The organism is Streptomyces sp. NBC_00286 (assembly GCF_036173125.1).
Lineage (GTDB): Bacteria > Actinomycetota > Actinomycetes > Streptomycetales > Streptomycetaceae > Streptomyces.
The window spans coordinates 733,913-1,195,285 of the sequence record NZ_CP108054.1 but is presented as its reverse complement, the minus strand read 5'-3'; the positions used below and the strand labels follow the sequence as shown (position 1 = coordinate 1,195,285).

389 protein-coding genes and 15 pseudogenes (2 of these 404 only partly in view) are annotated in these 461,373 nt (G+C 69.6%); 212 read left to right on the top strand and 192 right to left on the bottom strand.

From position 1 onward, the window contains the following. The 18 genes from OHT21_RS05530 to OHT21_RS05445 form a co-directional block, all read right to left on the bottom strand. Positions 1 to 289: the start of a hypothetical protein gene (locus OHT21_RS05530; RefSeq protein WP_328767103.1), read on the bottom strand. The gene continues 1,010 nt to the left of window position 1, outside the view; the window shows 289 of its 1,299 coding nt (coding positions 1–289); its start codon is at positions 287 to 289; its stop codon lies beyond the left edge, outside the window. After that, complete coding sequence (locus tag OHT21_RS05525; RefSeq protein WP_328767102.1) at positions 286 to 1,575, bottom strand: DUF4910 domain-containing protein; 1,290 nt, start codon at positions 1,573 to 1,575, stop codon at positions 286 to 288. The genes OHT21_RS05530 and OHT21_RS05525 overlap by 4 nt, the downstream gene beginning before the upstream one ends. Further along, a complete protein-coding gene (locus tag OHT21_RS05520; RefSeq protein ID WP_328767100.1) occupies positions 1,563 to 2,588 on the bottom strand; it encodes an NAD-dependent epimerase/dehydratase family protein in 1,026 nt (341 codons plus the stop codon). Before OHT21_RS05520 ends, OHT21_RS05525 begins: the two co-directional genes overlap by 13 nt. A gap of 3 nt (positions 2,589 to 2,591) precedes the next feature. Beyond that, positions 2,592 to 3,239: a PIG-L deacetylase family protein gene (locus tag OHT21_RS05515; RefSeq protein WP_328767099.1), complete on the bottom strand. Its 648-nt coding sequence runs from the start codon at positions 3,237 to 3,239 to the stop codon at positions 2,592 to 2,594. Continuing rightward, positions 3,236 to 4,057 (bottom strand): glucose-1-phosphate cytidylyltransferase, encoded by an 822-nt coding sequence (locus tag OHT21_RS05510; protein ID WP_328767097.1) that lies wholly within the window; start codon positions 4,055 to 4,057, stop codon positions 3,236 to 3,238. Before OHT21_RS05510 ends, OHT21_RS05515 begins: the two co-directional genes overlap by 4 nt. Further along, positions 4,054 to 5,313: a class I SAM-dependent methyltransferase gene (locus OHT21_RS05505; protein WP_328767096.1), complete on the bottom strand. Its 1,260-nt coding sequence runs from the start codon at positions 5,311 to 5,313 to the stop codon at positions 4,054 to 4,056. The genes OHT21_RS05510 and OHT21_RS05505 overlap by 4 nt, the downstream gene beginning before the upstream one ends. Beyond that, positions 5,310 to 6,551, bottom strand: a complete 1,242-nt coding sequence (locus OHT21_RS05500; RefSeq protein ID WP_328767095.1) for a glycosyltransferase — start codon at positions 6,549 to 6,551, stop codon at positions 5,310 to 5,312. The genes OHT21_RS05505 and OHT21_RS05500 overlap by 4 nt, the downstream gene beginning before the upstream one ends. 8 nt (positions 6,552 to 6,559) lie before the next feature. After that, complete coding sequence (locus tag OHT21_RS05495) at positions 6,560 to 7,903, bottom strand: O-antigen ligase domain-containing protein (protein WP_328767094.1); 1,344 nt, start codon at positions 7,901 to 7,903, stop codon at positions 6,560 to 6,562. A gap of 1 nt (position 7,904) precedes the next feature. Next, positions 7,905 to 9,443 carry a right-handed parallel beta-helix repeat-containing protein gene (locus tag OHT21_RS05490; RefSeq protein WP_328767093.1) on the bottom strand — a complete coding sequence of 513 codons (1,539 nt, stop codon included), beginning with the start codon at positions 9,441 to 9,443 and terminating at the stop codon, positions 7,905 to 7,907. A gap of 8 nt (positions 9,444 to 9,451) precedes the next feature. Beyond that, on the bottom strand, positions 9,452 to 11,422 hold the full coding sequence (locus OHT21_RS05485; protein ID WP_328767092.1) for a heparinase II/III family protein: 1,971 nt from the start codon (positions 11,420 to 11,422) through the stop codon (positions 9,452 to 9,454). Further along, on the bottom strand, positions 11,419 to 13,590 hold the full coding sequence (locus OHT21_RS05480; protein ID WP_328767091.1) for a bi-domain-containing oxidoreductase: 2,172 nt from the start codon (positions 13,588 to 13,590) through the stop codon (positions 11,419 to 11,421). Before OHT21_RS05480 ends, OHT21_RS05485 begins: the two co-directional genes overlap by 4 nt. Positions 13,591 to 13,616: 26 nt before the next feature. After that, positions 13,617 to 15,554, bottom strand: coding sequence for an asparagine synthase (glutamine-hydrolyzing) (asnB, locus tag OHT21_RS05475; protein WP_328767090.1), 1,938 nt, complete (start codon positions 15,552 to 15,554; stop codon positions 13,617 to 13,619). 3 nt (positions 15,555 to 15,557) lie between these two features. Beyond that, positions 15,558 to 17,117, bottom strand: coding sequence for a Wzz/FepE/Etk N-terminal domain-containing protein (locus OHT21_RS05470; protein ID WP_328767089.1), 1,560 nt, complete (start codon positions 17,115 to 17,117; stop codon positions 15,558 to 15,560). Beyond that, positions 17,114 to 18,484 (bottom strand): Wzz/FepE/Etk N-terminal domain-containing protein, encoded by a 1,371-nt coding sequence (locus tag OHT21_RS05465; RefSeq protein ID WP_328767088.1) that lies wholly within the window; start codon positions 18,482 to 18,484, stop codon positions 17,114 to 17,116. The genes OHT21_RS05470 and OHT21_RS05465 overlap by 4 nt, the downstream gene beginning before the upstream one ends. Next, a complete protein-coding gene (locus OHT21_RS05460; RefSeq protein WP_328767087.1) occupies positions 18,481 to 19,776 on the bottom strand; it encodes a glycosyltransferase family 4 protein in 1,296 nt (431 codons plus the stop codon). Before OHT21_RS05460 ends, OHT21_RS05465 begins: the two co-directional genes overlap by 4 nt. Then, entirely contained in the window at positions 19,766 to 21,082 is a 1,317-nt protein-coding gene (locus OHT21_RS05455) for a nucleotide sugar dehydrogenase (RefSeq protein ID WP_328767086.1), read from the bottom strand. Before OHT21_RS05455 ends, OHT21_RS05460 begins: the two co-directional genes overlap by 11 nt. Before the next feature lie 82 nt (positions 21,083 to 21,164). Further along, positions 21,165 to 22,643: a sugar transferase gene (locus tag OHT21_RS05450; RefSeq protein WP_443050319.1), complete on the bottom strand. Its 1,479-nt coding sequence runs from the start codon at positions 22,641 to 22,643 to the stop codon at positions 21,165 to 21,167. 575 nt (positions 22,644 to 23,218) lie between these two features. Next, the gene (locus OHT21_RS05445) at positions 23,219 to 24,730 is read right to left on the bottom strand and encodes a hypothetical protein (protein ID WP_328767084.1); all 1,512 of its coding nucleotides are present in this window, start codon (positions 24,728 to 24,730) and stop codon (positions 23,219 to 23,221) included. 156 nt (positions 24,731 to 24,886) lie between these two features. Between OHT21_RS05445 and OHT21_RS05440 the strand changes: the two genes are divergently transcribed. Beyond that, positions 24,887 to 25,846: a transglutaminase-like domain-containing protein gene (locus OHT21_RS05440; RefSeq protein ID WP_328767083.1), complete on the top strand. Its 960-nt coding sequence runs from the start codon at positions 24,887 to 24,889 to the stop codon at positions 25,844 to 25,846. Positions 25,847 to 25,971: 125 nt separating this feature from the next. Here OHT21_RS05440 and OHT21_RS05435 read toward each other — a convergent pair whose 3' ends face one another. Continuing rightward, a complete protein-coding gene (locus OHT21_RS05435) occupies positions 25,972 to 26,883 on the bottom strand; it encodes a LysR family transcriptional regulator (RefSeq protein WP_328767082.1) in 912 nt (303 codons plus the stop codon). 72 nt (positions 26,884 to 26,955) lie between these two features. On the opposite strand from OHT21_RS05435, the gene OHT21_RS05430 reads away from it, so the two are divergent. Further along, complete coding sequence (locus tag OHT21_RS05430) at positions 26,956 to 27,345, top strand: RidA family protein (RefSeq protein ID WP_328767080.1); 390 nt, start codon at positions 26,956 to 26,958, stop codon at positions 27,343 to 27,345. Between the two features lie 499 nt (positions 27,346 to 27,844). On the opposite strand, the gene OHT21_RS05425 is transcribed toward OHT21_RS05430, so the two are convergent. After that, positions 27,845 to 28,615 carry a sulfite exporter TauE/SafE family protein gene (locus tag OHT21_RS05425; protein WP_328767078.1) on the bottom strand — a complete coding sequence of 257 codons (771 nt, stop codon included), beginning with the start codon at positions 28,613 to 28,615 and terminating at the stop codon, positions 27,845 to 27,847. A 349-nt stretch (positions 28,616 to 28,964) separates the two neighbouring features. On the opposite strand from OHT21_RS05425, the gene OHT21_RS05420 reads away from it, so the two are divergent. Beyond that, a complete protein-coding gene (locus OHT21_RS05420; RefSeq protein WP_328767077.1) occupies positions 28,965 to 29,645 on the top strand; it encodes a heparin lyase I family protein in 681 nt (226 codons plus the stop codon). Positions 29,646 to 29,841: 196 nt separating this feature from the next. On the opposite strand, the gene OHT21_RS05415 is transcribed toward OHT21_RS05420, so the two are convergent. Then, complete coding sequence (locus tag OHT21_RS05415; protein ID WP_328767076.1) at positions 29,842 to 30,789, bottom strand: helix-turn-helix transcriptional regulator; 948 nt, start codon at positions 30,787 to 30,789, stop codon at positions 29,842 to 29,844. A 153-nt stretch (positions 30,790 to 30,942) separates the two neighbouring features. Here OHT21_RS05415 and OHT21_RS05410 point away from each other — a divergent pair, with 153 nt between their 5' ends. The 12 genes from OHT21_RS05410 (at position 30,943) to OHT21_RS05355 (ending at position 46,348) form a co-directional block, all read left to right on the top strand. Continuing rightward, positions 30,943 to 32,001, top strand: coding sequence for a zinc-dependent alcohol dehydrogenase family protein (locus OHT21_RS05410; protein WP_328767075.1), 1,059 nt, complete (start codon positions 30,943 to 30,945; stop codon positions 31,999 to 32,001). A gap of 188 nt (positions 32,002 to 32,189) precedes the next feature. Then, the gene (locus OHT21_RS05405) at positions 32,190 to 32,837 is read left to right on the top strand and encodes a (2Fe-2S)-binding protein (protein ID WP_328767074.1); all 648 of its coding nucleotides are present in this window, start codon (positions 32,190 to 32,192) and stop codon (positions 32,835 to 32,837) included. Between the two features lie 6 nt (positions 32,838 to 32,843). After that, positions 32,844 to 33,824, top strand: a complete 981-nt coding sequence (locus OHT21_RS05400; RefSeq protein ID WP_328767073.1) for an FAD binding domain-containing protein — start codon at positions 32,844 to 32,846, stop codon at positions 33,822 to 33,824. Beyond that, positions 33,821 to 36,055 (top strand): xanthine dehydrogenase family protein molybdopterin-binding subunit, encoded by a 2,235-nt coding sequence (locus OHT21_RS05395; protein ID WP_328767072.1) that lies wholly within the window; start codon positions 33,821 to 33,823, stop codon positions 36,053 to 36,055. Before OHT21_RS05400 ends, OHT21_RS05395 begins: the two co-directional genes overlap by 4 nt. A gap of 189 nt (positions 36,056 to 36,244) precedes the next feature. Next, the gene (locus OHT21_RS05390) at positions 36,245 to 37,606 is read left to right on the top strand and encodes an IS4 family transposase (RefSeq protein ID WP_328767071.1); all 1,362 of its coding nucleotides are present in this window, start codon (positions 36,245 to 36,247) and stop codon (positions 37,604 to 37,606) included. 146 nt (positions 37,607 to 37,752) lie between these two features. Further along, positions 37,753 to 39,216: an XdhC/CoxI family protein gene (locus OHT21_RS05385; RefSeq protein WP_328767070.1), complete on the top strand. Its 1,464-nt coding sequence runs from the start codon at positions 37,753 to 37,755 to the stop codon at positions 39,214 to 39,216. Between the two features lie 189 nt (positions 39,217 to 39,405). Beyond that, positions 39,406 to 41,163, top strand: coding sequence for a VanW family protein (locus OHT21_RS05380; RefSeq protein WP_443050318.1), 1,758 nt, complete (start codon positions 39,406 to 39,408; stop codon positions 41,161 to 41,163). A gap of 360 nt (positions 41,164 to 41,523) precedes the next feature. Next, positions 41,524 to 42,609, top strand: a complete 1,086-nt coding sequence (locus OHT21_RS05375; protein ID WP_328767069.1) for an S-(hydroxymethyl)mycothiol dehydrogenase — start codon at positions 41,524 to 41,526, stop codon at positions 42,607 to 42,609. Then, the gene (locus OHT21_RS05370) at positions 42,606 to 43,241 is read left to right on the top strand and encodes an MBL fold metallo-hydrolase (protein WP_328767068.1); all 636 of its coding nucleotides are present in this window, start codon (positions 42,606 to 42,608) and stop codon (positions 43,239 to 43,241) included. Before OHT21_RS05375 ends, OHT21_RS05370 begins: the two co-directional genes overlap by 4 nt. 320 nt (positions 43,242 to 43,561) lie before the next feature. After that, a complete protein-coding gene (locus tag OHT21_RS05365) occupies positions 43,562 to 43,924 on the top strand; it encodes a bifunctional 3-phenylpropionate/cinnamic acid dioxygenase ferredoxin subunit (RefSeq protein ID WP_328767067.1) in 363 nt (120 codons plus the stop codon). Then, entirely contained in the window at positions 43,921 to 45,084 is a 1,164-nt protein-coding gene (locus tag OHT21_RS05360; protein ID WP_328767066.1) for an NAD(P)/FAD-dependent oxidoreductase, read from the top strand. Before OHT21_RS05365 ends, OHT21_RS05360 begins: the two co-directional genes overlap by 4 nt. A 130-nt stretch (positions 45,085 to 45,214) precedes the next feature. Continuing rightward, a complete protein-coding gene (locus OHT21_RS05355; protein WP_328767065.1) occupies positions 45,215 to 46,348 on the top strand; it encodes an aromatic ring-hydroxylating oxygenase subunit alpha in 1,134 nt (377 codons plus the stop codon). 46 nt (positions 46,349 to 46,394) lie between these two features. On the opposite strand, the gene OHT21_RS05350 is transcribed toward OHT21_RS05355, so the two are convergent. Then, positions 46,395 to 47,141, bottom strand: coding sequence for an IclR family transcriptional regulator (locus tag OHT21_RS05350; RefSeq protein ID WP_328767064.1), 747 nt, complete (start codon positions 47,139 to 47,141; stop codon positions 46,395 to 46,397). A gap of 201 nt (positions 47,142 to 47,342) precedes the next feature. Here OHT21_RS05350 and betA point away from each other — a divergent pair, with 201 nt between their 5' ends. The 5 genes from betA to OHT21_RS05325 all read left to right on the top strand — a co-directional run bounded on the left by betA (position 47,343) and on the right by OHT21_RS05325 (position 54,470). Continuing rightward, positions 47,343 to 49,004 (top strand): choline dehydrogenase, encoded by a 1,662-nt coding sequence (betA, locus tag OHT21_RS05345; RefSeq protein WP_328767063.1) that lies wholly within the window; start codon positions 47,343 to 47,345, stop codon positions 49,002 to 49,004. A gap of 390 nt (positions 49,005 to 49,394) precedes the next feature. After that, positions 49,395 to 50,483 carry a quaternary amine ABC transporter ATP-binding protein gene (locus OHT21_RS05340; RefSeq protein WP_328767062.1) on the top strand — a complete coding sequence of 363 codons (1,089 nt, stop codon included), beginning with the start codon at positions 49,395 to 49,397 and terminating at the stop codon, positions 50,481 to 50,483. Continuing rightward, positions 50,483 to 52,495, top strand: a complete 2,013-nt coding sequence (locus OHT21_RS05335) for an ABC transporter permease (RefSeq protein WP_328767061.1) — start codon at positions 50,483 to 50,485, stop codon at positions 52,493 to 52,495. Before OHT21_RS05340 ends, OHT21_RS05335 begins: the two co-directional genes overlap by 1 nt. Before the next feature lie 13 nt (positions 52,496 to 52,508). After that, positions 52,509 to 53,486, top strand: a complete 978-nt coding sequence (locus OHT21_RS05330) for an ABC transporter substrate-binding protein (RefSeq protein ID WP_328767060.1) — start codon at positions 52,509 to 52,511, stop codon at positions 53,484 to 53,486. Positions 53,487 to 53,798: 312 nt separating this feature from the next. After that, complete coding sequence (locus OHT21_RS05325) at positions 53,799 to 54,470, top strand: GntR family transcriptional regulator (RefSeq protein WP_328767059.1); 672 nt, start codon at positions 53,799 to 53,801, stop codon at positions 54,468 to 54,470. Positions 54,471 to 55,968: 1,498 nt separating this feature from the next. Here OHT21_RS05325 and OHT21_RS05320 read toward each other — a convergent pair. The 4 genes and pseudogenes from OHT21_RS05320 to OHT21_RS05305 form a co-directional block, all read right to left on the bottom strand. Further along, positions 55,969 to 58,155: pseudogene (locus tag OHT21_RS05320) on the bottom strand ((Fe-S)-binding protein); the annotation flags it as partial. 254 nt (positions 58,156 to 58,409) lie between these two features. Then, complete coding sequence (locus tag OHT21_RS05315) at positions 58,410 to 59,399, bottom strand: electron transfer flavoprotein subunit alpha/FixB family protein (RefSeq protein ID WP_328767057.1); 990 nt, start codon at positions 59,397 to 59,399, stop codon at positions 58,410 to 58,412. Further along, the gene (locus tag OHT21_RS05310) at positions 59,396 to 60,166 is read right to left on the bottom strand and encodes an electron transfer flavoprotein subunit beta/FixA family protein (RefSeq protein ID WP_328767055.1); all 771 of its coding nucleotides are present in this window, start codon (positions 60,164 to 60,166) and stop codon (positions 59,396 to 59,398) included. The genes OHT21_RS05315 and OHT21_RS05310 overlap by 4 nt, the downstream gene beginning before the upstream one ends. Before the next feature lie 49 nt (positions 60,167 to 60,215). After that, positions 60,216 to 62,720 (bottom strand): GcvT family protein, encoded by a 2,505-nt coding sequence (locus OHT21_RS05305; RefSeq protein ID WP_328767054.1) that lies wholly within the window; start codon positions 62,718 to 62,720, stop codon positions 60,216 to 60,218. 146 nt (positions 62,721 to 62,866) lie between these two features. On the opposite strand from OHT21_RS05305, the gene OHT21_RS05300 reads away from it, so the two are divergent. Further along, on the top strand, positions 62,867 to 63,727 hold the full coding sequence (locus OHT21_RS05300) for a bifunctional methylenetetrahydrofolate dehydrogenase/methenyltetrahydrofolate cyclohydrolase (protein WP_328767053.1): 861 nt from the start codon (positions 62,867 to 62,869) through the stop codon (positions 63,725 to 63,727). A 100-nt stretch (positions 63,728 to 63,827) separates the two neighbouring features. Here the strand turns inward: OHT21_RS05300 and OHT21_RS05295 are convergent, their stop codons facing one another. From OHT21_RS05295 to purU, 3 genes are read right to left on the bottom strand one after another with little or no spacing between them, the layout of a single operon-like run. Beyond that, the gene (locus tag OHT21_RS05295) at positions 63,828 to 65,210 is read right to left on the bottom strand and encodes an L-serine ammonia-lyase (protein ID WP_328767052.1); all 1,383 of its coding nucleotides are present in this window, start codon (positions 65,208 to 65,210) and stop codon (positions 63,828 to 63,830) included. 54 nt (positions 65,211 to 65,264) lie between these two features. Next, positions 65,265 to 66,530 (bottom strand): serine hydroxymethyltransferase, encoded by a 1,266-nt coding sequence (gene glyA, locus OHT21_RS05290; protein ID WP_328767051.1) that lies wholly within the window; start codon positions 66,528 to 66,530, stop codon positions 65,265 to 65,267. A 45-nt stretch (positions 66,531 to 66,575) separates the two neighbouring features. After that, complete coding sequence (gene purU / locus OHT21_RS05285) at positions 66,576 to 67,448, bottom strand: formyltetrahydrofolate deformylase (RefSeq protein ID WP_328767050.1); 873 nt, start codon at positions 67,446 to 67,448, stop codon at positions 66,576 to 66,578. 272 nt (positions 67,449 to 67,720) lie between these two features. On the opposite strand from purU, the gene OHT21_RS05280 reads away from it, so the two are divergent. From OHT21_RS05280 to OHT21_RS05260, 5 genes are all read left to right on the top strand, one after another. Further along, complete coding sequence (locus OHT21_RS05280; protein ID WP_328767049.1) at positions 67,721 to 68,596, top strand: universal stress protein; 876 nt, start codon at positions 67,721 to 67,723, stop codon at positions 68,594 to 68,596. Then, positions 68,593 to 69,372 (top strand): HAD family hydrolase, encoded by a 780-nt coding sequence (locus OHT21_RS05275; protein ID WP_443050317.1) that lies wholly within the window; start codon positions 68,593 to 68,595, stop codon positions 69,370 to 69,372. Before OHT21_RS05280 ends, OHT21_RS05275 begins: the two co-directional genes overlap by 4 nt. Then, complete coding sequence (locus OHT21_RS05270) at positions 69,369 to 71,738, top strand: glycoside hydrolase family 65 protein (protein WP_328767047.1); 2,370 nt, start codon at positions 69,369 to 69,371, stop codon at positions 71,736 to 71,738. Before OHT21_RS05275 ends, OHT21_RS05270 begins: the two co-directional genes overlap by 4 nt. Positions 71,739 to 71,774: 36 nt before the next feature. Beyond that, a complete protein-coding gene (locus tag OHT21_RS05265; protein WP_328767046.1) occupies positions 71,775 to 72,242 on the top strand; it encodes an SRPBCC family protein in 468 nt (155 codons plus the stop codon). A 106-nt stretch (positions 72,243 to 72,348) separates the two neighbouring features. Next, the gene (locus tag OHT21_RS05260) at positions 72,349 to 73,434 is read left to right on the top strand and encodes a zinc-binding dehydrogenase (protein WP_328767045.1); all 1,086 of its coding nucleotides are present in this window, start codon (positions 72,349 to 72,351) and stop codon (positions 73,432 to 73,434) included. Positions 73,435 to 73,509: 75 nt separating this feature from the next. Here OHT21_RS05260 and OHT21_RS05255 read toward each other — a convergent pair whose 3' ends face one another. After that, on the bottom strand, positions 73,510 to 74,553 hold the full coding sequence (locus tag OHT21_RS05255) for a LacI family DNA-binding transcriptional regulator (protein WP_328767044.1): 1,044 nt from the start codon (positions 74,551 to 74,553) through the stop codon (positions 73,510 to 73,512). A 323-nt stretch (positions 74,554 to 74,876) separates the two neighbouring features. Between OHT21_RS05255 and OHT21_RS05250 the strand changes: the two genes are divergently transcribed. The 5 genes from OHT21_RS05250 (at position 74,877) to OHT21_RS05230 (ending at position 84,369) form a co-directional block, all read left to right on the top strand. Continuing rightward, positions 74,877 to 75,830, top strand: a complete 954-nt coding sequence (locus tag OHT21_RS05250; RefSeq protein ID WP_328767043.1) for a carbohydrate ABC transporter permease — start codon at positions 74,877 to 74,879, stop codon at positions 75,828 to 75,830. Further along, complete coding sequence (locus tag OHT21_RS05245; protein ID WP_328767042.1) at positions 75,827 to 76,648, top strand: carbohydrate ABC transporter permease; 822 nt, start codon at positions 75,827 to 75,829, stop codon at positions 76,646 to 76,648. Before OHT21_RS05250 ends, OHT21_RS05245 begins: the two co-directional genes overlap by 4 nt. Positions 76,649 to 76,703: 55 nt before the next feature. Continuing rightward, entirely contained in the window at positions 76,704 to 77,987 is a 1,284-nt protein-coding gene (locus OHT21_RS05240; RefSeq protein ID WP_328767041.1) for an ABC transporter substrate-binding protein, read from the top strand. 83 nt (positions 77,988 to 78,070) lie between these two features. Further along, on the top strand, positions 78,071 to 81,253 hold the full coding sequence (locus OHT21_RS05235) for a family 78 glycoside hydrolase catalytic domain (RefSeq protein WP_328767040.1): 3,183 nt from the start codon (positions 78,071 to 78,073) through the stop codon (positions 81,251 to 81,253). Between the two features lie 44 nt (positions 81,254 to 81,297). Continuing rightward, positions 81,298 to 84,369, top strand: a complete 3,072-nt coding sequence (locus OHT21_RS05230) for a family 78 glycoside hydrolase catalytic domain (RefSeq protein ID WP_328773965.1) — start codon at positions 81,298 to 81,300, stop codon at positions 84,367 to 84,369. Positions 84,370 to 84,381: 12 nt separating this feature from the next. Here OHT21_RS05230 and OHT21_RS05225 read toward each other — a convergent pair whose 3' ends face one another. The 5 genes from OHT21_RS05225 to OHT21_RS05205 all read right to left on the bottom strand — a co-directional run bounded on the left by OHT21_RS05225 (position 84,382) and on the right by OHT21_RS05205 (position 89,563). Continuing rightward, entirely contained in the window at positions 84,382 to 85,371 is a 990-nt protein-coding gene (locus OHT21_RS05225) for a zinc-dependent alcohol dehydrogenase family protein (protein ID WP_328767039.1), read from the bottom strand. Further along, positions 85,368 to 86,261 carry a carbohydrate ABC transporter permease gene (locus OHT21_RS05220; RefSeq protein ID WP_328767037.1) on the bottom strand — a complete coding sequence of 298 codons (894 nt, stop codon included), beginning with the start codon at positions 86,259 to 86,261 and terminating at the stop codon, positions 85,368 to 85,370. Before OHT21_RS05220 ends, OHT21_RS05225 begins: the two co-directional genes overlap by 4 nt. After that, the gene (locus tag OHT21_RS05215; RefSeq protein ID WP_443050316.1) at positions 86,258 to 87,214 is read right to left on the bottom strand and encodes a carbohydrate ABC transporter permease; all 957 of its coding nucleotides are present in this window, start codon (positions 87,212 to 87,214) and stop codon (positions 86,258 to 86,260) included. Before OHT21_RS05215 ends, OHT21_RS05220 begins: the two co-directional genes overlap by 4 nt. 147 nt (positions 87,215 to 87,361) lie before the next feature. Further along, positions 87,362 to 88,720, bottom strand: a complete 1,359-nt coding sequence (locus OHT21_RS05210) for an ABC transporter substrate-binding protein (protein WP_328767036.1) — start codon at positions 88,718 to 88,720, stop codon at positions 87,362 to 87,364. An 81-nt stretch (positions 88,721 to 88,801) separates the two neighbouring features. Beyond that, positions 88,802 to 89,563, bottom strand: a complete 762-nt coding sequence (locus OHT21_RS05205; RefSeq protein ID WP_328767035.1) for a DeoR/GlpR family DNA-binding transcription regulator — start codon at positions 89,561 to 89,563, stop codon at positions 88,802 to 88,804. A gap of 420 nt (positions 89,564 to 89,983) precedes the next feature. Here OHT21_RS05205 and OHT21_RS05200 point away from each other — a divergent pair, with 420 nt between their 5' ends. The 5 genes and pseudogenes from OHT21_RS05200 (at position 89,984) to OHT21_RS05180 (ending at position 92,585) form a co-directional block, all read left to right on the top strand. After that, the gene (locus OHT21_RS05200; RefSeq protein WP_328767034.1) at positions 89,984 to 90,292 is read left to right on the top strand and encodes a GNAT family N-acetyltransferase; all 309 of its coding nucleotides are present in this window, start codon (positions 89,984 to 89,986) and stop codon (positions 90,290 to 90,292) included. Positions 90,293 to 90,324: 32 nt separating this feature from the next. Then, positions 90,325 to 90,735, top strand: coding sequence for a (4Fe-4S)-binding protein (locus tag OHT21_RS05195; RefSeq protein ID WP_328767033.1), 411 nt, complete (start codon positions 90,325 to 90,327; stop codon positions 90,733 to 90,735). A gap of 9 nt (positions 90,736 to 90,744) precedes the next feature. Then, positions 90,745 to 90,957: pseudogene (locus tag OHT21_RS05190) on the top strand (NAD(P)-binding domain-containing protein); the annotation flags it as partial. 273 nt (positions 90,958 to 91,230) lie between these two features. Next, on the top strand, positions 91,231 to 91,464 hold the full coding sequence (locus OHT21_RS05185) for a hypothetical protein (RefSeq protein WP_328767032.1): 234 nt from the start codon (positions 91,231 to 91,233) through the stop codon (positions 91,462 to 91,464). Between the two features lie 170 nt (positions 91,465 to 91,634). Next, positions 91,635 to 92,585, top strand: coding sequence for an NmrA/HSCARG family protein (locus tag OHT21_RS05180; protein ID WP_328767030.1), 951 nt, complete (start codon positions 91,635 to 91,637; stop codon positions 92,583 to 92,585). A 66-nt stretch (positions 92,586 to 92,651) separates the two neighbouring features. Here OHT21_RS05180 and OHT21_RS05175 read toward each other — a convergent pair whose 3' ends face one another. Next, positions 92,652 to 92,906 (bottom strand): LLM class flavin-dependent oxidoreductase, encoded by a 255-nt coding sequence (locus tag OHT21_RS05175; protein ID WP_328767029.1) that lies wholly within the window; start codon positions 92,904 to 92,906, stop codon positions 92,652 to 92,654. 266 nt (positions 92,907 to 93,172) lie between these two features. On the opposite strand from OHT21_RS05175, the gene OHT21_RS05170 reads away from it, so the two are divergent. Beyond that, positions 93,173 to 93,640 carry a MarR family winged helix-turn-helix transcriptional regulator gene (locus OHT21_RS05170; RefSeq protein ID WP_328767028.1) on the top strand — a complete coding sequence of 156 codons (468 nt, stop codon included), beginning with the start codon at positions 93,173 to 93,175 and terminating at the stop codon, positions 93,638 to 93,640. 35 nt (positions 93,641 to 93,675) lie between these two features. On the opposite strand, the gene OHT21_RS05165 is transcribed toward OHT21_RS05170, so the two are convergent. Next, complete coding sequence (locus OHT21_RS05165) at positions 93,676 to 94,122, bottom strand: DoxX family protein (RefSeq protein WP_328767027.1); 447 nt, start codon at positions 94,120 to 94,122, stop codon at positions 93,676 to 93,678. Here OHT21_RS05165 and OHT21_RS05160 point away from each other — a divergent pair. From OHT21_RS05160 to OHT21_RS05150, 3 genes are all read left to right on the top strand, one after another. Continuing rightward, on the top strand, positions 94,072 to 94,410 hold the full coding sequence (locus tag OHT21_RS05160) for a GNAT family N-acetyltransferase (RefSeq protein ID WP_328767026.1): 339 nt from the start codon (positions 94,072 to 94,074) through the stop codon (positions 94,408 to 94,410). The two genes, OHT21_RS05165 and OHT21_RS05160, sit on opposite strands and share 51 nt — an antisense overlap. A 97-nt stretch (positions 94,411 to 94,507) precedes the next feature. Further along, a complete protein-coding gene (locus tag OHT21_RS05155) occupies positions 94,508 to 95,614 on the top strand; it encodes an LLM class flavin-dependent oxidoreductase (RefSeq protein ID WP_328773963.1) in 1,107 nt (368 codons plus the stop codon). A gap of 30 nt (positions 95,615 to 95,644) precedes the next feature. Beyond that, positions 95,645 to 96,076: a tetratricopeptide repeat protein gene (locus OHT21_RS05150; RefSeq protein WP_328767025.1), complete on the top strand. Its 432-nt coding sequence runs from the start codon at positions 95,645 to 95,647 to the stop codon at positions 96,074 to 96,076. Between the two features lie 98 nt (positions 96,077 to 96,174). Here the strand turns inward: OHT21_RS05150 and OHT21_RS05145 are convergent, their stop codons facing one another. After that, complete coding sequence (locus OHT21_RS05145; RefSeq protein WP_328773962.1) at positions 96,175 to 97,899, bottom strand: PucR family transcriptional regulator; 1,725 nt, start codon at positions 97,897 to 97,899, stop codon at positions 96,175 to 96,177. A gap of 273 nt (positions 97,900 to 98,172) precedes the next feature. Here OHT21_RS05145 and OHT21_RS05140 point away from each other — a divergent pair, with 273 nt between their 5' ends. From OHT21_RS05140 to OHT21_RS05130, 3 genes are read left to right on the top strand one after another with little or no spacing between them, the layout of a single operon-like run. Further along, positions 98,173 to 99,441, top strand: a complete 1,269-nt coding sequence (locus OHT21_RS05140; RefSeq protein ID WP_328767024.1) for an aspartate aminotransferase family protein — start codon at positions 98,173 to 98,175, stop codon at positions 99,439 to 99,441. Then, positions 99,438 to 102,326 carry an FAD-binding and (Fe-S)-binding domain-containing protein gene (locus OHT21_RS05135; protein WP_328767023.1) on the top strand — a complete coding sequence of 963 codons (2,889 nt, stop codon included), beginning with the start codon at positions 99,438 to 99,440 and terminating at the stop codon, positions 102,324 to 102,326. The genes OHT21_RS05140 and OHT21_RS05135 overlap by 4 nt, the downstream gene beginning before the upstream one ends. Then, complete coding sequence (locus tag OHT21_RS05130) at positions 102,323 to 103,762, top strand: NAD-dependent succinate-semialdehyde dehydrogenase (RefSeq protein WP_328767022.1); 1,440 nt, start codon at positions 102,323 to 102,325, stop codon at positions 103,760 to 103,762. The genes OHT21_RS05135 and OHT21_RS05130 overlap by 4 nt, the downstream gene beginning before the upstream one ends. Before the next feature lie 31 nt (positions 103,763 to 103,793). Here the strand turns inward: OHT21_RS05130 and OHT21_RS05125 are convergent, their stop codons facing one another. The 4 genes from OHT21_RS05125 to OHT21_RS05110 form a co-directional block, all read right to left on the bottom strand. After that, positions 103,794 to 105,641, bottom strand: a complete 1,848-nt coding sequence (locus tag OHT21_RS05125; RefSeq protein WP_328767020.1) for an ABC transporter ATP-binding protein — start codon at positions 105,639 to 105,641, stop codon at positions 103,794 to 103,796. A gap of 148 nt (positions 105,642 to 105,789) precedes the next feature. Beyond that, complete coding sequence (solA, locus tag OHT21_RS05120; protein ID WP_328767019.1) at positions 105,790 to 106,935, bottom strand: N-methyl-L-tryptophan oxidase; 1,146 nt, start codon at positions 106,933 to 106,935, stop codon at positions 105,790 to 105,792. 20 nt (positions 106,936 to 106,955) lie between these two features. Continuing rightward, positions 106,956 to 108,359: an NAD(P)/FAD-dependent oxidoreductase gene (locus tag OHT21_RS05115; RefSeq protein ID WP_328767018.1), complete on the bottom strand. Its 1,404-nt coding sequence runs from the start codon at positions 108,357 to 108,359 to the stop codon at positions 106,956 to 106,958. Between the two features lie 241 nt (positions 108,360 to 108,600). Continuing rightward, a complete protein-coding gene (locus OHT21_RS05110; protein ID WP_328767016.1) occupies positions 108,601 to 109,281 on the bottom strand; it encodes a haloacid dehalogenase type II in 681 nt (226 codons plus the stop codon). A 166-nt stretch (positions 109,282 to 109,447) separates the two neighbouring features. Between OHT21_RS05110 and OHT21_RS05105 the strand changes: the two genes are divergently transcribed. The 12 genes and pseudogenes from OHT21_RS05105 to OHT21_RS05050 all read left to right on the top strand — a co-directional run bounded on the left by OHT21_RS05105 (position 109,448) and on the right by OHT21_RS05050 (position 119,937). Further along, entirely contained in the window at positions 109,448 to 110,134 is a 687-nt protein-coding gene (locus OHT21_RS05105; protein ID WP_328767015.1) for a GntR family transcriptional regulator, read from the top strand. Positions 110,135 to 110,296: 162 nt separating this feature from the next. Next, positions 110,297 to 110,428 carry a hypothetical protein gene (locus tag OHT21_RS05100; protein WP_328767014.1) on the top strand — a complete coding sequence of 44 codons (132 nt, stop codon included), beginning with the start codon at positions 110,297 to 110,299 and terminating at the stop codon, positions 110,426 to 110,428. Positions 110,429 to 110,689: 261 nt separating this feature from the next. Beyond that, the gene (locus tag OHT21_RS05095) at positions 110,690 to 111,163 is read left to right on the top strand and encodes a RidA family protein (protein WP_328767013.1); all 474 of its coding nucleotides are present in this window, start codon (positions 110,690 to 110,692) and stop codon (positions 111,161 to 111,163) included. Positions 111,164 to 111,287: 124 nt separating this feature from the next. Continuing rightward, the gene (locus OHT21_RS05090; RefSeq protein WP_328767012.1) at positions 111,288 to 112,394 is read left to right on the top strand and encodes an alanine racemase; all 1,107 of its coding nucleotides are present in this window, start codon (positions 111,288 to 111,290) and stop codon (positions 112,392 to 112,394) included. A gap of 70 nt (positions 112,395 to 112,464) precedes the next feature. After that, positions 112,465 to 113,199, top strand: a complete 735-nt coding sequence (locus tag OHT21_RS05085; protein WP_328767011.1) for an SDR family NAD(P)-dependent oxidoreductase — start codon at positions 112,465 to 112,467, stop codon at positions 113,197 to 113,199. A gap of 262 nt (positions 113,200 to 113,461) precedes the next feature. Beyond that, a pseudogene (locus tag OHT21_RS05080) lies at positions 113,462 to 113,689 on the top strand (transposase); the annotation flags it as partial. A gap of 24 nt (positions 113,690 to 113,713) precedes the next feature. Further along, positions 113,714 to 114,811 (top strand): ABC transporter substrate-binding protein, encoded by a 1,098-nt coding sequence (locus OHT21_RS05075; RefSeq protein ID WP_328767010.1) that lies wholly within the window; start codon positions 113,714 to 113,716, stop codon positions 114,809 to 114,811. Further along, a complete protein-coding gene (locus OHT21_RS05070; protein WP_328767009.1) occupies positions 114,804 to 115,943 on the top strand; it encodes an ABC transporter ATP-binding protein in 1,140 nt (379 codons plus the stop codon). Before OHT21_RS05075 ends, OHT21_RS05070 begins: the two co-directional genes overlap by 8 nt. 3 nt (positions 115,944 to 115,946) lie before the next feature. Further along, a complete protein-coding gene (locus OHT21_RS05065; RefSeq protein WP_328767008.1) occupies positions 115,947 to 116,840 on the top strand; it encodes an ABC transporter permease in 894 nt (297 codons plus the stop codon). Continuing rightward, the gene (locus OHT21_RS05060; RefSeq protein WP_328767007.1) at positions 116,837 to 117,703 is read left to right on the top strand and encodes an ABC transporter permease; all 867 of its coding nucleotides are present in this window, start codon (positions 116,837 to 116,839) and stop codon (positions 117,701 to 117,703) included. The genes OHT21_RS05065 and OHT21_RS05060 overlap by 4 nt, the downstream gene beginning before the upstream one ends. A 60-nt stretch (positions 117,704 to 117,763) precedes the next feature. Next, the gene (locus OHT21_RS05055) at positions 117,764 to 119,248 is read left to right on the top strand and encodes an NAD-dependent succinate-semialdehyde dehydrogenase (protein WP_328767006.1); all 1,485 of its coding nucleotides are present in this window, start codon (positions 117,764 to 117,766) and stop codon (positions 119,246 to 119,248) included. Between the two features lie 227 nt (positions 119,249 to 119,475). Beyond that, positions 119,476 to 119,937: an Lrp/AsnC family transcriptional regulator gene (locus OHT21_RS05050; RefSeq protein ID WP_328767005.1), complete on the top strand. Its 462-nt coding sequence runs from the start codon at positions 119,476 to 119,478 to the stop codon at positions 119,935 to 119,937. Here OHT21_RS05050 and OHT21_RS05045 read toward each other — a convergent pair. From OHT21_RS05045 to OHT21_RS05010, 8 genes are all read right to left on the bottom strand, one after another. Then, positions 119,894 to 120,124 (bottom strand): hypothetical protein, encoded by a 231-nt coding sequence (locus tag OHT21_RS05045; protein ID WP_328767004.1) that lies wholly within the window; start codon positions 120,122 to 120,124, stop codon positions 119,894 to 119,896. The genes OHT21_RS05050 and OHT21_RS05045 overlap by 44 nt on opposite strands. Next, the gene (locus tag OHT21_RS05040) at positions 120,121 to 121,551 is read right to left on the bottom strand and encodes an aldehyde dehydrogenase family protein (protein ID WP_328767003.1); all 1,431 of its coding nucleotides are present in this window, start codon (positions 121,549 to 121,551) and stop codon (positions 120,121 to 120,123) included. The genes OHT21_RS05045 and OHT21_RS05040 overlap by 4 nt, the downstream gene beginning before the upstream one ends. Continuing rightward, positions 121,544 to 122,632 carry a homoserine dehydrogenase gene (locus tag OHT21_RS05035; protein WP_328767002.1) on the bottom strand — a complete coding sequence of 363 codons (1,089 nt, stop codon included), beginning with the start codon at positions 122,630 to 122,632 and terminating at the stop codon, positions 121,544 to 121,546. Before OHT21_RS05035 ends, OHT21_RS05040 begins: the two co-directional genes overlap by 8 nt. A gap of 323 nt (positions 122,633 to 122,955) precedes the next feature. After that, positions 122,956 to 123,894, bottom strand: coding sequence for a LysR family transcriptional regulator (locus OHT21_RS05030; protein ID WP_328767001.1), 939 nt, complete (start codon positions 123,892 to 123,894; stop codon positions 122,956 to 122,958). Positions 123,895 to 123,899: 5 nt separating this feature from the next. After that, a complete protein-coding gene (locus tag OHT21_RS05025) occupies positions 123,900 to 125,108 on the bottom strand; it encodes a glycine C-acetyltransferase (protein ID WP_328767000.1) in 1,209 nt (402 codons plus the stop codon). Between the two features lie 80 nt (positions 125,109 to 125,188). Then, positions 125,189 to 126,217: an L-threonine 3-dehydrogenase gene (gene tdh, locus OHT21_RS05020; protein ID WP_328766999.1), complete on the bottom strand. Its 1,029-nt coding sequence runs from the start codon at positions 126,215 to 126,217 to the stop codon at positions 125,189 to 125,191. A 238-nt stretch (positions 126,218 to 126,455) separates the two neighbouring features. Then, on the bottom strand, positions 126,456 to 127,199 hold the full coding sequence (locus OHT21_RS05015; RefSeq protein WP_328773961.1) for an IclR family transcriptional regulator: 744 nt from the start codon (positions 127,197 to 127,199) through the stop codon (positions 126,456 to 126,458). Positions 127,200 to 127,594: 395 nt separating this feature from the next. After that, positions 127,595 to 128,341: an IclR family transcriptional regulator gene (locus tag OHT21_RS05010; RefSeq protein WP_328773960.1), complete on the bottom strand. Its 747-nt coding sequence runs from the start codon at positions 128,339 to 128,341 to the stop codon at positions 127,595 to 127,597. A 280-nt stretch (positions 128,342 to 128,621) separates the two neighbouring features. On the opposite strand from OHT21_RS05010, the gene solA (OHT21_RS05005) reads away from it, so the two are divergent. From solA (OHT21_RS05005) to OHT21_RS04945, 13 genes are all read left to right on the top strand, one after another. Beyond that, complete coding sequence (solA, locus tag OHT21_RS05005; RefSeq protein WP_328766998.1) at positions 128,622 to 129,758, top strand: N-methyl-L-tryptophan oxidase; 1,137 nt, start codon at positions 128,622 to 128,624, stop codon at positions 129,756 to 129,758. Positions 129,759 to 129,824: 66 nt separating this feature from the next. Beyond that, the gene (locus tag OHT21_RS05000) at positions 129,825 to 130,796 is read left to right on the top strand and encodes a succinylglutamate desuccinylase/aspartoacylase family protein (RefSeq protein WP_328766997.1); all 972 of its coding nucleotides are present in this window, start codon (positions 129,825 to 129,827) and stop codon (positions 130,794 to 130,796) included. 112 nt (positions 130,797 to 130,908) lie between these two features. Continuing rightward, positions 130,909 to 132,006 (top strand): ABC transporter substrate-binding protein, encoded by a 1,098-nt coding sequence (locus tag OHT21_RS04995; RefSeq protein ID WP_328766996.1) that lies wholly within the window; start codon positions 130,909 to 130,911, stop codon positions 132,004 to 132,006. Continuing rightward, entirely contained in the window at positions 131,999 to 133,138 is a 1,140-nt protein-coding gene (locus tag OHT21_RS04990; RefSeq protein WP_328766995.1) for an ABC transporter ATP-binding protein, read from the top strand. Before OHT21_RS04995 ends, OHT21_RS04990 begins: the two co-directional genes overlap by 8 nt. A gap of 3 nt (positions 133,139 to 133,141) precedes the next feature. After that, positions 133,142 to 134,035 carry an ABC transporter permease gene (locus OHT21_RS04985; RefSeq protein WP_328766994.1) on the top strand — a complete coding sequence of 298 codons (894 nt, stop codon included), beginning with the start codon at positions 133,142 to 133,144 and terminating at the stop codon, positions 134,033 to 134,035. Next, a complete protein-coding gene (locus tag OHT21_RS04980) occupies positions 134,032 to 134,898 on the top strand; it encodes an ABC transporter permease (protein ID WP_328766993.1) in 867 nt (288 codons plus the stop codon). Before OHT21_RS04985 ends, OHT21_RS04980 begins: the two co-directional genes overlap by 4 nt. After that, positions 134,895 to 136,253, top strand: a complete 1,359-nt coding sequence (locus OHT21_RS04975) for an aminotransferase class III-fold pyridoxal phosphate-dependent enzyme (RefSeq protein ID WP_328766992.1) — start codon at positions 134,895 to 134,897, stop codon at positions 136,251 to 136,253. Before OHT21_RS04980 ends, OHT21_RS04975 begins: the two co-directional genes overlap by 4 nt. A gap of 32 nt (positions 136,254 to 136,285) precedes the next feature. After that, positions 136,286 to 137,239 (top strand): succinylglutamate desuccinylase/aspartoacylase family protein, encoded by a 954-nt coding sequence (locus OHT21_RS04970; RefSeq protein WP_328766991.1) that lies wholly within the window; start codon positions 136,286 to 136,288, stop codon positions 137,237 to 137,239. After that, positions 137,236 to 138,690 (top strand): aldehyde dehydrogenase family protein, encoded by a 1,455-nt coding sequence (locus tag OHT21_RS04965; RefSeq protein WP_328766990.1) that lies wholly within the window; start codon positions 137,236 to 137,238, stop codon positions 138,688 to 138,690. The genes OHT21_RS04970 and OHT21_RS04965 overlap by 4 nt, the downstream gene beginning before the upstream one ends. Further along, positions 138,687 to 139,625 (top strand): aldo/keto reductase, encoded by a 939-nt coding sequence (locus OHT21_RS04960; RefSeq protein ID WP_328766989.1) that lies wholly within the window; start codon positions 138,687 to 138,689, stop codon positions 139,623 to 139,625. The genes OHT21_RS04965 and OHT21_RS04960 overlap by 4 nt, the downstream gene beginning before the upstream one ends. A gap of 45 nt (positions 139,626 to 139,670) precedes the next feature. After that, positions 139,671 to 140,336, top strand: a complete 666-nt coding sequence (locus OHT21_RS04955) for a haloacid dehalogenase type II (protein WP_328766988.1) — start codon at positions 139,671 to 139,673, stop codon at positions 140,334 to 140,336. A gap of 39 nt (positions 140,337 to 140,375) precedes the next feature. Beyond that, on the top strand, positions 140,376 to 141,659 hold the full coding sequence (locus OHT21_RS04950) for an NAD(P)/FAD-dependent oxidoreductase (RefSeq protein WP_328766987.1): 1,284 nt from the start codon (positions 140,376 to 140,378) through the stop codon (positions 141,657 to 141,659). 101 nt (positions 141,660 to 141,760) lie between these two features. Continuing rightward, a complete protein-coding gene (locus OHT21_RS04945) occupies positions 141,761 to 142,495 on the top strand; it encodes an SDR family NAD(P)-dependent oxidoreductase (RefSeq protein ID WP_328766986.1) in 735 nt (244 codons plus the stop codon). 30 nt (positions 142,496 to 142,525) lie between these two features. Here OHT21_RS04945 and OHT21_RS04940 read toward each other — a convergent pair whose 3' ends face one another. Beyond that, entirely contained in the window at positions 142,526 to 142,720 is a 195-nt protein-coding gene (locus OHT21_RS04940; protein WP_328766985.1) for a hypothetical protein, read from the bottom strand. Between the two features lie 46 nt (positions 142,721 to 142,766). Here OHT21_RS04940 and OHT21_RS04935 point away from each other — a divergent pair, with 46 nt between their 5' ends. Next, positions 142,767 to 143,303 (top strand): dihydrofolate reductase family protein, encoded by a 537-nt coding sequence (locus OHT21_RS04935; RefSeq protein WP_328766984.1) that lies wholly within the window; start codon positions 142,767 to 142,769, stop codon positions 143,301 to 143,303. A gap of 274 nt (positions 143,304 to 143,577) precedes the next feature. On the opposite strand, the gene OHT21_RS04930 is transcribed toward OHT21_RS04935, so the two are convergent. Together OHT21_RS04930 and OHT21_RS04925 are read right to left on the bottom strand one after the other, a co-directional pair. Beyond that, complete coding sequence (locus tag OHT21_RS04930) at positions 143,578 to 144,687, bottom strand: sensor histidine kinase (protein ID WP_328766983.1); 1,110 nt, start codon at positions 144,685 to 144,687, stop codon at positions 143,578 to 143,580. Then, entirely contained in the window at positions 144,680 to 145,363 is a 684-nt protein-coding gene (locus OHT21_RS04925) for a response regulator transcription factor (protein ID WP_328766982.1), read from the bottom strand. Before OHT21_RS04925 ends, OHT21_RS04930 begins: the two co-directional genes overlap by 8 nt. An 87-nt stretch (positions 145,364 to 145,450) precedes the next feature. On the opposite strand from OHT21_RS04925, the gene OHT21_RS04920 reads away from it, so the two are divergent. The 8 genes and pseudogenes from OHT21_RS04920 to OHT21_RS04885 all read left to right on the top strand — a co-directional run. Then, the gene (locus OHT21_RS04920) at positions 145,451 to 146,107 is read left to right on the top strand and encodes a M15 family metallopeptidase (protein WP_328766981.1); all 657 of its coding nucleotides are present in this window, start codon (positions 145,451 to 145,453) and stop codon (positions 146,105 to 146,107) included. A gap of 152 nt (positions 146,108 to 146,259) precedes the next feature. Next, the gene (locus tag OHT21_RS04915; protein WP_328773959.1) at positions 146,260 to 147,249 is read left to right on the top strand and encodes an endonuclease/exonuclease/phosphatase family protein; all 990 of its coding nucleotides are present in this window, start codon (positions 146,260 to 146,262) and stop codon (positions 147,247 to 147,249) included. 209 nt (positions 147,250 to 147,458) lie between these two features. Then, the gene (locus OHT21_RS04910) at positions 147,459 to 148,604 is read left to right on the top strand and encodes a LacI family DNA-binding transcriptional regulator (RefSeq protein WP_328766980.1); all 1,146 of its coding nucleotides are present in this window, start codon (positions 147,459 to 147,461) and stop codon (positions 148,602 to 148,604) included. Positions 148,605 to 148,999: 395 nt separating this feature from the next. Then, positions 149,000 to 150,382 (top strand): ABC transporter substrate-binding protein, encoded by a 1,383-nt coding sequence (locus tag OHT21_RS04905; RefSeq protein ID WP_328766978.1) that lies wholly within the window; start codon positions 149,000 to 149,002, stop codon positions 150,380 to 150,382. 1 nt (position 150,383) lies between these two features. Further along, positions 150,384 to 151,310: a carbohydrate ABC transporter permease gene (locus tag OHT21_RS04900; RefSeq protein WP_443050315.1), complete on the top strand. Its 927-nt coding sequence runs from the start codon at positions 150,384 to 150,386 to the stop codon at positions 151,308 to 151,310. Then, positions 151,307 to 152,239, top strand: a complete 933-nt coding sequence (locus OHT21_RS04895) for a carbohydrate ABC transporter permease (protein WP_328766977.1) — start codon at positions 151,307 to 151,309, stop codon at positions 152,237 to 152,239. The genes OHT21_RS04900 and OHT21_RS04895 overlap by 4 nt, the downstream gene beginning before the upstream one ends. Positions 152,240 to 152,267: 28 nt before the next feature. Then, on the top strand, positions 152,268 to 154,418 hold the full coding sequence (locus tag OHT21_RS04890) for a beta-galactosidase (RefSeq protein WP_328766976.1): 2,151 nt from the start codon (positions 152,268 to 152,270) through the stop codon (positions 154,416 to 154,418). Between the two features lie 118 nt (positions 154,419 to 154,536). Then, positions 154,537 to 156,282 (top strand): annotated as a pseudogene (locus OHT21_RS04885) (RICIN domain-containing protein); the annotation flags it as partial. A gap of 440 nt (positions 156,283 to 156,722) precedes the next feature. Here OHT21_RS04885 and OHT21_RS04880 read toward each other — a convergent pair. Beyond that, positions 156,723 to 157,355 (bottom strand): TetR/AcrR family transcriptional regulator, encoded by a 633-nt coding sequence (locus OHT21_RS04880; protein WP_328766975.1) that lies wholly within the window; start codon positions 157,353 to 157,355, stop codon positions 156,723 to 156,725. Between the two features lie 173 nt (positions 157,356 to 157,528). Here OHT21_RS04880 and OHT21_RS04875 point away from each other — a divergent pair, with 173 nt between their 5' ends. After that, positions 157,529 to 158,932, top strand: a complete 1,404-nt coding sequence (locus OHT21_RS04875) for an MFS transporter (RefSeq protein WP_328766974.1) — start codon at positions 157,529 to 157,531, stop codon at positions 158,930 to 158,932. After that, positions 158,929 to 160,152 carry an FAD-dependent monooxygenase gene (locus OHT21_RS04870; RefSeq protein ID WP_328766973.1) on the top strand — a complete coding sequence of 408 codons (1,224 nt, stop codon included), beginning with the start codon at positions 158,929 to 158,931 and terminating at the stop codon, positions 160,150 to 160,152. Before OHT21_RS04875 ends, OHT21_RS04870 begins: the two co-directional genes overlap by 4 nt. 43 nt (positions 160,153 to 160,195) lie before the next feature. On the opposite strand, the gene OHT21_RS04865 is transcribed toward OHT21_RS04870, so the two are convergent. Beyond that, positions 160,196 to 161,206 carry a GlxA family transcriptional regulator gene (locus tag OHT21_RS04865; RefSeq protein ID WP_328766972.1) on the bottom strand — a complete coding sequence of 337 codons (1,011 nt, stop codon included), beginning with the start codon at positions 161,204 to 161,206 and terminating at the stop codon, positions 160,196 to 160,198. A gap of 71 nt (positions 161,207 to 161,277) precedes the next feature. Between OHT21_RS04865 and OHT21_RS04860 the strand changes: the two genes are divergently transcribed. Next, positions 161,278 to 162,672, top strand: a complete 1,395-nt coding sequence (locus tag OHT21_RS04860; RefSeq protein ID WP_328766971.1) for an APC family permease — start codon at positions 161,278 to 161,280, stop codon at positions 162,670 to 162,672. 199 nt (positions 162,673 to 162,871) lie between these two features. On the opposite strand, the gene OHT21_RS04855 is transcribed toward OHT21_RS04860, so the two are convergent. Further along, positions 162,872 to 163,780 (bottom strand): NAD-dependent epimerase/dehydratase family protein, encoded by a 909-nt coding sequence (locus OHT21_RS04855; protein ID WP_328766970.1) that lies wholly within the window; start codon positions 163,778 to 163,780, stop codon positions 162,872 to 162,874. A 91-nt stretch (positions 163,781 to 163,871) separates the two neighbouring features. Beyond that, on the bottom strand, positions 163,872 to 168,428 hold the full coding sequence (locus OHT21_RS04850) for a hypothetical protein (RefSeq protein ID WP_328766969.1): 4,557 nt from the start codon (positions 168,426 to 168,428) through the stop codon (positions 163,872 to 163,874). 47 nt (positions 168,429 to 168,475) lie between these two features. Here OHT21_RS04850 and OHT21_RS04845 point away from each other — a divergent pair, with 47 nt between their 5' ends. Beyond that, positions 168,476 to 168,805 carry a hypothetical protein gene (locus tag OHT21_RS04845; protein ID WP_328766968.1) on the top strand — a complete coding sequence of 110 codons (330 nt, stop codon included), beginning with the start codon at positions 168,476 to 168,478 and terminating at the stop codon, positions 168,803 to 168,805. 300 nt (positions 168,806 to 169,105) lie between these two features. After that, positions 169,106 to 169,957 (top strand): methyltransferase domain-containing protein, encoded by an 852-nt coding sequence (locus tag OHT21_RS04840; RefSeq protein ID WP_328766967.1) that lies wholly within the window; start codon positions 169,106 to 169,108, stop codon positions 169,955 to 169,957. 103 nt (positions 169,958 to 170,060) lie between these two features. On the opposite strand, the gene OHT21_RS04835 is transcribed toward OHT21_RS04840, so the two are convergent. The 3 genes from OHT21_RS04835 to OHT21_RS04825 all read right to left on the bottom strand — a co-directional run bounded on the left by OHT21_RS04835 (position 170,061) and on the right by OHT21_RS04825 (position 172,150). Beyond that, positions 170,061 to 170,918, bottom strand: a complete 858-nt coding sequence (locus OHT21_RS04835) for a MerR family transcriptional regulator (RefSeq protein WP_328766965.1) — start codon at positions 170,916 to 170,918, stop codon at positions 170,061 to 170,063. Positions 170,919 to 171,180: 262 nt separating this feature from the next. Continuing rightward, positions 171,181 to 171,591 (bottom strand): ABC transporter permease, encoded by a 411-nt coding sequence (locus OHT21_RS04830; RefSeq protein WP_328766964.1) that lies wholly within the window; start codon positions 171,589 to 171,591, stop codon positions 171,181 to 171,183. 196 nt (positions 171,592 to 171,787) lie between these two features. Continuing rightward, positions 171,788 to 172,150 carry a hypothetical protein gene (locus OHT21_RS04825; RefSeq protein ID WP_328766962.1) on the bottom strand — a complete coding sequence of 121 codons (363 nt, stop codon included), beginning with the start codon at positions 172,148 to 172,150 and terminating at the stop codon, positions 171,788 to 171,790. A 99-nt stretch (positions 172,151 to 172,249) separates the two neighbouring features. Here OHT21_RS04825 and OHT21_RS04820 point away from each other — a divergent pair, with 99 nt between their 5' ends. Continuing rightward, complete coding sequence (locus OHT21_RS04820) at positions 172,250 to 172,705, top strand: amidohydrolase family protein (RefSeq protein ID WP_328766960.1); 456 nt, start codon at positions 172,250 to 172,252, stop codon at positions 172,703 to 172,705. Between the two features lie 81 nt (positions 172,706 to 172,786). Here OHT21_RS04820 and OHT21_RS04815 read toward each other — a convergent pair whose 3' ends face one another. The 3 genes from OHT21_RS04815 to OHT21_RS04805 all read right to left on the bottom strand — a co-directional run bounded on the left by OHT21_RS04815 (position 172,787) and on the right by OHT21_RS04805 (position 175,877). Then, positions 172,787 to 173,932 (bottom strand): RNA polymerase sigma factor, encoded by a 1,146-nt coding sequence (locus tag OHT21_RS04815; protein WP_328773957.1) that lies wholly within the window; start codon positions 173,930 to 173,932, stop codon positions 172,787 to 172,789. Between the two features lie 14 nt (positions 173,933 to 173,946). Beyond that, positions 173,947 to 174,360, bottom strand: coding sequence for a YciI family protein (locus OHT21_RS04810; protein WP_328766959.1), 414 nt, complete (start codon positions 174,358 to 174,360; stop codon positions 173,947 to 173,949). 251 nt (positions 174,361 to 174,611) lie between these two features. Continuing rightward, positions 174,612 to 175,877: an MFS transporter gene (locus OHT21_RS04805; RefSeq protein ID WP_328766957.1), complete on the bottom strand. Its 1,266-nt coding sequence runs from the start codon at positions 175,875 to 175,877 to the stop codon at positions 174,612 to 174,614. Positions 175,878 to 175,947: 70 nt separating this feature from the next. Between OHT21_RS04805 and OHT21_RS04800 the strand changes: the two genes are divergently transcribed. The 3 genes from OHT21_RS04800 to OHT21_RS04790 all read left to right on the top strand — a co-directional run bounded on the left by OHT21_RS04800 (position 175,948) and on the right by OHT21_RS04790 (position 178,404). Continuing rightward, positions 175,948 to 176,988, top strand: coding sequence for a GlxA family transcriptional regulator (locus OHT21_RS04800; RefSeq protein WP_328766956.1), 1,041 nt, complete (start codon positions 175,948 to 175,950; stop codon positions 176,986 to 176,988). Between the two features lie 118 nt (positions 176,989 to 177,106). Beyond that, positions 177,107 to 177,682: an IS607 family transposase gene (locus OHT21_RS04795; RefSeq protein WP_328766955.1), complete on the top strand. Its 576-nt coding sequence runs from the start codon at positions 177,107 to 177,109 to the stop codon at positions 177,680 to 177,682. After that, positions 177,679 to 178,404, top strand: coding sequence for a WD40/YVTN/BNR-like repeat-containing protein (locus OHT21_RS04790; protein WP_328766954.1), 726 nt, complete (start codon positions 177,679 to 177,681; stop codon positions 178,402 to 178,404). Before OHT21_RS04795 ends, OHT21_RS04790 begins: the two co-directional genes overlap by 4 nt. Before the next feature lie 208 nt (positions 178,405 to 178,612). Here OHT21_RS04790 and OHT21_RS04785 read toward each other — a convergent pair whose 3' ends face one another. Continuing rightward, positions 178,613 to 178,948 (bottom strand): hypothetical protein, encoded by a 336-nt coding sequence (locus tag OHT21_RS04785; RefSeq protein WP_328766952.1) that lies wholly within the window; start codon positions 178,946 to 178,948, stop codon positions 178,613 to 178,615. A 174-nt stretch (positions 178,949 to 179,122) separates the two neighbouring features. On the opposite strand from OHT21_RS04785, the gene OHT21_RS04780 reads away from it, so the two are divergent. The 4 genes from OHT21_RS04780 to OHT21_RS04765 are packed head-to-tail and all read left to right on the top strand — an operon-like array spanning position 179,123 to position 185,978. Then, positions 179,123 to 179,524, top strand: coding sequence for a CU044_2847 family protein (locus OHT21_RS04780; protein WP_328766951.1), 402 nt, complete (start codon positions 179,123 to 179,125; stop codon positions 179,522 to 179,524). Positions 179,525 to 179,527: 3 nt separating this feature from the next. Then, entirely contained in the window at positions 179,528 to 181,684 is a 2,157-nt protein-coding gene (locus OHT21_RS04775) for a VMAP-C domain-containing protein (protein WP_328766950.1), read from the top strand. Further along, entirely contained in the window at positions 181,681 to 182,631 is a 951-nt protein-coding gene (locus tag OHT21_RS04770; protein WP_328766949.1) for an AAA family ATPase, read from the top strand. The genes OHT21_RS04775 and OHT21_RS04770 overlap by 4 nt, the downstream gene beginning before the upstream one ends. Before the next feature lie 2 nt (positions 182,632 to 182,633). After that, positions 182,634 to 185,978, top strand: a complete 3,345-nt coding sequence (locus OHT21_RS04765) for an SAV_2336 N-terminal domain-related protein (RefSeq protein ID WP_328766948.1) — start codon at positions 182,634 to 182,636, stop codon at positions 185,976 to 185,978. 182 nt (positions 185,979 to 186,160) lie between these two features. Here OHT21_RS04765 and OHT21_RS04760 read toward each other — a convergent pair whose 3' ends face one another. The 3 genes from OHT21_RS04760 to OHT21_RS04750 form a co-directional block, all read right to left on the bottom strand. Further along, the gene (locus OHT21_RS04760) at positions 186,161 to 186,373 is read right to left on the bottom strand and encodes a hypothetical protein (RefSeq protein WP_328766947.1); all 213 of its coding nucleotides are present in this window, start codon (positions 186,371 to 186,373) and stop codon (positions 186,161 to 186,163) included. After that, complete coding sequence (locus OHT21_RS04755) at positions 186,336 to 187,019, bottom strand: MOSC domain-containing protein (RefSeq protein ID WP_328766946.1); 684 nt, start codon at positions 187,017 to 187,019, stop codon at positions 186,336 to 186,338. The genes OHT21_RS04760 and OHT21_RS04755 overlap by 38 nt, the downstream gene beginning before the upstream one ends. Before the next feature lie 628 nt (positions 187,020 to 187,647). After that, positions 187,648 to 188,442, bottom strand: coding sequence for an SAM-dependent methyltransferase (locus OHT21_RS04750; protein ID WP_328766944.1), 795 nt, complete (start codon positions 188,440 to 188,442; stop codon positions 187,648 to 187,650). Between the two features lie 552 nt (positions 188,443 to 188,994). Between OHT21_RS04750 and OHT21_RS04745 the strand changes: the two genes are divergently transcribed. Next, on the top strand, positions 188,995 to 189,636 hold the full coding sequence (locus OHT21_RS04745; RefSeq protein WP_328766943.1) for a DUF6417 family protein: 642 nt from the start codon (positions 188,995 to 188,997) through the stop codon (positions 189,634 to 189,636). On the opposite strand, the gene OHT21_RS04740 is transcribed toward OHT21_RS04745, so the two are convergent. Further along, positions 189,593 to 190,009, bottom strand: coding sequence for a hypothetical protein (locus OHT21_RS04740; RefSeq protein WP_328773956.1), 417 nt, complete (start codon positions 190,007 to 190,009; stop codon positions 189,593 to 189,595). The two genes, OHT21_RS04745 and OHT21_RS04740, sit on opposite strands and share 44 nt — an antisense overlap. A gap of 516 nt (positions 190,010 to 190,525) precedes the next feature. On the opposite strand from OHT21_RS04740, the gene OHT21_RS04735 reads away from it, so the two are divergent. From OHT21_RS04735 to OHT21_RS04725, 3 genes are all read left to right on the top strand, one after another. Beyond that, entirely contained in the window at positions 190,526 to 191,029 is a 504-nt protein-coding gene (locus tag OHT21_RS04735) for a hypothetical protein (RefSeq protein ID WP_328766942.1), read from the top strand. 133 nt (positions 191,030 to 191,162) lie between these two features. After that, positions 191,163 to 191,693, top strand: coding sequence for an HAD family hydrolase (locus OHT21_RS04730; protein WP_328766941.1), 531 nt, complete (start codon positions 191,163 to 191,165; stop codon positions 191,691 to 191,693). A gap of 160 nt (positions 191,694 to 191,853) precedes the next feature. Then, a complete protein-coding gene (locus OHT21_RS04725; RefSeq protein ID WP_328766940.1) occupies positions 191,854 to 192,447 on the top strand; it encodes an NADAR family protein in 594 nt (197 codons plus the stop codon). A 197-nt stretch (positions 192,448 to 192,644) separates the two neighbouring features. Here OHT21_RS04725 and infA read toward each other — a convergent pair whose 3' ends face one another. Next, positions 192,645 to 192,869 (bottom strand): translation initiation factor IF-1, encoded by a 225-nt coding sequence (infA, locus tag OHT21_RS04720; protein ID WP_328766939.1) that lies wholly within the window; start codon positions 192,867 to 192,869, stop codon positions 192,645 to 192,647. Then, a complete protein-coding gene (locus OHT21_RS04715) occupies positions 192,866 to 193,657 on the bottom strand; it encodes a GNAT family N-acetyltransferase (RefSeq protein WP_328766938.1) in 792 nt (263 codons plus the stop codon). The genes infA and OHT21_RS04715 overlap by 4 nt, the downstream gene beginning before the upstream one ends. Positions 193,658 to 194,484: 827 nt before the next feature. Between OHT21_RS04715 and bamE the strand changes: the two genes are divergently transcribed. Then, positions 194,485 to 194,718: an outer membrane protein assembly factor BamE domain-containing protein gene (gene bamE, locus OHT21_RS44595; protein WP_443050314.1), complete on the top strand. Its 234-nt coding sequence runs from the start codon at positions 194,485 to 194,487 to the stop codon at positions 194,716 to 194,718. A 343-nt stretch (positions 194,719 to 195,061) separates the two neighbouring features. On the opposite strand, the gene OHT21_RS04710 is transcribed toward bamE, so the two are convergent. Continuing rightward, positions 195,062 to 196,594 carry a dolichyl-phosphate-mannose--protein mannosyltransferase gene (locus OHT21_RS04710; RefSeq protein ID WP_443050618.1) on the bottom strand — a complete coding sequence of 511 codons (1,533 nt, stop codon included), beginning with the start codon at positions 196,592 to 196,594 and terminating at the stop codon, positions 195,062 to 195,064. 320 nt (positions 196,595 to 196,914) lie between these two features. Between OHT21_RS04710 and OHT21_RS04705 the strand changes: the two genes are divergently transcribed. Next, the gene (locus tag OHT21_RS04705; protein WP_328766936.1) at positions 196,915 to 197,181 is read left to right on the top strand and encodes a hypothetical protein; all 267 of its coding nucleotides are present in this window, start codon (positions 196,915 to 196,917) and stop codon (positions 197,179 to 197,181) included. A gap of 235 nt (positions 197,182 to 197,416) precedes the next feature. Here the strand turns inward: OHT21_RS04705 and OHT21_RS04700 are convergent, their stop codons facing one another. The 5 genes from OHT21_RS04700 to OHT21_RS04680 all read right to left on the bottom strand — a co-directional run bounded on the left by OHT21_RS04700 (position 197,417) and on the right by OHT21_RS04680 (position 202,602). Continuing rightward, positions 197,417 to 197,923, bottom strand: a complete 507-nt coding sequence (locus OHT21_RS04700; protein ID WP_328766935.1) for a SigE family RNA polymerase sigma factor — start codon at positions 197,921 to 197,923, stop codon at positions 197,417 to 197,419. A gap of 322 nt (positions 197,924 to 198,245) precedes the next feature. Then, the gene (locus OHT21_RS04695) at positions 198,246 to 199,115 is read right to left on the bottom strand and encodes a sugar phosphate isomerase/epimerase family protein (RefSeq protein WP_328766934.1); all 870 of its coding nucleotides are present in this window, start codon (positions 199,113 to 199,115) and stop codon (positions 198,246 to 198,248) included. Next, entirely contained in the window at positions 199,112 to 200,143 is a 1,032-nt protein-coding gene (locus tag OHT21_RS04690; protein ID WP_328766933.1) for a Gfo/Idh/MocA family protein, read from the bottom strand. The genes OHT21_RS04695 and OHT21_RS04690 overlap by 4 nt, the downstream gene beginning before the upstream one ends. 62 nt (positions 200,144 to 200,205) lie before the next feature. Next, positions 200,206 to 201,639, bottom strand: coding sequence for a sugar porter family MFS transporter (locus tag OHT21_RS04685; protein ID WP_328766932.1), 1,434 nt, complete (start codon positions 201,637 to 201,639; stop codon positions 200,206 to 200,208). A gap of 9 nt (positions 201,640 to 201,648) precedes the next feature. Continuing rightward, the gene (locus OHT21_RS04680; protein WP_328766931.1) at positions 201,649 to 202,602 is read right to left on the bottom strand and encodes a TIM barrel protein; all 954 of its coding nucleotides are present in this window, start codon (positions 202,600 to 202,602) and stop codon (positions 201,649 to 201,651) included. Between the two features lie 230 nt (positions 202,603 to 202,832). Between OHT21_RS04680 and OHT21_RS04675 the strand changes: the two genes are divergently transcribed. After that, the gene (locus OHT21_RS04675; RefSeq protein ID WP_328773955.1) at positions 202,833 to 203,825 is read left to right on the top strand and encodes a LacI family DNA-binding transcriptional regulator; all 993 of its coding nucleotides are present in this window, start codon (positions 202,833 to 202,835) and stop codon (positions 203,823 to 203,825) included. Between the two features lie 344 nt (positions 203,826 to 204,169). On the opposite strand, the gene OHT21_RS04670 is transcribed toward OHT21_RS04675, so the two are convergent. Further along, the gene (locus OHT21_RS04670; RefSeq protein ID WP_328766930.1) at positions 204,170 to 204,850 is read right to left on the bottom strand and encodes a hypothetical protein; all 681 of its coding nucleotides are present in this window, start codon (positions 204,848 to 204,850) and stop codon (positions 204,170 to 204,172) included. A gap of 426 nt (positions 204,851 to 205,276) precedes the next feature. Here OHT21_RS04670 and OHT21_RS04665 point away from each other — a divergent pair, with 426 nt between their 5' ends. Continuing rightward, complete coding sequence (locus tag OHT21_RS04665; RefSeq protein ID WP_328766929.1) at positions 205,277 to 205,750, top strand: hypothetical protein; 474 nt, start codon at positions 205,277 to 205,279, stop codon at positions 205,748 to 205,750. Between the two features lie 193 nt (positions 205,751 to 205,943). Here OHT21_RS04665 and OHT21_RS04660 read toward each other — a convergent pair whose 3' ends face one another. Then, on the bottom strand, positions 205,944 to 206,126 hold the full coding sequence (locus OHT21_RS04660; RefSeq protein WP_328766928.1) for a hypothetical protein: 183 nt from the start codon (positions 206,124 to 206,126) through the stop codon (positions 205,944 to 205,946). A gap of 38 nt (positions 206,127 to 206,164) precedes the next feature. Between OHT21_RS04660 and OHT21_RS04655 the strand changes: the two genes are divergently transcribed. Next, complete coding sequence (locus OHT21_RS04655; protein ID WP_328766927.1) at positions 206,165 to 206,329, top strand: hypothetical protein; 165 nt, start codon at positions 206,165 to 206,167, stop codon at positions 206,327 to 206,329. Positions 206,330 to 206,499: 170 nt separating this feature from the next. Here OHT21_RS04655 and OHT21_RS04650 read toward each other — a convergent pair whose 3' ends face one another. Beyond that, on the bottom strand, positions 206,500 to 207,504 hold the full coding sequence (locus OHT21_RS04650; RefSeq protein WP_328766926.1) for a sugar ABC transporter substrate-binding protein: 1,005 nt from the start codon (positions 207,502 to 207,504) through the stop codon (positions 206,500 to 206,502). A gap of 455 nt (positions 207,505 to 207,959) precedes the next feature. On the opposite strand from OHT21_RS04650, the gene OHT21_RS04645 reads away from it, so the two are divergent. After that, entirely contained in the window at positions 207,960 to 208,373 is a 414-nt protein-coding gene (locus OHT21_RS04645; protein WP_328766925.1) for a DUF6069 family protein, read from the top strand. A gap of 116 nt (positions 208,374 to 208,489) precedes the next feature. On the opposite strand, the gene OHT21_RS04640 is transcribed toward OHT21_RS04645, so the two are convergent. The 7 genes from OHT21_RS04640 to OHT21_RS04610 all read right to left on the bottom strand — a co-directional run bounded on the left by OHT21_RS04640 (position 208,490) and on the right by OHT21_RS04610 (position 215,632). Then, on the bottom strand, positions 208,490 to 209,242 hold the full coding sequence (locus tag OHT21_RS04640; protein WP_328766924.1) for an SDR family NAD(P)-dependent oxidoreductase: 753 nt from the start codon (positions 209,240 to 209,242) through the stop codon (positions 208,490 to 208,492). Further along, positions 209,239 to 210,210, bottom strand: coding sequence for a fumarylacetoacetate hydrolase family protein (locus OHT21_RS04635; protein WP_328766923.1), 972 nt, complete (start codon positions 210,208 to 210,210; stop codon positions 209,239 to 209,241). Before OHT21_RS04635 ends, OHT21_RS04640 begins: the two co-directional genes overlap by 4 nt. Before the next feature lie 115 nt (positions 210,211 to 210,325). Further along, positions 210,326 to 211,264, bottom strand: a complete 939-nt coding sequence (locus OHT21_RS04630; protein WP_328766921.1) for a VOC family protein — start codon at positions 211,262 to 211,264, stop codon at positions 210,326 to 210,328. Between the two features lie 24 nt (positions 211,265 to 211,288). Continuing rightward, positions 211,289 to 212,317, bottom strand: a complete 1,029-nt coding sequence (locus OHT21_RS04625; RefSeq protein ID WP_328766920.1) for an amidohydrolase family protein — start codon at positions 212,315 to 212,317, stop codon at positions 211,289 to 211,291. Beyond that, positions 212,314 to 213,477: an FAD-dependent oxidoreductase gene (locus tag OHT21_RS04620; RefSeq protein ID WP_328766919.1), complete on the bottom strand. Its 1,164-nt coding sequence runs from the start codon at positions 213,475 to 213,477 to the stop codon at positions 212,314 to 212,316. The genes OHT21_RS04625 and OHT21_RS04620 overlap by 4 nt, the downstream gene beginning before the upstream one ends. Before the next feature lie 215 nt (positions 213,478 to 213,692). Continuing rightward, complete coding sequence (locus OHT21_RS04615) at positions 213,693 to 214,655, bottom strand: cyclase family protein (RefSeq protein ID WP_328766918.1); 963 nt, start codon at positions 214,653 to 214,655, stop codon at positions 213,693 to 213,695. Further along, the gene (locus OHT21_RS04610) at positions 214,652 to 215,632 is read right to left on the bottom strand and encodes a fumarylacetoacetate hydrolase family protein (RefSeq protein ID WP_328766917.1); all 981 of its coding nucleotides are present in this window, start codon (positions 215,630 to 215,632) and stop codon (positions 214,652 to 214,654) included. The genes OHT21_RS04615 and OHT21_RS04610 overlap by 4 nt, the downstream gene beginning before the upstream one ends. A 122-nt stretch (positions 215,633 to 215,754) precedes the next feature. Between OHT21_RS04610 and OHT21_RS04605 the strand changes: the two genes are divergently transcribed. Continuing rightward, complete coding sequence (locus tag OHT21_RS04605; protein ID WP_328766916.1) at positions 215,755 to 216,696, top strand: LysR family transcriptional regulator; 942 nt, start codon at positions 215,755 to 215,757, stop codon at positions 216,694 to 216,696. A 184-nt stretch (positions 216,697 to 216,880) separates the two neighbouring features. Here OHT21_RS04605 and OHT21_RS04600 read toward each other — a convergent pair whose 3' ends face one another. The 5 genes from OHT21_RS04600 to OHT21_RS04580 form a co-directional block, all read right to left on the bottom strand. After that, complete coding sequence (locus tag OHT21_RS04600; protein WP_328766915.1) at positions 216,881 to 217,579, bottom strand: aminoglycoside phosphotransferase; 699 nt, start codon at positions 217,577 to 217,579, stop codon at positions 216,881 to 216,883. 178 nt (positions 217,580 to 217,757) lie between these two features. Beyond that, positions 217,758 to 217,913: a hypothetical protein gene (locus OHT21_RS04595; protein ID WP_328766914.1), complete on the bottom strand. Its 156-nt coding sequence runs from the start codon at positions 217,911 to 217,913 to the stop codon at positions 217,758 to 217,760. Positions 217,914 to 217,917: 4 nt separating this feature from the next. Continuing rightward, entirely contained in the window at positions 217,918 to 219,027 is a 1,110-nt protein-coding gene (locus OHT21_RS04590) for a radical SAM protein (RefSeq protein ID WP_328766913.1), read from the bottom strand. A 331-nt stretch (positions 219,028 to 219,358) separates the two neighbouring features. Next, the gene (locus tag OHT21_RS04585) at positions 219,359 to 219,733 is read right to left on the bottom strand and encodes a DUF6415 family natural product biosynthesis protein (protein ID WP_328766912.1); all 375 of its coding nucleotides are present in this window, start codon (positions 219,731 to 219,733) and stop codon (positions 219,359 to 219,361) included. After that, positions 219,730 to 219,942 carry a hypothetical protein gene (locus OHT21_RS04580; protein ID WP_328766911.1) on the bottom strand — a complete coding sequence of 71 codons (213 nt, stop codon included), beginning with the start codon at positions 219,940 to 219,942 and terminating at the stop codon, positions 219,730 to 219,732. The genes OHT21_RS04585 and OHT21_RS04580 overlap by 4 nt, the downstream gene beginning before the upstream one ends. Positions 219,943 to 220,176: 234 nt before the next feature. Here OHT21_RS04580 and OHT21_RS04575 point away from each other — a divergent pair, with 234 nt between their 5' ends. From OHT21_RS04575 to OHT21_RS04560, 4 genes are read left to right on the top strand one after another with little or no spacing between them, the layout of a single operon-like run. Continuing rightward, complete coding sequence (locus OHT21_RS04575) at positions 220,177 to 220,428, top strand: hypothetical protein (RefSeq protein WP_328766910.1); 252 nt, start codon at positions 220,177 to 220,179, stop codon at positions 220,426 to 220,428. Then, a complete protein-coding gene (locus tag OHT21_RS04570; protein ID WP_328766909.1) occupies positions 220,403 to 220,918 on the top strand; it encodes a DUF6879 family protein in 516 nt (171 codons plus the stop codon). Before OHT21_RS04575 ends, OHT21_RS04570 begins: the two co-directional genes overlap by 26 nt. Before the next feature lie 6 nt (positions 220,919 to 220,924). Next, positions 220,925 to 221,779 carry a DUF5753 domain-containing protein gene (locus OHT21_RS04565; protein WP_328766908.1) on the top strand — a complete coding sequence of 285 codons (855 nt, stop codon included), beginning with the start codon at positions 220,925 to 220,927 and terminating at the stop codon, positions 221,777 to 221,779. A 28-nt stretch (positions 221,780 to 221,807) separates the two neighbouring features. Beyond that, a complete protein-coding gene (locus tag OHT21_RS04560) occupies positions 221,808 to 222,287 on the top strand; it encodes a hypothetical protein (protein WP_328766907.1) in 480 nt (159 codons plus the stop codon). 111 nt (positions 222,288 to 222,398) lie between these two features. Here the strand turns inward: OHT21_RS04560 and OHT21_RS04555 are convergent, their stop codons facing one another. After that, positions 222,399 to 222,779 (bottom strand): hypothetical protein, encoded by a 381-nt coding sequence (locus tag OHT21_RS04555; RefSeq protein WP_328766905.1) that lies wholly within the window; start codon positions 222,777 to 222,779, stop codon positions 222,399 to 222,401. Positions 222,780 to 222,963: 184 nt separating this feature from the next. Continuing rightward, positions 222,964 to 223,221, bottom strand: coding sequence for a hypothetical protein (locus tag OHT21_RS04550; RefSeq protein ID WP_328766904.1), 258 nt, complete (start codon positions 223,219 to 223,221; stop codon positions 222,964 to 222,966). 533 nt (positions 223,222 to 223,754) lie between these two features. On the opposite strand from OHT21_RS04550, the gene OHT21_RS04545 reads away from it, so the two are divergent. Next, entirely contained in the window at positions 223,755 to 224,702 is a 948-nt protein-coding gene (locus tag OHT21_RS04545) for a ribosome-inactivating family protein (RefSeq protein WP_328766903.1), read from the top strand. Between the two features lie 219 nt (positions 224,703 to 224,921). Here OHT21_RS04545 and OHT21_RS04540 read toward each other — a convergent pair whose 3' ends face one another. Beyond that, positions 224,922 to 226,220, bottom strand: coding sequence for an MFS transporter (locus OHT21_RS04540; protein ID WP_328766902.1), 1,299 nt, complete (start codon positions 226,218 to 226,220; stop codon positions 224,922 to 224,924). A 306-nt stretch (positions 226,221 to 226,526) separates the two neighbouring features. Between OHT21_RS04540 and OHT21_RS04535 the strand changes: the two are divergent. Beyond that, a pseudogene (locus OHT21_RS04535) lies at positions 226,527 to 226,844 on the top strand (LysR substrate-binding domain-containing protein); the annotation flags it as partial. 199 nt (positions 226,845 to 227,043) lie between these two features. Here OHT21_RS04535 and OHT21_RS04530 read toward each other — a convergent pair. The 3 genes and pseudogenes from OHT21_RS04530 to OHT21_RS04520 all read right to left on the bottom strand — a co-directional run. Continuing rightward, complete coding sequence (locus OHT21_RS04530; RefSeq protein ID WP_328766901.1) at positions 227,044 to 227,865, bottom strand: alpha/beta fold hydrolase; 822 nt, start codon at positions 227,863 to 227,865, stop codon at positions 227,044 to 227,046. Positions 227,866 to 228,037: 172 nt separating this feature from the next. Continuing rightward, positions 228,038 to 228,325 (bottom strand): LysR substrate-binding domain-containing protein, encoded by a 288-nt coding sequence (locus tag OHT21_RS04525; protein ID WP_328766900.1) that lies wholly within the window; start codon positions 228,323 to 228,325, stop codon positions 228,038 to 228,040. A 94-nt stretch (positions 228,326 to 228,419) separates the two neighbouring features. Then, a pseudogene (locus OHT21_RS04520) lies at positions 228,420 to 228,953 on the bottom strand (LysR family transcriptional regulator); the annotation flags it as partial. A gap of 199 nt (positions 228,954 to 229,152) precedes the next feature. Here OHT21_RS04520 and OHT21_RS04515 point away from each other — a divergent pair. From OHT21_RS04515 to OHT21_RS04495, 5 genes and pseudogenes are all read left to right on the top strand, one after another. Beyond that, complete coding sequence (locus tag OHT21_RS04515; protein ID WP_328766899.1) at positions 229,153 to 230,325, top strand: NAD(P)/FAD-dependent oxidoreductase; 1,173 nt, start codon at positions 229,153 to 229,155, stop codon at positions 230,323 to 230,325. 29 nt (positions 230,326 to 230,354) lie between these two features. Next, positions 230,355 to 230,810: pseudogene (locus tag OHT21_RS04510) on the top strand (2-oxoadipate dioxygenase/decarboxylase family protein); the annotation flags it as partial. 93 nt (positions 230,811 to 230,903) lie between these two features. Next, entirely contained in the window at positions 230,904 to 232,565 is a 1,662-nt protein-coding gene (locus tag OHT21_RS04505; protein WP_328766898.1) for a transposase, read from the top strand. A gap of 152 nt (positions 232,566 to 232,717) precedes the next feature. Further along, positions 232,718 to 233,380, top strand: a complete 663-nt coding sequence (locus OHT21_RS04500; protein WP_328766897.1) for an NUDIX domain-containing protein — start codon at positions 232,718 to 232,720, stop codon at positions 233,378 to 233,380. A gap of 85 nt (positions 233,381 to 233,465) precedes the next feature. Next, positions 233,466 to 234,449 (top strand): aldo/keto reductase, encoded by a 984-nt coding sequence (locus OHT21_RS04495; RefSeq protein WP_328766896.1) that lies wholly within the window; start codon positions 233,466 to 233,468, stop codon positions 234,447 to 234,449. Between the two features lie 74 nt (positions 234,450 to 234,523). Here the strand turns inward: OHT21_RS04495 and OHT21_RS04490 are convergent, their stop codons facing one another. Beyond that, positions 234,524 to 235,243 carry a TetR/AcrR family transcriptional regulator gene (locus tag OHT21_RS04490; protein ID WP_328766895.1) on the bottom strand — a complete coding sequence of 240 codons (720 nt, stop codon included), beginning with the start codon at positions 235,241 to 235,243 and terminating at the stop codon, positions 234,524 to 234,526. A gap of 387 nt (positions 235,244 to 235,630) precedes the next feature. Between OHT21_RS04490 and OHT21_RS04485 the strand changes: the two genes are divergently transcribed. Further along, complete coding sequence (locus OHT21_RS04485) at positions 235,631 to 236,521, top strand: phosphotransferase family protein (RefSeq protein ID WP_328766894.1); 891 nt, start codon at positions 235,631 to 235,633, stop codon at positions 236,519 to 236,521. A 286-nt stretch (positions 236,522 to 236,807) separates the two neighbouring features. Next, positions 236,808 to 237,893, top strand: coding sequence for a GNAT family N-acetyltransferase (locus tag OHT21_RS04480; protein ID WP_328766893.1), 1,086 nt, complete (start codon positions 236,808 to 236,810; stop codon positions 237,891 to 237,893). Positions 237,894 to 237,965: 72 nt separating this feature from the next. Here OHT21_RS04480 and OHT21_RS04475 read toward each other — a convergent pair whose 3' ends face one another. Continuing rightward, on the bottom strand, positions 237,966 to 238,799 hold the full coding sequence (locus OHT21_RS04475) for an alkaline phosphatase family protein (RefSeq protein ID WP_328766892.1): 834 nt from the start codon (positions 238,797 to 238,799) through the stop codon (positions 237,966 to 237,968). A gap of 503 nt (positions 238,800 to 239,302) precedes the next feature. Here OHT21_RS04475 and OHT21_RS04470 point away from each other — a divergent pair. Genes OHT21_RS04470 through OHT21_RS04460 form a run of 3 tightly spaced genes read left to right on the top strand, consistent with a single transcriptional unit; the run spans position 239,303 to position 243,502 of the window. Next, a complete protein-coding gene (locus tag OHT21_RS04470) occupies positions 239,303 to 240,934 on the top strand; it encodes a glycosyltransferase (RefSeq protein WP_328766891.1) in 1,632 nt (543 codons plus the stop codon). Then, positions 240,931 to 242,688: an FAD-dependent oxidoreductase gene (locus OHT21_RS04465; protein ID WP_328766890.1), complete on the top strand. Its 1,758-nt coding sequence runs from the start codon at positions 240,931 to 240,933 to the stop codon at positions 242,686 to 242,688. The genes OHT21_RS04470 and OHT21_RS04465 overlap by 4 nt, the downstream gene beginning before the upstream one ends. Positions 242,689 to 242,692: 4 nt before the next feature. Next, complete coding sequence (locus OHT21_RS04460; RefSeq protein WP_328766889.1) at positions 242,693 to 243,502, top strand: glycoside hydrolase family 16 protein; 810 nt, start codon at positions 242,693 to 242,695, stop codon at positions 243,500 to 243,502. Between the two features lie 14 nt (positions 243,503 to 243,516). On the opposite strand, the gene OHT21_RS04455 is transcribed toward OHT21_RS04460, so the two are convergent. From OHT21_RS04455 to OHT21_RS04435, 5 genes are read right to left on the bottom strand one after another with little or no spacing between them, the layout of a single operon-like run. Further along, positions 243,517 to 244,350, bottom strand: a complete 834-nt coding sequence (locus tag OHT21_RS04455) for a polysaccharide deacetylase family protein (protein WP_328766888.1) — start codon at positions 244,348 to 244,350, stop codon at positions 243,517 to 243,519. Further along, positions 244,347 to 245,333, bottom strand: coding sequence for a glycosyltransferase family 2 protein (locus OHT21_RS04450; RefSeq protein WP_328766887.1), 987 nt, complete (start codon positions 245,331 to 245,333; stop codon positions 244,347 to 244,349). The genes OHT21_RS04455 and OHT21_RS04450 overlap by 4 nt, the downstream gene beginning before the upstream one ends. Further along, positions 245,330 to 246,694 carry a lipopolysaccharide biosynthesis protein gene (locus OHT21_RS04445; protein ID WP_328766886.1) on the bottom strand — a complete coding sequence of 455 codons (1,365 nt, stop codon included), beginning with the start codon at positions 246,692 to 246,694 and terminating at the stop codon, positions 245,330 to 245,332. Before OHT21_RS04445 ends, OHT21_RS04450 begins: the two co-directional genes overlap by 4 nt. Positions 246,695 to 246,703: 9 nt before the next feature. Next, positions 246,704 to 248,086 (bottom strand): glycosyltransferase family 2 protein, encoded by a 1,383-nt coding sequence (locus tag OHT21_RS04440; protein ID WP_328766885.1) that lies wholly within the window; start codon positions 248,084 to 248,086, stop codon positions 246,704 to 246,706. Further along, positions 248,083 to 248,916, bottom strand: a complete 834-nt coding sequence (locus OHT21_RS04435; RefSeq protein ID WP_328766884.1) for a glycosyltransferase family 2 protein — start codon at positions 248,914 to 248,916, stop codon at positions 248,083 to 248,085. The genes OHT21_RS04440 and OHT21_RS04435 overlap by 4 nt, the downstream gene beginning before the upstream one ends. A 279-nt stretch (positions 248,917 to 249,195) precedes the next feature. Here OHT21_RS04435 and OHT21_RS04430 point away from each other — a divergent pair. From OHT21_RS04430 to OHT21_RS04420, 3 genes and pseudogenes are all read left to right on the top strand, one after another. After that, a pseudogene (locus OHT21_RS04430) lies at positions 249,196 to 249,512 on the top strand (helix-turn-helix domain-containing protein); the annotation flags it as partial. 345 nt (positions 249,513 to 249,857) lie between these two features. After that, a complete protein-coding gene (locus OHT21_RS04425; RefSeq protein WP_328773954.1) occupies positions 249,858 to 254,288 on the top strand; it encodes an aminotransferase class I/II-fold pyridoxal phosphate-dependent enzyme in 4,431 nt (1,476 codons plus the stop codon). Then, entirely contained in the window at positions 254,285 to 255,064 is a 780-nt protein-coding gene (locus tag OHT21_RS04420; RefSeq protein WP_328766883.1) for a class I SAM-dependent methyltransferase, read from the top strand. The genes OHT21_RS04425 and OHT21_RS04420 overlap by 4 nt, the downstream gene beginning before the upstream one ends. Before the next feature lie 30 nt (positions 255,065 to 255,094). On the opposite strand, the gene OHT21_RS04415 is transcribed toward OHT21_RS04420, so the two are convergent. The 3 genes from OHT21_RS04415 to OHT21_RS04405 all read right to left on the bottom strand — a co-directional run bounded on the left by OHT21_RS04415 (position 255,095) and on the right by OHT21_RS04405 (position 262,426). After that, positions 255,095 to 255,892, bottom strand: a complete 798-nt coding sequence (locus OHT21_RS04415; RefSeq protein WP_328766882.1) for a leucyl/phenylalanyl-tRNA--protein transferase — start codon at positions 255,890 to 255,892, stop codon at positions 255,095 to 255,097. Then, the gene (locus tag OHT21_RS04410) at positions 255,889 to 259,173 is read right to left on the bottom strand and encodes an amino acid adenylation domain-containing protein (RefSeq protein ID WP_328766881.1); all 3,285 of its coding nucleotides are present in this window, start codon (positions 259,171 to 259,173) and stop codon (positions 255,889 to 255,891) included. Before OHT21_RS04410 ends, OHT21_RS04415 begins: the two co-directional genes overlap by 4 nt. A 73-nt stretch (positions 259,174 to 259,246) precedes the next feature. Beyond that, entirely contained in the window at positions 259,247 to 262,426 is a 3,180-nt protein-coding gene (locus tag OHT21_RS04405) for a putative bifunctional diguanylate cyclase/phosphodiesterase (RefSeq protein WP_328766880.1), read from the bottom strand. A gap of 384 nt (positions 262,427 to 262,810) precedes the next feature. Here OHT21_RS04405 and OHT21_RS04400 point away from each other — a divergent pair, with 384 nt between their 5' ends. Beyond that, positions 262,811 to 264,001 (top strand): MFS transporter, encoded by a 1,191-nt coding sequence (locus OHT21_RS04400; protein WP_328766879.1) that lies wholly within the window; start codon positions 262,811 to 262,813, stop codon positions 263,999 to 264,001. Positions 264,002 to 264,131: 130 nt separating this feature from the next. Here OHT21_RS04400 and OHT21_RS04395 read toward each other — a convergent pair whose 3' ends face one another. Beyond that, positions 264,132 to 265,223 (bottom strand): glycosyltransferase, encoded by a 1,092-nt coding sequence (locus tag OHT21_RS04395; protein WP_328766878.1) that lies wholly within the window; start codon positions 265,221 to 265,223, stop codon positions 264,132 to 264,134. Positions 265,224 to 265,665: 442 nt separating this feature from the next. Here OHT21_RS04395 and OHT21_RS04390 point away from each other — a divergent pair, with 442 nt between their 5' ends. Next, positions 265,666 to 267,468, top strand: a complete 1,803-nt coding sequence (locus OHT21_RS04390) for a glycoside hydrolase family 15 protein (RefSeq protein ID WP_328766877.1) — start codon at positions 265,666 to 265,668, stop codon at positions 267,466 to 267,468. Between the two features lie 24 nt (positions 267,469 to 267,492). Here OHT21_RS04390 and OHT21_RS04385 read toward each other — a convergent pair whose 3' ends face one another. Continuing rightward, entirely contained in the window at positions 267,493 to 268,272 is a 780-nt protein-coding gene (locus tag OHT21_RS04385; RefSeq protein ID WP_328766876.1) for an NAD(P)H-dependent oxidoreductase, read from the bottom strand. Between the two features lie 137 nt (positions 268,273 to 268,409). Here OHT21_RS04385 and OHT21_RS04380 point away from each other — a divergent pair, with 137 nt between their 5' ends. Then, positions 268,410 to 269,285, top strand: coding sequence for a helix-turn-helix transcriptional regulator (locus OHT21_RS04380; RefSeq protein ID WP_328766875.1), 876 nt, complete (start codon positions 268,410 to 268,412; stop codon positions 269,283 to 269,285). A 1-nt stretch (position 269,286) separates the two neighbouring features. Here the strand turns inward: OHT21_RS04380 and OHT21_RS04375 are convergent, their stop codons facing one another. The 3 genes from OHT21_RS04375 to OHT21_RS04365 all read right to left on the bottom strand — a co-directional run bounded on the left by OHT21_RS04375 (position 269,287) and on the right by OHT21_RS04365 (position 279,465). Next, entirely contained in the window at positions 269,287 to 269,673 is a 387-nt protein-coding gene (locus tag OHT21_RS04375) for a hypothetical protein (protein WP_328766874.1), read from the bottom strand. 79 nt (positions 269,674 to 269,752) lie between these two features. Next, positions 269,753 to 271,231 carry a tryptophan 7-halogenase gene (locus tag OHT21_RS04370; RefSeq protein WP_328773953.1) on the bottom strand — a complete coding sequence of 493 codons (1,479 nt, stop codon included), beginning with the start codon at positions 271,229 to 271,231 and terminating at the stop codon, positions 269,753 to 269,755. Positions 271,232 to 271,311: 80 nt separating this feature from the next. Then, positions 271,312 to 279,465, bottom strand: a complete 8,154-nt coding sequence (locus OHT21_RS04365; RefSeq protein WP_328766873.1) for a type I polyketide synthase — start codon at positions 279,463 to 279,465, stop codon at positions 271,312 to 271,314. A gap of 97 nt (positions 279,466 to 279,562) precedes the next feature. On the opposite strand from OHT21_RS04365, the pseudogene OHT21_RS04360 reads away from it, so the two are divergent. Further along, positions 279,563 to 280,012 (top strand): annotated as a pseudogene (locus tag OHT21_RS04360) (acyl-CoA dehydrogenase family protein); the annotation flags it as partial. A gap of 66 nt (positions 280,013 to 280,078) precedes the next feature. Then, positions 280,079 to 280,537, top strand: a complete 459-nt coding sequence (locus OHT21_RS04355) for an RrF2 family transcriptional regulator (protein ID WP_328766872.1) — start codon at positions 280,079 to 280,081, stop codon at positions 280,535 to 280,537. Between the two features lie 522 nt (positions 280,538 to 281,059). Here the strand turns inward: OHT21_RS04355 and OHT21_RS04350 are convergent. Continuing rightward, a complete protein-coding gene (locus OHT21_RS04350) occupies positions 281,060 to 281,743 on the bottom strand; it encodes an IS630 family transposase (RefSeq protein ID WP_328766012.1) in 684 nt (227 codons plus the stop codon). Positions 281,744 to 281,825: 82 nt separating this feature from the next. Continuing rightward, a pseudogene (locus OHT21_RS04345) lies at positions 281,826 to 282,116 on the bottom strand (helix-turn-helix domain-containing protein); the annotation flags it as partial. 298 nt (positions 282,117 to 282,414) lie between these two features. On the opposite strand from OHT21_RS04345, the pseudogene OHT21_RS04340 reads away from it, so the two are divergent. The 6 genes and pseudogenes from OHT21_RS04340 to OHT21_RS04315 all read left to right on the top strand — a co-directional run. Beyond that, a pseudogene (locus tag OHT21_RS04340) lies at positions 282,415 to 282,510 on the top strand (short-chain dehydrogenase); the annotation flags it as partial. Between the two features lie 68 nt (positions 282,511 to 282,578). Continuing rightward, positions 282,579 to 283,457: an alpha/beta fold hydrolase gene (locus OHT21_RS04335; RefSeq protein ID WP_328766871.1), complete on the top strand. Its 879-nt coding sequence runs from the start codon at positions 282,579 to 282,581 to the stop codon at positions 283,455 to 283,457. Between the two features lie 106 nt (positions 283,458 to 283,563). Then, on the top strand, positions 283,564 to 284,028 hold the full coding sequence (locus tag OHT21_RS04330; RefSeq protein WP_328766870.1) for a winged helix-turn-helix transcriptional regulator: 465 nt from the start codon (positions 283,564 to 283,566) through the stop codon (positions 284,026 to 284,028). A 487-nt stretch (positions 284,029 to 284,515) separates the two neighbouring features. Further along, on the top strand, positions 284,516 to 285,859 hold the full coding sequence (locus tag OHT21_RS04325) for an SCP2 sterol-binding domain-containing protein (RefSeq protein WP_328766869.1): 1,344 nt from the start codon (positions 284,516 to 284,518) through the stop codon (positions 285,857 to 285,859). Positions 285,860 to 285,914: 55 nt separating this feature from the next. Then, entirely contained in the window at positions 285,915 to 286,877 is a 963-nt protein-coding gene (locus OHT21_RS04320; RefSeq protein WP_328766868.1) for a PDR/VanB family oxidoreductase, read from the top strand. A 665-nt stretch (positions 286,878 to 287,542) separates the two neighbouring features. After that, positions 287,543 to 288,499: pseudogene (locus OHT21_RS04315) on the top strand (NmrA family NAD(P)-binding protein); the annotation flags it as partial. A gap of 322 nt (positions 288,500 to 288,821) precedes the next feature. On the opposite strand, the gene OHT21_RS04310 reads toward OHT21_RS04315, so the two are convergent. After that, positions 288,822 to 289,613, bottom strand: a complete 792-nt coding sequence (locus tag OHT21_RS04310; RefSeq protein ID WP_328766867.1) for an IclR family transcriptional regulator — start codon at positions 289,611 to 289,613, stop codon at positions 288,822 to 288,824. A 118-nt stretch (positions 289,614 to 289,731) separates the two neighbouring features. On the opposite strand from OHT21_RS04310, the gene OHT21_RS04305 reads away from it, so the two are divergent. From OHT21_RS04305 to OHT21_RS04280, 6 genes and pseudogenes are all read left to right on the top strand, one after another. After that, on the top strand, positions 289,732 to 290,685 hold the full coding sequence (locus OHT21_RS04305; protein WP_328766866.1) for a 5-dehydro-4-deoxyglucarate dehydratase: 954 nt from the start codon (positions 289,732 to 289,734) through the stop codon (positions 290,683 to 290,685). A 47-nt stretch (positions 290,686 to 290,732) separates the two neighbouring features. Continuing rightward, positions 290,733 to 290,867: pseudogene (locus OHT21_RS04300) on the top strand (glucarate dehydratase); the annotation flags it as partial. 272 nt (positions 290,868 to 291,139) lie between these two features. Further along, on the top strand, positions 291,140 to 292,159 hold the full coding sequence (locus tag OHT21_RS04295) for a tripartite tricarboxylate transporter substrate binding protein (protein WP_328766865.1): 1,020 nt from the start codon (positions 291,140 to 291,142) through the stop codon (positions 292,157 to 292,159). A 2-nt stretch (positions 292,160 to 292,161) separates the two neighbouring features. Continuing rightward, the gene (locus OHT21_RS04290; RefSeq protein WP_328766864.1) at positions 292,162 to 292,599 is read left to right on the top strand and encodes a tripartite tricarboxylate transporter TctB family protein; all 438 of its coding nucleotides are present in this window, start codon (positions 292,162 to 292,164) and stop codon (positions 292,597 to 292,599) included. Positions 292,600 to 292,623: 24 nt separating this feature from the next. Next, positions 292,624 to 294,213 (top strand): tripartite tricarboxylate transporter permease, encoded by a 1,590-nt coding sequence (locus OHT21_RS04285; RefSeq protein WP_328766863.1) that lies wholly within the window; start codon positions 292,624 to 292,626, stop codon positions 294,211 to 294,213. A 326-nt stretch (positions 294,214 to 294,539) separates the two neighbouring features. Then, complete coding sequence (locus OHT21_RS04280) at positions 294,540 to 295,109, top strand: TetR/AcrR family transcriptional regulator (RefSeq protein WP_328766862.1); 570 nt, start codon at positions 294,540 to 294,542, stop codon at positions 295,107 to 295,109. 261 nt (positions 295,110 to 295,370) lie between these two features. Here OHT21_RS04280 and OHT21_RS04275 read toward each other — a convergent pair whose 3' ends face one another. From OHT21_RS04275 to OHT21_RS04250, 6 genes and pseudogenes are all read right to left on the bottom strand, one after another. Next, positions 295,371 to 296,405, bottom strand: coding sequence for a hybrid-cluster NAD(P)-dependent oxidoreductase (locus OHT21_RS04275; RefSeq protein ID WP_328766861.1), 1,035 nt, complete (start codon positions 296,403 to 296,405; stop codon positions 295,371 to 295,373). Further along, the gene (locus OHT21_RS04270; protein ID WP_328766860.1) at positions 296,402 to 297,670 is read right to left on the bottom strand and encodes an aromatic ring-hydroxylating oxygenase subunit alpha; all 1,269 of its coding nucleotides are present in this window, start codon (positions 297,668 to 297,670) and stop codon (positions 296,402 to 296,404) included. The genes OHT21_RS04275 and OHT21_RS04270 overlap by 4 nt, the downstream gene beginning before the upstream one ends. A gap of 44 nt (positions 297,671 to 297,714) precedes the next feature. Next, on the bottom strand, positions 297,715 to 298,341 hold the full coding sequence (locus OHT21_RS04265; RefSeq protein WP_328766859.1) for a hypothetical protein: 627 nt from the start codon (positions 298,339 to 298,341) through the stop codon (positions 297,715 to 297,717). Between the two features lie 9 nt (positions 298,342 to 298,350). Continuing rightward, positions 298,351 to 298,636: pseudogene (locus OHT21_RS04260) on the bottom strand (helix-turn-helix domain-containing protein); the annotation flags it as partial. A 16-nt stretch (positions 298,637 to 298,652) separates the two neighbouring features. After that, entirely contained in the window at positions 298,653 to 300,371 is a 1,719-nt protein-coding gene (locus OHT21_RS04255) for a CocE/NonD family hydrolase (protein WP_328766858.1), read from the bottom strand. Between the two features lie 68 nt (positions 300,372 to 300,439). Continuing rightward, positions 300,440 to 301,123 carry a DUF3159 domain-containing protein gene (locus OHT21_RS04250; RefSeq protein WP_328766857.1) on the bottom strand — a complete coding sequence of 228 codons (684 nt, stop codon included), beginning with the start codon at positions 301,121 to 301,123 and terminating at the stop codon, positions 300,440 to 300,442. A 193-nt stretch (positions 301,124 to 301,316) separates the two neighbouring features. Here OHT21_RS04250 and OHT21_RS04245 point away from each other — a divergent pair, with 193 nt between their 5' ends. Next, complete coding sequence (locus tag OHT21_RS04245; RefSeq protein ID WP_328766855.1) at positions 301,317 to 302,096, top strand: MerR family transcriptional regulator; 780 nt, start codon at positions 301,317 to 301,319, stop codon at positions 302,094 to 302,096. Positions 302,097 to 302,202: 106 nt separating this feature from the next. Here the strand turns inward: OHT21_RS04245 and OHT21_RS04240 are convergent, their stop codons facing one another. Both OHT21_RS04240 and OHT21_RS04235 read right to left on the bottom strand, forming a co-directional pair. Beyond that, positions 302,203 to 302,595, bottom strand: coding sequence for a hypothetical protein (locus tag OHT21_RS04240; protein ID WP_328766854.1), 393 nt, complete (start codon positions 302,593 to 302,595; stop codon positions 302,203 to 302,205). Positions 302,596 to 302,918: 323 nt separating this feature from the next. Then, positions 302,919 to 303,605, bottom strand: a complete 687-nt coding sequence (locus tag OHT21_RS04235; RefSeq protein WP_328766853.1) for a TetR/AcrR family transcriptional regulator — start codon at positions 303,603 to 303,605, stop codon at positions 302,919 to 302,921. A gap of 140 nt (positions 303,606 to 303,745) precedes the next feature. Here OHT21_RS04235 and OHT21_RS04230 point away from each other — a divergent pair, with 140 nt between their 5' ends. The 3 genes from OHT21_RS04230 (at position 303,746) to OHT21_RS04220 (ending at position 305,852) form a co-directional block, all read left to right on the top strand. Beyond that, positions 303,746 to 304,642 (top strand): NADP-dependent oxidoreductase, encoded by an 897-nt coding sequence (locus OHT21_RS04230; RefSeq protein WP_328766852.1) that lies wholly within the window; start codon positions 303,746 to 303,748, stop codon positions 304,640 to 304,642. Positions 304,643 to 304,677: 35 nt separating this feature from the next. Continuing rightward, positions 304,678 to 305,358, top strand: coding sequence for an SDR family NAD(P)-dependent oxidoreductase (locus tag OHT21_RS04225; protein ID WP_328766851.1), 681 nt, complete (start codon positions 304,678 to 304,680; stop codon positions 305,356 to 305,358). Between the two features lie 122 nt (positions 305,359 to 305,480). After that, on the top strand, positions 305,481 to 305,852 hold the full coding sequence (locus tag OHT21_RS04220) for a DoxX family protein (protein WP_328766850.1): 372 nt from the start codon (positions 305,481 to 305,483) through the stop codon (positions 305,850 to 305,852). Positions 305,853 to 306,217: 365 nt separating this feature from the next. On the opposite strand, the gene OHT21_RS04215 is transcribed toward OHT21_RS04220, so the two are convergent. Then, a complete protein-coding gene (locus OHT21_RS04215; RefSeq protein WP_328766849.1) occupies positions 306,218 to 306,895 on the bottom strand; it encodes a response regulator transcription factor in 678 nt (225 codons plus the stop codon). Next, the gene (locus tag OHT21_RS04210; RefSeq protein ID WP_328766848.1) at positions 306,892 to 308,100 is read right to left on the bottom strand and encodes a sensor histidine kinase; all 1,209 of its coding nucleotides are present in this window, start codon (positions 308,098 to 308,100) and stop codon (positions 306,892 to 306,894) included. The genes OHT21_RS04215 and OHT21_RS04210 overlap by 4 nt, the downstream gene beginning before the upstream one ends. A gap of 604 nt (positions 308,101 to 308,704) precedes the next feature. On the opposite strand from OHT21_RS04210, the gene OHT21_RS04205 reads away from it, so the two are divergent. After that, the gene (locus OHT21_RS04205) at positions 308,705 to 310,912 is read left to right on the top strand and encodes an MMPL family transporter (protein WP_328766847.1); all 2,208 of its coding nucleotides are present in this window, start codon (positions 308,705 to 308,707) and stop codon (positions 310,910 to 310,912) included. Between the two features lie 78 nt (positions 310,913 to 310,990). Here the strand turns inward: OHT21_RS04205 and OHT21_RS04200 are convergent, their stop codons facing one another. The 12 genes from OHT21_RS04200 to OHT21_RS04145 all read right to left on the bottom strand — a co-directional run bounded on the left by OHT21_RS04200 (position 310,991) and on the right by OHT21_RS04145 (position 327,166). After that, positions 310,991 to 312,349: an FAD-binding protein gene (locus tag OHT21_RS04200; RefSeq protein ID WP_443050313.1), complete on the bottom strand. Its 1,359-nt coding sequence runs from the start codon at positions 312,347 to 312,349 to the stop codon at positions 310,991 to 310,993. Between the two features lie 174 nt (positions 312,350 to 312,523). Continuing rightward, on the bottom strand, positions 312,524 to 313,054 hold the full coding sequence (locus tag OHT21_RS04195; protein ID WP_328766846.1) for a MarR family winged helix-turn-helix transcriptional regulator: 531 nt from the start codon (positions 313,052 to 313,054) through the stop codon (positions 312,524 to 312,526). 213 nt (positions 313,055 to 313,267) lie between these two features. Further along, on the bottom strand, positions 313,268 to 315,217 hold the full coding sequence (locus OHT21_RS04190; protein WP_328766845.1) for a DUF2264 domain-containing protein: 1,950 nt from the start codon (positions 315,215 to 315,217) through the stop codon (positions 313,268 to 313,270). A gap of 43 nt (positions 315,218 to 315,260) precedes the next feature. After that, complete coding sequence (locus OHT21_RS04185; RefSeq protein ID WP_328773951.1) at positions 315,261 to 316,241, bottom strand: hydroxyacid dehydrogenase; 981 nt, start codon at positions 316,239 to 316,241, stop codon at positions 315,261 to 315,263. A gap of 83 nt (positions 316,242 to 316,324) precedes the next feature. Continuing rightward, a complete protein-coding gene (locus OHT21_RS04180) occupies positions 316,325 to 317,194 on the bottom strand; it encodes a carbohydrate ABC transporter permease (protein ID WP_328766844.1) in 870 nt (289 codons plus the stop codon). Beyond that, positions 317,191 to 318,168 carry a carbohydrate ABC transporter permease gene (locus OHT21_RS04175; protein WP_328766842.1) on the bottom strand — a complete coding sequence of 326 codons (978 nt, stop codon included), beginning with the start codon at positions 318,166 to 318,168 and terminating at the stop codon, positions 317,191 to 317,193. Before OHT21_RS04175 ends, OHT21_RS04180 begins: the two co-directional genes overlap by 4 nt. Positions 318,169 to 318,177: 9 nt before the next feature. Further along, the gene (locus OHT21_RS04170; protein ID WP_328766841.1) at positions 318,178 to 319,488 is read right to left on the bottom strand and encodes an ABC transporter substrate-binding protein; all 1,311 of its coding nucleotides are present in this window, start codon (positions 319,486 to 319,488) and stop codon (positions 318,178 to 318,180) included. A gap of 188 nt (positions 319,489 to 319,676) precedes the next feature. Then, positions 319,677 to 320,792: a LacI family DNA-binding transcriptional regulator gene (locus OHT21_RS04165; RefSeq protein ID WP_328766840.1), complete on the bottom strand. Its 1,116-nt coding sequence runs from the start codon at positions 320,790 to 320,792 to the stop codon at positions 319,677 to 319,679. Positions 320,793 to 321,037: 245 nt separating this feature from the next. Then, complete coding sequence (locus tag OHT21_RS04160) at positions 321,038 to 322,441, bottom strand: UDP-glucose dehydrogenase family protein (protein WP_328766839.1); 1,404 nt, start codon at positions 322,439 to 322,441, stop codon at positions 321,038 to 321,040. A 174-nt stretch (positions 322,442 to 322,615) separates the two neighbouring features. After that, positions 322,616 to 323,791 carry a right-handed parallel beta-helix repeat-containing protein gene (locus OHT21_RS04155; protein ID WP_328766838.1) on the bottom strand — a complete coding sequence of 392 codons (1,176 nt, stop codon included), beginning with the start codon at positions 323,789 to 323,791 and terminating at the stop codon, positions 322,616 to 322,618. Then, the gene (locus OHT21_RS04150; RefSeq protein WP_328766837.1) at positions 323,778 to 325,736 is read right to left on the bottom strand and encodes a right-handed parallel beta-helix repeat-containing protein; all 1,959 of its coding nucleotides are present in this window, start codon (positions 325,734 to 325,736) and stop codon (positions 323,778 to 323,780) included. Before OHT21_RS04150 ends, OHT21_RS04155 begins: the two co-directional genes overlap by 14 nt. Before the next feature lie 200 nt (positions 325,737 to 325,936). Further along, complete coding sequence (locus tag OHT21_RS04145) at positions 325,937 to 327,166, bottom strand: glycosyltransferase family 2 protein (RefSeq protein WP_328766836.1); 1,230 nt, start codon at positions 327,164 to 327,166, stop codon at positions 325,937 to 325,939. Between the two features lie 593 nt (positions 327,167 to 327,759). Between OHT21_RS04145 and OHT21_RS04140 the strand changes: the two genes are divergently transcribed. Beyond that, the gene (locus tag OHT21_RS04140) at positions 327,760 to 328,911 is read left to right on the top strand and encodes an acyl-CoA dehydrogenase family protein (RefSeq protein ID WP_328766835.1); all 1,152 of its coding nucleotides are present in this window, start codon (positions 327,760 to 327,762) and stop codon (positions 328,909 to 328,911) included. A gap of 130 nt (positions 328,912 to 329,041) precedes the next feature. Here OHT21_RS04140 and OHT21_RS04135 read toward each other — a convergent pair whose 3' ends face one another. Further along, a complete protein-coding gene (locus tag OHT21_RS04135) occupies positions 329,042 to 329,503 on the bottom strand; it encodes an RICIN domain-containing protein (RefSeq protein ID WP_328766834.1) in 462 nt (153 codons plus the stop codon). Positions 329,504 to 329,685: 182 nt separating this feature from the next. Between OHT21_RS04135 and OHT21_RS04130 the strand changes: the two genes are divergently transcribed. Next, positions 329,686 to 333,501 (top strand): nSTAND1 domain-containing NTPase, encoded by a 3,816-nt coding sequence (locus tag OHT21_RS04130; protein WP_328766833.1) that lies wholly within the window; start codon positions 329,686 to 329,688, stop codon positions 333,499 to 333,501. 24 nt (positions 333,502 to 333,525) lie between these two features. Here the strand turns inward: OHT21_RS04130 and OHT21_RS04125 are convergent, their stop codons facing one another. After that, entirely contained in the window at positions 333,526 to 334,503 is a 978-nt protein-coding gene (locus tag OHT21_RS04125) for an NAD(P)-dependent alcohol dehydrogenase (protein ID WP_328766832.1), read from the bottom strand. A gap of 103 nt (positions 334,504 to 334,606) precedes the next feature. Here OHT21_RS04125 and OHT21_RS04120 point away from each other — a divergent pair, with 103 nt between their 5' ends. From OHT21_RS04120 to OHT21_RS04100, 5 genes are all read left to right on the top strand, one after another. Then, entirely contained in the window at positions 334,607 to 335,281 is a 675-nt protein-coding gene (locus tag OHT21_RS04120; RefSeq protein WP_328766831.1) for a TetR/AcrR family transcriptional regulator, read from the top strand. Between the two features lie 127 nt (positions 335,282 to 335,408). Beyond that, positions 335,409 to 336,278 carry an alpha/beta fold hydrolase gene (locus OHT21_RS04115; RefSeq protein WP_328766830.1) on the top strand — a complete coding sequence of 290 codons (870 nt, stop codon included), beginning with the start codon at positions 335,409 to 335,411 and terminating at the stop codon, positions 336,276 to 336,278. A gap of 143 nt (positions 336,279 to 336,421) precedes the next feature. After that, positions 336,422 to 336,658: a hypothetical protein gene (locus OHT21_RS04110; protein ID WP_328766829.1), complete on the top strand. Its 237-nt coding sequence runs from the start codon at positions 336,422 to 336,424 to the stop codon at positions 336,656 to 336,658. After that, positions 336,658 to 337,041 carry a toxin Doc gene (locus OHT21_RS04105; protein WP_328766828.1) on the top strand — a complete coding sequence of 128 codons (384 nt, stop codon included), beginning with the start codon at positions 336,658 to 336,660 and terminating at the stop codon, positions 337,039 to 337,041. The genes OHT21_RS04110 and OHT21_RS04105 overlap by 1 nt, the downstream gene beginning before the upstream one ends. A gap of 103 nt (positions 337,042 to 337,144) precedes the next feature. Further along, positions 337,145 to 337,957 (top strand): SAM-dependent methyltransferase, encoded by an 813-nt coding sequence (locus OHT21_RS04100; RefSeq protein ID WP_328766827.1) that lies wholly within the window; start codon positions 337,145 to 337,147, stop codon positions 337,955 to 337,957. Between the two features lie 533 nt (positions 337,958 to 338,490). Here OHT21_RS04100 and OHT21_RS04095 read toward each other — a convergent pair. The 5 genes from OHT21_RS04095 to OHT21_RS04075 all read right to left on the bottom strand — a co-directional run bounded on the left by OHT21_RS04095 (position 338,491) and on the right by OHT21_RS04075 (position 343,273). After that, positions 338,491 to 339,300: a creatininase family protein gene (locus OHT21_RS04095; protein ID WP_328766826.1), complete on the bottom strand. Its 810-nt coding sequence runs from the start codon at positions 339,298 to 339,300 to the stop codon at positions 338,491 to 338,493. Continuing rightward, positions 339,297 to 340,298, bottom strand: coding sequence for an aldo/keto reductase (locus OHT21_RS04090; protein WP_328766825.1), 1,002 nt, complete (start codon positions 340,296 to 340,298; stop codon positions 339,297 to 339,299). Before OHT21_RS04090 ends, OHT21_RS04095 begins: the two co-directional genes overlap by 4 nt. Before the next feature lie 16 nt (positions 340,299 to 340,314). Continuing rightward, the gene (locus tag OHT21_RS04085) at positions 340,315 to 341,691 is read right to left on the bottom strand and encodes an NAD(P)/FAD-dependent oxidoreductase (RefSeq protein ID WP_328766824.1); all 1,377 of its coding nucleotides are present in this window, start codon (positions 341,689 to 341,691) and stop codon (positions 340,315 to 340,317) included. Positions 341,692 to 341,712: 21 nt separating this feature from the next. Beyond that, a complete protein-coding gene (locus OHT21_RS04080; protein ID WP_328766823.1) occupies positions 341,713 to 342,027 on the bottom strand; it encodes a MocE family 2Fe-2S type ferredoxin in 315 nt (104 codons plus the stop codon). Between the two features lie 142 nt (positions 342,028 to 342,169). Further along, positions 342,170 to 343,273 (bottom strand): fatty acid desaturase family protein, encoded by a 1,104-nt coding sequence (locus OHT21_RS04075; protein WP_328766822.1) that lies wholly within the window; start codon positions 343,271 to 343,273, stop codon positions 342,170 to 342,172. Between the two features lie 246 nt (positions 343,274 to 343,519). Between OHT21_RS04075 and OHT21_RS04070 the strand changes: the two genes are divergently transcribed. Together OHT21_RS04070 and OHT21_RS04065 are read left to right on the top strand one after the other, a co-directional pair. After that, a complete protein-coding gene (locus OHT21_RS04070; protein WP_328766821.1) occupies positions 343,520 to 343,975 on the top strand; it encodes a hypothetical protein in 456 nt (151 codons plus the stop codon). A gap of 139 nt (positions 343,976 to 344,114) precedes the next feature. Further along, positions 344,115 to 344,954: a DUF899 family protein gene (locus OHT21_RS04065; RefSeq protein ID WP_328766820.1), complete on the top strand. Its 840-nt coding sequence runs from the start codon at positions 344,115 to 344,117 to the stop codon at positions 344,952 to 344,954. A gap of 357 nt (positions 344,955 to 345,311) precedes the next feature. On the opposite strand, the gene OHT21_RS04060 is transcribed toward OHT21_RS04065, so the two are convergent. From OHT21_RS04060 to OHT21_RS04035, 6 genes are all read right to left on the bottom strand, one after another. Next, positions 345,312 to 345,806 (bottom strand): PaaI family thioesterase, encoded by a 495-nt coding sequence (locus OHT21_RS04060; RefSeq protein WP_328766819.1) that lies wholly within the window; start codon positions 345,804 to 345,806, stop codon positions 345,312 to 345,314. A gap of 43 nt (positions 345,807 to 345,849) precedes the next feature. Then, the gene (locus OHT21_RS04055; protein ID WP_328766818.1) at positions 345,850 to 346,824 is read right to left on the bottom strand and encodes an LLM class flavin-dependent oxidoreductase; all 975 of its coding nucleotides are present in this window, start codon (positions 346,822 to 346,824) and stop codon (positions 345,850 to 345,852) included. Positions 346,825 to 346,851: 27 nt separating this feature from the next. Continuing rightward, positions 346,852 to 349,311: a bifunctional acetate--CoA ligase family protein/GNAT family N-acetyltransferase gene (locus OHT21_RS04050; RefSeq protein WP_328766817.1), complete on the bottom strand. Its 2,460-nt coding sequence runs from the start codon at positions 349,309 to 349,311 to the stop codon at positions 346,852 to 346,854. A 205-nt stretch (positions 349,312 to 349,516) separates the two neighbouring features. Continuing rightward, positions 349,517 to 350,596 (bottom strand): amidohydrolase family protein, encoded by a 1,080-nt coding sequence (locus OHT21_RS04045; protein WP_328766816.1) that lies wholly within the window; start codon positions 350,594 to 350,596, stop codon positions 349,517 to 349,519. Between the two features lie 70 nt (positions 350,597 to 350,666). Beyond that, positions 350,667 to 351,632: an electron transfer flavoprotein subunit alpha/FixB family protein gene (locus tag OHT21_RS04040; RefSeq protein ID WP_328766815.1), complete on the bottom strand. Its 966-nt coding sequence runs from the start codon at positions 351,630 to 351,632 to the stop codon at positions 350,667 to 350,669. Positions 351,633 to 351,674: 42 nt separating this feature from the next. Next, entirely contained in the window at positions 351,675 to 352,460 is a 786-nt protein-coding gene (locus tag OHT21_RS04035) for an electron transfer flavoprotein subunit beta/FixA family protein (RefSeq protein WP_328766814.1), read from the bottom strand. A 175-nt stretch (positions 352,461 to 352,635) separates the two neighbouring features. On the opposite strand from OHT21_RS04035, the gene OHT21_RS04030 reads away from it, so the two are divergent. The 8 genes from OHT21_RS04030 to OHT21_RS03995 all read left to right on the top strand — a co-directional run bounded on the left by OHT21_RS04030 (position 352,636) and on the right by OHT21_RS03995 (position 361,753). Then, on the top strand, positions 352,636 to 353,943 hold the full coding sequence (locus OHT21_RS04030; protein WP_328766813.1) for a phenylacetate--CoA ligase family protein: 1,308 nt from the start codon (positions 352,636 to 352,638) through the stop codon (positions 353,941 to 353,943). Further along, the gene (locus OHT21_RS04025; protein WP_328766812.1) at positions 353,943 to 354,653 is read left to right on the top strand and encodes a hypothetical protein; all 711 of its coding nucleotides are present in this window, start codon (positions 353,943 to 353,945) and stop codon (positions 354,651 to 354,653) included. The genes OHT21_RS04030 and OHT21_RS04025 overlap by 1 nt, the downstream gene beginning before the upstream one ends. A 138-nt stretch (positions 354,654 to 354,791) precedes the next feature. Continuing rightward, positions 354,792 to 355,706 carry an SDR family oxidoreductase gene (locus OHT21_RS04020; RefSeq protein WP_328766811.1) on the top strand — a complete coding sequence of 305 codons (915 nt, stop codon included), beginning with the start codon at positions 354,792 to 354,794 and terminating at the stop codon, positions 355,704 to 355,706. A gap of 11 nt (positions 355,707 to 355,717) precedes the next feature. Then, positions 355,718 to 356,221, top strand: a complete 504-nt coding sequence (locus OHT21_RS04015) for a Zn-ribbon domain-containing OB-fold protein (protein ID WP_328766810.1) — start codon at positions 355,718 to 355,720, stop codon at positions 356,219 to 356,221. Then, the gene (locus OHT21_RS04010) at positions 356,218 to 357,369 is read left to right on the top strand and encodes a thiolase family protein (RefSeq protein ID WP_328766809.1); all 1,152 of its coding nucleotides are present in this window, start codon (positions 356,218 to 356,220) and stop codon (positions 357,367 to 357,369) included. The genes OHT21_RS04015 and OHT21_RS04010 overlap by 4 nt, the downstream gene beginning before the upstream one ends. Before the next feature lie 14 nt (positions 357,370 to 357,383). Next, complete coding sequence (locus tag OHT21_RS04005; RefSeq protein WP_328766808.1) at positions 357,384 to 358,628, top strand: acyl-CoA dehydrogenase family protein; 1,245 nt, start codon at positions 357,384 to 357,386, stop codon at positions 358,626 to 358,628. Continuing rightward, complete coding sequence (locus OHT21_RS04000; protein ID WP_328766807.1) at positions 358,625 to 359,740, top strand: acyl-CoA dehydrogenase family protein; 1,116 nt, start codon at positions 358,625 to 358,627, stop codon at positions 359,738 to 359,740. Before OHT21_RS04005 ends, OHT21_RS04000 begins: the two co-directional genes overlap by 4 nt. Positions 359,741 to 359,926: 186 nt before the next feature. Further along, positions 359,927 to 361,753: a DUF2207 domain-containing protein gene (locus OHT21_RS03995; protein ID WP_328766806.1), complete on the top strand. Its 1,827-nt coding sequence runs from the start codon at positions 359,927 to 359,929 to the stop codon at positions 361,751 to 361,753. Between the two features lie 348 nt (positions 361,754 to 362,101). On the opposite strand, the gene OHT21_RS03990 is transcribed toward OHT21_RS03995, so the two are convergent. Genes OHT21_RS03990 through OHT21_RS03965 form a run of 6 tightly spaced genes read right to left on the bottom strand, consistent with a single transcriptional unit; the run spans position 362,102 to position 367,493 of the window. After that, complete coding sequence (locus OHT21_RS03990) at positions 362,102 to 363,259, bottom strand: acyl-CoA dehydrogenase family protein (protein WP_328766805.1); 1,158 nt, start codon at positions 363,257 to 363,259, stop codon at positions 362,102 to 362,104. Between the two features lie 15 nt (positions 363,260 to 363,274). After that, on the bottom strand, positions 363,275 to 363,796 hold the full coding sequence (locus OHT21_RS03985) for a DoxX family protein (protein ID WP_328766804.1): 522 nt from the start codon (positions 363,794 to 363,796) through the stop codon (positions 363,275 to 363,277). Further along, positions 363,793 to 364,704, bottom strand: a complete 912-nt coding sequence (locus OHT21_RS03980; protein ID WP_328766803.1) for an SDR family NAD(P)-dependent oxidoreductase — start codon at positions 364,702 to 364,704, stop codon at positions 363,793 to 363,795. The genes OHT21_RS03985 and OHT21_RS03980 overlap by 4 nt, the downstream gene beginning before the upstream one ends. Positions 364,705 to 364,748: 44 nt before the next feature. Further along, positions 364,749 to 365,903, bottom strand: a complete 1,155-nt coding sequence (locus tag OHT21_RS03975) for a CaiB/BaiF CoA transferase family protein (protein ID WP_328766802.1) — start codon at positions 365,901 to 365,903, stop codon at positions 364,749 to 364,751. 44 nt (positions 365,904 to 365,947) lie between these two features. Further along, positions 365,948 to 366,724: an enoyl-CoA hydratase/isomerase family protein gene (locus tag OHT21_RS03970; RefSeq protein WP_328766801.1), complete on the bottom strand. Its 777-nt coding sequence runs from the start codon at positions 366,722 to 366,724 to the stop codon at positions 365,948 to 365,950. A 13-nt stretch (positions 366,725 to 366,737) separates the two neighbouring features. Next, the gene (locus tag OHT21_RS03965; protein WP_328766800.1) at positions 366,738 to 367,493 is read right to left on the bottom strand and encodes an SDR family NAD(P)-dependent oxidoreductase; all 756 of its coding nucleotides are present in this window, start codon (positions 367,491 to 367,493) and stop codon (positions 366,738 to 366,740) included. 105 nt (positions 367,494 to 367,598) lie between these two features. Between OHT21_RS03965 and OHT21_RS03960 the strand changes: the two genes are divergently transcribed. From OHT21_RS03960 to OHT21_RS03935, 6 genes are all read left to right on the top strand, one after another. Then, complete coding sequence (locus tag OHT21_RS03960) at positions 367,599 to 368,741, top strand: acyl-CoA dehydrogenase family protein (RefSeq protein WP_328766799.1); 1,143 nt, start codon at positions 367,599 to 367,601, stop codon at positions 368,739 to 368,741. Positions 368,742 to 368,824: 83 nt separating this feature from the next. Beyond that, positions 368,825 to 370,315 (top strand): aldehyde dehydrogenase family protein, encoded by a 1,491-nt coding sequence (locus OHT21_RS03955; RefSeq protein ID WP_328766798.1) that lies wholly within the window; start codon positions 368,825 to 368,827, stop codon positions 370,313 to 370,315. Positions 370,316 to 370,361: 46 nt separating this feature from the next. Beyond that, positions 370,362 to 371,933 carry an AMP-binding protein gene (locus OHT21_RS03950; protein WP_328766797.1) on the top strand — a complete coding sequence of 524 codons (1,572 nt, stop codon included), beginning with the start codon at positions 370,362 to 370,364 and terminating at the stop codon, positions 371,931 to 371,933. 4 nt (positions 371,934 to 371,937) lie between these two features. Next, positions 371,938 to 373,092: a thiolase family protein gene (locus tag OHT21_RS03945; RefSeq protein ID WP_328766796.1), complete on the top strand. Its 1,155-nt coding sequence runs from the start codon at positions 371,938 to 371,940 to the stop codon at positions 373,090 to 373,092. Continuing rightward, positions 373,089 to 373,493 (top strand): Zn-ribbon domain-containing OB-fold protein, encoded by a 405-nt coding sequence (locus tag OHT21_RS03940; RefSeq protein ID WP_328766795.1) that lies wholly within the window; start codon positions 373,089 to 373,091, stop codon positions 373,491 to 373,493. Before OHT21_RS03945 ends, OHT21_RS03940 begins: the two co-directional genes overlap by 4 nt. A gap of 36 nt (positions 373,494 to 373,529) precedes the next feature. Then, positions 373,530 to 374,279: a FadR/GntR family transcriptional regulator gene (locus tag OHT21_RS03935; RefSeq protein WP_328766794.1), complete on the top strand. Its 750-nt coding sequence runs from the start codon at positions 373,530 to 373,532 to the stop codon at positions 374,277 to 374,279. A gap of 20 nt (positions 374,280 to 374,299) precedes the next feature. Here OHT21_RS03935 and OHT21_RS03930 read toward each other — a convergent pair whose 3' ends face one another. Further along, positions 374,300 to 375,307, bottom strand: coding sequence for an AraC family transcriptional regulator (locus OHT21_RS03930; protein WP_328766793.1), 1,008 nt, complete (start codon positions 375,305 to 375,307; stop codon positions 374,300 to 374,302). A gap of 322 nt (positions 375,308 to 375,629) precedes the next feature. Between OHT21_RS03930 and OHT21_RS03925 the strand changes: the two genes are divergently transcribed. Both OHT21_RS03925 and OHT21_RS03920 read left to right on the top strand, forming a co-directional pair. Continuing rightward, positions 375,630 to 376,058, top strand: a complete 429-nt coding sequence (locus OHT21_RS03925) for a pyridoxamine 5'-phosphate oxidase family protein (RefSeq protein ID WP_328766792.1) — start codon at positions 375,630 to 375,632, stop codon at positions 376,056 to 376,058. Between the two features lie 162 nt (positions 376,059 to 376,220). Continuing rightward, complete coding sequence (locus tag OHT21_RS03920; RefSeq protein ID WP_328766791.1) at positions 376,221 to 377,201, top strand: zinc-binding dehydrogenase; 981 nt, start codon at positions 376,221 to 376,223, stop codon at positions 377,199 to 377,201. Between the two features lie 100 nt (positions 377,202 to 377,301). On the opposite strand, the gene OHT21_RS03915 is transcribed toward OHT21_RS03920, so the two are convergent. The 4 genes from OHT21_RS03915 to OHT21_RS03900 form a co-directional block, all read right to left on the bottom strand. Further along, entirely contained in the window at positions 377,302 to 377,850 is a 549-nt protein-coding gene (locus OHT21_RS03915; protein ID WP_328766790.1) for a DinB family protein, read from the bottom strand. 199 nt (positions 377,851 to 378,049) lie between these two features. After that, positions 378,050 to 378,400 carry an ArsR/SmtB family transcription factor gene (locus tag OHT21_RS03910; protein WP_328773950.1) on the bottom strand — a complete coding sequence of 117 codons (351 nt, stop codon included), beginning with the start codon at positions 378,398 to 378,400 and terminating at the stop codon, positions 378,050 to 378,052. Between the two features lie 337 nt (positions 378,401 to 378,737). After that, positions 378,738 to 380,465, bottom strand: a complete 1,728-nt coding sequence (locus OHT21_RS03905) for a SulP family inorganic anion transporter (protein ID WP_328766789.1) — start codon at positions 380,463 to 380,465, stop codon at positions 378,738 to 378,740. Next, entirely contained in the window at positions 380,462 to 380,803 is a 342-nt protein-coding gene (locus OHT21_RS03900) for an ArsR/SmtB family transcription factor (RefSeq protein ID WP_328766788.1), read from the bottom strand. Before OHT21_RS03900 ends, OHT21_RS03905 begins: the two co-directional genes overlap by 4 nt. 188 nt (positions 380,804 to 380,991) lie before the next feature. Here OHT21_RS03900 and OHT21_RS03895 point away from each other — a divergent pair, with 188 nt between their 5' ends. After that, complete coding sequence (locus OHT21_RS03895) at positions 380,992 to 381,369, top strand: hypothetical protein (protein WP_328766787.1); 378 nt, start codon at positions 380,992 to 380,994, stop codon at positions 381,367 to 381,369. Here the strand turns inward: OHT21_RS03895 and OHT21_RS03890 are convergent. Next, complete coding sequence (locus OHT21_RS03890; protein ID WP_328766786.1) at positions 381,362 to 382,210, bottom strand: class I SAM-dependent methyltransferase; 849 nt, start codon at positions 382,208 to 382,210, stop codon at positions 381,362 to 381,364. The two genes, OHT21_RS03895 and OHT21_RS03890, sit on opposite strands and share 8 nt — an antisense overlap. Positions 382,211 to 382,274: 64 nt before the next feature. Between OHT21_RS03890 and OHT21_RS03885 the strand changes: the two genes are divergently transcribed. Continuing rightward, positions 382,275 to 382,916: a PadR family transcriptional regulator gene (locus OHT21_RS03885; RefSeq protein WP_328766785.1), complete on the top strand. Its 642-nt coding sequence runs from the start codon at positions 382,275 to 382,277 to the stop codon at positions 382,914 to 382,916. Positions 382,917 to 383,282: 366 nt separating this feature from the next. Here the strand turns inward: OHT21_RS03885 and OHT21_RS03880 are convergent, their stop codons facing one another. After that, entirely contained in the window at positions 383,283 to 384,458 is a 1,176-nt protein-coding gene (locus OHT21_RS03880) for an epoxide hydrolase family protein (RefSeq protein WP_328766784.1), read from the bottom strand. Between the two features lie 103 nt (positions 384,459 to 384,561). Between OHT21_RS03880 and OHT21_RS03875 the strand changes: the two genes are divergently transcribed. Further along, a complete protein-coding gene (locus OHT21_RS03875) occupies positions 384,562 to 385,137 on the top strand; it encodes a CGNR zinc finger domain-containing protein (protein ID WP_328766783.1) in 576 nt (191 codons plus the stop codon). Between the two features lie 193 nt (positions 385,138 to 385,330). On the opposite strand, the gene OHT21_RS03870 is transcribed toward OHT21_RS03875, so the two are convergent. Together OHT21_RS03870 and OHT21_RS03865 are read right to left on the bottom strand one after the other, a co-directional pair. Continuing rightward, positions 385,331 to 387,004 carry an amidohydrolase gene (locus OHT21_RS03870; protein ID WP_328766782.1) on the bottom strand — a complete coding sequence of 558 codons (1,674 nt, stop codon included), beginning with the start codon at positions 387,002 to 387,004 and terminating at the stop codon, positions 385,331 to 385,333. A 56-nt stretch (positions 387,005 to 387,060) separates the two neighbouring features. Then, a pseudogene (locus OHT21_RS03865) lies at positions 387,061 to 387,257 on the bottom strand (amino acid transporter); the annotation flags it as partial. A gap of 199 nt (positions 387,258 to 387,456) precedes the next feature. Here OHT21_RS03865 and OHT21_RS03860 point away from each other — a divergent pair. Continuing rightward, positions 387,457 to 387,768, top strand: coding sequence for a hypothetical protein (locus OHT21_RS03860; protein WP_328766781.1), 312 nt, complete (start codon positions 387,457 to 387,459; stop codon positions 387,766 to 387,768). Positions 387,769 to 387,785: 17 nt separating this feature from the next. On the opposite strand, the gene OHT21_RS03855 is transcribed toward OHT21_RS03860, so the two are convergent. Beyond that, positions 387,786 to 389,108: an RNA-guided endonuclease InsQ/TnpB family protein gene (locus OHT21_RS03855; protein ID WP_328766780.1), complete on the bottom strand. Its 1,323-nt coding sequence runs from the start codon at positions 389,106 to 389,108 to the stop codon at positions 387,786 to 387,788. Positions 389,109 to 389,131: 23 nt separating this feature from the next. Between OHT21_RS03855 and tnpA the strand changes: the two genes are divergently transcribed. Then, the gene (gene tnpA, locus OHT21_RS03850) at positions 389,132 to 389,560 is read left to right on the top strand and encodes an IS200/IS605 family transposase (protein ID WP_328766779.1); all 429 of its coding nucleotides are present in this window, start codon (positions 389,132 to 389,134) and stop codon (positions 389,558 to 389,560) included. Between the two features lie 74 nt (positions 389,561 to 389,634). On the opposite strand, the gene OHT21_RS03845 is transcribed toward tnpA, so the two are convergent. The 4 genes from OHT21_RS03845 to OHT21_RS03830 all read right to left on the bottom strand — a co-directional run bounded on the left by OHT21_RS03845 (position 389,635) and on the right by OHT21_RS03830 (position 392,444). Continuing rightward, the gene (locus OHT21_RS03845) at positions 389,635 to 390,045 is read right to left on the bottom strand and encodes an SAM-dependent methyltransferase (RefSeq protein ID WP_328766778.1); all 411 of its coding nucleotides are present in this window, start codon (positions 390,043 to 390,045) and stop codon (positions 389,635 to 389,637) included. A gap of 218 nt (positions 390,046 to 390,263) precedes the next feature. Next, positions 390,264 to 390,761, bottom strand: a complete 498-nt coding sequence (locus OHT21_RS03840; protein WP_328766777.1) for a hypothetical protein — start codon at positions 390,759 to 390,761, stop codon at positions 390,264 to 390,266. Next, on the bottom strand, positions 390,761 to 391,957 hold the full coding sequence (locus OHT21_RS03835; RefSeq protein ID WP_328766776.1) for a hypothetical protein: 1,197 nt from the start codon (positions 391,955 to 391,957) through the stop codon (positions 390,761 to 390,763). Before OHT21_RS03835 ends, OHT21_RS03840 begins: the two co-directional genes overlap by 1 nt. Before the next feature lie 124 nt (positions 391,958 to 392,081). After that, entirely contained in the window at positions 392,082 to 392,444 is a 363-nt protein-coding gene (locus OHT21_RS03830) for a hypothetical protein (RefSeq protein ID WP_328766775.1), read from the bottom strand. 368 nt (positions 392,445 to 392,812) lie between these two features. Between OHT21_RS03830 and OHT21_RS03825 the strand changes: the two genes are divergently transcribed. Both OHT21_RS03825 and OHT21_RS03820 read left to right on the top strand, forming a co-directional pair. Continuing rightward, positions 392,813 to 392,956 (top strand): hypothetical protein, encoded by a 144-nt coding sequence (locus OHT21_RS03825; protein WP_328766774.1) that lies wholly within the window; start codon positions 392,813 to 392,815, stop codon positions 392,954 to 392,956. A 164-nt stretch (positions 392,957 to 393,120) separates the two neighbouring features. Then, positions 393,121 to 393,525 carry a nuclear transport factor 2 family protein gene (locus OHT21_RS03820; protein ID WP_328766772.1) on the top strand — a complete coding sequence of 135 codons (405 nt, stop codon included), beginning with the start codon at positions 393,121 to 393,123 and terminating at the stop codon, positions 393,523 to 393,525. Between the two features lie 51 nt (positions 393,526 to 393,576). Here OHT21_RS03820 and OHT21_RS03815 read toward each other — a convergent pair whose 3' ends face one another. Genes OHT21_RS03815 through OHT21_RS03805 form a run of 3 tightly spaced genes read right to left on the bottom strand, consistent with a single transcriptional unit; the run spans position 393,577 to position 396,523 of the window. Then, complete coding sequence (locus tag OHT21_RS03815; RefSeq protein WP_328766771.1) at positions 393,577 to 394,599, bottom strand: LLM class F420-dependent oxidoreductase; 1,023 nt, start codon at positions 394,597 to 394,599, stop codon at positions 393,577 to 393,579. Then, complete coding sequence (locus OHT21_RS03810) at positions 394,596 to 395,735, bottom strand: acyl-CoA dehydrogenase family protein (RefSeq protein ID WP_328766770.1); 1,140 nt, start codon at positions 395,733 to 395,735, stop codon at positions 394,596 to 394,598. Before OHT21_RS03810 ends, OHT21_RS03815 begins: the two co-directional genes overlap by 4 nt. A gap of 20 nt (positions 395,736 to 395,755) precedes the next feature. Then, positions 395,756 to 396,523: an enoyl-CoA hydratase/isomerase family protein gene (locus OHT21_RS03805; RefSeq protein WP_328766769.1), complete on the bottom strand. Its 768-nt coding sequence runs from the start codon at positions 396,521 to 396,523 to the stop codon at positions 395,756 to 395,758. 101 nt (positions 396,524 to 396,624) lie between these two features. Here OHT21_RS03805 and OHT21_RS03800 point away from each other — a divergent pair, with 101 nt between their 5' ends. From OHT21_RS03800 to OHT21_RS03790, 3 genes are all read left to right on the top strand, one after another. Continuing rightward, positions 396,625 to 397,491 (top strand): crotonase/enoyl-CoA hydratase family protein, encoded by an 867-nt coding sequence (locus tag OHT21_RS03800; RefSeq protein ID WP_328766768.1) that lies wholly within the window; start codon positions 396,625 to 396,627, stop codon positions 397,489 to 397,491. A gap of 38 nt (positions 397,492 to 397,529) precedes the next feature. Beyond that, positions 397,530 to 399,131: a GMC family oxidoreductase gene (locus tag OHT21_RS03795; RefSeq protein WP_328766767.1), complete on the top strand. Its 1,602-nt coding sequence runs from the start codon at positions 397,530 to 397,532 to the stop codon at positions 399,129 to 399,131. Positions 399,132 to 399,259: 128 nt separating this feature from the next. Beyond that, positions 399,260 to 400,717, top strand: a complete 1,458-nt coding sequence (locus OHT21_RS03790) for a family 1 glycosylhydrolase (protein WP_328766766.1) — start codon at positions 399,260 to 399,262, stop codon at positions 400,715 to 400,717. Here OHT21_RS03790 and OHT21_RS03785 read toward each other — a convergent pair. Beyond that, positions 400,696 to 401,214, bottom strand: a complete 519-nt coding sequence (locus OHT21_RS03785; protein WP_328766765.1) for a MaoC family dehydratase — start codon at positions 401,212 to 401,214, stop codon at positions 400,696 to 400,698. The genes OHT21_RS03790 and OHT21_RS03785 overlap by 22 nt on opposite strands. Positions 401,215 to 401,275: 61 nt before the next feature. Then, the gene (locus OHT21_RS03780; RefSeq protein ID WP_328766764.1) at positions 401,276 to 402,097 is read right to left on the bottom strand and encodes an enoyl-CoA hydratase/isomerase family protein; all 822 of its coding nucleotides are present in this window, start codon (positions 402,095 to 402,097) and stop codon (positions 401,276 to 401,278) included. A 147-nt stretch (positions 402,098 to 402,244) separates the two neighbouring features. Here OHT21_RS03780 and OHT21_RS03775 point away from each other — a divergent pair, with 147 nt between their 5' ends. From OHT21_RS03775 to OHT21_RS03760, 4 genes are read left to right on the top strand one after another with little or no spacing between them, the layout of a single operon-like run. Then, positions 402,245 to 403,363, top strand: a complete 1,119-nt coding sequence (locus OHT21_RS03775) for an acyl-CoA dehydrogenase family protein (RefSeq protein ID WP_328766763.1) — start codon at positions 402,245 to 402,247, stop codon at positions 403,361 to 403,363. Between the two features lie 20 nt (positions 403,364 to 403,383). Further along, positions 403,384 to 404,598: an acyl-CoA dehydrogenase family protein gene (locus OHT21_RS03770; protein WP_328766762.1), complete on the top strand. Its 1,215-nt coding sequence runs from the start codon at positions 403,384 to 403,386 to the stop codon at positions 404,596 to 404,598. Continuing rightward, entirely contained in the window at positions 404,595 to 405,125 is a 531-nt protein-coding gene (locus tag OHT21_RS03765) for a nuclear transport factor 2 family protein (RefSeq protein ID WP_328766760.1), read from the top strand. The genes OHT21_RS03770 and OHT21_RS03765 overlap by 4 nt, the downstream gene beginning before the upstream one ends. Beyond that, positions 405,122 to 405,889 carry an SDR family NAD(P)-dependent oxidoreductase gene (locus OHT21_RS03760; RefSeq protein ID WP_328766759.1) on the top strand — a complete coding sequence of 256 codons (768 nt, stop codon included), beginning with the start codon at positions 405,122 to 405,124 and terminating at the stop codon, positions 405,887 to 405,889. The genes OHT21_RS03765 and OHT21_RS03760 overlap by 4 nt, the downstream gene beginning before the upstream one ends. A gap of 111 nt (positions 405,890 to 406,000) precedes the next feature. Here OHT21_RS03760 and OHT21_RS03755 read toward each other — a convergent pair whose 3' ends face one another. Further along, the gene (locus tag OHT21_RS03755; RefSeq protein ID WP_328766758.1) at positions 406,001 to 407,212 is read right to left on the bottom strand and encodes a CaiB/BaiF CoA transferase family protein; all 1,212 of its coding nucleotides are present in this window, start codon (positions 407,210 to 407,212) and stop codon (positions 406,001 to 406,003) included. Positions 407,213 to 407,356: 144 nt separating this feature from the next. Here OHT21_RS03755 and OHT21_RS03750 point away from each other — a divergent pair, with 144 nt between their 5' ends. The 5 genes from OHT21_RS03750 (at position 407,357) to OHT21_RS03730 (ending at position 410,864) form a co-directional block, all read left to right on the top strand. Then, the gene (locus tag OHT21_RS03750; protein WP_328766757.1) at positions 407,357 to 407,851 is read left to right on the top strand and encodes a PaaI family thioesterase; all 495 of its coding nucleotides are present in this window, start codon (positions 407,357 to 407,359) and stop codon (positions 407,849 to 407,851) included. A gap of 6 nt (positions 407,852 to 407,857) precedes the next feature. Continuing rightward, positions 407,858 to 408,727, top strand: a complete 870-nt coding sequence (locus tag OHT21_RS03745; RefSeq protein ID WP_328766756.1) for an enoyl-CoA hydratase-related protein — start codon at positions 407,858 to 407,860, stop codon at positions 408,725 to 408,727. Between the two features lie 112 nt (positions 408,728 to 408,839). Beyond that, positions 408,840 to 409,319 (top strand): FAS1-like dehydratase domain-containing protein, encoded by a 480-nt coding sequence (locus tag OHT21_RS03740; protein ID WP_328766755.1) that lies wholly within the window; start codon positions 408,840 to 408,842, stop codon positions 409,317 to 409,319. Further along, a complete protein-coding gene (locus OHT21_RS03735) occupies positions 409,316 to 409,738 on the top strand; it encodes a MaoC family dehydratase (protein WP_328766754.1) in 423 nt (140 codons plus the stop codon). Before OHT21_RS03740 ends, OHT21_RS03735 begins: the two co-directional genes overlap by 4 nt. 1 nt (position 409,739) lies before the next feature. Then, on the top strand, positions 409,740 to 410,864 hold the full coding sequence (locus tag OHT21_RS03730; RefSeq protein WP_328766753.1) for a serine hydrolase domain-containing protein: 1,125 nt from the start codon (positions 409,740 to 409,742) through the stop codon (positions 410,862 to 410,864). A 39-nt stretch (positions 410,865 to 410,903) separates the two neighbouring features. Here the strand turns inward: OHT21_RS03730 and OHT21_RS03725 are convergent, their stop codons facing one another. Both OHT21_RS03725 and OHT21_RS03720 read right to left on the bottom strand, forming a co-directional pair. After that, entirely contained in the window at positions 410,904 to 412,085 is a 1,182-nt protein-coding gene (locus tag OHT21_RS03725) for an amidohydrolase family protein (RefSeq protein ID WP_328766752.1), read from the bottom strand. A 227-nt stretch (positions 412,086 to 412,312) separates the two neighbouring features. Continuing rightward, positions 412,313 to 413,116, bottom strand: coding sequence for a FadR/GntR family transcriptional regulator (locus OHT21_RS03720; protein WP_328766751.1), 804 nt, complete (start codon positions 413,114 to 413,116; stop codon positions 412,313 to 412,315). Between the two features lie 158 nt (positions 413,117 to 413,274). Here OHT21_RS03720 and OHT21_RS03715 point away from each other — a divergent pair, with 158 nt between their 5' ends. Together OHT21_RS03715 and OHT21_RS03710 are read left to right on the top strand one after the other, a co-directional pair. After that, on the top strand, positions 413,275 to 414,117 hold the full coding sequence (locus tag OHT21_RS03715; RefSeq protein WP_328766750.1) for an enoyl-CoA hydratase-related protein: 843 nt from the start codon (positions 413,275 to 413,277) through the stop codon (positions 414,115 to 414,117). After that, on the top strand, positions 414,114 to 414,704 hold the full coding sequence (locus OHT21_RS03710) for a DUF2889 domain-containing protein (protein WP_328766748.1): 591 nt from the start codon (positions 414,114 to 414,116) through the stop codon (positions 414,702 to 414,704). Before OHT21_RS03715 ends, OHT21_RS03710 begins: the two co-directional genes overlap by 4 nt. A gap of 66 nt (positions 414,705 to 414,770) precedes the next feature. Here OHT21_RS03710 and OHT21_RS03705 read toward each other — a convergent pair whose 3' ends face one another. Beyond that, a complete protein-coding gene (locus tag OHT21_RS03705) occupies positions 414,771 to 415,358 on the bottom strand; it encodes a carboxymuconolactone decarboxylase family protein (RefSeq protein WP_328766747.1) in 588 nt (195 codons plus the stop codon). Between the two features lie 139 nt (positions 415,359 to 415,497). Further along, positions 415,498 to 416,724 (bottom strand): acyl-CoA dehydrogenase family protein, encoded by a 1,227-nt coding sequence (locus tag OHT21_RS03700; RefSeq protein ID WP_328766746.1) that lies wholly within the window; start codon positions 416,722 to 416,724, stop codon positions 415,498 to 415,500. Between the two features lie 127 nt (positions 416,725 to 416,851). Between OHT21_RS03700 and fabG the strand changes: the two genes are divergently transcribed. From fabG to OHT21_RS03675, 5 genes are all read left to right on the top strand, one after another. Continuing rightward, positions 416,852 to 417,598, top strand: a complete 747-nt coding sequence (fabG, locus tag OHT21_RS03695; RefSeq protein ID WP_328766745.1) for a 3-oxoacyl-ACP reductase FabG — start codon at positions 416,852 to 416,854, stop codon at positions 417,596 to 417,598. 114 nt (positions 417,599 to 417,712) lie between these two features. Continuing rightward, positions 417,713 to 418,963: an acetyl-CoA C-acetyltransferase gene (locus OHT21_RS03690; protein WP_328766744.1), complete on the top strand. Its 1,251-nt coding sequence runs from the start codon at positions 417,713 to 417,715 to the stop codon at positions 418,961 to 418,963. Further along, the gene (locus tag OHT21_RS03685) at positions 418,963 to 420,399 is read left to right on the top strand and encodes an OB-fold domain-containing protein (protein WP_328766743.1); all 1,437 of its coding nucleotides are present in this window, start codon (positions 418,963 to 418,965) and stop codon (positions 420,397 to 420,399) included. Before OHT21_RS03690 ends, OHT21_RS03685 begins: the two co-directional genes overlap by 1 nt. 12 nt (positions 420,400 to 420,411) lie before the next feature. Next, positions 420,412 to 421,620 carry an acetyl-CoA acetyltransferase gene (locus OHT21_RS03680; RefSeq protein ID WP_328766742.1) on the top strand — a complete coding sequence of 403 codons (1,209 nt, stop codon included), beginning with the start codon at positions 420,412 to 420,414 and terminating at the stop codon, positions 421,618 to 421,620. A gap of 18 nt (positions 421,621 to 421,638) precedes the next feature. After that, positions 421,639 to 422,433 (top strand): SDR family NAD(P)-dependent oxidoreductase, encoded by a 795-nt coding sequence (locus OHT21_RS03675; protein WP_328766741.1) that lies wholly within the window; start codon positions 421,639 to 421,641, stop codon positions 422,431 to 422,433. A gap of 8 nt (positions 422,434 to 422,441) precedes the next feature. Here the strand turns inward: OHT21_RS03675 and OHT21_RS03670 are convergent, their stop codons facing one another. Continuing rightward, the gene (locus OHT21_RS03670; RefSeq protein ID WP_328766740.1) at positions 422,442 to 423,140 is read right to left on the bottom strand and encodes a response regulator transcription factor; all 699 of its coding nucleotides are present in this window, start codon (positions 423,138 to 423,140) and stop codon (positions 422,442 to 422,444) included. Then, on the bottom strand, positions 423,125 to 424,426 hold the full coding sequence (locus OHT21_RS03665) for a sensor histidine kinase (protein ID WP_328766739.1): 1,302 nt from the start codon (positions 424,424 to 424,426) through the stop codon (positions 423,125 to 423,127). The genes OHT21_RS03670 and OHT21_RS03665 overlap by 16 nt, the downstream gene beginning before the upstream one ends. A gap of 238 nt (positions 424,427 to 424,664) precedes the next feature. Between OHT21_RS03665 and OHT21_RS03660 the strand changes: the two genes are divergently transcribed. Continuing rightward, a complete protein-coding gene (locus tag OHT21_RS03660) occupies positions 424,665 to 425,357 on the top strand; it encodes an ABC transporter ATP-binding protein (RefSeq protein ID WP_328766738.1) in 693 nt (230 codons plus the stop codon). Further along, the gene (locus OHT21_RS03655; RefSeq protein WP_328766737.1) at positions 425,354 to 427,732 is read left to right on the top strand and encodes an ABC transporter permease; all 2,379 of its coding nucleotides are present in this window, start codon (positions 425,354 to 425,356) and stop codon (positions 427,730 to 427,732) included. The genes OHT21_RS03660 and OHT21_RS03655 overlap by 4 nt, the downstream gene beginning before the upstream one ends. A 68-nt stretch (positions 427,733 to 427,800) precedes the next feature. Here the strand turns inward: OHT21_RS03655 and OHT21_RS03650 are convergent, their stop codons facing one another. Together OHT21_RS03650 and OHT21_RS03645 are read right to left on the bottom strand one after the other, a co-directional pair. Next, the gene (locus tag OHT21_RS03650) at positions 427,801 to 428,478 is read right to left on the bottom strand and encodes a response regulator transcription factor (protein ID WP_328766736.1); all 678 of its coding nucleotides are present in this window, start codon (positions 428,476 to 428,478) and stop codon (positions 427,801 to 427,803) included. After that, complete coding sequence (locus tag OHT21_RS03645; protein ID WP_328766735.1) at positions 428,479 to 429,663, bottom strand: sensor histidine kinase; 1,185 nt, start codon at positions 429,661 to 429,663, stop codon at positions 428,479 to 428,481. 270 nt (positions 429,664 to 429,933) lie between these two features. Between OHT21_RS03645 and OHT21_RS03640 the strand changes: the two genes are divergently transcribed. Both OHT21_RS03640 and OHT21_RS03635 read left to right on the top strand, forming a co-directional pair. After that, positions 429,934 to 431,442, top strand: coding sequence for an alpha/beta hydrolase (locus tag OHT21_RS03640; protein ID WP_328766734.1), 1,509 nt, complete (start codon positions 429,934 to 429,936; stop codon positions 431,440 to 431,442). Positions 431,443 to 431,455: 13 nt separating this feature from the next. Then, positions 431,456 to 432,109: a hypothetical protein gene (locus OHT21_RS03635; protein ID WP_328766733.1), complete on the top strand. Its 654-nt coding sequence runs from the start codon at positions 431,456 to 431,458 to the stop codon at positions 432,107 to 432,109. Positions 432,110 to 432,285: 176 nt separating this feature from the next. On the opposite strand, the gene OHT21_RS03630 is transcribed toward OHT21_RS03635, so the two are convergent. Next, positions 432,286 to 433,245 (bottom strand): helix-turn-helix domain-containing protein, encoded by a 960-nt coding sequence (locus OHT21_RS03630; RefSeq protein ID WP_328773949.1) that lies wholly within the window; start codon positions 433,243 to 433,245, stop codon positions 432,286 to 432,288. Positions 433,246 to 433,413: 168 nt separating this feature from the next. Here OHT21_RS03630 and OHT21_RS03625 point away from each other — a divergent pair, with 168 nt between their 5' ends. The 7 genes from OHT21_RS03625 to fdxA all read left to right on the top strand — a co-directional run bounded on the left by OHT21_RS03625 (position 433,414) and on the right by fdxA (position 443,008). Continuing rightward, the gene (locus OHT21_RS03625; protein WP_328766732.1) at positions 433,414 to 434,934 is read left to right on the top strand and encodes a GMC family oxidoreductase; all 1,521 of its coding nucleotides are present in this window, start codon (positions 433,414 to 433,416) and stop codon (positions 434,932 to 434,934) included. A 56-nt stretch (positions 434,935 to 434,990) separates the two neighbouring features. Next, positions 434,991 to 436,454 carry a benzaldehyde dehydrogenase gene (locus OHT21_RS03620; RefSeq protein WP_328766731.1) on the top strand — a complete coding sequence of 488 codons (1,464 nt, stop codon included), beginning with the start codon at positions 434,991 to 434,993 and terminating at the stop codon, positions 436,452 to 436,454. 240 nt (positions 436,455 to 436,694) lie between these two features. Further along, positions 436,695 to 438,425 (top strand): 2,3-epoxybenzoyl-CoA dihydrolase, encoded by a 1,731-nt coding sequence (gene boxC, locus OHT21_RS03615; protein WP_328766730.1) that lies wholly within the window; start codon positions 436,695 to 436,697, stop codon positions 438,423 to 438,425. Between the two features lie 4 nt (positions 438,426 to 438,429). Further along, entirely contained in the window at positions 438,430 to 439,851 is a 1,422-nt protein-coding gene (boxB, locus tag OHT21_RS03610; RefSeq protein WP_328766728.1) for a benzoyl-CoA 2,3-epoxidase subunit BoxB, read from the top strand. Between the two features lie 10 nt (positions 439,852 to 439,861). Further along, positions 439,862 to 441,460: a benzoate-CoA ligase family protein gene (locus OHT21_RS03605; protein ID WP_328766727.1), complete on the top strand. Its 1,599-nt coding sequence runs from the start codon at positions 439,862 to 439,864 to the stop codon at positions 441,458 to 441,460. 158 nt (positions 441,461 to 441,618) lie between these two features. Further along, the gene (locus tag OHT21_RS03600; RefSeq protein WP_328766726.1) at positions 441,619 to 442,644 is read left to right on the top strand and encodes an NAD(P)/FAD-dependent oxidoreductase; all 1,026 of its coding nucleotides are present in this window, start codon (positions 441,619 to 441,621) and stop codon (positions 442,642 to 442,644) included. Positions 442,645 to 442,666: 22 nt separating this feature from the next. Next, positions 442,667 to 443,008 (top strand): ferredoxin, encoded by a 342-nt coding sequence (gene fdxA, locus OHT21_RS03595; RefSeq protein ID WP_328766725.1) that lies wholly within the window; start codon positions 442,667 to 442,669, stop codon positions 443,006 to 443,008. Between the two features lie 159 nt (positions 443,009 to 443,167). Here fdxA and OHT21_RS03590 read toward each other — a convergent pair whose 3' ends face one another. Continuing rightward, positions 443,168 to 444,001 carry a PaaX family transcriptional regulator gene (locus OHT21_RS03590; RefSeq protein ID WP_328766724.1) on the bottom strand — a complete coding sequence of 278 codons (834 nt, stop codon included), beginning with the start codon at positions 443,999 to 444,001 and terminating at the stop codon, positions 443,168 to 443,170. A 311-nt stretch (positions 444,002 to 444,312) separates the two neighbouring features. Between OHT21_RS03590 and paaZ the strand changes: the two genes are divergently transcribed. Continuing rightward, complete coding sequence (gene paaZ / locus OHT21_RS03585) at positions 444,313 to 445,887, top strand: phenylacetic acid degradation bifunctional protein PaaZ (protein ID WP_328766723.1); 1,575 nt, start codon at positions 444,313 to 444,315, stop codon at positions 445,885 to 445,887. A gap of 65 nt (positions 445,888 to 445,952) precedes the next feature. Here paaZ and OHT21_RS03580 read toward each other — a convergent pair whose 3' ends face one another. Together OHT21_RS03580 and OHT21_RS03575 are read right to left on the bottom strand one after the other, a co-directional pair. Continuing rightward, complete coding sequence (locus OHT21_RS03580) at positions 445,953 to 446,801, bottom strand: oxygenase MpaB family protein (RefSeq protein WP_328766721.1); 849 nt, start codon at positions 446,799 to 446,801, stop codon at positions 445,953 to 445,955. 306 nt (positions 446,802 to 447,107) lie between these two features. After that, the gene (locus tag OHT21_RS03575) at positions 447,108 to 449,855 is read right to left on the bottom strand and encodes a branched-chain amino acid ABC transporter permease/ATP-binding protein (protein ID WP_328766720.1); all 2,748 of its coding nucleotides are present in this window, start codon (positions 449,853 to 449,855) and stop codon (positions 447,108 to 447,110) included. Between the two features lie 173 nt (positions 449,856 to 450,028). On the opposite strand from OHT21_RS03575, the gene OHT21_RS03570 reads away from it, so the two are divergent. Together OHT21_RS03570 and OHT21_RS03565 are read left to right on the top strand one after the other, a co-directional pair. After that, a complete protein-coding gene (locus OHT21_RS03570; RefSeq protein ID WP_328766719.1) occupies positions 450,029 to 451,276 on the top strand; it encodes an ABC transporter substrate-binding protein in 1,248 nt (415 codons plus the stop codon). Between the two features lie 159 nt (positions 451,277 to 451,435). After that, positions 451,436 to 452,185, top strand: coding sequence for an ABC transporter ATP-binding protein (locus OHT21_RS03565; protein ID WP_443050312.1), 750 nt, complete (start codon positions 451,436 to 451,438; stop codon positions 452,183 to 452,185). Positions 452,186 to 452,198: 13 nt separating this feature from the next. Here the strand turns inward: OHT21_RS03565 and OHT21_RS03560 are convergent, their stop codons facing one another. The 3 genes from OHT21_RS03560 to OHT21_RS03550 are packed head-to-tail and all read right to left on the bottom strand — an operon-like array spanning position 452,199 to position 454,446. Further along, entirely contained in the window at positions 452,199 to 452,726 is a 528-nt protein-coding gene (locus OHT21_RS03560; RefSeq protein WP_328773947.1) for an NUDIX hydrolase family protein, read from the bottom strand. 32 nt (positions 452,727 to 452,758) lie between these two features. Continuing rightward, positions 452,759 to 453,733 carry a pyridoxal-phosphate dependent enzyme gene (locus OHT21_RS03555; protein ID WP_328766718.1) on the bottom strand — a complete coding sequence of 325 codons (975 nt, stop codon included), beginning with the start codon at positions 453,731 to 453,733 and terminating at the stop codon, positions 452,759 to 452,761. Next, positions 453,730 to 454,446 (bottom strand): helix-turn-helix transcriptional regulator, encoded by a 717-nt coding sequence (locus OHT21_RS03550; protein WP_328766717.1) that lies wholly within the window; start codon positions 454,444 to 454,446, stop codon positions 453,730 to 453,732. The genes OHT21_RS03555 and OHT21_RS03550 overlap by 4 nt, the downstream gene beginning before the upstream one ends. Positions 454,447 to 454,656: 210 nt before the next feature. Between OHT21_RS03550 and OHT21_RS03545 the strand changes: the two genes are divergently transcribed. Next, positions 454,657 to 455,433: an alpha/beta fold hydrolase gene (locus tag OHT21_RS03545; protein ID WP_328766716.1), complete on the top strand. Its 777-nt coding sequence runs from the start codon at positions 454,657 to 454,659 to the stop codon at positions 455,431 to 455,433. Here the strand turns inward: OHT21_RS03545 and OHT21_RS03540 are convergent. After that, entirely contained in the window at positions 455,413 to 456,120 is a 708-nt protein-coding gene (locus OHT21_RS03540) for an AAA family ATPase (RefSeq protein WP_328766715.1), read from the bottom strand. The genes OHT21_RS03545 and OHT21_RS03540 overlap by 21 nt on opposite strands. A gap of 160 nt (positions 456,121 to 456,280) precedes the next feature. On the opposite strand from OHT21_RS03540, the gene OHT21_RS03535 reads away from it, so the two are divergent. From OHT21_RS03535 to OHT21_RS03520, 4 genes are all read left to right on the top strand, one after another. After that, the gene (locus OHT21_RS03535) at positions 456,281 to 458,356 is read left to right on the top strand and encodes a pectinesterase family protein (protein WP_328766714.1); all 2,076 of its coding nucleotides are present in this window, start codon (positions 456,281 to 456,283) and stop codon (positions 458,354 to 458,356) included. A 111-nt stretch (positions 458,357 to 458,467) separates the two neighbouring features. Then, on the top strand, positions 458,468 to 459,151 hold the full coding sequence (locus OHT21_RS03530; RefSeq protein ID WP_328766713.1) for a helix-turn-helix domain-containing protein: 684 nt from the start codon (positions 458,468 to 458,470) through the stop codon (positions 459,149 to 459,151). Positions 459,152 to 459,193: 42 nt separating this feature from the next. Continuing rightward, positions 459,194 to 460,531: a M24 family metallopeptidase gene (locus tag OHT21_RS03525; protein WP_328766712.1), complete on the top strand. Its 1,338-nt coding sequence runs from the start codon at positions 459,194 to 459,196 to the stop codon at positions 460,529 to 460,531. Further along, on the top strand, positions 460,528 to 461,373 hold the 5' portion of the coding sequence (locus OHT21_RS03520) for a thiamine pyrophosphate-dependent dehydrogenase E1 component subunit alpha (RefSeq protein WP_328766711.1). Its footprint extends 159 nt past the window's final position; 846 of the gene's 1,005 nt are visible here — the first part of the coding sequence; it begins with the start codon at positions 460,528 to 460,530; the stop codon falls past the right edge of the window. The genes OHT21_RS03525 and OHT21_RS03520 overlap by 4 nt, the downstream gene beginning before the upstream one ends.

Sequence of the window (461,373 nt, the reverse complement as noted above, 5' to 3'; positions counted from 1 at the left end):
CCGCCCCGCGCCAGGACGCGGTCGGCACGCCGCTGAAGCGCACCACGAGCGGGTCGGTGGCCAGGCCGCGGGAGACGTTGAGCACCACGCCGTAGGTCACCCAGGCGAGGCTGAACACGCCGAACGCGGTCACCCCCAGCGAGCGGGCCACGTAGATGCCCACCGCGAAGTTGGACATGCTGGAGGCGGCCTGGTCGGCCAGTCCCCAGGACAGCCGGCCGGCGAGGGCCCGCTTGGCGTTCGCCGCCTTCGGTCTCGTCCTGTCCCCCTCGGTGGTCATCGGCGTCATGCCTTGATCAGCCCGGCGCCGTGCAGGGCGTCGGCCGCGGCGGCGACGGTGTCGAACGGCAGCCCGGACCGCTCGGCGACGTCCAGGAGACTGTGCTCGCCGTCGGAGAGGTTGAGCACCCAGAGCATGGCCATCTGGGCCTGCTTGGTGTCGCTGCGGCCGCCGAGCGCGTCGTACAGCCCGCGTCGGCCCAACTGCGGTTCGCCGTAAGGGCTGAGGTTCAGGTACCGCCGGTTGCGGTCCAGCACGGCGAACGCCTCGCGGCAGACGGCGAGGGTGTCCGCCATCGCCTCGGGGGAGACGAAGTCCAGGTTGTCCGCCGAGGTGTGGTACTCGGGGTAGCCGGCGTACGGGGTGCGGGTGAGCGAGCCGACGCCGAGGTTGAATCCGGGAGAGCAGTACTGCCGCTCGTCGTAGCCGTACGGAGTGAACTCGGTGACGCGGTGCGGGCGTTCGGAGGTGGCCAGCACGTGCCGCATCACCCGGTCGATCTCCGCGTCGCCGCGTCTGCTCTGCTTGTACGTCAGTTGGCCCGGGTCGCCGGCGCAGGCCAGCACCAGGCCGTGCTTGACCCGTTCCACCCGCTCCTTGTTGCGGGCCAGCCAGGTGATCGCGCCGATGGTGCCGGGCGCGAAGACGAACCGGTAGGTGTAGTACGGGGTTTGCTGGGCCAGCGCCCGGGCCAGGAACGTCGCCACCGCGATGCCGGCCAGGTTGTCGTTGGCCAGCGACGGGTGGCAGACATGGCAGGAGACGATCACCTCGTCGGGGACCTGCCCGGGGACCACGTGCTCGGCGTAGGTGAGGTGGCCGTCGGCGAGGGTGGAGTCGATGCGTACCTCGTACTCGCCGTCCGGCATCGCGTCCAGGGTGTTCTGGGACAGGCAGAAACCCCAGTCCGGCTTGTAGTAACTGGTGCGGTACGGCACCCAGTTGGGGTGGTCCGGCAGGGTGTGCAGGTGTGCGCGCAGCTCGGACAGGGGCATGGTCGTCGACACCGGCACGCTGTAGCCGAGCACGTGCAGGCTGGACGCGGCGAAGTCGACTTCCCGGTGGCCGGTGGAGTCGGCGATGTACGCGTCGCGGATGTTCCACTCCTGCGGCACCGTCCAGTCGAGCACCTGCGTCCCGGTCGGCACCTCGTGCCTCTGGAGCGGGATGTACTCCCCGACGATGTCCAGGGTGGCGCGTACGCCGTCGCCGGTGATGCTCCGGCACAGCGGGTACGTCCGCTCCACCAGGTCGTACATCTGCTCGCCGAAGCCGGTCTCGGTCACGGGCGCCACCGCAGGGTGTCGTCCACGGCACCGGCCTCGGACGCCGCGCGCAGCACGGCGAGGCGAGTGAAGCGTCGCTCGAAGTCCTCCCGGGTCAGCCCGAACTTCCGGTAGGCGTCGGCGAGTTCGAGCGCGCCCCGCTTCACCGTCCACTCGCAGTCGAAGCCGGGGATCGCGGCGCGGAACCGGGAGAAGTCCACCCGGTACGACCGCGGATCGGCACCGGTCTCCCCGGTGATCACTACCTTGGAGCCGTCTACCGCCTCGGCGACCTGCTCGGCGATCTCGGCGACCGTGACGTTGTTGATCTCGCTGCCGATGTTGAACGCCCGGTCGTGCACCGCTTCCCGAGGTGCGGTCAGCGCGGCCGCGAAGGCCCGTGCGATGTCGGCGGCGTGCGCCAGCGGGCGCCAGGGGGTGCCGTCGGAGAGCACCCGCACCTCGCCGGACAGGAGCGCGTGGCCCACGAGGTTGTTCAGCACGATGTCGGCGCGCAGCCGGGGTGAGTAGCCGAAGGCGGTGGCGTTGCGCATGAACACGGGGGTGAAGTCGCCGTCGGCCAGCGCGTGCAGGTCGTCCTCCACCCGCACCTTGGACTCCGCGTACGGGGTCACCGGGCGCAGCGGGGCGTCCTCGCTGACCAGGTCGTCTCCGCCTGCGGCGCCGTATACCGAGCAGGTCGACGCGTACAGGAAACGCTGCACTCCTGCGTCGCGGGCCAGCCGGGCGAGGCGTACGGACGCGTGGTGGTTGATGTCGTAGGTGAGGTCCGGCGCCAGTGATCCCAGCGGGTCGTTGGACAGCGCGGCCAGGTGGATCACGGCGTTCACGCCTGCCACGTGGTCGGCCGTGACGTCACGCAGGTCCACTCGCTGACCCGGCGGGTCCGCGGGCGTCGGGCCGAGGACGCAGTCGGCGAACAGGCCGGCGTCGAGGCCGACGACTTCGTGTCCGGCGGCCTTGAGCACCGGGGCCATCACGGTGCCCAGATAGCCCTGGTGTCCGGTCAGTAGTACGCGCAAGGTTCAACCCCCCAGGTTGAGCGTGAGTTTGGTGACGGCGAACGCCTCGGCGTAGCGCGCGTGGCATTCGATACCGCGGATCCGGGCGAGGCCGAGGAAGGCTTCCCGGTCGTACCAGGGCCGGTGCCGCTGCGACGGGTAGTGCTCCTGCAGCAGTTGCACCTTCTGTTCGGCGATCTCCGGGGACAGCGGCTGGTACGCCGCCGGACGGCCGAGATCGCCGTCCCACTTGACGATCTCGTAGCCGAGTACGAGGTGGTCGCGGAAGGCGGTGGGTATCAGCTGCGCCAGTCCGCGGTGGTCCTGGTGCGCGTCGTCGGTGCGGGGGGCCAGGATCAGCTCCGGGTCGGTCTGGGCGCGCAGCTCCTCGACCGCGGCCTTGGCCTCGTCCCAGTGCACGGGCATCCGGCCGTCCGGCAGCTTGAGTACGGTCAGCCGCAGGTCGGCGCCCGGGCAGAAGGCGGCGAGCGCGGCCCGCTCCTCCTGCTCGCGCTCGCTGCCGCCGCCGGAGAGCACCAGTGCGTCGACACGCAGACCCGGCCGCGCATGGCACAGCGTCAGCAGCGTGCCGCCCGCGCCGATGGCGATGTCGTCGCAGTGCGCGCCCACCGCGACGATCCCGTCCAGGCGCCCGGCCCCGAGCCGGATCACGCGCTCACCCCGGCGCCGTCTCTGCTGCCCGTCGCGCCCGCGCCGTCCCGTTCCCACACGGCCCACGGGCGGTCGCCCCGGGCGTAGGCGGCGTCGAGCGCGGCCCGCTCCTTCACGGTGTCGGTCGGCTTCCAGAAGCCGCGGTGCTGGTGGGCCACCAGCCGCCCCTGCTTGGCGAGTTGGGCGCAACCGTCGGCGACCAGGTCCCCGTTCTCCGGGATGTGGTCGAAGATCTCCTGGCGGAGTACGAAGTAGCCGCCGTTCTCCCACAGCGGCAGATCGCTCACCGCGGTGATGCCGCCCACCAGGCCGTCCTCGCCCAACTCCACGCAGTGGAACGAAGACTGCGGCGGCACCACCATCATCGACGCACCGGCGTCGCGCTGAGCGAACCGGTCGATCATCTCGGGCAGCGGGGCGTCGGTCAGTACGTCGGCGTAGTTGGCGAGGAACATCTCGTCGCCGTCCAGGTGGTGCCGCACCCGGCGCAGCCGCTCCCCGATCGGTGACTCGATGCCGGTCTGCGCGAACGTGATCGTCCAGTCCGCGATGTCCGTGGACAGCAGCTCGGTCCGCCCGCCCCGCAGCACGAAGTCGTTGGACACCGTCTCCTCGTAGTTGAGGAAGAAGTCCTTGATGTGGTGCGCCCCGTAGCCGAGACACAGGATGAACTCCGTATGCCCGAAGTGCGCGTAGTAGCGCATGACATGCCAGATCAGCGGTCGCGGGCCGACCATCGCCATCGGCTTGGGCACGTCGTCCGCGGCACCGCTGCGCATCCGCATCCCGTAACCGCCGCAGAACAGAACGACCTTCATGCTGTGCCCTTTCGAGACGCGACCTCGACAACGCTCAGTTCCGGTATGGGAAAGACAAGCCGGCCGCCCCAGTCGTGCACGAAGGACAGCTGCTCGACCAGCTCGGCCCGCAGGTTCCACGGGAGGACGAGGACGTAGTCCGGTTTGTCGGCGGCGATCTGTTCGGGCGGCAGGATCGGGATGCGGGTGCCCGGGGTGAACCTGCCGTGCTTGTAGGGGTTGCGGTCGACCGTGTACGGCAGCAGGTCGGGGCGGATGCCGCAGTGGTTGAGCAGGGTGTTGCCCTTGCCGGGAGCGCCGTAGCCGACGACCGTCTCGCCGCGCTCGGCCGCCTCGATGAGGAACCGCAGCAGGTCCCGGCGCACCTTGGCCACCCGGGCGGAGAACTCGGTGTACCCCGACAACTCCTGCAGCCCGGCGGCCTTCTCCCGGGCCAGCACGTCGGCCACCCGCTGACTCGGTTCTCCCGCCGCCTCGGCCGGCCGGGCCCACAGCCGGATGGAGCCGCCGTGCGTGGGCAGCAACTCGACGTCCACGAGCGCGAGTCCGCCGCTTGCCAGTGCCCTGGTCGCGGACGCGACCGTGTAGTACTGGAAGTGCTCGTGGTAGATCGTGTCGTACTGGTTGTCCTCGATCAGGCTCAGCAGGTGCTGTACCTCGATGGAGACCCAGCCGTCGTCGGCGACCAGCGCGCGCAGCCCCTGGGTGAAGCCGACCACGTCGGGGATGTGCGCGTACACGTTGTTGGCCACGACCAGGTTGGCCGGGCCGTGTTCGGCGCGGACGGCCGAGCCGGTGTCCGGGCTCAGGAACTCCGTGAGCGTCGGCACGCCCGCGTCCCGTGCCGCGGCGCCGACGTTCACCGACGGCTCGATGCCGAGGCAGCGGATCCCCCGGTCCACCACATGCTTCAGCAGGTAGCCGTCGTTGCTCGCCACCTCGACCACGAAGGCGTCGGAGCCTTCGGTGCCGAGGGCAAGCCGCTGTACGGCGTCTTCGACGTACGTGCGCGCATGCTCCACCCAGGACGTCGAGTACGAGGAGAAGTACGCGTACTCCTTGAACGTCTCCTCCGGCGTGATCAGCGGCGGGATCTGCGCCAGCCAGCAGTCGGTGCAGACCCGCAGGTGCAGCGGGTACGCCGGCTCCGGCAGATCCAGTTGGTCCGCGGCGAGAAAGCTCTCGCACGGCGGGGTCGCCCCCAGGTCGACGACGCTCGCCAGCGTCGCCGAGCCGCAGAGTCGGCATCGTGTCATCTACTGCCCCCCATTGATTCCCTCCCTACGGGCGGTGGGCTGTCCCCGCCGCCGGACCGACCCGCGATCGCGGTGCGGTACCCCTCCACCAGGCGCTCAAGGCCGACGGCCGGGCTGAAGCCCTTCTCGTAACTGCGCCGGGCCGCCTGGCCCATCTCCCGGTTACGGTCCGACTCGCCCGCGATCCGGCGTATGCAGGACGCGAGCGAGGCGGGCTCGCCCGGGCGGTGCAGCAGCCCGGTCACCCCGTCCTCGACGAGTTCGACGAAGGCGCCGTGACCGGCGGCGACGACCGGGACCCCCGCCGCCATCGCCTCCACGACCACCAGGCCGAACGCCTCCAGCCACGTCGAGGGAGCCACCACGGCGACCGACCGCGCGACGGCCTTCCGGCTCTCCGCCGCGTCATACAGGCCGACGTAGCGCACGTCGTCCCGGCCCGCCGCCCAGGCGGTCACCTCTTGCTCCAGTGGTCCCGCGCCGGCGATCACGAGCGGTACGCCCACACCGCCGCTCGCTGCGATCTCGTCCCACGCGGCCATGAGCAGCCGTACGCCCTTGGCCTCCGCGAGTCGGCCGAGATAGAGCAGATGCTCGCCGTCGCCCGCTCGGCAGGCGCCCGGCTCCTGCACGAAGTTGTGCTTCACCGCCAGCCGCTCGGCCGGCATGCCGGCCCGCACCAGGACGTCGCGTTGCGTCGCGGAGAGACAGAAGAACCGCTCCACGCCGGACCACCACCGCCGCCGGTTGACCGACAGGCTGACCGCGAGCGGCACCGTCGCAAGGCGGGAGTTCCGGTAGCAGCCGTGCCGGACGGCGGGCAGGGGCGTCGCCCCGACGCACTCGGTGCACGGTCGGCCGTCCCGTTGCAGTGTGCCGGGTGGGCAGACCTGGGTGTAGTTGTGCAGCGTGGCGACGGCGGGCACGCCGGCGTCGGCGCAGGCGGCGAGGACCGCGGGGGACAGGAGCGGGAAAACGTTGTGGATGTGCACCACGTCAGGGCGTGAGGTGCGCAGTCGGGCGGCGAGCTCTTTGCGGACCGCCGGGTTCCACGGAACGAGGAGCGGCACCGCGGCCTTGCCGAGGAGGGAGCGCCCGGCGATGTCGTCGCTGCGCCGCTCGAACACCTCGACCCGATGGCCCGCCGCGCGCAACAGCTCCACTTCCAGGTCGACGACCCTGTTCTCCCCGCTCGGCTGTGCCGAGGAGTAGTGGTTGTGCACCACGAGGATGTGCATGCTCAAGGTCACCTCCGGGCCCAGCGCGGGATACGTCGTTGACGGACTGCGGGCGGTTGACGGACTGCGGGCGTCGGGAGGGGAGTGGCCGCGGCAGGTGCCGCAAGGAGCGAGGCAGCCAGGGCCAGATGCAGCAGATACGGCGAGGCGTCGCCGAGCCCGGCCTCGGTGTACGACGCGATCACGCAGTAGCTGATCAGGAAGATCGCGCAGGCCCTCTGCAGCGACGGTGGCCGCAGCAACGCGACGCCGGACAGGACGACGATGATCGCCGCCACCAGGACGACGCCGATCAGACCCTGTTCTTGGTAGACGGCCAGCCAGCTGTTGTCGATCGGCAGCCCGCCGAACGACTTGTCGCCCAAGCCCACGCCGAACAACTTCTCCGCGCTCGTCCGGGGCGCTGCCAGCAGGGCGTCCCAGACCTTGGCCCGACCGGTGAGGCTGGTGAAGTACTCCTGGCTCTGTCCGCGCAGGAACCACGCCTGGAGCGCGGAGGCGAACCCCACCGCAGCCACCGCGGACACCAGTACCGCCCAGGCGAAGAAGCGGCGGGCGGCGGCGCTGCTCAGGACGAGCGAACCGATCGCCAACGCAAGGCCGACGAGCAGGCCGACCGTGGCCGTGCGGGTATGGGTCAGCGCGAGCAGGACGAATGACGGCACGATGACCATCACCGCGCTGCCCTTGGTGGTTCGGCCGCCCATGACGAGCAGCACCGTGAGCCCGATGATCACTGCGGCGTACTGTCCGATCTGCGGCGGGGTGAGCGGCCACAACGCGCCGACAAGGCGGCCGCCGTAGGTCTCGGGCAGGGCCGCGCCCGGGGAGATGAGCAGGCCGGCGGCCGCCGACCCGAGCACTACGAAGTACATCCGGATGTGGTGCCGGACGAACGTCAGGCTGCCGTCCCACCAGCGGCTGAGGAGCCACAGTGTGCCGATGAAGAGAGCCAGCCGGGCGCAGCGGAACAGCGCGCCGAACCCGGACTCCAGTTGCAGGCTGGAGATCATGCTCGGCACCAGCAGCAGGGTGAGCAGGAACACGAAGGCGCTGGCTCGGATACGCAGCCGGAGATTGACGGCGAGCGCCAGCGTGAACGCGGCGAGCAGCGCGCCCATGGTGATCATCTGGATGAGGGAGCGGGGCAGCGGGATGATGGTCTTCGCCCCGGTGGAGCCGAGCGTGTTGAGGATCAGCAACCCCCAGACGAGACCGACGATCTTCGGTGTGCCGGCAAGGCGCGGTTCGGCGCCGGGCTGGGTGCCGGCAGGGCGCGGTTCGGCGCCGGACCGCGTGCCCGCCGTGTCCGGTCCGCCCGGCAGCCCACCGCGCCGCAGGTCCCCGCCCATCTCAACCACCGGCCCGGGGGGCGAGGGTGCTGCCCGCGTCCTGCTGATAGGTCTTGCCCTGCCACTGTCCGAAGCCGAGCACCCGGCTCGGGTCGTGGGCGACGAATTTCCATGGTCCGCGGTAGACGTTGTCGTACCAGCGGTTCTGCTGCTTGCCGGTGATCGCGTCAGCCACCCGCTCGCCCTTGTACGGCGACCAGTCCGGATAGGTGCCGTAGTTGGACAGCACCGCCATGCGGTCGCACTTCGCCGTGCACTTGACGACGGACTTGTCCAGCACGAAGCGGTTGTCGTGGATGTCCACCCGCTGGGTCTTCCACCGGCAGTCGCCGTAGAGCGGTGGCTTGGCGATCGCCGGCTGCACGCAGCGGTCGGTGTCCCGCGCCAGCAAGGTGCAGTCACCGGACGAGGTGTTGGCCGGGCTGTTGCAGAACCGGTCGGCGTTTTCCCACAGGGTGATCCCGGACCAGTTGTTCTCCAGCACGTTCCGGTAGATCTCGATCTTGTCCGTGCGGGCTTTGATCCGTGGTTCGCCGCCGGACTCGGACAGGTAGACGGTCGCGAACGGGAAGTCGTCGCCGCGGGCGGCTTCCCTGCGTCCCTCGACCCAGTTGTTCCGCCGGATCTTGTTGTTCCGGATGACCGCGTTGTAGCTGGTCTCGTAGATCAGCGCGGCACCGTCGTTGGCCTCGATCACGTTGTTCTCGATGCGGAAGTCGTTGTTGTTGGTGTCGGCCCACAACCCTGTTCCGCGGTTGTCGTGCACCCAGTTGCCGCGTACGTCGGCGCCGTCGACGGCCCAGAACTTGACGCCTCCGGTGCAGCCGCAGCCCTCCCGCCGCCGTTCCCAGTCGCCGGTGTTGTTGCCCACGATCTCGTTGCCCTCGATCACCAGGTCGCGGAGAGAGCCGCCGGCCTTGTACGCGTTCATGCCGTACTGGCCGTTGCCGCGCAGGCAGCTGGCGCGGACCTGCTGGCGGGCACCGGCCATCAGCCCGGCCCCGGAGTTGTGCTGGATCGTCGCGTGCTCGATCACCCACCCGTCGGCCGAGTCATGGTTGACCACGCCCTCGTCGTGCGGCGCGACGAAACGCTGCACGGTCAGGTAGCGGATGGTGACATTGCGGGCACTGCCGCCGAACGCGTACTGGTTGGTCTTCCGGCCGTCGAGTACCGCGCCCGGCGCGCCGAGGTAGCGGTTCCCCTCCTTGGGGATGACCTGGGCATAGCGGTCCGGCTCGAGCCTGTGCTTGCCCGGTCGAAGCCAGAACGTGGTGCCCGCGGGGCTGCTCTTCGTCTTCTCGGCCAGGTCACCGACCACGTTGGGGTCGACCGTCACCGCGCCCGCCGGCGCCTTCGCAGGACCGGCCGCGGGCTTGGCGCACACCCGGGCCGCGGACGCGGAGGGCGCCCCGGACGCCGAAGGCGCATCGGTCGGCTTCGCCCCGGTGTCCGGCGTACTCGTACAGCCGGTCGCCGCCAGCACGACCAGCGCCAGCGGTGCCGCCGGCAACGCCCAGTTCCGCCACTTGATCCCCACACGCCCCCCTAGCCGCGGAACCTGAGCACGGTGGTGAACCTCTCCGCGCCGTCGGCGAAACCGGTGCCGACCAGCGTTGTCGAGGGTTCCTTGCGCCCGAATCCGGCGGAGTACCAGCCCAGCGGCGGATCGGTCTCGCCGCTATGCGCCCGCCAGGACAGCTGCCCCGGCAGGTCGAGCACCGCGGAACGGTCCTCGCCGTCCCGGGTCCAGGTGAGTTGTGCCCGGTTGCCCGTCAGGTCCGCGGTGATCGCCGGGCCGAGGTGGAACGCCAAGTGCACGGCCCGGCGCTGGGTGTGTTGGCCGCGGACCTCGTCGACGACCATCAACTCCCGGCTCGCGGGGGTCAGTTCCACCCGGCGACGGTGCACGGAAGGCTCGTAGCCGTCGTGCTCGGCACACCAGCGGGCCACACCCCCGTCGGAGGTGCCGGATGTGTCCACGGCCAGGACGCGGCTGCGCGCATGCCTGGTCCACAGGAACGGGCCGCCCGAGACGGACTGGTCACCGCCGTCCAACTGCAGGGTGTTGTGGCCGAGGGTCGACCGGAAGTACTGCCGCCACTCGGGCTGCCCGTGGTAGCAGTACGTCCCCGGGTCGGCGAGCACGTCGACCCCGTCGTGCCGGACCTCCACGGACAGCGCGTCCGCGTGGGCGTGCGCGGCGATGGACAGGAAGCCGTGCGGGCCGCCGTCGCAGCGGCACCAGATCTCTCCCGGGCCGCGCAGGATGGTGAGCCCCGCGTCGGCGAAGTGCGCAGGGCGGCTTGCCGGTCGGGCCACGGTCGGTTCAGCGGGTTTGATGAGCGCGGTCAGCAGCGGGGTGCGTACGTCCGTGCCGGTCACCTCCGGCCACCAGGCGAGCCGGCCGAACACGGCGTCCCCGGTGGCCAGCAGCGAGGCCCAGCGGTTGGTGCCCGCGCCGTCCACGATCAGACCGTGCCCGTCGTCCGCGTCCCCCTGGCGCGGCGGCCGCAGCCGGCTGTCCACGATGGCCGCGAGCGCGTCGGTCATTCGCAGCAGCACAAGGCGGACGGTCGCGGGGACCGGTACGTCGGCGGCGTCCGCCTCGGCCACCGCTGCCAGGCCCAACTCCAGTACGAGCCCGTGGTATTCGGTGGCCAGCTCGCGGTTGAGGCCGGAGCCGAAGGTGTTGCCGCGCAGATGCCGCTCCAGCGACCGCAGCGCGTCGGCTCGCCAACGCGCCGAGGAGGGGAACCAGCCGAACGCGCAGGCCGCCGCGAACTGTCCGGCGGCCTCGGCGATGACGTGGTTGTTCGCCGAAGACCCCCGGCTGGGGAAGGCGGCCAGCCAGCGCTGGTGGTGCCAGATCTGGTTCAGCGCCACCGGGTTGCCCTCGAACAGCTCCGCCGCGCCCGGCCAGCCGTCCAGCAGCCGGCGGATCCACACCCAGGACAGCAGCCGAATGCCCAGCTCGATGCCGCTGATCCAGTGCACGCCGCGCAGCGGTGGGTTGGCCGCCCACCACGACCGCAGATGCTCGGCCACGCGCTCGGCGTACCGCTCGTTCCCGGTGATCGCGTAGGCGGCGGCGAGCACGGTGAGGTACTGATGCCGGGACAGCTCCCAGATCTGCTTGATGTCCCCCACCGCGTCCTCGTTCCGGTACGGCACGTCGAACGCGTAGCCCCACGGAGCCCGGCGCCCGGTCTTCGGGTCGCACCACCAGTCCGGGTCGGTCAGGTCGTCGCGGACCACCCCGAAGTACTCGACGTGCCCGTACATAAACCGGTCCGCCTCGGCGACAAGACGCTTCGCGGCGTCCGGTGGCACAGCGGCGATCGCCCCGGCGGGCAGTACCGCGGTGAAGCGGGCGCCGGTCACGCTCGGGCAGTTGGGCCGCGCCGACCGCCACCGCCGTCTGCGCACCGCGTCGCCCGCCCGGCCCGCGACCTCCTGCGGTCCCATCCGGGACAGCCGCCGCAGGTACCAGCCCGGACTCCCCGAGATCACAGTCATCGCGCCCCCGCCAACGTCACCGGGGCACCGGCCGCCAGGCTGGTCTGTACGGCGAGGGTGGCCGCCGTGGTGGCGACCAGCGACTGAAGCGGCACCGGCATCGGCCCGTCGGTCCGTACGGCCTTGATGAACGCGGCCAGTTCGGCGTTCTGGCCCTTGTCCCGGGCCTTGGGCAGCCGCGAACTGACCCACCGCTTACGGCCGTAGACCGAGGCACGGACGAAGTCGTCGAGCCGCAGCACCTTGCCGTCCGCGACCAAGTCCAGCGTCTCCTTGGGGAAGCCGGGCGCGCCGGTGGTGACGTAACTGATGGTGGCGGTGGACCCGTCGGGGTAGCGCAGTACGACCTGGAGGTCCTCGTTGCCGGACGTGGCGACCGCGTACACCGACACCGGGTCGGCCTCGAGCAGCCAGCTCGCCGTGTCGAGGAAGTGTCCGCCCTCGCCGGCGAACCGCGAGCCCTCGGTGCCCTGTTGGAGGTACCAGCTGCCGTGCTGCAGCCGGCCCGCGTTGACCAGGTAGCGCAGGCTCGCCGGACCGGTCCGGGCGCCGAACCGCTGCCTGGCCTCCTGCAGCAGCGGCGCGAACCGGCGGTTGAAACCGACCTGCAGCCGGTCGTTGCCGGACTCCTCCACCGCTGCGAGTACGCCGGCCAGCTCGTCCTCGGTGAGGGCCAGGGGCTTCTCCACGAATACGGTCTTGCCGGCCAGCAGCGCCTGTCGGGTCAGTTCGGCGTGCGAGCTGTGCCGGGTGACCACGAACACCGCGTCGATGGACTTGTCGCCGAGTACGGCGTCGAGGTCGGTGGTCGCCTCGGTGAAGCCGAACTTTCGCTGCGCGTTGGCCGCGGACAGCGCCGTCGTGGTCACGACGGTCGACAACTCCACGCCGTCGCGCTGGGCCAGATGCGGCAGCAGCATCGACGTCGCGTAGTTCCCCGCACCGACGAACGCGAGGCGCACCGGTGTCTTGGCGGCCCGGGCCGTACTCGGCTTCACGTTCACCGGAGGAACGGCCACCGCCGGAGCCTCGGCTTCCACCGCCTGTTCGGGGTACCGGAACAGCACGGCCACGGCCTTCAACTCGCCGTCCTTCAAGCTCTGATACGTCTCGACCGCGTCGTCGAAGTCGGCGACCTGGGAGATCAGGGGCTCCACATCGACGCTGCCGCGGGCGACGAGGTCGAGGAAGCACGCGAGGTTGCGGCGCTCGGTCCAGCGGACGTAGCCGATCGGGTAATCGCGCCCCTCCAGCTCGTACTCCGGGTCGTAGCGTCCGGGGCCGTACGAGCGGGAGAACCGGACGTCTAGCTCCTTCTCGTAGTACGCGTTCCAGGGCAGGTCCAGGCGGCACTTGCCGATGTCGACGACCCGGCCGCGGTCCCGGCTCAACTTGGCGGCCAGCTCGACGGGTTGGTTGCTGCCGCCGCCGGCGGCCAGATACACCTGGTCCACGCCGTGACCGTCGGTGAGTTCGGCGACGGCGGCTTCCACGGCGGCGGACGCGGGATCGCCGCAGGCCGCGGCGCCCAGACGCTCGGCGAGCTCGCAGCGCACCGGGTCGGGGTCGGCGCCGACGACGCGGACTCCCGAGGCGGCGAGCAGCTGCACCACCAGTTGTCCGATCAGCCCGAGTCCGATGACCAGCGCCACTTCGCCGAGCTGCGGCTCGCCTTGGCGGACGCCCTGCAGCGCGATCGACCCGACGGTGCCGAAGGCCGCGTGCCGCGGCGCGAGGCCGTCCGGCACCGGGGCGTAGAGGTTCTTCGGCACCCAGTTCAGCTCGGCGTGCAAGGCGTGCTCGTTGCCGGCGCAGGCCACGAGGTCGCCGACCTTCACATCGTCGATGCCGGCGCCGACCTGCTCGACCACCCCGCACAGCGAATAGCCCAGCGGCGTATAGGAGTCCAGCTTGCCCATCACCTTGCGGTAGGTGGCGGGCACCCCGTTGGTGGCCACGCTCTGCATGACCTTGGCCACCTGGTCAGGGCGGGAGCGGGCCTTGCCCAGCATCGACATGCCGGCCTCGGACACCTTCATGAGCTCGGTTCCGGTGGAGATCAGCGAGTAGGCGCTGCGGACGAGCACACCGCCCGGCTTGCACCCCGGCACCGGCACGTCGAGCACCGCCAGCTCGCCGCTCTTGTAGTTCTGTACAACCTGCTTCACTCGAACTCCTCTGATTCCTAAGCGGTTTACCGAGTGCTCTGACCGGACCCAGAGCCGGACCCAGAGGTCGCGTCGCGATACCAGTACTCGAGGGTCAGCACGTGCCACAGATGCTTGGAGAAGTCCCGCTGTCCGGCGGCGTCCTCGGCGACCATCCGCGCCAGCGCGTCCCGGCGCAGCAAGCCGGAACGGACGAGCACGCCGTCGTTGACCACCTCGCGCACCAACGGGGCCAGATCCCGGCTCATCCAGGCGCGCAGCGGGGCGCTGAACAGGCCCTTGGGGCGATACACGATCTCCCGGGGCAGGACCGAGGTGGCCGCCTCCTTCAGGACGGCCTTGCCCTGTCGTCCGACGATCTTGCGATCGCCGGGCACGGCGAACGCCGCCTTGACCACCTCGACGTCCACGTACGGCACCCGCACCTCGGTCGACGCGGCCATGCTCGACCGGTCCGTGTAGGCGAGGTTCAGGCCCGGCAGGAACATCCGAGCGTCGGTCAGGCACATGCGGTTGACGAAGTCGTCGAGGTCGTTGTCCTCGTAGATGTCTGCGTGCTCGGTCAGTACGTCGTCGACCGTCCCGGCCAGGTCCGGGTCGAGGAGGGCGAGCAGCTCGTCCTGGTCGTACATGGTGTAACTGCGCCGGAACGCGGTCTCCTCCGGCAGATCGGCGAAGGAGAGGAACCGCTTCGCGAAGCGCACCGACCGGTACCCCCGGCGGGCGGTGGCGACCGGCAGCCGGTCCACGGCCCTGGACAGCCCGCGCCGCAGGGGGCGCGGGACGCGCTGGTAGCGCAGCGCTAGCAGGTTGGCCAGGTGCTTGCGGTACCCGGCGAACAGCTCGTCGGCGCCCATCCCCGAGAGCATCACCTTGACCCCGGCCTCCCGGGCGGCCGTACAGATCAGGTACGTGTTGATCGCGGCGGGGTCGCCGATCGGCTCGTCCAGGTGGTACGTCATCTGCGGCAGCAGGTCGAGCACGTTCGGGGCGATCTCGATCTCGTGCAGGTCGACGCCGAACCGCTCGGCCACCTGCCGGGCGTAGCGCAGGTCGTCCGGCATCGCCTCGAACTTGGCGTCCTCGGCGCGGAATCCGATCGTGTAGGCGGAGATCCCGGGTTGGTGGCGGGCGGCCAGCGCGGTCAGGTAGCTGGAGTCGAGGCCGCCGGAGAGGAAGGTCGCCACAGGTACGTCGGAGAGCAGGTGCTGCCGGGTCGACTCCTCGACGATGGCGGCCAGGTCCGGCCGTTCGCCGCTCCGGGCCCGCTCCCGGCCCTCGGCGGCGACGTCCTTCAGGTGCCAGTACCGGCCGCGCTCCACCCGGCCGTCGGGCCGGCACCGCAGCCAGCTCCCCGGCGGCAGCTTCTCCGCCTCGCGGAACGCGCAGCGTGAGTCCGGCACCCAGTAGTAGAGCAGCGAGGCCACCAGCGCCGCATGGTCGACCTCCAGCTTCCCGCCGGTCGCGGCGGCGAGCGCCTTGAGCTCGGAGGCGAACACCAGGCCCTCGCCGCGCCGCAGCAGGAACAGCGGCTTGATGCCCAACTGGTCGCGGGCCAGCACCAGTTCACCGGTGCGCTCGTCGAAGATCCCGAACGCGAACATGCCGCGCAGCCGGGGCAGGCAGTCCGTGCCCCAGCGCCGCCAGGCCTCGAGGAGGACCTCGGTGTCGGAGGTACCGCGGAAGCGCACTCCGGCGGCGGCCAGCTCGGCACGCAGCTCGGGCGCGTTGTACAGCTCTCCGTTGTACGTGAGCGCGAGGCCGTCCGAGACCATCGGCTGGGCGCCGGTCTCGGACAGGTCGATGATGGCCAACCGGCGGTGCCCGAGCTGTACTTCGCCGTCACCGAAGGGGTGGCCGTACCGGCCCGCCCCGTCCGGACCGCGGTGGGCGAGGGTGTCGGTGAGCCGGTCGGTCACGGCCTTCCCGTCCGGCCATCGGTAGGTGCCTGCGATGCCACACATGTCCTACCGCGCCTCCTGGTCGCTGTCCGGGACGCGTGCGGCCAGACTCGGCAGCCGCTCCGTCCGCAGCCGGCGTTCCCCCACTGCCTGAACGGCGTGGGAGGTACCCCCACCGTTCTGCCGGGCCAGCCGCTCGTTGTGGCCGCGCAGCGCGGTGCCCAGCCCGTCCCACAGCGTGCCGTCCGTCCGGTCCCGCGGGTCGGGGTCGATCAGCACCACGCCGATCACCGGAATGTGCTGGTCCGCGAGTTGCCGTGCCACGGTGTGCAGCCATGCGGCGCTGCCGTGCCCGGCCCGTACGACGAGCACGGTCTGGGTGCCGAGGTACTGGAGGTCGGTCCACGCCGTACCGGGCGCCACCGAGCCGACGCCGAGCCGGCGCTCCTGAGGCGACTCGGCCGCGGCAGGCTCGCCGCTGACCACGGTCGGGTCTCCCGGCTTCGGGCGGCGCTTTGCGAGCTGCGGGCCGGGCAGACCGTCGATGACGACCACCGGCCCCTGCGCCATCAGTGCCCTGGCGACGTCCAGGGCGAGCACGCTCGTGTGGCGCGCGCAGCCCAGCTCCAGCAGCGACACCGGTTCCGCGGAGCCGCGTACGGTGCGGGCCAGGCTCGTGGTGAGCCGCTCGCGTGCCACCCGGGTCCGTCGGCGCCGCCACCACCTGCTGGATCGGTGGGGCAGTTCCGCGATGACCGAGGCGCCCAGGTTCGCCGCGATGTCCCGGCGCAGTACGGGGCGGTCCGCCACCACCGTGCGGACCGCGGCGAGCGCGAGCCCGAGGACGAGCCCGAGGACGAGTCCGATCGCGGCGTTGGTGGCGGCGGCCTTGGGCAGGGAGTGCTGCACCGCGCGCGGGGCGTCCACGATCTGTGTGCCGGCGATGACCTTGGGCGTCCCGGTGCGCGCTTCGGCGGCACGCTGGTCGAAGTCGGCGATCCGCGAGTCGAGTTCGGCCCGGCGGGCGTAGAGCGTCTCGATGCTTGCGGACTCCTTCGGGTCGCTCTCCGTCTCCGGCGACCGGTCGCCGATCTCCTTGTTGACCTCGGCGAGTTCGTCCCGCATGCGGTCACGCTGGTCGAGCAGGGCCTTGGCCTCGGCTGTCGCGGTTTCCCGCATCCGCCGCTCATGGTCCGCGACGAACGCGTCGGCCAGCGCCTCGGCACGGGCCACGGCTTCCGCGTCGCTGTCACCCGTCACATCGATCTGCAGCAGGTTGTTGGTCAAGCCGGTGCCCCGGTAGTCCCGCATGAAGTCCGCCGCGTCTTCCGAGGAGTTGAGGGACTGCAGGGCCTTGCCGGCGATCCTCGTGGTCTCCAGCACGGCGACGTCGGTGCGGATCAGCGTTCCCATGTCGTTCGGCTGGTCCTCCGCATGCGCGACCAGCACTTTGGTCACCGCGCTCGGCGGCGGCGGCATCAGAACGGCCACCGCCGCGCCGGCCAGCAGGCCGAGCAGCGCCATGGCGCACCAGAAGCGGCGGCGCCTGCGCACCGACACCACCAGCGACTGCAGGTCGAAGAGCGGAGTGGCTGCCGACGATTCCGAAGTCGTACGCGTCGTCACGCCGAACCTCCCGTCGCAGAGCCGCGAACCGCGAGTACGGGAGTGCCGTTCTCGGGCACCTGGCCGGCGGACGGCGTCGTACGGGCCGAGACCGGGGCGGCGACGACGACGCCGACGACCTCATGCCCGCCGTCCGCACACGCCTCGGCGATGCCGGCGAGTTCCTCCGCGGTCCAGTTGCCCGCGCTGAGGACGACCAGGGCACCGGACTCGGTGTCGCGGTCCGGCACGATCGGCCGCTCCATCGAAACCTCCACCACCCGCAGCAGCGGATCGCTCTCGGCCTCGGCGACGAGTTGTCCGGCGGCCCGGCGGGCGATCTCGTCGCCGTCCGGTACGACCACCAACAGCCGCCGGGGGGCGGGCAGTTGGCCCCGGAGGCGAGCGCACACCCGCCGGTAGCGGATCCGCCTGCCGGCCTCGTCGCCGGACCTCTGCGGGCTCGGCAGGTCCCACCGGGTGTCGACGCCGAGGAGCCGGCGGATTCTGGCTCGTGGGCCACGGTCTTCCGGCCGGAGCGCGCCGCGCCGTTCATCGGGCACGTCGACGGTGCCGAGCAGCGCCGAGCCCAGTGCCGCGGCGATCTCCGGTTCGGTGCGCAGCCGGCGATCCATCCGTGCGGCGGCGAGATGGCCGATGACCGCGAACAGGAAGAACAGCAGGGCCCCGGCGACGATGAGCTGCATCCTCGTCGGCGGCGCCTCGCCGGCCGGCCGGGCCGCCGGCCCCATGACGACCATGCCGGCCAAGGTGTTCGCCGGGTCGGCCTGGTCCAGTTTCGTCATGGCCTCCTCCAGCGAGGTCCGCAGCCTCTCGAGCGTGGTGCGGGCCTGCACGCTCTCCACGGTCTGCCCCGGATCGGCGGCCTCGGCCAGGTCGGTGATACGGCGGTTGGTCTCCTCGATCTTCTTCCGCAGCGCCTCGGGCGCCGTGGCCGCTTCGGAGTCGGTGCTGCCGCCTGCGATCCGCGCGGCGAATTCGACGAATTCCTTGGCGACTTGGTCGGAGAGCTGCTGCGCGCGCTGCGGGGTGTCGGCCGTACCGGAGATCTTGATGATGTTCCCGTCGGTGGCCTTGGCGCTCACTCGATCCCGCAGCTCGGCGCCGCCGACGCCCGGCCAGCCCAGCTCGGCGGCCACGCGGTCGGCCACCGTCGAACTGGTCGCGATGTCCACCTGAGTCAGCAGCTCGCGCTCTTCCCACTGCCCCGGCAGCAGAACCGATGCCGAGGTCGTGTACCGCGGCGGGAACACCAGCGAGGCGCCGTAGCCGACGAGTGCGCCCACCACGGCGAGGGTGGCGAGCAGCCGCCACCGCCGTCGGAGAATCCGCCCGATCGTGGCCAGGCGGATCGTGTCATCGTTCAACGGCGCGGCCTCTTCCCTGTGCGGACCGGGTCGCCCGTCGACCCCGGAGTGTGTGTACGGCAGGCAGCGGCGTAGGCGGCGAGCAGCGAGGCCTGCGAGTTCCGCCAGGAAAGCTGCCCGCCGATCCGCTCCTGGCCGATCTTGCCCATCCGGGCCCGCTTCTCCGGATCGTCCAGCAACAACGCGATGAGCCCCGCGAATTCGGCCTCGTCGTTGGCGGGCGCGTAGACGGCGGCGTCACCGGCGGAGACGCGCGCCTCCTTCAGATCGAACGAGACGATCGGCCGGCCCATCGCCATGTACTCCAGGACCTTGTTCATGGTCGACACGTCGTTGAGCGGATTGCGCGGGTCGGGGGAGAGGCATACGTCCGCGGTGGACAGGTAGCGCACCAGGTCGGCGTCCGGGATGCGTCCGGTGAACTGCACCTGCTCGGAGAGCCCGAGCTGACGGGACAGCTCCACCATCGCGTCGAAGGCGTCGCCTGCGCCCACGAACACCGCGTGCCAGTCGGTACGCCCGAACTCGTCGCGCAGCTTCGCGAGGGCGCGCATGGCGTAGTCGACGCCGTCCTGCGGGCCCATGACGCCGAGGTAGCACAGCAGATGAGGCCTGCCACGCTTCAACTCCGGCTCGGGCGGCACCGGTTGGAACCGGTCGATCTGGGGCGCGCTGCGCACCACGAACACGTCCTCCGGCCGCCGGCCGCCACGGCTCATCGCGACGTCCCGGTAGCTCTCGTTCGTGGCGAGGACGACGTCCGCGGCCCGGTAGGTCCGCCGTTCCAGCGCGCACACGGCGCGGTAGAGCAGATCCTCGCCGCGGTCGAACCGGGACAGGTACAGCTCCGGTACGAGGTCGTGCTGGTCGAAGACGAACCGCGCGCCGCGCCGCTTCAGCCACAGGGCGGGCAGGAACAGCAGGTCGGGCGGGTTGCAGGCGTGGACCACGTCGACCGGGCCGACCTTCCGGGCCAGCCGTGCCGTGTGCCACAGCGCCGATCCGTATTCCCTGAGGTAGCCGGCCGGTCCTCCGGTGGCCGCACGCAATGGGTAGCGGTGGATCCGCACCCCGTCGATCACCGCCTCCGGCTCCGTGTCCCGTTTCTCCCCCCGGGGACAGATGACGTGCACTTCCCAGCCCGCGTCGCGCAGTGTCGTGCACTCCTGCCACACCCGCCGGTCGAACGGCACCGACAGGTTCTCCACCAGGATCAGCGCGCGCCGGCCCGGCCGGTCGCCGCCGACCGCGCCATCGAACGATGCGTCATCAAACGATCTGTCACCAAGCAAGGCCCACGTACCCCGGTTCGGCCCGGCGCGCTTCGGCGTCGGGAAGGTGGATGAGGTCGACGATCACCGGTCCTTCGCCATGAGGCAGCGCCGAAAGGACGGCCGGATCCCTCGTCCCGACCAGGCACACCTCGGCGTGCTCCAGCACCTCGTCGACGGATTCCGCGAGCAGTTGCGCGAGGTGCGGCAGCCGGGTCTCGATGTACTCGCGGTTGGCGCCGATCAGCCGGGAGAGGCTCACATTGGCGTCGTAGATCCGCAGGTCGTATCCCTTGCCGAAGAGCCGCTCCGCCAGTTCGACGAGCGGGCTCTCGCGGAGGTCGTCGGTGCCGGGTTTGAAGGACAGCCCGAACATCCCCACCCGGCGTTTGCCGGTGCGCTCGACCAGCTCGACCGCGCGCTGCAGATGGTCGGAGTTGGAGGGCAGTACGTGGGCGAGGATGGGCACCGAGATGTCGGCCCGCTGTGCCGCGTGGACCAGGCTGCGCAGGTCCTTGGGCAGACAGGAGCCGCCGAAGGCGAAGCCGGGCCGCAGGTAGGCGGGGCTGATGTTCAGCTTGCGGTCGGCGAGGAACACGTCCATCACCTGGTGCGAGTCCACCCCGAGCGCCTGGCACACCGCGCCCAGCTCGTTCGCGAAGCCGATCTTGAGGCCGTGGAACGCGTTGTCCGCGTACTTGATCGCCTCGGCCGTCGGGACCGGCACCCGGAACACCTCGCCGGGCAAGCCGTCGTACAACGCCGCCACCGCGTCGCCGCTGGCCGGGTCCAGCTCGCCGATGACGGTCTTGGGCGGGTCGAAGAAGTCCCGCACGCTGGTGCCCTCGCGCAGGAACTCCGGGTTGACCGCGACCCCGAGGTCCACCCCGGCCGTGCCGCCGACGTTCTTCTCCAGGATCGGGACCAGCAGGTTCAGGCAGGTGCCGGGGAGCATGGTGCTGCGGAAGACGACGGTATGCCGCCCACCCCGCTCCGCCAGGGCCGCGCCGATCTGCTCGGTGACCCGCTCCAAGTACGTGGTGCACAGGCTGCCGTTGGGCTCCGACGGCGTGCCCACGCACACCAGCGACACCTCGCTGTCCGCGATCGCCTCGCGGACGTCGTGGGTGGCGCGTAGTGCTCCGGTCCGTACCATCTCGGCGATGAGCTCGCCGATCCGCTCCTCGACCACCGGGGCCTTGCCGTCGTTGACCAGGTCGACCTTCACCTGGTTCACGTCCACCCCGATGACCTCGTGACCCATGCTGGCCAGGCACGCGGCCGACACACAGCCCACGTAGCCGAGCCCGAAAACGCTGACCTTCATGACCCGTCCCTCCCCCTAGACAGGCCCTCGCGGCCTGCGGTCCGCGCGCGGGCGGGACCGTCGAGTTGCAGCCCCCCGCGCATCAGTAGGCCCCCTGGCCGTAGAACACCGCACGCAGCGTCTTCCACAAGATCACTGCGTCCAGGGCGAGCGACCAGTCCTCCACGTAGCGCAGGTCGAGGCGGACCGCCTCCTCCCACGGCAGGTCGCTGCGTCCGCTGATCTGCCACAGGCCGGTGAGTCCCGGCTTGACCAGCAGCCGCCGCCGGATGTCCGGGCCGTACGCAGCGGTCTCCTCCGGTAGCGGAGGCCGCGGACCGACGAGCGACATCGATCCGGTGAGTACGTTGAAAAGCTGCGGGAGTTCGTCGATCGAGTACCGGCGCAGCACTGCTCCCACCCTGGTCACCCGCGGATCCCGGTGGAGCTTGAAGAGCAGGCCTGCGCCCTCGTTGCGGTCGGCCAGTTCGGCACGTGCCCCGTGGGCCCCGGCGACCATGGTGCGGAACTTGAGCATGGTGAACTCGCAGCCGTTCTTGCCGACTCTGCGCTGGCGGTAGAACACTCCGCCCCGGCTGTCCGCCAGTACGAGCAGCCCGACGAGCACCATCAGCGGCGCGAACAGCACCAGTAGAATCGTTGCGCCTACTCGGTCTACGACCCCCTTGATCGCCCGGCGGCCACCGGTGAAGGTCGGCATGCTGACCCGCAGCAACGGGATCCCGAGCACCGCGTCGACGTGCAGACGCGGGCCGGCCACCTCCATCAGTACGGGGGCCACGACCATCTCCGTATCGCTGCCTTCGAGGTTCCAGGCCAGCCGCTGCAGCCGGTGCGGTGTCCAGTACGGGTCCGGTGTGACCGCGACGACCCGGTAGCCGTCGTGGCGGACGTGCTTGGCGACGTCCGCCAGTCGGCCGACGACCCGCACTCCGTCCAGATGGTCACCGTCGAGCCCGCGACCGTCCGTCGTACACACCGCCTCCACCCGCCAGCCGATGTGCGGGAACTTGCGGGTGCGGTTGATCAGGTCGCGCACCGTGTCCGGGCTCCCGGCGGCGAGCACCGGTCTCAGGCACCGCCCTTCCTTCCGCTGTTTGTGCAGCCGAAGGCGGAGCACATACCGCGCGGTCATGGTGACGAGCGCGATCGCGGGGATCGCGACGAAGATCCAGAGCTTGATGTTGCGCGAGGTCAGGGCGATCCCGCCGAGCGCCAGTACGACGGTCGCCGCGAACAGCGAGCGTCCGAGCCGACGGAACTCCTCGGCGCCCTGGCCGAGCACAGCCGGAGTCCACGCCCGGCCCACCGCCAGCGCCCCCAGCACCAGCAGCTCGGTGCCGAAGGCGAGAATGCCCCACTTCTCGTGCCAGTTGGCCGCGTCCCGGACCCCGAAGAAGTTGCCGATCGCCGCCACCACAAAGGCGGTGGCCACGGTATCGGTGGTGATCACGGTACGGCGGTACCGCTGCTCCCAATCGATCGCGGGCCGGCTGATTGCCCCGTTCGCCAGATTCCCGCGCGCTGACGAAAAAGGGTCGACCATTCCCCCCTGTCGCACAGAACCCCCCGGTCCCCAGTGGTACGACGAAATCGCCAAACACTGTTCCGCGCCCAGGAGGCCCCCACCCCCCGCACAACCCCTCCCTCCGGGAGACCCCGTCCCCCGGCGCATGACGTACCGGCTACTTGAGCGCTACTTGAACAACCCGCCCTGGTGACACCGGACTTGCAGGTCCTGCCGGACTCACGAGGCCCGCAGGAACCCCTCGAAACCTCGGGTGCTCCCCACACCCAAAGCCCTCTCCCGGCCTTCCCCTCACGTCGGGCACCGGGGAGGCGACTGCTGGCTTGCAATAGCAACGGACGTACAGATCATTGTGGATCGCCTCGTGTCCGATCAGCTGAAGCACGGTCAATCTAGACCATCAGAGGTCACTCTGTAGAGGGAATGTGTGTAATTCGTGCCCAAGCTTCGCGTCTGGTTCCACCGACCGATCACGGCCCACGGGTGCTTTGACGCCACCACGCGCTCCAGCAGCTCGCCCGACGGCCCCGGGCGGCTTCTGCGCGTTAGCGACCGGCGGGCTGCAACGGGCCTTCTACGGCGCCCAGTTCGGCCGTTCTTGCCGCCTTCTAGGGCACCTGATCCAGCATCACGGCACGCGGCAGCGACGGATTGCCGGCCGCCGCTTCCACCACCTGCCCGTCGTCGTCGGTCAGCAACTCCACGATGGCCGACGGCGGGAGCGCCGGATGACCGGCGGCTATACGTCTCGCCTGAACGTCCGCCAGGCAGGCGAGCAGCGCCTGCGGCGTCGCGCGGCGGTGCCGGGCGACTTCCCGGAACGCCTTCTGTACCGGCGGCTCGTGGCGGGTCAGGTCCTCCAGCAGCGCCCCGGGCGCGTCCGGGTTCGTCGCCACCTTGGCGAGGACCCGGACTCCGTGCCGCCGGACCATGGCACGCAGCTGTGCCTCGGACAGGCCCGGATGCGGTGCGATGGACTTGAGCACCTTCGCGTCGGGGTCGCCGGCCAGCGCGTCGCGGATCTCGGCGGGCAGATCGCGTCGTCCGGCCAACAGTATCCGTACGGCCGGCTCGGTCGACCGGGCCAGTTCCTCGACCTCGGCGGGGGAAGCGGTCGCGATCCGTGGTGGCAGGGCGGCGCCGAGTCTGATGGTGGCGGCGAGGTGGATGAGCACGTCGAGCGGCACGTTGGGGTTGTGCGCGAGGCGGAACCGCACATCGTGGCCCTGGTCGTCGGCCAGCGCGCGCATCAGGGCCTCGTCGATCGCCGGGTTCCCGGCGAGGTCGGCCCGGAGACCCGGAACGGGATCCACGGCGAGCCGTCGGCTCACCTCCGGAGGGAGATCGTGGCGTTCGGCGAGGGCCCAGCGCAGCAGCATCGACGGGTGGTCCACGAAGGCGACCACGGCTTCGGTGGGTGTGGCCGGATTCCGCAGGGCCGCATGCCACATGTCGTGCACGGTGGACGCGTGGGAACCGTCGCACGAGGCGCCTGGCGGCAGCTCGCAGTCGAGCCGCGCGCACTCCGGATCGTGCGTGAACGGCGTCTCCTCACGGTCGCAGACCAGACACCGCTGCGCCGGAGACAGCCCCTCGCCGCCGATCAGCGCCGCCAGTACGGCCGGGGGCGTCGCCTCGTTGCCCGCCACCGCCCGGCGGACCTCGGCGTGCGGATGCCCCGCGAGCCTGGTCGCCACGTCTGGCGTCGTCCACAGGGCGAGTTCCGCGACGACCCGTACGTCCGAGTCCGCGGCGAGCGTCTCCACCACATCGGACGGAAGGCCGGAGCAGGCGGCCAGCTTCTCCCTCCGCTCGACCACCGGATCCGCCGCGAGCAGACGCCCCCACTCCGGGTTGCCGACTCCCTCGTCGAGCAACGCGAGGGCAGCGTCCGGCTGCGCCTCCGGATCGACGTCGGCAGCGGTCAGCCGGCCCTCGCGGGCAAGCCGTACGCCGCTCTCCTCGACGCGCGAGCACAACGCGACCGCCTGCGCACGGCTGAGGTCCGCGCGGCCCGCGAGGTCCCAGGCGATATCGGCGTCCGCGACCGCGATCAGCCGGTCCACCAGCTCCGGCGGCAGGGCGGAATTGGCGGCGAGCCCGCACAGGACATGGTTCACAGGGGCATCCTGCCGGGGAGCGTGGCCGCGCGGCTCCTGGTTTTCGACGCTCCCTGGACAATGCGCCGCGAATTTTGACACCGTGGGGCGAGCCGGCCGGCATTCGAACGTACGAGCTAACTCGCATCGCATCCGAACCCATGGGGGAGTCTCACCGTGCCGTCCGCGCCCGTGCCGTCCACCCGTCCCGCTCTCGCCCCCGAAGCCGCCGCCTTCTACCGCACCCAGAGCGTGTTCTCCGACCCCGGCGACCTCGTCGCGCACTACGCCGGTCTGCCCACCGACCCCGCCCAACTCGCCTGCATAGCACGCGACTTGATGATCCACCGGGGCGAGGACGACCTGTTCGGTCACACGCACCCGCTGGAGCGGCTGCACCACGACGCCGACGCCCGCTACGTCGACGACATCCTGCGGATCGTCGTCGAACGCGACGGTTCCCCCCTGAGCCGGCGGCGCGCGGCCGGGGACAGATTCGTCGGGATCTGCCGGGACTTCGCGCTGCTGCACTGCTCGCTGCTGCGGCACAGCGGCATCCCCGCCCGGGTGCGGTCCGGCTTTGCCGATTACTTCCGGGCGGACGGGTTCCACTGCGACCACGTCGTCACGGAGTACTGGGACGAGGCGCGCGGCTGGCTGCTCGCCGATCCACAGCTGACCGATCCGGAGATCACCGCCGCCTGGTACGTCGACTTCGACCCGATGGACGTGCCGCGCGACCGCTTCCAGGTCGCGGGCCGTGCCTGGCGCGACATCCGGGGCGGGGACGCCGACCCCGATACCTACGGGGTCTACCCGCCGGAGGACGGGCCGCTGAACGGGGAGTGGTTCGTGGCCGGCAACGTGCGACTCGACCTCGCTGCGCTGAACAAGGTGGAGACCCTGCTGTGGGACGTCTGGGGGACGGAGGCCGACGAGGAGGACGGGCAGACCATGACCGAGCCCCTCCGTGCGCTGTACGACCGGGCCTCACTGGTCGTCGCCCCGGACGACGTTTCCTTCGAGGACGCCCGGCGGCTGTTCGCGGAACAGGACGGGCTGCGGACGCCGGAGACCGTGCTGTCGCTGTCGGAGTACAACCCCCCGCTACACGTCACCCTCCGTCCCTTCGACTGACGCGCCCCGATCCGGATGCCTTCACCATCAACATCGCTGATCTGGTGGCCCGTTGGAACGGCGACTGGTGGCGGCCGGGCCGGCATCGCGTCTGCCGCCGCCCGCCGACTTGCCCGCTCCCACACCTACTCGGGCCTGTCCGGCGGATCTTGATTGAGGGCTGCCAAGATGCCAGGGACCAGGGGATTTGAGTCGTTCTTGCGCCAGGCCACGGCGACTCGGGTGCGCGCGGTGTTGGGCTCGATCCTGCGGAAGGCAACGCCTTTGAGGCGGATGCGGCGGATGCTCGCCGGGGCCAGTGACACGCCAAGGCCGGTTTCGACCAGGGCGCAGACGGTCTGCCATTCCACAGCATGCTGAGTCACCTGGGGGGTGAAGCCTGCGGTGATGCAGAGATTGGTGATCTGGTCGTACAGCGGCGGTCCGACGGCACGAGGCAGGAGCACGAAGGGGCAGTCCGCCAACTGTTCGACTCGGACGGCTCGTTGTGCCGCGAGCGGGTGTGAGGCGGGCAGGGCGGCCACGAACGGTTCGGTCAGCACGGTCTCGAACCCGAGTTCCGCGTCATGGGCGGGCGGCTCGCGCAACAGGCCGATGTCGATGGTCCTTTCGCGCAGAGCGGCCAGTTGCGGCGTGGTGGTCATCTCCCGGATGTCCAGATCCACAGCAGGAAACCGTTCCCGGAAGGTTCGCAACAGGCTGGGGAGGACGGTGAGGGCGAGGGAGGCGGCGAAGCCGATCCGCAGGCGGCCGGCCCTGCCACTGCCGACTTCTCGGGCTGCGGTCAGGCCGTCTGCGAGGTCGGTGAGGGCATGTCGGGCGGCGGGGAGGAGTTGCCGGCCCGCCGGGGTGAGGCCGATGCGCCCGGGTTCGCGGCTGAACAGCGCATATCCGACCTTGTCCTCCAGGCGGCGGATCTGCTGGCTCAGCGGCGGCTGGGCGATGCCCAGGCGGGTGGCGGCTCGGCCGAAGTGGAGTTCCTCGGCGAGCACGACGAAGGCGTGCAGCTGCGGCAGGGGAAGTTCGGGGCGCTCCATACGCTTAGAGATATCACTCTATGCCTGAAGGTGTATTAGACGTATCAGTGCTGGTCACTTAGCGTTCGGCGCATGACAGTGCGACGTTCCATCCTCAGCGGCTCAACGTTCGAGGAGCAGATCGGCTATGCCCGTGCCCTGGTCGACGGCGACTGGGTCCATGTGTCCGGGACGACCGGATTCGACTACACCACCATGACGATCTCCGACGACGTGGTGGAGCAGGCCGAGCAGTGCCTGCGCAACATCGAGGCCGCCCTGAACGAAGCGAAGTGCACCCTCGCTGACGTGGTGCGGGTGCGCTACCTGCTGCCCGACCGGGCCGACTTCGAGCCATGCTGGCCGGTACTGCGTCGCGCCTTCGGTGAGGTCCGACCGGCCGCCACCATGCTCATGTGCGGTCTCGCCGATCCCCGCATGAAGATCGAGATCGAGGTGTACGCCCGGCGGATCACCGCGTAACCGCCCGCGGAATCCGATCTGGGGGAACGGGGGCACCGTGCCCGAGGCCGGGCGGGGCGATCTGACACACGCCGAGTGGGCACGGCTCACACCACTGCTGCCCGCGGCGGACTGCCGGGCGGACGGTGGAGCGACTACCGCACAGGCGCGGGACCGGCGATGCCCTTGATCGGGTGTCTGCCGGTGCCGTCGAAGTCCCGTACGGCGGCGGGGAGTTCGGCGACCCTGGGACTGTGACGCGGGCGCGGAACGGGACGTTCCCCACAGTGCCGTCGAGTGTACGGCGGCGAAGGCGTCCGTCCGCGGTGTAGGGGAGCTCGTCCGCACCGGCCCAGCGGGCGGCGAAGGGGAAGACGTCCTCGTCGTAGGCCTGATGGAATGACCCATTCCGCTCTGTTCGCGACCTGCAAACTGCCGCTAACACACGGGAGTTGACGCCTTGCTCTGGCCCATGTCGTTGACGTCGGGCGGGCCTTGGTGGTGTGTCAGCCTCGGTGCGTCAGCGCAGCAGCTGCACGATCGCGATGGCGCCGACGGCGACGATGACGGCGCGGAGCGCGGTGGGCGGGAGGCGGCGGCCGACCTTGGCGCCGATCTGCCCGCCGAGGGCGGAGCCGACGGCGATCAGCAGGACCGCCGTCCAGTCGAACTCAGCGACGAAGAGGAAGAAGCAGGCGGCGACGCCGTTGACGACGGCTCCGAGGATGTTCTTGACCGCGTTGACGCGTTGCAGGTCCTCGTCGAGGAGCAGGCCCATCAGGGAGAGGTACAGCACCCCTTGGGCGGCGCCGAAGTAGCCGCCGTACGCGCTCGCGAGGAGCAGCCCTACCAGGAGGGCGGGTCCGCCGTGCGGGCGGGAGGTGGTGCCGTTCTTGTCGCGGCGGCGTCGTACGGCTCTGGCGAGGCGTGGCTGGAGCAGTACGAGGATGAGCGCGAGGGCGATCAGTACGGGGACGATCGTGTCGAAGGCCTCGGAGGGCAGGGCGAGCAGCAGGATGGCGCCGCCGAGTCCGCCGATGAGAGCGGTGAGGCTGAGGACGAGTGCGCGGCGGCCCTGTCCGCGCAGTTCGGCGCGGTAGCCGATGGCTCCGCTGATGGAGCCGGGGACGAGGCCGAGGGCGTTGGAGACGTTGGCGGTGATCGGCGGCAGTCCGGTGGCGAGCAGCACCGGGAAGGTGATCAGGGTGCCGGAGCCGACGATGGTGTTGATCGTGCCCGCGCCGATGCCGGCGGCGAGGACGGCCAGTGCTTCCCAGAGGGACAACGCCACTCCCTACGTGATCAGCGTGTGCCTCCCCGCCGCGCGGTAGGAGGTCGCGGGGCTCTCGTTGATCATGCACGATCAAGCGTTTGGCTCACGGTGTGCTCTCAGCATGTGGGAGCTGAGTTCGGTAGTGCCCTTCAAATATCGGATCTATCTGAAGGCTTGATGTGGACCCGTCAGGCATCGCCCGGTAACTTCGGTGAATGGTTCAGACCTGATTTCGGCTCCGAGGAGGATTGATCGGATGTTAAGGAAGTGGACGGGTAAAAGGATCCATGTGTTCTGCCTTACTGGCGCTCTGATCGCCGGTCTCGCTCTGACAGGTGGCTCCGCGGAGGCCGGCGCCCGGGGAGACGTGGGCGTCCAGGCCTTGCCCGCCGGGGTGTACTTCCAGGACGAGGGCACCGTCCAAGGGTGGTCCAACTACCCGCAGAAGCCCCAGAAGCAAGGCGTCTTACGCAACGTCACCACCCCCGCCTACAAAGGCGGCAACGCCATCGAGGCCAAGCAGACCTACATCAACGAGGGCGGCGGCTACCACTCCGAGACCATCCAGGCCTCCACCCAGGCCGTAGGCCAGGACCGCTACTACGGTCAGGCGGTCTACATCGCCCCCGGCTGGCAGTTCCACAACCAGAACGTCACCTTCCAGCAGTGGTCGCCCGAAGATCCCGAGGGACCGTGGGAGCTGATGTTCATCCAGAACGACGACCTGCGCATCGGCGGATCCGGCGGCTTCAGCGCGAACGTCGCCAAGGTGACCGATCTGCGGGGCACTTGGATCCGGATCGTCACGCGACTGAAGTTCCACGCGAGCAACGGTGCCTTCGAGATCTGGGTCAACGGTGTGAAGAAGTACAGCAAGACCGGAGTTCCCGTGCTGCCGAAGACGTCCCGCACGATTCGCTGGTCGTCCGGCATCTACTGCACCGGCTGGCGCGAGAACCTGCCCGCCGGCCCTCGGGAGCTCTCCGTCTTCCACGATCACGCACGCATTGCGAACTCGTACGGCCTGGCCGAACCCGCGAACTGGTAACGCGCGAGGGCGGTCCCAACACGGGGGCGGGGCTTCCTGCCGGGCAGGCAGGAAGCCCGTTGCTTCGCGCCGCCGTATAACGGCGGCGGCAGCGTTCTGCCCCGTCACGTCTGCGCGCCGCGAACTGGACGGCTGAACTGTTCAGGCGCGGTCGACGGCAGCGGACGCGTCCTCGGTGAAGCCTGCGCGCCTGGCCTTACTGGGACGAGCCGCGAGTGTCCGGCTTCCTCGTCTTGGGCGTGGCATCGGTGGCGGGTGGGTTCGGCGGCCGGGCCGACGTGGCTGCCCAGCTGGCCAGAAGCTTGAGACGGTCCTCATCGGGGCTGCCCGGCTCGGCGGTGTAGATGGTCAGGGCGTGCTCCTCGTGAGTGGAGAGGGGCAGGCCCAGCGGCTGGTAGGTGAGCTGCAGGGTCCCGGCGTCAGGGTGGTGGAAGCGCTTGACGCCGCCGTGGTGGATGCGCACATTGTGGGCGGCCCAGCGAGTGCGGAACTCGGCGCTCACCGTGGACAGTTCACCGATCAGCTCGCGCAGTGCCCTGTCGTGCGGGTAGCGCCCGGCTTCGACGCGCAGCAGGGCGACGGTGATGTTCGCGGCGGCGTCCCAGTCGGCGACGAAGTCGGGTGCGCCACGGTCGAGGAACCAGTAGCGGGCGAAGTTCGGACGGCCACGTTCGTCCACGGTCTCGCTGCTGAACAGCGGCGAGAACAGCGCGCGGGCTAGTGCGTTGGCGGACACGATGTCCAGGCGGCCGTTGGTGACGAACGCCGCGGACAGCGTGATGGAGTCCAGCAGCCACTCGACACGGGCCGGGACCTCGACGGCCTTGCGACGGCGAGGCGTACGGCTGGACGGCTGTGCGGCCTTGGCCAGGTCGAACAGGTACGTGCGCTCCTCCTCGTCCAGTTGCAGTGCGCGGGCGACCGCATCGAGGACGTCCTCGGACACGCCGCCGATATGGCCCTTCTCCAGCCGGGTGTACCACTCGGTACTCACACCGGCGAGAACGGCGACCTCCTCGCGCCGTAGCCCCGGGACCCGCCGCCGGCCGCTCGTGGGCAGCCCTGCCTGCTCCGGGGTGATCCTGGCGCGCCGGGTGGCGAGGAAATCCCGGATCTCGGAGCGGTTGTCGGGTCGCTGGTCCATGCCCTCAACGGTAGGCACGAGCCGCCGGAAAGGGAGGTTGAGCTTGTACCCCCCATAAACCCGACCTTCTTCGCCCGCGATGGAGACGGTTGCCTGGCACATCGGCGCCATAGGCGCCAACGCACGAAGCAAGGAAAGCAAGGAGATGCACCCATGCGTGGCGTAGTGATGCACAAGGCCGGCGACGTCCGTCTTGAGGAGCGCGAGGACCCGAAGATCCTCGAGCCCACCGACGCCATCGTCCGGCTGACCGCGACCTGCATCTGCGGGTCGGACCTGTGGCCGTACCGCGGGATCGAACCCGTCGATCACACGGCCATGGGGCATGAGTACGTGGGCGTCGTCGAGGAAGTCGGAGACGACGTGCGGAACGTCAAGGTCGGCGACTTCGTCGTCGGGTCGTTCGTCATCTCCGACAACACCTGCGAGATCTGCCGCTCGGGCTACCAATCCGGCTGCGTACACCGGGAGTTCGTGGCGCAGACGATCGGCACCCAGGCCGAGAAGGCGCGCATTCCGCACGCGGACGGCACGCTCGTTCCGACGCCGGGGCAGCCCGACGCGGAGCTGATCCCCTCCTTGCTGGCCGCCTCCGACGTGCTCGGCACCGGCTGGTACGGGGCCGTCGCCGCCGAGGCCGGCCCCGGCAAGACCGTCGCGGTCGTCGGCGACGGCGCGGTCGGCCTGATGGCCGTCCTCGCCGCCAAGCAGCTGGGCGCCATGGGGGTGCCCCCGGTCGAGCGAAGCCGAGACTGGGGGAGGATCATCGCGATGTCCCGCCACCCCGAACGGCAGGAGCTGGCCCGCTTCTACGGCGCGACCGACATCGTCGCCGAGCGCGGTGACGAGGGCGTGGCGAAGATCAAGGAACTCACGGGCGGTCTCGGCGCGCACTCGGTGGTCGAGGCGGTCGGCACCCAGGAGTCCACGATGCAGGCGATCGGCGCAACCCGTCCGGGCGGGCACCTGGGCTTCGTCGGCGTCAACTACGACGTTACGATCCCCGGCATCGACCTCTTCTTCGCCGGCATCCACACGGAGGGCGGCCCCGCCCCCGTACGCCGCTTCCTGCCCGACCTGATCCAGCTCATCTGGGACCGGAAGATCGACCCAGGCAAGGTCTTCGACCTCACCCTGCCCCTGGACCAGGCTGCGGAGGGCTACAAGGCGATGGATGAACGCCGCGCCACCAAGGTGCTTCTCACCTTCTGAACCTTCTGATGGCTGTCGGCTCGGCCGCCGGGCCAGGCGTTCCCGACCCCGGACAGTAGTCGTGAGCCTGCCCAGCAAGGGGGTTGAGCTTGTCCCCCCTATAAACACGACCTTCTTCCCTCGCGACCGAGCCGGTTTCCTGAGGCCCGCAGCTCGATCACCTCCGTCCGTGATGTGAAGGCGTACGTATGTCCACTGAAATTCCTGAGTCTTCCGTTCCTCCCCCCACCGGAGCCGACGAGTCCTCCACGGGGCCCACCCGGCGCACGTTCATCGCCACCTCTACGGCTGTCGGCGGTGTTGTCGTCGCAGGCGGCGTGCTCGGAGGCACCGTGTTCCTCGGTGACGAGGCCGACGGCGCCGAGCCCCCGCCCGAGAGCCGCGTCTCCCTGACGGTCAACGGCACCCGGCGCACGGTCACGGTCGACAACCGCACCTCGCTACTGGACCTGCTGCGCGAGCACTTCGACCTGACCGGCTCCAAGAAGGGCTGCAACGCCGGAGCTTGCGGGGCGTGCACGGTACTGGTCGACGGGCAGCGGGTGAACTCCTGCCTGACCCTGGCGGTCCGGCTGGAGGGTGCCGAGGTCACCACCATCGAGGGTCTGTCCAAGGGCGGCCAACTGCACCCGCTGCAGCAGGCGTTCATCGACGAGGACGCCTTCCAGTGCGGTTACTGCACCCCCGGACAGATCATGTCCGGCGTCGGCTGCATCAAGGAGGGCCACACCGATTCGCCGGAGGAGATCCGGGAGTGGATGAGCGGCAACATCTGCCGCTGCGGCTGCTACGTGAAGATCGTGCGCGCGGTCGAGCAGACCGCCGCCGGGAAGTGAGGACCGATGTATCCCTTCTCCTTCACGAAGGCCGCTGACACTCGTGAGGCCCTCAACGCGGGCCGTAGAGGCGGGCGTTACATCGCCGGGGGTACGACCCTCGTCGACCTGATGCGCGAGACCGTCGAGCGTCCCGAGACGCTGGTCGACATCAGTGACCTGCCGTTGCGCGAGGTCAGGGTTACCGAGCGCGGCGGGATACGCATCGGCGCGCTGGTCAGCATGGCCGAGACGGCCGCCCACCCCAAGGTCCGTACGCTCTTCCCCGTCATCTCCGAGGCGCTGGAGCTGAGCGCATCGGCCCAGCTGCGGAACATGGCGACCATCGGCGGCAACATCATGCAGCGCACCCGCTGTACGTACTTCCGTGACGTGACCGCCGACTGCAACAAGCGTGACCCCGGCTCCGGTTGTGCGGCCCGGGAGGGCCACAACCGCACGCACGCCATCCTCGGCACCTCCGACTCCTGCGTGGCCACGCACCCCTCCGATGTGGCGGTGGCGTTCGCGGCGCTGGAGGCGACCGTGCACCTGCTGGGCCCGGACGGGGAACGCCGTGTCCCCTTCGCCGACTTCCTGTTGCGGCCGGGGAAGACCCCGAATCGTGAACAGGCCCTGAAGCAGGGCGAGTTGATCACAGGGGTGGAGATCCCCGCCCTTCCGCGCCCGCTGAAGTCCGGCTATCTGAAGGTGCGGGACCGTCAGTCGTACGAGTTCGCGCTGACGTCCGCGGCCGTCGCCCTGCACGTACGCGGCGGAGCCATCCAGGAGGCAAAGGTCGCCGCCGGAGGCGTGGGCACCGTGCCCTGGAAGCTGCCCGCCGTAGAGGTGCACCTGGTCGGCGAACGCCCCTCGGACGCCCTGTGGAAGGCCGCCGCCGAACATGCGGCCAAGGGGGCCCGCCCGCTCGAACACAACCGCTTCAAGGTCGAGTTGCTGCAACGGACCGTCGAGCGTCAGCTGCGCATCGTAGGAGGTACCAAGTGAGCCCCCAGCCGCAGGCAGCCGTAGGTGCGCCGCTGTCCCGGGTGGACGGGCGGCTGAAGGTCACCGGCAAGGCGCAGTACGCCGCTGAGTTCCCCCACGCTCGAACAACCTCGCGCGGGGGGACCCCCACCGTCGACGGGGTGGCGCACGCCGTGATCGTCGACGCGAGCATCGGCCGCGGCCGTATCGCCGGCGTCGACACGGATGACGCCGAAGCCGTCCCCGGCGTGCTGCGGGTGATCCATCACGGCAACGCGCCGACGTTGCCGTACCGCGACAACCCCGGGTCGAACAACCCGGCGGAGGGCCGCAGGCTGCGGGTCTTCCAGGACGACAAGGTCCTCTTCCACGGCCAGCCGGTCGCCGTCGTCATCGCCACCAGCCTGGAGGCCGCGCAGCACGGCGCCAGCCTGGTCAAGGTCGACTACGACGCCGAGAAGCCCTCGACCGACCTGGCCGAGGCCAAGGCGGACGCACCGACCAAGTACGCGCGGGGGAACGCCGAAGCCGGTCTGCGCGAGGCGCCGGTACGGATGGATCTGACGTACCGCATGGCGCGCAATCACCACAATCCGATGGAGCCGCACGCCACCATCGCCCGCTGGGACGGCGACAAGCTGACCGTGTGGGACAAGACCCAGTGGGTGGTGGGCACGCAGACCGAACTCTCCACGGTGTTCGACCTGCCCCTGAAGTCCGTGCGGGTCATCTCGCCGTTCGTCGGCGGCGGCTTCGGCAGCGGGCTGCGCTGCTGGCCGCACACGGTGGTCGCCGCGCTGGCCGCCCGTGAGACGAAGCGTCCCGTGAAGGTGGTCCTCAGCCGGAGGCAGCAGTACTTCGGCACCGGCTTCCGGCCCTTGTACGAGTACCGGCTGCGCCTGGGCAGTGACCAGCGGGGCCGCCTGAGGGCCACGATCCACGAGATCGACGCGGAGACGTCTTCGTACGAGAAGTTCGACGAGGCCATCATGCTCGCCGGGCAGATGTTCTACAGCACGCCCAACGTCAGCCAGGCGTACCGGAAGGTGCCCCTGGACGTGAACACCCCGATCTGGATGCGCGGTCCGGGCTTCGCGAACGCGTCCTTCGCCATCGAGTCGGCCATGGACGAACTCGCCGACCGGCTGCGTATCGACCCGATCGAGCTGCGTCTGCGCAACGAGCCGGCCGAGGACGAGTCGACCGGGCTGCCCTGGTCCACGCGTCGGCTGCGCGAGTGCTACACCGTGGGCGCCCGTGAGTTCGGCTGGGAGCGGCGCAAGGCGAAGCCCCGCTCGAAGCGGGACGGCGACTGGCTGATCGGTCTGGGCATGGCCGCGGCCGTGTATGACCCCGGGCTCGTGGCGGCAGATGCCCGGGCCCGCCTGGACGCGGACGGTACCGCGGTGGTCGAGGCCGCCTCGAGCGACATGGGTCCGGGGACCTACACCTCCCAGACCCAGGTCGCCGCCGACGCGCTCGGGCTGGCCATGCGCGCGGTCGACTTCCGGCTCGGCGACTCGCTCTACCCGCCCACCCCGCCGCACGGCGGCTCGATGACCATGGCGAGCGTCGGCTCCGCCACCCTCGACGCCTGCGACAAGGTCCGCCGGCAGGCGATCAAACTGGCCGTCGAGGACGAGGAATCACCGCTGTACGGCGTCAAGGCCGAGGACATCGTCGTACGCAACGGTCGGCTGCACGTCCAGGGCAACCCGGCCCGCGGCGAGACCTATCAGCGGCTGCTCGCCCGCAACAACCGCACCCACCTCGAAGCCGACGGCTCGTACGCCGGGCCGCCGGATCCCGAGCGGCACTCGTACTACTCCTACGGCGCGGTCTTCACCGAGGTCGGGGTGGACGCGACGCTGGGGCTGGTGCGGGTGCGGCGGATGCTCGGGGTGTACGACTGCGGCCGCATCGTCAGCCCCAAACTCGCCGACAGCCAGGCGCTGGGCGGGATGGTTGGCGGCATCAGCCAGGCGCTCCTTGAGCACACGGTCACCGACCACCGCGACGGCCGAATCGTCAACGCCAACCTGGCCGACTACCTCGTGCCCGTGAACGCCGACATCCCCGAGATCAAGGCGATCTACCTGGAGGGCGAGGACATGAACGCCGACGTGCTCGGCGTCAAGGGTGTCGGAGAGATCGTCCAGGTCGGGGTGGCGTCCGCCATCGCCAACGCGGTCTTCAACGCCACCGGGCGCCGTATCCGCGAACTGCCCATCACCGCCGAGGCGTTGCTCTGAGCCGAGGCCCGATACGTCCGGCTGGGGGTCCCCCCACGCCTTTAAGGCAAGGCCATGAAGTTATGGTTCAGCGGCTGGTGGCAAGGGGTGCTTGATCTGGCGGAACGCAGAGTGCAGGAAGCGGAGCCCCGGTAGAACTGACAGTCGACCAAGACATGTCGTTCACAAAGACCGGAGGCTCCGCTGTCCGTGCAGTGTGTCATCACCCGCGAGATCGCGGTAGCCGAGGGCCTCTACGCGCCAGGCCATCTGGGCGAGCTGACCCAGATCGTGCCGTTCGAGATGGTCGATACGGTGCTCGCCGAGTGCGGGGCCGTTCAGCGTCGGCTGCGCAAGCTGCCTGCCCGCGTCGTCGTCTACCTGCTGCTGGCCGCCGCGTTGTTCGAGGACTGCGGCTACCGCGCCGTGTGGGGCAAGCTGACTGCCGCGTTGGATGCGCTGCCGCTGCCGAGTGTCACGGCAACAGCCCTGTGGCATGCCCGCTGCCGCCTGGGACCCCGCCCGCTGCAGGCCCTGTTCGACCTCCTGCGCGGCCCGGCGAGCACGATCGGTACCACCGGGGCACGCTGGGCCCACCTGCTGGTCGTCGCCATCGACGGCACCTACCTCGACGTCCCCGACAGCCCCCACACCCGCGCCTGCCTGGGCAAGGGGTCCAACCGGTTCAACACCGCCGGCTACCCGCAGATCTGCCTGACCGCCCTGGTCGCCTGCGGCACCCGCGCCGTCCTGGACGCGGCCTTCGGACCACGCAGCACCGGCGAGACCACCTACGGCCGGCGCCTGCTGCGCTCCCTGACACCCGGAATGATCGTGCTGCTGGACCGCGGCTTCAGCGGCAACGCCTTCCTTGAGCACACCGCCGCCACCGGAGCCGACTTCCTGGCCCGCCTGACCGCCACCCGCAAACCGCCCCTCCTGCGGCGCCTGCCGGACGGCTCCTTCCTCTCCCGCATCGCCACCGTCGACGTCCGCATCATCGAATGCGAGATCACCATCACCACCACCGCCGGACGCCACACCGGCGTCTACCGTCTGGCGACCACCCTGCTCGACCACCGCACCCATCCCGCGTTCGAGCTGGTCAAGCTCTACCACGAACGCTGGGAAGTGGAGTCCGCCTACTTCGCGATCAAGAAATCCATGCTCGGCCGCCGGGTCCTGCGCGCCCGCACCATGCCCGGCATCGCCCAGGAGGTCTACGCCCTGCTCACCGTCTACCAGGCCATCAGGACCGCCATCGCCGACGCCACCGGCACCGTCCCCGGCACCGACCCAGACCGCGCAAGCTTCTCCGCCGCCCTCCAAGCCGCCCGCGACCAGGTCGTCCAGGCCGCGAACGTGATCGCCGGCACCACCATCGACCTCGTCGGCGCCATCGGCCACGCGGTCCTGAACCAGCTCATGCCCGCCCGCCGCCTGCGCGTCAGCCCCCGCGCCGTCAAACGCCCCCTGTCCCGCTACGCCTATAAAAGTCTCCGCGTCGACCGACGCACCTACAAGGCCACCATCAGCATCGACATCCTCTCGACAACAGCCATCAGCCCATAACTTCATGGCCTTGGCCTTTAAGGCAGTGGGGGACGGTCCTCCCGCGTCCTGCTGCCGGACCTCCCAGGGCCGCCGCCGCGTAGAGCGACGCTCCCCGGCGGCGCGGTGGCGGCCCGCCCACCTCACCTTGCACGAAGGACCCGTTCATGCTGAACATCGCGGACACACTGCACCGCTGGTGCCGCGGGGCGCGCCCCTTCGCCCTGGCCACCGTCGTCGACGTGCGGGGCAGCGCACCCCTGCAGGTCGGTACGTCCGTCGCGGTGGACGCCGACGGCAACGCGGTCGGCAGCATCTCCGGCGGCTGTGTCGAGGGCGCCGTGTACGAGCTGTGCCGTCAGGTGCTCCACGACGGAGGCGCTCCGCAGCGCGCCTGGTTCGGCTACTCCGACGACGACGCCTTCGCCGTCGGGCTGACCTGCGGCGGCGAACTCGACGTACTCGTCCAGCGCGTCGACCCCGCCGACAGGCCCCACCCAGGGCCTGTGTCGAAAGTGGCGCCTGCCGGCCGACGCCTGGCACGCGCCACCATCCTCGAACCGGCTTCGCACGGCTCGGACGGGGGGACCCCCTTCGCCGCACCGGGCGAAAGCCCAAGTACGTCCAGTAGGAGGGCTTCCACCCGGCACTCCCCCAGCCTCCGGCCGGGGGGACCCCCAGAGCACACTCCCCCACACTCGAACCCGAGCTCGCGCGGGGGGACCCCATCGCCGCCGCCCGGCCCGCCCTCCGGGCGAACTACGCCACTTTCGACACAGGCCCTAGCGGCGGCCCTCGACGAGGTCGCGGAAGGCAGGCCCGCGGCCGTGGCCCAGGTCGTCGACGGCCCCGACCACCTGCTCGGCGCGACCCTGAGCGTCCTCGCCGACGGCAGCATGACGTACGGCACCCTGGACCACGAGGCGGCGGACCGGCTGGTGGTGGACGAAGCCCGCGCCCTGCTGCAGGCGGGCCGCACCGCCCGCGTCGCGGTCGGCGGGAACGGGGACGGGTGTCCCGAACCGCTGACCGTCCTCGTCCACGTCCACGCGTCCCGCCCGCGCATGCTGGTCTTCGGCGCGGTCGACTTCGCCGCCGCCCTCAGCCAGGCCGGCGCCTTCCTCGGCTACCGGGTCACCGTGTGCGACGCCCGCCCCGTCTTCGCGACGCGCGCCCGCTTCCCGTACGCCGATGAGGTCGTCGTCGACTGGCCTCACCGCTACCTGGCGCAGACGGCCGTGGACGCCCGTACCGCCGTCTGCGTTCTCACCCACGACGCCAAGTTCGACATCCCCCTGCTGCAGCTCGCCCTCGACCTGCCGGTGGGCTACATCGGCGCGATGGGCTCTCGGCGCACCAGCGACGAACGCCTGCGCCTCCTGCGCGAGGTCGGCGTGCCCGAGGAACAGCTCGCCCGGCTGCGCTCACCGATCGGCCTCGACCTCGGTGCCCGTACCCCCGAGGAGACGGCCGTCTCGATCACCGCGGAGATCATCGCCCACACCAACCAAGCCGCCGGTCTGCCTCTGTCCCAGGGCACAGGGCCGATACATCGTCCGCTGGTCCGTGGCCGGGCCGACGGTCGGACCGCCCTCGACGAGGTGCCCGCACGCGTCGGCGCAGGCCGCTGACTTCGGCCGGTCGGCCTGCCCACGGCGCCGAATCCTGCCGGCGGCGTGCGGGGAAGCCCAGCTCCGGCACCCCGTGCCAGTGACGGACCTAACGGCGCCCCCACAGACTTCTCCTTATCATCGCCTGGCGAGCGGCCCCGGTGTGGCCCTGCCCGCGTCAACGCGACAGGCACAGACGAGGAGAAGCCAGTGAGTCGCTCGTCCCTTCTCGACGCCATACCCGGCGGCACCACCTCGGACGATCGTCGCCGAATAGCCCGTCGTGTCGCGCTCGTGGCGGGGGCGGCGGGGGTCGGTTTCGGCGGGCTGTATCTGGTGGGCCTGCTGGTCTCCGGTGACGATGTCCCCGAGGGAACCCGGGTCAGCGGTGTGGACATCGGAGGCGTGAGCCGCTCGCAGGCGCAGGAGAAGCTGGACAGCAGCCTGGGCGGGACCTGGTCGAAGCCGGTGAAGGTGCGCCTCGGCGACAGTGCCGACGCCGTCCGCATATCCGGGATCTCGTTGGACAGCGAGGAGACCGTCGATCGTGCCGCGCAGGTGGGGTCCGACCCGTTCACCGTGATCGGCCGACTGTTCTCGAGTGGTGATCGCGAGGTCGAGCCGGTGATCCGGGTGGACGAGGAGAGGGTCCGTACGTCACTGGCCGAGAAGGCGAAGTCGTACGACCGGAAGGCACGGGAGGGCGGCGTCACCTTCCGTGCGGGCGAGCCGGTGCCGAAGCGGCCGGTCGCCGGGCGTTCTCTGGACGTGGACGGCGCGGTCGGGGCGGTGGTGTCGGCGGTCCCGGAACTGGGGAAGGAGCCGGTGCGGCTGCCGGTCCGTACCGCCGAAGCCCAGGTCGGTACGGCGGAAGTGAACCGCGCGATGAAGGAATTCGCCGCCCCCGCGATGTCGGCGCCGGTCACGGTCACGGTGGGCGAGCGAGACATCGAGATCAGCCCGCCGACGCTCGGCAAGCACCTCACCATGAAGCCGGACGGGAAGAAGCGGCTCGCACCCGTGCTGGACGGCAAGGGGCTCATGGGCGATCCGGCGCTGGCGGCTCCGCTCGCGCGGGCCACCGGCGAGCCGGTCAACGCGAAGCTGCGCCCGGACGGCGGGGGAGTGGCGGTGGCCTCGGACGGCAAGGCCGGGCACGAGGTCACGGCCAAGGCGCTGCACAAGGCCGTACTGCCGCTGCTGACGAAGTCCGGCGCGGCCCGCAGCGGGACGGTGGCCACCAAGGAGGTGCAGCCCGAGCTGACCCGCGACAACGTCGGCCGCCTGGGCATCAAGGAGAAGATGTCGAGCTTCACGGTCGCCTTCGAGCCCCTTCCCTACCGCGTCACGAACATCGGCCGTGCGGCCGAGCTGATCGACGGGTCGGTCGTGCTGCCCGGCGAGACCTGGAGCCTGAACGGCACCGTGGGGGAGCGGACCGAGGCCAACGGGTTCGTGGAAGGCATCATCATCAACAACAACCAGTTCGAGAAGGCGGCCGGAGGCGGCGTCTCCACGGTGGCCACGACCATGTTCAACGCCGTCTTCTTCGCCGGCGTGAAGCCGGTGGAGTACGGGGCCCACTCGTTCTACATCGAGCGCTACCCGGAGGGCCGGGAGGCGACGGTGGCCTGGGGCAGCCTCGACCTGAAGTTCCGGAACGACTCGGGCAACGCCCTCTACATCGACGCGCAGGCGACGGGCACCTCTGTCACGGTCACCTTCCTCGGCACGAAGAAGTACGACTCGGTGGAAGCGGTCAAGGGCCCGCGCACCAACGTGAAGGAGCCGGGAACCCGCAAGGGAGCATCCGGAGAGAAGTGCGTGCCGCAGACCCCGCTCGAAGGCTTCGACGTCGCCGTCGACCGGGTCTTCAAGGACGGCGGCAGGGAAGTCGACCGGGAGACCTTCAAGACGCGGTACGTACCGCGCGACGAGGTCACCTGCGACGCGGCGACCGAGGAGTGACGCGCGCCGGACAGAGCGACGCACTCCTGGCCCGGAAACCGGCCGGCCGTGCTCAGTCGGCGATGGCCGCCGGGCCGACCCTTTGACCTGTCGTCGGCGAAGGCCGCCGGGCCGACCCTTTGACCTGTCGTCGGCGAAGGCCGCCGTGCAGGCCCCTTGACCTGTCATCGGGAAGGCCGCCGTGCAGGCCCGTTGACCGGCCCTAGCCCAGCCAGGCCCGGACCTCGGCCCCGCGAAGGCAGTCCACTCACCAAGCCCAGATCCTTGACCCCCCGGTCGGCGCTCCACGATGCTGTGTTGCGGGACATGAAGTGTGTGCCGTAATGGGCAACACGAATCCGTATCACCCGAGGAGTGGCCATGACTCACCAGGTCCGTGCTGTCGTCGCGCGGGGGAAGGGCGCCCCCGTCAGCCTGGAAACGATCAACGTGCCCGATCCGGGTCCGGGAGAGGCGCTCGTGAAGATCGAGGCCTGCGGGGTCTGCCACACCGATCTGCACTATCGCGAGGGCGGTATCAACGACGAGTTCCCCTTCCTGCTGGGCCACGAGGCCGCGGGTGTCGTGGAGTCGGTCGGAGAAGGCGTCACCGACGTCACCCCAGGTGACTTCGTCATCCTCAACTGGCGTGCGGTGTGCGGGAATTGCCGGGCCTGCGTGCGCGGACGGCCCTGGTACTGCTTCAGCACCCACAACGCCAAGCAGAAGATGACGCTGGAGGACGGCACGGAGCTGTCGCCCGCGCTGGGCATCGGCGCGTTCGCGGAGAAGACGCTGGTGGCGGCGGGCCAGTGCACGAAGGTGGACCGGGCCGCGTCGGCGGCCGCCGCCGGTCTGCTGGGCTGCGGCGTGATGGCGGGCATCGGCGCGGCCATCAACACGGGCAATGTCGGACGCGGTGACAGCGTGGCGGTCATCGGCTGCGGCGGCGTCGGAGCCGCGGCGGTCCTCGGGTCAAGCCTTGCGGGCGCGGCGAAGATCATCGCGGTGGACATCGACGAGCTCAAGCTGAACACCGCCGAGAAGCTCGGCGCGACCCACACCGTCAACGCCAAGGGCACCGACCCCGTCGAGGCGATCCGCGAGCTGACCGGCGGCTTCGGTGCCGACGTGGTCATCGAGGCGGTGGGCCGCCCGGAGACGTACAAGCAGGCGTTCTACGCCCGCGACCTGGCGGGCACGGTCGTACTCGTCGGTGTGCCGACCCCGGAGATGAAGCTGGAGTTGCCGCTGCTGGACGTCTTCGGCCGCGGTGGCGCGCTGAAGTCCTCCTGGTACGGCGACTGCCTGCCGAGCCGGGACTTCCCGATGCTCATCGACCTCTATCTGCAGGGCCGTCTGGACCTGGACGCCTTCGTCACGGAGACCATCGCGCTCGACGAGGTCGAGAAGGCCTTCGAGCGGATGCATCAGGGCGACGTACTGCGTTCGGTGGTGGTCCTGTGACCGCCGGCGCCCGCATCGAGCATCTCGTCACCTCGGGCCAGTTCTCGCTCGACGGCGGCACCTGGGATGTCGACAACAACGTATGGATCATCGGCGACGACACCGAGGCCATCGTCATAGACGCCGCGCACGACGCCGAGGCGATCGCCGAGGCCCTCGGTGGGCGCACCCTTCGCGCCATCGTGTGCACCCACGCCCACAACGACCACATCGACGCCGCACCCGAACTCGCGGATCGCACCGGCGCTCCGATCCTGCTCCACGACGACGACCTTCAGCTGTGGAAGCAGACCCACCCGGACCGGACACCCGACGGCGGGCTGTCCCACGGCCAGCTCCTCTCCGTGGCCGGTGTCGAACTGACCGTGCTGCACACCCCGGGCCATGCCCCGGGTGCGGTCTGTATGTACGCGCCTGCTCTGAAGGCCCTCTTCAGCGGTGACACCCTCTTCGCGGGCGGGCCGGGGGCGACGGGGAGGTCGTACAGCGACTTCCCGACCATCGTCGATTCCATCCGGTACCGGCTGCTGCCGCTGCCGGACGCCACCGTCGTCCACACCGGCCACGGGGAGACGACCACCATCGCCGCCGAGGCCCCGCACCTTCAGGAGTGGATCGACCGAGGGTTCTGAGCCCCGCCCGTCGCCCCTCACGCGCCCGCTCTCGGCCATGAACGCCGCCGAGGCGGGCGTGTGTGCGTTCGTCTTGCGATCGCGGACGGGCATCCGACGGCTGGATACCTCCTTTGGGCAGGTCGAAGGCCTGATGCCGCGTCACTCGCCCGCGCTGCCCCTCGCGTGGCTTGTTTCTTATGGCGCTACCAGTTGCGTGATAGGCGACACCAATCTGTGCCGGAACGGGCCTCCTGAATGCCTTGACAGCGGTTCTTGGGCGACCCCAAACTGAGGTTGCGCTAACCGCAATCCGTTTCGCTATACGCACCGAGGTGGTCATGATGATTCCCGCGTGCCCTCTGGCGGATCTCCCGCGAGGAGAGGCTTTCCGGCTCGAGATCGACCCGCCCGTCACGGTGTTCCACACCGAGGACGGCGAGCTTTTCGCCATCGACGACACGTGCACCCACCAGGACGCCTCGCTTGCCGACGGCTGGGTGGAGGACTGCTGGGTGGAATGCCCCCTGCACGCCTCGAAGTTCAACCTGAAGACCGGTGAGGTCGACGCCCCGCCGGCCAAGCTCCCCGTCCGTACCCACGAGGTCGTCGTGGACAACGGCATGGTCTATGTGAAGGTGTCCACGGCCGCCCCCAACCTGCCGCACTGCGTCGCGCGCAAGCTCGCCGGATCCGTCACGTGAGGACGGTGGCCGTGGTGGGCGCCTCGCTGGCCGGCCTTTCGGCGGCGCGCTCACTGCGGAAGCAGGGCTACGACGGGCGGCTGGTCGTCATCGGAGACGAACCCCACCGCCCGTACGACAGGCCGCCGCTGTCCAAGGAGTTCCTGGCCGGCACGGTCGGCGAAGCGGAACTCGTGCTGGAGATGGACGACGAGGACCTGGGGGCCGAGTGGCTGCTCGGCGTCCGCGCCACCGGACTCGACCGTACGGACCGTGCCGTCCAGCTCGCCGACGGGCGTGAGGTCCGCGCCGACGGCATCGTCATCGCGACCGGCGCCGCCGCGCGCACCCTGCCCGGCTCCGAGGGCCTGGCCGGAGTGCACGTCCTGCGCACCCTGGACGACGCCCGCGCGCTACGCGAGGAACTGGCAGGTGGCGGACGGCTGGTGGTGATCGGCGGCGGATTCGTCGGCGCCGAGGTCGCCTCCACCGCGTACGCCCTCGGGCTCGACGTGACGGTGGTCGAGGCGGCCCCGACGCCGCTCGCCGGACCGCTCGGCGAGACCATGGGTGCCATCGTCTCCGGGCTCCATGCGGATCACGGCGTACGGCTGTTGTGCGGTGTGGGCGTCAAGGGGCTGAGCGGTGAGCGCCGGGTGGACGCGGTCCTGCTCGAGGACGGGCGCAGCGTTCCCGCCGACATCGTCGTGGTCGGTGTGGGCGCACGGCCGTGCGTCGAGTGGCTGGAAGGCTCCGGCGTCGAGCTCGACAACGGCGTCAAGTGCGGTGCGGACGGCCGCACCAGCCTGGCCGGTGTGGTCGCGGTCGGCGACTGCGCCAACTGGTACGACCCCCGTGCAGGGGCGCATCGCCGCGTCGAGCACTGGACCGGTGCGCGCGAACGCCCCGACGCGGCCATCGCGACGCTCCTGTCCTGGGGCGCGACGGAACCGGGCGTGCCCCGGCCGCCGTACTTCTGGTCCGATCAGTACGGCGTGAAGATCCAGTTCGCCGGTCATGCGGCCGGCGCCGACAGCGTGACGATCGAGGAAGGCACGGCGGACGAGCGCAACGTCCTGGCCGTCTACCGGCGTGCCGGTGAGCCGGTCGCCGCGCTCGGGATGAACCAGCCGCGGCTGTTCACCCGCTGGCGCAAGCAACTCGCTCGCACAACATCTTGACACCGCCCGTGCGGCGTCCCATGCTGCGGTTTCATATAGCGCGCAGCGTTGCTTCATACACAACGCCGTCCGGAGTCGCTCTTCCCGGCGCGTGAATGACCGATCCGCGACGTCCTCCGAGGAGTGCACCGTGACCTCGACCAGCCTGCCCAACAGCCTGATCGCCACCCTCCCCGGCTCCTCCTACACCGACCCCGAGGTCTTCGCCCAGGAGCAGGAGCGCATCTTCGAGACCATGTGGTTCTGCGTCGCGCGCTCCTCCGACCTGGCGAAGCCCGGCGCCTTCCGGACCGTCGACGTGGGGCGCGAGAGCATCCTGGTCACCCGCGCCAGAGACAGTTCCGTACGGGCCTACTTCAACGTCTGCCGGCACCGCGGAGCGCGGCTCTGCACGGAGGAGAGCGGCGAGGTCAAGCGGGCCTTCCAGTGCCCGTACCACGCCTGGACCTACGGCCTGGACGGCAAGCTCGTCGCGGCGCCCAACCTCACCAAGATGCCCGACGTCGGCCGCGCCGAGTACGGCCTGGTGAGCGTCGCAGTCCGCGAATGGCTCGGCTACGTGTGGGTCTGTCTGGCGGAGAACCCGCCCTCCTTCGAGGAGGACGTCATCGGCGATGTCGTCAGCCGCCTCGGCGACGCCGAGGCGATCGAGCGCTACGACATCGCGGCCCTCTCGGTCGGCAAGCGGATCGTGTACGACGTGAAGGCCAACTGGAAGCTCATCATCGAGAACTTCATGGAGTGCTACCACTGCGCCACGATCCACCCCGAACTGACCGAGGTGCTCCCCGAGTTCGCCGACGGCTTCGCCGCCCAGTACTACGTCGGTCACGGCGCCGAGTTCGGTACGGAGGTCCAGGGCTTCACCGTCGACGGCAGCGAGGGCCTGGACCGCATCCCGGGCGTCGCCGAGGACCAGGACCGCCGCTACTACGCGATCACCGTCAGGCCGCAGGTCTTCATCAACCTCGTACCCGACCACGTGATCTTCCACCGCATGTTCCCGGTGGCCGTCGACCGCACGATCGTCGAGTGCGACTGGCTCTACCTCCCCCATGTCGTCGAGAGCGGCAAGGACGTCAGCCGGTCCGTGGAGCTCTTCGACCGCGTCAACCGGCAGGACTTCGACGCCTGCGAGCGCACCCAGCCCGGGATGAACTCCCGGCTGTACGCCAAGGGGGGCGTGCTGGTGCCCAGCGAGCACCACATCGGTCTCTTCCACGACTGGGTGCACGAGCGCCTGGGATCAGCGCAGTCGCAGTAGCGGCGACGGCCGCCTGTGCGGCCCACTTCGATGTCGTACGGGCCACTCAGCCCAGGTACCCCATGCGGTGACTGATCTCCTCCGCCCCCTTGATCAGCACGGGAGCGAGCTCGTGCAGGCGCTCCTTGCTCAGCCGGTACGCCGGCCCGGACGCGCTCAGCGCCGCGACGACCTCTCCGTCCCGGTTGCGGATCGGGGCGGCCATGGCGTGCAGGCCGAGCTCCAACTCCTCCAGGGCCCAGGCGTAGCCGGTCTCCCGGATTTCGGCGAGGTTCTTCTCGAGCTTCGTCTTCGCGGTGATGGTGTGCTCGGTGACCTTCTTCAGGCCGGAGGTGGCCAGTATCGCCGCGCGGTCCTTGGTGGGCAGGTACGCCAGCAGGATCTTGCCGCTCGATGTGGCGTGCAGCGGGGTCAGTTGGCCGACCCAGTTCTGTGCGGTGACGGCACCCGGGCCGCGCACCTGGTAGAGGTTCACCGCGTAATGCTCCTGCCGCACCGCGATGTTGACGGTCTCTCCGAGCTCCTCGGCGAGGTCCTCGCAGACCGGGCGGCCCTGTTGGGTGATGTCGATGCGTCCCGTGACCGCTCCGGCCAGCCGTACGATGCCGAAGCCGAGACGGTACTTGCCGCGCTCGCCCGCCTGTTCCACCAAGCCGCGCGCCTCCAGGGCGCCGAGCAGGCGGAACGCGGTGGACTTGTGAACATCGATCTCGGCCGCCACCTCGCTGACACCTGTCTCGCCACGGCGAGCCAGGATCTCTAGGACGCTGATGGCACGGTCGACCGACTGCACTCCGCCAGCATGTGAATTTGAGGTTCCGGTATCAATGTTGTAGTTGCTCACAACGCAACTATACCCAGAGTAAACAACGCTACTTCCAGTAACGGCGACGAAACGAAGTCTTCGCAGGTTGCGCTGCACGCAACCTGGTGCGTATAGCGCTACCGTAGCTAGCATGCTCGCGTATCTACGGCGCGAGCGAGACGAGGCACCATGGCTCCCCTCCACTACGACTTCGTGATCGTCGGCGGCGGCTCGGCCGGCAGCGCACTGGCGAACAGACTCTCCGCGGACCCGGCCAACCGCGTACTGGTACTGGAGGCCGGCCGCTCCGACTACCCGTGGGACGTCTTCATCCACATGCCCGCGGCGCTGACCTACCCGATCGGCAGCCGCTTCTACGACTGGAAGTACGAGTCCGAGCCCGAACCCCACATGGGCGGCAGACGCGTTTACCACGCGCGCGGCAAGGTGCTGGGCGGCTCCAGCAGCATCAACGGCATGATCTTCCAGCGCGGCAACCCCATGGACTACGAACGCTGGGCCGCCGACGCCGGGATGGAGAGCTGGGACTACGCGCACTGTCTGCCGTACTTCCGGCGGATGGAGAACTGCCTGGCCGCCGATGTGGACGATGAGTTCCGCGGTCACGACGGTCCGCTCGTGCTGGAGCGCGGGCCGGCGACCAATCCGTTGTTCGGCGCCTTTCTGAAGGCGACCGAGGAGGCGGGGTACGCGCCCACCGGCGACGTGAACGGCTACCGGCAGGAAGGCTTCGCCAAGTTCGACCGGAACGTTCATCGCGGGCGGCGGCTGTCGGCCTCGAAGGCGTATCTCAAGCCCGCGATGAAGCGGCCCAACCTCACTGTGAGGACTCGTGCGTTGGTCACCCGGGTGCTGTTCGAGGGCAAGCGGGCGGTGGGTGTCGAGTACCGGCGCGGGCGGGGCGCGGTGCAGCAGGTGCGTGCCAAGGAGGTCATCCTGTGCGGCGGGGCGATCAACTCCCCGCAGTTGCTGCAGCTTTCCGGTATCGGCAACGCCGAGGAGCTGTCCGCCCTGGGCATCGATGTGGTGCACGATCTGCCGGGGGTCGGCGAGAACATGCAGGACCACCTGGAGGTTTACATCCAGTACTCCTGCAAGCAGCCGGTGTCGATGCAGCCGTACATGGCGAAGTGGCGCGCCCCCTTCATCGGGCTGCAGTGGCTCTTCCGCACCGGCCCGGCCGCGACGAACCACTTCGAGGCCGGTGGCTTCGCCCGCAGTAACGAGGAGGTGGACTATCCCAACCTGATGTTCCACTTCCTGCCGGTCGCGGTCCGCTATGACGGCTCCTCGCCGTCGGGTGGTCACGGCTATCAGGTGCACGTGGGGCCCATGTACTCGGACGCAATCGGCTCGGTGAAGATCAAGAGCAGGGATCCGCGCGAGCACCCGGCGCTGCGCTTCAACTATCTGTCCACCGAGCAGGACCGCCGCGAGTGGGTCGAGGCGGTCCGCGTCGCGCGCAGGCTCCTGAACCAGCCGGCGCTCGCTCCTTATAACGGCGGGGAGATCTCGCCCGGCCCTGCGGTGGACTCGGACGAGGAGATCCTCGCCTGGGTGGCGAAGGAGGGTGAGACCGCCCTGCATCCGTCGTGCACCTGCAAGATGGGCACCGACGAGATGGCGGTCGTCGACCCGGCCAGCATGCGGGTGCACGGCGTGGAGGGCCTGCGCGTGGTGGACGCCTCGGTTATGCCGTATGTCACGAATGGCAACATCTACGCGCCGGTGATGATGATCGCCGAGAAGGCCGCCGATCTGATCCTCGGCAAGAAGCCCCTGGCCCCGTCGAAGGCCGCGTACTACCGCCACCGCGACGCACAGAAGTAGACGGGATAGACGTCGGGCGACCGGCTCCGCGAGGAGCCGGTGTGGACCAAGTCTCAAGGTCGGCGGGTGCCGCGGAACCGTCCGCCGGGGCGTACGAGGTCACGCTGCCGGTACTGTGCAGGCTGGACGAGCTGGGTCGGCCCTGCTCGCATGCGCACCGGAGGTCGTATACGACAACCCGCGGCCGAGTGGGTTTTGTGCAACTTGATGAGCTAATCGTCATCCGTCACCCCCTTGACGCATGTCTGGGCTTTCGCCAAGGTGTTCCACCACAAGCAATTGGGTGCATGATGCGCAACGCATTCCGGCGGAGCCCGAGTAAATCTGGCAGAACTTCCGACCCCGGCCGCAGTACTGGTTGCGCGGCTGAACGCCGAAGAAAGGTCGATCGTGACCCCAACAAAGACCGAGGTGCCGCAGCGGAGCGGCACGCCCCAGGAATCGGACGGCACGCCGGTCATATCCGTGCGCAATCTTTGGAAGGTGTTCGGACCGAAGGCCGAGCAGGTACCGGACTCGGAGGAGCTGTGCGCGCTCAGCCGGCGCGAGCTCATGGACCGCACCGGGAACACCACCGCCGTACGGGACGTGAACTTCGAGGTGTCACCAGGCGAGGTCTTCGTCGTCATGGGCCTGTCCGGCTCCGGCAAGTCCACGCTCGTACGATGTCTGACCCGGCTGATCGAACCCACCGCCGGTGAGATCGTCTTCGAGGGCGAGAACATCCGCGACGCGGACGCCGCGCGGCTGCGCGAACTGCGCCGCCGCAAGTTCTCCATGGTCTTCCAGCACTTCGGTCTGCTGCCCCACCGCCGCGTCATCGACAACGTGGCGTTCGGACTGGAGATCCGCGGCATGAGCAAGGCCGAGCGCTCCAAGCGGGCGATGGAGGTCGTCGAGTTGGTCGGCCTCGCCGGCTACGAGGGCTCGTACCCCGACCAGCTCTCCGGCGGTATGCAGCAGCGCGTCGGCCTCGCTCGGGCCCTGGCCGGCGATCCGGACGTGCTCTTCTTCGACGAGCCGTTCTCCGCGCTCGACCCGCTGATCCGCCGCGACATGCAGAACGAGGTCATCCGGCTGCATCACGAGGTCGGCAAGACCATGGTCTTCATCACCCACGACCTGTCCGAGGCGCTCAAGCTCGGCGACCGCATCCTGATCATGCGCGACGGCCAGATGGTCCAGTGCGGCACCGGCGACGAACTGGTCGGCGCCCCGGCCGATGACTACGTACGCGAATTCGTCAAGGACGTGCCGCGCGGCGATGTGCTGACCCTGCGGTGGATCATGCGGCCGCTGGAGGACGGCGACGAACTGGACGGCCCCGAGATGGGCCCGGACGTCGTCGTGAAGGAGGCCACCCGGGCGGTGCTGGCGGCCGACAAGCCGGTCAAGGTCGTCGAGGACGGCAAGCTGCTCGGCATCGTCGGCGACGAGGAGATCCTCGCGGTGGTCGCCGGGCAGGAAGGCGACATGTGATGACCGTCGCCATAGACAAGCCGGAAAAATCGGATCAGGTAGACAAAACGCCGGACACCGGGCCCGTCGTCGCCGTGCGCAGGATCAGCCGGCGCATGGTCATCGCCGCGATCCTGGTCATCTGGCTGGTGCTGTTCGCCGTGTTGCGCGGCACGCACACCCTGACCCTGGCGGCGGCGGACCTCACGGATCTGCACCGCTGGTTCAACGACGTCAACGACTCGATCGGCGCCAACCGCAACTCCAACCCGCTGTTCCTCTACTTCTTCAACGAGATCCGCCTGGTCATCGACACCCTGGTGACCTTCGTCCAGGAACTGATCTCCCAGGCGCCCGCGGGCCGCCCAGTGCCGCAGATCGGCTGGCTGGGCGTGGTCGGCATCGCCGGCTATGTCTCCTGGGCCGTGGGCAACTGGCGGGTCGCCCTGCTGGCCGTGGCCGGCTTCACCTTCCTCGGGCTGCAGGGCCTGTGGCAGGAGAGCATGGACACCCTGGCGCTGACCCTCTCCGCGGTGTGCGTGGCGCTGCTGTTCGCCATCCCGCTGGGCGTGTGGGCGGGGCTGTCCGACCGGGTCAACCGGATCATCACGCCCTTCCTCGACTTCATGCAGACGATGCCGACCTTCGTCTACCTGGCCCCGCTGACCCTGTTCTTCCTCATCGGCCCGGCCTCGGCCACCATCGCCACCCTGATTTACGCGGCCCCGCCGGCCATCCGTATCACCGCGCACGCCATCCGCACGGTGCCGGCCACGACCGTCGAGGCGGCCGACTCGCTCGGCGCGACCCGGCGGCAGTCCCTGACGAAGGTGCTGCTGCCGATGTCGAAGCGGACCGTGGTGATGGGCATCAACCAGACCATCATGGCCGCCCTGGCCATGGTGACCATCGCGGCCCTGATCGACGCGCCAGGCCTGGGCAAGACCGTCGTACAGGCCCTGCAGTCGCTCGACGTCGGTACGGCCTTCAACGCGGGACTCGCCATCGTCGTCCTGGCCATCGTGCTGGACCGGGTCACCACCGCGGCCAGCGCACGCGAGGACTCGGCCCGGGGCTCGGCCGGTCGCTTCCTCAAGTGGCGGCGGCCCCTGCTGGGGGCGGGAGCGGCGGTCACCGCCGTCCTGATCTACATGTCGCACACCTATCTCTGGGCGGCGGAGTTCCCCGGCGAGGGCGACATCGGCAGTTCCATCGCGCGCACGGCGGACGAGGTGACCACCTGGGCGCAGGACAACCTGTCGGGTGTCACGAACGCCTTCCGGGACGCCCTCACCAACGGCCTGCTCAACCCGTTCCAGACGCTGCTCACCGACTCCCCGTGGTGGCTGGTCGGCGCGGCGCTGATCGGACTCGGCACGGTGCTCGGCGGCTGGCGCGCCGGGCTCACCGCGGCCGTGTGCGTGGGCCTGCTGCTCGGCACGGGCGTGTGGTCGGACAGCATGACCACGCTGGCGTCGACCGTCGTCGCCACCGTGCTGGTGATGTTGCTCGGCGTTGTCCTGGGCGTGTGGATGGGACGCAGCATGCGGGTGGACCGGCTGCTGCGGCCCACACTGGACGCGGCGCAGGTCATGCCGCCGTTCGTCTATCTGGTGCCGTTCCTCGCACTGTTCGGCGCGACCCGCTTCACCGCGATCGTCGCCGCCGTCGTCTACGCGACCCCCGTCGCGATCAAGATCGTCGCGGACGGGGTACGGAACGTGCCCGCGACCACCGTGGAGGCGGCCACCTCCGCCGGGTGCAACACCTGGCAGATCATCACCAAGGTTCAACTGCCGATGGCACGCAGCGCCCTGACCCTCGCCACCAACCAGGGCCTGATCTACGTGCTGTCGATGGTTGTGGTGGGCGGCCTGGTAGGCGCGGGCGCCCTCGGCTACGACGTCGTGGCCGGCTTCTCGCAGGGCCAGTTGTACGGGAAGGGACTCGCCGCGGGACTGGCCATCGTCCTTCTCGGAGTTATGTTCGACCGGATCACTCAGGCAGCCGCGCGGCGTACCAGCGGCGCGTAAGGAGCAACTCACCATGGCAAGGCAAGCAAGACACTGGAAAGCCGCCGCGGCCGGCATAGCGGCCCTCGGCCTCGCCCTCACCGCCTGCGGCGGTGCAACCGTGGAAGACAGCTCCTCGGATTCCGGCAGTTCGGGCGACTCCGGCAAGTGCAGCACCTTCAATCTCGCGGTCAACCCCTGGGTGGGTTACGAGGCGAACGCGGCGGTCCTCGCCTACGTCGCGGAGAAGGACCTCGGCTGCAAGGTGACGCAGAAGGACCTGAAGGAAGAGATCGCCTGGCAGGGCTTCGGCACGGGCGAGGTCGACGCCGTCGTCGAGAACTGGGGTCACGACGACCTGAAGAAGAAGTACATCACCGACCAGAAGACTGCCATCGACGCCGGCCCGACCGGCAACGAAGGCCTCATCGGCTGGTACGTACCGCCGTGGCTGGCCAAGGAACACCCCGACATCCTCGACTGGAACAACCTCAACAAGTACGCGTCCGAGTTCAAGACCTCCGAGTCCGGCGGCAAGGGCCAACTCCTCGACGGTGACCCGTCGTTCGTCACCAACGACGAGGCCCTGGTCAAGAACCTGAAGCTGGACTTCAAGGTCGTGTACGCGGGCAGTGAGACCGCGCTCATCCAGGCCTTCCGCAAGGCGGAGAAGGACAAGGAATGGATGATCGGCTACTTCTACGAGCCGCAGTGGTTCATGTCCGAGGTGCCGCTGAAGAAGGTCAAGCTGCCCGACTACAAGGAGGGTTGCGACGCCGACACGGAGAAGGTGGCGTGCGACTACCCCGTGTACAAGCTCGACAAGATCGTCAGCAAGAAGTTCTCCGAGTCGGGCAGCCCGGCGTATGACCTGGTGAAGAACTTCACCTGGACGAACGAGGACCAGAACACCGTGGCCAAGTACATCGCGGTGGACAAGATGGCGCCGGAGGCGGCGGCGAAGAAGTGGGTCGACGCCAACCGGGACAAGGTGGAGGCCTGGTTGAAGTAGGGGCCGCCGCTCGGCCGGGTCGCTTGTTGTTGTACCCGGCCGGGGGTGTGGACGTAACCCCTGAGGAGGGCCCGGCAGGCTGTGGAGACAGCCTGCCGGGCCCTCCTTTGTGTCGGTGGCGGTCCGCCGGTGTGCTGGTGGCGGTCGGCCGGCGCATGGCCGGCCTCTGTCGTGGGGAGTCGGGCAGGGAGTCAGTACAGTCAGTCAGTATGTCGACCCCGGTGAGCTGATATATTTGATATATGTCAGCGGCCCGGGATGCTCCAGGATGCTGATGCCAACGTCCCGCGCGAAGGAAGAGGCGGCCGAAAGATGAGCAGCACCGAGGTTTCCCCGGCGACTGATTCGGCGCCGACGTCATTGGCCGACCTGGCCTATGAGCGCCTTCAGGATCGATTGGTCATGCTCGACATCCGGCCCGGCGAGCCGATGAACGACAGTCAGCTCGCTGCTGAGCTCGGCGTCGGACGTACGCCCGTTCGCGAGGCGCTCAAGCGGCTCGAGACCGACCACCTGGTGGTCTCGTACCCGCGCCGGGGCACATTCGCCACCATCATCGACGTGACCGAGCTCGGGGCGATCTCCGACATCCGCGAGCAGCTCATGCCGTTCGCGGCACGGCGGGCCGCCGTCCACGCCAGTAGCGCCATGCGTGACGCGCTGCGGGCCAAGGCAGCCGAGGTACGAAGCCACGAGAGCCCTGGCGGTGATCGCACCGCACTGATGCGGCAGGACATGTCGCTGCACCGGCTCATCTACAAGGCGGCCGGCAACCCGCACCTCGAGGACGTACTGATCCGCTACGACAACCTGGCCACCCGCATCTGGTGCCTGGTCATCGACCGGCTTCCCGACCTCGCACACCACATCACCGAGCACGCGGACCTGCTCGAAGCCGTAGCCGACGGCGACGCCGACCGCGCCGAACGCCTCACCCGCGAGCACATCGCGGGCTTCGCCCGCGAGATCCGCGGCGTGCTCTGACGGTTCGCGAGCTCGCCGCTCGGCGCTGCCGGACCGAGGCCCCGTCTGCGCGGGGTAGGCGCCTGCGCCTCGCTGTGCGGCGCCGACCTGCCGCGCACCCGCTGCGGTGTACGTAGCGGGGCCGCCGCGCACCTGGAAACGCGGCCGGCGCCGCATCGGGCGCGACCGGCTGCCCACCGCGCCGAGCCTGCCGAGCGCGAGTTGGAGACCGACTGGGAGCAGGCCGAGACCCGGCCTTCGCGGGTGCACCGGGCGGTCGGCTGGTGGCTGGGCCGCTGGGTGTGTGCCCGGCCTGGCTGGCCGGTTGTACGCAGCGTCAGCCTGGACGAGCGGTGCCCCCATGGCCGGAATCCGGCATGGGGGCACGCGGTCTTTCGTCGGGTCGGAGCGATCAGAGGTCGAAGAGGCCCTTCGGCTTCTCCGGGGCCTCATGCTGCTCCGGCTCGGCTTCCGGCGCAGCCTCGGCCTGCGGCCCGGGCTGTGACACCGGCTCCTCGACGGGCTCCGCGGGCGGCGCCGGAGCCGCCGGCGTCGCCCCCGGGATGTCGAAGAGCGACCGGCCGCTGGTGGCCGCGACCGGTTCCGACTCCTCGGGAGCGGCCGGGGCTGCCGGCTCCTCCTCGACGTCGAAGAGGGAGCCTGACGCTGCGGGCTTCGCGGTGGCTTCGGCTGTCGGCTCCGGTGTTCCGGTGGTCGCGGGCGCCGGAGCCTCGTCGGCCGGGATGTCGAAGAGCGACCCTCCGGAGGCGGTCGGCGTGGAGGTCGGCTCGGTTGTGGGTTCGTCGAAGAGTGAGCCGCCGGAGGGTGCGCGCTCGGCGGGTGTCTCGTCGAACAGCGATCCACCGGACACCGGCTTTGCGGGTGGCTCGGCCGGGGCTTCGTCGAGGAGCGAGCTGCCCGGGGTGGCTGGAGCGGCGGGCTCGGTTGTGGGCTCGTCGAAGAGCGATCCACCGGAGGTCGGTTTTGCGGGTGGCTCGGCGGGCGCCTCGTCGAAGAGTGAGCTGCCCGGGGCGGTCGCCGTGGCGGGCTCGGTTGTGGGCTCGTCGAAGAGCGATCCACCGGAGGTCGGTTTTGCGGGTGGCTCGGCGGGCGCCTCGTCGAAGAGTGAGCCGCCTGGGGCGGTCGCCGTGGCGGGCTCGGTTGTCGGTTCGTCGAACAGTGACCCGCCGGAGGCGGCTGGCGTGGGTGGCTCGGCGGAGGCTTCGTCGAAGAGCGAGCCGCCCGAGGTGGCCGGAGTGGCGGGCTTGGTCGTGGGCTCGTCGAAGAGCGATCCACCGGAGGTCGGTTTTGCGGGTGGCTCGGCGGGCGCCTCGTCGAAGAGTGAGCCGCCTGGGGCGCTCGCCGTGGCGGGCTCGGTTGTCGGTTCGTCGAACAGCGAGCCGCCCGGGGCAGTCGGCGCGGCGGGCTCGGCTGGGGGCTGGGCGAACAGCGACGCCCCGGCGGCGCCGGAGGCGGCGGGCTCCGTAGAAGCCGCAGCGGCTGGAGCAGTCGGAGCTGCCGCGGGGGTGGGAGCAGCGGCGGGTGCCTTCTCGGGCTCGGTCGCGGGCCCGCCCTTGACCGAGGCGAGGAGCATCTGGGCGACGTCGAGGACCTCTACCTCCTCGCGGGCGTCGGCCTTGGCCTGGAGGGCTGAGACTCCGTCGGAGAGCATCACCCGGCAGAACGGGCAGCCGACCACGATCTGGTCGGCGCCGGTGTCGACGGCCTCCGTGGTGCGGTTCATGTTGATCCGCTCTCCGATGCTCTCCTCCATCCACATCCGGGCACCGCCGGCCCCGCAGCAGAAGGACCGCTCCGAGTTGCGCTCCATCTCGACGTACGAAGCGCCCGGCACCACCTGCAGCAGTTCGCGCGGCGGGCTGTAGACCTGGTTGTGCCGGCCGAGGTAGCACGGGTCGTGGTAGGTGATCGACCGCTGGTTCGCGCCGGCCGCGGGGGCGACCGGAGTCAGCCTGCCCTCGCGTACGAGCCGGTTCAGCAGCTGGGTGTGGTGGACGACCTCGAGCTCGATGCCGAAGGCCTTGTACTCGTTCTTCAGCGTGTTGAAGCAGTGGGCGCAGGTCGCGACGACCTTCTTGACCTTGAACTCCTTGAAGGTCTCGATGTTCTCCTGGGCCAGGCCCTGGAAGACGAACTCGTTCCCGGCACGGCGCGCCGAGTCACCGGTGCAGGTCTCGCGATTGCCGAGTACGCCGAAGGAAACGCCGGCCATGTGCAGCAGCTCGGCGACCGCGCGGGTGGTCTTCTTGGCCCGGTCCTCGTAGGCGCCGGCGCAGCCGACCCAGAACAGCCAGTCGACCGACTCCAGCGACTCCAGGTCCTTGCCGACCTCCTTGACCTCGAACGGCAGGCCCTTGGCCCAGTCCATGCGTGCGTTCGGTGCCATGTTCCAGGGATTGCCCCTGTTCTCAAGGGACTTGAAGAGCTGGTTGAGCTCGGCGGGGAAGTTCGATTCGATCAGTACCTGGTAGCGGCGCATGTCGACGATGTGGTCGACGTGCTCGATGTCGACCGGGCACTGCTCGACGCAGGCGCCACACGTCGTGCACGACCAGAGCGCGTCCGCGTCGATGACGAAGTCGCCACCCTCGGGGTTGTACGAGCCCTCGCCCGCGTCGGGCTTGCCGATCAGCGCCCGCTCGGTGTGTCCGGCCAGGCCGGCGGCCTTGAGGTAGGTGTGCTCGCGCAGGCCCTTCATCAGCAGCTTCGGCGAGAGCGGCTTCTCGGTGTGCCAGGCCGGACACTGCGACTGGCAGCGACCGCACTCCGTGCAGGTGGTGAAGTCGAGGAGGCCCTTCCAGGAGAAGTCCTCGATCGCTCCGACCCCGAGCGTGGTGTCCTCGTCGAGGTCGTCGATGTCATCCAAGGTGATGGCCTTGCCGCCGACGGTCAGCGGCTTGACCGCGCCCAGCGCCGTACGGCCCGAGGCTTCACGCTTGAACCAGATGTTGAACCAGGCGGTGAACCGGTGCCAGGCGATGCCCATGGTCAGGTTGCGGCCGATGACGATCAGCCAGACCATCGCCAGCGCGATCTTGAAGAACGCGATGAAGTAGACGAGGTTCTCGTTGGTGCCCTGGCCGGCTGGGTAGAGCGCTTCACCGAGCCAGGACGAGAGCGGGAAGTGCGCGCGGGTCGCGTGCGCAGGGTCGGCGAGGTGGAACTCCGCGCCCCGTATGAACAGGATTGCCGCACCCTCGAGCAGGGCCAGGAACTCCACGAAGTAGGCCTGCCAGAACGTCGAGCCGAAGAACCGGCTCCTGCGGCCCTCGCTGCGAGGGTGGTGCTTCTGCCGGTAGACGATCAGCCAGACGATGCCGACCGTGCTCAGCGCCCCGATGAACTCGCTGAACCACTCGAAGGGATACCAGTGGCCCACGATCGGCCATGCCCACTCGGGGTCGAACAGCTGGAAGTAGGCGCCCACCACCGCGGTGCTCAGGAAGAGGAACGCCGCGAACACGAACCAGTGCATGATGCCGACCCAGGTCCACTGGAGCATCCGGGTGTGCAGCACGGTCTCCTTGAGCATGGTGACCGTACGAGCGCCCGGATCGTCGGTACGGCCCGGGCTCGCGGGCCCGCCCATCCGGATCACCCGGAGCATGCTCCGGACCGCGGGCACCAGGACGAACAGCGCGGCCAGCGTGAGCGCCAGCGACGCCACGATGGCGAAGATCTGCATCAGGGCTCCTCAAGGACGGTCTTCTGGCCGGGGTTCGTGGTGGAGCGTTGCGCGACCCGGCCGCTGGGGTGGCGCGGGTGGCTCTCCCGTGGTGTCAGAGCGGGAGGCTGCGGCTCCCTTGCGCCCCAAAGGGGCGCGGGGAACTGCGCGACCAGCCACGACGGAGCCGCAGACGATCGACGGCCCATCGTGGCTGGTCGCGCGGAGCGCTCGGCGGTGAGTGACTCAGCAGCCGCGCGCGAGGCCGGCGTGCCTCACCCGCTCACCCCACGCGACTTGAGCTCATCAATGATCGCGGGCACGACCTCATGCATGTCGCCCACCACGGCATAGTTCGCCTTGGTCATCATCGGCGCCTCAGGATCCGTATTGATCGCCAGGATCGTCTTCGACGACGCGCAGCCCGCCCAGTGCTGGATGGCACCGGAGATCCCGCAGGGGATGTACAGGTCCGGGCTGATCCGGGAGCCGGTCTGGCCGACCTGCTCATGGTGGGGCCGCCAGCCCAGCGAGGTGACCACCCGGGACACCCCGACCACGCCGCCGAGCAGCCCGGCGAGCTCGGAGACCGGGCCGAAGCCCTCCGGACCCCCCGCCCCGCGCCCTGCACCCACCACAACCTTGGCGGACTTCAGCGAGCCGGAGTGGTCGACCTCCTTGGTGCCGGTCGACACGACCCGCGATACGAGGTCGGACTCGGCCACCTCCGGGGTCACCTCCACCCAAGCGGCGGGTGACGCGCCCTCCACCGGCGATACGGCCCACGAGTGGCCGGCGACGGAGAAGAGCGCGGGCCGCTGGTCGAGCTTCATCTCCTCCAGGGCCGCCCCGCCGACCACCTGCCGGGTCACCACGAACGGCGCCAGGCCGTGGAACGCGGTCACGTTGGCGGCCATGGGCACGTCGAGCCGGGCGGCCAGATGCGCCAGCACCTCGTTGCCGCGCGGCGAGCCCGCGGCGGTGACCACGACGGAGCGGGTCGACTCGCGGATCGCCTGCAGAGCCGCCGCCCAAGCGGCACCGCCGTACGAAGTGAATGCCTCGCCCACCGCGTGGTGGACCTCGGCCGCCCCGTGGGTGCCGAGCTCGGCCGCCAGCGCGTCGCGGTCCTCGACCTCGCCGATCACGACCGCGCGGATGGCGATGCCGCCGCCCTCGGCCGCCAGCGAGCGGGCGAAGTTGAGCGTCTCCAGCGAGATCTCGCTCGCGGCGCCGTTCTCGGTCTCGACCAGCACCAGAATCATCGGGTCACCCCCAGCTTCTCAAACAGGTTCGCGACCGCTGCGGCCGCTTCCGTGCCCTCGCCCAGCACCTCGACCGTCGACGGCGCGGGCGGGGGCAGCAGCAGCCGCACCCGGTTCGCTCCGGCGGGCTCGGCCGACAGGGCCCGGGTCTCGATCTCGACCTTCTTGGCCGCCATCCGGCCCCTCAGCGTCGGATAGCGCGGCTCCGCGCCGCCCTCGAGGACGGTGGCGACGGCGGGCAGCGGCAGGGAGTAGGTCTCCTCACCGCCGGGGCCGTCGCCGCGGGCGGTCAGGTTGCCGTCGGCCACCTCGACCGTCGACACGCCGTTGACCACCGGTCGGCCGAGCGCGTGGGCCATCCGGATGCCCACCTGGAAGTCGCCGCTGTCGGCGGCGTCGTTGCCGAGCAGGATCAGGTCGTACGTCGTGCCCGCGGCCTCCTTCTCGCGTACGACGTGGGCGATCTCGCGGGCCACGTCGGCCGGCCCCAGCCGGGAGGGCTCCGCCTCCACGAGTACGGCGGCCTGGCAGCCGAGCGCCAGCGTGTCCCGCAGCTGCTCGGTGGCCTCGGACGGGCCGACCGTCAGCAGCGTGACCGTACCGCCGGTCGCCTCGGCGGTACGGACCGCCAGCTCGACCGCACAGCTCTCGTGGTTGCTCACGGTGAAGCCGACGTACCTCCCGTCGACGCCCTGCTGGTCGTCGGTGAGCAGGACCTCACCGGAGGAGTCGGGGACCCGCTTGATGCAGACCAGTACGTTCGTCATCGTTCACCTCTCGTGGTCTCGACAGGCCCGACCACTGACAGCCCTGCCATCAGCGGATCCGCTCGTTGTCCGGGTCGAAGGGCGGGGTGGCGTCGTTGGTGAGCACGGTCACCGGGTAGAGCTCCTCCATGTAGGAGACGGCGAGCTCGTTGCCGACCCGCGCCTCCTCGGGCGGCAGGTACGCCATCAGCAGGTGCTTGCCCAGCGAGGGGGCGGAGCCGGCGGCGGTGACGTACGGGTGGTGCCCGTGCCCGTCGGTCAGTGCCTCGCCCGAGCGGGTGAGGATCGGCTCGCCGCCGAGCATGTAGCGCTTCACCCCGGACGCCGAGGTGTGGTCGTCGACGGCCAGCGTGCACAGCACTGCCGCGGGCTCACTGGCGCGCTGGGCGAGGTAGGCCTCCTTGCCGATGAAGTCGGCGCCCTTCACCTTCGGCCGCTGCATGCCCGCCTCGATGATGGTGCGCTCGGCGTCGAGCTCGTGGCCGAAGGCCCGGTAGCCCTTCTCGAGCCGCCCGGTGGTCACGTAGACGCCGATGCCGACCGGGCGGGCGCCATGCGGCGCGCCCGTCGCGAGCAGCTTGTCCCACACCGCGGCGGCCTGGTCGAAGGGGACGTACAGCTCCCAGCCGAGCTCGCCGACGTAGGAGATCCGGGAGGCCAGTACGGTGATGCCGTCGAGGTCGATCTCGCGGCAGTTGAGGAACTTGAAGCCGTCGTGGGAGACGTCCGCGTCGGTGAGCTGCGAGAGGATGTCGCGGGCCCGCGGGCCCCACAGCCCGATCGTGGAGACCTGGTCGGTGAGGTCCTCCAGGGACGCGTCGTCGCCGAGCTGGTCGGCGAACCACTTCTTGTCCGCCATGCCGTGCGCGCCACCGGTGACGACCCGGAAGTGGTCCTCACCCAGGCGCATGACGGTGAGGTCGGAACGGAATCCGCCCTTGCCGTCGAGTACCGGCGTGTAGATCACCTTGCCGACCGGCACGTTGCACTGCGCGACGCAGGTGCGCTGTACGGCGTCCAGCGCGCCGGGGCCGGTGATGTCGAAGAGCGCGAAGGCGGTCAGGTCGATGACGCCCGCGGACTCGCGCATCCGCAGGTGCTCGGCGTTGATGATCGGGCTCCACCAGCGGGCGTCCCACTCGTGCTCGCGCGGCATCACGCGGTCGCCGTACACCTCGAGGAGGTCGGCGTTGGACTCGTACCACTGCGGCCGCTCCCAGCCGACCGCCTCGAAGAAGACCGCACCGAGCTTCTTCTGCGACTCGTGCATGGGGGAGAGCCGCTGCTCGCGGTCGGACTCGTACTGCTCGGCGGGGTGGACGATCCCGTACGTCTTGATGAACGACTCGGTGGTACGCAGCCGGGTGTGCTCGCGGCGCATCTGGTGCGGGTAGAACCGGGCGATGTCGCTGTGCGCGAGGTCGATCTCGCTGTGGCCGTGGGTCATCCACTCCGCGACCGCACGGCCGACGCCCGGGCCCTCCTTGATCCACACCGCGGCCGCCGTCCACAGCCCCTTCACCTCGCTCTCGCCGAGGATCGGGTTGCCGTCGCAGGTCAGCGACAGCAGGCCGTTGATCGCGTACCGGATCTCCGCGCCGTCGGCGCCCAGCAGCTCGGGCATCAGCTCGTAGGCCTGCTCCAGCTGCGGGTCGAAGTCCTCGGTGGTGAACGGCATTTCGGTCGGGCTGAGCTTGGCCTGCTCGATGCTCGGGATCTCCTCCGGCTCGTGCAGGATCGCCCGGTGGGCGTAGGACCCCACCTCCATGTCGGCGCCGTGCTGGCGCTCGTAGCAGAAGGTGTCCATGTCCCGGACGATCGGGAAGTTGATCTCGCCTTGCATGCCGGTCAGTTGCGGGCAGGGGCCGACGGAGATCATCTGGTGGACGGCGGGGGTCAGCGGGATCTTGATGCCGGCCATGTCGCCGAGCTTCGGGCTCCACACGCCGCTGGCGATCACGACGTACTCGGCCTCGATGTCGCCCTTGTTCGTGCGCACCCGGCGGATCCGCCCGTCCTCGACGTCCATGCCGAGCACCTCGACGTTGGGCACGCTCTTCAGCGCGCCGCTCTCGATGGCGCCGTCGCGCATGATCGTGCCGGCGCGCAGGGAGTCGACGACGCCGACGCTCGGGGTCCAGAAGGCGCCGATGAACTGGTCGGCCTCGATGAACGGCACCTTCTCCTTGACGAAGGCGGGGTCGACCAGGTGCGACTCGATGCCCCAGGCCTTGGAGCTGGACATCCGGCGGCGCAGCTCCTCCATGCGCTCCTCGGTGCGCGCGATCTCGAAGCCGCCGGACTCGGTGAAGACGCCCAGCTCCTTGTACTGCCGCATCGAGTCCAGCGTCAGGTCCGTGATCTCGCGGGAGTGGTCCACGGGGAAGATGAAGTTGGAGGCGTGACCGGTCGAGCCACCGGGGTTGGGCAGCGGGCCCTTGTCGATCTGCACGATGTCGCGCCAGCCGAGCCGGGCCAGGTGGTGGACCAGGCTGTTGCCGACGATGCCGGCGCCGATGACGACGCATTTCGCCTGGGGCGGGACCTCTGCCATGGCGGCCTCCTTCGAGGTGACACGCAACTGATATACTAGTTGTAAGCACGCTATATGGCAGGCGGTCGGCGGTCAAGGGGGAGCCCGGCCCGGCTCCCTGTCGGACTCGCCGCACAGGACCGACTCGTAGGGAACGGAGACCGCTGATGAACGCACGTCTGCTGGACGGCAAGGCGACCGCCGCCGACATCCGCCGTGAACTGGCCGAGCGCGTAGCCAAGTTGACCGCCACTGCCGGCCGCCCGCCCGGGCTCGGAACCGTCCTGGTCGGCGACGATCCCGGCAGCCACGCCTACGTCTCCGGAAAGCACCGGGACTGCGCACAGGTGGGCATCGCCTCCCTGCGCCGCGACCTGCCCGCCGACGCCACCCAGCGGCAGGTCGAGGACGTCATCGACGAACTCAACGCCGACCCCGCCTGCACCGGCTACATCGTCCAGCTCCCGCTCCCGCGCCCCTTGGACGCCAACGCCGTACTGGAACGCATGGACCCCGCCAAGGACGCCGACGGCCTGCACCCCGTCAACCTCGGCCGGCTCGTCCTCGGCGTCGAGGCTCCGCTGCCGTGCACTCCGCGCGGCATCGTCGAACTGCTCCGCCGCTACGACGTGCCCCTCGCCGGAGCACGGGTGTGCGTGATCGGCCGGGGCATCACCGTCGGCCGCCCCATCGGACTGCTGCTCACCCGGCGCTCCGAGAACGCCACCGTCACCCTGTGCCACACCGGCACCAAGGGCCTGGCCTGGCACGTCCGCGAGGCGGACATCGTCATCGCGGCCGCCGGCTCCCCCGGACTGATCACCAAGGACATGCTGCGCCCCGGTGCGGCGGTCCTGGACGTCGGCATCACCCGCACCGACAACGGACTGGTCGGCGATGTCCACCCGGAGTCCGCCCAGGTCGCCGGATGGCTCGCGCCCATGCCGGGAGGAGTCGGCCCCATGACCCGGGCGATGCTGCTCGCCAACGTCGTCGAGGCGGCGGAGAGGAACGCGAACGGCGTATGAACGCGTGTCGAGGAGGTCGCGTACCGCGGGGGCTCCACCCCCGTGGGCCGCGCCCTCCTCGATGGCTGCCCTGCCCGGGCACCGGGTGACGCCCATCGCCTCAGCACTCGATGATGTTCACCGCGAGTCCGCCCCGGGCGGTCTCCTTGTACTTCACGGACATGTCGGCGCCGGTGTCCTTCATGGTCTTGATGACCTTGTCGAGGGAGACCTTGTGGGAGCCGTCGCCGCGCATCGCCATCTTCGCGGCGGTGACGGCCTTGACGGCGGCCATGCCGTTGCGTTCGATGCAGGGGATCTGGACCAGGCCGCCGACCGGGTCGCAGGTCAGGCCGAGGTTGTGTTCCATGCCGATCTCGGCGGCGTTCTCCACCTGTTCCGGCGAGCCGCCCAGGACTTCGGCCAGCGCGCCGGCGGCCATGGAGCAGGCGGAGCCGACCTCGCCCTGGCAGCCGACCTCGGCGCCGGAGATGGAGGCGTTCTCCTTGAAGAGCATGCCGATGGCTCCGGCGGCGAGCAGGAAGCGGACGACTCCGTCTTCGTCGGCGCCGGGGACGAAGTTGAGGTAGTAGTGCAGGACGGCCGGGATGATGCCCGCCGCGCCGTTCGTGGGGGCGGTGACCACTCGGCCGCCGGCCGCGTTCTCTTCGTTCACGGCCATCGCGTAGAGGGTGATCCACTCCATGGCGTGGGCCAACGGGTCGCCCTCTGCGCGGAGTTGGCGTGCCGTCACCGCAGCCCGGCGCCGGACTCGCAGGCCGCCGGGCAGGATGCCCTCCTGCGACATGCCGCGGGCGACGCAGGCCTGCATCACGTGCCAGATGGCGAGCAGCCCCTCGCGGATCTCTTCCTCGGTGCGCCAGGCCCGTTCGTTCTCCAGCATCAGTGCGGAGATCGACAGGCCGGTCTCCCGGGCCAGGCGCAGGAGTTCGTCGCCGGTACGGAAGCGGTACTTGAGGACCGTGTCGTCGAGCTTGATGCGGTCGGCCCCCACCGCCTCCTCGTCGACGACGAAGCCGCCGCCCACCGAGTAGTACGTCCTCGTCAGGAGTTCGGCGACGGCAGCGTCGTACGCCCAGAGGGTCATGCCGTTCGCGTGGTACGGCAGCGTCTTGCGGCGGTGCAGGACGAGGGACTTGTCGAAGTCGAAGGCGATCTCCTGGGCGTCGCCGATCTCGGCGCCCAACAGCCGTAGCCTTCCGGTCGACTTGATCCGCTCGACGTCGTGCTCGGCCTGGACGACGTCGACGGTGTGCGGCTCGTTGCCCTCCAGGCCGAGCAGTACCGCCTTCGGGGTGCCGTGGCCGTGGCCGGTCGCGCCGAGAGAGCCGTACAACTCGGCGTGGACCGTGGCGGTCTCGGCCAGTACGCCGTCCTCCTTGAGGCGGGTGGCGAACATGCGGGCCGCGCGCATCGGGCCGACCGTGTGGGAGCTGGACGGGCCGATGCCGATCGAGAACAGGTCGAAGACCGAGATGGCCACGGTCACTCCTCAGAACAGGGAGAGGGGGCACCCGGTTCAAGTGCCCCATCGGACTTACGTGTTGAGACCGGGGTACAGCGGATGCTTGTCGGCCAGCGCCTTCACCCGGGCCTTCAGCGCCTCGGCGTCGTATGACGGCGTGAGAGCCTGCGCGATGATGTCCGCGACCTCAGTGAAGTCCTCGGCCTGGAAGCCGCGGGTGGCCAGGGCGGGCGTACCGATCCTGAGTCCCGACGTCACCATCGGCGGGCGCGGGTCGTTCGGGACGGCGTTGCGGTTGACGGTGATGCCGACCTCGTGGAGACGGTCCTCGGCCTGCTGACCGTCCAGTTCGCTCTCGCGCAGGTCGACCAAGATCAGGTGTACGTCGGTGCCGCCGGACAGGACGTTGACGCCGGCCGCGCGTGCGTCGTCGGCCGTCAGGCGGTCGGCGAGGATCTTCGCGCCCTCGACCGTACGGCGCTGCCGCTCCTTGAAGCCCTCGGAGGCGGCGACCTTGAAGGAGACCGCCTTGGCAGCGATCACATGCTCCAGCGGGCCGCCCTGAAAGCCGGGGAAGACGGACGAGTTGAGCTTCTTCGCGAAGTCCTTCTTCGCGAGGATGAAGCCGCCGCGGGGTCCGCCGAGCGTCTTGTGGGTGGTGGAGGTGACCACGTCCGCGTACGGGACCGGGTTCGGGTGGAGTCCGGCGGCGACCAGGCCCGCGAAGTGCGCCATGTCGACCCACAGGTACGCCTCGACTTCGTCGGCGATCCGGCGGAACTCGGCGAAGTCCAGCTGCCGCGGGTACGCCGACCAGCCCGCGATGATCACCTTCGGGCGGTGCTCCTTGGCCAGCCGCTCCAGCTCGGCCGTATCGACCAGGCCGGTGGCGGCGTCCACGTGGTAGGGCACCACGTTGAACTGCTTGCCGGAGAAGTTCAGCCGCATCCCGTGGGTCAGGTGGCCGCCGTGGGCCAGATCCAGGCCGAGGACGGTGTCGCCGGGCTGGGCCAGCGCGAAGAGCGCGGCCTGGTTGGCGGAGGCGCCGGAGTGCGGCTGGACGTTGGCGTACTCGGCGCCGAACAGCTCCTTGATGCGGTCGATCGCGATCTGCTCGGTTACGTCGACGTGCTCGCAACCGCCGTAGTAGCGGCGGCCCGGATAGCCCTCGGCGTACTTGTTGGTCAGCACCGAGCCCTGCGCCTCCAGGACCGCGACCGGCGCGAAGTTCTCGGAGGCGATCATCTCCAGGGTGGACTGCTGACGGTTCAGCTCGGCGTCGACCGCGGCGGCGACTTCGGGATCGAGCTCGTGCAGAGGGGTGTTCAGGACGGACATACGTCTCCTCAGCCGGCGATGTGCGGGAAACACGGGACGGTTGCGTCAGCGGAAGACCACGGTGTGGTGGCCGTTGAGCAGGATGCGGCTCTCGCTGTGCCACTGCACGGCCCGCGACAGCACCCGGGCCTCGACGTCTCGGCCCATGGTGACCAGCGCGTCGGGGTCGTCGGAGTGGTCCACGCGGACGACGTCCTGCTCGATGATGGGGCCCTCGTCCAGGTCGGGAGTGACGTAGTGGGCGGTGGCCCCGACCAGCTTGACTCCTCGTTGGTGGGCCTGGAGGTAAGGGCGGGCCCCCTTGAAGCTGGGCAGGAAGGAGTGGTGGATGTTGATGGCCCGGCCCTCGAGCCGCTTGCACAGGTCGTCCGAGAGGATCTGCATATAGCGGGCGAGGACCACGAGGTCGATGTCCAACCGCTGTACCAGGTCCAGCAGTTCGGCCTCCGCGTCCGCCTTGGTCTGTGGTGTGACGGGGATGTGGTGGAAGGGGATGCCGTGGGTGTGCGCGAGCGTCTCGAACTCCCGGTGATTGGAGACGATCGCCGGCACTTCGATGTTGAGGGCGCCGGTGCTCTTGCGGAACAGCAGGTCGTTCAGGCAGTGGCCGTACTTGGACACCATGATCAGGGTGCGCGTGGGGGCGGCCGCCTCGTGCAGCCGCCAGTCGATCCGGTACACCGCGGCCACCGGGGCGAAGTCGGTGCGCAGGCGCTCCAGTGACGTCTCGGGGTCGGAGACGTCGAAGTGGACGCGCATGAAGAAGCGGCCCTGAAGGCGGTCGTCGAACTGCTGGCTCTCCAGGATGTTCCCGGAGTGGTCGACCAGGAAGCCGCTGACGGCGTGGACCAGTCCGGCCTGGTCGGGACAGGACAGGGTGAGGACGAACTCGCGTCCGGGGTCGGGGCGAGGTGGCATGACATCCTCCAGCGGTGCGTAATGAGCAACAGCGCGAGCAATACGCAACATGGTCCAAGGGGGAGGTTGTCCGGTCAAGGGCGTTGCTTGATCGATGTCCGCCGGGCTGAATTTCCTGACGTCGTTGTGCAATGAGAAGCCTTCGGCGTGATGAGCAACACGCGCCCAACTGTCGCGCCATGCCCCTGCCGCCGCCCGGCCATGGATGCGACGGTGCGGGGAACCCGTACGGCCGGCACGTCTGCGCAGCCCGGCGAAAGGCGGTGAGGGACATGGAGCTGCCCCTGATCGTGGGGGTCGACGGTTCGGAATCGAGCCTCGTCGCGGTCGGCTGGGCGGTCGACGAAGCCGCCCGGCACGGACTGCCGCTGCGACTGGTGTACGCGTCCCTGTGGGAGCGGTACGAAGGGGCCATCCCGTCCGGCAGCGCCGACCGCCCGCCCGAGCAGGTGCCGGCGGACGCCATTCTCGTATCCGCGACAGAACGTGCCCGCCGACGCAACCCCGAGGTGAAGGTCTCCACCGAGGTGGTCCCCGAAGAAGCGGCGTCCGCCCTCCTGCACGAAGGCCACAACGCCTCCGCCCTGGTGACGGGAAGGCGCGGCCGCGGTGAGCTGACGGGCCTGCTGCTCGGCTCCGTCTCGCTCGCCGTGGCGGCCCGCGCCGACTGCCCCGTGATCGTCGTCCGCGGCGACAAGGCCGGCCTGGCCGGCATCCATGAGCGGATCATGCTCGGCGCGGGCGAGCCCACCACCGGCGGCGAGGCGGTGCGGTTCGCCTTCCGCGAGGCCGAGGCGCGGCGGTGCACCCTCGATGTCGTACGGGCCTGGCGCTGCCCCGCGCACGGAATCCCCGAACATCCCCTGCTCGCCGGGGATCCGGCGCACTATCACCAGGAGCAGGCGTCCGCCGTGCTCGATGCCGTGCTCCAGGACCCGATGGCGGACCACCCAGGCGTACGGGTTCGCCGTCACACCGTGGAGGGACCGGCCCGCAAGGTGCTGCTGCACCTGACGGCCGCCGCGGACCTGGTCATCGTCGGAACGCACCGCCGGTCCGGGCATCTCGGGCTCCAACTCGGCCGCGTAGGGCACGCGTTGCTTCACCACGCACAGTGCCCGGTGGCGATCGTGCCGGAGCGGGGGTGACCGTGTACCGACCGCTCACCCCCGCCACGCCCCGCGACCTGCTCGCACCCGTGCTGCGGGATGTACGGGCCGTCGTTTTCGACACCGATGGCGTGATCACCGACTCGGCCCGGGTGCACGCGGCGGCATGGAAGGCGGCGTTCGACGCCTACCTGCGAGCGCACCCGCCCAAGGACCCCGAACGGCGCCGCCCGTTCGACGTGCGGGACGACTATCTGCGCCACGTGGACGGCAAGTCCCGCCTCGACGGCGCCGCCGCGTTCCTGGCCGCACGCGGCATCGAGACCTCGCCCGAGACGGTGCGTGCTGTAGCGGCGGACAAGGAGCGCCGGTTCGTGCGGCGGCTGCGCGAGCACGGTGTCGACGCCTATCCGGGGACCATACGGCTGGTGTGTGCCCTGCGCCGGGCGGGGGTACCCCGTGCGGCGGCCTCCGCGTCCCGGCACGCCGGTGAGCTGCTGGTCCGGGCCGGGGTACGTGATCTGTTCGACGTCCTCGTGGACGGTGGCGAGGCGGCCCGCCTTGGCCTGGCGGGCAAGCCGCAGCCGGACCTGTTCCTGGAGGCGGTGCGCCGGCTCGGCGTCCCGGCCGGCCGCGCGGCCGTGGTCGAGGACGCGCTGGCGGGTGTGGAGGCGGGCCGGCGCGGCGGGTTCGCCCTGGTGATCGGCGTGGACCGCACCGCCGCTGAGGACAGCGGGGCGCGGCTGCTGCGGCACGGCGCCGACATCGTCGTACACGATCTGGAAGAACTGTGCGGGGGAGGAGCGCCGAAGTGACGGGCTGGAGCTGGGAGTACGAGGGCTACGAGCCCGCCGACGAACGCCTGCGGGAGTCGCTGTGCACCCTGGGCAACGGCTACTTCGCCACCCGTGGCGCGCTGCCGGAGTGCGCCGCCGACGAGGTGCACTACCCGGGCACCTATGTGGCCGGCTGCTACAACCGGCTCACCTCCGAGGTCGCGGGCCGCCAGGTGGAGAACGAGGACATGGTCAACGTCCCGAACTGGCTGCCCCTGCGCTTCCGCCTCCCCGGCGGGCCCTGGCTCACCCCCGACACCGCGGCTGTGCTCGACCACCGCCAGATCCTGCACCTGTCGGCCGGGCTGCTGGAGCGCCTGACACGGTACGACCTCGGTGAGGGACGCGAATTGAGGGTGCGTCAGCAGCGGCTGGTGCACATGGCCGACCCGCATCTGGCCGCGCTGCGCACCGAGTTCACGGCCGAGGGCTTCTCCGGGACGCTCGAGGTGGAGGCAGCCCTCGACGGCGGTGTCACCAACTCCGGCGTGCCGCGCTACCGGGACCTGGACGGCCGCCACCTGATCCACGTGCACACCGGCACCGCCGCCCCGGACACCGCGTGGCTGCGCTGCCGCACCGGTACCTCGGACATCCGTATCGGCATGGCGTCCCGCGTCACCGCCGAGGCACCCGTCACCATCCGCCACGAACCCCCGTACGCCCTCCAGCAGTTGACCCTCGATCTGACGTCGGGCCGCACCGCGACCGTGGACAAGACCGTCGCCCTGCACACCTCCCGCGACCCCGCGATCAGCGACCCGCTCCACACCGCCGTCGACCGGGTGGAACACGCCCCCGGCTTCGACGCGCTGCTGGAGTCGCACCTGACCGCCTGGGACCAGCTGTGGCGCCGCGCCGAGCTCGACGTTCCCGGGGAGGCGGGCCGCATCCTGCGGCTGCACCTCTTCCACGTCCTGCAGACCCTCTCGCCGCACACCGCCGACCTCGACGTCGGCGTACCCGCACGGGGACTGCACGGCGAGGCCTACCGCGGGCACGTCTTCTGGGACGAACTGTTCGTCCTGCCCTACCTCAACCTGCACCTGCCCGAGGTCTCCCGCGCCCTGCTCGGCTACCGCCACCGCCGCCTCGAACAGGCCCGGACCAACGCCCGGAGGGCGGGCCGCAGGGGCGCCATGTATCCCTGGCAGAGCGGCAGCGACGGACGCGAGGAGACCCAGCAGCTCCACCTCAACCCGCGCTCCGGGCGCTGGCTGCCCGACCACTCCCGCCTCCAGCACCACGTCGGCTCGGCGATCGCCTACAACGTGTGGCAGTACTGCGAGGCCACCGGCGACATGGAGTTCCGCGACACCAAGGGCGCCGAGATGCTGCTGCAGATCTCCCGCTTCTGGGCGGACGCCGCCGTCTACGACGAGACCTTGGGACGGCACCGCATCAGGGGCGTGGTCGGCCCCGACGAGTACCACGAGGCCTACCCCGGCGCGCGCGTGCCGGGCCTCGACGACAACGCCTACACCAACGTCACCGCCGCCTGGGTGCTCGCCCGCACCCTGGAGCTGCTGGAGACCCTCCCGGAGCCGCGGCGCCGCGAACTCGTCGAGCGTACGGGTCTGGAAGGGGGCGAACTCGAACTGTGGGAGGACGTCTCCCGTACCCTCCACGTGCCCTTCCACGACGACGTCATCAGCCAGTTCGACGGCTACGGCGAGCTGGCCGAGCTCGACTGGGACGCATACCGCGGGCAATACGGCGACATCCGGCGCCTGGACCGGATCCTGGAGGCCGAGGGCGACAGCGTCAACCGCTACCAGGCCTCCAAACAGGCCGACGTCCTGATGCTCGGCTACCTCTTCGCACCGGCCGAACTGCAGGGCCTGTTCCGCCGGTTGGGCATACCACTCGATGAGGACACCTGGCACCGTACCGTCGACTACTACCTGCACCGCACCAGTCACGGCTCCACCCTCAGCGGCCTCGTCCACGGCTGGGTACTGGCGAGGGCCCGGCGGGCCGAGGCGTGGAAGTTCTGCCAGGAGGCCCTCCAGGGCGACATCGCCGACATCCAGGGCGGCACCACCGGCGAAGGCATCCACCTGGGCGCCATGGCCGGCACCCTGGACTTCGTCCAGCGCGGACTGACCGGCCTGGAAACCCGGGGCGGCGCACTGTGGCTCGACCCGGTCCCGCTGCCCGAACTGTCCCACTACGGCTTCGCCCTGCGCTATCAGGGCAACTGGGGCGTACGGCTGCGCCTGGAGCCGGAGCTGCTGCAGATCGAGGTGCCGTCCTCCGACGCCTCACCGATCGAGATACGGCTGCCGGACCGCACGGTGTGCCTGCAGCCGGGGGAGACCGGTCGACTGGTGCTCCCGGAGTGAGCCCAGGGCCGTGCGAAGCGGTCCTAGGATCGGGCCATGAGCCGAACCGACCGTGCCAGCCGGGTGATCGCGGCACCACCGGCGACCGTCTACGCCGCCCTCCTCGACCGGAAGTCGCTCGAGGCCTGGCTGCCGCCGGAGGGCATGCGGGGGCGGGTCGAGCGGTGGGATCCCCGGCCCGGTGGCGGGTTCCGGATGGTCCTGACCTACCTCGACGCCTCCGACAGTCCCGGCAAGTCGTCGGACGCGACGGATGTCGTCGACGTCGGGTTCGCGGACCTGGTGCCGCCGGAGCGCGTGGTGCAGCGGGCGGTGTTCGAGGCCGACGATCCGGCGTACGCGGGCACCATGACGATGACCTGGCATCTCGCGGCCGCCGGTGATGGTACGGAGGTGACCGTCACCGCCACGGACGTGCCACCCGGCATCGACCAGGCGGACCACGAGGCCGGCATCGCCTCCTCGCTGGCCAACCTGGCGTCGTACGTCGAAGCGGCTGGCTGACGCCTGCTGGCTGTGGGCTGAGCGCCTAGCTCATGCGGGCGGCGTATGTCCCGTTCAGGATGGAATTGCGGAACCGTTCCGGCCTGTGCGAGGAAGAGGGATCGTCATGAAGGCACTTGTCTTTCACGGCCCCGGCCAGTCGGCATGGGAGGACGTCCCGGACCCCGCCGCCGAGGACGCCACCGACGCCATCGTCCGCGTCGACGCCGTCACCATCTGCGGGACGGACCTGCACATCCTCAAGGGCGAGGTACCGGAAGTGCGTCCCGGTACAGTCCTCGGCCATGAAGCCGTCGGTGAGGTCGTCGAGGTCGGCGCCGATGTGCGTACGGTTCGCCCGGGCGTCCGGGTGCTGGTCTCGTGCATCACGGCGTGCGGCCGCTGCGGCTTCTGCAAGGAGGGCGGTTACGGGCAGTGCCGCGGGGGAGGGGGCTGGATCCTGGGCCACGTGATCAACGGAACGCAGGCCGAGTTCGTCCGCGTACCGCACGCCGATCTCTCCGTGCATCCGCTGCCCGGCGCGCTGGACGCCAAGGACGCCGTACTGCTGGCCGACATCTTCCCGACGGCGTACGAGGTGGGCGTGCTCAACGGGCGCGTACGGCCCGGAGACACGGTCGCCGTGGTCGGGGCGGGACCGGTCGGCCTCGCCGCGATCGCCACAGCCCAGCTCTACACCCCGCAGCGGATCATCGCCGTGGACACCGCCCCGGCCCGGTTGGAGGCGGCCAGACAACTCGGCGCGGACGCCGTGGCCGCCGCCGCGGGCGACGAAGCCGAACAGCTGGTCGCCGACCTCACCGAGGGACTCGGCGCCGATGTGGTGATCGAGGCGGTAGGGGTGCCGGAGAGCTTCGAGATGTGCACGCGCATGGTGCGCCCCGGCGGGCATGTGGCCAACGTCGGCGTGCACGGTAAACCCGCCACTCTGCACCTCGAGAACCTGTGGATCAAGAACGTCACCATCACGACCGGCCTGGTCGACACGTCATCCACACCCACCCTGCTCCGCATGATGGCCGCAGGCCACCTGCCCGCCTCGTCCCTGGCCACGCACACCTTCCCCCTGAACCAGATGGAGGAGGCGTACGACGTCTTCTCCCGCGCCTCCGTCACCGGCGCCCTCAAAGTCGTACTGGGCGGGCAGCCGCACGACACGGTGGTCGTCAAGGCGGCCGGTCCGGGGCAGTGACCGACCGTGCCGGACGAAACGTGCTGCCGCCGGTCGGCATGCGGCGGCCAATCGGTGGGCGGGTTGAGTGACGGCCTACTCCGGCGCTCGAGCGGTCGTCCGGCGCGGCACCAGCGTGGGGGACAGCCTGACCTGGACGGAGGGCCGGTGGCGGTCGGCGATCCGTTCCAGGAGGAGGCGGGCGGCGGTTCTGCCGATCTCGTGGCCCGCCTGGTCGACGCTGGTCAGCGACACCGGGCCGAACGCGGCGAAGGTGGTGTTGTCGTAGCCGGCCACCGAGATGTCGTCGGGGACGGACAGCCCGGCTTCGGTGATCGCCTCCAGCGCGCCCATCGCCACGACGTCCGCTCCGGCGAAGACGGCTGTCGGCCGCTGCGGGCGTTGGCGTTCCAGCAGTTCTTTCGCGCCCCGGTAGCCGCCCTCCTGGGTGTAGCTGGTGGACACGACATCGATGCACTCCTCGAGGCCGTGGGCTCGCATGGCCTGCCGGTAGCCGTCGGCGCGACGGGCGTTGGGCATCTCCGCGAGGCGCGTCGGGTCGGTCTCGAGGTGCTCGATGTGGGCGATGCGCCGATGTCCCAGAGCGGCGAGGTGGCCGACGACCAAGGAGGCGCCCTCGACGTCGTCGTCCGCCACCGTGTCGTACGCCGGAGAGGATCCGTGCCGGCCCACGATCACGGTCGGAACGGCGGAGGCCACCTCGTCGAGACGCTTGCGTGACGCCAGGGGCGCGACCAGGATCAGGCCGTCCATGCCGCGGTCGATCAGGGCCTCGGTGACCCGGGCCTCCCCCTTCTCGCCGCAGTCGCCGGGTCCCAGGAGCACCTGGTACTCGGTGTCCTGGAGCGTATGCGTGATGCCGTCGAGGACCTCGGGGAAGAACGGGTTGCGGATGTCGGGCAGCATGACGCCGATGGTGTACGTCTTCCCGCGCAGCCCTCTTGCCCCGGCGTGCGGCCGGTAGCCCAGCTCGTCGATCGCACGGCGCACCTTCGCCTGCATCTCGGGGCTGGCTCCGTACGCGTTGCGCAGCACCTTGGACACGGCGGTCGTGGACACCCGCGCATGCCGCGCGACATCGACGATGGTGACGCGGCGGCGTGGCGCCGAGGGCTCCATCCGGTTCCTTTCTCATGGGGAACGTTGCTCCCGAGTGTACGTACAGACACGGCAGTTCAGCGGGTGCGTAGAGGATGCCGCGTCGTGTCCACCTCGTAACAATCCTGCAGCGTGTGCGGCATCTTGACGTCACGCGGGAGGCTCTCTAGGGTCTGGCCACACCCAGTGGGAAACGTTACCCACTGCCCAGCCGCAGGACTACGCCCCCGTCGGACCGCCAGCCCCGATACGAAGAAGCCGACAGGCGCTCCTCCCCATCTCGCGCCGACCGGAGCCCTGACCCAACCCTCGTGTTGAAACGTTTCAGGAAAGGAGGTGTGCCGGTGACCCTGGCCCCGCACAAGCACCTCGCGGATCACGGGCGGCCCCCGGACGCGGAAGAGATCCGCGGAGTCCGAATCCGGCGGGCGCGCACCACCCCGCCCTGGTGGTTCGCGCTGCCCGCCCTGCTGCTGTTCGCCTTCGTCGTCCTGGTGCCGAGCGCGCGCGGTGTGCACTACGCCTTCACCGACTGGGACGGCCTGGATCCCAGCTTCTCCTTCGTGGGCCTGGACAACTTCTCCGCCATGCTCGACGACCCCGACGCGAAGGTGGCCATCTGGCACACGCTGCTGATCGCCGTGGCGATCACCGTCATCCAGAACGGGGTGGGCCTGCTGCTGGCCCTCGGGGTCAACTCGGCCATCAAGTCCCGGAACCTGCTCAGGGTCTTCCTGTTCGCCCCGGCCGTGATCACCCCGATCGTGACCGCGTACCTCTGGCGCAACCTGCTCGGCCCCGACGGCGCGGTCAACAGCCTGCTCGGCGCGATCGGCCTTGACGGCCTGGGGCAGGACTGGCTGGGCAGTCCCCGGCTCGCCCTGTGGTCGGTGATCGGCGTGATCGTCTGGCAGTACGCCGGCTACTCGATGGTCATCTTCCTTGCCGGGCTGCAGTCGGTACCGAAGGAGATCCATGAGGCGGCGTCCATCGACGGGGCAGGTCCGGTACGGCGCTTCTGGTCGGTCACCCGGCCCCTGCTCGCCCCCGCCTTCACCATCAACCTGATGCTGTCGATCATCGGCGGGCTCAAACTCTTCGACCAGGTCTACGCGTTGACCGGCGGCGGCCCCGGCCACGCCACCGACACCATCTCCACACTCATCTACAAGGACGCCTTCACCCTCGGCGAGTTCGGCTACAGCATCGCGCTCGCGGTGGTCCTCACGATCATCGTCGCGGTCGCCTCCACGGGCCAGTACCTCGCGCTGGCCCGCAACGAGAGGGCCGCCTCATGAACCGCTACCGCCGCCGCACCTTCGCGCTCGAACTGACGATGATCGCCGCCGCCCTGTTCGTCGGCTTCCCGGTGTACGTCCTGGTCAACCTCGCCGTACGCCCCACCTCGGACACCTCGTCACCGATCAGCCCGACCACCTCGCCCACCCTGGACAACTTCTCGCAGGCGTGGCAACAGGGGGCGCTCGGCGGGGCGTTGGGCAACAGCCTGCTGGTGACAGCCGTCAGCGTCGTCATCGTGCTGGCCGTCTCGTCACTCGCGGCGTACCCGCTGGCCCGCGCGACGGCCCGCTGGTCGAGGTGGACGTATCTGATGTTTCTCCTGGGCCTCGTCCTGCCCTTCCAGCTCGCCGCGCTGCCGCTCTACCAGACCATGCGCGACATGGGCCTGCTCGGCACCCCCTGGGCACTGATCCTCTTCTACTCCGGTCTGCAGGTGCCGTTCACCGTCTTCCTGTACGTCGGCTTCCTGCGCGCCCTGCCCCGCGACTTCGAGGACGCGGCACTCATCGACGGCTGCACCGCGCTGCAGGGCTTTCGGTACGTGGTCCTGCCGATGCTCAAACCGGTCACGGTGACGGCCCTGGTGCTGAACACCGTCGCCGTCTGGAACGACTTCTTCACCCCGCTGCTGTACCTAAGCGGCAGCGCCCAGCAGACCATGCCGGTCGCGATCGCCGGCTTCGTCGGTCAGTACGTCACCGACTGGAACCTCATCTTCGCCGCCCTGGTGATCAGCATCCTGCCCGTCCTGCTCGTCTACTTCGTGCTCCAGCGCAGCATCATCAACGGCTTCGCGGGAGGGCTACGGGGATGAGACGCGACGCCCACCCGTCACCGAGGCCCGGTGGCTCTTCCCCGAGGAGGACATCATGAAGACACGTCAACTTCCAGCTTGGATGGCCGCGTTGACGGCCGGTTCCCTGCTGGCCGCGCTGTCCGCCTGCAGCGGCGGCACCAAGGCAGGCTCCGACGACGCGGGCGGCGGTGGCGCGAAAACGCTCACGCTGGCTTCGGTCGACCAGGGCTCGATCGAGGACGTCGTCAAGGCCTTCGAGAAGGCCAACCTGGGTGTCAAGGTCCGCTACACCACCAGCGGCGCCGACCAGTACCAGCAGCAGATCCGCACCCAGCTGTCCTCGGGCACGGCACCCGACGTGATGTCGGTCTGGCCGGGCAACGGCAACCCCGGCGCCACGTACGTCCTCGCCAAACCCGGCTACTTGCGCGACCTTTCGGACCAGCCCTGGGCTGCCAAGCTGCCGGACGTCATGAAGACCGTCGCCCAGTACGAGGGGAAGACCTACACCGGGATCTTCGGGCAGAACGGCATCGGCGCGGTCTACAACCAGCAGGCGATGGAGAAGGCGGGACTCACTCCGCCGGACACCTGGACTGAGCTGCTGGAGTTCTGCCGGGACGCGAAGGCCAAGGGCACCCCCGCCTTCGCGCTGGGCAACCAGGACAACTGGGTCACCCAGCTCGTCCTGTACGCACTGGTCGCCACCACCGTGTACGGCGACGACCCCGACTTCGACCAGAAGATGCAGGCCGGCGAGGCCACCTTCGCCAAGTCGCCCTGGACCACGGCCCTGGACAAGTACCTGACGATGGAGAAGACGGGCTGCTTCCAGAAGAACCCGCTGGGCACCAACTACGAAGCCAGCCAGCAACTCGCCGCCACCGGCAAGACGCTCGGCATCATCCAGGGCAACTGGGTGATCGCCCTCCTGAAGGGCAAGAACCCGAAGGGGACGTTCACGCTGCGGGCGCTGCCGGCCACCGACGACCCGGCCGAGACCATCATTCCGGCCGCGGCGGGCGCCGGCTACGGCGTCAACGCCAAGGCGAAGAACGAGGAACTCGCCCTGAAATTCGTGAATTTCGTGATGTCGCCCGAGGGCATGAACCTGTTCGTCAAGAAGCAGGGCGGCCTGCCCTCGCTGCCCGACACGGGCTTCGCGGCCGACCCGTCGCTGGCCGAACTGTCCAAGTTCATCGAGGCGGAACGGACCGTGCCGTTCATGGACCAGCTCTGGCCCAACGCCAAGGTCCAGCAGACCATGCTCAGCGGCCTCCAGGAGATCTTCAGCGGACAGTCCACGCCCAAGGAACTCCTCGACGACATGGACGCCGACTACAAGGCCGGCTCCTGACCATCGTCGCCGGTCGCCGGTCACTGCTCCGGCACCGGCACACGGCAACACCCGTACCCGAAATCGCATGATCGGAGGTTGGCATGCCCGACGCCCCGAGCGGAGCGCTAGGCCGTAGACAGGTGGTCGGCACGATGGTCGTCTCAGCGGCAGGGCTGGCAGTGCCCGCGGCTCCCGGGCTCCCCGTGCCAGCGGCCCACGCCGCCGCGGAGGGCGGCGGACCGGGCGCGAGGGTCACCGGTCTGGCCGTCGACGGCCGCGAGGACAACCCGCTCGGCGTCGACGACCCCGCCCCGCGACTGAGTTGGCGAGTGGCGGGGGCCGGGGAGGGATGGACTCAGGTCGCCTACCAGGTTCACGCGGCGCGCTCCGAAGCGGATCTCGACAAGGGTCCTCTGCTGTGGGACAGCGGCAAGGTCCGCTCCTCGGCCCAGACGGACATCGCATGGCACGGCCCCGCTCTGGCCTCGCGCGACCGGGTGGTCTGGCAGGTGCGGGCCTGGGGCACCGACGGCGACGCGACACCGTGGAGCCGGCCCGCTTCTTGGGAGATGGGGCTCCTCAAGCGCTCCGACTGGGACGAGGCCCAGTGGCTCGAGTACCCGGGCCGAACCGTCGACCAGCCACTGCCGGTGTTCGCCCGCGCCTTCCGGGTGGACGGTCGACGGGGAAGGGTCGTCAGGGCGAGGCTGCACCTGTCCGGCATCGGACTGCACGTGGCCCGGCTCAACGACCGGCCCGTCACCGATGAGGTGCTCGCCCCGGGTAACTCCAACTACCAGCTCTCCACCGAATACCGGGTCTACGACGTCACCCACCTCATCCGCCGCGGTGACAACGTCCTGGGCGTCGAACTGGGCCACGGCACGGCGCTCGTGACCCGGTCGGTCACGCATCCCGCGACCGGCCGCACTGCCCCGTACAGCTGGTGGCAGAGCCAGTTCAAGGGCAGCGGCCACCTCGTCTCGCCCGCCGCCCGGGGCACCACCACCATCAAGGTGAGCAGCGTGGTGGGCTATCACGTCGGCGGCACCGTCAACATCGACACCGGCGACGGTGGCGAGCGCCTGGAGTCACGCACCATCACCTCGATCGGCACCGCGGGCACCGACGGCACCGGTATCGCCTTCGAGCCCGGCCTCGCGTCCGCTCACGAGAGCGGTGCCGCCGTCTCCGGCTCCGGCAACTCCCTTGCGAGCACCGACCCGAGCGCGGGCGCCGCCGTCTCCCCGAGACTGATCGCCCGACTGGAACTCACGAGAGCGGACGGGACGGTCGAGACCGTCGTCAGCGACCGCTCGTGGAAGACGGCTCTCGGCCCGACGGTCACCGCCAACTGGTACTCCGGCTCCGACTACGACGCCCGGCGCGAGCAGCCCGTCTGGACCGCCCCCGGTGCGGATCTCGGTGAGTCGGCGAGGCGGCGCGACGGCTCGGCCATGGGCTGGGTGGACGCAGGAATCGCTCCACCGCCCAACCTGACCACCGAGCTGGTCTGGCGGGTGGCGGAGCCGCTCAGGGTCGTCGACAGGCTCCGACCGGTCAGTGTCACCCGGCCGCAGCCAGGCGTGTGGGTCTTCGACTTCGGGCAGAACTTCGCCGGATGGCCGTTGCTCGAGCTCGACGGTCCGCTCGAGGCCGGGACCACGGTCAAGCTGTACCCCGCCGAGTCGCTGAACGCCGACGGCACCGTCAACCAGGCTTCGATCATGGGTGGTGGCGCCGCCCGCGGCACCGACGTGTTCGCCGCCTACACGACGTACGGCGACCGGCGAGGCGAGCGGTGGCACCCGCAGTTCCACTACTTCGGCATGCAGTGGGTGCAGGTGACCGGCCTGCCCGAGGGCTACCTACCGACCCGGGACACGGTGACCGGCCTGCAGATCCACGCGGATGCGCCGGCCGCCGGTTCGGTACGGACGTCCGACGACCGGATCAACCGCATTCATCGCATGGCCCGTTACTCGGTCATGAGCAACACCATGTCCACCTTCACGGACTGCCCGGGCCGCGAAAAGCTCGCCTACCCCGCCGACTACGTACAGCCCTTCGGCTCCCTGCACCGCACCTTCGGATATCCGGCCTACCTGCGCACCATGCAGCGGCACCTGGCGGAGGGCCAGTCCCGGGCCGGCGACAACATCGGCAACGTCGCGCTCAAGGCCCCGGTGTACGACTGGGGATACACCGGCCGGTTCGGCGACGAGATCAACTGGGGCAACGGCATCATTCTCGTGCCCTGGCTGGCGTACGAGACGTACGGCGACACCCAGACGATGAGCCGCTACTACGCGCAGATGCAGGCCTTCCTCACCTACATCAGGACTAGGAAGGCCGGCATCGGCGCGGACGCCCACATCGTGGACGCGGCCCTCGCCGACTGGATCGCCAGTGAGAACACCTCGGGCCGCATCACCGGAACCTGGGGCTACTACCAGATCGCCGACCGAATGGCCCGGATGGCAGGGCTGATCGGGCGCTCTGCGGACGCGGCCGAATACCGCAGCCTCGCGGCCAACATCAAGGACGCGTTCAACGACGCCTTCTACAACGCGGCGCTCGGCCGGTACACCGCCGAGGGAGACCAGGGCGATACGGGGGCGACCCAGGCCGCGCAGGCGCTCGCGCTGGACGAGGGCCTGGTCCCGGAGGGCGAACGCGGGAAGGTCCTCGACGCCCTGGTGGAACTGGTCTACGCCCACCGGCCGTTCGGGGGAGGGCCGCACTTCAGCGGCGGCACGATCGGCCTCGCCCCGATCGTCAGGGCCCTGCACGAAGGCGGCCGCGACGACGTCCTGTGGGATGTCCTCCAGGAGGACACCCGCCCGAGCTACGGCCACTTCATGGCACCCACCACCGCCAATCCCAAAGGCCTGACGACCATTCCCGAAGAGTGGGACATGGACAACTCCAAGAACCACATGATCCTGCTGCAGATCGAGGAGTGGTTCCACAACGGCCTGGTGGGGATCCGCCGGCCGCGCGGCAAGGCCGGCTACCGCGAGTTGGTGATCGACCCCCGCCCGGTCGGCGATCTCACCCATGCCGAGGGCAGCTATCGGACGCCGCACGGCGTGGTGTCCGCGCGGTGGACCCGAAAGAACGGCAGGTTCCGGCTCGATGTGGAACTCCCGCCGAACACCACGGCGGAGATCCGGATGCCCACGGACGATCGCGCCACGTATGCCGTCGGCTCCGGGCAGCACACGTTCACCACCCGCGACCTCTCGATCGATTCCCGGAAAACCGGAAGGACCAAGGTGTGAGCCATGTACGTCGTCGAACGGTGCTCGCAGTGACGGCCGGCGCCATGTCGGCAGGGGCTGGTGGCATGGGTGGCGTGGGTGGCGGAACCATCGCGCACGCGGCGTCCTCCTTCCGCCTGGGGGATGCCGCGGTGTACGGGCTGACCGTGGAACACCGTACGGATCACCTGGGCGTGGACGCCGCCCGCCCGCGCTTCGGCTGGCGCATGCGGTCGGCAGCGCGCGGCCGGAGCCAAGGGGCGTACCGGCTCCTCGTGGCGAGCGCCCGGGACAAGCTGTCCACCGCCCGCGCGGACGTCTGGGACAGCGGGCGAGTGCGATCCTCCGATTCCGTGGCCGTCCGCTACGCGGGCAGGCCGCTCACCGCCTCGACCCGCTACTACTGGACCGTCACCGTCTGGGACGCCGAAGGCCGTCCGGTCGGGATCGCATCCCCGTCGTACTTCGAGACGGGTCTCATGAGCACGGACGGCGTGGCCGGATGGGACGGCGCCCAGTGGATCGGAGTGAAGGGGAAGCGCCCAAACTCGCCCGGTGCACCGATGCTGCGGAAGCAAGCGTCCTTGAAGAAGCGGTTCGACGTCCGTGATGCCCGGCTGTACGTCTCGGCCCTCGGCGTGTACGAGGCCCACGTCAACGGATGTCACGTCACCGTTCCGCAGGACGGCGGCACCACGATCGAACTGCTGCCGCCGGGCTGGACGAACTACGACGCACGCGTCAACTACATGACGTACGACGTCACCGACCTCGTGACGCGGGAGCCGGACGTCACCCTCGCGGTCGTCCTGGGCAACGGCTGGTACAACGGCCGCGTCTCCGACGGCAGTACGTACTATTCCAAGGACGGCAACGCCCTCGCGGTCAAGGCCAAGCTGCTGATCCGGTACGCCGACGGGACCTCGCAGACGGTCGTCACCAGGCCGGACGGCGGCTGGAAGGCCACGGACACCGGCCCCTACCGCGCCGACGACATCTACGACGGTCAGACCTACGACGCCCGCAGGGAACCGCCGGGCTGGACGGCGCACGGATTCGACGACTCCGGCTGGTCGGACGTGGAACGCGTCGCCTTCGAGGACAAGTACCCGGACGTCCAACTGCTCGCCTACCCGGGCGAGACCGCACGCTTCATGCCGCAGTGGGACCGGCGGCCGCGGTCGATCACCGTCGCCACCGGAGTGACCGGACAGGACGGCAGCCCCAACGGTAGGGGACGCATCATCGTCGACCTCGCCCGGACGGTGACCGACCCGGAGAAGGCAGCCTGCGCACTGGTCACGATCGGCAGCGGCGACACCGCGATCTTCGACCTCGGCCAGAACATGGTCGGCGTCGCCCGCTACAGCCTGCGCGGACCGGCCGGAGCCAAGGTCGAGTTCAAGTTCGGCGAGATGCTCAACGACGACAGCTCCGGCGCGGACGGCCCCGAGGGCTCCGTCTACCGGGCCAACCTCCGCAGCGCCAAGGCCACCAGCACGTACATCCTCAAAGGCGACCGGAACGGCGAGACCCACCAGGACTCCTTGACCTTCTACGGCTTCCGCTATGTCTCCGTCACTGCGACGGAAACCGTCACCATCACCGGCCTGACCGGAAAAGTTGCCACGTCCGCCGTCCGCGAGACCGGCACCCTCACCACCGACCATCCGGACATCAACCAACTGGCGAGCAACATCCGTTGGGGCCAGCGCGGCAACTACCTCTGGGTGCCCACCGACTGCCCGCAACGCGACGAACGCCTCGGCTGGACCGGCGACACCCAGGTCTTCGCCACGACCGGCCTCTACAACGCGGACGCGGGAGTCTTCCTCAGCCACTTCCAGGACACGGTCGTCGACTCGGCTGCCATCTACGGCGCGGACAAGGCGCAGTTCACCGGGGTGGCTCCCGGCGGCCGGTACAACTTCCCGGGCGGCGGGAGTGGTTGGGCGGACGCCGGAGTCATCGTGCCGTGGACCGTGTGGCAGATGACCGGTGACGCGACTGTGGTCAGGGACAACTGGCCTGCGATGACCAGGTACGTGGACTGGATCCGGCAGCAGACCGGCGACACCTACTTCGGACAGGGCTCCCTCACCGGCGACTGGCTGGCCCCGCAGAAGACCAGCGCCCAGCTCATGAGCGACGTCTACTACGGCTATGTCGCCCGGCTGATGGCACAGATGGCCCGCGCGACCGGCAAGACGGCGGAGGCAGACGCGTACGAGCGGCTCTTCGGACACATCAAACAGGCCTTCATCACCAAGTACCTGAGTACCGAGGGCGATCGGGTCACGGTGAAGTCCAGCCTGGGTGACGCGTCACCGATCGAACCGGGCGCCGACCCCAACGAGAAGACGGAGGACAACAGCCAGTCGGCGCTGCTGTGGGTCCTCAAGCTTGGCTTCTACGAGACGGAGGCCCAACGCCGCACGCTCGTCGGCCTGTTGGCCGACAACATCGGCAACGACGAGGCCTACAAGGCCGCCCACCCGAACAGCACCCGGGTCAAGTACGCCGAGAACACGCTGTCCGTCGGCTTCCTCGGCGTCAACGTCCTGGCCCCCGTCCTCACCGACGAGGGCCGCGCCGACCTGGCGTACAAACTGCTGCACCAGGACGCGCTGCCGTCCTGGCTGTACTCGGTACACAACGGCGCCACCACCGTCTGGGAGCGCTGGAACTCCTACTCCGAGGACGCCGGCTTCGGCCCGGTCAGCATGAACTCCTTCAACCACTACGCGTACGGCGCGATCATGGAGTGGATGTACGCCTACATGGCCGGCATCGCCCGCGACCCCGACAGCCCCGGTTTCAAGCACTTCATCCTGCAACCCCACCTCGATCCCACCGGCAAGGTCACGCAGGTCTCCGGCTCGTACGAATCGCCGTACGGAGAGATCCGCAGCGAGTGGACGGTGGAGGCCGGAGGCGGGACCCTCGCGTACGAGACGGTCGTGCCCGCGAACAGCGAGGCGACCCTGCGGCTCCCGGCCACCTCCGCCGCCACCGTCCGCGAGGGACGCACCCCACTGGCACGAGTGGAGGGGGTCCGCTTCCTCGGCCACGCGGACGGGGTGGCCTCGTACCGGATTCCTTCCGGCTGGTACAAACTCACCGCCCGGCTGCACTGAGCTGCGCACCCGTCAGGGAAGCACCACGATCTTGCGTCCCTGGCCGGCTGCGAACCGTTCCAGTGCCTGTGGGTACTGCGTCAGCGGCAGCCGGTGGCTGATGAAGATCTGGGGATCGAGCACCCCGGTGGCGAACAGTTCCGCCGCGCGCTCGTAGCTGTGCAGCACCGCCATGGAGCCGGTGATGGTGATCTCCTGGTTGTAGATGCGGTACGGCGAAATGGTGGCCGTGGTCGCGTAGTCGGACACCCCGAACTGCAGAAATGTTCCGGCCTTGGCAACCCGTTCCAGGCCGTCCTGGATGGCGGCGGCGTTGCCGGTCGCGTCGACCACCACGTCCCAGCCGGCCGGGCGCCCCAACTCCTCGGCGGACAGCGCCGCTTGTGAACAGCCCAGCTTCTCAGCCGTCGTCAGCCGCTCCGGATTGACGTCGACGACATCCACCGAGGCGGCACCGGTGCGCTTGGCCAGCTCCAGCATCATCAGGCCCATCGTCCCGCTGCCGTAGATCAGCACATGGGAGCCGAGCCTGCTGCTGAGCACGTCGTATCCGCGCACGGCGCAGGACAGCGGCTCGATCAGGGCCGCGTCCTGGACGTCCACGTGGTCCGGCAGCCGTACGCAGTTGGCGACGGGTGCCACGGCGTACTCGGCCGCGCCACCGGCCACGGTCACGCCGATCGCCTGCCACTGGTCGCAGAGGTTGTTGCGTCCCACCCGGCAGTAGCGGCACTCGTTGCAGTACAGCGAGGGGTCCACGGCGACCCGGTCCCCGATCGCGAGTTCGGTGACCTCGCTGCCGAGGCCCACGACCTCCCCGGCGAACTCGTGGCCCGGCACGACCGGCAGTGTCGGTGCGAACTCGCCCTGCAGGATGTGCAGATCGGTCCCGCACAGCCCGCAGGCCGCCACATCGAGCACGACCTGGCGCGGCTCGGGAGTGGGGTCGGGCACCGTGGCGACGGTGACCTTGCCGGGGGCTTCGATGACAGCGGCTTTCATTTGACTGCTCCTAGGGACAGGCCGCGTACGAGTTTGTCCTGGGCGGCGAAACCGGCGATGAGGACCGGCAGGGAGACCAGCGTGGCCGCCGCGCACAACCGGGCCAGGAACAGGCCCTCGTTGGTGATGAAGCCGACGAGGAACACCGGCGCGGTGGAGGCCTGGGTCGCGGTGAGGTTGACAGCGAACATGAACTCGTTCCAGCTGAAGATGAAGCAGATCAGCGAGGTGGCGGCCAGGCCCGGCATGGCGACCGGTGCGACGATGCGCAGCAGGACGGTGGGCAGGCCGGCGCCGTCGACCTCGGCGGCCTCCAGGATCTCCTTGGGCACCTCGGCGAGGAACGAACGCATCATCCACACCGCGATCGGCAGGTTCATCGCGGTGTACAGGACGATCAGCGTCCATACGTTGTCCAGCATCCCGACCTCTTTGACGATCATGTAGATCGGCAGCAGAGCCGCGATCGCCGGCAGGAACTTCGTGGACAGGAAGAAGAACATCACGTCGGTCCACTTCTCGACCGGCTTGATGGACAGCGCGTAGGCCGTGGGCACCGCCAGGGCGAGCACCAGCAGCGTGGAAATGACGCTTGCCATGGCCGAGTTGAGGAGGAAAGGGGTGATGTCCCGGCTGAACAGCGTTTCGTACTGGTCGAAGGTGAGCGGGGCCAGCAGGGTGGGCGGGTTGGTCGCGGCGTCGGCCTCCTGGTGGAAGGAGGTGAGCACCATCCAGGCCACCGGTGCGAAGAACGCCAGGGTGGCGAGCCAGGCGACGAACGTCCACAGCGGCGACAGCCTGGGCGCACCACCGTGGTCGCCCTGCTTGCCGTGACGTCGCAGAAGCTTCTTGAGCCCGGCTCCGGGCGTGGCGACGGCTGCGTGGGTCATCGGGATACCTCCTCGCGGAACAATGACGCGATGGTGCGCAGCGCGAAGGTCGCGATCACGATCGAGCCGAGGACGACGACGACTCCGGCGGCGGCCGCCTCGCCGTACTCGTACTTGCGGAACATGGTCAGGTAGATCTCGTAGGGGAGGTTGGTGGTCTGTGAGCCGGGGCCGCCCTGGGTGATGGTGTAGACCGCGTCGAAGGTCTGCACGACGTAGATGGTGCCGAGCAGGATGCCCAGTTCCAGGTACTGGCGCAGGTGCGGCAGGGTGATGAAGCGGAAGGTCTGCAGCGCCGAGGCGCCGTCCACGCGGGCGGCCTCCAGTACGTCGCCCGGCTGCGCCTGCAGGCCGGCCAGCAGGATCAGCATCATGAACGGGGTCCACTGCCAGACCAGGGAGAGGACGACCGCGGGCATCGGGTAGGACGAAATCCAGTCCATCGTGGGGCCGTTGTCGGCGCCGAAGAGGCGGTATACGGCGTTGAGGGTGCCGTTGAGCAGTCCGTAGTCGGGGTTGTAGAGGGCGTGCTTCCACAGCAGCGACGCGGCGACCGGCATGACCAGGAATGGCGCGATGAGCAGGGTGCGCGCCAGGCCGCGGCCGAGGAACCGGCGGTCCAGTAGCAGGGCCAGGCCCAGGCCCAGGAGCACGCTGATGAGCACCACCGACGCGGTGAGCACGACGGTGTTGAGCACCGCCGTGCGCAGCCGCTCGTCGGTGAAGACGAACTTGAAGTTGGACAGGCCCACGAAGTGCCGGTCGCCCGGCTGGAGGATGTTCCACTGGAAGGTGGAGATGACGAGCGTGGCCACGAAGGGCAGTTGCGTCACGACGATCGTGAAGATCAGCGCGGGCAGCAGCGGAACGCGCCGCCGCCACTTGCTGATGCTGGTCGTCCGATGACGGACGGGCGGCGGTGCCGCCTTGGGTGTTTCGATGAGCGTGGTCATGGTGATTGGCGTTTCCTCCGCCGATGGGGGCACCTCCCAGGCCCTTGAGGCACTGGGGGGCCGGGGTAGGGGAAGCAGTCCCGGCCTGGACGGTCGAGGTAGGGGAAGTGGCGCCCGGCCGGGGGAGGACCGGCCGGGCAGTGGAGGTCACTTCTGCTTCTTGGCGACTTCCTCGGCGAGCTTCTGGCCGTCGTTGAGCGCCTTGTCCACGCTTGTCTTGCCGGCGATGGCAGCGGAGATCTCCTGGGTCACCTTCGTGCCCAGGTCCTGGAACTCGGGGATGGCCACGAACTGGACCCCCACCGTCGGCCTGGCCTGCATGCCCGGGTCGGACGGGTTGGCCTGCTGGATGGACTGCAAAGTGACGTCACCGAAGGCCTCGGACGCCTTCGCGTACTCGGGGATCGCATACGTGCTGGCCCGCTTGCCGGCCGGCACCCGCGACCAGCCCAGCTCCTTGCCGACCAGCTCCTCGTACTCCTTGCTGGACGCCCACAGCATGAACTTCGAGGCCGCGTCCGCCTTCTTGGTGGTCTTCGGCATCGCCCACGCCCACGCCCACAGCCAGCCACTGTTGGGCGTCTCGACGGTCGGGGCGTACGCGTAGCCGACCTTGCCGGCCACCTTGCTGGACTTGGCGTCCTCCAGCGATCCGGCCGCACTGGTCGCGTCGTACCACATCGCGACCTTGCCCTGGCTCATCGCGTTCAGGCACTCGGTGAACCCGGCCTGCGACGCGCCCGCCTCCCCGTGCTTGCGCACCAGGTCGACGTAGAACTTCGTCGCCTCCTTGAACTTCGGGCTGTTGACCTGCGCCTGCCAGTCCTCGGTGAACCAGGTGCCGCCGAAGGTGTTGACCATGGTGGTCAGCGGCGCCCCCAGCTCACCCCAGCCGGCCAGGCCGCGCAGGCAGATGCCCTTCATGCCCGGCCGGGCTCCGTCGACCTTGGCGGCGATGTCGGCGACCTGCTGCCACGTCGGCTTTTCGGGCATGGTGATGCCCTCCTCCGCCATGACCTCCTTGTTGTACATGAGGAAGGACGACTCGCCGTAGAACGGCAGCGCGTACAGCTTGTCGTCCTCGCCGGACAGCGACTGGACCATCGGCTTGAGCAGATCGTCCTTGTCGAAACTCGAATCCTTGTCCGCGTAGGAGCCCAGCTCGTGCAGCCAGCCGTTCTTCTCCCAGATGGGCACCTCGTACGCGCCGATGGTGGCGACGTCGTACTGGCCGGCCTGGGTGGCGATGTCCTGGGTGACTTTGTCCCGCAGCTCGTTCTCCGGAAGGATCGTGAAGTTGACCTTGATGCCGGTGTCCTTGGTGAACGTGCTCTTCGTCAGCTTCGCGATGTCCTCCATCTGCGGATTGCCGACCATCAGGACGTTGATGCTCTCGCCGTCACCCCCGCCGGTGCCGCCACCTCCGGCACCGGCACATCCGGCGAGCAGGAGCGAGCCCGTGGCGGTCGCCGCGGCGAGGACTTGGATCATTCTTCGTGTGCGCATGACTGACTCCATGGGTGTTCGAGGGCGTGGGGAACCAGGACCCCGGCCTTACGGGGTGGGGATGGGGAGTTGAACTGCGGCTCAGGCCTGGATGACCTGGGGACCCAGCAGTGCGTAGCGGCGGGCCTCGGAAGCGTGCAGCCCCGTGTCGGTGACGATGGCTTCAAAATCCGTCACGTTCGCGAATCGGCAGAAGCTCGCGGCACCGAATTTCGTGTGGACGCCGGAGAACACCCGGCGTTTGGCGACCCGCATCACCTCGGCCTTCACCTCGCTGACCGCGGGATCGGGGGTGGTGAGCCCGTACTCGCGGGAGATGCCGTTCGCTCCCACGTACGCCAGGTCGATGGCGAAGTGGGACAGCATGCGGGTCGCCCAGTGGTCGATCGTGGCCTGCGTTCCGCCACGCACCCGGCCGCCGAGCAGCAGCGCGGTGATGTTCTGGGCGGAGGCCAGGTCGGCTGCGGTGGCCAGCGAGGACGTGACCACGGTCAGTGGCCGGTCGCGGGGCAGGGCGGCGGCGATGAGCTGCGGGGTGTAGCCCTCGTCGATGTAGACGGTCTCGGCGTCCCCGAGCAGTGCGGCTGCGGCGGCCGCGATCCGGGACTTCTCGGGGACGTGCTCGGTCGTACGGAAGGCGAGCGTGGTCTCGAAGCCCGCGCTCTCCACGGGATGGGCACCGCCGTGCGTACGCCGGACCAGCCCTTGCGCCTCCAGCAGGTTCAGATCGCGCCTCACGGTCTCCTTGGAGACCCCGAGTTCGGCGGCGAGCTTTCCGACGTCCACGGATCCGGAACGGCGCGCCGTTTCCAGGATTCCGCGTCTTCGTTCCTCGGCGTCCACGGCGACACCTCCGTTTCACGGCTCTGGGCGCGGTGCACGCGCCGGCTGTTTCCCGGAACCTGGCCCGACCGGGCTCCGGTGGCCAAATTTCTACAAGGCGATTGCCCGTACTGAACAGGTTCGTCGTAGAGCAGTTCATGACCGAATGTGCCCGTATTTCGGAGCGCGGAGCCCCTGGATGATGCGGTGGAGAGCTCCGTGGCGCAGGAGTCCGCTGCCCGCTCGCAGACAGAGGTGTGCCTGTTCGCTGCCCGTTTGTCCGGATGGATCAGGACACCGGGTCGGGATTCGGCGCGCATATCCGGCCACCCGACCCGCACCCCTGCCAGGTTGATGCATCAACAAGATGGGATAGTCTTACGTCCTGGCCGGCCGGGTCTCCCGTCGAGTTGAGCGGGACCAGGTCCAAGAGGAGGACGTATGGCGGTCGAAGTGAACGATCTGCCCGAGGCGAGGCGTTACGAGGCCCGGGTTGACGGAGAGCTCAAGGTTGCGGGCTTCGCGGAGTACATCCGTACGGCGGAGCTCGTCGCGTTCGTGCACACCGAGGTCGCACCGGAATACGAGGGCAGGGGAGTCGGGTCCGCGCTGGCCCGCACCGCTCTCGACGACGCACGCGCCTCGGGGCTGCGGGTATTGGCCACCTGCCCCTTCATGGCGGGCTGGATCGCCCGGCATCCCGAGTACCAGGACCTGCTGTACCAGTCCCGCAGCAACGTCAGCGACTAGCACTGCCGCACACGGCGGTGAGGGAGGCCGGCATGAGCGACAGGCCCGCGAAGAAGTCGTACAAGAGCGAGTCGATCACCGTGACCTTCGAGGCCCGGCGCTGCCTGCACGCCGCCGAATGCGTCCGTGGTCTGCCGGAGGTCTTCGACACGGCCGCGCGGCCGTGGATCCGGCCCGACGGTGCCGCGGCCGATCGCCTGGCCGAAGTGGTGCGGCGCTGCCCCTCGGGCGCGCTGCAGTACCAACTTGCGGACGGCGGGACGGAGATCCCGGAGCGACCCACGCAGGTCACGCGCGGCTCCACCGGCCGGCTGACCCTGCGCGGCGAACTGCGCGTAGACACACCGGAAGGTCCGCGCGCCGAGACCAGGATCGTTCTGTGCGGCTGCGGGCAGAGTCGGCTTCAGCCGTACTGCGATCACGCGGGGCCCTGCGGCCGGTGATTCCGCGGGCCCGCCCCGCGCGTGGTCGACGGCGGCAAGTCCCACCGGACGGATGACGAGAAGCGCGCCCTCGAACTCGCCGCGTGGGGCATCGGGTTCGTCGACGCGGGCGTTTCGGGCGGCGTATGGGGTCTGGAGAACGGTTACGCGCTCATGGTCGGCGGCGATGCCGCCGACATCGCCGCCGTGAAGCCCGTCTTCGACGCGCTCAAGTCCGACGGACCAACCAGTTCGGCGGCCATGCCGTCACCGCCGCGGGCGAGGCGGAGTGGGCCCGCCGTCCGGGGCGCGTCGCCGACCGGGCGCCGTTCGGTGTCCTGCTGACCGGCATGGGCACGGTGACGGTCGTCGCCGCGGCCATCGCGCTGGCAGCGGACAGCCCGAGGGCCATGGTCCCGCTCTCCGTGCTGGGCGCCGGCGGCTTCCTCACCAACCCGGCAGTCAACGCCCGCGTGTTCAGCATCCTGGGCGAGGCCAGGAGGGCTTGGCGGAGCCATGCACATCGCCGCCTTCAACGTCGGGATCGCCATCGCCCCGTGGGTGGCCGGCCTGGTCATCGACGCGGACCTGGGCCTGCCGGCCATCGGCTGGGTCGGCGCGGCCTTCGCCCTGGCAGCCCTCGCGAGCACGCTCCTGGACGGCCGCCTCACCCGCCACCACCAGCACACGACGCAGAACCTCACCGCGGCCGCCCCCGACACCTGCCAGGCAGCCACCGCCTCCCGGTGAGCCGGCCGGACGGGGGGTTCGGCCGCGAGCTGTTCGGGTGTACGAACGTCTGGGTGGACGTGGCTGATCTCCCTGAACCCGACCGGTAAAAGTTGACGCGTCAATCGACTTGAGCGTAGCGTCATTGTTGACGCATCAACGAGACTCTCTCTCGGGCAGGAGTTGCAGGCATGAGCGACAAGAAGATCATCGCGGTCACCGGAGCGACGGGTGCGCAGGGTGGCGGCGCCGCGCGGGCGATCCTCGCCGACCCGGACTCGGGCTTTACGGTGCGGGCGCTGACCCGGAATCCCGACTCGCCCGCCGCCAAGGAGCTCGCCGGGCTCGGAGCCGAGGTCGTACGGGCGGACTTCCATGACGAGCCGACCGTGCACAAGGCGTTCGAGGGCGCCTACGGCGCCTTCCTCGTCACCAACTTCTGGGCGCATGGTTCGGCGGCCAAGGAGACGGACGAGATCAACGTCCTGGTCCGGGCCGCCAAGGCCGCGGGCCTGCGTCACGTGGTCTGGTCGACTCTGGAGGACACCCGCGAACTGCTGCCGCTGGACGACGGCCGGATGCCCGTCCTCCAGGACAAGTACAACGTGCCGCACTTCGACGCCAAGGGCGAGAGCAACCAGCTGTTCGAGCAGGCCGGAGTGCCCACGACCCATCTGAACACCACCTTCTACTTCCAGGGCTTCCTTCAGGGCCTCGGTCCCCAGCGCGCGGAGGACGGCGTACTGGCGCTGACCCTGCCGCTGGAGGACGGCAAGCTCCTCGCAGGCGTGGACGTGGCGGACATCGGCCGGACCGCTTTCGCCATCCTCAAGGGCGGCGAACAGTTCATCGGCCGCACCATCAGCCTGGCGGGCGACCACCTCACCGGCGCGCAGTACGCGGAGAAGCTGGGGGCCGCGATCGGCGAGCCGGTGCGCTTCCAGTCCGTCCCGTACGACGTCTTCCGCACCCTCGACATCCCCGCGGCCGACGAGATCGGCAACATGTTCCAGTACTACGGCGACTTCGACCAGGAGTTCACGGGCGCCCGCGACCTGGACCGCCTGTGGGAACTCAACCCGGAGCTCAAGAGCTTCGATGCCTGGCTGGCTGAGAACGCCTCGAAGATCCAGGTGAGTTGAGATTGGTGACGGACGAGGCCCGGGGTGCTGCCCCGGGCCTTCGTCACCCTCCAGGCCGCCGCCCGGCTACTCGGTGACGCCGGAGGGCAGGCGGATGCGGTTCGTACGGGTCGCGATGCCGGTGAGCACGGTCTCCGGACTCGAGATCGCGAACTCCGGGTGGTGGTGCTCACCGAGGGCGAGGACGTCGACGCCGGTCTCCTCCGCGAGAACGGCCTCGTCGACGACCTGCCGGATGGCCTGTGCGTCGGACACGGGGGTGCCGGAGTCGTCGTCCGGTACGTCGCCGAACGTGTCCAGGCCGAAGACGAGATCAGACATGGGCGGGCTCCTCCTGCTGTGTTCCCCGGCCGTGGCGTGGGTGACAGGGCTATTGTTAGTTGATGCATCAATCATTACTCAGCATGATTGATGTATCAACCAGTAGCCCGGCGAACTGGCAGCAGACCTGCCTGCTACGCGATTGGCCCCCATGCTCGTGATGCGCGGGCCCGGAGGCGCGGTCCGGGACAGCCAGGGCAGGGCAGGACAGGTCGGGCCGCGCCTCCGGAGTTCGGTGAGCTATCAACTATGAATACAATTACGTCATGGATGAATCGGTGCGATGGCTGACGCAGGAAGAGCAGCATGCGTGGCGGAGTTTCGTACGGTTGCATGAGCGGCTCGGTGGCCGTTTGTCGCGCTTGCTGCAGACGGAGTCGGGGTTGTCGGCTGCGGACTTCGCGGTACTGGTCAACCTGACGGATGTGCCGGAGGGGCGGCAGCGCTATCAGGATCTGGCCCGCTCGCTGGAGTGGGAGAAGAGCAGGATGTCCCACCACATCGCGCGGATGGCCGGGCGGGGGTTGGTCGTTCGGGAGGAGTGCCTTGAGGACGGGCGCGGCGCGTTCGTGGTGATCACGGAGGCGGGGCGTACGGCGATCAAGGCCGCTGCCCCGCTCCATGTCGAAGCTGTGCGTGAGCTGTTCCTCGACCATGTCACCCCGGCGGAACTGCGGGTGCTGGGCGACGTCTCCGAACGCGTTGTGAACAAGCTGGACGCGGACGGGTCCTGACCCGCGAACGCGATGGGTGCGTGGTGCTGGGCGGGTCACATCGCGAGTCCGAGCGTCACGGCGGTGGCCACTGAGAGTGCGATGAGGGCGAAGGGGGTCATGGCGTTCCCGCGCGTGGCAGGGTCGGCGTAGTCGCCGGCCCTGGCGTGGAAGCCGACAGCGCCGACCATCGTGAGGGCGAAGCCGATGGCGGCCGCGATGCCGAGGGGCTGCCAGAAGAGGCCCACGATCAGGCCCACCGCGGCGGCGACCTCGGCCAGTCCGATGGAGCGGACGAGGCCCGCGCTCAGTCCCATGTGCGACTGCAGCCCGGCGGAGACGTCGCCTTTGAGGAGCGCCTTCGGTGCACCCGCGGCCAGTGTCGCAACGCCATCATCACCCCGCGCCGGAACCCTCCGCGTCGCTGACCCCCAGCGAAAGGCACATTGATCATGAGCGAGACTCCCACCGCGCCGGTCGTCGAGCGCGTCGATGCCCGTCACCGGTACGAGATCCTGGTCGACGGCAAGCGTGCCGGTGTGGCCGCGTACCGCGACCGTGGTGCGCAACGGGTCTTCTTCCATACGGAGGTTGACGACGCCTTCGCCGGTCAGGGCCTGGGCGCGCAATTGGTCCAGCAGGCTCTCGAGGACGTGCGCGAGTCCGGGAAACGGATCGTGCCCGTCTGCCCGTACGTGGCCAAATTCGTCCAGCGGCATGCCGAGTTCGCCGACATCACCGACCCCGCGACGCCCGACGTCCTGCGCTGGCTGGAAGCGGAACTCGGCTGACGGGAGCCGCGGTCGGCGGGGCGGAATAGGGAAGCTTCGGCGTGCGTTGCGAGCGTACGGTTGATTTGTCAACCACATGAGTGAAAGGCTGAAGCCGATGCAGTTCGGCATCTTCACCGTCGGTGATGTGTCCACCGACCCCACCACGGGCCGTACGCCGACCGAGCGCGAGCGGATCAAGGCGATGGTCGAGATCGCGCAGAAGGCGGAAGAGGTGGGGCTGGACGTCTTCGCGACCGGCGAGCACCACAACCCACCGTTCGTGCCGTCCTCGCCCACGACGATGCTGGGCTGGATCGCCGCGCGCACGGAGCGGATCATCCTGTCCACGGCCACCACGCTGATCACCACCAACGACCCGGTGAAGATCGCCGAGGATTACGCGATGCTCCAGCACCTGGCCGACGGTCGCGTGGACCTGACGATGGGCCGCGGCAACACCGGCCCGGTGTACCCGTGGTTCGGCAAGGACATCCGGGACGGCATCAACCTCGCCATCGAGAACTACGCACTGCTGCACCGGCTGTGGCGCGAGGACGTCGTCGACTGGGAGGGCCGGTTCCGCACGCCGTTGCAGGGGTTCACCTCCACGCCCCGGCCGCTGGACGGCATACCGCCGTTCGTCTGGCACGGCTCCATCCGTTCCCCGGAGATCGCCGAGCAGGCCGCGTACTACGGCGACGGCTTCTTCCACAACAACATCTTCTGGCCGAAGGAGCACACCAAGAAGCTGATCGATCTGTACCGGGAGCGGTACGCGTACCACGGCCACGGCAGCCCCGAGCAAGCCATCGTCGGCCTTGGTGGACATGTCTACATGCGCCCCAACTCCCAGGACGCCATACGGGAGTTCCGCCCGTTCTTCGACCACTCGCCGGTGATGGGCGGAGGGGTCTCCATGGAGGAGTACATGGAGCAGACCCCGCTGACCGTCGGCACCCCCGAACAGGTCATCGAGAAGACGCTCACCTTCCGCGAGCACTTCGGCGACTACCAGCGCCAGCTGTTCATCGTGGACGGCGGCGGTGTCCCGCAGAAGGCCGTGCTGGAGCAGATCGACATGCTCGGCGAGGAGGTCGTACCGGTGCTGCGCAAGGAGTTCGCCAAGTACCGGCCGGCCGACGTGCCCGACGCTCCCACCCACGCCTCGCTGCTCACCGCGCGGGACGCGGAGCGCGCGCCGACCGCGGGACCGGCGGCCTGAGAACCGTACGACCTAGGAGGGAGAGTAGTGATGAGCGACAACTTCAACGACACCTGGGCGAACGGCGGTGTCGCGCCCGACCGTTGGGCCAGCGCGCTGCACCTGTTCGACAACGGCGCCGGTGTGCCGCACGAGGAGACCACCGCCGAGCGCTGGGAGCGAGCCCAACTGCTCTTCCAGGCAAGGGACTACATCGGCGCGGCGAAGCTGCTCGCCGCCGTGGTCGAAGAGGTCCCGGAGCAGACCGGTCCCCGGCTGCTGCTGGCCCGCGCCTACTACCACTCGGCCCAACTGCGGCGCGCCGAGGAGCAGTTGCGCGTGATCGTCGAGCGCGATCCGGTGGAGCACTACGCCCACCTGATGCTGGGCCGCACCCTGGAACGTCAGGGGCGCCATGACGAAGCGAAGCCCTGGATGCGCATGGCCGACGCCTTCTCGGGCGAGTTCCGGGACGACGACTGAGCGAGGGCGTGGCGAGGAGTGTGTGGGCGGCGGGCACTGGTCAACCGGTGTCCGCCGCCGACGTGTTGGTGAGGTAGCCGCTCAGGCAACCGGCCGCTTCACGGACGCCCCCGCAAGATGTCCAGCGCCGTAAGCGCCACATGGAGTTCCGTGCGCTCTTCGCCGGACTCGAGGTCGCAGGCCAGCAAGCGCTCGATCGTACGCAGGCGTTGGTAGACCGTCTCCCGGGACAGTCCGCCGCGGCGTGCGGTGGTGGTCTTGTTGCCGGCCGCGTCGAGGTAGTGGCGCAGGGTTGTCAGCAGGTCGGTGCCGTGGCGGGTGTCGTGGTCGATGAGAGGGCTGAGTCGGCGTTCGGCGTACTCCTGGATGCGGGGGTCCTCGCGGAACGCGTACAGGAGGCGGCGCAGTCCGATGTCGGGCAGTTCGTGGAAGGAGCGGTCCGGGGGGAGGGGCTGGCCGGGCGGCGTGGCCTCGGCGACGCGGGCCGCCGCGCGGAAGGAGCGGGCGGTGTCGCGGAGGTCGGTGACTTCCGAGCCGACGCTCACGACCGCCGTCGAGGCGACGTCCAGTGCGGCGCGGCTCAGCTGTTCGGCAATGGATCGCCAGGGCTGCGACGGGCGCAGCGCGAGGAGGATGCCGAGACGGCCGGGAGCCAGTTCACCGACGAGGGCCGGGATTCCTGCGGCCCGCGCCTCTTGGGAGAGACGGGTCTCCAGGACCACGGCCTCGTCCGAGTCCGATGTGCCGAGGTCCGATGTAGGGATGACCGATGTACGGAGGTCTGCCGCACGGAGGTCTGCTGTACCGAGATCTACGAGGATCGCGAGGAACCGGCTGTCCTCCGTGGGCAGCCCCAGTGCCGCGAAGCGGGCGCGGGCGTCCTCGGGGGAGTGGTGGCGCTGTTCGGCCAGGTCCCGCAAGGCGTCTCGGTGTGCTGTGCGCTCCCAGGGCGTGGGGTGGATGAGGCGGGCGACGGCCAGGGCCATCGCCGTACGCTCCAGCACGGTGATGTGCTCCGGGCCGAAAGCCGGTTCGCCGGCCCGGACGGGGAGCATGGCCACGCGGCCCCAGCGTTCGCCCTGGTACTCGACGGGTGCGGTGAGCCAGCCCTCCGGGCCGCCCACGTCCGGGTGGTCGCCGGTCGGCGTGGCCCGGGAGCGCTGTTCCCAGTCGGTGAGTGCGTCCTCCAGGGTGCTGCCGGAGACCTCGTACGTCAGCGCCTGGTGCACCAGGTTCTCCAGTACGACCGTGTGGCCGCTCAGCTGCGCCGCCACGCGCACCACGTCTTCGGGTCCCGCGCCGCGCAGCGTGAGGGCGGTGAACGCCTCGTGGATGCGCTGGGCGCGGCGCATCGCCTCCGCCTGGCTGCCGAGGATGAGGGCGTGGACGACCTGGGTGACCTCCAGGAAGTTGACGTCCTTGGCGAGGGTGATCAGGGGGAGGCCGCGGGCCCGGCAGGCCTGGACGAGTGCGTCGGGCGGGCGGTGGTAGCGGCGTACGAGTTCGATGACCAGGGCGGCGGCTTCGACGCGGGCGAGTTCGTCGACGTAGCGGCGTACGCCTGCCGGGTCCTCGGGCAGGGGCATGCCGGTGGTCAGGACGAGTTCGCCGCCCTTGAGGAAGGAGGCGGGGTCCGTGAGTTCGGTGATGTGGACCCAGCGGACCGGCCGGTCGAGGTGGGCGATGCCGGTCACCACCTCGGGTCGTCCGGCGGACAGGACGGGCAGGGCCAGGATGTCCGCGACGGTGGGCGCGCGGCCGGCCGGGCCGGTGTCCCGGTCGTCGATGGCCGGCGGACGATTTGTCGGGCGCTTGTCGTTCACGGTGTCCACGGTGTCTCCGTAGGGGTCCCCGACACGATCGGAGGGGCGCGCTCGGGGGAGTGCCCGGTCACTGTGGCAAGCGGCGCTGACCTGCGCAAGAGCAGTCCACCGGCGTACGCCCCCTCGCGCGGCGCCTTCCGCGGTTGACACAACGTCCGATCACCGCGCTCAAGCCGGACAGATCGCGCGTTGTAGCCCTCCATGATCGCGGAAATACTCGGGTACAGGAGCAAGCTGACCACGCAGCCCACGACGCACGGCCGGGAGACGAACATGACCGCACTGTCGCCGCACCTTCGCCAGGCCACCCCCGTGACGGCGGTCCGGGGCGAGGGCGTCCACCTGTACGACGAGAACGGCCGCCGTTATCTCGACTTCACCGCGGGCATCGGCGTCACCAGCACCGGGCACTGTCACCCCAGGGTTGTGGCGGCGGCGCAGGAGCAGGTGGGCACGCTGGTCCACGGCCAGTACACGACCGTCATGCACCAGCCGCTGCAGCGACTTGTCGAGAAGCTGGGCGAGGTACTGCCGTCCGGCCTGGACAGCCTCTTCTTCACCAACTCCGGCAGCGAGGCCGTCGAGTCGGCGCTGCGGCTGGCCCGCCAGGCCACCGGCCGGCCCAACGTTCTGGTCTGCCACGGCGGTTTCCACGGCCGTACGGTGGCCGCCGCCTCCATGACCACCTCCGGCACCCGCTTCCGCTCCGGCTTCTCCCCGCTGATGAGCGGCGTGGTCGTCACCCCCTTCCCGACGGCCTACCGCTACGGCTGGGACGAGGACACCGCCACCCGCTTCGCCCTGAAGGAGCTCGACTACACCCTCCAGACGATCTCCTCGCCCGCCGACACGGCCGCGATCATCGTCGAGCCGGTGCTCGGCGAGGGCGGCTACGTGCCCGCGAACCGCGCCTTCATGGAGGGCCTGCGGGAGCGCGCGGACCGGCACGGCTTCCTGCTCATCCTCGACGAGGTGCAGACCGGCGTCGGCCGCACCGGCCGCTTCTGGGGCCACGACCACTTCGGCGTCACCCCGGACATCCTGATCACCGCGAAGGGCCTGGCCAGCGGCTTCCCGATCTCCGGCATCGCCGCCTCCGAGGAGCTGATGGCCAAGGCGTGGCCGGGCTCGCAGGGCGGTACCTACGGCGCCAACGCCGTCGCCTGCGCCGCGGCGTGCGCCACCCTCGACGTCGTACGCGACGAGAAGCTGGTCGAGAACGCCGACGCGATGGGCCAGCGGCTGCGCCAGGGCCTGGAGGCGGTGGCCGAGCGGACGCCGGCGATCGGGGACGTACGCGGCATGGGCCTGATGCTGGCCAGCGAGTTCGTCACCGAGGATGGCAGCCCCGACCCCGAAACCGCCGGCCGCGTGCAGAAGGCCGCCATCGACGAGGGCCTGCTCCTGCTGCTGTGCGGCGCCTGGAACCAGGTCGTACGGATGATCCCGGCGCTCGTCATCGACGAGAAGGCGGTGGACGCGGGCCTCCAGGCGTGGTCGGCCGCGGTGGAGGCCGGTACCTCAGGGGCGTCGCAGCGATGACCGACTCCCTCGCGCGCCTGGTCGACGAGCTCGCCCGTACCGCTCCCGGACTGCGGATCGAGACCGGTGCGGGAGGGACCGGCGCATACGCCTACGACGCCTCGAACTACCGGGTTCCGCCGCAGGCGGTGGCCTTCCCCCGTAGCGCCGACGACGTGTGCGCGGTGCTACGGGCCTGCCGGGAGGCGGGCGTCCCGGTCACCGCGCGCGGTGGCGGCACCAGCATGGCGGGCAACGCCGTCGGGCCCGGCGTCGTCCTGGACTTCTCCCGCTACATGAACCGGGTCCTGGACATCGACCCGGAGGCCCGCACCGCGCGCGTCGAGGCGGGAGTGGTCCTCGACGCGCTCCAGAGTGCGACGGGCCCGTACGGGCTGGCCTTCGGCCCCGACCCCTCCTCGCACAGCCGCTGCACGCTCGGCGGCATGATCGGCAACGACGCCTGCGGCAACCGATCCGTGCGGCACGGGCGGACCAGCAGCCACATCGAGTCCCTGGAGATCGTCACCGCCGACGGCGTACGCGCCATCGCCGACCACAACGGGCTGCACCCGGTCGACCCTGATGATGCGGGACACATCTCCCGCCTCGAGCAAGACGTACGGGCCCTGATCGCCGACAACCTGGCTCCGATCCGCACCGAGCTGGGCCGCATCCCCCGCCAGGTCTCCGGCTACCACCTGCACCGTCTGCTGCCGGAGAACGGCTTCGACATGGCCCGCGCGCTGGTCGGCTCGGAGGGCACCTGCGCGGTCATCACGGCAGCGACGGTACGGCTCTTCGCGACGGCCTCCGCCACGGCGCTGCTGACCCTCGGTTACGACGACGTCGTCGACGCCGCCGAGGACGTCCCGGAGATCCTGCGCTGGTCGCCGACCGCCGTGGAGGGCATGGACGAGGCGATCGTCGCGACGATGCGAGCCCGCCGCGGTCCGGACTCCGTCACCGGCCTGCCCGAAGGGCGTGCCTGGCTGTACGTCGAACTCGATGGCGACGACGAGGCCGCGGTGAACCACCGCGCCGCCGAACTGCTCGACGTGCTCAAGGCCCGGGGCCGGATGACCGGCGGACGGGTCGTGGAGAGCGTGGCCGAACGGCGCTCGCTGTGGCGGGTCCGCGAGGACGGAGCCGGGCTCGCCGCCCGCCTCGTGGACGGCGGGGAGTCCTGGCCCGGCTGGGAGGACGCGGCGGTCGCGCCGGATCAACTGGCCGCTTATCTACGGGACTTCCGCGCGCTGCTGACGGCCCACGGGCTGACCGGCGTGCTGTACGGGCACTTCGGTGCCGGGTGTGTCCACGTACGCATCGACTTCGACCTCGCCACGGACACCGGGCGGGCCGCCACCCGCCGCTTCCTCTCCGAAGCCGCCGCTCTGGTCGTCGAGCACGGCGGAACGCTGTCGGGTGAGCACGGCGACGGGCGGGCGCGCGGTGAGCTGCTGGAGGTCATGTACAGCCACCAGATGATCCGGGCGTTCGCCGCCTTCAAGGAGACCTTCGACCCACACGGGCTCCTGAACCCCGGCGTCATCGTCGACCCGGCTCCCCTGGACGCCGATCTGGCGCTGCACACGCCCGCTGTCGTGCTGCCCGTCGAGACCCTCTTCGCCTTCCCGCACGACGAGGACGGCTTCGAGGGCGCCGTACGCCGCTGTGTCGGCGTCGGCCGCTGCCGCAGCGACGCGGGCGGCGTGATGTGTCCCAGCTACCGGGCGACGGGGGAGGAGAACCACTCCACGCGGGGCCGGGCCCGGCTGCTCCAGGAGATGGTGCGGGGCGGGACCGTCCAGGACGGCTGGCGCTCGACCGACGTCAAGGACGCCCTCGACCTGTGCCTGTCCTGCAAGGCGTGCTCCAGCGACTGCCCGGTCGGCGTCGACATGGCCACGTACAAGGCAGAGTTCCTGCACCACCACTACAAGGGCAGGCTCCGGCCCCGTTCCCACTACTCGCTGGGCTGGCTGCCCCTGACCTCGGCCCTGGCCGGACGCGCCGCCCGGCCGGTCAATGCGCTGATGCGCGGCCCGGTCGGCAGGGCGCTCGCCCGCCTCGGAGGCGTGACCACGAAGCGCACGATCCCGGCCTTCGCCTCCCGGCGCGCCCTGCGCAAGACCCTGCGTGCCGCGAAGACCGGCGAACCGTCGAAGGCCCTGCTCTTCGTCGACAGCTTCACGCGCGCCTTCCGCCCCGAGGTCGCGGGCGCAACGAGCCGCGTACTCGCGGACGCCGGAATCCCCTGCACGGCCGAGGACGGCCTGTGCTGCGGACTGACCTGGGTCAGCACCGGTCAGCTGTCCGTCGCGCGACGCGTCATGGCCCGTACGGTCGCCCGCCTGGACGACGACGGCGACGACCGGCCCATCATCGTGGCCGAACCCAGCTGTGCGGCCGCGTTGAAGCGTGACGTGCCCGAACTCCTCGACACCGATGCCGCCCGCCGCGTCGCGGCCCGCGTCCACACCCTCACCGGCGCCCTGACCGACCTGGCCGCCCCCGACTGGACGCCCCCCGACCTGCCGGACAACGTCGTCCTGCAGACCCACTGCCACGAATACGCCACCTTCACCGGCCGCCGCCCGCGCGACCTGCTGAGCAAGCTCGGCGTACGCAAGGTCGACGAGGCCGAGGGCTGCTGCGGACTCGCCGGCAACTTCGGCTTCGAGGAGGAGCACTACGACACCTCGATGGCTGTCGCCGACCTGGCACTGAAACCCCGCCTCGACGCCGTCGACAGCGCCGAGCGGACCGTCGTCGTGGCCGACGGATTCAGCTGCGCGACGCAGATCGACCACCTCGCCGGAGACCGCGACATCCGTGCCCTGCACCTCGCGGAACTGCTCGACCCCGCCGCCGATCGATCCGATCAACCAGGAGAGACCTCATGACCGACACACCCACGCAGTTGTTCATCGGCGGTGCCTGGGTGGACGCCGTGGACGGCGCCACCCTGCCCGTGGACGACCCGGCGACCGGCGAGATCATCGCGCACGTCGCCGACGCGGGCCCCAAGGACGCCCGGCTCGCGGAGGACGCGGCCGTGCAGGCACAGCAGGAGTGGGCCCGTACGGCGCCCCGGGCACGTAGTGAAATCCTGCGCCGCGCGCACGAGATCATCCTCGAGCGCACCGACGAGCTCGCCCACCTGATGACGGCCGAGATGGGCAAGCCGCTCGCCGAGGCCAGGGGAGAGGTGGCGTACGCGGCGGAGTTCTTCCGCTGGTTCTCCGAGGAGGCCGTACGCATCGAAGGCGGCGCCGGCATCCTGCCCGACGGCCGCAACCGGATGGTGCTCTCCCGCCGCCCGGTCGGCCCCTGTCTGCTGATCACCCCGTGGAACTTCCCGCTGGCCATGGGCACCCGCAAGATCGGCCCGGCGATCGCCGCCGGCTGCACCATGATCCTCAAGCCGGCCCCGCAGACCCCGCTGTCCAGCCTCGCGCTGGCCGGGATCCTCAAGGAGGCGGGCCTGCCGGACGGCGTGCTGAACGTCGTCACGACCTCGCGGGCGGGAGAGGTGGTCGAGCCGCTGCTGCGCGGCGGCCGTATCCGCAAGCTCTCCTTCACCGGCTCCACCGCCGTCGGGCGGCTGCTGCTCGCGCAGTGCGCAGACGCTGTCGTACGTACCTCGATGGAGCTGGGCGGCAACGCGCCCTTCGTCGTCTTCGAGGACGCCGACCTGGACAAGGCCGTGGACGGCGCGATGGTCGCCAAGATGCGCAACATGGGCGAGGCGTGCACGGCCGCGAACCGCTTCTTCGTGCACCGGTCGGTGGCGGAGGAGTTCGGGCGGCGGCTCGCCGAGCGTATGGGCTCGCTGGTGGTGGGCCCCGGCACCCGGGACGGGGTCGACGTCGGCCCGCTGATCGACGCGAACGGACGGGCCAAGGTAGAGGAGCTGGTCGCCGACGCGGTGCAGCGCGGCGCCGAGGTGCTCGTCGGCGGCCGTACGCCGCAAGGGCCCGGCTGCTTCTACCCGCCGACCGTGCTCGCGGATGTCGACCCCGAGAGCCGCCTGATGGACACGGAGATCTTCGGCCCCGTGGCCGCGATCCTCACCTTCGACGACGAGGACGAAGTCGTGCGCCGCGCCAACGACACCCCCTGGGGCCTGGTCGGCTACCTCTTCACCGAGGGCCTCGACCGCGCCCTGCGCGTCAGCGAACGCCTGGAGGTGGGCATGGTCGGCCTCAACACCGGCCTCGTCTCCAACCCGGCCGCCCCCTTCGGCGGCGTCAAGCAGTCCGGGCTGGGCCGCGAGGGTGGCCGGGTCGGGATCGACGAGTTCCTGGAGTACCAGTACCTGGCGGTGCCCGTGAGCTGAACGCGTCCCCCTTGCCGGAACCAGCTCGCGTTCAGTGCAGTTCGGCCCCCACCGAGCTGTCGTCGACGGGGCTCTCCTCGACGGGCCTTTCGTCGAGGAAGCCGCCCGACTGGTGCTGCCACAACTTCGCGTAGGTGCCGTCCGACGCGAGCAGTTCCTGGTGCGTGCCCTGCTCGACGATCCGTCCGCGGTCGAGGACGACGAGCTGGTCCATGGAGGCGACGGTGCTCAGGCGGTGTGCCACCACGAGCGCCGTGCGCCCCTCCATGAGCCGCCACAGCGCCTCCTGGACGAGGATCTCGCTCTCGGAGTCCAGGGCGCTGGTCGCCTCGTCGAGCAGCAGGATCGGCGCGTCGCGCAGGATCGCCCGGGCGAGAGCGACGCGCTGGCGCTGTCCGCCGGACAGCTTGACACCGCGCTCGCCCACCATGGTGTCGAAGCCGTCCGGCAGCGCGTCGGCGAACTCCGTGACGTGCGCCGCGTCGGCAGCGCGGCGGATCTCGGCGTCGGTGGCGCCCGGCCGGGCGAACGCGATGTTGTCCCGCAGTGTGCGGTGGAACATCGCCGGGTCCTGCGGCACGTACGCGATCAGGCCTCGCAGGTCGGCCTGGCTCAGCTTGCTGATGTCCTGGCCGCCGATCAGGATCCGGCCCGCGTCGATGTCCATCAACCGCAGCAGCAGCCGGCTGAGGGTGGTCTTGCCGCCGCCGGACCGGCCGACGAGACCGATCTTCGTCCCGCTGGGCACAGCCAGGTCGAGGCCCTCGAAGAGCGGCTCCGCGCCCGCGTGGGCGAAGGTCACCTGCTCGAAGCGGACGTCGGCCGCCCTGGGCAGCAACGGCTCCGGCGAGGGCGGGTCGAGCACGGTCGGCGGCGTGAGCAGCAGTTCGGTGAACTGCGCGGCCTCCGTCATCGAGCTCTCCAGACGGCGGTAGATCTGGTTGAACTCGAACATGATCCGCGTCGCGTTGGAGTAGTACGTGAAGGCGACCACGACCGCCTCCACGCCGTGCCCGCCCCCGCCGAGCGTGACCGCGAGCAGCAGGCCCAGCGCGTTGGTCAGCACCGACATCGGCGCGACCAGTGTGTCGATGCGCAGATTGCCGTAGTCCCACGACCGCAGCGTGAGCCGCCGTGAGTGCGCGACGCGGGAGCGGTGTTCGGCGGCCTCGCGTTCCTCGGCGGCGAAGGCCCGGACCGTGTCCATGTTCATCAGGCTGTCGGCGACATGGCCCGACACCCGGGCGATCGCCTCCTCGCGCTCATCGACGAGCGCCTGACGGCGACGGATGAGGGGCACCACGCACAGCCCCGTCACCGCGATCATCGCCAGGAGCCCGACGACGAGCAGCGGTTCGTACCGCCACAGCACCACCGACCCGAACAGCAGCGGCACGAACCTGCCCACGACCTGGAACGTCATCGAGTCGATGAACTCCTCGAAGCGGGAGGCGAAGCTCAGCACCCGCTTGGTCAGCGACCCGGCGAAGTTGTCGTGGAAGAACGCGGTGTCCTTGGCGAACAGTTCGTCCATGCCGATCACGTACAGGTGCTCGATGCCGAGGGCGTCCACACGGTTCAGGCAGTGCATGCCGATGCGCCACAGCGTCTCCGCGAACAGCAGAATGCCGGCGAAGCCGAGGACGTACGGCAGTGTCGAGCCGATGGTGATGTCGGCGTCGTCGGCGATACGGCCGACGAGCTTGGCGACGACCAGCGGTGCGATGTAGAAGATGCCGATGTTGCCCAGCGCCGGCAGCAGCATCCCGGGCACCGCCCACCGCCAGAGCCGGGCCAACTCCCGTCCGTAGTAACGAAGTGCGAGGAGCACCGGGCCCCTACCCGGCAGCTCCCCCTGCGATACAGACTGCGATTCCATGCTCACCCTGTGTTGTCGAAGGGTTCGCAGTGTCCCGCGGCGGAGCCCACGGAGTCCAAGCGTTTTTCTCAACGCCCGGAGATATCGAAGGGGTTGGACCAAGGCGGTGGGTGGGCTGCCGTCAGCCCAGGCGGCGGAAGTGGGTGGGCTACCTGGTCTTGAACCGGCCCGGACGCACGAAGTCCAGGCCTTCGATGGTCTGCTTGCCGAGCGCCTCGTATGCGGCGATGTGACCATAGCCGGCCGCCATCTTGAAGCCCTTACCGGAGAATCCGGTGGCACAGTAGACCCTGCTGTTCTCGTCCAGCCAGCCGACGAGGGGATGCCTGTCCTCGGTGAAAAGGTCGGGGAAGGCGTCGGAGCGCACGATGGTGGGGGTCAGACCGGGAAAGAATTCGGTGACTATGTCGGTGACCTTCTCGACTTCTTCCCGGGTGAGTTCCCTGGGCACGGAGTCCGGGTCGGGGGTTGTCCTTCCGCGTCCGTCCAGCGGTCCGTCCACCGATGCCTTGACCGTCACGCCATCGACGGCGGGTGCGCCGTACAGGGAGCGATCACCGTACAGCCGGCTGAAGACCGGGAAGTTCTCCGGCGAGAACTGCGCGCCGTCCTGGGCGATGAACCAGGTCAGGACGATCCGATGGGTTTCCGTAACGGCCTTGAGGTGGTCGGGCATGAGCCTTCGGGACCAGCCGCCCGAGGCGACGATGACCTTCTCGAACGTCCACGTTCTGTCGCCCGAGGCGACGACCACGCCGTCTTCGGTTTCGGTGATGCTGTCCACGGGTGTGTTCTGAAGGACGGTGGCGCCGTTCGCCTGGGCCGCCGCTACGGCAGCGCTGACGGCGCGGTCGGTGCGCAGAACGCCGGCGCGGGGGTCGTAGACGGCGCAGTCGTCGGGGCGGAGGTTGTGCTGGGGGTAGCGTTCCGCCAATTCCTCCCGGCTGAGGACGTAGTGCTCGGCTCCGTTGATGCGCGTTGTCTCGAGGAGGCTGTTGATGAAGCTTCCGTTCGCCGTCCCGATGGACAGCCCCCCGGTAGGTGTGAAGATGTCCTGCCCGGTTTCCGCTTCGAGCTCGGCCCAGAGGCCGCGGGAGCGTTCGATGATGGGGTAGTAGTCGGGTTTCCCCAGGTAGACCATGCGGAACAGGCGGGTGTCCCCACCCACGGCACTGCGGCCGTGGGCCGGGGTGACGGCCTCGAAACCCACTACCGAGTCGGACAGCCGGGAGGCCTGCCACAGGGCCATGCTTCCGATGCTGCCCAAGCCGATGACTGCGAGTTGTGCGTCCATGAGAGCAGTTTCCTTTTCGATCACTCGTGAAGTCCGGCGAGTCTGCTGCCGAATCGGGCCAGGAGCGAGGTCTTGCTGGAACCCCTGCGCTCTTCCCACTGGTCGGCAATACCGAAGAGCCGGTACATGGCGTGAACGCCCAGCCAGCGGATGGGTTCCGGTTCCCACTTCCGTGCCCGGTAGCCGACCCAGGGAAGGGTGGTCCGTTCGGTTTCCTTCTCGAAGGCGAGCTCCACGAGTGTCCTGCCGCCCACGTAGGCCGACGTGACACCGTGTCCCGCGTAGCCGGTGGACGATCCGATCCCCGATGCCGGGTCCCAGTGCACGCCGCCGTTCCAGTCCCGTGTGACACCCAGGACTCCCGACCAGGCGTGGTCCACCTCGAAGGGGATCCCCGGGAAGAAGGAACTGAGCTTCTGCGAGATCAGGTCAACGGTGGACTGGGCGGTCGCACCGGCTCCCCCTGTGCCGGACCCGAAGCGGTACGGGACGCCGCGGCCCCCCATGGCGATACGGCCGTCCGACGTCCGCTGGGCGTAGATGAACGTGTGCGCGGAGTCACTGAGGCACTGCGGCCCGTCCCAGCCGATCTGCTGCCATGCCTCCTCCGACAGAGGCTTGGTCACGATCACCGAGGAATTGACCGGGATCAGGGTCCGGCTGCCGAGCAGCTGTCCCGAATAGCCTTCGGTGCAGATGAACGTCTTGGCCGCGGTGACGCGTCCGTTGGCCAGAGTGAGGGTCTTGCCACCGACACCGTCCACCCGGCTGCCCTCGAAGATCCTGACCCCCATGGAGGTCAGGGTGTCGGCGAGGCCGTAGACGAGTTTCGCGGGGTGGAATCGCGCGCAGTGCTTGTAGAAGAGCCCGCCGTGGACGGTGGAGATGTTGATCCGGCTCCGGAACTCGTCCCGGTCGAGCAGGTGGACTTCGTCGTCGGTCAGCCCGTACTTCAGGTCGGCATCACGTCTGGTGACAAGCCGGCCCAGCCCCGCCTGAGTGTGGGCGGCGACGAGCGCGCCGCCCTTGTGCTGATCGGCATTGATGCCCTCGGCCCGGAGGATGTCCAGGACGGAGCCGACGCCGGCGACGAATTCGTGCTGCAGCGCCCGGCTCGCCTCCAGCCCTCCTCCGGCGCGGGCGAAGGTGGCACGGTTTCCCGGAGGCATTGCCGAGAGCCAGCCACCGTTGCGCCCGGACGCGCCGTAGCCCACCTGTTCGGCCTCGAAGACGGCGACCGAGAGCGACGGTTCGAGCTTCTTGGCGAAGTACGCCGCCCAGAGGCCGGTGTAGCCGCCGCCGACAATGGCCACGTCGACGGAGTCCTGGCCGGTGAAGCGGGGGAATGAGGGCCTCTTGTCGGCCAGTTGGGCCACCCAGAAGCCGAGCTCCCCGTTTCGGGGTGGTGCCGCAAGGGCGTTCATGTGCGTCCTTCTTCTGTGTCTGGGAACGGCGTGGGCCGGTACTGGACGGCGGACCCGCATGTGCACGATCCGGACCAGTCCGGGTCACGTCCCGGCCGACAACGCGCACACCCAGCGACTCACGTCCCTGAAAGGCAGTTGGCCCGAGATGTAGATGCCTGAGCCCGTTGCCCGGTGGTGCACGACGTACGCGTCGCCGGCGAGGACGAGCGGCTCCAGTCCTGCGTTCTCCGCTCAGGTGTCAGGGACGCGGGAGGCCGAAGAGGACCGGGAGGTCGGCGATGTCGGTGATCCGCTCGTAACCGAGCCAGTGCTCGTCGTGCTCCCAGCCGCGGTCCATGTACACCTTGTTCTTGATGCCCATGATGGCCGCGGAGCGCAGGTCATACGCCGGGCTCGCGGAGACGTGCACGAGCTCGTCGGGTGTCACGCCGAGCTTGTCAAACATGTAGTCGAACGCGCCGAGTCGCGGCTTGTAGACGCCCATCTCCTCGGCGCTGATGACGACCTCGAACGGGGCCTTCAGGTTCTCCGCGAGGCGCACGGCGTGCGCGGTGTCGCTGTTCGTGATGATGACCAGCGGGACCTCCTCGGCCAGGCGGTTCAGCGCCTCGGTGACACCGGGGTACGGGCCCCAGGTGGGGATGGTCTCGTACACCGCCCGCGCGTCCTCCTCGCGGTACTCGAGACCGACCTTGCGCGAGGTGCGTTCCATGGAGCGGGCGACGACCTGGTGGAACGGCTGGTACGCGCCCGTGCACTCGTCGATCCGGTACGTCTTGCAGATCCGCAGGTAGTCATCGGCGACCTCGGCCGGCAGCCGGTCGCCCAGGACCTCACGCATCGCGTCGTTGATGCTGAACTTGATCAGCGTTCCGTTCATGTCGAACGCCACGAACTTGGGCTTGACTTCGAATACCACTGGTCCTCCTAGTGCTTCAGCGGAGCAGCCTTCGCTTGGTCGACAATCGACCATCTGCTGGTCGATTGTCGACCAGAAGGGATTGAGTGTCAACAACTGGCGGAAGGTGCGGAGGTATAGTCGACAAACGACCAAGTGGTCGACGAGCACCGAGAGAGGGCAACGGGTGGACCACAAGTTCGAGTGGCAGGAACAGCGGACAACGACGCCGGACGGCGTCTACCGCACACTGCGTGCCGCCATCCTCGATGGGACCGTACCTCCTGGTGGCCAGCTGCGTGAGGCACACATCGCCGGGGACCTCGGGATCAGCCGGTCCCCGCTGCGCGAGGCGCTGACGAAGCTGGAGGAAGAAGGGCTCGTCGTCAAGATCCCCTACCGTGGGGCGTTCGTCGTAGAGGTGAGCGCTCGTGAGGTCGCCGAGATCGACTCGGTCCGGCTACGTGTCGAGCCGTACGCCGCCGAGCTCTCGGCCGAAGCACTGCGCGGTCCTGAGCGGCCCCGGCTCCTGCAAACCGTCGAGGATCTCCGCCGGGCGATGGAGAAGGACGACATCCCGGCCAGCATCGACGCGCACCTTCGGTTCCACAGGCTCTTCTACGATCTGTCGGGGCACGGCGTCCTGCAGAGTCTCTGGAACGGCTGGGAGACCAAGCTGCGCCTCCACCTCAGCGTCGATCACCGCACTTACAGCGACGACCCGCATCAATTGGTCGTCGAGCACGAGAGGTTGGCCGCGGTTGCCCTGGAAGGCGACACCGACGCGTTCCGCCAGGAACTGGCCGCCCATTTCCCCATGGGGCTGGGGGCGCAGACGGGAGATGCAGGGGAACGCGCTCCCCGGCATGCCTGAGGCCATGCCGCCTGCGTGAAGTGTCCAAGCCCGCTCGCCCGTGGCGTTGTGGACCAATGCCGAGAAGTCAAGGACGGCTTCCGGGGCCTCAGTCGTGGCTACGGCTCGGTGCGCCATGCTGGAGGCACGACCGCGGACGACAAGATGTCGTAGGGGCGGGCGATGACGGATCAGTCGCCGGGCGTCCAGGACGTCGACTGCGGCGTGGGCGGAGCGCACTGCCCGGATGAGACCGGTGAGCCTGCGGTCGCCCGGGCGGCCGCAGGCCGCGACGTCGACCGTCGCTTCGAGTAACCGTGGGGCGAGCCGCACGAGGTGCCCCGAGGTCGCATTCGAGACTGAAGCTTGTATTGACAGTGCTCGACAGGCCCTCTTATGGTCGACAAACGACAATCGACTGGCGCTTTTGAGGCACTATACGGCGCTTTGTCGCCACTGCTACTCGAGGGGAGTCCGAGTACAGATGATCAAAATTCATGCGAAGCAGGTTCTCGCGGCCAACTGCGAGCGTTTGTGCCCTGCTCTGTCTGCGGAGGCTGCGCGATGAGCCAGTCCGTGACTTCGGCAACGAACACCGACTCGGCTTCCGATCGGCTCCAGGCCTTGGGTCTGGCCCTTCCCGAGCTCCGTGACAACCCGTACTACGTGCACCATCGGACCGTGGGCTCCAGCATCTACATCTCGGGTCAACTGCCTTACAAGGACGGTCGGTTGCTGGGTCAGGGCATTGTCGGCCGGGACGTCGAGTTGGAGACGGCGCGGTCACTCGCGCGCCATGCCGCGCTCAACGCGCTCGCTGCCGCTGTGCAGGCGGTGGGAGACCTGGACCGGGTCCGGATCGTGCAGATGCTGGTCTTCGTGGCCAGTACGCCGGACTTCGGTGAGCAGTCGAACGTCGCCAGCGCGGCCAGTGAACTCCTCATCGAGGTGCTGGGCGAGGACGGACGGCACGCTCGCACCGCGATCGGTGTCGCCGGGTTGCCGCTCAACAGTCCGGTCGAGATCCAGATGGTCTGCACCGCTGTGTAGGCCGGGGCCGACGGCGGTGTACGCAAGCGCGCGCGATATCGCGGGCTGCTCGCGGTCGGCATCCAGGGGGGAGTCAGCACCCGCGCCCCTAAAACATTCCAGGCAGAACCACAAGGAGGGCAGCATGAACCGGCTGCAACGAGCACTCGACGCTCTGGTCGAGCGGATCGACACCCCCGCGCCGATCGTGCTGGTCGACGTCATGCAGGGCAACATCGAGCGCATTCAGGGCTTCGCCGACCAGCACAACCTCAAGGTCAGGCCGCACGTCAAGACGCACAAGTGCGTGGAGATCGGGCGCCGCCAGATCGAGGCCGGCGCCGTCGGGATCACCGCGGGAAACGTCGGTGAGGCCGAGGTCTTCGCCGCGGCCGGATTCGACGACATCTTCCTCGCCTACCCGATCTGGCCCTCGGGAACGAAACGAGCCCGGATCCGCCGGCTCGCCGAGTCCGCCCGGCTGCGGGTCGGCGTCGACAACGTCGCGGCGATCGAGGGCCTCGCCGACGCGATGGGAGACGAACCGGACCGGCTGCAGGTCGTGATCGAGGTCGACTGCGGCGCCCGTCGTTCCGGGGCGCCGCCCGAGGCCGCGGGCGACCTCGCGCTCGCCGCCCGCAAGCGCGGTCTGGTGCCGGTGGGCGTCTTCACCTATCCAGGTCACGGCGGCGCCGGCCGGGACGCTCGCCGGCGCGCCGCGCAGGACCAGGAAGCCGCGCTCACCACCGCGGTACGCAGCCTCGCCGACGTCGGGGTCACCGCCGAGGTGGTCAGCGCCGGCTCCACTCCCACCCTCGAGTTCTCCACCAGCAGCGTGATCACCGAGATCCGTCCCGGCGAGTACGTCTTCGGCGATCTGAACAACGCCCGGCTGGGCTCCTGCACGGAAGACCAGATCGCGCTGTTCGTCGCCGGCACCGTGGTCAGCGACTGGGTCCCCGACCAGGTCATCGTCGATGTGGGCAACAAGGCCCTCAGCAAAGAAGGAAGCCCCGAGATCGGCTACGGCGGCATCGCCGGCACGAAGGCGGTCCTATCCAAGGTCAACGAGTACCACGGGTTCCTTCCGCTGCCGGACGGCGAGTTCCGCCCCAGCGTCGGCACCGTCGTCCCCGTGGTGCCCAACCATGTATGCCCGGTCGTCCTCGGTTTCGAGGAACTGATCGTCACCGACAGCACGGGTACTTCGCTGGAGCGGTGGCCGGTCGACGCCCGCGGATTCCTCAACTGACCGGCAAGGGACGAGATTTTCGTGGCCGAGCCCGCAACCGACAGACCTCCCCCGTAAAGGAACGCCTGACATGAGACTCAAGAACGTCGCGGCCCTGGTGACCGGCGCCAGCAGTGGCATCGGGCAGGCGGTGAGTTCCCACTTCCGCCGCGAGGGCGCGCGGCTGCTGCTCACCGGCCGCAGGGAGCGGCTCGACAGCGCTGAGCCCGACGACCTGTATGTTCCTGGAGACCTCAATGACGAGGCGTTCGTCGAGCACCTGGCCAAGCAGGCCGCCGAGTCCTTCGGCACCTTCGACGTCGTGGTCCTCAACCACGGCCTGCAGGCTGTCAGTCCGCTCACCGAGATGGCCCGCGACGACGCGAAGAACGTACTCGAGAGCAACCTGCTCAGCGCGTTCCTGGTGATGAAGCACTTCGCGCCGCTGATGCCCGAGACAGGGGGATCGTTCGTCTGCGTCAGTTCACGGCTGGGCATGGTCGGCATGGCCGGGCAGGTCTTGTATTCCGCCGCCAAGGGGGGCCTCATCATGCTCGCCAAGGGCGCGGCGATCGAATGGGCCCCGCGCAACATCCGTGTCAACGTCGTCGCTCCGGGCCTGACCGCCACCCCGATCATCGAAGCGGCGTTCCAGCGCAGGCCCGACCCCGAGGGCTACCGCCGCGAGCGCGAGAGCCAGATCCCGCTCCAACGCCTCGCCACCCCCGAAGAGGTCGCTGACGCGGTGCTCTTCTTCGCATCGTCGGAGTCGTCGTACGTGACCGGATCGGTCCTGACCGTCGACGGCGGGTACACCGCTTTCTGAACACCCCTGCTGGGCATCACCACCAGCAATGGGCTGAACGACCTCTTCTCCGTCTCGCCCTCTGCCTCGGGCGACCGCCGATTGCAGCAAGACCGATCGACCACTCGTCGAGCGCATGCTCCGATCGCCGCACTCGAACTGCGCCACCCCCACGTCGCCGTGGTCGATGGACCGCTCGGCACGTCCCTCAACCGCAGGCCCGGCTCTGCCTCATCCCTCACGAGGCCTTCATGCTCGGCTCTGGTGAGGATCGCCGCCACCCCTTCTGATCACCGCCTGCGACGGCTCAAGCTTCCCCACCGCCACTCACCCCGTCTTCTAGCCGGCGTCGCCCCGACAACAAGGTCGTCGGGGACTTCGATCCACGGCGAACACCCGCCCAAGCGGCGACCGACAACGCAAGCGGGCAATGCTTCTGTCCGCGTTCGCCGCCCTGAACCATCCCACCCCCCGCACCTGCGAGGTAAAGCCCCGCACAGCTGGTCCCACGCGTCCCTAAATGAGGAGTATTGCCATGAGTGATCCCCAGATCGGCCGCAGAGCGCTCCTGCGCGGAGCAGGCGGCATAGCCGCCCTCGCGTCCCTCGCCGCCTGCGGCACCGGCACCAGCCGCAGCTCGTCCGCCGCCGGCGGCAAGGGCGGCGGCAAGACGGTGATCGTCCGCGACAGCGGCGGTTCCTACGGTGCAGCCCTGCAGAAGGCGATCTACACGCCGTTCACGCAGGAGACCGGCATCCAGGTCAAGGTGCTCAACCTGGACGACGCCCCGCTGCTGGCCCAGATCAAGCAGGGCCGCCCGCAGTGCGACCTCATCAACAACTCGATGATGTCCCACGCCAAGTACGTCAAGCAGGACGCGCTGGAAGCGCTGGACGGGGATCGGCTCAAGAGCCTGAAGAGCGCGAAGGTCCCCGACAGCCAGATCACCGACCATGCCATGGGTCACAGCTTCTACGGTCAGTGCATCGGGTATCGCACGGACGCCTTCGGCGGGAAGAAGCCGGAGTCATGGGCGGACTTCTGGGACACGAAGGCGTTCAAGGGCGGCCGTTCGATGGTCAGCCCGGACGGTGACCTGCCGGAGCTGGAGTTCGCGCTGCTGGCCGACGGCGTGCCGATGGACAAGCTGTACCCGCTCGATGTGGACCGCGCGTTCAAGGTGATGAGCCGGCTGCGCGGCGACATCAAGAAGTTCTGGGACAGCGGCCCGCTGCCCGGCGTGCTGCTCAGCCGCGAGGAGGTCACGATGTCCACCGTGTGGGACGGTCGGCTGGCCGATCTGCAGAAGCAGAACGTGCCGGTGGAGCGGCAGCTGAACGGCATGCGCCGCCAGTTCCAGGGCTACGCGATCGCCAAGGGCGCGGCCAACGCGGACAACGCGTACCTGCTGATGGACTTCTCGCTGCAGGCTGAGAGCCAGGCGGCCCTGGCCAAGGCGTTCCCGTCGAACCCGTCCTCCCCGCTGGCCTACGCCAAGCTCACCGAGGACGAGCGCAACGCCCTCGCCGGGGCGCCGAAGTACTACGACAAGGGCTTCGATGCCGACATCGAGTGGTGGCTGAAGAACGAAGCGGCCGTCACCAAGCGCTGGCTGGAGTGGGCTCGTGGCTGAATTCGGTATCGCCACACCGTCCGTCAAGGTGGCCGGCGGCAAGCCGGCCACTGCGACCGGCAAAGCGTTGTCGGTGGTGGCTCTGCGCAAGACGTACGGCGATGTGGTCGCGGTCGATGAGGCGTCGATGGAGATCGCGGCCGGGGAGTTCGTCACCTTCCTGGGCGCGTCCGGGTCGGGCAAGACCACGACGCTGATGATGATCGCCGGGTTCTGCGAGCCGGACTCCGGCACCATCACCGTCGGGGACCGCGACGTCACCCGGTTCGCCCCGCAGAAACGGAACCTGGGTTTCGTCTTCCAGCAGTACCTGCTCTTCCCGCACATGACGGTCAGTGAGAACGTCGCCTTCCCGCTCACGCTGCGCGGGGTGCCGAAGGACGAGATCCGCAGACGCGTCGGGGAGACGCTGGAGATCGCCGGCCTGTCCGGGTTCGGCGGCCGCCGCCCGCGCGAGCTGTCCGGCGGTCAGCAGCAGCGCGTGGCGTTGTGCCGGGCGCTGGTCTACCGGCCGCCGGTCATTTTGATGGACGAGCCGCTGGGCGCGCTGGACAAGAAGCTGCGCGACCAGCTCCAGGTCGAGATCAAGACCATCCAGCAGGAACTGGGCCTGACCGTCATCTATGTGACGCACGATCAGGAAGAAGCACTGGTCATGTCGGATCGCATCGCGGTGATGCGCAACGGATTGATCGAGCAGTTCGACACCCCCAGGGAGCTGTTCGAGCGGCCGAGGACCCCGTTCGTGGCGGACTTCCTCGGCGCGGCCAACTTCCTGCCCGGCCGCATCGAGCAGCACACCGACGAGCACACCCTGGTCCGCCTGGACAACAGTGGCGGTCTGCTGAAGGCGCGCCGCCACGAGCTGGCTTCCGGCACCGAGGTGAAGGTCGCGGTGCAGCCGGGCCGGCTGCGGGCCTGCGCCCCGGATGACGGTTTCTGTACGGGCACGGTGGAGACCGCCACGTACGTGGGCACCCTGGTCCGCGCCGGCGTACGCATCGACGGCGGCGACGCGCCGCTGCTGCGCCTGGAAGTACCGGCCGGCCGCGGTCCCGTCACCGGCGAGCGGGTCGGCATCTCCGCCGATCCCGAGGACGTCAACCTCTTCCCCGTCGAACAGGGCGGGTGAGTCATGGCCGCCCTCACCGCCACCGCCCCCGCGCGCCCGCGCAAGCTGCTCGCCTCCCGCCGTACCCGGGTCGGCCTCCTGTACGCGCTACCCGTGGTCGTCTACCTGCTGGTGCTGTTCGTCTACCCGATCTTCAGCACGCTGCTGCTCAGCCTGAAGGACGCCGACGGATCGTTCACCCTGCACTGGTACGTCGACGCCCTCACCGGGGTCAACCTCTCGGTGCTGTTCACCACGCTGCGGATCTCCGCCGAGACGGCGCTGCTCAGTCTCGCCTTTGGGTTCCTCCTGGCCAACGCCATCTCCCGGCTCAAGCCCCTGTGGGCCGGACTGGCCATGCTGGTCGTGGTCGTGCCGCACTTCATCAGCGCCCTGGTACGGACGTACGGCTGGATCATCATGCTCGGCGACAAGGGCCTGGTGAACGAGTCCCTGGCCGGCCTGTGGGTGCCGGGGACGCCGTACCGGCTGCTGTACAACGAGCTCGGCGTGGTCATCGGCACCACCTCGATGATGCTCCCGTACACGGTGCTGCTGCTGTACGGCGTGATGCGCGGCGTGGACCGCAGGCTGCTGGCGGCCGCCTCCAGCATGGGCGCGGGACGCGTGACGATCTTCCGCCGTATCTACCTGCCGCTGGTGGCGCCTGGCCTGGCCAGTGCCGGACTACTCAGCTTCATCCTGTCGCTGGGCTACTACATCACCCCGGCCCTGATGGGCGGACCCAACCAGACGATGATCGCCACCCTCATCAACCAGCAGGTGACCAAGGAAAACCAGTGGAACGGGGCCGCCGCGCAAGGCGTCATCCTGCTGGTCCTCACCCTCGCCGGACTGCTGCTGGTCAAGGCCGTCAGCTCGCTGGGCGCCAGCCGTAAGAAGAGGAACGCCTCATGATGGAGCTGCGTAAGACCCTCACTGGGCGGATCGTCCTGACCGCTGTCGCCACCGTGATCCTGCTGTTTTTGGCGCTGCCGATCGTGGTCATCCTGGTCACCTCCTTCAGCGACAACGCCTTCGCGGCCTTCCCGCCCGACACCTGGACGCTGAACTGGTACAAGGCGCTGTTCGCCGACGGCAGCAAATGGCCCGCCGCGCTCTCCCTGAGCGCCTTGATCGCCTGCCTGAGCACTGTGTTCTCGCTGATCATCGGGGTGACCGCGGCGACCGCGCTGGTCCGCAGCGAACTCCCGCTGCGCTCGGCGGTCTTCGCCCTGGTCCTCGGCCCGCTGGTCATCCCCCAGATCGTCACCGCACTGGGCCTGTTCCTGCTCTTCGAGCCGGCCGCGATGCTGGGCAGCCCGATAGCCATCGCCCTCGGGCACACCGTGCTGGCCGCACCCATCGCGGTACTGATCCTGATCGCGACGCTGCGCGGCATCGACGAACGCCTGGAGGACGCCGCAGCCAGCATGGGCGCGGGGCGTCTGACCATCGCCCGGAAGATCACCTTCCCCCTCGCCGCCCCCGGAATGATCGCGGCGGCGATCTTCTCCTTCATCACCAGCTTCGACGAGTTCTACATCTCCCAATTCCTGTCCTCGGTCGACACCGTCACCCTGCCGGTGCGGGTCTACAACTCCCTGACCTTCGACATCGACCCCAGCGTCACCGCGGTCAGCGCGCTCCTCACCGCCGGCGCGATCCTCGCCCTCGGCCTGGTGGCCCTGGTCCGCTGGCTCGGCTCCGGACGCCAGGACTCCCTGCTCTCGGTCGAGAACACGGTCGGCGTCGCCCACCCCGGAGGCGATGCCGTATGACCACCCACCGATCGTGCTCCCTCAACACACCAGCCTGCGACCAGCGAAAGAGCCACGCGCATGACTGACACGCTCACCGCTCCCTCAGAGGAGTCGGCAGTCCTTCAATCCGTCCCCCGTGGCTTCCTCACCCACGACTGGCAACCTGCCACCGGCGGTCGCACCTTCGAGGTGCGCAACCCCGCAACCGAAGAAGTCATAGCCACCGTCGCCGACTGCGGCGCACAAGACGCGCTGAAAGCACTGGACGCGGCGGCCGCGGCCGCCGACCAGTGGGCCCTCACCAGCCCGCGGGACCGCGCGACCGTCCTGCACCGGATCACCGACGCCATGACCGAACACCGTGAGCGTCTGGCCCGGATCATCACCCTGGAGATCGGCAAGACGATCAGGGAAGCCCGGAGCGAGGTCGACTACGCCGCCGCCTATTTCCGCTGGTACGCAGAGGAGGCGGTCCGCCCGCACGCACGCAGCACGCCCTCCCCGGACGGCAAGAGTCACATCGTCACCGTCGCCGAACCGGTCGGGCCCTGCCTGCTGATCACTCCGTGGAACGTGCCGCTGGCCATGGCCGCCCGCAAGGCCGCCGCCGCCCTCGCCGCAGGCTGCACCGCCGTGCTCAAACCAGCCGCACTCACCCCGTTGTCCTCCCTGATACTGGGCGAGCTGGCGCGCGAGGCGGGCGCGCCCGCGGGTGTCCTGACCGTGATCACCAGCAGCGACGCGGCAGCGGTCACCATGCCGCTGCTGGCCGACCCCCGGCTGCGCAAGCTGTCCTTCACCGGGTCCACCCCGGTCGGCAGGTTGCTGCTCCAGCAGAGCGGTGCCCGGGTGCTGCGCACCTCGATGGAGCTGGGCGGCAACGCGCCGTTCCTGGTCTTCGACGACGCCGACCTCGACCTCGCGGTCCGTGAAGCGATGATTGCGAAGATGCGGCTGGGCGGCCAGTCCTGTGTCGGCGCCAACCGATTCCTGGTCCAGGAGGGAATCGCCGACGCATTCGCCGCCGCGCTGGGCGAACAGATGGCCGCCGTCCGGGTGGGTCCTCCAGGCCAGGAGGACACCGAGTTCGGTCCGCTGGCTGACCACCGTGCGGTGGACAAGGTCCGCAACCTCGTCGAGGACGCCGTGGCCCGTGGTGCCGTTGTCGTCGGCAAGGCGGAGATCCCTGACGGTCCGGGCCACTACGCGGCCCCGACCGCGCTGGACCACATCCCCGCCGACGCTGCGATCATGCACGAGGAAATCTTCGGACCTGTCGCCGCCATCCACCGGTTCTCCACGGAGGCCGAGGCCATAGAGGTGGCCAACAACACCGAGCACGGCCTCGCGTCGTATGTGATGACGTCCCACATCGACCGCGCCCGCCGGGTCGCCGCCCGTCTGCAGGCCGGAATGGTCGCCATCAACCGCGGCCTGGTCTCCGACGTCGCAGCACCCTTCGGCGGCATCAAGCAGTCCGGCCTGGGCCGCGAAGGCGGACCCGAGGGCCTCCACGAGTACCAGCAGCTCAAGTACCTGTCGCTGCCCGGCTTCAACACCTGAGCGAGCCGGATCGAGCGCAGGGCCCGCCCACGTGCCGGCCGGGCAACGCAGTGACCGGGATGAAGATCCGTTCCGCGACGTCTGCCGCCTCGGATCCCGGGCAGGGCACATCCTGAGCCTGATCAGCAACCAGCACGCACCATGGTCCGCAGGAGACCCATGGCACCCGCGATCCGCGTGCCGTGGGGGCTGCCATCTCCACCGACTTATGAAGGAGACGGTCGACCGTGGACGCTACCGACGAGAAGATCATCGCCGAGCTGACCCGCAACGCCCGCATCTCGCACTCCGAGCTGGCCAGCAAGGTGCTGCTGTCCCGCAACGCGGTGCGGCAGCGCATCGAACGGCTGGAGCGCCAGGGCCACATCGCCGGCTACACCATCGTCCGCGCGGGCGACGACACCGGCAATGTCGTCTCGGCGCTCGTACTCGTCTACCGCCAGGACCGCATGCGCGGCGGCGACGTCCTGGCCGCGCTCAAACGCATTCCGGAGGTCGTCATCTGCGAGATCCTCAGCGGCGACTTCGACATCATGGTGCGCCTGGAGGCGGCCTCGCTGGAACGCGTACGAGTCATCTGGGAGGACATCGCCCAGATGCCCGGCGTACGGGACACGGTCACCGCGCTCACCCTGTCCAGCGTCGTCAACCGCCCGAGAGGAGGGCGGAGTTCAACGGCACCGGGGTGAGCAGCGCCATCGCCTCTTCCCTGTCCAGCAGCCCGTCCTGGACCACGAGGTCCACCACGTCCGCCCCGGTGGCCAGGGCCGCTTCTGTCGCGTTCAGGCGGCCGCCTGGGACAGCCGACGGTCGGTCTGCCGACCGACTTCCGGCTCCAGGGGCCCAGGGTTCTCGCTCGGTACGGAAGGTGGTCATTGGACGACGTCAGTGATGTGGTTGACGCAGACGACCTTGGGCTGGGTCATCTCCTCGAAGGCGAAGCGCACGCCTTCGCGGCCCATGCTGCCGTACTTGAAGCCGCCGAACGGCATGGCGTCGAAGCGGTAGTCGGACGAGTCGTTGATCATCACTCCGCCGGCTTCCAGCAGCCGGGCAGCGGTCAGGGCGCGGTCCAGGCGGGAGGTGAAGATGGCCGCGTGGAGGCTGTAGTCGATGGCGTTGGCCTGCTCGATGGCGTCCTCGAAGGACGTGAACGGCTGCAGCACGACGACCGGGGCGAACACCTCCTCCTGCCAGATCGAGCAGGTCGCCGGGACGTCTTCCAGGACGGTCGGCGTGTACAGGGCGCCGGTGGTGTGGTTGCCGCACAGCAGCACCGCGCCCTCGTCCACCGCCGTGTCGACCTTGGCCCGGGTGGCGGCCGCGGCCTCCTGGGTGATCATGGGGCCGACGTCGGTGCGCTCGTCGAGCGGGTCGCCGACGCGCAGCAGCTGGGTGCGGGCGACGAAGGCGTCGCGGAAGCGCTCGTAGACCTCGCGGGCGATCAGGATCCGCTGGGTGCCGATGCAGTTCTGGCCGGCGGCCCAGAACGCGCCCAAGACGCAGGAGGCCACGGCTTCGTCGAGGTCGGCGTCGTCCATGACGATGACCGGGGCGTTGCCACCCAGGTCCATGGCGAGCTTCTTCAGGCCGGCCGTGCGGGAGATGGCCTCGCCGGTGGCGAATCCGCCGGTGAAGGACACCATGCGTACGTCGGGGGCGGCCACGATCGTGGCGCCGATGTCGGCATTGCCGTTGACGACGGTGACGATCTCCTCGGGCAGGCCGGCCTCGATGAGGGTGTCGACCAGGCGCAGCGCGGACAGCGGCGTCAGCGCGGACGGTTTGAGGATGACCGCGTTGCCGCCGGCGATGGCCGGGCCGAGCTTGTGGGCGACCAGGTTGAGGGGGTCGTTGAACGGAGTGATGGCGGCGATGATGCCCAGCGGTTCGCGGGTGAACCAGCCCTGCCGTTTCTCCGAGCCCTCATAGGAGTCGAAGGGGATGACCTCGCCGGCGTTGCGCCGTACCTCGGCCGCGGACAGGGACAGGGTGTTGACCGCGCGGGCGACTTCCTTGCGGGCCTGAGTGATGGTCTTGCCGGCCTCGCTGACGATCAGCTGGGCGAAGGACCCGGCGCGCCGCTCGATCAGGTGGGCGGCGCGTTCCAGGACCGCGGCTCTGGAGGCGCGGGACAGCGCGGCCGCGGTGCGGCGCCCGCATCTGGCCTGCTGCAGGATGCTGCCGGCGGCGCTCGCGTCGACGGTGGGCACCGAGGCGATGATCTCGCCGGTGTAAGGGTTGTGCACGGGCGCCGTGTCGGTGCCGAGTTCGATGCCGGGGGGCACGACGGTGTCAGACACGGTGAGTCTCCAGGAGAACGGGGCGCGTGGGCGCGGTGTCGTCGTCCGCGTGGCGCTGGTGGATGGCGATGATGTCCGACAGCAGGGCGTAGGCGGTCTCGATGCGGCCGGCGCCCGGCCCGGACACCGTGACGGTGCCGAGGAGGTCGGTGTGGAAGGCGACCGCGTTGACCGGGCCGGAGATCCCCGCCAGCGGGTGGTGTGCCGGCAGGGCGAGTGGAGCGACGCGGGCGTCGACGCTGCCGTCCTCGTGGCGGGTGGCGGAGCCGACCAGCTTCCAGCGCAGCCCCTTGGACGCGGCGTCCCGCACCTCGTGGGGGGTGATCGCGGAGATGCCCTCGCAGAAGACGTCCTCGCGGCGCAGGTCTGCGCCGAGGACCTCGTTGGCCAGGATCATGACCTTGAGCTGGACGTCGTGACCCTCGATGTCCGCCGTGGGATCGGCTTCGGCGTAACCCAGCTCCTGGGCTTCGGCGATGGCCGCCGACAGCTCGATGCCCTCTTCGAGGCGGCCGAGGACGTAGTTCGAGGTGCCGTTCAGGATGCCCTGGACGCCGGTGATCTCCAGGCCGCCGAACATGCGCTCGGCGGTGCGCAGGATGGGGGTGCCGCTGAGGACCGAGCCCTCGAACTCGAAGCTGACACCACGCTCGGCGGCCAGCTGCTTCAGCGCCCGGCCGGCGAGTGCGACCGGTCCCTTGTTGGTGGTGCACACGTGCTTGCCCGATTCCAGGGCCCAGCGCACATGGGAGAGGGCGGGCTCGCCGTCGGCGGGATTGGTGAACGTCGCCTCCACGACGATGTCGGCCGGGACCTCTCGGATCACCCACGCGTTGCGCGGATCCGCGCTGCCGCCCGGCAGACCCGCGAAGCTCAGCTCCCCGGGCTCGGCGGCCAGCAGCGGCGCCAGATCGATGCCGTCGGTGTCCACCAGGGAACCGGCCCGCAGATCGGTGATCGCCACCACCCGCAGGGCAAAGCCCAGCTCCCTGGCCAGGCGCTCCCCGTTCTGAGATATGAGCTCGGCAAGCGCGCGGTTGACGCCGCCGAAGCCGATGAGGGCGAGATCGTATCGGCCCATGAGATCGCTCCTTAACAGTCCGCCGCCTTCACGGTGCGGCTGCTCAGAGCCTCGCTTCTCCGCCTGTCACCTGCTCCATGTCGCAACGGCCACGACGCATGCCGATCTGCTCTGTCGGAGGGCGATTCGCCCACCCCGCCTTCAGCAACACCGCGCGGGCACGGACGCAGTGCGCCCGCCGCCTCGCTTGGCCGTCGGTCGGGTTGGGTGTGTTCCTGCAGGTGTGCCAGAACGGCAGGTTCGGCGCTTGGTCACACGCTGAACTTGACAGGGAATCGTCGGGGACCGACAGGTGGTGGTCTCGTTCACCCAGCGATCGGGATTCAGGCCGGGGAGGAGCCGGGGCCGTCGGACGGCACGGCCGTCTCTGCCGCCGCGCGCAGCGCCTCCAGCACCGGACGGATCAGGGGATGCTCCTCCGCGCCGCGCCGTACGGTCGCGAAGACGCGGCGGGTCACCGCCACGTCGTCCAGCGGGCGGATCACCACGCCCGTCAGCTCCGTGCCCCGCAGGGCGGAGCGCGGTACCAGGGCGACGCCCGCCCCGGCGCCGGCGAGGGCGACGACGGCACGGAAGTCATCGGACGAGTGCTGCAGCCGGGGCTGGAATCCGGCGTACTCGCAGGCCAGCATCACCACGTCGTGGCAGGGGTTGCCCGGGTACGGGCCGATCCACGGCTCGTCGGCCAGGTCGGCCACCCGCACCTTGCCCGCCCCGGCGAGCCGGTGGCCGACCGGCAGGACCGCGTCGAACGCTTCGGAGTACAGCGGCACCCGCGCGAGACGCTGGTCGTCCTCGCGCGGCGCACCGCGGTACTCCACGGCGACCGCGACGTCCGCCTCCCCGTCCAGCACCATCGGCAGGCTCTCGTCGCCCTCCGCGTCACGCACCCGGATCCGGATCCCTGGTGCGGTGTCCGCGAGCTGCGCGATGGCCGGTGCGAGGACGAGTGCGATGCCGGTGGCGAAGGAGGCGACGGTCACCTCGCCCGCGGCTCCCGAGGTGTACGCGGCGAGTTCGGCCTCGGCGCGCTCCAGCTGGGCGAGGATCGTGTTGGCGTGATCGAGCAGGATCTCCCCGGTGGCCGTGAGGCGGATGCCGCGCCCGTTGCGCTCCAGCAGCCGCTGGCCGGTCTCGCTCTCCAGCGCCGCGAGCTGCTGGGAGACGGCAGACGGGGTGAGGTACAGCGCGGCGGCCGCGGCGGTCACCGTTCCGTGGTCCGCCACGGCGCGCAGGATCCGCAGCCGCCGCATGTCGATCATGTCGCTCAGTCTCCCAGGGTCGCGCGGGCCGCCTTGAATGCTGCCACGGCCCGCTCCACGTCGGCGGGGGAGTGGGCGGCCGAAAGCTGCACCCGGATACGCGCCTGTCCGTGGGGGACCACCGGGTAGGAGAAGCCGACGGCGTACACGCCCTGCTCCAGCAGCAGTTCGGCCATCCGCCCGGCGATGGCCGCATCGCCGATCATGACGGGCACGATGGGGTGGTCGCCGGGCAGGATGTCGAACCCTTCCTCCGCCATCCGCGTCCGGAACAGCGCGGTGTTTCCGGCCAGTTGCTGCCGCAGTGCGGCCCCGAGTCCCGTGTCGGTGTCCTCCAGGAGGTCCAGGACCTTCAGGGACGCGGCGGCGATGACCGGTGCGAGCGAGTTGGAGAACAGGTACGGCCGCGAGCGCTGGCGCAGCAGCGCGACGATCTCGGCGCGGGCGGCGACGTAGCCGCCGGAGGCGCCGCCAAGGGCCTTGCCGAGTGTGCCGGTGACGATGTCGACGCGGTCCATGACACCGTGCAGCTCGTGCGTGCCCCGTCCGCCGGGCCCGACGAAGCCGACGGCGTGTGAGTCATCGACCATCACCATCGCGTCGTACGCCTCGGCGAGATCGCAGATCTCCCGCAGGGGCGCCACGTAACCGTCCATCGAGAAGACGCCGTCGGTGACGATCAGCCGGCGCCGCGCGTCGGAGGACTCCTTCAGCCGCTGCTCCAGGTCGGCCAGATCGCGGTTGGCGTAGCGGAAGCGGCGGGCCTTGGACAGCCGGATGCCGTCGATGATGCTGGCGTGGTTGAGGGCGTCGGAGATGACCGCGTCCCGCTCGTCCAGCAGGGTTTCGAAGACGCCGCCGTTGGCGTCGAAGCAGGAGGAGTACAGGATCGTGTCCTCGGCGCCGAGGAAGCGGGAGAGCCGGTCCTCCAGTTGCTTGTGGACCTCCTGGGTCCCGCAGATGAAGCGGACGGAGGCCATGCCGTAGCCCCAGCGGTCCAGGGCTTCCTTGGCGGCGGTGACCACCTCCGGGTGGTCGGCCAGGCCGAGGTAGTTGTTGGCGCAGAAGTTCAGCACCTCGCCGGGGCGGCCGCCCGCGGTCACGGCGACGGCCGCGCTCTGCGGGGTGCCGATGACGCGCTCGGGCTTGTGCAGGCCGGCGGCGGTGATCTCGTCCAGGGTGGCGCGCAGGTCGTCGCGCACGGAGTCGAACATGGCGGGTGAGCTCCTCGGGGCAGCGGGCGTACGGGTGGAATGGGCGCGAAGGCGTGATGGACGCGGAGGGCGCGTACGGCTCAGGCGGTCCAGTCGAGGACGACCTTGCCGCACCGCCCGCTCGCGGCGTCCTCGAAGGCCGCGTCGAAGTCCTGGTAGGCATAACGGCCGGTGATCACCGGGCTGAGATCGAGGCCGCGTTCCAGCAGCACCGACATGGCGTACCAGGTCTCGAACATCTCCCGGCCGTAAATGCCCTTGATGGTGATCATGGAGGTGACGATCGTGGCGAAATCGACCGCGAACTCCTCGGAAGGCAGCCCAAGAACGGCGATCCGCCCGCCGTGCGTCATGTTGGCGATCATGTCGCGCAGGGCTTCGGGGCGGCCGGACATCTCCAGGCCGACGTCGAAGCCCTCCCGCAGGCCCAGCTGCCGCTGAGCCGCCTCGATCGTCGTGTCGGCGACGTTGACCGCCAGATCGACGCCGACCTTGCGGGCCAGTGCCAGGCGGTACTCGCTGACGTCGGTGATGACGACGTTGCGGGCTCCGGCGTGCGCGGCCACCGTCGCGGCCATGATGCCGATGGGTCCCGCTCCCGTGATGAGGACGTCCTCGCCCACCAGGGGGAAGGACAGCGCGGTGTGCACGGCGTTGCCGAACGGGTCGAAGATGGCCGCCGTGTCGAGGTCCACGGGCGTCCGGTGAACCCACGCGTTCCCGGCCGGCAGGCTCACGTACTCGGCGAACGCGCCGTCGCGGCCGACGCCGAGCCCCACCGTGTTCCGGCACAGGTGCCGCCGGCCGGCCAGGCAGTTGCGGCACTTGCCGCACACCAGATGGCCCTCGCCGCTGACCAGGTCGCCCACCTTGATGTCGGCGACGTCCCGGCCGACTTCGGCGACCTCGCCGACGAACTCATGGCCGAGCACGAGCGGTGTGCGCACGGCTTGCTGCGCCCAGCCGTCATAGGCGCGGATGTGCAGGTCCGTGCCGCAGATGCCGGTGCGGAGAACCTTGATCAGGACGTCGCCGGGGCCGATGGACGGCTCCGGCACATCTCTCAGCCACAGACCGGGCTCCGCCTTGTCCTTCACCAGTGCCTTCATGCCGCGGCTCCTGTGCGCGAGGGGATGGGAAGACTCCGGTACGCGGGACGGCGCTGCGGGCGCCGACATCCTGGCCGTACCGGGCATCAGCAATCTGCCTGGTGGCGGGCGTGCGGTCCATCGAGGATTTCTTAACCGGACCGACAGCCTGCCTTCACGATCGACTCGCGACGGTCGCTTCTCGCACGGTGCGCCATCACCTGGATCGGGCAGCCGCAACCGACACCCGGGATCCCCGTCAGCCGAGATGGCGGGCGGTGATCTCCGAGGCTGCTCCGGTCACCAGACGCCCCAGTTCGGTCAGCCGGTCGGGCTCGAACCGGGAGTGGGGCATGGAGACGGCCACGGAGGCCAGGGGCATGCCGTCGTCGCCCAGGACGGGCGCCGCGATGGCACAGACGCCCGGCCGGAACTGGTTGTAGTTGACGGAGTATCCGCGCTCTCTGACCCGGCGCAGCTCGGCGCGCAGCTCCGACGGGTCGGTGATGGTCTCCTCCCCGTAGCCCTCCAGCTCGCCCGCCGAGACCTCGTCGACCTCGGACCTCGGCAGGTGGGCGAGGACCGCGTGCCCGGTGGCGGTGGCGTGCAGAGGCGAGGAGTCGCCGATGGCGTGGAAGGTCCGTACGGGATGGTCGCAGTCGACCCGGTCGACGACGACCATGCCGTGCAGGGCGTCGGGCACCGACAGGTGGATTGTCTCGTTCAGCGCGTCACGGAGCCGGATCATCGGTTCGCGGGCGGCGGCGAAGAGGCTGGAGCCCTGCAGTGCGGCGGGTCGTACGGCCAGTACGCGGGCGCCGATCTCCCAGCGGGTGGTGTCCTTGCGGTTCGCCCGCAGCCACCCCGCCTCATTGAGGCTCACCAGCGTCCGCTGCACGGTCGACTTGGGCAGGCCGAAGAGCTTCGTGAGCTCCCCGACGGTCACCGGCTGATGTTTGGCGACGGCCTCCAGGATGCGCAGCGATCTGGTGACGCTCTTCATTTCCATCCGTGCCCCCGTAAGTCGTGTGGTTGTCCCGTTCTCACCTCTTGACTCCTTCCGGGAGCCACGGGCATGATCGTGCCGGATTCTAGCATGGCGTTCCACAATATGGCACGATTTCGGAAACGGTCCAGTGATCGGGCCGTCGTCGGAGAGATGCTGAATCCGATGCCGTACCGCGCGGCGATGGACAGTGGTAGCGCCCTGACTCGCCTACCGCGCCGCGTGGTGCACCCGCCCTGCGCCCGGCCCCTCTCCCGGCCGGCGCAGGGCGGCGAAAGCCGTGAGCGCACAAGCGGAAGCCGTGAGCGCACAAAGGGGTCGGCCCCCACGCGCGTGCGTGGGGGCCGACCCTTGCCTGTGATGCGTCCGCCGGTGCTGCGTCCGTCTCGTGTTCAGCCGCCCAGTCGGCGGCCCGTGATCTCCGCGGCCGTATCGGCGACGATGCGGCCCCACTCGGGCAGCCGGTCCGCGTCGAAGCGTGAGTCGGGCATCGAGATGGCCACGGCGGCCAGCGGGGTACCCTCCTCGTCGAGTACGGGTGCGGCGATGGCGCAGACGCCCGGCCGGAACTGGTTGCGGTTGACCGAGTAGCCGTCCGCGCGGATCTGGTCCAGCTCGGCCCGCAGTTCGCCGGGGTCGGTGGGAGTCGAGTCGCTGAAGCGCTCCAGTCCCTGTGCGATGAGCTCTTCGACATCCTGTTTCGGCAGGTGGGCGAGGATGGCGCGCCCGGTGGCGGTGGCGTGCATCGGCGAGGTGTCGCCGATGGTGTGGAAGGTCCGTACGGGGTGGTCGCAGTCGACGCGGTCCACGACGACCACGCACTGCAGGGCGTCGGGCACGGTCAGGTGGATGGTCTCGTTCACCGTGTCGCGGAGGCGCATCATCGGCTCGCGGGCGGCGGCGAACAGGCTGGAGCCCTGTAGGGCGGCAGGTCGTACGGCCAGGACGCGGGCGCCGATCTCCCAGCGGGTCGTGTCCTTGCGGTTGGCCCGCAGCCACCCCGCCTCGGCCAGTGTGACCAGGGTGCGCTGCACGGTCGACTTCGGTAGGCCGAAGAGCTTCGTCAACTCCCCGACGGTCACCGGCTGATGCTGCGCGACCGCCTCCAGGATGCGCAGCGACCTGGTGACGCTCTTCATTTCCATCCGGTTTCCCCCTGTTAATCCTCGGAATTTCCGTCGGACACCCTCTTGACTCCCCTCGGTGCCGCTGTCATTCTCGTGCCAGATTCTAGCACAGCATTCCACAATGTGGCACGGTCACTCCGGCGGACGAAGCAAGTGAGCCGGAACTCAGAGACCGGACGGATGCGAGCAGTTGGGCTCCACAAGACACCCAGCGCCCCTCCGAACCCCTCTCGAATCGAACAGCCTCACGCCGGGCACAGCATGCGCCCCGGCGATACGAAAGGAAAGTCCTGTGTCAGCTGCCAGGAAGCGTGTCGCCGTCGTCGGCGTCGGAACGATGGGCAGCCAGGCCGCCTGGCGGCTGGCGGCCCGTGGCGCCGAGGTCGTCGCTTACGACCGGTTCGCCCCGGGCCATGACCGCAGCGCCGCCGGCGGCGAGACCCGTATCTTCCGTAGCGCGCACTTCGAGGACTCCCGGTACGTCCCGCTCCTCAAGCACGCCGACACCCTGTGGGGGCAGCTCCAGCAGGAGACCGGCCGTGAGCTGCGTCGTCTGACCGGGTGCCTGCTGATGGGGCCCACCGAACAGCAGCAGATGGCCACCGTCCTGGAGTCCATCGCCGAGCACGGCCTCGACCACGAGGTGCTCGATGCCGAGGCACTGGCCAAGCGCTTCCCGCAGTACAGGCTGGAGGACGGCGACGCGGCCGTACTCGACCGCCGCGCCGGCTTCATCCGGCCCGAGCTGACGGTCCAGACCGCGGCCCGCCGCGCCGAGCAGCTGGGCGCGCGCATCCACCGCTACACGCCGGTGCGGGAGATCGCGCCGGTGAACGGCGGGGTGGAGATCCGCACCGACTCCGGCAGCGAGCGCTTCGACGCCGCGGTGGTAACCCCGGGCCCGTGGGTGAACGATCTGCTGCCCGATCTGCCGTGGGAGGTGGACATCCGCCGCCTCATCAGCGCCTGGTACACGCCCACCACCGACGCCTGGTTCGGCGAGGAGCGCCCCGCCTTCATCCGTACGGCACCCACCCACTTCTACGGGCTGCCCTCCCCGGACGGCGTCTCGGTCAAGCTCGGCCTGTCCCGCGCCCTGCACCGCCCCGCCGGCGACCCGAACCAGCTGGACCGGACCGTGCAGCCGGAGGAACTGGAGATCTTCTCCGAGCTGATCGGGCGTTACCTACCGGACCTGCACCTCGACCCGACCCGCCTCTCCGTCTACATGGAGGGCTACACCGAGAGCAGCCGCCCGCTCGTCGGCCCCCTGCCCGGCGCCGAGAACGTCGTACTGCTCGCCGCGTTCTCCGGCCACGGCTTCAAGCTCTCGCCCGCCTTCGGCGACATCGCCGCCGACCTGGCGCTGGACGGCACCTCGTCCCAGCCCATCGACTTCATCTCCACCGTCGACCGCACCGCGGCCTGAGCCACCGATCGATTTCATCACCACACTCGGCCGCACCGAGGCCTGAGCCCGATTGAGGTACGACACATGACACTGACCATCGGCCCGCTGCGAGCGGAGCCCGGCCAGAAGACTCGCGGGACCATCCCCGCCGACCTCGGCCCCACGACGGTCGAAGTCCCGCTGATCCTCATCAACGGCACCCGCCCCGGCCCCAGGGTCGTCATCACCGGCGGCGTCCACGGTGGCGAGTTCATCGGCGTCGACGCCGCCACCCGCCTGGCTGGGCTGCTGGAAGCGGACGACATCGCCGGCCAGGTGGTGATCTGCCCCGTGGCCAACCCCCCGGCCGTCTACGGCGGCAGGCTCAACATCTCCCCGCTGGACGGCGTCAACATCAACCGCGTCTTCCCCGGCGACAAGGACGGCGGCCCCACCGACCGGATGGCGGCCTGGCTGTTCGAGTACGTCATCAACGGCGCCGACGCCTACGTGGACCTGCACAGCGGCGGCATCGACCAGCATCTGCTCGACTTCGTCGGCTACCGCCTGACGGGCGACTCCGAGCTGGACGCGAAGAACAAGGGAATGGCCCACGCGGTCGGTTACGAGCGCGTCATCTTCGGCACCAGCCCGGCCGGCGGCAACAGCCACGCCGCGGCGAACCGGCAGGGCATCCCCGCCATCCTCGTCGAGACCGGCGACCTCGGCGACCGGGACCCCGCCACCGTACGCAGGCTGCTCGACGGCCTGTACCGGCTGCTGCACCACCTCGCTGTCATCGAGGCACCGCAGCACGTCGCCCCGGTGACCACACCGCCGCGCGAGTGGGCCTGGACGGGAGAGGTCGTCTCCCCGACCACCGGCCTGTGGTACCCGGACGCGATCACCGGTGACGAGGTGACCGAAGGACAGACCATCGGCCGCATCATCGACCCGGCCGACGGCACCGAGCACAAGATCGCAGCCACGGCCACCGGACAGATCATCTACGACATGAACGGGCTCACCGTCCGCCCCGGTACGGAACTCTCCGCCATCGCCGCCCCGAACGACTGACGGGCCGCATACCTGCCCCCCCCGACTGACGGGCCACATTCCCGCCCCCCTGATTCCCCTTCCCCCAACCCTCAAATAGCCGGTCCCACGCGCTACTTCCAGGAGATTTGTCATGAGTGATCCCATGATCGGCCGCAGAGCGCTCCTGCGCGGAGCAGGCGGCATAGCCGCCCTCGCGTCCCTCGCCGCCTGCGGTACCGGTACCAGCCGCAGCTCGTCCGCCGCCGGCGGTAAGGGCGGCGGCAAGACGGTGATCGTCCGCGACAGCGGCGGTTCCTTCGGCGCGGCGCTGCAGAAGGCGATCTACACGCCTTTCACGCAGGAGACCGGCATCCAGGTCAAGGTGCTCAACCTGGACGACGCCCCGCTGCTGGCCCAGATCAAGCAGGGCCGCCCGCAGTGCGACCTCATCAACAACTCGATGATGTCCCACGCCAAGTACGTGAAGCAGGACGCCCTGGAGACGCTGGACCTTGACCGGGTCAAGAGCGTCAAGAGCGCGAAGATCCCCGAGAACCAGATCACCGAGCACGCCGTCGGTAACAGCTTCTACGGTCAGTGCATCGGGTATCGCACGGACGCCTTCGGCGGGAAGAAGCCGGAGTCGTGGGCGGACTTCTGGGACACGAAGGCGTTCAAGGGCGGCCGTTCGATGGTCAGCCCGGACGGTGACCTGCCGGAGCTGGAGTTCGCGCTGCTGGCCGACGGCGTGCCGATGGACAAGCTGTACCCGCTCGATGTGGACCGCGCGTTCAAGGTGATGAGCCGGCTGCGCGGCGACATCAAGAAGTTCTGGGACAGCGGCCCGCTGCCCGGTGTGCTGCTCAGCCGCGAGGAGGTCACGATGTCCACCGTGTGGGACGGCCGGCTCGCCGATCTGCAGAAGCAGAACGTGCCGGTGGAGCGGCAGCTGAACGGCATGCGCCGCCAGTTCCAGGGCTACGCGATCGCCAAGGGCGCGGCCAACGTGGACAACGCGTACCTGCTGATGGACTTCTCGCTGCAGGCTGAGAGCCAGGCGGCCCTGGCCAAGGCGTTCCCGTCGAACCCGTCCTCTCCGCTGGCCTACGCCAAGCTCAGCGAGGACGAGCGCAACGCACTGGCCGGGGCGCCGAAGTACTACGACAAGGGCTTCGATGCCGACATCGAGTGGTGGCTGAAGAACGAAGCGGCCGTCACCAAGCGCTGGCTGGAGTGGGCTCGTGGCTGAATTCGGTATCGCCACACCGTCCGTCAAGGTGGCCGGCGGCAAGCCGGCCACTGCGACCGGCAAAGCGCTGTCGGTGGTGGCTCTGCGCAAGACGTACGGCGATGTGGTCGCGGTCGATGAGGCGTCGATGGAGATTGCGGCGGGGGAGTTCGTCACCTTCCTCGGCGCGTCCGGGTCGGGCAAGACCACGACCCTGATGATGATCGCCGGGTTCTGCGAGCCGGACTCCGGCACCATCACCGTCGGGGACCGCGACGTCACAAGGCTCGCCCCGCAAAAACGCAACCTCGGTTTCGTCTTCCAGCAGTACCTGCTCTTCCCGCACATGACGGTCAGTGAGAACGTGGCCTTCCCGCTCACGCTGCGCGGGGTGCCGAAGGACGAGATTCGCCGCCGGGTGGGGGAGACGCTGGAGATCGCGGGGCTGTCCGGGTTCGGCGGCCGCCGCCCGCGTGAGCTGTCGGGTGGTCAGCAGCAGCGGGTCGCGTTGTGCCGGGCGCTGGTCTACCGGCCGCCGGTGATCCTGATGGACGAGCCGCTGGGCGCGCTGGACAAGAAGCTGCGTGACCAGCTGCAGGTGGAGATCAAGACCATCCAGCAGGAACTGGGCCTGACCGTCATCTATGTGACGCACGATCAGGAAGAAGCGCTGGTCATGTCGGATCGCATCGCGGTGATGCGCAACGGCCTGATCGAGCAGTTCGACACCCCCCGGGAGCTGTTCGAGCGGCCGAGGACCCCGTTCGTGGCGGACTTCCTCGGCGCGGCGAACTTCCTGCCCGGCCGCATCGAGCAGCACACCGACGAGCACACCCTGGTCCGCCTCGACGAGTCCGGCGGTCTGCTGAAGGCGCGCCGCCACGACCTCGCCTCCGGAGCCCAGGTGAAGGTCGCGGTGCAGCCGGGCCGGCTGCGGGCCTGCGCCCCGGACGACGGTTTCTGTACGGGCACGGTGGAGACCGCCACGTACGTGGGCACCCTGGTCCGCGCCGGCGTACGCATCGACGGCGGTGACGCACCGCTGCTGCGCCTGGAAGTACCGGCCGGCCGCGGACCCGTCACCGGCGAGCGGGTCGGCATCTCCGCCGATCCCGAGGACGTCAACCTCTTCCCCGTCGAACAGGGCGGGTGAGTCATGGCCGCCCTCACCGCCACCGCACCCGCGCGCCCGCGCAAGCTGCTGGCCTCCCGCCGCACCCGGGTCGGCCTCCTGTACGCGCTGCCGGTCGTCGTCTACCTGCTGGTGCTGTTCGTCTACCCGATCTTCAGCACCCTGTTCCTCAGCGTGCAGGGCACCGACGGCGCACTGACCCTGCACTGGTACGTCGACGCCCTCACCGGCGTCAATCTGTCGGTGCTGTTCACCACGCTGCGGATCTCCGCGGAGACGGCGCTGTTCAGTCTCGTCTTCGGCTTCGTGCTGGCCAACGCCATCTCGAGACTGAAGCCGCTGTGGGCCGGAGTGGCCATGTTGATCGTGGTCGTGCCGCACTTCATCAGCGCCCTGGTACGGACGTACGGCTGGATCATCATGCTCGGCGACAAGGGCCTGGTGAACGAGTCCCTGGCCGGCCTGTGGGTGCCGGGTGCGCCGTTCCAGCTGCTGTACAACGAGCTCGGCGTGGTCATCGGAACCACCTCGATGATGCTCCCGTACACGGTGCTGCTGCTGTACGGCGTGATGCGCGGGGTGGACCGCCGGCTGCTGGCGGCCGCCTCCAGCATGGGCGCCGGACGCGTGACGATCTTCCGCCGTATCTACCTGCCGCTGGTGGCGCCTGGTCTGGCCAGTGCCGGACTGCTCAGCTTCATCCTGTCGCTGGGCTATTACATCACCCCGGCCCTGATGGGCGGACCCAACCAGACGATGATCGCCACCCTGATCAACCAGCAGGTGATGAAGCAGAACCAGTGGAACGGGGCGGCCGCCCAGGGCGTGATCCTGCTGCTGATCACCTTCGCCGGACTGCTGCTGGTCAAGCTCGTGACCTCGCTCGGCGCCAGCCGCAGGAAGAGGAGCCTCTCATGATGGAGCTGCGCAGCACCCTGGCAGGGAAGATCATCCTGACCGCTGTCGCCACTGTGATCCTGCTGTTTTTGGCGCTGCCGATCGTGGTCATCCTGGTCACCTCCTTCAGCGACAACGCCTTCGCGGCCTTCCCGCCCGACACCTGGACGCTGAACTGGTACAAGGCGCTGTTCGCCGACGGCAGCAAATGGCCCGCCGCGCTCTCCCTGAGCGCCTTGATCGCCTGCCTGAGCACTGTGTTCTCGCTGATCATCGGGGTGACCGCGGCGACCGCGCTGGTCCGCAGCGAACTCCCGCTGCGCTCGGCGGTCTTCGCCCTGGTCCTCGGCCCGCTGGTCATCCCGCAGATCGTCACCGCACTGGGCCTGTTCCTGCTCTTCGAGCCGGCCGCGATGCTGGGCAGCCCGATAGCCATCGCCCTCGGGCACACCGTGCTGGCCGCACCCATCGCGGTACTGATCCTGATCGCGACCCTGCGCGGCATCGACGAACGCCTGGAGGACGCCGCAGCCAGCATGGGCGCGGGACGTCTGACCATCGCCCGGAAGATCACCTTCCCCCTCGCCGCACCCGGCATGATCGCGGCGGCGATCTTCTCCTTCATCACCAGCTTCGACGAGTTCTACATCTCCCAGTTCCTCTCCTCCGTCGACACCGTCACCCTGCCGGTGCGGGTCTACAACTCCCTGACCTTCGACATCGACCCCAGCGTCACCGCGGTCAGCGCGCTCCTCACCGCCGGCGCGATCCTCGCCCTCGTGCTGGTGGCCGTGGTGCGCTGGATCGGCTCCGGACGCCAGGACTCCCTGCTCTCGGTCGAGAACACGGCAGGGATCGCCAACCCCGGAGGCGAGGCCGTATGACCACCACGACCGCTCAGCGGCACCTGCTGCTGAACATGACCGCCAACGGATTGCTCGCAGCGCCGGACAAGGAACTGTTCGTCGTACGTCACGGCGAGGGACCGTACGTCGACGACGCGGTCGGCAACCGCTATATCGACGGACTGTCCGGGCTGTACTGCTGCCAGATCGGTTACTCCTACGGCGAGGAGATCGCCGAGGCGGCCGAGAAGCAGCTGCGCGAACTGTGCTACAGCCCCCTGTGGTCGGAGTCCGCGCACCCCACCGCGCTCCAACTCGCCGAGCGGCTGGCCGCGTTGGCCCCCGACGGCATCGAGCATGTCTTCTTCGGCGGCGGCGGCGCCGAGGCCGTGGAGACCGCCTGGAAGATCGCCCGCAGGTATCACACCCTGCGCGGTGAGCCGGGCCGCATCAAGGCGATCGCCCGCCGCGGCGCCTACCACGGGCTGACCCTCGGGGCGCTGTCCTTCACGGACGACCCCGGCCTCACCGAGCCGTACGGACCGCCCGCCGTGGAGACCCACTTCGTCGCCAACACCAACCGCGGCGCCCTCGAACAGCCGCTGGACGAGGCGGCGTTCACCGAGTACCTGCTCGCCGACGTCGAGGCCACGGTCCTCGCGGCGGGACCGGAGTCGGTCGGGATGCTCATCGCGGAGCCGGTGCAGAACCGGGGCGGTTGCATCACCCCGCCCCAGGGCTACTGGCAGGGCCTGCGCCGACTGGCCGACCAGTACGGCTTCCTGCTGGTCGCCGACGAGGTGATCACCGCCTTCGGCCGGCTCGGCGAATGGTTCGGCGGCGAGTGCTACGGCGCCAGCCCGGACATGGTCACCGTTGCCAAGGGCATCACCGCCGGGTACGCACCGATGGGCGCGACCCTGGTCGCTGGGAGCGTCGCCGAGGTGATCAACCGGCCCGGCGAGGTGCTCAACCACGGCTACACCTTCAGCGGTCACCCGCTGAGCGCGGCCATCGCCCTGCGCAGCCTGGACATCATGGAGCGCGACCGCGTTCTCGAGAACGTCCGCGGGCACCAGGACCACCTGGCCCAACGCATGGCGTCCCTGGGCGAGTTGCCGATCGTCGGTGACGTCCGCGGCGCCGGGTTCTTCTACGCCTGCGAACTTTTCGGAGACCTCGACGGCGGCGGCTTCAGCGACCGGGCCCGTACCGAGCTGATCGTCGACCTCGTCCCGCGCCGCCTGCGCGAGGCCGGCCTCCTGGCCCGCGTCTACAACCGCGCCGCCCCCCTGGTGCAGATCGCGCCCCCGCTGATCAGCGACCGCGCACTTCTGGACCGTATCGCCGACATCATCGCGGACACCCTCGCCGAGGCCTCCGCCCGTTTGTGACACCCGCTTTCCATGCTTTCGGAAGGAACGACATGTACTCCATCGGTTCGCTGACCGTCGCCCCCGGCGAGCGCGCCCAGGGCCTGATCCCGGTCGGCACCAGCAGCTACGGCGTGGAACTCGGCATACCCCTGATCGTCATCAACGGCGCCCAGGACGGCCCGGTGCTCTGCGTGGACGCGGGCGTGCACGGCGACGAGTACGACGGCCAGGAGGCCATCCGCCGTGTACTCGCCGAGCTCGACCCGGCCACCCTGCGCGGCACCGTCGTCGGCATCCCCTGCCTGAACACCCCGGCCTTCGAGGCGGCCGCCCGCACCAGTGGCCTGGACTACCTGAACCTCAACCGGATCTTCCCGGGCGACGCGGAGGGCTCGTACTCCCAGCGGCTGGCCGCCACCTTCGTCGAGAAGGTCGTCCCGGCCGTCGATGCCGTGGTCGACCTGCACACCGGCGGTGCCTACGGCGAGATCGCCCCGCTCGTCATCCTCCAGGGCGGATACGAGGACCTGGCCACCGACCTGGCGCTGGCGGCCGGGCACGAGCTGGTGTGGAAGGGCGGCAAGTGGGGCGGCACGGTCCGCCACCCCGTCCTCGCGGCGGGCAAGCCCGCCATCACCCTCGAGGTCGGCGGCGGCACCTACCGCGAGGCCAACGTCGAGACGCACATGAACTCGATCCGCAACATCCTGCGCAGCCTCGGCCTGATCGACGGCGAGGTGGAGCTGCGGGACACCTACACCACCGTCTCCGGCACCTTCGCCCGCTCCGCCTCCGGCGGCTTCTTCGTCGCTCGCGCCGAGCCGGGGGAGAACTGCAAGGAAGGCGACCTGATCGCCACCATCACCGACCACTACGGCAACACGCTGGAAGAGGTCACCGCCCCGCAGGACGGCATCGTGCTCTGGGTCCGCCGGATCCGCACCGTCCGTCCGGGCGACGAGGTCGTCATCTTCGGCGAGGTCCTCGGGGAGATCCAGCCATGAGCGGCGATACGCAGTTGCTCCTCATCGACGGCAAGCCGGTGCCCGCCGACGACGGCCGCACTTTCACCGTCGTCGACCCGTCCGACGGGACGGACCTCGCCCAGGTGGCGCTGGCCGGCAAGGCGGACGTGGACCGGGCGGTAGCCGCGGCCCGGGCGGCCTTCGTGGCGCCCGAGTGGGCGCGGATGCGTGCCGCCGACCGGGGCCGGATCCTGTTCCGGATCGCCGAGGCGATCCGGGATCAGGGGGAGCGGCTGGCGCGGCTGGAGAGCCAGGACGTCGGCAAGCCGCTGCGCCAGGCCAAGGCCGATGTCGAGGCCGCCGCCCGCTACTTCGAGTTCTACGCGGGCTTCGCCGACAAGCTCGGCGGTTCCACGATCCCGCTGGGCCCGGGGTTGCTCGACTACACGGTCCGCGAGCCGATAGGCGTCTCCGGGCAGATCATCCCGTTCAACTACCCGCTGCAGAACACCGCGAGGGGTTCCGCCCCCGCACTGGCCGCGGGCTGCACGGTGGTGCTCAAGCCCTCGCCGGAGGCGCCGCTCACCCCGCTCGAGGTCGGCCGCATCGCCATCGAGTGCGGGCTCCCGCCGGGCGTACTGAACGTCGTCCCCGGCGACGGAGAGACGGGCGCGGCCCTCGCCGGTCACCCGGACATCAACCAGGTCACCTTCACCGGCTCGGTGCCCACCGGTATCAAGGTCGCCCAGGCCGCCGCCGCCAACGTGGTGCCCTCGGTCACGGAACTGGGCGGCAAGTCCCCGGTCGTCGTCTTCGCCGACGCCGACTTCGACCTGGCGCTCGGCGCCATCGCGGCCTCGGTCTTCGGCAACGCCGGCCAGACCTGCTCGGCCGGTACCCGGTTGCTGCTCCAGCGCGGTGCCGAGGAGTTCCTGGACAAGCTCGTCGAGTACGCGGCCTCCCTGCGCATCGGCCCCGGGCTCACCGACCCGGATATCGGCCCGCTGGTCGCAGCCCGGCAGCGCGACCGGGTGCTGGCCTACCTGGACCTGGCCCGCGAGGAGGGCGCCACGGCCCGGGCGGGCGGCGGTGCCCCCTCCGACAAGGCGCTCGCCGACGGCTACTACGTCGAGCCGACCGTCCTCACCGGCCTGACCAACCAGGCCCGTTGCGCCCGCGAGGAGATCTTCGGCCCCGTCATCACGGTCATCGAGTTCGACGACGCGGACGAGGCCCTGGACATCGCCAACGACAGCCCGTACGGCCTGTCCTCCTACGTCTGGACCCGCGACATCGACAAGGCCATGCGCCTGGCCGAAGGCATCCGGGCCGGACAGGTCAACATCAACGCCACCGGCGTCGGCACCGGCGTCGAGCTCCCCTTCGGCGGCTACAAGCACAGCGGCTGGGGCCGGGAGAAGGGCCTGGAGGCGCTGGCGAGTTACACGCAGATCAAGAACGTCTGCATCGGCTTCGGGAGCGGGTCATGAGGTACCGCACCCTCGGCGAACGCGGCCCGGCCGTCTCCGTCGTCGGTGTCGGCGGCAACAACTTCGGCTCCCGCCTCGACGAGCAGGGCACAACTGCCGTCGTACACGCGGCACTTGACGCCGGGATCACGCTCTTCGACACCGCCGACATGTACGGCGGGTTCGGCGACCTTGGTGGCGCGCGTGGCGACGGCGAGCGGCTGCTCGGCGTCGCTCTCAAGGGTCACCGCGACGAGGTCATCCTGGCCACCAAGTTCGGCATGGAGATGGATGAGGAGGCCGAGCGGCACGGCCCGCGTGGCTCGCGCCGCTACGTCCGGTACGCCGTCGAGGCCTCGCTGCGCCGGCTCGAAACCGAGTGGATCGACCTGTACCAGTACCACCAACCGGACGGCGTCACGCCGCTGGACGAGACCGTCGAGGCCCTCGTGGAGCTGGTGGGCGAGGGCAAGATCCAGTACCTCGGCTGCTCCAACCTCCCCGCCGAGCAGCTCACCGACGCCTTCGTATCCACCCAGGCCCGCTACCACCTGCTCGACCGCAGCGTGGAGCAGGACGTGATCCCCGCCTGCCTGCGCCACGGCATGGGTCTCCTGCCGTACTACCCCCTCGCGAACGGCCTGCTCAGCGGCAAGTACCGGCGCGGCGAGCAGCCCCCGCCCGGCAGCCGGCTGTCCTGGCGGCAGGGCTGGCTGACCGACGAGGCCCTCGACAAGGTCGAGGCGCTCACCGCGTACGGCGCCGAACGCGGCCTGACGCTCCTCCAGGTGGCCGTGGGCGGACTGGCCGCCCTGCCCGCCGTCGGCTCCGTCATCTGCGGTGCCATGACCCCCGAGCAGGTCACCGCCAACGCGGCGGCGGCCGACTGGATCCCCGACGCGGCCGACCTGGCCGCACTCGACGCGATCGCCACCCCCGGCGAGCAAGTCGTCTGACCTCCCCAACTCCCTTACTCCACCCGCGAATCGAGGCTGAACACCATGCGAGAGATCGTCACCTTCGACGCCTACGCCACCCTCATCAACTTCCAGCTCGGCCCCACGACCCTGAAGGTCCTCGAGGACCGGCTCGACCTGGACAACCTGGACGTCGACGAGTTCCTCGACGACTTCCGCGTCATGCGCTTCCAGGCCGTCCTGGAGGCCTACCGCCCGTACCACGAGATCCTGCACTCCAGCCTGCGCAACGCCATGCGCCTGCACGGCCTGGAGTACCGCACCTCCGACGGCGACGCCCTCGTCGAGGCCGTGCCCACCTTCGGCCCGTTCCCTGAGGTCCCGGACGCGCTGCGTGCGCTGAAGAGCAAGTACGAGATCGCCATCATCTCCAACACCGACGACAACCTGATCGCGCGGAACGTCGAGAACATCGGCGTCGACTTCGACTACGTCATCACCGCCCAGCAGGCCCGCGCCTACAAGCCGGACCGTCAGACCTTCGAGCACGCCTTCAAGACCATGGGCGTCGAGCCCTCCCAGGTCATCCACACCGCCCAGGGCTGGGAGTACGACCACATCCCGACCCGCGACCTCGGCCTGAAGCGCCGCGTGTGGATCAACCGCTACGGGCGCCTGGGCAGCGCCGACTACCAGCCCTACGACGAGCTGCCCGACCTGTCGGGCCTGCCGGCGCTGCTCGGCTGCTGACAACACCGGTACGACACGCACGATGTGAGGACGCACGCCATGAAGCAGATCCCCTACTGGCTCGACACCGCCCCCGCCCTGCCCGACCGGTCCGGAAAGGACCTGCCCGACGAGGCGGACGTAGTGGTCATCGGCGGCGGCCTCACCGGCCTGTCCACCGCCTACCACGCCGCCCGCAAGGGCGCCCGCGTCGTCCTCGTCGAGAAGGACAAGGTCGGCTCGGGCGCCTCCGGACGCAACGGCAGCATGTGCACCCAGGGCATCACCATCAGTCCCGCCGAGGCCCGCAAACGTTACGGCCAGGAGCGCGCACTCGAGCTGTACAACGCCTTCCGCGAGGCGGTCGACGTAGTCGAGGACCTCACGCAGAAGGAACAGATCGACTGCGACTTCAATCGCGCCGGGCGCCTCGGCCTGGTCTGCAAGCCCCAGCACTTCGACGGCTTGCAGGCCAAGCAGCGCGACCTGGCCGACAACTTCGGCCACGAGACGATCGTCCTGAGCAAGAGCGAACTGCGGGCCGAGCTCGGCACGGACTACTACCACGGCGCCCTGCTCGACCCGCTCAGCGCGGGCCTGCACGTGGGCAAGTTCGTCGGCGGCCTGGCGGACGCCGCCGAGCGGGCCGGCGCCGAGATCCACGAGCGCAACGCCGCCACCGGCCTCACCCCCCTCCCCGGCGGCGGCTTCGTGGTGGAGACCATGCACGGCACCATCCGAGCCAAGCAGGTCATGGCGGCGACGGACGCCTACACCGACAAGTCGATGCCGTGGTTCCGCAAGCGGCTCATCAACGTCGGCAGCTTCATCATCGTCACCGAGCCGCTCGGCGAGGCACGTGCCAAGGAACTCATCCCGAACGGCCGCTTGATGGTCGCCCACAAGAATGTCGGCCACTACGTCCGCCTCACCCCCGACAACCGCCTCGCCTTCGGCGGCCGGGCACGCTTCGCCCCCTCCAACCCGGCCTCCGACATCAAGAGCGGCGACATCCTCAAGCGGGAGATGACCGAGATCTTCCCGCAGCTCGCGGGGGTGCGCATCGACTACGTGTGGGGCGGCATGGTCGGCTTCTCCTGGGACCGCATCCCGCACGCGGGCGAGGTCAACGGCCTGTACTACTCGATGGGGTACTGCGGTCACGGCGTCCAGATGGCCACGTACATGGGCCGTGCGGTCGCCGAGATGATGGACGGCAAGCCGGAGGCCAACCCGCTGCGCGGCTTCGGCTTCCCGAAGGTCCCCGTCCCCTTCTACAACGGCACGCCCTGGTTCCTGCCGTTTGGCGGGGCCTACTACAAGGCGAAGGACAGGCTGCTCTGAGCCGACGCCGACGGTGGTGACACCACGGGGACATCTCCGCAAAGTCGCGGGAAGTCCCCGTGGCGCCCACCCGCCCGAAGACTGACGAGGAACGTACGTACATGAGACTGCAGGGCGTCAACGCCGTGATCACCGGAGCATCGAGCGGCATCGGCCAGGCGGTCGCCTCCCGCTTCCGCCGCGAGGGCGCCAACCTCCTGCTCACCGGACGGCGACCCGAGCCGCCCGAGGCCCATCCGGACGATCTCTACCTCGCAGGAGACCTAAACGACGAGGCCTTCGTCTCCGAGCTCGCCGATCGAGCGGCGGATCACCTGGACGGAGTGGGAGTGGTCGTCCTCTGCCACGGACTCCAACGGTCCAGCCCGCTAGAAGAGACGACGGCCGACGACGCACGCGACGTCCTCGACAGCAACCTCCTGAGCGCCTTCCTGGTCATGAAGCACCTCATGCCGCTGGCGCCCGAGTCGGGGGCATCGATGGTGTGCGTCAGCTCGCGCCTCGGCATGGTCGGCATGCCGAACCAGACCCTGTACTCCGCCGCCAAGGGCGGCCTCATCGCCCTCGCGCGCGGCGCAGCCATCGAATGGGCGCCCCGCAACATCCGCGTCAACGTGGTGGCCCCCGGCCTGACCGTAACGCCGGTCATCGAGGCTTCGATCCAGCGACGCCCCGACCCCACGGCCTACCGTCGCGAGAGAGAGGACTCCATCCCACTCCGCCGACTCGCCACCCCCGAAGAGATCGCCGACGCGATCCTCTTCCTCGCCGGCCCGGAGTCGTCATACGTCACCGGTGCAGTGCTTCCCGTGGACGGCGGCTACACCGCGTTCTGACAGGCCGGCCACTATGAGGCCGTGCCGCCATCAACGGCCAGTTCTACCCACCACGTCTCGATGGCTTGGCTGAACTCCGCTGGTGCGTCGGATTGCCGCGAAGCGGAAGTCCCAGTCCTCGGAGGCGAGATCGGACACGGCCGGCATCAGCACGTCGATGAACACCGCGGTGGCGCCATTGGACAGGTCCAGGTCGTGGCTACCGCCGGAGAAGATGTTGCTCACCGACCTATGATGCGATCCCGGCCCTCCACCTGCTTGGAGAAGACGCATGACGGAGGCGAGCACCGGCAAAGTGGTCGTGAACAGGGTGATGTCCCTCGATGGGTTCATCGCCGGTCCCGGCCACACGATGGACTGGATCTTCGAGCACATGACGTCGGCGACGTTCCCGGAGGTCATGGCGGCCACGGGCGCCATGCTCATCGGCCGGGGCACGTACGAGGTCGGCAAGCGCATGTCCGACGAGAACCCCGACTACGAGGGCGGGGCGCAGTTCGTCCTCACCCACCGCCCGCCCGACGAGCCGGACCCCAACGTCACCTTCCTCACCTGCGACATCGAGGAAGCCGTGGCCACGGCACGCCACGCCGCCGGTGACAAGAACCTGGAGATCCTCGGCGCCGACGTGGCCGCCCAGTGCCTGCGGCGCGGCCTCGTCGACGAGATCCTGGTGTACGTGCTGCCGGTGCTGCTCGGCGACGGCGTCCGCTTCGCGCCGCCGGGCCTCGACCGGATCGACCTGGAACCGTTCAGCAACGTCCAGTCGGGCGGGGTCACCATGCTGCGCTTCCACGTGCGCAAGTAGGCACGATCGCAACTACTGGCCTGCTGTCATGGCCCCCATCCCGTGGGGCAAGTTCCCCACTCTCGCTGAACCTCAACTGGCCCGACGGTGGCTGCAGTTCGGTCGGAGCGGTCGTCGATCCGGTCGAGAAACGGACCGAGCCACATTTCACGGGCTTGCTGCACATCGTTCCGGTACTGCTCGACGGCGGTTCTCGCCTCCTCGACGACCTCGGGGGCGCGGATGTGCGACTCGAACAGGTACGGGCCGTCGAGGCCTCCGGTGCCACCCCACCTCAAGTACCGGATGTTGCCGGGTTCTTCCTCATGCCCCACGCGGGCAGTTCCACGGTGACGCGGATCCCGCCGGCAGGGCGCGGGGTGAGGGTGAGTGTTCCGTCGTGGGCCTGGGTGATGGTTTTGACGATGGCCAGGCCGAGGCCGACGCCTGCGTGGTCGGTGTGTATGCGTTCGGTGCCGCGCTGGAATGGTTCGGTGAGTGTCGAGACCCGCTCTGGGGTGAGCTTCTCGCCGGTGTTCTCGACGGTGAGCACCACAGTGTTGGGGCGGACGCTGGTCTTCACCCACACGGTGCCCTGTTCGGGCAGGTTGTGGACGATCGCGTTGTGTACGAGGTTCGTGGTCAGCTGCAGCAGGAGCGCCTGCGATCCGATGGTGGGGGTGATGTCGCCGCAGGTCTCGATGGTGACGCCGTGCTTTTCCGCCAGAGGGAGGAGCGTTTCGGTGGCTTCCTCCGCTACGAGGGACAGGTCGACCTGTTCTCGGGTGAACGACCGCTGGTTGGCGCGGCTGAGCAGGAGCAGTGCCTCGGTGAGGTCGATCGCTCGGGTGTTGACGGCGTGGAGGCGGTCGATGATTTCGCCGGTGTCGTGGTCCGGATCGGTGCGGGCCACCTCGAGGAGGGTCTTCGAGACCGTCAGCGGGGTGCGCAGCTCGTGAGAGGCGTTGGCCGCGAATCTCCGCTGTTCGGCGACGTGTGCTTCGAGCCGCGCGAGCATCATGTCGAAGGCGTCGGCGAGTTCGCGGAACTCGTCCTGGTGGCCCGGCAGCCGGATCCGGTGGGAGAGCGATCCGTCCGTGGCCCGGCGGGTGGCGTCCGTGATGCGGGTCAGGGGTGCGAGCATGCGGCCGGCGAGGATCCATCCCCCCAGAAGGCCGAATACCAGGAGGAACGCCATTACTGCGACTGCCATGGGGGCGAAACCGCGCACGAATTCGGTGCCCGGAGTTGCTCTCCATGACCCCTCTGGGTTGGTTCGCAACCACCCCTTTCGCAGGAGAAACACTCCAATGGCAGCGATCAGCAGGAAGCCGGCGACCATGAGGAATCCGGCGTAGCTGAGGGTGAGCTTGAGGCGGACGCTCAGCCCGGGCTGCCTATCCACGGTCCCCTCCCGGAGGTGCGGTGTCGATGCGGTAGCCGACCCCCGGCACCGTGGTGATGATCCAGGGTTCGCCGAGCCGCTTACGCAAGGCCGAGACGGTGATGCGTACGGCGTTGGTGAACGGATCGGCGTTCTCGTCCCACGCGCGTTCCAGGAGTTCCTCGGCGCTGACGACACCGCCTTCTGCAGCCACAAGGACTTCGAGTACGGCGAACTGCTTTCTGGTCAGCGCGACATAGCGGCCGTCCCGATACACCTCTCTGCGGAACGGATCCAGCCGCACGCCCGCGATCTCCCGTACGGGAGGCCTGGTATGCCCACGCCTGCGGTCGAGTGCCCTGAGCCTGAGCGCGAGTTCCTGCAGTTCGAACGGCTTCGTGAGGTAGTCGTCGGCGCCGAGTCCGAACCCGGAGGCCTTGTCGTCGAGACGGTCGGCCGCGGTGAGCATGAGGATCGGCATGCCGCTGCCGGAGGCGACGATGCGTTTGGCGATCTCGTCGCCCGAAGGGCCTGGGATATCGCGATCGAGTACGGCGATGTCGTACGCGTTGATGCTCAGGAGTTCCAGAGCGGTGTCGCCGTCACCGGCGATGTCGGCGGCGATCGCCTCCAGGCGCAGGCCATCGCGGACGGCTTCTGCCAAATAGGGTTCGTCCTCGACGATTAACACACGCATGCACTCGATGCTACGAGCCGCCACATATCGTCCGCGTATCGAAAATCGCATACGTGCCCGCAACGCCGCGCTGCCTTCACTGGCGGCATGAATCGACCCCCAACATCAGCCCGAACCACAACTCGCCGAATTCGCCGATTCCTTGTCGTCGACCTGATCGCGCTCATAGCCGTGATCACCGCAGTCCTCGGCTGCCAGGGCCAGAAGCTCGCATCCACCTCGCCTTCCTCGTCACTCCCGGCGGTATCACCACCGAATCCGCGTCACGGTGAGCACGGTGGTGCGCTCGGCGAGGCTGACGGTGTCGTCCTCGACGACGTGACGGTCTTCGATGACGCGATTCCGGCCGTGGCCAAACTCGATCCCGATTTACGTACGGCCCTCCGTGAGGCCGCGAAGGATGCCGCTGACGACGGAGTCGAGTTCTACGTCAATAGCGGCTGGCGTTCAACGGAATACCAGAATCAACTTCTTCGCGAGGCGATCTCCAAGTACGGGTCCGAGGACGAGGCCGCCCGATGGGTGGCCACCCCGGAGACGTCTCCTCACGTGTCCGGCGACGCCGTCGACATCGGGCGTTCCGATTCGACGGCGTGGCTGTCCGAGCACGGCGCCGAGTACGGCCTGTGCCAGATCTACCGGAACGAACCCTGGCACTACGAAGTGCGCACCCAGGCGATCGACGACCGTGGCTGCCCGCGCATGTACGCCGACCCCACCGAGGACCCGAGGATGCAGCAGTGACCGGCAGTGAGCGAGGACAGGCCATCGGGCAGGTGGACACGGCGGAGACCGGACAAGCCGCCGCCCGCCGTCCTGACATCGGCTCCGGTACGCGGCGTATGGGCGTCCGTTGGGAAGCAGGTGCCGCGAGCTGGCGCGCGAGCATCCGCCGGATGATCCGCATGTGCTCTCGGCCAGGCCCTTGGAAGCGCGGCCCGGTACTCGCCGCACTGGCGCTGCTGCTGGGCCTGCTCATGCTGCTGTACCCGAAGATCCCGAACGGGATCGGAGGCCTCGGCAGCCTGGTGGAGACCTTCCTGCCATGGTTCGGCCTGTGCATCCCGGTGCTGCTGGCCGGGGCACTGTGGCGCCGCTCCGCCTCCGCGGTGATCGCACTGCTGCTGCCGGTCACGGTGTGGCTGAACCTCTTCGGCGGACTCCTCGGCGACAAGTCCCAGCCGGGCAGCGACCTCACGCTGGTCAGCCACAACGTCGGCGCCGACAATCCCCAACCCGCCAGTACCGCCCGCAAGTTGGCGGCCTCCGGCGCGGACGTGCTGGCCCTGGAGGAGATCACCGAGCAGGCCCGGGGGACGTACGAGAAGGAGCTGGCGAAGGCGTACCCGTACCACTCGGTGCTGGGCACGGTCGGACTGTGGAGCAAGTTGCCGCTGTCGGACACCCGGCCGGTCGACATCGAGCAGGACGCCGGGCCGCTGGGGGACACCAAGCCGGCCGAGGTCAAGCTGGCGTACAACCGGGCGCTGCGCACCACGGTGACCACCGACCACGGGCCTCTGGCGGTGTATGTGGCCCATCTGGGTTCCGTACGCGTGACTCCCAGGACGGGCTTCTGGACGGACTCGCGGGACCGAAACGCGCAGGCGCTCGGCCAGGCCGTCGCCGCCGAGCGGAACGAACGCGTGGTGCTGCTCGGCGACCTGAACGGCACCATCGACGACCGCGCGCTCGACGGCATCACCTCGCAGTTGCACTCGGTCCAGGACGCGTCCGGGGACGGCTTCGGCTTCAGCTGGCCGGCGTCCTTCCCGGTGGCGCGGATCGACCAGATCCTGGTCCGCGGCGTGGAACCCACGAGCTCATGGGTGCTGGCGGCCACCGGCAGCGACCACCGGCCGGTGGCGGCCGGAATCAGCTGGTGAACCTCGCGCAACATCGCGCCGGCAGCCCGCACTCGACCGCACCCGCGGTTGCCGCGATGTTGCGCGAAGTATTGACACGTTCTGTTCGACTGCGTAGATATGACACCGCAGTCATGACACCGCGGTCATACGGCCGGTCAGCCGGACCGGCCGCAAGACAACCGGCCATGACTGGCTAGGATTTGAGCCGCCGAGCAACGGGAGACGCAATGACGCGAGTGGGAGGACGGGGCGGAAGCCCCGCCGCGCCGCGCAGCGTGGACGTGGCCCGGAGAGCGGGCGTCTCGCAGAAGACGGTGTCGCGGGTCTTCAACGGTGAGCGGTATGTGTCCGACGAGGTACGCCGGCGCGTGCTCGAAGCCGCCGAGGAACTCGGCTACCGGATGAACAACGCGGCCCGGGCACTGGCCTCGGGGCGCTCCCGCACCATCGGCGTGGTCACGCTGGGAACCGCCCTGTTCGGGCCCGCCTCGCTGCTCATCGGCGTCGAGCGGGCCGCCCGGGACGCGGGTTATGCGATCCGGGTGGTCAACACGCTGGAGGGCGAGCCGGGAGGCGTCGCCCAGGCCGTGGAGTCACTGCTCGAGCAGGGCGTGGACGGCATCGTCGTATCCGAACCGATCGACGAGGGCTTGGTCTCGCTCAGTGTCGATGTGCCGGTCCTCGTCCTCGGCGCGCCCGCGGCGTTGGGCGGTTCACGCACGGTGGCTGCGGGGGTCGGCGCCGAGTCGCTGGCTCGGGCGGCCACCGAACACCTGCTGGACCTGGGTCATGTGACGGTTCATCACCTAGCCGGTCCGCAAGGGTGGTTCGCCGCCCGGGACCGTCTCGAGGGCTGGCGGGCGGCGTTGTCCGCACGCGGCAGGGAACAACCGTCCGTGATCGAGGGCGACTGGTCGGCCGAGTCCGGCTACGCGGCGGGCCGCGAATTCTCCTCCGCCGGTGACCTCACCGCGGTGTTCGCGGCCAACGACGACATGGCCATCGGTCTGATCCGCGCGCTGACGGAAGCCGGCCTGCGGGTGCCGGAGGACGTGAGCGTCGTCGGCTTCGACGACATCCCCATCGCTGCCTATGTCATCCCTCCGCTGACCACGATGCGCCAGCCCTTCGACGCCGTGGCGAAGGACGGGATCCGGCTCCTGGTGCAGGCCATCGAGAAACCGGACGCGGAGCCGGCACCGGCGCACGATCCGCCGGTCGAACTCGTCGTCCGCGCCTCGACCGCACCCCCGCCGACCCGCCCGCCGACCCGGAAGACCCCGGCACGCGGGCGACGTACGACTTCGGACTCCCGCTCGAGCGGCTCGGCACCGTTACCCGCGACCGGGGACGGACCGCCCATCACCAGCTGATCCGCCCGCCCTCCCCAACCAACTGATACGCCCGCGCACCACCAACTGACCCCGCATACATCGGCCCGGGCGGCACCCCCGCCCACGCCGGACAGCGAGCCGCCCTCGCTGACTATCCCTCAAAAAGCCTCCACAACAGTGGACTTCCGCAGTACGGCACGACGCAGTACGGCACGTAACGCGCACGCCGGCCGCATCAGCCCGCGCGACGCAGCCCCGACCATGGCGACCCCGATGCCCTGGTAACGACGTAACGACGTACCGGCGTACCGACGTACGCGCACACCCCACCACCCCCGTCTCACCCCATACGAAGCGCCCTCGCCAGGCGCTCCGTTCCTCTGCCCATTCGCTTGCCCTCTGCCCATTCGTCTGCCCTTCGGCGGGAGTTCACCATGCCCCGATCCATCGTTCCCACGTCCTCCATGAGCCGTCGGCGGTTCCTCGCCTCGACCGGCGCGGTGTCCCTCGGTGTCGCGCTCGCCGCGTGCAGCGGCGACAGTGACTCCGGCTCGTCCTCCGCCGAGCCGGTGAGCCAGGCCGAGATCGACAAGGCGATGAAGACGCCGACCGAGCTGACGTTCTGGACCTGGGTCCCGGAAATCCAGCAGGAGATCGCGCTCTTCGAGAAGAAGTACCCCGCGATCAAGGTCAAGGTCGTCAACGCCGGCCAGGGCGTCGCCCACTACACCAAGCTGCGTACCGCGCTGAAGGCAGGCAAGGGCGCACCGGACATGGTGCAGATCGAGTACCAGGCGATCCCCACCTTCACGATCACCAACAGCCTGCTGAACCTTGCCCCGTACGGCGCCACGGCACTCAAGGACCAGTTCGTCGACTGGACTTGGGGACAGGTCAGCGGACCCGGCGGCGAAGTCTGGGCGATGCCCCAGGACACCGGACCCATGGGGATGCTCTACCGCAAGGACATCTTCGACAGGCACGGCATCCAAGTGCCCGAGACCTGGGAGGAGTTCGCGGCCGCCGCTCGCAAGCTCCACAAGGCGGACCCGGACGTCTACCTGACCAATCTCGCGAGGAACGCACCCGCCGCCTGGCATGGCCTGTTGTGGCAGGCGGGCGGCAAGCCGTATGCGACCTCGGGCAAGAGCGATCTCTCCATCAGTGTCGACGACGCGGTCTCCAAGAAGCTCGGCGAGTACTGGGGCGGGCTCGCGAAGGAAGGCGTCATCAGCACCGACCCGGACTTCACCGACCCCTGGTACGCCGGGTTCAACAAGGGCAAGTACGCCACCTGGCTCACCGCGGCCTGGGGCCCGTCCTTCCTGTCCGGCTCGGCCAAGGTCACCTCGGGCAAGTGGCGGGCGGCGCCGCTGCCGCAGTGGGATGCCGCCAAGCCGGTCTCCGGCAACTGGGGCGGTTCCACGACCGCGGTCACCGCGGCCACCAAGAACAAGATCGCGGCGGCGCAGTTCGCGCAGTTCCTCAACAGCGACCCGGCGAGCGCCAAGATGTTCGCCACCGAGCAGTTCTTCTTCCCTGCGACCAAGGCCGTGCTCGCGGACGCGAGTTTCACCGGAGCCGCGCCCGAGTTCTACGGCGGTCAGAAGGTCAACCAGATCTTCGCCGACATCAGCGACACGGTCTCGCCCGAGTTCCAGTGGCCGCCGTTCTACGACCAGGCGGCGACCGACTGGACGGAGACCGTCGGCAAGTCCCTCGCGGACCAGTCCGACACCGTCGCCGCGCTCGGCACGTGGCAGTCCCGGCTCACGTCGTACGCCAAGAAACAGGGCTTCACCGTCAAGGGGGCCTGAGGTGGCTGCCACGACCGCGGCCTACGCCGGGAAGTCGCGCCGAGACGGACCGTCGCCGCGTCGCCGGTCCGTCTCGGCAGGCCCCCTGTTCGTAGCCCCGTTCCTGATCCTCTTCGTCCTGCTGTTCCTCGCCCCGCTCGGTTACGCCGCCTACCTGAGCCTCTTCCAGGAACAGCTCATCGGCGGCACGGTCTTCGTCGGTCTCGACAACTACGTCACCGCCCTCAAGGACCCGCAACTCCTGCACGGCGTCGGACGCGTGGCCCTGTTCTTCGTGATCCAGGTGCCGCTGATGCTGCTCCTGGCCCTGCTCTTCGCGCTCGCGCTGGACAGCGGCCTGCTGCGCCTGGCGCGCGTGATCCGGCTGGGCATCTTCGTGCCGTACGCGGTCCCGAGCGTCGTCGCCACCCTCATGTGGGGCTACCTCTACGGCCCGGACTTCGGCCCGTTCGCCCAGCTGAGCCGGAACCTGGATCTGCCGGCCCCGGCCTTCCTCAGCGAGGGCTGGATGCTGGGCAGCCTGGCGAACATCGTGACCTGGGAGTTCGTCGGCTACAACATGATCATCCTGTACGCGGCCCTGCGGACCATTCCGCATGACCTGTACGAGGCTGCCGCGATGGACGGCGCCGGCGCCTGGCGCATCGCCTGGTCGATCAAGCTCCCCGCCCTCCGGCCCGCCCTGCTCCTGACTCTGCTGTTCTCAGTGATCGGCAGCTTCCAGCTGTTCAACGAACCGAACCTGCTGATGAAGATCGCCCCCGACGTGATCAGCAGCTCCTACACCGCCAACCTCTACGCCTACTCCCTCGCCTTCACCGGCCAGCAGGTCAACTATGCGGCCACGGTGTCCTTCCTCCTGGGCCTGGTCATCGTCATCGCCTCCTACGCCGTGCTGCTCACCGCGAACCGAAGGAGGGACAAGTGACGACCACCATGCCGAAGGCGACGACCACACCGGCCGGTCCAACGGCCCCCACCGCATCCAAGCGGCGCCGGTCCGCGTCCCCCCGCCGCAGCACCCCGCTGACGATCGCCATGCTGGCGGCGCTCGCGTACTTCCTCCTCCCGCTGTTCTGGCTGCTGGTCGCCTCGACCAAGAGCACCCAGGACCTCTTCGACAGCTTCGGCCTGTGGTTCTCCCGCGCCCCGCAGCTGCTGGACAACATCGGTCACACCTTCACCCAGGACGACGGCGTCTTCGTCGACTGGCTGCTCAACACCGCCCTGTACGCCGTCGTCAGCGCGGTCGGCGCGGCGATGATCGCGGCCGCCGCCGGCTACGGCTTCGCCAAGTTCCGCTTCCGCGGCGACTGGGCCGCCTTCAACCTCGTACTCGGCGCCATCATGGTCCCGGCCACCGCACTGGCGATCCCGACCTACCTGCTGTTCGCCGAGGTCGGCCTGGTCAACACCCCCTGGGCGATCATCCTGCCCTCCCTCGTCAACCCCTTCGGCCTCTACCTCATGCGCGTCTACGCGGCCGACGCCATCCCGGACAGTCTCCTGGAGGCCGCCCGCATCGACGGGGCGGGGGAGGGGCGGATCTTCTTCCGGATCGCCCTCCGGCTGCTGGCGCCCGGCCTGGTGACCGTGCTGCTGTTCACGCTCGTGGCGACCTGGAACAACTACTTCCTGCCGCTGATCATGCTCAACGACCCGAACCTGTACCCCATCACGGTCGGCCTCTCCTCCTGGGCCGCCCAGGCGCAGAACGGCGGAGCCGGCGCAAGCAGCGACATGCTCCCGCTCGTCGTGACCGGTTCCCTGATCTCCATCGTGCCGCTCGTCATCGCCTTCCTCATGCTCCAGCGCTACTGGCAGAGCGGCCTGGCCACCGGCGGCGTCAAGCAGTAACTCCCCCTACATTCCAGGAGGTTGATTCATGGCGGATCTACCCGCCCGCGTCCTGTTCGGCGCCGCGTACTACCACGAGTACACGCCCGAGTACGACCCCGAACTGCGGCCCGACGAACGGCTCAAGACCGACCTCGGCCTGATGGCCGAGGCGAACTTCACCGTGATCCGGGTGGGCGAATCGGTCTGGTCGACCTGGGAGCCGGAGAATGGGCGCTTCGACCTCGACTGGCTCCAGCCGGTCCTCGACGGCGCCCACGAGCGCGGCATCTCCGTCATCATCGGCACGCCGACGTACGCCGTGCCGCCGTGGCTGGCCCGCCAGCACCCGGAGATCACCGGCGAGTACGCCACCGGACAGCGCCTCGGCTGGGGCGCCCGCCAGGAGATGGACTTCACCCACCCCGCGTTCCGCTTCCACGCCGAGCGCATCATCCGCAAGATCGTCGCCCGGTACGCCGACCACCCGGCGGTCATCGGCTGGCAGGTCGACAACGAGCCGGGCCTGCACCTCTTCCACAACCAGGGCGTCTTCCAGCGCTTCGTCGACCACCTGCGCGAGAGGTACGGGGACGTCGAGACCCTCAACCGCGAGTGGGGCCTGGTCTATTGGTCCCACCGGCTGTCGACGTGGGCGGACCTGTGGACGCCGGACGGCAACGTCCAGCCTCAATACGACGTCGCCTGGCGGGAGTTCCAGGCTCGACAGGTCACCGAGTTCATCGGCTGGCAGGCGGACATCGTGCGCGAGTACGTCCGCCCCGAGCAGTTCGTCACCACCTGCATCTCGTACACCCGCCAGGGAGTTGAGGACGACGAGCTGTCCGCGCGGCTCGACATCGCCTCCGGCAACCCGTACTACGCCATGCAGGACGGTCTCCTGCTCCCCGATCCCACGCCCGACGACCACGAGCAGATCTGGAAGACCACCGGCGTCTGGTCGATGTACCAGACGGCGGACTGGATGTTCTCCTCGCGCCAGGAGCCGTTCCTGGTCACCGAGACCAACGCGAGCTCCATCGGCTTCGCGTGGGACAACCGGCCCGCCTACGACGGCCAGTGGCGGCAGTCCGCGTGGGCGCATGTGGCGCGTGGGGCGCGGATGATCGAGTACTGGCAGTGGCAGACGCTGCGCTTCGGCGCCGAGACCTACTGGGGCGGCGTCCTTCCCCACAGTGGACAGCCAGGCCGCGCGTACGCCGAACTGGCCCGCTTGGGCGCCGAGTTCGAGGCGGCAGGGCCGCTCGTCGCCGGGCTCGAGCCGGACGCCGACATCACGATGGTGTACTCGACGCCGAGCAAGTGGCTGATGCAGAAGCACCCGCCGCTCGCGAAGGCCGACGGCGACCCGGACCCCGCCGCGTACCACCGCATCTTCGATCCCTTCTACCGCGGCGCCTTCGAGGCCGGCCGACAGGTGCGGATCGTGCACGCCCGGCAGCTGCACGACCCGCGCGGCGAACGGACGGGCCTGGCGCCGGAGGAGGCCGCAGTCCGTCACCCCGTGCTGGTCGTACCGGGGTTGTACATCGCCGCCGACGCCACCCTCGACTGGCTCGCCGCCTACGCCGACGCGGGCGGTCACCTGGTCCTCGGCCCGCGCACCGGATACGCCGACCACGAGGCGCGGGCCCGGCACGAGGCGGCGCCCGGCCGTCTGACCGAGGCAGCGGGCGTCACGTACGACGAGTTCAGCAACCTCGCGAGCGACCTCCCGGTCCGTCCGGTGTCCGGCAGCCCGCTCCGACTGCCTCCGGAGGCGACGGCGACCCGCTGGGCCGACGGCCTGACCGTCACCGACGCCGAGGTGCTGGCGGCGTACGACCACCCGCACTTCGGCCGCTGGCCCGCGATCACCACGCGTCGCCACGGCGGGGGACGCGTCACCTACGTCGGTACGGTCCCGGGCCGCGCCCTCGCCCGCGCGCTGGCGACCTGGCTGGCACCCTCCGCACGCCACGGCTGGCGGGCCCTGCCGGAATCCGTCACCGCGACGACCGGTACGTCCTCCGACGGGCGACGCGTCCACGTCGTCCACAACTGGAGCTGGGAGCCCGCCCGCGTCTCCGCCCCCGTGGCGTTGACCGACGTCCTGAACGGCACATCCGTCCCCGCGAACTCGCCGCTGGACCTCGGCGCCTGGGACGTACGCGTACTTGTTACGTCATCCAACTCCTGATCACCAACTCCCGATCCCACTCGACGGCACCACCATGATCATTTCCAATCCCCGAGGAGGGGCTGTGCAGAGAAGAAGACTTGGCAGAGCGACGGGAACGTTCGTCGCGGGTTCGGCGATGCTGGCGCTGACGATGAGCAGTGCGTACGCGTACAACCCGACGGGCGGGATCATCTACCAACTCGGCAATGAAGCCTGCCTCAAGGGCCGGGGCAACTGCGCGATCTACGTCAAGTCGGCGCAGTTGGAGAGCGGACGTCTCGTCGCGACGTTCGAGAAGGCCACGGTCGTAGAGGAGACGGGAAGCGCCGACGGCGAGACGATGCCGGTCTACAAGAGCGACGACTACGGAACCTCGTGGCAGCCGCTGTCGGAGGTCAAGGCTCCGGCGTACCTCTCCAAGGACCCCAAGTACGCGAAATACAAGAGCAATTGGGCGAGCCCGTTCTTCTACACGCTTCCGCAGGACGTCGGCAAACTGAAGAAGGGCACGCTGCTTCTCGCGACCATCGTGACGGGCGACGACCACTACTACCTCGAGAACAAGGCCGCCGACCCGAACTGGCTGCCGTCCAACGACGGAGACCGCAGCGACATGGCGCTCGCCCTGTACTCCAGCACGGACGAAGGGGAGTCCTGGAAGGCCCTCAACGTCATCGCGACGGGCGGCTGGCAGGGCGGCAGCGCGGGCGCGATCGGCAAGAACGTCGCCAAGGCGAACACGTACAATCAGGTCGATCCCCTCTGGGAGCCGTACCTGATGGTCCATGACGGCAAGCTCGTCTGCTACTACTCCGACGAGAACGACTACCTCGGCTACGACCCGGTCACCGGTGTGCCGAAGCTGGATCCGGACAACGACACCGCCCGGGACTCGCACGGCCAGATCCTCGTCCACAAGACCTGGAACGGCCGCAGCGCGGAGTGGAGCGAGCCCGTCGTCGATGTCGCGGGCCTGACGCAGGACATGGGCGGCGGCAAGACGCAGATCGGCGGCGGCCGGCCGGGCATGACGACCGTCGTCCCGACGACGGACGGCAAGTGGGTGCTCCCGTACGAGTATTGGGGCGGCGGTACCAACACCCGGTACGTGATCGCCGACGACCCGCTGAAGTTCTACCGCGGCTCCACGGACGCCCCCGTCACCTCACTGCCGGTGGACGCCGGTTCGCGCCGTCTCGCGGTGAACGGCAGCCCGGTCGTCATCAACCTCCCTGACGGGCGCCTGGTGTACAACGCCGCAGGCAGCGGCAACGTCTGGGTCAACGAGAGCGGACGCAGCGACGGCGTGTGGAAGGAGTACCAGACGAACGCGCCGGCGTCCTACAGCCGCACCCTGCAGTACGTCGAGGGCACCGGTCGTATCTCGATACTCAACCACCAGGGCACCTCGACGATCCGGTATTCCGAGGTCGATCAGGGCCGTTCGGAGGGCGCCTACTACCAGCTGGTGAACCGGAAGACCGGGCAGGTCATCGGCACCGGCGGCAAGACCAACGACGCCAACATCGGCAACGGGGACGTTCCCGACGTACGCCTGGAGGACGCCGGCTCGGCCGCGAACAAGGACACCCAGTACTGGCACGTGGTTGCCGCGCCGAAGGGCGGCACGACGCTGCTGAACAAGTCGGGTGGCCGCATGGCAGGCATCTGGACCGGGAACGCGACGGTCGGCCAGAGGATCGGCCAGTGGGTCGACAACAGCCCGACAGGCGTATGGAACCTCGTCAAGACCGCCGACGGGTACTACAAGTTCCAGGCCGCCAAGAATACGAACGTCTACCTGACCGGCACATCCGCCGGGGCGCCGCTGACCCTGCAGAACGCGGTCACGGACGGCTCGCAGGAGTGGCAGCTCGTCCAACAGGCCCCGGCGGCCGCGGACTTGACGAAGGACCGGCGCTCGAAGCGCCTGACGACGAGCACCGTCAGGGGGAACGCCACGGTGTCGCTGAACGCCGCCGCGTCGGATCCCGCGGGCACGGCCCTGCGCGCGAACACGACCGGCCGCGCGTATGCGTTCGCGGCGGACGGCAAGGTCACGGACCTCGGCCCGGTCTCCTTCGACGAGGGCCAGAAGGGCAGGGTGGCGCTCCCGGGGACGCTCGCCGCGGGTACGCAGGTCAAGATCGCCGTGGTGTTCGACGAGGGGCCGCTGATGTGGGACACGGCCAGGGTGCGGGGGAGTGCCTCCGGACGATGATCTGTCGGTGATCTGAAGGCCGTACGGATTTACCAGGACTTCACAGGGCTGAGGAGCGAGTTCGTCGCTCCTCAGCCCTGCGTGCTTCTTGTGACCTGCGGCTACCTGGTTCGGTACGCCCGCAGAAAGGTCCGTACTCCCTCGACGACGAGTGGCCGGACTCGGGGGTCTTCCACGGCATTCGCGGAACCGAGCCTGTCCAGCGCGACGCCGAAGGTCAGCGCGATGAACTGGTCGGCCGCCAGCCGGGGGTCGGGGACTTCGAGCAGCCGGGCCTCGGCGAGGGCGGCGAACCGCTCGGCGAGGGCCTCGTCGGGAGTGTCGGCCATGGAGTTGTAGCCCTGGTGCGGCAGGTTGCGGGATTCCGCCCGGACCAGTCGTTGCAGCGTCGCGTACTCCGTCGAGCCGAGCATGTCGGTCGCGATGCGCATCGAGAACATGACCAGGGCGTCCTCGAGTTCGGCGGCCTCGGTGAGGTTGGTGACGGTGTCGTCGAGGGTGCGCCGGACCGTGGTGATCATTTGCTGGCCGACGGCGTCGACGACGGCTTGCAGCAGCGTCTGCTTGTCGCCGAAGTAGTCGTAGACCGTCCGCTTGGACACCTCCGCCCGGGCAGCGATCGCATCGACGCTGGACCGGTCGAAGCCGTCGGCGAGGAACAGTTCCCGGGCTGCCGTGAGGATGGCGGCCCGCTTCCGCGCGGACCCCTCACGCAGTGTCTTCGTGGTCGGCATGGGCATATCCTAAGCGTTCTACACTGCACGGTGTAGTGTAGTACCGTCCATTGAGCACGAGGCCCAGCGCGCCCCGCGTGAATGGCCGCTGTGTCCGCGCCGGGCCCGGCAAGGCGGCAGCGCTACGCGTACGGCCGGCCCTTACTCGCCCGGCAATGACGGAAAGGACGTACATGACCACGACCGCGACTCTGGCTCCCCCGGTCCGCATGGGGAAAGCCGCTGTCTGGGCTCTCGGCTTACTGGCCATCTCCACCGGTGCCCTGGAATCGGTGGTGGCGCCGACGCTCCCGCTCCTGCAACGCGAGCTGGATATCAGTCCATCCACAGGGGCGCTGCTCAACATCGTGCTCGCCATCACCGGTGTGCTCGTCACTCCGCTCGCAGGCAAGCTCGGCGACCGCTACGGCGGAAAACGAATCCTGATCAGGCTGATGGCGGTGGTCTCGGTCGGTGGCCTGGTGTCCGCGGTGGCGCCGAACCTGCCCGTGCTGCTGCTCGGCCAGGTACTGCAGGGGGCGATGATAGGCGCACTGCCCCTGTCGTTCATCGTGGTGCGCAAACACCTCCCCGCGGGAGAGTCCAAGGTGGCCATCGGGCTGGTCAGCGGGATGTTCGTGGGGGGCTCGATGGTGGGGCTTCTGGCGGCCGGGCCCGTGGCGGAAGCGCTCTCCCGACACTGGATGTTCGCGCTGCCGACGTTCGCGGTCATCGGGTTCACCCTGCTGGTGAACAGGCTGATGCCGTCTGATCCGCCGGGCCGTTCGGACGGTGCCGGGATCGACTGGCCGGGCATGCTGCTCTTGAGCGGGATACTGCTCACGCTCATGCTCGCGCTCGCGGTGGCGCCCGACGCCGGCTCGCAGCCTCTCGTGCTCGGCGCGCTCATCGTGCTTCTGGCCGCCTTGGTGACCGGATGGGTAGCCGTCGAGCGTCGTGCGACCGCGCCGATGATCGATCTGCGCATGCTGGCACGGCCTGTGATCTGGAAGTCGTGTGTGCTGACGTTCGTGATCTGCCTCGGCACCGCGACGGGGGTCTTTCTCGTTCCGCAGCTGCTCGACGTGTCCGGCGACGGGTACGGTTTCGGGGCCAGCGCCACCGAGATCGGCTTCATCCTCCTGCCCGGCGCCGTGGTCGCGACGCTGGCCGGGCCGGCCGGTGGGTTCGGGGAGCAGCGTTTCGGCTCGCGTGCCGTGGTCGCTGCCGCGGTCGCCATCATGGCCACCGCCCTGTTCGCCCTGTCAGTCGCACACACCGAGGTCTGGCACATCGTCGTCGGCAAGGCGCTGATCGCGCTTGCCAACGGCCTGTGCGTTACGGCCATGGTGACCAGCATCGCGTCTTCCGTCGATGAAAGTGACACCGGCATCGCCACCAGCCTGATCCTGGTGACTCGCGTGTTGGGCTCCGCCATGGGCGGGATGCTCGGTGGCGTGCTCCTCACCTCGGGGACCCCTTCTGGGTCGGATGTCCCGGCCGAATCGGCCTTCGTCACGGGCTTCCTCATCGCCGGCGTCGTCGCGGTACTGGCCCTGCCTGTCGTCCGCACCATGAGCAAAGGAGCCAAGACATGACCCGCACCGATCAGTTGAGGGACATCCGTTCTACGCCCAGGCGCACGGTCCTGATATCCGGGGCCAGCATCGCGGGACCCGCCCTCGCGTACTGGCTGAACCGCTACGGATTCGCCGTCACGGTGGTCGAGAAGGCGGGCACCCTTCGCGACGGCGGCTACCCCATCGACGTACGCGGCACCGCACTCGAGGTCGTCCGCAGGATGGGCATCCTCCCGCGACTCCAGGACGCGCACATCGACCTACGCCGGCTGACCTTCCTCGACGGAGACGGCAGCGAGGTGGCCTCGGTCAACCCGCACACCGTCACCGGCGGAGTCGCGGGACAGGACCTGGAGGTACGGCGCGGGGACCTGACCAGCGCTCTTTACACGGCGGTCCGCGACGACGTGGAGTTCCTGTTCAACGACTCCATCGACACCCTCGACCAGCAGTCCGGCCACGGGGTCGACGTCACCTTCCGCGGGGGCGGCAGCCGTACGTTCGACATGGTGATCGGCGCGGACGGACTGCACTCACGCACCCGGGAGTTGGTGTTCGGCCCCGAGGAACAGTTCCACCGCTACCTCGGCTACTGCTTCGCCGTGTTCACCATGCGCAACACCCTCGGCCTCTCCCACGAGACCCTGATGTGGAACACCCCGGGCAGAGCCGCGGCCCTCTACGCCGTAGGGGATACCGACGAAGTACACGCCTTCCTCAACTTCGCCCACCCGCAACCGCCGTACGACGCATTCCGCAACCCGCAAGCCCAACGGGCCCTGGTCGCCAAGGTCTTCGCCGACGCGGGATGGCAGGTCCCCGGCATGCTCGCCGCCCTGCGCGACGCGGACGACCTGTTCTTCGACGCGGTCAGCCAGATCCGCATGCCCCGCTGGTCCAGCGGCAGGGTCGCGCTCGTGGGCGACGCCGCGTACGCACCCTCGTTCCTCACCGGACAGGGCACCAGCCTCGCGCTCGTCGGCGCGTACATGCTCGCCGGTTCCCTGGCCGACCGCGATCACACCACGGGCTTCGCTGCCTACGAACACACCACCCGCGAGTTCGTGACGATGAACCAGGGGCTGGTCGGCGAGGGCGACGCCACACTCTTCCCCACCACCGCCCACGCTCTGGAACAGCGCAACGACATGCTGCGCAACCTCAGCACCATGCCTTCCGCGGAGAGCCGCCCGGCCCACTCGGCGCTCACCCTGCCCGGGTTCATGTCGATGACATGACTCCACGTTCGGTGCCGTACGTGTGGTGTCTTGTCCGGCGTGCTCAACCGGCGCGCAACCCGGAAGCCGACGTGCCGCGTCGCTGTTGTGCCGCGCGGTGGCGGAAGACATGGCGGTACGTCTGCGGAGAGACACTGGTCAGCCGGCCGAAGTGGTACCGGAGGTTGGTGGCGCTGCCGAAGCCGGTGCGTTGCGCGATGCTCTCCACCGGGTCGTCGGTCGTTTCCAGCAACTCCTGGGCGAGCCGGACCCGTTCCTGCAGGATCCACTGCAGGGGCGTGTTGCCGAGTGCCTCGCGGAACCGGCGGGCGAAGGTGCGCTCGCTCAGCCCTGCCTCCCGGGCGAGCTGCGGCACCGTCAGCTGTTCGTGCAGGCGGCGGCGGGCCCACTCCAGGACGGGCGCGAGGGTGTCGCTCGTCTTGCGTACCCGGGCGGGCGGACGCGCGTACTGGGCCTGTCCGCCCTCGCGGTGCGGCGGTACGACCATGCGCCGGGCCACTTCGTTGGCGACCGCGGAGCCGAAGTCCTGGCGAACCAGGTGGAGGCAGAGATCGATGGCGGAACCGGTGCCGGCGGAGGTGAGGATGGTGCCGTCCTCGATGTAGAGGGAGGTCGGGTCGAACTCGACGTCGGGGAAGCGGTGGCTGAAGTCCATCGCGTTCATCCAGTGCGTCGTGGCCCGCCGCCCGTCGAGCAGTCCTGCTGCGGCCAGCACGTAGGCGCCGGAACAGATGGAGACGATGCGCCGGCCCAACTCGTGGGCTCTGCGCACCGCTTGCAGCAGGCCGGCAGGAGGATCGAGCTGCACGGCCCGGGAACATGCGGCCACGATCACCGTATCGGCCTCGGGTAGTTGGTCCAGGCCGTACGGGGTGGGCACGATGAGGCCGGTCGGTGTGCGCAGGGTGCCGGGCTGCGCGGCGCACAGCCGCATCTCGTACCAGGGATCGACCAGATCACTGCGGTCGATGCCGAACACCTCGCAAGGGACGGCCAGTTCGAAGGTGGGGGCGCCGTCGGTCACGGCGACGGCCACCACATGTCGTCGCTGCATGGCAGAAATTTAGCGCACCATGTCGTTTCTGCCGCTTGTGAGTGCTGATCATGCTCAGGAACCCTCTCTCTATGACCCCCGACACGAGCGAAACCAAGGCGAGCGAAACGAAGAAGAGCCGGCCGTCAGGCGGGCTCACCGCGATGCAGGGCACGGCGATGTACGTGGGCGCGGTCCTGGGCACCGGAGTCATCGCCCTGCCCGCGCTCGCCGCCGAGGCCGCCGGGCCCGCCTCGCTGCTCGCGTGGCTCGCGCTCGTACTGCTGTCGGCTCCGCTGGCGGCGACCTTCGCGGCGCTGGGCGCACGGCATCCGGACGCGGGCGGGGTGTCCCACTACGCGCGCCTGGCGTTCGGTGACCGTTCGGCGGCGGTGGTCGGCTGGTGCTTCTACCTCGCGGTGCCCCCGGGGGCGAGCGCCGCGGCCCTCTTCGGTGGCGCCTACGTGTCCGCGGCCCTCGGCGGCGGGCAGACGACTACCACGGTGACGGCGGCTGGGCTGATGGTGGTCGTCACCGCGTCCAACGCGGTGGGGGTGCGGGTGACCGGGCGGTTCCAGTTCGCCCTGGCCGTGCTGCTCGTCGCCCTGCTGCTGGTGGCGGTGGCCCTGTCGCTGCCGCACGCGAGCACCGACAATCTGCGGCCCTTCGCACCGCACGGCTGGACGGCGATCGCACCGGCGGCGGCCCTGCTGGTGTGGAGCTTCGCCGGCTGGGAGGCGATCACCCACCTGGCGGGCGAGTTCCGCTCCCCGAGCCGCGACCTGCCGCGGGCGACGACCGCCGCGGTCGTCATCGTCGGCGTGCTGTACCTGGCGGTTGCCTTCGCCGTCATTACGGTGCTGGGGCCGGACGCCGCCCGCGCCGAAGCGCCCCTCGGCGAGCTGATGGCCCAGGGCCTGGGAGGCAACGCCCGGCTGCTGGCCGCGATAGCGGCGCTGCTGCTCACCCTCGGAGCGATGAACGCCTACTTCGCGGGCGCCGCCAAGCTCGGCGCCGCCCTCGGCCGCGACGGGGCGCTGCCGGCCTGGCTCACCCGCGGTAGCACGGCCGGCGAGGTACCGCGCCGCAGCCTCGGCGTCATCTCCACACTCGCCCTGCTGTCACTGGCCACCGTGACCGCGACCGGCCTGGGTGCCCGCCCACTGGTGCTGCTGACCACGGGCTCGTTCGTCACGGTGTACGCCGTCGGCGTGGCCGCCGCGCTACGACTGCTCCCGAAACGGGGCAAGTCCCGTACGGCGGCACTCGTCGCCCTCGTCGCGGTGGTGATCATGCTCCTCATGTCGGGCCAGTACCTCCTCTGGCCACTCGTGGTCACCGGCGCCGCCCTGCTGTACCTCAGGCTCGGCGGCCGACGCTCCAGCCGGGCCACGTCCGCCGAGACGACACCGGATGGCGCGACTCCGGCCCTGGCCGCCGTCCCACCAGTTGACGCGTCTTCAGACCCCACAGGGAGAAGCACGTGACCGACAAGCCAATTGACCAGCGCATCCGTCAATGAGGGACCTGGCGGTTCGCCGAGTAGCGGTAGTTCCTCAACTACTCGGCGACTGCGGCCAGTGCTGCCGGTGCGTCGTGCCGTCACGGCGCGTCATGCCCTCAGGGGCCTGTGGCCGCGGCGCTGGCCGGGCGCAACCTGGTGTGCGGCTTTGCCCCGCACGTGTTTCAGTCGGTGCTCGACTGGTTGGCCTTCCATGCGCGGTAGTGCTGCTCGGGGTTGTCGGTGAACGAGGTGTGGCGGGGGCGCCAGCCGAGCAGGCGGTGGGCCTTCGCACTCGTGACGAGCTCGTCCTGGTCGGCGGCCATCTGCATCATCCCGCCGGCCTCCGCGGTCTCCATGGTGATCTCGCCGGTGTAGCCGGCCGCGCGCAGGGCGACGCGCTGCACGTCCAGGGCGGTCAGGCGCTGGTCGTCGGCGACGACGAACACCTCGCCGTCCACGGCGGCCGGGTTGTCGAGGATACGGACGTAGGCGTCGGCGAGGTCGTCGGCGTGGACCCAGCTCCAGCGCTTGGCGGTGTCGCCGTAGAAAACGGGTTTGCCTGCCTCGGCGGCGGCGAACCACTCGCCGGTCATGGAGGTGGTGGCGGGCCCTCCGTACATGAAACCGGGGCGGACCACAGTGTGCGCGAGGCCCCTGGCGGCCAGCTCCTTCTCCAGCGCGAAGCGGAAGCCGAGGGGACTTTCGGGGATGCCGGGCGTGTTCTCGTCCATCAGCGGCAGGCCGGTGCGGCCGTAGGAGGAGATGCCGGTGGTGAACACCAGGTGCCGACGGCGCGCGTCACGCTCCTGAGCGGCGACGAGTTCGGCGAACAGGCGCTGGTCGCCGCCGAAGGGGTCGCTCATCTCCATGAGCAGGTGAACGACCGCGTCCGTGCCGTCCAGGTGGCCGCGCCAGGTCTCGGGCTTGGTGAAGTCGCCCTTGACGGGCGTGACTTCGTTGATCGTGAGGTCCTGGGCGGCCTGGCCGCTGGTGTCGCGGGTCAGGCCGAGGACGCGGTGGCCGGCACGGGCCAGGGCGGCGGAGACGCGCCGGCCGGCATAGCCGGTGGCGCCGACGACGAGGATCTGCATGTTCGGTGCTCTGTGCTGTGTGTGGTGCGGTGTGTGTGCCGCGTGTGGTGTGCCCGCGGTCAGGCGGGGGCGGTGGTGAAGAAGACACGGCTCACCTTCTCGCCCAGGTCGCCCGGGCGAACTGTTCGTGCAGGGGGAGCGGGGAGATCAGGCGGCAGAACGGGCCGTACACCTCCTTGCCATGGGAGTCGGGGGCGCCGTACGAGGTGAGTTTGGCTGTCTCCAGGGGGGTGTGCGGGGCCTTGAGGTCGGTCCAAGGGCCGGGGACGAAGGCGGTGCGGCCCGCGCGGGGGCGCTTGGCGGTCTCGGTGAGGCCGGTTGCGGCGAGGGCGGACTGGGCGGCCTTGTGGCGGGCCGGGGACCAGGCGTTCCAGCGGCGGATGTTGCGGTCCGTGGGGTGGGCGAGGGTACGGAGCTGGAGGTAGAGGGCGGCGGCGTCCTCGTCGAGGGAGAGGGTGGTGGCGACCTCGCCGACCAGGGCCGGGACGCTGAGCAGGGGGTTGGCTTCGTACGAGCCGGGCGGCACCGGGGTGGTGGCGGCGCGCTGGACCATGCGGGCCAGGCCGCCGTCCGGGGTGTAGAGCTGGGTCGCGTCGGGGGTGGAGGCTCGGAGGAAGACCTGGCCGTGGGGGATGGTGACGACGAGGCTGCCGTTGTCGTACGCCGTCGGGAGCGTGTGACCGCCCGGCTGATAGGGCCGGCTGCGCAGGTGGAAACGGCCTTCGTACGGCTTGAAGTTCGGGTCCGTCGCCACGGACGCGGCGAGGTCTGGGCGGGGGGTGAGGGGGACCAGGTACGTCGGGGAGTCCAGCAGGGTGCGCAGGTCTTCGTACAGACCGGTGGCCCAGGCGACGGACGGGTCGCCCACGGGGCGTTCGGTGAGCGCCCAGACCAGGGCCGTCGCCGGGACCACGTGCGGCAGGTCGCCGGAGCTGATCCAGGAGCCGGTCGTGCCGTCGGACTCGTCGCGGTGCAGGGCGAAGTGGCCTGAGACGCTGCCCTCGACCAGCGCGAACCCCTTGTCCTGGGCGGGGATCGCGGCGCCCGTCGCGAGACGGTGAGCCCAGTCACCGGTGATGGCGAGGTCGGTCTCCAGGCCGTCGGCCAGGTCCTCGTCGACGTACGGGGTCCGCCCGACCAGGCCGTTCCAGGCATCCGCCATGCGCTCGGCGGCGGCGACCATACCGTCCTCCGTCCACAGGCCGGGCAACTCGGCGGGGTCGTCCGGCAGGCCCGCCGCGAGGACGGACACGCGGCCGGAGGACCCGAGGCGGTAGTCGCCGTAGGCCCAGACCAGGCTCTTGCTCGCGTTGTACGGCGCCGACCGCAGCAGCTTCTCGTACTCCTTCCCGGCGCCGTAGGGCAGGCCGCCCAGCGTCAGGGCGGCGATGGCCCGCCGTACGCCCGTACGGCGGGAGAACGCCTGCAGCGCGGCGGGGGAGAGGCGCAAGGGGCCCTGGGCCGCGAGGAGTTCGAGCAGTCGGGCAAGACGGGCGGAGTCGTCACGGGTGAGCGTGACGGTCCTGCACCCGGTCGCCTCCGCGGGTGCCGGGTCCGTGGCCCGCTGGACGAAGCGCTCCCCGGCGTCATCCCTGACACCCGGGTCGTCCGGTGGACCTGACGCGATCACCCAACCCTCCGCCCGGTGCGCTGCGAGTGCGGGCGCCGGTGCCTGCCCTGTGCGCCAACTGCTGCCACGCTCCGCGAAGGGCTGCTCGCGCCAGGTCTCCAGCAGGGCCAGCAGACAGGCCCGTTCGGAATCGGCGGTCGTGGACATGAGCGCTCGCCATGCCACCGCGTCGATCCAGCCGAGCAGCACGGTCCAGTCGAGGGGCCGGGCCGGAGGCGCGAGTCGGCGGGTCTCGTCGTCGATCTCGCCGCGCAGATGGCGGCCGTCGGCGGCCAGAGCGGTGAGCATGGCGGGCCGCGGCTGCGGCCTGGGGGCCTTGTAGTGCCCGGGTTCGTCCCGCAGGCCGCGCAGTGCGACGGTCAACTCCGTGTCGGGTACGGGGTTCTTCAGCGTGACCGCGGGTCCGGACCGCATGATGCTCACGCGCCGGGAGAGTTCCTCGCGGCGGCGCCGCACGTCGGCGGCCAGGCGGATCGCGCGCAGCACGCCTTCACGGAGGTCAGAGTCCGTCAACTCCGGTATTAGCTCCGGCAGTACGTCGGTGAGGCCGGCCTGCGAGTCGAGGAGACTGCGTACGGTCTCGTCGTCGACCGCACGCAGCGCCGCCGAGGCCGCCGGGTCCCGGGGGACGAGGAAGTGCCAGTACGCGGGCGGAGGGAACGGCATGGGTCCGGCGGCGGCCGACGGCTTGTGCCACGGGTGCTTGGGGTCCGGGAAACCGCGGGCCTCCCACAGCAGCGAACCGTCCTCGACCGCGACGCACCGGACGTTGATCTGCTCCGCCAGCACGCCGTCCTCGCCGCCCTCGGGCAGCCGCAGGATGCCCCACGGATCCTGGCCCTGCCGGGAGACCCGGTAGGTCGCCTCGCGTCCGTCGATTCCCTCCAGGATGAAGCGGTCGGGTGCGTTGTTCCGGTACTTCGTACGGAACAGCACCCGGAAGCCGACCAGGGAACCGGCCTGTCCCAGCGGGGACTCGGGGGCGCCCGGCGGCATGGGGGCCAGGGAAAGGGTTTCCTTGAAGACCGCCGTGCCCGGGGGCAGGGTGCCCGTGCCGGGGAAGTCCGGCAGGGTGGCGTCCTCGGTGCGGGCGCCGGTGGCCGGGTCGACGCGGGCCCAGCCGTCCCCATACACCCTCGCGCTCCATACCCGCTTGCCGTCCGACATCTGCAGTTCGTGGTTGTCGATGCCCTCGCGGCCGCCGGGGCGCAGCACCCGCTCGCCGTCGTGCCGGCCGTCACCGTCGGCGGTCTCGAACTGGAAGCCGAGGGCACCGTCGATGGAGCCGCCGTACGGCACCATGCCGCTGGCGTTCTCCGGCTCGAAGACCTCGTTGGGGGCGTCCGCCCAGAACGCGCGGTCACTGAAATAGCGTTGTGCGTCCGTCGTCCAGCCGACCAGGAACTTCCCGCCCACGTAGTGCACGGTGTGCAGGGTCGCGTCGTCCGGGATGCGGAAGGTGCAGGAGGCGCGGCGACCGGCGTGGTCGACGGCGATGGCCCGGTCGTGGGAGTACAGCGTCAGCACGGGCCAGGTGCAGGTGACGGCCGTGATCTCGGCGAGGGGCAGCTCGGTGAGGGCGTCCTCCAGTGCGGGCCAGGCCAGCTCCTCCGGCAGCCCGGCCCGCAGGGCGCGGGTCAACGGGCCGGTCAGGTCGAGGGCGGTGAGGGCCTCCTCGATGCCGTCCAGCGCGGTGGCGGTGGGGCGGTCGAGGAGGGTGGCGAGCTCGTCGACCGCCTCTTGCGCGGCGCCGAGCCCGCCGCCGCGCAGCGCGTCGAGCAGGCTGTTGATCCGGGTCAGGACTTCGGCGGCGATGCCCTCGTTGCCCGGCAGCCGGGTGATCGCCGTACCGCCTCCACGCGGGCCCCAATGCGGGCTGTGCAGGCCCTCGTGAACCGTGCCCTCCAAGCGGCGGCCGAAGACCGGATGCGCGGCCACCGCCTTCAGATCACGGCGCGAGTCGTCGCCCCAGAACCGCAGCATTACCGTCTCGCCCGGGTCGTGCACCTCGATGCCCTCGGCCAGGCAGGCGTCCAGCAGATCAGCGTCGATATCGGTGTGGCGCCGCCACTTGGTCTCGTGCAGCCGCACCGGCTCGCCCGCCGCGCGCAGGCGCGGGGCGAACAGCGCCAGCAGTTCGAACAGTTCGGGCGGCATGGGCTGACGGGAGATACCACCGTACGGAACCTGTTGGTACGCGTACTCCCGGGTGAACCGGCTCAGCCAGGCGGGCAGCCCGCCCTCCGGGGTGATGCGCCCCGCCGCCACCGACTCGGCCGCTCCGCAGCGCAGCAGCAGACGCACCCAGGGGGCGCCGTCCGCACGCGTCGGCGGGAACAGGTCCACCAGCACCGCGTTCACCGCGTCACCCTGCGGATGCTCCGCCAGTACGACAGCCGCCGCGTCCAGCAGGGCGCTCGGCACCGCCTTGCCGCGTGCCCCGCGCAGCGCCACACCCAGCAGCCGGGCCTCCTCGTCCGTGCCCAGCCCCGCGGCCCGGGCGGAGGCACGGATCAGCTTGGCCAGGTCGGCGGGGAGGTCACCGGGGGAGGCCGCCCAGGCCTCCAGCAGCCGTACGAGCTCCTGGTGCGCCCGCTCCGGCGGCAGCGTCGCCGCCAGCCGGCGCTGCTGCGCCGTCAACTCCTTGGCGGGCAGCGCACCGGCCCGCGCGAACAGCAGCGCGTTCTCCCTGAGCCGGTCCATGTCCACGGGCAGCGCATGGTCCTGCTCGGCCTTCCGGGCGAGGGCGTACGCGCGGCTCGCCTGCTTGGGGAACGACAAGCTCATGCGGTGGGCGAGGGAGTCCCAGAACGGTGGCAGGTGCGCCGGAGGCAACCGCCGTGCCCGCCAGGTCATGTCGTCCAGAAACCGTCCCGGCTTCTCGTACGCCCGCAGCAGGCCCGATTCGACCACCTCCATCAACTCGCGCGCGGCCGGCTCGGCGCCCGCGTCGTGGACGAGGACCCAGTCGACGTACGGCGCAAGGGAGTTGGGCGTTGGAGGCAGCGTGACGGTCATGCGGAAGATCCTGACACGCGCCACTGACAGTCAGGGGCGCTGCCGCATTGGACATCACCGGCGATCAGTTCGCCGGCCAGGGTGAGGCATGCCCCACCTCGACTTCGCTCGCCGCCGCTGCGGCTTCCCCGGCGACATCTACGCCACGGGCGAGTGAACCCGCTGCGTCGTCGGCGACTGCGTCCGCGCGGTACTGGCTCCGCACGAGCGCCGGCCCTCAGCTCCTTTCCCAACTTGCCGACCAGAACGGCGAGATCACCTATGAACTCCTCTACGGCCTGCCCCAGGACGCCGCCACCCGCTACCTGCGCATGGGAGTTGTCGACATGGACGACTTGGCACCGCCGCCGGACACCTCCGTACAGAGGCCGCGGTGATTGCAGTGCCCGGCAGCCCGGGAGGCGGGCTGGGTCCAATGCTGTGACTCTCAACTTCAGCTGGATATAAAGGCGTTCACCGATGCCCGTAGACTCATGGTGTGGCATTCATGAGCACCCCGCACTGCTGCTTCCTGTGATCGGAAGGCGTTGAGGGCGATGCCGGACGGCGTCGCCCTCCTTGGTGTGCCTGCTGCGTGAACCACGTTTCTGACGCTGCCCGTTCCTTCCTGAGGCAGTGACGCTCTGAGCGCGCGTGCAGGCGCGGTCTCTTCCCTACGCCCTTGCCAGGAGTGCCTCGTGCCCGTGTCGCTTCCCCCTGCCCTCGAACTGTCCCTCGACCTGCTGCGCTGCCCAACGTGCCGCAAGCGCCGCCTGCACCCCGACCACGGCGCATTGCGCTGCCCGGTGGGCCACACCTTCGACATCGCCCGCCACGGCTACGCCGGCCTGCTGACGGGCACCCGCGCCATCAGTGGCGACGACGCGGCTATGGTCCGGGCCCGGGGCCGATTCTTGTCCACCGGCACCTACGCGCCCATCCGCCAAGCCGGGGCCCGCCTGGCGGCCGACGCCGTGTCCGAGCAGGCCACGGTTGTGGACGTGGGGTGCGGCACGGGCTACTACCTGGCCGGCGTACTCGACCAGTTGCCCGGCGCCCGTGGTCTGGGCCTGGACACATCGGTGCGGGCGCTGCGCTCGGCAGCCCGAGCCCATGAACGAGCCGCTGCCGTGGCCTGGGACGTCTTCCGTCCCTTCCCGCTGGCCGACGGGGTGGCCGATGTCGTGCTGGACGTGTTCGCCCCGCGCAACCCGGCGGAGTTCCACCGGGTGCTGCGCCCGACCGGCCGGTTGATCGTGATCCGTCCCACCGGGCGGCACCTGGCCGAGCTGCGCGGCCGGTTGCCTGCGATGGTCACGATCGACCCGGCCAAGGAACAGCGCCTGCACCGGACGCTGGCCCCTTTCTTCGAGGCCGCCGTCACCGAACGGGTGGAATACCCCGCGACCCTGACCAGGCTGGATGCACTGGACCTGGTAGCGATGACGCCGAGTGCGCACCACGTGAGCCGTGCGGACTTGGACGATGACGGCCTCCTGCCCGATCAGGTCACCGTCTCCGTGCTGGCCACCGTCTACCAGCCTCGGTGACCATGAGTGAGCGCATGCGCCTGCCGAACGACGGGCAGTGAGCCTCCGCCAACTGCACCATTCCGGGCTGCTCTTGTCGGCTCGCCCCGAGCGCCGATGCCAGTCAGCAGGGCCGTGGGGTGTCGCCGTTCTGATCGGTCGAGTGAAGCAGTTCGATGACACGTTCCTCGTACCGGACGCGGGCCGGGGAGAAGTCGTACGGCATCTTGCCGATGGCCTCCATCGCGCTCATCCTCGCCTCGCCTTCCTCCTCGCCGGCGTGCTCGTCCTCCTGGTCCAGGAGGACGTCGAGGGCCTCGTCCAGGCCGGAACTGTCGATGGTGGCTCCCAAGGCGGTCTCATGAGCACACCGCTGGGCAGCCAGGTCTTCGATGCGGGGGCCGTCGGGGGACACGGTGTCGTCCAAGGCCGCCTCGGCCTCGGCCAGGCGGTCTTCCTCGGCCCGCAGCTCGGGGTGGGTGGCCAGGACGATGAACCGGTTGGCCTGGACGGCGGCGCCCACGGAGCCGAAGATACGCTCCGTGACCAGAAGGGTATCGAGATCGGCCGGGCGCAGGCCCCCGGGCGTCAGATCATGCAGGCGGCCGCTGACCAGCGGTGAGAGCAAGCCCAGGGGGCTGCCCACCTCGCGGAGGCGGTGCACGGCGGCCCGCTGGGCTTCGATGGCGGCCGCCTTGGAAACGAGGGACTCCTCCAGCCGGGCCAGGGACTGCTCGATGCCGGTGGCGCCCTCAAAGCCGGCCCGGATGTCGTCCAGGGAGATACCCGCATCAGCCATCTTGCGGATCCACAGCAGGCGGATCATGTCGTCGTATCCGTAGCGGCGGCGGTCGTCGCTGCCGCGTTCCGGTTCGGCGAGGAGCCCGATGGCGTGGTAGTGGCGGATGGCGCGGGGTGTGGTCCCGGCGAACGCGGCGGCATCGCCGATCTTGACCCGGCGGGGAATCGCAGGAAGGGGCATGCGCGGGAACCTCTCAATGTCGTTGCTCGTCGCCTACTGGACCACATGCCGCTACGGCACATGCAAACTCCGCTGCCGGTGGCCTGCGGGTCCCATGCCGACGGCGGCTGCGCACGGATGGCGAGCGGGCCGGCCGCCGGTCTGGACGAGACGCCCCTTCCGCCGGCCGAGCGCATGCACAGGCACCAGGCCGACTTGCCCTTGACCCGGATTCCGGGACCGATTCTCCGGAGGTTGCCGCTTCGTCTGGTCGGCGGCGCCGTCACTCCCGCGCCGTCCGCGGGAGCCAGCCGTTGACGGGGTGGTCGGTCCATTGGACGAGGCCGACCGCGGCGAGGGCCACCAGGACGACGGCGAGGAGTACGGCCAGGACGGTCTCGCTGTCGAAGCGGCCGCCTGCCTGGGTGAGGACGCGGCCGAGGCCGACGACGGCGATGAACACCTCGCCGTTGATCATTCCGGTGACCGCGCGGCCGATGCCGAGCCGGATGCCGGCCATGGCCAGCGGCAGGGCGGCGGGGACGACGATCTTGAGCAGGAGTTGCCGCTCGTTCGCCCCGTACAGGTGGGCCATCTCGGTGAGGTGCTCGGGGACCGCTCGTACGGCGGAAGCGGTGCTGATCACGATGATGAACAGCGAGTACATGACCACGACGGCCACGATGGAGGCCATGCCCGGGCCGAACAGCAGGAGAAGACCGGGGCGAACACCAGGGACGGAGCCGTCAGCAGGGCGTACATGTAGACGCCGAGCGCGGCGTCCACCGTGCGGTAACGACCCATCAGCACGCCGAGCGTCAGCCCCAGGACGAGGGAGATCGCGAACCCGAGGACGAGGTTGGTGAGGCTGGAGGCCAGGCTGCTGAGGATCAGCCCGTCGCGCTGCTGCCCTGGGCCACCGTGTCCTCGTTCGCGTACACGGTCTGTGGGTGCAGCCCGGGAAAGACCTCCTTGAAGTCCACCAGCCGGTGTAGTCCCTTGCCTCCGCCGGCCCGTTCCAGGGTGACGGCGTCGGTCACTTCGAGGGCAGTCGCGTCGATCTGGCCAGACAGCAGGGCCTGCGCGCGGGCGTCGGAGCCGCCGATGGTCAGGTATTCCGGTTCGGAGCCGGCACGGCAGTCCTCGCTGACCCACTGGCGGACCATCGCCGTCGCGACGGAGCCCTCGCCGAGCAGCGCTTCGAACCGTTCTGGGAACGCGCCGCCGAACTCGACCTCCTCGTCCAGGTCCACCCCTGCCGCAACTCTTCCTGGCCCGACTAGCCCACCGAGGAACGCTCCCGGTACGAGATCTGGTGGACCTTCGGCTGGGAGTACGACCTGTCCGCCTTCATGGCCCGCATCGTCTTCGGCTGCGTACTCGAACGCCATCCCGGCCTCAAGCTCCTCATCCACCACGGCGGCAGCATGATCCCGCACTTCTCCGGCCGCGTCGGCCCAGGCTGGGACCAGCTCGGCTCCCGCACCCCCGACCACCAGAGCGAGGACGTCACCGGCCATCCGCTCACCAAGCGCCCGCTGGACTACTTCAGGATGTTCTACGCCGACACCGCACTCTTCGGCGCCCCGCACGCCCTGCGCTGCGCCCTGGAGTTCTTCGGCCCGGACCGTGTGCTGTTCGGCTCCGACTCGCCGTACGACCCCGAGAAGGGCCCCGGGTACATCCGCTCGGGGATCGCCGACCTGGTGGCCATGGACCTCACCGACGCGGAGCGCGCCGCAGTCTTCTCCGGCAACGTACGCAGACTGACCGGATCCAGGCTTCCTGCACCGGCCGCCACCCGGTGAGCTGCCGTCGCACAGCGCCGCCCACACCCGGAACCAGCATGTCGACTGGCCCCGCCGACTGGAGAAGAACCGGCGCGAACTTCAGCCGCGTACGCGGGCGTTGAGTCGGGCGGCCTGGCGTGTCAGGTGGGCGGCCTCGGCGAGGTTGGTTGCCTTGTGGGCCGCCTCGGCGTACAGGCGGGCCGCCGTCGTCAGGTCGCCGTCGCGTTCGTGGAGGTAGGCCGCTACCGCGGTGTGGCGCGGCAGGGAGGGGTCAAGGGTCGCGAGTGCGGCCAGGCCGGCGCGCGGGCCGTCGGCTTCGCCTATGGCTACCGCGCGGTTGAGGCGTACGACCGGGTTGTCGGTCAGGCGGGCGAGCTCGTCGTACCACTCGACGATCTGCACCCAGTCGGTCTCCTCGGCGGTGGGCGCGTCCGCGTGGAGGGCGGCGATGGCGGCCTGGGCCTGGAACTCGCCCAGCCGGTCGCGGGCGAGGGCCGCCTGCAGGATCTCGACACCTTCGGCGATCAGCTTGGTGTCCCACTGGCCGCGATCCTGTTCGGCGAGCGGTACGAGGCTGCCGTCGGGCGCGGTCCGGGCGGCGCGCCGGGCGTGGTGGATCAGCATGAGGGCGAGCAGCCCGGCCACCTCCGGGTGGTCGATCGCGGCGGCGAGCTGCCGGGTGAGCCGGATGGCCTCGGCGGCGAGGTCGACATCGCCGGAGTAGCCCTCGTTGAAGACCAGGTAGAGGACGCGCAGCACGGTGGCGACGTCGCCGGGCTGGTCGAACCGCACGCTGCCCACGGTGCGCTTGGCCCGGCTGATGCGCTGTGCCATGGTCGCCTCGGGCACCAGGTAGGCCTCAGCGATCTGGCGGGTGGTGAGCCCGCCGACGGCGCGCAGCGTGAGCGCGACGGCGGACGAGGGCGTCAGCGAAGGGTGGGCGCAGAGGAAGTAGAGCTGGAGGGTGTCGTCCACGGCGGGCGCAGCGCCGGGCACCGGCTCCTCCTCGACGAGGCCCTCACGCCGACGGCGGGCGGCGTCCGCACGGGTCTGGTCGAGAAACTTGCGCCAGGCCACGGTGACCAGCCAGCCCTTCGCATCCCGCGGAGGGTCGGCCGGCCACACGCGCACCGCCTCGAGAAGCGCGTCCTGTACGGCATCCTCGGCCGCCGCGAAGTCGGCTCCGCGGCGGACGAGGATGGCGAGCACACTCGGCGTGAGGCTCCTCAGCAGGGCCTCGTCCATCTCAGTGGTCACTCTCAGTGGCACTCCGTGATGGTGGGCGACGCGCTCAGGAACGGGCGCAGCTCGAGCCACTCGTGGATCGGCTTTCCGTCCGCCCCGGGCGCGGCCGAAAGTTCCCCGGCCAGCTCGACGGCCCGCTCGTAACTGTCGACGTCGATCACCATCCAGCCGGCGATGAGGTCCTTCGTCTCCGCGAACGGCCCGTCGGTGACCGGCGGACGCCCCTCACCGTCGTACCGGACCCACGTCCCCTCCGGGGCGAGCGCCTGACCGTCGACAAACTCGCCGCTCTTCTCCAGCCGCGCCGCGAAGTCGCCCATGTACTGGATGTGGGCCGAGATCTCCTCGGGCGTCCACTGCTCCATGGGCACGTTGTTGGCCGCCGCCGGAGCGCCTCGGTAGTGCTTGAGCAGCAGGTACTTGGCCATGATGGATCTCCTCGATGCTGTTACGACCCATTGTGGTCGCGTTCACGGCAGGGACGGAGCCGCTCACGCGTTCTCGACATCGCCGGCCAAGTTTTTTTCGGCTCTCGTAGCGGAGCCTGGGGGAGAGCCCTGACCGGGGCCGCATCGTGCCTCGCGGAGGCACGAAGTGGCGATCACGACAGAGGGGCGTCCCTTGTCCTCCTCGGCAGCGTGAGCGAGGCCGAGGACGCGGTTCAGGAGACCTGGCCGCGCTACGAGGCCACCGCTCGCTTCCCCCGCCCGGGCCGAGAACCGTTCCGGGATTGGCCTGTACCGGAACTCGGGTCAGGCCGTGAGCCGGGGCGTACGAGGAGTGTGGTGGCTGCCACCGTGGCCGTGGCCAGGAACGCGGAGCGCAGTCCGTGGCTGTCCGCGAGGGCGCCGAGTGTGGCGGGGCCGGTGATGGTGCCCAGGCCCACGAAGAGGATGGTCGCGGTGAAGCCGGTGGAGGGTTGCTCGGGGAAGGTGTAGTAGCTCCAGACGGCGAGCAGCGCGGAACCGGCCATGAAGCACGGCCCGTACAGCACCGCGGAGGCGGCCACGGCGGGGAGCGAGCCCGGGGCGAGGCCGAGCAGGGCGACGGCGACGGCGAGTCCGGTGAACAGCCAGACGTGCGTGCGGCGCAGACCGTAGCGGGTGATGGCATGACCGGTCAGCGCGCCCGCCGTACCGGCCAGCCCCATCAGGGTCCAGAACAGCGGCGCGGTGGCCGAGCCGGAGCCGGTCTCGCCGGTGATCGCCTCGATGGCGTACGCCCAGTACACGGCGCCCACCAGCCCGTACGACACGGCCGTGAGGTAGAGGGGGACGGCGCGGCGGCGCAGGAACCAGCCCCGGCCAGGCCCGGATCGGGCTCGGCCGCCCTCGCTCCGCTCGCGTGCGCCATGAGGCGCCGCGCGGTGCGAACCGCCGGGCAGCACCAGCGCGTTGTACACCGTGGCAGCCAGCGCCGTCACGGCGAAGACCAACCACGCGTGCCGCCAGTGGGAGTGACGGAGGAACAGGGCGAGCGGTCCCGCGACGACGACGCCGAAGGCGGTACCGGTGGCGATCATCGCCATGACCCGCTCGCGACGGCTGCTCGGGATCACGCGGTCCACCACGTCGGAGTACGGGGCCCAGACCCAGCCGGAACTCATGCCCGCCAGCACCAAGCCCGTGGTCAGAGCGGCCGGATCGCGGGCGACCGTGACCAGGCCCATGCCCACGGTCGCACAGACTCCGCCGGTGATCACCATGGAGCGCGGGCCGAAACGCGCGACCAGCGTGCCGACCAGGAGCAGGGCCACCACGAAGCCGACGTAGCTCGCGCTGCCGATCAGACCGACCGTCGCGACGGACAGGCCGAACTCCCGGCGGAACTCGGGGAGATAAAGGCCGTAGCCGTAGCGAGCGAAGCCGAATGTCACGCCGACGGCACTGAGTCCGGCGAGACCGACGTGCCATTGAGGGCGACTCATGATGCGTGTCGTTGTCATGCTCCAAGCCTGTGACCTGGGATGACATCAAACCAGTGGCGGAAACGTCAGGGAGCACTAGATTTACGTCATGGGCAAGGACGCGTACGCCGTGAGCACTGGAGGGTCCGCCAAGAACTCAGGCAGGAGTGAGGTGCCCCACGCGCCGATACGCGTCGTGGTCACGCTTCTGGAAGAGACCTCCCTGTTCGAACTCTCGGTGCCCTGCGCCGTGTTCGCCGAGGGCTACGAGCTGACGCTGTGCAGCACCACGCCGGGCGGTATCCAGCGGGCGCCCGGTGGGCTGCACCTGACTGCCGAGCGGGGCGTGGACGCGATGCGGGAGGCCGACCTCGTCGTCGTACCGGCGTGCGTGATGGACAGTGCGTACGAGCCGCCCGAGGAACTGCTCGACGAACTGCGCGGCGCGCACGCCAGAGGGGCCCGGGTGGCATCGCTGTGTTCCGGGGCGTTCGTGCTCGCCGCGGCCGGACTGCTGGACGGACGCGAGGCCGCCACGCACTGGATGTACGCGGACGAACTGCGCCGCCGCCACCCCCGCGTCCGCGTCAACGAGCGAGCCCTGTACGTCGACGACGGCTCCATCCTCACCAGTGCGGGCACCGCGGCCGCCATCGATCTGTGCCTGCACATCGTGCGCCACGACTACGGCTCAGCGGCGGCGGCCGAGGTCGGCCGCCGTATGGTCGTCGCCCCGCACCGGGAGGGCGACCAGTCGCAGTACGCACCGGCCCGCGCGCCCCGCGTGCAGACATCGGAGCAGGGGCTCGCCCCGGTCCTGGAATGGGCCCTGGACCGACTCCAGCAGCCGCTGGCCATCGGGGAGTTGGCCGCACGCGCCGGGATGAGCACCCGTACCTTCGAGCGGTACTTCGCGCGTGAGGTCGGTACCACTCCGCTGCGCTGGCTCAACCAGCAGAGGCTGGCGCGCGCTCGGGAGCTGCTGGAGACCACCGACCTCCCGGTGGACACCGTCGCCCAACGCAGCGGCCTGGGCAGCGGCGACGGCCTCCGCCAGCACTTCCACCGCGCGCTCGGCACCACTCCGGCCGCCTATCGCCGCGCCTTCCGCATGCCGCGCGGCTCGGCCGCCTCCGCTGGGCCGACGTAGGTGTGCGTACGGGCGTACGCCGTGAAGCCCAGGCTGGATCCGCCTCACCGAGTTCGGTGGGGGTGACCCCTGCTGACGAAAGTTTCATCACCTATCAACTCTCATATACAAGGATCGTGTGAGGCTGTCAGAGTGGGCGGTACGCAACGGCGTGCACTACCAGACCGCGTGGCGGTGGGCGAGAGACGGGAAACTCCCCGTTCCCGCGACCCGGACCGCGACCGGTGTGTGGCTGGTGCACGAGGCCGAACAGTCGCCCGAGGGGCGCACGGTGGCGTACTGTCGCGTCTCGTCGGCCGACCAGAAGCCGGACCTTGACCGGCAGGTGGCCCGTGTCGTCACCGGCGCCACCCAGCTGGGCCTGCCGGTGTCAGAGGTGGTAACCGAAGTCGGCTCGGAACTGAATGAGCGGCGGCGCAAACTGCACCGGCTGCTGGCCGATCCGGACGCGACCGTGATCGTGGTGGAGCACCGTGACCGGCTCGCCCGCTTCGGCGTCGAGCACCTCGAAGCGGCCCTGTCGGCGTCCGGACGGCGCCTGGTGGTCCTCGATCCGCAGGAGACCACGGATGACCTGGTGCTGGACATCACCGAGGTACTGACCTCGATGTGCGCCCGCCGGTACGGGCGCAGGGCCGCGAAGAACCGCGCCGCGCGCGCTGCGGCCGTGATGACCGGCGAGGCCGCCGGGTGAAGAAGTTCCAGCCCCGGCCGGGTTTCGTGGTGCAGGCGTACCGGTTCGCCCTCGATCCGAACGCCGCTGAGGAACGCAACAACTGCGAGCACGCCCGCGTCCTCACGATCCTGCCCACCACGGGCGAGTTCCGGGCCCTGGCCACTCAGCCCCCGCTGAAGCCCCCGGTCGTCCCGGCCGGGCAGGCCGAGGACCTGGTCTTCGCCTCCGGACGTGACTCGCACTCCGGCCGTGCCGCACTCGCCGTCAGCGACGACGGGGGACGCAGCTGGCGGTTGTCCCGGCCGACGGAAACCGGGGAGTCGGCCTGGGCCCTGCACGTGACCGGCACCGGAAACGTGCTCTACGCGGCAGAGCCGGGCGAGTTGCCCGACGAGGAGGACGTCAAGAACGGCCTGCTCGCCCTTCACCGCAGCACGGACGGCGGCGGCACTTGGGAGCGAGTCTGGGAGCACCGGAAGGGCGTGGACCCGCGCTCTCTGCTCGGCTCGCCGATCGCCGCCGCCGACGGCAGCCTGACGATCCACAGTGAGGACGGCGTCTGGCGCAGCACGGACGGCGGCCGTTCCTTCGCACGTCACCGAAACTCCGGAGGGATGTCGGGCTCGGTGACCACGACCGCGCTCGGCTACCTGTGGGGCGACAGCTTCGGCGCCGGGAGCTGGCGCATATCCACCGACGGTGTCCACTGGACACGGTTCGAACTGGGCAACGGGACCTGAAAGGCCGTGTTCGTGGTCGGCACGCAGCCGTCGGCCGGCCCAAGGACGCCTCCGGCTTCGTCGTCCTGCCCCGCCGCTGGGTCGTCGAGAGATCGCCCGCGTGGCCTCCAGCCCGGACAGCGGGTTGTCATCGCCCGCCCGCCCGCCCGCCCGCCCGCCTCCGCCCGTGCCCCGCTGAGCCGTTGGGCCTGGCGGCCACCACTGGCCCCTACCCCGCCAAGCGCGCCGCCTCCGTTTCCTTCGCCATCTGCACGGCCTGGACGAGCGTGAGCCCGGGCGCCGCCTGGCGTAGTGCCTTGATCGCGTGTACGGAGTCGTACGAGCCCTCGATCCCGGCCGCGGCCAGCCGCTCCCGCACCCAACGGGCCCTCAGGTCTGCGTCGGAGGCTGCCGCGGCCTGCTCGATGAGGGTCGCCGCCCGTTCCAGGCCGGGCCGTTCCTCCGGCGAGGCCTCGTCGAGGGCCCGGCGCACGGTCGCGGCGATGACGTCGGCGTCGCGCAGGACGATGACGGGGTGGTCAGCTTGGCTGTGGCGTCCGAACATGGGCCCATCGTTGGCGCAAACGGCTTGCGGGTCAACGGAGTTGAGCAGTATCTGAGCAGGGAGACGCGGCCCCCGTAACAGGAACGTGCGGTTCCTGTGCCGAACTCTCCTGTCTGCTGTCCAAGTTGGGCACACGTGCCTGTGTCATGAGCGTTCCTGGGTGACAATGTTGCCGTGCCCACCTCAGCAGACCTGGAATTCGACGACGGTACGCCCGTGAGGTTCTTGCTCAGCGCCGCCCAGGGCGCCCCGGCGGCGGCCGAGCCGGACGGTGATCTTCCCGAAGGCATGGGGAAGGCCGTGCCCGTGGCCTCGGGCGGCGGGGCCGTCGCGAGCTTCGCGGTCGGCACCCTGCGGCGGGCGCTCAGGCCGCTCGGCCCGCTGCTGCAGGAGGTCCACGACGCCGTTGTGGCCGCGCCGCAGCCGCCCTCTGAGATCAGCGTGACGTTCGGGGTCCAGGTCGGACAGGACCTCAAGTTCGGCATCGTCGGCGGCAACGGGCAGGCCCATCTCACCGTGACCGCAAGCTGGAACCCCACGGGCACCGGCAGTGGCGCGGCACCGGGCACGGAGTGACGCGTGGGCTGGTTCAGAGCGCTGGGGCCGGAGCCCGGTGGGCATGAAGACGCGGGCCCCTTCGTCGTGTCCATACGCCGCACGCGGGACGGCAAGACGGCGGGAGGAGGGCTCGTACTGGCCGCCGACGCCATTCTGACCTGCGCTCATGTCGTCAACGACGCCCTGGGGAGGGCCCTGTTCGAGACCCGGACGCCCGGGCCCGACGAGATCTTCGTCGTCCTCCGAGGCCCGCGGGGAACCGAACGCTTTCCCGCGCGTGTGGCGCACTGGATCGCGCCGCGTGCCAAGACAGGCGGCCCGGTGGACGACGGCGAGGGTGAGTGGCACGGCGATCTCGCCGTGCTGCGGATCGACGCGCCGCCCGGCAGTACGTTCCCGCCGCCGCGCCGGATCGCGATGGCGGCCGAGCAGCGGGTGACCGTCTGGCACGGCAGCGGTCAGGGCGCCACCTTCGCCGATCTGACGGTCAAGTCCCTTGAGGGACCGGTCGGTTACCTCGACGGCGCGGCCACCGGAATGGCCGTCGGCCGCGGGTACAGCGGCGGACCGCTGTGGTCCCGGCAGCACAAGGCCGTCGTCGGGCTGATGACCGCGCACTTCATGCCGCCCCGGGACCCCGACACCGGAAAACTCCTGCCCTACAGTCCCCAGCATCTGGTCCGCCGCAGCTGGGGCATCCCCTGGCAGCGCGTCGAGGCCGAGTTGCGGCCCCTTGGCGTCCTCGACGCCGAGGAGCAGGCGACCGTCGACCCCGACGATCCGGCCTTCGTGCTGCTCACGGAGGCGATCGAGGACGCGTTGCCCTCAGCGGTCGGACGCGGCGACTGTGCCCGCAAGCTCGCCCGCGCCTGCGGTGTCGGACACGGCGGCGAGGTACTGCCGCCCACGGTCGAGGAGTTCGCGGCCTTCCTCCTCACCCACCCGCGCGCCCTGGCCGCCCTCGTCGAGATACTCCGCCGCGGCAACCCGGACGAGGCCGATCGCATGCTGGCCGCGGGCCGGCTCTCCCGTGCGCCCAGGCTGCTCTCCCCGCGGGAGTACACACGGCTGCACCAGCAGCTGCGCGACATCGACCGGTCCGTGCTGGGCCGGTTCGCCGAGGCGGTACGCGCCGCCCTCCCGCTGGCCGCGGCCTTCCCCGGGGGCGAGACGCTCGACGCGCTGATCGACCACCTGGAGACGCTCCCCGGGGACGGCCGCTCGGACGACGGCGAACCCAGGGTCCCGGCGCTCCTGCGCGTCATGGAGTACGTGGCCGTGCTGTGCCCGCCACCGCAGAGCGCAGGCGTGAAGTTGTGGTCCGACAGCGTGGCCGTACGGCTCGGCATTCCCCGCTCGGCGCTCGCCGAGCGGCGCTCGGACGCCCAGGAGTGGGCGCGTGTGATGCGTACGCGCTCCGCGCGCGTGCGGGTCCTGGTGCAGGTCACCCGGGCGGAGCCGGGCCGCCACCGGCTGCGGATCTGGTGCGACGAGGGCGCCGGGCCACGGCAGGTGTCGACGGACACCTCGGCCTCGTACGCGGCATCCGAGGCGGCGCGCGAGCTCCTGCGCGTCCTGGAGACCCTCGACCCGGCGTCGCTGAACGAGCAACGGCCGCTCGTGGAGGTCCTCGTGGACCGCACCAGCCTGAACCTGCCCATCGACGAGTGGGAGGGCAGCGCCCCGGACGAGATCGTCCCCGGCGTGCTCGGGGTGGAGTTCCCGCTCGTCGTGCACTGCCCGGAACTCCTGCGCCGGCACGAGCGCTTCCTGCCCGACTGGCGCCGCCGGTGGAGCCGCCTCGACTCCGGGGCAACGCTGGTCTTCTCCGACGCGTCTTTGAGCACGAACGAGATCTATGCCGAACTCATGAGGAAGCTCGACGCGGTGCGCGTCTCCGTCGACGTGCCCGCGGGCCTCCGGGACGCCGTCGTGCAGGTGTGTCTGGCGGTGGGTGTGCCGGTGGTGGTGTGGGACCGCGGACGGGACGCGGACTCGCACGTCGTGAAGCAGATGGCCGAGGTCGCCACCCGTGAACTGCCCGACGGGGTGCGCGCCTACCGGGCCAACACCATGCTGCACCCCCTGGAGTACCCCGGCCGCCCCGTCCTGGCCTGGGCCGACGCCGACCGTACCGTGCCCCGACTGCACCTGACCGAACCACAGGAGAGCGCATGACCCCCGCTCCCGAGGCCGACTGGCGCCTCTTCCGCGGTGACGGCACACCACGGGCCGTCACCCTCCCGTCGGCTCCGCCGTGGCGCCGCTTCACCCCCGCGCAGGCCGTCCGCCCCGAACTCCCGTACCTGATCGAGCCGCAGCACGCCGACGTCGTCAACGCCGCGCTGCATCTGCGCCGCCCGCTGCTCGTCACCGGACCGGCCGGCACCGGCAAGTCGTCGCTCGCCAAGGCCGTCGCGCACGAGCTGAACCTGGGCGAGCTGCTGCGCTGGCCCGTCAACAGCCGCTCCACCGTGCGCGAGGCCCTCTACCAGTACGACGCCATCGGCCGGCTGCGCGAGACGACCCTCAGCCGGGACCGCGGCGAGCGCGAACCGTCCATCGGCACGTTCATCCGGCTGGGTCCGCTCGGCACGGCCCTGGTGCCGTCCACCGTGCCGCGCGCCCTGCTCATCGACGAGATGGACAAGGGCGACGTCGACCTGCCCAACGACCTCCTCACCGTCTTCGAGGAAGGCGTCTTCGAGATCCCCGAACTCAGCCGACTGCCCGAGGAGTTCGCCGACGTCGAGGTCCAGACCGCCGACCACCGCGGCACCGTCGGGGTGCACCAGGGACGGATCCAGTGCGCGGAGTTCCCGGTCGTCGTCATCACCAGCAACGGCGAACGCGACTTCCCGCCCGCCTTTCTGCGCCGCTGCATCCGCCTCGACCTGCCCATTCCCGACGAGGAGCGGCTGCGCGCCATCGTCGTCGCCCACCTCGGCGAGGAAGCGCTGCGCGAGGCCGACGACCTGCTCGAGGCGTTCCTGCGCCGCCGCGCCCCGGGCGAACTCGCCACCGACCAGCTGCTCAACGCGGTCTTTCTGCGCACCGGCGGGGTCGACCTCGACGCGGAAGGGCTCCTCGACGCCGTGCTGCACCAGCTCACCGGTGCGATGTGAGCATGGCGCGCGGCGGTGAACGGCTCGCCGAGGCGTTACGGGTTCTGGGTGCGTGCGGCCAGGACCTGGACGCCGACCAGGTGCTCGACGTGCTCTGGCTCGCCCGCAGGCTGCCCGTCTCGGCGGCCGCACCGCTGCACCGGGGCCTGCGCACCGCACCGCCGCCGTCGGCCCGGCCGCCCGAGCCCGAACCGGACGAACAGTTCCGGCAGGCGCCCGCACCGGAACCGGACGACCAGGACCTGCCCGACCTCACCGCTCCGTCCCTCTACGCGGCGGCCCGCCAGGCACCCGCCCCCGAGGTACGGCTACGCCCGCCCGCCCAGGAGCCCCGCCGGGCGCTGCCCGTCCGCGTCCCTGAGGGCAAGGCGCTCGGCGACGAACTCGAACTCGGCCGCGCACTACGGCCGTTGCGCCGCCGCCGGGCCAGCCGGCACCACCTGGAGATCGACGAGGAGCGCACGGCCGCGCAACTCGCCGAGAGCAGACTGCCGGACGTCGTGCAGCGCCCCGTCCAGGAACGCTGGCTGCATCTGGTGCTGCTCGTCGACGACGGCCTGTCGATGCTGCTCTGGCACCGGCTCGGCGCCGAACTGCGCACCCTCCTCGAGCGCCTGGGCGCCTTCGCGACCACGCGCGTCCTCGGCCTCGACACCCGCACCGCGCACGAACCGCGGCTGCACGCCCGCCCGTTCCAGCAGAACAGCACCCACCTGCCGACCAGCACGGTCAACGACCCTTCGGGCCGCACCCTCGTCCTGGTCGTCAGCGACGGCATGGGCGCCGCCTGGCGGCACGGCACGATGCACGGCCTGCTGTCCGCGTGGGCCGCCCGCGGTCCCGTGGCGCTGCTGCACACCCTGCCACCACAGATGTGGGAGGCGTCCGGCATCCACGCCGAGCGCTGGCAGGCCACGACCCGGCGCATCGGCGGTGCCAACACCTCCTGGGAGATCACCGACCGGGTGCTGCCGCCGGACCTCGCCGAGTTCGACGGCATCCCGGTGCCGGTGCTGGAACCCACCGCCGCCGCGTTGCGCGACTGGTCCCACCTGCTGGCCTCCCCGGGCACCACCGTGGAGCTGCCGCTGCTCGCCCTGCCCAGCCAGTATGCGGCCGTCACCTCCTCGCGCGACCTGTACAGCGCCCAGCACTTCCGGGACGCGGCCACCCCGGAGGCGTACCGGCTCGCGGCGCATCTGGCGGCCGTGTCGCCGCTGTCCGTGCCGGTGATGCGCCTCGTGCAGTCCGCGGTGCCGTGGCCGGCGCGCACCTCGCATCTCGCGGAGGTGTTCCTCGGGGGCCTCATCAGGCCGTACCCGGCGCCCGTGCCGGGGCCGCTGCCCGCCAAGCACCTGGTCTTCGACTTCCCCGACGAGACCAAGTCGGTGCTCCTCGACGCGGTCCCGCAGTCCGAGCTCCTCAGGACGGGCCGCAGTATCGGGCGCCGCCTGGAAGAGCTCGCGGGCAACTCGCCCGACTTTCCCGCCTGGCTCGCCCACCCGGACGGTTCCGCTCAACTGCCGGGCTCACACCGCCCGTTCACCAACGTCGAACGGCGGCTGCTCACGCGTTTCGGGGTCTCCGTCGAAGGGACGCGCGGCCGGCCGCCGCTCGAGCGGGCCCGGACAGCCGTCGAGGCGGACGACTGGGCACCGCTCACCGACGAGGATCCCAGGCGCCTGGGCCCGTACGACCTGCGCGGCCGAAGACGAGGACGGCGGACGGTGGTGTACCGAGGCGTCGACCGGCGAGGGGTGGAGGCGGTGCTGCGAGTGCCGCGTCCCGATCTCCCCGCCGTCAACGCCCGGTTGATCACCGCGGAGGCCGAGGCGCTCACCCGGCTGAGCGGGCGGTACGCGCCTGCCCTGCTCCGTTCCCGGCTCAACAACGATCCGCCCTGGCTCGCGATGGCTCCGGTGGCCGACGAGGACGCCCCCGAAGCGCAGCCGCCACGCCTCGCGGACATCATCAGCAAGGCCTACCAGGACGGCCTCGCGCCCTTCGACAAGCTGGCCGGCCTGCTCGTCGCCTGGCATCTGGCGAGCGCGCTCAACCTCTGTCACCTCACAGGTCTCGTGCTCGGGGACTTCACCGCGGACAGCGTGTTCGTGCTGCGGCGCACGGTGGTTCTGGCCGACCTGTCGGACGCTGTGATCGACGGACGCTACCTCGGCACGGGGCCCGTCCCGACGGCCGAGGACAACGTGCGCTCCCTGGGCGAGCTCCTCCAGCTCATCAGCACCAAGCCCGGTTCGGTGATGCCGGGGCTCCCGGAGGGCATGCACCAGTGGCAGGGCGACACCTGGGAGCCGTTGCGGCTGCTCGTCCTGCGCTGCCTCGACCCGGATCCGGCTCGGCGCCCGTCGGCGGGCGAGGTCGCGGACGTCCTCGCCCGGTACATCGCCATGGCCCGCGCCTGGCGGGACGGCACCGTGCCCTTGGCCCCGGTCGAGAGCACGGGCGCCGCCACGCGAGCGCCGCTCGCTTTGCCGCCGGCCTCGGAACGAACCCGCCCGGGTGACCGCCCGCTGCGGCTGTCCCGGTTCGGCGCCGCCCGCCGGGAGGACGAGACTCGCCTGGCCCGGCTGCGCGTACCACTGCGCCAGAGCCGGCGCGTGACTCTCATCGGCGCCTATCACTACAGCGGACGCGCCACGACGACGATGGTCCTCGGCTCGCTGCTCGCCACCGTCCGCGGGGAACCCGTCCTCGCCCTCGACGGAGCAGCAGCCGAAGGCGCCCTGGACGCGTTCCTCACGGACCGCAACCCGGCCACCGTGCGCGACCTCGCGGCCCTACCCCTCGACCTCCCGTACGACGACATCCGCGCCCGCACGACCCGCCTCCCGTCGGGCCTGGAGGTGGCCGCGCACCGTCGGGGCCACCGCAGCCCGAACCCCGCCCACGGCCAGGAGTATGCGCGGGTGCTGACCCAGACCGCGCCGCACTACTCCGTCGTACTCACCGACTGGTCGCCGCTGGGTCTCAGCGGTGGGGCCGAGGTCGTCCTGAACCTCACGGACCGGCTGATCCTGTGCTGCGGCTCCGCCGAGTGGTTCCTCGACGCCGCGGCGCACACGCTCGACGGCGTACGCGACACGGGGCACTGGCAACTCGCCGACAACGCGATCGTGGTGGTCGGCGAGATCGAGGGATCCGGGAGCCGGCCCCTGCCCCCAGACCTCGCACGCCGCCTCGGCATCGACCCCGCCCGACTGGTCCGCGTGCCCTTCGATCTGTCGCTGCGCAGTCCGGGGTTCCGAGATCTCGGTCGACTGCGGGCGGCAACCACGCGGGCGTTCCTGGACTTGGCGGGCCTCGTCGTCGGGGACGGAACGCACTGATCCCCGGGTGGCTATGGCGTCGTCAATCGGGTTCTGGCACAGATCTTGGAGCGCGGTCGCGAGGATTACTGAAGCAGGATCAGCTTGCGGAGTAGTTCGAATCCGGCTCGTCCGTAGAGCCTTTTGATCCTTTTTCATACGGTTCACGACGCCTTCCGTGTCGCCGGAACTCCGGGTGGTTCTCAGGTCAGCGGCCAGTTGCGTAGGGCGGCGTCGGCCATCTCCTGGAGTTCGTCGCGGGCGACGCCGCTCGCGGATATGCGTTTTGTGGCCGCACATCCGGCCAGGATGGCGGCACCCGGCCGACCGGGTGCGCTCAGGCGGGCGAGCCCGGCGGCCTGGATCGCCAGAGCCGGTTCAGTCGAGCCAGTGGGCCTTGTCTCCGATACGGACATGGCCGGGTTTCTCGACCGCCGCGTACACGCCGAGGGCGTTGCCGAGCTCGCGGGCGACCCAGCGGAGCACGGAGCGGTCATGCGGGACGGTCGGAGTCTCCTTGGTGATCATCACGCAGCGGTCGCACCGCTCGGTGAAGCGCAACCGCAGTGTGCCGATGGCCATCCGGCGGCCGATCCAATCGTGCTCGGGGTAACCGGTCGCGTGGTCGCCGGTCACGTCGTCGAGCACCAGGTTGGGCCGGAATCGGCTGGCGTCTATCGCACTGTCCGGCAGCGTCGAGCCGAGGCTGCGCAGCGCCGTCGTCGTCAATACGTGGAGCGCGGTGTGAGGCCGGTGCGGCTGGTGCTCGACCAGCGTGACCTTGGCCTGTACAGCCGCGCTGAGCCGACTGGCAGCGTCAGGCGCATCGGAGTGGAACCGCCGGCCGTCCGGCAGGACCAGCTCGGCCACGCCCGGCCCGAGGGTGACCGCCCGCAATCGCATGAGCGCCGGAACAGCACCGGCCCAGGTGACCTCTTCCCGCTCGTCGTGGATGGCGATGCCCCGGTCCCCTTCGATTCCGAGCACACCGACCGTGGCGGCGGTCAGTCGCTCACCACCCACCGACTTCACCGGATACCGCCACAGCTGGTCGACCCGCATCCATCGCCCCCTTCATCCCAGCGGCCGGGCGACCGTAGTCGACGGCTGCCCGGGCGAGCACAGCGACGATCACCGTACTGGGGGCATGACTCGGGGCACTGCTGAATACGATCGCACTGGCCCTGGCCGGCCGCGCCGGAGCACGCATGGCCACCGCGCTGGGCGTCACCGCGGTACGGATTGGGCTGCTGAACCGGGTGCTGGCGATGCCCGACCCGTGGTACGCCCCCCCGGCGGGTACTCGGTCCGGGCCATCGCCTGCCACCTGGGCCGGGGCCGCCACACCCTGCAGCGGTATGCCCGCGCCGAGCACCGGCACCAGGTCTCCGCAGGACGCCACCGGCGCGGTAGCGGCCTTGACGCCCACCCCGCCTACCTCACCCGGCGCATCGCCGAGACCCACGGCCGCATCTCAGCGCCCCTCCATAGGGCCTCCGGGTTCGTACGGCGCCGGGGAGAGCATCGGCCCGGGCGAGAGCGAGACGGCAGGTGTCCGCGGACAGCGTGGCGTCGATGTGCCCGGGCGGGAGGGGCAGCAGCAGGCCGCGCCTCCTGCCGGGTTGCAGGCCAGGGGCACCCTTCGTGATGGTTGCCTGCTTGCCCCATGAGACGGAGTTGAGGGCTCTCGCTAGGGTTTGCGTGCCACGCCGCCGAAGTCGTCGACCTCGGCAGGCTCTTGCGCGCCAGTCTCCGCGGGGCGCCAACGAGAGACCGAGACGAGGCCGGGCTCCAGCAACTCCAGGCCGTCGAAGAACCGGGCGAGTTGTTCCGGGCTGCGGTTGATGCGGGGGTTGTCGCTCGCCTCGTTCCACTGCTCGATCATCTCGCGCATCTGCTCGGGGTTGAGCACCTCGGTGTCGTCGCAGAGCACGAGGTGGCTGCCGGAGGGCAGGGCGTCCATCAGGCGGCCGACTATCTCGTACGCGGAGTCGTCGGTGACGTGGGCGGTGATCCCCAGCAGCATCAGCGCCACCGGCTGGGTGAAGTCCAGTGTCTTGGCGGCGTGTTCGAGGATCGCGTCGGGGTTTCGCAGGTCGGCGTCGATGTAGTCAGTGGCGCCCTCACGCGTGCTGGTGAGCAGCGCCTCGGCGTGGGCCAGCACGACCGGGTCGTGGTCGACGTAGACGATCCGTGTCTCGGGGACGAGGCGCTGGGCGACCTCGTGAGTGTTGTTCGCGGTGGGCAGGCCGGTGCCCACGTCCAGGAACTGGCGGATGCCGGCCTCGGTGACGAGGTACTCCACGGAACGGACAAGGAACGCCCGCTGCGCCCGGGCGATATCGAGGATCGCCGGGTTGGCCTCGACGATCTGGTCACCGACCTGCCGGTCGATCTCGTAGCAGTCCTTGCCGCGCAGCCAGTAGTTCCAGATGCGGGCGGAGTGCGGCACGCTGCTGTTGATGAGCGGACGTTCAACTGACATGAGATCTCCCCGAGTTGGCCTGACGTTACACAATCTAGCCGCCTGGCAGGTCAGGTGCCTGGGAAGAGTGGATCCTCGACCGTGACCGGCCCGTGTTGGCTGCCGTCGCCCGTCCCCTCGTCGGACGACCGGTGCATGATCAGGGCGTGGCGGCTTGATCATGGCCCTGGTTGTGTCAGCCCGCTGTGTGAACAACCAGGCTGCCAGGGCATGTTGAGCCCGGCGTCGATGGCTGGGCACCACCGGGCCGCGAGATGCCGACGGGCGGGCAGGAGCAGTCACCTGCGGCAGCCGATGCGTGGGCGTAGACGCGGCGGCTTCGGCATGGCCCGTCCCTTGGGAATCACTCTGCATAAGAAGGCGTCCCCTTCTGAGCGCAGATCTGTACGACGGGCTGCCTTCACGCCGAGGCGGCCGGTTCGCAGCGTTCGTCACCCGCTGCGCCGCACACGGCCTGGCGCCGTCTGGCAACTCGCGGTGCTCGGCAGGTTAGATAGCGCCACTGATAGCCCCCGATGCGGTGGGCGGCGGGGCTCGGCCAGGCGAGGCGGTATGAGGAGCTCGGAGAAGAGGATCACCGTGCTGGAAGTGCTCCATGAGCACGAACGGGCCGCACGGCACGCCTGGGTGGTGGACGAGGCGGTGCCCGCGTCCTTCCAGCAGAGCGCGGAGTCGGTGGTGCGCGAAGGGCTGGCCGAACTGGCCGACCGGGACACCCGCGCCGAACTCTCCGTGCTCGCCGCGCGCCCTGTGCGCTGGGCGGCGCGGCTCACCTCCCACGGCCGTGACGTCCTCGCGTACGCGCACGCCCGGCCGGTGACCGAATCCGATGAGCCCCAACCCGGGCCCGGCGAACGCCTGGTGGAGCTGCGCCCTGCACAGATGAGCGCCGTGCGCGTCTTCGTCAGCCTCGCTCACGAACTGGCCATGCCGCCGGCCGACGGGCTCGCCGAGCGCGTCCGCACCGCGTCCTTCAGCCGTACGGACAACCGGTGGCGGCTCTGCCTGACCGAAGAGCAGATCACCTCGGTCGCCTACGGGCTCTGTCTGCACCGGCTCACCAGCTCCGAGGCTGAGGCCAATCGCTTCGCCCGTGATTACGGCGTGGCCTATCGGCCTGACCCGGTGACACGTCAGCCGACGTCCGTGGTCAGCCGTGTGGTGAGCAGACCGGACGCGGCGAGCGAAGACTGATCAGGGTCTGGTGCTTCTGTAGCGGAGCGCCAGGGACACGGCGGCAGCGGTCCCGGACCGCGCGGGCGGTGGCCTCGACCGCGTAAGCGAGCCCCGTCAATTCCTCGCGCAGCCGGTCTGCAGGACAGGCAGGGGTGCGGGTTTCGGCAAGGCGGAGGGCGGTGAGCAGCATGCCGAGCAGGCTGGCCTGGTAGGTGCGGATGCCGGGAGAGCGCTCCAGGTTCGGCAGGTCGACGAAGAGGGCATGGTCGGCCACCTGGGTGACGGGGCTGTCCGGTGTGGCGGTGATCGCGACGGTGAGTGCTCTGTGCTTTCTGGCGTGCTCGATGGCCTCGACGACCGCCTTGGTCGTGCCGGAGGCGGACGTGGCGATGAGCAGAGCCTGGCGGCCCGGGCCGACGGGAGCGGCCGTGGGCAGGGGGCCGTAGTGCAGGAAACGGTGGCGCTGATCGGTTCGCAGGGGATGCCTGCGAGGGTCTCGAAGGCCATCTCGGCAGCGCAGGAGGAGTGGTAGGAGTCACCGTCTCCGGTCAGGAACACGTGATCGATCCGTGCCCAGCCGGAAGGCGGCAACAGTGTGTGGACGCACTCGTCGAAGAGCGGTGTCCGCTCGCGCAGGTCGGCCGGCAGATGTGCGACCTGCCGGATCGTCACCTCGGGGTCGAGCGGTTCCACGCGTGCCTCCCTCTGAGGGTGTGCAGTCACGATTGAATGGATCGGACGATGCCGACGTACCCGCGCCCGGCGCGACCACCCCACCTGGGCCTCCTTCCAGCGCGGCCCGGCACCGGCGATCTGGGCCGCCGACGTCCTCCAGACCCGCACGCTGGCGATCCAGGTTTGTCCCCGGGTATCACCAGGTCGACCCCCACGCGCCATGGAGCCCGTCATGATCCACACCCAGCCACAGCCCGGCGACATCGGACTCACCCAAATCACCGGCCACGTCGGCGCGATGATCCGCCTCGGCCAATGGCTCAACGGCGACGGCTTCGGCCGTTACCAGCACGCCTTCCTCGTCCTCGACGACGACACCCTGCTGGAAGCCCAACCCGGCGGCGCCCGCATCACCCAGGTCAGCGCCTACGACGACCGCAACACGCTGTACGTGTACCCCGGCGGGCTCACCGACGCCCAACGGCAGGCGATCTGCGACGCCGGCCGCCGCTACGTCGGGACGCCGTACAGCTTCCTCGACTACTTCGCTCTGGCCACGCGGCGCATGCGCATCCCGGCACCGGGGCTCCGCGCCTACATCGCCTCCACCCGGCACATGATCTGCTCACAACTGGTCGACCAGGCGTACTTGGACGCCGGTGTGCACCTGTTCGCCGACGGGCGGTGGCCCGGCTACGTCACGCCGATGGCGCTCTACCACCTGCTCGGACACTGACCGCCGCGCCTGCGGTGTCAGGCTCCGGCGACCTCGTCGAGGCGGGTCACGAAGTCGGCCACGTGTTTGTACTACAGCCGGAGATCTTGTGTCGGAGCCTGTGTGCTGTCGTTGACCGGGCATCACCGAGCCCGTGATCTTCCGCGAGACCGTGAGACTCCACGAACTGACAACGGACCGCGCCGACTTCGAGCGGTTCGCCCAAGCCCTGACGGAAGAACACCTGAAGCGAGCCGCCGCTCTCCGTGAACGAGGCCACGCCCTCCCCGGTACAGCCGCCACTCTCGACGCACTCGACGCCATCGACATCCAGCAGACAGTGGTGTCGGGCAATGTCCGCCCGGTCGCCGAGATCAAGCTCCAAGTGTTCGGGCTCGACCGGCACATCCTGTGGGAGCTCGGCGCGTACGGCGAGGACGACGACACCAGGGCTGAACTCGTTCGGCTCTCCCTCCAGCGCGCCCAGGCGACAGCCGCGGAGGCCGTACTTATCGGCGACACTCCGGCCGACGTGGAAGGGGCCCACGCCAACGGCGTACGGGTGATCGCGGTGGCGTCAGGACGCAGCGATGAGGCCGCGCTGCGGGACACGGGCGCGGAAGTAGTGCTGTCGGATCTGGGGGACGCTGAGCTGCTGGTGAAGCTCGTACGCGGCGACGAGTAGTAGCAGTTGACCCCCTGTCGAAATGCCGGAAGGCCGACGAGGGGTCATGTCGTCCCCACCTCGAGAGCGGAACCCGTGCGACACATGGGCTCGCGCCGCGCCGGTTGCGTGGCGGAAATTCCTTCGTCTGTTGTCGGTGGTGGCTGGGAGGATCTCTGTCATGGCGACGATCGATTCGAAGAGCGCGGTCCAGGCCCGTACCCGAGAGCATCTCGCGGCGCTCATTGCTGCCGGAGCGCGGCCGAAGTGGCTGATGTTCTGGGGGCATCGACCACAGCGGGATGGTTCGATCGGTCCGGGTGCGCTCAGCCAGTGGTGGCCTTCCCCGTTCACCGTGGATGGCGTGACGTATGCGAGCGCCGAGCACTGGATGATGGCGGGCAAGGCCCGCCTGTTCGGTGACGACGCGTCGCTCTCGGCGGTCCTCGCGGCGCGCACTCCCGCCGAGGCCAAGAGCCTCGGGCGGCTGGTCCGCGACTTCGACGAGGCGCGCTGGGACGCCGCCCGCTTCGAGTTGGTCGTTGCGGGGAACGTCGCCAAGTTCGGACAGGACCCCGCTCTGCGCGCGTACCTGCTCGGCACGGGTAACCGGGTGCTGGTCGAGGCCAGCCCGCGCGACCGGGTGTGGGGCATCGGGCTCGGCGCGTCCGACGAGCGTGCCACCGATCCCTCCCGGTGGCGTGGCCAGAACCTGCTCGGCTTCGCCCTGATGGAGGCGCGGGCACGTCTGGCTGCCGCTCGCTGCGACGAGTAGTCGATGTCCATGAGGGCTGGACGCGTCCGTGGCGGTGGCCAGGCGGAGTACAGCGTCCGCGATTGCCGCGATCATTTATGAGGGGTCGTTCAACCTGAGGGCCACCGCGGCCGTGCGAGCCATCATCGGGACCCCGGCCACGGGAAACGCCGTGACCGGGGCCCCAGTTCAGATGCCGCGGAAGGTGCCGGCCGCCGCTAGTTCCGGTAGCGGAACACGATCCGGCCGCGCGTCAGGTCGTACGGCGGGAGCTCCACCAGTACCCGGTCTCCCAGTACGATCTTGATGTAGTTCTTGCGGATCTTGCCGCTGATGTGCGCGAGCACCTGGTGGCCGTTCTCGAGTTCCACGGTGAACAGGGCGCTGCGCAGGCACTCGACGACCTTGCCCTCGATTTCGATGACGTTCTTGTTCTTCGTCATCGCACCAGCTCCAGGTTGCTGCTCATCGGTCGGGCGCCGATGCCCTCGAACAGCGCCGAGGCTGCTTGATTGGACTCGTGGACTTCGGTCCAGGCCTCGGCGAACCCGGAGTGATGCAGCGTCCCCAGCGCGTGGGCCAGCAGCGCCCGCGCGATGCCGCGGCGCTGCTCGCCGGCCCGGACCGCGACCAGCCCGATGCGCGGCCGGATCGCCGTCACCACCCGGATCAGACCCAGGTAGCGGTCTGGCGCCGCGGCCACCGCGTACTTCGACGGGTCGACGATGGTGTCGCCCTCGGCGTGGGGAATGACCTCCGCGGGCATCGACTGCCACCCGACGGTCGCCTCGACTTCGGCACGGATCGCGCGGTCCACCGCCCGCAGCAGACTCGCGTCCGCCAGACCGGCGGGCACGATCGTCACGCCCGAAGGTGGCAGGACTTCGCCGAGCCCTGTGACCTGCGGGTCGGTCGGCACGACGTACTCCCACTCGCGGCGCCGGATCGTGAAACCGGCCCGCCGCCAGCGCTCCGTCAGCTCTACGTCGGCTTCGTCGACCACCGTGTACAGCGGCGCCGGCAGTTCCGCCAGCATCGCCTCGGCGAGCCGGTCGAAGGTGACGTCGTGCCAGGCGTCGATGCTGACGAACAAGCGTCCGTCGGGCCGGTGCACCGCATAACCGCGGCCGACCACCAAGTCGTCATCCAGTGCGTGCCATTGCCGGTCCGCGATGCGCGTGATCATCACCACGTTCTCGCTCAGGCCAGATGTGAAAGGCTTTATGTCCATTGGCGTCTCCTCCAGGAGTGCCTCGATCTCAGGCGCTCCTGGCGACACCGAAGGTCAGCCGCCGGACCGTGACGGGTTGAGGGAGCACCCATGGGTAACTGTGTTCACGGGGCTCACCTCCCTACGTCGACTTCACGGTCCAACGCGAAAGTAGCAGCGGGGCACCGCCTCGCTCCATTCCTTTTCTACGAGCTCGTAACGCGATCATGACCCGGTCTTCTTGAGGCGTCTCCAACGGAGGAGGCTGCAAGCCAACGAGAGGAAGGAGTCGGGGAGTTCGATACGTCGTTCCAGCGGACGACGAGGCGCTTGAACGGGTGGAGCGGGGCGAAGGTCTGGTGGCGGCCGCCCCGGGATCCACCAAGAAGATCTTGAAAGGGGCTGGCCGAAGAGATCGGCCGGAAGCACGGATACGAGCCGCCGTCGCTCGCTGAGCGGTTGACCGGGACGGTCGGACTCTACGGCCTCGTCGGAGGGTCGGTTCTGTTCATCGGCCTCGGTGTCTGGGCGCACTACACGGGAAGGGCGTAGCCGTCACCGACGCGCTCGCTCCTTCACTGCGCAGGCTGGACATCTGTCGCTTGATACAGGCAGGTTGTGCCTCTGCGCCGTCACCGCTGTGTCCCCTGGTTGGGCGGAGCCGTACCGGACGTGACCATTGGCGAACCCGAGACACCTCGCCCAGCTCCGGTGCCCTTCCCTCTCCGGCAGGCGGGATGACGGCCCTCCACGCCAATACCAATGCGCCCGCGGACTCCGGTCCAGGGAAGGGCCCGGCACTCCGGTACGGGACCGGTCCCCACCAGTGCTGAGTAAGTTGGGCCGCTATGGCTGAGGTTGAGGTAGGGATGACTCGTAGGCAGGTCAAACGCCTACTTGGAAGGCCCTCGAAAACGATCAATGAGAAGCAGTTCCTGGGCTCGTATTCGAGCGTCATACGGCTTGGGGGGTGGCGACGGAGCCGGTCGGAAGCGTGGGTCTACCTGAATCTTCCGCAGGCGGGGCAAGCGACCTGGATCATGCTCGAACGAGGGCGAGTCGTCGAGGTGCGAAGGGGCTGAGGGCCCAACAGTGGTGACCGTCGGTCGGCGGAGGACGCGGACTGAGGACCGTGCCCACCGCGGCGGTCCGGTACGGCCTGCGGTGTCCGACGCGATGTTGAGCCCGGCGGCGACCAGCGCGTGGTCGCAGGCAGCCCGGCCTTCGCCCGCGCCCCCGCCGGAGGCACGTCTTTCACGGCAACCGGCCAGCTCGCTGCTGCCGCCTGGGTCGGTGTTGCCGGGGCGGGGCGACTCTGTGCCGGTCACGGGGGCCGCTCGACGACGACACGGTTCGTCCTGGCGCCGGTGGCCAGTTTCGGGTGAGCCACGGCGCGACACCGGTGGGAGACCGTGAGGACGGAGTTCAGATCCAGGTGTCGAGCCACATTCGGGTGTGCCAGCTGGGATACGGAATCGTCAGGCCCGTGTAGATCGGGAAGAAGTAGATGAAGTTCCAGGTGATGAGCAGCAGCAGCGTGCCCGCAGCCACCGCGCCCCGTGTGCGGCGCTTTTGATCCGCCCCCGGCGGACCCAGGAGCGCGCCCAGCGTCATCGCCACGGCCAGGCACAGGTACGGCACGAAGACGACGGCGTAGAAGGAGAAGATCGTGCGGTCCTGGTACAGGAACCAGGGAAGATAACCGGCACCCACAGCGCACAGGACGGCGCCCGCGCGCCAGTCGCGGCGCAGCGCCCACCGGAAGAGCAGATACACCAGTGCGCAGCAGGCCGACCACCACAGCAACGGTGTGCCCAGGGCGAGGATCGTCTGCGAGCAGTCGGCCGTCGCGCGGCAACCGTCCTCCCCGGGTTTCGGCGACTCGTAGTGGAACAGCACGGGACGGCCGAGGACCAGCCAACTCCAGGGATTTGACTCGTACTTGTGCGGAGTGTGCAGTCCTACGTTGAACTGGTAGACGCTGTACTCGTAGTGCCACAGGCCGCGCAGCGGGGCCGGGATCCATGACCAGGTGCCGCCGCGGCCGTCCGCCCAGTGCCGCCCGTAGCCGTCGTCGGACAGGAACCAACCGGTCCACGTCGCCAGATACGTCACCACAGCGACCGGAACGAGGGACACCACCGACCAGCCGAGGTCCTTGCGCAGCACCGCCCGGTACGGGTGGCGTGCCCCTGCGATACGGCGGGCGGCGACGTCCCACAGCAGGGTCAGGATGAGGAAGCAGGCCAGGAAATACAGGCCGTTCCATTTGGTGGAGGCCGCCAGTCCCAGGAAGACGCCGGCTGCCAGGCGCCATGGACGCGCTCCCGTCGCGGCGCGGTCGCCGGTGTCCCGGTCCGGACGTACGTGACCGTCCTCAGCCACCGACAAGGCCGCCGCGAGCCGGGCCCGCGCCCGGTCCCGGTCGATGAGCAGGCAGCCGAACGCCGCCAGGACGAAGAACATGGCGACGAGGTCGAGCAGGGCGGTGCGGCTCATCACGTAGTGCAGACCGTCCACCGCCATCAGCGCACCGGCCAGGCAGCCCAGCACCGTCGAACGGAACAGGCGGCGGCCTATCCGGCACAGCATCAGCACCGACAGCGTGCCCAGAACCGCCGTCATGAAGCGCCAGCCGAACGGGTCGAGGCCGAACATCCCCTCGCCGACGGCGATCACCCACTTGCCCATCGGCGGGTGCGCGAGGAAGGCCCCGGTGTCGGAGAGCGCGATCACCTGGGGGTCGGCCAGGACCTGCGGGTCGGCGATCTTACGGTCCGGCCAGGTGCCCTCGTAGCCGAGCCGCAGCAAGGACCAGGCGTCCTTGGCGTAGTAAGTCTCGTCGAAGACGAAGTCGTGCGGGCTGCCCAGACGCCAAAAGCGCGACAGCCCGGCAAGGAGCGCCACCAGCAGCGGCCCGCCCCACCCCGACCAGCGCGCCAGCCGGCCCGCCGCCATCGGGGACAGACTGAGCATGCGCCACAGCCGTGACCCGGGCTCGGGAAACGGCACCACCAGGCGGTCGCGCACGGACGTACACGGCCGCCCGACGTACCCGAAGCCGCGCAGCCGCCGCTCCCAGGAGGTCGGCCGACAATCCGCCCCCTTCCGCTGCACGTCGGCAAACGCGGGCGCGTTCTCACGGATCACGTGGCCAGCTTTCAACTCGTCGAGCGCGGGACAAGCGGGGATCAGCTGCCCGGCGGTCGGTGGTCTTCACGCCGGCTCAGACAGCCCCGCCCATCGGGACCGTGTACAGCTGGCCGAGGCGCTACCTGGTGGTTGAGGTTCGTGTCGGCATCGGGACCGGCTCGGGGGCCGAGGGGCGGTACGGCATCGGCGCCGGCCTGGTAGTTGACGTGCAGGTCGGCATCGGCACCTCCTTGGCCGTGGAGGTGGGAGAGGCGGGACGGGCCGTCGACGGCATCGGCACCGGACCAGCAGCCGACGTGCAGGTCGGCATCGGCACCCCCTTGGCGGTGGAGGCCGGGTGGGCCGTCGACGACGTCGGGAGCGACTCGGCAGAGGTGACCGGGCGGGGCTGAGGGCCGACAGGCCCGCCGCCCTGAGCGAAAGAGCTCGGCAGGACCACCAGTCCGACTCCAAGTCCGGCGACGGTCAGTACGGATCCGGTGGCCATCCAGGCCGCCCGGGCCCGCCGCCGGGCGCGAACGCCCGCTTGCAGCCGGTCTCGGTGCCGCTCCTCATAGGGCGCGTCCTCTTGGCTGTCACGCATCATCCGCGCCAGCTCCTGCTCGAAGTGATCCATGGCTCCCTTCTTCACTCCACCGGCTCGACTGCCTCAGCCAGAAGCTGCCGCAACCGTGCAACGCCGCGTGCCGTCAGCGAACGGGCGGTACCCACGGGACACCCCAGCACCTCCGCGACGTCCCGCTCGGGCAGGTCCTGGTAGTAGCGCAGCACCACCGCGGCCCGCTGCCGCGCCGGCAACAACGCCAGCACGGCCTCCAACCGAGTCCGTTCATCCACGGCGGCGGTCTCATCCCCCACCTCGGGCGGATCGGGCAACTGGTCCACGGGGTGCTCGCCCCACCAGCGACGCCGAGCCGAGCGAGCCGCAGCACGGGCCAGGACCTTGCGCACATATGCCTCGGGCGCCTGCTCGCCCACCTTCGGCCAGGCAAACCACAGCTTGACCAACGCCTCCTGCAGCAGATCCTCCGCCCGGTGCCGGTCTCCGCCGGTGAGCAGCCGCGCCAGGTGAAGCAACGCCGACCACCGAGCCGCCACGAACCGGTCGAACTCGTCGGCCCGCAACTGCCCCATCAGCGTTGTCCCTTACCCCCGCACGCCCCTACACCTTCAATAAAGGCACTGGACCCTGCCTCGCTATGCACCCCCGGCATGTGGTCTGGCTCACACATGCCCACTCTGGGTGCCCACGACGCGACTTGCCCGCTCCTGGGGAGGGCATGTGGCGGCCAGGAGTTGGAATCGATCGCACAAAAGCGCTCTGCATACCGCGGTGTACGAGGTACGCAGAGCGCTTCACCGAAAGCCGGGAAGCCGGGAAGCCGGGAAGCCGGGAAGCCGGGAAGCCGGGAAGGCGGGAAGGCGGGAAGGCGACGCCTTGCCCCGCCGCCCGTTCTCAGCCCGCCAGCTCCTTCCTGATGCGGTCCAGCATGAACGCCGAGGAATCGCGGGCCCGTTCCTCCCAGGCGAAGACGCAGGACGTGGCGACGCCGTCGAAGTTCAGTTCGCGGAGGGTGCCGAAGAAGGTGTCCCAGTCGACCTCGCCCTGGCCGATGTCCAGGTGCTGGTGGATACGGGCCGGGGTGCCCGGCGGGTTGAGGATGTAGCGCAGACCGCTGGAGCCCTTGTGGTTGAAGGAGTCCGCGATGTGTACGTGCTGCAGCTTGTCGCCCGCGTAACGCATCATCGCCGCGATGTCCGCACCTACCTCGGAGGGGCCGGACAGGTGGAAGGTGTGCGGGGCGCAGTAAAGGTAGTTCACCCAGGGCTTGTTGATCGCGCGGACCAGGTTGACCGCGGGCGTGTTCTCCTCGCAGAAATCGTCCGGGTGGGCCTCCAGGTTCAGAGCGATGCCTTCGCGCTCGAACACCGGCAGCAGTTCATCCAGCGAGCGCCAGAAGGCGGACTCGCTCTCGGCGGCGCGCTCCGGGCGGCCGTTGAACTCCGAGTTCATCAGCGGACATTCGAGGTCCACGGTGATCTCGATCATCCGCTTCCAGTACCGTACGGCGGTCTGCCGCTCGGTCTCGTCGGGCGAGGACCACTTGTACAGCGGCAGCACCGAGGACAGCTGGACACCGTGCGTGCGCAGGGATTTCTTGAACGAGGCGACGCGCTCGTCGTCCGCCCGCGGGTGCAGGAAGAACGGCATGAAGTCGTCGCGCGGGGACAACTCGAGGTACTCATAGCCGAGTTCGGCGACCGTACGCACCATGTCGTCGATCGACAGATGGCGGAACATATAAGGGTCGAGCGCGATTTTCACGCGGTACCTCCGTAGAACGCGGGGCGGGGCTTCATGTCGGCGGAGACGACGGTGCCGTCGGACTCCAGGGAGCGGACGGCGGCGTCGGTGATGACGGTGGCGGCGTAGCCGTCCCAGGCGGACGGGCCGGTGGGCTCGGCACCCGTCGCGACCGAGGCGATCCACTCGCGGAACTCGGTGTCGAAGGCCTCAGCGAAGCGGACTTTCCAGTCCTGCATGACGGCCGTGCTGTGCCGGGCCACGGTGCGGACGCCCACGGCGGCCGGGTCGGGCAGCCGGACCAGGCCGTCCTCGCCGACGACCTCGCACTGGATGTCGTAGCCGTACTGGCAGTTGACGAAGACCTCGAGGTCGATACGCACCCCGTGCACGGTCTCGAAGATCATGATCTGCGGGTCTTTGAGATGCGTGAACCGCTTGCTCGTGGCACGCGGAGTGACCACCTGGGCGGAGACGATCTCGTCGTCGAGCAGCCAGCGCAGTACGTCGATCTCGTGGACCGCGGTGTCCTGCGCCGCCATCGCGGAGTGGTACGCGTCGGGAACCGTGGGGTTGCGGTGGGCGCAGTGCACCATCAGCGGGGCGCCGAGTTCGCCGGCCGCGAGGACCTCCTTCATCTGGCGATAGCCGGGGTCGAAGCGGCGCATGAAGCCCACCTGCACCAGGCGACTGCCATGCGCGCGCTCGGCCTCGACGATGCGCAGACAGTCCTCGGCGGTCGTCGCGAGGGGCTTCTCGCAGAACACGGGCTTGCCGGCCGCGATGGCATTCAGCACGTGCTCGGAGTGGGTGGGGCCCCAGGAGGTGACGAGGACGGCGTCCACGTCGGGGGAATTGATCAGCGCGGCGCCGTCCGGCAGCACGGCGGCGCCGACGGTGGCGGCGACGCCGGCGGCGACCTCGGCGGCGCGGGCGGCGTCCAGGTCGGTCACGGCGGTGACGGTGGCCCCGGTGACCACCTCGGTGAGGCGCCGGATGTGGTCCTGGCCGATCATTCCGGTGCCGATGACACCTACACGTACGGTCATGGCCGTATCCCTTCGAAGGGTTTACGGGGCCGGGGTGCAGGACCGGCCCACGGGGGAGGAGGTCAGGAGTAGCGGGCCTTGAGCTCCGCTTCCAGCGTCTCGAGCGTGCGGCCCTTTGTCTCGGGGACGTAGCGCTTCACGAAGGCCAGCGAGAACAGGCCCGCCAGCACGAAGAGGAAGAAGGTGTTGGAGATCCCGATCCCGTCGACCAGCGACGGGAAGACCAGGCCGATCACGAAGTTGGTCAGCCACAGCACCACGGCCGCGACACCCATCCCGAAGCCGCGCATCCGCATCGGGAAGATCTCCGACAGCATCAGCCAGGTCACCGGCGAGATCGCGCCCTGCTGGAAGGCCAGGAAGGTGACGGTCATGGCGAGCACGGCGTACGCCCGGCCATCACCCGAGGGCAGTACCAAGGAGAAGACGCCGATCAGCAACAGAGCAGCCGTCGTGCCCATCTGACCGGCCATCAGCATCGGGCGGCGCGCCACTCGGCCCAGCAGCCAGATGCCGACGAAGGTCGCCAGCACCGAGATCACACCGTTGGCGATGTTCGCGGTGAGCGCGCTGTCCGCGGCGAAACCGGCGTCGGTGAGGATCTGCGTGCCGTAGTACATGATCGTGTTCACGCCGGTGATCTGCTGCACGATCGCGATGCCGAAGCCGACGAACATCAGCTTGCGCACCCAGGGCGTGCTCTTCATGTCCTGCCAGCCGCCGAGCTTCTCCTGCTCGTCCTTGACGGCCAGCGCGGACACCTCCGCCAGCTCGGCCTCGGCCCGCTGCTGGGACCGCACCTGCTTGAGCACCTCCAGTGCTTCGCCGAAGCGGCTCTGGGAGGCCAGCCAGCGCGGGCTCTCGGGCATCACCAGCATGCCGAACCAGAGCACGACGGCCGGGATGGTGGCGATCACCAGCATCCAGCGCCAGACGCCTCCGGACTCCCCGCCCACCTGCGCGATGATCGCGTTCGACGTAAACGCGAGCAACTGCCCGCTGACGATCATGAGTTCGTTACGGGTGACCAGGGCGCCGCGCCGCTCGGCGGGCGAGACCTCCGCGAGGTAGACCGGCACGGTCACCGAGGCGCCGCCGACCGCGAGGCCGAGCACGAACCGGGCCACGACCATGATCGCCGTGTTCGGGGCGAGGGTGCAGCCGAGCGCGCCGACGAAGAACAGCACGGCGAGGATGAGAATGGCGCGGCGCCGGCCGCGCCCGTCCGACAGGCGGCCGCCGGTGACGGCGCCGAGCGCGGCACCGAGGAGGAGCGAGCTGGTGACCATGCCCTCGGTGAACGGGGTCAGGCCGAGGTCGTCGGTCATGTACGGCAGGGCGCCGTTGATGACGCCGGTGTCGTAACCGAAGAGCAGTCCGCCGAAGGTGGCGATGAGCGTGATGACCCGCAGCCGCCGTTTGACGGTGGGCGGGGCGTCGTCCGGGACGGCGGTGGCGGGCGCGGGGGTCTGGGTCGTGTCCTTACTGACGTCCATGGTCTCCCCTTACTTGGCGTCGCGGGCGGGGCGCCGGGTACCCGCCAGTCCGCAGTCGGCCAGGTACTCCCGCGTGCTCACCGCGATGGGCAGCGGCACCTCGGGAGCGCACGGGTACAGGTCCTGCTCGACGATCACGAACAACTCGGCTTCCAGCTCGGCGAGTTGGGCGACGATGTCGTCCGGCTTCGGCACCCCGGCCGGGGGCGACACGCACACGCCGCGCTTGACGGCTTCGCCGAAGGAGAGGTTCTCGGCGGTCACTTGGGCGAGGATTTCCGGGTCCATCTGCTTGATGTGGACGTAGCCGACCCGCTCCCCGTACCGGCGGATCAGGTCGAGGTTGTCCCCGCCGCCGTAGGCCACGTGCCCGGTGTCCAGGCAAAGGTTGGTGTAGCGGGAGTCGGACTCGTTCAGCAGCCGCTCGATCTCCGGCTGCGTCTGGATGTGGCTGTCCGCGTGCGGGTGGATGACCAGGTGTACGTCGTACTCGTCGAGGAGGAGCTTGCCGAGCCGGTCGGCGGCCTTGCCGAAGCCGGCCCACTGCCCGGCGGTCAGCTCGGGCGACTCGGTGAAGCCGCCGGTCTTCTCGTCCCGGTACATCGGCGGGATGAAGACAAGGTGGTGGGCACCCGCGGCGGCGGTCAGCGCGGCCACCTGCCGGACATGGGCGAGCATGGCGTCCCAGGCCTCCGGGCGGTGCAGCGCGCCGAACGCGGTGCCGCCGGAGACCTTCAGGCCGCGTACGGCCAACTCCTCGGCCAGTACGGCTGGTTCGGTGGGCAGATAGCCGTACGGGCCCAGCTCCAGCCACTCGTAACCGGCCCCGGCCAGCTCGTCGAGGAAGCGGGTGTACGGGACTTGGTGCTCGTCCTCGGGAAACCAGACGCCCCACGAGTCGGGGGCCGAGCCGAGACACAGGTTGCCCACGACGGTGCGGAGGGGGGACGGCGTCGTTGCCATGGTGCACGTCCTTCGGAGAGGGAACAGGTGGGGTGGGGGAAGCCCCGTGGGTGGCCAGCGGAAAAGCTCAACTGACGCGCTCTACTAGCGCGCGCTAGTGCGAGTACGATGACCCCTGTCCAAATGTCATGTCAATAGCTTGTTGCCGGGAGATTTCCGGGCTGCCCGTAAAGTGGGCGCGTCGAAGGGTAGGTCAACAGGTGAGCGGACCGGGCAAACAGCGGCCCACGATGGTGGACGTCGCCGAGAAGGCGGGCGTATCCAGGGCGCTCGTCTCGATCATCTTCCGCGACCAGCCGGGAGCGAGCCAGGAAACCCGCGAGCGCGTCTTGCGCGTCGCCGACGAGATCGGCTACCGCCCCGACAACGCCGCGCGGCTGCTGGCCCGCGGCCGCAGCCGCACACTCGGCGTGATGTTCACCGTCCACCAGACCTTCCAGGCCGACCTGGTCGAAGGCATCTACCCCGAGGCCGAGCGACTCGGCTACGAGGTGCTGCTCTCCGCCACCAGCCAGGCCAGGAGCGAGGTGAAAGCCGTCGAGGCCCTGCTCAGCCATCGCTGCGAGGCGGTCATCCTGCTGGGCCCCGACATGGCAGCCGCGGACCTCGACGCCCTCGGCCACCGCACCGTCGCCGTCTCGGTCGGCCGCCGGGTGCCCCAGACCCGCGTCGACAGCGTGCACACCGCCGAGGGCAAGGGCGTACGGCAGGCCATGGACCACCTCTACGAACTGGGGCACCGCCGGATCGTGCACATCGACGGTGGCCGGGGCCCCGGCTCGGCCGAGCGGCGCCGCGCCTACCGCGCCGCGATGCGCCGCCACGGCCTGCAGGCCGACCTGCGCGTGATCCCCGGTGACCACACCGAGGAATCCGGCATCGAGACCGGCCGCCTGCTACTCGCGGAACGCGACCGCGGACAGCCGCTGCCCACGGCGGTCCTCGCCGGGAACGACCGGTGCGCGATGGGCCTGCTCATGGCGCTGACCCGGGCCGGTGTCGAGGTTCCCGGCGACCTGTCCGTCGTCGGCTACGACGACAGCCATCTGTCCCACCTGATGCCGATCGGCCTGACCACCGTCCGCCAGGACTCGCTCCTGATGGCCGAGTACGCGGTCCGGTTCGCTGTGGAACGCCTGGAGGACGGGGAGTTGGAGCCGCGCGAAGCGGTCATCGACCCGAAACTGGTGGTCCGGGGAACGAGCGGGCCGGCCCCGGAGTAGGGGCCGGCCTTGAAGGCTCGGTGAGGCCGAAACGGCCCGTTGAGCGTAGCCTCACCGACCCGCGCGAACAGAGGCTCCCGCAACGTGCGGGATCACTCTTCACGGCCGATGCTGGTGATCGCAGCGGCCCCAGTGTGGTTGAGGTTCGTGCCGAGGGCGGTACTGCTCTGCGGACTCAACGACCTTGAGCCGAGCGTGCCGTGGGACTGCTTGCGTGTGCCCTGTCAGGGCCAGACGAGCGGTGTGCGTCATGGATCGCTTCGGGCTAGCTGCGCCACGGGTGGAGAGCTGCGGCGAGGCGCATGAGGTCGCCACAGCAGCGTGAGCACGCGGCATACGCTCTTTCACCGGTCGTCGTTTCCGGTCTTCTCGCTCGGCAGGAAGGTCTGGCGTGCCCAAAGACTCAGCAGCACCATTCCGCCGACCAACAGCGGTACCGGGTCGCGGGCAAGAGGAGCCAACACATATCCCAGCGCCGTTACCGTGCAGACGGTCAGGGGAACGAACGCCGCGGCACCCTGTATCCCCACCCACAGGGCGGGTCGACCAGTGCCCAGGACGTTCACTCCGCCGTCCGCCCAAGGGCTGGCAGCGATCACCAGCAGTCCCGCGGTGCCGCAGGCGTCGGCCAGCTGAGAAGGCATCACCTCGGCGGAATACGGGACGGCCGACCACAGTCGTACGGTGTCGCCGATCAGCGTGAGGGTCAGCCCGACGACCGCTACTCCCACAGTGGCCCGCTGATCGTGCCGCACGCGACAGCACAAGGCGAACAGAAAGCCGAGGAACACGACTTCAGCGGCCCAAAGGACGCCGACCATCCCCTTCTCCAGCCTCCAACCGACACCAACCGCCCGCAGCAGTACCCATCCCGTCATGAACACGGAGCCGGCCGTGACGACCCCGTCGAGCACGCGCCGCAGCCACAAGTGCCGACCTGCACCGGAATCGGCCGTGACCACCAGACCGGCCATTCCCAGGCCTACCGCCACCGTCACTCCGGTGACCACCAGCGGACCGAGCAACGGTCGCGCATCCAGCGCCCACGCCGGAGGGTGGGCCGACAACACGGTAACCGCGGCCCGGTACGCACCCCCGGCCGCGGCAGATCCCGCGAACAGCAGCAGACGCTTTCGTACACGCCCTCTCGCTCCCCAAGCACGGAGCATCAGGGAGGCCGTCAACACCCAGCAGGCGACGGACGGCCCGAATGCCCTCATCTGCGCCGCCAGACTCTCGGCTGCCCACCAACCGGCGGCGGTCAGCGCTGTTGCGGCGAGACATGCCACGCCGACCGCGCGCCCGACCCCTGCTCCGCTCGAACGGCCTGAACGGGCCCGGGTCTTGAGTACGTCCGGTGATTTCCCCAACCCCAACATCAGGTGCGCCTTTCAACCGGCGCCCGCCCGCAGGACCTCACCTACAGCCGCCGGATCCATTTGCAAACCGTAATGGGCTCACCATCAGTACCGAACGAAAGCGTCGGCTGTTCACCCGTACTGCTGAAGGCCACGGCCTCCTGCGAGACGGGCAAGAAGCCGACCGTGAAGGCCACGCCGGCGGACAACGTGACCGTCCTCGGCAAGCCGGTGCCTGTGAACGGGCCCGGTGACCAGCACCTCGAGGTGCCCGGAGTCGGCACCGTCGACCTCGTCCTGGAGAACGCGACCACGACGGACAGCACCGGGGCCGCCATCGCGTTTCGGCTCAAGTACACAGTGACTCCGGCCAAGTTGGGCGTGGTGAAGGCATCCGGAGAGATCGTGCCCGCCGAGGCCACCTGCGCGATGCCGGACGGCTCCGGCGCCGCCCATGAGGGTTCGGCCAGTGACGGTTCGAGCGGTCACGGGTCCGATGGTGACGGATCCGGCAGTGGCGTGGCTGTGTACCTGATGCGCCGCCGCCGCACGACTCCGAACAACTGACGCGGGACCGGTCGCGGGCGGCGCTCCCGCTCGCGACCGGGGCCGGACCTCGTCGAAGCCCATCGCTGCCCGGAACCTGCAGCTGCGATGGGCTTCGGCCTGCGCCAGGAGCCACGATCGCTCGCGCCGTCGCCGATGCACGTCCGCCGGAGTATGTTCCGCTACCGCGCACATCCAACCGCTCGGGAGCCGGCTATCGGCGCGGGAGCGATCGCGGCAGCCCGAACGATGGGAGCACACCGGTCTCGAAGTGGGTCATGGCGCAGATCCGGCCGCCGGTGAGGGTGAGGACGATGAGGCCGGTTTCGTGGCGGATGCCGGTAGGGGCGTGCAAGTAGGCCCCGAACGCCGGTTGACCGTTGGCGCGGGTCGGCACGAGGTCGAACCTTCGGCCCGCGCCGAAGATGCCGGCGCATGACCGGGGAACAGTGGCAGGAGTTGCTCGCCGGCAGGACCCACCCGCGACGGCTCATGACGCTCGCGGAGATGGCTGACGTTGCGGTCTTCATGGCGTCCGACAAGGCGAGTGGGATGACGGGAACTACCGTCAATCTGACCATGGGCAGCCTGGACGACTAGCGGCCGGCTGGTCTCGGCCACATGTGCCGAGGTTCTCACGCTCTGCGCGTCGACCACGGCCGCAGCCGGTTCGGGGCTGCGGCCGTGGGCTCGGCGGGTCTTGTACGTCACTAGAACATCCCAGAACACCAACTACCTAGGTCAGATGCCTTCTTCGGCCAGGGACCATGTCAACGGGTGCCCTTTTCGGCGAACTTGGCGATGGCGTCCACGTTCTCCTCGGTGACGAAGGCCGGACCGGTCAGAACCGGCGCGGTGCCGCCGCCGCTGAAGTTGCCGTTGTTCTCGTACAGCCAGATGCCGTCCACCGCGAGGTAACCCTGCAGGTAGGGCTGCTGATCGACGGCGAACTGGACGTCGCCCTCCTTGACGGCGTTCACCAGGTCCTTGTTGAGGTCGAAGGTAGCGACCTTGGCCTTGCTGCCCGCGTCCGCCACGGACTGGACGGCGGTCAGCGCGAACGGGGCGCCGAGCGTGACGACCTCGTCGATGGACGAGTCCTGCTTGAGCTTGGCGGTGATCGTCGACTTCACGGACGGCATGTCGGCACCGTTGACGTAAAGGTTCTCGGTCTTGCCCTGGAACGCCTTCTTCAAGCCCGCACAACGAGCCTCCAGGGCGACATGACCCTGCTCCTGAACCACACACAGCGCGTTCTTCGCGCCGATCTCGTTGAGGCGCTCACCGAAGGCCTGGCCGGCGATGTTCTCGTCCTGCCCGAAGTACTCGAGCATGCCGAGCTCTTTCCAGTTGTCCAGGCCGGAGTTGAAGCCGACCACCGGGATACCGGCCGCCTTGGCCTTGGCCACCACGTCCTTCATGGCGTCCGGCTTGGCCGCGGTGAGCGCGATGCCGTCGACCTTCTGGTCGATCGCGTTCTGCACCAGGTTGGCCTGGTCGGCGGCGTTGGGGTTGCTGGAGTAGACGAGCTTGACGTTGTCCTTGGCCGCGGCGGCCTGGGCGCCCTTACGGATCAGGTCCCAGAAGGTGTCGCCGGGAGCCGCGTGGGTGATCATGGCCACGGTCATACGGGGCGTGCTCGCCTTGCCCGCCGCGGCCTCCGCGCCGCCTTCCTCCGACTCCTTGCCGCCGGAGCTGCTGGAGCAGCCGGCGGCGAGCAGGGTGCCGATGAGGACGGTGGTGGTCAGAGCCGCGGCTCGATGGTGTCTGTGCATGTCCCTTGCACCTCACTGTGCGGTCGGGGAGTGGATACGGGAAACAGGGGAGTGGATACGGGAAGCAAGGGCCTGCCTCGAAGCGCTTCAGGAACCCCGGATCGAAGTGCTCCAGGGGCTCCGGAGCGCAGCACGCCCGGCCCAGGACGTGGGTGTGTCGTGGGAGAGGGCTCGCGAGGCGGCGGAACCGTTGTCGGTTGTCCGTGGCGGTCGCATGGGTGCGACCACCTCGCCTTCCGTGACTAGAGCGCATCATTAGCGCGCTCTAGTGTTTGGTAACTATGGGGCTGGCCCCTGGTGCTGTCAACAGGTTTGTCCGGATGTCCCGACAGAGGTCAGCGGGAGAGATTTCCCGGCGGTCTTGAAGTTTCAATCACCTTCCGGGAGGCTTTGGTTTGAAATTGAAACACCCCCTCGGAACTCTCCCTCTCCCTCTCCCCGTCCCTGGAGTTGCCTTGTCCGTTACCCCTGAGGTAGCCGTCGCCCGCCGTGGACCGCTCGTCATCGCCGGAGGTGTGCTCGCCGCGATCGTCGTGGCCTCGCTGGCCGACGCGGTGCTTGCCCTCCTTGCCCTGGCCGTGGGCGCGCCCGACGACTTCCAGCCGCTCATGCCGGGCTCGTACATCTTCCTGACAACGGTCGGCGTGGTGGCCGGGGCCATCGGCTGGGCCATCATCCGCAAGGTGTCGAAGGACCCCGAAGCGCTGATGCGATGGCTGGTGCCGACCGTCGTCGCGCTCTCCTTCGTGCCCGACTTCCTGCTCTTCGGCGAAGGCGGAGTGGCCGGCGTCGTGGCCTTGCTGCTGATGCACGTCGTGGTAGCGGTGGTCGCGGTGTTCGCCTACCGCAAGGTGATGCCCCTGTCGTAGAGAACTGTCGACGAGCACGCGCAAGGCATCGGGCGGGCAGGGGCTGTGATCCCCTGCCCGCCCAACTCGTCCATGACTTAAGCGACTTGTACGCGTCTGCCTTACGCCGCTGCCGTTCAGCTGCCCTCACGCAGGGCGTCCGAGATCGACTTGGCGCCGCCGTGCGCGGTGAGGCCTCCGTCGACGGGGATCTCGGCGCCGGTGATGAACGCGGAGTCGTCGGAGAGGAGGAAGGTGACGAGCGGGGTGATGTCGTCGACGGTGCCGGTGCGGCCGAGCGGCGTCTCGCGCAGGTTCGCCTCGCGGAACGGGGGCGCGGCGGAGGCCGTCATCGCGGTCTCGATGAAGCCCGGGTGGATGGTGTTCACGCGGATGCCGCGCGGCCCCAGTTCCATGGCGGCGGTCTTCGACAGGCCGCGCAGCGCCCACTTGCTGGCCGTGTACGCGACCGGATAGTGAGCGGTCAGCGCCGCCGTCGAACCGACGTTCACGATCGACGCGCCCGCGCGCATCAACGGCACCAGGTGCTGGATGCCAAGCAGTGGGCCGGTGACGTTGACCGCGTGGACCCGGGCCATGTCCTCGGGCCGTACCTCGTCGATCCGGGCCCTCCACGTGACGCCCGCGTTGTTGACCAGGCCGTGCACCTGCCCGTACGACTCCTTCAGCTCGGCGGCGAGATCGGCCCAGTCCCGCTCGCTGGTGACCTCGAGGCGGTGGCAGCCGGGTGTCTCGGTCGCGTCGGTGGCGATCACCCGGGCGCCCTCGAGGGCCAGTGCCTCCGCCTCCGCGGCACCCTGGCCGCCGGCCGCACCGGTGACGACCACGACCTTGCCGAGCAGCCGCAGGGTACGGACGTCGGAGGTCATGGTCGCTCCCGGGGGCGGCGCCGGGCGACCGGAACGGGCACTGGCTCCGGGCCGGTCACCACGGTGTTGGAGACGGAGCCGAGGCCCTCCACGGTGAGCGTGACCGTGTCGCCCGGCTTCAGCGGCGGCGGGTCCTGCCTGCCTCGTACGCCCCACAGCTCGGCGAGACAACCGCCGTTGCCGCACGTGCCCGAGCCGAGAACGTCGCCGGGGCGGACGACCGTGCCCCGCGAGGCGTACGCGACCATCTCCTCGAAGGTCCAACTCATGTTGGACAGCAGGTCCTGGCCGACCACCTCGCCGTCGATCTCGGCTGTCAGCGCCAGCCGCAGGAAACCGTCCGCGTCGCGGTACTTCTCCAACTCGTCGGCGGTGACCAGGTACGGGCCGAGCGTGGTGGCCGTGTCCTTGCCCTTGCACGGGCCGAGGCTGACCTGCATCTCGCGGAACTGCAGGTCGCGAGCCGACCAGTCGTTGAAGACCGTGTAGCCGATGATGTGGTCGCGGGCCTGCTCGGGAGAAAGATCCCGCCCCTCCCGTCCGATGACGGCGGCGACCTCCAGCTCGAAGTCGAGGACTTCGCTGCCCGGCGGCACCGGGATGTCGTCGTGGGCGCCGATGACGGCGTACGGGTTGGTGAAGTAGAACGTCGGGGCGTCGTACCAGGCTTCGGGCGCCCCGCCGACGCCGTCCACGGACCGCCGTACGCCTTCGACGTGCTCCTCGAAGGTGACGAAGTCCCGCACGGTGGGCGGCTGAAGCGGTGGCAGCAGCCGTACGTCGGACACATGTGGGCCCGGCGGGGCGTCGAGCGTGGCGGCGCCGGCGCGCAGCAGCGCGTCGAGTCCGTCGCCGGAGCGGATCAGCTCCGTGAGCGAGCGCGCCCCGGGAATCGGGTGGAGGGTGCCGTCCTCCTTCACGACGGCGACCCGGCGCTGGTGTCGATGTTCATAGGTGGCGAAACGCATGCACGGCTCCAGGCTCGGACGGTCTTCGAAAGCGGTGGAAAGCGGGGACGCGGTGAGAGAGCCAGGCGGTTGACAGGGCCAACAGGGTCACCGCGTCCCCGGGTTCCGAGGGGGATCAGACCGGTGGGGCGACGAAGCAGCCGCGGTCGACGTCGTTGAAGGACTCCTTGGCGATCAGTTCGTTCATGGGGTTGGCGGTGCCCCATTGGTCGGTGACCTCGGGCTGGGAGAAGTCGTAGACGTGGGGGTGCCAGGTGTCCTCGTCCAGCAGCTCCAGCTCCGTCGTGTACTCGACGGTGTTGCCGTGCGGGTCGAGGAAGTAGGTGAAGGTGTTGTCGCCCGCCATGTGCCGGCCAGGGCCCCAGATCTTCTTGAACCCGGCCCGGATCACGCGGCCGGAGCCGCGCATGTACTCGTCCAGGCCGCGCATCTCGAACGAGACGTGGTGCAGGGAGGTGTGCGGGCCTTTGGCGATGGCCATGGAGTGGTGCTGGTTGCTGATCCGCATGAAGTGCATGACGTCACCGGCGTACGGCGAGCTCAGTGTGTCGGAGTGGCGGAAGCCGAGGTGACGCTCGTACCACTCACGGGTCTTGTCGAGGTCCGGCGAGTTGAGGACGACGTGCGACAGCTTGACCGGGATGGCCTCCTTCTCCTCGATCTTCCGGTGCTGCCGTACGTCCACATCGGTGGACACTTCGAGAGGGCGGCCGTCGATGTCGAAGAAGCGGAAGCCGTAGCCGCCTCCAGGTGTGTCGATCTTGCCCGGCTGGGAGATCAACTGCACGCCATCCGCGAGGAGTTGCTCGGCGAGGGTGTCCACGTCCTCTGCGGAGCCGGCGCCGTACGAGACCAGGTCGAGGCGCTTCTCGTCGGCCTTGCGCAGCCGTACGACGTACTGTTCGGGGCTGCCCTCGGCGGCGAGGAAGGAGATCCCGGAGTCCTCGGCGACCTTGGTCAGGCCCCAGACGCCGGCGTAGAAGTCGAGCTGCTTGTCGTAGTCGGGCACGGCGAGGTCGACGTGCCGGAGATGGGTGAGCAGGCGGTTGCTCATGGGGGTTCCTCCTCAGGCTCAGGCTCAGGCGAGGTCGAGCAGGGCGGCAGCGTTTCCGCCGCGGATGGCGTGGAAGTCGTGGTCGGGCAGGTCCGCGGCGCGCAGCGCGCCCAGCGGGTCCTCGGTGCCCATGTCGAAGGGGAAGTCGGAGCCGAGCAGGACCCGCTCCGGCCCTGCGGCGCGTATCAACTCCCGCAGTACGTACGGGTCGTGGACGAGGGAGTCGAAGTACAGCCGGTTCAGATAGCTGCTCGGCGGGTGGGCGCAGTCCCGGGCGTCGGGGCGGGCCCGCCAGGCGTGGTCGGAGCGGCCGATGTGGGTGGGGAGGTAGCCGCCGCCGTGCGCCGCGATCAGCTTCAGGTCCGGATGGCGGTCCAGTACGCCGGAGAAGATCAGGTGGGAGAGGGCGACGGCGTTCTCGGTGGGCTGGCCGACGGTGTTGGACAGGTACCACTGGTCCAGGCGCTCGTCGAGCGTGCAGCCGAACGGATGCAGGAAGACCAGGGCACCGGTCTCCTCCGCGCGCACCCAGAAGGGCGCGAGCCGCGGGTCGGAGAGTTCCACCGCTCGTGTCCCGCCCGGCCCCGGCGCGTGCGAGGAGATCTCCACGCCCTTCAGTCCCTCTTCCAGGGCGTGGTCGAGCAGAGCGGTCGCGAGGTGGGGGTGCTGGAGCGGGATCAGCCCGAGGCCGTGCAGCCGGTCGGGGGCCTTGGTGCAGTGTGCGGCGGTGCCCTCGTTGGCCAACCGGCATAGCCGCTCGGCCAGTTGGGGCTCGGCCCAGTAGTGGTAGTGGGACGGCGAGGGGCTCACCAGCTGCACGTCCACGCCGGCCGCGTCCATGGCCGCCAGGCGCGCGGCCACGTCCGTCAGCCTCGGCACGCGCGCGCCCACCATGGGACCGTTCACGGCGAGGGCCGCCGGCCCGTTGCGGCGGGCGTCGAGGTCGCGGGCTTCGGCGAGGCCCGGGTGACCGGCGACGGTCTCCTCGACCTCCGGGAGCAGCAGGTGGGCGTGGACGTCGATCGTCGGAGCCGACGACGGGGGCCGGGTCACGGGCGTTCCTTCAGCGCGCTCAGGGTGCGGCCGATCAGCCCGGGTACGTCCGCGTCGCGCACCCCGTCGAGCAGCCACTGGGCGAGCTGGACGGAGGCGTCGACGACCATGCGCACACGGGGCAGCCGTCTCGCGTGGTAGTCGGTGAGGAGCTTCTCGTCCCAGGAGTCCCGGCCGGTCAGCAGCTTGGCGAGGACCTGGGCGTCCTCCAGGGACATCGCGGCGCCCTGGGCGAAGGTGGGCGGGCAGGCGTGGGCGGCGTCCCCGATGAGCACGACCCGGCCGCGGTGCCACGGGCCCTCCACCAAATGCCGGTCGAACCACGTGTAGTTGACGGCCTTGGGGTCGGTGAACGCGGCGCGGAGCTCCTCCCACACGCCGCCGTACCCCTCGCTGAGCGCCCGCATCTCGTCGGCGTACGCGTCCGGGTCCAGCGAGGCCCGGTCGCGGGCCGGTTCGACGAGGTACGTGTAGACCGTGTCCTCGCTGGTCGGGCAGTACCCGGCGATGAAACAGCGGCCGCCGTAGATCATCTCAGTGCGGCGGACACCGGCTGGACGGGGCGCGGGGGCACGCCAGATGCCCATGCCGGTGGGCTGGGGTTCGTCGGTGATGCCGATCATGGAGCGGGTGGCGGAGTGCAGCCCGTCGGCGCCGACCACCAGGTCGTACCGCCGGCTCGTGCCGTCCGAGAAGGTCACGTCCACGCCCTCGCCGTCCTGCTGGAAGGCGGTGGCCGTGGTGCCCAGACGGACATCGGCGCCCGAGGCGCGCACCTGGTCGATGAGGAGCTGCTGAAGCCTGGGCCGCTGCATACCGATGTGGGCGGGCAAGTCATCGCCGCCGGTGCGGAGTTCGTCGTGGGCGTGCAGCACGGTGCCGTCGGGCGCGAGGACCGCGAGGCCGTCGGCGGCGTAACCGTCCTTCTCGATCCCTTCCAGGACCCCGACCTCGCGCAGCACGCGCAGCGCGTTGCCCTGAAGGGTGATTCCGGAGCCGGCGGAGGCCTTCCAGTCGGGGCTCGCCTCGACGAGGTCGACGGCGATCCCGGCCCGGCGCAGCAGGACGGTCAGGGCGTTTCCGGAGGTGCCTCCGCCGATGACCAGGACGATGGGGGCGCCCCCAGCCGGAGGCGGGGGGAGGGTGAAGCTGTCAGCCATGTCGGGGATACCTCCCGGGGTCGGGCCGCGCGGCTTCGGGCGGCCGGGGTGGGGCTGTCGCACGCCGATCGCTCCGCTGAGAGTGCTGAGAGTGCGGTACGAAAGCTGCGGGCTGTCTGTGGCTGGTCGCGCTGTTCCCCGCGCCCCTTCGGGGCGCCGGGTATCGCGCCGGACTTCGGCGGGTCCGCTCGGTGCGGGTCCGGCGACTGCGGGGGCTACTTCACCGCCATGGGATTGACCGGGGAGCCGACGGCGCCGGTAATGGGCAGGGGAGCGGCGGTGAGCCAGAACTCGTACACGCCGTCGTCGGCGCAGTCCGCGGCGAGGGCATCGAGGTCCCACATCTCGCCGACCAGCAAGCCCATGTTGGGGATGACGACCTGGTGCAGCGGCTGGAAGGCGTTGTCGAACTCGTTCGGCCGTACCTCGAAACCCCAGGTGTCGGTGGCGATCGCGGCGATCTCGGTACGGTGCAGCCAGCCGGCGGTGGTGAACGACAGGCCGGGCGCGGGGCCGCCCGCGTAGTCGCCCCATCCGTCACGCCGGGCGCGGGCGAGGCGCCCGGTGCGGACGAGCACGATGTCGCCGCGGCCGACGCTCACGCCGTGGGCCTCGGCGGTCGCGGTCAGATGCTCCTCGGTGATCGCGAAACCGTCGGGCAGCTCACCGTCCCCGCCCACGACGCGGCCCACGTCCAGCAGTACGCCGCGACCGGCTACGTACGGGGCCATGTGCTCGATGCCGGTGACCAGGTCGCCGGCGGAGGTGACGACCTTCTCGGCGTCGCGTCCGTTCCACGCCTTGCCGTGGTCGAAGATGTGCCCGAGACCGTCCCACTGGGTGGAGCACTGCAGCGGCATCGCGATCACGTCGTCCGCGCCGCCGATACCGTGCGGGAAGCCCTGGTTGCCGAGGGCGGCGTCGGTGCCGGTGTCGAGCATGGTGTGCACCGGGTTGGTCCGCCGGCGCCAGCCCTTCTGCGGGCCGTTCATGTCGAACCGCTGCGAGAGGGAGAAGCTGATGCCTCGTCGGACGAGGGCGGCGCCCTCGCGCCGCTTGGCCTCGTCGAGGAAGTTGAGGGTGCCGAGCACGTCCTCCTCGCCCCAACGTCCCCAGTTGGAGTACGCCTTGGCGGCCTCGGCGATCGCGCCCTCGGGGTCGTGCCGGTCCAGGCTCATGACGTCTCCGCCACACAGCGGGTGCGCTGCACACCCAGACCGGTGATCGAACCCTCCATGACATCGCCGTCGCGCAGCAGCCGCCCCCAGTGGATGCCGTTACCTGCCGGGCTGCCGGTCAACACCAGGTCGCCGGGCAGGAGTTGGGCCGACTGTGAGATGTACGAGACCAGCCGCGCGACGCCGAAGAGCATGTCCTTGGTCGACTCGTCCTGCATGGTCTCGCCGTTCAGTTTCAGCGTGACCCGCAGGTCACCCGGGTCGGCGATGGACTCGGCGGGCACGATCCAGGGCCCGAGCGGGGTGAATCCGGGGGCGTTCTTGCAGCGCAGCCAGTCGGTGCCGATGGCGGGCATGTCCCGGCGGAAGACGGTGGCACGGTCGGTGAGGTCGTTGGCGATCGTGTAGCCGACGACGTACGCCAGGGCCTCCTCGACCGGCACCTGGTGGGCGGGCTTGCCGATGACGGCCGCCAACTCCAGCTCCCAGTCCGGCTGTTCGGCCCAGGAAGGCAGCACAACATCGTCGTACGGACCGGTGATCGCGCTCGGCAGCCCGATGAACGCGTACGGCAGGTCTTCGGCCGCCCGCCGGTCCATGATCGCGGCGATCTCGGCGCGGGCCTCCTCGAGGGTGCGCGGATCGCCGGGGGAGCGGTGGGCGACCTCCAGGTCGATCACGTGCTGCCGGTAGTTGGCACCGGACTGGAAGATCTGCCGTGGCTCCAGCGGGGCGTGCACCCGCAGGCCGTCCAGCGGCCGCCAGTCGAGCGTGTCGTCGTCCGCCAGGGAGTGCAGGACGGGGAGGGTCTCCTCCCACCGTTCCAGTACGGCTCGCATGCCGGAAGGCGCCCAGTCCAGGGCCCTGCTCAGGTCAATGACTCGGCCGTTGGCCAGGAGACCGGGGAACGGCACATCGTCCGGAGCGGAGAACGTGCCGAGCGCGAACGGGCCGGCAGGTTGCGCGAGCGTTGCCATCTAATTTCCTCCCTGCTGGGTTGCGGTCTACTGTGACCCCCATCCGCGAATCACGGAAATCAATCCTGTGGATGTGCCCAATCCATGCAGTGGATGGCTCTCAGTCGCATAGGCGGTGCCCGGTGAACCTGTCCCGACTCGACCTCAACCTGGTCCTCGCCCTGCGCGCGCTGCTCGAGGAGCGCAACGTCACCCGGGCCGGCGAGCGCGTCGGACTGAGCCAGCCCGCGATGAGCGCGGCGCTGTCCCGGCTGCGCCGCCACTTCGACGACGAACTGCTCGCCCGCACCGGCAACAGCTACGAGCTGACACCGCTCGGTGTGGCCCTGCGGGACCGCAGCGCCACCGCGTGCGACCTGCTGGAGCGCGTCTTCTCCAGCCAGGCCGACTTCGACCCGGCCGTGGAGACCCGGGAGTTCACCCTGCTCGCCGCCGACTACGGCACGGCCGTGTTCGGCGCCGCGCTCGCCCGCGCCCTGCACCAGGAGGCACCCAGCATCCGGCTCACCTTCCAGCACCCGGCACCCTCCGTCGAGGAGAACACCGCCGCCCTGCTGAGCACCGTCGACGGACTGCTGATGCCGCACGGCGTCATCGCCGGCTTCCCCTACGTCGACCTCCACCAGGACCGCTGGCTGTGCATGGTCGCCGACGACCACCCCGAGGTCGGCGACGCACTGACCCTCGACCAACTGGCCCGCCTGCCCTGGGCCGTCTACCAGCGCCCCTACGACGCCCCGGCCGCCCGCCAGCTCAGCATGCTCGGCATCAGCCCCCGTGTGGAGGTGTCCGTGCAGACCTTCCAGCTACTGCCCCACATGGTCGAGGGCACCCGCCGTATCGCGATGATCCAGGAGCGCCTGGCCCGCAAGGCGGTCCGCTCCGCCGCCGTACGGGTCCTGCCCTGCCCCTTCGAGGCCGTACCGGTGCAGGAGGCGATGTGGTGGCACCCGGTGCACACCCAGGACGCGGCCCACATCTGGCTGCGGCAGAAGGCGACGGAGGTGGGCGCGACGCTGACGGGCCACGACTCCGACGACGGATCGGCCCGCGCGTCGGGCTGAGCAAGGCCGGGCTCGACAAGGCCCTCGCCGAGCTCAAGGAGGATCTCGGCGCCACGAGCCTCTTCCAGCTCGACATGCAGTGGGGTCAAGCTCAGCGGGCAGAGGCCGATGTCGCCTGAGCCATGAGGAAGGGCCCCGATCCCTCAGCTTGGGGGGCGGGGCCGCCGCCTGCGTGAGGGCGTGACTACGGTCGGGCCGACCAGTAGGTGAGCCAGTCGTGCGCGTGGCGCGCCATGCTCTTCTTCCATGGCTGAGGATCACTGCGGGCGATCTCATCCCACAGGCGCGCATTCGCCTCAGAGAAGGCCCTCACGGCGGGGCGCGGGGCAGCCTGCCAGGACGGGATCTGTCGGGCGCGTGCGTCGGCGGCGGGGGCGGAGTGTCCGGCGTTCATGAGGCGCAGGATGAGGACGGCTGGGTCGATCCATGCCGCGCCGCGGGTTGGCCATGCCCAGTCGATGATGTGGGCGCGGTCCGTGATCAAGATGTTGTCCCACGCGAAGTCGGTGTGGAGCAACGTGTCGCCGGCCAGTTGCTCGACGCAGTCCGGGCTTGCGTAGTGGGACCAGCGCTGTTCGGCTCGCTTGATGGGCAGGTCGGGGCACGGCGTGTGCTGGAGTTCGACCAGGGCGTCAGTGATCAGCGGTAGGTCGAGTGAGCCGGGGGTGTAGTCGGCGTGGTGTCCCTCGATGCGCTCGTATCCGAGGAGGTCCCATCCCTCTGTCTGAACGCGCCAGAGCAGCCGGGGCGAGGCAGCGGGCAAATGGGGATTGATGGCGGCCTCTAGCTCTTGGTGGCGCGCTTGAGGGTGATCGGTGGGGATGCCCTTGACGAACAGCGTCGCATCGTGGGTCCGCAGTGTGGCGGCGATTCCACTGTTCATTCCTGCCGTGGCTGTCGATGCTTCCAGCACTGCGCCCGTGTGCCGTTCGACAGCGGCGCGCGTGCTGGCCGGTAGGTCGTGCCAATGGATGCGGGGCATAGGCATGTTCTGTTCCTCGGCTCAATGGCGGGGCCGCCCCGACCCTACGCGGATCGAGGCGGCCCGTGGTGCGCGTGCTCTAGTACGGCTGGTCGTCGCCGGCGCTGCATGAACACATGACCGTCTCGACGAGTTCGTCGAGGTCGTCGACGAACTGGACCTCGTCCTCGGCGAGCGGGCGCGTGGTGATGGCGACGGGGACCGGCTTGCTGACGGTGGCGGTGGCTGGTGCCATGGCGTTACCTCCCTCCGTGCTGGCAGTAGGTGTTTAGTGGGGCCTTCGCTTCCTGGTAGAGCTTGGCCAGCGGTCGGCATGTCCAGCAGGTGCCGGAGAGCTGACAGCCGGAGCAGCCACCGGTGCGAAGCATCAGGGAATCGGCGATGTCGCCGAGTCGGCGCAGTCCCTCGACGCCTTCCTCGATGAGCCGGATGTTGGGTTCTCGGCCGACTTTGCATATCGAGGCGACGCCGAACGGGTCGGCGTGGAAGAACGTGTGTCCGGCGTTGCAGCCGGTGAAGGGCTTCCGTTGGCGTAGGAAGTCCTCGGCCTGCGTGGGCAGCGGTTCGCCGCTCCCGTCGATGGTGGGCGACATGTTGGTGTACGTCTGGTGCGGGAAGCCGTACCGGTCGGCGAGGGCGCGCATGTCGTCGACCTCGTGCGCATTCGTCGACGAGACGATCAGGTTCAGACGTACGGGTAGTGCGGCTTCGCGGGCGGCGGCGAGGCCGCGGGTAAAGCGGTCGAACGCGCCGCGGTTGCGGGTGAATCCGTCGTACGTCTCGGCGGTGGCGCCGTAGACACTGAGCGTGATCCGGTAGGGGCGTCGTTCGGTGAGGCAATCGAGGATGAGGGGTTTCGCGAGCTGCGAGCCGTTCGACGAGATCGCGACCATCATCCCGAGGTCGTGCGCGTGAGCGTAGACGGCCGGGAAGTGCCGATCGATGAGGGGCTCGCCGCCGGTGATCTGAAGCCAGAGGACTCCGGCATCGCGCATGATCTCCAGTAGCTGCGCCTTGTGCTCCCAACTGAGCCCTTCGAACTTCTTCTGTCCGAGGTAGCAGTGTGGGCAGTCGTAGTCACACCCCTTGTTGATCTCGTAAGAGGCGCGGGCGTAGCCGTAGGCAGAGGGCGAGCGTACGAGGATTGCCTCGACCGCGGGCCGGTGGGCGAGGTCGAGCCCCCACCTGCGGTGAGCGGCCTCGACCAACCAGGCCGGCACGTCGTCGCCGTTGTCCGCGGCCTGGCTCACCTCCAGATAGCGGGTAGTCGGGATCTTGATCCCTGCGGCGTGGCTAGGGCGAACGAGCAGGTAGTCATTCAGGAACGGGCTTGCGATCAGATCGTGCACAGTTCCTCCAGCAGTTCAGGACGGACGGTGCGCGCGGCCAGCCCTCGGAACACCGACGGGGCGAGCCGCGGCGCCCTGCGCTTCTTCGCGGTCTGTTGCTTCGTCATCGCTGGTACTTCCATCAGAGATTGGGCCGCGCGGCGCGTAGCGTCTGGATCCGGGCGAGCAGGACGAGTGGGCGCGGGTCAGGCTGGACGAGGTGCGCGTGCTCGTCGTGCGCCCATACCTCCCAGCCAGGACCGGAGTTGCCCGGCTCGTACGCGACGGGCTTCCCTGGCGCCTCGTCGTTGATCAGACCGCCGCAATAGCGGCAAAAGGTGCAGCGTCGCGCTCACGCGTGACCACCACCCAGGTTCTGGTAGTGGTCGCAGAGGGCGTTGACCACGCGGGACAGGCGCCGGGCATACGCGATGCCCTTGCTCAGTCCGGGGCCCGGCTTCAGGTCGAGCTTCATTCGTGCCTCGCCGACGCAGGCGAGCGCGCAGTAGTGGGCGACGTGGACCCGCGAACTGGCTGCCTGCTCGACTTCCGGCACGAGAACGTTGATGTGCCCGCGCAACTGGAGGGTGAGGGTGGCCAGTTCCTCGGAGGTCGCAGGCTCGGCGTTTTCGGCGAGGACACCTCGCGCGGCGGCGCGCATCAGCTCGATGTCAGGCGGGGGCTGTACCTGGACTTGCTCCACTGTGAAGCGGCGGGGTGCCTTCACCGGTCAGCACCCGCCTTGCGGTGCAAGGGGCAGGCGCACGCGGGGAACTCGTGGCCGTTGTCGCCCAGCGGCGGAAGCTGCCCCAGACCGTACGGGACAGCCACGGTGGTGCGGGGCTCGCTCGCGACTCCGTCAATGCCGACCGTGTAGACCCGGATAGTCATCTTGGCTCGTTCGCGCGCCAGCGTCGGAGTTGTAGCGTGCGTCATGTCGTCGCTCCCTCGAAGCGTCGGCCCCGCCCCGGGAGGTGACCGCCTCGCCGGGGTTTCGTCGTATCCACCGACGCTAGGAAGCCGCTCACCGCCCCGGCTACAAAGTTGCACGGAATTACATGGAAGTTAGAGGCGCCTGGTCATGGCCGACATGCGCTCTTGACCATGTGACCTATGAGCACGACAGTGATGTAAATCGCTGCAACCGACTAGCGCGGGAGGCACGCCACCATGAACATTCACTTCGTCGGGATCGACCCCGAGACAGACGAGGACGGATGCCCCACAGTCTGGGTAGACACCAGCACGGACGACCTGCTGATCCAGAGCTATCAAGCAGACGACGAGACGACTGCGATGTGCGACGAGCTGTCCCCGGCCCGGGCGCCGATCCCACCCGGTGAGACCGTCATCAGGATTCCGAAGCGAATGATCCCGATCATCAGGAAGGCGTGCGATGAGCTCGATCCCGGAGTTCGCTGAACTCCTCGCCGACACCGGACAGTCGGCCGTCCACTTGGAGATGCGGGACGCGTACTACAGCAATCCCCGCTTCGAGGCCTGGCAGCAAGGCGGGCGCGTCGACTGGGACGACCGCGCCTCCTGGTGGCGGCCCTTCCACCAGGACATCGCCGACGCCGTCGCCCGCGGTGTAACCGTGCGCCGCGCCCGCATCGTGTCCGAGCCGGTCACCGACTACATCGCCTGGGAGCACTACCAAACCCGCGCCAACGTCGAGGCCGGCGAACAGGTCCGCTGGCTTCCCCGGCACCGCGCCTGGGACCTGCTCCTGCCGGGCAGCGACCTGTGGATCTTCGACGGGCGGCTGATGCGCGTCCATCACTTCTCCGGTGACGGCGAGTGGATCAGCAAGGAACTCTGCGACGACCTGGCCGTGGTCGAGCAGCATGCTGCAGCGTTCGAACGCATCTGGGAGCGGGCCACCCCACACGACCAGTACGAGGTCAAGTGACCGGCCATGTCCACGTTCCCCACGTCCAGCGTGCAGGAAGCGCGCGCAGCTCTCGCGGCCCGGCTGCGGGAGCTGCGCCTGGACGCCGGCATCACCGGGAAGCAGCTCGCTCGGCTCTGCGACTGGTCCGTGGCCAAGTCCTCAAGGATCGAGAACGCCGTCACCGCCCCGTCCGACGCAGACATCCGGGCCTGGTGTACGGCCTGCGGCGCCGAGGGCCAGGCGGCCGACCTCATCGCGGCCAACCGGCAAGCCGACTCCATGTATCTCCAGTGGAAGCGGCTCCAGCGCACGGGCATGAAGCAGCTGGCGGAGACGTCCGCCAAGCTGTACGAGCGCACCCGCCTGTTCCGCGTGTACGCCTCCCACGTCGTGCCCGGTTACCTGCAGACGCCTGGCTACGCGACGGCGCTCATGGGCACGATCGCGGGCTTCCGCGGCACCCCGGACGATGTGAGCGAAGCGGTCGAGGTACGCATGCGTCGCGCCCGGGTCATCCACGAAGGCGACCACCGCTTCGCGACGCTGATCGAGGAGAACGTCCTCAACCACCGGATCGGCGACCAGGACGTGATGGCCGGCCAGCTAGGCAACCTCCTCGCCGCGATGACCCTGCCGTCCATGTCGCTCGGCATCATCCCGGCTGCGGCCGCGCGGGAGGGGACCATGTGGCCGCTCGAACAGTTCACGGTCTTCGATGACACTCGCATCCACGTGGAGCTGCTCGCTGCGAAGGTGACCGTCACGGCCCCCAGCGAACTCGACATCTACCTGCGGGCGTTCGCCCGGCTCACGGAGCTCGCCGTGTACGGGGCCGACGCGCGGGCCCTGATCGTGAAGGCCATCGACGCACTGCGATGACTGGGGCACAGGGCCTACCCTCCCGGGCATGACCGCCGCCGCTGTGACCCTCGCCTCGATCGCCGCCACCCTGGAGATCTGGGGCATCTGGTGGACCATCGTCGACATCCGACGGGCCAGGAACCGCCTTGCTGCGTACTTGGGGCGCCCTCGGCGCGTGTACGCCTCCGGGACGATGGTCGTGGAAGCAGCGTTCAGGATCACCGCGACAGGACCGCAGCAGACGCTTGAGCAGCGCATCGAAGCGCTGGAGACGTGTCGGCACAGCCTGGCCGAGGAACTCCACCGCAGCGACAAGAAGTTGTACGGGCGGCTGGTGGAGCGCTTCCAGCGCGAACTCAGTGCCTCGGAGAAGAGCCTCGACTACAAGCTGGAAGGGGTGCGGGAATTCGTAGCCGGCGATGGGCAATCACACTGGGTTCTGGCCTACCGGGGACCGATCGTCCTGGGCGTCGGGGTGGTGGTCGGCCTGGCGGCGAACATCGTCTCCAGCCTGCCGTCCTCGTGAGGCCGCAAGTAACGTCCAACCGCATTAGGGCTGCGGTGTGTTGACTGTGACCTGCACGTTTGCGTAGGGGATGGCACTCGTATGGCATGCGGGGGTCCTGCTGCTGGCACCTCAGCCGTCGTTGTTGCAGGGGTCCCAGGGAGAGGCGAGCGGAGTGCCAGCAGCACAGCCGTCGGGATACGCCGTGATCCAGTCATCCTCATCGGTGTCGGGTAGAGCCGCCGACGGCCGTTCCGATGGGATGGCGGGCGCCTCTGTCGTGGAGGCGGGGGTCGTCGTCCAGTGGTCGAGGTAGCCGTGTTCCTCACCGCAGTGGTTCCACGGCGGAGAGAGGACGGTCCCGTCCTTACACACGGCGGTGTAGCCATGCTGGGACTCGGGGTCCTCCGGGCCGACGACGAACGTGTAGGCGAAGCTGATGACGAGCGCGACGGCGAAGAGGACAAGGCCGACGAGCTTCAGCCCGACGATGGCCTTGATGACGGTCTCCATGGCGCATCTTCTCCTTCAGCGGTGCCGCCGCCATAGATTCGCCGCCACACGTTGTGCGCCCGCCAGCCGAGACGCAGGGAGGGAGGCGCGGCGGGGGAGGCCGTTCCCACATGAGTAGCCTGCCGTGGCGAAGCCCTCCCGCCGGATGTGGTTCGGCAGGGGGCTTCCTGCTGTGCGGGTGCGCTTACTGCTCCCGCTGTTCCGTTCGGTTGAGGCCGTGGGCGATCTCCTGGAGGATCTCCTGCTCCGGCTTCCCAGTCATGCGGGACAGTTGGGCCAGAAGCAGGGCGCACAGGGCTGTCGCGCCGTCAGCGACCTGATCGAGGCTCCCATCGGACGCGCGACGCTGGGCCATGTACTGCGTCATGAGGTCGTTGCCGGAGGTGTAGGCGGTCATGGCCTCGATGCCGAGGCGTACGCGGTCGTAATCGTTCGCTGCCATCGCGCCACCGTAGTAGCACCCACAGGATTCCCGCCGCTCCGGGAGTAGAGGTGCGGGCGTTGCATCGAGTTGGTTCTGGCAGCGGCACTCTCCGGCTGGTCGCCAGGCGACAGACTCCGCCCCCACCGACGAGTGATCTGGCGGAGGGTACGACCAAGGCTGGAGAAGGAACCGAGAGCTCGGTGGCCCTGGAGAAGGAGCCCGAGTTCGCGCGTACGAATTCGTGATCCGCCTCCTGTTCTTCGCGCCCCCGACGGCAGTCGTCGACTGCTGTTACAGGTCCGTCGGCCGGGGCGAGAGGAGCTGTTCAGGTCAGATCCCGGCCTCTCGATACTGGCGGGTTGGGATATTTGCCTCTGTCGGGGCTCCGGCTCCTTGGCCAAGACTTTGCCGAACGGCGCGGGGCACCAAGCGACCCGCACGTCCGATCGCTCTCCGGGCTGCTCCGCGGTGCTGAGCGCCGACGTCCCCGAAGACGTCCCCGAAGACGTCCATGACTCGTCCACAAATCGTCGCAGGAAGTGAGCTTTGGCATGCCCATGAAAGAAACGTCCCCTGTCGAGCGGGTCGGCGGCCCGGGTCACAAACGCCGTTCCCGCTGGCTGACCAGGAAGTTCATGGTCCTCTTCCTCGCCGTTGCCACCCTGCTGGGTGGTGCGGCCGTGGTGGTCCCGCAGTTCCAGGAGAAGGCCAGCGCCATCGATGACGGCAACGACATCACCTGGGACATCAGTGGCGGCCAACAGGCGTACGACGACATGATCCAAGCCGTACGCCAGCGGGCGACCGGCGGCAGGGTGCTGCGGGAAGGGGTGCTGCAGACCGACCCCAGTCTGGACACCTCCCCCAGGAATCTCTTCGCCATCGACCTGCGGGCCAGTGACCTGCCCGAGAGTTCGGACGGCAACAACGTCCGCCTGATCGTGCGGGCGCGGGACCTGTTCATCATCGGCTACCAGGTCAGGGATGGAAGGGGGAGCGCTTCGCCCATCTACTTCGAGGGCGACGACCCCGACCCCAACTCGGCGGTGCCTTCCGGCACCTTCGGCTTCACGGGCAACTACAGGGACCTGGAGTCGCGCGGCGGCCAGTCGCGGGACAATATGAGGCTCAATCAGCAGGTGGTGAACAATGCGTACGAGAACCTGCGGGGGAACGCCAACGTGAACACGGCAGCCCGGTCGATCATGGTGTTCGTCATGATGATCTCGGAAGGCGCGAGGTTCGAGCCGCTGCGCCAGGACTTCAGGGAGGCCTTCGGCTCCAACGGCGCAGGTGAGACGGTCGTCAACGTTGCCGACGCGGAGCTGATGAACAGCTGGGGCGAGGCATCGCGGCAGTTCGCCGACAGCCTCAACAACGGGACACCCATCAACTTCGAGATCGACGACCCCGCAACACCGAGTATCGACTTCGGCGCGAACACGCTGTCGTCGATGGCCGCGATCCTCGCCATCTGCCTTCTGCAGAACAGTCAGTGACGCGCGGGATCAGGATGCCGGCGGGAACGTCGGTGTGCGAGTCGACAGACGTGGAGATCCGCGCCCAACAACGTCCGCCTGAAGCTCAAGCGGCTGGTCGAGCGCGCTGCCATGGTCGAGACCGAGCCGGGGTTGTTCACCCAGCCCCGGCCATTACCTCCATCTGCGGGACGGGGCCAGGGCATCGTCGTCGGTGCCCGGCCCGCCAGCCCCGGGGCCTCAGGCCGGCTGCTTCGGCAGCGGCCGGGGATGCGCGGCGCCCGCGCGGCGCACGGCACCCCACAGCCCTGCCGCGACGACCGCGGCAGCCGCACCGAGCAGGCCCACCGCGCCCGCGAGACCGCCGACTGCCGGCTCCAGGGCGAGCAGCACCAGCGGGCAGACGAACGCGCCGCCGAAGAAGGCCGACGTCCACAGCCCCGTACCGCGGCCGCGGTCCTCGTAGGCCAGGCGGGACATGGCACTGGTGAGGAGGGCGGGCAGCAGCATGCCCGTTCCCAGACAGTTGACCACCGCCCCGACGACCAGCAGGGGGGCGCTGTCTGCGAGGAACATCACCCCGAAACCGGCGCCACAGACCGCGAAGACCGCGGGCAGCGCCACGTCCGGGGAGCGCTTCAGCCGGGCGAACACGAGTGCTCCGGCCACGGTGGCGGCACTCGCGATCGCCGTGGCCAGACCGATGACGCCGGGATCCTCCACACCGAGGTCGTCGAGCAGGTACGCCATCTCCACCGGGACCGTGTAGAAGACCATCGCTCCGAAGAAGGTGAGGGCGCAGATCCCCGCCAGCGGCCGCCAGGGGAACGGACGACCGGGCATGGCCACGGCCGGGGCCTCGTAGGTGGCGGGCATGGCCACGGCTGGGGCCTCGTCGGTGGCCGCGCGGGCCGCCGGGTTGGGCAGAACGACGGCCATCAGCGGGGCGATCACCAGGCTCACGGCGTAGATCCAGAAGGGCACGCGCCAGCCCGCCGAGCCGACGGCGCCGCCGACCACGAAGAAGGCGGTGGCCGACGCGGAGGTGCACACGGCCTGCAGCGCCAGGTACTTCACCCGTTGCCGGCCGCTGTAGTAGTCGCCGATCAGGGTGGTGCAGCAGGTCATGATGGCGGCCTCGGCGACACCGACCAGGGCACGGCTGGCGATGATCGCGCCCAGCGAGTCCAGCCAAAGCGGCGCCGTACCGAACACGGCGTACAGGACGGTCGCCACGACCAGCAGCCGCTTACGGCCGAGCCGGTCCACGATCACCCCGGCGAACGGGGCCAGCAGCGCCAGCGACAGCGCCGGAACGGTCAGCGCAAGGGGCACCAACGCCTTCGCCCCCGGCGTCGAGGCGAAGTGCTCCTGCATCCTCGGCAGCACCGGGGCGATCAGCACCGCACCCAGGACCGGCAGGCAACTGCCCGCCATCAGCAAGATCAGGCGCAGCAGATGCGCCGGGCCCGAGGTGGCGACGGGCGACGGAGCGGTGTCGTCCACCGCGGCGGGGGACAGGGGCACGGAACCGGGCATGGCGACTCCAGGGGACTGTGTACGGGAGCGGGCATGCCGTCACAGGCGCCGACGACGACGCACGGCATGCCGCGGAACACCGGGGAAGACCACACACCGGGCGCTGATCCGGACAGCGGTGTGCGGGTGGCACGACTATGGGCCGTACGTCACCCCGCCGCCATCCTCCGCACGATCCGAATCCCGTATCCGCGTCATCCACGCCATGAATGAGGGATGAACGGGCTCAGGAACAAAGCCGCCCCTTGCTCCGCATAGCGGCGCGCACGCGCTCCTCCGCCAGAAACGGCCGGCGCACTCTCACTCACCCGCCTGTGCGCGGCGGCCGGCTTCGAGGCCGCGGTCGCCTTCCGTAGCAACAACTACGACGTCGTACGGGAGTTGGTGTCCACCGGCCTCAGAGTGGCGATCATGCCGGGCCTCGGCCACTCACCCGGCGACCCGTCCGGCGACATGGTGGAGGCGACCCGACTCGCCCAGCGCTCGGCCTTCCGCCACGTACTGGCCCTGCACCGCAGCGAGAACACCAACCCGCTGCTCGGCACGATGATCCGCTCGCTGCGAAGTGCCGTACCGGTGGGGGAGCCGTACGTACATCCGGCGCAGGACGAACAGCCGACCTAGGGCTCACGGCGGGGCCGGGCCGGTGTCCCTGGCCGGGCCCGGCCCCGCCGCAATGCGGCCGACCAGCCGGCTATTTCGCGGACACCTGCGCGACCGGCGGCTCGGGCTCCTCCGTGTTGGTCATCTCGGCCACTCCCTCGCAGCCGCAGCCTGACCAACCCGGCGAACCCGTGCGGTTTCACAACTGGCCCTCCGTGTACTACGGCCGGCCTGCTGTCTGAAGGAACCGGGTCACTGCATCCACGAAGTCCTGCGGGTGGGTCACGTGAGGGATGTGCCCGGCCCCTTCGAATGTGTGCATCCGTGCCTGCGGCAAGGCCTCGGCGATCCGGGTGGCAATGGTGGCGAACCACGGCGGGCTGTCGGTGCCCCTGGTCACCAGCGCGGGCTCGGTGAAACGCGACAGGGCCGTGAGGTCCAGCATCGCCCAGTCGGGATCCTGCTGTTCGTCGAGGAAGGTGGGCGCATTACGCAGAAACGTCTCACGCATCTGTTCCGGGAGCTGCTCCCAGGCGCCAGGTCCGAGGGCGACCTCTTCCATGAACTGGCGGGCTCCGGCCTGCGTCTCGCCCGCGCGCAGGTGGGCGAGGACAGAGTCGATTTTCCGGTCGGTGGCGTCCATGAGTGGCCGGAAATCCTGCTCTCCAGCGACGATGCCCGTCAGCGGCGGCTCGTGGGCGATCAGGCCCCGGAAGAGTTCAGGGCGTCGGATGGCCAGCCCCAGAACGATCGACGCACCGAAGGAGGTTCCCGCGACATACGCCGGCGCGAATCCCAGCTCCTCCATCAGCGCGCCCAGGTCGTCCTCGTCCTCGGTGCGAGAGCCCTGCCCCGGCGGGCGCTCACTCTGGCTGTGGCCGCGCCGGTCGTAGACGAGTACCCGGTACTGCTCGGCCAGGTCATGCAAGACCGGTTCCCAGTTGTGGTGATCGCCCCAGGAGCCGTGCACCAGCACCAGCGGATCGCCGGCGCCGACCGTCTCATAGAAGAGGCCGACGCCGTTCACACGAACATGTGCCATACCAGTCCTCCTTGCTTACCGCACCCCGCGGCCCTGGACCGCTCTGCCATTTAGCCAGCTCATGACCCGGTTGGCATCCCGGCCGCAGAAGGGACGGGGCCGGACGGCGTACGACACGGCGCATCGCCGAAACCCTCCAGCCCAACCCCGGTGAACACATGCGGTCACAGCACTAAACCGCTCCGGGCGGCAGCCGGTCCGCCGAGGCCCGCAGCACATCGACGAGGGCTGCCACCGTCGGCCGATGCTCGGCGAAGGACAGGAAAACCACCACGATGTGACGCTCCATCACCTCCTCCAGCTCCAGCACATCGATACGGGACGGCCGCAGCCGCAGCATCAGATCCGTCACCACACTCACGCCGACCCCGCCCTCGACCAGGGCGAGGGTGGCGGCCGTGTCCGTCACCTCGTGCAGCACCTGCGGTTCGAAACCGGCCCGGCGGCACGCGGTGAGCACAGCCCGGCCGTAGTAGCTGCCTCACCGACGGCAGGATCCATCTCCGTTCCCTGGTGTCCGCGAGGGAGATTCTGCGCCGCCCCGGCATCGCCCCGGCGGGAACCGCGAGCGAGAAGCGCTCCCGGGACAGCTCCGTCACCCGCAGGGACGGATCGCGCGGGATCGGTACGTCCGGATAGTCCAGCCCCAGCGCAAGATCGACCGCTCCGCCGGCGACAGCGTCGTACACCTCGTCCACGTCCATGTCCCGGCTGCGCACGGTCACGCCCGGATGCAGTGCGCGTACCTGCTGCAGGGCGGGCGGCAGGATCTCGGCGGCGGCCGTCGCGAAGAGCCCGATCCGTAGCGTCCCGGAGACCTCGTTGCGGGTGCGCTCCAGCGCTTCGACGGCCTCGGCCTCCGTGGTGAGGATGCGTTCGGCGTGCAGGGCCAACGTCGCCCCGGCGTCGGTGAGTTCGACCCGGCGCCCCACCCGCCGCAGCAGCTCCATGCCGGTGGCCTTCTCCAGCGCGGCGATCTGCTGCGAGACCCCGCCGGGGGTGTAGCCCAGGGCCTCCGCGACCGCGGTGATGGTGCCGCGCCTGGTCAGTTCCACCAGCGAACGCAGCTGTGCACTCGGCCAGTCCATTCAGTGATCGTAAAAGATCAGAAGCATTAACCGTTGATAGACGTCAACGGTTGGGTTGCTGCACGATGACGCAGAGCACAGATGACAGATAGCTCCTCGGCACCCACCCCGTACCGACCAACCTCCGCCACCCGCAGGACGGACAGACCCGTCCGCGTACCCCGTCCCGCGGGCGGCCCATGGATGGGAGCGTGGCCCGTTGTCCTCCTCCGCCTTCCGCACCGTTCCGACCTCCGCCGATGTGGTGATCATCGGGGGCGGCGTGATGGGTGCGAGCATCGCGTTTCACCTCGCCGAGGCCGGCGTGCACAACATCGTCGTCGTCGAACGCGACGACCTCGGCCGCGGCAGCTCGGGCAAGCCGATCGGCGGCATCCGCGCCCAATTCTCCGATCCCCTCAACATCGAACTGGGCAAACGCAGCCTGCGCGCCTACCAGGACTTCCCGCACCGCCCCGGCGCCGACATCAAGCTCGACACCGTCGGCTACCTGTTCCTCCTCACCAGCGAACAGCAGGCCGCCGCCTTCGAGGCCAACGTCGCCATCCAGAACAGCCTGGGCGTGCCGAGCCGCATGATCGGCCCCGACGAAGCGCAGAAGCTGTGCCCCTACATCAGCACCGACGGCCTCGTAGCCGCCGCGTACTCGCCCGCCGACGGCCACTGCCGCCCGGGACTGGTCGTCAACGGATACGCGCAGCCCGCCGCCCGCGCCGGCGTCACCATCGCCACGCACACCGCGGTCACCGGCATCGACACCGCCGGGGATCGGGTCGTCGGTGTACGCACCGACCAGGGCCGTATCGCCTGCGGCACCGTCATCTGCGCGGCAGGCGCCTGGTCGGGACGGATCGGCGCCATGGCCGGCGTCCACCTCCCGATACGCCCCGTACGACGGCAGTTGGCGTTCACCGCACCGCTCACGCCGCCCGCGCCCCGCATCCCCTTCACCATCGACTTCTCCTCCTCGGCCTACTTCCACAACAGCGACGACGGCCTGCTGTTCGGCCTCGCCGACCCCGACGAGCAGGACGGCTTCGACACCACCTGGACCCCGGAATGGCTCGAGCTGTTCCGCAACGTCGCCCGCGAACGGGCCCCTGCACTGGCCGACATGAGAACCGTCGACGGCTGGGCAGGCCTGTACGAGATCACCCCCGACCACAACGCACTGATCGGCCGCTCCGGCGAACTGTCCAACTTCCTTTACGCAACCGGGTTTTCGGGCCACGGCTTCCTCCAGGCGCCCGCCGTCGGCGAGGTCGTACGCGACCTGTACCTGGAACGCGAGCCGTTCACCGACATCTCCCCGCTCAGCGCCGACCGGTTCCGCGACGGTGCCGAGGTCCGCCCCGAAGCCCACGTGGTGTGAACTCCGATCGAAAGGCCTCGACCATGTCGATGATCAGTCAGTGGCGGCTGCGAGCCGCGTTCGCGGCGCGGCTGTCGCAGATGTACGGCCACGAGGTTCCCGCCTACACCACGCTCGTGGACGTCTCCTGCGAGGTCAGCGAAGACGTCCTCCGCGAACAGGGAGCCGACGCCGAACGCCTGGGCTCCATCAGCCGCGTGACCGCCGAGCGGCACGGTGCCATCAGGGTCGGAACGCCACAGGAACTCCAACAAGTCGCCCGCATCTTCGGCGCTTTGGGCATGCATCCCGTCGGCTTCTACGATCTGCGCGAGGCCGCCGCCAGCGCCGTACCCGTCGTCTCGACCGCCTTCCGCCCTGTAGACGGCGAGGAGTTGGCACGTAACCCGTTCCGGGTATTCACCTCCATGCTGACCCCGGCCGACCCCCGCTTCTTCGACGCCGACCTGCGCGCCCGCCTGGAAGCCTTCCTCGCCCGCCGCGATGGGAACTGGAGTTCCTGGGCCGAATGCGTGACCTTTGCGGGTGGTGCTCGTTGACTGCCATGACGGAGATTTTCCAGCGGGTGGAGGTGAAGGGTGGGTGGGCTGCGGGAGTTGGCGCCGTCGTTCGTGGTGCCTGGCCCCGCCGGGGTGGCCATTCGGGACCGACTGCGGGTATCGGAAACGGATGCGGCCGTGCTCGCCGAGGTCGGCGCGTTCCTCGGTTCGCTGGCCGCGGGTGATCTCGCGGAACGCTCGCGGCAGGGCCTGGAGCACGATGCCGCCGCGTGGGCGGTGCGCAAGCAAGGCTTGACGGGGAAGTCGTCGGCGCGCTGGGCGGGCAGCATCACCAAGGCCACCCACGACCAGTGGGCGCTGGCCAGGCGCGGCCAGGCCGCCCATCTGGCCTGGCTGCGCGGGCAGATCGCCGCCATCGAGGCGCGGCTGGCCCGCCCGCTGGGCGCCAAGGCCGACAAGCGAGAGGGGCTGGCGCGCGGCTACGGCTCGCGCGCCGAGTGGCATGCCAAGTCCCGCCGCAAGCAGGCCCTCGGTGACCGGTTGGCGGTGGTGGAGGCGGACTGGGCGGCGGGCCGGGTGCGCGTGGTGCGCGGCGGCAAGCGCCTCGCCAACACCCGCCACCATCTGGAGGCGGCCGGACTGAGCGAGCAGCAGTGGCGACAGCGGTGGCGGGCGTCGCGGATGTTCCTGGCCGCGGACGGGGAGTCCGGCAAGCGCTTCGGCAACGAGACCATCCGCGTCACCGACACCGGACAGCTCTCCCTCAAGCTCCCGGCCCCGCTGGCGCACCTGGCCAATGCACGGCACGGCCGGTACGTGTTGGACGCGACCGTACGCTTCCAGCATCGGGGGCAGGAGTGGCGCGACCGGATCTCCGTGAACCGGGCGGTGGCCTACCGCAACCACCACGACGTGCTCCGCGACCGCTGGTACGTGACCGCCTCCTGGCAGCGCGCCGCCGCCCCGATCCTCCCACTCGACGCGGCGCTGGCCCGGGGAGTGGTCGGGGTGGACATGAACGACGACCACCTCGCCGCCTGGCACCTGGATGTGCACGGCAACCCGGTCGGTGAGCCGCAGCGCTTCTTCTACGAACTCTCGGGCACCACGGAACACCGCGACGCCCAGATCCGGCACACGCTGACCCGACTGCTGCACCACACCCAACGGTGCGAGGCCGCCGCGATCGCCCTCGAGGACCTCGACTTCACCGACGGCAGAAGCCGGGAGAAGCACGGCCGCAACAAACGCTTCCGCCGCCTGATCTCCCGCTTCCCCACCGCCAAACTCAAAGCCCGGCTGATCTCGATGGCCGCCGAACAGGACATCGCCATCGTGGCGGTGGATCAGGCCTACACCAGCCGATGGGGCGCCCAGCACTGGCAGAAACCCCTGACCACCCCACGACGTAAGACGTCCCGGCACGATGCGGCGAGCATCGCGGTCGGGCGACGCGCCCTCGGGCATCCGATCAGGCTGGGGGCACCTCCCAGCGGTAGCTGGGGGAGGACGGCACCGCCCCACCCCGACCGGAGTGATCGTGGTGGGCATCGGACCATCCAGGCCCGATTGGAGACCCGAGGGCGTGAGGAACCCCGCCCCCACCTGCCCGGACCGCGCACCGGATGCGCGCCGCCCGGCGGTGGAGCGAAAGCGGGCGACCAGTGTGCCCAACACCGTTCGGGGCACGCGGCTGAGCATGGGTCCTGGCAACAGGACTCACTCCCGCTCAGTCTTTAGAAACGGTCAGCTTTCTCTGAGGGGGCCGGGGCTGCTGCTGGCGAGTCGCCGGTGGGCGGGAAGCCCTCCCGCCCACCGGCGGCGGGAGAAGTGATAAAAGCAGACATGACCAACTCGCCTGTCCTTCGCCCCCGCCGCCGGAACGGTGCCCGATGACCGCCGGCATAGACACCCCGGACCGCCGCGGCCGCACCGAACTCGACCAGACCGGCCGCGACCTCACCGGCAACCCCCGCGTCAAGGTCCGGGACGTGAAACTCCTGTCCAGCCACTGGTACGTCGAACGCACCACGACCTTCGACTTCCAGCACGCCAACGGCACCTGGACCACCCAGGAACGCGAGACGCACGACCGCGGCAATGGCGCCACAATGCTCCTGTACGACTCCGAACGCGAAACCGTACTGCTCACCCGCCAGTTCCGCTTCCCGGTCTACGTCAACGGCCACCCCGACGGCATGCTGATCGAAACCCCCGGCGGCCTGCTCGACGACGAGGACGAACACCCGGAACTCGCCGTACGCCGAGAGGTGGTGGAGGAGACGGGCCACACCATCGGCGACGTCCAACACGTCTTCGACGTCTACATGAGCCCCGGCTCGGTCACCGAACGCGTCAGCTTCTACGCCGCCGCCTACGGCCCCTCGACCCACACCCACGAAGGCGGCGGCCTGGACGAGGAGGGCGAGGACATCGAAATCCTCGAACTCCCCTTCCGCAGGGCCCTGGAGATGATCCGAACCGGCGAGATCGCCGACGCGAAGACCATCATGCTGCTCCAATGGGCGGCGCTGGAGGGCCCTTTCGCGAAGTAAGAGCGAGAGCACTTGACTTCAAGTGCTCTCCAACATGAAGACTCCTGCTCGAGCCGGACCCACCGGCCGAACGGGAGGAACCACCGTGAAGTACCGCACAATCGGCACCGACCCGGCCACCCGCCGCGAGGTAAGCGTGCTCGCCCTCGGCGCGATGCTCTTCGGCTCGCGAACGGACGAGGAGACCTCCTTCGCCCTCCTCGACCGCTACGTCGAGGCCGGCGGCACCTTCATCGACACATCCGACAACTACGCCTTCTGGGAGGACGGAGGCCAGGGCGGCCAGAGCGAGCAACTACTCGGCCGCTGGCGCCGAAGCCGCGGCATCAGCAACGAGATCGTCATAGCCACCAAACTCGGCGCCCGCCCCCTGGCCCCCGGCACCAGCTACACCGACAACCCCGAGGGCCTGTCGGCAAAGGTGATCCGAGAGTCCGCCGAACGCAGCCGCGAGCGCCTCGGCATGGACAAGCTGGACCTGCTGTACGCGCACATCGACGACCCGACCGTGCCCCAGCAGGAGACCCTAGAGGGCTTCGCGGCCCTCGTCGCAGAGGGCACGGTCGGCCTCCTCGGCGTAAGCAACCAGGCCACCTGGCGCGTAGACCGCGCCCGCACCCTGGCCGCCACGGCCGGACTACCCGCCTACGAGGTACTCCAGTACGAGCACAGCTACCTGCGCCCCCGCACCGACCTGCCCAGCGACCTGTTCCCCGACGGCACCCTCGGCGCGGTCGGCCCCGACATGCTCGGCTACCTACGAGCCGAGCCGGGCCTGACCCTGGTCGCCTACTCACCCCTGCTGAAGGGCGCCTACGTCCACCCCGACCGGCTGCTGGCCGACTACGACCACCCCGGCACCCCTGCCCGCCTCGCCGCACTGCGGGACGTGGCCCGCGAGACCGGCGCGACCATCAACCAGCTGGTACTGGCCTGGCTGATCGGACGCGAACTGCCGGTCATCCCGCTCGTCGGCGTCTCGTCGATGGCGCAATTGGAGGAGAACCTGGCCGCCGTAGACCTGGAATTGACACCGGAGCAGCGGACCAGGCTGAACGCGGCGCACTGAACGCAGCACACACCATCTGCCCGAGGAGGCCGGTCCGTTCCCGCGTGAAGCGCGTCCCAGGGAGCCTTGGCGACCTAATCCCGCGCGAAGCGATCGAGCAGCGCGTCCAGCCCGGCCGCCAAGGCCTCCGGCCCACCACGCTCGGCGAGCGCGGCGGCGGTCTCCCGAAGCCGCGGCAGTTCCTGTGACGGCATACGGTGCAGCCCAAGGCGGAACGCCGGCTCCTGCTCGTCCGGGTTGTCGACCATGGGCTGCAGCTCCACGGACACGTAACCGAGGAGCCAGGCGGTGAACGCCCGGAAGACGGCCGAGGCGCGGGCTTCATCGAGGCCGGCCTGCCGCAGCAGCGCCAGCACCCTCTCGTGGTCCCGCAACACGGCGAGCGGCCGCCGGGCCAGCGGGACGGCCAGCATGCGGGTGGCGAGCAGCGGAACGGCCTCGGGATGGGCGAGGCAGATGTCGTACGTCGTCCGGGCGATCCGGTGGAGCTTGGCGCGCCAGGCGGCTGCGTCGGCCGCGCCGGGGCCGGGATCGGCCTCCAGGCGCTCCTCCAGCTCCAGGTACAGGGCTTCCACCAGGCCGTCCAGAAGGGCGTCCTTGCTCGCCGCGTATCGGTAGAGCGCCATCGCCTCCACACCGAGCTCGGAGCCGAGACGGCGCATGCTCAGCGCTGAGAGCCCCTCGCGATCGACCAAGTCGAGGGCGGCGGCCAGCACACGTTCCCGATTGAGCCTGCCGTAACGGCCGCGGTCGCTGGCGCGGCGCGCCTCGCCTGTCTGAGGGTCGTTCGCCATTGCCTGCCTCCTCAGCGTGCGACCACATGGAGCGCGCACCGCTGTACAACGTATACATACAGCATCGGCTGCGGCGTCCTGCATTGCCACTCGATCCCCGGCAGTCAGACCGGTGCGACCGGGGCGCGTTACCAAGTCGCACCTCGGCTGAGCAGCAGCGACGATGAAAGGAGGAAGGTCTTGGATGGTTTGTGAACATCTGGCTGAAAGGAGGGCCGGATGACGTTCACAGAGCAGCTTCGGGGCCTCATACCTTTGCGCCCCGCCGGTCTCCTGACTCGCCCCGCCGACGCGCTGGCCGCACATAAGTTGGCATACTCGCTCAGCACCGACGATGTCCGCCGCCGCGTCCCCCGAAGGATGCGGCGGACATTCTCCGATCTCTTGGTGTTCAATCTTGACGGCGACAGCACACAGCCCGCCGTGGTCAAGCACCCCCGCAGTGCACGCGCGACCGCATCGCTGGCACACGAATGCGACGCTGTGCGACGGCTGGCTGGTGACGAGCGCCTCGGCCCGTGGCGGCGGCTGCTGCCCGTGGTGGAACGGCGCCGACTGGATGGACCGCTGCCGCTGGTGGTGGAAAGCCGCCTGCCCGGCATCGAAGCCGATGTGCTGTTGCAGCACTCCCCGCAGATGGCCCGCCGGGTCACGGTGTCTGCTCTCAGGGCGATCCGCGAACTGCACCTCGCCACCGGACGAACGGAGGAGGTGACGGCCAGGGTGGCCGACTGGGTCGATCCCCGGCTGGACCTCCTCGCCGAGGAGGTCCGCTGGTGCAGCCGAGGCATGGGTGCGGAGGCCCTGACGGTGCTGCGCGAACAAGTTGTGCGCGAACTGATCGGCCGCAGCCTGCTGGTGGCCTGGACGCATGGCGACTTCCACCCCGGGAATGTGCTGCTGACGGAGGAGCAGGGGGCGCTGTGCGGGGTGATCGACTGGGCCGGCGCCATCCCCGACGGGCCGTCCCTACTCGACTGCCACACCTTTGTGCTGACCATGCGGCATCAACTTGGAAGGCGGCAGTTCGGACAGGTCGTCGCCGATGTGGTGCGGACCGCTTCGCTCTTGCCCGAAGACCGGCAGCTCCTTGCCGAAGCAAAGGCACTTGCTCCCGACTCCAGGGGAGAGATCGCGTTCACTTTGCTGACCTGGCTGTGGCATGTGGCGGGGAACGTGGAGAAATCCGCCCGGTACGGGCGCAGCCACCGTTGGGTCGCCGACAACATCGTGCCGGTGCTCAGCGAGGTGATGGCGCACGACGGGCGCATGGCCTGAGGCTCGCGTCGGGCGGGTGGGCGACCTGGCGGCCGACGGTGCGTCAGACGGCAACATTCGTACGGGTTCGGAGGTAGGGAGCCCGATGCCAGGTCACGGAGAAGGCGACGGAGCGGAGGCCCTTGAGCGGCAGGTGTCGTGGGCGGTCGGAGGTCGGCCTTCGGGGAGGCCCGCCGTTCGAGATGCCGGGTCCGCTCGCCTCGCATACGCTCGGTAGGTGGAGGCGCGTGGGCCTTCGCGCCGCGAGCGTCGTCCTTGCGGACCTCACGCCCTTGCAGGAGAAGCTGTGAATACAACCGCTGAACTCCTGATCGACACCGCGGCAGGTCCCCTCCATATCACGACTCCGGCACCCCGCGAGACGTGGTGGGAACTGGCCGCACAGGACGCGGATTGCCGCGTCACCCAGACACCGACCTGGCTCGACTGCCTGTCCGATACGGGGGCGTATCGGGACGCCAGCCGGCTCTACGAGTTCGACGATGGCGGCCGCATCCTGCTCCCGCTCGTCAGCCGGAGACGACGTCCACGGTGGCTGGACGCAGAGGAATCCTGGCCGGCCGACTGGGGGATCGGAGGGCCGGTGGTCGCGGGGGACGTCGGCCCGGAGAAGGCGCGGGCAGTCTTCGGCGACCTGGCGCGGCGGCCCGCTCTCCAGGTCGGCTTGCGATTCCGGCCGGGGGACACCGCGCTGTGGGAGAAGGCAGCCCCGGCAGATTTCCGGCCGGAGCCCCATATGACGCAGGTGGTGAACCTCGACGGCGGTTTCGGCACCGTGTGGGAGCGCCGCTTCCACAAGCGGGCGCGGCGGGACGTTCGCCGGGCGCAGAGGGAGCATGTCGAGGTGGAGGTGGACCGCACCGGTCGGCTCGCCCCCGTCTTCTACCAGCTGTACGAGGCATCGATCGAACGCTGGGCCCGGCAGCAGAACGAGCCGCTAGCGCTGGCCCGCTGGCGCAGGCGGAGGGGGTTCCCCAGCCAACGACTTTCAGCAGTGGCCGCCCGGCTCGGCGAATCCTGCGCGATCTGGGTGGCGTGGCGCGACGGGGAACCGTGCGCGTCAATTGTCGTACTGCGACACGGTCGGCACGCCAAGTTTTGGCGCGGGGCGATGAACCGGGAGCTAGCCCATCCGTTGAAGGCCAATGCCCTGCTCCATCGATTGGCGATCGAAGAAGCATGCGAGGCGGGCTGCGGGTGCTATGACATGGGGGACTCCACTCCGGGATCCTCGCTGGCAAGCTTCAAGGCGGGCTTCGGAGCGGACAGTTGGTCATCCCCTCGCTACTTCCGTGAGCGGCTGCCCGTCTCTGCTGCCGAGCGCAGGCTGCGGGCGGCCGTCAAGCGTGTGATCCGCTTCCGCGACGCCTGACGCGCCGTACACCCGATGGCGGGAAGCGGCCCGTCGCGGGTGCCAGCCCGGCAGCGGGCTGCTGTCCCGCCGTCATTGGGCGTTCTTCCAGACGTCGATGGGCTCGGCTTCGGCGCTGTGGCCGAGAGGGTCGAGGTCATAGGCGTCCAGCAGGGTGCGCAGCAACCCGTACAGGTTGTTCGGCTGGGCATGGTCGCCCGGCCGGACCTGCTCGCCGGCCAGGATCGTCGGAATGTGGTTGTCCTCATCTTCGCCGCCCTCGTCCTCGTCCCAGGTGACCACCAGGAGACTGTTGTGGGTCATCGCCCAGCGGGCGTAGTCCCCGAGATTCTCCCGCAGCCAGGTGTCGGCCCGCCGGACGCTGCCGTCGTGCATGTCGTTGTCGAGGTTCGGTACGACGAAGGACACCGTCGGCAAGTCCGAGAAGTCCTTTGGAAAGTCGGACCATGGGCGGTTGATGGAGGCCGGTAGATCGGTGAAGTTCACCCAGGGGCTGTGCCGGCGCACATAGGGGCCGCTGTTGCAGCCGGTGTAGCCGACGCTCGGCAGGCTCTCCGCGTAGCCGACGAAGGTCAGGTCGGCTTGCAGAAGCCGAGAGGCGAGATTGTGGCCCGTCAAGTCGTTGGGGCAGTCGTTTCCGTTCACACCCTGCGTGGAGCCGGAGAACAGCGCGATGTAGTTCGGCTGGCTCGGGTAGGTGATGGCGTAGAACTGGGTGAGGTTGGCGCCCTGCCGGGCCAGTTCATTGAGGTACGGGGCTTGAGGCGATCCGATGATGTCCTCATAGCCGCGGTTCTCCTCGATGACGACCACGACGTGGTCCGGCCGGGGGACTCCACTGCCCTTCTCTGAATCGCTGCACCCCGCCGTCGGTAGAAGTGCCACCAGAGCTACCGACGCAGCCATGAGCGTCTTCCTCATATGGTGACGCGGCGAGAGGCATGCCATCACTCGTGGTCTCACTGATCTCTCCCTCTGACAATCGATCCATTCGATTAGGTCCGCGCTGGCTCGCGCTTCTGCGCCAGCCGCCACACGCTGCCGATCACAGCGAACGGCAGTAACGTAACTCTTAGCACTTATGCCTCAAACTGGTCGGAAACGGATCGCTGGTTGCACCGACGAACGGGAGTAGGCGTGTACCGACGAACGGGAGTGCCGTTGGATACGTCGCCCGGCCTGGTCATCGCACCCTCTGTGCGGGAGGCAACTCCATGGGCAAGCGCTCGACGCTGACGAACGGTCGGGTGGCGTCACGCGCCGGCGCCGATAGGCGGCGACCTGGCGAATCCGCTTTTTTCTGGCGCGGTGGACGGCGAACCACAGCAGTCCGATGGGCAGTACGGTCCGCACTTCCCGCCGCTCTTGCCCTGTGGCTGGTGTCCCTGCGCGGCGTAAACCTGCGCGCGATGAACGACCTTGGCCTGCTCGAGGTGCTGCCGGTGCTCTTCTGGGTCGCCCTCGGCCTGCTTACTGTCGGCTTCTGCGCGTCCTTGTCCGACCGGCGCACCTCCGGCGGCTGGTTCGCGGCCTACATTCTCGGGCTGATCGCGGTACTGCACGCCACGCCCGCATTGTTGTACCCCACGCTCCGCTACGGCTGGGCGTGGAAACACGTCGCGATCGTCGACGCGATGATCCGGAACGACGGCAACGTGCCGGTAGTGGAGAAACTCGACGTCTACAACCAGTGGCCGGGCTTCTTCCACCTCAACGCCTTTGTGGTGCAGGCGACGGGACTGGAGTCGTCGCTCGGCTATGCGGTCTGGGCTCCACCCGTCATGAACGTCCTGCTGCTCGCCCCTCTGCTGCTGCTCTACCGGGCTGTGACCCGGGACCGGAGGCTGATCTGGGGGGCCGCGTGGGTCTACTACTCCTGCTCGTGGGTGGGACAGGACTACTTCGCACCACAGGCGTTCGCGTTCCTTCTCTTCGTCGTGGTGATCGCCGTTGTTCTGGGACAACTGTCGTCGTCGATGCGCAGGCCTTCGAGTTCGTCCACGGGTTGGCCTGTCGGCAGACTCGCTCTGGTGGTGCTGATCCAAGCCGTGATCGTCTGCTCGCACCAGTTGACGCCGCTGATGCTGATCAGCGCGCTTGTGGCGCTGTCGCTTCCGCGCCGAAACCGACGTGTGGTGCTGCCTGTCCTGGCCGCCGCGGTGCTGTTGACCACGGTCTGGGACGCCACCGTCGCGCGGCCGTATGTCTCGGCCCATCTGAGTGAGTTCCTGGATGCGTTGGCGGAGCCGGACGCCAACGTGGTCTCCGGGTTGGCCACCCTGGGCACCGCCGCCCCGGGGCAGGTGCTGGTGTCCTGGGTCGACCGAGGCCTGTCCGCTGCGGTCTTCCTCCTGGCGGCGATCGCCTTCGCCGTCCGCCCCTGGGTCCGCCGCACGGGGATGCCGCTGCTCGTGCTGGCTCCGCTGCCCATCCTGGTGGCGAACTCCTACGGCGGCGAGATGATCTTCCGTGCTTATCTGTTCGCGCTGCCTGCGGCCGCCTTCATGATCTCCGCGCTGCTGTTCCAGTGGGGCAGGCGTCCGCGACTGGGTGCGCTCGCCGTCGGTCCGCTACTGCTGGCGATGCTGGGCGGAACGCTCTTCGGTTACTACGGCAAGGAAACGGCGAACTACTTCACCAAGGACGAGGTGGCCGCCGCTCGCTTCGTCACGGCCGCCACACCTCCCGGGGCGCTGATCGTCTCCCTCACCTCGGACGTGCCCGGCCTGGACATGAATTACGAAAAGCACCCGCGGATCCAACTCAACGAACAGGACATCGAGGACCTGCGACGGCTGGCCGAGAACCCGTTGGAGGGCCTGGAAGCGTTCATCGAGGGGGCGACCGTGCGTGAACCGGCCTACATCATCCTGAGCCGCGCCCAGGCCGCTGAGTTGTACCTCACCGGAACCCTGCCCGCCGACACCATGCAGCGTTTGGAGACCGCGATGTCGGATACATGGGGATTTGTTCCCGTCTACCGCAACAAAGACGCCGTGGTCTTCCGGTACCAGAACCCGGACAACTGGGAGCAGCCATGACTACGCTGCGCGCTGGACTCCGGCCACGCCGGGCGCTACGCCTCGGGCTCGCGCTGTCCGGCTGGATCGCCTTGGCCGTGGCCATCACCCTGCCGGACGGGGCCTTTCTGCGCGTGCTGATCACCACGGCGTTCCTGCTTCTGTGCCCGGGGCTCGCGGCGGTCAGGTGGGCCCGGCCGACGCCATGGCGCGAGCGGGAGTGGCCCGTCGTCCTGGAGACCGTCCTTATGGCTCTGGTCCTCAGCTTGTGCCTGGCCGTCCTTGCCGTCGAGCCGTTCTACCTCAGCGGCTCCTTCACCACGACTCGGGTGCTGATCGCACTTGCGGCCGTGACCTCCGTGCTGGCTCTGCTGCCCGGACCGGGAGGTATCCGGCCAGAGGAACCGCGCCCGGTTCCGTACGAGGCACCGCCGCCACCCGGCACCGAGCCGCTCCCGGAGGCCGGGGGTGCGGACGGGCCAGGCGCAACAGTGCGGGCGGAACCAGACACTCGGTCTGAGCCATCACGGGGACATCGGGTCCGAGAGAACCCGGAAGGATCCGGTGGCCGAGTTCCGGTCGCCATCGTTGGTGCCGGCCCCTACGGCCTGGCCACCGCCTGCTATCTCGGCGCTGCCCATGTACCGCTGAGAATCTTCGGTGAGGCCATGGAGACGTGGCGGGCCCATATGCCCGAGGGCATGTTCCTGCAGACCGTTCCAGCCGCGTCAGCGATCGCGACGCCCGAGTTCGGGCACAGGTTCGTGGACTTCCGCGCGGCCCAGGGCGTGCTTCCGGAGGGTGATCGTCATCCGGTGCCCTTGGCGGAGTACCTCGACTACGGCCGCTGGTTCCAGAAGCGCCTGGTGCCCGAGCTGGAACCACGGCGGGTGCGCCGGATACGGACTGCCGACGGCGGCTTCAGCTTACTCCTCGACTCCGACCAGGAACTGCTCGCGGCCTCCGTGGTACTGGCCACCGGCGCGGTTCCCTTCGCTTACGTCCCACGGGAGTTGCACCAGTGCACCATGGCGGGCCTGGCCTCGCACACGAGCCAACACACTGATCTGCGCCGCTTCGCGGGACAAAGGCTGGCCGTCCTCGGCGCCGGCCAGTCCGCGCTGGAGTACGCGACCCTGCTACACGAGGCTGGGGCCCACGTCACTGTGATCGCCCGCACCGCGACCATCGTCTTCGACCCACCGCCGCCGGACGGAGCAAGCTACCGCCCTCATCACCCGCGGCTGCTCGATCCGCACTCGCCTCTCGGCCGTGGCCGTCCGCTGCTGGCCGCCTGCTGCCACGGCGGCGCGGCCTGTCGCCTTCTTCCGGCTCCGGTGCGCATGCAACTGCTGCGCACGGTGCCGAGGCCGTCCGGCGCTTGGTGGCTGAAGGAACGGGCGGACGGTCGGTTCCCGGTCCTGCTCGGTTGCACACTGCTTGCCGCCGTGCCGAGGGATGAGACGGTGTGCCTGCAACTGGTGACCGAACACGGCGGGTCGGAAACCTTGGTGGCCGACCACGTCCTGGCAGCCACGGGGTACCGGGTCAACATGCACCGCCTCGAGCTGCTGGAGCCTGGGCTCAGACAAGCGCTGCGGATGTTTGCCGGCGCACCGGTCCTCTCGTCCGGTTTCGAGTCATCCGTGCCCGGCCTGTACTTCACCGGTCTCGCGGCGGCCCCCACGTTCGGTCCGCTCCTGATGTTCGTCACCGGCACCGACTTCGCCGCCCGTCGCCTCACCGTCGACGTCGCGGCGAGGAAACGGTGGTAGCCGTATGCTTCCCCGTCGGCTTCGACAGGCACTGGCCGCCATGGTGCTGCTGCTGGCGGTGGCCTGCGGTGGGGAACAGGGACTGGCCGCGCCGCCTGTTTCTGGAAACTGGAAGCTGGCTTTCCACGACGAGTTCGACGGCTCGGAACTCGACACGGACAAGTGGGCCACCTGCTACGACTGGAACCGCAAGGGGTGTACCAACAGCGGCAACGACGAGGAACAGTGGTACCTGCCCGGCCAGGTGTCCGTGGGGCGGGGCGCCCTCACCCTGAGCGCTGAGCGACGTACGACCCGGGGCAGCGACGGCAGGACGTACCCTTGGAAGTCGGGAATGATCTCGACCGGCCGTGACCACTGGGACGCACGTCCCCGCTCGACCTTCACGTACGGATACTTCGAGGCTGCCATCAGGATTCCTCCGCAAGCCGGCATGTTCCCGGCCTTCTGGATGATGCCCGCGTCCCGGTTCACGCCCCCTGAACTGGACATCATGGAGTTCCTCGGAGACACCCAGCGGGTTTTCATGTACGCGCACTGGCGGGGCCCGGACGGCGACAGCCGTGCGCGAGGGAGCTACGGACCCGTGGCATTCCCGGCCAAGTACCACGTGTTCGCCCTGCTGTGGACCCCCGACGAGCTGAGCTGGTACGTGGACGGTGTCCGGCGGTTCCGGGTGACCGAGCCCGAACGGATTCCCCATGTCCCTATGGAAGTCCTGGTCAATCTCGCCGTCGGCGTACCGAAGTCGCCGCCTCGTTCGGTGGACTCGGCCGAGATGAAGGTGGACTGGGTTCGCGTCTGGCAGCGGTGACGGAAGGACATGCGTCACTGCGTTCCCGAGGGCGGGGGCAGCGCCGCGTAGGGTCGGTTGATGCCGACTCGTAGGCGCCGGTACGTTCGCCAGGCCCTCGTCGGCACCCCCTCGGGGAACGGCGCAACGGGGCCACCCGCACCCCTCGCCCAAGACCGGAAGCGATCTCGGCCGGTGTCGGCCCGCACCATCAGCCTGGCGATGCGCAGTGGTTCGTCCGCGCCGGAGCTGAATCCGTACCGGACGGCCGTGGCCGAGGTCCAGCCCGTCTCACGCACCAGGCGACGGACAGAGCGGCTCGAGAGCCCGTGCGGATAGGCGAAGGAGTCGACGCGATGTCCGAGCGCGTCCTGGAGCTGGGCCTTGCAGCCTTCGATCTCCTCCCGAGCGCGGCGCCACGGCAGGACGTCCAACTGCGGGTGCGTCCGGGTGTGCCCCCCGATCTCGACGCCGATGGCATCCAGTTCCGAGACCTGCCGCCACGTCAGCATCGAGGCAGGTGGGAAGAGACTTCCGCGTTCGGAGGGGCCGGAGGGCCCGGCGAGGGCACCCGTGGTGATGTACAGAGTCGCCGGCAGTCCTCGTGCGGCGAGCAGCGGAGCCACGGTGGAATGGAAGTCGGCGAACCCGTCGTCGAAGGTCAGAACGGCTGGCCGGGGTGGCAGGGGCGGACCGCCCTGCAGCGCCGCGACAAGACTTTGCAGCGGGATGACCTCCAACCCGCTGTCCGCGAGGAGGTCGAGCTGCTCCTCGAAGACGCGGGGACTTATGGTGAACGGTGCGATCCACGAGGGCGGGGCCGTGGACACCGAGTGGTACAGGAAGACGGGCACGGGCTGGAGTGTCATGACGGACCCACCCTCGTCAGCTCTCGTGCCGGGGCGGTGGTCGCGCCGGGCGAAGAGCGGGCGGAACGCAGGGCACGTGCACGGCCCACGGCGTAGCCCGCGGCGGTGGCGCCAACTCCCAAGGACAGCGCTGCGCAGGTAAGCAGCGGCGCGGGCCGGGCCGGTCCCAGGGCACGGCGGAAAGCACGGGGGATGGTCGACCTGAGGTAGGTGCGTTCGCTGGATAGGGCGGCGTTGCCGCTGCTGTGCTGGGCGACCAATGCTTTGGAGAGTCCTTCGGCATAGCAGCGCGACCGGAAGTACGACCAGTCGGCGCGAGCCGAGGGGACTCGGTGCCGGACGGCTGCCGACGGGTCGTAGAGCAGCACGGCGCCGGGGCGCCGGGACGTGATTCGCAGGCACATCTCCGTCTCTTCGCAGCCCAGCGGCCGGGTCCCCACCCTCCCCAGGTCGGTGCGGAAGCCGCCGACCGCCAGCAGCGTGTCCCTTCGGAAGGACATGTTGGCTCCGATGAAGTTGCGTACTGGGGAGGGCTCTTCTGGCAGACCGCGGTACGAACAGCCGACCACCCAGTCGAACTCCGGGGGGAACCAGGCTGGCCTGCTGTTCTGCCACCAGGGAACGACAAGCCCTCCGACGCCCACGACGTCGGGGTCGCCGTATCGGGTCAGCAGGCGGTCGGTCCATGAGGGGTGGGCGGTCGCGTCGTCGTCGAGGAAGGCCACTACGTCTCCGACCGCTGCCTCCACACCCGTGTTGCGGGCGCCGGACAGACCCTTCTGGTACTGGTTGGGCACGACTCGGACGCCGGGCAGCCAGCGGCGGGCGAGTCGGTAGAGGCCCGGGCAGTGGTCGACGACCAGCACAATGTCGTCCGCCGGACGGCGCTGGGACTGTACCGAGGTGATGGCGGCCTGGAGATCGTCCCAGCGATCGAGCGTGTAGGCGCACACGACGACCGAGAGGCTCGGTGCGGTGTTCATGAGGTCCTCCCGGAAGTGGTAACCAGCCAACGAGATCGCCAGATCAGCAACGGCGCGGCGATGAGGCACTCCGCCGCGAGCCAGGCGACACCTGCCCCCGTCACACCCATCACCGGCAGCAGGAATCCGGCCAGCCCCAGCACCAGGACGCACAGGGCGGCCTGCAGTCCGACCAGCAGACGCAGGCGCCTGCGGGCCCGCAGCACATCCACGGCCACGCTGAAGACCAGGTTGGGAAGCGCGGACAGGGCCAGCAGGCGGAGCAGATTGGTGCCGTGCTCGGAGTAGCCGGCTCCGAAGAGAGCGAGTATCCAAGGGGCTCCCGCCACGATCACGACGACGCCGCCGGCCAGCAGCATCCCGGAGTGGCGCAGAACCCGTAGCGCTTGCTCGACGAGCTGTTCGGGCCGGCGCACCGCCTCGACCACCAGCGAGCTGCCCATGTTGCGCACCACCAGGAACAACACATAGCCGATGATCCAGGCGAGCGAGAAGTAGGCGCTTTGGGCCGCACCCAGGGTGTTCAGCACCAGCAGTGGCACGAGGGTGTACGCGGCCATCCTGAAGAGCGAGCCGACGTAGTCGGCCGCCGCGTAGCCCAGCAGGCGCGGTGGGCGTGCCATTTGCGCGTTCTCCCGCTCGTGGTGTGGCACCGCTCGCCGCATCAGAAGGTAGTTGGCCACGAGGAGGGAGATGAGAAGAGCTCCGGCCCACGACAGGAGGATCCCCGACTGCAGGGCCAGCGCGGCTCCGGCGGCGAGGAGCAGGATCTTGGCGGCGGCGAAGACCGAGTTCTCCGCTACGACCCAGCCGGGACGACTCAGCGCCGTCAGCGCACCGTCCTGCAGGACGAAGATGGTGTATGCGGCGGTCGCCGCGACGAAGCAGAAACCGACCGTGGGGTCGCGGAGGAAGTCCAGACCAGACGTGAGTACGGGGATGAGAGCGAGGAAGGCGACGGCGACCACGGCGCTCCATGAGGCGCTCACGGAGTAGCAGGTAAGCACCAGCTTGCGGGTTTGCCGTCCGGAACAGGGCAGGAAGCGGATCAGGAAGTCGTTTAGGTTTAGCTGGCCGATGTTGGCCAGGAGCAGAGAGGCGGAGAGGGCCGAGTAACCCAGTCCCACTACGGCGTCGTCGTACCAGTGTGTGGCGAGCAACCAGAAAAGGGAGCCGACCCCGGCGTTGATCAGGGAACTGATCGCCAGCAGATGGCCGTTGCGCACCAGTGGCTCGCTGGGCAGAACGCGGGCGATCCCGGTTCGGACCGCTGTGGTCAGGCGGCGCCTCCTGCCAGAGGTGTGCGAGCTGTCCGGCATGTCGGCTGTTCCGGAGCCGCCGAGTTCCTGTGAGGTGTACACAATCTCTCCTCAGTACCGGCTGCTGTCGGTGCGGTTCAGGCGGTGGCTGCGTAGATAGCCGAACGGCCCGTACAGCAACCCGCGAAGCTCCAGCAGCGCAAGCCGTCGAGACCATGCGGTGCCCGGTTGCGCCCGGCCGTGAGCTCTGCTCACGGCGTACCGGATGCCCCGGGGCAGCCGACGCAACAGGGCTGGGATCATGCGGGGTTCGTGGAGCAGGGCGCCGGTGAGGTATGCCCCGAGCCCAGCGCCGTAACCGAATGCCTGATTGTCCAGGGCGTCTGGTGTGCGGCGATGGCGGTGCCAGACGATCGCGCCCGGCTGGTAGGCCAGGGTGTGGCCCGCAGTCAGTATGCGGAAGAAGGCGAGCAGGTCGTCTCCGCCGTGTGCCGGGGTCCCGGTACCCGTCGCAGGGTCGAATCCGAGCAGCGCGCGCAGTGGCTCGATGAGGAAGGCCATGTTGGTGCCGGAACCGAAGCGCCCGGCGGTGAACGGGAACAGCGGGTCTGAAGGAGGGTCATCCAACGACCACGTGCAGGGCACGTATCCCTTCGCGAATCCACCGTGGCGCTCAAGCATGACCTGGGACTCCGTCGCGAGTTCGCCAGGGACGATCAGCCCGGTCACGCAGCCGATCCGCCGGTCCCTGGAAAAGGTCTCGGCGAGTGCGGACAGCCATCGGGCGTCGACGAGGGTGTCGTCATCGGTGAAGGCGGCGATCCGACCGCGGGCGACGGTCAGTCCTCGGTTGTGCGCACGGGCCAGACCGGCAACGGGCTCCTGTACGTAGTGGACTCGTTCGCCGTACGTTCCGCGGACCAACCGCTCGGCCGCCCGGTCGGAAGGGGCGTTGTCCACCACGATCACCTCGAACCGGGACCGCGGGTAGTCCATCCGCAGGAGGGAGTCCAGGCACTGCCTCAGCAACTCGGGGCGGTTGTGGGTAGCAACGATGACACTGATGTCCGGAGCACTGTGAGGAGGAGCTGCTGCGGGCGTGGCGCTGTTGTGGGCGGTGCCCTGACGAGGGGCGACGACGGCTGCCTTCGGCCATGGGGAGGGCACGATACCGTCAGGCGGGCGGCTTGCCTCATGGGCCGTCGACCGTCGGGCTGTTACGACGTCGAGTTCGCGCTCGGCCGTGTCGGCCAGGGCCTGCCAAAGAGTCAGGGGGTCGTTGCCGATGGCGTCCACCATGCCCAGCGGGCGACCGTGCAGCCGAACCAGGGCCAGGACATGACCCCGCGGATGGACATGCTCGCTACTGCCTGGCGGACTGAACCCGCCCGGCACGGCAAGATCGATGTCCACGACCCGGAGTGGGACGAACGCCGGGACGTCGGCGACGGAGACCGACGTGCCCGGATCAAACCGTTGGCTGATGGCGCTCACTGCTTGCTCCGTCCGGCCTGGGCGGCGGGGCGCTCGGAGAGCAGCGTGCGCAGCACTCGGCGGCCGTCGGATATGGCACGCAGGTTGGAGCGGCCGCTGCGGCGGGGGAGTTCAAGGCTGGGCACCTCGGCGATGCGCAGACCGGAGCGGAGCGCGTGCGCGACCATCTCGGTCTCGATTTCGAAACCGGAGGAGTGCAGGTCGAGGTCTTCCAGGAAGCTGCGGCGGAAGGCGCAGTACCCGTAGCAGAGGTCGGTCAGTGAGGCGTGGTACAGGCGGTTTACGGCGGCCAGCAGGACCTGATTGCCCAGGCGCCTGAAGGGTGTGATGTCGAGTGAGCCGCCGCCGGCCATGAATCGTGAGCCCTTCACGAAGTCGTAGCCGTTGTCCAGGAAATGCAGGAAGTGCGGGATCTCCCCGGGCACCATGCTGCCGTCCGCGTCGATCATCACGATGTAGTCGCAGGTCGCGGCGAGGAACCCGGTGCGCAGGGCGTTGCCCTTGCCTGGGCCGCTCTGCTCGACGTGGCGGACGGTGGGCAGGCAGTGCTGCGCCATGTGCACAGTGGCGTCTTTGGAGTCGCCGTCGACCAGAATGACCTCGTCGATGCTGTCCGGGATCTGTTCGAAGACCCACGGGATGTTGGGCGCCTCATTGCGGGCGGGTACGACGAGGCTCACGGTGGCGCGGGGCGGGGGGCGGTCCTCCGCCCGGCGCAGTGGGTGGGCGGAGGGGTCTGTGGACCGGCGGGCCGGGTGTCCCGCAGGGCCGCCGCCGTTGGGCTGATGGGTGAGGACAGGGTGATCGTTCAGGTGAGGGGCGTTGTTCATAGTGCCGGTGTCTCCGGGATCGATTCGGCGCGTGCCCGGACAATGGGCCGCTGCTTGGGTCGAGGCATCGGTCCTGCCAGAGGGCTTCGCCTGTCGACCGTGTGACATCTGCGGGGCGGTCCACGACTTGGTGGGCTCGCGTAGACGCCATATGTTTATGACGTATACGTACATATTTGGGCATTTCGGGCATTAAGTCAAACGCGGGGCGCTGCACCGAGACCGGGGACCGGTCCCGGGACTGTCAGGCGCGGCGGAAAACCGTGGTGTGGCGGCGCCGTGAGTCGCGCCGCAGAAGAGAGCGACCGCCGCATGCTCTGGGTGCGGGATGCCATGGATCGCGCCTACGCGCAGCCGCTGGATGTGCCGGTCCTGGCCCGGATCGCCCATGTGTCCGAGGTGCACTTCGCGCGCACTTCCGGGTCACGTTCGGCGAGACGCCGTACCTCTATCTGCAGCGCCGGTGGGTCGAGCGAGCCACGTTCCTGCTGCGGGAGACCGGCCGCAGGGTTACGGACGTCTGCTTCGCCGTCGGCTTCGGCAGTCCGGGGACCTTCAGCCGCACGTTCCGTGACATAGTCGGCCGGTCGCCGAGGGCTCGACTTCTACACACCGACGCTGACCTGTGCTTCATTTGCTGGCGGACCGTCAAGGTCCCCAGCAGCCCGGAGTGCAAGAGCCCTCGTTTGACCGTGCCAGGCCACCGGGACAAAGTGGTAGATATGGCGCAATGGTTTCGAGGTCGCGAACGCCCCTTCCAGCGCATCGGTCAGCGCGTTCCGCGGAGGCGACCGCCACCCACCGGCGTACAGCGGACCACGACACCCGCGGGGCCTGCTGCAGCACCCGCGCCGGAGCCAGCCACGGCACGCGACTCGGAGCCGACACCCACTACACGGGCACCGGACCCCCCGCCAGTCGGCAAATCCCACCTCCGCCTAATGGTGGCGTACGTCCTTTGCGTAATCCCCCCCACCGTCGTCTACCTCACCGTCCCCTCCCGCCACACCACAAGCTGGGCCCTCATCGGCCTCGGCTCAGTAGCCGCAATCCTCGTCGGCGTCCACCGCAACCGCCCCGCCCACCGCTGGCCCTGGCTCCTCCTGGCCGCAGCCAACCTCGCCTTCACAGGCGGCGACACCACCTACAACCTCCTCGAAGCCGCCTTCAACGAGCAGAACCCGTTCCCCTCCCCGGCGGACGTCTTCTACCTCGCCACCTATCCGCTGTTCGCCGCCGGGATCTTCGGGATCATCCACTTCCGCTTCCCGGCCCGTGACCGCGCCGGGCTGCTGGACGCGCTGATCCTCACGTCGGGCCTCGCGCTTCTCTCCTGGGTGCATCTGATCAACCCGATCGCACAAACCGAGGGGCAGACCTGGCTGGAGCGGGCGATCTCGGTGGCCTATCCGCTGGGCGATGTGCTGATTCTGGCCATGCTCGTGGGGCTGGTCAGCCTCGGCGGCATCCGGGAACGTTCGGTGCAGCTGCTGGCGGTCGGGACGGTCGGCATCCTCGTGTCCGACGTGCTGTACGGGGTGCTCCAGTTGAAGGGGACCTGGCAGGTCGGTACGCCCATGGACCTGGGCTGGGTGGTCTTCTTCACCGCCTGGGGGCTGGCGGCCCTGCATCCGTCCATGGTGCGGCTGACCGAGCCGATGGCCCAGCCCGGGCTCGGCAGCACCAAGTGGCGGCTCGCCGCCCTCGCCGGCGCCTCGCTGATCGCGCCCGCCATGCTGCTGGCCCAGTCCTTGCGCGGACATGCCCATGATGTCCCGGTCACCGCGGTCTTCTCCGGATTGATGTTCCTGTTCGTGCTGGCCCGGCTGTGGGGTCTGGTCGACGAACACCGCAAGGCCGTCGCCCGCGAACGGAGTCTGCGCGTGGCGGCGGTGTCACTGGTCGCGGCCGTCAGCCCCGAGGAAGTGGCCGGCGCTGTCAGGGCGGCGGCAGCCACCCTCTTCGGACAACGACAGGAGGCCGCCCACGCGGCGGTGCTGCTGGTCTTCGACCGGGACCGGTCCTCGCTGCTTCCCGTGGGCATCCCGGAACCCCGCTCCGCCTGGTCCCTCGACGGCGGCCGTCCCGGCCAGAGCCCTTCGGAGCTGCTGTCCCGGGGCACCCGTCTGATCGACGTCGGTGATCTCGGCCCCGAAGTCGCCGGTGCCCTCGCGCCGTCACCCGCAGCGCTCCTGTGCCCGCTGCGACTCGAGGCCTCCGGTGCGCAGGAGCCGTTGATCGGCGCGCTGCTCCTGGCGGGCCCTGTGAAGAGACTCAAGGAGCTGTCGGGCCCGGCGGAGTCGCTGGCCGCGCAGGCCGCGCTGGCGCTGGCCCGGGTCGGACTCAACGAGGAGATCAACCGCCGTAGGAGCGAGGCGTACTTCCGCACCCTCGTGCACAACACCTCCGACGTTATCCTCATTGTCGACGACGACGACACCGTCCGGTACGCCAGCCCTTCGGCGTACGAGATGTTCGGGCGTGATCTGCAGGTGAACACCCCGCTGGCCCAGCTGGTGGCGCCGAGGGACCACCAGCGCGCCCTGCACACGCTGGAGCGCGTCCGGGCCGGGGACGGCGTGGACAGCGGCCAGGACATCCGCGACGACTGGCAGGTCGTACGAGGTGAGGAAGGACGCCTCGACGTCGAGGTCCGGTGCCGGAACCTGCGTCACGAGCAGACCGTGCACGGTGTCGTCCTCACCCTGCGGGACGTGACCGAGCAACGCCAGCTCGAACGCGAACTCGTCCACCGGGCCTTCCACGACTCGCTGACCGGACTGCCCAACCGGGTCCTGTTGCTCGAGCGTATCGAGCGTGCCCTGCTGCGCGGCCGCCGCGATGCCGGTCTCACCGGTGTGCTCTTCGTCGACCTCGACGACTTCAAGGTCGTCAACGACATGATGGGCCACTCGGTCGGCGACGAACTGCTGGTCGCCGTGGCGCAGCGGCTGACCGCCGCGCTGCGGCTCAGCGACACCGCGGCCCGGCTGGGGGGCGACGAGTTCGCCATCCTCATGGAGGGCGCCAGGGATCCGGCCGACGCCGAGGCGCTCGCCGAGCAGATCGTAGGGACCCTGGGCCGCCCGTTCCGGCTGGTCAGCGGATCCACCAGCGTCTCGGCCTGCGTCGGTGTGGCGATCGCGCACCCTGGCGACGAGGCCGAGGAACTCCTCGGCCACGCCGACCTCGCCCTGTACGCGGCCAAGACCGCGGGCAAGCGGCAGTGGCAGCGCTACCGTCCCGACCTGCACACCGGCATGGCCGAACGCCACGAACTTCGGGCCTCTCTGGCCGGCGCGATCACCAAGCAGTCCTTCGCCATGCGTTACCAGCCGATCGTGGAGATCGTCACCGGCAACGTCGTCGGATTTGAGGCTCTGATCCGCTGGCCGCACAGCAGACGCGGACTGGTGCCGCCGGACCAGTTCATCAACCTGGCCGAGGAGACAGGGCAGATCATGCCGCTCGGTGCCTGGGTGCTGGAGCGCGCCGCCACCGACGTCGCCCGCTGGCAGCAGCTGCGGCCAAGGCCCGAATCCCTCCGTCTCAACGTCAATGTGTCGGCCCGTCAGTTCAGGGACGCCCGGTTCGTGGACGAGGTGCGTCAGGTCCTCGACCGCTCGGGTCTGGCTCCGGGGTCGCTGGTCCTGGAACTCACCGAGTCGGTGCTCGTACGGCGCGACGAACAGATCCGGGCCGCCATGGGCACCCTGAAGGAACTCGGGGTCTCCCTCGCCATCGACGACTTCGGCACCGGATTCTCCTCGCTCAGCTATCTGCGCGAGTTCCCCATCGACGTACTCAAGGTGGACAAGTCCTTCATCGACGACATCGTCACCGACGGCCAGCAGGTCGCCCTGGTCGAGGGCATCGTGCGCATCGCCGACGTCCTCGGTCTCCAGGTGATCGCCGAGGGCATCGAGAACGACGGGCAGCGCGATCTGCTCGGGGCCATGGGCTGCCGCTACGGGCAGGGTTTTCTGTTCGCCCGGCCGATGGCGGCGGCCGAGGCACAGCGGTTCCTGATGGTGAACCAGGAACGGCAGTTCGCCGGACGGCAGTCCTCGACCGTGCCGCGCGGCAGCCGACGCACTTCCCTGCCCGCAGCCGCAGCCGCGGCACGTCGTACGCAGCACTGGGACGAACTCGCGCAGCTGCGCAGAGAAAGCCGGATGTGCGACGCGGTGATCGACGAGGTACGCGGCCGGCGCATCCGCAGCGGCGACCACTGGCTGACCGACTTCGCCTCCTGCAACTACCTGGGCTTCGACCTCGACCCCGAGATCATGGACGCCATCGAGCCGCACGTCCGCCGCTGGGGCACTCACCCCAGCTGGTCGCGGCTGATCGGCAATCCCCGCCTGTATCCGCAGATCGAGGCACAGCTGGCCGATCTGCTGGGCGCCCCCGACGTGCTTCTCCTCCCGACGATCACCCTGATCCACGCGTCGGTGATACCGGTGCTCGCGGCCGGCCGACGCGGCGGTGGGCATGTCTTCGTCGAGGCCCGGGCCCACCGCACCATGTACGACGGCTGTCTGGTGGCCCAGGAACAGGGAGCGACGGTACGCCGCTTCCACGCGGACCGTCCCGACGAACTGACCCGGCTGTTGCGCGCGTCTCCCGTCGGCGCCCCCAGACTTGTCTGCGTCGACGGCGTCAACAGCATGACCGGCAACCTCCCCAATCTGCCGGAGCTGCTCCGCATCTGCCGCCGCGAGGGCGCGCTGCTCTACGTCGACGACGCCCACGGCTTCGGAGTGATCGGGGAACGCGGCGCCGCCGAGACGTCCCCGTACGGCATGCGCGGCAACAGTGTCGTACGGCACTTCGGGGAGTCGTACGACGACATCGTCCTGGTCGGCGGCTTCTCCAAGGCGTACTCGTCCCTGCTGGCCTTCGTCACCGCGCCGCCCGCCCTCAAGGCGCATCTGAAGGTCGCCGCCGGCCCCTACCTCTACTCGGGGCCCTCCCCGACCGCCTCCCTCGCCACCGCGCTCGCGGGCCTGGACGTCAACGAGCGCCGGGGCGACGCGATCCGGGCCGATCTGCACCGCAAGACCGCCCGGGTCCTGGACCACACACGCGGCCTCGACCTGGCCACCCCGAACACCGACGGACTGCCCATCATCGAGATCCCGCTCGCCGAGGACGCCGATCTCACGGCCGTCGGTGAGTATCTGTGGGACAAAGGGGTCTACGTCACGCTCGCCGCCTATCCGCTGGTGCCGCGCGACCAGGTCGGCTTCCGGGTCCAGATCACCGCGCGGAACACCGATGACGAGATCGACCGCCTCAACGACGTACTGACCTCGGTGGCCGAGCGATTCCCCGTGAGGCGGACCGCCGCGGCGGGGGGTCGGCCATGAGCGTGAGGGCCCACGGGCGCGGTGCACCCGGCACACCCACGAACCGGCGCAACGCGGACGCCGACTGGGACCGCTGGCCCGTGGACGCCTACCTGGACGAGAACTACCGCAGGATCCACCCGTCCGACGCGGCGGTCATCCGGCATCACGCCGCCCTGTACCGGACGCTGGCGCCGGGAAGCGTCGCCCGTTCCCTGGAGTGCGGCGCCGGACCCAACCTCTACCCCCTCATGCAGGCCGCCGCGGCCGGCCGCCGTATCGACGCCGTCGAGCCCGGAGCGAGCAACATCGCCTATCTCACGCGGCAGTTGCGCGACGGCCCGGACCCGCACTGGGCGGCCTTCTACGCCCTGTGCCGGGAACTCGACCCCGCCCTGCCCGCCCGCCTCTCCGACGCCCTGGCACGGGTACGGGTCGTGCCGGGCAGCGCCCGCACCCTGCCGGACGGCGCCTACGACCTGGCGTCGATGAACTTCGTGGCCGAAAGCGTCACCGAGGACCTGGGTGAATTCGCCGCCCTGTGCCGTGCGTTCATCCGCTCCGTCCACCCGGGCGGACGGCTCGTCGCCGCCTTCATGGAGAACATGCCCAGCTATCGCATCGCCTCCGGGACGCGCTGGCCGGCCTGCCCGGTGGGTGCGGACACCGTTCACGACGTCTTCGACCCGTACACGGAGGACCTGCGGATCAGGCGCGTACGCAAGGACCCGACTTTGCCCGAGTACGGGGACACCGGCATGGTGCTGCTGCGTGCCGTACGGCGTGAGGCCGCCTGAGCGCTCCGTTTGGAAGCGCGACGGACGCTGTCAGCGCGATCCCGTCGGCTGGGCGAGGCGGCTCGCGGGCAAGGTGGCGGTAGGCAGCGGGAGGGTGTTGTGCTCGGTGTGGCGGAGGTGATGTACGTACTGCTCTCGGGGCATGAGAACGCAACCCAGGTCGCGGATGTGCGGGCTGTCCCGCTGCGCGTCCAGCAACTCGCCGCCGGCCTGTGCGAAGCGCGCCGCGAGGTCGGCCACCGCGACCTTGGAGGCACCGGGACGGTGGAAGAACATCGAGTCCATGCTGAAGACCGATCCGACCTGGATGCCGAAGACCCCGCCGATGAGATCGCCGTCCTCGCCGTCCTCCCACACCTCGACGCTGTGCGCGGGACCCAGTTCGCGCAGGCGCATCAGGCTCTCGATCAGCTCGTCGGTGAGCCACAGGGGGACGCGGTCGGCCCGGCATTCGCGGACCACCGCCTCGAACCGCCGGTCCAGGCTGGTCGACCACGACAGCCGGTTGCGCAGCCGCCGGGCGAGGCTACGACTGAGGTGCGGGGCCGAGACGGGCAGCACGGGCCTGGGGTCGGGCGACCACCAGGAGACGGCGTAGGGATCGGCCGATTCCTCGCCCATGAGCGGGATGCGGCCTTCCTGGACCTGATCGGCGAAGACCACCTCGTTGAGGGCGAGGGCGTACTCGTCGGATGCCGGGAACGGATAGGCCCCGGCGCGGTACGCCGCCAGGAGGTCGGCGGGACTGAGGTCGGCGCCGAAGGCCACCGGACCGTCGGGCGCCGCTTTGAGCACGTCCAGCGCCTCCCAGCAAGGGCGTCGGCTCACCACCGTGCCACTCCCTGCTCTTGGCTCTTGACCGGCCGGGCGTCGTCGGCCTGTTGGAGGAAGTCGATGTAACGGTCCATCATCTCCGCGTCCACCGGCGGAATGTCGATTCCGGCGTCCACCAGCGCCCGTTCCGCGTTGTCGCGGGTGAACTCTGTGAAAACGCCCTGGAAGTACATCTCACTCACAGTGATGTCCGCGCGGGCGCACCGGTCGACGAAGAGCGGGACGAACGGGGTGATCGCGTCGGTGGGATGCCCGGCCGCGTACTTCACCAGAGCGGCGATCCACTCGGCGTAGGGGATTTCCCGGACCGGGTGACCCTGTCGGCGCAGCCGCTCGGCGAGCGAACTCAGCAGCGTGGGACGGGGGTTGGTGAGGTGGTAGACCTCGCCGCGAGCGGGACGGCGGGTGGAGATGTGTCCGATGGCGCGGGCGAGGTGGTCGGCCGGCAGGAAGTCCAGCGGCAGCGGGACGTCGGGGCACAGCCCGGTCCGTGCGATGAAGTCGAAGAGGGCGGCCAGCTCGCTGCTGGTGTTCATCACGCCGGTTCCGCTGCGGCCCGTGATGTCCATCAGGCGGTAGACGGCGACCGGCAGGCCCGCGTCGGACGCCTTCTGCAGCAGCGCCTCGGCCACCCACTTGGTCTCCACGTAACCCACCGACAGATACTCGGGGAAGCGCAGCGGCGTCTCCTCCGTCACCTCGTGTACACCGGCCGGCCCGAATCCGGCGAGCACCGCCATGCTGGAGGTGAAGTGGACGGGGACGGCCCGGCGGGCGGCGAGGCGGATGATCTCGTATGTTCCGTCGACGTTGGACGCGCGCAAGTCGTGGTACGCGTAGATGAAGTTGACCTGGCCTCCGAAGTGGTAGACGGCGTCGATGGTCGATCCCAGCTCCTCGAACCGACTGGGAGACAGCCCCAGTTCGGGCTTGCCCAGGTCGCCGACGACCGGCTGGACACGCTCGCTGGACAGATCGCTGAGGACGTACCGCTGGTGGCTCGCGCGGAGCCGCTCCATGCCGTGTTGCTCGTCGGAGGCCCTGACCAGGCAGAGGATCCGTCCCGTCGTCCTGCGCAGCAGTTCGTCGATCATGTACGCGCCGCAGAACCCCGTCGCCCCGGTGAGGAGGACGTCGCCGGGGTACCGGGGGTCCGGAGCCGGGGCGTCACGGCCCACTGCCGGAACGCGCCGGTCGGTCTCGGCGGCGAAGTCGACGCTCCCGCCGTCCGGATGGGCCAGCGTGCCCGCCCGAGCCTGGCGCACGGACTCGGCGAACGCGGCGAGCGTCGGATACCGCAGCAGTGAACGGGTCAGGTCGCGGATCTGTGTGACGCCGATGCCGAACACGACGCGGGTCCGGGCGAGCATCTCCATGGCCAGCAGCGAGTTGCCGCCCAGCTCGAAGAAGTCGTCGTGCGGACGAACGTAGTCCACATCCAGGATCTGGCCCCACAACTGGGCCATCCCCTGGGGCACCGGACGGTCGTCGGCGCCGGCCGTCGGCGTGGCGGTCGCGGTTTCCGGCACCGCCCTGCGGTCGAGCTTCCCACCGGGCGTGACAGGCAGCCTCTCCACCGCGTGGAAGGCTGCCGGGATCATGTGGCCCGGCAGGACCTCTGCGAGTGCCGACCGCAGCCGTGCGCTCAGCACCGCCTCACCGCCGGCCGGTGGCGAGGCCGGCGTGAAGTAAGCGACGAGGTCCCGGTCGCCACTGGCGCGCGTCCGGGCCACCACCATCGCCTGGCCGATCTCCGGAAGGGCGACGAGGGCGGCCTCGACTTCGGCCGGGTCGACACGGAACCCGCGGATCTTCATCTGGTCGTCGACCCGGCCCAGGACCTCCAGGTTGCCGTCGTAGCGCCGGCGGCCCAGATCCCCGGTGCGATACATCCGCTCCCCCGGCGCCGAGCCGTGCGGGTCGGGCAGGAACTGCTGTGCGGTCCGGGCGGGTTGTCGCCAGATACCGCGTGCCACCCCCGGGCCGCCGATGTAGATCTCGCCGCGCTCGCCGGGCGGCACCTGGCGCAGTTCGGCGTCGAGCACGTGGACGTGATTGCCCTCCGGGGGCCTGCCGATCGGGGCGACGGCGGTGTCCGGCGCGGCGAGCACTTCCTCGTTGAGGTCGCAGAGCGTGGAGGTGATGGTGGTCTCGGTGAGTCCGTAGGCGTTGACGAACCGCGCGCCGGGGATCCGGTGCAGAATGGCGCGGCAGTCCTTCGCGGTGACGATCTCGCCGCCGACGATGACGAGCCTCAGCGATGCGAGGCTCTCGGTGCGGTCCTGGACGGACACGATCCGATGCCAGTAGGCGGGGGTCAGGTCGGCGACAGTGATCCCGTGCTCCGGGAGATGGTGCAGCAGGTCGGTGGGTGCCCACGAGTGTGTTCCCGCGAGGACGAGTGTCGCGCCGCTGATCAGGGTGGCGAAGATCTGCTCCAGCGAGGTGTCGAAGCCGAGCGCCGCGGCGTGCAGCACCCGGTCGCCGGGCGTCAGTTCGTATGCCCGGGCCACCGTGGTGAGGGAGTGTGCCAGTGACCGGTGACTGATCATCACCCCCTTGGGAGGTCCGGTGGATCCGGAAGTGTAGATCACGTAGGCGAGGTCGTCCGGCCGGGGGCCGGGGGCCGACTGTGCCGACCGGGGGTCCTGCGGCGGTGCCTGCGGGGCCGGTTGCCCGGCATGGACGATCCGCGCCTCGCACTCGGCGAACATCGGGGCGTGCTCGCGGCTCGAGACGATCAGGCGTGAACCGGTCTCCGCGACCAATCCGGCTATCCGTTGCCGTGGAGTCGCCGGGTCGAGGGGCAGGAACGCGCCACCGGAGCTCAGTACCGCCAGCAGCGCGACGACCAGCTCGGGCACGCGGTCGAGGCACACGGTGACCACGGACTCCGCGCCGACGCCCGACTCCCGCAGCTCGTGTGCAAGCCGGTCGGCGCGGCCGGTCAGGTCGGCGTAGCTGAGCCGGCCCGCGTCCGAGATCACCGCGAGAGCGGACGGCTCACGCCGTGCCCGCTCCCGGACCAGCTCGGGCACGGTGCTCGGCCCGGCTTCCGGGGGCCGCCGCTCGGCGCGGGCGCTCGCGGGCCGCATGTCGGTCCACAGGCGGTCGACCAGGCTCCCGCACGACGCGGCGGACTCCGGTCCGCCGATCCGATACCACCCGGCCGGAATCCGTCGATCGGCAGGCCAGATCGCGTACTGCTCCTCGTCGTTGCGCAGTACGACGCACAGCGCAGCCGACTCTGCCGACGGGTGGTCACGTTCCGTCACCTTGGGTCTCCTGCCTCGCGCGGCGTCCTGCGGAGCACGACCTGCGCGGTTCGCGGGAGAGGGGCCGCCGCCATCACCCATTCCCTTCCGAGGGCGTCGCGGGCAATCCGGCCAGGCGGCCGAGCGGTGGCGCGAGGACGAGGTGCTCCGCCTCCTCGGCGCTGACCGGCTCGGCGAAGAGATACCCCTGGCCGAGTCGGCAGCCCATGGAGATCAGCGATTCCTGCTGCCTCACGTCCTCCACTCCTTCGGCGATCACGGTGAGGCCGAGCGTGTCGGCGAGATGCGTGATGCCTTCGACCAGGGCGTACTGCTCGGGCGAGCGCCCGAGTTGGTCGATGAACGACTTGTCGATCTTGAGTATCGAGATCGGGAACTCACGCAGATAGCTCAGCGACGAGTAACCCGTTCCGAAATCGTCAATCGCGAAGCGGACGCCGAGGTCGGTGAGCGAACTCATCTCGGCCAGTATGCGCTCGTCGTTGTACATCAGCACACTCTCGGTCAGTTCCAGTACGAGAGACGACGGTTCGATGCCGGAGAGTTGCAGGGCGCGCCGGACCACGTTGGGGAAATCTTCGTCCCGGAACTGACGCGGCGACACGTTCACGCTGACGTAAGGTGCGTTGCGGTCGGCCGTCCCGTGGCGCAGCACGGAGTCCTCCCACTGGACAGCCTCGGCCGCGGCCTGATCAAGCACCCAGGCCCCGAGCGGGACGATCTGCCCGCTCTCCTCGGCCAGCGTGATGAACTGCTCCGGCAGCACCATGCCGCGCGTGGAGTGGGGCCAGCGAACGAGTGCCTCGAAGCCGGCGATCCGCCCGCTGGTCAGCTCCACGATGGGCTGGTAGAGCACCATGAACGACGTCTCGATCGACGAACTGTCCAGCCCCTCCTGCAACTTGGCACGCTCGGCCATGCCGCTCTGCAACTCCGGGTGGTAGTGACGCCACTGGCGCTTGCCCGCCGTCTTCGCCGCGTACAGGGCGAGATCGGCGTGTGTCAGCAGTTCAACCGAGTCGATGCTGTCCTCCGTCGTCGCGACGCCGACACTGGCGTATGTGCTCACCGGCCCCACACTGAGCCGGAACGGCTCGGCGAACACGGTCATCACGTGTTCGGTGAAGCGCTCCACGCCCGTCGTTGAGACGGAGCCCTCCACCAGGAGGGCGAACTCGTCGCCGCCGATGCGCGCGGCGGTGTCGGAGGCACGGACGGTGGTCTGCAGCCGGAGTGACAGCGCGACCAGGAGTTCGTCGCCCACGCTGTGGCCGTGTATGTCGTTGACGACCTTGAAGTCGTCTATGTCCACGAAGAGCACACCGACCACCGTGCCCTCGCGCTGAGCCTGCACAAGGGCGTGGTTGATCCGCTCTTGGAAGAGCACGCGGTTGGCCAGGCCGGTGAGCGAGTCGTGGAACGCCTGGTGGGTGAGTTCGCGTTCGAGCTTGCGCTGTTCGGTCACGTCCCGCAGGGTGAGCACCACCCCGCCGACGGTGGACTCCTCCCGCAGGTCGCTCCACCTCACCTCGACCTCGATGGTCGCCCGGTCGGTGCGGACCATGCGCCAGTGCTCGCGCATGGTCTGGTACTCGCGGCTCCGTATGCGGCCGAGCGTCTCGACCACTGTGCGGCTGTCCTGCGGCGGCACCAGATCGATGAGCTGGGTGCCCTCCAGGTTCGGAATGCCCAGCACCTGGTCGGCGGAGGGGCTGGCGTAACGGATCCGGTCGTCGTCGTCGAGGATCAGGATGACGTCGGAGGCGTTCTGCACCAGGGTGCGGAAGTACATCTCGCTGTTACGCCGATTGACTTCCTCGGCCAGGGCGACCCTCGCCACGGCAAGTGCCGCCTGTGCTGCGAGAGTCGCCAGCGTGTCGCGGAACACGAGCAGGTCGTGCTCGTCCCCGGCCACGATCAGTGCCCCGATCAGCGAATCGCCAGAGGGGTGATCCTGTGAGATGAGCGGGCAGACCAGCGCGTGGCCGGTGCGGCTCGGCTCCTCGTCCGGGCCCGTGAGGCGGGCGGCAAGATCGGGTCCTGCACCGTCGAGGGCCACCAGGCGGTTCTCGCCGGACGCGATCAGTTCCCGTACGGCCGCGGTCATCGGCGCAGACAGCGGCCCGTGTGCGCCGCCCTGCGCCCCATCCACCCAGAGCGTGTTGTCCGGCGTGGTGAGCAGCGCGGAACGCGGTGGGCCGTGCGACATCAGCTCCGTCACCGCGGAGTGCGCGGCGGCGGCCACATCCCGCAGATCGCCCGCTCCGCCCAGCGCCGACACCGCGTTGCGCAGCACCTTCTCCCGGCCGACCGCCCGCCGGTGGGTCGCCACCACGCCCGCCAGGCGGTAGAGCACGAGGAGGAAGAGCACCGCGGAGAACACCCCGATGACGCCGACGTTGGCACTCTCGCCGCGTACCGCCTGCGTCAGGAGGATGGCCGGCGCGATCAACGACGCCAGGGTGAGCAGGCTCAGCCGGCCCGTGCCGGCCTCCGGGCGCCATGCCACCGGCTGGGTCAGCGACCGCATGGTCGGATCGAGCGCGGCGGCCGCCCAGGCGCCGTACAGGACGGCCCAGCCGAGATCGACCGCGGTACCCGTGCGCCAGGTCCCGTTCAGTTGAATCAGGCCATAAGCCACGTCTGCGGTGAGCAGGCCGACAGTGCCCGCCGTGAGCAGCATGAGCGAGCGGCTCTTGCCGCCACGGCCGGCGAGCAGGCGCAGCAGCATTGCCAGTACGAGGATGTCGCCGAGCGGATAGGCGATGGAGAACGCCTTCTGCACCCAGGTGAGACCCTCGAGGCGGGCGTACGGATCGATGAGGAAGAGCCACGACAGCAGCGCCAGACCGACTGTCAGCGTCAGCGCGTCGACGAGGCTCGCGCGGTCACGCCAACCGGTGCGCCAGTGCACGAAGCCCAACAGCCCGGCCGCATAGAGCGGATATGCCGCGAGATAGAAGCCGTCGGCGATCGACGGGAATGAGACTTCCTCGTTGAGCAACTGGATGAGGATGATCTGGGTCGCCTGGCCCGCGGCGAAGGCGAAGTTTCCCGCGGCGAGCAACAGCCAGGGGAGGCGATGCTCGGGGCGGTTGAGAAAGATACCCAGGAAAATACCGCTGACGCCGATCGCTCCAATGGCGACGAAGATCATCCGCTGTTCCGGGAATATATAGTAAAAGGCCGTCAGCGTGACGATGCATGCGCTGACGGCAGACATCGCGGCCTGGCTTCGCAGTCGCGCGTTCATCCCAACTAACCTCCTGGGAAGGAAACTTGTCGGGCGGACAGAGCTGGGCGAACGGCACCGGGCGACGGCGAACAAGCCCGTAGGATCGGGCTGACAATGGAGAATTCTGCGGGGCCCGGACTCGGCCCCGGTCGCCTGTGAAAAGATCATCGCTATACGCGGTCGCCGTTATAAACGGTCGCCAGTATGCGGGCTCCTTCTCGCCGAGACATCGACGTGTCTCCATCAAGCTAACTCGGCTCGACATTTCTCGCATGTGCAGGGCGAGATACCGCCTGGCGTAGCGGGATACGGCGCCATGGGTGAAAGTGGCGTACAAGGAGGACGCAGTAACCGGACCGGATCCGCCCTGTGACGATCGGCTCCTGACGGAGCGTGAAGTCCATGCTCTCCGATTACCGCCGGATCTTCTCTCCCGCAGGCAGTCTGCTCTTCTCCACCGCAGGCTTCGTTTCACGCCTACCGCAGTCGATGATCGGCGTCGGCATCGTCACCATGCTGTCGCAGCTCGGCAGAGAGTACTGGCTCGCCGGCTCGGTCTCCGCCGCGCAGACGCTCGCCGCCGCGGCGATCGGACCGCAGATCTCCCGACTGGTCGACCGTCACGGCCAGCGCCGGATCGTCCTCCCGGCGACGGCCGTGACGGTCGCCGCCATCTGCGCGTTGCTGCTGTGCGCCCGGTACGCCGCCCCGGACTGGGCGCTGTACGTCTCGGCGGCGGCAGCGGGCTGCATGCCCAGCATGGGCGCGCTCGTCAGGTCCCGCTGGTCGGAGCTCCACCGGGAGTCACCGCGGCTGCTGCACACCGCGTACGCGCTGGAGTCGGTGCTCGACGAGGTGGTCTACGTCATCGGCCCGATCCTGGCGATCACACTGTCGACCGGGGGCAGCGCCGAGGCCGGACCGTTGACTGCCGCGGTCCTCCTCGCCGTCGGCGTCCTGCTGTTCGCCGCCCAGCGGCGTACGGAACCGCCGGTGCGCCCCATCCCGCAACGCGCCGGGGGCTGGGCGCTACGCATCCCGGGACTCGGCCTGCTGGTGCTGACGGTGACGTCGGTGGGCGCGTCCTTCGGTTCGGTGGAGGTCGTGACCGTGGCGTTCACCGAAGCCCACTATGACAAGGCGCTCTCCGGACTGCTGCTGGGCGTTTACGCGTTCGGCTCGGGCCTGGCGGGCGCGGTCTTCGGCGCGATCAGGCCGCGGGGGGCGGTGACGAGGAGTTTGCTGGTCAGCGTCTGGGTGATGGCGGTGACGGTGGTACCGCTGTTGTTCGCGTCGGGTCTTGCGGCACTGGCGGGGATGCTCTTCGTGGCGGGCATGGCCATCGCGCCGATCCTGATCACCACGATGGGGCTGGTGGGCCGTCTGGCGCCGGCCTCCCGGCTCACCGAGAGCATCACCTGGATCGTCTCCGGCCTCTCCGTCGGGGTGGCGCTGGGCTACGCCACGTCCGGGTGGGTGGTCGACACGGCCGGGGCCTCGGCGGGCTACCAGGTGTCGTGCGCGGCGGCCCTGCTCGCCGCCTCGACGGTCTCCCTCGCCCTGCCACGGCTGACCCGCGCCGAGGCGCAGTGAACCGAAGCTCACGAGCAGCGGATTCAGTCCCGTGAGCCGGAATCGACGCTCCAACACTTCGTGAGGAGCGTTTCCACAGGTCAGGAAGGCTCCGCGACTGCGGCTGCAGTACCAGGCCTCGGCTCTCGGCTCACGCTCCTGCCAGGAGGTTCCGGTACAGCGCCGCGTACCCCGACCTGAACCGCGCCGGACCGAAGCGTTCCTCGACCGTGGCGCGGCCGCGTTCCGCGAGCTTTTCCCACCACCAGGGGCGGTCCAGGAGCTGGAGAAGGAGATGGCCGGCTCGGTGGGGGACGGGGGCGCGCAGGACGGCGTCCTTCAGCCCAGAGAACTGGGGGAGGTCGCTCATGATGACGGGGCGGCCGGTCGCGAGGGCTTTGAGGACGGTGAAGGGGACGTCCGGGCGGCCGCCGAGAGTTTGCGGGAGATGCAGCACGATGTCCGAGACGGCCAGCAGCCGAGGCAGGTCCTCGACGCTGCCGAGCACCTCGCTGGCGTGAAGTCCCTCCTGGGCCGCTCGTGAGCGCAGCGACTGCTCCAAGCGGCCGACGTGCTGTCCGGGGCGCCCCTGGACGGCGAGGATCAGCTGGAAACGGGCTCCCGCGCGAGCGGCGACCGCAGCCGCGCCGATGGCCTCGTACGCACCGCCGCCCGGGTCGTGATGGCCCGTGGCCAGGACGATCGGCGGATCCCTGACCGACCGGGGCCGCAGCTGCCACTCCGCCGGCTCGATCATGGGACCGATGACCGGTACCTTGCCGAAACCCGCCGCGCCCAGCGCCCGCGCCGTCACCTCGGACAGCGCCACGGTGGGACCGAGCGGCCGGGACCGCGCGAGCAGGCCCGGGTCCCAGACGCCGGGGACGGTGTGCAGGACCGGCCGCCCGTGGAGCAGCGGGAGCCAGAGACGGGAGAATGCGGGGAAGCCGGGACTGATGGACAGCACGGCGTGCACGAGATCGGCCCGCCGCGCCAACCGGGCGCCGACGGCGGCGACTTGGAGCCGTTCCGGCAGGCCGGGAGCGCCGTTCCGCGACACCTTCGGCACCGAGCGGCCGCGCCAGGCGGCGGCCGGCTCCCGCCCGCGCCGGAACCAGAAGTGGTCCACCTCCGGCATGGCCTGGGCGAGGCTCAGCGCCAGCTCGGCCTCTTCTCCGTCCCCGGCGTCGAGGGGGCCGCTGGTGAGGAGCAGTACGCGGGGTCTGCGCGGGTCAGCTGCCATGGCAGCCTCCCGCGGATGATGCCTTCTGCTCGCCTGCTCCGTCTCCGGCGTCGCTGCTTCGGCGACGGCCGACCGTGCGGGAGGAGGCTGTACGCGCCCGCCTGGACCGCCGAGCGGTCCGGGCCCGGCAGGGCGCCGACCGGCGCACCGGGGCGCGCACGACGCGATCCGAGGCACGACGCAACGGATGGACACCGCAGGGAGAACCGAAGCGCCGCGGGCCCGGGGAGGCAGGTCGGTCCGTCGCACGCCGTAGCGGGTGCGAGACCACACGTGCCGTAAGCCGGCTCGCCATTCGGGACATCGGTACGTCCTGCCGAAAGGAACTGAATGCCCTGCTATCCCACCTTTAACATGGCACCAGGACCCCGTCAAACGCACATGTTCTCTTTCAAGATTTCCCCTTCTGCCGTCCTGTGTGTCTTCTCCTAGAATTCTTGTCATGGCAGGGCGAATCGAGGACTACGCCCTCATCGGGGACCTGGAAACGGCCGCTCTGGTCGGCAAGGACGGGGCGATCGACTGGATGTGCCTGCCGCGATTCGATTCCCCCGCCTGTTTCGCCGCACTGCTCGGTGGCGAGGACAACGGCCGCTGGCGGATCGCCCCGGCCGAAGCTGCCTCGCGACGGTGTGACCGCCGTGCCTACCGGGGCGAAACACTGATCCTGGACACGGTCTGGCAGACAGCGGACGGCGCCGTGCGCGTGACCGACTTCATGCCGCCTCGCCAGGGAGTTCCCCGGCTGGTACGCCTGGTGGAAGGACTCGCGGGCCGGGTCGAGATGCGCGGGGAACTGCGGCTGCGCTTCCTCAACGGACAGGTGGTGCCCTGGACCCGGGGTGTCGCCCCGCACACGGTGACCGCCATCGCCGGACCCGACGCCGTCCTCGTACGATGCGACCCAAGTCCGCCACACGACAACGACGAAACGTGCTTCTCCCTCAGCAATTCCTGTATTCACTCGCAGTTCACGCTCTCGGCCGGACAGCGAAGAGCATTCGTCCTCGACTGGAGCCCCTCCCACCTGCCGCAGAATCCGCGCGGGGATACCACCGAACTCCTCGCGGAGACACAGGAATTCTGGCAGCAGTGGACGGCGAAGTGCACTTATCAAGGCCCTTGGCGCGACGCGGTACTGCGCTCCCTCATCACACTCAAGGCACTGATCTACGCACCCACCGGAGGAATGGTGGCTGCCGTCACCACCTCACTGCCCGAATGCCTCGGCGGGGAACGCAATTGGGACTACCGCTTCTGCTGGCTCCGTGACTCCACCTTCACGCTGTCCTGTCTCCTGCGCACCGGCTACCGCGACGAAGCCGTCGCCTGGCGGAACTGGCTGGTCCGCGCCGTGGCCGGCCAACCCGACGACCTCCAGCCGATGTACGGGGTGTCAGGCCAGCGCAGGCTGCCCGAGAAACCGGCCGGCTGGCTCGAGGGATACGAGGGCTCCCGCCCCGTCCGCTTCGGCAACGCGGCCGCCGATCAGCTCCAACTCGACGTCTACGGCGAGGTGCTCAACACCATCTACTCCGCGGTGCGTGCGGGCATACCCATCGACCACCACATGTGGAGCGTCGTCGCCTCACTCATGGACCACCTCGAGCGGCACTGGCGCGAACCCGACGTGGGACTGTGGGAAGTCCGCGGCCCGCCACGGCACTTCGTGCACTCCCGGATCATGTCGTGGGTCGCCGCGGACCGCGCGCTGCGGATGGCGCGGATCGCGGGACTGCGCAGTTCGGCGGAGCGCTGGCGGGGGATGCGCCAGGCGATCCACGACGAAGTGTGCCGCGAGGGCTGGGACGCCGAACAGCACAGCTTCGTGCAGGCGTACGGCTCCCACGACATCGACGCGTCCGCACTGCTGCTGCCCAAGCTCGGCTTCCTGCCGCCCGACGACCCCCGCGTCCACGGCACGCTCGCCGCCGTGGCTCGCACGCTCGGCGATCACGGCTTCCTGCGGCGCTACACCGACGGCGGCCGTGAAGGAGCCTTCCTCGTCTGCTCCTTGTGGTTCGCCGACGCCCTCAGGGCGACCGGCCGCCGCGAGGAGGCGGACACCGTGTTCGAGCGCGTACTGGACGCCCGTAACGACGTCGGCCTGCTCTCGGAGGAGTGGGACCCGGTCGCCCACCGCCAACTCGGCAACACACCCCAGGCGTTCAGCCACGTCGGCCTCGTCAACACGGCCTTCGCCCTGCACGGCACACGCCACGCGACGCGGCGCCGGCAGGTGTAAGGGCTCGGGGTATCGGGCCGGCGGTCAGCCGCGCACGTGCAGCCCGAAACCCGTGCGGCCCGTCGGCTCCAGTCCCTCCTTCAGGTGCAGCGAGGGGATCTCGTAGTCCCCGAAGTTCTGCCGCCGGAACGCGATCGGCTCGGTCGACTCCAGGGTGAGCAGGCGCTGCTCCCACGCCTTGGCGACATCCGCGTAGTCCTCGCCGGTCATCCGGTCGGTGCCGTACAGCACGAACGGCGGCAGCACCTCGATACCCGGGTAGTAGAGGATGCCGTGGTGGATCGGGAACAACAGATCGTCGATGGGGCCGTTGATCCCACGAGCGGCGTAATGCGACTCCGGGCCGCCGGCGGTCACCGACAGCAGCGCCTTCCTGCCCGCGAGGGTGCCTTCGCCGAAGCGCTCGCCGTACCTGGTGTCGCTGTGCTCGCCGACGCCATACGCGAAGTGGTAGGTGAACACCCGGTCCACCCAGCCTTTGAGGATCGCGGGCATCGTGTACCACCACAGCGGGAACTGGAAGATGATCGTGTCGGCCCACAGCAGCTTCTCCTGCTCGGCGAGGACGTCCGGGGTGAGCGTCCCGGCGTCGAAGGCCCGGCCCGAGTCCAAGGCGACCTTCAGCGGACTTGAGGCGTCGGGGCCGTAGTCCGCGGCGTCCACGACCGCCTTCCAGTTCATCGCGTACAGATCGCTCACCCGTACCTCGTGCCCGGCGGTCTCCAAGGTGGACACCGCGAGGTCCTTCAGCGAGCTGTTGAGCGACTTCGGCTCCGGGTGGGCGTAGACGATCAGCGTCTTCATGGGAACTCCTTCGGATCGGTGCCTTCGATCCTGGGCGCCGCGGCGCCCGGCGTTCAGGGGCGCCCCTTCCATCGGACGGGACTTCCTGGTAACGGCAGGGCCACCTTCACGGGCACCCCCGAGGCCATACTGGGAGCATGGACGATCTTGCGGGTTTCCTGCGGACCCGGCGTTCCCGGGTCGACCCGGCAACCGTAGGCATCCCCACCGACAGCCGTCGCCGGGTCGAAGGGCTGCGCCGCGAAGAGGTCGCGCACCTGTCCGGAGTCAGCGTCGACTACTACGTACGCCTCGAGCAGGGCCGCGCGACCCAGCCCTCCGAGCAGGTCCTCGACGCGCTCGCCCGCGTCCTCGGCCTCGACGAGACCGAACGCGGGCACCTTGACCGGCTCGCCCGGCAGCGCCGCCGCCGCGCGAAGGCGCCGGGCATGGGGGTCCCCCCGGCCGGAGGCCGGGGGAGGGTCCGGCCGGGGCTGCGGCGCGTCCTCGACCTGGTAGCCGACGCACCCGCGCTGATCATGGACCATCGCCTGGACGTGCTCGCCGGGAACCGCCTCGCCGGGCTCCTCTACGGTCGGGCGATGCCGGGCCTGAACACCGCCCGGCACATCTTCCTCGAGGAGGCCGAGCGCGGCCTTTACGCGGACTGGGAGAAATGCACCCTCGACGTGGTCGGGCACCTGCGCCTGGCCGCCGGCAAATACCCCGAGGACCCCCGCCTGGCCTCGCTCATCGGCGAGTTGGCGATGAGCAGCGAGCGTTTCCGGCGCCTCTGGGCCCGCGCGGACGTGCGCGCCCGCACACATGGGCGCAAGGCGTACCGGCACCCCCTGGTCGGCCTGCTGGAACTGCACCAGGAGAACTTCGCACTACCGGATGATTCGGGCATGGAGCTGGTGGTGCTGTCCGCGCCCCCCGGCAGCTCCGCCGAGGACGGGCTGCGCCTGCTCGCGGGCCTGGGCGCGGACAACGATGACGCGCATCCCACGCTGAACGCTCAGGTCCACGAGTAACTCAACTCAACGACGCCCACCCACCGTGGCCCAGCCGCTCCTGCTGCCGTACACGCCGCTTCATGACGATTGCGGGGACACCGAGCGCCAGCAGCACCGGGATCGCGGCGGCGATCCCGAACCAGAGGAAGATCGCGAGATAGCCGTAGGCGGCGTTGTCCACGTCCGCGTCCGCCTTCACCAGGAAGACGATGCTGACCACGAACGCCACCACCATGAGACCCGCGACGGCGATCGTGAGCCAGAGCAGGACGCCTGCCCAACGCCGGTACCCGGCACTGACCTCCTGGAATTGTGGCGGCCCGTACGCGCCGGGTGGCCCGTACCCGCCGGGCGCACCGGGCAAGGGCCTTGGCGCCGGGCGTTGGTCCGGCCACTGATCAGACATGAGGCCCAGTTCTACGGTGCGCGGCCCCGGAGCACCAGCTTCCGCCGCCACAACACGCACCGAGCCGGAGCGTCGTGGATCACCGTGCGCCCGGATCCGCCCAGGCCAGGCCGTCCTCTGTGGCGACCAGGCCGCCGGGAGACAGGGGTGTCTCGTCCTCCAGGGGGCCGCCGAAGAGGCCTCGTTCCTGGAGGACCGTGCCCTCCTGGAAGACCTGGCGGATGTTGGGGGACTCGAAGAGGGGGTTGCGCAGGCCGTCGGAGTCCGGGAGGCGGCCCACCGCCTGGTCGAGGGCCGAGGAGGCCGCCGCCAGGCGGGTTCCCGCCTGGCCGGGGCCGGTGAGCGACGCGTCGCCGGACGCCAGGCCGCCCACCAGCTCGACGAAGGCCTCCAGTTCCGTGGCGCCGACGTTGGTGACCTTGCGTGCCTTCCAGAAGTACGACCGCTCGTCCTGGTGCATGTCGTAGAAGGAGACAAGGAATTCGTAGAACAGGCTGTACTCGTGGCGATAGCGGGCCTCGAACTCGTCGAAGCAGCGGGCCTCGTCCAGAGTTCCGGCGGTTCCGGCGGTTCCGGCGAGGACGCTGTTGATCGACCGGGCCGCGAGCAGGGCACCGTACGTGGCGAGGTGCACGCCGGAGGACAGGACCGGGTCGACGAAGCACGCCGCGTCACCGGTCAGCACCATGCCGGGCCGCCACAGCCGGGACTTCCAGTACGACCAGTCCCTGCGCACCCGCACCTGGTCGTACGGCGGCTCGGTCGCCTGCGGGACCCCGTCGAGTAAGCCCTGGACTTCGGTGCACGAGTCGATCAGGCGGCGCCACGCGGCCGCCGGGTCCCGCTGGATCGCCGCCGCGTTCTCCCGGCTCACCACCGCGCCCACGCTCGTCAGGTCGTCCCGGAGCGGGATGTACCAGATCCAGCCCTCGTCGAAGGCCGCGCAGAAGATGTTGCCGTCGTTCGGCGCCGGCAGACGCCGGCCGCCGGCGCAGTAGCCGAACACCGCGATGTTCCGGAAGAAGTCCGAGTACGTCCGCTTCCCGCCGACGTGCGAGTGGATCCTGCTGCCGTTTCCCGAGGCGTCCACGACGTACCGGGCCCTGGCCTCAGCTGTCCCGCCGTCCGGGCCGGTCCAGGTCACGCCCCGGACCCGCTCCTCGTCGGCGAGTACGTTCGTGACGCGGCAGCCCTCCCGTACGTCCACGCCCAGGCGTCGGGCGTTGTCCAGGAGGATCGCGTCGAACCGGGACCGTTCGACCTGGTAGGCGAACGAGGTCGGGTCGGCCAGCCGGGGCGACAGCGCGAAGGAGAACTGCCACGGGTCCCGGTTCCGCCCCCAGCGGAAGGTGCCGCCGCGCTTGAGCTTGAAGCCCGCCCGTGCCATCTCCTCCTCGACGCCCAGGATGCGGCACACGCCGTGCACGGTGGCAGGGAGCAGCGACTCCCCGATCTGGTACCTGGGGAACGTGTGCTGCTCGACGAGGAGGACACGGTGGCCCCGCAAGGCGACGGCTGCCGAGACCGTCGCCCCGGCCGGACCGCCTCCGACGACGATGACGTCGTACTCCTCGGCCTCCTCCGCGTGCTTCCCCTCCGCGTTCCTCTCCGTGTTGCTCTCTGTGTGCTTCGAGAGACTCACTGATTTCCTTTCGCCTTGCGTGAGTTCGCCGTGCGTGAGGCGATCCAGGTACGGATGGCCGACGCCGTGGTCCCGGCGTGCTCCCGCATCATCGTCAGGTGGTCGCCGGGCACGTCCACGCAGTCGTGGGGGAGTGGCCAGGACGTTCGCCAGTTCCCGTTCCGCGCGTCCGTGGACGCCGTCATGGCCGGGGCGGGCTGGGTCGCGCGTACCAGGAGGATGGGGGTGTCGACCGGCTCGGGTTCCCAGCCGAGGAAGATGCGGTTGTACGCGCCCATCGCGGCCAGGGCGCCGTCGTCGTCCGCGGCGAAGGCGGGCTGTCCGAGGCCCTGGACTGCCGGGGCGGCCAGGGAGACCAGCCAGTCCTTGTCGGTGTTGTCTTCGTTGATGTGGTACGTGTCGATCAGGACGAGGCCGGCGGGAGCCGTGCCGAGGCTCTCCAGGTGGTGGGCCACGGCGTGGGCAACATTGCCGCCCGCGGAACTTCCCACGATCACAAAGGGCTTGCCCCCGACATGCCGCAGCACGGACTCGGCGTGCGTGCGAGCCAGCGTGGCATGGTCCTCCGGCACCGCGGCGCCCCCTCCGATGCCGGGGTGCGGGAATTCCAGGACGTCCAGTTCGCCCTGGAAGTGGCCGTGGAAATGGGGGAATTCGCCGCCGTCGGACGGGTGCGAGGGGTGGTAGGCCGGGAAGTAGGCGATCGTCGGGCGGCCGGAGTCGCCGCTTCCGCCGGCTCGGCGGATGGGGGGCAGCGCGTGATCGCGGCAGGCGGCGGCACCGTACGTCGGCAGCGCATAGGACGCGGTTACCAGCATGTGCATCGCCGCCACCGCGCGACCGCTCTCGCTGACCTTCCGGAACAGCGAGGAGAGGGTGTGCGTGTGCGGCTCCGGCGTGTGCCGTTCCGGCTCCGGCGCGGGCAGCGAATCGTCCAGCAGGCCGAGCAGATGCCGGGCCAGTCCCTCCGCCGTGGGATGCTCGAACACCGCGGCGGCGGACAGCCTGAGCCGCAGGGCCATGCTCAGCCGATTGCGGACCTGAACCGCCGTCAGGGAATCGAAACCCAGGTCGGCGAAGGTCTTCCCGGTCGGCAGCGCGGCGGCGTCGCGGTATCCGAGAACCGTGGCCACGTCACCGCGCAGCAACTCTGCGAGCGCCGCCTCCCGTTCACCGGCGGGCAGCTCGGCCAGCAGCTTCCGCCACGCTCCTGGTTCCAACACCTGCTGTGCGGAGCCGGTTCCGGGATCGGCACCTCGATGGGATCCGCCGGCCGTCGGCCGGACCGGGCGCACCAGCCCGCGTAGCAGTGGCGGGAGGTCGTCTCCGGCGGACCGGAGGCTTGTCCGGTCCAGCAGAATCGGGGCCAGTACGGGTTCTCCCGCGCCCAGTGCCGCGTCGAACAGCGCCAGCCCCTGCGCCGGGGAGAGCGCCCGGAACCCATCGCGGGAACGGGATGCCGAGGACTGTCCGCTCTCCGCGAGCTGGGCAGCCATACCGCCGCCGAGCTCCCACAGCCCCCAGGCCAGGGACACGGCAGGCAGCCCGAGTGCGGTGCGATGGCGGGCGAGCGCGTCCAGGAAGGAGTTCGCCGCCGCGTAGTTGCCCTGGCCGGCTCGGCCCAGCATGCCCGACGCCGAGGAGAACAGGACGAACGCCGACAGGTCCAGATCCCGGGTCAGTTCGTGCAGGTTCCAGGCCGCGTCCGCCTTCGGCCGCAGTACCGCCGCCATCCGTTCGGGCGTCAGCGCGGCCAGTACGCCGTCGTCGAGTACGCCCGCGGCGTGTACCACGGCGGTGAGCGGGGGCTCACAGCTCTTGATCACCTCGGCCAGCGCGGAGCGATCGGCGGCGTCACAGGCGACGATCCGGACCTGGGCTCCCAACTCCTCCAGTACGGTGCGCAGTTCGTCGGAGCCGGGTGCCTGTGGGCCGCTACGTCCGGTCAGCAGCAGATGCCGTACGCCATACGCGGTGACCAGGTGCCGGGCCACTTCGGAGCCCAGGGCCCCGGTGCCTCCCGTGATCAGTACGGTGCCGTCTGGACCGAACGAGCCGCTTCCGGTGTCCTCGTTATCCGTGGCCGCTCCGACCAGTCGTGGAACTGCCATCTGCCCTGCGCGGACGGACAGTTGGGGCTCGCCGGTGGCCACAGCGGCGGGGAGCAGTCGCAGGGATTCCGGTTGACCGTCCACGTCGACCAGGACGACCCGGCCGGGCAGCTCCGACTGCGCCGTACGCACCAGTCCCCAGACCGCGGCACCTGCCAGGTCCGGCGCCGGTGCGGTGGCGTTCCTCGTCACCACCAGCATCCGTGACCCCGCGGTCCGCGGATCGTCCTGCCAGTTCTGCAGGGTCTGAAGCACCCTGCTGGTCAGGTGGTGTACGGCGGACAGTGGATCGGAATCCGTCGCCGGGCCGAGTTCCGTGAGGGCCACGATGCCCGGTTCGGATGCCGTGGGGTCCGTGATGGTGGGAAGGAACTCGCCGAGGTTCAGTTCGTCCGGGCCGAGGACCGTCCAGACTCCGTGATCCGCGTCCGTGGGCGGCTCGACGGCGACCCAGTCCGGGCGCAGCAAGGCGCGCCGTACTGCCTCGTCCGCCAAGTGGCCCTGTCCGGCGGGCAGTTCGCGAGTGGAGAGTGAGTCGATCCGCGCCACCGGGCGCCCTTCCGGGTCGGCCAGCGTCAGTGTGACCGTGTCCGTCCCGGCCGGCGCGACTCGTACGCGCAGCTCCGAGGCTCCGGTGGCGTGCAGACGTACGCCGTTCCACGCGAACGGCACCCGGACCGCGTCGGGTTCAGGGTCGGCGAGCAGGGCGCTGTGCAGTGCCGCGTCCAGCAGCGCCGGATGGATCCCGAAGCGATGGGCGTCCGCCGCCTGCGGCTCGGGGAGCCGTGCTTCCGCGAAGAGCTCCTCGCCGCGCCGCCATATCGCCCGTACGCCCCGGAAGGCCGGGCCGTAGGCGAAACCACCGTCCGCCAGGGTGTCGTACGCGTCGGAGAGGTCCACTTCGGCGGCGTCCCGCGGCGGCCAGGGCGTCAGCCCGCTCTCCGCAGCCTGGTCCGACGCCCGGCCCAGCAACCCGGTGACATGCCGGATCCAGTCCGTCTCCAGCCCTTCTGCCGCGGAATCCTCAAGCCGGGAGTAGATGTCGACCGCGCGGCGGCCGGAGTCGTCCGCCGCCCCCACCACGACCTGGACGCGTATCCCGGTCGCGGCGGGCAGAACCAGCGGTGCCAGGACCACGAGTTCGTCCAGCATGTCGCAGCCCACCGCATCGCCCGCCCGGACGGCCATCTCCACGAACACCGTCGCGGGTACGAGGACCGTCCCGGCGATCCCATGGTCGGCGAGCCAGGGATGGTGCGTGGTGGAGAGCAGCCCGGAGAGCACGGTCCGGTCGGTGCCCGGTACCGCGAAGGCCGGGCCGAGCAGGTGGGCGTCGGCCGTTGCCTCGGGGGTGTGCGGTACGTCCAGCCAGTACCGCTGCCGCTGGAAGGCGTACGTCGGCAGGTCCACCCGTCGCGCCCCGGTGTTCGCGTACACCGTCGGCCAGTTGACCTTCACCCCGCGCACGTACAGGCGGGCCACGGCTGACAGCAACGTTTCCGTTTCCCGCTGGCCGCCCCGGGTGGCCGCGACGCACTCTCCGGCGACACCACCGTCCGTGGCGGTCAGGCACTCTTCGGCCATCGCCGTGAGTACAGGACCGGGCCCGAGCTCCAGAAAGGCGGACACCCCCTCGTCATCGAGGCGCCGCACGGCGTCGGCGAACCGCACCGGCAGGCGGGCGTGCCGTACCCAGTACTCGGGGGAGCACAGCTCCTCGGCGTTCGCCTGCCGCCCCGTCACGGCGGAGATCACCGGGATCCGCGGCGGCCGGAAGGTCAGCCCTTCGGCGACCCGGCGGAACTCGTCGAGCATCGGCTCGATCAGAGGCGAGTGGAAGGCGTGGCCGACGCGCAGGCGTACGGCCCTGCGTCCGCGCGCCTCGAACCCGGCCGCGACGGCGAGTACCGCGTCCTCCGCGCCGGAGATCACCACAGACTCCGGCCCGTTCACGGAGGCGACCGCCACCTGGTCCCCGACGTCCGCCAGCGCGGGCACGACCTCCTCCTCCGCCACCTGCAGGGCGACCATCGCCCCGCCCTCGGGCAACGCCTGCATCAGCCGCCCGCGGGCCGCGACGAGCGCCGCGGCGTCGGCCAGATCCAGGACGCCGGAGACGTGGGCCGCCGCCAGTTCCCCCACGGAGTGCCCGGCCAGGAAGTCGGCCCGCATCCCCCAGGACTCCAGCAGCCGGAACAGGGCGACCTCGAAGGCGAACAGAGCGGCCTGAGTGAAGTCCGTTCGGTCGAGAAGGGCGGCCTCCGGCGAATCCTGCTCGGCGAACATCACCGTACGCAGCGGTCGTTCGAGACGGTCGTCCAGCTCCCGGCACACGTCGTCGAAGGCCGTGGCGAAGGCAGGGAATGCCGCGTACAACTCCCGTCCCATACCGGCGCGTTGAGCTCCCTGGCCGGTGAACAGGAACGCCGTACGGACACCCGGATCCGCAATGCCCCTCACCGCGCCACCATCCGTGCCCTCGCCGAGCGCCTGCAGCACCTGAAGCATCCGCGCCCGGTCCCCGGCCGGCACCGTCGCCCGGTGGGGCAATCCCGCCCGTGACGCGGCCAGTGTGAACCCGATGTCGGCGCAGGACAGTTCCGGCCCGGTCTCCACCGCGGCCGCCAGCCGTTGCGCCTGGGCGCGCAGGGCGGCTTCGTCGGCTCCGGAGAGCAGCCAGGGGACCGCACCGTCGCACGGCACGTCACTGCCGTGCGGCGCTTCACCGTCGTACGGCGCGTCCTTGTCGTACGGCATCTCCTTCTCGGAGACCCGTTCGGCGCGTGACGGCGGTGGCTCCTCCAGAATCACGTGCGCGTTGGTCCCGCCGATCCCGAAGGCCGACACCCCGGCGCGACGTGGCCGGTCCGCCGACGGCCATGGCCGGGGCGAGGTGAGCAGTTCCACCCGGCCGGAAGACCAGTCCGCATGCGGGGTCGGCGTCTCCACGTGCAGGGTGCGGGGCAGTTCCCCGTACTGCATGGCCTGCACCATCTTGATCACCCCGGCGACTCCCGCTGCCGCCTGGGTGTGCCCGAGGTTGGACTTGACCGATCCCAGCCACAGCGGCGGCTGCTCTTCGGTCCGTCCCTGGCCGTACGTGGCCAACAGCGCCTGTGCTTCGAGGGGGTCACCCAGCGTGGTGCCCGTGCCATGGGCCTCGACCGCGTCGACGTCGCTCGTGCGGAGCCCGGCATCGGCCAGCGCCTGCCTGATCAGCCGTTGCTGTGCCTGCCCGTTGGGCGCCGTCAGTCCGTTGGACGCGCCGTCGGAGTTGACCGCGGAACCGCGCAGCACGGCCAGCACCGGGTGACCGTTGCGCCGGGCGTCGGACAGCCGCTCCAGCAGCACCAGTCCCGCGCCTTCGCCCCAGGCCGTACCGTCCGCCGACGACGAGAACGACTTGCAGCGGCCGTCGGGGGAGAGGCCGCGCTGCCTGCTGAACGCCAGGAACGGCCTCGGCGTCGCCATCACGGTGACCCCGCCGGCCAGGGCCAGCGAACACTCGCCCGAGCGCAGCGCCCTCGCCGCCCAGTGCAGCGCCACCAGCGAGGAGGAGCACGCGGTGTCGACCGTGATCGCGGGACCGCGCAGGCCGTACGCGTACGAGATCCGGCCGGAGGCCACGCTGCCCGCCGAGCCCAGGCCCAGGTGCGCCTCCAACTCGTGGGGGCGGGTGAACCGGGCGGAGTAGTCGCCGTACATCACCCCGACGAACACCCCCGTGTCGCTCTCCTTCAGCGACGCCGGGTCGATTCCGGCCCGCTCCCAGACCTCCCAAGAGGTCTCGAGGAGCAGCCGCTGCTGCGGGTCCATGGCCAGCGCCTCACGGGGCGAGATCCCGAACAGCCCCGCGTCGAACTCCGCGGCCCGGCGCAGGAATCCGCCGCTACGGGTGTACGTGGTGCCGATCCGGTCGGGATCCGGGTCGTACAGGGTGGCCGGATCCCAGCCCCGGTCGGCCGGGAACTGCGAAATCGCATCCTTGCCTTCCGACACCAACTGCCACAGTTCGTCGGGGGAGTTGACGTCGCCGGGATAGCGGCAGCCCATGGCGACGATCACCACGGGGTCCTCGTCGTCCGGTCCGGGATCCCGGCGAGCCGGGGCATGGCGGTGGGTCTCGGGGGAGAAGAGGGCGTCCCGCAGGTACCGGGCCACGTCGGCCGGTGTGGGGTGGTCGAAGACCAGCGTCGTCGGCAGGCGCAGTCCGGCCTGTGCGCTCAGCCGGTCGATCAGCGTGAGGGCGCCCATGGAGGTCAGACCGAGGTCGGTGAAGGGGCTGTCCGCGTCGAGCCGGTCGGGTGGTTCGTGTCCGCAGACCGTGGCCGTCTCGGTGAGTACCGTTTCGCGCAGGGCGCGTTCCTGTGCCTCGTGTGAGAGGGACAGGAGCCGGTCGTGCAGGGCACCGTCGGCCGGGGCCGCCGTCAGGGAAGCAGGGGCGGCGAAGCGGACGTCGGGTGCGGGCCTGGCCAGTCCCGGGATGACCGCGTGTCGGGCAATCTTGCCGGATGCGGTGCGCGGGACGGCGGCGATCTCGTGGATCTCGGCGGGAACCTTGTAGTCGGACAGCCGGGCGCGGCAGTCGGCCAGTACCCGCTGGTGGTCGATTCCGTCCGGGCCGGGGACGAGGAAGGCGACCGGTACCTCACCGAGGACGTCATGCGGCATGCCCACCACCACGGCGTCGGCCACGCCGGGACAGCGCAGCAGGACCTCTTCGACCTCCGTGGGGTGGATGTTCTCGCCACCGCGGATGATCAGTTCGCTGACCCGGCCGGTGAGGACGAGATGCCCGTGCTCGACGCGGCGGCCGAGGTCCCCGGTCCGGTACCAGCCGTCCTTCAGCGCGGCGGCCGTCGCCTCGGGCTGGTTGTGGTACCCGGACATGAGGCCCGGCCCGCGCACCCAGATCTCGCCCTCATCGCTGTCCCTGACATCGTTGCCCGTGCCCGGGTCGACGACCCGTACGTCCATGCCCGGGACCGGCGGTCCGCAGGAACCCTCGACTCTGGGCCCCTCCGGCCGGTTCACCGCGATCATGCCGCAGGTCTCGGTGCTGCCGTACGCGTCGAGCAGCGGCGCCCCCAGCGCCTCCTCGACCGCCCGGCGCAACGACGGGGAACTCGGTGCGCCCGCCACGACACACGTCCGCAACCCTGTTGAGGATGCCGGGGCCTGTTCGGCCGATGCCACCAGCTGGTGGTACGTCGCGGGCACCCCGGCCAGGACGGTGAAGGGACCGCCGAGTTCTTCCGGCGGTGCGGCAAGTGCTCCCAACAGACCGCCGGGCGGCAGGAGCTCGTCCGCGATCCTGGCGCTCGCACCGACCGCCGTCACACCCAGAATCGCGAGGGAGTGACCGAAACTGTGAAACAGCGGCAGTGGCCAGAGCAGCCGGTCCTCGGGTGAGAGTCCGAAGATTGGCGCATAGCAGGCCGCCACCGACCACAGGGCGCTGCGCTGCGTGGACAGCACTCCCTTGGGGCGGTGTGTGGTGCCGGAGGTATAGAGCATCCAGGCCGGCTCGTCGAGCCCGAGGTCGTCCCGGGGCGCGTGGCCGGGCTCGTCGTCCTCGGCCGCGCTCTCGAAGAGGACCGTGCCGTCGGGGGCGTCCGCGGGGACCGGCCCCGTACCGGTGAGCAGGACGCGCAGCCGGCGGTACGCGGGACCCAGGCGCCCCAACTGCGCAAGGTGCGCGGAGTCGGTGACGACGACGGAAGCGCCGCTGTCCTCGAGGAAGTGGGCGAGCTCGGAGTCGGAGCACCGAGGATTGAGAGGGACGCCGATCGCTCCCGCCCTGACGACGGCGAGGCAACTCTCCACCATCTCCACGCAGTTGCCCAGACAGAAGGCGACCCGGTCACCGCGGCCGACGCCCGTCCGGGCGAGATACGCGGCCAGCCTGCCGGTGCGCCGCTCCAGCTCGGCGTAGGTGACGCTGCGTAAGGAGTCGGCGAAGGCGACACGTTCCCCCGATTGCTCGGCGTGCGTCTTCAGCAACTCCGGCAGCGGCCGGATCAGCTCATCGTGCCTCATGTGCCTGCCTCTCCGGGGAACCGTCAATCTCCTTGATCTACAACCCTGTTGAGGGTACGTCGATCAGGGCGTGGAGATCGAGAAAGCGGATCGGACTGCCCGCGAGTACAGCAGAACCCTCGACTCTCCCTGGCAGCCAGCCCCGCAACAGCCCTGGCCGGGCAGCCCGCCGCAGGACCCGTACGTGCTGACGGCTTACGGCGAACTCGCCGTCGCCGCACACGCCGCATCCGCTCTCACCGACCAGGCGGTGGACGCCCTGATGCGTGGCCTCGCGCGGGGCGAGGACCTCGACGACGACGAGTGCGCGGAGATCGCCGTACTCGCGGGCGCGGCCGAAGCCGCCGCCTCCCGGGCCGTGCAGGAGATCACCACACGTGCCCTGGACGCCATCGGCGCCCGCGCCGCCACCTCGCGCCACGGATTCGACCGCTTCTGGCGCAACGCCCGGACCCACACCCTGCGCGAACCCGTCGGCGACCGACTCCGCGACGTCGGGGACTACTACCTCAACGGTGCACACCCGCCGTTCACCCTCTCCACCTGACCGCGCGCCGATCCCGCGATCGGTGACCGGTGACCGTCGTACGCCGCCGTGGCGGATAATCGCGGCATGCGGATCTCGGCGAAGGCGGACTATGCGGTACGGGCGGCGTTGGAGCTGGCTGCGGCAGGTGAGGACACGTCGGTCAAGGCCGAGGCGATCGCCCAGGCACAGGGCATCCCGCACAAATTCCTGGAGGGCATCCTGGGCGACCTCCGCCGAGGCGGTCTCGTGGTCAGCCAACGGGGCGGGAAAGGCGGCTACCGGCTGGCCCGCCCCGCGAACGCGATCGCCATCGCGGACGTGATCCGGGTCGCGGACGGACCACTGGTGTCCGTACGGGGCGTACGCCCGCCCGAGCTCTCCTACTGCGGCCCCGCGGAATCCCTGCTGCCCCTGTGGATCGCGGTACGCGCCAACGTCCGGAAGATCCTCGGCGAGGTCACCCTGGCCGACGTGGCCGCGGCCAAACTCCCCGACGAGGTCATGGGCCTGGCCGAGGACCCCGGGGCCTGGACGAATCCCTAGCCAACTCCTGGCCACCAGCTCGCTGGCATCTGGGACAACGAGGCCAGCGCCGGCAAGGGCAGGGATCGCCTCTCAGTTCGCCGCGTTCGCGGGCCTGCTATCCATCAGGATTCCTCTGTGCCGCCCCGGATTCAGAAGCCAATGGGTTGGTCGAGAGGGCCAACGGCTGTCTGGAGACCTCCTTCCTGCCGAGCCGTCACTTCACCGCCCCCCGACGACTTCAACACCCAGCTGGACGCCTGACTGAAGGTCGCCGACGGGCACGTCCAGCGCGCTTTGGAAACCGCCCGAGCGACGGGTGGGAGGCGGATCGGGCCGGGATGCTCACGGGGCCACCCGTTGACACGTCCGTCCTGGAGGCGGGGTGGGACGTGCGTCGACACCTGCGACTACGCCGTCGCCCCCGCGGCGATCGGCGGGATGGCGACCGTGCCCTGCGGCACCAATGGTCCTCGCCCGCGGCGGCGAGATCGTGGCCCGGCATCCCCGCTGCTGAACCTGCCACTAGTAGACTGTCGCGGCTTAATTTCGCTGTGTGGTTGGGTAGAGGTGGCGTAGTTTCACGCGTGCGTCGTCGGTGGTGAACTGCCAGTCGACTTGGCGCTGGTTGCTGTTGGTCTGTTGCTGCCAGGCAGCAAGTTCGGCGTTGAGTACGGCGAGGTCGTCGAGGCGGCGGTCCAGGCACTGGCGGGTGAGCGCGGAGAGCTCGATCTCGGCGATGTTGAGCCAGGACCCGTGTTTGGGGGTGTGGTGGATCTCCAGGCGCTGGGTCAGCGCGAAGGCCTTTGCCGGGTCGAACGCCTCGTAGAGCGAGGCGGTGGTGTGGGTGTTGAGGTTGTCCATCACCAGCACGACCGTGGCGGCGTCGGGGTAGTCCACGGTCAGCAGGTGCTCGACCTGGTGCGCCCAGTCGACCCTGGTCCGGCGGGGCTGCGCGTCCACGCGTCGCCATCCGCGCAGCGGCTCGACCCAGCAGAAGATCGAGCAGGTCCCCGAGCGGACGTACTCGTTGTCCTCGCGGCGGTCACGGCCCGGCCGCGCGGGAAGCGGATCACGGACGTGGCCGAGCAACTGGTACGGCTTCTCGTCCATGCACACCACCGGGCGCGTCGGGTCGAAGGGCCGGTGGTAGACCGCCAGGACATCCTCCATCGCCGCGGCGAAGGCCGCATTCGCAGCGGGCGGGATGGTCCAGCACTTCTTCACGTGAGGGCGCAGTTCCGTTTTTTAAGACCCGCCCGATCGTGGAGTGGTCCAGATCCGGGATGTCCTCGGCCAGCGCGACGTGCTTCTCCAGCAGGCGCAGCGACCAGCGGGCGTGTCCTTTGGGCGGCTTCGAGCAGGCCAGCGCAATCACCCTTGCCTCGACCTCGCCGGTCACCGGGGAGGGCACCGGCGGCAGTGCGCGTTCCTTCCGGCCGACCGTGGCCCACACATCGCCGCCGGTCTCCGCGTACCGCTTCGAGATCAGGCGGACCGAATCGCACGAGACCCCGACCCGCTCCGCGATCACCGCCCGCGGAGCGACCTCGCCGGCCGAGGTGTCCAACGCGAGCAGCACCCGCGCCCGCCTGATCATCGACGCGCTGCGGACCCCCGTCGTCGTCACACGCTCCAACGCCCGACGGTCTTCGGCACTCAAGACAACCGGATACTTCTTCTGCGAGGACACGGCACCCCTGCCCGGCCGAACGGAAGCATCAAGCGAAGCCTGCCCGACCCCAACTCCACCAACCAGAACGACACTTAGTCGCGACAGTCTACTAGAGCCTCACCGACCCGCATCAGCTCCTGCTTGCACTTGCACCTCAAAACCGATCGGTTTACCTTGTCGGAAACCGATCGGTTTCTCATTTGTGGAGGCAGCCATGACCGCCGTGCTGATCAACAACGTCAGCGCATCGGTCGGCGCCTCCTTCCTCGACTCCCCGCTCGACGACGTACGCCGGGAGTTCGAGACCAACTTCTACGGCGGCGTCCCCCGCCCTGCCGTACTCACACCTGAATCACATCCACAGTTCACACGTCAGGAGTCGGCGAGATGTCCAACCACGAGTCGCGTCCCACGATTCACATTCCGGGGACCACCAGCCACACCATCGCCCCACGTGCAGGACGCCATAGCCGCGAGGGAACCCTGCGCTACCTCAAGGCGGGCACCGGCGCCCCATTGCTCCTGCTGCACACTCTGCGGACGCAGGCCGAGCACTTCCGCCACCTCATCCCGCTGATCGCGGACCGGTACACCGTGTACGCCCTCGATCTGCCGGGGATGGGCTACTCGGAGATCGTGCCCGGCGCGTCCTACGAAGAGCCGGCGCTGCGCGCGGGAGTCGAGCGGCTCCTGAGCGAACTCGACCTCTACGACGTGACGTTGGTCGGGGAGTCGTTGGGCGGGGTGCTCGCCCTGACCGCCGCGGCCGATCTCCCGGAGCGGGTACGGCGCGTCGTCGCGGTGAACGCGTACGACTACCGCGACGGCATCGCCCGCTCCAGTGTCCTCGCGCGCGTGGTGACCGGCGGGATCATCGCTCCTGGGGTGGGCCCGGTGATCGCCCAGCAGGAACCCAAGCCCGTCCTGCGCAGAATCCTGCAGGGCGGCGTGGGCGACAAGACCGCTTTTCGGGAGGACTACGTGGACGAGCTCCTCCAGTCGGGCAGGCGTCCCGGCTTCCCGATCGTCGCCCGCGCTCTGTACCGGAACATGGCCGGCCTCATCGCGGCCCGCGCGCGCTACCCCGAGGTCAAGGCCCCCGTTCACCTCGTCTACGGGGAGAACGACTGGTCCCGGCCCTCGGACCGCGAGGCCAACAAGAGGCTGCTGCCCGCCGCCGATTTCACACAGGTGCCAGGAGCGCACCACTTCATCGCGCTCGAGAGCCCGGAGGTGGTGGCCGACCTGTTGAACGCGGTGGCATGATCGCCCCCAGAGCGCTGTGGCCACCCCCATTCCGTACGGGGATGGAGCGTGATGAACTTCGACTCGAAGCCGTCAGTTGCTTGACGCAACGTGCTAAATTCGCAGCATGTTGGGCCGAACATACGACAGTCAGCTGTGCTCCATCGCCCGGACTCTGGAGATTGTGGGCGAGCGCTGGACCTTGCTGATCATTCGCGACGCGCAGCTCGGCCTGCGCCGGTTCGAGGAATTTCAGGACAGTCTCGGTATCGCCCGCAATGTACTCACCAACCGTCTCTCCAAGCTGGTCGACGACGGGCTGCTGGATCGGGTCTGTTACCAGGAGCGGCCCGCCCGCTATGAGTACCGGCCGACGGGCAAGGCCAAGGACTTGCTCACGGCGGTGCTTTCTTTGATGCACTGGGGCGATGAGCACGCCGGGGATCCGGCCGGCCCTCCGCGGATCACGAACCATGTCGGATGCGGAGGTAACGTCCGGGAACAGCTCGTGTGCACCCACTGTGGAGAAGTGGTGGGCCCGGACGCCGTGCAGCTGCTTCCCGGCCCGGCACTCACCGACTCGCCGGCCTGACATCCGAAATGTTCCTCGATGGACTCGCCACCACCAGCTGGGGCGTGTACCGAGTCGCGATCAGTGCGCGGCCCGCGTGACGTCTGTTCCGCCGCCGGGGATCTGCTTCGACATGCCGCCCGATTGCTTTGCCGACGCCGCGGTAAGCCGCCCTTCTTCCGTCTTCTGTGGCAGGCGCGGTGGTGGACGGCCAGCCAGATGACGAGCTCGTGCCGCATCTCCCACCCCTCCCCGCCAGGCGTGAACTACCAGAGCACGCCCCCCTCTTCGCTGCCGTAGTTGCTAGAAGTACGCGCCGTTCCCGCGGTTCGGCGCATGTAGCACGCCGAACTACCCCTCTGTGCTGGGCAGTTGCAGCCGCATCCAGCAGAAGACTCAGCGGGGTGATCACAGCTCGACCGTAAGTTGCTTCACGAAACTCGCCCCGCTAGGGTGCGGGTTGCTTCATGAAACTCGTACGTATCCCGCCCCCGTGAGGTGACGCTCGATGGCCAGGAAAAAGCTCGAAGACCATCCCACCGTCGTCCAAGCCCGCCGGCGCGACCGCACGGTTGCCCGCCCCACCGAGCCGCTGGACGCGTCGTGGCTGCGCCAGCTGTGTCTCGATGCGGGTGCGGACGACGTCGGCTTCGTCGAGATCGACCGGGCGGACATCGCCGACCAGCGAGAGGACCTGAGCGCCGCGCTGCCGGGCGTCCGAACGTTGATCAGCATCGTGTCCCGAATGAACCGGGAGAACATCCGCACTCCCGCACGCTCGGTCGCCAACCTGGAGTTCCATCACACCGGCGACCACTCCAACGAGATCGGCCGGCACGTGGTGGGCGAGCTGGAAGCGACGGGCGTGCGCGCCATCAACCCCGCGATGGGGTTTCCGATGGAGATGGACAAGTTCCCCAGGAAGGCGTGGGTCGTCTCGCACAAGCCGGTCGCCGTGGCGGCCGGACTCGGCAAGATGGGTATCCACCGCAACGTCATCCACCCGAAATTCGGCAACTTCATCCTGCTCGGCACGATCCTCATAGACGCCGAGGTCAGCGAATACACCCGGCCTATCGAGTACAACCCCTGCTTGGAATGCAAGCTGTGCGTGACCGCCTGCCCGACCGGGGCGATCGCCTCCGACGGCCACTTCAACTTCTCCGCCTGCTACACGCACAACTACCGCGAGTTCATGGGTGGCTTCGGCGACTGGGCCGAACAGGTCGCCGAAAGCCGTAACGCCCACGACTACCGCTCGCGAGTGAGTGACAGCGAGAGCGCCTCGATGTGGCAGAGCCTGTCCTTCGGCGCCAACTACAAAGCGGCCTACTGCATGTCGGTCTGCCCGGCCGGCGAGGACGTCATCGGCCCCTGGCTGGACGATCGCAAGGCGCATCTGACCCAGGTCGTGCGCCCACTGACGGACAAGGAGGAGACCGTCTACGTCGTCCCGGGTTCCGACGCCGAGCAGCATGTGGCCGACCGCTTCCCGAACAAGCGCACAAAGCATGTGGCGATGAGTCTGCGTGCGAACAGCATCGACGGTCTGGTGGAAGGCCTGCCGCTGATCTTTCAGCGCGAACAGGCCAAGGACATGTCCGCCACCTACCACTTCACCTTCACCGGCGACGAGTCCCGGCAGATCACCGTGACCATCCGCGACCGCGAACTCGATGTCTCCGACGGACATCACGGCGAACCGGATCTCAGGATCACCGCCGACACGCGCACCTGGCTGCGCTTCCTCGCCAAGCCGTCACTGTTGGCGTGGGCACTGGTACGTCGCCAGATCAAGCTGCAGGGATCCCCCCGACTGCTGCGCGACTTCGGCCGCTGCTTCCCGTCCTGATCGGTCAGGAAGAAAGCATCACCGAATCATCACTGTGAGAAAGGAAAGGCGGATCATGAGCCCTCTCAGCACCGAAGTCGAGCTCGACCTCGTATTGGAACGTAAGGAAACGATGGCCGAAGGCGTCGTGCTGCTGACGCTGCGCGACCCGGAAGGCCGTCCACTGCCGGAATGGCAGCCGGGAGCACACATCGACCTGATATTGCGAGCCGACCTGGTCCGGCAGTATTCACTGTGCGGGGACCCGGGGGACCGGTCCCGTCTTCAGGTCGCGGTGCTGCGTGAACCGGAAAGCCGCGGCGGTTCGAGTCACGTGCACGACGGGCTCGCCGAAGGTGAGTCGGTGCGCATCAGCGGGCCACGCAACCACTTTCCGCTCGTGAAGGCCAAGAAGTACTTGTTCATCGCGGGCGGCATCGGGATCACCCCCATTCTGCCCATGCTGGCAGCGGTCAACGCGACCCGCGCGGACTGGCGCCTCCTCTACGGGGGCCGCACCCGAGCTTCGATGGCGTTCGGCGAGACCCTGCAGCGGGCCTACGGAAATCGGGTGAGCCTGCGGCCCCAGGACGAGTACGGGCTGCTGGACCTGCCTTCGCTACTCGGCAAGCCGCAGCGGAAGACAGCCGTCTACGCCTGCGGTCCGGAACCGCTGCTTGCGGCTGTCGAGGCCGGCTGCGAGAAGTGGCCGAGCGGATCTCTGCACCTGGAGCGCTTCGCCCCGAAGAAGGACGCCACCGCCGGGCCGCAGAGCAGCTTCGAGGTCGAGCTGGCCCAGTCCGGCAGAAAGCTGATGGTCTCTGAGGACATGTCCATTCTTGAGGCCGTCGAAGGTGCCGGTGTGCCGGTGATGACATCGTGTGAGGAAGGAATCTGCGGAACCTGCGAGACGAAGGTGTTGTCCGGGGAGATCGACCACCGCGACTCGGTCCTGGACGCCCAGGAGCGCGCCGCAGGCGACACCATGATGATCTGCGTCTCCCGAGCCAAGGGCAACCGCCTGGTCCTCGACCTCTGACGGCTGGTTTCCGCAGCACACGAGGCCAAGGTGGCACCGAGGCGGTTCCCTGAGGTCTGCCACAGGTAGCCAGGGCAGGGAGGCGCCGGCACGGCCAGATGCCGCCGGAGCGCCCAGCTGCAAACCAGCGGCGAACCGCGAGGCCCCTGCGTGTACCGTCTTCGCCCAGACTTGCGCGCGAAAACCGATCGGTTTACGATGACGGAACCGATCGGTTTCTCGTCGCGGACCGAAGGGTGATCGCGTGCGGTTTCGTAATGTATCCAGCAGGTTTTCCGGTGGATTCAGTATTCACCCGAGTGCCGGAAGTGCTTTCTTCGCAGTCGGTCTCCGAGGTGGCGCACATCGCGACCGACGTCACCATCGTCAGCAACAATGCCGGCGCCCTGCTGCCGACTCCCCGCGCCCGCCTAGGGCAGCGAACGCCAGTTTCCTGAGACCGGAGAGGTATTGGGAATGAGTGAGAATTCGCAGAAGAAGACGTTTTACGCCCTGAACATGTTCGACGTGGTCAACGTAGAGAAATACCTTGCGTATTTCAGCCGTTTGCCCGAAGTGGCTCCGCAATATGGTGGCCGCATGGTGGCGTTTGGTCGTTTCCGAGACAATGTAGTCGGTGACCTCGCGCCACGGCAGGTTCGGATGCCACCTCCCCCCGGGCCCAGGCTCTCCTCGCGCTCGGCAACGTCTCCATCCTCGAGGGGTCATTCGCCGACGAGGACGTGCTGCGTGAAGGATTTCGCGGCTGCGACGGAGCGTTCATCAATATCGACGGGTTCAACACCGGCGAGAAGGCCGAGACCTACTGGGCCATCCGCGCGTACGAGATAGCGATCGAAGAAGGAATCAAGTTCTTCGTCTACGGAAACCTCGACTACGCCCTCAAGAAGTCGGGCTACGACTCCAGGTTCCGTACCGGCCACTATGACGGAAAAGGCCGCATGGCCGAATGGGTACTGTTCCAGAACGAAAAGAACAGGGACCGCATGGGAGCAGCGGTCTTCACCTCGGGTCCCTACATCGAGATGGTGATCTCACCGCTCACGCCCATGCAACCCAGCATCGAGGACGGCGTCGTCACCTGGCGAGTTCCGCTTGGTAAGGGAGCCGTTCCGCATGTCGCTCTCGAAGACTGCGGATTCTATGTACGCTGGCTCTTCGACCACCCGGAACGGGCCAATGGCATGGACCTCGAAGTCGCCATCGAGCACATGACCTACACCGATATGGCTGCGGCATTCGAGAAAGTCACCGGGCATCCGGCCCAGTACATCGACACCGATCTGGACGCCTATTGGAACAGTCCGGACCTGAAGGGGATCGCTGATCACCCTGCCGGATACAACGCCGATCCCAACGACAAGAGCACCATGAGCTTCCGCGACAATTTCACGGGCTTCTGGAACGTGTGGAAGCACGGAATCATCACCAGGGACTACGCCCTGCTCGACGAAATCCACCCCAACAGGATCAGAAGCGCTGAGGAGTGGTTCCGCCGCGAAGACCAGTTGGGAAGGGAACTCGGCAAGGGAAGTCTCTGGGAGAGGGTCCAGCCTGAGAATTGGAGCATGGACTCCGCGGTCCTCAAGAGCAGCGCAGATTTCAGGACAGGCAAGTTGTAGACGGACGCGATCGGCGCCGCCCACGGCCGTCCAACATGGTCAGGAGTGGGCGATCGGGCATTCCAGCAGGGGAGAGCTTCCAGATTGAAGTCGGCGGATGCTCTCGACAGGGAACCACGATGAGAGTCGGCGTCCCTTGCGCGCCTGAGTCGTTGCGCTGGAGGTCCCGATCCTTGAGGCCGGCAGTGGGCCGATGGTGATGGTCCTCTGCCTCAGTCCCAGCACTGCCCGAACTGGCCAAGTGCGGCGATGGCACGGACACGGTCGTCTCAGCCGGCCTGGTCAACGGTTCGGGCAGCGGCTGTCCCGTCGGGCGGACGCCCTACGGCATCGTGTGGTCGATCGGCGCCATCCGCTCGATCGACAGCCGGGTGAGCCGCATGGCCTCGATGAGTTCCTCGGTTCTCGCGGGGTTGAGCCGGTCGATGGGGATCGAGCAGCTGATCGCGTCGATCGGGGGTGTGGTGAACCGGAGTGAGAATCCGTAGCAGACGACGCCGGCGAAGTTCTCCTCGTTGTCGATGGCGTATCCGCGCTCGGCGGTGGCCCGCAGGTCCTTGATCAGGGTGTCGTGGTCGGCGTGGGTGTTCGGCGTGAGGGGCTTCAGCGTGTCGGGAACATGGTCGGCCAGGTCGGTGTCCAGCCGCTCGGCGAGCAGCGCCTTGCCCAGTGCCGTGCTGAAAGCCGGGAGCCGGCGGCCGACCCGGCTGAAGGGGCGGAGGTACTGGCTGGATTCGTGCGTCGCCAGATAGACGATGTCCGTGCGGTCCAGTCGCCCGTAGTGGATGGTCTCGTCGAGCTTGGCGCTCAGGTCGTTGATCAGCGGCTGGACGATGCGCAGATAAGGGTCCGCGTCCAGGTAGGTCGTCCCCGCGAGGAGGGCGCGGATGCCGACGCTGTAGAGCGTGCCGGAGGGATCGGTGCGGACCCAGCCGTGTTCCGTCAGGGTCCGCAGCAGAGCGTAGACGCTGCTGCGTGGGGCGCCGAGGGCCTCGCTCAGTTCCCGCAGCCGGGCGGGCCGGTTCTGCCGCGCGGCCAGGAGCTCAAGCAACTCGACCGTACGGGCTGCCGACTTCACGCCCCGTACGCCGCTGACCGCCTCAGGCTCACTCATCGCCACCCCTTCCGAATGCACTCGAAGAATTCTTGCACCGATGCTTGACGGTTATCAGCCATGTAGCCATGCTCTCCCACACGAGACAACTGTCTACATACGGAGACAGATAGCGCTCATGGAGACGACTCGGGATGTCGAGCGTGACCGCGAGACGGCGGATCGGCTGCGCAAAGGGATGGCGCAGGGTGTCCTGTCCTTCCCGCTGACATCCTTCAACACTGAAGGCGGACTCGACCTCGACGGCTTCCGCACTCACCTGGCTGCGCAGCTCGCCGCCGGCCCGGGTGCCGTCTTCGTCGCCTGCGGAACCGGAGAGTTCTTCTCACTGTCCGCCGAGGAGTACCACGCCGTCGTACGCACCGCCGTCGAGGTCGTGGCGGGACAGGTCCCGGTGGTGGCCGGCGTCGGGTACGGCTGGTCGCTCGGGCTGCAGTTCGCCCGGCTCGCGGAGAGGGCCGGCGCGGACGCCGGGCTGCTCATGCCGCACTACCTGATCTCCGCCCCGCAGCGCGGATACGTGGACCATGTCCGCGCGGTGGCGAGCGGCTCGCCCCTTCCCCTGATCGTCTACCAGCGCGGGCAGGTCAAGCTGAGCACAGCCGCGGCCAGGGAACTGGCCACGGTGGACGGCGTCGTCGGCCTCAAGGACGGGCACGGCGACCTCGACCAGATGCAGCGGCTGCGGCTGGTGACGCCCGGCGACTGGCTGTTCTTCAACGGCGTGGCCACCGCCGAGATGCAGGTACGGGCATACGCGAGCATCGGCATCCCCGCCTACTCCTCGGCGGTCCACGCCTTCGCACCCGAGATCGCGGGCGCCTTCTACGCGGCGCACCGGGCCGGAGACCACCCAAGAATGGAACACCTGCTGAGGGAGTTCTACCTGCCCCTCGTCGAACTGCGTGACCAGGGCACGGGTTATGCGGTGTCCCTGGTCAAGGCGGCGGCCCGGCTCCGCGGAGCCCCGGTCGGCCCGGTCCGCGCACCCCTGATGGAACCGGCCCATGACCACCTGGGACAGCTCGAGGCCCTCCTGCACACCGGCCTGGCGCTCGCAACAGGCAAGTGAGGAAGTGAGGGAACGCCGTGCTCAGCAGCGCGCCTCGCACCGTCAAGGTGACCGTCACTCCCATCCTCATCAGTGACCCGCCGCTGCTCAACATCCTCGATGTGCGTCAGCCGTACACACCCCGCAGCATCGTCGAAACAGAGACCTCCGACGGCGTCGCCGGCATCGGTGAGACCTACGGCACCCGCGACCACCCCGACGAGGAGATCGCCGCCGTCCGCGCCCTGGCCGGCACCTTCACCGACGGCGGCCCGGAGGTCACCGACACCCCGGGCTCGGCGTCGAACCCGCCCGGGATGCGCCGACCCGCCCGCACGAACGGTTCGACCGGACGCCGCAGGGCATGGCCGCGACGACGTCGCGGCCATGCGGCGCAAGCCCACCGGCTGGACGCAGCCACCGCTCCCGCGGTGGTGACCCCGGCCGGCCAGAACCCCACGCATGAAGGAGAACAATGATGTTCCAGGCCCGACTGCGCCAGGGGCGGCACCTCGCCGGCGCGGCTGTCTGCGCCGCTGCGCTGCTCGCCCTCACCTCGTGCGGAGGGGTCCAGGGCGGCGGGGGAAGCGGCGAAGACGCCGAGAACTATCCCACCAAGACCGTGGAGTGGACCGCGCCCAACGACCCGGGCGGCAGCACCGACCTGATATCGCGCGCCGCAGCCAAGGCGATGGAGGACCCCCTGGGACAGTCCGTTGTGGTGGAGAACAAGCCCGGCGCCAACGGCGCCGTGGGCGGCAAAGAGGTCCTCGGCCGCAAGCCCGATGGCTACAGCCTGGTCATGCTCTTCCAGTCCCTCATGTCGATCGGCCCGCACACCGTCGTCGACGATGACCCCATCAAGATGTCCGACATGGACGTCATCTCCGGGCTGACCGTGGAGGACTACGTCCTCGTCGTCCCGGCGAAGTCGGACATCGAGACCCTCGACGACCTGCTCGCGAAGAAGTCGGTCAAGTACGGCACCACAGGCGCCGGCACCGGCAGCGAGCTGGCCCAGGCTCTCCTCTTCGGCGACGCCGGCGTCAAAGCCGGCGGCATCCCGTTCGACGGCGGCGCGCCCACGGTGACCGCGCTGCTGGGCAACCAGGTGGACGTCGGCGCGGTCCATGTGGCCGAGGCCGCTCCCCATCTCGCGTCCGAAAAGCTGCGTCCACTGGCGGTTTTCGCCAAGGAGCGCATCGACTTCCTGCCCGACGTGCCCACCGCTGTCGAGTCCGGCCACGACGTCGTCGTGGACCAGCGCCGCTGGGTCGCCGGTCCGGCAGGACTGCCGGACAACGTCGTCTCCGAGCTGCGAGCGGCGCTGAAGAAGGCCTTCAAGGACCCGGAGTACGGCAAGTTCCTGGAGAACAACTACATCGGCCGCTGGGAGGCCTCGCCGGACGCCGTCGTCAAGCAGGTCGAGACCGCCAAGAAGCGCTACGGCGAGCTCATCGACAAATTCGATCTGGACCTGAAGACCGAGGGCTGACCATGAGGACCCAGGCACGACTGGGGGCGCTGGTGCCGCTCGGCATCGGCGCCCTCGCCGCCCTGGCGGCCGTATCGATGGGGTTGGGTTCGCCCGCGGACCCCGGCCCCGGGCTGTGGCCCCTGATCGTGAGCCTCGCCATGGTGACGCTGTCCGCCTCGCTGCTCCTCAATCCCGGCGCGGACACCGAGCAGGAGCCGTTCAGCCGGCAAACCGCCGTGGTGGCCCTGGGCGCCCTGTCGCTGGTCGCGTACACCCTGCTCATCGAGCGGGTGGGCTTCGAGGTCATGACGGTGCTCCTGCTGGTGCTGTGGATGCGCGGCTTCGGCCGGGACAGCTGGCGGCTCAGCCTGGCCGTGGCAGTGGCCGCGTGTGCAGCGTCGTATCTGCTCTTCATCGTCGCGCTGGGCGTCTCGCTGCCTCATCTCGTCGCGTTCTGATCCCTCAACACCTGTGAGAATCCGATGGACTTCCTCACTCCCGCTCTGGACGGCTTCGGCGTGGTCTTCGAGCCGCAGAACCTGCTGTACTGCCTGATCGGGGTGACACTCGGCATGCTGGTCGGCGTGCTGCCCGGCCTCGGCCCGGCCGCCACCATCGCCATCCTGCTGCCGGTCACGTACACCCTCGAACCGGCCTCGGCGATCATCCTGCTCGCCGGCATCTTCTACGGCGCCCAGTACGGCGGCACGGTCACCTCGGTGCTGCTCCGCCTGCCCGGAGAGGCCTCGACGGTGGTGACCGCCATCGACGGCTACGAGATGGCCCGTACGGGCCGGGCCGGATCCGCGCTCGGCATCGCCGCGATCGGTTCCTTCATCGGCGGCACCGTAGGCATCGTCGGACTGACCGTGGCGGCCCCGTTGGTGGCGGGCTGGGCTCTGGCCTTCGGCCCGCCGGAGTACGCCGCGCTCGCGCTGCTCGGCATCCTGATGATCTCCACCCTGAGCACCGGATCCCTGCGCCGCAGCCTCCTGGCGGGCAGCATCGGGCTGCTGCTCGCCACCGTGGGCCGCGACCCGCTCCTGGGCAGCGCTCGCTACACGTTCGGCAGCGACCAACTCGCCGACGGGCTCGACTTCGTCATCCTCGCCATGGGCCTGTTCGGCATCGGCGAGATCCTGCACAGCCTCGAACGCCTCCGCCAGGGCGCCCCGCCGAAGCCCCGCGTCGGCCGCGCCCGGCCCAGCCGGGCGGAGTTCCTGCAGTCGAGGTGGGCGATCGCCCGAGGGACGGTGGTGGGCTTCTTCCTCGGCATCCTTCCCGGCGGCGGCGCCACGATGTCCTCGATGGTCGCGTACACGGTCGAGAAACGCTCCTCCAGGACGCCCGAGCGGTTCGGCAAGGGCGCGATCGAGGGGGTCGCGGGCCCGGAGGCGGCCAACAACACCGCCGCCACCTCCTCGTTCATCCCGCTGCTCACCCTCGGCATCCCGGCCAACGCGACCATGGCCGTCATGTTCGGCGCCCTGCTGCTGGCGGGCGTGACCCCGGGCCCGCAGATGATCGACGAACATCCCGAGGTGTTCTGGGGCGTCATCGACTCCATGTACATCGGGAACCTGTTCCTGATCATCCTCAGCATGCCGCTGATCGGGCTGTTCGTCCGCGTGCTGCGCGTCCGGGCCAGCGTCCTGGCGCCGCTGACCGTGCTCATCACCATGATCGGCGTCTACACGATCCGCTCCAGCATGTTCGACATGCTCGCCGTGGTCGTGCTCGGCGTCGTCGGCTACCTGATGAAGAAGGTCGGATTGCCGCCCGGCCCGCTCGTCCTCGCCTTCGTGCTCGGCAACCTGCTGGAGACAGAGTTCCGGCGCTCGATGCGGATGTTCGACGGCGACGTGACCGGCTTCCTGGGCCGCCCCGTCTCCGCCACGCTGCTCGCCTTCGTCGTCGTCTTCGCGGTCGCCGTACCCCTCCTCAGCCTCCGCAAGAAGCTCCGGCAGCCCGCACCTCCCGACACCACGACCACTCCGGAGCGAACCCCGGACCACCCCCGTACGGCGGCCGAACCTGGCGGCCCCAGCGAGGAGCGACACCCTCCGGGCTGACCCCTGGACCGGCCGTGAGGATGGCGCCTCGTCGACCTGCGCAGCCGGGCGGCCGCACCCGGCGTCAACCCGTCTGCGGGCACTCCCGGCGGGACATGCTCCACGTGCTCCGACACACCTACGCGAGCGTCCAGTCCGAAGCGGTCCAGGTCGACCATGCCCTCGGCTCCACCCACAACGACATGGGTCCGCTGCCCCTGCACCGCCCGCTGGCACCTCATGACTCGGCGGCGACGGTCCTTCCCCCAGGCCGTCGCCGAGCCTCTGTCCGGACTGCGGGAAACCGATCGGTTTGCTTTTTCTCTGCTTCGGGTTAACCTCGCGATATGACCACCGAAGTGAAACTGAGCCCCAGGGAGCGACTGCTGGAGGCGGCGGCCACGCTCACCTACCGAGACGGCGTCAGTATCGGCGTTGAGGCGCTGTGCAAGGCGGCGGGGGTGTCGAAGCGCTCCATGTACCAGCTGTTCGAGAGCAAGGACGAACTCCTGGCCGTAAGCCTGAAGGAGCGCGCCTCCGCCTACGTGGCAACTCTCCTGCCCGCAGCGGACGACGTCCGGTCGCCCCGCGAGCGGATCCTGCACGTCTTCGAGCAGGTGGAATCGCAGGCAGCGGCACCCGAGTTCCGAGGCTGCCGATACCTGGCCGTGCAGATCGAACTCAAGGACCAGAGTCACCAAGCGAGCCGGGTCGCCCATCAGGTCAAGGCGAACCTGACCGCCTTCTTCCGCGCCGAGGCCGAGCGCGGCGGGGCGAGCGATCCCGACCTGCTGGCCCGGCAGCTCAGCATGGTCTTCGACGGCGCCAGTGCCCGCGCGGGTATCCAGGCCGACAACCTGACCGGGCTCGTCGCGCCCACGGTGACCACCCTGCTCGACGCGGCAGGCGTGCGCTGACGCATCGCATTTTCGGAGACCTCGCCGATCAGGTCATCACCTTGCGCCTCGGCGGCCGCCACGGCGACGCATCCCTGCATCTGTGTCAGCAGCGGTTCGGGGCGCGTCGAGATCAGTTGTGCGTAAGCATTCGACATCGCCTCGAGGGCCTGTCGCCGTCCGGAGTCAGCACCGTATCGACCCGCCTGCGGGCGATCGCCCACTCCGGTCGGTCCGGCCAGGCGGATAGCTATCCGCCTACTGGGGCATGCTTTCCCGTCATCATGCGTCGATCACAAGGTCCTCCAACGGCTTCGAGCAGCAGAGAAGGACCTTGTTCTGGGCGATCTCGCGTGGGCGTATGCCTCCGTTGTGCCGCATGTCGACGGAACCGGAGAGCAGGGGCGCCTTGCAGGTGCCGCACATGCCCTGGGCGCAGGAGGCCGGCAGGCTGAGGCCGGCTCGGGACGCGGCGGCGAGGAGCGCGGTGTCGGGGTCGCACTCGATCGTGCGGCCGCTGCGGGTGAACTCGATCTTGAAACCGGCGGAGGTTCCGGTGGCGGGCGGGGTGGTGGCCGCGGCGGCCTGTGTCTCGAAGGTGAAGCTCTCTTCGTGGCAGTGATCCATGTCCAGGCCCGCGTCCGCGAGCATGGCGCGTACGGCGGTCATGTAGCCGGTGGGGCCGCAGGTGAAGACCTCGCGGTCGTGGAAGTCGGGGGCGACCTGCCGCAGCGTTTCGAGCGTCAGCCGACCGCGGTATCCGCCCCAGGGTGCGTACGGCCGGTCCTCCTCGCAGACGTGGACCACGCGGATGTTGGGCGCGGTCGCGGCGATGAGGTCGAGTTCGTGACGGAAGACGATGTCCGCCGGGGTGCGGGCGCTGTGCACGAACACCACGTCGGCCGGATCGGCCAGGTCGTACAGCGTTCTGGTCATGGACATCGACGGGGTCACTCCTACGCCCCCGGACAGGAAGAGGTACTTCGATGCCGGATGGCGGGCCGTCGAGAAGTCGCCAAGTGGGCCGTGCGCGCGCACGGTGTCGCCCGGCTTGAGGTGGTCGTGCAGCCAGTTCGACACGAGTCCGCCGGGTACGCGCTTCACCGTGATCGTGAGCAGGAAGGGGCGGGTGGGCGGGGAGGAGATGGTGTAGCAACGCTGGACCGGCCGGCCGTCGATGTCCACGGTCAGCGTCACGAACTGGCCCGGGTCGTGCCGGAAGAGCCGGGGTTCGGCGTACTCGAACACGAAGGTGGTGACGTCGTGGGTGAGCGGGTGGACCTGACGGCACACCAGCAGTTCTTCGCTCTCGGTCATCGCTGCCTCTCCAGGTGTGACAGGTGTGCCTTGAGCCGGGTGACGTACCAGTTGACGAACGCCTCGACCTGCTCCTCCGCCGGGGCGTACGGGCCCGGCACATAGGCCGGGCTGCTCACGCCCCGCTGGGCGCGCTCGACGAAGACGGCGTCCTGGTCGTTCGTGGCCTTCCACACCTTGGTCAGCGTGCCGAGGTCGTAGTCGACCCCTTCGACGGCGTCGGCGTGCACGAGCCAGGTGGTGCGCACGAGGGTGCGGTCGGGGCCGAGGGGGATCGCGGAGAACGTGATGGCGTGGTCGGCCATGAAGTGGAACCAGGCGTTCGGCTGGGTGTGGAAGGAGAGCCGGCCCAGGCGGGCGGTGGGGAAGTCGGCCAGCAGGCGCTTGCAGGCCGCCGTGCCGTCGGCAGTGTAGGACTCGCCGGCCCCGTCGAGGGGTTCGCGCTGGATGCGGAACCCGGTGGGGCGGGTGTCCAGTTCCTCGATCGTGGCATAAGGCAGGCCGAGTGACTCGTAGGTCGTGCGGGCTTCGGCGTCGGCCCGCTGGAAGCGCTCGTACGTCGGGCGCAGTATCGCCGGGATGTCGTGCTTCTGGTAGCCGTAGATGGGGAAGTAGCAGGCCTGGAGTTCGGGGTGGCCGGTGCAGTGGTAGCACTCCCGGTTGTTCTCCAGGGTCAGCTTCCAGTTGGCGTTCTCCACCAGGTCGGTTTGCGTGGCGACCTTCGCCTTGGCGAGGTTGTGCGGTGCGAGGTACGGCTCGACGCGGGCGGCGATCTCGTCGAAGTCGGCGGGTGGTTCGGCGGCCAGGCAGATGTAGACCAGTCCGGCCAGGGTACGCACGTGGACGGATCGCAGCCCGAAGCATGACGGGTCGAAGCCGGGTGCCTGGGACTCGGCGTGCAGCAGCTTGCCGTCCACGCCGTACGTCCAGTGGTGGTACCCGCAGACGATGTTGCCCACCGAGCCGCGCTCCTCGTTCAGGATGCGGGCGCCGCGGTGGCGGCAGACGTTATGGAAGGCCCGTACGTCCTCGTCGTCGTCGCGGACGACGATGATCGAGTACGGCCCGATGGTGACCGTCACATAGTCGCCGGGCTCGGGGACCTCCGCCTCGGTGGCGACGAACAGCCAGTGCCGGGCGAAGATCGCCTCGATGTCGAGGCCGAAGAACTCCTCGCTGACGTAGAACGGGGCCTCCAGGCTGTGTCCGACGGGACGCCGGGCGACGAGATCGCCCACTTCGGCGTCGGGTGTCGCATGGTTCATCGCAAGTCTCCGGTGAATCTCAGGAGTTGACGTGGCGGTCGCGCTCAGATCGGCAGGCACAGCCGAAGCGCGTCATGGATCGCGGCATGGATGTTGCGGGAGGTGACGGCGTCGCCGATGCGGAACAGTTGGTAGCGGCCCTGCTCGTTGCGGATCACCGTCTGCTCGCGGTGTGCCGGCAGGGCGCGGAGGTCGACCTCGCCGAGGTTGGTCGAGCCGGGGAGGAGATCGACGTACAGCTCGTCGTTCGGCAACGTCCCGTGTTCTACGACGACTTGGTCGACGATCCGCTCGGTCTCGGCCTCGGTGTACTCGCTGTAGAGGCTCGCGGCGAGCCGTCCGTCCGCGGTGCGGCGTACGGCGCGTAGCCGCTGGGCGAGCGTGGTGACGACATCGTGCGCGGTGAAGGCCCGTAGGTAGGCAGGGGAGTTCATGCTGCCGACGTCGGGGGCGAGGGTGCGCTCCGGGGTGACGTACTCGATCCAGGCGCCGGATTTCGTGAGGACCTCCACGGCGTCCATGGCCGGGTAGCCGCCGTGGTCGTCGTAGACCAGGATCTCCCCGCGCGGATTGCGCAGCGAGCCCGTCAGCACATCCCAGGTGTCGGAGACCAGGCCTTCGCCCTTGGTGAGGAAGCTGCGGTCGGGCATGCCGCCGGTGGCGACGATCACGAGGTCGGGGGTGACACCGCGCCGTGCGCAGGCAGCGTAATGCTTCGCGGCCGATGCGGATGACCCGGCCGTGGACTTTCCGCAGGTAGGCGACGAGTTTGCGCAGTGACCAGCGGGTGAAGGGCTGGCCGAGCTTGGCGGGTCGCGTGGTGGCCGTCTGGATGACGAAGTCTTCATCGTCAGTGCTGAGCAGGCGGGGACGGCCTCCCGCCCACCGAGGGTCCAGGCAGGCCAGACCGATCTCGTTGAACCGGTGGATCACATCCCGGACGGTGCTCTCGTCGGCCTGTACCACAGGTGATGCGCCCGGCTCAGTCACGCGCGGTGGGAACCGTGAACGACGGGGGCCGCGCGGCCAGTTCCTTCGTCGTGTACGCCTTCACGTAGGTGTCGAGGTACGGCGAGCGCTTGCCCTCGGTGGGCCGGTCGTCGGCAGGGTCGTCGACGGAGAGGCTGAGGCGTGCGTTGGTCACCTTGATGCGGTCACCGGTCGGGGTGTCGATCCACACGCCGTCCTGGACGGTGCCGATCTCGACGGCCAGGGAGTGGCCGGCCTTCAGACGCCAGTCGGTCGACTTGAGGTCCACGGCCACCTGCCCGGAGGCGTCCGCGACGGCGACCTGCTGGTCGAACATGACGGCGGAGCCGTCCGGTGCGACGTCGTACAGCTTGGCCATGACGTTGCCGATGCCCTCGGTCTCCATCCGGATCCTGGGGGTGCCGGTGACGCGGACGGCGTGCTCGATCGGCTCGGACCACGTGAGGATGCTCGCCGAGCCGCCGGGCTCGCCCCGGTCCACGTAGGACCCGTCGTGCAGCGGTACGTCGGCGGATCGGTCCGAGAGGGGCCAGGTGTCCTGGGAGCGCCAGGTTCCGGTGCTGTCCTGGATGGCGTAGGCCGGGTAGTCGGTCGTGGGGTCGATGCCCTTGAGCTGCTGGTCGTAGAAGGACATCACCTCCTTGAACCAGCCCGCGCGACCCATCTGCAGCCGCCCGTCCTCGGTGCGTTCGTTGCCGCGCACGTGGTCCCACTGGCCGAGCCAGCCACGCTGGGTGCCCTGGTGGCCCGCGAGGTACTCCTGCATCGCCTCCGGCGTGGTGTTCGACTCGATGAAGCCCTGGGTGAAGAACAGCGGGGTGTCGCTCCCCTCGGCCTGCTTCGCCAGGTCGCGCTGCCGCCAGTACGGATCCTCGGGGTCGGGCTTGAGGTTGTTGTCCGTGTTGTAGGCGGCGCATTCCGGGTGCTTCAGCTCGTACTGGCTGTTCTTCCGGTAGCGCTTCTGGTCGTCGGGCAGCGGCGGCAACTGCGCTATCTGGTTGTAGGTGTTGGGGGCGAGGGCGCCGCCGAGCTTCGGGACCCGGTTGGAGCGGGTCAGGCGGTACATGTCCCAGACGGGTTCCTGGGCGACGACGGCCTTCAGCGCGTCCTGGTCCAGGTTGTTGCCGACCAGGGCGGTCGTCGCGTCGTACGACTTGCCGTACATGCCGACCTTGCCGGTGGACCACGGCTGTTTCGCCGCCCAGTCGATCGCCGCCTTGACGTCGGCCTGCTCGCCCTTGCCCATGTAGTCGAGGCAGCCGCTGGACCCGCCGAAGCCGCGCAGGTCCACCTGCACCAGGGCGTAGCCCCGCTCGAACAGGTGGCCGCCCTCGGCGAGGTCCTTGAAGCGTGCGGACGGGCCGGTCTTCTTCCACTTCTCGTCCGTGAGCTCTCCGGAGTGCCCGAAGTAGGCGCCGACGGAGAGGATGACGGGCACCTTCTCGCCCCGGGGCAGCTCTTCCGGCAACAGGACGTCGGCGTGCAGCTCGGTGCCGGAGCCGTCCGAGGACGGGAAGTAGTGCTGGGTCCACGCCGCGCCCTTGGGAACACGTTCGTTGTCGCTGTGCGTCACCGCGTCATCGGCGGCGGATGCCGCGGGGGCGGCGGACGGTGCCGCGCCGGCGGGAGCGATGTGGGCGCCGGCCAGCGCCAGGATGGTGGCGGTGGCGGTGGCCCGTGCAGTGGCTGAGGGCAGGAGGGTCTTCTTCATGGTCTCTCCGGAGGTGGGTGTGGCAGCGTGTCGTCAGATGGGTGTGGCAGCGCGTCGTCGCGGTACGGTCAAGGCCGCTGGGCAAGCCGCTTGGTCGACCGGCGGAACGCCCAGAAGACGACCAGCAGGGCCGGCGCGAGCAGGGGCGCGCCCATGCCGACCTTGGCAACGGCCAGCCAGCCCGTGGAGTCGTTCTCGTACAGCCACAGCTGCACGCCGAACCGGGTCGCGAACAGGACGGCGAGGGTGGCGGTGGCGACGTCGTGTGCCAGCACGCTGGGACGGTCGTTTCGCCACGGGTGCCGGTTGCCGTGCAGCGCGTTCCACAAGAGGCCGGTCAGCGGCCTGCGGGCCAGCAGGGATACGGCCGTGAGCACCGCGCACGCGCAGCTCGCCCAGATCCCGATCAGAAAGAACCCGCCCGCCGAGCCGACCCATGCCGCGACACCGCCCGCGGCCGCGACGCCGAAGAGACCGCCGCCCGCCGCGGTGAACGGCTCCCCCCGCGCCATCCGCCACACGGTGACGAACATCGCCACGGCGAGCGCGATGCCGATCGCGAGTGGCAGCCGGCCGAGCGCGGCGTTCGCGGCGACGAAGGCCGCGATCGGGATCGCCGAGTACGTCATCCCCTTCGTACCGCCGAGCTGGTCGAGGAGCCTCTGCTGCGCCTGGCTCTGCCGGGCGGGCTCAGCGGGTGTCGGCTGGGCGAAGGTGGGTCCGGCCGTTTCGGTGCCGTGGTGCTCGGTCATGGCGTCTCCTGGGTCGTCGCGAATCCGTGCCGTCGGTGCGCTGAGAACCAGCAGAAACTGTGCCGTCGCGGCACAGTCAAGCCCGTTGGGAAGGGACGGAGGGGCGCTTGACCATGCCGCGACGGCATGGTTTCGAATGGCATGAGCAACGGCCGCGCGCCGAACCGCCAGGAGTCGAACGGAGTGCGAAGCAATGGCATGGAGCACGCGTGAGATCGCCGAGCTCGCGGGCACCAGCCTGCGGGCCGTACGCCACTACCACGAGGTCGGCCTGCTCGATGAGCCGGAGCGCCGGGCCAACGGCTACAAGCAGTACACCGTGGCCCACCTCGTCCGGCTGCTGCGCATCAAGCGCATGGTCGACCTGGGGTTCCCCCTCGCCCAGATCGCGGAGATGGGCACGGCCGACGATCACCCGGAGGAAGCTTTGCGTACGCTCGACGCGGAATTGGCCGCCACCATCGAACGGTTGCAGCGGGCCAGGATGGAACTCGGGTTCATCCTGCGCAAGTCGGTGCCGACGGACCTGCCCCCGGAGTTCGCCTCGGCGGCGGCGCCCGAAACCCCGATATCCGAGACGGATCGCTCGTTCGTCACTGTCATGAGCACCGTGCTCGGCCCGAAGGGCACGGCGGCCTACGCCGACCTGATAGAGAACCCCGTCATCGATCCGGCCGGCGCGGCGTTCGAGGAACTGCCACCCGACGCCGACGAACAGACCCGCGCCGACGTCGCCGAACGCCTGGTCCCCTTCGTGCAGTTGCTGCAGCGACAGCACCCCGGCTTGAGCACCCTGCCCGCCGACGCCCCCAAGGGCGAGGCCTTCGCCAAGAAGACCGTCGACAAGGCCGTCCAGGACATCTACAACGACGCCCAGGTGGACGTCCTCCGCCGCCTGCGCATCCTGCTCACGGAAGCACGGCAGACCACGGAACAGCCGGACGGCACAGGACGGCCCGGGGGCACGCCTTAGGCGGCCTTAGGCGTCTTCTCATTTGGATCGCTCGTCTGCCGGTCGTGGTTTCGATCGTGCAGCGGCTGGGGCCGGATGAGCTGTGTGTGGGGGCTGCGCGGGGTGGTCAGTGGCCGGATTCGAGTCGTTCCTTCAGGGCCCTGCCGTAGGTCGCGGAGTTCTTCTCCATTTTGGCCCGGTTGGGCTCCACGGCTTCCACAGCGGCCGGGCCACTGAAGACCTCGGAATCCGTGAATCGCGTTCCACCGTCATGTGGGTCGAGGAGGAAGGAATGCTGCCCCGTGACGACGCCGGGGATGCCGCCCTCCCAGGCGAGGCATCGCGGTGCCCGAGCGGGAGAGGCGCGAAGCCGTGCCGCCGCCAACTCTCCCACCAGCCGCACCTGTTCGAGCGGCAGCTCACGCCCGAGCGAGAACGACTCGGTGCTGCCTTCCAGGGCGAGCACAACCGCCTCGGCGATGCAGCCGTTGAGTTGCTGGCTGGGAGCTGGGCAGATCACCGTCCCCGATGACGACGCTCTCGGATCCGCTGACCAGGCCACCATCGACAACAAGTACGTCGCTCGTGGCGCGTGGTGGTGCGATCACATCGCGGGGCAAATGCCACGTGCAGTTGTCGGGCTGGTCGGCGGACGACCACTGCTGGAGGCACGGCGGCGGGGAGTGGGGCATGGACCTCGGTCGGCCCGGCTGTCCCGCCGTAGGCCGAGCATGTCGACATGCCGAGCCGTTACTCCTTGACCGCCCCGGCCGGAGGGGGTGCGGCTTTTCTGGTGCGGCGGGCCCTGTTCGGGCCTCATCTGGCCGTGTGTACCGGGGTGGTTCAGGGGGCGCCTGATGTGGGGCGGGTGAGTCGGATCATGGCGCGGTAGAGGGCGCGGGGCGCGGGAGCCGGCGGCAAGGGTGGGATTTCTGTTCCCGGGGTGGCGTAGGCGCGGAGCATCTGGCCGACCAGGCGGCGCCAGGCATCGGGAGCCGCGTCGCCGGTGGCGGCGACGACGCCGGCGTTGGCCATCAGCAGGACGACCAGGTCCTGAGAGGTGAAGTCGTCGCGCAGGCATCCGGTGGCCTGGGCGCGGCCGATGAGTTCGACAAAGCCGTTGTACGCCTCGGTGCGTCGTGCTTCCAGAGCCTTGGCGGCGGGGAAGGTCATGGTCAGGACGTCGGCGAAGCCGCGGTCGGCGGCCTGCATGGCGCAGACGGCTTCGATGTAGCCGATGAAGCCGTGCCAGGGATCGGGGTCGGCGAGGGCTTCGGTGACGGCTTCGGCGTAGGCGTCCATGCGGTCGGCGAAGACCGCGGTGATCAGTTCCTCCCGGTCGGCGAAGCGGCGGGAGAGGGTGGCCTTGCCCACGCCCGCCTCGCGGGCGACGGAGGCCATGGAGACGCCCAGGCCCTCGGTGGCGTACAGGCGGCGGGCGGCGGCCAGGATGCGCTCTCGGTTGCGTTCGGCATCGATGCGCAGACTCTGCTCGGGCTGCTGGCGCGGGGGTTCGGCAGGTGCACTCATGTCTCCACTCTACCGAAGTGGAACGGGAGGTCCACTTGTGGTTATGGTGGCACCACAGAAGCGGGAAGGCCGTTTCACTTTCTTGGACAGGTGAGTGCTATGCGTGCCGTGACACTGGAGGCCGTCCCCGGGGCCCCGCGGTGACCGAACTCGAAACCCCGCGCCCGGCGGCCGGTGAGCAGCTGGTGAAGGTGGCCGCCGCCTCCTTGAACGGCTTCGACGTCGCCACCGCCGCCGGCTACCTGCAGGGGATGACGGAGCACCGTTTCCCCTTGGTGGTGGGCAAGGACTTCGCGGGGACCGTCGAGGCGCTCGGTGACGGCGTGGACGGCTTCGCGGTGGGCGACGCGGTCTCCGGCGTGGTGGCGAAGCCGTACCTGGGCACCGGTTCGCTCGCGGAGTACGTCACCGTCCCCGCCGCCCACGGAGTCGTGCCCATCCCCGAGGGACTGAGCGTGCGAGACGCCGGAGCACTGGGTCTGGCCGGGACCGCCGCGCTGGACAGCCTGAACGCCGTGGCCCTGGACAAGGGCGAGACCGTGCTCATCTCCGGTGCGACCGGCGGCGTCGGTGCGCTGGCCGTGCAGATTGCCGTGGCCCGTGGTGCCAAGGTGATCGCCACCGCCCGCCCCGGCGCGCTGGCGGAGTTCGTCGCCGGACTGACCGACGCCGAGGTGCACCTGGTCGACTACGCCGGCGACCTGGAGGCTCAGGTCAGCGCGCTCGCGCCCGGCGGGGTGGACGCGTTGGTGCACCTGGCCGGCGACGGTGTTCTGCTCGCGGGCCTGCTGCGGCCCGGCGGGAGGCTCGTCTCCACCGCCGGCTTCGACCCCGCCAGCGTCGAGGGCCAGGACGTCACCGTCCACGTCCTGATGGCCGACCCGAACGCGCAGACCCTCAGCGCGCTGGCCGAAGGCGTCGCCTCCGGCCCGCTGCGGGTGCCGGTAACCGCCGTCTACCCGCTCGAGCAGGCTCCGGAGGCGTTCGCCGCGTTCGGTTCCGGCGCCCTCGGCAAGCTCGCCATCTCCTGCTCCTGAGCACCCTTTACCCCTTCACGAAGAGAGATCTGATCATGCCCACGATCGCCATCATCGGCGCCGGCCCCGGCATGGGCCTGGCCATCGCCCGCACATTCGGCAAGCGCGGCTTCGACGTCGCCCTCATCGCCCGTACGAAGGAGAAGCTGGACGCCCTCGTCGACCAGCTCGGCCAGGAGGGCATCACGGCCGCCGCGTTCCCCGCCGACGTCCTGGACCGGCCCTCCCTCACGGAGGCACTCGACGCGGTGAAGACCCACTTCGGCGGAATCGACGTACTGGAGTACTCCCCGGCGCCGCACTCGCCGGTGCCCGGGTTCACTGTGGCCAGCCCGAGCGAGTCCACGGTGGAGAACCTGCAGCCGCAGATCGAGTACAACTTCTACGGCGCGATCGCCGCAGCCGGCGCCGTGCTGCCCGCCATGCGGGAGGCCGGAGCCGGGACTCTGCTGTTCACCACCGGCGGAGGCTCCGTCGACCCCAACCCGATGTTCGGCAACGTCAACGCCGCGTCCGCGGCGCTGCGCAACTGGGTGCTCAACCTGCACAAGGAACTCGCGGACAGCGGTGTCCACGCCGCGCATGTGGCGATCAGCGTCTGGATCGGCGACGGCGGCCCCGAGGGCATTCCCTCCGCCACTCCCGAGCAGATCGCCCCCCTGTACTGGGAGCTCTACGAAGGCCGAAACCAGCCCGAGGCCATCTTCACCGCCTGACATCCGCTTCAACGGCTGACGTCCGTCGGAACACGGTTCGCCGCCCACGGGCGGCGAACACTCCCGCTTGCCTCTTTTCCCTCTTCTCCCCTCCCCGCCCCACCCGAAGGATCTCCGCCCCCATGAACGTCTTCCTCTGGATACTCCAGGCCGTCCTCGCCGCCATGTTCGCCATGGCCGGTGTCATGAAGTCCACCCAGCCCAAGGACAAGCTCGTCGAGAAGCTGCCCTGGGTCGCCGACTTCTCGCCCGCCACCGTCCGCTTCATCGGCATCGTCGAGTTCGCCGCCGCCCTCGGGCTGATCCTGCCCGCGGCCACCGACATCGCTCCCGTCCTCACCCCGCTGGCCGCGACCGGCCTGGTCATCACGATGATCCTCGCCGCGATCACCCACGCCCGCCGCAAGGAACCCTCGGCGATCGTCTTCAACGCCGTCCTGCTGGCCCTGGCCGCCGTGGTCGCCTGGGGCCGTTTCGGCCCCTACTCCTTCTGATTTGACCCGAGCGGACATCGCCGCGTTCCTCGTCTCCCAGCTCACGGACACCCGCTACCAGCGCAGCATGCCCGCGATCAGTAACTGACGCCCCGGACCGGCGTGGCCGCACCGATCCGGCGGCCGACAGCATCCGCTGCGTACGGCCCTGCGAACCCGACAGCGGTAACGCGAGCAGAGCTACGGCCACATGGCGACCGTCCCGGTGCCGCACTGTGACCTCGCCGCTCCACGACGTCTGCCCGGGCCGCTCCCATCGCCTCATCTCCGCATCGCGGTCTGCGCGGTGCCCACGGCCGGGTGAACAACCAGTGCTTCGAGCGCCTGTTGAGCGCTTACGACCAGCCACAGAGCAGGCCCGTAGCTCAGTGCCCGACGTCGTGGTCGCCCGCTTCGATGAGGCCGCTTTCGTAGGCGCAGATCACGATCTGGATGCGGTCGCGCAGCCCGAGCTTGGTGAGGATGCTCGACACATGTGATTTGACGGTGGCGGGGCCGATGACGAGCTGGTCGGCGATTTCCGCGTTGCTCGCGCCTCGGGCGACGGCGGTCATGATCTCGCGTTCGCGGACGGTGAGCCGTTCCAGGCGGGCCGCGACGGTGGTGTTGACCGTACGGCGCTGTGTGAACCGGTCGATGAAGCGCCGGGTGATCGAGGGGGCCAGCAGCGTCCCGCCCTCGGCCACGGTGCGTACGGCGGTGGCCAGTTGCTCCGGGGGAATGTCCTTCAGTACGAAGGCACTGGCGCCGGAGCGCAGCGCCTCGTAGACGTACTCGTCCGGGTCGAACGTGGTCAGGATCAGTACCCGGGGACCCCAGTCGGCTTCCTGAAGGATCCGGGAGGTCGCCTCGAGGCCGTCCATCTCGGGCATGCGGATGTCCATGAGGATCACGTCCGGTCGGTGCCGCCGTGTTGCCTCGACGGCCTCGAGGCCGGTGCCCGCCTCGGCCACGACCTCGATGTCGTGGTGGACGCGGAGAATCATGGCGAAGCCGCGCCGTACCAGCGCCTGGTCGTCGGCCACGACGACGCGGATGCTCACGCGGGCTCCCCCTTGACGGGCAGACGGGCGGTGAGCCGGAATCCGCCGCCGGGACGCGGCTGGGCGTCGAGGCTTCCGCCGAGCAGGTGGGCTCTTTCCCGCATGCCGACGATGCCGTGGCCGGGCGGGCCCTTGTGTGCGGCCGGTACAGCCTGGACGGCGGCGCCGTGACCGTCGTCGAGCACCTCGATGGTGAGGCCGTCGCCTTCGTCGCGCAGATGCACATGGGCGTGCGTGCGCGGTCCGCTGTGTTTGAGCACGTTGGTCAGGGCCTCCTGGACGATGCGGTACGCCGAGAGGTCGACGCGGGCCGGAAGAGGGTCCCGGATGCCGTTGGTGACCGAGACGTCGAGGCCCGCGTCGCGGACCTCGGCCACGAGCCGGGGCAGATCGGCCAGACCCGGCTGGGGCCCCAGACCGTCGCGCTCGGAGTCCGGCCGCAACACTCCCAGCAGGTGCCGCAGTTCGTCCAGCGCCTGGCGTCCCGCCTCCTCCACCGCCGCCATCGCCTCCAGGGCGCCCTGCGGATCCTCGGCGGCCACCATCCGGGCCGCGCCGGCCTGCACCGTCATCATGCTCACCCGGTGGGCGACCACATCGTGCAGTTCCCGGGCGATGTGGGTGCGCTCCTCGGTCACGACCCGCCGTGCCTCGGCGGCCTGTTCCCTCAGGAGCCAGGCGGCGCGCAAGGCGCGAAGACGTAGGCGCCGGCCGAGGTACCAAGCGCCGGACATGACGAAGGCGCCGAAGCCGATGTTCCCCCAGGGGACGGAAAGGAGGAGGCCGTCGATCGTGACCGCGGCGATGGCCGCGACGACGCCAAGAGGGCCCCATCGGTTGTCGTCGGCGTGCCGCCCGACGCTGTACAGCGCGACGATCACCATCCCGCCCAGGGTGGAGTGGCTGCTTCCCAGCGTCCCGGCCCACGCGACGAGCGCCACGAACAGCACCGCGACCGGACTCCTCCGACGCCGGTAGAGCGCCGCGCCGGCCACCAGGATGAGCATGAGGGCCGGATGGAGGATGTCCGAGACCGGGCGGACGACCATCGTGTCCCCCGGGCCTTCCTCAAGGAGCATCGTCGGCAGGAACAGCGCCACCGCGAGGACGGCGTCCGCGCCGCGCGGCCAGCGCGTGAACGGGCCGCGGAACCTGCGCGGCATGCTGCGGCCCGGCGTCTCGGCATGCGGCGCCCTGCGATTCATCGTCGCTCCAACAAGAGGCGTCCGGTGCCCTGGTGGGACGGTGCAGGTCATCGGGACGCACCGGGCACGTCATCGTAAATCCGGCTCGTAGGCACCGTCACCCGCCTGGGGACGGATACGGTCTCCGCCGCCGGCAGGAGGCGCCGTACGGGTCTCCCCGCCGCGCGCCGGAGGACGGAACCCGCCGTGCGGTGGGAGACGGCACCGCTGCCGTCTCCCACGATGGGACTGCTCACTCCTGCTGCCGCCGAACGCCGATCAGTTGAGGCCGGTCGGCAGCCGACCACGGGAGCCCAGCCGGTCGGCAGTTGTGGCCGGTCGGTAGCCAACTACGGGAGCCCAGCTGGCAGTTGTCGCCAGCCGGGAATCCCAACCACCGGAGCCCGCCCGGCAGTTGAGGCCGGTCGGCCGCCCAACCACGGGAGTCGGCCCGGCAGCTCTCGCCGGTCTGCCCCCAACCACCGCAGCCCGCCCGACAGTTGTCGCCGGTCGGCAACCCACCCACGGGAGCCCAGCCAACAGTTGTGGCCGGCTGGCAACCCACCCACCCGAGCTCAGCCGACACGTGCCCTCAGCCGGCACCCGTCCCTCAGGAGCCACCACCATGAACCACGTCACGCGCCGCATCGGCGACGCGAGCGCCCGCCGGCCATGGGTGACCATCGCCTCCTGGCTGGCCGCTCTGGTCCTCGTGCTGCCACTGGCCGGCCTGGCCGGTGGCTCGTTCGTCGACGACCTCGTCGCTCCCGGCAGCCAGAGCGAGGAGGCGATGGAACTGCTCGAAGAGCGGTTCCCCGAAGCCTCCGGCGGCAACGCCATGGCGGTGTTCGCCGCGCCGGAAGGGGAGCGGATCGACCGCCACCGGCCCGCCATCGAGGCGGCGGTCGCCCGGATCGCCGAGGTCGAGCACGTCGCCACGGTCGCCGATCCCTTCACCGCCGGTACGGTCTCGCCCGACGGACGGATCGGCTACGCCCAAGTCACCTTCGACGTACCGACGATGGAGGTGAGTCCCGAGCAGATCGATGCCCTGAGCGGCGTGATCGAACCCGTACGCGGCGACGGTGTCGTCGCCGAACTCGGCGGCGACACCGTCTTCATCAACGCCGAGACGCCGACCTCGGGCGCGGAAGCGGCGGGTCTGCTGGCCGCTCTGGTCATCCTGGTGGTCGCGTTCGGCACGATCGTGGCCGCGCTGGTGCCGATCGCGCTCGCCCTCGTCGCCGTCGCCGCCGGACTGGGCGGCATCACGCTGCTGGCCCATGCGCTGGACGTCTCCACCGCCGCCCCCACGATCGGCGCGATGATCGGCCTGGGCGTCGGCATCGACTACGCCCTGTTCATCATGGCCCGCTACCGCGAGAACCGCGCTGCCGGCCAGGACAACTCCACCGCTCTGTCGAACGCCATGGCATCGTCGGGCGCGGCCGTCCTGTTCGCCGGCGGCACCGTCCTCGTGGCGATGACCGCACTCGCACTGACCGGCCTGGGCTTTCTGACCTCGATCGGTCTGAGTACGTCGCTGGTCGTACTGTTCGCCGTGGCGACCGCGATGACGCTGCTGCCCGCACTGCTGGCCCTGCTGGGGGATCGCATCCACAAGGGGCGGCGCCGAAGCTTCCGTACGCGCCGGGCGAAGAACCCCGACAAGCCCGATAACCCCGAGAATCTCAAGAACGTCAAGAACCCCGAGAACACGGCATGGTGGCGATTCGCCCACCGCGTCTCCGGCCGGCCGTGGCCGTACCTGCTCGCCGCGTCCGCGGCGCTGGTGGCGCTGGCGCTCCCGGCGCTGAGCATGGAGACGGGCTTCCCCGACGCCGGCGACGACGCGACCACCACCACCCACCGCCGCGCCTACGACCTGCTGGCGGAGGGCTTCGGCCCCGGCTTCAACGCCCCGCTGCTGATCGTCGCCGACCTGCGCAGCCCCGGCGTGGACGCCGAGGGCATCCCCGAACTGTCCCGCCGCCTCGCCGACGACCCCGGCATCGCGTCGGTCGGCGAGCCCCAGATCTCCGCGGCGGGGGACACCGTCGTCCTGCCCACGCTCCCCGCCACCGCCCCCGCGGACGCCGCGACCTCCGACACCCTCGAACGCATCCGCGACGTCGTCCCCGACAACGTCGCCGTATCGGGCCTGACCGCCATGACCGACGACCTCACCCGCCAACTCGCCGACACACTCCCGGTGTTCATCGCCGCGATCATCGTGGTGTCGTTCCTGCTGCTGATGCTGGTGTTCCGCTCCATCGTGGTACCGCTGAAGGCCGCCGTGATGAACCTGCTGTCCATCGGCGGCGCGTACGGCGTCGTCGTGGCCGTCTTCCAATGGGGCTGGCTCGGGGGGCTGTTCAACCTCGAGGAAACCCTGCCGATCGCCTCACCCATGCCGACGATCTTCTTCGCCGTTCTCTTCGGCCTGTCCATGGACTACGAGGTGTTCCTGCTCTCGCGCGTCCGCGAGGAGTACGACGCCACGGGTGACCCCAAGGAGTCGGTGGCCCGCGGCATGGCGGTCACGGGCCGCGTCATCACCTCCGCCGCGTTGATCATGACGGTGGTCTTCCTCAGTTTCGTCGTGAACCCCTCACCGCTCGTCAAGATGATGGGCCTGGGTCTGGCGACGGCCATCGTGCTCGACGCCACGATCGTCCGGATGGTGCTCGTACCCGCGGCCATGGCATTGCTGGGCCGCGCCGCCTGGTGGCTGCCCGGTCCCCTCGACCGCCGACTGCCCCGCATCGGCACGGAGGTCGCCGCACCTGTCCCATCCCCGCCGGAACCCGTGCTCGCTCCCGACCGTCAGTGACAGGAGCCCCCCGGGGCCATCCTGCGCGGGGTGGCTCCAAGCCCGGCCCGGGGCGGTCACGCCACCACTCCAAGCAGCTCACGGTCGCCGAGCGCGGCGGATCCGTACGTCGTGGCGTTCGGCGATAGCCGTGATCTCCCGTACGGCGGCGGCCGGTTGGGTCCTGGGGACGGCGATGTCCTCGATCAGCACGCGGCCCAACCGCTCCAGGGAAGGCAGAGCGAGCCTGCGATCTGTGAGCAGTCGTTCCGCCTCCACCGGGTCGGAGGTCGTCTCGACCGACGCCGCGCGGTCCCGTAGCAGCCGTACCGCCAGCTCCGCCTCCGCCTCGGCCGCCGCGGACCGCCCGTCGCACTGCAGGAGCAGCAACGCACCACCGCGCGAACGCAGGTCCGTGCCCTGCGCCTCGTCCACGGCTTCCAGCACCGGGCCGTCCAGCAGCTCGGCCATCGAGGGCTCAAGCCGGGCGGCGGTGAGCGCCGCCACGGCCTCGGCGCCCTCGGCGAAGCTGTCGAAGTACGCGGCGACGGTGGCCGTCGCCTCCGGGACCGGGCGCAGCCGCACCGTCGCTGCGGTGATCACGGCGAGGGTGCCCTCGGAGCCGGTGAGCAGGGCCGTGAGGTCGTAACCGGTGACCCCTTTGACGGTGTGCCTGCCCGTACGGACCGGCGTGCCGTCGGCGAGCACCGCGTCGAGGCCCCGAACGGCGTCCCGGGTCACCCCGTACTTGGCGCAGCGCAGTCCGCCCGCGTTGGTCGCGATGTTCCCGCCCACGGTGGAGATCGCCGCGCTGGCCGGATCGGGTGCGTACCGCAGTCCGAACTCGCCTGCCACGCGGTCCAGTTCGGCGGTGGTGACGCCCGGTTCGACAACGGCGATCTGGTCGTGCGGGTCGAGGTCGAGGATGCGGTTCATCCGCGACAGGTCGAGCACGAGGGTGCCCACTCCGGCGGTCGCCCCACCGGAGAGCCCGGTCCCGGCCCCGCCTGGTACCACCGGCACCCGCAGTGCGTGCGCATGCCGCAGAGTCGTCCGTACGTGGTCGGCGTTGGCCGCGTGTACGACGGCGAGGGGCACGCCGTCAGGGTGGCTGCCGGAGCGACCGTTGTTCTGCTGGATGGCCTTGGCGTAGTCGTCCGGGTTCTTCCGCGACCAGGCCAGTGCCTTGTCCAGACGGCGCAGGTAGTCCGCGACGGCGGCCTTCTTGTCCTTGTCGGCGAGTGCCTTCTCGGAGGCGCCGATGAACCCGTAACCGCTCACGCGCCCGTCGGCACCGTTGACGAGGAGCCGGCCGCCCTGCAGCTCGGCGACCGCCTTGTAGCCCCCGAACGTGGCCCAGGCCTCGATCTTCCCGGAGGTGAACGCGGCCTGGGCGTCGGTCGGCAGCAGGTACTGCACCTTGACGTCGTCGTAGCTCAGCCCCGCCTGCTCCAGCACATGCGCGAGCAGATACTCGGCGATGGACCCCTTGGCCGAGGAGACAGTAACTGACTCGTCAGATATTTCTCTACCTGGATGACGCCCGCCACACCTCGGCCCCGCTGTCAGGGCAGCAGTGCATCAGTGAAGCCGCATGGCCGCAGCCCGCACGGCCGCAGCCCGAGGGGCCGCTCACGGCAGGCGGGGCAACTCGTCCCGTGCGGAGTGGCTCAGGATCCGCAGGTTCTCGGCGAACCGCTCCCGGTCCTGGGGCGGCAGCGGCGCCAGGAAGTAGCGCCGGATGTTCTCCACGTGCACCTGGGACGCCCGTACGGTGGTCTCTTCCCCCAGCGGGGTCAGCCGTACCAGCCGCCCGCGCCTGTCACCGGGATCCTCGGCGCGCTCCACCAGCCCGGCCGCCTCCATCCGGTCCACCAGACGCGTCGCCCCGCCTGTGGTCAGCACCTGCTCCTGGGCTATGGCCCGCATCGACAGCCCGGGATCGCCCGCCCGCCCGAGGATGAGCAGCACCTCGAACATCAGATGACTGATGCCGCACTCCACCTCCAGCGACCGTCCGAGGATGTACTCCAGCCGGTTCGCCGCCCCCTGCAACCGCCCGAACGCCAGCACCAGCGCATTGTCCGCGGCCTCCTTCGGCGACGAGATCTCCGTTGGCTCTTCCACGTTCCCCCCACCCGACTGGTCTTCCACACCGCGCATCCACTGATCATGCCTCGTGCGGCCTCGGGCGCTCACCTTGCCGGAACGCGCAGAGAATTTGGATCTTGTCGTCGGATTGCCGCGGACGTCACGTCCCGCGTGGCGGGCCAGATCCAGCAGTAGCAGGGCGCGCACCTTGGCCCGCACCTGCCGGGTGATTCCGCCGGACCCTGCCTCGTACCGAGCCGCCGCCGGGGCCTGCGCGGCATGGCGTCACGTCGGAACCTCGGTGACCGTAGGGAGTGTGAGCTCGCCGTCGCCGAAGTCCACGACCGTGCGAGTCCCGTCGGCCCAACGCACCGTGACGGTCAGGCCGTTCACCTCAGCGGTGGCCTGACCGGCGAGTGGGACCGCGGCGCCTTCGCCCGTGAGGGAGGCCAGCGCGACGAACACCGTCGAGGCCGAGTCCTCGCCGACCGTTCCGGTGAGTTCGGGCACCAGGGCCCAGGGGCCGTACGCCGTGCCCTGGGGGGCGCGGACCGTGCGCTGCGTCTGCCAGCCGTGCAGGCCGAGCAGTTGACTGGTCACCTCCGGACCGGCGAGACGTAGCTCCGCGGTCTGTTGGGTCTCTGCTTCGGCGGCGGCCTCCGGGGACAGGGCGACGGCCCAGCCGCTGTGGTGGATCGGTGTCCCGGCCGGTACGCCGACGGTGCGGTGGACGCGTAGCTCGAGGCTGCCGCGTACGAGCGTCAGGCTCTCGATCCGGATCGAGGGCAGGACAGGGCCGTCCTCGGGAAAGACCGGCCGGTGCCAGGAGGCGAGCCAATTGGGGCCTGCGGCAAGGGGGTTGATGCGGATACGGGCGCTGCGGGTGCCGCGGACTGCCAGTGCGATGTGGTTGTCGGGGGTGTTGGCGGCGCTGGTCGGGCCGGTGCGGGTGGAGTACGCCAGGCGCGCGTAGAGCGGGTTGCCGGGGGCCCGCTCCGGCTCCGCCGAGAGGAGCTTGTAGCTGCCGTGGTTGTGCAGGCGTACGAGACCGTCCCGGGCCGTGGTCTGGATGAGCAGCCCGGGGGAGGGCAGGGCGAGCGCGCGGTCGGGGCCCTCGGAGGGGGCCTTCTCCTCGGTGGCCGTCCACACCGGGTCCTCGGGCGGGAGGAGCAGTCCCAGGAAGCCTTTGGACGCCCAGTACGGGGAGCCCGGCCCCGAGTAGCGCTGGAGCGTGGCCTCGTGCGGCCCGTACCAGCCGAGGCTCAGGATGCCGTCGTCGGTGAGGGCGCCGCGGTCGAGGAAGTGGCGCAGCGCCCCGCTGAGGATGCGGCGGCTGACGCCGGGGGCCAGTGGCGTCGCGCCGGTGAGGGCGCCGAGGGCCACGGCGGCGACTGCCGCGAAGCGGTACGTCAGGGAGCGGCCGTGGTGGATGGGCGCGCCGTTCGCGTCGAAGAGCAGGGCGAAGCCCTCGAGGAACTCCCGTAGCCGCGGGCCGAGTTGGTCGAGCAGCGCCCCGTCGCCGGCGAGGTGGGCGTGGAGCAGCGGGTACATGTGCAGGGCCCAGCCGTTGTAGTGGTCGAAGGCCCGGCCGTCGCCGTCGGAGTACCAGCCCTGCCCCTGGTACCAGCCGTCCAGCAGACCGAGCCCGCGCTCGATCGCGCCGCGCGTCTCGGCGTCGCCCCGCCCGGCGGACTCCAGGAAGCCCGCGACGGTCAGCGGAAACAGATACCAGTTGTTGGGAGCGGGCGTGTGCCGCAGCGCTCCGCGCAGCCACTCCTCCACGCGGTCCTGGTCGTTGGCGGGCAGCGTGTCCCAGGTCCACGGCGCGGTGAGCCTCAGGGCCAGCGCCACGGAGGCGGACTCCACCATGGGCTGGCCCTGGATGTTGTGGTGGCCGATCACCGGCCAGGACTCCAAGTCGCCGCGGCCGGGGGTGCGGGTGCCGCGCGCGAGCCCGGCCGTGTAGCGCTCCAGGAAGCCGTGCGGATCCTTGCCGGACGCTCCGGCGGTACGGAACGCCGCCAGCAGGAACGTACGGGCGAAACCTTCCAGCCCGTCCGAGCGCACCCCCGACTTCGAGGGCGGGCCCGGCAGGTCGATCAGGGCCTGGCCGGGGGTGGCGTAGCGGAGGACGGCCGCGAGCAGCCGGTCGGCGGTGGCCTCCCAGTGGGCGCGGGTGTAGCCGGTGTAGGGGCTCAGGGTGCGGTCTTCGGCGGGCAGCGGATGTTCTGACACTCCAGCCACGTCTCCTGTTCGTTTCCGGCTCCGGCAGGCGCGCTCAGGCGAGCCGGGCCAGATGTTCGGGCCGTACGGGGTGGGCGAACGGGCGGCCGAGGGCGTACGACTCGACCTCGGCCAGCGCCAGATCGGCGAGGCGGCGCAGTTCGCCGCCCTTCGAACCGGCGATGTGCGGGGTGACCAGGACGTTGGGGCAGTCGAACAGCGGTGAGTCGGCGGGCAGCACCTCCGGCTCGGTGACGTCCAGGATCGCGTTCAGTCGCCCGGACACCACCTCGCGGGTGAGCGCGGTCTGGTCGACGACGGCGCCGCGGGCGGTGTTGATCAACGTGCCGCCCGTGCGCAGCCGCGCCAGCAGATCGCGGCCGACCATGCCGCGGGTCTCGGGCAGCAGCGGCGTATGCACACTGACGACGTCACTCTGCTCGAACAGCTCCGGAAGCGCGACCGGCTGCGCCCCGAGCGCACGCGCCTCGGTGGGCGTGACGTAGGGGTCGTGGAGCAGCACCGTCAGGTCGTGCGGGCGGAGCAGGTCGATGACGCGGCGTCCGATGATCGAGGCGCTCAGGATGCCCACGGTTTTGCGGTAGTTGCCCGCGTCGGGATGGCGTTCGTTCCAGTCGATGCGGCGGCGTTCGGTGCGGTAGACGCGAGCGGTGTCCAGGACCCGCTTGTTGGCGAGCAGGATCATGGCGAGGGTGTACTCGGCGACCGGCACGGCGTTGGCCGCGGCGGCCGATGACACCGCGAGGCCGCGGTCCCAGCAGGCGGGGGTGATGTGGTGGCGTACGGTCCCTGCGGTGTGCACGACCGCGCGCAGCCGGGGCGCGGCGTCCAGGGCCGCCGCGTCCAGGGGCGGGCAGCCCCAGCCCGTGATGAGCAACTCCGCGTCGGCGAGCGCGCGGTGCGCGGTGGGCGTGGTGAGGTCGTCCAGGACGAGGTGCGGGTCGATGTCGGTGAGGGCGGCGAGGCGGGTTCGTACATCGGTGTCGAGGACCTGTTCCGCGGTCTTCTTCGCCATGGCCAGTACGGCGCGCGGTCGGGGCCGGGGGGCCGGGTCGGTGACTTGGGTTTCCGTACGGTGCAACTGGCGCTCCCTGCTGGTCACTTGACGCTTCCCGCGGTCAGTCCGGACTTCCAGTAACGCTGCAGCGCGACGAACGTGACGATCAGCGGGACGACGGCGAGCAGCGAGCCGATGACGACGAGCGGGTAGTACTCGGGGGAGACGGTGGCGGAGCTGTTCCAGGTGTAGAGCCCGAGGCTGAGCGGATACAGGTGCTGGTCGGAGAGCATCACCATGGGCAGGAAGAAGTTGTTCCAGATCGCGGTCAGCTGGAAGAGGAACACGGTGACGAATCCGGGGCCGAGCATGCGCAGGCTGACGCGTAGGTACGTCTGCAGTTCGCCCGCGCCGTCCACGCGGGAGGCCTCCAGCACCTCGTTGGGTACGTAGCCGCTGCTGAGGATGCGCGCGAGGTAGACGCCGAAAGGGTTGAACAGGACCGGGATGAACACCGCCCAGAAGGTGTTGACCAGGCCGATGCCGGAGGCCACCAGGTAGAGGGGGAGGGCCAGTACGGTCTGCGGGACCATGACGCCGGTCAGGACGAGCCCGAACAGCTTCTCCTTGTGCCGGAACTCGTACTTGTCGAAGGCGTACCCGGCGCTGACGCTGATCAGCGAGCCGACGAGGGCGCCCACGACCGCGTACAGCAGGCTGTTGAGGTACCACTCGCCGTAGAGGCCGCCGTCCATGGCGAACAGGTCGGAGAGGTTCTGGCCGATGGAGAAGTCGCTGAGCGAGAAGATGTCCGAGCCGAACAGTGCGTCGGCGTTCTTGGTCGAGGCGAAGAGCAGCCACAGGGCGGGCAGCAGAGTGTAGAGGGCGGCGATCAGGACGACGACGTTGGCGACGCTGCGGCTCGTGAGTCTGCTCGTGGCGATCCTGCCAGGGGTGGTGGTCGTGGTCATCGAGCGCTCCGTTCCCTGCGGCCCGCCCACCGCGTCACCGCGTACGACAGGGCACAGGTGACGATGAGGAGGATGACGGAGGCCGCGGAGGCCAGTCCGTAGTTGTTGCGGCGGAAGGCCGCGTCGTAGATGTACATGTTCAGCGTGAAGCGGGAGTTGACCATCGGCGTGGCCTGGTTCATCAGCATCGGCTCGGTGAACAGCTGCAGCGCGGCGATCAGGGAGAACATGCACACCATGAGAACGGAGCTCCTGATGATGGGCACCTTGACCAGCAGCGCCGTACGCACACCGCCCGCACCGTCGATACGGGCCGCCTCCAGCACCTCGCGCGGGACCGCCTGCAGCGCCGCGTAGAAAATCACCATGTTGTAGCCGAGGCCGCTCCACAGCGCGATGTTGACGATCGACGGCAGCACGGTGTGCAGGCCCAGGAAGTCGATCGTGATGTCGGCCTCGGCGAACAGCTTGATGACCGGGCTGAGGCCGGGGGTGTAGAGGTACAGCCAGATCACGGCGGCGATGATGCCGGGCACCGCGTGCGGCAGGTAGAGCAGCATCTGCGCGGTGCGGCGCAGCCGGATCAGGCCCGAGTCGAGCAGCAGGGCCAGCGCGAGGGCGCCGATGACCACGGCCGGGACGAAGATCACGCAGTAGAGGGCGACGCTGCCGAACCCGGCGAGGAAGCTCGGGTCGCTCAACACCGCGATATAGCTGCGCAGTCCGGTGAAGACGGTCTCCCCGCCGCCGAACCCGAGGCCGTCGTGGTCCTCGGAGAAGAAGCTGAGGCCGATGGCGTAGCCGACGGGGACGAGGAACACGGCGACGAGCAGTGCCGTGAACGGGGCGAGCAGTGCGACGGTGGCGAGCGTCTGCTGCCGGCGTCCGGTGCGGCGGGTGTGCACGGGGCTCGCGGCCGGCGGTGCTGTGCCGGTCCGCTTGCCCCGCTTTCCTGGGGTTATCACTGTGCTCACGGCTGCACCTCAGTGGGTAGTGACCGACAGGCCGAGGCTCTTCAGGTCGGGCAGGGTCTTGCTCTGTGCTTCGCGGAGGGCGTCCAGGACGGTGCCGCTGCCCGCTCCGGCGCGCGCGAGCCCGTCGTCGCCGGAGCTGATCGTCGACACCATGCGCGGCCCCCACTTCCAGCGGGGGTCGATCAGCTCGGCTTCCTTCTCGAAGAGACCGAAGATGTCCTGACCCGAGAAGTAGCTGGTGTCCATCTCCTTGCGGGCGACCGGCACCAGGTCGGGCACGGACGGGTACGCGCTGCTGATCCCGCTGGAGAGCTTGGCGCGCAGCGCGTCCGCGCTGGTGACCATCCAGGAGATGAACTCCAGGGCTTCCTCGGGGTGGTTGCTGTCCTTGGTGACCATGAAGGTCGAGCCGCCCTGGGTGCCGAGAACCGGCTTCTTCAGGTCCCATTGCGGCAGGGGAGCGATGGCCCATTTGCCCTTGCCGCCCGGTGTGGAGGCCATCATCGAGCCCGCCGCCCAGGCGCCGGCCAGCCAGCCCGCCGTCTCGCCGCTCTGCAGATGCGCCCGCCACTGCTGGCTGGACGCGGGCTCGACCCGCACCAGGTCGTCGTCCAGCAGGCGCTGCCAGTACGCGGTGACCTTGCGAGTGGGGGCGTCGTCCATCGCGATACGCCACGTGTCGCCGGAGGTGTCGTACCACCGTGCGCCCGCCTGCCAGGCGTAGCTGGCCATGTAGAGCGTGCCGCCGGTGGTGAAGAGGCTGGCGATACGGGAACGGGGCTGGGACTCCTTGAGCTTGCGGGCCGAACTCTCGAACTCCGCCCAGGTCTTGGGCACGGGGATGTTGTGCTCGGTGAACAGGTCCTTGCGGTACAGGAAGACCATCGGCTCGATGTCGACCGGCACGGCGTAGGTGCGCCCGTCGAAGGTGGTGAGGTCCATCGCCTGCGGCATGATCCGCCGGCGTACGGACTCGGGCAGCAGCGTGGTGATGTCGCGGGGTACGCCGTCGATGGCGAAACCGGGCAGCTGGGGGTACTCGATGGTGGCGACATCGGGGGCGTTGCCGGCCCGTGCGGCGTTGCTGAGCTTGGCCCAGCCGCCCTGGTCGCCCGAGGGAACCTGCTCGAAGTCGACCTGGATCTTGCTGTGGGTGCGGTTGTACTCGTCCACCATCTCCTGGCTGCCGCGCAGCGGTGACCAGAAACTGAGGCGAACCGGCCCGCTCTCGGCGGTGTCGCTGCCGCCGGAGGCGGAGCAGCCCGCCAGCAGCAGGGTGAAGATCATGAGCAGTACAGCCGGGCGTCCTCGACCAGGCATGAGCCCTCCCGCGTCCTTGCTGGGGTTATGGGCATCCTGATCGCTGACAGAAAAAAGCGTCAATACATCGAACAGAAGAAACTAAAGCGGTCAAACGCTCAATGTGCGTCGGGGAGCCTCCCGGCGGGCCGCTGGGCCGCCGTCCGCGCCGCCCGGCGGGCCGCCGTCCGCGCCGCCCGCCTGCTGCTTCAACCGCGCGACCGCCGACCTGACTTGGACGCGTGCGCGGCCGCCGTGGACTCCCTGATCACCAGGCCCGGCAGCAACTCGAGATGACGGGTGGCACCGGGACGCAGACCGTCGCGCGCCGCGTCGAGTCGGCGCAGCAGCAGGTCGATCCCGCTCCGGCCGAGCTCTGCCTTGGGCGGGGCGACCGCCGTCAGCGGTACGGGCCCCATGTCGGCGACCACGTCGTTGTACGCGACCACCGAGCAGCGTCCCGGCACGTCGATCCCCGCGGCCTGCAGCCGCTGCACCAGCACCAGAGCGTCCCGGTCACTGTGGATCAGCACCGCCGTCGCACCGCTGTCACCCACGACCTCGGCCAGATCCTCCGCCCGCGGGTCCGCCACGCTCGGGTCCGGTCCCGCGGTACGTGAGCTGAGGATCGTACGGCAGCCCTCGGCCAGCCCCCGTGCGGCGGTCTGCTCGGCGAACTCGGCGCGGATCACGCGCGCGGTGGGGCTGTCGTCTCGCGCCGCCAGTACGATCCGCCGGTGCCCGAGGTCGGCCAGGTGACCGAGCGCCAGATGCACCCCGTACGCGTGGTCCGAACGCACGCAGTCCAGCGAGTAGATCGCACTGGTCCGCGCCGGACGCCGCTCCACCAGCACCGTGGGCACATCCAGCGCGGACAGCCACGAGTGGTCCGCCTCCGCCTCCGCCTGCGTGCGCCAGTGCGGCGACAGCAACAGCCCGCGCGCCCCCGCGTCCAGCGCCTGGCGCACCGCCTCCCGCTCCGCCCCGCCTTCGTCGGCGGCGAGGTGCAGGGCAAGCCGCAGTCCGGCCTTCTCCGCGGCCTCCCGCGCACCCTGCACGGCCTCGGTGAGATAGGTGTTCCGCTCGGAAACGACCATGGCGACCGCGTCGCCCCCCGCGGCACTCTCCTCGGGCACAGGCCGCAGCGACCGCGCCACCCCGTGCCCGCGGCGCACCTCTCCGCGCTGCGCCAGCTCCTCGACATCCCTGCGCACGGTGACGACCGAGACGCCGAGCTCGTCGGCGAGATCGGTGATCCGCGCGACACCCCGGTCCCGCACCACCTCCGCGATCCGGTCCTGCCGCTTCTGCGCCGACTCCCGCATGTCCCCACCGCTTCCGTCCGCGTCGGCCGCGCCGCCGGGGTGCGAGCGCGCGGCGGCTTGCGCGATCGAATTCGCGCGATGCGGACATCATAGCGATCAATCGATCAGACGGGGTGGGTGGTTCCGGGAGCGGCTTGGGCGGTCTCGGGTGTCCGTCGCATGCCGAAGGCGGCTTCATGGCGAAGCCCGGTCGGGTCCGACATCCGACCGGGCTTCGGTGTTTCTGGGGCTGGCTGTTCGGTGGGTCAAGGGCGGCCCAGGGCCCGGTACTCCCAGCCGGCCGCGCGCCACTGGGACGGGTTCAGGGCGTGGCGGCCGTCGACTATGCGGCGGTGGGACACCACGGCGGCCATGGCGTGCGGGTCGATCTCGCGGAACTGGGTCCACTCGGTGAGCAGGACCACCACGTCCGCTCCGGCGGCGGCCGTGAGGGCGTCGGAGCCGTAGGTCAGTTCCGGGAAGGTGCGGCGGGCGTTCTCCGTGGCCGCCGGGTCGACGACCGTGACGTGGGCGCCCGCTTGGTGCAGGGTCCGGGCCACGTCCAGGGCGGGGGCGTCGCGGATGTCGTCCGAGTTGGGTTTGAACGCGGCGCCCAGGGCGGTGATGCGGGCGCCGGCCAGGTCGCCGCCGACGAGTTCGCGGACCAGGTCGACGGTGCGGGCCCGGCGGCGCTTGTTGATGGCGTCCACCTCGCGCAGGAAGGCGACGGCCTGGCCGACGCCCAGTTCCTCGGCGCGGTGGCTGAAGGCGCGGATGTCCTTGGGCAGGCAGCCTCCGCCGAAGCCCAGGCCCGGCTTGAGGAAGCGTCCGCCGATCCGGTCGTCGTAGGAGAGCGCCTCGGCCAGGCCCGTCACATCGGCGCCGGTGGCCTCGCAGACCTCGGCCATGGCGTTGATGTACGAGATCTTGGTGGCGAGGAAGGAGTTGGCGGCGACCTTGACCAGTTCGGCCGTGTTGAGGTCGGTGACGACCACCGGGGTGTCACGGGCGATGACGGGGGCGAACGCGGCCCTCAGCCGCTCCTCGGCCCATGCCGACTCCGTGCCGAAGACCAGCCGGTCGGGGCGCAGGGTGTCGTCGACGGCGTAACCCTCGCGCAGGAACTCCGGATTCCAGGCCAGTTCGACGCCGGTTCCCGCAGGGGCGAGCCGCTGCACCAGTTCCGTCAGCCGGGCCGCGGTGCCCACCGGCACCGTGGACTTGCCGACCACCAGCGTGCGGCGGCGCAGGTGCCCCGCGAGTTCGGTCACCGCGCTGTCGACGTAGCGCATGTCCGCCGCGTCGGAGTCCTTCTGCTGGGGGGTGCCGACGCAGACGAAGTGGACGTCGCCGAAGTCACCGGCCTCCGCGAAGTTGGTCGTGAAGCGCAGCCGGCCGGAGTCCAGAGCCTTGGCCAGCAGTTCGGGCAGGCCCGGCTCGAAGAAGGGGACCCGGCCCGAGTTCAGCCACTCGACCTTGACCGGGTCGACGTCCACGCCCAGGACCTCGTAGCCGAGGACGGCCATGCAGATGGCGTGCGTGGCGCCGAGGTAGCCGGTGCCGATGACGGTGAGTCGGGGGACGGGGGCGCCGGAGACGTCGAGTACGGCGGCCGTGTCGGCGCCGGGTCTCAGGGCGCTGTCCGGCCCCGGGTCGGTGGCGAGGGTCATGGCGTGCTCCTTGTGAAAGGTGAGGGTGGTGCTCGCTTTGGGCATGGGTGGGCCGGCACAGGGGCCCTTCGGCCCGAGGCTGCGGTGGCTCCGCGGGCCCTGCGTGGAAGCGGTGTGCGAGTGTTCTGTCGGACCGTCAGGAACCGGCTGGACCGTCAGGAACCGGCTGGACCGTCAGGAACCGGCGCAGTCGACGTTGGCCAGGCCCTTCGCCGCCCCTTCCGCCTTGTTGTCGCAGGCGACCTTGTTGCCCTCGACGGGGGTGAGCTTGAAGCCGTAGCCGGGTCCGTTGACCTCCGCGGTGTTGCCCTTGAAGGTGTTGTCGGTGCCCCAGCCGTCGATGATCTCGTGGGTCTGGAAGCCGTCCTCGAGGGCGTTGCGGCCGGTGTTGCCCTGGATCAGCCAGCCGTTGCCCTTGACGTCGACCCAGGAGTCGTTGTGGGAGCCGCTCAGACGTGAGCCGTCGAAGGTGTTGCCGATGACCTTGCCGCCGCTGGTGCCCTCCTTGATGTCGATGGACTCGGCGGTCGTGGCGCTGATGTCGTTGCCGCTGATCACATTGCGGTCGCTCGCGTCGGGCTTGCAGTCCGAGACGGTGCACCAATTGGACTCGGCGGAGCCGATGTAGACGCCCTCGCCGAACTTCTCCTTGCGCTGGCCGGTGTCGCGGACCGTGTTGTTCAGCACCACGTTGTCGGTGCTGAAGTTCCGCAGATGGATGGCCTCGTCGCCGATCTGCTCGACGGTCAGGCCCTGGATGACCGAGCCCTGCACACGGTCGGCCATCACGCCCTTCTGGCTGTTGCGGACGGTGAAGCCGACCAGGCGCCAGTGGGCGGCGCCGTCCAGATGGAAGCCGTAGCCGCCGTCGGTGCCCCCGCCGTCGATCACCGCGCCCAGGCCGCCACAGACGAAGACCGGCTGGTCCGCGGTGCCCGGAGTGGTGGCCTCGAAGCGGCCCTCGTACGTCCCGTCCGCGAGCCCGATGCTGTCCCCGGGCCCGGCGTCGGCCAGGGCCTCCTCCAGCGAGTCGGCGTCGTTCACCGAGACGGTGGCCGCCGGGCAGCTGACCTCCTTGGCTGACCCCGCGCCGCCGCCGGGCGTCGCGCCCGGGGTGGACCCGGTGGCGGGGGTGGTGGACGGCGCGGACGGTTCGGCGGTGTCCGTCGGTGCTTCGTCCGTCGAGGGGGTCGGCTTGCGGCTGGTCGCCGTGGGGCCGACCTCACCCGTGGCCCCGGCCGTGTCCGGAGCGGCCGAGTCCCCACCGGAGGTCAGGGCGACGATGAGGGCGATCACGGAGCAGATGAACGCCCCCGTGGCCAGCCACAGCACGCGGTTACCACTGGTCATGCGTCATCACCGGAACCCGGTTGTGTGGATGCTGCTGGTTCTGTGAGTGGTTTTGGCTCTGTGGGTGGTGTGCGGCCAGACGGATCTCCGTGGGCGGGGGGACCGGCAGGGGCTGCTTGTCGGCGTAGGGGTGGGCGCGACCGCGGCGGCCTCGTCCCCGGCTGCCGTGCCGTCGCTGTCCCATCACCGCCGACAGGAGGATGAGCAGCAGGATGAAGGCCCACAGCAGGGTCATCGGGCTGGCGTAGTGCCGGAACTTGGTCCAGAAGGAACTGGTGTCGTGCCAGGCGAAGGTCTGGTTCTTCTTGATGTCCATGTCGCCGCCCGCGCGGACGGTGTCCACGGCGCTCGGCCCGACGCCGGCGATGACGTTGTACGAGATCGTCGAGCCGCCGACGCCGCCCACCATGGAGACGCCGTGGTTGGTGGCGTCCTGGACGGTGTTGCCGCGCACCTCGGCCACCGAGTCGCGGATGTAGACGCCGGTGTCGGCGTTCTCGACGATGTTGCCGGTGATCTGCGCCGCCGTCACGCCGTCGCGCACCGAGATGCCCTGCCGGATCTGTCCCTTCAGACGGTTCCCGGTGATGGCCACCTTCGAGGCGTCCTTGCGGGCGACGATGCCCATGTCACCGCCGCGGACGTTGTTGTTCTGCACGCCGACGTCCACCCCGCCGAGGATCTCGATGCCGTAGCGGCCGTTGTCCTCGGCGGTGCTGTTGGACACCGAGTTGTTGCCGTAGCTGCTGATGGACTCGCCGGAGGCGGAGGGACCGCTTGCCAGGGGCCGGCCGCTGAGGGTGAAGCCGTTGCCGCCGTTGCCCCGCGCGGTGGATCCGGTGACCTGGACCTGCTGGGTGGCGCGGGCGAGGACGAAGCCGTTGCCGCCGTTGTCCTTGGAGAGGGTCCGTTCCACGTCGGCGTTGGTGACGTAGCGATGCAGTACCAGGCCGTCCTGGAAGCTCTTCAGCACCTTGGTGTCGGTGATGCTGACCCCGGTGGCGCCGGAGACGAACAGTCCGTAAGTGTTGCCCGTGACCGTGGAGTGGTCGACCTCAGCCGACACATACGACATGTCGGGCACGGTGAACCTGCTGTCCGGCGTGGTCAGTTCGCCGGGCGGCTGGGCGAGCACACCGCCGCTGCTGGGCGTCTGCTCCGCCTCCTCCTCCGCCTTGTCCGCGGCCTCCTCCCGCTCGCGCTGATTGAGGTCGTCGCCGGTCGGGGTGTCCGGGCCATCGATGTTCCCGGTGTCGGGGCGGTCGGTCCCAGTGAGGCTGAGGCCTCCGGTGCGGCCGCTCCAGAAACCGAGGTCGCCGACAGTGGCGTACTTCATGTCGAACTGGCCGCCGATGGCGCGGATGTAGGCCCGGCCGTCCCGTACGTCGGTGTCCGGCTTGTTGGTACGGGTGTCCCAGCTGCCGATCTTCATCTGCGCCTGTGCGGTGCCCTCCAGGGTCAGTCGGCCGCCGAAGGAGACGATGGAGACAAAGCCCTTGTTGCTGCTGGCCATCCGTATCGTCAGACCGCCCGGGTTGGACAGTTTCAGCTTGGCGCCGGCGTTGAGGTAGAGGTTCTCGGTCAGCAGGTAGGAACCGTCGCGCTTGCGGACGAAGGTCTGCGGGGCGAGGGAGAGCAGGTCGGAGACGCTGTACGGCTTGGTGCGCGCGGTGAGGACCAGCGTGTAGCCGCTGCCGGTGTCCAGCCGGTACGGCTGCGACCACTTGGCGCCCTTGAGCGGGGCGACCGCGGCGACGGCGCGGACCTGGTCAAGCCGTTTGTCCTCGGCGGCGACCAGGGCCGCCTGGGCTTCGGACTCCTCGGGGGTGAACGCCTGTTCCTCGCCGTCGTCCGCGGCGCCGGCACGGGCTCCGGCCAGCACACTCTCCGCGACGACCGTCTTCGGCGCGGCATGGGCGACGGGCGCGGACCCGAGGAGCGCCACGGCGACCAGGGGCAGGAAGGCGGCGGCTGCCGCCGTGCCGCGCAGCGTTCGGAAGGCGTGAGCGGTTCGCAGGACGGCTCCCGGGGAGAGTCGAGAGCGGTGTACCGGCCCGCGGGCGGTCCGCTCGGTCTGAAGTGGTGCTCGGTGGTCTCGCTGAGGGTGTGCCTCGTGGTCTCGCCGAGGCCGTGTCTGAGGGAGTGTCACGGCTGGAACACACCCTCGCGGTGGCCGCCGGCGGGCGGCCGCTGGGAGCCGTTGCCCGAGAGGGACGCGGCACCCTGGCCTTCGCCGCCGACACTGCTGCTGGAGCGGGTCAGCCAACCCTGCTTGTTCATGGTGATGAAGGCCCACAACTTGATCGGCAGGGAGATCATCACGACCACGAGGGCCAGCAACGGCAGCAGCAGCACCTCCTGCGGATGCCTGCGCAAATGCGAGTAGCCCCGGATACCGCGTCCCACGAAAAGCCAGATCAGAACCAGGACCACCCCGCGGCCGGTCAACTCCAGCCGGCTGAGCAGCAGATAGCCCAGCGCCATGCCCATGGTCACAGGCGTCAGCAGGATCTGCAGCACGGTGATCTTGGTGACCAGCGGGACCCGCCACAGCCAGCCCTTGTGGATCGCCGTCAGATAGCAGCGGTAGGAGTTACGGCTCCAGCGCACCCGCTGCTTGACGAAGGCCCGGAACGAGGACGGGAACATGGACAGCGCCCGCGCACTGCTCTGGTGCACGGTCTTGTACCCGGAGGCCAGCACCAGCCAGGTCAGCCGGCCGTCGTCACCGGCGACGCAACGCCGGCCGAGGAAGAACTCGTTCTCCAGGTTCTCCAGAACGGGGTCGATCGCGGCCCTGCGGTAGGCGGCGGTACGGCCGGACAGACACGCGACGGCACCGGCCCGGCCCATGGCGGGCACGTAGTCGTAGTAGCGCAGGTTGACCAGCCAGTCGGCGATACGCCGCCACACGCTGCTCCGGCGCATGAAGACGTTCTGCTGGGTGCCGACTCCGCCGACCTTCGGGTCGACGAAGGGCATCTGCACGGCGTCGAGGAGCCCCGGCTGCCAGCGGGTGTCCGAGTCGACCAGCACCACGAGTTCGCAGTGCGCGGCCCGGATCCCCACACCCAGCGCGGACCGCTTGCCCCGGTGCTCGAACGCGAGCACCCGCACCCGCCGGTCCTGCACCTCGGACAGCCTGCGGATCACCTCGTGGTCCTGGACATCGGGGACGATGATCACCTCGTCGGGCCCCTGGGCCAGCCAGGTCTCCAGACAGTCGAGCAGGATGTCCGGGTCCTCGCGATAGGCGGGGACCACGACGGACACCGAGGTCCGGTAGTCGTTCACGACCGGCGTGGCAAAGCGGGACAGGATCGCCCGGTAGAGCCAGAGCCCCCAGACGAACGCACCGGCGATACCCAGCGGCATCACCTCACGCCACGACGTCTCCCCAACCGCCGCAACGATCCATGACCAAAAAGCATCGAAGTACTCCGACATCAACAGGTCCCCCCCAGGAACGCACCGGGACTGAGCAAGATCCCAAAAGTGCGGAGTGCCTCATATATGGCGGGGACTCTAGAGGGATATCCATCCTTCCTTCACAGCAGAAACACAAACGTCACCGGAGCTCTGGAGGCGGGCGGGGTGAAGGGTGACCGCCCGGGGCGGGATTAGGCGACGGGAGAAGGGCTGTTTTTAGCCACGTGTACATGACCTAACAGATAGCCATATGCCCTTGCATGCAGGGAAGTTACCTGAGGTAGCAGACATTGCGTCTGTTGCCGTGCATGTCGGGCGGGCCGGCGAAGAGTTCGGTGACGCCCGAGGTGGGCGTGACGGAAGTCACAGCAACGTAATCGTCATCGGTGGCCGCGGAGGTCCTCCGCGTTACGCCCGTCGGCCCCGTGTTACGCCCGTCGGCACCCCGGGAGGCGTGGGAGTGGAATCGGCCCGCATCCGCTAACATAGAATAATTAGCTAGATGAATCGGCGGATTTGGCAAGCTGCGAGGAGTGGCCGTGGACTTCGGGCTGACCGACGAGCAGGACCTGTTGCGCGCGACGGCACGGCAGTTCGTCGCAGACGTCTGCCCCGCCGAGAAGGCGAAGGAGTGGGACGAGGGCGGAGTCGTACCGCCCGAACTGTTCGCGGGCATGGCCGAACTCGGCTGGTTCTCGCTGCCGTTCGCCGAGGACGAAGGCGGTGACGGCGGCGGACCGCTGGAGCTCGTCCTGATCGCCGAGGAACTCGGGCGGGCCAGCTTCGACGTGGCCATGTGCTACATCGGCGTACTCATCCCAGGCATCACCGTGTTCCGCTGGGGCAACGAGGAACAGCGCCACTTCATCCGCGACCGCGTCATGACCGGACGCCACCGGCTCGCCGTCGGCCTCAGCGAACCGGACAGCGGCTCCGACGCCGCCGCGCTCCGCACTACCGCCGAAGACCACGGCGACCACTTTCTTCTGCGCGGCCAGAAGGCCTGGTGCACGGGCGGCGGACTGCCGGACACCACCATCGCGACATACGTGCGTACGGGCCCCCGCGAGCCCAAGCACGGCGGCATCAGCCTGCTGCTCGTCGATCCCAAAACCGACGGCGTCGAAGTGCGGCGGACGCCGACCCTGGCCCGGCACATCCTCGGCACCAACGAGGTCTTCTTCAACGACGCCCTGGTGCCGAAGGAGAACCTGGTCGGCCCGCGTGACGAGGGCTGGAAGGTCATGCTCTCCAACATCGAGCTGGAGAAGGTGATCATCAGCGGCGGTTACCTGGGCGCCGCTCAGGCCACGTTGGACGAGATGCTGGAGTACGCACGTACCCGGCACGCCTTCGGCCGCCCGATCGGCAACTTCCAGTCCCTCGCCCATGCCATGGCCGACCTGCAGACCGAGATCGACTCCGCCCGCCTGCTCGCCTACCGCGCGGCCTGGCTGCTGGCCCAAGGCAAGCCCTGCACCAGGGAGGGCTCGATGGCCAAGCTGAAGGGCTCGGAGACGTACGTGGCCGCCGCCCGACTGGGCATGCAGGTCTGCGCAGGCCACGGCTTCTCGACGGAGAGCGTGATGAGCTTCCGCTACCGCGAATCCATCGTCGCCACGATCTCCGGCGGCACGAGCCAGATCCAGCGCAACGGGATCGCCCGGAGCATGGGCCTGCGGTCCTACTGAGTGCGGAGCTGTCTCAACAACCCGAAACGGCTCGCCAGTTGGCCTGGCGAGCCGTCACGAAGGATCGAGACTCAGCAGCTGTACAGCTCAATCTCGTCGGTGATGTTGTCCCCGTAGCGCTCGGACCGTCTCAGGACCAGCGCTGGGTCGTGCCGCCGTGGCAGCCCACCGTGCGGAGCCCGCGGTCGCTGTCGTCCGCGCAGCGGCCGGTGCCCACGCTCTGGAACTGGATCGCGCCGCCACCGACCTGAGTCACCCTCCACTGCTGGGTCGTGAAGTTGTTGCACCCCACGGTGCGGAACCCGCGGTCGCTGTCGTCCAGACAGCGACCCGTGGCGACGTTCTTCAGCTCGCGGAGGTTGCCGCCCAGGTTGCGCACGTTCCACTGCTGGGTCGTGAAGTTGTTGCACCCCACGGCGCGCAGCCCGCGGTCGCTGTCGTCCAGACAGCGGCCCGTGCCGGCGTTCTTGAACGTCTGCGGGGCAAGCACGGCGACGTCCCCCGCGTCCGCCGCCATGGCCTGAGTGCTCAGCGCACCGCTCAGCGCGAGCGCACCGCCCGCCGCCGCGAGTACGAACCTGTTTCGCCTCATGTGTCGTCTCCTCCCATGGAGCCCGGGCCCTGCGCGAAGTGTCGCCGGGCCGTTCGCCCCCAGGTGTAGCGGCCCTCGAGTTGTTCGCGTTCGGTCACTGGTGCCGAACAAACAAGTCCTGAAAAATGTGACGGCGCAGCGACCACTGCGACACGGGGGAAACCACGCGGGGAGGTGCGGCGATGCCGCGCAAGGAGCGACCGCTGGACGCGGAGAGCGGTCCGTTACTGGAACTGGCCGCAGGGCTACGGCAGTTGAGGCAGAAGGCGGGCAACCCGCCCTACCGGGAGCTGGCGAACAAGGCGCACTACTCGATCTCGACCCTGTCCTCCGCGGCGTCCGGCCAGCGGCTGCCCACGCTGGCGGTGACGCTGGCGTACGTACGCGCCTGTGACGGGGATCTGGAGGAATGGGAGCGCCGCTGGCGGGAGGCAGCGGAGTGCCTGGGCGCCGAGGCGCACACCGACCCCGGCTCGGCGGAGGCGTGCGGCACGCCCCCGCCCTACGCCGGTCTGCGCTCGTTCCGTGAACAGGACGCGGAGTGGTTCTTCGGCCGGGAGCGGCTGGTGGAGGAGCTGGCCGAACGGCTGGAACGGCAGCGGTTCGTGGTGGTGATCGGGGCTTCGGGCTCGGGCAAGTCGTCGCTGCTGAGGGCGGGACTGGTGCCGCGTCTACGGCCCGTGGCGACCACGGTGGTACTGACGCCGGGGCCGCGACCGCTGGAGGAGTGCGCCGTGCAGTTGGGCGCGCTGGCGGGAGTCACGCCGGGCGGACTCTACGAGGAGTTGAAGGAGGATCCGGCGAACCTGGGCCGGGTGGTGCGTCAGGCGATCGCTCGTTCCGGTGCTGACGAACTGGTCCTGGTAGTCGATCAGTTCGAGGAGACCTTCACGCTGTGTCCGGACGACGCAGAGCGGGACCGCTTCATCGCGGCCCTGGTCACCGCCGCCTCGGCCGAGGCCGGGCGGTGCCGGGTGGCCCTGGGCGTACGCGCCGACTTCTACGCGCACTGCACCCACCACGCGCCGCTGGTGGAGGCGATGCGCGACGCGCAGGTGCCGGTCGGGCCGATGAACCTGGACGAGCTGCGCCGGGCGGTGGTGAAGCCGGCCCAGCAGGCCGGACTGACCGTCGAGGGCGCGCTGTTGGCCTCGCTCACGGCACAGGCACACGGCCAGGCCGGAGTACTGCCGCTGCTGTCACACGCCCTGCTGCAGACCTGGCGCCGACGACGCGGCAACGCGCTGACGCTGGCGGCGTTCGATGCGGCGGGCGGACTCGAGGGCGGCCTGGCGCGCACCGCCGAGGAGTTCTACCAGCGCCTCGACCCGGAGCAACGGAAGCTGGCCCAGGGCGTGTTCATGCGGCTGACCGCGCTGGGCGAAGGGACGGAGGACACCCGGCGGCCGGCGCGCCTGGAGGAGCTGGACGGGCTGGCCGGAGCCGACGACGGGGACGTAGGCGCCGTACTGGATCGTGCGGCCGCCGCGCGGCTTCTGACCGTGGACCGCGAGCGGGTCGAGCTGGCCCATGAGGCGCTGATCCGGTGCTGGCCCAGGCTGCACGGATGGCTGACCGAGGACCGTGAGGCCGTACGGGCCCTGCGCCAGCTCACCGACGCGGCCCAGGCCTGGGAGGCGCTGGGCCGGGACCCCGGCGCGCTGTACCGCGGCACCCGCCTCGACCTGGCCACCACCCTGGAGCGCACGTCCTTGTCCGCGCGGGAACGGGAGTTCCTCGACGCGAGCCTGGCCGCCCGCGCGCTGGAACATGCGGCGGTACGGCGACGCGCCCGATTCCGGCACGGGGCGCTGGCCCTGCTGACCGCCCTGCTCGTACTGGCCAGCACGACCGCGGTGTTCGCCGTACGGGCGCAGCGGGCGGCGGACCGGCAACGCGACGCCGCCAGCTCGCAGCGGGCCGCCGAGCGGGCGGCGGCACTGCGGGCGGCCAACCCCGCGCTGGCCGCCCAGTTGAGCCTGGCCGCCTACCGCCTGTCGCCCACCCCCGAGGCCCGCGGCAGCCTGCTCAGCACCTTCGCCACCCCGTACGCCACGCAGTTGCCCGGTCAGGCGAGCGCGGTCAGGGCGATGGCGTTCAGCGCCGACGGCCGGGTACTGGCCACCGGCGACAACGACCGGACCGTGCGCTTGTGGCGGGCCTCGAACGCCCACCGGCCACGCGAGTTGAGCACGCTGCCGCACCTGCCAGGCCCTGTGCGCGCGGTTGCCGTCAGCCCCGACGGCCGTCTGCTGGTCGCGGGAGACGAACTTGGGACGGCAGGGGTGTGGGACATCGGCGACGTACGGCGCCCTCGGCTCGCGGCACGCCTTCCGGCCGCGGCGGGCCCGATCGGCGGACTCGGGTTCGCTTCCGGCGGGCGGACCCTGGTGACAGCCTCCCGCGGCGAGATCCGGCTGTGGCGGCTCTCGGATCCGCGTCGGCCGCGTCCCCTTGCCGCGATCCGTGCGACCGCCGACGTGACCGCGATGGCGTTCCGCCGGGACGGGCGGATGCTGGCCACGGGCCATTCCGACCGTACGGTGCGGCTGTGGGAGGTGACCGCGTCGGGTGACCGGCTGCGGAAGCTGCCGCCCGCGACCGGTCACAGCGGCGAGGTCAAGACACTCGCATTCGCCCCGGACGGCCGCACGTTGGCGACCGGCAGCGCAGACTTCACGGTGCGGCTGTGGGACGTGGCCGGGCCACGCAAGCCCCGGGCCACGGAAGTCCTCTCCGGGCACACCGACGCGGTCAATGCCGTGGGCTTCACCCCCGACGGCCGCACCCTGGCATCTGCCGGCATCGACGGCACCGTACGCCGCTGGGAACTGACCGGCCCCGGCCCCATCCGTGAACCAGCCGTCCTCACAGGCCATACCGGAAGCATCGGAGCGCTCGCCTTCAGCCCCGACGGCCGCACCCTGGCCACCGGCAGCGAGGACCAGACCGCACGTCTGTGGGACTTTCCCGGTCCGGCCATGACCGGCCACACCAGCTCGGTCTACTCCGTCGCCTTCAGCCCCAACGGACGCCTGCTGGCCACGGGCAGCTACGACCGCACCGTACGCCTGTGGAACCTCGCGAACGTCCGCCGCCCCCGCGAACTGGCCCGGCTCACCGGCCCCACAGAAGCCGTCAACTCGGTGGCCTTCCGGCCGGACGGGCGCGTACTGGCCAGCGGCAGCGCCGACGGCAGGCTACGGCTGTGGAGCCTGGGAACACCGCGAAGTCCCCAACTCCTGACCGCCGTTCCCTGCCGCATCGGCCACGTCAACTCGGTGGCGTTCAGCTCCGACGGCCGTACCCTCGCCACCGGCGGCGAGCAGGGCGGCGTACGGCTGTGGGACACAACAGACAAGCGACATCCGCGACTTCTGGCCGCTCTACGCGGAAACAGCGCGGTGGACTCCGTGTCCTTCGCCCCCGACGGCCGCACCCTGGCGGTGGCCGCCCGAAACCGTACAGCCAGCCTGTGGAACGTGGCCGACCGACGCCAACCCAAACGCCTGGCCGTCCTCTCTGGCCACACCGACGCGGTGAAATCAGTGGCGTTCAGCCCCGACGGCCGCACCCTGGCCACCGGCAGCGAAGACCGCACCGTACGACTGTGGGACCTCACCGATCCGCACCACCCGCTCTCCCGGGAGCGGCTGGCCGGCTACACCGACGGCGTCATGTCCGTCGCCTTCGCCCCCGGCGGGCGGACGCTGGCCGCCGCGAGCTCCGACCACACCGTACGGCTGTACGGCCTGACCGGTCGCGGTGCCGCCCGGGAACTGGCCCTGCTGACGGGCCACACCAAACCGGTGGACACCCTCGCCTTCAGCCCCGACGGCCGCACCCTGGCCACCGGCAGCGAGGACTGGACCGCCCTCCTGTGGGACCCCGACGTCCGGCGCGTGGCGACTCGGATCTGCGACACCGCCACCCCGAGCGTCACCCGCGCCGAGTGGCGGCAGTACTTCACTCAGCACAGGTACCGCCCACCATGCTGAGGCGCCTATGCGGGCCACACGCCACTAGATGGTGATCACGAGCTTGCCGCAGGTCCGCCCCTCCAGCATGTACCGGATGGCTGCGGCGGCCTCGTCGAGCGGGTAGGTCCGGTCGATGGTGGGTGAGACCTTGCCCGACTCGATGAGCTCGCGGAGGGCTTCCAGGTCTTCGGCGTTCTCCGAGGAGATGAAGGTCCCGAGCTTCTGGCCGATGAACGGAGACAGCGCAAGTGCCCGGAGTTGGCGGTCGGTTCCGCCGAGCCACCGGCCGTCGGTTTCGCCGCCGACGATGACCAGCCGCCCGGTCGGGGTGAGGGCGCGGCGCAGCTGCGACAGCCGGCTGTTGCCTCCGATGTCGAGGATGACGTCGTAACGGTGGCGGCCGTCCGCGAAGTCCGCCCGGGTGTAGTCGATGACATGGTCCGCGCCGAGCGTGCGGACCGCTTCGACCTTTGAGGTACTGCACACGGCCGTCACTTCGGCTCCGTACGCCTTGGCGATTTGCACGGCGAAGGTGCCCACGCCTCCCGACGCCCCGACGATCAGCACTTTCTGCCCGGTCCGGACTTGCCCCTGGTCGCGAACGGCCTGGATGGCGGTGAGCCCGGAGACGGGTACGGCAGCCGCCTCACCGAAGGAGAGCTCCGCCGGCTTCGGGGCGAGCCTGTCGGTTCGGACGCGCGCGTACTGGGCGAACGAGGCGTCGCAGATGCCGAACACCTCGTCGCCCGGCTTGAAACCCGTCACATCGCCGCCGACGGCCTCGACCGTTCCCGCCAAACTCCGGCCGGGGTTGGGGTACTTGGGCCGACGGAGACCGAACCCTGCCGCCCGGACGGGATACGGCAGACCGGACATGAGGTGCCAGGTGCCGCGGTCCACGCTGGCCGCGTGCACCCGGACCAGGACCTCGTCGCGCCCGATCGTCGGCTTGTCGATCTCTGCGAGACGCAGAACGTTCTCGGGCGAAGGCCCGTACCGCTCTTGGACGATCGACTTCATGGTTCCCCCATTCATAGGCCACAGCGGCCAGGTGTTCCTTACGCCGTAAGGTTTGTCCTTACGGCGTAAGGTTGTCAAGGCCGAATGAGTAGGAGGACCACAGATGACCCCGCGGACCGGACGCGATCGAGCACCCCGAATCCCGCTGAGCCGCCAAAGAGTGCTGCACGCCGCTGTCACCCTGGCCGACGAGAGCGGACTCGAAGCGCTCAGCATGCGCAAGCTCGGGGAGGCGGTCGGGGTCGAGGCGATGTCCCTCTACACGCACGTCGCCAACAAGGAGGACCTGCTCAACGGCATGATCGACTTGGTGTTCAGCGAGATCGATCTGCCCTCCGGCGAGGACGACTGGAAGACGGCGATGCGGCAGCGGGCGCTCTCGATGCGCCGGGTCCTGTCCCGCCACCGCTGGGCGATCGGCCTGATGGAATCGCGGACCTCACCCGGGCCGGAGACGCTGCGGCATCACGACGCCGTCCTCGGATGCCTGCGCAAGGCCGGTTTCTCCGTCGCACTGACCGCGCACGCGTACTCGGCCCTCGACAGCTACATCTACGGATTCGCCCTGCAGGAACGCGACTTGCCGTTCGACACACCCGACGAGACCGCGGAGCTGGCGCAGGCCATCCTGGCGCAGGTCCCGGCCCACCAATTCCCACACCTGGCCGAACTGACCACCGAGCACATCCTCAGCCCCGGCTACGACTACAGCAACGAGTTCGAATTCGGCCTCGACCTGATCCTCGACGGCCTGCAGAGGGCCGGACAGGCCACGTGACGGGCGGCTCCAGCTGGGGAGGGGGGTGGTGCCCGACGCCGCCGCGCGACGCCGTCCGCGCCAAGGCCGTCGAGGCTGCGGGCACAGGGACCGATGAGTTTCCGATGGGGACGGGGTCTGAACGGTTATGACTGCACACAAGCTCGAGACCCCCGAGGTCGACCTCGTCTACGACGTCCACGGTCCGCTGCCGACGGCCGACGGACGCCCGCCGCTGGTCATGATCGGCCAGCCCATGGACGCCACCGGCTTCCGCGTATTGGCGTCGCACTTCCCCGACCGCACCGTGGTCACCTACGACCCGCGCGGCCTCGGCCGCAGTATCCGCAAGGACGGCCGCGTCGACCAGGTACCCCAGATCCAGGCTGCCGACGTGCACGCCGTCATCCAGGCGCTCGGCGCGGGCCCGGTCGAGATGTTCGCGAGCAGCGGCGGTGCGGTGACCGCGCTCGCCCTCGTGGCGGCCTATCCCGAGGACGTGACCACCCTGGTGGCGCACGAGCCGCCGCTCATCGAGGTGCTCCCCGACGCCAAGGCCGCGGAGCGCGCCCGGGCCGGCTTCCGGGATGCGTACCAGGAGAAGGGCTGGGGTGCCGGCATGGCGGCGTTCATCGCGATGACGTCGTGGGAGGGCGAGTTCACCGACGACTACTTCGCCCAGCCCGTACCGGATCCCGCCGCCTTCGGAATGCCGGCCGAGGATGACGGCTCTCGTGACGATCCGCTGCTGTCGGACCGGTCCTGGGCGGTCAGCAGCTACCAGCCCGACGTCGACGCCCTCATGGCGGCGCCGACGCGCATCGTGATCGCCGTGGGCGAGGAGTCCCGGGACACCTTCACCGGACGCACCTCGGTGGCGACGGCCCAGCTGCTCGGTCAGCAGGCGACGGTGTTCCCGAGCCACCACGGCGGCTTCCTCGACGGCGAGTTCGGCTACCCCGGGCAGCCCGAGGCCTTCGCGCGCAAGCTGCGCGAGGTCCTCGACAACGCCGGCTGACGGTCGTCCTGCAGGAATCCGCCGCCCTCACGGGTCGGCGGGCGGGCGGCCGTGCGTACGTCCGTTAACCGTGGGTGACTCCGTCCACGGCTAACGGAGTCACCGGTTCACACGGACGGCACCTACTAGGTACCATCCGGTGTATGCCATCCCTGAACGTGTCCTTCACCGACGAGGAGCTCGAGGGCGTGCGCGCGGCCGCCGCGGCCGAGGGCAAGAGCCTCAAGCAGTACCTGCACGACCTCGGCGTCCGCGAGATGCAGCGCCAGCGGTTCGTCGCCGGAGCCACCACGTGGGCCGACAGGCTGCGCGGCGAGTTCGACGAGGCCTTCCCCGATGAGATGCCGCCCTCCGAACGCGACGGGGCCGCGGCCGCCTGATGCCGCCCATCCTCTACATCGACGTCCCCTGGCTTCTGGACGTCCAGGAGGCCGCCCTCGGACACGAGGACATGACGGTTTCCGACTACTCCGCGCTCGTCGCGGCCGTCGCACGGCACAAGACCAAACTGCCGACCCTCCAAACCTCCGACCCGGACGCCGCATGGCGTGCGGCCGCACTGATGCACACGCTCGTGCGTCTTGAGCCGCTTCCGCACCGCAACGGCTTGTTTGCGGCGTTCGTCACCGCGCAGTACATGGACCAGTCCGGTGAGGGCATCGACCCGCCCTACGGCGCCCTGTCCGACCTCGTACGCAAGATCCGCGACACCCGCCTCAGCGTCCACGCAGTCGCCGACCAACTGCGCTCCTGGAGACTGTGACCAGCCTGGGTTCGCCGTGCGGGGCTGAACTCGCTGAGAAGCAGGGGCCATTGCGGCTAGGTTGGGTGAGAGCCACTGGACGCGCAGCAGGAGGATGTTCTCCATGGGGGACGACGACTCAGCACGGCAGGTAGGGGCCAGGATCGATACGTCGGTGCCGCACTCGGCGCGGATCTGGAACTACTGGGTGGGCGGCAAGGACAACTACAAGGTCGACCGCGAGGCGGGGGACCAGGTGAAAGAGGTGTTCCCGGGCATCGTCGACGACGCCCGTCACACCCGGGCATTCCTGGCGCGAGTTGTCCGCTATCTCGCGGGCGAGGCGGGCATCCGGCAGTTCCTCGACATCGGCACAGGCCTCCCGACCGCCGACAACACGCACGAGATCGCCCAGCGGGTGGCGCCGGAGGCACGGATCGTCTACGTCGACAACGACCCCCTCGTACTGAGGCACGCCCAGGCGCTGCTGACCAGCACCCCCGAAGGCGCCTGCGACTACATCGATGCCGACGTACGCAACCCGGACCTGATCCTGGCCGAAGCCGCCAAGACGCTGGATTTCAACCGCCCCATCGGCCTGATGATGCTCGGGATTCTGGGCAACGTCCCCGACTACCAAGAGGCGCAGGCCGCCCTGAAGCGCCTGCTGGACGCCCTGCCCTCCGGCAGCTACCTCGTCGTCAACGACGGCACAACCACCGACCAGAAACGGAACGAGGCCGTCCGCCAGTTCAACGAGAACAGCGGCAGCCCGCATCCCTACACCAACCGCAGCCCAGAACAGATCACCGCATACTTCCGCGGCCTGGACCTCGTCGAGCCCGGCGTGGTACCCACCTCCACCTGGCGGCCCGACCCCAGCCCGTGGCCGCCCGGCGACGTAGCGGTGCTGTGCGGTGTGGGTCGGAAGAGCTGACGCTGCCGTCGCGTGACGTCGGGTCCGGGGCGGGCCGCCGCAGTCTGTGGTCGCGTGCGGTTGCCCCCGCCGCGGCCGTTTCCCGCCGCCTCAACACTCAGCCCCTGCCGGATAGTTTGGCTCACTCCAGTCCCACAAAACCCCATGCGTGATCGAATCCGGCCGTACACGCGACGGAAGACGGCGAAGGCGTCAGTTGGCCTTCTCGGCGATGCCGGCCACCAACGCCCCGCCTCCGGCGAACGGCAGGCAGAGCAGCGGAATTCCTTTGTGCTCGCGACCCAAGACAGCAACAACTCCTCGACAGCGTAGGGAAGTACGCACCCGAAGTCCGCGCAGCCGAGAAATCCGACCGAAGCAGGTCGGCCGGGCGGGCCGACTCGGCACGCGCAATTGCTTGCTGTGCGGCCCCTCAGCGACGATTACGACAACTCTCTGAATCATCGCGTGAATCCCGGCGACCATACGTCTTGAGCTCTAGTCCATACGCGTCTGTGCCGCGCCTTACCCCTGTGATCCGCGCCCGCGTCCCTTTACTCCCGAAGGGTGCACCATTCGTCCGAGCGGGCGGCGACGCGCTGCCAGACCTCCTCGGCCTCCTCGAACGACATGAACGGAGCGTCCGCTTCGGGAAGCGGCCGGCACCCGTCCACGATCGCCTTGATCGCGTCCAGGCTGGCCTCGATGATGGCCCGGCCCTCGTTCTCGCTGGCGAGATGGGCGTCGTCGCCCTGGGCGAAGCGGCCGAGAGGTGTGGTGTTGCGGTCGACCAGGCGGCCGAGGTCGACCAGTTCCGGGCGGACGTACATCAGTTGGGAGACCTCGTACCGGCCGGCGTGGTCGCCCTCGAACTGGCCCATGACCAGTTCCGGGTCGCTGACCGCCGTGATCGGGATGTCGCGGGCCCGGCGGAACTCCTCCACCGCCAGGCGCAGATCGGGCTGGTTGGCGTTGTGGCCCGTCAGAATCACGGCAGCGCGGAAGCCCGCGTTGACGAACGCCCGAAGCTGGTACACCAGGAGGCGCAGGACCACGTCGGGCGGGAGGCTGCCCATGCGCGGATTGACGTCGCCCATCACTTCCTTGAGCCACGGCCGGTGGTAGCCGGTCTCGTGGATCTGGTACGTCTGCGTCGGCGCGACGATGCCGCCGAAACGGCGCGCGGCCTCATCGCAGAGGTAGACGGCCTTATGGGTGTCCAGGCCGAACGCGGCGACGTGGCCGTGCGGCTCGCACAGGCCCATCGGCATGTAGACCAGCGGCAGTTGGGCCAGCCGCTCTTCGAACTCGCGCGGCAGCAGGTCTTCCCAGCGGACTGTGTCCGGCGGTGTGCTGGTCGTCATCGGTACTCCCCAAAGATCTTGGTTTCGTTGAAGTTCTTGATGAAGCGATGCTTGAAGCGCAGCAACTCGTGGATTTCCGCGGGGAGTTCGGGCTCTTCCAGCGCCGCGATGTTCGCCTCGCAGTACTCCCGGACCTGCATCGAGGAGATCGCCGTGGTCACGCCCGGCGCCTGGACGACGAACTTCAGGGCGAGGGCGGCGAGCGAGCCGGCGTACCGGGGCACGTACTGCCGTAGCTCCTCGACCTTCCGCAGGTAGACCGAGCGCGGCACGATGTCGTCGAAGTAGCCGTACCGGAAGTCGTCCTCGGCGAAGACGGTGTCCTCGGTGAGCGTGCCGGTCAGCCCGCCCTCGTCCAGGACGCAGCGCGCGATCACGGCCACGTCGTGCTCGACACAGGCCGGCAGGAGGTTGTCCAGGGCGATCGGATCGAAGATGTTGATGATCGTCTGGACGGAGTCGACCAACCCGGACTGCACCAGCGGCAGCGCCATGTCGGATCGATGGTCCGGGATCGAGATCCCGATGTGGCGTACGAGTCCTTCCTGCTTGAGCTGTTGCAACTCGTCCATCCAGTGCCCGCTCACGCCCCAAGCGGGCCACCAGATGTGCAGCTGGAGGAGGTCGACGTGGTCGAGGCCGAGTTCGGTGAGCGAGCGCTGGGTGCCGGCGATGATGTGGCCTCGCGGGTGGGCGAGTTCGGGGTCCACGGGGGTGCCCCAGCCGCGCTGCCCGGAGAGGTTCTCGACCTTGGTGGCGACGAAGGGACGCGTTCCGGACCACTGGCTCAGCGCTTTGCCGACGATGCGTTCGGAGTTCCCGTAGGCCCGGGCGGTGTCGATGAAGTTCACGCCCCGGTCCAGCGCGTACAGCAGGCTGTCGATCCAGTGGGACTCCGAGTCGTCGGCGTTGCCGCCGAACCAGCCGGCGAAACCCATGGCCCCGAAACCGAGTTTGCTGATCGTTGCGCCGGAGCGGGGGAAGGACGAGTGGTGCATGGAGGGTGTCTCCTGTTCAGCTCGGTGCCTGCCGCAGCAGGGTCTTGAGCGGTACGGCCGGGTCGGCCAGGGTTGCCGGGTCCGGGACCGCCCGGCGGGCGATGAGCATCTCGGCCAGGCGGATGTCCTTGGCCACGGCGTTACCGGCGCCGACCGCGGCGGCGGACAGCAGCCGCCCGTCGTCCCCGAGACCGAACTGGATCGCCACCCCGTCCCGGCGGTCGCGTACGACTTCTTGCGCGGCGGCGTCGGGCAGTCCGGCGATCTGCAGGGTGAGATCGAACTGGTCGGACCAGAACCACGGAACGACGGCGAACGGCTGCTCGTCGCCCAGCATGCTCCGCGCCACCGCCCGGCCCTGATCCTGCGCATTCCGCCAGGCCTCCAGGCGGATACGGCGCCCGCCGTAGAGAGGGTGCGGGAAGGAGCAGCAGTCGCCTGCGGCGAAGATGTCGGGGTCGGAGGTGGTGAGGCGGTCGTCCACCCGTATCCCGTTGTCGATGGCGAGGCCGGCTTTCTCCGCGAGTGTGGTCTCGGGTACGGCACCGACACCGGCGACGACGGTGTCGAAGGCGAGCGGCAACGCCTCTGAGGGGCGCGGGGCTGTTTCGATATGTGGCTCCGCCGCGATGGAGGTCCCGCCGCTCGAGCGAAGCCGAAAGTGGGGGAGCGACGAGTCACGGTTGCGCGGCAGACGATGGACGGCAGGTCCCGGCACTTCCAGCGGAGCGCCAAGCTCCAGCAACAGCGCGCCGTCCCGGCGCGTGAGCCGTTCCACCGCCAGCCCGCAGCGCAGATCGACACCGGCCTGCCGGTGGCGGTCGGCGACCGCGGTGGCGATGTCGGTTGGCACCGCCCGGCTCATCGGGCGCGGCGCCGCCTCGATCACGGTGACGTCGCAGCCCCGCGCGGCAGCCGCCGCGGCCAGCTCCAGGCCGATGAAACCGGCGCCGATCACGCCGATACGCGCACCCGGCCGCAGCCGGTCCCGCAGGACGATCGCATCCGCACGGCTGCGCAAATAGCACACGCCGCCTGCCTCGATGCCGGCCACCGGCAGTCGCCGGGCACTCGCCCCCGTGGCCAACAGCAGCCGCTCGTACGGGATCCGGCGCCCGTCGGCGAGCACGGCCTCGTGCGCGTCGCGGTCGACACCGGTGACGGTAGCCCCCGCGACGTACTCGATCCCGGCGTCCCGCAGCGCGCCGTCCTCGTACAGCGCCGGGGGTTCGACGTTTCCCTCGGACCCGGTGAGCACGTACTTGGACAGCGGCGGGCGCTCATACGGTGGCGAGTGCTCCGCGCCCACCAACGTGATCGAGCCGGTCCAGCCCGCCTCGCGCAGCTCGACCGCGGCCCGCGTACCGCATTCACCGGCCCCGACGACCACCATCCCTGGTACGGCCCCCACAGCTCAGCCGATCCCGATGAAGACGGTGCCGTCCTCGACCCGGACCGGATAGGTCTGCAGATCGACGAGGACGGGAGCGCCCGCGGCTCTCCCGGTGGTGTAGTCGAACCGCCCGTTGTGCTTGGGGCATTCGATGGTGTTGTCCATGACCAGGCCGTCACACAGCAGCATCCGCTCGTGGGTGCAGTGCCCCGCGGTGGCGTAGAAGTCGTCGTCGGGGGAGCGGTAGATGGCGTAGTCCACCCCCTCGTGCTGGAAGGGGATGACGTCTTCAGGGTCGATGTCGTCGGTCTGGCATGCGGCGATCCACTTGGACATGTGGGTGTTGCCTCCTCGTGGGCGGGGTGCGGCGCCTTGGCGAAGTCCCGGTGCGGTTTCGCGCCCCGTAAGGGGCGCGGGGCTGTGACATATGCGGCTCCGCCGCGTGGGCGCGATCAGCCCCCACCGACCCGCGGATTGATCACTGTGCTTCCAGCGGAGCGCTTAGCGCACGGCCATCGGAGCGGGCGTGCAACGGCGGTGCCCCCGGCGGCAGTTCACGCCGCACGTAATACGTCGGGTCCTTCAGCTGGCGCAGCACCGCCGGGATGATCTCCTTGTACGCCGCCCACAGGGACGGGTACGCGGGAGCCAGCTGGTCCTTGATCTCCTCGTGCAGCTCCGGCAGCCGGTGGTAGGGGATCATCGGGAACATGTGGTGCTCGACGTGGTAGTTCATGTTCCAGTACAGGAACCGGTGGACGCGGTTCATGTGCACCGTGCGGGTGTTGAGCCGGTGGTCGAGTACGTTCTCGCCCATCCCGGCGTGCTGCGTGAGCCCGTACACGTAGAGCATGTAGCCGCCGTACATCCGCGGCAGGCCGACGAACATCGCCGGCAGAATCGAGCCGCTCAGCACACAGGCGGCGATCACGGCGGCGTAGATGGCCAACCAGATGCGCGCCGTGCGGAACACCTTGGCGCGCTCGATGTCGGGCACGTACGTGCGCTGCTCGGCGGTGAGCCGTCCGAACGCGTGCAGGACGGTGTCGCGCAGCGCCACGGGTACGTCGACCAGGCCGAAGAAGTTGGCGAGAAGCTTGGCCAGCCGGGCCGGGCGCATCACCTGGATCTCCGGGTCGCGGCCGAGGATCAGCGTGTCGGTGTGATGCCGGGTGTGGCTCCAGCGCGACACGGTCGGGTTTCGCATGACCATGAAACAGGCCAGCTGGTACACGGCGTCGTCGAGCCGGCGGTTCTTGAAGGCGGTGCCGTGCCCGCACTCGTGCCAGCGTGAGTCCGAGGCCGACCCGTACAGCACTCCGTACGCGGCGAAGAACGGCACCGCGAGCCAGCTGCCCCAGAAGACTGCGCCCAGGGTCCCGAACACCGCCATGGCGCCCAGCCAGATGACCGTGTCACGGATCGCCGGGCCGTCCGAGCGGCGCATCAGCTCCTTCATCCGGCGGCGCGGCACGTTGCTGCGGAACCAGTCGGTGCCCTCCGCGAGCCCCGCTTCCACGGCACGTTCGCCCTCAGGGCCGACCAGGCTGTAGCGCTGCAGACGTTCTCTGGCCTTCACCATGCATCCCTGTCCTCTCCGTCGAGTCGGTCATGCGTGGGAATTAGAGCGCTCTACTGGAGCGCTCTAATTCCGGTAATAGTGAGAGCGGTCACCGCGCATGTCAAGACATACGGTTGCAATAAGTTTCGGCTGGCGACTGGAGAGCTCCGCCGTTGCCGGGAGGGCCGCAGCGGGAGCGGGCATGATGGGGCGATCTGGAACAACGCCAACGTGGGATTCCTGGGCAGCCGTTGAGGAGAGCACGGAATGCCGAACGCCAGTGATCACGACGACATCGTCATCCGCCAAGCCTTGCGTGACGAGCTGCACAGGTCCGCCGACGTGATCATCAGCATCTACTCCAACACGCCGGACGACCAGATGCGGTCCGCGCTGCGCACGGTCTGCGCGGCCCTGTGGGATGTCAGTTCCCCCTCCGTACTTCCGGGGGACCTCCCGGCGACCCCCAGCCATCTGGCCTCAGGCATGGGCAACGTGCCCGGGGAGTGGCAGGTGACCGTCGACTTCTCGCATGTCTCACCGGACGAACGTGCCAAAGTGCCGGAGCTGATCGCCTCCGTCCTCCGGCGGCATGACATCGCCCCGGCGGTCCTGGACGCCGGGGCCATCGAGTTCGAGCCCGACCCGTACGAAGGGGCGCAGGAGTCCGTCGAGGAGGGTCCGGGGCCCGGTGGTGACCAGCAGGATCCGTTCCTCTGGTGACTCGCCCCGGTCGGGCGGCACCACACCCGGACACACCACCTGCCGGTGGGACCAGGGCTCATGACGGCGATCCCGACCGGCGACTACGGTGCTGAGGAGCGCCCCGTAGTCACAGCGAAGTGAATCCCAGGAGCCGCTGATGTCCGAGAACCCGAGCAAGGCGCAACCGCCGGTCGTCGACCGCGCGACCTTCGAGCAGCAGTTGGACGGACTGCGGGCGAGGGAGAAGGCCCACACCCGCGAAGGCGACGCGATCGCCGCCGCGCGCCGCAGGCTCCCGATGGTCGAGGTGGCCGCAGACAGCCCGTTGCTGGGGCCGGACGGTCCCATGACGCTCCTGGACGCGTTCGAAGGGCGACGCCAGATGATCGCCTACTACTTCATGTGGTGGCCCGGCCGGCCGGCCGCTGAGCAGTGCGAAGGCTGTACCTGGGTGATGAGCCACGTGGGCGAGCCGGCCTATCTGCACTCCCGCGACATCACCTTCGCCGTGTTCTGTCAGGGGCGGAACACCGCCTACGGCTTCGCGGACGCGCAGACGTCGTACGAGGAGAGCCTGCGCTACCGCGCCTTCATGGGCTGGGCGATGCCGTGGTACTCCGCCCAGCCCTCGCTCGAGTCGCTGCTTGCCGGCCGGGAGCTCGGCTTGTTCCACCTGGTGTGCTACCTGCGCGACGGCGACCGTGTCTTCGAGACGTACTGGACCAAACGTCGCGGGGCCGAGGCGGTGGACTACAGCTACGCGCTCATGGACCTCACGGCGTTCGGGCGTCAGGAGGACTGGGAGGACTCACCGCCAGGCTGGCCGCGCCTCGGGCAGGCCACGCGGACCCTGGGCGGGGCTCCGGACTGGCCACCGCTGTGGGAGTGGCCGGGTGGACGTCCCACAGCACAGTGGCCGCGCCTCGACGCCGACCACTCCGATGACCTGGGCGCCACCGGCACCGGCCCGGCGACCGAGTCCGATCACTGCCACTGATCACATGACGGGTGATCAGACAGCGCCCTGTGGCAGTTAGAGGGAGTTGGGGCTCCGCATGGTCCGGGCGGCGAGCACGATGACGACCAATAGCGCGGGCTGCCACGTCCGCCACCAGTACGAGAAGCAGGAGACAGCCTGAGGCGAGGACACGCTCCACGCCGGAGGGCTGTTTGTCGGCAAGTTCGGGCATGGCTCAACGATCGCCCGGAATCCACCCTTCCGAACGGTCCGTCGCCGATTCGCCACCCAGGCGTACTCCGCTCTTTGCGGACCCCCGCCCGAAACCTGTGCCGGCTGGCGGCACAGCAACGGACGAGGAGGCCTGAATCCCCGAGCGCCCGCCCGAGGAGTGAGTCACTGGTCTGCCAGCCACGCCTCGTGGCGCGCGAAGTGTCCCGGATCCCGTGTAACCCAGATCCCCGACGCCCGCGCCAGCACCGCGCCGCTCGGCAGCAGGGTCATCTCGCCGGCGATGTACCAGCGCGAGCCCTCGCGCCGCTCGACCCAGGCCCGTACCTGGACCGGGCGTTCCACCGGAACCGGCCTCACGAAGCTCACCGTCAGTTCGGCTGTTACGCTCAACACCCGGTTCAGCAAGGGGAGATGGCCCAGGCACTCGTCCATGACGGCGGCCGTCCAGCCGCCGTGGGCTACGTTCGGCCCGCCTTCCTGGGAGCGCGGACAGGCCAGTTCGAACCAGGCCATGCCGTCGTCGCCGAGCCGTTCCTTGTCCACGCCCAGGCGGCACGCGCCTGCCGCGCGACAGGCTCCGCACAACGCGACTCCGCCCGGCGTACGCGGCGGCTCCTGGAAGTCCGATCCGGCCCACTCGGTGTTCGGTGTCGGCATGCGCGCACTCTCTCGTCTCGAAGGTAGGCAGGTCATCGGCGGATCAGACGTCGGCCAACAGCGGCCGCAGCTTCCCGGCGATCAGCTGGACCTGCCGGGCGACCATCTCCTCGGGCATCCCGGCCAGCGAAGCCCACAGGAACACGCCCTCGGCCGGCAACCCGGCCACGTACTCCTTGATGGCACCGGCCACCAACTCCGGCGTACCGTAGAGGAATTGGGCGAAGCCGTTCGCACGCAGGCCGGTCTCCCGCCACTTCTCCGGATCGATGGGGCGGGGGAGCGGCTGGTCGGTGCCCTCCACCATGTAGCGGCGGTAGCTGTCCCACTGGTACGCCAGGTGCTTGCGCACCACCGGCCAGTCGCCGTCCGGATCCTCGGTGACAAAGGTCGTGAACGAACCCTGCATCCGCGCCACCGACCCCTCGTGCCCGCCCTCCGCGAGCCCCTCCCGATACGGCGCGAGCAGTGCGGGATTCAGTGACAGCAGCCCCGTGCCCAGCCGGCCCGCCCGCCGGGCCCCCTGCGGACCCTGGTAGCCGAGCCAGATCGGCAGCGGGTTCTGGACCGGACCCGGGGTGACCGCAGCCGAGGCCCACAGTTCGCGGATCTCGCGGACCCGACGGTCGGTGGTGGAGTAGCGCTTGGCGAGATCCGCCCCGTACAGCTGGTATTCGGGTACGCGATACCCGGTGCCGAGCCCGAGATCGAGTCGCCCGTCGCTCAGGATGTCCACGAGGGCGGCCTGTTCGGCGATCTCGGGTGCCGCGTGCAGCGGTGCGGGGATCACGGCCGTGCCCAGCCGTACGCGGCGGGTGCGGGCGGCTGCGGCGGCGGCCATGGTGAGTGGCTGTGGGAGGTAGCCGTCCTCGAAGCCGTGGTGCTCGGAGAACCAGACCGAGTCGAGCCCCAGCCGGTCCGCCTCCTCGCACATCTCGAGGGCGAAGCCGTAGACCCGGGACCAACTCCGTTGCCAGGGCGGCGGGTTGCGCAGATCGAAGTAGATGCCGACCTTCATGACTCAGGCCACCTCTCGGCTCTTCACTCAGACCGCCTCACGGCTCTTCGGTTCGCACAGTCGGATCTCCGCCCGGGTGACGGCGACCCCTTCTCCAGGAGGCGAGAGCCGTATCGGCCGCAGGTCCATCGCCTCGATTTCCGGGAGGTCCTCGACCATCGCGGAGATCCGCAGCACGGTCTCTTCGAGGGCTGCCAGATCCACACCCCGGCCACCCACGCGGCCGTCCAGCAGCGGTGCCGCCCGCAGCGAACGGATCATCTCGCGGGCGTCGCGGTCGCTGAGCGGAGTGACGCGGTACGCGACGTCCGCCATCAGGTCGGCGTAGTCGCCGGTGAGTCCGAAAGCGACCACCGGTCCGAAGACGGGGTCGGCGTCGACGCGCAGGAACGCGTCCCGGCCGGGGCCGGATCCCGCTTCGTCCCGTACGTCGATCCCGTAGCACTCCAGCAACTCCCGCGCCACGGACGCCGGAACCGCACCCGCGGACAGTCCGGCGAGCAGCGCCCGCGCCCGGTCCGTGTCGATGCCGTCGAGGTCCGGTACGAAACCGGCCGGGCGGCTCCGCCATGCCTCGTACGCCGCCGCATGGCCGAGCGAGGCGGCGGCCGACTCGGGGAACGCGTAGGTCGGTACGACCAGTTCGCCCCGGCGCAGCAGATCGGCGACGCCCGCGCCGCCGAGGAAACTGGTCACCACCGGTTTCGACGGCTGGGCCGACGCGGCGTCGAGGATCGCGGACGCCACCTCGTCGGCCTTGTCCGCCAGCGGAGGCATGAACAGCACGATCGCGGCGTCCACTTCGTCGTCGGCGAGTACGGCGTCCAGTGCTTGCCGGTAGTGCGCGGCGGTGGCCATCGGGGTGAGGTCGACCGGGTTGGCGACCTCCGCCTGCGGGGCGAGCGCCGAACGGAGTGTCTGACGGGTGCGGTCGCCGAGCGTGGCGACCCGCAGGCCACTCGCCGCGCAGGCGCCGACCGTTAGTGCGGCGGGGCCGCCCGCATTCGTCAGCACGGCGACCCGGTTGCCGGGCGGGGGAGGTTGATGCGACAACAGCAGGGCGACGTCGAACAGTTCCTGGAGGCTCCGGGTGCGGATCACCCCGGACTGCGCGAACAGGGAGTCGACGGCCGTGTCCGCGTGCCCGGGATGGACCGCGACGATCGGCTTGCGCGGGGCCACTCTGCGGGCGATACGGGCGAACCGGCGCGGATCGCCGAAGTGCTCGACGTGCAGCAGGATCACCGAGGTGCCGGGGTCCTCGTCCCACCACTGGAGGAGGTCGTTGGTCGACACGTCGACGGAGTGCCCGACCGACACGAAACCGGAGAAGCCGAGGCGCAGCCGCCGGGCCAGGTCCAGCACGGTGAGGCCGAGCGGTCCGGACTGGCTGGACATCGCGACCCGGCCGGGCGCGGGCAGGGCGGGCGAGAAGGTCGCGGCCAGCCGTGCCCCGGAGCTGGTGTTGACCACGCCCATGCAGTTCGGGCCCACCAGTCGCATCCCGGAGGCCCGCGCGAACCGGGCCAGCTCCAGCTCGGCCGCGCGTCCGGCGGGACCCGTCTCTCCGAAGCCTGTGGATACGACAACCACCGCCTTGACGCCGACCTCCGCACACTCCCGTACGACTCCGGGGACGGCCTCGGCCCGTACGGCGACCAGCACCAGATCAGGAGGCTCGGGCAGCTCCCGGATGCTGGGGTAGGCCCGTGCCCCGGCGATCTCGTCCGCGTGCGGGTTGACGGGGAACACGCCGCCAGGGAAGCCGCCGCGCAGCAGGTTGGCCACGAGTTCGTGGCCGATGGTGAGCGGGCTGCGGTTGGCGCCGACGACCGCGACGGAGCGCGGTTCGAGCAGGGGCCGCAGGGAGCGTCGTACGGCCGTGTGCTCGCGACGCTCGGCGCGGGCGACGGCTTCGGCCTGCGGGTCGATGGCGATGTCGAAGTGGATGATCTGGCCGGGCGGGCCGGTCTCGACCCGGTAGCCGGAGCCGAGGAACACATTGATCATGCGTACGTTGTCGGCGAGTAGGTCCGCTTCCAGGACCCGGATCCCACGGTCACGCGCCGCCGCGGCGATGTGCTCGAGCAGCAGCCGACCGAAGCCCTCGCTCTGGTGGTCGTCCCGGATCGTGAACGTCACCTCGGCGTGGTCCGGCCGTTGGGCGTCGCGCAGATAGCGGACCAGGCCGACGATGTCGTCGCCGGCCAGGGCGACGAGGGCCAGCTCGTTGAGGTAGTCGACGTGCGCGCCGCGCCGGATGACCTCGTCCCGGGCCCGGACCACCGGGCCGAGGGAACGGAACGCCAGAGTCGCCCGCGACAGCCGGCCGACGAAGTCGACCAACCGGTCGGCGTCGTCCGGCCGGATGGGACGGATGAACGTCGACCGGCCGGTCCGTACGAGCCCCGGCTGTTCCAGATCCTCGGGATATTCGGGAGAAGCGGGGGATGCGGGAGATGCGGGAGCTTCTGGATGGCGGGTCATGAGGGCTTCTTCGCGCCTCCTCGCAGAAGGGAGTTGAGCGGCCGGATGTCAGAGCCCGGATGTCAGAGGCCGGACGTCAGAGGTCGGACGTCATCCGCCCGGCGTCATCCGCCCGGCGTCATCCGCCCGGCGTCATCCGCCCGGCGTCATCCGCCCGGCGTCATCCGCCCGGCGTCATCCGCCGGGCTTCAGAGGATGGCGCATCTCAGACGGCGGCCTCTTCGGGGGTCTGCTCCGGCGGGCTGAAGAGTTCGTTGAAGGTGCCGCGGGTGACCCGCTCACGGATCTTGTCGTCCACGCCCTCGAAGAGCTCGTGCAGCGTCGACTGGGTGTGGCCGTACGTGCCCTCGAGGTGAGGGTAGTCGTCGCCCCACATCACGTTGTAATAGCCCGTCGCCTCCACGACCTCCACGGAGCTCTTGTCGTGCTGGAAGGAGGCGTACACCTGCTGCCGGATGATCTCGCTCGGCAGCCGGCTCAGCTTCGGCCGTACGAACATGCCGTGCTGGCGGTAGGCCTCGTCCATCCGGTCGCCGATCGCCGGCACCCACCCGGCGCCGCCCTCGGCGATGAGGATCTTCAGGTCGGGGTGGCGGTCCAGGGCGCCGCCCGCGACCATGTGGGCCACCACGCGCATGCCCGGGTAGGTCGTCTCCATGTAGTTGACGACCGCGCCGCCGGGACCGCGGAAGACGACGTTCTCGCCGCCGGTGCCGATGTGGAAGGCGAGCACCACCCCTGCTCGCTCGGCGGCGGTCCACAGCGGCTCCCAGCGGTCCAGCGCGTACTCCTCGCCGGGCCGCGTGGAGCACGGCAGGAACACCGACTTGAAGCCGAGCTCCGCCACGCGCTCGACCTCGGCGACCGCGTCGCCGATGTCGGCCGTGGAGACGCAGGCGGGTGTGATGACGCGCTTGTTCTTGCCGAGGATCTCGGAGTGCGCCCAGTCGTTCCAGGCCCGCACGGTCTCCCGGGCCAGCTCCCGCTCGGTGATCGATACCAGCCAGAACCCCATGGAGGGAAAGGCCAGTTGGCTCCAGACGCCCTCCTGGTCCAGGTCCTTGAGGCGTACGTCGAGATCCTTGGCGCCCGGAGGGCGCATGGCGTCCATGAAGTCGTTGAGCTGGCGGTCGATGCGCTCGCCGTCGATGTAGAGCACTTCGTACTTCTCGCCGCGCTCACTGCGTGGCGCCCGGTCGGCGAGACGCGGCGGCAGGGCCTCGGTCCACAGGTCGTCGGGCTCCATCACATGGGAGTCTCCCGAGTTGACCCAGATCTTCGTCATGGCGCTTCCTTCGGGGTAATGGATGCAATTAGTTAGACACTTTAGTTGTTGCTTCGGGCTACGGGAAGCCTCAGCCGCGCCGCCGGTCGATCTCCTCGACCAACTGCGGCAGCACCTTGAAGAGATCGCCTACGACGCCGTAGTCGGCGAGCTCGAAGATCGGGGCGTCCGCGTCCTTGTTGACGGCGACGATGGTCTTCGAGGTCTGCATGCCCGCCCGGTGCTGGATCGCCCCGGAGATCCCTGCGGCGACGTACAGCTGCGGGGAGACCTGGGTTCCCGTCTGGCCGACCTGGTGGCTGTGCGGATACCAGCCGGCGTCCACCGCGGCCCGCGAGGCGCCGACGGCCGCGCCGAGGGAGTCGGCCAGCGCCTCGATGATCGCGAAGTTCTCGGCGCCGTTCACGCCCCGGCCTCCGGAGACCACGACGTCGGCCTCGGTCAGCTCGGGGCGGTCGCCGCCGACGCGGGGCGTGCGCGACAGGACACGGGTGGCCGTGGCGGTCGGACCGAAGGTGACGTCCACCTTCTCCACGACGGGGGTGGCAGGCGCGGGCTCGGGGGCGGTGGCGTTCGGCTTGACCGTGATGACCGGCACGCCCTCGGTCACATGCGCCGTGACCTGGTACGTCGCCGCGAACACGGACTGCTCGGTGACCGGCCGCCCGTCCTGGTCCGCGGTGATGTCGACGGCGTCGGTGATCAGCCCTGACTCCAGGCGGACGGCGAGCCGAGCGGCGGTCTCCTTGCCGTCGAGGCTCGACGGCAGCAGCACGGCACCCGGTCCGCTGCTCGCGGCGATCTGCGCGAGGGCGTCGACGGCCGGAGTGACCAGGTGCTCCGCGACCTCCGGGGCGTCCACGACGTACACCTTCTGTGCGCCGTACGTGCCGAGGACGTCGGTCGCGGCGTCCGCGCCCGGCCCGAGGAACACGGCGGAGGGCTCGCCCAACCGGCGTGCCAGGGTGAGGAGTTCGAGGGTCGGCTTGCGTACGGTGCCGTCGACATGGTCGACGAGGACGAGGATCTCGGCCATGGTGAGGTACTCCTTGCGCGACAGGCGTGGTAGCGGATTCGGTCAGACGAACTTCTTGGCGGTGAGGAACGCGGCCAGGCCGACGCCGCCCGCCCCCTCGTCCGCGACGATCTCTCCCTTGGTGCGCGGCGGGCGCTTGGCCGTGGTGTCGACCGCCGACCGGGCGGCGGACCCGCCGGTCCACTCCGGCTCGATGTCCAGGTCGGTCAGATCAAGGGTCTCCACGGGCTTCTTCTTCGCCGCCATGATCCCTTTGAAGGACGGGTAGCGGGCGTCGCCGGACCGGTCGGTCACCGACACCACGGCCGGCAGCGTGCCCTGGATGCGTACGGTCGCGGACTCGCCCTCGCGGCGGCCCGTCACCGAGCCGTCCTCGGCGGAGACCGCGAGCTCGTCGAGGTGGGTGACGGCCGGGACGCCGAGCCGTTCGGCCAGCATCGCCGGGACGACGCCCATCGAGCCGTCGGTCGAGGCCATCCCGCAGACGACCAGGTCGAAGCCGTGCCGCTCGATCGCCTTCGCCAGCACCAGTGACGTACCGAGCGCGTCACTGCCCCGGATGTCGTCGTCGCTCACATGGATCGCGCGGTCGCCGCCCATCGCGAGCGACTTGCGCAGGGCGTCCTTTGCGTCGTCCGGGCCGACGGTGAGATACGTGACCTCGGCGTCGACGCCCGACTCGGTGAGGCGCAGGGCCTGTTCGACGGCGTACTCGTCGAGTTCCGACAGGACGGAGTCGACCGCGTCCCGGTCGGTGGTGCCGTCCTCGGTGAACGTCCGGTCCGCCGTGGCGTCCGGCACATGCTTCACGCAGACAACGATCTTCAACGCGGTACCTCCACTCTGGTTGAATGAGTGCTAATAGTTAACTATATCGTGAGGACTGATGCGAGAGGTGACTCGGTGTCGGTCCGAGTCTCGAGTCGATTCCGACGAATTAGTTGACTCATTACGCTGATAGCTGGAAGATCTGGGCAGCCGAACGAGGCTGCGAGGAGGCGCCATGGCCGGTGACAGGTACTTCGAGCCACACGTGGAGACGATGCCGCGCGATCAGCTCCGTGCGAGGCAGCAGGATCGCGTCGTGGAGCTGGTCGAGTACGCGTATGGCAACTCGGCCTTCTACCGCGAGCTCTGGGACGAACACGGGGTACATCCGCGGGACATCCGCTCCCTGGAGGACTTCCAGGAACGGATCCCCTTCATCACCAAGGACATGGTGCGCGCCTACCGCGCCCGCACCAAGGACCCCTTCGGCGGACTGCTCTGCGTCCCGCCCGAGGAGCTGACCTCCGTGTCCTCCAGTTCGGGCACCACGGGCGACCCGGAGTTCTTCGCGGAGATCTGGGAGGACGCACCGCCTCTGGTGACCGCGCAGGTGCGGGATCTGTGGGAGGTCGGGCTGCGGCCCGGGGACCTGGTGCTGAGCCCGCCCGGGACCTTCCGGAACTTCATGGACGGCGGCTACCAGGCGCTCGGTGCCGTGGTGGTCGAGGTGGACACCTGGCTCGGCAAGATGCACGAGGTCGTCGAGGCTGTGCGTACCTACCGGCCCGCCTACCTCCAGATGATCTACCCACAGCTGGTGGAGCTGGAGCACCTGGCCGACAAGGTGGACCTCAAGGAAGCGTTCTCCTCCCTCAAGGGCGCCTCGTGTGCCGGCCAGCCGCTCAGCCGCAGGATGCGCGAGCGGGTCCGTGACGACTGGGGCATCGACGTCTACGAGTACACCAGCGCGGCCGACACCGGCACCGCATGGGAGTGCCGGGAGCACGACGGCTTCCACCTCTGGGAGGACACCGTCTTCGCGGAGTGCCTGGACATCGACGAGTCCGGGAGCCGTGACGTCGCGGAGGGCGATGTCGGCGAACTGGTCGCCACTGACCTGGACAACCGGGCCGCGCCGCTGATCCGTTACCGCAGCGAGGACCTCGTACGGCTGTCCCGGGGCACCTGCGGCTGCGGACGCACCCACGCCCGGATGTGGGTGGCGGGCCGACGCGGCGACGAGACGCTGGTCCAGGGACGTTCCGTGGTCCTGCGGGACATCTGGCAGGCGGTGGAGGACCAGCCCGAGACGGTGGCGGGCGTCTTCCAGATCGTACGAGCGTCACGCGAGGTCGACGAACTGCGGCTGCGGGTCGGCTACGACCCCGAACTGACCGGCGACGTCGAGGCGCTGGCGGGGCGGCTCGGCAAGGCCGTGCACGAGCGGACCGGTGTCGAGCCGGTGCTCGATCTGCGGACCGAGGAGGAGCTGTTGCAGACCATGACCAGCGTCGCCAAGTTCCCGAGGGTGGTGAAGAGCTGATGGCACGCGCCGACACTCTGGCCAGGGCCCGCGAACTCGACCGGCCCGAACTCGCCTACATTGTGCGTTTCCCCACCGCCGACGGCGTGCGGGACACCGAACTGACGTGGGCGCAGATGGACCGCGACGCCGCGTGGGCCACCGAAGCGCTGCGCGGCCACCAACTGGCGGCCGGACAAAGGGCGTTGCTGACCGCCTCCGGGTTCGAGGGCTTCTGGGGCCGCTCGGTCATCGGGGCGCTGCGCGCGCTGAAGGTGACGTACGGCATCGCCGAGGCGATGGGCTGGGACCACCGCCGCACCGCGGTCTTCCACCGGGAACTGAAGCCCCACGCGGTGATCGGCCTGTCCGCCGAGACCCTGGAGGGCCTCAGCGGCGGCGCCGACATCGGCGAGATGTTCCGGGCGACGCAGGTTGTACTGGCCCGCCCGGCCGCCGTAGCGGTGCTGCGCCAGGCGGGGGTGCCCGCCGTACTGATGACGACGGTGGGGCCGGCCCTCGCACTGGAGTGCCCCGAGCGGGCCGGAGCGCATGTCGACGGCGCCGAGTGGCGGGTCGGTGAGCGGGACGGGGGACTGTTCATCGCGGCGGGGGAGGGGCGCGGGTCCGGGCTTCCGGAAACGCCCCTGGGCATTGCGGGCCAGGTCGTCACCGCGAGGTGCGGCTGCGGCAGCGAGGACCCGCGGGTGCGGCTCGCAGAGGTGAACTAAGCGCCGTGGTCGGTGCTGGTGCGTTACTGCGCCCGCTTGAGGGGCCGCAGGCCCCGAAAGGGGCGCGGGGAACTGCGCGACCAGCCCCCACCGGCCCGCAGCCTCAAAACTGTCCTTTCAGCGGAGCGAGGAGTTGGGATGTCGCAAGGAGTGGTCGACGACCGCGTCGTGGTCGTCACCGGAGCCGGCAACGGAATCGGCCGAGCCCACGCGCTGGCCTTCGCCGCGCAGGGCGCAAGGGTCGTGGTCAACGACCTCGGCGGCTCGCGCGACGGCGGGGGCGCCTCGGCCGGCCCCGCCCAGACCGTGGTCGACGAGATCACCGCGGCCGGCGGCAAGGCGGTGGCCAACACCGACGACATCTCGTCCTGGGACGGTGCCGCGCACCTCGTCCAGCAGGCCGTCGACGCCTTCGGCGGCCTGGACGTCCTGGTCAACAACGCGGGCATCCTCCGCGACCGGATGATCGTCTCGATGACCGAACAGGACTGGGACAGCGTGGTCGCCGTCCACCTCAAGGGCAGCTTCGCCACCCTGCACCACGCGGCGGCGTACTGGCGCGAGCGCGCCAAGGCCGGGCACCAGAACGACGCCCGCGTCATCAACACGACGTCCCCGTCCGGCATCTTCGGCAACCCCGGCCAGTCGAACTACGGCTCGGCCAAGGCCGGTCTCGCCAGCCTCACCATCATCGCCGCCGCCGAACTCGCCCGCTACGGAGTGACGGTCAACGCCATCGCACCGACCGCCCTCACCCGGCTGACCGAGGACATCGAGATGATGAAACGGGCCGCCGAGACACAGGACCTGACCCCGGAGGCCATCTCGCCGCTCGTGGTGTGGCTGGGTTCCGCGGCCTCCCGCGAGGTCACCGGCCGGGTCTTCGGCGTGATGGGCAACCGCATCACCGTCCTGGAGGGCTGGGTCAACGGCCCCGGCGCCAGCGCCGAGTCCCGCTGGACACCCGAGGAATTGTCCTCCGTCGTCCCGAACCTCGTGGCCAAGGCGGCACCGAACGCCGACGCCCTGGGCAACCGCAACGGCACGGCGTGAAGGGGCACGACATGATGAAGCAAAAGCCTGTAGCCGACGGCCTGTTCACCTGGCCGCCCACCACCCAGCCCCGGCTCATCGGCACCGAGTGCACGGCCTGCGGACTGGTCAGCTTCCCCACCGAGTCGCACTGCGTACGCTGCGGCAGCCCGGAAGCGAAGGAGCGGCTCCTGGCCGACAGCGGCACGCTGTGGACCTTCACCACCCAGGGCTTCCGCCCACCCTCACCGCCGTACGACGGATCCGACACCGCCGCCACCTTCGAGCCGTACTCCGTCGGCTACATCGAACTCCCCGGCGAGGTCCTGGTAGAGGCTCGGCTCACCGAACCCGACCCGGAGAAGCTGAGCATCGGGCAGCGGATGCGGCTCACGCTCGTGCCCTACACCGTGGACGTCGACGGCACCGAGGTCCTGACCTTCGCGTTCACCCCGGCCGACGAGCCCAACGAGCCCAACGAGCCCAACGAGCCCGGCGAGTCCGACCAGCCCGACGAGCCCGAGGAGCAGTCATGACGGAAGCGGTCATCATCGGCACGGGACTGCACCCCTTCGGCCGCTTCCCGGGCAAGCCCGCGATGGACATGGGCGCGGACGCCGTACGCATGGCGCTCGCCGACGCGGGCGTCAACTGGCCCCAGATACAAGCGGGTTACGTCGGCAGCTTCGAGGTCGCCAACCCGGACGCGATCGTCGGCCGCCTCGGCCTCACCGGCGTACCCCTGCGCGGCGTCTTCAACGGCTGCGCGACGGCCGGTACGGCGGTGGCGATGGCCGCCCGCGCCATCGAGACCGGCGAGCACGACCTGACCATCGCCATCGGCATGGACAAGCACCCGCGCGGCGCCTTCGCCGCCGACCCGTCCGTCGCCGGAATCCCCTCCTGGTACGGGCAGACCGGGCTCTTCCTCACCACCCACTTCTTCGGCATGAAGATCAACCGCTATATGCACGAGCACGGCATCTCCCACGAGACGCTCGCCCGCGTCGCGGCCAAGAACTTCGGCAACGCCGCCGGCAACGAAAAGGCCTGGCGACGTACGCCGCTCACCGTCGGGGAAATCCTGGCCTCACCGGTCCTCAACTACCCACTGCGGCAGTTCATGTACTGCGGACCGGACGAGGGCGCCGCCGCCGTCGTCATGTGCCGGGCCGACCAGGCCCACAAATACACCACCTCGACGCCCATACGGGTCCGGGCCACCGCCCTGCGCAGCCGCCGCTTCGGCGCCTTCGAGGTGCAGAGCCCGTCCGTGCCGGTGGGGGAGCCGGTGCCCAGTCCGACCGTGGACGCCTCCCGGGCCGCGTACGAGCAGGCGGGCATCGGACCCGAGGACGTCGACATCGCCCAACTCCAGGACACCGACGCCGGCTCCGAGATCATCCACATGGCCGAGAACGGGCTCTGCAAGGACGGCGAGCAGGAACGCCTGATCGCCGAGGGCGCCACCGAGATCGGCGGCCGCCTCCCCGTCAACACCGACGGCGGACTGCTCGGCAACGGCGAGCCCATCGGTGCGTCCGGACTGCGCCAGATCCACGAGATCGTGCTGCAGTTGCGCGGCACGGCCGGGACCCGGCAGGTCCCGGGCACGCCCCGCGTCGGCTACACCCACCTGTACGGCGCGCCCGGCGTGTCGGCGGTGACCATCCTGTCCACCTGACCGCGGAGCCCCAAATGGAACACGACATGCAGGCCTTCGCCGCCGAGGTACGCCGCTTCCTCGACGCCCACGTGGCCAAGGCCCCCGACCGCACCGCCGTCACCTGGGGCGAAGGCGACGACTCCATGGCGTACTTCAGCTCCCTCGCGCCCGAGGAGGAACGGGAGCAGGTGCAGCGGGCGCGGGAGTGGCAGCGGATCCGCTACGAGAACGGCTTCGGCTGGATCACCGGACCACCCGAGTACGGCGGGCGCGGACTCACCCCCGTACACGAACTCCTCTACGACGCGATCGAGTCCGAGTACGACGTCGCCGACACCGGCACGCTGAGCGTGATCGGCCTGGGCATGATCGGCCCGACGATCCTCGCCCACGCCCCGCAGCCGCTGAAGGACCACTGGCTGCCCGCGATGTACCGCGGGGACGCCATCGCCTGCCAGCTGTTCAGCGAACCCGGCGCCGGCTCCGACCTGGCGAGCGTGACGACCCGCGCCGTACGCGACGGCGAGGACTGGGTGCTGAACGGCCAGAAGGTGTGGACCTCGGTCGCCCAGCACAGTCAGATCGGCCTCGCGCTCACGCGCACGAATCCGGACGCGCCCAAGCACCGCGGCATCACCGCCTTCCTCGTACCCATGGACACCCCCGGCGTGGAGGTCCGCCCGCTGCGGCAGATGACCGGCGGCGCGGACTTCAACGAGGTGTTCCTCACCGACGTCCGCATCCCCGACGACCACCGCCTCGGCGAGGTCGACGGAGGCTGGACCGTCGCCCTGACCACCCTGATGAACGAGCGCGCCACGGTCGGCAGCCAGGGCGCCGGACCGGTGGCAGGCGCCCTCTCCGCGGACCGCCTCTCCGCGCTGATGCGCGCCACCTGGACCTGGGACGACCGGGCCCTGCGCGGCCGCCTCGCCGAACTCCTCGTCGACGTCCTCGCCACCGAACACCTCAACGCCCGCGCCCTGCGCAAACTGCAGGCGGGCGTCGCCCCCGGCCCCGAGATGTCCGTGTCCAAGCTGCTCTACGGCCAGAACCTCACCAAGGCCGCGCACTTCGTCTCGGACGTCCTCGGCCCGCGCGCCATCGCCGACACCGGTCAGTGGGGAACGTACGCCTGGAACGAACTCCTCCTGGCCACCCCGGCGTTGAGGATCCTCGGCGGCACCGAGGAGATCATGAAGAACATCCTCGCGGAACGCGTCCTCGGCCTGCCCAAGGAACCGGTGACAACCGCTGCCAAGGAGGGACGTCAGTGACCGCCGACGAGAGCGCACTGGACGAACTGCGGTCCGCCGTACGGAACTTCCTGGAGGCCAAGTCGCCCGAGGAAGCCGTCCGCAAGCTCATGGAGAGCGAGCCGCGCTACGACCCCGCCGTGTGGGCCCAGTTGGCCGAGCAGCTGCGGCTGCCGGGTCTGGCGATCCCCGAGGAGTACGGCGGCGACGGCTTCGGTCCCGTCGAACTCGGCGTCGTCCTGGAGGAGATGGGCCGCGCCCTGCTGTGCGCACCGTACTTCGCGACGGTCGTCCTGGCCGCCCAGGCCCTGCTGGCCTCGGGCGACACCGATGCCTGCGCGCGCCATCTCCCCGGTATCGCCGCGGGAGCGACCACGGCCACGCTGGCCGTCGCCGAGAACAGCGGTTCCTGGGACCCGGCCCTGATCTCCGCGCGTGCGGTGCGCGATGGGGAGGGAGCCTGGAAGGTGACCGGTCGCAAGAGCTTCGTCATCGACGGTACGACGGCTGACCTGGTCCTCGTTGTCGCCCGTACCGTCGCAGGTCCCACGCTCTTCGCCGTCGACGGCACCGCGCCCGGCCTGACGGCCGAGTCCATGGAAACCCTGGACGCCACCCGGGCGATGGCCCGGCTGACACTGGACGCCGTCCCCGCGACGCTCATCGGCTCCGACGGAGCCGGCGGCCGGATCATGGCCAAGGTCCTGGACTTCGCCTCGGTCGCCCTCGCCGCCGAACAGTCCGGCGGCGCCCGCCGCTGCCTGGAGACGGCGGCCGAATACGCCCGCACCCGCCACCAGTTCGGCCGGCCCATCGGCTCCTTCCAGGCCGTCAAGCACAAGTGCGCCGACATGCTCGTCCAGGTCGAACTGGCCGAGGCCGCCTCCCGCGAGGCCGCCCGCCTCGCGGCCGAGGGCTCCCCGGACTACCCGGTCGCCGCAGGCGTGGCGCACGTGGCCTGCTCACGGGCGTACATGTTCACGGCGATGGAGAACATCCAGGTCCACGGCGGCATCGGCTTCACCTGGGAACACCCCGCCCATCTGTACTTCCGGCGGGCCAAGTCCTCCCAACTCCTGTTCGGGGGCCCGGCGGTGTATCACGAGCGTCTGCTGGACCGGCTAGGGATTTGAGGGCTGGGCTTCCCCTTCCGCTGCGTTCGGAGCACCCCTGTCGGAGGGGGAGCCGAGTCGGGTTCGGGAAGCGCGCGATGCAGGCTGATCGCGGACGCCGAACTGCGGTTTCTCGCACCCCTGTTGCGTAGTACGGGCCTGTATTGTCCTCCCCTGACGGTGGCGGGTAACGGGGAGGGGGCCCGCGTGAGGGCCAGGTCGGTGCGGTGGCGGAGGCGGCGGGATGCCCTTCTGTTGCTCGTGGGCGCGGTGTTGGTGGGGCTGGTCGGGCTGCTGGGCGCGGTGCTCGGGGAGCCCGGGGAACGGATTGGCCGGATGTGGGTCGGCGCCGAGATACGTGCCGACGGGACGGCCCGGATCACCGAGGTGATCGACTACGACTTCAACGGTGAGCAGCGGCACGGCATTTACCGTGACGTGCCGCGGACGAAGCCCGGAGACGTCAGCAAGGTATCCGTCACGGCGGACGGCGAGCCGGTGCCCTACCGCGTCGAGGAGGATGCGGGCACCCGGATCGTGATCGGTGACCCCGATGCGACGGTGACCGGGGTCCACCGGTACCGCATCGAGTACACCCTGCCGCGCCTCGGGGACGAGGAGTATCTGGCGTGGGATGCCGTCGGCACGCAGTGGGACGTGCCCGTCGGGCACGTCGACGTCCACCTGGCCGTCCCGTTCGCCCTGGATCGGCCGAGCTGCTTTGCGGGATCGTCCGGTTCCCGCGAGGACTGTGCGACGCAGCGGCAGCCCGTACCGGGGCAGCTGCATGTGACGCAGGACGGGCTGGAAGCTCACGAGGGTCTGACGCTGTACGCGACGGGCGGAGATGCCGACGGGGGCGGCGCCGCGTCGCTGCCGAAGGCGCCCGGCGGACGGGCGGCTGCCGTCGAGGCCGGGGACGGTGTCGTGGCCGGGTGGCTGTGGGCCACGTTGATCGCCCTCGCCGCGACGGCCGTGGTCGCGGAGCTGGTGCGGCTGGCGGGGCGGGAGCGGGTCCAGGGGACGGATGGCCGGACCCGGCGGATGGACGTTCGCCGGCTGGGTGCCTCGGTCACACCGAACGGTGAGCCGCCCGCGGGCATCACCCCCGCGCACGCCGGAATCCTGCTCACCGACCAGGTGCGCAAGGAACACCTGGCGGCGTGGCTGCTGACCGCGGCGGCGGACGGGCATCTGACCATCAGCGGCAAGCAGAAGAAGCCCGTGCTGCACCAGGTCGGCAAGCAGCCCGAGGGCGGCGCCACCGACCCGCTGACGGCGGAGGTGCTCCAGGCCGTGTTCGCCAGCAAGCGGCGCGTCCCGCTGGGCCAGTACAACAAGGCGTTCGCCACCGCCTGGAAGCTGCTGCGGCACCGCCTTGAGGACTGGCGGCGCACGGGTGGCGACGGACTGTGGGAGCCGTCCGGGGAGCGGCGCCGCCGCATCGCCGTGTGGGGCGGCGCGGTGGCCGCGGCCGCCGGAACGTTCGTCGTGGGGTTCACGGCGACGGAGGTGGCGGATCCGGGCGCGGACTGGCGGACGCCGCTGGCAGCCGGCGCGGCACTGGCCGGTGCCGGGCTCGCGGCCCTCGTACGGGCCTGGGAACTGCGCGCACGCACCGTGCGCGGCTCCCACCTGTGGTGCCAGACGGAGGCCTACCGGCGCCATCTCGCCGAACCCGGGCGGTACGGCTGGGAGAAGCGTGACCAGGACCAGATCACCGCGTGGGCCACGGCCCTCGGCGAGGCCGAGGCATGGGCGGCTGCGGCGGCCGCAGCGGCAGCGGCCGACGCGGCGAACGCGGCGAACGCGCATGCGTCCCGCACTCGGGCACGGACGGCCACACCCGGGGACGACGCGACGCTCCGGCCCGACCTCGCCACCTACTTTCCGCTGGCAGCCGTGTCCGCCACCCGGCCGTCGTCCGGCGGCTCGGGTTCGTCGTCGGGTTCCTCGTCGGGCGGTTACAGCGGCGGAGGCGACAGCGGAGGGGTCGGCGGCGGAGACGGTGGCGGGGGCGGCGGCTCATGGTGACTTCGGCGCACCCGGCAGCCTGACTCCCGCCACCCCGCCTCGTACAGCGTGTGCGCCGCACCAGGTCGCAGCGGTGGCAGGGGCACCCGCCGTCGAGCCGTCCTCGGAGGCGCGGAACTGCTCGGTGCGCCACCCACGCGCGGCATCGAGGTCGGCCACCTGCTGCTCACCGCGGCGAGGCCGGTATGCCCAATCCCCTGAGGAGATCGCGCGCCTGCGCGTCGCCGAGCAGCAGGCCGCTTGTGCCTCGCCGAGCAGCAGGCCGCCTGCGCCGTTGCTCGATCCGGCCGGCCACTCTCGCCAGTCGGGTTGCATCCGGCACGTACGACGGTGTCACTCATCGCGAGTTCAGCCGCGAGCCGCCTCGCCCAGCAGCGCCTTCGCGATGATGACCTGCTGGATCTGGCTGGTGCCCTCGTAGATGCGGAACAGGCGGGCGTCGCGGTAGAAGCGCTCGACGGCGACGCCGCGCATATAGCCCGCGCCGCCGTGGATCTGCACCGCACGGTCCGCGACCCGCCAGACCATCTCGCTCGCGAAGTACTTCGTGCAGGACGGGCCGATCTTGGTGTCCTCACCCGAGTCGAAGCCCCGGGCCGCCTCCAGGACCGTGGCCCGCCCGGCGTAGTAGTCGGTCATCGAGTCGGCGATCAGGCCCTGGATGAGCTGGAAGGAGCCGATGAGCTTCCCGGACTGCTTGCGGGTGCTCGCGTACGCGACCGACTCGTCGACCAGCCGCTCGGCCATCCCGACCATCAGGGCCGAGATGTGCACCCGCCCGTGCGCGATACAGCCCATCGCCGTGGAGAAGCCCCGGTTCAAGCCGTCCTCGCCGCCGACCAGTGCTTCGGCCGGCACTCGTACGTCGTCGAAGAAGACGTCCGCGGTCCAGGCCCCGAACTGGCCCATCTTGTGATCCTTGGGCGCCACTGTCAGGCCGGGCGTACCGGCCGGGACCAGGAACGTGGAGATGCCGCGCGTACGTGGAGCGTCGGGGTCGGTGCGGGCGAAGACCATGAAGACATCGGCGAGCGGGGCGTTGGTGATGTACCGCTTGGCGCCGTTGATGACCCACTCGTCGCCATCGCGATGCGCTCGCGTCGTCAGCGTCGACGGGTCCGAACCGGCGTCCGGTTCGGTGAGCGCGAAGGACGCCAGTACGTCTCCGGAGGCGATCCGCGGCAGCCAGTGCGCCTTCTGCTCCTCGGTGCCGCCGACCATGAGCACATGGCCCGCGATGCCGTTGTTGGTGCCGAACATCGAGCGCAGCGACGGCGTCGTGTAGCCCAGCTCGAACATCAACTGGGCTTCCTCGTACATCGACAGGCCGAGCCCGCCGTACTCCTCGGGCAGCGCGAATCCGAAGAGCCCCATCTTCTTGGCCGCCTCGCGGATGTCCGCGGGCATCTCGTCCTTCTCGTCGATCTCCGGCTCGAGCGGCACGACGCGTTCCCGGACGAAACGCCGGACCTCGGACAGCACCGCGGAGAAGTCATCCGCGTCCATGTCGCCTCCTTGGGCTCATTGCTCTGACTCGTTGGGATCATCGGGACTCGGCCGGTAGCACACCGCGAGCAGCGCTGCCGCGCTCGCCGCGCCCACCCCGGCGGCGAGCAACGCGGGCCCCGCGCCCGCCCGTTGGCGCCGCAGCAGCCCGTCGACCGAGTACCGGCCGTTGCCCAGCGCGGCCAGCGCCACGGCCGCTCCGCCGACGACACCGACGTACTCCCAGCCGCCCTTGAAGACGAAGAAACCCTTGCCCCGGTGGTCGGTTCGGGCCGCCACGGCCATCAGGCCGACGGCCGCCGCGGCCGGGAGCGGGTTCGCGGCGCCCAGGGTGAGGCCGACTCCCGCCGCCATCTCGGTGCCGGCCGCCATACGGGCGTGTACGGGGGCGGGTTCGAGCCCGAGCGACTTGAACCACCCCGTCGTGCCCTCAAGGCCACCCGGCCCCGCGACCTTGTTCCAGCCGTGCGCGAACAGCATCGGGCCGAGCGTCGCGCGCAGCAGCAGCGCCGCGACGTCGCCGCCCCGCGCCTTCACTGGCCCACTCCGGTGGCCCGGCCCGCCGGAGCGGCGCCGTACAACTGCGGTACGGCTTGGACGAGTTCCTCGGGAGTGAGCGCTTCGCCGGACCGGCTGGGGTGCACTCCGGTCACCGTCCAGCCCTGGAGGCGGTTGAGCCGGTTGCCCTCGATGCGCAGCACCTGGCCGGTCAGCCAGGATGCGGCGTCGGAGGCCAAGTACACGATCACACCTGAGGCGTTGGCCGGATCGCCCGGGTCGAAGCCGTCAACGGCCGTCTGCGGCTGGCCGAGCGCCAGCCCTTCCGTCATCCGGGTGGTGGCGATCGGCGAGATGGCGTTGGCGGTGACGCCGTAGCGGCGCATCTCCAGTGCGGTGACGACCGTGAGACCGGCGATCCCGGCCTTCGCGGCGGCATAGTTGGACTGGCCCTGATTGCCGAACAGCCCAGTACCGGACGTCGTGTTGATGACGCGACCGGCGACCCGCTCACCCCGCTTCGACGCCTCGCGCCAGTACGCGCACGCATGCCGCGTCAGCGCGAAGGTGCCCTTGAGATGGACGGCGATCACCGCGTCGAACTCGGCCTCGCTCATCGAGAACAGCATGCGGTCGCGCACGATCCCCGCGTTGTTCACGACGATGTCGAGCCGCCCGAACTCCGCGACCGTGTCCACCACCATCGCCTCGGTCGCCGCCCAGTCGGTGACCGAGCCGTGGTTGGCCATCGCCCGGCCGCCGAGCTTGGTGATCTCGGCGACCACGTCATCGGCGGGGGAGTCGCCGGTCTGTTCGCCGTGCACGCCGGCACCGGGGTCGTTCACCACCACGGCCGCCCCGGCCTCGGCGAGCGCCAGGCAGTGGGCGCGGCCGAGGCCCCGTCCACCACCGGTCACGATCGCGACCTTGTCGTCGAGGATGCCCACGCCGTACCTCCGGATCAGTTGAATCAGTTTGCTTGGCTACTGAGTCAGTTCAGTTCGCCAAGTACTTCGTCGGTGTGCTCGCCGAGCGTCGGCGCCCCGCTGCCAGGCTTGTCGTCGACACCCCAGAAACTGACCGGTGTTGCCACCGTCCGCAGCGGCGGCGCGTCACCCATGCCGGGCTGCTCGACGAACGCCCCCACCGCCTCGGCCTGCGGATCCGCCGCAACCTCCGCCAGCGTCTGCACCGGCGCCCACCACACGCCCTCCGCGTCGAAACGCTCCGCCCACTCGGCCAGAGGCAGCTTCGCGAACTCCTCGTCGAAGGCCGCGATCAGCTCCCGTACGTGGCCACGCCTGGCCTTGCCCGTCGCGAACCGCTCGTCCGTCCCCAGGTCCTCGCGGCCGAGCGCCTTGATGACTCCGGGCCAGTGCCGGCTGCCCTCCAGACCGACCAGCCAGAACCAGCGTCCGTCGGCAGCCTGGTAGGAGTTGTAGAGCGGGGACTCGTGCTCGGTACGCGGCCGGGTGCGACCGCGTTTGCCGAAGAAGTTCTGCAGCGCGAGGTCGTTGCCGTTCGCGTACGTCCCCGAGCGCAACAGCGATACGTCCACCACGCCGCCCTCGCCCGTGCGCGCCCGCCGCAGCAGTGCGGCCAGCACCCCCGCGACGAGGTTCGCCGCGGCGGTACGGTCACCGAGCCCTGGCCGGATGCCGGGCGGCGGCTCACCCGCCGGGTTCAGCATGGCGGCGATACCGGGCCGCGCCCAGAACGCGGAGACGTCGTACCCCGCCCGGTCGCGCTCGGCGCCGGTCCAGCCGTACCCCGTCAATGTCCCGATGACCAGGCGGGGATGGCGTACCCGTATCTCCTCCGGAGCCAGAGCCAGCCGCTCCAGTGCACCCGGCCGGAGGTTGGTGACGAACACGTCGGCGCGCTCAAGGAGCCGCTCCAGCGCGTCCTTCCCCTCCTCGGACCGCAGGTCGAGGACCACGCTGCGCTTGCCCCGGTTGTCCGTCTCGAAGGGTGGTGCGCTGTCGATGTCCTGGCCCACGTGCCGCAGCGTGTAGCGGTTCGGGTCACCGGTCGGCGCCTCCACCTTGATCACGTCCGCGCCCCAGTCGGCCAGCATCGTCGCGGCGGCCGGAGCCGCCACCCACATGCCCAGCTCGACCACGGAATAGCCCTCAAGTGGCCGCACGGCCCACCTCCACAAGCGGTTCTGCACATCTCGGAAGTTGCTTGCTACGCCCCGCGGAACTCCGCCGGACGCCGCTCACGAAAGGCCCTCAGCCCCTCGGTCTGGTCCTCGGTGCAGAACAGCACCGAGACGGTCTCGCGCTCGTACGCGATCGCCGTCTCCAGGTCCATCCCGAGCCCGTGGTCGATCAGCCGTTTACCGGCGGCGAGCGCGAGCGGCGCACCGGCGGCCAGCCGCGCGGCCAGCGTCTCGGCGGCCTTCAAAGCCTCACCGGGTTCGGCCAGTTCGTTGACCAGGCCCAGCGCGTACGCCCGCTCGGCGTCGATCGGTTCGCCGGTGAGAATCATCTGCTTGGCGATCGCCGGAGGCACCAGCCGCGGCAGCCGCTGAGTGCCGCCCGCGCCCGGCAGCACCCCGAGCTTCATCTCCGGCAGCCCCAGCCGGGTCCCGCGCTCGGCGACCCGCAGATCGCAGGCCAGCGCAAGCTCCAGGCCGCCGCCGAAGGCGAAGCCGTGCACTGCGGCCACCGAGGGTTTGGGGAAGTTCTCCAGGAGGGCGTACGCGTCGGTCAGCCGGCCTACGAAGGCGCGGAACTGCCCGGGCGTCGTGCACGACTCGATCTCCCCGATGTCGGCCCCGGCCGAGAAGGCCCGGCCGGCTCCGGCCAGTACCAGCGCCCGGACGCCGTCGTCCTCGCGTACGTCGGCCAGCGCGTCCCGCAGCAGGCCGACGGTTCCGGAGCTGATGGCGTTGAGCCGTTCCGGCCGGTTCAGGGTGAACACGGCCACCCGGTCGCGTACTTCGACGCGCAGCTCGCTCATGACCTCAGCCCTTTCAGACCATCGTGAGGCCGCCGCTGACCGACAGCGTCTGCCCGGTCATGTACGCGGCGTCGTCGGACGCGAGGAAGGCCACCACACCGGCGATGTCGGCGGGCTGGGCGATACGGCGCAGCGGAATCGCCCGCGCGGTCGCCTCGTACATCTTCTGGCTGTACTCGGCGACCTGGCCGAGCAGCGCCGTCTCGGTCGGTCCCGGACAGACGCTGTTGACGGTGATGCCGTGCCGGGCGACCTCGCGGGCCAGTGCCTTGCCGAAGGCGATCACGCCGCCCTTGGTCGCCGAGTACACGACCTCGCCGGAGGAGCCGACGCGGCCGGCGTCGGAGGCGATGTGGATGATGTGGCCGCTCTCGCGCTCGATCATCGAGTCCAGGACGGCCCGGGTCATGGTGATCGTGCCGCGCAGATTGACGGCGATGATGCGGTCCCAGTCCGCTTCGCGGCTGTCGACGAAGCGGCCGATCACGTCGACCGCCGCATTGTTCACGAGGACGTCCACCGGGCCGAGTTCGGCGCTCACCCCCTCGACGGCGGCGCGTACGGCCGCGCCGTCGGAGATGTCCGCGCCGACTCCGATGGCGCGGACGGAGTACCGCTCGGCGAGCTGGGCCGCGACCTTGTCGGCGGCCTGCGGGTCCAGGTCGCAGACGGCGACGGCCGTCCCGTACGCCGCGAGCCGCTCGGCGATCGCCTCGCCTATGCCGCGTCCCGCTCCGGTGACGAGCGCCACCTTGTCCCGTCCGCTCACGCGTCCTCCACTTGCCTCGGTACTCAACGCTCGCCTGGGTGTCGATACAGCGCTATCGTATAACTACTTAAGCTAAATAAGCGAGATGCATGAGTGGAGTCGAGTATGCGCCGTACGATCTTCACCGCGGAACACGAGCTGTTCCGGGACACCGCCCGGACGTACTACCAGCGCGAATGCGCCCCGTACGCCGAGCAGTGGGAACGCGAGGGCCAGGTCAGCCGGGAGGCGTGGGCCGCCGCGGGCAAGGCCGGGCTGATCGGCTGGCAGTTCCCGGAGGAGTATGGCGGCCAGGGGCTGTGGGACTTTCGCTACAACGCCATCATGGCGGAGGAGATGCACGCCACCAGCTCGGTCGGCATCGGTCTCGGGCTGCAGAACGACGTCATCCCGCCCTATCTGATGCACCTCACCACCCCAGAGCAGAAGGCGCGCTGGCTGCCCGGTGTGATCAGCGGCGAGACGATCTGCGCGCTCGCCCTCTCGGAGCCGGGAGCCGGATCCGACCTCAAGAACATCCGCACCACCGCCCGCCGGGACGGTGACACCTGGGTGATCGACGGCTCCAAGACCTTCATCACCAACGGCATACTCGCCGACCTCGTCATCGTCGCCTGCAAGACGGACCCCGACGCCGGGCACAAGGGCATCAGCCTGATCGTCGTCGAACGCGGAACGCAGGGCTTCGAGCGCGGCCGCAAGCTCGACAAGGTCGGCATGAAGGCGCAGGACACCGCCGAGCTCTTCTTCAACGGCGTCCGGGTCCCCGCCGAGAACCTCATCGGGCAGGAGGGGCGCGGCTTCTACCACATGATGGGCAACCTGCCGACGGAGCGGCTGGCCATCGCGGTCGCCGCGCTCGCCTCCGCCGAGCGGGCCTTCGAACTGGCCCTGGAGTACGCCAAGACCCGTACCGCCTTCGGCCGGCCCATCGGGGAGTTCCAGGCCAACCGCTTCGCCCTCGCCGACATCAAGGCCCGGCTGGGCGTCGCCCGGGTCTATCTGGACGGCTGCATCATGGCGCTGGTCGACGGCGAGCTGACGGCCGACGAGGCCGCCGCGGCCAAGTACTGGACCACCGAGACCGGCTGGCAGGCCATCGACCGCTGTATGCAGCTCTTCGGCGGCTACGGCTACGTCAACGAGTACGAGATCGCCCGCATCTGGCGGGACAGCCGGGTCCAGCGGGTGTTCGGCGGGACCTCGGAGATCATGCAGGAGATCATCGGGCGCTCGCTGGGGCTGTGAGCGGCCTGTCCATTCCATTGACTACCTTGGATAAATAGGTTAGCTATTTATGCGAGATGCGGTGACGGCTCGAGGAGGCATCCGTGGTCACGGTCGATGTGAAATTGCACCAGGAAAGAGCCGAGAAGGATCTGCCGCTGCCGCGGCTGGTCATCGGCGGCAAGGACGTCACCGACACGAGCGGCGGACTCTACGAGCACCGGAACCCGGCCACCGGCCTGGTCCAGTCCCACATCCCGCTCGCCGGCCCCGCCGAGGTGGACCAGGCCGTGGCCGCCGCCCGGCAGGCCTTCGAGGTGTGGGGCACCATGCGCCCGGCCGAACGGCGCCGGCTGCTCACCCGCTTCGCGCAGCTGATCCGCGACCACATCGAGGACTTCGCGGCGATCTGCCCACTCGAGAACGGCGTCTGCATCGGCGGCTGGGCCGAGAACGTCGGACCGCACGTCGCCGACTGGACCGAGTACTACGCCGGCTGGGCAGACAAGATCGAGGGCATGGTGGGCGCCGCCTACAGCCCGCACGAGAACGTCGAGTACACCATCGCCGAGCCGTACGGCGTCATCGGCCACATCATCACCTGGAACTCACCCGCCCTCTCGCTGGCCATGAAGGTCCCGCCCTCGCTTGCCGCCGGCAACACCGTGGTCATCAAGCCCGCCGAGTCCACCCCGTTCTCCGCACTGCTCTTCGCGGACCTCGCCCGCGAGGCGGGCATCCCCGACGGCGTCATCAACGTCGTCACCGGACTCGGCGACGCGGGCGAAGCCCTCGTCTCGCACCCCGGCATCGACAAGATCTCCTTCACCGGCGGACCCGCCACCGCGCGCCGCATCATGGAGACCGCGGCCCGCAGCCTCAAGCCCGTGCTGTTCGAACTGGGCGGCAAGTCCGCCAACCTGCTCTTCGCCGACACCGACCTCGACAGCGTCGTCCCGTACTGCGCCGCCTTCGCCATGAGCAACACCGGTCAGGGCTGCGCACTGCCCACCCGGCTCCTCGTCGAGCGCCCGATCTACGACGAAGTCGTCGCCCGCGTCGCCGGAGTCGTGGCCCACCTGCCCGTCGGAGACCCGCTCGCACCGACGACGTACATCGGCCCGCTGATCAACGCCGCCGCCCGCGACCGCGTCCAGGACATGGTCGACAAGGCGATCGCCGACAAGGCGGGCCGACTGGTGTACGGCGGCGAACGCATCGAGTCCGACGGCTACTTCGTGACCCCCACCGTCTTCGCCGACGTCGACAACCGCAGCGACCTGGCCCAGCGCGAGATCTTCGGCCCGGTCCTCGCCATCACCCCCTTCGACACGGAGGAGGAGGCCCTCGCGCTGGCCAACGACACCGAGTACGGACTCTCCGCCTACATCCAGTCCCGCGACATCGCACGGGTCAATCGTCTGGTACCGCGCCTCAAGGCCGGAACGGTCTACGTCAACCCCGGCCCCAACCCCATCACTTCGCCCGCCACGCCGTTCGGCGGCGTGGGAATCAGCGGCTTCGGCCGGGAGGGCGGCAGGGCCGGCCTGGAGGAGTTCATCAGCGTCAAGGGCGTCGGGATCAGCCGTGCCTGACGACACCTCAGGAAACTCGGGAACCTCGCCTTCTGGAGTGAGATCAGTGAACCGTGCCCGCCGCCTCACCTTCGGCGACCTCATCCGTGAGCACCGCCGCTCGTACCCCGACGCGACCGCCCTGGTCGACGGCGAAGTCCGGCTGACCTGGCCGGAGTTGGACGAGCGCACCAACCGGCTCGCCGACGCGCTCACCGGCGCCGGGGTCGGGCCCGGCGACCGGATCCTGTGGCTGGGCCAGAACTCCTTCCGGATCTGGGAACTCCTCGGTGCCGCCGCGAAGATCGGCGCCATGGTCTGCCCGGGCTACTGGCGCTGGGCCGCCCCGGAGATGGCGTACGCGATCGAGGACTTCGACCCGCGCGTGATCGTCTGGCAGGACGAGGAGATCGGCGACACGGTCGCCAAGGCGCGGGCCGAACTGGGCGACGGGCACGGGGCGTTGTGGCTGCGGCATGACGCTGAAGGAGCGGAGTCGTACGAGGCTTTTCTGGCGTCCGGCGCACCCGAGGACCCCCAGACCGAGGTGGACCCCGATTCCGCTCTCCTGGTCATCTACACCGCGGCCATCAGCGGACGGCAGTCCGGCTCGATGCTCTCGCACCGCAATCTGCTCGCGATGGGCGCCAGCGCCGCCTGGATGGGCGACATCGGCCAGGAGACCTCCTTTCTGGGCGCCGGGCCCATGTTCCACATCGGCAACTACCAGTTCTGGGGCATCCCGGCCTTCGTACACGGCGGCAAGAACGTCGTCGTCCGTCGTGTGATCGCCGAAGAACTGCTCCCGGTGCTCGCCGCCGAGCGCTGCACTCACGCGTATCTGATGCCCCCGACCATTGCCCAACTCGTCGCGCTCAACCGCGAGGCCGGCCACGACCTGTCCCAGCTGAGGGCGAGCGTCGCCGCCCCGGTGTGGGAGGGCATGATCCCTACGGACACCAGCCGTTTCACCCGCAACGGCGGTGGCGAGGGCCGGGGTTACGGCCAGACCGAGGTCACCGGGTTTGCCGTCACCGGCGCCTACGGCGGGTCCGGCACCGGCAACGCCGGACGCCCCGGGCCCTTCACCGCCGTACGCATCCTCGACAGCGGCGGCAGGGAGTGCGAGACCGGCGAGGCCGGCGAGATCTGCGTACGCGGAGACCTCGTGCACCTCGGCTACTGGAACCGGCCCGAGATCAACGAGGAACGCTTCCGCTTCGGCTGGTGGCACACCACCGACCTGGGGCGGCGGGAGGCGGACGGCACGATCACCTTCCTCGGTACGACGACCCGGATGCTCAAGTCCGCCGCCGAGAACATCTTCCCCGCCGAGGTCGAGAACTGCATCGAGTCGCATCCCGCCGTCAAGGAGGCCGCCGTGATCGGCGTCCCGAACGAGCGCTGGGCCCAGGACGTCAAGGCCGTCGTGGTCCTGCGGGACGGCGCCGAGGCGACGGCCGAGGACATCATCGAGCACTGCCGGGCCCGGATCGCCTCGTACAAGAAACCCAAGACGGTCGAGTTCATCGACGCCCTTCCCCGCACCGGCGGCTACGCCAAGGACTACGACGTGCTCGACTCCCGCTTCGGCGGCGGAGGTTACCCCGGCGGCGACACACTCGGCGCGGGACGGTGAGGCCGTGACCGACCGCCGGTCGCCCGTCATCGCGGGCGTGTACGCCACCGAGCAGGCGCTGTCCCTTCCTCATCGGGATGCCATGGATCTCGCCCTCGAAGCGGTACGGGGCGCGGTGGCGGACGCCGGTCTGAAGCCGTCCGACATCGACGGCGCCCAGGTCGACTGGCCGGGCCCCGGCGGCGTACCGGGCGAGGGCAGCTCCTGGGCCCGCATGCTCGGCCGCGACCTGCGCTGGACCAGCGACTCCATGCTGGACAACGCGGGCTCCCGGGGCCTGCTGAAAGCGGCGGCCGCCGTGCGCGCCGGGTACGCGGACACCGTCGTGGTCGGCGGCTGCAAGCTGGTCTCGCGCGGCGCGGGGCCGGTCGGCGCCGGCGTACCGCTGGAGTTCGCCGACGTCTGGGGCAGCTATGTCGTCGCCCAGTTCGCACTGGTGGCGGCCCGGCACATGCACGAGTACGGCACCACCTCCCGCCAACTCGCCGAGGTCGCCGCGACCATCCGCAACAACGGCACCACCAACCCCGAGGCGATGATGTACGGCCGCGGCCCCTACACCGCAGACGACGTGCTTGCCTCCCGCATGGTCGCCACCCCCTTCCACCTGCTCGACTGCTGCATCGTCGGCGAAGGCGGCGCCGCGCTCGTGGTGACCACCGAGGAGCGGGCCAGGGACCTGCCGCACCCGCCGATCACCGTGCTCGGCGGCGCGATGGAGTACCACCAGGCCGCGTACGCCAATCCGCCACTCCTGAGCGAGGTCGGCATGCTTGGCTGCGACGCCGCCACACGCGCGTACGCGATGGCCGGGATCGGCGCGCACGACGTGGACGTCTTCTCCCTCTACGACCCCAACTCCTTCGAAATCATCCGCCAGTTGGAAGCCCTGGGGCTGTGCGGCGAGGGCGAGGGCGGCCCGCTGGCGGCGAGTGGAGCCATCGCCGTGGGCGGCAAGCATCCCGTCAACCCGGACGGCGGCTGTCTGGCGTACGCGTGGAACGGCACGCAGCAGATGACGCTCAAAGTCGTCGAAGCGGTACGGCAGTTGCGGGGAAGCGCTGTGCACCAGATCGAGGGCGCGGAGCTGGCCGTCGTCGGCAACGCCGGTTCTGGGGCGCAGCACTACGAGATGAGCGTGCTGGGGAGGACCGGATGACCGGCAGACCTGTTCCGGTGCCGACGGTGCTGTCGGAGCCGTTCTGGGCGGCGGCCCGGCGCGGCGAACTGGTCGTCCCGTACTGCCCCTCCTGCGACCTGCGGTTCTTCGTGCCGGAACCGGCTTGCCCCGGGTGCATGTCGCGGGACTGGCGCTACGAGCCGAGCGCGGGCCGGGGGACGGTCTACTCGGTGACGGTGGTGCACCGAGCGCCGGGCCCGGGCTTCGACACCCCCTTCGCCCTCGCGGTGATCGACCTGGACGACGGCGGCACCCTGCTGTCCCACGTGGACGCCGGCACCCCGGACGACGTCGCGATCGGCATGCCCGTACGCGTGGACTTCCGCCCCCTCACCGACGAGATCACCCTGCCGTATTTCGTACCGGACGCGCGTAACTGACTACTCGATGACCGAGTGAGGGCGGAGGTGGACACCGTGGCGAACACGCCGGTACGGGTCCCCAAGATGGCCGAGCTGGTGGCGGCACAGCTGCGCCGCAAGATCGTGCGCGGGGAGTTGGCGGAGGGCGACGCGCTGCCCGCCGAAACGGCGCTGATGGCGGAGTTCGCCGTGTCGCGCCCGACGTTGCGCGAGGCGTTCCGGGTACTGGAGTCGGAGTCGCTGATCAGCGTGCGGCGAGGTGCGCGCGGCGGGGCCCGGGTGCAGGTGCCCGAGCAGACGGTGGCCGCGCGCTACGCGGGCGTGGTGCTGGAGTACCGCGGCACAACCCTGAAAGACGTCTACGACGCCCGTACGGTCCTGGAGGCACCGTGCGCCGGTCTGCTCGCCGCCCGACGCACGGACGAGGACGTGGCGCGACTGCGCGCAGCGGTCGCCGAGGCAGAGCTGCTGATGGACGACCCGTCGGCCTTCATCCGCGCCCATATGGAGTTCCACGCACTGGTGGTGGAACTCGCGGGCAATGAAACCCTGACCGTCCTGACAGGCATGGTCCGCCACATCATCGACCAGGCGAACTGGTCCCATGTGGACCTCGACGCGGGCACACCCGAGAACGTACGGGCCAACCGGCGGGGGTTCCGCGCCCACGTCGCCCTGGTCGACCTGGTCGCCGCGCGGCGCGCGGAGGCGGCGGAGGAGTTGTGGCGGGTGCATCTGCAGGAGGCGGAGGATTATCTGCTGCAGAACCGGTCGATGACGACGGTGCTGGACCTGCTGGGCTGAGGGGGCGGGTTTCGCGCCCGCTAGGCGTTCGAGCCGACCGGGGTGGTGCGGGCTGGAACAGGCCGCACCACCCCGGCCGCCGGGGAGGCAGTCGTCGCGGTGCGCCGGAACTCGCTCGGGTTGGCGCCTCGGACCCGTTTGAACGCTGCGCTGAAACCGAACGGGTCGGAGTAACCCACGGCGCGGGCAATGTCCGCGACGGTTGCGGCCTCCTGCTCGACCAGTAGGTCTGCCGCGAGCGTCATGCGCCAGCGGGTGAGGTAGGTCAGCGGCGGTTCGCCGACCAGGTCGGCGAACCGTTTGGCCAGCGTCGAACGCGACACCCCGGTGTGCTCGGCCAGCGCGGCGACCGTCCATGGCGCCGCCGGTTCGGCGTGCAGCAGGCGTAGAGCGTCGCCGACCACCGGGTCCTGCTGGGCGGCCCACCAGGCAGGGGGCTCGCCGCCGGGCCGGTCGAACCACTCGCGCAGCGTGCACACCAGCATCCAGTCCAGCAGCCGGTCGAGTACTACCTGCTGGCCCGGGGTGTCGACGGCGACCTCGGCGGCGAGATGGTCCAGCACGGGGTCGGCCGTGCCCCCGGCGCCCACGCGCAGTACGACGGGCAGCGCGTCCAGCAGTCGGCGGCTGATCTCGCCGCGTACCGGATAGGCGCCGACGATCAGAGTCGTCGCACCGCCGCCTTCACCAGCGTCCCCGCCGTGATCGTTCCAACCGCGCCGGTGCCGGGTCCCCCCCTCCTCGGGCGCGGCGCAGTGCTCGCCGCACGCGACCGGTTCGGCCCGGGTGCCGGGCTCGTCGACGAAGGTGAACGTCGCGGGGCCGCGCACGACGATCGTCTCGCGGGCGCGAAGCGGCTCGGGCGGACGGTGCTCCGGCACGATCCAGCCCGCCCCGTCAAGGACGGTGCACAGGGTCAGCGGCGCGCCGTCCATGAAGTGCAGCGCCCAGGGCGGGGACAGGGTCGAGCTGCCGAACAACGAGCCGTGGGCTCGCACGCCGCGGAAGAGGTCACTGAATGCGTCCACCACACCGAGGTTAGACGATGACACAGGCAATCCGGCTTTTCGCCTATGGATTCGTCCGAGCGGGGCACGTTGAATCGCTGCTATGACCAACGGCACCACCCTCGTCCTCGGCGCCACCGGAACAACCGGTCGGCGGGTCGCTGCCCGGTTGCGGCTTCCGGCCCGCAGGTGACGAACGATGGAAACGCTGCGCCCCGGGGTGACCGCCCAGTCAGCGGTTGAGCTGCTTGACCATCGTTCTCGAAAGCACCCGTTTCGAACGAGTCGACGCCTTGCTCATTGACCTCGGAACCATTCCCCCTCGCCTATTGGAAGGACTGTGATGAGCACCGACGCCAGTTCGCTGACCACCCAGGACCTCGAGTTCCTGCGACGCCCCCTGCACGGGTTCCTGTCCGTGGCCGGGGGGCCACTCCCGCCACAACCCCGGCCGGTGTGGTTCGAGGCCACGGCCGAAGGCACGATCCAACTGTTCACGGAGCCGGACTCGCTCAAAGTGCGGCGCCTGCGCCGCGACCCGCGCGCCTCGCTCGTCGTCGCCGCTCCAGTCGGTGAACGTGAGCGCTGGCTGGCGGTTGCCGGCCGCACCACGGTGGAACCCGACGGAGCACACGACCTGTCCGTCCGCCTGGCCGCTCGCTACTGGAACCTCGACGACCCGGCACGCGCCGACGACCTCGCCGGGATCCTGGCCGCAGACCAGGTCCGTATCGTCATCCACCCGGAGACCGTAAGTCGCTACACGTATTGACCTCCGCACACGTATTGACCTCCGCGACAAGCGACTCCAGGGCGCCGCCATCCCGTGGGGAGCAACATCGCCGGGAGGTGCCCGGCGCAAGGGACTTGACCTCAAGTTGACTTGAGGTCGCAGGGTGGGTGTTCTCCTGCAGATCTACCGGAAGGAACGGGTATGCGCGCCGTCGTGCTGCACCAGTTCGGACCCGCTGAGAACCTCCGCTATGAGACGGTGCCCGATCCCGCACCAGGACCGGGCGAGGTCCGCGTCTTGGTGAAGGCCGCGGGCGTCCACCAGATCGAGACGGCGATGCGGGAAGGGCTGGAGATCGGTCCGCCGCTTCCCGAACTCCCGGCGATCTTCGGGGGAGAGGTGGCCGGCATCGTCGAGTCGGTCGGGCCGGACGTGGACGAGGCCTGGATCGGCGCCGAGGTGGTGACCGCGCACGGCAGGCCGGGAGGCTACGCCGAACTCGCCGTCGCCGATGTCTCGTCCCTGCACCGGATACCGGCCGGACTGGGGTACGAGGCCGCCGTCACGATGGTCGTCACCGGCACCACAACCATCGGCCTGCTCGACATCGCAGAGCTCACCTCCGGCGACACGGTCCTGGTCACCTCCGCGGCCGGTGGCATCGGCCGTCTGGTCGTCCAGTTCGCCCGCCGCCTCGGCGCCACGGTCATCGGCGCGGCGGGCGGACCGGAGAAGGCGGCAGCCGTGCGAGAGCTGGGAGCCGACATCGCCGTCGACTACAACCTGCCGGACTGGGCGGGCACCGTACGCGGCGCCTTGGACGGGCGCGGCGTCACGGTCGTTCTCGACGGTGTCGAGGGTGACAAGGGGCGGGCTGCCTTCGGGCTGCTGGCCGAGGGCGGACGTTACGTATCCATCGGCGCGGCCTCGCGGGAGCAATTCCGCCCCGATGAGGCGGAGTTGAAGGAACGCGGTGTGACCTTCACCGACGCACTGGCCCGGCTGCTGGACGGCCAGGACAGGCCCGCCGACGAGACCCGCGCGCTCACGGCGGCCGCCGACGGGACTCTGGTGCCCGCCTTTCAGACCTTCCCCCTGTCGCAGGCCGCTACGGCGCACGCCGCCCTGGAGGCGCGGGCTACAACAGGCAAGGTCGTCCTCGTCCCCGACGCCCACGGGTGAGGGTACGGCCGGCGCCCAACATCTGGCCTCTGAGCACCTTGATCCTCCTGTGGAACCAGTGCTCGTCAAGTCTCACGGGCGAAGGACGTTCCTAGCTGGCTCACATTCCGGTGGAGCCGTCGATGCATTCGCGCAGGAGGTCCGCATGGCCGTTGTGCCGCGCGTACTCAGCGATCATGTCCACCAAGATCCTTCGCAGTGAGATCGGCTCGCCGGTCCTCTTCCGGATCCCAGTCTCATCCAGCGATGCGGCAGCGGCCGTGATCTGCCTGGAGTGCTCGCACTCCGCTCGCCAGACGGCGAAGGCTTCGTCGATGTCACCATCCAGGTCGTCGAAGTCCTGGTCGGGATCATCGTCGGAGTAATAGAGCATCGGAACGTTCTCGCCGGCGAACTGGATGCGGAACCACCAGCGCTCGACGCCTGCCAGGTGCCGCACCATGCCATGCAGGGACAGTCCGGAGGGCGGCACCGCCCGTTCGGACAGCCGCTCCGGGGGCAGCCCGGCGCACTTGAGCTCGAAGGTGGCCCGGTGCCAGTCGAGGACCGCGCTCAGGGTCTCCCTTTCGCCACCGACGGCGGGCGGGGTGGGGCGGGTGTCGTCGTTCCACCGGGGTGAAAAGTGCTTGGGGTCGGCTGCGCCGGTCATCGTCTGCCTTCCTCGTCGCGGTCGGGCCGAGTCTGACAGGCACCACTGACATCGGGCCTGATCGAGACGTGGGCGGCACACATCGCCGACGAGCTGACGCACCCATAATTTGTGGAGACTTCTGGTGAAGGCGGCCGCCTCCCGCTTCCGCAGAGTGCTGTCCATCGCGCAGGAGGCGGCCGACGATTGAGGGCCGTCGCTATGACGGCGGCTTCGCCTGCCCCTGCGTGGCCTGCAGGTCGGCGAGCAGCTCGGCCTGGCCGGCCAGCACGCCGGAGAGGATCGTGCGAGCGACCCGGAGGAGTTCCGCGACGTGCGGGCTGGTCAGCGCGTAGTACACGGTCGAGCCCTCCTTGCGGGTCACGACCAGATTCGCCCGGCGCAGTACCGCGAGTTGCTGGGACAGGTGCGCGGGCTCGATTCCCACCTCGGGCAGCATCTCGGCGACCGCGTGCTCGCGTTCGCTCAGCAGCTCCAGGACCCGGATGCGCGCCGGGTGGCCGAGCGTCTTGAAGAACTCGGCCTTCAGTTGGTACAGCGGCGTACTCACCGTGCCGTCGCCTCCCCGACGCAGCAATACGGCCCCACCGGCCGGGACTTGGCGCATCGCATCCACCCTCCCCCACCCTTCGGGCGGGGGGACCCCCATCTCGCTTCACTCGTCACAAGCATGCGGCCCATCCTCGCCTGCGGCACTGGCGGCGCCGAACCCGAGTAGGAGGAACCAGGCCGTCGAATCCAGCGGTGATGACTTCAGGAATTGCCAACATTAGTAATTTCCTGAGGTCGTGTGAGCAGCGTTGCGTGAGGACCACGCCGCTGCGCGGTACCGGCGTCGCCTGGCTCAAGGGCCCCGCCTGCCGTAGGGAGGGGTCGGGAAGGAGTGCTCACCGGAGGGCTTCCCCGCTGGAGATTCGGGGCTGCTTCTGTGCGGGAAGGGTGGGCAGGACTCCGGCCGTCTCCAGGTGGTCGCGGGCGGCCCGGATCGCCTCGGGGGTGGTGGCGTACTCCCGGCCCTGGTGGCGCAGCAGGTCCAGCGCGCCGACCGAGCCGAGGACCTGGCGCTGGCCCGGGCGCACGCCGGAGGCCAGGACGAGGATGCCGCGCCGGTGGAGTTTCTCCACCGCGTCCTTGAGGACCAGGGCGCCGGTGGCGTCCATCGTCGACACCCGCGACATGCGCAGGATCACGACGCGGACGTCGGCGACTTCGGTGAGTTCCAGCAGGAAGCGGTGGGCGGCGGCGAAGAACAGGGGCCCGTCGATGCGGTACGCGACGATGTGTTCGGCCAGCAGGGCGTGTTCCTCGGCGCTGTGGTCGCCCCGGTCGAGCGGCACCTGGTCGAAGCGGGCCTGCTTGGCCACGGCGCGCAGGGCGAGGGCGCCCGCCACGGCCAGGCCGATGATCACGGCGTACACGAGGTCCAGGGCCAGCGTCGCCACGGCGGTCAGGACGAGGATCAGCGCGTCGGAGCGGGTCGCCTTCGCCATCGCCTTGAGCGAGCCGACCTCGATCATGCGGATGGCGGTGGCCAGCAGGACGCCGGCGAGCGCGGCGAGCGGGATCTTCGAGACCAGGGGTGCCGCCGCGAAGACGATCACGGCGAGGATCGCGGCGTGGGTGAGAGCGGCGAGCCGGGAGCTCGCGCCGGTGCGGACGTTGACCGCGGTGCGGGCGATGGCGCCGGTCGCCGGTACCCCGCCGAACAGCGGGGCGGCGATGTTCGCGAGCCCCTGGCCGAACAGCTCCCGGTCGGGGTCGTGCTTCTGGCCGACCGTCATGCCGTCGGCGACCGAGGCGGACAGCAGGGACTCCAGGGCGGCCAGGGCGGCGACCGCCACCGCAGGGGCGAGCAGGCTGCCCAGAGAGCCGAGGTCGAGGAAGGCGAGGGAGGGTGCGGGGAGGCCGGAGGGCAGGGCTCCGATCGGCTTGGCGGCGTCCAGGCCGGCGGCCTGCGCGACCACCGTCGCGGCGATCACGGCCAGGATCGAGAACGGAACGGTCGGCCGCCACCGCGCCCCGACCAGCATGACCGTGGCGACGGAGACCGCGAAGCCGACGGCGGTCCAGTTCGGGGACTTGGCGAACTCCTCGATCGCCCGCCAGGTCACCACCAGCACCCGGTCGCCCTCGGGCTTGGGCACGCCGAGCGCGTTCGGGACCTGCTGCAGGCCGATCACGCAAGCGATGCCCAGCGTGAAGCCCTCGACGACGGGCGCGGGGACGTACTGCATATAGCGCCCTGCCTTGAGAGCGGCGAGGGCGATGAGCATGACGCCGGCCATCAGACCGACCGTGAGGACGCCGGTTGGCCCGTACTCGGCCACGATGGGGACGAGGACCACTGTCATGGCGCCGGTCGGCCCCGACACCTGCAGATTCGATCCCCCGAAGAGCGCGACGAGCGCACCCGCGACCACCGCGGTCGCCAGGCCCGCCGCCGCTCCCAGTCCCGAGGAGACGCCGAACCCGAGGGCGAGCGGCAGCGCCACGACGGCCACCGTCAGCCCGGCCAGCAGGTCCCGACGCGGGGCACGGCGCATCTCCGTCAGGTCGGCGCGGGCAGGCAGCAGTCCTGCGATCCGGGCCCAGACCCGGCTGATCTGCGAGATCATCGGGCGGCGACCTCGGCTTCCCGCAACTCGGCGAGGAGTTCGCCCTGTCCGGCCAGCATCTCGGTCAGGATCCGCCGCGCGGCCATCATCAGGTCGGCCACGTCCCCGCCGGCCAGCTCGTAGACGACGGTCGAGCCCTCGCGAGCGGAGGCGACGATCCCCGAGCGGCGCAGCACCGCCAGCTGCTGCGACAGGCTGGAGGGCTCCACCTCGATCGCGGCTCGCAGCTCCCGTACCGGCCTCGGCCCGTCCTGCAGCAGCTCCAGCACCCTTATCCGTACGGGATGCCCCAGCATCCGGAAGAACTCGGCCTTGGCCTGGTACAGCGGAACGGACACGACCCCTCGGCTTCCCCTACGAGCCCCGCCCCGCGGGCGGACGCGAAAGGCTGTGCCCGCGGCTACCTGCGAGCATGTCCAACACAGCATCTAACGAATTGCGAAATTTTGCAATTCCGCATCAAGCTGCTGTACCGGTGTTCCCACCACAGACGGGACGGTGGACAGGTCGACGACCGTCAGACCTGGTGGACACCTACACGGACCGCGAGGCTGAGATCGGCATGACGGTCTTCGACATCCGGTTGGGCCTCACGGTTCTCAACGCGGTCGGCTCCGCCGAGGACCCTGCCGCGCGCCACATCGTCGAGGACCTGTACCGCAGAACCATCCAGACCCACGACGGATACGCGGCCCGCGAGTGCCTGGCACACCCGCTGTTCGCCACGTTTGCCCCAGACCGGCAAGCGCAGGACTGCCGCGACCAGGTGCGGTCGTGCGCTCTGGGAGCCCGAACAATGCCGGACGGGCTGCTGGCTGATCTCTCGACTGCACTGGACACCAGCGGAACGGTGATACCGCGCACGCTGTCCGCTTCGTGCGACGGATCGGTCGACGTCACCTGAGCGTGGCGGTGATGAGCCAGGTCGCCGAGGGGTACACGACGCCCTGTGGTTCTTGATGGGCCTTGAGCGTGGCTTTCAATTCGGCCAGCGCACGCTCGCGGCGGGCGCCGTCGAGGCCGTCGAGCATCCATCCGAGGAGGCCGGTGACGAACCGGTACGCCTGGTCAGGGTCGGCCCCGAAGTGCATCGGGGCCTCGAGTGCCTCGATCGTGCCGGTGAATCCGGCCGCGGCCAGCAGGGCGCGCACCCGTTCGGGCTCAGCCAGTGAGAAGGGGCCGGGCGCGTCGTGCGAAGGAGCGGGCAACGGCCGTCCGGCGGCCAGCGCCTGCGTGAACGCGAGGAACCATTCGTTGCGCGCAGGCGGCTGCCAGACCAGTTGTACGAAGCGTCCGCCGGGGCGCAACGTGCGGCTGATGTTGCGGAACGCGGCAACCGGGTCGGCGAAGAACATCGTCCCGGTGCGGCTGACAGCCACGTCGAACGCCGCGGTGGGGAAGGGATGCACCTGGGCGTCGGCCTGGGCGAAGTCGGCGTTGGGCAGTCCCTGCGTTGCCGCTCGCTGTCGCGCCACCCGGAGCATTGCGGCCGACAGGTCCACGCCCAGGGCTCGGCCGCGGCTTGCCCGCCGCGCGGCCTCGCGGGTGGTCTCGCCGGTGCCGCAGTCGATGTCCAGCACCTGGTCCGTGGGGGAGATGTCGGCTGCGGCGAAGAAGCGCGCGCGATAGCCGCGCAGCGCGAGGTCGAACTGATCGGCGTGCTCCGCCCAGTAGGTACCTTCCTCCCCGTCCCATGCCCGTGCCTGCTCAGCGTTGGACGGGTCGATCTGAAGTGTGTTGGTCATGGTCACCACCGCTTATACTCCCAAAGGGACTATTCATTTCGGGCATACACCCACAGAGGCGAATATGTCAACCGACCCTTCACTCACCACCACGTCCTACGGAATCCTCGGGCTGCTCGCGATCCGGCCCTGGAGCACGTACGAACTCGCCCGGGGGATGGACCGTAACCTGGGCCGTATCTGGCCCCGCGCCCAGAGCAAGCTCTACGAGGAACCGAAGAAGCTCGTCCGCCATGGCCTGGCCGAAGCGACCAAGGAAGCCGTCGGGCGCCGGCCGCGCACCGTCTACGCCATCACCGCCGAGGGGCGGCTCGCGCTGGCCGACTGGCTCCGGGAACCGGGTGCCGGGCCGGTGCTGGAGTCCGAACAGCTGCTGAAGGTGTTCTTCGCCGACTCCGGTACCACCGCCGACGCACTGGCCAACCTCCGCGCGGCCCGGGCCTGGGCCGAGGAACGCAATCAGGAGAACCTGTCCGCCGCCCGCGCCTACGTCGCCGGTCAGGCCCAGTTCCAGGAACGAGCTGCTCAGACCCAGCTCGTCGGCCGCTTCCTGACCGACTACTACCGGCTCGTCGCCACCTGGGCCGACTGGGCCACCGCCCTTGTCCAGCAGTGGCCCGACAACCCCGCAGACGCCGCCCCCGACCCCACCGAGATGGCCGAGACTCTTCGGCGAGCGAACTGGAACGCCCCGCCCAATGGATGATCAAGAGTCGGAACATGTGCTCACCATGAACCGGGCGTCCCGCAACTATGCCGAAGCCCTGCTTGTGGAAGAACTACGTCCGGCATCCCGAGCGCCAGCTGTGGCACGACCACGAGTGGGGCAACGTGCACTGGTACTGCTGCGGCGATCCCCTCGAAGCCCGCGCTCTCCTCGAAGCCCGCGCTCTCCTCGACACCGTGACGCAGGCCATTTCGCCGCGAAGTGCATGTGAACTCCGCCAAATCATCAGCCGGTTTGACGGCTCTTTGTAGTTGATGGGGGAGTCGGGGGTGTTGACGAGTGGGCGTCGACGCCTGCCATCCGAAAGACCTCGACGTGTTCCACGCTGTCTTCGCCGCGCCGCGTTCACTGATTGGCGGTCAGTACTGCCGCGAGGCCCTCTTGTAGATCCTTGACGAAATACTCGGGAACCTCCAGCGACGGGAAGTGTCCTCCTTTCTCGGGCGACTTCCATCGGACGATCTGTCGGTACCGTTCCTGTGCCCAGGGACGCGGACACTTCTCGATGTCGCGGGGATACATAGTGATTGCTGACGGGACGTCGACCCGAAGTTCTGGGTCGAGTGAGTTATGGCTTTCGTAGTAGATGCGGGCCGCCGATGCGCCGGTCCGGGTCAGCCAGTACAGGGTGACGTTGTCGAGAACGCGGTCTCTGGAAATCGTCTCGAACGGGCTGTCTTCGGTGTCCGACCACTCGGCGAACTTGTCGAGGATCCAGGCAAGAAGCCCGACCGGAGAGTCGACGAGCGAGTAGCCGATGGTCTGCGGTCGGGTCGCCTGCTGCTTCGCGTACGCCCCGTGGGGCCCCTCGTAGAATTCGCGGGTTTCCTGGGTCCATTTGCGCTCGACCGCCGTCAGCCCGTCCGTGGTCAGCCCGGGCGGTCCCTCTGCGAACGTTGTGTGGATGCCGAGCACGTGCGTCGGGAACCTGCCGCCGAGGACCGTGGTGATATTGCCTCCCCAGTCGCCGCCGTGGGCTGCGAACTTGTGGTAGCCGAGCCTTCCCATGAGTTCCACCCATGCGGCCGCGATCTTTTCGGTTCCCCACCCGGTGGTGGCCGGTTTGTCGCTGTAACCAAAGCCGGGTAGCGACGGGACCACGACGTGGAACGCCAGCGCGTCTGTGTCTTTCGGATCTGCCAGCTCGTCCACTACGTCGATGAACTCGGCAATGCTGCCTGGCCATCCGTGCGTCAGGATCAGAGGAGTGGCGTCTGCGCGCGGGGATCGACGGTGCAGGAAGTGGATTCCCAGATCGTCAATGGTCGTGCGGAACTGGCCGATCCGGTTCAGGCGCTCTTCGAAGGATCGCCAGTTGTACCCGGTGCGCCAGTAGTTCACGACATCGACGAGGTCGGCGAGAGGGACGCCCTGGTCCCATCGGCGAGGGTCGGGTGCGGCGCGATAGACCGTCTCGGCCTCCGGTAGCCGCGCCGCGGCCAGTCGCGCGCGCAGATCGTCGAGGTCAGCGTCAGTGGCGTGGGCTTCGAATGCTTGCACGTCGCTGGTTGGGCGGGGCATGACACCTCCTGGCCGTCGCGGAACCGGCTTCGACCTACCGTGAACCGGCTAAGGCGGTTCTAGCAGGCCTCCATGCCGACGAGCAACCAGCTAAGGTGGTTCCATGCCTGCTGGGTTCCCCGACTTTCGCCTCGGTAGCGTGCTGGCGACCAGCTTCACGGCGACCTTGACGGAGCGTCAGGGCGACGCTGTGGAGCGCATTCCCACGCCGCAGCGACTCGTCGACTGGCTGGCAGTGAACGGCCTCGCCGTGGACTCCTGCACCACCGCCCAGCTCGACCTCGCTCGGGAACTGAGGGAGTCGATTCATGCCGCCGCGACAGCCGCCGCGATCCAGGACGCTCTCCCTGCGTCTGCCGTCCACATCATCAACGACTGCAGCATTCAGGGCCGGGCCGCGGCGATCCTGACGCCCGAGGGCAAGCGGCGATGGCGGCTCAGCTCGGCTTCCCGCGTGGAAGACGCCCTCAGCGTGATCGCCGCCGACGCCATCAGCATCATCGCAGGCGAACGAGACGGAAAACTGGCCTTGTGCGCGTCACCAACCTGCAAGGCCGCCTTCTTCGACACCAGCCAAAGCCGCACCCGGAAATGGTGCGACATGAACACGTGCGGAAATCGTCAGAAGAAAGCGCGCTTCAATGCCAAGCAGCGCAAACCCTCCAGATCAGCGGACTGATCCTCACCTCGGTACATCCAATTGAGCCCCACGCCTGCGACACATCTGTCGCGTCGCGTCGCGTCGCATCGATCGGACAGCGCCCCCGCGGCATGCACACGGCGGCTGGTGACATCGGATCGGTGAACACCTGCCACGCCCTCAGCGGCCGGGGTGGTGTGGCAGTGGGCGATCTTCCCCCAGGTGCCCGCACTCAGGCATCAGGGGCCGAGTAAACCCGTTCCCCCTCCACGAACGTCTCCAGGACCCGGGTCGCCGCGATCTCCCCAGACGGCCCCGCGAACGGGTCCCGGTCGAGTACGACCAGATCGGCCGCCTTGCCCACCGTGATGCTGCCGGTGAGGGCGTCCAGGTGGTTCACGTACGCACTGCCCGCCGTGTACGCGGCGATGGCGGTGCCCAGGTCGAGGCGTTGTTCGGGGAGGAACTCGGGGGTGCCCTCGGGTGCGTTGGGGGAGCGGCGGTTGACGGCGACGTGGATGGCCTGGAGCGGGTCGGGGCTGCTGACCGGCCAGTCGCTGCCCGCGGCGAGCGTGGCGCCCGCGCGCAGCAGGTCGCCGAACGGGTACTGCCGGGCGCCGCGTTCGGGGCCCAGGAACGGCAGGGTCAGCTCGTCCATCTGCGGCTCGTGGGCGGCCCACAGCATCTGCAGGTTGGCGGTGGCGCCGAGGGGCCGGAAGCGTCGTACGTCGTCGGGGTGGACGACCTGCAGATGGGCCAGGTGGTGGCGGGTGTCGCGGTGGCCGTTGGCCGTGCGGGCGGCCTCCACGGCGTCCAGCGCTTCGCGCACCGCGCGGTCACCCAGGGCGTGGAAGTGCACCTGGAAGCCGAGCGCGTCGAGTTCGGTGACGTACTTCTTCAAGTCGCCGGGATCGACGAAGCTGATGCCTCTCGTGTTCGGGACGCAGCCGCAGCCGGTGGGATTGAGATACGGGTCGAGCATGGCCGCCGTGTGGTTCTCGGCGATGCCATCCTGCATGATCTTCACCGTGCCGGCGCGGAACCGGCCCCTGCTCAACTCCTCGCGCCGCGCCACGAGTTCGGGGATCTGATCGGCGCCTCGTTCGCGGTCCCACCACAGGGCGCCTGCGACGCGGGCGGTGAGGAGGCCCTGGTCCAGGAGCGCTTCGTAGGTGGGTGCCGGGTCGGTCATGTTGGCGTACGCGCCGATGATGGCGTCCTGCCACGCGGTGACACCGTGGGAATGGAGGACGGCCTGGGCGCGTAGCAGGGCGGCCAGTTGGTCCTCGGGCGTGGGGTCGGGCACCAGCCTGCCCACGAGATGGACGGCGCCCTCTTGGAGCATGCCGGTCGGGTTGCCCTCGGCGTCGCGTTCGATCCGGCCGTCCGCGGGGTCTGGGGTGCGGGCGTCGATGTCGGCCCGCTCCAGCGCCTGGGTGTTGACCCAGGCGCCGTGGTGGTCCCGGTTGGGCAGGAATACGGGCCGGTCGGGGACGATCGCGTCGAGGGCCGCGGCGGTGGGGGTGCCGCCGGGGAAGGCCTCCAGGGACCAGCCGCCGCCGGTGATCCATTCGACGTCCGGGTTCTCATCGGCGTACGTACGAATGCGCCGCAGGTACTCGGCGGGGTCGACCGTGTCGGCCAGGTGGCACAGGCCGAGTTCCAGGCCCGCGCCCTGCGGGTGCACATGGGCGTCTTGGAAGCCCGGCAGCAGCAGCTTTCCGGCGAGGTCCACGACCTCGGTGCCCGGCCCGATCAGCGCGTGCACCTCGTCGTGGCCGACGGCCGTGATCCGCCCGCCGTGCACAGCCACGGCAGTGGCCCGGCTGCGGGCGGCATCGACGGTGTGGACGGGCCCGCCGGTGAGAACGAGATCGGCGGGGCCCGTGACCTGGGACTGCGACATGCGGTGAACTCCGTGGGGGTGAGTGAAGGGGGCGGTGATTCAGACGGCCGCCGGATTCAGATGGTCGTACGGTCCATGTCCATGGGGAGCGTGATGGCCTCGGCATCGGTACCGCGTCCAGTAGTGAAGTACGGAGAACGCCGCACGTACTCGGCGACCGCCGCCATACCGAGGCCGACGAGGACGATGAAGGCAGCCGAGAGAACATGAACCACCCATTGTCCGGGCTCAGTTCGAAGTGGTCGCTCTGGGTTTTGGGGGGCAGCTCCTTCGAGGAAGCGGTTGAACTCCTGCTGGAGGCATTGGCGGGCCGCCCCGACGAGGCGTGACGCGAACACAAGGCCCGGAGCAGCGGCGGCTACGGCCAGAAGTCACGTCCGCAACTGAACGACACAATCAGGTCCGCTGCTGACGCCGGAGGGGCGGTGCGCTCGGAAGAGGCGGACGGAGACATGGTTGCCGTCATCGGGTGCGTCGAGGGTGTCGATGCGGTCAACGAGGAGGCGGTTGTCGACGAGGAGGTCTTCCCACAACGTCGGGGAGAGTACCCACATGTGCACGGTCAGCGGCTTTCCGCCGGCGAGCGGCAGGGTCTCCGGGCGGGCGGTGACGCTCTGGGAGGGGCTGCGGGCGGCTGCGTTGGTATGCAGGACGGAGAAGAACAGACGGCCGTCCGGCTTCAGGACGAAGGCGACGGCCGGGAGGAGCCGGTGCGGGTCGATGTAGCCGAAGCCGTGGATGGATTGAAGTGCTCTCCTGGCTGAAGCCGGGAGATTCCCTCCTACCTTGCGGTGGCGGGCTTGACGCCGCGGGGGCGCCTGACGACTGCCCTTCCGGCAGCCGGGACGAGCGCGTGGCCCATCCGGTACAGGTGCAAGACGTTCCGTGCGGCGTTGTGGTCGGCGTTGTCGGACCATCCGCAGTCTTCGTTCTTGCATACGAACACGGCCTGGGACTCCCGGCTGCCCGGTGTGGTGAAGCCGCACATCGAGCAGCGCTGGGAGGTGCCGGGGGCGGGGACCTTGTGCAGGGCGCCGCCGTGGCGGGCGGCCTTGTACGTCAGCATCGTCACGGTGCGTCCCCACGCCTCTTGGCTGATGGAGCGGTTGAGGCCGGACTTCTGGGCGACGTTCTTCCCTGGGTTCTCGATGGTGCCTCTGGCACTCTTGACCATGTTCGGGATGTCCAGTTTTTCCACCACGATCACGCCGTAGGTGCGGGCAAGGTGGGTGGTGGTCTGGTGCTGCCAGTCACTCGCCCTGCGCTTGGCTGTCGCGCGGAGGCTTGCGATCTGGTCGTAGGTCCGCTTCAGCCGGTTGGAGGTTTTCTCGCCCGGCTTGCGGAAGCTCTTGCGGTGCGCGGCCCGCTGTTCCAGGCGGAGCAGCTTGGCCTTTTCATCGGGGTTGAGCCACTTGTCCCGGTCGGCTGTGCCGTCTGGGAGGCGGGCGGGGCGACCGTGGTCCTGATGGTGGCCGTCGGACAGGGCCAGGGGGATGTTGACTCCGGCGTCGATGCCGACTTCGGGGCCGGTGTGGGGCTCGGGCACGGGGGCGAGGGTCTGGACGCGGAAGGCGATGTGCCAGCCGAGCGCGTCCTTGACCAGCCGGGCACCGGTGATCTTGTTGTCGGTGCCGACGGCCTTGCCGATGGGGAGATCTTTGGTCCAGCGGAAGCGGACACGGCCGACCTTGGGGATGTTGACCATGCCCCAGCGGCGGTGCACGCGCTTGATCTGGAGGTCGCGGCCCTGCGGGACGTCCACGCTCATCACGGTGCGGAAACGGGCCTTGAAGTTCGGCGCTTCGGCCCGGCCGTCCCAGCAGTTCTTCCACGCCTGGAAGTAGGTCTTCAGCACCGCCTGGGCGGCCTGGGCGGGAAGGGCCGCGAGCCAGTCGATGTCCTTTCGGGCCTGGCGGATCGCGGCATCCGCCGCGGCAAGCGTGCGCTCGTCCTTCGGCAGCATCGTCCACCAGTCGTGCAGGAGGTTCCACGTCGTACGGGCGGCGTGCGCCTGGGCGTCGATGAGCCGGATCTGTGCAGGGGCCAGTGCCAGCCGGGCGCGGTGCCCGAACTGCCGCTTCTCCTGTACACGTTCCGTGGCCACGCGATCACTGTAGCATTCGGTCTATGTCACCGCGCTGGAGTCCAAATACCGATGTCCGCACTGGCCGTCATGTCGTCTGCAATCTTCATGTCCATTTGGTCTTCGTCACCAAGTACCGGCGCGGGGCCATGACAGGCGAGATGCTGACGCGCTGCGAAGAGATCATGCGAGAGGTCTGCGAGGGCTTCGAGGCTGAACTGAAGCAGTTCAACGGCGAAGAGGATCACATCCACCTGCTCGTGCACTACCCACCCAAAGTCCAGCTCTCCAAGCTGGTCAACTCCCTCAAGTGCGTCTCCTCCCGCTACCTGCGCAAGGAGTACCACGCTCACGTCCGCCGCCACCTGTGGAGCGGCCACTTCTGGTCCGGCTCCTACTTCGCCGGAAGCTGCGGCGGGGCACCGCTGACCGTCGTTCGCCAGTACATCGAGAACCAGCAGCGCCCCGTATGACGGCCCTCCTGGGCGCCGGTCAAAAGCGCGGACCCGTGCCCACAGCCGAGGTCAGAGCAGTTCTGAGATGAGCTTCACCTCCACCCTGAAGGGCGGAGCCCTGCGCAAGATCCAAGGTAGATGACGTCGTACTGCTCGATGGCCTGCGTCAGGTACTCGACCGCGTCGGCGTGGATGAGGCGCAGGCGCGGCAGGTTTCCGTATCGGGTGGTGGCGCGCTCGTGCTGGGTGGCTGAGGCTTCGACTGCGTCGACCGTGGCACCGTGCTCGCGCACCAGGTGTGCGGCGTGCTTGCCCAGGCCGGAGGCCAGGTCCAGGACCCGTAGGCCGGAGAGCGCGCCGAGGACTTCGGCGCCGGGCCCGGTGGGCCAGAACCCCCAGGAGATGCGGTCCACCTCCGGGACTGTGGTGGACCGTTGGAGGTGGTGAGCCCCGTATCGCGTCCAGGCTTGGGAGTTGAGGGCTTCGGGCTCCGCGCTGTGCATGGTGCTCCTCGCTGCGTGAGGGGAGAGAGGCGGGGTCGCGTCGGGACCTGGCGGCCCCCGCGATGACGCTCGCTCCAGGCTCCCTGGCTTGGTGCGCACTGAGTCCTTCCGAAAGGCTGGAATTCGGGGCTCGTGCGCACTGGCCAGATCTCTCGACGGTGCGCAAACACCGGCTTCTGATGCTGGGCGATGGTCACGGTGAGCGACCCTGGAGCCGGTTACTTGAGAGTGAGCACGGCGCTGAACAGCATCAGCGTTAGCGCGGCGACCTCCAGTAGTAGCGCCGCGAACAACACCCGGGCTCGTATCCTGTTGATCTTGCTCAGGCGGAGCAGTATCTGCACCTGAATCCTGCGTTCGGACCGGAGATCCTCCTGATCGCGGGAGTTCCAGCTCGGGGCGTCCAATACCGCCATGAAATCTGTGGCTTCGATGACGGGTGTGCGCAAAGGCAGGTTTATGAGTAGCCCCACGGCGGCAGCGACGGCAAGCGCGATGAGGGCCGACACAAGAAGCGATGTGGTCCCCGAGGACAGGGCAGCTGCGTTCTGTGCACCCCGTAGGGAGATGAAGCCAAGGACGATGGCGACCAGGGTGCCCGAAGTTGAGATCACCGCGATGCCGCGCTGTTCCAAGGACGCTTTCTTGGCGCGTTCCTCGGCGAGTTGGTCGGTCAGGAGCGTCTCGTATGGGGCGGAGGATGAGGTGGCACCCATCAGCTCCACCCCGTCGTGAGCCTCGGGCGAGGGCGCTGTGGGCGACTCAGGACGGTGATCGGCCAAGCGCATCGCCTCGGGGAGAGCAGGCCCCGTGTCCCTGACTCCGTGAGGCCCACTTCTACGGCAGCAGCGGCGACGGCCTTACCGAGTTGCAGCTCTTGTTCCAAGGCAGCGAGCTCGGACCTGGTTCGATCGATTCTCTGCTCAAGAGCAACTTCGGCAGCCGCCATCATGGCCCAACGTTGGACCGCTTCATCCGTTTCTGGATAGCCGTTGTTGAGCTGCCTCAAGGCTCTGCCTAGCCTGCGCGGCAGTCGTCCGAATGTGCCTGCTTCTCGAAGCCGTCGTTGAAGCTCTCGTGTTGTGGTGGCCTCAGCCTCTGTCAGGGGCCTTTGGATCTGCAGTCGCTGGCTCATCCAGCGCAGCTGTGCAGCCTCGTGGTTGGAGGGGGCGGCGTCGGCAACCTGGGCAAGGTCGCGTGCAATCCGGTCGGTGAGGTCCGCCCACTGCTGTCTGATTGCCGCTGCTCTGTGCTGCATGTTTCCGCGGCCTGGTGTTGCTCGTAGCTCCCTGTACTGCCTGATGGCGTCGAGACGTCCGGCGTCCTTCTCTCTGCATCGGGCGGTCGCTGGTTCCATCTGAGTCTTGATGAGCTTCAGCAAGCGATACACGCTTGTGCCCTCCTCCATCGCAATGGCATACACCTCCTCTTCCGCAAGCGAAGCGATGACCAGGCACGGCAGGAGCGACTCAGAGATGCCGAAGAAGGATTGCAGGGCGCTGACCGATGTGTTCAGCCTGTTCTGATGATCTTCGAGGGTGTCGGTACGGAACGGCGTGATGACTGCCCGGCGCCACGGATACTGGTCCACCAGGGTGGTGGATGATGGACGAGAAGCACCGCGTGTGAGAGACAGCCGGTGGCCGCCGTGAGGACAGCTGATACCCGCCACAAGAGTTACTGATCGTGCATAGATATTACGGAGATCCTCGCCGATCGTGACTACGCCCTCCGATGGCACGATCACGCCGAGGTATCGCTCGGTCAGGTCATGGATGTCACTCCAGTTCCTGAACAGACCCTCCTGGACTTCCGGATCATCTGCCGTTCGGGATACGAGGAACACCAATCCAGCGAACCCTCCATCACACAGCCTTCGGAAGGGCAGATCCAGAAACCTGTCGATAGGCATGAAGGATCTCAACACGACGATTCTCCAATCAAATTGTGCGCTGGTTGCGGCGACGATACGCGAGCTGCGACGGACATACAGTCGCTGTGATCCATGAGAGGGGAGAGGAGATGAGTCGCTTCGTCTAGGAAGCTGAGGCCGGCTTCGGTGACGGTGAGTGGCCGGGATCGGCCGATGCTGATGACGGTGAAGCCACGGTCTCTTCGACCCGCTTCAGCTGGTAGTTGAGGGTGCCCCATGTCACTCCGAGTTCGGCAGCGGCATCCTGCAGTGTGCGATGGCGGGAGGTCACGATGAGGTGCCGCAGGCATTGGACGCTGTTCCTCGTCCTGCTCACCGCCTGCATGGCGGGCGACAGCTCGACGTCGAGCCGGGCGAAAGGGTTGTTGCGCTGATCCCGGGAGCGTTTGGGGATGTCCCACTTCTTCACCAGGCGTATGACGTCGTCCTTGCGGACGCCCAGCTCTCTGGCAACGCCCCTGATCACGGAGTTGATACGGGCGAAAGGTCGAGCAAAAGTTCGAGGTGGAGTGTGGTGGCCAAGTGCCGTCGGCGATGCCTCGACGCCTGCCTCGTTCGAATTCACTCGCCAAGGGGGCAGCGTGCGGCCGTAGTCCCACGGGGGATTGCACTGTCGGCTCGTTGACTGCATCGGATCCCTCCGGCGGGCACGGACTTCGGCTGCGGGACCGAACCCTCGCGCAGGGCACTGACAATCACGGGGTTGCAGCGACGTGATCCGGACAAGCCGAGCAAGACTCACGGATCGGCCGGCGCTGCTCGCTCTGAAGGGCGGGGAAGCGAGGCCGCGCAGCAGCGCCGGCAGCGGGAGCCCCGGGCAACCCGCAGCGGAATGTGACCCGCATCGGGAAGGCCGAGGACAAGATCACCGAGACGTGCGGCCAGCGCGACGGGCAGCCTTCCACGTCCCACAAGAGCCAACCGGCCTGTGTGCCCTCGGCGACCCCGTACGTCCGCGCCGCCGTCGCGTATGTCTGAATCTGTTCACCCCGGACGAGGGCTGCGCTATTGGTTCGACGGACGGACGGAAGGCGCGGGCGAGGAGCGAGAATTCGTCCAGGGCCTGCGCGCCTAGAGGGTGATCTCTTGCATCAGAGATTGATGGGCATGCACGGCACATCCCGCCTGTAGGGTCGTCACACATGACAGCAGAGTCACCGGCGCAGACTGTGCAACGCTTGTTCCCGCTGCTCGCCGAGGGGAAGAGTGCGGAGGCGGCGGCGTTGTTCGCCGACTCGGTGTCGTTCTCCATCCCGCACCCGCCGGGCATTCCGTGGGTACCGGAGGTCGACTCGGCGGACGGCATGCGGACGTTCTTCGAGCTGCTGCAGACTCATGTGCAGGCCAAGGAGTTCGACCTCCGCCAGGTCATCGCCGAGGGCGACGATGTGGTGCTCATCGGGCGCATGGTCTCCGAGGTCAAGAAGACGGGCCGGGACATCGACACCGCGTTCGCCCTGCACACCACGGTCCGGGACGGGCGGATCACCCGCTACCACCTTTACGAGGACACCTACGCCGTCGCCAAGGCCTACTTCGACGACTGATCGTCCGGCGGGCTCGCTCAGCCAGCTCGTATCTCCACCTGAAACCCGGCCTCAGCCCTCGCGCAGCTCCCGCACAATCGGCTCCCACACCTCGGCGTCGATGTCGTACGCGGTGTAGAACGACACCCGGTCGACCAGCGCCCCGTACCGGCCGCGGATCTCCGCCGCCACCCGCTCCGGCTCCGCCACCACCGCGAAGGCATGCAGCACCTCGTCGTCGACGAGCCGCCCCATAACCTCCCACTTGTCCTCGCGCCGCGACGTCGACAACTCGTGCAGTTCATCGCCGAGTTCGCCCCAGCCGTGCAGTTCCAGTACGCCCCGGTACGCGGGCGTGCTCCCGTAGAAGGCGATCTGGCGCCGAGTTCCGTCCACCGCGCGGGCCATCTCCTCCTCCGTACGGCCCGTCGCGGTGAGGAGGAGATGCGAGACGGAGAAGTCGGCGCGTGTGCGGCCCGACTTCGCCAGCCCGGCCTCGACGGTCGGCACCGTGACCTCCCGCAGATACCGCTCCGTGGTGAACCCATGCGCGAGCAGCCCGTCCGCCACCTCCCCTGCGACCCGGGTCATCGCCTCCCCGACGGCGGCCACGAAGACCTTCGGTGCGCCACCGGTAGCGGGCGGGGGAGAGAAGAAGGGGGACATGAGGGTGTGCGAGTAGAAGTCGCCTTGGAAGTTGAGCTTCTCGCCCTCGTTCCAGGCCGCCCAGATGGCCCGCAGTGCGCTGACGTATTCCCGCATACGGGCCGCCGGCCGGCTCCACGGCATGGAGAAGCGCCGCTCGATGTGGGGCTTGATCTGGCTGCCGAGGCCGAGTGAGAAGCGGCCGCCGGAGTAGGTCTGCAAGTCGTGGGCGGTGTAGGCGAGTTGCATGGGGGAGCGGGCGAAGGCCACCGCGATCGCCGTACCGACCTCGAGGCGGTCGGTGTGCTCGGCCGCGAGCAGCAGCGGCAGGAACGGGTCGTGCTTGGACTCCGAGGCCCACAGCCCGTCGTAGCCCGCCTTCTCGTGGTGCCGGGCCTCCTCGGCCACCTCGGCGGTGCCCCACACATTCAGCTTGCCGTCGACCTTCATACGGATTCTCCAACCCTGTCCAAACCGATGCGCCGCGCGAGCAGTTCCCGGTGATACGCCGGATCGCCGAACAGCAGCTGTGACGTCTTGGCCCGCTTCAGATACAGATGGGCCGGATGCTCCCAGGTGAAGCCGATACCTCCGTGCACCTGGATGTTCTCCGCCGCCGCCTGCAGACAGGCGTCGGAGCAGAACGCCTTGGCCAGGCTCGCCCTGGCGGGGAGCTCCGGATCCTCGCTCTCGGCGGCGAGCAGCGCGTAGTGCGCGGCGGCCCGCGCCGACTCCACCTCCAACAACACGTCGGCGAGCAGATGCTTTACGGCCTGGAAGGAGCCGATGGGTCGCCCGAACTGGTGGCGCACCTTGGCGTACTCCACCGCCATGTCGAGCGCGCGCCCCGCGACCCCCACCTGCTCGGCCGCCAACGCCACCGCGGCATGGTCCAGCACCTCCGCCACCAGGCCCCAGCCGTCGCCGTGCCGCGTACGCAGCCGGGTCGCCCGTACGTCGTGGTAGTCGAGGCGTGCTTGTCGGCGGGTCGGGTCCATCGTGGTCAGGGGGGCGCGGGTCAGCCCGGCCGCGTCGCCGTCCACCGAGAAGACGCCGATGCCGTCGCCGGTACGGGCCACGGTGAGTACGACATCCGCGCTCGCCCCGTCGAGTACGAAAGTCTTGTGGCCGTTGAGCAGCCAACTCCCCGCTGACTCCCGGGCGTTGAGCCCCACCCCATCGGCATCCCAGCGCGCGGAGTCCTCCGTCAGCGCCACCGTCGCCACCGCTTCACCGGCGGCCAGCCCAGGCAGCAGCCGCTTGCGGGCCTCCTCGTCTTCGCAGCGCAAGAGAAGGGTGGTCGCCAGCACGGCGGAGGCAAGGAACGGCGTACAGGTCAGCGCCCGCCCCAACTCCTCCATCACCACGCCCACTTCGACCGGCCCACAGCCCGCGCCCCCGTACTCCTCGGGGATCGCGAGCCCTTGCAGACCCAGCTCCGAGCCCATCCGCCGCCACACCGCCCGGTCGAAGCCCTCCGGCGTCTCCATCAGCCGCCGTACCTCGGTCTCGGGCGAGGTGTCCGCCAGGAACGCCCGTACGGTGCGCCGCAGTTCCTCCTGCTCGTCGCTGAACGCGAAGTCCATGTGACTCACTCCTCTCCGGTTCAGCGGCCGGCGCGCGCCGCGATGATCTTCTCGACGATCGCGATGTGGTCCGGCGAGTGCATGCTGTCCCGCTCCGCGAGCAGAGCCGGTTCCAGTACGGCGGAGATGGCCTGCTCCAGATGCAGGTTCACCGCCCGCTTGGTCTCGCGCAGCGCCTGCGCGGGCAGCGCGGCCAGCCGTCCGGCGAGATCCATGGCCTCGGCCCTGAGCTTGTCGTCCGGCACGACACGGTTGGCGATGCCCAGCCGGACCGCCTCCTCGGGGGACACACGGTCACCGAGGAACAGCAACTCCTTGGCCCGGGTGAGGCCCACCAGCAGCGGCAGTACGAGCGCGCCGCCGTCCCCCGCGACCAGGCCGACCTGGACATGCGGATCCGCGATATGGGCGCCCTCGGCGATCAGTACGAGGTCGCTGAGCAGGGCCAGGCTGCAGCCGAGGCCGACTGCCGGCCCATTCACCGCCGCGATGACCGGGAGGGGGCAGCGCACCATGCCGAGGATGATTCGCCGGGCCTCGTCGACGTTCTGCTCCCGGAAGGCGGGGTCGCGCTGGACCCGGGTCATGACCTCAAAGTTGCCGCCAGCGCTGAAGGCCCGGCCGCGCCCGGTGAGTACGACCGCCCGCGCCTCCGGATCGGCTGCGACCTCGTCCCAGACCGATGCGAGAGACGAATGGAGCTCCTCACTCGTCGAGTTGAGCTGATCCGGCCGGTTCAGCTCGATCAGCCGGACCGGCCCGTGGGCCGTCACCACGAGATCCGTCATCGCCACCGCCCAGCACTCAGGAAACAGTCAGTAGAGTTGAATGCTATAACTATTTAGAGCTGACTGGGAACCGTCACGGTGATCGACCGCGGAGGACGCGCATGCCGGAGCAGGAGTACGAGACCGTACGAGCCGAAGTGGCGGACCGCATCCTCACCGTCACCCTCAACCGGCCGGAGAAGCTGAACGCCTTCAACCCGCAGATGATGACCGACCTGCTCGACATCTTCGACTCGGCCGACACCGACGACGACGTACGCGTGATCGTCGTGACCGGCGCCGGACGCGGCTTCTGCGCGGGCGCCGACGTCAGCTCCGGCGGCACGTCCTTCGACCACCGCAAGGCGGGCGCCTGGCACCGGGACACCGGCGGCCGGGTCGCCCTGCGGCTGTTCTCCTCGACCAAGCCGGTCATCGCCGCGATCAACGGCCCGGCGGCAGGCGTCGGAGCCAGCATGACCCTGCCCATGGACATCCGGCTGGCGTCGACCAAGGCGAAGTTCGGCTTCGTCTTCGCGCGCCGCGGCATCGTGCCGGAGTCCGCCGCGAGCTGGTTCCTGCCGCGGGCCGTGGGTATGCAGCGGGCCATGGAATGGGTGGCGACGGGCCGCGTCTTCGGCCCCGACGAGGCGCTGACGGCCGGCCTTGTCCGCTCTGTCCACCCGCCGGAGGAGCTGCTCCCGGCGGCGTACGAGCTCGCCCGGGAGATCGCCGAGAACACCTCCGCGATCTCGGTCGCCCTCTCGCGCCAGATGATGTGGCGGATGCTCGGCGAGCCCCACCCGATGACCGCGCACCGCCTCGACTCGCGGATCATGAGCCAGATCGGCGGCGGCCCGGACCCCGTCGAGGGCGTCGAGTCCTTCCTCGCCAAGCGCCCGCCCGAGTTCCCGGGCCGGGTCAGCAAGGACATGCCCCCCGTCTACCCCTGGTGGCCGGAGGAGGAGTTCCGCCCCTTCGGGGAGTAGCACCAGCAGGCATCGCTACCTGAGTGCCAGGAGACGAGATGACGACGTACGACTACATCGTGGTGGGCGCGGGGTCGGCGGGCTGCGTACTCGCCAACCGCCTCTCCGAGGACCCGAAGACGTCCGTGCTGCTGATCGAGGCGGGCGGCCGGGACACGTCTCCGCTGATCAAGATGCCCAAGGGATTCGGCAAGCTCCTGGGGGATCCGCGGTACGCCTGGCACTACCCCGTCGAACCGGTCGGCAAGACCCGCCGGGTCGAACACTGGGTGCGCGGCAAGGCGCTCGGCGGATCGAGCTCGGTCAACGGCATGGTCTACAACCGCGGAGACCGCGCCGACTACGACGAACTGGAGCGCCTCGGAAACCCCGGCTGGGGCTGGGACACCATGCTGCCGGTCTTCAAGAAGCTCGAGGACAACGCACTCGGCGCCTCCGAACTCCGGGGCGCGGGCGGCCCGTTGCACATCTCCACCGCGTCGAAACCGGAGCCGCTGTGCGAGGAGGCGATCGCCGCCGGGACCGGACTGGGCTGGCAGCGGACCGACGACCTCAACGCGAGCGACGACGAACGCATCGGCTACGCCATGGCCACCATCAAGAACGGGCAGCGGTTCAGCGCCGCGCGCGCCTTTCTGCACCCGGTCGAGGACCGGCCGAACCTGACCGTGACGGTGGACACCCTCGTCACGAAGGTCCTGATCGAGAAGGACAGGGCCGTCGGTGTACGGACCCGCAGTGCGGGCCGGGAGGCCGACATCCGCGCCGGGCGCGAGGTGATCCTCTCCGCCGGCAGCATCGCCACGCCGAAGATCCTCCAGCTGTCGGGCATCGGCCCGGCCGGGACCCTCAAGGAGGCGGGCGTCGACGTCCTGGTGGACAGCCCACACGTAGGCGGCCGGATGCGCGAACACCGCTGCTTCGTCGTCCAGTACCGTCTGAAGGACAACCTCGGCTACAACAAGGCGCTCAGCACCCCACTGCGGCAGGCGTTGTCGGGAGCGAAGTACCTGGCGACCCGCCGTGGACCCCTCGCCGCCCCCGCCTTCGACGTCATCGGCTTCTTCAAGACCCGCCCCGAGCTCGCCCGCCCGGACGCGCAGTTGCTGATCGCACCGGTCTCCCTCAGCCCGGAGATCCCCGGCAAGGAGACCGGCGTGGAGCGCGAACCCGGCGTGATGGGCCTCGGCTATATCCTCCGCCCCACCGCCGAAGGCAGCCTGCACATCACCTCCGCAGACCCCGAAGCGCCGCTCACGATCACGGCGAACTACTACGGGTCCGATCATGACCGAACCGTCGGAACGGCCCTCTTCCGCAGAATGCGCGAACTCTTCGAAACCGAGCCCATCGCCGGACGGATCATGGCCGAAACGCTACCCGGCACCGCCGTCCGCGAGGACCAGGAAATCATCGACGCGGGCCTCGAACACGGGCGCTGCGGCTACCACGCCATCGGCACCTGCGCGATGGGCCCGGCCGAGGACGACGCCGTGGACGCACGCCTGCGTGTACGCGGTGTCGATGGCCTGCGGGTCGTCGACTGCTCGGTCATGCCGACCATGGTGTCGGGCAATCTCAACGGGCCCATCATGGCGATGGCCTGGCACGCGTCCGATCTCATCCGCCACGGGAACTGAAACCTGACCGCCTCCCGACAGAAGCAGGAGATCTGTCCGAAACATTGTCGTAGTTTCGCCGAAGTGTTAGCGTCCGGACGACGTCATTCAGTTGAATGCGTTAAACCATTCCGCCCTGGACGGTGACCATGAGCGATGGTTTCCTGTACGAATCCTTCCGCGGCGTCGACTGGGGAGTCGCCACCGCGGACACCATCGCGGCCCCGCCGCCGCCCCCGCCCGAGCGCGGCGGGCACTTCGGGCAGTGGACCGACGACATCCGACAACTCGTCGGCGTCACCCCGGACTCACACCGGATGGTCGCCGGCTGGCCACGGCTCCAGCCCGACGGCCCCGGCTCCTGGGACCAGGGGGCCCTGGACCGCTGCGACCGCGAACTCGACGCCCTCCTCGAACTCGGCCTGCGCCCCGGCCTGACATTGCTCGACCGGTCACTGCCACCCTGGCTGGAGGCCAGCGGAGGCTGGCTCGACCGCGACACCGCCGAGCACTTCGCCGCGTACGCCGCCGAACTGGGCCGCCGCTTCGGCGACCGCGTCACCCGCTGGATCACCTCCACCGACCTGGCCGGACCCACCCTCGCGGACCACGTGGCCGGGATGTACACACCGGGCCGCGGCATCGGCCGCGCGGGCCTGCCCACCGTCCACCACATCCTGCTCGCCAACGGCCTTGCGACCAGGGCCCTCAGGGCGGCCGGCGTCACCGGCCGGATCGGCACCACGGTCACCCTCGTCAGCGGCTACGCCGCCACCGACGACCCCTTCGACCGCCTCGCCCTCGAGCGCCTGGAGAGCTGGACCAACCGCCTCTTCCTCGACCCCCTGCTGCTCGGCGAACACATGGTGACCGAGGACGACATCTCACCCGTCGAGGCCACCGGCTGCGTACGCCCAGGCGACCTGGAGATCATCAGCACCGGCCAGGACCTGCTCGGCCTGTCCTGGCACACCCCGTTCCGCGTCACCGCACCGGAGAACCTGCCCCGCGTAGTGCCGGCCAACAAGTGCCAGAGCACCCTCAACGAAGTGAACCGCCTGCTCGTCGGCCTCGGCTTCGCGATCACCCCCTTCGACGACGTCGAGACGACGGCGTACGGCTGGCCCATCCTCCCCGAGGCACTCGCCGACGGCGTCGCCGACCTCCACGACCTGTACGGAGACCGGCTGCCCCCGCTGTCCGTCATCGACAACGGCATGGGCGACCTCGACCTGGTCGACGAAACCGGGCACAGCGACGACGCCCGGCGCCGGGTCCTGCTGCGCGCCAGGCTCTCCTGGCTGGGCCGGGTGATCGCTCGGGGCGTGAACGTCTGCGGCTATGAGTACTGGTCCGTGCTCGACAACCTGGAAGCGAAGTTCCGCTACACCCGCCTCTACACGATGGCGGTCCCGGACCATGAGCCGCCGCCGCGCCCGCCGATGCCCTCGGACTGGGTGCATGGTGGAGCGTTCGCCGGCCCCGCCGGATCGGGATCTGCATCCGAATCCGGATCCGCGGACGGTCCCGCGCCCGGTCTGAGCCTGGTGCCGGGCGCTCCCCGCGGACAGAGGGGGCAGCGGGGTCAGAGCGTCGGGGCCCCGTAGTCCCTGCCACGGATCAGCCGCACCGGGGTGTAGACGAGCACGTCCTCGTCCCGCTGGTTGCGTACGGTGATCCGGCTGGTCACCACGCCCCGGCCGGGCTTGCTGGACGCACGCGAGTCCGTGGTCTCCACGACCGCGTACAGGGTGTCGCCGACGTACACCGGCCCCCGCACGGTCAGCTCCATGTGCAGGAAGGCGAGGCCCGTGCCGTGCAGCACGTTCGTCTGGAGGACGAGTCCTTCGGCGATGCAGTACGTCAGCCCGCCCGGCACGAGCCGACCGGTGTAACCGCCCTCCGCGGCGTGCGTGGCGTCCCAGAAGAGCGGCTCGTTGAAGCCGCCCCAGGTGATGAAGTTGACCAGGTCGGTCTCGGTGATGGTGCGGCGGGCGGTCCGGAAGACCTGGCCCTTGGGCATGTCCTCGTAGGTCAACCCCTTTACCAGCGGGGGGACTTCGGTGGTCGCGGCAGTGGCGGTGGCGGTCGGCTCGGACGTCATCGCGGGCTCCTCATGCATCCGTGGATCACGTAGGTCATTTAGGTCATGCAGGTCACGTAGGTCAGAGATCGATCGGGTGCTTGTCGGACACAGCCTCGAAGTCCGGGGCGCGCTTCTCCCGGTGGGCGGCCAGACCTTCCGTGACCTCGTGCCCCCCGAACCCGAAGAACTCCAGACCCAGCGAGGCCTCGAAGATCGGCTGGGCCGTCCGGTACCAGTGGTTGAGGGACCTCTTCGTCCAGCTGATGGCGCTGGCGGAACCGGCCGCAAGGGTCGTCGCGATGCGCAGCCCCTCGGCGTGCACCTGCTCGTCGTCCACGCACTTGGAAACCAGACCGATGCGCTCGGCCTCCGCACCCGTGAGCGCCTCGCAGGTCAGCAGGTAGTACTTGGCCTTGGCCATCCCGCACAGCAGCGGCCAGCAGATCGCCGCGTGGTCGCCGGCCGCGACCCCGAGCCGGGTGTGCCCGTCGACGATCTTCGCCTTGCGTCCGGCGATGGAGATGTCGGCCAGCATGCCGATGACCAGGCCCGCGCCCACGGCCGGACCGTGGATTGCGGAGACCACCGGCTTGGAGCAGTTGATCACTCCGTACACCATGTCCCGGGCCTCCCGCATCACCCGGGCGCGCACCGCGTACTCCTCGGTCAGAGCTTCGATGGAGTCGAAGGTCCCGCCCGCCGAGAACGCCTTGCCGGCGCCCTGCACCAGCACCGCGCGGGTCTCCTCGTCCCGGTCGATCACCGGCCAGATGTCGGCCAGTTCGCCGTGCATCCGCGGATCGACGGCATTGAGATTCGGGCCGTCCAGCACGATGCGGAGCACCCCGGGCGCGGGCCGCTCGAAGGTGAGGCTGGTGAACTCGTCATAGCGGTCGGTCACAACGCACCCCTGGTTCATACAGTGCTTGGTTGGTTCAGTGCCTGGTTCATTCAGTGTGGATACTATAATTATCTAACTGTATCGTGGATGGGTAGCACGCGGGCAACACCGGGAAGCGGGCAGCTCCGGGGACGGGAAAGGCGCGCCATGGATCTCACCTTCGGCGAGGAGCAGGACGAGCTGCGCAAAGTCGTCCGCTCCTTCCTCGCCAGACACTCCACCGAGGCCGACGTACGCCGCCTGGCCGCCGACCCGAAGGGCTACGACCGGGTCGTATGGCGACGGATGGCCACGGAACTCGGGCTCCAAGGGATCGCCATCCCCGAGGCGTACGGCGGCTCGGGCTTCGGTTACGCCGAACTCGGCATCGTCTTCGAGGAAACGGGCCGCGCCCTGCTCTGCGCCCCCTACTTCGCCATCGTGGCCCTCGCCGCCGAGGCACTCCTGCGCTGCGCCGACGAAGCGGCCCGCCTCGCCTACCTGCCGGGCATCGCCTCCGGCGACACCATGGCCACCCTCGCCCTGACCGAGGCGGACGGCCGCTGGGACGAGCAAGGCATCCGGCTCAACGCCTCGAAGACAGCAGGGAGTTGGCGGCTGACGGGGGCGAAGACGTACGTCCCCGACGGCCACCTCTCCGATCTGCTGCTGGTCGCCGCCCGTACCCCCTCCGGCGTCAGCCTCTTCGCCGTCGAGAGCGACGCACCAGGCGTCACCCGCACCGCGCTCCCCACCCTCGACCAGACCCGCAAGCAGGCACAGATCGACTTCAGCGACACCCCCGCCCGGCTGCTGGGCACCGAAGGCGCGGCCTGGCCGGCGATCGAGCGCACCCTCGCCACCGCCTCCGTACTGCTGGCCGCCGAACAGGTCGGGGGAGCCGCCGCCGCACTGGACGCCTCCGTGGCGTACGCCAAGATCCGCGAACAGTACGGGCGGGCCATCGGCTCGTTCCAGGGCATCAAGCACAAGTGCGCGGACATGCTGGTCGAGATCGAGTCGGCTCGCTCGGCGGCGTACGGCGGACTGTGGGCGCTTGACGCGGGAGACGAGGCGGAGATCGCGATCGCCGCGGCCCTCGCCCAGGCCTTCTGCTCGGAGGCGTTCACCAAGGTCGCTGGCGAGAACATCCAGGTGCACGGCGGCATCGGCTTCACCTGGGAACACCCCGCGCACCTCTACCTCAAGCGGGCCAAGAGCTCCGAGGTGCTGCTCGGCACGCCCTCGTACCACCGGGAGCTGCTCGCCACCCGGCTCGGCATCTGAATCCCCTGGAGGACGTAAGCATGGAGCTGGACTTCGGGCCCGCGGTACGGGACTTCCGGGACGAGTTGCGGAACTGGCTGGCCGAGCACCTGGTGGGCGAGTTCGCCGCACACCGGGGCGTCGGCGGCCCCACCGACGGCGCCGCCTGGGACGTCCGGCTCGCCTGGGACCGCGAACTGTCCGCCGGGAACTGGCTGGGAATCAGCTGGCCGCGCGAGTACGGCGGACGCGGGCTCGGCCTGCTCGAGGAGATCGTCTTCGAGTACGAGTACGCGCGGGCCAACGCCCCGTACCGTGCCACCGGCAACGCCCTCGACCTGCTCGGCCCGATGCTGCTCGCGATGGGCAGCGAGGAGCAGAAGAAACGCTTCCTGCCGCCCATCCTCGCCGTCGAGGAGCTGTGGGGGCAGGGCTTCAGCGAACCGGGCGCCGGTTCCGATCTGGCGTCCGTACGCACCCGCGCCGAGCGGGACGATGGGGGCACCTCCCGCTCGAGCGGAGCCGAGAGTGGGGGAGACTGGGTGGTCAACGGGCAGAAGGTGTGGACGTCCTTCGGGATCCACGCCGACTGGCTCTACGTACTCGTCCGCACCGACCCGGACTCCCAGCGGCACAAGGGGCTGAGCATGCTGCTCGTCCCCGCCGACCAACCGGGCGTGGACATCCGGCCGATCCGCAACCTGGCGGGCCAGGACGAGTTCGCCGAGATCTTCCTCTCCGACGCCCGCACCGGCGCGGACATGGTGGTGGGCGAGGTCGGCCAGGGCTGGCGCACCGCGATGGGCACCCTCGGTATCGAACGCGGCACCACGCTCCTGCCCCAGCAGCTCACCTTCGAGCGGGAGGCCGACGCCCTGATCGAGCTGGCCCGCGAACGCGGTGCGCTGCACGACCCGATGCTGCGCCGCCGGATCGTGGATGCCTGGATCTCCGTACGCATCATGCGCACCACCAATATGCGGACCGTCGCCGAACTGGTCGCGGGCCGCACACCCGGAGCGCAGTCCACCACGGCGAAGCTGTACGCCTCGATGCGGCACCAGCAACTGGGCCATCTCGCCATGGAGTTGGCGGGACCGGCCGGACAGATCATCGGCGAGGACTACGAACTCGACACCCGGCAGCGCTCGTTCCTGCTCTCCCTCGCGGAAACGATCTACGGCGGCTCGAGCGAGATCCAGCGCAACATCATCGGCGAACATCTCCTCGGCCTGCCCAAGGACCCACGGCCATGAGCCCAGCCGACATCCAGGCTCTCGAGGACCGCATCGACCGCGTCGAATCGCAGCTCGCCATCCAGCAACTCCCCATCCGCTACGCCCTCGCCGTGGACGCCCGCGACCTCGACGCCTGGACCGGCTGCTTCCGCCCCGACGTCGACATGGGCCGCCACGGCCGCGGCCGGCAGGTCCTGCGCGCCCACATCGAGCCCCAACTGCGCGGTTTCCGCCGCTCCGTTCACCAGATCTGCGGCCACCGCATCGAGTTCACCGGCCGTGACACGGCGACCGGCGCGGTCTACTGCCGGGCCGAGCACGAGGTGGGGGAGCGGTGGATCGTGATGGCGATCTGTTACTGGGACGAGTACGCGCGGGTGGACGGCGAGTGGTACTTCTCCCGCCGCCGTGAACAGCACTGGTACGCGGCCGATGTCACCGAGCGGCCCCAAGCGGTGGACTTCAAGGGCTGGCCGGGAGCCGGAGAACCGGCCTTGCCGGACGCCTTTCCCGCATGGGCACTCTTCTGGAAGGAAACGACATGACGGAGCGACGTACGCGGCTGGCCGGGAAGGTGGCCCTGGTCACCGGAGGCGGACAGGGCGTGGGACGCGGGATCGCGCTCGCCCTGGCCACCGAGGGGGCGGCGGTGGTGATCTCGGGCCGTACCGCGAGCAAGCTGAAGGACACGGCCGCCGAAATCGCCGAGCGCGGCGGGCGGGCGTACACCGTGGCCGGTGACGTCGGCGAGCGCGACGACGTCGACCGCATGGTGGCCGAGACGGTACGGGAGTTCGGCGCGCTGGACGTCCTCGTCAACAACGCGCAGTCGTCGGTGCAGCGCAAGCTGGAGAAGACGTCGTACGACGATGTCGAACTCACCTACCGCAGTGGTCCGTTGGCGACCTTCCACGCGATGCTGGCCGCCCTGCCCCACCTCAAGGAGAGCCGGGGCAGCGTCGTGAACCTCGGCTCGTCCGCCGCGGTGCAGGGCGATCCGACGTTCGGCGCGTACGCGATGGCCAAGGAGGCGATCCGCGGGCTGAGTCGGGTGGCCGCGCGGGAGTGGGGCGCGTACGGAATCCGGGTCAACGTTGTCTGCCCGGCCGCCCTGAGCCCGGCCGCCGAGGACTACCTCGCCGCCCACCCGGAGAAGGCCGGACCGCTGTACGCCGGGATCCCGCTGGGCCGCCTCGGTGACCCCGAGGCGGACATCGGCCGCGCGGTGGCGGCGCTGGTCAGCGAGGACATGGCGTATCTGACCGGCGCGACGCTGATGCTGGAGGGCGGCCGGACGCTGATCGGCTGACGGACGGCCGCCCCACGTAGGGTCACTCAGGCCCTTCGCGCGGCCGCCCGCACCGCACCCGTAGGTAGTCCGCACGGCCATTCAGGCCGTGCGCACAGCCGATTCAGGTCGTCATACGACGCCCCGCGCCCGCAGCTCGACAAGCTGGTCCTCCGTCACTCCGGCCAGCCCGCCGAGTACTTCGGCGGTGTGCTCGCCCAGCGACGGCGGCGGCGCATAGTCCCCGACGGGAGTCGCCGAGAGGCGCAGCGGGTTGGCAAGCAGCGGCAGCCGCCCCGACACCGGGTCCTCGACCTCCACCAGCATCTCCCGGTGCTGGACCTGCGGATCGGCGAAGACCTCGGGCAGTTCGTTGATCGGCCCGGCCGGGACATCGTGCGCGTCGAACGCGGCCAGCCACTCGTCCCGGGTCCTGGTCCGCAGGATCTCCTCCAGTACGGGCACGATCTCGTCCCGGTGGGTGATCCGTGCGGCGGTCGTGGCGAACCGCGGATCCTGGAGCAGTTCGCCGTGGTCGACCGCCGCGCAGAAGGCCGCGAACTGCTTGTCGTTGCCGGCGACGACGAAGATGGGCTTGTCCTCGCACTGGAACGCCTGGGACGGGATCCCGCCGTAGCCGCCGTTGGCCCGGCGCCGCGGGACCTCGCCGGAGACCAGGTAGTTCATCGCGAAGTGCGAGAGCGTGGCGAGCCCGCAGTCCAGCAGGGACAGGTCGATGAACTGGCCCTCGCCGGTGACGTCCCGGTGCCGCAGGGCCGCGAGGATCGCGGTGGAGGCGTAGAGCCCGGTGAGGATGTCGATCATGCTGATGCCGACCTTCATCGGCTCCTCCGGATGCCCTGAGACGCTCATCATTCCGGACATGGCCTGGAAGATGCCGTCGTAGCCGGGGCGAGAGGCGTACGGGCCGGTCTGCCCGAAGCCGGTGACGGAGAGGTAGACCAGCCGCGGGTTGAGCGCGCGCAGGCTCTCCTGGTCGAGGCCGTACTTCGCCAGGGTGCCCGCGCGGAAGTTCTCGACGACGACGTCCGAGCACGCGGCCAGCGAGCGGATCAACTCCTGCCCCTCGGCGGTGGCGTGATTGACGGTGACCGACTTCTTGTTGCGGTTGCAGGCGAGGAAGAAGGCGGCGGTGTCCGTCGGTTCGCCGTCGCGGTCAGTGAGGAACGGGGGCCCGTACGTCCGCGAGTCGTCACCGACTCCGGGACGCTCGATCTTGATCACCTCCGCGCCCAGATCGGCCAGCGTCTGGGTGGCGAGTGGCGCCGCGAGGATACGGGACAGATCGAGGACGCGGATCCCGGCCAGGGCGGTCGACGGCATCAAGAGCCTCCCGTTTACGATGAATGAGTTAGATAAATAATACATCTGGCGGGGCTCAGGTGTAGCCTCATGATTGCTGCAACTATCCAAATCATGTAACTATATAGCCTGCGCTTGAGGAAGCCTGGACTGGAAGGTGCGCGGATGACCGTCACGGCGAGGACCCTCACCGACCAGGAACAACGCGAGCGCCGCGAGTGGTTCCGGGCCCGCTGGGAACGCGGGGTCAAGTTCAACCGCAGCGCCGGTATGCGCGTCCTGCGCTGGGACCCGGACGGCATCGAGATGACGATGCCCTTCACCGAGGCGCTCTCGGCCCACGAAGGCGTCTTCCACGGCGGAGTCGTCTCGGCGCTGATCGACACCGCGGGCTCGGGAGCCGTGATCGCCGGCCATGACTTCACCAAGGGCAGCCTGCTCAGCACCGTCTCCATGTCGGTGCAGTACCTCGCGCCCGCCCGCGGCCACGCGGCCATCGCGTACGCGCGCTGCGTCCGACGCGGCAGCCGCCTCCACTTCGCCGAGGTCGATGTACGCATGCCGGACGGCCGCGTCTGCGCCCGGGGCCAGGTGGTCGTGAGCATTTCCGGGGAGCGAGCCGGCGTCGGCGACCCCGTCGAACCCTTTGCCGAGGAGTGACACACGATGACCGAACAGCCCACAGAAGACCTGGTGTTGTACGAGGTCGACGAGGACGGTGTCGCCACCGTGACCCTCAACCGGCCCGAGCGCAAGAACGCCTGGAGCATCCCCATGGAGCAGCGGTTCTTCGCGCTCCTGGACGAGGCCGCAGTCGACCCCGCCGTCCGCGTCATCATCATCACCGGGGCGGGCAAGGCGTTCTGCCCCGGCATGGACGTCCAGCGCCTTGAGCAGAACTCCCAGCCCGGCGAGTCCCTCAACCTCCAGGCCCGCGTGCCCATGTACAGCCGGCGCAACATGCCGAAGCCCCTGATCGCCGCTGTCAACGGCGCCTGCGCGGGCATCGGCCTCATCCAGGCGCTGATCTGCGACGTCCGCTTCGCCGCCCGCGGCGCCCGCTTCACCACCGCCTTCACCCGGCGCGGACTGGCCGGCGAGTACAACCTGCCGTACGTGCTGCCGCGCGTCATCGGCTTGGAGAACGCGCTCGACCTGCTGCTCTCCGGTCGAGTCTTCGACGCCGACGAAGCCAAAGAACTGGGGCTCGTCAGTCGCGTCGTCGAGCCGGATCAGCTTCTCGACGCTGCCCGTGCGTACGCCCGCGACATCGCCCGCAACTGCTCTCCGCGCGCCATGGCCGTAGTACGCCACCAGGTGTACGGCGACCTCGACCGCGGCTTCACCGACGCCCTGGCCCGCAGCTACTCGGCGATGGAGTTCTTCGCGGGCTCGCCGGACTTCCGCGAGGGGGTGGCGAGCTTCGTGGAGAAACGGGAGCCCAAGTTCGAGGGCCTGCCCCCGGACTTCGACCCGAACGAGGCGACACGCGACGCGTTCCTCCCGTACGCAAGCGCTCCGCTGGAAGCACGGTAATGAACCCGCGGGCCGGTGGGGGTTGCTCGCGCAGTTCCCCGCGCCCCTTAAGGAGCGTCCACCGCACCGGACTTGACCAGGGCCGCTTTTCTGACCACGAGGAGAACCAACGATGACAGGGCACCCGTTCCCCGTCGAGGCCGGGCACATTCTGATGTTCGCCCGGGCCATCGGCGACGAGAATCCGGCGTACGAGCAGCTCGCCCCGCCCACCTTCACCTGGGCGAGCGCCCACTTCGATCCCGACTGCCACCTGCGGCCGAAGCCCGGCGAGGAGTGGTTCGGCTCCGGAGCCGGTCCGGGCGTGATGCCGGAGGGCGGCGGAGGGCTGCACGCCGAACAGCACTTCGAGTACCACCGTCCGGTACGCGTTGGGGAGACGCTGTACGCCCACACCGTGCCGGGCCGCAGCTGGCAGAAGCAGGGCCGCACGGGACGCCTGCTGTTCAGCGAACGCATCACGGAGTACCGGGACGCCGACGGCGAACCGGTCGTCAGCGCCCGGACCGTGGCCGTCGTGCCTGAGGGCCCCGCCACCCCCAAGTCCGAGGAACCGGCGAACAGTTCCACCGGAAAGGACGACAGCCGATGAGCCCGTACGCGGATGACATCAAGGTCGGCGAGACCCGCGAGAGCGTACTCGTCGACGATCTCAAGCGCACCCGGATCGTGCAGTACGCGGGCGCCTCCGGCGACTTCAATCCGCTGCACACCGACCACGTCTTCGCCACCGAAGCCGCCGGCTACCCCGGGGTCTTCGCCCACGGGATGATGACGATGGGCATGACCGGCCGGGTCCTCACCGACTGGGTCGGCATCGAACCGCTGCTGAGCTACGGGGTCCGCTTCAAGGCGCAGGTCTGGCCCGGCGACACCCTGATCGCCACGGCGACCGTCGAGTCCATCGAGGACACGCCCGCCGGACCGGTCGCCCACTTCTCGCTGCGTACCGTCAACCAGCACGGCGCCGAGGTCGTCACCGGCACCGCGACCGTCCGCCTGGAGTCCTGACATGCCCGGCCACGTGCCCGTCGCGCCCGAAACAGTGGGCGTCGACGGGCACCGGCTCGACGTACTGCTGCGCCGCATCAGGCTCGAAGTGGAGCACGGCCCGCTCCCGTCGGCGCAGGTCGCCGTCGCCAGGGGCGGCCGACTGGTGGCCTACGAGACCTGGGGTGACGCGGATCCCGGCACGCGCTACATCCTGCAGTCCGTCGGCCGCTCGATCGTCGCCGGAGCCGTGTGGAAGCTGATGGGCGACGGACTGCTCGACCTCGGTGAGCAAGTCGCCGCGATCATCCCGGAGTTCGGAACGAACGGGAAGGAGGCGGTCACGGTCGAGCAGGTGCTCACCCACACCGCCGGCTTCCCTTTCGCCCCGCTCGGCCACCCGAAGATGCTCGACCGGGAGCAGCGGCTCGCCGCCTTCGGCCGCTGGCGCCTCGACTATCCGCCGGGCAGCCGCTTCCAGTTCCATCTCACCTCGGCCGCCTGGCTGATCGCCGAGATCACCGAGCGGCGTACGGGGCTGCCCTTCGCCGACTACCTGCGCGAGCGGATCGTACGGCCGCTGGGCCTGACCTCGATCGAACTGGGCGTCCCCGTCGACCGGCAGCCCGGCACGGTCGCCCCGATGACTGCCACCGACCGCACCGACGACGACCAGGAACCCGACCCCTGGGGACCCTGGTACCTGTCCGACCCGCGGGTGCTGGCGGCGGGCGAACCCAGTCACGCACTCGTCGCCACCGCTGCCGATGTCGCCCTCTACTTCCAGGCGTTGGAGCACTCGGGCCTGTGGAAGCCGGAGGCGGTGGCCGAGGGAATCAGGATCCGGCTGACCGAGCATCCGTATGGCGACCAGCTCTACGGCGGCGGAGGCAGCCGGCGCACCAGCATGGGACTGTTCGTCACCGTCGCCGGCCCCGATGCGGGTAGCCAACTCCCGTCCACCGGCTCGCCGTTGCTCTTCGGGAGCGCCGGAGCCGCGTACCAACTGGGCTTCATGGACCCGGAGTCCGGCCTGTCCTTCGCTCTGCTGAGCAACGGCTACCCGCTCGCCGGTTACGACCACTCACGGCGCGGCACCGCGCTGATGACGAACATCGCGAACCTGGCGGCGGACCTGGTCGACTGACCGGGTCCGCCGCCAGGCGGGGACTGAGGAACAGAACGCTCAGCGGCTCACCAGCTGCTGGGCGTTGTTGTACATGATGTCGTCCTGGACCGACTCATCCAGCTCCGCGAGGAGCTTGCGGTAGTCGGCCGGGTTCGCGATGCCCTCCGCGTGCGGGAAGTCCGAGCCCATCACGATGGACTCGTGGTAGCCGAGCCGCTTCACCAAGCTCGGGATGTCGTCCTCGGGGTAGGGCACCACGCGGATGTGCTTGCGGAAGATCTGGCTCGGGCGCTCCGCCAACTGACCGCCGATCCACGGCCCGTTGCGGCCCATGCCCCGGCTCTTGTCCATGTGCCGGACGAAGTGCGGCACCCATTCGGCGCCGAACTCGGAGACCAGGACGTTGATGTCGGGGAACCGCTCGAAGAGGTTGTCGAAGATGAGCGCGGACAGCGTCTCCTCGATCGGGCGCTGGCCGTAGGTGTTCATCCACTGCCAGGCGGACATCCGGAAGTGGATCGGGTTCGGGTCGTGGCCCCAGGCCGGGGCGACGTGCGAGTTGTAGTAGAACTCGCTGATGTGGTAGCAGACGCTGGCCTTGGCCTCGTTGACCAGCTTCCAGAACGGGTCGAAGTACGGGTCGCCCGGTGAGCGCCCGTACTGGGGCCCGGTCGGCAGCATGATGAACCGGGCGCCCTTGTTCAGGACGAACTCCAGCTCCTTCACCGCGCTGTCGAGGTCGCGCAGCGAGAGCAGGGCGGGGGAGTAGATCCGGTCCTGGTAGTTGAAGCCCCACACCTCGTCCATATAGCGGTTGAACGAGTGGTAGTTGGCGTAGAGCGGCTCGACCCCGCGTACGTATTCCTCGGCGACCAGGGCCCAGCCGCCGGGGTACATGATCGTCTGGTCCAGGCCCTGCTCGTCCATGATCCGCAGCCGGGCCTCACGGTTCTGGTAGGCCTCGTGCATCGGCTCGAACTGGTACGTCTCGTCGGGGTTGCCCGAGGCCATCGCCTTGAGCATCTCCTTGAGCGAGCCGGGCCGGTAGACCTGCCCGAACTCCGGCTCCAGACAGACCACGATCCTGTCTCCCGCGAGGATGACCTCACGGCCGTCCGGCAGCGTCACGGGGGCCACGGCCTGACCGAGGTACTCCTTGGGAAGGTAGCGGGTGAAGGAATCCCGCTCCTCGTACATGTGCTGGTCACAGTCGAAGATCCGCTTACGCTGTTCGGCCATCGCCGTTGCCTCCCGACACCCCAGAGCTATTCAGTGCTCCTCCTATAATTATCTAACTGTTTCAAGAGTGCAAGGGCGGCGGCGGGCGAGGGGGTGAGCGGGTGACGGGATTGGGGCGTGGGGGTCGGGGTGGCGGGCGCCGGACATGCCACGGGCCCGCCGGTCGGCCGGCGGGCCCGAAGGGAGTGGCGTGTGATCCCGTTGGTGGTGGGATGCGGATCGCGTGGTCAGTCGATGAGCTCCAGGACCGTCTTCGGGCCGGCCGAGTTGACGACGTCGTCCGCGCTGGAGATGTGGCGCTGCCACAGCTTCTCGGCCTCGTCCGCCTTGCCCGACTCGATCAGGCCCACCAGCCGTACGTGCGCACGGTGGCCCTTGAGCGCCTGGGCCTTCTGGGTCTCGGTGTCGGCGGCGGCAGCGGTGTACGAGGCGTTGGCGCGGTCGACGATGTTGCGCAGCATGCCGCAGAGCAGGATCAGGGTCTGGTTGCCGGTCAGTTCGACCAGCAGGGCGTGGAAGGCGTCCTGGGCGTCGACCAGGGCGAGCGGGTCGTCGAGTACGGCCTTCTCGGCGGCCACCGCCTCGCGCAGTCGCTTGATGTCCGCCGCCGTGTGCTTCGCGGCGAGCTGGCGCGCGCACGGCGGCTCGATCAGCGCCGCCGCGCGGTAGACGTCGCCGAGGGTGGCGCCGCGGTACTCGAGGATGAGACCGGCGAAACGGGCCGCGACATCGGCGTCCGGCGCGCTCACCCGGGCGCCGCCGTGCGCTCCGCGGCGCACCGTGATCAGCGACTCGGACTCCAGTACGCGAAAGGCCTCGCGCAGCGTCGGCCGGGAGATGCCGAACTGCTCCATCAATCCCGACTCCGGCGGCAGTGCGTCGCCGGGCTTCAGTTCGCCCCGTACGATCTGGCGGCGCAGATGTCCGGCGACCAGCTCGGCCGTCTTCGGAACACGCACCTGGCGCCCGACGCGTGCGCGGGAGGGTACGGGCACGGTGGGTACTTCTGCTGCGCCGGCTGCCTCGGCCACGACGGACACTCCTCGTTGTGATCGATCCCGTCCACTTTGCCTGATATAGCAAAATGAATCTTCTTAATGCACCGAGGGTACCAGGTCAAGGGGCCGGTGATCACCTCTCCTGTGATATAGATGATTCATCTAGCTATAAATGCGGGAGGGGCTGCTCGATGACCGAGAAACCGACCCCGGTGATCCTCACCGAACTGACCGGCGACGGGGTCATGCTGCTCACCCTGAACCGGCCCGAGCGGCACAATGCCTGGACCCTGGAGATGGAGCTGCTCTACAACGAGCTGTTCGACCGCGCCGAGAAGGATCCGGCGGTACGGGCCGTCGTCCTCACCGGTGCCGGCCGCAGCTTCTGCCCGGGCATGGACATGAGCGTGCTGGACGGCGCCTCCTCCGGAGCCCGGCCCTGGCCGACCGATCAACTGCCGCCCCGTACACGCCCGATGACCTTTCCCAAGCCCGTCGTGGCGGCCGTCAACGGCGCCTGCGCCGGCATCGGCTTCAACCAGGCCGTGATGTGCGACGTTCGGTTCGCCGTGCCCGGCGCCAAGTTCGCCGCCGCCTTCAGCGCGCGCGGACTCGTGGCGGAGGACGGCGTGTCCTGGATCCTGCCGCGGCTCGTCGGCTACGGGAACGCCGGCGACCTGCTGCTCTCCTCACGCCGCATCACCGGCACGGAAGCGCTCACGATGGGCCTCGTCAACCGGCTGTACGAACCCGACGAACTCCTCCCGGCCGCCCTCGAGTACGCCACCGAACTGGCCCGCTCGTCCAGCCCGTACGCCATGTCCCTCATCAAGCGACAACTCGCCGAGGACCAGGCGCGGACCTTCGTCGAGAGCCGCGACGCCGCGGCGCGGCTGCTGGCGACGGCGAAGCGGGCGCCGGACTACCGGGAGGGCGTACGCAGCTTCATCGAGCGGCGTCAGCCGGAGTTCGCGGCGCTGGGGGAGTCGGCGGCGTTGGGAGAGCCGGCGGTGCTGGGGGAGGAGCCGTCGTGACGCGGGCCGAGGTGCCGCTGCATCGTCGGACGGTCAGCGTCACCGCGTATGACGAGGGCGGTGGCGAGATCTCCGTCGAGGCCGAACTGCGGGACGAGCGGCCCTGGGTGGCCGATCCGGACGCCGGAGTTGTGCACCGGATGGTGCTTGCCGTGCGGGTTCGGCTGGCGGACATGGTCATCGTGGCGGCCGATGCGGATATGCGCACGTTTCCGCACGCCGAGTGTCCGTTGATCACGCCGGTCTTTGGTGAGCTGGTGGGGCTCAGCGTGGCTGCCGGCTACAACCGGGCGATCCAGGACCGGTTTCGTGGGGTGTCCGGGTGCTCTCATCTGTATGAGCTGGCGCGGGTGTTGGGGCCTGCCGTGGTGCAGGCCGGGATCTCCGCCAATGCCGGGCTTCGGATGGCCGGGCGGCCCTCGGATGGCCCGCGTTCCACGGCGGGGGTGCTGAACAGCTGCCATATCTGGGCGCCTGGTGGGGTGGGGCTGCGGAAGCTGGATGCGGGGTGGCGGCCGGGGACGGGGCCGCGGCCTGTGCCGGAGGTCGAGGTGTTCGAGCCAAGATCCTCGACAGAGTCAAGCTGAGGGCGAGTGCCAGTACGCACAACCGGGTCCGGGAAAGCGGACCTGGCTGCTGCCTGAGGCATTCCGTCAGCTCATGGGAGGCAGTCCGGGTTCCGGCTGCACCTGCAGGGAGTTCAGGGTGAAGGCCAGCAGATGGTAGTGGCCCACCAGCATCGGCAGCTCGATCAACTGGCGCTCCGTCAGGTGCTGGGCCAGCCCTTCCCACGTCGACTGGCCGATCCGGGCGCCGGAGTGCAACTCGTCCGTGGCCCGCAGCAGTAACGACTGCCGTTCCGTCCAGCCCGGCGCGTCGGGACCGTCAGCGACCCGCGCCATGTCGTCCGGTGACAGCCCGGCCTTCGCAGCGATCCTCACGTGTTGGCCCCACTCGTAGGGCGACTCGCAATTGCGCGCCACTCGAAGGATCACCAACTCGCGTTCAGCGAAGGGCAGGTCGCCCGCAAGCAGCAACTGGCTGCTGAAGGGAAGCCAGGCGGCGAACAACTCCGGATGACGAGCAAGCGTCGTAAACACATGTGCCTCACCGAGCGAAGACACGCCGAGGCCCAGGGAACCGATGTCGGCGGACAACGTCTCCCGCACGGACTCAGCCCATTCCTCCGCGGGCTGCGGAGGAATGCGGGGCGCGGCGGGCGACAGCGGCGGCTCTGACACGCGGCCACGCTACGCCAAGCCCAGTCCGACGGAAACGCCGACGACAAGCCATTCGCAGAAGGGCTTCAGACCACGCGTCACCGACTTCGTCGCCGTGGGCGGCATCGAACTGCCCCGCATCCTGGGTGAGACCTGAGGATCACGCCCTCGGCTCGCGCGGCAGGCCCAGCACCTTCTCCGCGAGGATGTTCCGCTGGACCTGCGATGTCCCCGCGTAGATCGTGCCGGAGCGGGCGATCAGGTACGTCGTCGACCAGGACGCCGAGGAGTTCGCGGCGCCGGGGTCGTCCGTGCGGTACGTACGCAACGGCGGGCGCCCCACCGGTACTTGTCCATGCAGACCCATGATGTCCATCGCCAGGTCGGTGACCTGGGTGTGGTACTCGCTCCAGTACAGCTTGGAGATCGAGGACTCGGCCCCGGGTACCGCGCCCTTGAGCCAGCCCGTGAGCACCCGGTAGCCGAGATAGCGCATGATCTCGACCTTGGACCAGCACCAGGCGATGCGCTGCCGGATGACGGGATCCTGGTCCTTGCCGTAGTGGCGGGCCAGTTCGACGAGGCGCTCGACTTCCGCGCGGAACAGGATGGGGTTCGTCGCGGCCTCCTCCCCGCGCTCCACGCCCAGCAGGCTCTGGGCGACCGCCCAGCCGTTGTTCACTTCGCCCACGACGAGGTCGGCGCGGGTGCGGGCGCCGGTGAAGAAGACCTCGTTGAAGTGGAGTTGGCCGCTCATCATGCGGAACGGGCGTACTTCGACGCCGGGTTGGTGCAGGGGGACGAGCAGGAAGGAGATGCCCCGGTGCTTCGGGGCGTCGCGGTCGGTGCGGGCCAGGACGAAGATCCAGTCGCAGTGGTGGGCGCCCGACGTCCAGACCTTCTGGCCGTCGATGACCCAGTCCTCGCCGTCCCGCACCGCGCGCGTCGTGAGCGAGGCCAGGTCCGAGCCCGCGTCCGGCTCCGAGTACCCCTGGCACCAGGTGTCCTCGCCGCTCAGGATCCGCGGGAGGAAGTGGGCCTTCTGCTCATCGGTGCCCCAGCGCAGCAGCGTGTTCGCCAGCATCTTGACGCCGAAGGTGTCCTGCGGCAGCCCGAACGGCACGCCGGCCAGGGCCAGTTCCTCCATCAGAACGACCTGGTGGAGTTTGGAGAGGCCACGGCCGCCGTACTGCTCCGGCCAGGTCAGGGAGAGGTATCCGCGCTCGGCGAGCCGGGTCCGCCAGTCGCGGGCGAAGGCCCAGGCGGCCTCCTCGTCGAGGGCGCCGATGCCCGTCCAGCCGGCCGGCAGGGCGGACGCGAGGAACGCCTTGACCTCGGTGCGGAACGTCTCGGTCTCCGGCGGGTAACTGATGTCCACCTGCGTCATCTCCTCCTCGGCCGGGGCCCGCGCGCCGCTCTGCGACCAGTCGACCCCGGTTGATACTTTCAGCGTAATAGGTTATCTATTTTAGAGGAATAGTGAGTGCTGGCGACGAGTCGGGGCGGGCGACGACATGGGACTGCTGGACGGCCGGACCGCGGTGATCACCGGGGCCGCACAGGGCATCGGCTACGAGATCGCCTGCGTACTCGGCGGCGCGGGCGCGTCCGTCGTCATCGGCGACATCAATGAGGCCGCGGCGGCCGACGCCGCCGAACGCCTCGCGAAACTCGACGTCGCCGCCACCTCGCTGCGCTGCGACGTCACCGAAGAGGACGAGGTCGCGGCCCTGGTCGCGCACTGCGCCGACACCTTCGGGCCGGTCGGCGTCATGGTCAACAACGCCGGGATCACCCGGGACGCCACCCTGCGCAAGATGGCCCTCACCGACTTCCGCGCCGTCGTGGACGTCCACCTCACCGGCGCCTGGAACGGCACCCGGTACGCCGCCGCGGCGATGCGAGAACACGGCGCGGGCGGCAGCATCGTCAATATCTCCTCCATCGCCGGCAAGGTCGGCAACTTCGGCCAGACCAACTACAGCGCCGCCAAGGCCGGACTCGTCGGCCTCACCAAGGCCTCCGCCAAGGAACTGGCCGGAGCCGGAATCCGCGTCAACGCCGTCCAGCCCGGGCTGATCCGCACCGCCATGACCGAGGCGATGCCCCAGGCCGCCTGGGACGCGAAGCTGGCCGAGATCCCCATGGCCCGCGCCGGTGAGCCCGCCGAGGTCGCCCAGACGGTCCTCTTCCTCGCCTCCGACATGGCGAGCTACATCACCGGAGCCGTCCTCGAAGTGACCGGTGGCCGCTACATGTGAACGCTGCCGCCGCGTACGCGATCGGCGCCCCCATACCCGTACCCCTGGAGCCCACGCACCCCCCAAGTCCCGTACAGACGAAGTCCTTTGCCCCCGAACCGAAAGGCCCGCCCCATGCCCGCCCTCCTGCGTGACGCGGTGATCTGCGAACCCGTGCGTACCCCCGTCGGCGGTTACGGAGGCGCCTTCCGCGAGGTGACCGCGGCCGAGTTGGCCGCTACGGTCGTACGGGCCATCCTCGAGCGGACCGGAGTGCCGCCCAGTGCTGTGGACGACGTCCTGCTGGGCCAGTGCTATCCCAACGGCGAGGCGCCCGCGATCGGGCGGGTCGTCGCCCTGGACGCCGGACTGCCGGTGGAGGTGCCGGGGCTACAGATCGACCGGCGCTGCGGATCCGGACTGCAGGCCGTGATCAACGCCGCCATGCAGGTGCAGACCGGTGCCAGCGATCTCGTCCTCGCGGGTGGCGTGGAGTCCATGAGCCAGGCCGAGTTCTACACCACCGACGTGCGGTGGGGCGTACGCGGCGCCAGTACCACGCTGCACGACCGGCTGGCCCGTGGCCGGGTCACCTCCGGCGGGGTCAACCACCCTGTGGCGGGCGGGATGTTGGAGACCGCCGAGAACCTGCGCCGCGAGTACGGCATTCCGCGTGAGGAGCAGGACCTGCTCGCCCTGCGCTCGCACGAGAAGGCCGTCGCGGCCCAGCGGGCGGGGCGCTTCGCCGACGAGATCGTGCCCGTCACCGTACGGACGCGCAGAGGCGAGACCATCGTCGACACCGACGAACACCCGCGCCCCGACTCCTCGTTGGAGAAACTCGCCGCTCTGCGGCCCGTACTCGGCCGCCAGGACCCCGAGGCGACCGTGACCGCCGGGAACGCCAGCGGGCAGAACGACGGCGCCTCGATCTGCATCGTCACCCATCCCGAACGCGCGGCCGAGCTGGGGCTGCGTCCGCTCGGCCGGCTCGTCTCCTGGGCCGTCGTGGGCGTGCCCCCGGAGACGATGGGCATCGGGCCGGTCCCGGCGACAGCCCGTGCACTGGAGAGAGCGGGCCTGAAGCTCGCCGACATCGACCTCATCGAACTGAACGAGGCCTTCGCCGCCCAGGTGCTGGCCTGCACCCGTGAATGGGGCCTGACCGAGGGCGACTTCGAGAGGTTCAACGTCAACGGCTCCGGCATCTCGCTGGGCCACCCCGTCGGCGCCACCGGCGGTCGCGTTCTCGCCACCCTGCTGCGCGAACTCGACCGCCGCGAGGCCCGCTACGGCCTGGAGACCATGTGCCTCGGCGGCGGCCAAGGACTTGCCGCGGTCTTCGAACGGCCGACGACCACCACTCACGCTCTTGGAGGACGCTGATGGCCGGACTGATCGCATACGGCGCCTATGTGCCGCACCACCGTCTCGCGCGGGCCGACATCGCCGCCACCCTCGGGACCCGGGCGGCGAAGGGGACCCGCGCGGTCGCGGGCTACGACGAGGACACCACCTCGATGGCCGTGGAAGCGGCCCGTGGCGCCCTGACCGCCGATGGGCTGCGTTCCCGCGTCGGCCAGCTCTTCCTCGCCACCGCCGCACCCGCCTACCTCGACAAGACCAACGCGACCGCCGTGCACGCCGCGCTCTCCCTCGACGAGCACGTACTCGCCGTCGACATGGCCGGCTCCGTACGCTCCGGACTCGGCGCCCTGGTCACCGCCGCCCGTTCGCCGGTTCCGACCCTCGCGGTCCTGTCCGACCTGCGCACCGGGCTGCCCGGCGGTACGGACGAGAGCGCCGGCGGCGACGGCGCGGCGGCCTTCGTCTTCGGCGGGCACCGCGACGGGGCACCGGTCATCGCCGAACTCCTCGCCCACGACACCGTCAGCGACGAACTCCTCGACCGCTGGCGGCTGCCGGGTGCGCCCGCCTCCCGCGTCTGGGAGGAGCGGTTCGCCGAGGAGATCTACGTCGACCTCGCCGGCAAGGCCCTCGGCGCCGCGCTCGACCGCGCGGGACTGACCGCCGACGCCGTCGACCACTTCGCGGTCGCGGGACTGCACGCCCGGGCCTGTGCGGCGGTGCGCCGGACAGCGGGCGTACGGCCCGAGACGGTGACCGGAGACCTCACCGCGGCCATCGGCAACGCGGGCACGGCCCAGCCCGGACTGCTCCTCGCCGATGTCCTGGACCGCGCCCGGCCCGGCGAGACCATCGCGCTCGTCGTCCTCGGCGACGGCGCCGGAGTCCTGCTGCTGCGCACCACCGACGCCCTGCCCGCGCACCGCGCCGCCCGCCCGGTGGCCGCGCAGATCGCCACGGGCAGCGCCCCCGTCCCGTACGCCACCTACCTCACCTGGCGCGGGCTCCTCGACCGCGAGCCGCCCCGCCGACCGGACCCCGAGCCCCCGTACGCCCCGCCCGCGCACCGGCGCAACAGCTGGAAGTACGGCTTCGTCGCCTCCCGTTGCGAGAAGTGCGGGACGCGGCATCTGCCGCCGGACCGGGTGTGCGTGTCGTGCCGGAGCGTCGACGCGATGACCGACGAGCCGATGGAGCATGTACAGGGCACGGTGGCCACCTTCACGGTGGACCGGCTCGCGCACACGCCGAGCCCGCCGATGCTCGTCGTGGTCGTCGACTACGACGGCGGCGGCCGGTTCCGTTGCCAGCTCACCGACGCCACCGAGGCCGACGCCGTGATCGGCGCCCGTGTCGAGATGACCTTCCGGCGCACGGTCACCGCCGCCGGGGTGCACAACTACTTCTGGAAGGCCCGGCCCGTGCGGTTCGGCGCCGGCCCAGAGGAAGACTGAGGAGGTACGCAGATGGGCTCGCACGGAATCCGTGACCGTGTCGCGATCGTCGGCATGGGTTGCACCACCTTCGGCGAACACTGGACCCGTTCGGCGGACGATCTGCTGGTCGACGCCGTCGGCGAGGCGGTGACCTCGGCCGGGATCACGCTCGACGACATCGACGCGTTCTGGTTCGGCACGCAGGCCTCCGGTGTCTCCGGCCTCGCCCTCAGCCGGGCGCTGCATCTGCCGAACAAGCCGGTCACGCGCGTGGAGAACATGTGCGCCACCGGCTCGGAGGCGCTGCGTAACGCCTGTTATGCGGTGGCTTCGGGGGCGTACGACGTCGCGATGGCGGTCGGTGTGGAGAAGCTCAAGGACTCGGGCATGTCGGGGCTCTCGGGCACCACCATGCCCGGGGCCGGTGACGACAGCCGGGGCGAGATCACCGCCCCCGCCAACTTCTCCCTCCTTGCCCCCGCCTACGCGGCCAAGTACGGGCTCCCCGAGGACGAGATGAAGGACGTCATCACCCGTATCGCCTGGAAGAACCACGTCAACGGCGCCCGCAACCCCCGCGCCCAGTTCCGCAAGGAGGTGCCGCTGGAGCGCATCCGGTCGGCGCCGATCGTGGCGGGCATGCTCGGTGTCTTCGACTGCTCGGGAGTCTCCGACGGTTCGGCCGCCGCGATCGTGGTGCGGGCCGAGGACGCGTACAAGTACACGGACAAGCCCGTCTTCGTGAAGGCGCTGTCCTTCGTCGCCGGGCCCGCCGACGGACTCATGGACCCCGAGTACGACTTCACCACCTTCCCTGAGGTCGTCGCGTCCGCGCAGGAGGCGTACCGGCAGGCGGGCATCACCGATCCGCGTACGGAACTCGCGCTCGCCGAGGTCCACGACTGCTTCACGCCCACCGAGCTGGTGCTCATGGAGGACCTGGGCTTCTCCGACCGCGGCCAGGCGTGGAAGGACGTCACCAGCGGGCAGTTCGACCTGGACGGCGGGCTGCCGGTGAACCCCGACGGCGGGCTCAAGGCCTTCGGCCACCCGATCGGCGCCTCGGGACTGCGCATGATGTTCGAGGCCTGGCTCCAACTGCGCGGCGAGGCACCCCCGGAACGTACGGTGCGCACCCTGGCCGAGGGACGCTCGCTCGCGCTCACCCACAACCTGGGCGGCGGACCGGGCGAATGCGTCTCCTTCGTGTCGGTCGTCGGCAGCGAACTCACCGACTGAGTAAGGGAGTTCGGGGTTATGGGACGACTCGACGGCAAGGTCGCCGTGGTGACCGGGGCCGCCTCCGGCATTGGTGCCGCCACCGCGCGCCGGGTGGCGGCCGAGGGCGCGCACACCGTGGTCGCCGATCTGAACCTCGACGGCGCGAAGGCGGTGACGGAGGAGATCACCGCCGACGGTGGCTCGGCGACGGCCGTGCTCGTCGACCTCGGCGACATCGAGAGCGTACGGGCCATGGTGGAGGCCGCGGTGGCGACGTACGGCGGACTCGACATCCTGCACAACAACGCGGCGGCCACCCACCTGGCCGCCCGTCAGGACCTCCCGGTCGCGGACGCCGATCCGGCCGTCTGGGACGACACCATGCGGATCAATCTGCGCGGCACGATGGTCGCGATCCAAGCCGCCGTGCCGCACATGATCGCGCGCGGCGGAGGCTCCGTCATCAACACCACGTCCGGCTCCGGGCTTTCGGGCGACCTGCGCAATCCCGCGTACGGCGCCTCCAAGGCCGCGCTGATCAATCTGACGCAGTACGTCGCCACGCAGTACGGCAAGCAGGGTGTGCGCTGCAACGCCGTCGCGCCCGGGTTCATCGTCACCGAGGCGAAGACCGGGGAGGCGTACGAGCCGATCAAGCAGACCATGCTGCGTCACCACCTCACGCCGCGCCTCGGCCGGCCGGAGGACATCGCCGCAGCGGTGGTGTTCCTGGCCTCGGACGAGGCGGCGTTCATCACCGGGCAGACGTTGTGCGTGGACGGCGGGCTGCTGGCGCATCAGCCGTATGTGGCGGACCTGCGCGACAAGTGACCCCTGCGTCAGGTCGTGGTCGGGCCTCCCGGGGAGATCAGTCCGGTCTCATAAGCGAGGACGACGGCCTGGACGCGGTCGCGGAGGTCCAGCTTCGACAGGATGCGGCCGATGTGTGTCTTGACCGTGGTCGGGCTGAGGTGCAGCCGGTCCGCGAGTTCGGCGTTGCTCAGGCCGGTCGCGAGCAGGCGGAGCACCTCGAGCTCGCGCGGGGTCAGCCCGGACAGGTCCCGGTGGAGGCCGGCCGGGCGGGCCTCCTCGCGGTGGGCGAAGCGCTCGATCAGACGGCGGGTGATCGTGGGCGCGAGCAGGGCGTCGCCGGACTGCACGAGGCGTACGGCGGCCACCAGGTGCTCGGGTGTGACGTCCTTGAGCAGGAAGCCGCTGGCGCCGGCGGTGAGCGCGGCGTAGACGTAGTGGTCGAGGTCGTACGTGGTGAGGATGATGACCCGTGTCTCCTGCGGTCCTTCGCCGCCGAGGATGCGCCGGGTGGCCTCGATGCCGTCCATCCGCGGCATCCGGATGTCCATGAGGACGACATCGGGCCGGGTGCGCCGGACGGCGGCGACCGCCTCCGCCCCGTCGGCCGCCTCGGCCGTCACCTCGATGCCGTCAGCGGCGAGGATCATCCCGAATCCCGTACGCACCAGGGCTTGGTCGTCGGCGATGACCGCGCGCAGCGGCGGCCGGTTCACGCGATCCGCCACGGGACTCGGGCCTTGATCCGGTAGCCGCCGGTGAGGGTGGGTCCGGCTGTGAGTTCGCCGCCGTAGACCGCCAGCCGTTCGCGCAGCCCGATCAGGCCGCGGCCGTTGCCGTCCGCCGGCGGTGAGTCGTGGGCGCCGCCGGTGTCGGTGATTTCGATCTCCAGACAGTCGTCGGCGTAGCCGATCATGACGGAGGCCTCGGCGCCGGGTGCGTGTTTGATCGTGTTGGTCAGTGCCTCCTGCACGACGCGATACGCCGCGAGGTCCACCCCGGGCGGCAGCGGGTCCGGGGGCAGCGACACCGCGACGCCGACCGGTGTCCCGGCGGCGCGGACGCGTTCGGTCAGGGCGTCGAGCTGCCCGAGGCCGGGCTGCGGCTCCAGGCCGTCGGCGGGGGTGTCGGGGCGGCCGGTGTCCGGACCGGCCAACAGGCCCATCACATGCCGGAGTTCGGCCATGGCGGCCCGGCCTCCGGCCTCGACCGCCAGGAGTGCTTCCTTCGACCGCGCCGGCGCCGCGTCCATCACCTTGCGCGCCGCGCCTGCCTGGATGACCATCACGCTCACATTGTGGGTCACGACGTCGTGCAACTCGGCGGCTATGCGGGCGCGTTCCTCTTCGACGGCCCGCCGCGTTGCCTCCTCCTGGGCCTGCTGGAGCCGTGCGTACCGGTCCCTGCTTGCCGCCAGTTGGCGCTTCCAGATCCGGACGAGGCCGGCCAGCACCCCGGCGATCAGCAGCACGACCGCAGGGCTCGACCAGCCCGGAAGGACGGGCTCCGTGTCCCGGAACGCGAGGCCCGCCAGCACGGCGGCGATGACCAGTGCGGCCATGGCCCACATCCGGTAGCGGCTGTGGACGACGGCACTGATCGCGCCGATGACGCAGGTCAGCACGCTGATCCAGGAGGCGTCGTCGACCATGGCCAGCGTCGCGGCCATCACCACGGCGAACGCCGCCAACGGATACCGGCGGCGGGCGGCCAGCGGCAGCGCCGACAGCACGACGAGCGGCCAGAGCCCTGTCAGTGACGAGGTCTCTTCCTCCGGCACCAGGACGCCGGGAGGCGTTGGAGGCGGCGGGGGCCGGAACGGAGCGTCCCGGTCGATCTGGACCGGTCCGCTGTCGGGATACCGCGCGACCCACACCAGCGCGACGACGGTCAGCACGATGGCCAGCACCACATCGGCACGCACCGCCCGCCGCGACAGCGGCGCGGGTTTCGCCTCCGGCCGTAGCGCGTCGCGCAGCTGCTGACGCCATCCGCGCCGGTCCTCCGTCTCCATCGGCTCATTGTGCGGCCCGCCCTCCCGGTGTCGCGTCCGCCTGTACGGCCAAAACGCCGTCCCGCAGGCGTACTTCGCAGGGATGACCCCGCCGCCGGATCCTCCGCGGGGACGGTCGGATGTCGGTGCCGTGGCCGACGCGCCACCAGAGCGCACGCCCCTACGTTCGCCGGGACCGGCCAAGGCATGAGCCCGCTCGGCTCTCCCGGCCCTCTCGACCGTAAGGACGGACCACTCCATGACTCACGTGATCGCACTGGAGGGCGTGGCCAAGCGCTACGACAGCGCCGGCGCGCCCGCGCTCGGACCGCTCGACCTCAGCATCGCCCAGGGCGAGGCCCTTGCCGTGACGGGCCCTTCCGGCAGCGGCAAGTCCACGCTGCTGAACCTCGTCGCCGGCCTGGACAAGCCGACCGAAGGCACCGTGACAGTGGCTGGGCGGCGCATCGACCAGCTGAGCGAGCACGCCCTGGCCCGGTTCCGCCGCGAGCGGATCGGGATGGTCTTCCAGCTCTTCAATCTCCTCGACGACCTCACCGTCGCCGACAACATCCAGCTCCCCGCCCAACTGACCGGGACCGCGCGGCGCACGGCCGCGGCCCGCGCGGGTGAGCTCATGGAGGTGCTGGGCATCCAGAAGCACGCCCGCGCCTATCCGGGCCGGCTGTCCGGAGGCGAACGCCAGCGGGTCGCGGTCGCCCGCGCGCTGGTCAACCGGCCCGCGCTGCTGCTCGCCGACGAGCCGACCGGCGCGCTCGACACCGCCTCGGGCCAGGACGTACGGGACCTGCTGGTGGATCTGAACCGCGGCGGGCAGACCATCGTGCTGGTCACGCACGACCTCGCGCTGGCTCAGGCGTGCGCGAGCCGCACGATCCATCTGGTCGACGGTCACCTCGCCCTCAACACGCATGCGGAGGCCGTCCGATGAGCCGCATCGGCACCGGCGCGCTCGGCCGCGTCGTACGCTCCGGGGTGGGCCGGCGCAGGGTGCAAACCGTGGTGATCGCCGTGGCCGTGATGATGGCCGTGGCCTCGGCCGTGGTCGCCGGATCGCTGATGGTCGCCGCGGACGCCCCCTTCGACAAGGCCTTCGCCCGGCAGAACGGGCCGCACATCACCGCGGAGTACGACCCGGCGAAGGCAACCACGGCACAGTTGACGGCCACCGGTCGGCTGGACGGCGTCACCGCGACCGCGGGACCGTACCCGGTCGCGACGCTCCGCCCGGTGGACGCGGGCGGCGGCCACCTGCGGCCCATCACCCTGGCCGGGCGCTCCACCCCGCACGCCTACGTGGACGACCTGGAGCTGTCCTCCGGCCAGTGGGCGACGAACCCGGGCGAGATCGTGATCACCTCGCAGGTGGCCGGCCCCGCCCTCGGACTCGGCACCGAGCTGAAGACCTCGGACGCCTCCGACGCACCGACCCTGACGGTCGTCGGCATCGCCGTCTCGGCCGGCCGGTCCGCCGACGCCTGGGCAACTCCCGCCCAGGTAAGGGCACTTGCCGCGAAGGACACCCCGGTCACCCATCAGATGCTCTACCGCTTCGACTCCGCGGACACCGGCGGCCACATCGCCGCAGCCCGCAAGCAACTCGCCGCCGCCGTACCGCAGGGGGCGCTCCTCGGCACCCAGTCCTACCTGGACACCAAACGCGCCGCCGACGCGGGCGCGGCGCCCACCATCCCCTTCCTGATCGCCTTCGGCGTGCTCGGCATCGCGATGTCGGTGATCATCGTCGGCAGTGTGGTCAGCGGCGCGGTCGGCACCGGCCTGCGCAGGATCGGCATCCTCAAGGCCATCGGCTTCACCCCGCGCGAGGTCGTCCGCGCCTATGTCGCCCAGGCGTTGATTCCGGCCGGCGTCGGTATCGGCCTTGGCGTCGTGCTGGGCAACCTGCTGGCCGTACCGCTGCTGGACGGCACCGAGCAGGCGTACGGCACCGCCTCCCTGTCGGTGGCATGGTGGGTGGACGTCGTCGTACTGGTCGCCGCGCTGCTCGTCGTGGGGCTCGCGGCACTCGTCCCCGCGCTGCGGGCCGGACGGCTGCGTACCGTCGAGGCCATCGCCGTCGGCCGTGCACCGCGCACCGGGCGCGGACAGTGGGCGCACCGGGCGGCGGGCCGGCTGCCACTGCCCCGCGCGGTGACCTACGGCCTCGCCGCGCCCTTCGCCCACCCGGTCCGCACGGCCGCGATGCTCCTCGCGGTGGCCTTCGGCACGGTCGCGGCGACCTTCGCCGTGGGCCTGACCTCGTCCCTGAACGCGGTCGGTGCGGCCCAGGATCCCGAGAACAGAGCGGCGGTCAGCGTCTTCACCGGCACCGGACCGGCCGTCACGCCCGGCGGCCCCGCCCCCGCGCCGGGCACGGCCGAGCCCCCGGCCGCCGCCGACCCGGCACGCGTGCGCGCCGCCATCGAGGCACAGGCCGGCACCGCCTCGTACTACGGCAAGACCCAGGCGGACGTCACCGTCGGCGGCGTCTCCGGCATCGTCCAAGCCACCCTCTACCAGGGCGACTCACGCTCCGGAGCCTACGAGAGGATCTCCGGCCACTGGATCACCGGTCGGGGTCAGGTCGTCGTGCCCTCGCGCTTCCTGGAGAAGACCGGCACCGAGATCGGCGACACGATACGGGTGACCCACCAGCAGCGCACCCAGACGCTGCGCATCGTCGGGGAGGCCTTCGACACCTCGGACGACGAGCTGGAGATCCACGCGGACCTGGCCGACTTCCCGAATGCCGCACCCGGAGTGTTCCTCGTCGAGGTGAAGTCCGGCGTCTCCCCCACCGAGTACGCCCGGAATCTGGCCGCGGCGGTCCAGCCCCTTGGCGGCGACGCAATCGCCAACTCCTCCTCGGAACAGGACAACTTCGTCCTCATCCTGAACGCGATGGCCGCACTGCTCACCCTCATGCTGGTCTCCGTGGCCGGGCTCGGCGTGCTCAACTCCGTCGTCCTGGACACCCGGGAACGCGTCCATGACCTGGGCGTCTGTAAGGCGCTTGGCATGTCGCCGCGGCAGACGGTCAGCCTCGTACTCGCCTCGGTGGCCGGGATCGGTGTGCTCGGCGGTCTCGTCGGTGTGCCGGCCGGGTTCGCGCTGCACGGCTTTGTGCTGCCCGTGATGGGGCACGCCGCGGGCACCGAACTGCCGCCGTCGGTCCTCGAGGTGTACGAGACCCCGCACCTGGTGCTGTTGGGCCTGGCCGGGATCGCCATCGCGCTGCTCGGCGCGCTGATCCCGGCGGGCTGGGCGGCCAGGACCCGTACGGCTACGGCATTGCGCACGGAGTGAGCCCACTTGCCGAAGCCCGGTGCGACACCACTCTCCCGGAGCAGCGTCGGCGTCCTGTGCCAGGCCGGTCATTCCTCCGCGTCGCGGACCAGGAGCGCGATCTGCACCCGGTTCTCGACCGCCAGCTTGGCGAACAGGCTGCCGGTGTGGGCCTTGACCGTCGCGATGCTGATGTTCAGTCGCTGGGCGATCTCTGGGTTGCCCAGGCCGTCCGCGATGGCTCGGGCGGTTTCTCGTTCTCGTTCGGTCAGTGTGGACAGCTGGGTTCGTGCTGCTTCGCGGGATGAGGTGCGGGCGTGAGCGGACTGGGGGCCGGTGGCCGCGGCGATCACTCGTGCCGTGGCCGCTGGGGACAGGACGGGGTTGCCGTTCGCGACGGTTCGTACCGCTTCGAGGATCTGCGGGGGTTGGGTGTCTTTGAGGACGAAGCCGAGTGCTCCGGCGCGCAGGGAGCCGAGTACCAGGTCGTCGGAGTCGAAGGTGGTCAGCATGAGCACCCGGGGCGGCGTGGGGCGGGTGAGGAGTTCCCGGGTGGTGCTGAGACCGTCGCGGCCGGGCATGCGTACGTCCATCAGGACGACGTCCGGCTGCTGTTCGTCCACCACGGTGAGCGCGGCGTCGCCGTCGGCCGCCTCCGCGACGACGGTCAGGTCCGGTTCGCCGTCGATGACGAGTCGCAGCGCCATGCGCACCAGTTGTTCGTCGTCGACGATGACGACACGCACCGGTTCCTGATCGGTATCCACTCAGGTTCTCGTTTCGTGGGTGGGGTGCGGCCAGGGTAGTTGCGCGGTGAGGAGGTAGCCGTTGTCGGGGGTGGGGTGGTGGTTGAGTTTTCCGCCGGCGAGGGTGATGCGTTCGGTGAGGCCGAGCAGGCCGAATCCCGATTCCGGTGGTTGGGTGATTGCTGGGGTGGAGGGGGAGTTGTGGACGGTGACGTTGAGTTCGTCGCCGGCTGTTCCTTCGAGGGTGATGTGTACGTGTGCGCCGGGGGCGTGTTTGGCGGCGTTGGTCAGGCCTTCCTGGACGATCCGGTAGCAGGTGCGCCCGATGGCGTCGGGCGGTGTTCCCGTCACGGTGGTGGTGAGCGTGACGTCCAGTCCGGAGGTGCGGGCCTCGGCCACCAGGTCGGGGATTCGGTCGAAGTCGGGCTGGGGTGGCTCCGGGCGGCCCGGGTCGGCGCGGAGCACGCCGAGGACGTCCCGTAGTTCTTCCAGGGCTTGGTGGGAGCCGTCGGCGATGCCGCGGACCAGTACGCGGTTCTCCTCGGCTGTGAGGCCGCCGCTGCGGTGGTCCAGCACTCCGGCCTGCATGGCGACCAGGGAGATGCGGTGCGCGAGTACGTCGTGCATCTCGCGGGCGATCCGGTTGCGTTCCAGGGCCCGTGCCTGCGCCGCGCGTGCGGTCTGTTCCCGTTCCGCGCTCTCCGCCCGGTCGCGCAAGGACCGCACTTCGACACGGCGGGCGCCGATGGCCATGCCCGCGGCCACCGCGATGCCCGCGATCAGTACCGGAAACGCGAGCTGGAGCCATAAGGAGGCGGACGAACTCCGTACCGGGTAGAGCCCGCTGGCGAACTGTGACGCGGTCACGAAGACGAGCCCGACGGCACCGATCTCCACCGGACGGCGACGAGTGGAGATCGAGACCAGCGCCAGAAACGCGGCGCCGGACGCGAGTGCCGACGTGGTCGAGGCGATGGCGACCGTCATGGCGACGACGAGCGGGAACCGCCGCCGCCACAGAAGCGCCGTCAGGCAGCCGAGAGCCACCAGCGGGTCGCCGATGGCGAACCACGCGCTCGTTTCGCCTGTCTGCTCCCGCAGCAGCACACCGATGGAGAGCCAGAGGGGGATGCCCACTGCCGCGGCCGCCACCAGCCGCCAGGTCTGCTGCCACCACCCGAGCCGTGGCGCGACGTCTGTATTCACCTGGCCATTGTCGCGACACCGTACGGCGGGTGAGTCAGACCAAGGGCTGAGGCGGGCCTAGACCAGAGTCGAAGCACCGCCTCGCCCGTGGTCGAAGACGGTTCGAGCCGCCGGGCTGACGTGCCGGCTGTGCTGGCACGGACAGACTCGTTCGCGTGCCGGGACAAGGGCCCCGTACCGCACCGGACTTCGGCAAGTCCGCTCAGCGGCGGGGCCGTCCCATGCCGGCCCAATCCGGCGCCCCGTACGCGCCCCTCAGGAGGACACCAGATGCACAAAAAGACCTTGTCCATCGCCCTCGCCGTCACCGTGGTGACGGCGACCGCGACGGCGCTGACCGTGACTCCGGGAGTGTCGGTGGCGACGCCGGACGCGGCGGCGACGCCGGACACCCTGCGGTGGGGCCCGTGCTCGGAGAAGGCCGACGCACCCGGTAAGGCCGCCCCACCCCGTCTCGAGTGCTCGACACTCGAAGTTCCGCTGGACTACCGCAAGCCCGACGGCCGGCAGATCGAGATCGCGATCTCCCGGCTGGCGAGCGAGGACCCGTCGCAGCGCCGCGGCGTGCTGCTGACCAATCCAGGCGGCCCCGGCATCACAGGACTCGGCTACCCGGCCGTTCTCGCCGCCTCAAAGCTGCCGCAGGAAGTGCTGGACTTCTACGACGTGATCGGCCTCGACCCGCGCGGCACCGGTCGCAGCGCGCCGGTGACCTGCGATCTGACACTGGCACAACGCAACCGCGGCAATCTGCCGCCGTACGCGCACAACGCGGCCGATGTCGCGCGGCAGGCCGGCAGCGCGCGGACCATCGCCGAGCAGTGCGCCACCTCGAAGACGGCATCGATGCTGCCGCACACCACCACCGCGAACACCGCGCGCGACATGGATCGGATCCGGGCGGCGCTGGGCGAGCCGAAGCTCTCGTACCTCGGTGGGTCCTACGGCTCCTACCTCGGTGCGGTGTACACGACCATGTTCCCGGGGCGCAGCGACCGGATCGTGCTCGACAGCAACCTGGGCCCCGGCGGCTACGACGTCACGGCCACGCGGTTGCTCGCCCGTGGATTGGAGGACCGGTTCCCGGACTTCGCGGCGTTCGCGGCGGCACGCCCCGAGTACGGTCTGGGCACCACACCGCGGCAGGTGACCGCGAAGTTCGTCGAACTCGCGAAGCGGCTGGACGCGAAGCCGGTCCGGGGTATGGACGGGACGTTGTTCCGCGGGCTCACCTTCGACCGCCTCTACAGCGACGCGTCCATGCCCTCGGTGGCCGAGATGTGGCAGGCGCTCGACAGGGACCGGCCGCTGCCGCCCGACACCCCGCCGTCGATGAAGGATATGGAGAACTCCATGGCCGCGCGTTTTTATGTGATCTGCAGTGATTCGCGCTGGCCGGAGACGGTCCGGGAGTACCAGCGCAACGTCGCGGTCGACCGGCTGAAGTACCCGATGCTGGGCGGGTCTTCGGCCGGCATCGGACCGTGCGCGTTCTGGCCGGACAAGCGGGTCGAGCCGCCGGTGCGCATCGGTGACCGGGGCCCGTCGAACGTGCTCATGGTGCAGAACGAGCGCGACCCGGGGACACCTCTGGCCGGCGCCCGGGAGCTGCGGCGGGCGTTCGGGAAGCGGGCCACGATGGTGACGGCCGACCAGGGCGGACACGGTGTCTATCCGTTCGGCCCCAACACGTGCGCGAACGACACGGTGACGGCATTCCTGACCACTGGGCAACGCCCGACGCAGGACCTCGCTTGCCCGGCGGAACCCAGCAAGTAACAGGAGTAGAGGCATGCTCAAGGAGTGGCGACATCGTCGGGCCACGCAGCGGGTCAAGCCCGGGGACGGGCGACCGTTGAAGCGTTTCCGCTGGTGGCAGGTGCTGACCCGCGCACTGTTCCATCTGCGGCTGACGAACGACGACGGCCGGCAGACGGTCTACACCGTCGACGTCAGACATCAGAATCAGTCGGAGGGCTACGTCAAGGCCCACCTGTACCTCGACGGAAGGCATCACGCCGAGTCCAAAGTCCCCGCCGTTTTCCCCGTCCAGGGCGGCACCGTCGAAGTAAGGACGAGCGGCTTCGGGCTCAAGCGCTGCCACTACGTCACCGCCGAGGGCGCCGAGTTCCCACTCGTCCCGGACCCTGCCTCTGCCGAGGGGCGCCGCGCACGCCTCGACCGGTCGCATCCCGTACTGAGCCGCGGGATCGGTTTCCTCTCGCGGATCGTGCTCGTCATCGGCCTGGTCATCCTGATCCTTCAGCTCGCCGAACAGGTCACCCGGGCCCCGGAGGGCATCGCCCAGTACGTCGGGACCTTCACCTCGCCCATCGATCTGCCGGCATGGGGCAACACCGTGATCGGGCTCGTCACTGTGGCGGCCAGCACGGAGCGGGCGCTGCGGCTGCGCTACCACTGGCTGCTCGACGGCGGGGCGGGCTGACCCCGCTTCCTCGGTCCAGTCGTTGTGGCGCTCACGCGCTCACCGGATCGCCCTCCGGCCCGGGCACCGCCTCCTCGGCCTCCTCCGGCGACAGGTCGCCTCGGGCCGGGCAGGGATCGCCATCGCGCTGCTGGGCGCCCTGCTCCCGGCGGGCTGGGCGGCCAGGACGCGTACGGCTACGGCTTTGCGGACGGAGTAGCTGGGGCGCCGCGACGGGCAGCCGAGGGGTTCATGCCGTACTTGGCGTGGAAGGCGCGGGTGAAGTGCGCCTGGCCGACGAAGCACCAGTGGGCGGCGATCGCCGCGATGCTGCGATGGGCGAGCAGCGGGTCGGCCAGGTCACGCCTCGCCGCTTCGAGGCGGCGAGACCGTATGTAGTCGGTGACGGTGCATGACTCGTGCTCGAACAGTCGGTGCAGCGTGCGCGCGCTCATGTGGTGCACGGCGGCGACCCGCGCATGTGTCAGATCCGGTTCGGCGAGGTGCGCTCTGATGTAGTTCAGGATCTGCAGGCGCAATGCGTCCGCCGCGCCATCGTTGCCACAGGGGGCGGCGTCGCTCAATGCCGCCGCCACCAGATGCAGCCCCGCTTCGCCGAGCCGATCGGCGGATGTCCGGGGGATCGAATCTCGCTGCGATACCGCGGACGATACGAAGCCGGCCAGCACCGCGCCAGGTCCGTCCGCGAGCGGATAGGCATGGCTCATCGATGTGACGACCATGCGCTCGGGCAGGCTCAACGCGCCCCGGGGGAAAGCCATGACCGCGCACGACCACTGCCGCTCCAGACGCAGGTGGTACGGCCTGCCGGTGTCGTAGATCGCCATCTGGCCGGGCGCGATCGCGATCTCGCGGTCGTCCTGGCACACGGTGGCGTACCCGCTCAGCTGTACGCAGATCTTGAGCAGGTCGATCGGTGTCTGCCGTACGGCCCTTGGGGTGCGCCGCACGATCTGCGGGGTGCCGCTCACCCGGTAGGCGGCGATCGACCCGAGCTGCGTGCCGGCCATTCGCCCATGGGCGGCCCGCGCTCCGATGGCCTCGGGGACGAGCCGGCCGAAAGCACCGCCCAACTGCTCTCGCCAGAGCTCGGCCGGGAGAGAGCCTGACTGTTCTGTTCCTGCGGTCGACGACATCACTGTGTGTGCCCTCTCACCAGACTTGGCCTTGCGCGACAAAGGCCGAGGCGGAATCAGTCAACAACTCTGCAACGTGACTGACAAGAATCTGTAGCAGGTTTTTCACCGTGCGGGCGATGGGGCCGGCGCGGACCGCCGAACCAGAGGTGGTGGGCTGTGGTGGCCATGGCTGCTCGTTACGACTACGTGGTGATCGGTGCCGGGTCGGCCGGCTGCGTTCTGGCCGCGCGGCTGTCGGAAGATCAGGACACGCGCGTTCTCCTGCTCGAATCCGGTCCTTCCGACGACGCGCCCGAGATTGCCGTGCCACCCGCGTGGCCCGCGCTGTGGGGCACGGAGATCGACTACTCCTACGACACCGTTCCCCAGCCCGGCACCGGCGGGGTGGTCCACAACTGGCCTCGGGGGCGCACGCTCGGCGGGTCGAGCAGCATCAACGCGATGGTGTACCTGCGGGGGCACGGCGCGGACTTCGACGCGTGGGCCAAGGCGGGCTGCGACGGCTGGGACTACGCCTCCGTGCTGCCCTACTTCCGTCGCATGGAGACCGTCAGCGGCCGGGAACCGCAGTACCGGGGTGAGGACGGCCCGATGCGTCCGGCTCCGTCGGCGCAGCCGAATCCGCTGTCGCAGGTCTTCCTCGACGCGGCGGCCGCGACCGGTCATCCGCTGACCGACGACTTCAACGGAGCACAGCAGGAGGGCGCCGGCTGGCACGACCTTTCGATCACGGACGGGCACCGCCAGAGCACCGCGGCGGCCTATCTGCCCCCCATCCGTGACAGCCGTCCGAATCTCACGGTCGCGACCGAGTCCCGTGCCCACAGGCTGCTGTTCGACGGCACACGCTGCACCGGTGTCGCGTACGAACGCCGCGGCGAGCTCGTCACCGCGTACGCGGATGCGGAGGTGGTGGTCAGCGCGGGCGCGGTCGACTCGCCCCGGCTGCTGCTTCTCTCCGGTGTGGGCGCGGCCGACGAGTTGGAGCAGGCGGGTGTCGCGGTCGTGCACGACCTACCCGGTGTCGGCCGCAACCTGCACGACCATCCACTGTGCGGGATCGTGTACGAGGCAAGCCAACCCATCCCGGCGGGGCTCACCAACCACGCCGAGGTGTCGATGCTCTGGCGCAGCGACCAGGCCCTGGTGGGCCCGGACATGCAGCTGATGTTCATCCACCTGCCGTTCCACCCACCGACGCTTCAGGCCCCGGCGAACAGCTTCACCTTCGGCGTCGCCACGGTGCCCGAGGCGCGCGGCTCGGTCCGGATCGCGGGGCCCGATCCGCAGACGCCGCCGCTGATCGATCCGAACTATCTGGGCGCGGAGTCCGACGTACGCCGCCTGCTGCACGGCATCGAGGTCGCCCGGGAGATCGCCGCCTCCGAACCGTTCGCTCCCTGGCGAGCCCGCGAGGTGCTTCCCGGACCCGACGTCACGGACGAGGCCGGTCTGCGGGAGTTCGTCGCCCGGGGCACCGGAACCTACTACCACCCGGTCGGCACCTGCGCGATGGGCGTCGGGCCGGAGGCCGTCGTGGCGCCCGATCTGCGGGTGCACGGCCTGGACGGCCTGCGGGTGGCCGACGCCTCGGTCATGCCGAGGCTCGTCTGCGTCAACACCAACGCCGCCACGATCATGATCGGCGAGAAGGCAGCGGACCTCATCCGCCGGCCCGGCGCCTGAAGACCGGCCCGGCGCCTGACAACCCGAGCTCACGCGAAGCTGAGGAGAACCCCGCGATGACCGACCTTCTCGATGACGTTTCCTGGCAGGGCAAGATCTACAGCAATGGCTGGACCACCGCCCACGGCGGTGTGCTGGACAGCACCGAACCGGCGACGGGTGCCGTCCTGGCCCAGGTCGGCCTGGCCGATGCCGACGACGTGGCGGCCGCGACCGCCCGAGCCGCCCAGGCACAAGCCGACTGGGCCGCGCAGACCGGCCCGTCCCGGGCCGCAGTGATCCGCAAGGCCGCCGCCGTCCTCGCCGACAACCGGGCGGAGTTCGAGCGCTGGCTCGTCCGCGAGGGCGGCGCGGTGCCGGGCAAGGCGGCGTTCGAAGTCGACCTGGTGTTGGGGGAGTTGTGGGAGGCGGCGGCGCTGCCCACCCAGCCCTGGGGCCACCTGCTGCCGGCCAGTGAGCCCGGCCGGGAGAGCGTCGCCCGCCGGGTGCCGCTCGGCGTGGTCGGTGTGATCAGTCCGTGGAACTTCCCGTTCATCCTCTCCGTCCGGGCCGTCGCGCCGGCGCTGGCGTTGGGCAACGCGGTCGTGCTGAAGCCGGACGTACAGACGGCGGTGTCCGGAGGCACGCTGGTCGCGCGGCTCTTCGAGGCGGCCGGGCTGCCCGACGGGTTGCTGCATGTGCTGCCCGGGGACGCCGGGCCCGGCGCGGCGCTGGTCGAGGACCCGAACGTCGCCATGATCGCCTTCACCGGCTCGACAGCGGTCGGCCGTGAGGTCGGCGCCACCGCCGGGCGCACGCTGAAGCGGGTCTCGCTCGAACTCGGCGGCAACAACGCCCTGATCGTGCTCGACGACGCCGACCTGGAGATCGCCAGTTCGGCGGGGGCCTGGGGCGCGTTCCTGCACCAGGGCCAGGTGTGTATGACCGCGGGCCGGCACATCGTGCTCGAATCCGTCGCCGACGAATACCTCGACCGGCTGGCCAAGCGGGCGCAGGGACTTCCGGTGGGCGATCCGTTCACGGGGCAGGTGGCTCTCGGGCCGCTGATCAACGAGCGGCAGCGGGACAACGTGCACCGGATCGTGGAGGAGACCGTGGGGGCGGGGGCCGAGGTCAGGGCCGGCGGCTCGTACGACGGGCTGTTCTACGAGCCGACCGTGCTGGCCGGCGTGACCACGTCGATGCCCGCGTTCCGCGAGGAGATCTTCGGGCCCGTGGCGCCGGTCGTCGTCGTGCGTGACGAGGCCGAGGCGGTCGCGGTCGCCAACAACACCGAGTACGGGCTGGTCGCCGCGGTGCAGACGGGATCCCCGGACCGTGGCCGCGATCTGGCGCGACGGCTGCGGACCGGCATCGTCCACATCAACGACCAGACCCTGAACAACGACGCGTACGCGCCCTTCGGCGGTACGGGCGCCTCCGGCAACGGCAGCCGGTTCGGCTCCCAGAGCAGCTGGGACGAGTTCACCCAGTGGCAGTGGGTCACCTTCCGGGAGCAGGCGCACGCCTTCCCGTTCTAGCCATCCGGGGAGCTAGCCATCCGGGGAGCCGCTGCCGAACGTACGTACTTCGGCGTCTGGCCAGTGTGCGGTCGTGAGTGTGCCGGGCGGTTCTCACCGCCCGGCACACTCACGACCCCAGAGCGGGGCGGGAAAGGGGAACCCGTCCAATCTAACGTTCTACAGAACCTTGACGCACTGTGGTACTTCTGTAGAAGATTCGTCTATCGGTACCTGTGCTAGCGCGAGGAGGCGCTCGTCATGGTGGTGGCAAGCAAGCCGGACGTGGTCGAAGCCGCGAACGGAGCGCCGGAGTCCACAGGCACGGTGGTGGTGACCTTCGACCGGAGCCCGGACAGGTACCGGCACTGGAAGCTGCGCATCGACGGGCCGGTCGCCTGGCTCGAGATGGACGTCGACGAGCAGGGCGGCCTGGTCCCGGGCTACGAGCTGAAGCTCAACTCCTATGACCTGGGTGTGGACATCGAGTTGTACGACGCACTGCAGCGGCTGCGGTTCGAGCACCCCGAGGTACGGTCGGTGGTGGTGACCAGCGCGAAGGAGAAAGTCTTCTGCGCTGGGGCGAACATCCGGATGCTCGCGGCCTCCCCGCACCACTGGAAGGTGAACTTCTGCAAGTTCACCAACGAGACCCGCAACAGCATGGAGGACGCCTCGGAGCACTCCGGGCTGACCTTCATCGCCGCGGTCAACGGCTCCTGTGCGGGCGGCGGTTACGAACTCGCCCTGGCCTGCGACAAGATCCTGCTGATCGACGACAACTCCTCGTCGGTGGCCCTGCCCGAGGTCCCGCTCCTGGGCGTGCTGCCCGGCACGGGCGGGCTGACCCGGGTCACCGACAAGCGCCGCGTACGCAAGGATCTGGCCGACCTCTTCGCCACCCGGCCCGACGGCATCCGGGGCAAGACGGCGGTGGACTGGCGGCTGGTCGACGAGGTCGTCCCGCGCAGGGACTTCCGTACGGTCGTCGAGCAGCGCGCCGTGGAAGCGGCCGCGCACAGCACCCGGCCGACGGACGCCGAGGGCATCGAACTGACACCGCTGGAGCGGGACATCACCGAGGACGGCATCACGTACCAGTACGTGCGCGCCGAGTACGACCGTCCGCTCGGCCTGGTCCGCATCACCGTACGGGGCCCCGTCGAGGACGCCCCTGCCGACGCCGCCGCGATCCACGACGCGGGCGCCGGCGGGTGGGTGCTTGCCGTCACCCGCGAGCTCGACGACCTGATCCTGCGCCTGCGGGCGAACGAGACCGAGCTGGGCACCTGGGTGCTGCGCACGGAGGGCGATTCCGCGCTCGTACTGGCCCATGAGCAGGCGGTGTCGGGCGCCGCCGCCGAAGGCGACTGGCTCAGCAACGAGATCGTGCACTACTACAAGCGCACCCTGAAGCGGCTCGACGTCACCAGCCGCAGCCTCATCGCGCTCATCGAGCCGGGCAGCTGCTTCGCCGGGATGCTGCTGGAGCTGGCCCTGGCCTGCGATCTGCAGTACATGCTGGACGGCCCGCCCATCGAGGACCCGGACAGCGACGAGCGCGGCCAACTCACCCTCTCCGAGGCCAACTTCGGCACCTTCCCCATGGGCAACGGCCTGTCCCGCCTCCAGTCCCGCTTCTACCAGGAGGACGACCACCTCGACTGGCTGCGCCGCGAGGCCGGGCAGCCCCTGAGTCCCGCCCAGGCCCGCGAGCTCGGCCTCGTCACCGACGCGCCCGACGACATCGACTGGGAGGACGAGATCCGCATCGTGCTGGAGAGCCGGGCGGCGCTGAGCCCGGACGCCCTGACCGGCATGGAGGCCAACCACCGGTTCGTCGGCCCGGAGACCATCGAGACCAAGATCTTCGGACGGCTCGCCGCCTGGCAGAACTGGATCTTCATACGCCCCAACGCCGCCGGCCCCGAGGGCGCGCTGCGCCGCTACGGCACCGGCCAGAAAGCGGTCTACGACCGGAAGCGAGTGTGACCCGATGCCCACGAAGATCGACTACGACTCCAAGATCCCCAACAACGTCGCTCTCGCCGACGACCGCCGTCTGCAGCGGGCGCTGGAGGGCTGGCAGCCCAAGTTCCTCAACTGGTGGGGCGAAATGGGCCCCGAGCTGGAGAACCGGGGCGTCTACCTGCGGACCGCCGTGTCGGTCGGCCGCGACGGCTGGGCCCACTTCGACCACGTCAACGTGCCCGACTACCGCTGGGGCATCTTCCTCGCCGAGCGCGACCCCGACCGCCGCGTCGCCTTCGGCGAGCACAAGGGACAGCCGGTCTGGCAGCAGGTGCCCGGCGAGTACCGCGCCGACCTGCAACGGCTGATCGTCATCCAGGGCGACACCGAGCCGGCCTCCGTCGAGCAGCAGCGCCTCCTCGGCCTGACCGCCCCGAGCCTGTACGACCTGCGCAACCTCTTCCAGGTCAATGTGGAGGAGGGCCGGCACCTGTGGGCGATGGTCTACCTGCTGCACGCCTACTTCGGCCGGGAGGGCCGCGAGGAGGCCGAGGCGCTGCTCCACCGCAACTCCGGCAGCCCCGACTCGCCGCGCATCCTGGGCGCGTTCAACGAGGAGACCGCCGACTGGCTGGCCTTCTTCATGTTCACGTACTTCACCGACCGGGACGGCAAGTACCAACTCGGCTCCCTCAAGGAGAGCGCCTTCGACCCGCTGTCGCGGACCTGCACCTTCATGCTGAAGGAGGAGGCGCACCACATGATGGTCGGCACCACCGGCGTCGACCGCGTGGTGACCCGAAGCGCCCAACTGGCCCGCGAGCACGACACGTTGGACATCGCCGCCTGCGGCGGCATCCCACTGGACATCATCCAGAAGTACATCAACTTCCACTACACGGTCTCCCTGGACCTCTTCGGCAGCGAGACCTCCACCAACGCGGCGAACTACTACACCGCCGGGCTCAAGGGCCGCTGGCAGGAGGAGCGCCGCAAGGACGACCACCGGCTCACCGACCACAGCGCCTTCCTGGACAAGCCACTGGCGGACGGCACCTGGTCGCAGGACGAGGTCCCCGCGCTCCTCGCCCTCAACCTGGACCTGCGCGACGAGTACATCTCCGACTGCGAGAACGGCCTCAAGCGCTGGAACCGGATCCTTGAGGAGCACGGGATCGCCTTCCGCCTGAAGCTGCCGCACCCTGGCTTCAACCGGAACGTCGGCCTCGCCGCCGGCCACCACGTCACCCCCGACGGCACGATCGTCGACGAGCAGACCTGGGAGGCGCGCCGCCACCACTGGCTGCCCACCGCCGAGGACCTGGCGTTCGTACGGTCGCTGATGCAGCCTGTGTACGAACGCGGCAAGATCGCGAGCTGGGTCGCGCCGCCGGTCAACGGCATCAACGGCCAGCCGTTCGACTACGAGTACGTCCGACTGGTGTGAGGTGAGCCGGATGCCTGAGGCGTTCAACACGGCGGACTACCTGGTCGACCGGCACGTGCGGGAGGGCAACGGCGCCCGCACGGCGCTCGTCACTCCCACACGCACGCTGACCTACGAGCAACTGTCGGCGGAGGTACGCCGCGTGGCGGCCGGGCTGCGGGCCCTCGGCGTACGCCCGGAGGAGCGCGTCCTGCTGTGCATGGTGGACGACATCGAGCTCTTCACCGGCATCCTCGCCGCCTTCCACATCGGCGCCGTGGCCGTCCCCGCGTCGACCATGCTCACCGGTCCGGAGCTGGGCAAGCTGGTGGCCGACGCGCGCTGCCGGGTGGTCCTGGGCTCCGCCGAGTTCGCGCCGGTCGTCCGCGCGGCGCTCCAGCAGGCGCCGGAGGTCGAGCACGCCGTCCTGACCGGAGAAGACAGCGCAGGACTGCCCGGCCATGTCCAGGGCCGCACCTGGCAGCAGCTGCTGGACGCCGGCACCGGTACGGACGACGGGCCGTATCCGACCTGGCCGGACTCGCCCGCCCTGTGGCTGTACACGTCGGGCACCACGGGCATGCCCAAGGCGGCCATGCACCGTCACATCGACATCAAGTTCGTATCGGAGAACTACGGGCAGCGGGTGCTGGGCATCGGCCCGGAGGACCGCTGCCTGTCGGTCGCGAAGCTCTTCTTCGCGTACGGCATCGGCAACTCGCTGTTCTTCCCGCTGGCGGCGGGCGCCACGGCGCTGCTGGAACCTTCCAGGCCTTCTCCCGCGCTGTTCGCGAAGCGGGCGGCCGGTGACCGGGCCACAGTCCTGTTCGGTACCCCCAGTTTCTTCGGGCCGCTGCTCGCGAGCGCCGACATCCCGGACGACGCCTTCGCGACGGTACGGATCGGGGTCTCGGCCGGAGAAGCGCTGCCCGCGCGGATGTACGAGGGGATGCTGGAACGGTTCGGTGTGGAGGTGCTCGACGGCATCGGATCCACCGAGATGCTGCACATCTTCATCTCCAACCGCTCGGGCCGGGTCCACCCGGGCTCCTCCGGCGAACCCGTTCCCGGGTACAAGGTGGAGCTGCGCGACGTCGAGGGCGGCGTGGTGGCGGGCGACGGCACACCGGGCGAACTCCACGTCCGCGGGGAGTCCGCGGCCACCGGCTACTGGTGCCGGGCCGAGACCACCCGTCAGGTCTTCCTCGGCGACTGGGTGCGCACCGGAGACACCTACATCCGCAACGCCGACGGCACCTACACGTGCATGGGCCGCACCAACGACCTCCTCAAGGCGGGCGGCATCTGGGTCGCGCCCGCCGAGGTCGAGGAGCGCCTCCTCGCCCACCCGGACGTGGCCGAGGTCGCCGTGGTCGGCGTACCGGACGCGGACGGCCTGGACAAACCGGTCGCCTGCGTGGTGCCCAGGCCCGGGCGCGAGGTCGATCCGGACGCCCTCGTCGCCTGGTGCCGGGAGGGCCTGGCCGCGTTCAAGCGCCCGCGCGGGGTGATCGGGCTGCCCGAGCTGCCCCGTACGCCCACAGGGAAGATCCGCCGGAATGTGTTGCGGGCCATGGTGCGCGACGGGTCGTGGGCGGAGTCGCCGTCGTCGTCCGCGAGTTCAGGCTGAGTCCCCCAAGGAGTCTTCGCCCCCGCTGCCCTTACCCGTCCCAACCCAGGGCTGCGCCCCTTCGACCCGCCACGGGGCTCCGCCCCGGACCCCGCTCCTCAAACTTCCCCAGCTGCCGCTGGCCCTCAGGGGCTGATCATCCCGAAGGAGAACCGCGCATGCCCCCGCTCCCTGCGGATCACCACACGGACCTGCTCATCGTGGGAGCCGGTCCCACCGGCCTGTTCGGCGCCTACTACGCCGGTTTTCGCGGTCTGTCGGTGACCGTGCTGGACTCGCTGCCCGAGCCCGGTGGCCAGATCAACGCCATGTACCCGGAGAAGCAGATCTTCGACATCGCCGGATTCCCGGCGGTACGGGGACGCGAGCTCGTGGACCGGCTTCTGGAGCAGGCCGCACCGTACGACCCGTGCTATCTGCTCGGCCACCGGGCCGAGACGATGGAGCGGACCACGGAGGGCGCCTTCGTCGTGACCACGCACCAAGGGGCGCGGGTGCGGGCCAAGGCCGTGATCGTCACCGGCGGCATCGGCACCTTCACGCCCCGCCCGCTGCCGGCCGCCGCCGCGTACGAGGGAGCCGGACTGGCGTACTTCGTGCGCAGGCCGGACGACTACGCGGGCCGGGACGTGGTGATCGTCGGGGGCGGTGACAGCGCCTTGGACTGGGCACTCACCCTGCACCCGCTGGCCGCCTCCGTGACCCTGGTCCACCGCCGCGACACCTTCCGCGCGCACCCGGCCACCGTGGCCGCCGTACGGGCCACGGGCGTGGAGATCCTCACCGAAGCCGAGCTGACGAAGGTCATCGGCGACAGCGGGGACGGCAGGGACATCGAGGCCGTGGAGATCACCCGGCGCGACGGGCAGACGCACCGCCTGCCCTGCCGGGGGATCATCGCCGCCCTCGGCTTCACCGCCAACCTCGGCCCGCTGCTCGGCTGGGGCCTCGAGATCGCCCACCGGCGCCACATCCCGGTCGACCCGGCGATGCGGACGTCCGTCCCCGGGATCTACGCGGCCGGAGACATCAACGACTACCCCGGCAAGGTACGGCTGATCGCGGTCGGCTTCGGCGAGGCCGCGACCGCCGTCAACAACGCCGCGCACCACATCGACCCCGAACAGCCGGTGTTCCCCGGCCACTCCACCGACGTCCCCACAGCGGCCCCCGCCGCCGCGTAGCACCGAAGAGGACCGATCACCCATGCCCTACGTCATCGCCGAGCCGTGCATCGACATCATGGACCGCTCCTGCATGGAGGAATGCCCGGTCGACTGCATCTACGAGGGCGACCGCAAGCTCTACATCAACCCGATGGAATGCATCGACTGCGGCAACTGCGAACCCGTCTGCCCGGTCGAGGCGATCTCCCAGGACCGCCGGGTGCCGCTGGAGCTGAAGGATTTCGTCGCCGACAACAAGCGCTTCTTCACCGAATCCCTGCCGGGCCGCGAGGAGCCGATCGGCCTGCCGGGCGGCGCCGCCGGCCACGGCCCGGTCGGCGCGGACACCGAACTCGTCGCCGGGTACGACCCGCGCGGCTGAGCACTCAGTGAGGGGGCGCCGTGATCGACGGCGAAACCGTGGTCGACGCGGACGTCCTGTCCGGCAACGCGGCCAAGGTCTTCCCGGGCCTCGGAGTGTCAGGACATGACGATGGGTCAGCAGTATGCCGGGCGGTTCGGTACGGTGCGCCCCGCGCTCTCACTTCTCGCCGTACCCCTCGGCCAGCTCCTCCCAGCGCCGCAGCGCCACCGGATTCCACTCGGCATGCCTGCTGTGGAAGAGTTCGGCCGCCCTGGCCCCGCTCCAGCCCGGAGGCAGCAGCTTCGACGGGAGCCGCGGATCGAGGAAGGGGAAGCGGCGCCACTCGTGCACCAGCATGGTCTGAGCGTGCAGGACGGCGTCGCCGTCGGCGGGGCGCAGCCCGGTGAACTCGTCGATGAACGCCTCGTAGCGGTCCTCCACCTCGCTGAGGTCCCAGGCGCGGGCCACCATGGCCGCCTCGCTGCCCACGGCGCCGTACGTGGCGGTGAAGGACATCGCGTCGTCGGCGAGCCCGAGTTCCTTGAGGACGCCGAGCGCCTCCGCCTCACGGTCGGCGTGGGGCGTGATCCACACCCCGGGCTCCGGGGAGCCGAAGCCGGCCCAGGTGAGCCGGGTGCGCAGCCGGTGCCGCAGATCCCGCTTGGCCTCCGGCACGGAGACGAGGACGACCAGCCAGGTGCCGTCCCAGGTGTGCTCCCCGCTGCCGAAGTCGTAGATGCGCTGCGCGCCTTCGGTCAGCATCCGCCGCCCCGGCGGGGTGAGCGCCCAGCGGACGCGGCGTCCCATCCGCTCGGAGGCGAGCCAGCCCTCTGCCGCGGTCCGGGCGAGCGACTGGCGGGCCGACTTCTCCTCGACACCGAACATTGCCAGCGCGTCCACCAGCGCGGAGGTCCACACCGGGGTGCCCTTGGGCAGTACGTACTCGCCGAGCATGGTCATCAGCAGCGACCGCGCGCTGACGTCACCGACCTCCCGACGCCGGCTGACCACCGGCCGTGCGCTCCCTGCCGCGGCCCGGTCGGGGCGCTCCCTCCGGCCCGGTCCGCGCGCCGCACGATCCACCATCGTCCTTCACTTCCCTTGCTGCCGGCCGATCTGATGTATCACGCCGTCGCGTGACATCGACCGCGTGACATCGACGTCATCAGCGTATCCAGGGCGCTCCGCAGTACGGCCCGGAGTCGCGCCTCTCTGCGGTAGCCCGCCTCTTCTTACACAATATATTGTCGTTACGGAAATTATCAGTAGAGTGTCTGTCGCGTCGGTGGGTCGCCGACCGGGACGCGAAGGGTGGACCCGCCGTGGCCGGGAAACTGCACAGCTACCTCGCCGGTGACTGGTACGAGGCACCCGACGAGGGACGTCCCCTGCTGGACGCGGCGACCGGCGCCGAGGTGGCCCGGCTCTCGGAGCGAGCCGTCGACGCCGCAGCCGTGCTGCGTCACGCGCGGGAGGTGGGCGGCCCGGCCCTGCGCGAGCTGACCTTCCACCAGCGCGCCGGTCTGCTCAAGGCGCTCGGCAAGCATCTCGCCGCGCACACGGACGAGTTCCACGCACTGTCCACCCGCACCGGAGCGACCCGCCGGGACTCCGTGCTCGATGTCGACGGCGGCATCGGGGTGCTCTTCGTCTACGGCAGCAAGGGCGCCAAAGAGCTGCCCGACGGGCATGTCCTGCCCGACGGCGACATGGAACTGATCGGCAAGCAGGGCACCTTCGCCGTGCGTCACGTCCATGTGCCGCGGCAGGGCGCGGCCGTGCAGATCAACGCATTCAACTTTCCCGTGTGGGGCATGCTGGAGAAGCTCGCGCCGACTCTGCTGGCGGGCCTGCCGTCCGTGGTGAAACCCGCGGGCCAGACCGCCTACCTGACGGAGCTGGTGTTCCGCAGCATCATCGCGTCCGGCATCCTCCCCGAAGGCGCCGTCCAGCTGATCTGCGCCCCACCGGACGGCATCCTTGACGCGCTCACGGGACAGGACGTGCTCAGCGTCACCGGGTCCGCCGCGACCGCGCGCACCCTGCGCAGCCACCCGGCCGTCGCCGGCCGCGCCGTCCGCTTCAACGCCGAGGCCGACTCCCTGAACTGCGCGGTCCTGGGCCCCGACGCCACCCCTGGCACCCCCGAGTTCGACCTGTTCACGCAGACCCTGGTCACCGAGATGACGGTCAAGGCCGGGCAGAAGTGCACCGCCATCCGCCGCGCTCTGGTGCCCGCCGGCCTTATCGACGCCGTACAGGAAGCGGTCTGCGCCGAGCTGGCCGACCTGCGTGTCGGCAACCCCGCCGATCCCGCCGTCACCATGGGCCCCCTGGCAGGACTCGGGCAGCGGGAGGAGGTGCTGCGCGCGCTCAAGGCGCTCACGGCGGCGGCCCGCCTCGTTCACGGCGACCCCGATCGGTTCGAGGTCCAGGACGGCGACCCGCAACGCGGTGCCTTCCTCCCGCCGCTGCTGCTGCGCTGCGACGACCCCGACCGGGCCGAGCCGCACGAGGTCGAGGCGTTCGGCCCCGTCAGCACCCTTTTGCCGTACGACGGAACCGCCGCTCACGCGGTCACGCTGGCCGCACGCGGCGAGGGCAGCCTCGTCGGCTCGGTCGTCACTCACGATCCCGGCTTCGCCCGCGAGACCGTGCTCGGGGCCGCCCCTTGGCACGGTCGCCTGCTGCTCCTCGACCGCACCGACGCCGGGGAGTCCACCGGCCACGGATCGTCGCTCCCGCACGCCGTGCACGGCGGCCCCGGCCGGGCGGGCGGCGGCGAGGAACTCGGCGGCATCCGCAGCGTGCTGCATCACATGCAGCGCACCGCCGTCCAAGGGCCGCCCGCTCTCCTCTCGACACTCACCGGGCCTCCACCCGGTCACGACCGCTGAGCCACAGGCCGAGGCGGAACACCATGGCCGCTCTCGAAAAGCGCGCCCCCAGTCCCTCAACTCCCTTAGCGCTCAAGCTTCTTGAGCTGTGCGTTGGTGCGGCGGGTCCGCCGGAGGCGCTCGGGAAGCGGTGTGCGGTAGTCGGGCAGTAGGCGCTGAGCGCGGAACGCGGACTTCAGGAAGAGGCGGACGGTACGCTCGCGGCGGGGGCTGATCCAGCCGATCCGGTGGAGTCGGCAGACCCGCTCGCCGGCGAGGTACCGGGTCAGGTCCCTGCCGAACGCCCGTAAGGGCGCAGGGAACCAGCGCTCGGCAAAGAAGTCCATCATCGCGGTCGCCACACGATGGCCCGACTCGGTCTGTTCGTACGGACGGGACTCGAACTCCAAGGCGAACTCGGTCATCGCGTTCCAGTCCTCGGGGAACGCCTCGTCGGTCAAGGGGCCGGACTCGCGTTCCAGGAGGCGGAAGAGCGCCTGCGCCCAGCGGTGCCACGCGATCTTCATGGGTTCGCTCATGCCGGGCAGGCCCAGCGAGGTCTGCAGGCGGTCGCCGAACGTGGCCAGCAGGACCAGGGGATAGACGAAGTCGTCGATGTGGTCGAAGTTGCCGGGCAGTTGCGGGGTCCTGCGGGCGACGCTCAGGTGGATGCGGTTCAGCCGTGCGGCGGCCTTGCGGCCCGCCGCGCTGGATAAGCCATCCACCATCCAGGCCATCAGGAAGTCGTTGCCGTCCTGGAAACGCCGGTGGGGTCTCGTCTCCAGCTTCGAGGTGTGGGCCAGGGTGGCGGCCCCCATACTCGGCTGCATCATGCGCATGGTGCCCGGATAGATCATCATCGCCAGGGCGAACTTTGGGACGCGGTGGCTGACGTAGAGCGAGATCATCCGCTCCCAATCGGTCTCCGGGTCCATTCGAGCCAGTTCGCGGTCCACCCACTTGTACCCACGGCGCAACGTCGGTTCCCCCAGCCTCGTAGCCAGGCGGCTGCACCGCCGTGGCTCCTGTCGGAATATGGCTGAGAGGACGCTCGGGCTTCCGCTTCCCGATGCCAGGGCTCGCCGTGATTTAGATCACGATCAAGCCCGGGGCGAGGCCCGCGGCTCGAGCCGCTGGATCACCAGCGACGTCGACCGGGCCCTGGCGGCAGTCTGGTCCGTGACCCGTCGCAGGCGGTGGCCTCGGTGTCCACCGCCTGCGCGCGCACCTCCGACAGGAACCTAGGCGCTCACCGGATCACCCTCCGCCCCGGGCACGGCATCCACTGCCTCCTCCGGCGACAGGTCGCCCAAGTAGGCCGCCCGCACGGCCGGATCGGCGCGTACCTCGTCCGGGGTGCCGACGCTGATCCGGCGGCCGAAGTCGAGGACGACGACCTGGTCGCAGACGCTCATGACCATGTCGACGTCGTGCTCGACGAGCAGTACCCCCATGCCCCAGTCCTCGGCGAGTCGCCGTACCAGGCGGGCCAGTTCGCGGGTCTCGTCGTCCGACAGGCCGGCCGCCGGCTCGTCGAGGAGGAGGACGGACGGCGAGGTTGCCACCGCGCGGGCGATGGCCAGCAGCCGCCGCTCCCCGTACGACAGGTCGCCCACCGAACGGTCCAGGCTGCCCTCAAGCCCGAACTCCCGCACCGCGACGAGTACTTGGGCGGGCAGAGGGCGGCTTCCGGGACGTATCAGATCCTTGAGGTACGTCCACGGGCCGGGCCGGTCGCAGGCCGCGTACAGGTTGTCCAGGACCGTCATGTCCTCGAAGAGTTCCAGTGACTGAAAGGACCGGCTCAGGCCCGCGCGGGCCCGCAGGTGCACGGAGGCGCCGGTCAGGTCCCGGTCGCCGAGGCGTACGGTGCCGGAGGCGGGCCGGGTGAATCCGGTGACCGCGTCGATGGCGGAGGTCTTGCCCGCGCCGTTCGGGCCGATGAGACCGGTGACCCGGCCGGGCTCGATGGCGAAGGAGAGGTCGTCGACGGCGACGACACCGCCGTAGCGCACGGTCAGGCCGCTGACGCGGAGGGGGAGGGGCGCCGCACGGTGGGCGTCCGGCACGGACTCGGGAGGCGTCGCCGGTGGGCCCGCCGCCCGGTCGTCGGAGCGCTTCCGGAGCAGCTTGCGCTCGACTGCCGCCGTCTGCTTGCCCAGCCCTTGCCCGATCCCGTCCTGGTTGCCCACCAGGGTGAGCAGCAGAATGATCCCGCCGATCAGCGGCATCCACTCGCTCAGCCCCGGTACCACCAGATCCCCGAAGCGGGCGCCGATCGTGCCTGCGGCGAACGTGGCGCCGAACAGCGGGCCCACGAGGAAACCGACGCCGCCGATGACGGCGAGGCCGAGCGCGGTGATGGAGTCGAAGCTCGCGAAGTCGGAGAAGACCACCGAGGTCGAGCGGAAGCCGGTGAGGACCCCGGCGAGCGCGGCGATCGCCGCCGACACCCCGAACGCGTACAGCTTCGTGGCGCGGACGCCGATGCCGAGTGCGGCAGCGGCCCGCTCGTTGGCGCGCACCGCGATCAGCCGGCGGCCGCTGCGGCTGCGTCGGAGGTTGGCCACGACCAGCGCGGCACCGACGAAGAGAAGCAGCACCAGGGCCGCGTACCGCTGTGGATGGTCGACGCCGGAGATGTCGATGCCGAAGAGCGTCTGCTTGCCCACCGCGATGCCGTCGCTGCCGGGTGTGGTGGCGAGGTCGGTGTTCTGGAAGACCATCACCTCGAGCGTGGTGCCGAGGCCGAGGGTGATGATCGCGAGGTTGACTCCACGGGTGCGGACCGCGGGCAGGGCGAACAGGAGGCCGATCGGTACAGTCCCCAACACGCCTGCCAGCAGGGCGAGTTCGAAGGGCCAGCCCCAGTCGGCGACCGCGTGCCCGGCGATGAAGGCGCCGGTTCCGGCGAGTGCGTACGCAGCGAGGGAGACCTGGCCCGCGTAGCCGGTGACCACCACGATCGACAGGATGATCAAGGAGAGCACCAGCGTGTTGGTGATCGCGTCGGCCCACTGTGGCGTGGACAGCGCCACCAGCAGCAGGGCGACGGCCACAGCTATCGCAAGCGCCACGGGCCGTACGCGTCCGGTGCCGAGCGCCGGCAGCCGGTCGAGGAACGTGCCGCGCAGCGGCAGCGCCCGGCCGCGGGCCACCAGGACCAGGGCGATGACGAGGAACGGCACGGAAGCCGCGAGGCCCGTGATGTCCGTGCCGTAGCGGGTCAGTTCGGACTGCACGATGCCGATGACGAGGCCGCCCGCCAGGGTGACGGGGAACGAGGAGAACCTGCCGACCAGGGCGGCGGCCAGCGCGCTCAGCAGGAGCGTGGTCAGCCCGCTCACAGACAGGCCGATGACCGGCACGATCAGGATGCCGGTCAGCCCCGCGAGCGCCGAGCCGAGTCCCCAGTTGGCGGCAGCGATCAGATCCGCGGACCAGCCGAGCGAGGAGGCGGCTGCCTGGTTCTCCGCGACTGCCGTGGTGCCGAGCCCGAACAGGCTGCGCTTGTAGAGGAGATGGAGCGCGACGGTGATGGCGATCGCGATGGCGAGCAGCCAGATGCGGTCCTCGGACACCGTCGCCCCGGCCACTTCCACCAGGTCGGACGGCAGTTTGCCGGGTACGAGCTGCACGCTGTCGCCGTACCGTTTCACGGCGGCGGCGGTGAGCACGATGAACACCGCCAGGGTGCCCACTAGCCGGGCCAGTGAGGAGGCCCGGCGCAGCGGGCGCATCACCAGCAGATGGGTGAGCACCCCCAGTAGCCCGGCCACCAGGACCCCGCAGCCGACGGCGGTCCAGTAGGGCACGCCGTGCTGCGTGGCGAGCTCCCATTGCACATAGGCGGCGGTCATCCCGATCGCGCCATGCGCGAAGTTCAGGACGCCGGAGCCTCTGTAGATCAGCACGATGCCTTGTGCGGTGAGCGCGTAGAGCGCACCGAGCCCGAGGCCCAGAAGCGCGAAGCGCAGGATGTCGTCCACCAGATGAACCTCCAGGGCTCCATGAGTAGCGAACGCCCGATGCTGCGACAAGACCGTACAGCACATTTATTTAAATAATTATGGCAAGAGTACTTCTCTAACGACACTTCCCACTCCATGCTGGTCGCGTCTCAACGTCGCCCGTCCGGGGCGCGAGCCTTCGCGGAGGAATCATGAACAACCCACGCCGACGCAGAAGTACCGCAGCGAGCTGTCTCGCGATGACCGGAGCCCTGCTCGCCGCCGGCTGCGGTGGTGGTGCCGAGGAGGAGCCCACCGGCAGCGCGGCCGCCGCGTCCGCGCTGACCGGCGCACAGGTCAAGGTGATGGTCTGGGCACCGGAGAACACCCAGGGCAGCGCACAGCCCGGCGTCCGGATCACGGCCCAGGCGTACGAGAAGTGGATCAACGCGAACGGCGGCATCAAGGGCGGCCCGCTCAAGGTCCTCACCTGCAACGAGAAGAACGACCCCGACGAGGCCGAGAACTGCGCCCAGCAGGCGGTCAGCGAGAAAGTGGTCGCGGTGGTCGGCTCGTACAGCCTCGCCGGCGACCGCTACATGCCGATCCTCGAGAAGGCCGGCATCCCCTACATCGGCGGGACCGGAGTGTCGGCCGCGGAGTTCTCCAACCCGCTGTCCTTCCCGGTCAACGGCGGCACCCCCGTGGTCTTCGCCGCGCACGGACAGCAGCTGGTGGAGGCGGGCTGCGAGAAGATCTCCGGGGTGCGGTACGACGTCGCCGCCGCCGCGATCGTCAGCCAGTTCCTCGGCCTCGGCGTGACCTCCGCCGGCGGTAAGCCGCCCAAGGACCTGAAGGTGCCGGTGACCGCCACCGACCTCGCCCCGCAGGTGGCCGCCGCGACCAGGGACAGCGACTGCGTCAGCGTCATCCTGGGCACGCACTCGGACCTGTTCGTGAAGGCGTATGTGCAGTCCGGCGCCAAGACCGAACTCGGCAGCGTCGTCGGCAACCTCACCCCCGAACTGGCGGCAACCACCGGCGGCAGCAGCAGCCCGCTGGACGGCTCCGCCATCACCGGCTACTACCCGCCCATCTCCGACCCCGCCTGGAAGGACGCCGTCGCTGCCCTCGAGGGCAAGGACGTGGACCTCTCCAACGGGGCCAACGCGACGACCTGGGTGGCGTTCAAGGTCTTCAGCGAGGCCGCCGCGAAGCTGCCGGAGATCACCTCAAAGGCCCTGGTCGAGGAGCTCAACACGTCGAAGGGCATCAACACAGGGGGCTTGACTCCGCCGCTGACCTGGACGGACGCGACCGCGCTGCCCATGAAGGGGCTGAACCGGATCCACAACACCACCGCCACTGAACTGGTGTTGAAGGACGGGAAGATCGAGTGGGCGGAGTCGGGGTCGGACTTCGTCGACATGCGCAAGGCGCTTACGCGATCCGCTGGTTAGGCAGTTTGACGCTGCGGGTCCGTTGTGGCTGGTCGCGCCCGCGCGGCGAAGCCGCAAATTGACTCAGCCCCGCGCCCCTAACGGGGCGCGGAAGTGCCCCGGACGTCGGCAAGGCCGCGGAAGCGGAAACCCACCCCAACCCATGGAAGGAGAAGACCTGTGGCCACCAGCGCACCCGACCGCCCGGGCGCCATAAGCGAGGCGTCCGCCCAGGCTCTGATCGCGACCCGCGCCCTGTCCGCCGGGTACGGCACCCAGCCCGTCGTGCGCGACCTCGATATCGAGGTGCGGCCCGGTGAGGTCGTCGCGCTGCTCGGGCCCAACGGTGCGGGCAAGACGACGACGCTGCGGGTGCTCGCCGGCGATCTGGCGCCGATGAGCGGCGAGGTGCGCTGGCTGGGCGGTGCGGGCCGGGCGCCGCTGCACCGCCGGGCCCGGCAGGGGCTCGCCTACGTCGGTGAGCGTGCGGTCTTCACCCGGCTCGATGTGGCCGAGAACCTGCGGGTCGGCCGGGTGGAGGCGGCCCGCGCCCTGGAGCTCTTCCCCGAACTCGAGAAACGGCTCAGGACCGGGGCGGGCATGATCTCCGGCGGCGAGCAGCAGATGCTCTCCCTCGCGCGCGCCCTGTGCCGCTCGCCCCGGCTGCTCCTCGCCGACGAACTGTCGCTCGGGCTCGCCCCGTTGGTGGTCGAACGCCTGCTGCGCGCGGTGCGCGAAGCCGCCGACCGGGGCCTCGGGGCGCTGCTGGTCGAGCAGCACGTACGCAAGGTGCTGGACATCGCGGACCGGGTGTACGTACTACGCCGGGGCCGCATCGAGATGACCGGCACCCCGCGCGAACTGCGCGAGAACCTGGACGCCGTCGAGTCCTCCTACCTCGCCCGGCCGGGGACTTCGGCGTCCACGTGACGTCACCGCACGCTTAGGGCAGGCAGCCGACATGGGCGAGGGCCTGATGCAAGAGCACTCCCTGCCCGCCCGGCATTTCGCTCCTGACCAGCTCCGCCGCGGCCTCCTGGGGGCTGAACCACACCAGGTCCAGCGCATCCTGGCGAGGACGGCAGTCGCCGGTCACCGGGACGATATAGGCGAGGGCGACCGCGTGCTGGCGGGGGTCGTGGAACGGTGTGATCCCCTGCGTCGGGAAGTACTCGGCGACCGTGAAGGGCTGCAGAGAGGCGGGGACCTGGGGCAGTGCCATCGGGCCGAGATCCTTCTCCAGGTGGCGCAGCAGGGCGTCCCGGACGCGTTCGTGGTGCAGCACGCGGCCGGAGACGAGGTTGCGGCTGACCGTTCCGTCCGACCCGATGCGCAGCAGGAGCCCGATACTGGTGACCTCGCCGCTGTCGTCGACTCTCACGGGTACGGCCTCGACGTACAGGATCGGCATGCGGTCGCGCGCATACTCGAGTTCGTCGGGACTCAGCCAGCCGGGCGTGGTTTCGGTCATGTCAGACATTCGCTGATCATACTTTCCGTCGCTCAGCTTGCGCTCCCGCACAGTTCTGCGAAGCGCCGGACGCCGATGTTGCCGCCGGAGATGATCACGCCGACGCGGGACGGGAGCCGCTCGACGCGACCGGCCAGCAGGGCGGCCAGGGGGGTGGCGCCACTGGGCTCCACGATGATCTTCAGCCGCTCGAACGCGAACCGCATCGCGTCACGGATCTCGTCATCGGTCACCAGGAAGATGTCGTCGACCAGACGCTGATTGACCGAGAACGTCAGCTCGCCGGGGATCTCCGCCGCCTGCCCGTCGGCGATCGTGCGCGGCACCGGGATGGAGACGCGCCGGCCGGCCTCGAGGGACCGCTTGGTGTCGTCCCCGGACTCCGGCTCGATACCGATCATCCGGATCCCGCTGTGCAGGCCCTTGGCCGCCGTGGCGCTGCCCGCCATCAGCCCGCCCCCGCCGACCGGCGTGATCAGGGCGTCCAACTCCCCGGTCTCCTCGATCAGTTCGAGGGCTGCGGTGCCCTGCCCCGCGATCACCTGCGGATGCTCGTACGGCGGGATGAGCGCAAGGCCGCGATCCGCGGCGAGGGCCTCGCCGATGGCCGTACGGTCGCCGGTGTAGCGGTCGTACGTCACGATCTCCGCGCCGTAACCGGCGGTGGCATCCAACTTGGACTGCGGCGTGTCCTCCGGCATGAGGATCACCGCCGTGGTGCCCAACTCCCGTGCGGCGAGGGCGACGGCCTGGGCGTGGTTGCCCGAGGAGTAGGCGGCGATGCCCTTTGCCAGCTGCTCCGGCGACAGGCGGGACGCGGTGTTGTAGGCGCCGCGGAACTTGAACGCGCCGATGCGCTGGAAGTTCTCGCACTTCAGGAAGACCTGGGCGCCGACGAGCGCATCCAGAGTGCGCGAACGCAGTACGGGGGTCCGGTGGGCCACGCCCTTGATCTGCGCGGCGGCGTCGCGGACGTCGTCGAGGGTGACCGGGGGAGTGTGGGTCATGGCTTCGCTCCGTCGGGGTGGTGGGTGGTGCCGGGCTCGGTGCCGTCCGTCGTGGAGGCGTGGAGCGTCGCCCGGGCATCGGACAGGTAGTTGTAGGCGGAGGCCCGGGAGATGCCGAGCCGGGCGGCGACCTGCTCGACCGCGCGTCGTACGGCGAAGACGCCGCGCTCGTCCAGGCTGCGGAACAACTCGAGGCGGCCGGCGCGGTCGAGTTCCGACCAGGTCTTGTTCTGCCGCAGCTGATGGCTGTCGACGATGGCGTCCACGACGGAGCCGATGTCGTTGCCGAACGTCGTGGTCGGCACGGCGGCCGGTCCGGCGGCGACCCCCGCGAGCTCGCCGATCAGGGCGTGGGCCTGGTTGACGGCGGTGATGTCGAGATTGACGCACAGGGCGCCGAACACCGTGCCGGAGGAGTCGCGCAGGACCATCGTCGACGACTTGACGATCTTCCCCGTACGGGTACGGGTGAGGTAGTTCAACTCGTCGCGCGCCTCGTCACCGCGGGCCAGGATGCCCATCCCGATCTCGCTCATCGCCCCGCCGACAGCGCGCCCCGTCACCGAGCCCGCGATGGCGACCACGGATTCCTCCGGCCGCCGGAAGTCGTGCACGACCACCTCACAGAACGAGCCGAATGTCGCCGCGATGCCGTCGATGACGGGGGTGAGTGCGGCGATGATCGCGTCCTGCTCGTCGGTGGCGGTGGACATCACGTGCTCCAGGTTCTGGATGGAGGGGGTATCGGGTCTATCCGGTCTGGACATCCAGTCCAGTGCCTAGACTACACATCCAGAGGCGGATTTCGTACGGTGCTCATCCGGCCGTCCCTCCCCATGTGCCGGTCGGGACCGCATCCGGAGACCTACGGTGTGTAGTCGTGGTCCCCGTGCGGGACGGTGGACCGGAGGAGAGGGGGCGATATGACCGCAGTGTTCGTTCACGGTGTGCCCGAGACCGGTCAGTTGTGGGACCGGCTCCGTGCGCGCCTCTCGACCGACTCGATCGCCTTGGACCTGCCGGGGTTCGGCGTGCCGACTCCGAACGGTTTCGGGGCGACCATGGACGAGTACGGCCAGTGGCTGGAGCGGGCGTTGCGCGAGATCGACGGGCCGATCGACCTGGTCGGGCACGACTGGGGTGCGCTGTTCGTGGCGCGGGCCGCCGGGAACTCCGCCCTTCCCGTGCGGAGTTGGGTCATCGACGTGGCCGGGATCCTGCACCCGGACTACGTCTGGCACGAGTTCGCCCAGCTCTGGCAGACGCCGGGGGCGGGGGAGCAGTGGGCGAAGGCCTCGGTCGAGGCCGCTCCGGGAAGTCCGGAGAGTCCCGCTGCGCAGCTCAAGGGGGCCGGTGTGCCGGCCGAGGACGCCGAGACGTTGGGTGAGCGGCTCGACGCCACCATGGCCGCGTGCATCCTTGCCCTCTATCGCTCGGCGACGCCCAACCCGTATGCCCGCGCGGCGGCCGAGTTCTCCAGGCCCGCCTCCGCGCCGGGGCTGGTGCTCCAGGCCGTACTCGACCCCTTCGACGACCTGGCGGCCTCCGACGAGACGGCCGCCCGCCTCGGCGCCCGCACCGAGCGGCTTGAGGGAGTGGGCCACTGGTGGATGCTGGAGGACCCCGACACCGCGGCCGCCGTACTGGAACGGTTCTGGGTGGAGGCGGCTGACGGGCGGTCAGTCGAGGACATGCCGTAGATAGGCCTGCGGGTCGGCGAGATAGCGGCGCCAGTGGTCGACCAGGGCGAGTTCGCCCCACTGAACCCGGTGCATGCCGTGCTCGCCGACCTCGACGATGTCCGCACCGGGCAGCGCCGTCAGCAGCGGAGAGTGGGTGGCGCAGATGACCTGGCCGCCCTGCTGCGTCAACTGGTCGATATGGCCGAGCAGTTCGAGGCAGGACGAGAACGACAGCGCCGCCTCCGGCTCGTCCATCACATACAGCCCGGGCTGCAGGAACTTCCCCCGGAACGCTGCCAGAAAGCCCTCGCCGTGGCTGACGGAATCCGGTGCGAACCCTTCCCGGCGCAGTGCGTCCATCGCCGTCTCGGCCCGCAGAAAGAACCCCTTGCGGGCGGACCAACTGCCCAGCATGCGCCGTCCGCCCGGCGCCGCGTCGAACCGGATCCGCTCACCCAGCACCGACTTGCCGCGGCGGCTCGCATAACGCCAGTCGTGTGAGCCGCCCCAGGGGTCCAGCCCGAAGCCCTCCGCCAAGGCCTCGACCAGTGTCGACTTGCCCGAACCGTTCTCCCCGACCAGAAAAGTCACCGGAGCGGTGAACCGCAGCCCATCCGCCAGAAGCCGACGAACACAGGGCACGGACCAGGGCCACTCGTCATCCTCGTACGTGGACACGTGTGCGTACGCGCGTTCGATGATCACACGCCGAGTTTCTCATGGGGCACTGACAGGGCGCTGATGCCCTCCGCCCGGCCAGGACGTGTCGAAATTTTCGCGGCAGGAAACGCGGCAACCCTTTCGCCCGGCGCGGCAACTGCCTTGCGGCAATGCACGACTTCATGTCACCAGGGCGGTTGAAGTAATGGAAGCGAAGCAGCAGAAGGCGCGGCACCGCAGGCGCAAGGTCGGTCTGTCGATCGGGATCCCGGTGGCGGTGGCCGCGGCGGCGGGCATGGCGTACGGCACGGATCTGGGTGTGTTCGGCGAGGACGCGCAGCGCAGCGCCTCGGCGGCGACCGTGGCCCCGGCGTGGGCCGATGACGTCGCCGACGGCTTCGCGTCGGTCAACTCGCAGGGGCAGAACGGCACTTACGGCGGCCGCGACGGCAAGACAGTCACCGTGAAGACCCTTGCCGATCTGGAGAAGTACGCGACGGCCCCGGAGCCGTACGTCATCGTCGTGGCCGGGACCATCAACATGAACCCCAAGGGCAAGGAGATCAAGGTCGCCTCGGACAAGACGATCGTCGGCTCGGGGACCTCCGGGCAGATCGTCGGGGGCGGCTTCTTCCTCGGCCAGGGTGTGCACAACGTGATTATCCGGAACCTGACGATCCGGGACTCGTACGCCGGTGAGTGGAACGACAAGGACAACGACTTCGACGCCATCCAGATGGACGGCGCGCACCACGTCTGGATCGACCACAACGACCTGCGGCACATGGCCGACGGACTGATCGACAGCCGTAAGGACACCACCAATGTGACGGTGTCCTGGAACAAGCTGAGCGACAACAACAAGACCTTCGGCATCGGCTGGACCGAGAACACCACGGCCGATCTCACGATCCACCACAACTGGTTCCGCGAGACCGAGCAGCGCAACCCGTCCACCGACAACGTGGCCCACGCGCACCTCTACAACAACTACCTGCAGGACGTGCCGAACACGGACATCACCACGTCCTACGGCAACTACGCGCGCGGCAAGACGAAGATGGTGCTGGAGAACAGCGTCTTCGAGGGGCTCAAGAACCCCGTCACCAAGGACAGCACCGCGGCGGTGGTCCAGCGCGGCAACGTCTTCTCCGGCACCAGCGGCCGTAACGAGAGTGGGGGCACGGCCTTCGACCCGAAGAGCTTCTACAAGTACACCCTCGACAAGGCGGCCGACGTTCCGGCGCTGCTCAAGTCCGGAGCGGGGCCCCGGACTTCGATCGGTACGACGGCGACTGCAAGTACGAAGGCGAGTGCCGCCGCGACCACGCTCACCGTCGCCAAGGACGGCAGCGGGCAGTACAAGAGCGTCCAGGCCGCGGTCAACGCCGTACCGGCGAACAACACTTCACGGGTCGTCATTTCCATCAAGCCCGGCACCTACCGCGAGCTGGTCAAGGTCCCGCGCGACAAGCCGCATGTGACCTTCCAGGGCACGGGAGCCAGCCGCAAGGACACCGTGATCGTCTTCAACAACGCCGCGGGGACGCCGAAGCCGGACGGTTCGGGGAACTACGGCACCAGCGGCAGCGCGACCGTCGCCGTCGAGGCCGATGACTTCCAGGCCCGTAACCTCACCATCGACAACGACTTCGACGAGGCGAAGAACCAGAGCCTGAACGGACACCAGGCCGTCGCCCTGCGCACCGCCGCCGACAAGATCTTCCTTGACGGCGTCATCGTCACCGGCGACCAGGACACCCTGCTGCTGGACACACAGGCCAAGGACAAGCTCGGCCGCGTCTACGTCAGCAACTCCTACATCGTCGGGAACGTCGACTTCATCTTCGGCCGGGCCAGCGCGGTGATCAACAAGTCGGTGATCACGCTGAAGAAGCGGTGGAACGGCGACTCGGCGGGTTATGTCACGGCGCCCAGCACGGCTGCCAACCGCAAGGGCATCCTGATCGCCAACAGCACCGTCAACGGCGATGTTTCCGCGTCCAGCTTCCACCTGGGCCGCCCCTGGCACGCGGGCGGTGACGCCGCTCTCGACCCGCAGACCACGGTCCGTAACACGTCCCTGAGCAGCGCCATCAAGTCCGCTCCGTGGACCGACATGAGCGGCTTCTCGTGGAAGGACGACCGGTTCGCCGAGTACAAGAACACCGGTCCCGGCTCCGGTTCCGCGAGTGGCGACCGGCCTCAGCTGAGCGATGCCCAGGCCGCCGACCAGGAGATCGGCGACTGGCTGGGCGACTGGAAGCCGAGCGCCTCGTAGGACAGGCGGGGACTTTTCGGTCAGGCCCTCCGCTCGGCTCGATCCCGCTGTTCAATAGGAACTTAGGAACTGTTCAGTGGGAACGAACGATGCCCGTGAGAGGAGCCGTCCGTGTCCCCAGTGGTCGTGCCGCCCGTCGGTGCGCGCATCCGGCAGGCGCGCACCGCGCGGGGCATGAGCCTGCGCGGTCTGGCGAGGGAGATCGGCGTGTCCGCGAGCCTGATTTCGCAGATCGAGACCGGGAAGAGCCAGCCGTCGGTCAGCACGCTGTACGCGATCACCACCGCGCTCTCCATCCCCGTCGAGTCGCTCTTCGACAGCCCCGGCGGCTTCGACGGGGAGGAGACCGCGCCGCTGCCGGCTCCCGCCTCGCCCGTCGCCGGTCCGCCCGTTGCCGGTCCGCCCGGCACCGTCCTGCACGCGCTCGCCGCCTTCGCCGCCGACCCGGGTCACCGGATCGGGCCGCTGGTCAGGGCCGAGGAGCGGGAAGTGCTTGAGCTCGACTCGGGTGTCGTATGGGAGCGCCTTGGCCATGTTCCGGGTGCGGACGTCGACTTCCTGCTGGTGACCTACCGGCCCGGTGGTGCCTCCTCCGGCTCGGGCGGGCTGATGCGGCACCCGGGCACGGAGTACGGCTATCTGACCTCCGGCGAGCTGGTGCTCACCCTCGGCTTCGAGGAGTACACGCTCCGCCCGGGCGACGCGGTCTCCTTCGAGTCGACGACGCCGCACCGCTATCGCAACGACGGCGATGAACCGGCCGTCGGCGTCTGGTTTGTGTTCAGTATGCCTTGACACTCTCCTCGGGCGGTCGTTCACTCGAAGGGGAGGTTCGCCATGGCGATCCGTACGTTCGGGCCCAACGCCGTCGACTGGGAAGAGCGCGTAGACCTCGACCGGCTGCGCAAGGAACGCCTTGCCCGGCTGAACGCCGCGCTGAACCGTTCCGAGCTGGGCGCACTACTCAGCTTCGACTTCTCCAACATCCGCTACATGTCGTCCACCCATATCGGCACCTGGGCGATGGACAAGCTGATCCGTTTCGCGCTGCTCGTCCGCGGCGGCGAACCGGTCGTCTGGGACTTCGGCTCCGCCGCCCGCCACCACCAGCTCTACAACCCCTGGCTCGACTACAGCGACGGCAAGGGCGGCCCGCCCACCGGCGCCCGCGCCGGCATCTCGACCCTTCGCGGCGCCTTCCATCCGGACGCCGGGATCGCCGAGGACGTCGCCGCCAAGATCGCCCAGATGCTGCGCGAACACGGCCTGGCGGGCGAGCCGTTGGGCGTCGACCTGGCCGAGATGCCCGTACTGCACGCCCTCAAGGAAGAGGGCATCGACGTCGTCGACGGCCAGCAGGTCTTCCTGGAGGCCCGCCGTATCAAGACCGGCGATGAGATCTCCCTGCTCACCCAGGCCTGCTCGATGGTCGACGCGGCGTACGAGGAGCTGTACGGCTATCTGCGGCCGGGCGTGCGCGAGAACGAGTGCGTCGGGCTCGTCAGCAAGGTCCTCTACGACCTGGGCAGCGAGTACGTCGAAGGCGTCAACGCCATCTCGGGAGAGCGCTGTTCACCCCACCCGCACGTCTACAGCGACCGCCTGATCCGCCCCGGCGACCCGGCCTTCTTCGACATCCTGCACAGCCACCTCGGCTACCGCACCTGCTACTACCGCACCTTCGCCGTCGGCAGCGCCTCCGCCGCGCAGCGCGACGCGTACGTCCGCTGCCGCGCCTACATGGACGAGGCCATCGCCCTGGTCCGGCCGGGCACCACCACCGCCGACATCGTCCAAGTCTGGCCGCGCGCCGAGGAGTTCGGCTTCCCCGACGAGACGGCAGCCTTCGCCCTGCAGTACGGGCATGGGGTGGGCCTGTCCATCTGGGAGAAGCCCATCTTCAGCCGCCTCGTCTCGCTCGACCATCCCGAAGTCCTCGAAGAGGGCATGGTGTTCGCACTGGAGACGTACTGGCCTGCCGCGGACGGCTGGTCGGCGGCGCGGATCGAGGAGGAGGTCGTCGTCACCGCCGACGGGTGCGAGGTGATCACCAAGTTCCCGGCGGAGGAACTCCTCGTCGCGGGCCGCAAGTACTGGACGGTCGGCGGCGCCCTCAACACCCGCCGTGAGGCCCAGTCCCACCTCAACACCCCCGAGGGCAGGGGCGAGTCATGACCGGCGCGGCATCGACGAATGCGACGAATGCGGGTCAACTCCTCGCGCTCTACGAGCAGATGGCCGTGATCCGGCGTACGGAGAAGGCCGCCCACGACCTGTTCCTGGCCGGCCTCGTCAAGGGCACCACCCACCTTGCCTCCGGCCACGAGGCGATCGCGGTCGGCGCGAGCGCGGCCTTGCGGGACGACGACTACGTGTTCGCGACCTACCGCGGCCACCACCATGCGCTGGCCCGCGGCGCCACCCCCGAGGAATGCCTCGCCGAACTGATGAGCCGCGCCACCGGCCTCTGCAAGGCCAAGGGCGGCTCGATGCACCTCACCAAGGCCTCGCACAACATGCTCGGCTCGTACGCCATCGTCGGCGCCCATCTGCCCATGGCGGTGGGCGCCGCCTGGTCGGCCCGGCTGCGCGGCACCGGACAGATCGCCGTGGCCTTCTTCGGCGACGGCGCGACCAACATCGGGGCCTTCCACGAGGCGCTGAACCTGGCCGCCGTATGGAAACTGCCCGTGCTCTTCGTCTGCGAGAACAACCTCTACATGGAATACACGCCGATCGGCGACGTCACCGCGGTGGCGAACCCCGCCGCGGACCGCGCGCCCGCCTACGGCATCCCCGGCGAGATCGTCGACGGCAACGACGTGGTCCTCGTCCAGGAGGCGGTGGCACGGCTGGCGGACCGGGCCCGTGCGGGAGACGGGCCCAGCCTGCTGGAAGCACAGACCTACCGGCACTTCGGCCACAGCCGCACCGACCCGGCCACCTACCGGCCGGCCGAGGAGGTGGAGCGCTGGCTGAAGCACGACCCGCTGGACCTCGCCCGAGGGCGGCTCGCC

Bases quoted from the DNA above. Each gene is read 5' to 3' on its own strand.
- OHT21_RS04070 (WP_328766821.1), top strand. From the start codon at position 343,520: ATGCCGAACGCCAGTGATCACGACGACATCGTCATCCGCCAAGCCTTG.
- OHT21_RS05305 (WP_328767054.1), bottom strand. From the start codon at position 62,720: ATGGCAGAGGTCCCGCCCCAGGCGAAATGCGTCGTCATCGGCGCCGGC.
- OHT21_RS04665 (WP_328766929.1), top strand. From the start codon at position 205,277: ATGGGCTCACCATCAGTACCGAACGAAAGCGTCGGCTGTTCACCCGTA.
- OHT21_RS04890 (WP_328766976.1), top strand. From the start codon at position 152,268: ATGGCGGATCTACCCGCCCGCGTCCTGTTCGGCGCCGCGTACTACCAC.
- OHT21_RS03545 (WP_328766716.1), top strand. From the start codon at position 454,657: ATGACCGCAGTGTTCGTTCACGGTGTGCCCGAGACCGGTCAGTTGTGG.
- OHT21_RS04830 (WP_328766964.1), bottom strand. From the start codon at position 171,591: ATGGCCTCCATCGTGGCCGTCGTGGTCATGTACTCGCTGTTCATCATC.
- OHT21_RS03745 (WP_328766756.1), top strand. From the start codon at position 407,858: ATGACCGAACAGCCCACAGAAGACCTGGTGTTGTACGAGGTCGACGAG.
- OHT21_RS04395 (WP_328766878.1), bottom strand. From the start codon at position 265,223: ATGGCAGCTGACCCGCGCAGACCCCGCGTACTGCTCCTCACCAGCGGC.
- OHT21_RS04680 (WP_328766931.1), bottom strand. From the start codon at position 202,602: ATGGCAACGACGCCGTCCCCCCTCCGCACCGTCGTGGGCAACCTGTGT.
- OHT21_RS05085 (WP_328767011.1), top strand. From the start codon at position 112,465: ATGAGACTCAAGAACGTCGCGGCCCTGGTGACCGGCGCCAGCAGTGGC.
- OHT21_RS04290 (WP_328766864.1), top strand. From the start codon at position 292,162: ATGAGGACCCAGGCACGACTGGGGGCGCTGGTGCCGCTCGGCATCGGC.
- OHT21_RS03820 (WP_328766772.1), top strand. From the start codon at position 393,121: ATGACAGCAGAGTCACCGGCGCAGACTGTGCAACGCTTGTTCCCGCTG.
- OHT21_RS04635 (WP_328766923.1), bottom strand. From the start codon at position 210,210: ATGCGTTTCGCCACCTATGAACATCGACACCAGCGCCGGGTCGCCGTC.
- OHT21_RS03920 (WP_328766791.1), top strand. From the start codon at position 376,221: ATGCGCGCCGTCGTGCTGCACCAGTTCGGACCCGCTGAGAACCTCCGC.
- OHT21_RS05430 (WP_328767080.1), top strand. From the start codon at position 26,956: ATGACAGTGCGACGTTCCATCCTCAGCGGCTCAACGTTCGAGGAGCAG.
- OHT21_RS04425 (WP_328773954.1), top strand. From the start codon at position 249,858: ATGGTGGCGTACGTCCTTTGCGTAATCCCCCCCACCGTCGTCTACCTC.
- OHT21_RS04600 (WP_328766915.1), bottom strand. From the start codon at position 217,579: ATGAACAGTGGAATCGCCGCCACACTGCGGACCCACGATGCGACGCTG.
- OHT21_RS04255 (WP_328766858.1), bottom strand. From the start codon at position 300,371: ATGAAGAAGACCCTCCTGCCCTCAGCCACTGCACGGGCCACCGCCACC.
- OHT21_RS04800 (WP_328766956.1), top strand. From the start codon at position 175,948: ATGGGCAAGGACGCGTACGCCGTGAGCACTGGAGGGTCCGCCAAGAAC.
- OHT21_RS03555 (WP_328766718.1), bottom strand. From the start codon at position 453,733: ATGACCCACACTCCCCCGGTCACCCTCGACGACGTCCGCGACGCCGCC.
- OHT21_RS04580 (WP_328766911.1), bottom strand. From the start codon at position 219,942: ATGACGCACGCTACAACTCCGACGCTGGCGCGCGAACGAGCCAAGATG.
- OHT21_RS04405 (WP_328766880.1), bottom strand. From the start codon at position 262,426: ATGAACGCGCGACTGCGAAGCCAGGCCGCGATGTCTGCCGTCAGCGCA.
- OHT21_RS04225 (WP_328766851.1), top strand. From the start codon at position 304,678: ATGCCCACGATCGCCATCATCGGCGCCGGCCCCGGCATGGGCCTGGCC.
- OHT21_RS05125 (WP_328767020.1), bottom strand. From the start codon at position 105,641: ATGGAATCGCAGTCTGTATCGCAGGGGGAGCTGCCGGGTAGGGGCCCG.
- OHT21_RS05160 (WP_328767026.1), top strand. From the start codon at position 94,072: ATGAGCGAGACTCCCACCGCGCCGGTCGTCGAGCGCGTCGATGCCCGT.
- OHT21_RS03600 (WP_328766726.1), top strand. From the start codon at position 441,619: ATGCCCCCGCTCCCTGCGGATCACCACACGGACCTGCTCATCGTGGGA.
- OHT21_RS05280 (WP_328767049.1), top strand. From the start codon at position 67,721: ATGGAGCTGCCCCTGATCGTGGGGGTCGACGGTTCGGAATCGAGCCTC.
- OHT21_RS04250 (WP_328766857.1), bottom strand. From the start codon at position 301,123: ATGACCGAGCACCACGGCACCGAAACGGCCGGACCCACCTTCGCCCAG.
- OHT21_RS04045 (WP_328766816.1), bottom strand. From the start codon at position 350,596: ATGACGAAGATCTGGGTCAACTCGGGAGACTCCCATGTGATGGAGCCC.
- OHT21_RS04435 (WP_328766884.1), bottom strand. From the start codon at position 248,916: ATGAACAACGCCCCTCACCTGAACGATCACCCTGTCCTCACCCATCAG.
- infA (WP_328766939.1), bottom strand. From the start codon at position 192,869: ATGACGAAGAACAAGAACGTCATCGAAATCGAGGGCAAGGTCGTCGAG.
- OHT21_RS04185 (WP_328773951.1), bottom strand. From the start codon at position 316,241: ATGGCGAAGAAGACCGCGGAACAGGTCCTCGACACCGATGTACGAACC.
- OHT21_RS05235 (WP_328767040.1), top strand. From the start codon at position 78,071: ATGCCCGACGCCCCGAGCGGAGCGCTAGGCCGTAGACAGGTGGTCGGC.
- OHT21_RS03925 (WP_328766792.1), top strand. From the start codon at position 375,630: ATGAGCACCGACGCCAGTTCGCTGACCACCCAGGACCTCGAGTTCCTG.
- OHT21_RS03550 (WP_328766717.1), bottom strand. From the start codon at position 454,446: ATGTCCACCGCCACCGACGAGCAGGACGCGATCATCGCCGCACTCACC.
- OHT21_RS05510 (WP_328767097.1), bottom strand. From the start codon at position 4,057: ATGAAGGTCGTTCTGTTCTGCGGCGGTTACGGGATGCGGATGCGCAGC.
- OHT21_RS03990 (WP_328766805.1), bottom strand. From the start codon at position 363,259: ATGGACGCGGATGACTTCTCCGCGGTGCTGTCCGAGGTCCGGCGTTTC.
- OHT21_RS04065 (WP_328766820.1), top strand. From the start codon at position 344,115: ATGTCCGAGAACCCGAGCAAGGCGCAACCGCCGGTCGTCGACCGCGCG.
- OHT21_RS05185 (WP_328767032.1), top strand. From the start codon at position 91,231: ATGCACATCGCCGCCTTCAACGTCGGGATCGCCATCGCCCCGTGGGTG.
- OHT21_RS05100 (WP_328767014.1), top strand. From the start codon at position 110,297: ATGACGGATCAGTCGCCGGGCGTCCAGGACGTCGACTGCGGCGTGGGC.
- OHT21_RS04540 (WP_328766902.1), bottom strand. From the start codon at position 226,220: ATGCCCGGTTCCGTGCCCCTGTCCCCCGCCGCGGTGGACGACACCGCT.
- OHT21_RS04960 (WP_328766989.1), top strand. From the start codon at position 138,687: ATGAGGTACCGCACCCTCGGCGAACGCGGCCCGGCCGTCTCCGTCGTC.
- OHT21_RS05505 (WP_328767096.1), bottom strand. From the start codon at position 5,313: ATGACACGATGCCGACTCTGCGGCTCGGCGACGCTGGCGAGCGTCGTC.
- glyA (WP_328767051.1), bottom strand. From the start codon at position 66,530: ATGTCCGTCCTGAACACCCCTCTGCACGAGCTCGATCCCGAAGTCGCC.
- OHT21_RS03715 (WP_328766750.1), top strand. From the start codon at position 413,275: ATGACCGAGAAACCGACCCCGGTGATCCTCACCGAACTGACCGGCGAC.
- OHT21_RS05075 (WP_328767010.1), top strand. From the start codon at position 113,714: ATGAGTGATCCCCAGATCGGCCGCAGAGCGCTCCTGCGCGGAGCAGGC.
- OHT21_RS03655 (WP_328766737.1), top strand. From the start codon at position 425,354: ATGAGCCGCATCGGCACCGGCGCGCTCGGCCGCGTCGTACGCTCCGGG.
- OHT21_RS03860 (WP_328766781.1), top strand. From the start codon at position 387,457: ATGGTTGCCGTCATCGGGTGCGTCGAGGGTGTCGATGCGGTCAACGAG.
- OHT21_RS04575 (WP_328766910.1), top strand. From the start codon at position 220,177: ATGAACATTCACTTCGTCGGGATCGACCCCGAGACAGACGAGGACGGA.
- OHT21_RS04865 (WP_328766972.1), bottom strand. From the start codon at position 161,206: ATGCAGCGACGACATGTGGTGGCCGTCGCCGTGACCGACGGCGCCCCC.
- OHT21_RS05330 (WP_328767060.1), top strand. From the start codon at position 52,509: ATGGCAAGGCAAGCAAGACACTGGAAAGCCGCCGCGGCCGGCATAGCG.
- OHT21_RS03560 (WP_328773947.1), bottom strand. From the start codon at position 452,726: ATGACCGAAACCACGCCCGGCTGGCTGAGTCCCGACGAACTCGAGTAT.
- OHT21_RS04595 (WP_328766914.1), bottom strand. From the start codon at position 217,913: ATGGCACCAGCCACCGCCACCGTCAGCAAGCCGGTCCCCGTCGCCATC.
- OHT21_RS03620 (WP_328766731.1), top strand. From the start codon at position 434,991: ATGACCGACCTTCTCGATGACGTTTCCTGGCAGGGCAAGATCTACAGC.
- OHT21_RS05135 (WP_328767023.1), top strand. From the start codon at position 99,438: ATGACCGACTCCCTCGCGCGCCTGGTCGACGAGCTCGCCCGTACCGCT.
- OHT21_RS04725 (WP_328766940.1), top strand. From the start codon at position 191,854: ATGGCGACGATCGATTCGAAGAGCGCGGTCCAGGCCCGTACCCGAGAG.
- OHT21_RS03570 (WP_328766719.1), top strand. From the start codon at position 450,029: ATGAACAACCCACGCCGACGCAGAAGTACCGCAGCGAGCTGTCTCGCG.
- OHT21_RS03605 (WP_328766727.1), top strand. From the start codon at position 439,862: ATGCCTGAGGCGTTCAACACGGCGGACTACCTGGTCGACCGGCACGTG.
- OHT21_RS05210 (WP_328767036.1), bottom strand. From the start codon at position 88,720: ATGCGCACACGAAGAATGATCCAAGTCCTCGCCGCGGCGACCGCCACG.
- OHT21_RS04040 (WP_328766815.1), bottom strand. From the start codon at position 351,632: ATGGCCGAGATCCTCGTCCTCGTCGACCATGTCGACGGCACCGTACGC.
- OHT21_RS03875 (WP_328766783.1), top strand. From the start codon at position 384,562: ATGCCTGCTGGGTTCCCCGACTTTCGCCTCGGTAGCGTGCTGGCGACC.
- OHT21_RS03800 (WP_328766768.1), top strand. From the start codon at position 396,625: ATGCCGGAGCAGGAGTACGAGACCGTACGAGCCGAAGTGGCGGACCGC.
- OHT21_RS04195 (WP_328766846.1), bottom strand. From the start codon at position 313,054: ATGCGCGGTGTGGAAGACCAGTCGGGTGGGGGGAACGTGGAAGAGCCA.
- OHT21_RS05240 (WP_328767041.1), top strand. From the start codon at position 76,704: ATGAAGACACGTCAACTTCCAGCTTGGATGGCCGCGTTGACGGCCGGT.
- OHT21_RS05155 (WP_328773963.1), top strand. From the start codon at position 94,508: ATGCAGTTCGGCATCTTCACCGTCGGTGATGTGTCCACCGACCCCACC.
- asnB (WP_328767090.1), bottom strand. From the start codon at position 15,554: ATGTGTGGCATCGCAGGCACCTACCGATGGCCGGACGGGAAGGCCGTG.
- fabG (WP_328766745.1), top strand. From the start codon at position 416,852: ATGGGACTGCTGGACGGCCGGACCGCGGTGATCACCGGGGCCGCACAG.
- OHT21_RS05375 (WP_328767069.1), top strand. From the start codon at position 41,524: ATGACTCACCAGGTCCGTGCTGTCGTCGCGCGGGGGAAGGGCGCCCCC.
- OHT21_RS05220 (WP_328767037.1), bottom strand. From the start codon at position 86,261: ATGACCCACGCAGCCGTCGCCACGCCCGGAGCCGGGCTCAAGAAGCTT.
- OHT21_RS04985 (WP_328766994.1), top strand. From the start codon at position 133,142: ATGGCCGCCCTCACCGCCACCGCACCCGCGCGCCCGCGCAAGCTGCTG.
- OHT21_RS03805 (WP_328766769.1), bottom strand. From the start codon at position 396,523: ATGACGGATCTCGTGGTGACGGCCCACGGGCCGGTCCGGCTGATCGAG.
- OHT21_RS04860 (WP_328766971.1), top strand. From the start codon at position 161,278: ATGACCCCCGACACGAGCGAAACCAAGGCGAGCGAAACGAAGAAGAGC.
- OHT21_RS04015 (WP_328766810.1), top strand. From the start codon at position 355,718: ATGATGAAGCAAAAGCCTGTAGCCGACGGCCTGTTCACCTGGCCGCCC.
- OHT21_RS04460 (WP_328766889.1), top strand. From the start codon at position 242,693: ATGCTTCCCCGTCGGCTTCGACAGGCACTGGCCGCCATGGTGCTGCTG.
- OHT21_RS05035 (WP_328767002.1), bottom strand. From the start codon at position 122,632: ATGGGCCGATACGATCTCGCCCTCATCGGCTTCGGCGGCGTCAACCGC.
- OHT21_RS04400 (WP_328766879.1), top strand. From the start codon at position 262,811: ATGCTCTCCGATTACCGCCGGATCTTCTCTCCCGCAGGCAGTCTGCTC.
- OHT21_RS03840 (WP_328766777.1), bottom strand. From the start codon at position 390,761: ATGGGTGCCACCTCATCCTCCGCCCCATACGAGACGCTCCTGACCGAC.
- OHT21_RS04550 (WP_328766904.1), bottom strand. From the start codon at position 223,221: ATGGCAGCGAACGATTACGACCGCGTACGCCTCGGCATCGAGGCCATG.
- OHT21_RS04335 (WP_328766871.1), top strand. From the start codon at position 282,579: ATGTCCAACCACGAGTCGCGTCCCACGATTCACATTCCGGGGACCACC.
- OHT21_RS04500 (WP_328766897.1), top strand. From the start codon at position 232,718: ATGACCGCCGGCATAGACACCCCGGACCGCCGCGGCCGCACCGAACTC.
- OHT21_RS05410 (WP_328767075.1), top strand. From the start codon at position 30,943: ATGCGTGGCGTAGTGATGCACAAGGCCGGCGACGTCCGTCTTGAGGAG.
- OHT21_RS04160 (WP_328766839.1), bottom strand. From the start codon at position 322,441: ATGACCCTCGCCACCGACCCGGGGCCGGACAGCGCCCTGAGACCCGGC.
- OHT21_RS03685 (WP_328766743.1), top strand. From the start codon at position 418,963: ATGGCCGGACTGATCGCATACGGCGCCTATGTGCCGCACCACCGTCTC.
- OHT21_RS04105 (WP_328766828.1), top strand. From the start codon at position 336,658: ATGCCGCCCATCCTCTACATCGACGTCCCCTGGCTTCTGGACGTCCAG.
- OHT21_RS04700 (WP_328766935.1), bottom strand. From the start codon at position 197,923: ATGGGGCAGTTGCGGGCCGACGAGTTCGACCGGTTCGTGGCGGCTCGG.
- OHT21_RS03525 (WP_328766712.1), top strand. From the start codon at position 459,194: ATGGCGATCCGTACGTTCGGGCCCAACGCCGTCGACTGGGAAGAGCGC.
- OHT21_RS05045 (WP_328767004.1), bottom strand. From the start codon at position 120,124: ATGACCACCTTCCGTACCGAGCGAGAACCCTGGGCCCCTGGAGCCGGA.
- OHT21_RS04270 (WP_328766860.1), bottom strand. From the start codon at position 297,670: ATGAACCATGCGACACCCGACGCCGAAGTGGGCGATCTCGTCGCCCGG.
- OHT21_RS05500 (WP_328767095.1), bottom strand. From the start codon at position 6,551: ATGCACATCCTCGTGGTGCACAACCACTACTCCTCGGCACAGCCGAGC.
- OHT21_RS04945 (WP_328766986.1), top strand. From the start codon at position 141,761: ATGAGACTGCAGGGCGTCAACGCCGTGATCACCGGAGCATCGAGCGGC.
- OHT21_RS03770 (WP_328766762.1), top strand. From the start codon at position 403,384: ATGGAGCTGGACTTCGGGCCCGCGGTACGGGACTTCCGGGACGAGTTG.
- OHT21_RS04490 (WP_328766895.1), bottom strand. From the start codon at position 235,243: ATGGCGAACGACCCTCAGACAGGCGAGGCGCGCCGCGCCAGCGACCGC.
- OHT21_RS04005 (WP_328766808.1), top strand. From the start codon at position 357,384: ATGGAACACGACATGCAGGCCTTCGCCGCCGAGGTACGCCGCTTCCTC.
- OHT21_RS04760 (WP_328766947.1), bottom strand. From the start codon at position 186,373: ATGTCCGTATCGGAGACAAGGCCCACTGGCTCGACTGAACCGGCTCTG.
- OHT21_RS04210 (WP_328766848.1), bottom strand. From the start codon at position 308,100: ATGAATCGCAGGGCGCCGCATGCCGAGACGCCGGGCCGCAGCATGCCG.
- OHT21_RS04620 (WP_328766919.1), bottom strand. From the start codon at position 213,477: ATGGCTGACAGCTTCACCCTCCCCCCGCCTCCGGCTGGGGGCGCCCCC.
- OHT21_RS04770 (WP_328766949.1), top strand. From the start codon at position 181,681: ATGACCCCCGCTCCCGAGGCCGACTGGCGCCTCTTCCGCGGTGACGGC.
- OHT21_RS05315 (WP_328767057.1), bottom strand. From the start codon at position 59,399: ATGATTCTGGTGCTGGTCGAGACCGAGAACGGCGCCGCGAGCGAGATC.
- OHT21_RS04855 (WP_328766970.1), bottom strand. From the start codon at position 163,780: ATGCAGATCCTCGTCGTCGGCGCCACCGGCTATGCCGGCCGGCGCGTC.
- OHT21_RS04655 (WP_328766927.1), top strand. From the start codon at position 206,165: ATGACCGGGGAACAGTGGCAGGAGTTGCTCGCCGGCAGGACCCACCCG.
- OHT21_RS04735 (WP_328766942.1), top strand. From the start codon at position 190,526: ATGATCCACACCCAGCCACAGCCCGGCGACATCGGACTCACCCAAATC.
- OHT21_RS04125 (WP_328766832.1), bottom strand. From the start codon at position 334,503: ATGAAGTCGATCGTCCAAGAGCGGTACGGGCCTTCGCCCGAGAACGTT.
- bamE (WP_443050314.1), top strand. From the start codon at position 194,485: ATGGCTGAGGTTGAGGTAGGGATGACTCGTAGGCAGGTCAAACGCCTA.
- OHT21_RS05170 (WP_328767028.1), top strand. From the start codon at position 93,173: ATGGATGAATCGGTGCGATGGCTGACGCAGGAAGAGCAGCATGCGTGG.
- OHT21_RS04755 (WP_328766946.1), bottom strand. From the start codon at position 187,019: ATGCGGGTCGACCAGCTGTGGCGGTATCCGGTGAAGTCGGTGGGTGGT.
- OHT21_RS04925 (WP_328766982.1), bottom strand. From the start codon at position 145,363: ATGCGTGTGTTAATCGTCGAGGACGAACCCTATTTGGCAGAAGCCGTC.
- OHT21_RS04710 (WP_443050618.1), bottom strand. From the start codon at position 196,594: ATGGCGGCGGGCCGGCTGGCGCGCTGGTCGGGGTGGGGCGGGCCGCTG.
- OHT21_RS04835 (WP_328766965.1), bottom strand. From the start codon at position 170,918: ATGCCCCTTCCTGCGATTCCCCGCCGGGTCAAGATCGGCGATGCCGCC.
- OHT21_RS05175 (WP_328767029.1), bottom strand. From the start codon at position 92,906: ATGTCTGATCTCGTCTTCGGCCTGGACACGTTCGGCGACGTACCGGAC.
- OHT21_RS04115 (WP_328766830.1), top strand. From the start codon at position 335,409: ATGACTGCACACAAGCTCGAGACCCCCGAGGTCGACCTCGTCTACGAC.
- OHT21_RS04295 (WP_328766865.1), top strand. From the start codon at position 291,140: ATGATGTTCCAGGCCCGACTGCGCCAGGGGCGGCACCTCGCCGGCGCG.
- OHT21_RS03915 (WP_328766790.1), bottom strand. From the start codon at position 377,850: ATGACCGGCGCAGCCGACCCCAAGCACTTTTCACCCCGGTGGAACGAC.
- OHT21_RS04085 (WP_328766824.1), bottom strand. From the start codon at position 341,691: ATGGTGGTCGTCGGGGCCGGTGAATGCGGTACGCGGGCCGCGGTCGAG.
- OHT21_RS03810 (WP_328766770.1), bottom strand. From the start codon at position 395,735: ATGGACTTCGCGTTCAGCGACGAGCAGGAGGAACTGCGGCGCACCGTA.
- OHT21_RS05255 (WP_328767044.1), bottom strand. From the start codon at position 74,553: ATGGAGCCCTCGGCGCCACGCCGCCGCGTCACCATCGTCGATGTCGCG.
- OHT21_RS04205 (WP_328766847.1), top strand. From the start codon at position 308,705: ATGAACCACGTCACGCGCCGCATCGGCGACGCGAGCGCCCGCCGGCCA.
- OHT21_RS04220 (WP_328766850.1), top strand. From the start codon at position 305,481: ATGAACGTCTTCCTCTGGATACTCCAGGCCGTCCTCGCCGCCATGTTC.
- OHT21_RS04805 (WP_328766957.1), bottom strand. From the start codon at position 175,877: ATGACAACGACACGCATCATGAGTCGCCCTCAATGGCACGTCGGTCTC.
- OHT21_RS04685 (WP_328766932.1), bottom strand. From the start codon at position 201,639: ATGGACGTCAGTAAGGACACGACCCAGACCCCCGCGCCCGCCACCGCC.
- OHT21_RS04330 (WP_328766870.1), top strand. From the start codon at position 283,564: ATGTTGGGCCGAACATACGACAGTCAGCTGTGCTCCATCGCCCGGACT.
- OHT21_RS04475 (WP_328766892.1), bottom strand. From the start codon at position 238,799: ATGGCTGCGTCGGTAGCTCTGGTGGCACTTCTACCGACGGCGGGGTGC.
- OHT21_RS03640 (WP_328766734.1), top strand. From the start codon at position 429,934: ATGCACAAAAAGACCTTGTCCATCGCCCTCGCCGTCACCGTGGTGACG.
- OHT21_RS05090 (WP_328767012.1), top strand. From the start codon at position 111,288: ATGAACCGGCTGCAACGAGCACTCGACGCTCTGGTCGAGCGGATCGAC.
- OHT21_RS04555 (WP_328766905.1), bottom strand. From the start codon at position 222,779: ATGGAGACCGTCATCAAGGCCATCGTCGGGCTGAAGCTCGTCGGCCTT.
- tdh (WP_328766999.1), bottom strand. From the start codon at position 126,217: ATGAAGGCACTGGTGAAGGACAAGGCGGAGCCCGGTCTGTGGCTGAGA.
- OHT21_RS04905 (WP_328766978.1), top strand. From the start codon at position 149,000: ATGCCCCGATCCATCGTTCCCACGTCCTCCATGAGCCGTCGGCGGTTC.
- OHT21_RS04280 (WP_328766862.1), top strand. From the start codon at position 294,540: ATGACCACCGAAGTGAAACTGAGCCCCAGGGAGCGACTGCTGGAGGCG.
- OHT21_RS04060 (WP_328766819.1), bottom strand. From the start codon at position 345,806: ATGCCGACACCGAACACCGAGTGGGCCGGATCGGACTTCCAGGAGCCG.
- OHT21_RS04965 (WP_328766990.1), top strand. From the start codon at position 137,236: ATGAGCGGCGATACGCAGTTGCTCCTCATCGACGGCAAGCCGGTGCCC.
- OHT21_RS04820 (WP_328766960.1), top strand. From the start codon at position 172,250: ATGGCCCGCATCGTCTTCGGCTGCGTACTCGAACGCCATCCCGGCCTC.
- OHT21_RS05300 (WP_328767053.1), top strand. From the start codon at position 62,867: ATGAACGCACGTCTGCTGGACGGCAAGGCGACCGCCGCCGACATCCGC.
- OHT21_RS04950 (WP_328766987.1), top strand. From the start codon at position 140,376: ATGAAGCAGATCCCCTACTGGCTCGACACCGCCCCCGCCCTGCCCGAC.
- OHT21_RS03740 (WP_328766755.1), top strand. From the start codon at position 408,840: ATGACAGGGCACCCGTTCCCCGTCGAGGCCGGGCACATTCTGATGTTC.
- OHT21_RS04165 (WP_328766840.1), bottom strand. From the start codon at position 320,792: ATGCGGGAGTCGGCGCAGAAGCGGCAGGACCGGATCGCGGAGGTGGTG.
- OHT21_RS04010 (WP_328766809.1), top strand. From the start codon at position 356,218: ATGACGGAAGCGGTCATCATCGGCACGGGACTGCACCCCTTCGGCCGC.
- OHT21_RS04100 (WP_328766827.1), top strand. From the start codon at position 337,145: ATGGGGGACGACGACTCAGCACGGCAGGTAGGGGCCAGGATCGATACG.
- OHT21_RS04465 (WP_328766890.1), top strand. From the start codon at position 240,931: ATGACTACGCTGCGCGCTGGACTCCGGCCACGCCGGGCGCTACGCCTC.
- solA (WP_328767019.1), bottom strand. From the start codon at position 106,935: ATGGACGCACAACTCGCAGTCATCGGCTTGGGCAGCATCGGAAGCATG.
- OHT21_RS04470 (WP_328766891.1), top strand. From the start codon at position 239,303: ATGAACGACCTTGGCCTGCTCGAGGTGCTGCCGGTGCTCTTCTGGGTC.
- OHT21_RS04545 (WP_328766903.1), top strand. From the start codon at position 223,755: ATGCCCATGAAAGAAACGTCCCCTGTCGAGCGGGTCGGCGGCCCGGGT.
- OHT21_RS05230 (WP_328773965.1), top strand. From the start codon at position 81,298: ATGTCGGCAGGGGCTGGTGGCATGGGTGGCGTGGGTGGCGGAACCATC.
- OHT21_RS05180 (WP_328767030.1), top strand. From the start codon at position 91,635: ATGAGCGACAAGAAGATCATCGCGGTCACCGGAGCGACGGGTGCGCAG.
- OHT21_RS05415 (WP_328767076.1), bottom strand. From the start codon at position 30,789: ATGGACCAGCGACCCGACAACCGCTCCGAGATCCGGGATTTCCTCGCC.
- OHT21_RS04305 (WP_328766866.1), top strand. From the start codon at position 289,732: ATGGAGACGACTCGGGATGTCGAGCGTGACCGCGAGACGGCGGATCGG.
- OHT21_RS04110 (WP_328766829.1), top strand. From the start codon at position 336,422: ATGCCATCCCTGAACGTGTCCTTCACCGACGAGGAGCTCGAGGGCGTG.
- OHT21_RS03815 (WP_328766771.1), bottom strand. From the start codon at position 394,599: ATGAAGGTCGACGGCAAGCTGAATGTGTGGGGCACCGCCGAGGTGGCC.
- fdxA (WP_328766725.1), top strand. From the start codon at position 442,667: ATGCCCTACGTCATCGCCGAGCCGTGCATCGACATCATGGACCGCTCC.
- OHT21_RS03635 (WP_328766733.1), top strand. From the start codon at position 431,456: ATGCTCAAGGAGTGGCGACATCGTCGGGCCACGCAGCGGGTCAAGCCC.
- OHT21_RS04765 (WP_328766948.1), top strand. From the start codon at position 182,634: ATGGCGCGCGGCGGTGAACGGCTCGCCGAGGCGTTACGGGTTCTGGGT.
- OHT21_RS05495 (WP_328767094.1), bottom strand. From the start codon at position 7,903: ATGGGCGGGGACCTGCGGCGCGGTGGGCTGCCGGGCGGACCGGACACG.
- OHT21_RS04715 (WP_328766938.1), bottom strand. From the start codon at position 193,657: ATGGACATAAAGCCTTTCACATCTGGCCTGAGCGAGAACGTGGTGATG.
- OHT21_RS04675 (WP_328773955.1), top strand. From the start codon at position 202,833: ATGGTGGACGTCGCCGAGAAGGCGGGCGTATCCAGGGCGCTCGTCTCG.
- OHT21_RS04980 (WP_328766993.1), top strand. From the start codon at position 134,032: ATGATGGAGCTGCGCAGCACCCTGGCAGGGAAGATCATCCTGACCGCT.
- OHT21_RS05260 (WP_328767045.1), top strand. From the start codon at position 72,349: ATGAAGGCACTTGTCTTTCACGGCCCCGGCCAGTCGGCATGGGAGGAC.
- OHT21_RS05150 (WP_328767025.1), top strand. From the start codon at position 95,645: ATGAGCGACAACTTCAACGACACCTGGGCGAACGGCGGTGTCGCGCCC.
- OHT21_RS03885 (WP_328766785.1), top strand. From the start codon at position 382,275: ATGTCAACCGACCCTTCACTCACCACCACGTCCTACGGAATCCTCGGG.
- OHT21_RS04455 (WP_328766888.1), bottom strand. From the start codon at position 244,350: ATGACACTCCAGCCCGTGCCCGTCTTCCTGTACCACTCGGTGTCCACG.
- OHT21_RS04055 (WP_328766818.1), bottom strand. From the start codon at position 346,824: ATGAAGGTCGGCATCTACTTCGATCTGCGCAACCCGCCGCCCTGGCAA.
- OHT21_RS04565 (WP_328766908.1), top strand. From the start codon at position 220,925: ATGTCCACGTTCCCCACGTCCAGCGTGCAGGAAGCGCGCGCAGCTCTC.
- OHT21_RS04355 (WP_328766872.1), top strand. From the start codon at position 280,079: ATGCGGATCTCGGCGAAGGCGGACTATGCGGTACGGGCGGCGTTGGAG.
- OHT21_RS04920 (WP_328766981.1), top strand. From the start codon at position 145,451: ATGAATCGACCCCCAACATCAGCCCGAACCACAACTCGCCGAATTCGC.
- OHT21_RS04235 (WP_328766853.1), bottom strand. From the start codon at position 303,605: ATGAGTGCACCTGCCGAACCCCCGCGCCAGCAGCCCGAGCAGAGTCTG.
- OHT21_RS03970 (WP_328766801.1), bottom strand. From the start codon at position 366,724: ATGAGCGAGCTGCGCGTCGAAGTACGCGACCGGGTGGCCGTGTTCACC.
- OHT21_RS03665 (WP_328766739.1), bottom strand. From the start codon at position 424,426: ATGGAGACGGAGGACCGGCGCGGATGGCGTCAGCAGCTGCGCGACGCG.
- OHT21_RS03960 (WP_328766799.1), top strand. From the start codon at position 367,599: ATGCGCCGTACGATCTTCACCGCGGAACACGAGCTGTTCCGGGACACC.
- OHT21_RS04610 (WP_328766917.1), bottom strand. From the start codon at position 215,632: ATGGCAACGCTCGCGCAACCTGCCGGCCCGTTCGCGCTCGGCACGTTC.
- OHT21_RS04275 (WP_328766861.1), bottom strand. From the start codon at position 296,405: ATGACCGAGAGCGAAGAACTGCTGGTGTGCCGTCAGGTCCACCCGCTC.
- OHT21_RS04310 (WP_328766867.1), bottom strand. From the start codon at position 289,613: ATGAGTGAGCCTGAGGCGGTCAGCGGCGTACGGGGCGTGAAGTCGGCA.
- OHT21_RS04615 (WP_328766918.1), bottom strand. From the start codon at position 214,655: ATGAGCCTGGACCGGCACGACCCCGAGGGCGCGATCGCCGAGGCCGCC.
- OHT21_RS04915 (WP_328773959.1), top strand. From the start codon at position 146,260: ATGATCCGCATGTGCTCTCGGCCAGGCCCTTGGAAGCGCGGCCCGGTA.
- OHT21_RS04245 (WP_328766855.1), top strand. From the start codon at position 301,317: ATGGCATGGAGCACGCGTGAGATCGCCGAGCTCGCGGGCACCAGCCTG.
- OHT21_RS04650 (WP_328766926.1), bottom strand. From the start codon at position 207,504: ATGCACAGACACCATCGAGCCGCGGCTCTGACCACCACCGTCCTCATC.
- OHT21_RS04375 (WP_328766874.1), bottom strand. From the start codon at position 269,673: ATGTCTGATCAGTGGCCGGACCAACGCCCGGCGCCAAGGCCCTTGCCC.
- OHT21_RS04050 (WP_328766817.1), bottom strand. From the start codon at position 349,311: ATGACCCGCCATCCAGAAGCTCCCGCATCTCCCGCATCCCCCGCTTCT.
- OHT21_RS03730 (WP_328766753.1), top strand. From the start codon at position 409,740: ATGCCCGGCCACGTGCCCGTCGCGCCCGAAACAGTGGGCGTCGACGGG.
- OHT21_RS04020 (WP_328766811.1), top strand. From the start codon at position 354,792: ATGTCGCAAGGAGTGGTCGACGACCGCGTCGTGGTCGTCACCGGAGCC.
- OHT21_RS04630 (WP_328766921.1), bottom strand. From the start codon at position 211,264: ATGAGCAACCGCCTGCTCACCCATCTCCGGCACGTCGACCTCGCCGTG.
- tnpA (WP_328766779.1), top strand. From the start codon at position 389,132: ATGTCACCGCGCTGGAGTCCAAATACCGATGTCCGCACTGGCCGTCAT.
- OHT21_RS04745 (WP_328766943.1), top strand. From the start codon at position 188,995: ATGAGGAGCTCGGAGAAGAGGATCACCGTGCTGGAAGTGCTCCATGAG.
- OHT21_RS03625 (WP_328766732.1), top strand. From the start codon at position 433,414: ATGGCTGCTCGTTACGACTACGTGGTGATCGGTGCCGGGTCGGCCGGC.
- OHT21_RS04130 (WP_328766833.1), top strand. From the start codon at position 329,686: ATGCCGCGCAAGGAGCGACCGCTGGACGCGGAGAGCGGTCCGTTACTG.
- OHT21_RS03760 (WP_328766759.1), top strand. From the start codon at position 405,122: ATGACGGAGCGACGTACGCGGCTGGCCGGGAAGGTGGCCCTGGTCACC.
- OHT21_RS05405 (WP_328767074.1), top strand. From the start codon at position 32,190: ATGTCCACTGAAATTCCTGAGTCTTCCGTTCCTCCCCCCACCGGAGCC.
- OHT21_RS04450 (WP_328766887.1), bottom strand. From the start codon at position 245,333: ATGAACACCGCACCGAGCCTCTCGGTCGTCGTGTGCGCCTACACGCTC.
- OHT21_RS03835 (WP_328766776.1), bottom strand. From the start codon at position 391,957: ATGCCTATCGACAGGTTTCTGGATCTGCCCTTCCGAAGGCTGTGTGAT.
- OHT21_RS03660 (WP_328766738.1), top strand. From the start codon at position 424,665: ATGACTCACGTGATCGCACTGGAGGGCGTGGCCAAGCGCTACGACAGC.
- OHT21_RS04075 (WP_328766822.1), bottom strand. From the start codon at position 343,273: ATGGTGAAGGCCAGAGAACGTCTGCAGCGCTACAGCCTGGTCGGCCCT.
- OHT21_RS04180 (WP_328766844.1), bottom strand. From the start codon at position 317,194: ATGACCACGACCACCACCCCTGGCAGGATCGCCACGAGCAGACTCACG.
- OHT21_RS03750 (WP_328766757.1), top strand. From the start codon at position 407,357: ATGACCGTCACGGCGAGGACCCTCACCGACCAGGAACAACGCGAGCGC.
- OHT21_RS03845 (WP_328766778.1), bottom strand. From the start codon at position 390,045: ATGCACAGCGCGGAGCCCGAAGCCCTCAACTCCCAAGCCTGGACGCGA.
- OHT21_RS05055 (WP_328767006.1), top strand. From the start codon at position 117,764: ATGACTGACACGCTCACCGCTCCCTCAGAGGAGTCGGCAGTCCTTCAA.
- OHT21_RS04975 (WP_328766992.1), top strand. From the start codon at position 134,895: ATGACCACCACGACCGCTCAGCGGCACCTGCTGCTGAACATGACCGCC.
- OHT21_RS04135 (WP_328766834.1), bottom strand. From the start codon at position 329,503: ATGAGGCGAAACAGGTTCGTACTCGCGGCGGCGGGCGGTGCGCTCGCG.
- OHT21_RS03775 (WP_328766763.1), top strand. From the start codon at position 402,245: ATGGATCTCACCTTCGGCGAGGAGCAGGACGAGCTGCGCAAAGTCGTC.
- OHT21_RS05030 (WP_328767001.1), bottom strand. From the start codon at position 123,894: ATGATCGACATGCGGCGGCTGCGGATCCTGCGCGCCGTGGCGGACCAC.
- OHT21_RS04095 (WP_328766826.1), bottom strand. From the start codon at position 339,300: ATGACGACCAGCACACCGCCGGACACAGTCCGCTGGGAAGACCTGCTG.
- OHT21_RS03735 (WP_328766754.1), top strand. From the start codon at position 409,316: ATGAGCCCGTACGCGGATGACATCAAGGTCGGCGAGACCCGCGAGAGC.
- OHT21_RS04025 (WP_328766812.1), top strand. From the start codon at position 353,943: ATGGCACGCGCCGACACTCTGGCCAGGGCCCGCGAACTCGACCGGCCC.
- OHT21_RS04910 (WP_328766980.1), top strand. From the start codon at position 147,459: ATGACGCGAGTGGGAGGACGGGGCGGAAGCCCCGCCGCGCCGCGCAGC.
- OHT21_RS05200 (WP_328767034.1), top strand. From the start codon at position 89,984: ATGGCGGTCGAAGTGAACGATCTGCCCGAGGCGAGGCGTTACGAGGCC.
- OHT21_RS05015 (WP_328773961.1), bottom strand. From the start codon at position 127,199: ATGAAGAGCGTCACCAGATCGCTGCGCATCCTGGAGGCCGTCGCCAAA.
- OHT21_RS05195 (WP_328767033.1), top strand. From the start codon at position 90,325: ATGAGCGACAGGCCCGCGAAGAAGTCGTACAAGAGCGAGTCGATCACC.
- OHT21_RS04880 (WP_328766975.1), bottom strand. From the start codon at position 157,355: ATGCCGACCACGAAGACACTGCGTGAGGGGTCCGCGCGGAAGCGGGCC.
- OHT21_RS03880 (WP_328766784.1), bottom strand. From the start codon at position 384,458: ATGCCCCGCCCAACCAGCGACGTGCAAGCATTCGAAGCCCACGCCACT.
- OHT21_RS04120 (WP_328766831.1), top strand. From the start codon at position 334,607: ATGACCCCGCGGACCGGACGCGATCGAGCACCCCGAATCCCGCTGAGC.
- betA (WP_328767063.1), top strand. From the start codon at position 47,343: ATGGCTCCCCTCCACTACGACTTCGTGATCGTCGGCGGCGGCTCGGCC.
- OHT21_RS03905 (WP_328766789.1), bottom strand. From the start codon at position 380,465: ATGATCTCGCAGATCAGCCGGGTCTGGGCCCGGATCGCAGGACTGCTG.
- OHT21_RS03795 (WP_328766767.1), top strand. From the start codon at position 397,530: ATGACGACGTACGACTACATCGTGGTGGGCGCGGGGTCGGCGGGCTGC.
- OHT21_RS05245 (WP_328767042.1), top strand. From the start codon at position 75,827: ATGAACCGCTACCGCCGCCGCACCTTCGCGCTCGAACTGACGATGATC.
- OHT21_RS05400 (WP_328767073.1), top strand. From the start codon at position 32,844: ATGTATCCCTTCTCCTTCACGAAGGCCGCTGACACTCGTGAGGCCCTC.
- OHT21_RS05365 (WP_328767067.1), top strand. From the start codon at position 43,562: ATGATGATTCCCGCGTGCCCTCTGGCGGATCTCCCGCGAGGAGAGGCT.
- OHT21_RS05130 (WP_328767022.1), top strand. From the start codon at position 102,323: ATGACCGACACACCCACGCAGTTGTTCATCGGCGGTGCCTGGGTGGAC.
- OHT21_RS05000 (WP_328766997.1), top strand. From the start codon at position 129,825: ATGACACTGACCATCGGCCCGCTGCGAGCGGAGCCCGGCCAGAAGACT.
- OHT21_RS04560 (WP_328766907.1), top strand. From the start codon at position 221,808: ATGACCGCCGCCGCTGTGACCCTCGCCTCGATCGCCGCCACCCTGGAG.
- OHT21_RS05325 (WP_328767059.1), top strand. From the start codon at position 53,799: ATGAGCAGCACCGAGGTTTCCCCGGCGACTGATTCGGCGCCGACGTCA.
- OHT21_RS04420 (WP_328766883.1), top strand. From the start codon at position 254,285: ATGAGCGTGAGGGCCCACGGGCGCGGTGCACCCGGCACACCCACGAAC.
- OHT21_RS05025 (WP_328767000.1), bottom strand. From the start codon at position 125,108: ATGTTCGACTCCGTGCGCGACGACCTGCGCGCCACCCTGGACGAGATC.
- OHT21_RS03940 (WP_328766795.1), top strand. From the start codon at position 373,089: ATGACCGGCAGACCTGTTCCGGTGCCGACGGTGCTGTCGGAGCCGTTC.
- OHT21_RS04390 (WP_328766877.1), top strand. From the start codon at position 265,666: ATGGCAGGGCGAATCGAGGACTACGCCCTCATCGGGGACCTGGAAACG.
- OHT21_RS03765 (WP_328766760.1), top strand. From the start codon at position 404,595: ATGAGCCCAGCCGACATCCAGGCTCTCGAGGACCGCATCGACCGCGTC.
- OHT21_RS05065 (WP_328767008.1), top strand. From the start codon at position 115,947: ATGGCCGCCCTCACCGCCACCGCCCCCGCGCGCCCGCGCAAGCTGCTC.
- OHT21_RS03630 (WP_328773949.1), bottom strand. From the start codon at position 433,245: ATGTCGTCGACCGCAGGAACAGAACAGTCAGGCTCTCTCCCGGCCGAG.
- OHT21_RS04285 (WP_328766863.1), top strand. From the start codon at position 292,624: ATGGACTTCCTCACTCCCGCTCTGGACGGCTTCGGCGTGGTCTTCGAG.
- OHT21_RS04870 (WP_328766973.1), top strand. From the start codon at position 158,929: ATGACCCGCACCGATCAGTTGAGGGACATCCGTTCTACGCCCAGGCGC.
- OHT21_RS03870 (WP_328766782.1), bottom strand. From the start codon at position 387,004: ATGTCGCAGTCCCAGGTCACGGGCCCCGCCGATCTCGTTCTCACCGGC.
- OHT21_RS05060 (WP_328767007.1), top strand. From the start codon at position 116,837: ATGATGGAGCTGCGTAAGACCCTCACTGGGCGGATCGTCCTGACCGCT.
- OHT21_RS04850 (WP_328766969.1), bottom strand. From the start codon at position 168,428: ATGACCGTCACGCTGCCTCCAACGCCCAACTCCCTTGCGCCGTACGTC.
- OHT21_RS03890 (WP_328766786.1), bottom strand. From the start codon at position 382,210: ATGACCAACACACTTCAGATCGACCCGTCCAACGCTGAGCAGGCACGG.
- OHT21_RS04785 (WP_328766952.1), bottom strand. From the start codon at position 178,948: ATGTTCGGACGCCACAGCCAAGCTGACCACCCCGTCATCGTCCTGCGC.
- OHT21_RS04955 (WP_328766988.1), top strand. From the start codon at position 139,671: ATGCGAGAGATCGTCACCTTCGACGCCTACGCCACCCTCATCAACTTC.
- OHT21_RS05115 (WP_328767018.1), bottom strand. From the start codon at position 108,359: ATGAACGCCCTTGCGGCACCACCCCGAAACGGGGAGCTCGGCTTCTGG.
- OHT21_RS05435 (WP_328767082.1), bottom strand. From the start codon at position 26,883: ATGGAGCGCCCCGAACTTCCCCTGCCGCAGCTGCACGCCTTCGTCGTG.
- OHT21_RS03700 (WP_328766746.1), bottom strand. From the start codon at position 416,724: ATGACGCAGGTGGACATCAGTTACCCGCCGGAGACCGAGACGTTCCGC.
- OHT21_RS03755 (WP_328766758.1), bottom strand. From the start codon at position 407,212: ATGCCGTCGACCGCCCTGGCCGGGATCCGCGTCCTCGATCTGTCCCGT.
- OHT21_RS03680 (WP_328766742.1), top strand. From the start codon at position 420,412: ATGGGCTCGCACGGAATCCGTGACCGTGTCGCGATCGTCGGCATGGGT.
- OHT21_RS04530 (WP_328766901.1), bottom strand. From the start codon at position 227,865: ATGGCACATGTTCGTGTGAACGGCGTCGGCCTCTTCTATGAGACGGTC.
- OHT21_RS03785 (WP_328766765.1), bottom strand. From the start codon at position 401,214: ATGACGTCCGAGCCGACCGCCACCGCCACTGCCGCGACCACCGAAGTC.
- OHT21_RS03535 (WP_328766714.1), top strand. From the start codon at position 456,281: ATGGAAGCGAAGCAGCAGAAGGCGCGGCACCGCAGGCGCAAGGTCGGT.
- OHT21_RS04380 (WP_328766875.1), top strand. From the start codon at position 268,410: ATGGACGATCTTGCGGGTTTCCTGCGGACCCGGCGTTCCCGGGTCGAC.
- OHT21_RS04640 (WP_328766924.1), bottom strand. From the start codon at position 209,242: ATGACCTCCGACGTCCGTACCCTGCGGCTGCTCGGCAAGGTCGTGGTC.
- OHT21_RS04970 (WP_328766991.1), top strand. From the start codon at position 136,286: ATGTACTCCATCGGTTCGCTGACCGTCGCCCCCGGCGAGCGCGCCCAG.
- OHT21_RS04155 (WP_328766838.1), bottom strand. From the start codon at position 323,791: ATGACCAGTGGTAACCGCGTGCTGTGGCTGGCCACGGGGGCGTTCATC.
- OHT21_RS04750 (WP_328766944.1), bottom strand. From the start codon at position 188,442: ATGTCAGTTGAACGTCCGCTCATCAACAGCAGCGTGCCGCACTCCGCC.
- OHT21_RS04090 (WP_328766825.1), bottom strand. From the start codon at position 340,298: ATGCACCACTCGTCCTTCCCCCGCTCCGGCGCAACGATCAGCAAACTC.
- OHT21_RS05215 (WP_443050316.1), bottom strand. From the start codon at position 87,214: ATGACCACGCTCATCGAAACACCCAAGGCGGCACCGCCGCCCGTCCGT.
- OHT21_RS04690 (WP_328766933.1), bottom strand. From the start codon at position 200,143: ATGACCGTACGTGTAGGTGTCATCGGCACCGGAATGATCGGCCAGGAC.
- OHT21_RS04810 (WP_328766959.1), bottom strand. From the start codon at position 174,360: ATGGCCAAGTACCTGCTGCTCAAGCACTACCGAGGCGCTCCGGCGGCG.
- OHT21_RS05485 (WP_328767092.1), bottom strand. From the start codon at position 11,422: ATGACTGTGATCTCGGGGAGTCCGGGCTGGTACCTGCGGCGGCTGTCC.
- OHT21_RS04995 (WP_328766996.1), top strand. From the start codon at position 130,909: ATGAGTGATCCCATGATCGGCCGCAGAGCGCTCCTGCGCGGAGCAGGC.
- OHT21_RS04365 (WP_328766873.1), bottom strand. From the start codon at position 279,465: ATGAGGCACGATGAGCTGATCCGGCCGCTGCCGGAGTTGCTGAAGACG.
- boxC (WP_328766730.1), top strand. From the start codon at position 436,695: ATGGTGGTGGCAAGCAAGCCGGACGTGGTCGAAGCCGCGAACGGAGCG.
- OHT21_RS03725 (WP_328766752.1), bottom strand. From the start codon at position 412,085: ATGGCCGAACAGCGTAAGCGGATCTTCGACTGTGACCAGCACATGTAC.
- OHT21_RS05335 (WP_328767061.1), top strand. From the start codon at position 50,483: ATGACCGTCGCCATAGACAAGCCGGAAAAATCGGATCAGGTAGACAAA.
- OHT21_RS04325 (WP_328766869.1), top strand. From the start codon at position 284,516: ATGGCCAGGAAAAAGCTCGAAGACCATCCCACCGTCGTCCAAGCCCGC.
- OHT21_RS04875 (WP_328766974.1), top strand. From the start codon at position 157,529: ATGACCACGACCGCGACTCTGGCTCCCCCGGTCCGCATGGGGAAAGCC.
- purU (WP_328767050.1), bottom strand. From the start codon at position 67,448: ATGCCACCTCGCCCCGACCCCGGACGCGAGTTCGTCCTCACCCTGTCC.
- OHT21_RS04170 (WP_328766841.1), bottom strand. From the start codon at position 319,488: ATGCCTGGTCGAGGACGCCCGGCTGTACTGCTCATGATCTTCACCCTG.
- OHT21_RS04570 (WP_328766909.1), top strand. From the start codon at position 220,403: ATGAGCTCGATCCCGGAGTTCGCTGAACTCCTCGCCGACACCGGACAG.
- OHT21_RS05010 (WP_328773960.1), bottom strand. From the start codon at position 128,341: ATGAAGAGCGTCACCAGGTCGCTGCGCATCCTGGAGGCGGTCGCGCAG.
- OHT21_RS05265 (WP_328767046.1), top strand. From the start codon at position 71,775: ATGAGCCGAACCGACCGTGCCAGCCGGGTGATCGCGGCACCACCGGCG.
- OHT21_RS04815 (WP_328773957.1), bottom strand. From the start codon at position 173,932: ATGGACGAGGCCCTGCTGAGGAGCCTCACGCCGAGTGTGCTCGCCATC.
- OHT21_RS03690 (WP_328766744.1), top strand. From the start codon at position 417,713: ATGCCCGCCCTCCTGCGTGACGCGGTGATCTGCGAACCCGTGCGTACC.
- OHT21_RS05310 (WP_328767055.1), bottom strand. From the start codon at position 60,166: ATGACGAACGTACTGGTCTGCATCAAGCGGGTCCCCGACTCCTCCGGT.
- OHT21_RS04080 (WP_328766823.1), bottom strand. From the start codon at position 342,027: ATGTCCAAGTGGATCGCCGCATGCCAGACCGACGACATCGACCCTGAA.
- OHT21_RS05385 (WP_328767070.1), top strand. From the start codon at position 37,753: ATGCTGAACATCGCGGACACACTGCACCGCTGGTGCCGCGGGGCGCGC.
- OHT21_RS05455 (WP_328767086.1), bottom strand. From the start codon at position 21,082: ATGAAGGTCAGCGTTTTCGGGCTCGGCTACGTGGGCTGTGTGTCGGCC.
- OHT21_RS03790 (WP_328766766.1), top strand. From the start codon at position 399,260: ATGAGCGATGGTTTCCTGTACGAATCCTTCCGCGGCGTCGACTGGGGA.
- OHT21_RS03675 (WP_328766741.1), top strand. From the start codon at position 421,639: ATGGGACGACTCGACGGCAAGGTCGCCGTGGTGACCGGGGCCGCCTCC.
- OHT21_RS03580 (WP_328766721.1), bottom strand. From the start codon at position 446,801: ATGGACCCGGAGACCGATTGGGAGCGGATGATCTCGCTCTACGTCAGC.
- boxB (WP_328766728.1), top strand. From the start codon at position 438,430: ATGCCCACGAAGATCGACTACGACTCCAAGATCCCCAACAACGTCGCT.
- OHT21_RS04320 (WP_328766868.1), top strand. From the start codon at position 285,915: ATGAGCCCTCTCAGCACCGAAGTCGAGCTCGACCTCGTATTGGAACGT.
- OHT21_RS04145 (WP_328766836.1), bottom strand. From the start codon at position 327,166: ATGCCGCTGGGTATCGCCGGTGCGTTCGTCTGGGGGCTCTGGCTCTAC.
- OHT21_RS05140 (WP_328767024.1), top strand. From the start codon at position 98,173: ATGACCGCACTGTCGCCGCACCTTCGCCAGGCCACCCCCGTGACGGCG.
- OHT21_RS04030 (WP_328766813.1), top strand. From the start codon at position 352,636: ATGGCCGGTGACAGGTACTTCGAGCCACACGTGGAGACGATGCCGCGC.
- OHT21_RS04935 (WP_328766984.1), top strand. From the start codon at position 142,767: ATGACGGAGGCGAGCACCGGCAAAGTGGTCGTGAACAGGGTGATGTCC.
- OHT21_RS04385 (WP_328766876.1), bottom strand. From the start codon at position 268,272: ATGAAGACGCTGATCGTCTACGCCCACCCGGAGCCGAAGTCGCTCAAC.
- OHT21_RS05225 (WP_328767039.1), bottom strand. From the start codon at position 85,371: ATGAAAGCCGCTGTCATCGAAGCCCCCGGCAAGGTCACCGTCGCCACG.